Source organism: Maribacter sp. BPC-D8, assembly GCF_035207705.1.
Taxonomy (GTDB): domain Bacteria; phylum Bacteroidota; class Bacteroidia; order Flavobacteriales; family Flavobacteriaceae; genus Maribacter.
This window is the reverse complement of sequence record NZ_CP128187.1, coordinates 4382785-4783464: the sequence shown is the minus strand read 5'-3', so window position 1 is coordinate 4783464 and position 400680 is coordinate 4382785. Positions and strand designations below refer to the sequence as shown.

Annotated in this window: 306 protein-coding genes, 6 tRNA genes, 3 rRNA genes and 2 riboswitches (1 of these 317 only partly in view); of the genes, 119 read left to right on the top strand and 196 right to left on the bottom strand. The window is 35.1% G+C overall.

Going from position 1 to position 400680, the window contains the following annotated elements; all coding sequences use genetic code 11:
• Positions 1-909: 909 nt before the first annotated feature.
• From QSV08_RS20825 to QSV08_RS20755, 15 genes are all read right to left on the bottom strand, one after another.
• A tRNA-Arg gene (locus QSV08_RS20825) sits at positions 910-983 on the bottom strand.
• Between the two features lie 136 nt (positions 984-1119).
• Positions 1120-1563 (bottom strand): GatB/YqeY domain-containing protein, encoded by a 444-nt coding sequence (locus tag QSV08_RS20820; RefSeq protein ID WP_324025603.1) that lies wholly within the window; start codon positions 1561-1563, stop codon positions 1120-1122.
• A gap of 88 nt (positions 1564-1651) precedes the next feature.
• A complete protein-coding gene (gene ftsZ / locus QSV08_RS20815) occupies positions 1652-3565 on the bottom strand; it encodes a cell division protein FtsZ (protein WP_324025602.1) in 1914 nt (637 codons plus the stop codon).
• A gap of 43 nt (positions 3566-3608) precedes the next feature.
• A complete protein-coding gene (ftsA, locus tag QSV08_RS20810; RefSeq protein WP_324025601.1) occupies positions 3609-4955 on the bottom strand; it encodes a cell division protein FtsA in 1347 nt (448 codons plus the stop codon).
• Positions 4956-4960: 5 nt separating this feature from the next.
• Positions 4961-5680 carry a cell division protein FtsQ/DivIB gene (locus tag QSV08_RS20805; protein ID WP_324025600.1) on the bottom strand — a complete coding sequence of 240 codons (720 nt, stop codon included), beginning with the start codon at positions 5678-5680 and terminating at the stop codon, positions 4961-4963.
• Positions 5670-7025, bottom strand: coding sequence for a UDP-N-acetylmuramate--L-alanine ligase (murC, locus tag QSV08_RS20800; protein ID WP_324025599.1), 1356 nt, complete (start codon positions 7023-7025; stop codon positions 5670-5672). The genes QSV08_RS20805 and murC overlap by 11 nt, the downstream gene beginning before the upstream one ends.
• Before the next feature lies 1 nt (position 7026).
• The gene (gene murG, locus QSV08_RS20795) at positions 7027-8115 is read right to left on the bottom strand and encodes an undecaprenyldiphospho-muramoylpentapeptide beta-N-acetylglucosaminyltransferase (protein ID WP_324025598.1); all 1089 of its coding nucleotides are present in this window, start codon (positions 8113-8115) and stop codon (positions 7027-7029) included.
• Entirely contained in the window at positions 8102-9310 is a 1209-nt protein-coding gene (locus QSV08_RS20790; RefSeq protein ID WP_324025597.1) for an FtsW/RodA/SpoVE family cell cycle protein, read from the bottom strand. Before QSV08_RS20790 ends, murG begins: the two co-directional genes overlap by 14 nt.
• A 1-nt stretch (position 9311) precedes the next feature.
• Positions 9312-10646: a UDP-N-acetylmuramoyl-L-alanine--D-glutamate ligase gene (gene murD, locus QSV08_RS20785; RefSeq protein WP_324025596.1), complete on the bottom strand. Its 1335-nt coding sequence runs from the start codon at positions 10644-10646 to the stop codon at positions 9312-9314.
• Positions 10646-11866, bottom strand: a complete 1221-nt coding sequence (gene mraY, locus QSV08_RS20780; RefSeq protein ID WP_324025595.1) for a phospho-N-acetylmuramoyl-pentapeptide-transferase — start codon at positions 11864-11866, stop codon at positions 10646-10648. Before mraY ends, murD begins: the two co-directional genes overlap by 1 nt.
• A gap of 31 nt (positions 11867-11897) precedes the next feature.
• Positions 11898-13361, bottom strand: a complete 1464-nt coding sequence (locus QSV08_RS20775; RefSeq protein WP_324025594.1) for a UDP-N-acetylmuramoyl-L-alanyl-D-glutamate--2,6-diaminopimelate ligase — start codon at positions 13359-13361, stop codon at positions 11898-11900.
• A complete protein-coding gene (locus QSV08_RS20770; RefSeq protein WP_324025593.1) occupies positions 13358-15364 on the bottom strand; it encodes a penicillin-binding protein in 2007 nt (668 codons plus the stop codon). The genes QSV08_RS20775 and QSV08_RS20770 overlap by 4 nt, the downstream gene beginning before the upstream one ends.
• Positions 15364-15705, bottom strand: a complete 342-nt coding sequence (locus tag QSV08_RS20765; RefSeq protein ID WP_394346276.1) for an FtsL-like putative cell division protein — start codon at positions 15703-15705, stop codon at positions 15364-15366. Before QSV08_RS20765 ends, QSV08_RS20770 begins: the two co-directional genes overlap by 1 nt.
• Entirely contained in the window at positions 15692-16594 is a 903-nt protein-coding gene (rsmH, locus tag QSV08_RS20760; protein WP_324025592.1) for a 16S rRNA (cytosine(1402)-N(4))-methyltransferase RsmH, read from the bottom strand. Before rsmH ends, QSV08_RS20765 begins: the two co-directional genes overlap by 14 nt.
• A complete protein-coding gene (locus QSV08_RS20755; protein WP_324025591.1) occupies positions 16584-17057 on the bottom strand; it encodes a division/cell wall cluster transcriptional repressor MraZ in 474 nt (157 codons plus the stop codon). Before QSV08_RS20755 ends, rsmH begins: the two co-directional genes overlap by 11 nt.
• Before the next feature lie 262 nt (positions 17058-17319).
• On the opposite strand from QSV08_RS20755, the gene QSV08_RS20750 reads away from it, so the two are divergent.
• On the top strand, positions 17320-18084 hold the full coding sequence (locus QSV08_RS20750; RefSeq protein ID WP_324025590.1) for an alpha/beta fold hydrolase: 765 nt from the start codon (positions 17320-17322) through the stop codon (positions 18082-18084).
• A gap of 11 nt (positions 18085-18095) precedes the next feature.
• Positions 18096-18716 (top strand): ribosome biogenesis GTP-binding protein YihA/YsxC, encoded by a 621-nt coding sequence (gene yihA / locus QSV08_RS20745; RefSeq protein WP_324025589.1) that lies wholly within the window; start codon positions 18096-18098, stop codon positions 18714-18716.
• A gap of 1184 nt (positions 18717-19900) precedes the next feature.
• Here yihA and QSV08_RS20740 read toward each other — a convergent pair.
• Positions 19901-20272, bottom strand: a complete 372-nt coding sequence (locus QSV08_RS20740; RefSeq protein WP_324025588.1) for a GTPase — start codon at positions 20270-20272, stop codon at positions 19901-19903.
• A 163-nt stretch (positions 20273-20435) separates the two neighbouring features.
• Here QSV08_RS20740 and QSV08_RS20735 point away from each other — a divergent pair, with 163 nt between their 5' ends.
• The 21 genes from QSV08_RS20735 to QSV08_RS20635 all read left to right on the top strand — a co-directional run bounded on the left by QSV08_RS20735 (position 20436) and on the right by QSV08_RS20635 (position 37784).
• Positions 20436-22553, top strand: a complete 2118-nt coding sequence (locus QSV08_RS20735) for a hypothetical protein (RefSeq protein ID WP_324025587.1) — start codon at positions 20436-20438, stop codon at positions 22551-22553.
• Positions 22554-22769: 216 nt separating this feature from the next.
• Entirely contained in the window at positions 22770-23159 is a 390-nt protein-coding gene (locus QSV08_RS20730) for a hypothetical protein (RefSeq protein ID WP_324025586.1), read from the top strand.
• 187 nt (positions 23160-23346) lie between these two features.
• Positions 23347-24075 carry a phospholipase D family protein gene (locus QSV08_RS20725; protein WP_324025585.1) on the top strand — a complete coding sequence of 243 codons (729 nt, stop codon included), beginning with the start codon at positions 23347-23349 and terminating at the stop codon, positions 24073-24075.
• 186 nt (positions 24076-24261) lie between these two features.
• On the top strand, positions 24262-25311 hold the full coding sequence (locus tag QSV08_RS20720) for a nuclease-related domain-containing protein (RefSeq protein WP_324025584.1): 1050 nt from the start codon (positions 24262-24264) through the stop codon (positions 25309-25311).
• A gap of 113 nt (positions 25312-25424) precedes the next feature.
• Positions 25425-26486 carry an RNA ligase family protein gene (locus QSV08_RS20715; protein ID WP_324025583.1) on the top strand — a complete coding sequence of 354 codons (1062 nt, stop codon included), beginning with the start codon at positions 25425-25427 and terminating at the stop codon, positions 26484-26486.
• Positions 26487-26907: 421 nt separating this feature from the next.
• A complete protein-coding gene (locus QSV08_RS20710; RefSeq protein WP_324025582.1) occupies positions 26908-27702 on the top strand; it encodes a hypothetical protein in 795 nt (264 codons plus the stop codon).
• Between the two features lie 24 nt (positions 27703-27726).
• Positions 27727-28572: a TlpA family protein disulfide reductase gene (locus QSV08_RS20705; RefSeq protein WP_324025581.1), complete on the top strand. Its 846-nt coding sequence runs from the start codon at positions 27727-27729 to the stop codon at positions 28570-28572.
• 91 nt (positions 28573-28663) lie between these two features.
• Positions 28664-29179: a M23 family metallopeptidase gene (locus QSV08_RS20700; RefSeq protein ID WP_324025580.1), complete on the top strand. Its 516-nt coding sequence runs from the start codon at positions 28664-28666 to the stop codon at positions 29177-29179.
• 78 nt (positions 29180-29257) lie between these two features.
• Positions 29258-29716, top strand: coding sequence for a DUF2750 domain-containing protein (locus tag QSV08_RS20695; RefSeq protein WP_324025579.1), 459 nt, complete (start codon positions 29258-29260; stop codon positions 29714-29716).
• Positions 29717-29830: 114 nt separating this feature from the next.
• On the top strand, positions 29831-30121 hold the full coding sequence (locus QSV08_RS20690; RefSeq protein WP_324025578.1) for a hypothetical protein: 291 nt from the start codon (positions 29831-29833) through the stop codon (positions 30119-30121).
• Positions 30122-30339: 218 nt separating this feature from the next.
• Entirely contained in the window at positions 30340-30756 is a 417-nt protein-coding gene (locus tag QSV08_RS20685) for a hypothetical protein (RefSeq protein WP_324025577.1), read from the top strand.
• A gap of 53 nt (positions 30757-30809) precedes the next feature.
• The gene (locus QSV08_RS20680) at positions 30810-31325 is read left to right on the top strand and encodes a hypothetical protein (protein WP_324025576.1); all 516 of its coding nucleotides are present in this window, start codon (positions 30810-30812) and stop codon (positions 31323-31325) included.
• Between the two features lie 36 nt (positions 31326-31361).
• Complete coding sequence (locus QSV08_RS20675) at positions 31362-31850, top strand: AAA family ATPase (RefSeq protein ID WP_324025575.1); 489 nt, start codon at positions 31362-31364, stop codon at positions 31848-31850.
• 71 nt (positions 31851-31921) lie between these two features.
• On the top strand, positions 31922-32650 hold the full coding sequence (locus tag QSV08_RS20670; protein WP_324025574.1) for a zinc-dependent peptidase: 729 nt from the start codon (positions 31922-31924) through the stop codon (positions 32648-32650).
• 109 nt (positions 32651-32759) lie between these two features.
• A complete protein-coding gene (locus tag QSV08_RS20665) occupies positions 32760-33263 on the top strand; it encodes a YegJ family protein (protein WP_324025573.1) in 504 nt (167 codons plus the stop codon).
• 96 nt (positions 33264-33359) lie between these two features.
• Complete coding sequence (locus QSV08_RS20660; RefSeq protein ID WP_324025572.1) at positions 33360-33638, top strand: DoxX family protein; 279 nt, start codon at positions 33360-33362, stop codon at positions 33636-33638.
• Between the two features lie 205 nt (positions 33639-33843).
• Positions 33844-34188: a cupin domain-containing protein gene (locus QSV08_RS20655; protein ID WP_324025571.1), complete on the top strand. Its 345-nt coding sequence runs from the start codon at positions 33844-33846 to the stop codon at positions 34186-34188.
• Between the two features lie 9 nt (positions 34189-34197).
• A complete protein-coding gene (locus QSV08_RS20650) occupies positions 34198-34599 on the top strand; it encodes a group III truncated hemoglobin (protein WP_324025570.1) in 402 nt (133 codons plus the stop codon).
• Between the two features lie 466 nt (positions 34600-35065).
• On the top strand, positions 35066-35701 hold the full coding sequence (locus QSV08_RS20645; protein ID WP_324025569.1) for a transglutaminase-like domain-containing protein: 636 nt from the start codon (positions 35066-35068) through the stop codon (positions 35699-35701).
• Positions 35702-35770: 69 nt separating this feature from the next.
• On the top strand, positions 35771-36376 hold the full coding sequence (locus QSV08_RS20640; RefSeq protein ID WP_324025568.1) for a hypothetical protein: 606 nt from the start codon (positions 35771-35773) through the stop codon (positions 36374-36376).
• 748 nt (positions 36377-37124) lie between these two features.
• Entirely contained in the window at positions 37125-37784 is a 660-nt protein-coding gene (locus tag QSV08_RS20635; RefSeq protein WP_324025567.1) for a hypothetical protein, read from the top strand.
• On the opposite strand, the gene gldC is transcribed toward QSV08_RS20635, so the two are convergent.
• From gldC to QSV08_RS20620, 3 genes are read right to left on the bottom strand one after another with little or no spacing between them, the layout of a single operon-like run.
• Positions 37781-38122: a gliding motility protein GldC gene (gene gldC / locus QSV08_RS20630; protein ID WP_324025566.1), complete on the bottom strand. Its 342-nt coding sequence runs from the start codon at positions 38120-38122 to the stop codon at positions 37781-37783. The two genes, QSV08_RS20635 and gldC, sit on opposite strands and share 4 nt — an antisense overlap.
• On the bottom strand, positions 38123-38377 hold the full coding sequence (locus tag QSV08_RS20625) for a DUF2268 domain-containing putative Zn-dependent protease (RefSeq protein ID WP_324025565.1): 255 nt from the start codon (positions 38375-38377) through the stop codon (positions 38123-38125).
• A gap of 37 nt (positions 38378-38414) precedes the next feature.
• Positions 38415-39101 carry a hypothetical protein gene (locus QSV08_RS20620; protein WP_324025564.1) on the bottom strand — a complete coding sequence of 229 codons (687 nt, stop codon included), beginning with the start codon at positions 39099-39101 and terminating at the stop codon, positions 38415-38417.
• A 70-nt stretch (positions 39102-39171) separates the two neighbouring features.
• On the opposite strand from QSV08_RS20620, the gene nadE reads away from it, so the two are divergent.
• Complete coding sequence (nadE, locus tag QSV08_RS20615) at positions 39172-39960, top strand: NAD(+) synthase (RefSeq protein WP_324025563.1); 789 nt, start codon at positions 39172-39174, stop codon at positions 39958-39960.
• A 164-nt stretch (positions 39961-40124) separates the two neighbouring features.
• Entirely contained in the window at positions 40125-40754 is a 630-nt protein-coding gene (locus QSV08_RS20610) for a response regulator transcription factor (RefSeq protein WP_324025562.1), read from the top strand.
• A gap of 74 nt (positions 40755-40828) precedes the next feature.
• On the opposite strand, the gene dnaG is transcribed toward QSV08_RS20610, so the two are convergent.
• Positions 40829-42814, bottom strand: coding sequence for a DNA primase (gene dnaG, locus QSV08_RS20605; protein ID WP_324025561.1), 1986 nt, complete (start codon positions 42812-42814; stop codon positions 40829-40831).
• A 69-nt stretch (positions 42815-42883) separates the two neighbouring features.
• Between dnaG and QSV08_RS20600 the strand changes: the two genes are divergently transcribed.
• Positions 42884-43135, top strand: coding sequence for a zinc-ribbon domain-containing protein (locus QSV08_RS20600; protein ID WP_324025560.1), 252 nt, complete (start codon positions 42884-42886; stop codon positions 43133-43135).
• Between the two features lie 58 nt (positions 43136-43193).
• Here the strand turns inward: QSV08_RS20600 and QSV08_RS20595 are convergent, their stop codons facing one another.
• The 4 genes from QSV08_RS20595 to QSV08_RS20580 form a co-directional block, all read right to left on the bottom strand.
• Positions 43194-44276, bottom strand: coding sequence for a hypothetical protein (locus QSV08_RS20595; RefSeq protein WP_324025559.1), 1083 nt, complete (start codon positions 44274-44276; stop codon positions 43194-43196).
• A gap of 87 nt (positions 44277-44363) precedes the next feature.
• Entirely contained in the window at positions 44364-45113 is a 750-nt protein-coding gene (locus QSV08_RS20590; protein ID WP_324025558.1) for a hypothetical protein, read from the bottom strand.
• Positions 45100-45663 carry an RNA polymerase sigma factor gene (locus tag QSV08_RS20585; RefSeq protein ID WP_324025557.1) on the bottom strand — a complete coding sequence of 188 codons (564 nt, stop codon included), beginning with the start codon at positions 45661-45663 and terminating at the stop codon, positions 45100-45102. Before QSV08_RS20585 ends, QSV08_RS20590 begins: the two co-directional genes overlap by 14 nt.
• Before the next feature lie 145 nt (positions 45664-45808).
• Positions 45809-46786, bottom strand: a complete 978-nt coding sequence (locus QSV08_RS20580; RefSeq protein ID WP_324028398.1) for a polyprenyl synthetase family protein — start codon at positions 46784-46786, stop codon at positions 45809-45811.
• A gap of 117 nt (positions 46787-46903) precedes the next feature.
• Between QSV08_RS20580 and QSV08_RS20575 the strand changes: the two genes are divergently transcribed.
• The gene (locus QSV08_RS20575; protein WP_324025556.1) at positions 46904-47149 is read left to right on the top strand and encodes a hypothetical protein; all 246 of its coding nucleotides are present in this window, start codon (positions 46904-46906) and stop codon (positions 47147-47149) included.
• A 256-nt stretch (positions 47150-47405) separates the two neighbouring features.
• On the opposite strand, the gene rlmN is transcribed toward QSV08_RS20575, so the two are convergent.
• The 9 genes from rlmN to rsgA all read right to left on the bottom strand — a co-directional run bounded on the left by rlmN (position 47406) and on the right by rsgA (position 58758).
• On the bottom strand, positions 47406-48449 hold the full coding sequence (rlmN, locus tag QSV08_RS20570; RefSeq protein ID WP_324025555.1) for a 23S rRNA (adenine(2503)-C(2))-methyltransferase RlmN: 1044 nt from the start codon (positions 48447-48449) through the stop codon (positions 47406-47408).
• 105 nt (positions 48450-48554) lie between these two features.
• Positions 48555-49604, bottom strand: coding sequence for a tRNA preQ1(34) S-adenosylmethionine ribosyltransferase-isomerase QueA (gene queA / locus QSV08_RS20565; RefSeq protein ID WP_073247024.1), 1050 nt, complete (start codon positions 49602-49604; stop codon positions 48555-48557).
• A gap of 79 nt (positions 49605-49683) precedes the next feature.
• Positions 49684-50913 (bottom strand): 3-phosphoshikimate 1-carboxyvinyltransferase, encoded by a 1230-nt coding sequence (locus QSV08_RS20560; RefSeq protein WP_324025554.1) that lies wholly within the window; start codon positions 50911-50913, stop codon positions 49684-49686.
• A gap of 37 nt (positions 50914-50950) precedes the next feature.
• Positions 50951-51277 (bottom strand): nucleotide pyrophosphohydrolase, encoded by a 327-nt coding sequence (locus QSV08_RS20555; protein WP_073247028.1) that lies wholly within the window; start codon positions 51275-51277, stop codon positions 50951-50953.
• Between the two features lie 8 nt (positions 51278-51285).
• Positions 51286-53265, bottom strand: coding sequence for a DUF3857 domain-containing protein (locus QSV08_RS20550; RefSeq protein WP_324025553.1), 1980 nt, complete (start codon positions 53263-53265; stop codon positions 51286-51288).
• Between the two features lie 90 nt (positions 53266-53355).
• Positions 53356-55377: a transglutaminase domain-containing protein gene (locus QSV08_RS20545; protein WP_324025552.1), complete on the bottom strand. Its 2022-nt coding sequence runs from the start codon at positions 55375-55377 to the stop codon at positions 53356-53358.
• Between the two features lie 6 nt (positions 55378-55383).
• Positions 55384-57276 carry a DUF3857 and transglutaminase domain-containing protein gene (locus tag QSV08_RS20540; protein ID WP_324025551.1) on the bottom strand — a complete coding sequence of 631 codons (1893 nt, stop codon included), beginning with the start codon at positions 57274-57276 and terminating at the stop codon, positions 55384-55386.
• A gap of 79 nt (positions 57277-57355) precedes the next feature.
• Complete coding sequence (gene dtd / locus QSV08_RS20535; protein WP_324025550.1) at positions 57356-57808, bottom strand: D-aminoacyl-tRNA deacylase; 453 nt, start codon at positions 57806-57808, stop codon at positions 57356-57358.
• Positions 57805-58758, bottom strand: a complete 954-nt coding sequence (gene rsgA / locus QSV08_RS20530) for a ribosome small subunit-dependent GTPase A (RefSeq protein ID WP_324025549.1) — start codon at positions 58756-58758, stop codon at positions 57805-57807. Before rsgA ends, dtd begins: the two co-directional genes overlap by 4 nt.
• A 107-nt stretch (positions 58759-58865) precedes the next feature.
• On the opposite strand from rsgA, the gene QSV08_RS20525 reads away from it, so the two are divergent.
• The gene (locus QSV08_RS20525; protein ID WP_324025548.1) at positions 58866-59678 is read left to right on the top strand and encodes a hypothetical protein; all 813 of its coding nucleotides are present in this window, start codon (positions 58866-58868) and stop codon (positions 59676-59678) included.
• Positions 59679-59885: 207 nt separating this feature from the next.
• On the opposite strand, the gene QSV08_RS20520 is transcribed toward QSV08_RS20525, so the two are convergent.
• The 20 genes from QSV08_RS20520 to QSV08_RS20425 all read right to left on the bottom strand — a co-directional run bounded on the left by QSV08_RS20520 (position 59886) and on the right by QSV08_RS20425 (position 84448).
• On the bottom strand, positions 59886-61976 hold the full coding sequence (locus tag QSV08_RS20520; RefSeq protein ID WP_324025547.1) for a DUF5723 family protein: 2091 nt from the start codon (positions 61974-61976) through the stop codon (positions 59886-59888).
• Between the two features lie 154 nt (positions 61977-62130).
• Positions 62131-63213, bottom strand: coding sequence for a bifunctional 3-deoxy-7-phosphoheptulonate synthase/chorismate mutase type II (locus QSV08_RS20515; RefSeq protein ID WP_299801018.1), 1083 nt, complete (start codon positions 63211-63213; stop codon positions 62131-62133).
• Positions 63214-63219: 6 nt separating this feature from the next.
• On the bottom strand, positions 63220-64086 hold the full coding sequence (locus QSV08_RS20510) for a prephenate dehydrogenase (RefSeq protein ID WP_324025546.1): 867 nt from the start codon (positions 64084-64086) through the stop codon (positions 63220-63222).
• Between the two features lie 32 nt (positions 64087-64118).
• Complete coding sequence (locus QSV08_RS20505) at positions 64119-65267, bottom strand: pyridoxal phosphate-dependent aminotransferase (RefSeq protein ID WP_324025545.1); 1149 nt, start codon at positions 65265-65267, stop codon at positions 64119-64121.
• Positions 65264-66091 (bottom strand): prephenate dehydratase, encoded by an 828-nt coding sequence (locus QSV08_RS20500; RefSeq protein ID WP_324025544.1) that lies wholly within the window; start codon positions 66089-66091, stop codon positions 65264-65266. The genes QSV08_RS20505 and QSV08_RS20500 overlap by 4 nt, the downstream gene beginning before the upstream one ends.
• Before the next feature lie 345 nt (positions 66092-66436).
• The gene (locus QSV08_RS20495; protein WP_324025543.1) at positions 66437-67756 is read right to left on the bottom strand and encodes a hypothetical protein; all 1320 of its coding nucleotides are present in this window, start codon (positions 67754-67756) and stop codon (positions 66437-66439) included.
• 71 nt (positions 67757-67827) lie between these two features.
• Positions 67828-68976, bottom strand: a complete 1149-nt coding sequence (locus tag QSV08_RS20490) for a serine hydrolase domain-containing protein (protein WP_324025542.1) — start codon at positions 68974-68976, stop codon at positions 67828-67830.
• Complete coding sequence (locus QSV08_RS20485; protein ID WP_324025541.1) at positions 68973-69788, bottom strand: head GIN domain-containing protein; 816 nt, start codon at positions 69786-69788, stop codon at positions 68973-68975. The genes QSV08_RS20490 and QSV08_RS20485 overlap by 4 nt, the downstream gene beginning before the upstream one ends.
• A 4-nt stretch (positions 69789-69792) precedes the next feature.
• Entirely contained in the window at positions 69793-70890 is a 1098-nt protein-coding gene (locus QSV08_RS20480; RefSeq protein WP_324025540.1) for an acyloxyacyl hydrolase, read from the bottom strand.
• Between the two features lie 228 nt (positions 70891-71118).
• On the bottom strand, positions 71119-72072 hold the full coding sequence (gene metF, locus QSV08_RS20475) for a methylenetetrahydrofolate reductase [NAD(P)H] (protein ID WP_324025539.1): 954 nt from the start codon (positions 72070-72072) through the stop codon (positions 71119-71121).
• Positions 72073-72242: 170 nt separating this feature from the next.
• Positions 72243-74954 carry a methionine synthase gene (gene metH / locus QSV08_RS20470; RefSeq protein WP_324025538.1) on the bottom strand — a complete coding sequence of 904 codons (2712 nt, stop codon included), beginning with the start codon at positions 74952-74954 and terminating at the stop codon, positions 72243-72245.
• Between the two features lie 10 nt (positions 74955-74964).
• The gene (locus tag QSV08_RS20465; RefSeq protein ID WP_324025537.1) at positions 74965-75966 is read right to left on the bottom strand and encodes a homocysteine S-methyltransferase family protein; all 1002 of its coding nucleotides are present in this window, start codon (positions 75964-75966) and stop codon (positions 74965-74967) included.
• Between the two features lie 117 nt (positions 75967-76083).
• Positions 76084-76197, bottom strand: a riboswitch (SAM riboswitch).
• A 158-nt stretch (positions 76198-76355) separates the two neighbouring features.
• Positions 76356-77417, bottom strand: coding sequence for an NAD(P)/FAD-dependent oxidoreductase (locus QSV08_RS20460; RefSeq protein WP_324025536.1), 1062 nt, complete (start codon positions 77415-77417; stop codon positions 76356-76358).
• 81 nt (positions 77418-77498) lie between these two features.
• Positions 77499-78332 carry a uroporphyrinogen-III C-methyltransferase gene (cobA, locus tag QSV08_RS20455; RefSeq protein ID WP_324025535.1) on the bottom strand — a complete coding sequence of 278 codons (834 nt, stop codon included), beginning with the start codon at positions 78330-78332 and terminating at the stop codon, positions 77499-77501.
• Between the two features lies 1 nt (position 78333).
• Positions 78334-80424: a nitrite reductase gene (locus QSV08_RS20450; RefSeq protein ID WP_324025534.1), complete on the bottom strand. Its 2091-nt coding sequence runs from the start codon at positions 80422-80424 to the stop codon at positions 78334-78336.
• A gap of 160 nt (positions 80425-80584) precedes the next feature.
• Entirely contained in the window at positions 80585-81832 is a 1248-nt protein-coding gene (locus tag QSV08_RS20445) for a sulfate adenylyltransferase subunit 1 (protein WP_324025533.1), read from the bottom strand.
• A 104-nt stretch (positions 81833-81936) separates the two neighbouring features.
• On the bottom strand, positions 81937-82887 hold the full coding sequence (cysD, locus tag QSV08_RS20440) for a sulfate adenylyltransferase subunit CysD (protein ID WP_303600307.1): 951 nt from the start codon (positions 82885-82887) through the stop codon (positions 81937-81939).
• A 48-nt stretch (positions 82888-82935) separates the two neighbouring features.
• Positions 82936-83559, bottom strand: coding sequence for a phosphoadenosine phosphosulfate reductase family protein (locus QSV08_RS20435; RefSeq protein ID WP_324025532.1), 624 nt, complete (start codon positions 83557-83559; stop codon positions 82936-82938).
• A 14-nt stretch (positions 83560-83573) separates the two neighbouring features.
• A complete protein-coding gene (locus QSV08_RS20430) occupies positions 83574-83837 on the bottom strand; it encodes a DUF2061 domain-containing protein (RefSeq protein WP_324025531.1) in 264 nt (87 codons plus the stop codon).
• Between the two features lie 200 nt (positions 83838-84037).
• Positions 84038-84448: an RrF2 family transcriptional regulator gene (locus tag QSV08_RS20425; RefSeq protein WP_073247064.1), complete on the bottom strand. Its 411-nt coding sequence runs from the start codon at positions 84446-84448 to the stop codon at positions 84038-84040.
• 86 nt (positions 84449-84534) lie between these two features.
• Between QSV08_RS20425 and QSV08_RS20420 the strand changes: the two genes are divergently transcribed.
• Positions 84535-85062 carry a hypothetical protein gene (locus QSV08_RS20420; RefSeq protein WP_324025530.1) on the top strand — a complete coding sequence of 176 codons (528 nt, stop codon included), beginning with the start codon at positions 84535-84537 and terminating at the stop codon, positions 85060-85062.
• Positions 85063-85130: 68 nt separating this feature from the next.
• On the opposite strand, the gene QSV08_RS20415 is transcribed toward QSV08_RS20420, so the two are convergent.
• The 12 genes from QSV08_RS20415 to QSV08_RS20360 all read right to left on the bottom strand — a co-directional run bounded on the left by QSV08_RS20415 (position 85131) and on the right by QSV08_RS20360 (position 103987).
• Positions 85131-86303, bottom strand: coding sequence for a trans-sulfuration enzyme family protein (locus QSV08_RS20415; RefSeq protein ID WP_324025529.1), 1173 nt, complete (start codon positions 86301-86303; stop codon positions 85131-85133).
• A 75-nt stretch (positions 86304-86378) separates the two neighbouring features.
• Positions 86379-89765 carry a bifunctional aspartate kinase/homoserine dehydrogenase I gene (thrA, locus tag QSV08_RS20410; protein ID WP_324025528.1) on the bottom strand — a complete coding sequence of 1129 codons (3387 nt, stop codon included), beginning with the start codon at positions 89763-89765 and terminating at the stop codon, positions 86379-86381.
• A gap of 129 nt (positions 89766-89894) precedes the next feature.
• Positions 89895-91169 carry an O-acetylhomoserine aminocarboxypropyltransferase/cysteine synthase family protein gene (locus QSV08_RS20405; RefSeq protein ID WP_324025527.1) on the bottom strand — a complete coding sequence of 425 codons (1275 nt, stop codon included), beginning with the start codon at positions 91167-91169 and terminating at the stop codon, positions 89895-89897.
• A 138-nt stretch (positions 91170-91307) separates the two neighbouring features.
• Positions 91308-91411, bottom strand: a riboswitch (SAM riboswitch).
• A gap of 482 nt (positions 91412-91893) precedes the next feature.
• Positions 91894-93516: a sulfatase gene (locus tag QSV08_RS20400; protein ID WP_324025526.1), complete on the bottom strand. Its 1623-nt coding sequence runs from the start codon at positions 93514-93516 to the stop codon at positions 91894-91896.
• A 471-nt stretch (positions 93517-93987) separates the two neighbouring features.
• On the bottom strand, positions 93988-94743 hold the full coding sequence (locus tag QSV08_RS20395) for a class I SAM-dependent methyltransferase (protein ID WP_324025525.1): 756 nt from the start codon (positions 94741-94743) through the stop codon (positions 93988-93990).
• Positions 94734-95468 carry a DUF2071 domain-containing protein gene (locus tag QSV08_RS20390; RefSeq protein WP_324025524.1) on the bottom strand — a complete coding sequence of 245 codons (735 nt, stop codon included), beginning with the start codon at positions 95466-95468 and terminating at the stop codon, positions 94734-94736. The genes QSV08_RS20395 and QSV08_RS20390 overlap by 10 nt, the downstream gene beginning before the upstream one ends.
• 14 nt (positions 95469-95482) lie before the next feature.
• Positions 95483-95815: a DoxX-like family protein gene (locus QSV08_RS20385; RefSeq protein WP_324025523.1), complete on the bottom strand. Its 333-nt coding sequence runs from the start codon at positions 95813-95815 to the stop codon at positions 95483-95485.
• A 93-nt stretch (positions 95816-95908) separates the two neighbouring features.
• Entirely contained in the window at positions 95909-97852 is a 1944-nt protein-coding gene (locus QSV08_RS20380) for a CocE/NonD family hydrolase (RefSeq protein ID WP_324025522.1), read from the bottom strand.
• Positions 97853-98238: 386 nt separating this feature from the next.
• Positions 98239-98436: a hypothetical protein gene (locus tag QSV08_RS20375; RefSeq protein WP_324025521.1), complete on the bottom strand. Its 198-nt coding sequence runs from the start codon at positions 98434-98436 to the stop codon at positions 98239-98241.
• A 460-nt stretch (positions 98437-98896) separates the two neighbouring features.
• The gene (gene metK, locus QSV08_RS20370) at positions 98897-100153 is read right to left on the bottom strand and encodes a methionine adenosyltransferase (protein ID WP_324025520.1); all 1257 of its coding nucleotides are present in this window, start codon (positions 100151-100153) and stop codon (positions 98897-98899) included.
• A 258-nt stretch (positions 100154-100411) separates the two neighbouring features.
• Positions 100412-103090, bottom strand: a complete 2679-nt coding sequence (locus QSV08_RS20365; RefSeq protein WP_324025519.1) for a TonB-dependent receptor — start codon at positions 103088-103090, stop codon at positions 100412-100414.
• A 39-nt stretch (positions 103091-103129) separates the two neighbouring features.
• Complete coding sequence (locus QSV08_RS20360; RefSeq protein WP_324025518.1) at positions 103130-103987, bottom strand: GLPGLI family protein; 858 nt, start codon at positions 103985-103987, stop codon at positions 103130-103132.
• A gap of 195 nt (positions 103988-104182) precedes the next feature.
• On the opposite strand from QSV08_RS20360, the gene QSV08_RS20355 reads away from it, so the two are divergent.
• Genes QSV08_RS20355 through QSV08_RS20345 form a run of 3 tightly spaced genes read left to right on the top strand, consistent with a single transcriptional unit; the run spans position 104183 to position 106384 of the window.
• Complete coding sequence (locus tag QSV08_RS20355) at positions 104183-104797, top strand: deoxynucleoside kinase (protein WP_324025517.1); 615 nt, start codon at positions 104183-104185, stop codon at positions 104795-104797.
• Between the two features lie 26 nt (positions 104798-104823).
• A complete protein-coding gene (locus QSV08_RS20350) occupies positions 104824-105798 on the top strand; it encodes an aminodeoxychorismate synthase component I (protein ID WP_324025516.1) in 975 nt (324 codons plus the stop codon).
• Complete coding sequence (locus tag QSV08_RS20345; RefSeq protein WP_324025515.1) at positions 105782-106384, top strand: aminotransferase class IV; 603 nt, start codon at positions 105782-105784, stop codon at positions 106382-106384. The genes QSV08_RS20350 and QSV08_RS20345 overlap by 17 nt, the downstream gene beginning before the upstream one ends.
• A gap of 3 nt (positions 106385-106387) precedes the next feature.
• On the opposite strand, the gene QSV08_RS20340 is transcribed toward QSV08_RS20345, so the two are convergent.
• The gene (locus tag QSV08_RS20340) at positions 106388-107416 is read right to left on the bottom strand and encodes an App1 family protein (RefSeq protein ID WP_324025514.1); all 1029 of its coding nucleotides are present in this window, start codon (positions 107414-107416) and stop codon (positions 106388-106390) included.
• Between the two features lie 207 nt (positions 107417-107623).
• On the opposite strand from QSV08_RS20340, the gene QSV08_RS20335 reads away from it, so the two are divergent.
• A complete protein-coding gene (locus tag QSV08_RS20335; protein ID WP_324025513.1) occupies positions 107624-108328 on the top strand; it encodes an energy transducer TonB in 705 nt (234 codons plus the stop codon).
• Positions 108329-108388: 60 nt separating this feature from the next.
• On the opposite strand, the gene QSV08_RS20330 is transcribed toward QSV08_RS20335, so the two are convergent.
• The 4 genes from QSV08_RS20330 to QSV08_RS20315 all read right to left on the bottom strand — a co-directional run bounded on the left by QSV08_RS20330 (position 108389) and on the right by QSV08_RS20315 (position 115108).
• Positions 108389-110815 carry a sodium-translocating pyrophosphatase gene (locus QSV08_RS20330; protein WP_324025512.1) on the bottom strand — a complete coding sequence of 809 codons (2427 nt, stop codon included), beginning with the start codon at positions 110813-110815 and terminating at the stop codon, positions 108389-108391.
• A gap of 106 nt (positions 110816-110921) precedes the next feature.
• Entirely contained in the window at positions 110922-111449 is a 528-nt protein-coding gene (locus QSV08_RS20325; RefSeq protein ID WP_324025511.1) for an inorganic diphosphatase, read from the bottom strand.
• Between the two features lie 72 nt (positions 111450-111521).
• Positions 111522-114023, bottom strand: a complete 2502-nt coding sequence (locus QSV08_RS20320; protein ID WP_324025510.1) for a DUF5686 family protein — start codon at positions 114021-114023, stop codon at positions 111522-111524.
• Positions 114024-114130: 107 nt separating this feature from the next.
• Positions 114131-115108, bottom strand: coding sequence for a pyruvate dehydrogenase complex E1 component subunit beta (locus tag QSV08_RS20315; protein ID WP_073247098.1), 978 nt, complete (start codon positions 115106-115108; stop codon positions 114131-114133).
• A 173-nt stretch (positions 115109-115281) separates the two neighbouring features.
• On the opposite strand from QSV08_RS20315, the gene QSV08_RS20310 reads away from it, so the two are divergent.
• The 8 genes from QSV08_RS20310 (at position 115282) to QSV08_RS20275 (ending at position 123252) form a co-directional block, all read left to right on the top strand.
• Positions 115282-116022 (top strand): electron transfer flavoprotein subunit beta/FixA family protein, encoded by a 741-nt coding sequence (locus QSV08_RS20310; protein ID WP_324025509.1) that lies wholly within the window; start codon positions 115282-115284, stop codon positions 116020-116022.
• Positions 116023-116059: 37 nt separating this feature from the next.
• Positions 116060-117028 carry an electron transfer flavoprotein subunit alpha/FixB family protein gene (locus tag QSV08_RS20305; protein ID WP_324025508.1) on the top strand — a complete coding sequence of 323 codons (969 nt, stop codon included), beginning with the start codon at positions 116060-116062 and terminating at the stop codon, positions 117026-117028.
• Between the two features lie 85 nt (positions 117029-117113).
• Positions 117114-117743, top strand: a complete 630-nt coding sequence (locus tag QSV08_RS20300) for a bifunctional nuclease family protein (RefSeq protein ID WP_073247103.1) — start codon at positions 117114-117116, stop codon at positions 117741-117743.
• 17 nt (positions 117744-117760) lie between these two features.
• Positions 117761-119221 carry a NupC/NupG family nucleoside CNT transporter gene (locus QSV08_RS20295; RefSeq protein ID WP_416382036.1) on the top strand — a complete coding sequence of 487 codons (1461 nt, stop codon included), beginning with the start codon at positions 117761-117763 and terminating at the stop codon, positions 119219-119221.
• 166 nt (positions 119222-119387) lie between these two features.
• Positions 119388-120212 (top strand): thymidylate synthase, encoded by an 825-nt coding sequence (locus tag QSV08_RS20290; protein ID WP_324025507.1) that lies wholly within the window; start codon positions 119388-119390, stop codon positions 120210-120212.
• Between the two features lie 3 nt (positions 120213-120215).
• A complete protein-coding gene (locus QSV08_RS20285) occupies positions 120216-121031 on the top strand; it encodes an energy transducer TonB (protein ID WP_324025506.1) in 816 nt (271 codons plus the stop codon).
• A gap of 75 nt (positions 121032-121106) precedes the next feature.
• The gene (gene egtB, locus QSV08_RS20280; protein ID WP_324025505.1) at positions 121107-122267 is read left to right on the top strand and encodes an ergothioneine biosynthesis protein EgtB; all 1161 of its coding nucleotides are present in this window, start codon (positions 121107-121109) and stop codon (positions 122265-122267) included.
• A 16-nt stretch (positions 122268-122283) separates the two neighbouring features.
• Entirely contained in the window at positions 122284-123252 is a 969-nt protein-coding gene (locus QSV08_RS20275; RefSeq protein ID WP_324025504.1) for an L-histidine N(alpha)-methyltransferase, read from the top strand.
• A 77-nt stretch (positions 123253-123329) separates the two neighbouring features.
• On the opposite strand, the gene QSV08_RS20270 is transcribed toward QSV08_RS20275, so the two are convergent.
• Both QSV08_RS20270 and QSV08_RS20265 read right to left on the bottom strand, forming a co-directional pair.
• A complete protein-coding gene (locus tag QSV08_RS20270) occupies positions 123330-123626 on the bottom strand; it encodes an isoamylase early set domain-containing protein (protein ID WP_324025503.1) in 297 nt (98 codons plus the stop codon).
• 148 nt (positions 123627-123774) lie between these two features.
• The gene (locus tag QSV08_RS20265) at positions 123775-124860 is read right to left on the bottom strand and encodes an aminotransferase class V-fold PLP-dependent enzyme (RefSeq protein ID WP_324025502.1); all 1086 of its coding nucleotides are present in this window, start codon (positions 124858-124860) and stop codon (positions 123775-123777) included.
• A 54-nt stretch (positions 124861-124914) separates the two neighbouring features.
• Between QSV08_RS20265 and QSV08_RS20260 the strand changes: the two genes are divergently transcribed.
• Both QSV08_RS20260 and QSV08_RS20255 read left to right on the top strand, forming a co-directional pair.
• Positions 124915-125316 carry a 2TM domain-containing protein gene (locus tag QSV08_RS20260; protein ID WP_324025501.1) on the top strand — a complete coding sequence of 134 codons (402 nt, stop codon included), beginning with the start codon at positions 124915-124917 and terminating at the stop codon, positions 125314-125316.
• 11 nt (positions 125317-125327) lie between these two features.
• Complete coding sequence (locus QSV08_RS20255; RefSeq protein ID WP_416382065.1) at positions 125328-125828, top strand: dihydrofolate reductase; 501 nt, start codon at positions 125328-125330, stop codon at positions 125826-125828.
• Here QSV08_RS20255 and murI read toward each other — a convergent pair.
• Positions 125815-126603 (bottom strand): glutamate racemase, encoded by a 789-nt coding sequence (gene murI, locus QSV08_RS20250; protein ID WP_324025499.1) that lies wholly within the window; start codon positions 126601-126603, stop codon positions 125815-125817. The two genes, QSV08_RS20255 and murI, sit on opposite strands and share 14 nt — an antisense overlap.
• A gap of 1 nt (position 126604) precedes the next feature.
• The gene (gene pafA, locus QSV08_RS20245) at positions 126605-128272 is read right to left on the bottom strand and encodes an alkaline phosphatase PafA (RefSeq protein WP_324025498.1); all 1668 of its coding nucleotides are present in this window, start codon (positions 128270-128272) and stop codon (positions 126605-126607) included.
• A 118-nt stretch (positions 128273-128390) separates the two neighbouring features.
• On the opposite strand from pafA, the gene QSV08_RS20240 reads away from it, so the two are divergent.
• Together QSV08_RS20240 and QSV08_RS20235 are read left to right on the top strand one after the other, a co-directional pair.
• Complete coding sequence (locus QSV08_RS20240) at positions 128391-129128, top strand: MlaE family ABC transporter permease (protein WP_027068092.1); 738 nt, start codon at positions 128391-128393, stop codon at positions 129126-129128.
• On the top strand, positions 129128-129895 hold the full coding sequence (locus QSV08_RS20235) for an ABC transporter ATP-binding protein (RefSeq protein WP_324025497.1): 768 nt from the start codon (positions 129128-129130) through the stop codon (positions 129893-129895). Before QSV08_RS20240 ends, QSV08_RS20235 begins: the two co-directional genes overlap by 1 nt.
• A 2-nt stretch (positions 129896-129897) precedes the next feature.
• On the opposite strand, the gene QSV08_RS20230 is transcribed toward QSV08_RS20235, so the two are convergent.
• The 9 genes from QSV08_RS20230 to porV all read right to left on the bottom strand — a co-directional run bounded on the left by QSV08_RS20230 (position 129898) and on the right by porV (position 139465).
• Positions 129898-131367, bottom strand: coding sequence for a DUF389 domain-containing protein (locus tag QSV08_RS20230; protein ID WP_324025496.1), 1470 nt, complete (start codon positions 131365-131367; stop codon positions 129898-129900).
• Positions 131368-131369: 2 nt separating this feature from the next.
• Positions 131370-132449, bottom strand: coding sequence for a mannose-1-phosphate guanylyltransferase (locus tag QSV08_RS20225; protein ID WP_324025495.1), 1080 nt, complete (start codon positions 132447-132449; stop codon positions 131370-131372).
• A gap of 1 nt (position 132450) precedes the next feature.
• A complete protein-coding gene (locus QSV08_RS20220) occupies positions 132451-133053 on the bottom strand; it encodes a SprT-like domain-containing protein (protein ID WP_324025494.1) in 603 nt (200 codons plus the stop codon).
• A 2-nt stretch (positions 133054-133055) separates the two neighbouring features.
• Positions 133056-133736, bottom strand: coding sequence for an SDR family NAD(P)-dependent oxidoreductase (locus QSV08_RS20215; protein WP_324025493.1), 681 nt, complete (start codon positions 133734-133736; stop codon positions 133056-133058).
• Entirely contained in the window at positions 133736-134785 is a 1050-nt protein-coding gene (locus QSV08_RS20210; RefSeq protein WP_324025492.1) for a M28 family metallopeptidase, read from the bottom strand. Before QSV08_RS20210 ends, QSV08_RS20215 begins: the two co-directional genes overlap by 1 nt.
• Positions 134786-134871: 86 nt before the next feature.
• On the bottom strand, positions 134872-136515 hold the full coding sequence (locus QSV08_RS20205) for a pyruvate dehydrogenase complex dihydrolipoamide acetyltransferase (protein WP_324025491.1): 1644 nt from the start codon (positions 136513-136515) through the stop codon (positions 134872-134874).
• Positions 136516-136519: 4 nt separating this feature from the next.
• Positions 136520-137518 (bottom strand): pyruvate dehydrogenase (acetyl-transferring) E1 component subunit alpha, encoded by a 999-nt coding sequence (pdhA, locus tag QSV08_RS20200; RefSeq protein WP_324025490.1) that lies wholly within the window; start codon positions 137516-137518, stop codon positions 136520-136522.
• 188 nt (positions 137519-137706) lie between these two features.
• On the bottom strand, positions 137707-138195 hold the full coding sequence (gene cdd, locus QSV08_RS20195; protein ID WP_416382035.1) for a cytidine deaminase: 489 nt from the start codon (positions 138193-138195) through the stop codon (positions 137707-137709).
• 121 nt (positions 138196-138316) lie between these two features.
• Positions 138317-139465 (bottom strand): type IX secretion system outer membrane channel protein PorV, encoded by a 1149-nt coding sequence (porV, locus tag QSV08_RS20190; protein WP_324025489.1) that lies wholly within the window; start codon positions 139463-139465, stop codon positions 138317-138319.
• 440 nt (positions 139466-139905) lie between these two features.
• Here porV and gldJ point away from each other — a divergent pair, with 440 nt between their 5' ends.
• Entirely contained in the window at positions 139906-141573 is a 1668-nt protein-coding gene (gene gldJ / locus QSV08_RS20185) for a gliding motility lipoprotein GldJ (protein WP_324025488.1), read from the top strand.
• Positions 141574-141636: 63 nt separating this feature from the next.
• Positions 141637-142914 (top strand): UDP-N-acetylmuramoyl-tripeptide--D-alanyl-D-alanine ligase, encoded by a 1278-nt coding sequence (locus QSV08_RS20180; RefSeq protein ID WP_324025487.1) that lies wholly within the window; start codon positions 141637-141639, stop codon positions 142912-142914.
• Between the two features lie 19 nt (positions 142915-142933).
• Here QSV08_RS20180 and QSV08_RS20175 read toward each other — a convergent pair.
• The 15 genes from QSV08_RS20175 to nhaD all read right to left on the bottom strand — a co-directional run bounded on the left by QSV08_RS20175 (position 142934) and on the right by nhaD (position 160007).
• Positions 142934-143008: transfer RNA gene (locus QSV08_RS20175), tRNA-Val, on the bottom strand.
• A 78-nt stretch (positions 143009-143086) separates the two neighbouring features.
• A complete protein-coding gene (locus QSV08_RS20170; RefSeq protein ID WP_324025486.1) occupies positions 143087-144358 on the bottom strand; it encodes an Nramp family divalent metal transporter in 1272 nt (423 codons plus the stop codon).
• Between the two features lie 76 nt (positions 144359-144434).
• On the bottom strand, positions 144435-145136 hold the full coding sequence (locus tag QSV08_RS20165; protein WP_324025485.1) for a FadR/GntR family transcriptional regulator: 702 nt from the start codon (positions 145134-145136) through the stop codon (positions 144435-144437).
• Positions 145137-145357: 221 nt separating this feature from the next.
• Complete coding sequence (locus QSV08_RS20160) at positions 145358-146338, bottom strand: polysaccharide lyase family 7 protein (RefSeq protein WP_324025484.1); 981 nt, start codon at positions 146336-146338, stop codon at positions 145358-145360.
• Between the two features lie 10 nt (positions 146339-146348).
• On the bottom strand, positions 146349-147260 hold the full coding sequence (locus QSV08_RS20155; RefSeq protein WP_324025483.1) for a polysaccharide lyase family 7 protein: 912 nt from the start codon (positions 147258-147260) through the stop codon (positions 146349-146351).
• A 10-nt stretch (positions 147261-147270) separates the two neighbouring features.
• Positions 147271-148713 carry a hypothetical protein gene (locus QSV08_RS20150; RefSeq protein WP_324025482.1) on the bottom strand — a complete coding sequence of 481 codons (1443 nt, stop codon included), beginning with the start codon at positions 148711-148713 and terminating at the stop codon, positions 147271-147273.
• A gap of 158 nt (positions 148714-148871) precedes the next feature.
• Positions 148872-149693: a PKD domain-containing protein gene (locus QSV08_RS20145; protein ID WP_324025481.1), complete on the bottom strand. Its 822-nt coding sequence runs from the start codon at positions 149691-149693 to the stop codon at positions 148872-148874.
• Between the two features lie 20 nt (positions 149694-149713).
• Positions 149714-151156, bottom strand: coding sequence for a RagB/SusD family nutrient uptake outer membrane protein (locus QSV08_RS20140; protein ID WP_324025480.1), 1443 nt, complete (start codon positions 151154-151156; stop codon positions 149714-149716).
• Positions 151157-151174: 18 nt separating this feature from the next.
• Positions 151175-154279 (bottom strand): SusC/RagA family TonB-linked outer membrane protein, encoded by a 3105-nt coding sequence (locus tag QSV08_RS20135; protein WP_324025479.1) that lies wholly within the window; start codon positions 154277-154279, stop codon positions 151175-151177.
• A gap of 938 nt (positions 154280-155217) precedes the next feature.
• Positions 155218-155292, bottom strand: a tRNA-Val gene (locus tag QSV08_RS20130).
• 59 nt (positions 155293-155351) lie between these two features.
• A complete protein-coding gene (locus tag QSV08_RS20125) occupies positions 155352-156563 on the bottom strand; it encodes a bifunctional folylpolyglutamate synthase/dihydrofolate synthase (RefSeq protein ID WP_324025478.1) in 1212 nt (403 codons plus the stop codon).
• Positions 156560-157498: an energy transducer TonB gene (locus QSV08_RS20120; RefSeq protein WP_324025477.1), complete on the bottom strand. Its 939-nt coding sequence runs from the start codon at positions 157496-157498 to the stop codon at positions 156560-156562. Before QSV08_RS20120 ends, QSV08_RS20125 begins: the two co-directional genes overlap by 4 nt.
• On the bottom strand, positions 157499-157885 hold the full coding sequence (locus QSV08_RS20115) for an ExbD/TolR family protein (RefSeq protein WP_073247166.1): 387 nt from the start codon (positions 157883-157885) through the stop codon (positions 157499-157501).
• A 9-nt stretch (positions 157886-157894) separates the two neighbouring features.
• On the bottom strand, positions 157895-158584 hold the full coding sequence (locus QSV08_RS20110) for a MotA/TolQ/ExbB proton channel family protein (protein ID WP_324025476.1): 690 nt from the start codon (positions 158582-158584) through the stop codon (positions 157895-157897).
• A gap of 52 nt (positions 158585-158636) precedes the next feature.
• A complete protein-coding gene (nhaD, locus tag QSV08_RS20105; protein WP_324025475.1) occupies positions 158637-160007 on the bottom strand; it encodes a sodium:proton antiporter NhaD in 1371 nt (456 codons plus the stop codon).
• 337 nt (positions 160008-160344) lie between these two features.
• On the opposite strand from nhaD, the gene QSV08_RS20100 reads away from it, so the two are divergent.
• The 3 genes from QSV08_RS20100 (at position 160345) to QSV08_RS20090 (ending at position 167789) form a co-directional block, all read left to right on the top strand.
• Positions 160345-161484 (top strand): acyl-CoA dehydrogenase, encoded by a 1140-nt coding sequence (locus QSV08_RS20100; protein ID WP_324025474.1) that lies wholly within the window; start codon positions 160345-160347, stop codon positions 161482-161484.
• A gap of 320 nt (positions 161485-161804) precedes the next feature.
• Positions 161805-166313, top strand: a complete 4509-nt coding sequence (gene gltB / locus QSV08_RS20095; RefSeq protein WP_324025473.1) for a glutamate synthase large subunit — start codon at positions 161805-161807, stop codon at positions 166311-166313.
• A gap of 9 nt (positions 166314-166322) precedes the next feature.
• Positions 166323-167789: a glutamate synthase subunit beta gene (locus tag QSV08_RS20090; RefSeq protein WP_324025472.1), complete on the top strand. Its 1467-nt coding sequence runs from the start codon at positions 166323-166325 to the stop codon at positions 167787-167789.
• 467 nt (positions 167790-168256) lie between these two features.
• On the opposite strand, the gene rrf is transcribed toward QSV08_RS20090, so the two are convergent.
• The 6 genes from rrf to QSV08_RS20060 all read right to left on the bottom strand — a co-directional run bounded on the left by rrf (position 168257) and on the right by QSV08_RS20060 (position 176096).
• Positions 168257-168368: ribosomal RNA gene (rrf, locus tag QSV08_RS20085) — 5S ribosomal RNA — on the bottom strand.
• Between the two features lie 168 nt (positions 168369-168536).
• Positions 168537-171368 (bottom strand): 23S ribosomal RNA (locus QSV08_RS20080).
• A 141-nt stretch (positions 171369-171509) separates the two neighbouring features.
• Positions 171510-171583 (bottom strand) — tRNA-Ala (locus tag QSV08_RS20075).
• Between the two features lie 152 nt (positions 171584-171735).
• Positions 171736-171809, bottom strand: a tRNA-Ile gene (locus QSV08_RS20070).
• Between the two features lie 182 nt (positions 171810-171991).
• A 16S ribosomal RNA gene (locus tag QSV08_RS20065) occupies positions 171992-173516 on the bottom strand.
• Together the 16S, 23S and 5S rRNA genes with 2 tRNA genes alongside form the textbook arrangement of a ribosomal RNA operon.
• A gap of 588 nt (positions 173517-174104) precedes the next feature.
• Entirely contained in the window at positions 174105-176096 is a 1992-nt protein-coding gene (locus QSV08_RS20060) for a putative porin (RefSeq protein WP_324025471.1), read from the bottom strand.
• Positions 176097-176264: 168 nt separating this feature from the next.
• Here QSV08_RS20060 and QSV08_RS20055 point away from each other — a divergent pair, with 168 nt between their 5' ends.
• Both QSV08_RS20055 and QSV08_RS20050 read left to right on the top strand, forming a co-directional pair.
• Positions 176265-180539, top strand: coding sequence for a thrombospondin type 3 repeat-containing protein (locus tag QSV08_RS20055; protein WP_324025470.1), 4275 nt, complete (start codon positions 176265-176267; stop codon positions 180537-180539).
• Positions 180536-181264, top strand: a complete 729-nt coding sequence (locus QSV08_RS20050; RefSeq protein WP_324025469.1) for a hypothetical protein — start codon at positions 180536-180538, stop codon at positions 181262-181264. Before QSV08_RS20055 ends, QSV08_RS20050 begins: the two co-directional genes overlap by 4 nt.
• A gap of 65 nt (positions 181265-181329) precedes the next feature.
• Here QSV08_RS20050 and QSV08_RS20045 read toward each other — a convergent pair whose 3' ends face one another.
• From QSV08_RS20045 to QSV08_RS20025, 5 genes are all read right to left on the bottom strand, one after another.
• Positions 181330-182031: a hypothetical protein gene (locus tag QSV08_RS20045; protein WP_324025468.1), complete on the bottom strand. Its 702-nt coding sequence runs from the start codon at positions 182029-182031 to the stop codon at positions 181330-181332.
• A gap of 135 nt (positions 182032-182166) precedes the next feature.
• A complete protein-coding gene (locus QSV08_RS20040) occupies positions 182167-183546 on the bottom strand; it encodes an aryl-sulfate sulfotransferase (protein WP_324025467.1) in 1380 nt (459 codons plus the stop codon).
• Between the two features lie 130 nt (positions 183547-183676).
• On the bottom strand, positions 183677-184408 hold the full coding sequence (locus tag QSV08_RS20035; RefSeq protein WP_324025466.1) for a hypothetical protein: 732 nt from the start codon (positions 184406-184408) through the stop codon (positions 183677-183679).
• A 13-nt stretch (positions 184409-184421) separates the two neighbouring features.
• Positions 184422-185813 (bottom strand): RagB/SusD family nutrient uptake outer membrane protein, encoded by a 1392-nt coding sequence (locus QSV08_RS20030; RefSeq protein ID WP_324025465.1) that lies wholly within the window; start codon positions 185811-185813, stop codon positions 184422-184424.
• Positions 185814-185884: 71 nt separating this feature from the next.
• Positions 185885-188950 carry a SusC/RagA family TonB-linked outer membrane protein gene (locus QSV08_RS20025; protein ID WP_324025464.1) on the bottom strand — a complete coding sequence of 1022 codons (3066 nt, stop codon included), beginning with the start codon at positions 188948-188950 and terminating at the stop codon, positions 185885-185887.
• A gap of 207 nt (positions 188951-189157) precedes the next feature.
• Between QSV08_RS20025 and QSV08_RS20020 the strand changes: the two genes are divergently transcribed.
• The 4 genes from QSV08_RS20020 (at position 189158) to QSV08_RS20005 (ending at position 194353) form a co-directional block, all read left to right on the top strand.
• Positions 189158-189739 carry a ribonuclease HII gene (locus QSV08_RS20020; protein WP_324025463.1) on the top strand — a complete coding sequence of 194 codons (582 nt, stop codon included), beginning with the start codon at positions 189158-189160 and terminating at the stop codon, positions 189737-189739.
• 42 nt (positions 189740-189781) lie between these two features.
• Positions 189782-192235, top strand: a complete 2454-nt coding sequence (locus tag QSV08_RS20015) for a ribonuclease HII (protein ID WP_324025462.1) — start codon at positions 189782-189784, stop codon at positions 192233-192235.
• A gap of 118 nt (positions 192236-192353) precedes the next feature.
• Entirely contained in the window at positions 192354-193046 is a 693-nt protein-coding gene (locus QSV08_RS20010) for a hypothetical protein (RefSeq protein ID WP_324025461.1), read from the top strand.
• A 176-nt stretch (positions 193047-193222) separates the two neighbouring features.
• Complete coding sequence (locus tag QSV08_RS20005; RefSeq protein ID WP_324025460.1) at positions 193223-194353, top strand: hypothetical protein; 1131 nt, start codon at positions 193223-193225, stop codon at positions 194351-194353.
• A 71-nt stretch (positions 194354-194424) separates the two neighbouring features.
• On the opposite strand, the gene lipB is transcribed toward QSV08_RS20005, so the two are convergent.
• From lipB to QSV08_RS19990, 3 genes are read right to left on the bottom strand one after another with little or no spacing between them, the layout of a single operon-like run.
• Entirely contained in the window at positions 194425-195126 is a 702-nt protein-coding gene (gene lipB / locus QSV08_RS20000; RefSeq protein ID WP_324025459.1) for a lipoyl(octanoyl) transferase LipB, read from the bottom strand.
• A gap of 26 nt (positions 195127-195152) precedes the next feature.
• Positions 195153-195890, bottom strand: a complete 738-nt coding sequence (locus QSV08_RS19995; RefSeq protein WP_324025458.1) for a hypothetical protein — start codon at positions 195888-195890, stop codon at positions 195153-195155.
• Positions 195891-195901: 11 nt separating this feature from the next.
• On the bottom strand, positions 195902-196057 hold the full coding sequence (locus QSV08_RS19990; protein ID WP_073240341.1) for a YqaE/Pmp3 family membrane protein: 156 nt from the start codon (positions 196055-196057) through the stop codon (positions 195902-195904).
• A 96-nt stretch (positions 196058-196153) separates the two neighbouring features.
• Between QSV08_RS19990 and QSV08_RS19985 the strand changes: the two genes are divergently transcribed.
• The 10 genes from QSV08_RS19985 (at position 196154) to QSV08_RS19940 (ending at position 210343) form a co-directional block, all read left to right on the top strand.
• Entirely contained in the window at positions 196154-197206 is a 1053-nt protein-coding gene (locus QSV08_RS19985; protein ID WP_324025457.1) for a helix-turn-helix domain-containing protein, read from the top strand.
• A 106-nt stretch (positions 197207-197312) separates the two neighbouring features.
• Complete coding sequence (locus tag QSV08_RS19980) at positions 197313-197876, top strand: thioredoxin family protein (RefSeq protein WP_324025456.1); 564 nt, start codon at positions 197313-197315, stop codon at positions 197874-197876.
• A 103-nt stretch (positions 197877-197979) separates the two neighbouring features.
• The gene (locus QSV08_RS19975; protein WP_324025455.1) at positions 197980-198690 is read left to right on the top strand and encodes an SGNH/GDSL hydrolase family protein; all 711 of its coding nucleotides are present in this window, start codon (positions 197980-197982) and stop codon (positions 198688-198690) included.
• Positions 198691-198729: 39 nt separating this feature from the next.
• Positions 198730-200421: a lysine--tRNA ligase gene (lysS, locus tag QSV08_RS19970; RefSeq protein ID WP_324025454.1), complete on the top strand. Its 1692-nt coding sequence runs from the start codon at positions 198730-198732 to the stop codon at positions 200419-200421.
• A 55-nt stretch (positions 200422-200476) separates the two neighbouring features.
• Positions 200477-201907: an SLC13 family permease gene (locus QSV08_RS19965; protein WP_324025453.1), complete on the top strand. Its 1431-nt coding sequence runs from the start codon at positions 200477-200479 to the stop codon at positions 201905-201907.
• A 192-nt stretch (positions 201908-202099) separates the two neighbouring features.
• On the top strand, positions 202100-204589 hold the full coding sequence (locus QSV08_RS19960; RefSeq protein ID WP_324025452.1) for a zinc-dependent metalloprotease: 2490 nt from the start codon (positions 202100-202102) through the stop codon (positions 204587-204589).
• A gap of 179 nt (positions 204590-204768) precedes the next feature.
• Positions 204769-204948: a hypothetical protein gene (locus QSV08_RS19955; protein ID WP_299800783.1), complete on the top strand. Its 180-nt coding sequence runs from the start codon at positions 204769-204771 to the stop codon at positions 204946-204948.
• A 161-nt stretch (positions 204949-205109) separates the two neighbouring features.
• Entirely contained in the window at positions 205110-205565 is a 456-nt protein-coding gene (locus QSV08_RS19950; protein ID WP_324025451.1) for a hypothetical protein, read from the top strand.
• A 255-nt stretch (positions 205566-205820) separates the two neighbouring features.
• Positions 205821-209750 (top strand): DUF2194 domain-containing protein, encoded by a 3930-nt coding sequence (locus tag QSV08_RS19945; RefSeq protein WP_324025450.1) that lies wholly within the window; start codon positions 205821-205823, stop codon positions 209748-209750.
• A gap of 218 nt (positions 209751-209968) precedes the next feature.
• The gene (locus tag QSV08_RS19940) at positions 209969-210343 is read left to right on the top strand and encodes a hypothetical protein (RefSeq protein WP_324025449.1); all 375 of its coding nucleotides are present in this window, start codon (positions 209969-209971) and stop codon (positions 210341-210343) included.
• On the opposite strand, the gene hemL is transcribed toward QSV08_RS19940, so the two are convergent.
• The 4 genes from hemL to QSV08_RS19920 are packed head-to-tail and all read right to left on the bottom strand — an operon-like array spanning position 210340 to position 213705.
• Positions 210340-211620, bottom strand: coding sequence for a glutamate-1-semialdehyde 2,1-aminomutase (hemL, locus tag QSV08_RS19935; protein ID WP_324025448.1), 1281 nt, complete (start codon positions 211618-211620; stop codon positions 210340-210342). The genes QSV08_RS19940 and hemL overlap by 4 nt on opposite strands.
• Before the next feature lie 20 nt (positions 211621-211640).
• Positions 211641-212462 carry a glucosaminidase domain-containing protein gene (locus QSV08_RS19930; RefSeq protein ID WP_324025447.1) on the bottom strand — a complete coding sequence of 274 codons (822 nt, stop codon included), beginning with the start codon at positions 212460-212462 and terminating at the stop codon, positions 211641-211643.
• Positions 212459-213364: a 1-aminocyclopropane-1-carboxylate deaminase/D-cysteine desulfhydrase gene (locus tag QSV08_RS19925; protein WP_324025446.1), complete on the bottom strand. Its 906-nt coding sequence runs from the start codon at positions 213362-213364 to the stop codon at positions 212459-212461. Before QSV08_RS19925 ends, QSV08_RS19930 begins: the two co-directional genes overlap by 4 nt.
• A gap of 11 nt (positions 213365-213375) precedes the next feature.
• The gene (locus tag QSV08_RS19920) at positions 213376-213705 is read right to left on the bottom strand and encodes a hypothetical protein (protein WP_324025445.1); all 330 of its coding nucleotides are present in this window, start codon (positions 213703-213705) and stop codon (positions 213376-213378) included.
• 196 nt (positions 213706-213901) lie between these two features.
• On the opposite strand from QSV08_RS19920, the gene QSV08_RS19915 reads away from it, so the two are divergent.
• Positions 213902-214060, top strand: a complete 159-nt coding sequence (locus QSV08_RS19915; RefSeq protein ID WP_166638585.1) for a DUF5522 domain-containing protein — start codon at positions 213902-213904, stop codon at positions 214058-214060.
• Between the two features lie 74 nt (positions 214061-214134).
• Positions 214135-214707, top strand: a complete 573-nt coding sequence (locus tag QSV08_RS19910) for a DUF4136 domain-containing protein (RefSeq protein WP_324025444.1) — start codon at positions 214135-214137, stop codon at positions 214705-214707.
• Positions 214708-214765: 58 nt separating this feature from the next.
• On the opposite strand, the gene QSV08_RS19905 is transcribed toward QSV08_RS19910, so the two are convergent.
• On the bottom strand, positions 214766-215233 hold the full coding sequence (locus QSV08_RS19905) for an Lrp/AsnC family transcriptional regulator (protein ID WP_073240354.1): 468 nt from the start codon (positions 215231-215233) through the stop codon (positions 214766-214768).
• Positions 215234-215401: 168 nt separating this feature from the next.
• On the opposite strand from QSV08_RS19905, the gene QSV08_RS19900 reads away from it, so the two are divergent.
• Positions 215402-217159, top strand: coding sequence for an aromatic amino acid hydroxylase (locus QSV08_RS19900; RefSeq protein WP_324025443.1), 1758 nt, complete (start codon positions 215402-215404; stop codon positions 217157-217159).
• Here QSV08_RS19900 and QSV08_RS19895 read toward each other — a convergent pair.
• The 6 genes from QSV08_RS19895 to alaS form a co-directional block, all read right to left on the bottom strand.
• The gene (locus QSV08_RS19895; protein ID WP_324025442.1) at positions 217149-217763 is read right to left on the bottom strand and encodes a DUF4230 domain-containing protein; all 615 of its coding nucleotides are present in this window, start codon (positions 217761-217763) and stop codon (positions 217149-217151) included. The genes QSV08_RS19900 and QSV08_RS19895 overlap by 11 nt on opposite strands.
• A gap of 45 nt (positions 217764-217808) precedes the next feature.
• The gene (locus tag QSV08_RS19890; protein WP_324025441.1) at positions 217809-220274 is read right to left on the bottom strand and encodes a T9SS type B sorting domain-containing protein; all 2466 of its coding nucleotides are present in this window, start codon (positions 220272-220274) and stop codon (positions 217809-217811) included.
• Positions 220275-220357: 83 nt separating this feature from the next.
• Complete coding sequence (locus tag QSV08_RS19885; RefSeq protein ID WP_324025440.1) at positions 220358-221299, bottom strand: GSCFA domain-containing protein; 942 nt, start codon at positions 221297-221299, stop codon at positions 220358-220360.
• A complete protein-coding gene (locus tag QSV08_RS19880) occupies positions 221296-222147 on the bottom strand; it encodes a tetratricopeptide repeat protein (RefSeq protein WP_324025439.1) in 852 nt (283 codons plus the stop codon). Before QSV08_RS19880 ends, QSV08_RS19885 begins: the two co-directional genes overlap by 4 nt.
• Before the next feature lie 233 nt (positions 222148-222380).
• On the bottom strand, positions 222381-223424 hold the full coding sequence (locus QSV08_RS19875) for a hypothetical protein (protein WP_324025438.1): 1044 nt from the start codon (positions 223422-223424) through the stop codon (positions 222381-222383).
• Positions 223425-223496: 72 nt separating this feature from the next.
• Positions 223497-226112: an alanine--tRNA ligase gene (gene alaS, locus QSV08_RS19870; RefSeq protein WP_324025437.1), complete on the bottom strand. Its 2616-nt coding sequence runs from the start codon at positions 226110-226112 to the stop codon at positions 223497-223499.
• A gap of 104 nt (positions 226113-226216) precedes the next feature.
• On the opposite strand from alaS, the gene QSV08_RS19865 reads away from it, so the two are divergent.
• From QSV08_RS19865 to QSV08_RS19845, 5 genes are read left to right on the top strand one after another with little or no spacing between them, the layout of a single operon-like run.
• The gene (locus tag QSV08_RS19865; protein WP_324025436.1) at positions 226217-227194 is read left to right on the top strand and encodes a M23 family metallopeptidase; all 978 of its coding nucleotides are present in this window, start codon (positions 226217-226219) and stop codon (positions 227192-227194) included.
• Positions 227194-227523: a MerR family transcriptional regulator gene (locus QSV08_RS19860; protein ID WP_027066328.1), complete on the top strand. Its 330-nt coding sequence runs from the start codon at positions 227194-227196 to the stop codon at positions 227521-227523. The genes QSV08_RS19865 and QSV08_RS19860 overlap by 1 nt, the downstream gene beginning before the upstream one ends.
• 10 nt (positions 227524-227533) lie before the next feature.
• On the top strand, positions 227534-228133 hold the full coding sequence (locus QSV08_RS19855) for a LemA family protein (RefSeq protein WP_073240363.1): 600 nt from the start codon (positions 227534-227536) through the stop codon (positions 228131-228133).
• Positions 228134-228139: 6 nt separating this feature from the next.
• Positions 228140-228577, top strand: coding sequence for a TPM domain-containing protein (locus QSV08_RS19850; protein ID WP_324025435.1), 438 nt, complete (start codon positions 228140-228142; stop codon positions 228575-228577).
• Complete coding sequence (locus QSV08_RS19845) at positions 228558-229352, top strand: TPM domain-containing protein (RefSeq protein WP_324025434.1); 795 nt, start codon at positions 228558-228560, stop codon at positions 229350-229352. Before QSV08_RS19850 ends, QSV08_RS19845 begins: the two co-directional genes overlap by 20 nt.
• An 894-nt stretch (positions 229353-230246) precedes the next feature.
• On the opposite strand, the gene der is transcribed toward QSV08_RS19845, so the two are convergent.
• The 4 genes from der to QSV08_RS19825 form a co-directional block, all read right to left on the bottom strand.
• Positions 230247-231551: a ribosome biogenesis GTPase Der gene (gene der, locus QSV08_RS19840; RefSeq protein WP_324025433.1), complete on the bottom strand. Its 1305-nt coding sequence runs from the start codon at positions 231549-231551 to the stop codon at positions 230247-230249.
• 51 nt (positions 231552-231602) lie between these two features.
• A complete protein-coding gene (locus QSV08_RS19835) occupies positions 231603-232334 on the bottom strand; it encodes a NeuD/PglB/VioB family sugar acetyltransferase (protein WP_324025432.1) in 732 nt (243 codons plus the stop codon).
• A gap of 218 nt (positions 232335-232552) precedes the next feature.
• Positions 232553-233437 carry a GTPase Era gene (gene era / locus QSV08_RS19830; protein ID WP_324025431.1) on the bottom strand — a complete coding sequence of 295 codons (885 nt, stop codon included), beginning with the start codon at positions 233435-233437 and terminating at the stop codon, positions 232553-232555.
• Positions 233424-234788 carry an alanine/glycine:cation symporter family protein gene (locus tag QSV08_RS19825; RefSeq protein WP_324025430.1) on the bottom strand — a complete coding sequence of 455 codons (1365 nt, stop codon included), beginning with the start codon at positions 234786-234788 and terminating at the stop codon, positions 233424-233426. Before QSV08_RS19825 ends, era begins: the two co-directional genes overlap by 14 nt.
• A 194-nt stretch (positions 234789-234982) precedes the next feature.
• Here QSV08_RS19825 and QSV08_RS19820 point away from each other — a divergent pair.
• The 4 genes from QSV08_RS19820 to QSV08_RS19805 all read left to right on the top strand — a co-directional run bounded on the left by QSV08_RS19820 (position 234983) and on the right by QSV08_RS19805 (position 237625).
• Positions 234983-235055 (top strand) — tRNA-Met (locus QSV08_RS19820).
• 54 nt (positions 235056-235109) lie between these two features.
• Positions 235110-236429, top strand: coding sequence for a tyrosine-type recombinase/integrase (locus QSV08_RS19815; RefSeq protein WP_324025429.1), 1320 nt, complete (start codon positions 235110-235112; stop codon positions 236427-236429).
• A complete protein-coding gene (locus tag QSV08_RS19810) occupies positions 236422-237162 on the top strand; it encodes a hypothetical protein (RefSeq protein WP_324025428.1) in 741 nt (246 codons plus the stop codon). Before QSV08_RS19815 ends, QSV08_RS19810 begins: the two co-directional genes overlap by 8 nt.
• 40 nt (positions 237163-237202) lie before the next feature.
• A complete protein-coding gene (locus QSV08_RS19805) occupies positions 237203-237625 on the top strand; it encodes a hypothetical protein (protein WP_324025427.1) in 423 nt (140 codons plus the stop codon).
• 168 nt (positions 237626-237793) lie between these two features.
• On the opposite strand, the gene QSV08_RS19800 is transcribed toward QSV08_RS19805, so the two are convergent.
• The 21 genes from QSV08_RS19800 to QSV08_RS19700 form a co-directional block, all read right to left on the bottom strand.
• Complete coding sequence (locus QSV08_RS19800) at positions 237794-239281, bottom strand: sulfatase-like hydrolase/transferase (RefSeq protein WP_324025426.1); 1488 nt, start codon at positions 239279-239281, stop codon at positions 237794-237796.
• Between the two features lie 12 nt (positions 239282-239293).
• Positions 239294-240946, bottom strand: coding sequence for a sulfatase (locus QSV08_RS19795; RefSeq protein ID WP_324025425.1), 1653 nt, complete (start codon positions 240944-240946; stop codon positions 239294-239296).
• 32 nt (positions 240947-240978) lie between these two features.
• Positions 240979-242862, bottom strand: a complete 1884-nt coding sequence (locus QSV08_RS19790) for a CRTAC1 family protein (protein WP_324025424.1) — start codon at positions 242860-242862, stop codon at positions 240979-240981.
• Positions 242859-244316, bottom strand: coding sequence for a family 16 glycosylhydrolase (locus QSV08_RS19785; protein ID WP_324025423.1), 1458 nt, complete (start codon positions 244314-244316; stop codon positions 242859-242861). The genes QSV08_RS19790 and QSV08_RS19785 overlap by 4 nt, the downstream gene beginning before the upstream one ends.
• 20 nt (positions 244317-244336) lie before the next feature.
• A complete protein-coding gene (locus QSV08_RS19780; RefSeq protein ID WP_324025422.1) occupies positions 244337-246412 on the bottom strand; it encodes a glycoside hydrolase family 127 protein in 2076 nt (691 codons plus the stop codon).
• Between the two features lie 129 nt (positions 246413-246541).
• A complete protein-coding gene (locus QSV08_RS19775) occupies positions 246542-248527 on the bottom strand; it encodes a glycoside hydrolase family 127 protein (protein ID WP_324025421.1) in 1986 nt (661 codons plus the stop codon).
• A 33-nt stretch (positions 248528-248560) separates the two neighbouring features.
• Entirely contained in the window at positions 248561-250126 is a 1566-nt protein-coding gene (locus tag QSV08_RS19770; protein ID WP_324025420.1) for a sugar porter family MFS transporter, read from the bottom strand.
• Positions 250127-250158: 32 nt separating this feature from the next.
• Entirely contained in the window at positions 250159-251919 is a 1761-nt protein-coding gene (locus QSV08_RS19765; protein WP_324025419.1) for an arylsulfatase, read from the bottom strand.
• Positions 251920-251931: 12 nt separating this feature from the next.
• Positions 251932-253089 (bottom strand): mandelate racemase/muconate lactonizing enzyme family protein, encoded by a 1158-nt coding sequence (locus tag QSV08_RS19760; protein ID WP_324025418.1) that lies wholly within the window; start codon positions 253087-253089, stop codon positions 251932-251934.
• Positions 253090-253098: 9 nt separating this feature from the next.
• Positions 253099-254379, bottom strand: a complete 1281-nt coding sequence (locus QSV08_RS19755) for an MFS transporter (protein ID WP_324025417.1) — start codon at positions 254377-254379, stop codon at positions 253099-253101.
• Positions 254380-254391: 12 nt separating this feature from the next.
• Positions 254392-255801, bottom strand: a complete 1410-nt coding sequence (locus QSV08_RS19750) for a sulfatase (RefSeq protein ID WP_324025416.1) — start codon at positions 255799-255801, stop codon at positions 254392-254394.
• A 96-nt stretch (positions 255802-255897) separates the two neighbouring features.
• Positions 255898-257649, bottom strand: a complete 1752-nt coding sequence (locus QSV08_RS19745; protein ID WP_324025415.1) for a RagB/SusD family nutrient uptake outer membrane protein — start codon at positions 257647-257649, stop codon at positions 255898-255900.
• Between the two features lie 10 nt (positions 257650-257659).
• On the bottom strand, positions 257660-260851 hold the full coding sequence (locus tag QSV08_RS19740; protein ID WP_324025414.1) for a SusC/RagA family TonB-linked outer membrane protein: 3192 nt from the start codon (positions 260849-260851) through the stop codon (positions 257660-257662).
• A 381-nt stretch (positions 260852-261232) separates the two neighbouring features.
• On the bottom strand, positions 261233-261553 hold the full coding sequence (locus tag QSV08_RS19735) for a hypothetical protein (RefSeq protein WP_324025413.1): 321 nt from the start codon (positions 261551-261553) through the stop codon (positions 261233-261235).
• Between the two features lie 4 nt (positions 261554-261557).
• Positions 261558-262208, bottom strand: coding sequence for a bifunctional 4-hydroxy-2-oxoglutarate aldolase/2-dehydro-3-deoxy-phosphogluconate aldolase (locus QSV08_RS19730; protein WP_324025412.1), 651 nt, complete (start codon positions 262206-262208; stop codon positions 261558-261560).
• Positions 262198-263148: a 2-dehydro-3-deoxygalactonokinase gene (locus QSV08_RS19725; RefSeq protein ID WP_324025411.1), complete on the bottom strand. Its 951-nt coding sequence runs from the start codon at positions 263146-263148 to the stop codon at positions 262198-262200. The genes QSV08_RS19730 and QSV08_RS19725 overlap by 11 nt, the downstream gene beginning before the upstream one ends.
• Positions 263145-264593 carry an aldehyde dehydrogenase family protein gene (locus QSV08_RS19720; RefSeq protein ID WP_324025410.1) on the bottom strand — a complete coding sequence of 483 codons (1449 nt, stop codon included), beginning with the start codon at positions 264591-264593 and terminating at the stop codon, positions 263145-263147. The genes QSV08_RS19725 and QSV08_RS19720 overlap by 4 nt, the downstream gene beginning before the upstream one ends.
• Positions 264593-265738 carry a mandelate racemase/muconate lactonizing enzyme family protein gene (locus tag QSV08_RS19715; protein ID WP_324025409.1) on the bottom strand — a complete coding sequence of 382 codons (1146 nt, stop codon included), beginning with the start codon at positions 265736-265738 and terminating at the stop codon, positions 264593-264595. The genes QSV08_RS19720 and QSV08_RS19715 overlap by 1 nt, the downstream gene beginning before the upstream one ends.
• A 56-nt stretch (positions 265739-265794) precedes the next feature.
• A complete protein-coding gene (locus tag QSV08_RS19710) occupies positions 265795-266802 on the bottom strand; it encodes an L-rhamnose/proton symporter RhaT (protein ID WP_324025408.1) in 1008 nt (335 codons plus the stop codon).
• 428 nt (positions 266803-267230) lie between these two features.
• Positions 267231-268541 carry a GntP family permease gene (locus QSV08_RS19705; RefSeq protein WP_324025407.1) on the bottom strand — a complete coding sequence of 437 codons (1311 nt, stop codon included), beginning with the start codon at positions 268539-268541 and terminating at the stop codon, positions 267231-267233.
• A gap of 196 nt (positions 268542-268737) precedes the next feature.
• A complete protein-coding gene (locus QSV08_RS19700) occupies positions 268738-269634 on the bottom strand; it encodes an AraC family transcriptional regulator (protein ID WP_324025406.1) in 897 nt (298 codons plus the stop codon).
• Positions 269635-270653: 1019 nt separating this feature from the next.
• On the opposite strand from QSV08_RS19700, the gene QSV08_RS19695 reads away from it, so the two are divergent.
• Together QSV08_RS19695 and QSV08_RS19690 are read left to right on the top strand one after the other, a co-directional pair.
• Positions 270654-270980 carry a helix-turn-helix domain-containing protein gene (locus tag QSV08_RS19695; protein ID WP_324025405.1) on the top strand — a complete coding sequence of 109 codons (327 nt, stop codon included), beginning with the start codon at positions 270654-270656 and terminating at the stop codon, positions 270978-270980.
• A complete protein-coding gene (locus tag QSV08_RS19690) occupies positions 270973-272244 on the top strand; it encodes a type II toxin-antitoxin system HipA family toxin (RefSeq protein WP_324025404.1) in 1272 nt (423 codons plus the stop codon). Before QSV08_RS19695 ends, QSV08_RS19690 begins: the two co-directional genes overlap by 8 nt.
• Before the next feature lie 44 nt (positions 272245-272288).
• Here the strand turns inward: QSV08_RS19690 and QSV08_RS19685 are convergent, their stop codons facing one another.
• The 21 genes from QSV08_RS19685 to QSV08_RS19585 form a co-directional block, all read right to left on the bottom strand.
• Complete coding sequence (locus tag QSV08_RS19685) at positions 272289-272507, bottom strand: hypothetical protein (protein WP_324025403.1); 219 nt, start codon at positions 272505-272507, stop codon at positions 272289-272291.
• Positions 272508-272601: 94 nt separating this feature from the next.
• Complete coding sequence (locus QSV08_RS19680; protein WP_324025402.1) at positions 272602-273669, bottom strand: phosphotransferase enzyme family protein; 1068 nt, start codon at positions 273667-273669, stop codon at positions 272602-272604.
• A gap of 202 nt (positions 273670-273871) precedes the next feature.
• A complete protein-coding gene (locus tag QSV08_RS19675; protein WP_324025401.1) occupies positions 273872-275632 on the bottom strand; it encodes an SGNH/GDSL hydrolase family protein in 1761 nt (586 codons plus the stop codon).
• A gap of 135 nt (positions 275633-275767) precedes the next feature.
• Positions 275768-277654, bottom strand: coding sequence for a cytochrome-c peroxidase (locus QSV08_RS19670; RefSeq protein ID WP_324025400.1), 1887 nt, complete (start codon positions 277652-277654; stop codon positions 275768-275770).
• Between the two features lie 47 nt (positions 277655-277701).
• On the bottom strand, positions 277702-279348 hold the full coding sequence (locus QSV08_RS19665) for a metallophosphoesterase (RefSeq protein WP_324025399.1): 1647 nt from the start codon (positions 279346-279348) through the stop codon (positions 277702-277704).
• A 5-nt stretch (positions 279349-279353) separates the two neighbouring features.
• Positions 279354-280196 (bottom strand): tetratricopeptide repeat protein, encoded by an 843-nt coding sequence (locus QSV08_RS19660; protein ID WP_324025398.1) that lies wholly within the window; start codon positions 280194-280196, stop codon positions 279354-279356.
• A gap of 42 nt (positions 280197-280238) precedes the next feature.
• On the bottom strand, positions 280239-281267 hold the full coding sequence (locus QSV08_RS19655) for a carbon-nitrogen hydrolase family protein (RefSeq protein WP_324025397.1): 1029 nt from the start codon (positions 281265-281267) through the stop codon (positions 280239-280241).
• A 40-nt stretch (positions 281268-281307) separates the two neighbouring features.
• Entirely contained in the window at positions 281308-282978 is a 1671-nt protein-coding gene (locus QSV08_RS19650) for a right-handed parallel beta-helix repeat-containing protein (protein WP_324025396.1), read from the bottom strand.
• A 70-nt stretch (positions 282979-283048) separates the two neighbouring features.
• Positions 283049-284176 (bottom strand): M20 family metallopeptidase, encoded by a 1128-nt coding sequence (locus tag QSV08_RS19645; protein WP_324025395.1) that lies wholly within the window; start codon positions 284174-284176, stop codon positions 283049-283051.
• 45 nt (positions 284177-284221) lie between these two features.
• A complete protein-coding gene (locus QSV08_RS19640; protein ID WP_324025394.1) occupies positions 284222-285634 on the bottom strand; it encodes a Gfo/Idh/MocA family protein in 1413 nt (470 codons plus the stop codon).
• A 57-nt stretch (positions 285635-285691) separates the two neighbouring features.
• Positions 285692-287308, bottom strand: coding sequence for a PQQ-dependent sugar dehydrogenase (locus QSV08_RS19635; RefSeq protein ID WP_324025393.1), 1617 nt, complete (start codon positions 287306-287308; stop codon positions 285692-285694).
• A 55-nt stretch (positions 287309-287363) separates the two neighbouring features.
• Positions 287364-288227 carry a GNAT family N-acetyltransferase gene (locus QSV08_RS19630; RefSeq protein WP_324025392.1) on the bottom strand — a complete coding sequence of 288 codons (864 nt, stop codon included), beginning with the start codon at positions 288225-288227 and terminating at the stop codon, positions 287364-287366.
• A gap of 9 nt (positions 288228-288236) precedes the next feature.
• Positions 288237-289304: a dihydrodipicolinate synthase family protein gene (locus QSV08_RS19625; protein WP_324025391.1), complete on the bottom strand. Its 1068-nt coding sequence runs from the start codon at positions 289302-289304 to the stop codon at positions 288237-288239.
• Between the two features lie 125 nt (positions 289305-289429).
• Positions 289430-290470 carry an NAD-dependent epimerase/dehydratase family protein gene (locus tag QSV08_RS19620; protein WP_324025390.1) on the bottom strand — a complete coding sequence of 347 codons (1041 nt, stop codon included), beginning with the start codon at positions 290468-290470 and terminating at the stop codon, positions 289430-289432.
• Between the two features lie 42 nt (positions 290471-290512).
• Complete coding sequence (locus QSV08_RS19615; protein ID WP_324025389.1) at positions 290513-291733, bottom strand: Nramp family divalent metal transporter; 1221 nt, start codon at positions 291731-291733, stop codon at positions 290513-290515.
• Positions 291730-292989, bottom strand: coding sequence for a hypothetical protein (locus QSV08_RS19610; RefSeq protein WP_324025388.1), 1260 nt, complete (start codon positions 292987-292989; stop codon positions 291730-291732). Before QSV08_RS19610 ends, QSV08_RS19615 begins: the two co-directional genes overlap by 4 nt.
• 246 nt (positions 292990-293235) lie before the next feature.
• Entirely contained in the window at positions 293236-294549 is a 1314-nt protein-coding gene (locus QSV08_RS19605) for an amidohydrolase family protein (protein WP_324025387.1), read from the bottom strand.
• A 115-nt stretch (positions 294550-294664) separates the two neighbouring features.
• Positions 294665-296212, bottom strand: coding sequence for a RagB/SusD family nutrient uptake outer membrane protein (locus tag QSV08_RS19600; protein ID WP_324025386.1), 1548 nt, complete (start codon positions 296210-296212; stop codon positions 294665-294667).
• A gap of 27 nt (positions 296213-296239) precedes the next feature.
• Positions 296240-299563: a TonB-dependent receptor gene (locus tag QSV08_RS19595; protein ID WP_324025385.1), complete on the bottom strand. Its 3324-nt coding sequence runs from the start codon at positions 299561-299563 to the stop codon at positions 296240-296242.
• Positions 299564-299757: 194 nt separating this feature from the next.
• Entirely contained in the window at positions 299758-300876 is a 1119-nt protein-coding gene (locus QSV08_RS19590; RefSeq protein ID WP_324025384.1) for a FecR family protein, read from the bottom strand.
• A 139-nt stretch (positions 300877-301015) separates the two neighbouring features.
• Positions 301016-301597 (bottom strand): RNA polymerase sigma factor, encoded by a 582-nt coding sequence (locus QSV08_RS19585; RefSeq protein WP_324025383.1) that lies wholly within the window; start codon positions 301595-301597, stop codon positions 301016-301018.
• 581 nt (positions 301598-302178) lie between these two features.
• Between QSV08_RS19585 and QSV08_RS19580 the strand changes: the two genes are divergently transcribed.
• Positions 302179-303795 carry a glycoside hydrolase family 31 protein gene (locus tag QSV08_RS19580; protein WP_324025382.1) on the top strand — a complete coding sequence of 539 codons (1617 nt, stop codon included), beginning with the start codon at positions 302179-302181 and terminating at the stop codon, positions 303793-303795.
• A 243-nt stretch (positions 303796-304038) separates the two neighbouring features.
• On the opposite strand, the gene QSV08_RS19575 is transcribed toward QSV08_RS19580, so the two are convergent.
• The 6 genes from QSV08_RS19575 to QSV08_RS19550 all read right to left on the bottom strand — a co-directional run bounded on the left by QSV08_RS19575 (position 304039) and on the right by QSV08_RS19550 (position 317431).
• The gene (locus QSV08_RS19575) at positions 304039-305520 is read right to left on the bottom strand and encodes a calcineurin-like phosphoesterase family protein (RefSeq protein ID WP_324025381.1); all 1482 of its coding nucleotides are present in this window, start codon (positions 305518-305520) and stop codon (positions 304039-304041) included.
• Positions 305521-305723: 203 nt separating this feature from the next.
• Positions 305724-307526 (bottom strand): alkaline phosphatase, encoded by a 1803-nt coding sequence (locus tag QSV08_RS19570; protein WP_324025380.1) that lies wholly within the window; start codon positions 307524-307526, stop codon positions 305724-305726.
• A gap of 91 nt (positions 307527-307617) precedes the next feature.
• Positions 307618-309207, bottom strand: coding sequence for a RagB/SusD family nutrient uptake outer membrane protein (locus QSV08_RS19565; protein WP_324025379.1), 1590 nt, complete (start codon positions 309205-309207; stop codon positions 307618-307620).
• Between the two features lie 20 nt (positions 309208-309227).
• Positions 309228-312296 (bottom strand): SusC/RagA family TonB-linked outer membrane protein, encoded by a 3069-nt coding sequence (locus QSV08_RS19560; protein ID WP_324025378.1) that lies wholly within the window; start codon positions 312294-312296, stop codon positions 309228-309230.
• A 174-nt stretch (positions 312297-312470) separates the two neighbouring features.
• Positions 312471-316169, bottom strand: coding sequence for a helix-turn-helix domain-containing protein (locus QSV08_RS19555; RefSeq protein WP_324025377.1), 3699 nt, complete (start codon positions 316167-316169; stop codon positions 312471-312473).
• Positions 316170-317059: 890 nt separating this feature from the next.
• Positions 317060-317431, bottom strand: a complete 372-nt coding sequence (locus QSV08_RS19550) for a hypothetical protein (protein WP_324025376.1) — start codon at positions 317429-317431, stop codon at positions 317060-317062.
• A gap of 267 nt (positions 317432-317698) precedes the next feature.
• Here QSV08_RS19550 and QSV08_RS19545 point away from each other — a divergent pair, with 267 nt between their 5' ends.
• On the top strand, positions 317699-317953 hold the full coding sequence (locus QSV08_RS19545; protein ID WP_324025375.1) for a helix-turn-helix domain-containing protein: 255 nt from the start codon (positions 317699-317701) through the stop codon (positions 317951-317953).
• 247 nt (positions 317954-318200) lie between these two features.
• On the opposite strand, the gene QSV08_RS19540 is transcribed toward QSV08_RS19545, so the two are convergent.
• From QSV08_RS19540 to QSV08_RS19530, 3 genes are all read right to left on the bottom strand, one after another.
• Positions 318201-319856, bottom strand: coding sequence for a RagB/SusD family nutrient uptake outer membrane protein (locus QSV08_RS19540; RefSeq protein ID WP_324025374.1), 1656 nt, complete (start codon positions 319854-319856; stop codon positions 318201-318203).
• An 11-nt stretch (positions 319857-319867) separates the two neighbouring features.
• Positions 319868-323323, bottom strand: coding sequence for a TonB-dependent receptor (locus tag QSV08_RS19535; RefSeq protein WP_324025373.1), 3456 nt, complete (start codon positions 323321-323323; stop codon positions 319868-319870).
• A gap of 173 nt (positions 323324-323496) precedes the next feature.
• Positions 323497-324663, bottom strand: a complete 1167-nt coding sequence (locus QSV08_RS19530) for a FecR family protein (RefSeq protein ID WP_324025372.1) — start codon at positions 324661-324663, stop codon at positions 323497-323499.
• Positions 324664-324780: 117 nt separating this feature from the next.
• Between QSV08_RS19530 and QSV08_RS19525 the strand changes: the two genes are divergently transcribed.
• Positions 324781-325323: an RNA polymerase sigma factor gene (locus QSV08_RS19525; protein WP_324025371.1), complete on the top strand. Its 543-nt coding sequence runs from the start codon at positions 324781-324783 to the stop codon at positions 325321-325323.
• Between the two features lie 200 nt (positions 325324-325523).
• On the opposite strand, the gene QSV08_RS19520 is transcribed toward QSV08_RS19525, so the two are convergent.
• From QSV08_RS19520 to QSV08_RS19505, 4 genes are all read right to left on the bottom strand, one after another.
• Positions 325524-325946 (bottom strand): BLUF domain-containing protein, encoded by a 423-nt coding sequence (locus tag QSV08_RS19520; protein WP_324025370.1) that lies wholly within the window; start codon positions 325944-325946, stop codon positions 325524-325526.
• A gap of 84 nt (positions 325947-326030) precedes the next feature.
• Complete coding sequence (locus tag QSV08_RS19515) at positions 326031-327302, bottom strand: Y-family DNA polymerase (protein WP_324025369.1); 1272 nt, start codon at positions 327300-327302, stop codon at positions 326031-326033.
• Positions 327299-327664, bottom strand: coding sequence for a S24 family peptidase (locus tag QSV08_RS19510; protein WP_324025368.1), 366 nt, complete (start codon positions 327662-327664; stop codon positions 327299-327301). Before QSV08_RS19510 ends, QSV08_RS19515 begins: the two co-directional genes overlap by 4 nt.
• A gap of 17 nt (positions 327665-327681) precedes the next feature.
• On the bottom strand, positions 327682-327957 hold the full coding sequence (locus QSV08_RS19505) for a hypothetical protein (protein WP_324025367.1): 276 nt from the start codon (positions 327955-327957) through the stop codon (positions 327682-327684).
• Between the two features lie 376 nt (positions 327958-328333).
• Between QSV08_RS19505 and QSV08_RS19500 the strand changes: the two genes are divergently transcribed.
• The 15 genes from QSV08_RS19500 (at position 328334) to QSV08_RS19430 (ending at position 353972) form a co-directional block, all read left to right on the top strand.
• Positions 328334-330394 carry an ATP-dependent helicase gene (locus QSV08_RS19500; protein WP_324025366.1) on the top strand — a complete coding sequence of 687 codons (2061 nt, stop codon included), beginning with the start codon at positions 328334-328336 and terminating at the stop codon, positions 330392-330394.
• Positions 330395-330403: 9 nt separating this feature from the next.
• Positions 330404-331801 carry an exonuclease domain-containing protein gene (locus tag QSV08_RS19495; RefSeq protein WP_324025365.1) on the top strand — a complete coding sequence of 466 codons (1398 nt, stop codon included), beginning with the start codon at positions 330404-330406 and terminating at the stop codon, positions 331799-331801.
• 291 nt (positions 331802-332092) lie between these two features.
• Complete coding sequence (locus QSV08_RS19490; RefSeq protein ID WP_324025364.1) at positions 332093-333565, top strand: sulfatase; 1473 nt, start codon at positions 332093-332095, stop codon at positions 333563-333565.
• Between the two features lie 7 nt (positions 333566-333572).
• Positions 333573-335387 (top strand): right-handed parallel beta-helix repeat-containing protein, encoded by a 1815-nt coding sequence (locus QSV08_RS19485; RefSeq protein ID WP_324025363.1) that lies wholly within the window; start codon positions 333573-333575, stop codon positions 335385-335387.
• Positions 335388-335391: 4 nt separating this feature from the next.
• The gene (locus QSV08_RS19480; protein WP_324025362.1) at positions 335392-336918 is read left to right on the top strand and encodes a sulfatase; all 1527 of its coding nucleotides are present in this window, start codon (positions 335392-335394) and stop codon (positions 336916-336918) included.
• Between the two features lie 231 nt (positions 336919-337149).
• Positions 337150-338670: a sulfatase gene (locus tag QSV08_RS19475; RefSeq protein ID WP_324025361.1), complete on the top strand. Its 1521-nt coding sequence runs from the start codon at positions 337150-337152 to the stop codon at positions 338668-338670.
• 32 nt (positions 338671-338702) lie between these two features.
• Positions 338703-340076, top strand: a complete 1374-nt coding sequence (locus QSV08_RS19470) for a sulfatase (RefSeq protein WP_324025360.1) — start codon at positions 338703-338705, stop codon at positions 340074-340076.
• A gap of 9 nt (positions 340077-340085) precedes the next feature.
• Positions 340086-341630: a sulfatase gene (locus QSV08_RS19465; protein ID WP_324025359.1), complete on the top strand. Its 1545-nt coding sequence runs from the start codon at positions 340086-340088 to the stop codon at positions 341628-341630.
• Between the two features lie 381 nt (positions 341631-342011).
• Entirely contained in the window at positions 342012-343910 is a 1899-nt protein-coding gene (locus QSV08_RS19460) for a right-handed parallel beta-helix repeat-containing protein (RefSeq protein WP_324025358.1), read from the top strand.
• 73 nt (positions 343911-343983) lie between these two features.
• The gene (locus tag QSV08_RS19455) at positions 343984-347064 is read left to right on the top strand and encodes a SusC/RagA family TonB-linked outer membrane protein (protein ID WP_324025357.1); all 3081 of its coding nucleotides are present in this window, start codon (positions 343984-343986) and stop codon (positions 347062-347064) included.
• An 11-nt stretch (positions 347065-347075) separates the two neighbouring features.
• The gene (locus QSV08_RS19450; RefSeq protein ID WP_324025356.1) at positions 347076-348545 is read left to right on the top strand and encodes a RagB/SusD family nutrient uptake outer membrane protein; all 1470 of its coding nucleotides are present in this window, start codon (positions 347076-347078) and stop codon (positions 348543-348545) included.
• A 119-nt stretch (positions 348546-348664) separates the two neighbouring features.
• On the top strand, positions 348665-350236 hold the full coding sequence (locus QSV08_RS19445; protein WP_324025355.1) for a sulfatase family protein: 1572 nt from the start codon (positions 348665-348667) through the stop codon (positions 350234-350236).
• 28 nt (positions 350237-350264) lie between these two features.
• Positions 350265-351695, top strand: coding sequence for an arylsulfatase (locus QSV08_RS19440; protein ID WP_324025354.1), 1431 nt, complete (start codon positions 350265-350267; stop codon positions 351693-351695).
• Between the two features lie 96 nt (positions 351696-351791).
• Complete coding sequence (galK, locus tag QSV08_RS19435; RefSeq protein ID WP_324025353.1) at positions 351792-352940, top strand: galactokinase; 1149 nt, start codon at positions 351792-351794, stop codon at positions 352938-352940.
• 12 nt (positions 352941-352952) lie between these two features.
• Positions 352953-353972 (top strand): UDP-glucose--hexose-1-phosphate uridylyltransferase, encoded by a 1020-nt coding sequence (locus QSV08_RS19430; RefSeq protein WP_324025352.1) that lies wholly within the window; start codon positions 352953-352955, stop codon positions 353970-353972.
• Between the two features lie 27 nt (positions 353973-353999).
• Here the strand turns inward: QSV08_RS19430 and QSV08_RS19425 are convergent, their stop codons facing one another.
• The 9 genes from QSV08_RS19425 to QSV08_RS19385 all read right to left on the bottom strand — a co-directional run bounded on the left by QSV08_RS19425 (position 354000) and on the right by QSV08_RS19385 (position 367333).
• The gene (locus QSV08_RS19425) at positions 354000-354932 is read right to left on the bottom strand and encodes a sugar phosphate isomerase/epimerase family protein (protein ID WP_324025351.1); all 933 of its coding nucleotides are present in this window, start codon (positions 354930-354932) and stop codon (positions 354000-354002) included.
• Positions 354933-354942: 10 nt separating this feature from the next.
• Positions 354943-355860, bottom strand: a complete 918-nt coding sequence (locus tag QSV08_RS19420; protein ID WP_324025350.1) for a hydroxypyruvate isomerase family protein — start codon at positions 355858-355860, stop codon at positions 354943-354945.
• Between the two features lie 10 nt (positions 355861-355870).
• Positions 355871-356434 carry a gluconate 2-dehydrogenase subunit 3 family protein gene (locus tag QSV08_RS19415; RefSeq protein ID WP_324025349.1) on the bottom strand — a complete coding sequence of 188 codons (564 nt, stop codon included), beginning with the start codon at positions 356432-356434 and terminating at the stop codon, positions 355871-355873.
• Positions 356434-358146 carry a GMC family oxidoreductase gene (locus QSV08_RS19410; RefSeq protein WP_324025348.1) on the bottom strand — a complete coding sequence of 571 codons (1713 nt, stop codon included), beginning with the start codon at positions 358144-358146 and terminating at the stop codon, positions 356434-356436. Before QSV08_RS19410 ends, QSV08_RS19415 begins: the two co-directional genes overlap by 1 nt.
• 369 nt (positions 358147-358515) lie before the next feature.
• Positions 358516-362595 carry a hybrid sensor histidine kinase/response regulator transcription factor gene (locus QSV08_RS19405; RefSeq protein WP_324025347.1) on the bottom strand — a complete coding sequence of 1360 codons (4080 nt, stop codon included), beginning with the start codon at positions 362593-362595 and terminating at the stop codon, positions 358516-358518.
• 490 nt (positions 362596-363085) lie between these two features.
• On the bottom strand, positions 363086-365386 hold the full coding sequence (locus QSV08_RS19400) for a DNA topoisomerase 3 (RefSeq protein ID WP_324025346.1): 2301 nt from the start codon (positions 365384-365386) through the stop codon (positions 363086-363088).
• 281 nt (positions 365387-365667) lie between these two features.
• On the bottom strand, positions 365668-366108 hold the full coding sequence (locus QSV08_RS19395; protein ID WP_324025345.1) for a DsrE family protein: 441 nt from the start codon (positions 366106-366108) through the stop codon (positions 365668-365670).
• A gap of 150 nt (positions 366109-366258) precedes the next feature.
• Complete coding sequence (locus tag QSV08_RS19390) at positions 366259-366696, bottom strand: response regulator (protein ID WP_324025344.1); 438 nt, start codon at positions 366694-366696, stop codon at positions 366259-366261.
• 196 nt (positions 366697-366892) lie between these two features.
• The gene (locus QSV08_RS19385; protein ID WP_324025343.1) at positions 366893-367333 is read right to left on the bottom strand and encodes a BLUF domain-containing protein; all 441 of its coding nucleotides are present in this window, start codon (positions 367331-367333) and stop codon (positions 366893-366895) included.
• Between the two features lie 232 nt (positions 367334-367565).
• Between QSV08_RS19385 and QSV08_RS19380 the strand changes: the two genes are divergently transcribed.
• On the top strand, positions 367566-368024 hold the full coding sequence (locus QSV08_RS19380; RefSeq protein ID WP_324025342.1) for a hypothetical protein: 459 nt from the start codon (positions 367566-367568) through the stop codon (positions 368022-368024).
• Positions 368025-368133: 109 nt separating this feature from the next.
• Complete coding sequence (locus QSV08_RS19375) at positions 368134-368643, top strand: peroxiredoxin-like family protein (protein ID WP_324025341.1); 510 nt, start codon at positions 368134-368136, stop codon at positions 368641-368643.
• Between the two features lie 260 nt (positions 368644-368903).
• On the opposite strand, the gene QSV08_RS19370 is transcribed toward QSV08_RS19375, so the two are convergent.
• Positions 368904-369248 (bottom strand): DUF6249 domain-containing protein, encoded by a 345-nt coding sequence (locus QSV08_RS19370; protein WP_324025340.1) that lies wholly within the window; start codon positions 369246-369248, stop codon positions 368904-368906.
• 139 nt (positions 369249-369387) lie between these two features.
• Here QSV08_RS19370 and QSV08_RS19365 point away from each other — a divergent pair, with 139 nt between their 5' ends.
• Both QSV08_RS19365 and QSV08_RS19360 read left to right on the top strand, forming a co-directional pair.
• Positions 369388-369975, top strand: a complete 588-nt coding sequence (locus tag QSV08_RS19365) for an RNA polymerase sigma factor (protein WP_282050683.1) — start codon at positions 369388-369390, stop codon at positions 369973-369975.
• Positions 369956-370360 (top strand): hypothetical protein, encoded by a 405-nt coding sequence (locus QSV08_RS19360; RefSeq protein WP_324025339.1) that lies wholly within the window; start codon positions 369956-369958, stop codon positions 370358-370360. The genes QSV08_RS19365 and QSV08_RS19360 overlap by 20 nt, the downstream gene beginning before the upstream one ends.
• A gap of 81 nt (positions 370361-370441) precedes the next feature.
• Here QSV08_RS19360 and QSV08_RS19355 read toward each other — a convergent pair whose 3' ends face one another.
• A complete protein-coding gene (locus tag QSV08_RS19355; RefSeq protein WP_324025338.1) occupies positions 370442-371161 on the bottom strand; it encodes a ribonuclease activity regulator RraA in 720 nt (239 codons plus the stop codon).
• Between the two features lie 23 nt (positions 371162-371184).
• Positions 371185-372153, bottom strand: a complete 969-nt coding sequence (locus QSV08_RS19350; RefSeq protein WP_324025337.1) for a sugar phosphate isomerase/epimerase family protein — start codon at positions 372151-372153, stop codon at positions 371185-371187.
• 173 nt (positions 372154-372326) lie between these two features.
• Here QSV08_RS19350 and QSV08_RS19345 point away from each other — a divergent pair, with 173 nt between their 5' ends.
• From QSV08_RS19345 to QSV08_RS19315, 7 genes are all read left to right on the top strand, one after another.
• Positions 372327-374645 carry a chondroitinase-B domain-containing protein gene (locus tag QSV08_RS19345; RefSeq protein WP_324025336.1) on the top strand — a complete coding sequence of 773 codons (2319 nt, stop codon included), beginning with the start codon at positions 372327-372329 and terminating at the stop codon, positions 374643-374645.
• A gap of 25 nt (positions 374646-374670) precedes the next feature.
• Positions 374671-375723: a polysaccharide lyase family 7 protein gene (locus tag QSV08_RS19340; protein ID WP_324025335.1), complete on the top strand. Its 1053-nt coding sequence runs from the start codon at positions 374671-374673 to the stop codon at positions 375721-375723.
• 247 nt (positions 375724-375970) lie between these two features.
• Complete coding sequence (locus QSV08_RS19335) at positions 375971-378307, top strand: chondroitinase-B domain-containing protein (RefSeq protein WP_324025334.1); 2337 nt, start codon at positions 375971-375973, stop codon at positions 378305-378307.
• Between the two features lie 5 nt (positions 378308-378312).
• On the top strand, positions 378313-380541 hold the full coding sequence (locus QSV08_RS19330; protein WP_324025333.1) for an alginate lyase family protein: 2229 nt from the start codon (positions 378313-378315) through the stop codon (positions 380539-380541).
• A 20-nt stretch (positions 380542-380561) separates the two neighbouring features.
• Entirely contained in the window at positions 380562-380936 is a 375-nt protein-coding gene (locus QSV08_RS19325; RefSeq protein WP_036156630.1) for a cupin domain-containing protein, read from the top strand.
• A 90-nt stretch (positions 380937-381026) separates the two neighbouring features.
• Complete coding sequence (locus tag QSV08_RS19320) at positions 381027-382280, top strand: Nramp family divalent metal transporter (RefSeq protein ID WP_324025332.1); 1254 nt, start codon at positions 381027-381029, stop codon at positions 382278-382280.
• Between the two features lie 41 nt (positions 382281-382321).
• Positions 382322-384640: a chondroitinase-B domain-containing protein gene (locus tag QSV08_RS19315; protein WP_324025331.1), complete on the top strand. Its 2319-nt coding sequence runs from the start codon at positions 382322-382324 to the stop codon at positions 384638-384640.
• Positions 384641-384684: 44 nt separating this feature from the next.
• Here QSV08_RS19315 and QSV08_RS19310 read toward each other — a convergent pair whose 3' ends face one another.
• A complete protein-coding gene (locus QSV08_RS19310; RefSeq protein ID WP_324025330.1) occupies positions 384685-385779 on the bottom strand; it encodes a type I phosphomannose isomerase catalytic subunit in 1095 nt (364 codons plus the stop codon).
• Positions 385780-386388: 609 nt separating this feature from the next.
• Here QSV08_RS19310 and QSV08_RS19305 point away from each other — a divergent pair.
• From QSV08_RS19305 to QSV08_RS19285, 5 genes are all read left to right on the top strand, one after another.
• Entirely contained in the window at positions 386389-389388 is a 3000-nt protein-coding gene (locus QSV08_RS19305; RefSeq protein WP_324025329.1) for a SusC/RagA family TonB-linked outer membrane protein, read from the top strand.
• Positions 389389-389413: 25 nt separating this feature from the next.
• The gene (locus QSV08_RS19300; RefSeq protein ID WP_324025328.1) at positions 389414-391009 is read left to right on the top strand and encodes a RagB/SusD family nutrient uptake outer membrane protein; all 1596 of its coding nucleotides are present in this window, start codon (positions 389414-389416) and stop codon (positions 391007-391009) included.
• A gap of 274 nt (positions 391010-391283) precedes the next feature.
• The gene (locus tag QSV08_RS19295) at positions 391284-391985 is read left to right on the top strand and encodes a FadR/GntR family transcriptional regulator (RefSeq protein ID WP_324025327.1); all 702 of its coding nucleotides are present in this window, start codon (positions 391284-391286) and stop codon (positions 391983-391985) included.
• Positions 391986-392108: 123 nt separating this feature from the next.
• Positions 392109-393398 (top strand): MFS transporter, encoded by a 1290-nt coding sequence (locus QSV08_RS19290; RefSeq protein ID WP_324025326.1) that lies wholly within the window; start codon positions 392109-392111, stop codon positions 393396-393398.
• A gap of 40 nt (positions 393399-393438) precedes the next feature.
• Positions 393439-394200: an SDR family NAD(P)-dependent oxidoreductase gene (locus QSV08_RS19285; protein ID WP_324025325.1), complete on the top strand. Its 762-nt coding sequence runs from the start codon at positions 393439-393441 to the stop codon at positions 394198-394200.
• A gap of 56 nt (positions 394201-394256) precedes the next feature.
• On the opposite strand, the gene QSV08_RS19280 is transcribed toward QSV08_RS19285, so the two are convergent.
• Entirely contained in the window at positions 394257-395273 is a 1017-nt protein-coding gene (locus QSV08_RS19280; protein ID WP_324025324.1) for a LacI family DNA-binding transcriptional regulator, read from the bottom strand.
• Positions 395274-395422: 149 nt separating this feature from the next.
• Between QSV08_RS19280 and QSV08_RS19275 the strand changes: the two genes are divergently transcribed.
• The 5 genes from QSV08_RS19275 to QSV08_RS19255 form a co-directional block, all read left to right on the top strand.
• Positions 395423-396469 carry a sugar kinase gene (locus tag QSV08_RS19275; RefSeq protein WP_324025323.1) on the top strand — a complete coding sequence of 349 codons (1047 nt, stop codon included), beginning with the start codon at positions 395423-395425 and terminating at the stop codon, positions 396467-396469.
• Between the two features lie 35 nt (positions 396470-396504).
• Positions 396505-397725 carry a 6-phosphofructokinase gene (locus QSV08_RS19270; protein WP_324025322.1) on the top strand — a complete coding sequence of 407 codons (1221 nt, stop codon included), beginning with the start codon at positions 396505-396507 and terminating at the stop codon, positions 397723-397725.
• An 8-nt stretch (positions 397726-397733) separates the two neighbouring features.
• Positions 397734-398402, top strand: coding sequence for a bifunctional 4-hydroxy-2-oxoglutarate aldolase/2-dehydro-3-deoxy-phosphogluconate aldolase (locus tag QSV08_RS19265; RefSeq protein ID WP_324025321.1), 669 nt, complete (start codon positions 397734-397736; stop codon positions 398400-398402).
• Positions 398403-398659: 257 nt separating this feature from the next.
• Positions 398660-400321 carry a tetratricopeptide repeat-containing sensor histidine kinase gene (locus tag QSV08_RS19260; protein ID WP_324025320.1) on the top strand — a complete coding sequence of 554 codons (1662 nt, stop codon included), beginning with the start codon at positions 398660-398662 and terminating at the stop codon, positions 400319-400321.
• 3 nt (positions 400322-400324) lie between these two features.
• Positions 400325-400680, top strand: the 5' portion of a protein-coding gene (locus QSV08_RS19255; RefSeq protein WP_324025319.1) for a response regulator. Its footprint extends 310 nt past the window's final position; only the first 356 of its 666 coding nucleotides appear in the window; its start codon is at positions 400325-400327; its stop codon lies beyond the right edge, outside the window.

Below are 400680 nucleotides of genomic sequence, written 5' to 3'. Positions count from 1 at the left end.
AACAGAAATCACATAAAAATTGAACAACATTGATTACCTCAATACACATTACAACCTTCCACTATTAAACTGGTTTGTGTTTCTCAAATTCAAACAGCATTAGATACTCAAAAAGAAGTTTCACCAAGTCATTATATTACATATTAAGACCCAAAAAAAGTGTAAACAATATATAATAACATCGCAATTTTAAAATCTATACTCTTACGTCAGCAAAAACATAAGGAGAAAAAAAATTGATTTTTATTGTTACTCATATATACTACATCGAATTCTCGTTACTTGAACTTGATATAGCAGTATAATATCATCCATTTAAAACTCTACATAAAACCAGTTCTAACAATACTATCTGCAAATACTACCACCACTTTCTATATGCGAAACAATAGATAGCATAAAATTTAAATTATTAGCCACTTATACCACTAAGCTCTACCTATATAAAAAGGATATACCAACTCACCTTATTACAATGAGAATTAAAACACAAAAAAGCCACACCTTTTAAGATGTGGCTTTAAAATTTAGTGACCTCGAAAGGACAGTATAGCTTATCTATGACTTACACTCTAACAACAGCGAAAACATAGGTAGAAAAAGATCGGTTTAAATTGTTACTCATATATAGCACATCGAATTCTAGCTATTAGAACTTGGTATATCATTAATCAGCAACTATAATCATCAGTTTAAAACATCTACTAAAAACTAGTTCTACCAATACTGTCTGTACATACTACCACCATTTTCAATAGGCTAAATAAAAGATGATATAAAATTTAAATTATTAGCTACTTATTCCCCTAAACTCTACCCATATACATAGGTTATACTAACTCACCTTATTACAATGAGAATTAAAACACAAAAAAGCCACACCTTTTAAGATGTGGCTTTAAAACTTAGTGACCTCGAAGGGATTCAAACCCCCAACCCTCAGAGCCGAAATCTGATGCGCTATTCAGTTGCGCCACGAGGCCATTATTTTATATTCAGTGTTCAATTAGCAATTAGCAATTAGCAATTAGCAATTAGCAATTAGCAATTAGCAATTAGCAATTAGCAATTAGCAATTAGCAAAATTAAAAATTAAAAATGCCCTAATACAAATCTATGTTACGCTAATTTACTTTTTACGATTGTAGATATTAATTTACCGTCTGCTTGACCGGCTAATTCTTTAGAAACAATCCCCATAACCTTACCCATATCCTTCATTCCTGAAGCACCGGTAGCTTCTATAGTTTGAACTACTACTTTTTCTACCTCTTCCTCTGTAAGTTGTTCTGGTAAAAATTGTTCTATTACCGCAATCTGTGCCAATTCTGGATCAGCAAGATCTTGTCTTCCTTGTTCTATAAAAATAGCAGCACTATCTTTTCGTTGTTTTACTAACTTCTGTACTATTTGTATCTCATCATCTTCAGTTATTTCACCACCTCCACTCGTGCTCGCTACCAATAAAGCAGATTTAATAGCCCTAAGTGATTCTAGCGCTACAGCATCCTTTGCTTTCATAGCTAATTTCAACTGCTCCATTACTCTCTGCTGTAGTCCCATTTTATCTTTATTTTGGTCAGCAAAGATAAAAAAATAAAACCCGAAAACTAACTTAGTTTTCGGGTTTAAAAATATTATAAGACTATTATTAGTCTACATTATCATGTAAAAATGAATTATTAGATCTTAACTGTATATCATCGTTACTATCTCCACTCAACGATGTTCTAGAAATCTTCTTTTCTCGTGAACTTTCATTCAAATCAACACCTTGTCTTTGATATGCCGGTTTCTTTTCGTCATAGCTAGTAGGCGCGTTATTTTTGAACTTATAATTGAAATCTTTCAATTTTCTTCTACGTTCATCTGCTCTATCTCTCAATAACTCTTCAATCGGCGTTTCCATTGGATCTAATTGTTCCTCTGGGTGTGCTTCTCTTTTTGGAGCTACAGTTTTTCTCTCGAATACCAACTCGTCTTCAATAATTTTAGGTTCGAACTCTTCTGCCTTAGATTTTGCACCAGTCAGCTTACTTTCTAACTGCATGTAGTCATCTAAACTATAGCGTTTTTCACCATTCTTATTATACTCTAATACTGGTACAATTTCGATGCTTTCATTAACATCTATATCTTTTACTTCATCATGTAGATCAAACATGATTACGTTTTCTTTCTCCTCTTCTCCTCTTGATGAACTTTCAAAACCAACTGTAAATTGATCATCTTCTTCTTCAACTTGTATCTCTTCTGGTTCAACTACTTCAATATCTCTAAAAGATGAAGGTGCATCTACGATAACAAAATCTTCTTCTGAAACGTTCTCCGCTAATACTTCCTCGTAAAAAACATTGAAATTTTTAATATAGTTCGTTGTAGGTATCAAATCAAAATCTTCTTCCTCAACGAACTCATACTTTTTTACGGGTTTAACTTGTTTTACCTCCTCTTCCTCATCGTCCATTTCTAAAGTATGGACCGTTTTTTGGTTCGATAACAACATTGCCTCTGCACGTTGTCCTTCCTCCAAAGTATGTATGATCTTCTTTGACTCAGTATTTACAATATCATCTTGTTGCTCAATATTAAAACCTGTAGCAATTACCGTTACAGCAATAGCTTCGCCTAAGCTCTCATCTTCACCAACACCCATAATGATGTTTGCTCCGTATCCTGCCTCAATCTGAATATGATCATTGATTTCTCCAATCTCATCGATAGTAATTTCTTGTGCACCAGAAACAATCAATAACAATACATTTTTAGCTCCTTGAATTTTGTTGTCATTCAATAACGGAGAATCTAATGCTTTCATGATTGCCTCATTAGCTCTTGCAGAACCAGATGAAATAGCAGAACCCATAATAGCAGTACCACTATTAGATAGTACTGTTTTAGCATCACGTAAATCTATGTTTTGTGTATAGTGATGTGTAATAACTTCTGCAATACCTCTAGCAGCAGTTGCTAATACTTCATCAGCTTTAGAGAAACCAGCTTTGAAACCTAGGTTTCCGTATACTTCTCTTAATTTATTGTTATTAATGACGATCAGCGAATCGACATTATTGCGTAATTTTTCAATACCACGTTGTGCTTGTTCAACTCGCATTTTACCTTCGAATTGAAACGGCATAGTAACGATACCAACAGTAAGAACATCCATTTCTTTTGCAAACTTGGCAATTACGGGAGCAGCACCAGTTCCTGTTCCCCCACCCATACCTGCAGTAATGAAGATCATTTTAGTAGTTGTATCCAACATACTTTTAATCTCTTCCATACTTTCCATGGCAGCTTGTTCACCTACTTCAGGATTGGCACCAGCACCCAAACCTTCAGTTAATGAAATGCCTAATTGTATTTTGTTTGGCACCGGACTATTGTCTAAAGCCTGAGAATCTGTATTACAGATCACAAAATCAACTCCGTTAATTCCTGCTTGGAACATGTGATTAATGGCATTGCTACCACCGCCACCTACACCAATGACTTTTATAACGTTGCTTTGATTCTTTGGTAGATCAAAGGAGATATTATCAAATTCGCTGTTCTTACTCATATTCTAATTATTACTGGTTATGTATTCTCTTGTGCTATGCTTATTACTCTGCGTTATCTAAAAATTCTTTCAATTTTTCAGACCACTTATCAAAAACAGATTTTCTTTCTTTATGCAGGTTTGGGCGTGCTACTGCTTCGGTATCTCGTTCAGCATATACCAACTCTTCTTCTTCCTGCTCAAGTTCTTGTTCTTGTAAAATTTCTTCTTGCGTTAATTTCAACTTCTCCTGATTTTTAATGGCATTCATTAAAAGTCCAACAGCTGTTGCGTATAACGGACTAGCAACTTCTTCATCAGAATCGCCTGCTAGGTGTTCGTTAGGGTACCCGATACGAGTATCCATACCTGTTATATATTCTACTAATTGCTTTAAATGTTTTAGTTGGCTTCCACCACCTGTTAACACGATACCTGCAATCAATTTCTTCTTTTGTTCTTCGTGACCGTAGTTTTTGATTTCTACATATACTTGCTCGATAATCTCAACTACACGTGCATGAATTATTTTAGAAAGATTTTTCAAAGAGATTTCTTTTGGCTCTCTACCACGTAAACCTGGTATAGATACAATTTCGTTATCTCTGTTCTCTCCCGGCCATGCTGAACCAAATCTGGTTTTCAACAACTCTGCCTGTTTTTCTATAATCGAACATCCTTCTTTAATATCTTCTGTAATGACTCCACCACCGAAAGGTATTACTGCCGTATGTCTAATGATACCATCTTTAAAAATAGCCAGATCAGTTGTACCACCACCTATATCGATTAGTGCTACACCTGCTTCTTTTTCTTCTTGACTTAATACTGCATCAGATGACGCTAGTGGCTCTAGTGTTATATTTCCTAAATCTAATCCTGCACTTTTAATGCAACGACCTACATTCTTTATAGAAACAACTTGACCAACTACTACATGAAAGTTAGCTTCTAGCCTACCTCCATACATACCAACAGGCTCGCGTATTTCAGCTTGACCATCAACTTTGTATTCTTGTGGTAAAACATGAATAATCTCTTCACCCGGTAGCATAATCAATTTGTGCACTTGATTACATAGTAAGTCTACATCTTCGTCACCGATTACTTCCTCAGAATCTTTTCTGGTAATGTAATCGCTGTGCTGTAAACTTCTAATATGCTGACCGGCGATACCAACAACAACAGAACCAATTTTAAGACCAGAATTTGCTTCTGCCTCTTCAACCGCCTGCTGAATAGATTTTATCGTTTGGGTAATATTATTTACCACACCTCTGTGTACACCTAAACTTTTGGACTTACCGATACCCAAAATCTCAATTTTACCATACTCGTTTTGCTTTCCGATTATGGCAACGATTTTCGTTGTTCCAATGTCTAAACCGACTGAATATTTAGTTTGTTCCATTTTAATTATATTTTAGTGCACACCACCTGGTTATTGAATTCTAAACTTACTTCTGCATAATCCTCCAAGGTTTCATCCTTGTTCGCTTTGGCATAAAATGCCTTAAAATTGCTAAACTTGGCCTCTAAATCTTCAATACCGCCTATGTTCACAACAAAATTGTTAAGCCTTAATCGTAACTGATATTCTTCTTCTCCTTTAATGTGAATACCAATAACAGATTCACGAAAAAAATCGTCCATATTTATATGTTCCAAAATGACATAGACATCTTCAAGGCTTTTACCACTGATATTGCCCGTTATAATGGGAACTCTTGCTGAATGATTATTTGAAAGAGGCATTCTCTTTCCTTCATCGTCCAAATAGAATTTTGAATCCCCCTCAATACGTCCTATTGGCTTACGTTGAACAATTCTCGACGTCAGCTCACCATCTATTGTTAGATAGACTTGTGCACTTTTTACCATTTCATTGGCCTCAAGGGCCTTTTCTACAGTATTCAAAACTATATTTTCTTTAGGCACATTATCAAGGCTACCGTAATTTTGTATTAACAATTTATTAACCGTTCCTTCGGTGAGGTACAAATTTTGCTCCCCAACGAATTCTACCTTCATTCCCGTAACATTCTTGGTGCTATTACGCTCATTCGAAAAAGCATATAACCCCATGATTACCAGAATCAAAGCAGCCAACTTTATAAAATTCCAATTAACCTGCATACGACATCTCTTTTTTTATTTTCACAACTTCTAAACCTATATCTCCAGCTCCCATTGTTAGTAAAACTTCAGGATCTTGTTTTTTTATCTCAGAAACGATTTGTTCTTTTGAAATTAATTTTTTATTACTACTTGTCACCTTACCCAACAACCATTCTGCCGTTACCCCTTCAAGTGGTTCTTCTCTAGCCGGATAGATATCTAACAACAACATATTCTCGAATTGCGATAAGCTTTTTGCGAACTCATCTGCAAAATCACGTGTTCTTGAAAACAAGTGCGGCTGAAAAATTGCCAATACCTTTTTATTCGGATGCATTTCTGCAACTGCTTCAAAAACAGCATTGATTTCAGTAGGGTGATGTGCATAATCATCAATAAAAATGAAATCATCACTTTTAATCTGATACGAAAATCGCCTTTGCACTCCTTTAAATGTTGCTAATGCCTCTGCAAGGCGATGCGGCGGGGAACCTGCTTGCATCGCCATTGCGAAAGCTACCAAACCGTTCAACAAATTATGTCGCCCAGGTTTGTTAAATTCAACCCCTTCTAGTTTGAGGTCAGGGGTCTCCAAATCGAATATGTAGGTGCCATGTTCTATTTTTATGTTCCGGATGCAATAATCCGAATCGTCTTCTATACCATAGGTCAACCCTTCTAAAGGCAAACCATTTCGAACAAATAATTTACCGCCTGGTTTTAAGCGTCTGGTAAAATCTACAAATGTTCTTTCCAATTCTTGCGCATCACCATAAATATCAAGGTGATCAGCATCCATTGACGTAACACAGGCTACATTTGGTGTCAACTGCATAAATGAACGATCAAATTCATCTGCTTCTACCACCGAATACTCCGTTCCTTCTAACAGGAAATTACTATTGAAATCTTCTGAAATTCCGCCTAAGAACGCCGTCATTTTAACTCCTGTTTCTTTTAACAAATGTGCCAAAATACTAGAGGTTGTTGTTTTACCATGCGTACCGGCAACTGCTAAACAAAAAGAGTCTTTGGTTATCAAACCAAGTACCTCTGAACGTTTCTTAATCGTGAATCCATTATTTAAAAAATACTGATACTCAGAATGAGAAGCAGGTACTGCTGGCGTATACACTACCAAGGTATGCTCTGGGTCATTCTTATATTCTTGCGGCACAGCATCAATATCATCTGTATAATGAATATCAATACCTGAACTTGCCAATTCTTTCGTTAGCGGACTCTCGGTTTTGTCATACCCAGCAACCGCCTTATTTATAAACGCAAAATAACGCGCCAAAGCAGACATACCTATGCCCCCTATGCCAATAAAATACACCTTATGTATTTGCGTTACGTTCATTTTATTTTATCAATTTTTCTATTTCATCACAGATATCAGCAGTGGCATTTGGTAACGCCAATGACTTAATATTCTTTGATAATTCTTGTTGCTTTTCTACGGATTTAAATACCGATTCAAACTCCGTTTTAAATTTCGCATCAAGCTCTTTTTCTCTAATCATAATTGCGGCTTCATGCCCAACCAACGACAATGCATTCATGGTCTGGTGATCTTCTGCCACAACTGGCGAAGGAATAAAGAATGTTGGTTTCCCAACCAAACACAATTCTGATACCGCACCTGCACCTGCTCTTGAAATAATGAAATCTGCTGCTACATAAGCTTTATCCATCGAGTTTAAAAAAGCATGCACTTTAATGTTCTCTGACTGATGTGATTTGTAGGTTTCATAATACCCTTTACCACATTGCCATATTACTTGTAAGCCTAATGCTTTAAAATATTCTAAATGATCCGCTACCAATTGATTGATGCGTCTTGCCCCTAAACTTCCACCTAATACTAAAAGTGTTTTCTTATCGGCTTTCAATTCAAAATACTGTAAAGCTTCATCTTTAGTAGCTTTCAATTCTACCAAATCTGAACGTACAGGATTACCTGTTTTTACAATTTTATCTTTCGGAAAAAATCGCTCCATGCCATCATATGCCACACAGATTTTCTTCACTTTATCTTTTAATAGTTTATTAGTAATGCCTGCAAAAGAATTTTGTTCTTGCAACACACATGGTATTCCTTTTACGGTTGCCATTTTTAACAACGGACCACTAGCAAAACCACCCGTACCAATTACGGCGTGTGGCTTAAACTTCGATACGATGCTATTTGCTCTCATTAAACTACTTATCAATTTTATTGGAAATAGTAGATTTTTAAGGGTCAGTTTGCGCTGAATTCCTGTAATCCACAATCCTTCTATTTTGTACCCTGCTTGTGGTACTTTCTCCATCTCCATTCTATCCTTCGCACCAACGAACAAAAATTCTGCATCAGGATGTCTCCTTTTCAATTCGTTCGCTATGGCTATCGCCGGATAAATATGTCCGCCAGTACCTCCTCCTGATAGAATAAACTTATAACTGCCCACTTAAAATCTCTAAAGGGTTCGTTTCATCCATATCAATATCGTTGCCAGAAGCACTCTCCTGAGCTATACTTTTATTACTTGCACTTAAAATTATACCTATCGCCAAACAGGTCATCCAACTAGAAGTACCTCCACTACTGATCAATGGTAAGTTCTGACCTGTTACCGGAAACAACTCCACCGCTACTGCCATATTGATCAACGCTTGAAACACAATGGGCAAACCAACACCTAGCACCAATAACTTACTAAAGACCGATGCACAACCATTGGCAACCACCACTATTCTAAACAAGAGAAACAAGTAAAATAACATGAGAATAAATCCTCCTATCAAACCATATTCTTCCACTATAATCGCATAGATAAAATCTGATGAACTCTGTGGCAAAAAGTTCTTCTGTACACTTTTTCCAGCTCCTTTACCCATTACTCCGCCAGTAGCTATTGCTATTTTTGCTCTTTCTATTTGATAGGAGCCTTCGGTATCCTCAGGGTTTGAGAAACTATCTATACGGCTCATCCACGTATCTACCCTATTCGGGAATAAATCTGGGAAAGCTTTTGCCGTTAATACGAACATGGTCAAAAACAACATACCCGCTCCAACAATGCCAAATAAGTATTTCATAGGATATCCTCCTAAAAAACACAATACCATAACCATTGAAAAAACGATTGCTGCCGTTGAAAAGTTCGCTGGTAAAATAAGTGCTACTACTAAGAAAACCGGAAGCCATAAAGGCAATATGCTGTCTTTAAATGTTATTTTTATATCTCTAACTTTTGAGAAATAACGCGCTACATATATCATTAATACTACTGCTGCCAAGTTAGAAGGCTGAAAACCGAAACCTACCAATGGTAAGCGTATCCAACGACTATCGTTAGTACCACCACTTGAGGTGCCTTGTGCCAATACGAATATGAGCAAGACCAACACTATAGGCAGTGCAATCATTGAAAGCCCCTTAAAGAAGTGTGTAGGTATTTTATGTACCCCATAAATAATTCCAAAGCCTAAAAACAACAGTATGGCATGTTTTACCAAATGACCAACTGGCGTACCACTACCTACTACATACACCAAGTTACTACTGGCACTATATACTGGCAGAAATGAAAATAAGGCCAAGAGTGCCGCAATGGCCCAAATAGCTTTATCTCCTTTTATATTTTGAAATATATTCAACACCCTATAGGTTCTTTACACAGTTCTTAAATTGATCTCCGCGATCCTCATAATTCTTAAACAAATCGAAACTTGCACATGCCGGTGATAACAAAACCGTATCGCCACGTTCTGCAATCTTATAAGCTACTTTCACCGCTTCTTCCATTGCATATGTTTCTACTAATAGATCCACAGCATTACCGAATACATGCTTTATCTTTTCATTATTCTCACCTAAGCAAATAATTGCTTTTACTTTTTCTCGTACCAATGGCATTAACTCCATGTACTCATTGCCCTTATCTACACCACCTACAATCCATACAGTAGGTGTTTTCATGCTATCTAATGCGTAATAAGCAGCGTTTACATTCGTTGCCTTTGAGTCATTGATATATTCTACATGATGTATTTTCAACACCTTCTCCAAACGGTGGGGAGCCCCTTGAAAATTAGAAACACAGGCTCTTATCGTTTCCTTACGGATACCAACTAATTTTGCAATTGTTGCCGCTGCCATTGTGTTCTTTACATTGTGCTGACCTTCTAAGGCCAAAGTGTCTTTAATCATGCTAATAGTGTCTGTTGTTGTTTTTATTATTATCTCGTTTTGTTCTATAAATGCGCCTTGTTCAAATACTTTATTCAATGAAAAGGGCATTAATTTTGATTTAACTGGGTGCTTGTTCAGCCATTCTACCAAAACTGTATCATCTGCATCATAAATCAAATAATCGTTTTCGTCTTGGTTTTCTGCAATTCTGAATTTAGATGCGATATAGTTTTCAAACTCATACTCATACCGATCTAAATGATCTGGTGTAATATTCGTAATCACGGCAATGTGTGGTTTAAAATCTACTATGCCGTCTAATTGAAAACTGCTAATCTCAAGTACGTAATACTCAAAATCATTCTCTGCAACCATTTTCGCATAACTATCACCAATATTTCCTGCCATACCCACTTTCAATCCGGCATTTGCCAGAATGTGGCTGGTTAGCATGGTCGTTGTCGTTTTTCCGTTGCTTCCCGTAATACCAATAATTTTTGCATCGGTGTATTTTGATGCAAATTCTATCTCTGATATTACTGGAATACCTTTCGACACCAACTGCTTTACCAAGGGTACTTTGTCTGGTATACCCGGACTCTTCATTACCAAATCGGCTTTTAGTATGCGGTCTTCAGAATGCTGTTCTTCTTCCCAATCAATTCCAAAATGTTCAAGAACGTTTTTATACTTCTCTTTAATTATTCCTTTATCAGATACAAATACATCGTATCCTTTCTTTAATCCTAAAATGGCTGTTCCTACTCCACTTTCTCCTCCTCCAAGAACTACCAGTAATGCCATTATCTAATTTTTAAGGTCACTACAGTTACAATTGCCAATAGTATACCTACAATCCAAAAACGGGTTACGATCTTACTCTCGTGGTATCCCATTTTTTGGTAGTGGTGATGTAATGGGGACATTAAAAATATACGTCGACCTTCACCAAATTTTTTCTTTGTGTATTTGAAATACCCTACTTGTATCATCACTGAAAGCGACTCTGCAAAGAAGATTCCGCATAACACAGGTATTAATAATTCTTTACGTACTATAATTGCGATTACAGCAATTACGCCACCGATAGTTAAACTACCCGTATCGCCCATAAACACTTGTGCCGGGAAGGCATTATACCATAAGAATCCGATCAATGCTCCTGCAAAAGCGGTAATGAATACCAGCAACTCACCTACTCGTGGTATATACATGATATCCAAATAATCAGAGAATATGATATTACCAGATACCAAGGCAAAAATGCCCAGCGTAAATACTATTATTGCCGATGTACCTGCCGCGAGACCATCGATACCATCTGTTAAATTTGCTCCGTTAGATACCGCAGTTACTATCAAAATAATTACCGGTATAAATAACAACCAAGCATATTCTTTTGCATCATCGCCTGCCCATGATATTAGACTTTCATAATCAAACTCATTATTTTTAAAGAAAGGAACCGTTGTCATGGTTGACTTAATCTCTGCTCCTTTTACCTGCTCAACAGTGTAATCTTGCGTAATAATTGTTTTATCATGATCACGCATTGTTACCTGTGGGTGAAAATAAAGTACTGCACCTACGATTAAGCCTAATACTACTTGACCCAATACCTTGAAACGTCCTTTTAATCCTTCTTTATTCTTTTTGAATACTTTAATGTAATCATCTAAGAATCCGATTGCTCCCATCCACAGCATGGTGAATATCAACAGTATGATATATATGTTCTCTAATCTTGCGAAAAGCAATACTGGTATCAAGGTGGACATGATTATAATTACCCCACCCATTGTTGGCGTACCTGCTTTTTGCTTTTGACCATCAAGACCTAAATCGCGAATGGTTTCCCCTACTTGTTGCTTTTGAAGAAAAAGAATAACACGCTTACCGTAAATCGTCGCAATCATTAATGAAAACAGTATAGCCATTGCCGCACGGAAAGTGCTGAACTGAAACAGCGAAGCTCCAGGCAACTGGTATTGTTTTTCTAAATATTCGAACAGGTAGGTTAACATATAATCTGTATTCTTTGCTACTAAGCCTTGGTTATTTTTCTAAGCTGTTTAAGAGCTCTTTTACTATTTTAAAATCATCGAAATCTATACGTACTCCGTTGGTTTCTTGGTAGGTCTCATGACCTTTACCGGCTACTAATATGATATCGTTGTCATCTGCTAGTTGACAAGCTGTTTTAATCGCCTGCTCTCTATTCTCGATGGATAAAATCTTTTTGACATTCTGTGGTTCTACTCCTGCCTCCATTTCTGAAATAATTTCAGTTGGCGACTCCGTTCTCGGGTTATCAGAGGTGAAAATGGTCTTGTTACTCATCTCTGATGCGATATTACCCATTACCGGACGCTTTGATCTGTCTCTATCGCCACCACACCCCACAACGGTGATGACGTTTTCATTTCCAGTTCTCAACGTGTTGATTGTCTCAAGCACATTTTTAAGGGCGTCCGGCGTATGGGCATAATCAACTATTGCCGTAATTTTTTTCTTTGATATGTAATACTGAAACCTTCCATCTACATTTTCCAACTCGCTCAATAAGCGCAGGGTTTCTAATTGCTCCAATCCTAATAAATCTGCTGTCGCGTAAATCGCCAACATATTATATGCATTGAAATGACCTATTAATTTCGTCCAAAGTTCATGGTCATTGATTTTCAACAACTGTCCGTCGAACTGATTTTCTAATATCTGTGCTCTGTAATCTGCATAATTCTTTAAGGCGTAGCTTGCTTTTCTAGCCTTTGTATTCTGCAACATTACCAAGCCGTTCTTATCATCTACATTGGTTAATGCAAATGCCGTTTTTGGCAACTGATCAAACAGTATTTTTTTGGTATCGCGATATTCTGCAAATGTTTTATGGTAGTCTAGGTGATCGTGAGACAGATTCGTAAAAATCGCGCCTTCAAATACCAAGCCTTCTGTTCTTTTCTGATGAATACCATGAGAACTTACTTCCATAAAGCAAAACTCTACACCGGCATCGTTCATCAACTTTAAATGCTTGTTGATCACCAATGCATCGGGAGTGGTATGCTTTGTTGGAAATTCAGTTTCATCGACCATAATTTTAATGGTTGATAACAAGCCCACTTTATACCCTGCTTTTTTGAATAACTGATATAATAAACTAGATACCGTGGTTTTACCATTTGTACCCGTAACACCTACTAGTTTTAAATTCTTAGATGGTGTACCGTAGTAGTTAGAAGCCATCAAAGCCAATGCTTGATTACCACTTTCTACCTGTACATAGGTAACATCATCAATCATGTCTGCCGGTAATTGCTCACAAACAATTGCTCTTGCACCTGCAGCTACAACTTGATCTATATATTTATGACCATCGGTCAAAGTTCCTTTAATCGCTACAAAGGCATCACCTTTTTGAACCTCGCGAGAATCAAAACAAACTGATGCTATATCACAAGAGGTAGTACCGCTAACAGCAGTAATACGCACTCCATATAATATGTCCTTTAAATGCATCATATTAATTCTAATACTATTTTCTTCACTGATTTTAAATCGGTGCCTTTGTTGATAGATTGGTTCTTCACCTTTCCGTTTCCTTTTACTTCTACTTCAATTCCTAAATTCTCAAGAATGGCTACGGCATCCATACCGCACATCCCTTTTACATTTGGCATTGATGAATATTTCTGCTGCGCTGCTTTGTAATATCCTTGGTGCGAATCTTCATTTTTGGCGATCAACACATTTTTTACATCTACCTCACTTGTTAACGGCGATGTTGCATATACTTTTTGTGCTACAGATTTAAATACCGGACCAGATACATCTGCACCATAATACCCAACACTTTTGTCTGGCTTATGGATCACTACGATACAAGAGTATTTCGGATTGTCTGCCGGAAAATATCCTGCGAACGAAGAAATGTACTCGTACTTCGATTTATCTTTAGACACATAATTGGTCTGCGTAGTCCCTGTTTTTCCTGCCATAGAAAAATTCTTAGAATACATACGGTGACCTGTACCGTGATCTTTCTCTACTACATTCTTTAATATCTGCTGTACTTTCTTTACCGTAGATTGTGAGCAAATTGCAGGGTTCAATACTTTCTTTTCAAACTTCTCAATTGTCTTGTTCCACTCTTTAACTTCTTTCAACAATCGTGGCTTTACCATTTCGCCATCGTTCGCAATAGCATTATAAAATGCCAATGTTTGTAGCGGCGTCATAGATACTTCATAACCATAAGCCATTTGTGCCAAAGAAAGCCCTGACCAACCTTTATCACCTGGGTAACGCAGCACTGGTTTACCTTCACCAACAACCGGAAGTCCTAATTCTTTATGAATACCCATGCTCATTAATCGGTTCACGTATTTTTCTGGATCGTTCTTATACCCTTCATGTATCATTTTTGCAAATGCCACATTCGACGATACTTCAAAAGCCGTAGACATGGTAATTTTTCCATGACCACCACGCTTGGTATCTCTAATGGTATGCTTATATAATTTCCAAGAGCCTTTCTCCGTATCGATTACAGAACTGGTATCAATCACCTTATCTTCTAATGCTGCTACTAAATTCACCAACTTAAATGTTGAACCTGGCTCGTGAGACTCACCTATAGCATAATTTAAACGCTCGTAATATTTTCCATCGGTCGTCTGACCCAAATTCGATATCGCTTTTACCTCACCGGTTTTCACTTCCATTACGATTACCGTACCGTGGTCTGCTTGGTATTTCTCTAACTGACCTAATAAAGCATGGTGCGCTATATCTTGTATATTAATGTCAATGGTCGAATACACATCGTAGCCATCTTTTGGCTCAATGATATTATCGTTACCGATAGGCTTCCACTGTCCTTTTGCTATTTTTTGCTTTAAGCGCTTTCCAGAAATTCCTCTTAGGTATTCCCCAAAAGCACCTTCCATACCCACACGGGTATAATATCCGTTTTCATCTACACGCTCATACCCTACACTACGCTCGGCAATTTTACCTAACGGATGCTCTCTTTTGGTATGCTGCTCAATAATGAGTCCGCCCTTATACGCCCCCTTATTCAAAAGCGGAAATTTCTTTACCGCCATGTATTCAGAATAATCTAGGTTACGCACAAGCAATGCATATCTATTTTTATTCTCACGTGCTTTTCTTAAAACCTGCTGATAGTGAGAAGATGTTTTACCGAAATTCTTAGCCAAGGCATCTGCCAATGGTTTTACATTTGCTTTAAAATCTTCGCTGCTAACGGTTACGGCATCAAAACGAATGGTGTATTTAGATACTGAAGTTGCCAAAAGGCTACCATCGTCAGAATATAGATTACCTCTATTTGGCTCAATAGTAAACATACGCTCGGTACGTGTATCTGCCAATGCCTGGTACTTTTCGCCATCTACTACTTGTATAGAAACCAGCTTAAATAACACTGCACCCGCAAAGAGTACCATGAAACCTGCTACTATATAGAGCCTTTTTAATATGCTTTTATCTGTTGCCGCCATTATTCCTCCTCTTTTAAAGATTTCACCTTAATTTTCTGCGGGGGATTCTCTGAAGGAAACAGTCCTTTTTCCGATATTTTACCGGTAATGCTCGATTCTAATTTTAGCTGCTGTACATCTGATCGCATATCTACGAACTCGTTACGCAATTCTTTTACTTCTTCATTTAATAAAGCGATACGGTGTACTTTTTGATCGGCGCTATGAGAGCTACTGATCATTACCGTTGCCAAAAATGAAATGAAAATAATAAACAGCCAATTTTTAGGGGCGTCACCGCTCACCAAAAACTTACCCTTTAATAGGTCTAATACACCCGTTTTCACTTTATTTTTCGCCATTACGCTCTGCTATTCTTAATTTTGCACTACGTGCTCTGTTATTTAATTTTATCTCTTCTCTTGTTGGCACGATCAACCCACCAACCTTTTTTAACGGTACATCTATATTGCCGTAAAAATCTTTTTCTGGCTCTCCGTCAAACTGACCTGCTCTTATAAATCTTTTTACAAGCCTATCTTCTAAAGAGTGGTAGCTAATAACACTTAGCCTTCCTTTTTCATTCAATAATTCTGGAGCCTGCTCCAAAAACTCTTTGATCACTTCTATCTCTTGATTCACCTCTATGCGAATCGCTTGGTATATCTGTGCCAATATTTTATGCTGCCTATGTTCTGGCAAAAACTGCTTCAACACTGTTTTCAGCGCATCGGTTGTTTGTATCTGCTCTTCTTCTCTACTGGCAACAATTACTTTTGCCATGGCATTCGCGTTTCTAATATCGCCGTACTCGAACAATACTTTACGCAAGTCATCATATGAGAACTTATTTACGACCTCAAAAGCCGATAGCGTATTGCGCTTGCTCATTCGCATATCTAAATCTGCATCGAAACGGGTAGAGAATCCTCTTTCCGCTTGATCGAATTGGTGCGATGAAACTCCGTAATCCGCTAGAATACCATCTACCTTCTTTATGCCATAGAACTTTAAAAACTGGGTGATGTATCTAAAATTTTCCGCGATTAGCGTAAATCTTGGATCACCTAATGTATTTGCTTGCGCATCTTCATCTTGATCAAAAGCATATAATCTGCCTTCTTTGCCCAATCTTTTTAATATCTCTTTCGAGTGACCGCCACCACCAAAGGTTACGTCTACATATATACCGTCTTCTTTGATGTTCAAGCCATCTACCGATTCTTTCAGTAATACAGGGTTATGATACATCTCCACTTGGTTTTTCACCTAACATTACACGCTTTGCCAACTTCACCTTCTCTTCTTTCGTTGCGCTTATAGATTCATCATAGGCTTTCTTGTCCCAAATCTCTAATCGCTTTCCTATTGGTGCAATAACTACTTCTTTGCTAATACCACCTAATGAAATAATATCTTTCGGTATCAATAATCTACCGGTCGAGTCTACTTCTACTTGACGTAGCCCTGCGGTATACATTCTTATAAACTGTAGGTTTTCTTCATCGAACCTGCTCTTTTCATTCAATTCTGCCATCACTCTGTGCCACTCATATGCCGGGTATAATTCCAAACATTCGCTCAAATATGATTTCTTGATAAAAAACCCATCATTTAGGATCGGAGCCACTTGATTACGCAGCGCGACAGGGAGCATAATACGCCCCTTGGCATCAGCCTTGCAATTAAAAGTCCCAAAGAAAAATATGTCCAAAATGGATGTGTTTAGTTTATATAACTCAAATATATAAATATTATTACCACATTTTACCACTAAAAACCACTTTGTTAATAAATTACCCCACTTTTGAACACGTTTTTGCACTTCATCGGATTTTATGGGATATTTTTCCCACTCAGCCCATAATTATTGATAAAGTGAATTCTTAAAGTTTCAGCTACTCACCTTATCGAAAAGAGTTGTTAGCTATTCTCGGTAATTACCTATATTTGGAGAATTATGATGAGTAGTGCGCATGGAAAACGAATTGATCACCGAGGGAGGATTTAAGTATATAGAAAAAGGCGAGGGCAAACCCATTATTATTCTTCACGGATTAATGGGCGGACTAAGTAATTTTGAGGGGGTGAATACTTATTTTCCTCCGAAAGGATACAGAGTGATTATTCCTGAATTGCCCCTTTACGCTATGCCGATGTTAAAGACAACGGTAAAGAATTTTGCAAAATACCTTAAGAAATTTATAGATTATAAAGAGCTAGACGATGTTATTCTTTTAGGTAACTCTTTAGGTGGCCATATTGGTCTTTTACACACCAAATTATACCCGGCAAAAGTAAAAGCTTTGGTAATTACAGGTAGTTCTGGACTTTACGAAAGCGCTATGGGCGATGGTTACCCTAAACGTGGTGATTATGAGTTTATTAAAAAGAAAGCACAAGATGTTTTCTATGACCCAGAAGTTGCTACCAAAGAAATCGTAGATGAAGTTTTTGCTACGGTTAACGATCGTGTAAAATTGGTAAAGACCTTGGCAATTGCAAAAAGTGCCATTCGCCACAACATGGCGCAAGATTTACCTAGCATGAAAACCCCAACTTGTATTATATGGGGAAAAAATGATACGGTTACTCCGCCAGACGTTGCAGAACTGTTCGATGAGCTTTTACCTAATTCAGATTTATTTTGGATGGATAAATGCGGACATGCACCGATGATGGAGCACCCAGACGAATTCAACACCATTCTTGATGAGTGGTTGACGAAAAACAATTTCTAAATACCCTACGGATGAAAATAAAGTCGGCCGACTTTGTAATGAGCAACTCTAATGTTGCCAAATGCCCGAAAGAGCCTTTACCCGAGTACGCCTTTATTGGTCGTTCTAACGTTGGTAAGTCTTCTCTAATAAACATGTTGACCGAGCGTAAAAGCTTGGCGAAAATTTCTGGCAGACCCGGTAAAACCCAACTTATAAATCACTTTAAAATCAATGAAAATTGGTTTCTTGTCGATTTACCTGGCTACGGTTATGCACGTGTTTCTAAAAGAGATAAAAAGACCTTTCAAAAATATATCACCAATTACTTTTTAGAACGAGAGCAACTAGTATGCTCTTTCGTGCTTGTAGATATTCGCCATGATCCACAACCTATAGATATGGAGTTCATGCAGTGGATGGGTGAAAACGGAGTACCATTTGCCATTATCTTCACAAAGGCAGATAAATTAAAGCCTAAAGCGGTTGAACTTCAAGTTAAAAAATACCTGGATCAACTATTAGAAGACATGTGGGAAGAAGCACCACCACACTTTATCACCAGCTCTAGCCACCGAAGTGGTCGCGATGAAGTACTGGCATATATAGATGATATCAACGAGAAGTTTTACGAGGCAACGAAAAATGGTTGATGGTTGTTCGTTGTTGGTTGTTCGTTTTTTAACGCTGCACGTTTTTTGTATTAAGTACTTGTTCTAGTATTCAGTTGGCAGTAACAGTTGGCAGTAACAGTTGGCAGTAACAGTTGGCAGTAACAGTTGGCAGTAACAGTTGGCAGTTTTCTTAACGCTGCGCGTTTTTTTTGTATTAAGTATTAAGTACAGAGTACAAAGCTGTTCTTGTTAGTTCTTAGTACTGCGTACTTTGAGCTGTTTGCTTTATGCTGTTCTCTTTATACTCCACATTCACTTCTTAATACTTTGTACCTCTTACTTACGACTTTATACTTAGTACTTAGTACTTCTTTATTAACGTCATAGCGAGCAAAGCGTGGCTATCTGCCTGTTTGGAACACGAAACTAAACTCGTAAACGCATTGTCAGTTCGAGTGATTTTAGCTTGAGTGCAACGAAAGCCTAAATTTGTATCGAGAACCCTCGCGTGTTCCAAACCTGTTCTCGATACAAATTCCTCGTACCTCGAAATCCACTCGAACTGACAGTGGTACTCACAAACGAAAACATCTGAAAACTGGCACTGCCAACTGAAAACTCTCTCGCCACCGTCATAGCGAGCAAAGCGCGGCTATCTGTTTGTTTGGAACACGACACACATCTCGTAAACGATATGTCAGTTCGAGTGGATTTTATACTGTAGCAAAGCGGAAGTGAAAAATTTGTATCGAGAACCATCTAGTGTACCAAACCTGTTCTCGATACAAATTTCTCGTACCTCGAAATCCACTCGAACTGACAGTGGTACTCACAAACGAAAACATCTAAAAACTGAAAACTGAAACCGCATTGTCATCCTGAGCGCAGTCGAAGGGACTGGAACACGAAAACTCACCTCGCAACCGAAATGTCACTTCGGCTACGCTCAGCGACCGAGTGAGACCAACAACCATCAACCAACCACAGAAAACACATTCAACAGATTGCCACGTCGCGAAAAGCTCCTCGCAAAGACGAATATTTAAATCTCTCCGTCATAGCGAGCAGAGCGCGGCTATCTGTTTGTTTGGAACACGCCACACTACAACCAAACTAAGCGACAGAGTGAAACCAACAACCATCAACCAACCACAGAACACAAATTCAACAGATTGCCACGTCGCGAAAAGCTCCTCGCAAAGACGAACAACAAATGAAAACTGTTACTGAACACTGCCAACTGAACAAATAAGCTCCTCCACTCCCTCAAAAGCATTCAACTTCTCGGTCGTTACCAGCACCTCTAAATCATGTGCCGTTTCTACTAATATAATAGGATAGGTATACTTATGCCCAAACTTACTTTTATAGCTTTTTTGAAACTCATCTTTATGAAAGAATTCTAGCTCGTAGCCTTTTGCTAACAAACTTTCTCTAAACCCTTTCCATTGTTTGTTCTCGCTGAAATTACCGAAGGTTAATGAGCAGAGTGCGCAATCGTACGTATCGGGACTCACAATTTTATGGGCGAAGTCTAACATTTTACTGCCCGTATCACTATTGGCATTATAGATAAATAGAATTTTCTTTGACATGACCATTTGGTCGTAAAAATACCCAAACCATACATAATTTTTAACCAATTACGGTTTCCCGTAATGGAGTGTAAAATGGTTATTGTAGGTTTATTCTTTAGTGGTATATTAGAAGTGTAATTATACATATACACACTTGTTATCACCAATTAAAAAAAACTCAATGACTAAAGAAGAAGAAAGAAGACAAAATCTAATTGATGGTTTTTTTGATATGGTCGATTCTTTGAAAAAGAGCAGACGAGCTGACCTCTCTGACATAAACAAGGATGAAAACATAATTGAAAAGCTTTACGTTGACCCATTAGAAAATGATTTTGTACTTAAAACTTCTTTAAAGCCTAATACTACAATATTAATTGGTCGAAAAGGAACTGGAAAATCTACAATCATAGCCAGACTTCAGCACGAAGTTAGGAAGTCTACAGATAAATTATCTCTATACTTAGATGTAAAAACAATTTTTGACCAATCAAGAACATTCACTTATAACTCAGCAAACTTTAAGAATATTCTTAATAAAGAGGAACTTGACAAATATTTCCTTTTCAAGTCATTTCTTAAATTAATATTATCCCAAATTGAAGAGGAAGTAAAAACTAATACTTTAAGATTTTTCTTAGCTTCAATATCGAAAAAATTTGGTCCTGATAAACAAAATTTTAAAGATGAAATATCTCAAATTTTTAAAAATATTGATAAAAAGGAAAGTGAGGATATATTAATTTTAAAAGAAAAAATTGTCCAGTCTACTGAGAATAATCTCAATGAAAATTCTAGTTCTACAAATTTTAATTTAGGAGGAAAAGTATCTGAAAAAGCAATAGAAGGCACTGCTGGTTTTGAAAAAGGTAGCCAGAAATCAAATAAACATTCTGAAAATATTGATGAAGCCTTTTCTGAAATATTTTTACAATATTATGAGCCTCATAAAGTACTCTTAGAATTAAAAAAACTTTTAAAAGAAATAGGTATTAACTATGTTTTCATATGCTTAGACGATTTCTCTGAAATACAGGAGGAAGCTATGAAAATTTTTGTGGACACTATTGTATCGCCATTAAACAATTGGTCTGAAGAATTTTTCAAATTCAAAATAGCTGGTTATCCAAATAGAGTTTATTTAGGAGATATTGACCCTCAAAAAATTGAACAAATAAAACTTGATTATTACGACTTATATCAATCTGGAAAAGTATCCAATACTCAAAAAGAAGCCATAAACAACGTTAAAAGATTACTCACAAAAAGATGTTCTTATTTCTGTAATGTAAAGCCTGAATCTTTTTTCGCATATTCAGATAAAGTTCCAATGGAACAGTTTTATCAACTACTTTTTGACTCTACATCAAATGTCCCTAGAAACATAGGTTGGGTTCTATGGTATTCATTTCAAACAAGTGTTTCAAAAGGAAAGAAAATTACACTACAAGATATAAACATCGCTTCTGAAAGATTTTTTAAAGATACTGTAGAAGTGTTTTTCTCAAAAAATAAATATATGCGAAGCGCATTTAGCGAAAGATTAGAGAAATTTCATCTAAACGAAGTTTTGAATAATATTATTTCAAAAGCAAAAACCAACAAAACTGAAATATCTACATCCGAGTCGAAAATTTTTCAAGCCGACAAATCAAAACCACCTACAAGTCACTTTTATATAGATAAAAAATTAGAAAATGTTTTACGAACGTTAGAGTTAAATTATTTTATAACTAAATATAGTGAACAAAAAGACCAAGATGGAAAAACTTTAATGGCCTTTTATTCTTTAAATCACGGTCTATGTAAATCAGAAGATATAAATTATGGAAAAGGAACAGATAGAAAATATGTGATTCAAAGGAGGTTTAATAATTCTGATATTGTTAGAGAATATATATCAGATGCTAAACAGTTCAAATGTAATAATTGTTCTAATTCATTACCGTACGAAAAATTGGAAATGCTTGAGATGTTTGATATGATGTGTCCTAAATGTAAAAAAGGGATTTGTAATTTAGAACACGTTGAAATCAACCTGACTGACCAAGTAGAAGAAGAACTACAATTACCTGAATTTGATATTAGGTTATTAAATTCTATATATATAAACGAACCTCAATATCCAACTTCATTAGCACAAGAGCTTGATTGTTCATACCAAAAAGCTTCTAAAAGAGCTGTTAGGCTAGTTAAATCTGAATTGTTACGAGCCGATAAAATTGAGCACATAAAGGGTTTAGGAATCAGAACATATTATTTTTTAACACAAAAATCAAAAGACATATACTTTAAGTAACTGGTGACAACAATGTATATAAAAAATAGCGCAAGTCGTTGCTAACACAATGTTTTGGGCATTTTCGGAAAGTCGCCAAATTTTTAAATTTGACAAATTTCCAAAAATAAAATAATTAATAAAATTTAAAAATTCGGCTCAGTGTTTAATCCGAAATGTAGCACCTTTTTACACGCTACGTTTCATATACGAGACGTTGGCATTCATTAAGATAACATGAGAAAAATAGTCCTATTATTTACACTCCTTTTTTCTACTATTTCAAGTGCTCAAATTGATTGTGAAGTTGTTAAGGAAGGTAAATTTAAAGTTATTGATAATGAGTATGGGGACATGATTATCCAGAGAACTCAAAATCAAGAAATCTCATTTAATTCAAAAACCGGGGTTAAAGTGGAATCAAAAATTACTTGGACAGACGAATGTTCATATACAATAGTATTTCACAAAGTACTAGAAAATCCAAAAAATATTGATTTACAAATAAATATCGAGGCTATTGATTCTGTAAAGATAATCGATGTCAAGAATGGATTTTACTCAGAAGAGTATATGGAAGGAACCTACAATATCATTTTTCCAAGAAAATTACTTCGGCTGGATTAAAAACTGTTTACAAGAAAGAACTCAGATAAAAAACAAACAAATTCTTCTTTAATCTGAAAAATTTATAATCCCAGTAAATGCGAGGCGATTTTATCATATTTAGTATTCAGATTCTATTTGCTAAATTTAAATACTTAACCCCATAAGCCTCAATCAATTTTTAACAAACTCAAAAACTAAAAGATAAATGGCGAAATTTTTAAATACAAGAAAAGCAGTATCTGAAATTGAAGATTTAATCCGAAATGCAGAAACTAGATTGATTTTAATATCACCCTATCTCAAATTATCAAAAGATTTTAAGCAATTACTAACTTACAGAAATAGCAAGGATAAAATCACAACTGTAATATTTGGAAAGCAAGAGCTAAATCCCAAGGAAATGAAATTTCTTCAAGGATTAAGATTTGTAATCTTAAAATACAATCAGGATTTACATGCTAAATGTTACTTAAATGATGATACGATGATAATTACGTCATTGAACCTTTATGAGTTCTCTATGAACAACAATAAGGAAATGGGTGTTTTAATCGACCTAAATGACGAAACAGATAAAGAATTATTTGAAGATGCCTACAAAGAAATAGATTTCATTGACGAAACAAGTGAACGATTTGAGTTTTCATCAATTCCGGAAGAAGCACAATCAACAAAAATAGAAATTTTAGAAAAGCCACAAACCAAAACCTCTTCAAACTCTAAACTACTAACAACCAAAGAATTATCCCATCTTACAGGATTAAGTAGCAGAAAGGTAAATAGTTGGTTTACTGACAATAAGTTAATGTATAAAAAAGAAGATGATTGGATAACAACAAAAAAAGGAAAAGAAACTGGTGGTATTGAAAAAAATGGTCAATATGGAAAATTTGTAGTTTGGCCAGAAAATATTGCGAAACAAATTACAGAATAAAACTATTTAAAACAAAGCCCTGATTTAAAAAAACAAACAAATTCTTCTTTAATCAGTCACAAAACTATTCTAAGCTCATAGATTCTAAAATCAGATTCTTTGAGCTTTTTTTTTAAAATAATTATAAATCACAAGGCAACTAATCAATTACAAATACGTTATTGCTTATTTAAGAATTATCCTTTAATGGCAAGAATATACAGAACCATAGAATCATTAAAATCTCTTAAATATGAATTAGAAAGTAGAGGTGTTACTAGATTTAAATCTGTAAGAGAGATAAAAGATTTTTTAATAAAATTTGATTCAGAAACACAAACAGTTCTAAACGACACAAAAAACGAACTGGATGAAGAATATTCCAAAACCTGTATACGTCTTAAAAATAACACCCAACAAAAAGTTGAAATAAGCAAAATAGAGACAGAAAAGATAGATGTCAAAATTGCCCATCTACAATCAAAAATCGATTTAACTCATAAAGGAAACAACCTTAATTTTTTAAATAAAATACTTTCAAGCATTAAGCTTTATTATTTAAGAAAACAATACAATGATTTTATCAAAAGCAAATCTGAACGGCTGAATCAAGCTATTCAGCCGTTTTCTCAAAAGATTAAAGTTGACCAACTTTTTATACACGAATATGAAACTGATGAGCAGTTATTAATTAAAAGAAGCGCTAATCTTAAAATTGCTGATTTAGAATACACACGCGAGGTTTTAGAGGAATGTAAAAACCTAATTTCCGGAGCAATTGGGGAAAACTTAGTTGTAAAAGAAATTAAAAAACTTTCTGACGATTTTATCTTAATTAATGATTTTAAATTAGATTTTTCCCCTCCTATTTTTCACAAACAACAAAACGAGAGAATTTACTCTATACAAATAGACCATCTTTTAATCTCAAAAGCAGGAATTTTTATATTAGAGACAAAAAACTGGAGTAAAAACTCTGTTAATTCTATTAGTCTGCGATCACCAATAGAACAAATTAGAAGATCAAATTTTGCTCTATACATCTACATTTCGGAAAATATAACTTTACATGATCATCATTGGGGAGAACAAAAAATTCCAATTCGAAACGTTATAGTCATGATTAATAATAAACCAAATACTGAATTTAAATATGTAAGTGTAAAATTATTAAAAGAACTTAATGCCTATATTAATTACTTTGAACCTATCTTAACTGATGAACAGGTTAATGAAATATCAAGTCAATTAATTTAAATAAGCTATACACAAAACATTGAATAACAAATTTCCAATTTAATCGAAAATTGTTATCAGAAATTTAAAAAGCTCAGTAAATTTTTATCTATCATTTTTTAGAAAAAAACAAAATGACCATACCTACAAAAACTGAAAGCATCACTTTATTCTTTCGTCAAGAAAGAAGCGATAAGGTTTATAAAGCCTACTTAGAAGAGAAAGAGGGTAATTACATAGTTAATTTCGCTTACGGCAGAAGAGGCGCTACATTAAAGACAGGTACTAAAACACAAGCCCCTGTTGCTTACGAAAAAGCAAAGAAAATATATGACAAATTGGTGCTTTCTAAAGCATCTAAAGGGTATGTACCCGATGCAGATTCTTCGAATTATGTAGTAGATACCGAGCAAAGAAAAACAGGCATTCACTGTCAGTTATTAAACCCAATAGAAGAAAGTGAGTTAGAAAATTTCTTTAATGATGATGATTGGTGTCTGCAAGAAAAAATGGACGGCAAGAGAATGCTCATTAAAAAAACGAAAGATGAAACAATTGCTATAAACAGAAGAGGATTATCTGTTGGTGCACCCGAACAAATGATAAACAGTGCCAATGCAATTGAAAGCACTTTTATTATTGATGGAGAAGCGATTGATGACACTTTATATGTATTTGATATATTGTCTTTTAATGAAGAAGATTTAAAAGCAAAAAGCTACTTAGAAAGATATGAAATACTGAAAAATATTTCTTTCTCTGAAAAAATAGAACTTGTAGCTTTAATAGAAGGCATCGAAAGTAAACAAGCTTTATTTCAGCAGTTAAAAGACGATTCTAAGGAAGGTGTTGTCTTTAAAAAATTAAATTCAGCATACGCAGCAGGCAGACCCAATAGCGGCGGAAATCAAATAAAATTTAAGTTTTATGATACGGTTTCTGTTATTGTTTCTAAGATTAATGATAAGCGAAGTATTGGAATGTCTCTAATAGAAAATGGTGAAGATATTTTTGTGGGGAATGTTACCATTTCAGTAAACAAAGAAATACCTAAGCTAGATGAAATTATTGAAGTCCGGTATTTATATGCCTACAAGGGCGGAAGTATTTACCAACCTACTTTTTTGAGTGTTAGAGATGATATGGAACGAGAAAACTGTTTGTTAAGTCAATTGAAATATAAACCCGAAGTTTAGTTAGGTAATACATACGGCACACATAAAGAACTCAGATAAAAAACAAATCAATTCTTCCTGCATCTGAGACAATACTATTCTAGGCTCATAGATTCTAAAATCAGAATCTTTGAGCTTTTTTTTGGTTCATCTTCTATTTATCTAGTCACTATTAAGACTTAAGTTTAGCCATAAATCTTCTAGATATTGTAACCATAAAAATCTACTGATCAATTATTTAGATAAAAAATATACTTCTAGCTAATTTTTTAAAAGGGGTTTACGTACATTTATAAAACCCTGTAAATTTTGTATTTTTTTTATAAAAATAACTAAAATGGCACGTGTATAACCTATGAGGTTAACCCTTGTTTATAAAGTACATTTCTTACATAAGAAAGTTTCCCATAATAGAGAATAGCTAAATAATTCAACCAGAACTATGAAAACGAAACTAGCCTTATTACTTGCGATTATTTTACTTCAATCATGCAAAACGCAGCAATTACAAACTAAAACTTCAGCACCTAAACTTGAAAATCAACTTAAAGGGGAGTTAGATTATACCACAGGAGGATTTGAACTTGTGCAGTGGCAAAATAATGGAGATGAAATTATTCTAGGCAGCATTGATGAAACGGGTGAGATTCATTTCGTTTTACCTGAATATGATATTAAATCGCTCGGTAAAACTCACATGAACGCTAACTTAGAAAGTCAATTTAATATGCTTAAATGCAACGGAAAAGGTGAATTTGATATGCTTGGCGAACCTCTTTTCAAAACACCTTATGATGATGTGTACTCGCAAATGTACCCTCCTATTTATGTGAAAAAATATGGGGTTTCTGTAGCTTATATTTCTCCTGTTTCTGACGAAAAAATGTTAATCAAAGAAAACCGGAATAAAATTACAGGAAATAGATACTATTGGATGTACATAGACAGAGCCCTTGAATATAAAGACACCTGTATTCAAACATCACCTGAAAACGCCGATCTTGAAATAGAGCGAACCGCAGATATTCAGTTTAAAAAAGGCTGGAATTTTATAGAAGCTAAACTCGCTGAAATTCAAAGTTATGGTGAAAATGATGAGAACACCATACCGAAAACAATACAATTTACGCTAAGCCCACCTGTAGCTACAGAGGTAAAATGGTATTTAGAGCAAGAAATGAACTATGAGGAAATACAAGCTGCAAAAACAAAATTTGAATTACTACGCAAGCAATAAAAAAACGGTTGAAAAAATTATAAAATGAAAAACCTACTAATTCTACTACTTCTTATTTGTATTACTTCTTGTAAAGAAAATAAACAAGCAAAAACTAGGAATACCGAAACTACAGCACAAAGGGCAGATGTAGATGTAAATGCTTTAGAATTGGATAATTTAAAGTGGTGGCCATATCATGAAAACAACATCATTTTATCGTCAGAATTTATTGCCATAAACGATAAATCTGAAACAATAACCAAAGACAATTTTCTAAACTTATTGTCCACTGGTGATTATATCGCCTTAAAACTCATAGCACCTGATAGTGTAAGAAAATATAAACTATACAAATTAAGCGCTTCTGCAGACAACAAAATTCGAGAAATTATTAAACCAGCTTCAGAAAATATATACACAAAATTTAAAATGGAAGGAACTCCTTTTCCTGATTTTAGCTTTACAGATCTAGATGGAAAAGAATATACCAATGAAAACACAAAAGGTAAAGTGTTAGTTTTTAAATGTTGGTTTATTAATTGCAAACCTTGTGTAGCTGAGTTTCCTGAATTGAATACATTAGTTGACGAATATAAGCAACGAGAGAATGTTGAATTTATAAGTTTGGCGATAGACGATAAAGCTGCATTAGATAGATTCTTGTCCAAAAAAGTGTTTAACTATAAAACCATACCCAATCAAGAAGATTTTATTGAAAATAAACTTTTCGCCAAAGCCTATCCTACTCACATTGTAGTTAATGAAAATGGCAATATTGAAAAGGTTGTAAGCAAAGCAACCGAACTTATTTCTTTTCTTGAAAATGGTGAAATTTTAACCACTAACAAGAACGAAGGTTTGCCACCGCCCCCAAGTCCGTCATTATAAAATTATAAACGAGAACTTGTTGTTTATAATCAGGCTTGTATCTTTATGATGTTCAAAAAAACGTTGACATCAACTACAACCCAAGTCGGTATTGAAGAAAAGAAAGAAAGTCTTAATCAGTATAGTAGTAATTCTTATTATCGGTTATTTGATTCCGCAGCATTTAAAAATGCCTGTTCAAGGAGCAACAAAATCTGACTACAATTCTAAATCATTTTGGTTTTATCCCTGGGGGAAATCTGTTACGCATAAGGGTGTAGATATTTTCGCAAAAAAGGGAACGGATATTAATTCTTCAACTAATGGTTTGGTACTCTATGCCGGCGAGATAAGTATGGGTGGCAAATTTGTTTTAGTTCTTGGTCCAAAATGGCGCTTGCATTATTATGCTCATTTAAATGAATTAAACACGACTTCACTTTCATTTGTAAATACAAATTCAAAAATTGGTACCGTTGGTACAAGTGGTAACGCAGCGGGTAAATCGCCACATTTACATTATTCTATTTTGACCATTATACCATACGTTTGGCAACTAGATTCTGACAGACAGGGTTGGAAAAAGATGTTCTATTTAAACCCGATTGAATATTTAGAGCATAACTAACAAGGCTAATTATTTAAGTCTAAGAATAAAATAATTCTAACTTCGCTCAAATCTTCAATAAAAACACTTTTTATAAACATGGAACAACAAGGCTCAGATATAATTACCAATAGATACCAAAAATTTATAAAAACGGTTTGTGAAACAAACATTGTTTATGCGCTACAAAATCATGAAGGTTTTGCTACCTCAGCCTCTGTACAGTATGATGATGAAAATGACAAACCTGTTGGTGTACTTTGTTTTTGGGCAGAAAGTGCCAGAGCGAAATCTTGTACTATAAACCATTGGGCGAACTACCAACTTACTGAAATAGCATTAGTAGATTTTATAGAAAATTGGGGTGTAGGCATGGAAAATGACGGAATACTCGCTGGTATCGAATTCGACCAAAAGATGTTCGGTTATGAAGCAAAACCCCTAGATTTAATTCTTGCCTTAGTTGCTGAAATAAAAGCGACCAATAAAGAACTACCGCTTAAAAAATTTGAAAATATTGCTGATTTAGAAGAGCAGGCTAAAGTTGCTAATGGGTAGATATATTTGCTAATCAAATATTGTTAAACAACCTATTAAATAAGTGATGACGAAAAATCAATAAAGTCAAACCTAATTTGGTATTGAGCCTTTAATCGCAAAGCAATTAATCTTATGATTACTCGTATTTATACGCCAATTTTAAATTCATTGCTATTTTTCTTGTTAGTATACTTAGCCTATTCAAAGTACGGAATTGATAAATTAATTCCATACTTAATGTTTTCTATCTTAACAACTCTTGCTTTATTGATTTTGGGTTTAGTAAAAAAACTTGGACGTAGCTATATTTTTATTTCGGCTTTACCTTTACTTACTACTTTGATTACCTTATTGTTGCTTTTTACTGGTATTGGTTGGTGGATTTTAATGCTGTTTGGTTTTCATGGTCCTACTCCAAATTAATAAACTTCAGTTATGGTCCTTTTGTATGAATTTTGTAAAACCAGTCTAATTTCACTAACAAACAATAACAACTAAAATTATCACGTTCATTTAATTGAATGAAAAGAATTGAATCGTTAACTTATTTAATACTTATAATAACTCTTCTATTAGTTGGCCTGTATTATAATAGTGAATCCAAGAAAAGGTTATATAAAGGTGATATCATCTCTAAAAAATTGACGATAGCATCATTTGAACCAAAAATATCCGATTATGAAAAGACAGATGATATAAGACTAGAATTCTCTGAATTTCCAAAAAAGAAATTCAAAATAAAATATTTATATATTGATTTTGACAAAGGAATGGAACTCGTTTCTTCTCTTGAAATTAATAAGAAAATTATCATCGATGCTGAAAGACAGTATTTTCAGAAAAAAATTAAGCAGAATAGTTTTTTAGGTATAAAACCAGAAATAAATATTTTAGGTGGTCGTATTTCCAATAATGTTGAAATTCCAATTATAGACTATAATTTAAATGTAATCGCTTTGAATTTAACAACAAGCTATCTTTCATTCATTGCAGCGTTCATATTACTATTATTATGGATATATGATTATTTTAAAAGTAAACGAAAATTAAAACATTAATCGGTTTTATATATTTCATTAAAAAACATCAATTCTCTTTGAAAACCAACAACATGAAAAAACCACTAATATTAATAGCATCCATATTTCTATTCTTAACTTCTTGTAGCGAAAGTAAACCTGCAAAATTTGAAAGAGATGGAGTTTCAATAACCAGCCCCACAGGTTGGGGAATTACTGATGAAGAAAATATAGATGACCTCGGGTATTATTTATCTGTCGAAAAAGATGGTTTTGATTCTAGCGGCATTATAACCATAACTTGGGTGAATGGTGAGATGGATTTAAATGAATGGGTAGATATCTATAAAGAAGAATTAGAGAATAATATCATCTATAAAAATTCTAAGCTCAACTTTAAAAGTGTTGCTGAAGGTTCATTTAACGATATAAATTCCACTTCATTAAAGTTTACGGCAAGTATTCTAGGCCTTGATCATGAAGGGGATATTCACTTCTTTTATAAGGGCGATAAAACTTTTGCAATTCTAATACAACAAGCTACGGAAGATAACGCCACAAACAAGCCAGGGTTTGATTTGATCGAAAAGAGTTTTAGCGTTGAATAGAACAATAGTGTAATACTTAAATTTAAAGTAAAACTCATGCTACACCTCATCGTCGGTAATACAGGTTCAGGTAAAACAACCTATTCAAATGAACTAAAAAAGAAAACTAAAGGTGTAATTTTCTCTATAGATACTTGGAACAATACCCTATTTCTACCAGACAAAACTGAAACTGACGGATTAGAATGGTTTTTAGAGCGTATTGAGCGGGCAGAAACAATGATTTTAAATGTGGTAACGCAATTAGAAGAATCAAATACTGATGCTATTTTAGACTTGGGATTATCTAAATTTGAACACCGCGAAAAATTTAGAGCTTTTGCGGCATCTAATGGGTTCGAAATTAAACTTCACTTTTTAGATATTTCAAAAAATACCAGATGGCAACGTGTACAACAGCGCAACACCGAAAAAGGAGTTACATTTGAGTTTGAAGTTAGCCAAGAGAATTTTGACTTTATGGAAACTTGGTTTGAAAAACCTACCGAAAATGAACTTATTGGTAGTGTTGTTATCACCGAATAACACTAATTTTACCCTCCGCATTTTTTTGTAATAATTATTTACCGAACCACACTTTCAACCAAACCAATTACTTGAACGCCAAACATACTTTCGTCAATTTATTTCTTAAGACCAGTAGCAAGCAAGAATGCCATGAGGTACTCAGCAAATGGAACTCCTATTACGCTGCATTATCTGAAAAGCACCAAGAGTCTTTTGTGGTGAGAACACTGCTATTTGTAAATACTACAGATTTTGATGCTACAGAAGGTTTTGAACTTACCACCGAAATGAAATTGGTTATTTCTAGTGCATTCGTTCAGATTACCTTTGGTCTGAAACAAGATGTTCTAAGTGTCTTCAAAACCATTTTTGTTACTCCGACTTCATATTCATACACCGGTAGAGATGTTTTGTATGATGGCGATGTAAATACCGCTACCAAGCGTGTAAACTTATCGTGGCCTGCTGTAGAAAAAGGATTCGTTATTACCGATGACGGATTAAACATTGCCATACACGAGTTCAGTCATTGCTTAATCATTGAAAACGCCAAAGGCTCGTATTTTTCGAAAGCATTTAAAGATACAGACCTCAACGCCTGGAAAGAACTGGCTACTAAAAAAATACCACTTATACGTGAAGGCAAATACACCATTTTCAGGGACTATGGCGGCACTAACTTAATGGAGCTTTTTGCCATTGCGTTAGAGACCTTTTTTGAGCAACCTCATGAGTTCTACTCCTACTCGCCTACTTTTTACCGTACTACCGCCAAAGTGTTAAAACAAGACCCGCGAAACGGTAAAAACCCGAAGTAAACTTCTACTAGGCATTAAAATCTCTATTATCCAATAAAACAATACAAGTACTATTGCGTTGTGCTTCATAGTACTACAAACCATATTAAATAAAATAGACACCTATCTTATGAAGAAATCGCTACTTTTTATCGCATCACTATTATTTATACTAACTTCTTGCAAAGAAGGCTCAGCTGATAAAACAGAACGCTCTGGCGAACCAGATGTGTACAATGTGGAAGATGACGATGCTAAAATGAACCAGGCCATGATAGATGCCAAAAATTCTATAGGTGATTTTAAAGAGGCAATAGCTAGCGACAATCCTAATTTTGAATATTTCACTATTAAACAAAAATTCGAAGCCGATGGTGGTGCCGAACATATTTGGGTGGGCGATATTCAATTAATTGATAATGCTTTAATGGGTATTATTGCCAACGAACCGGTTTACACCAGTGAAGTTCAATTGGGCGATACCATTACGGTAAACAACGCCGATATTAGCGATTGGATGTACTACGACGAAGGCAAAGTGGTTGGTGGTTTTACCATTCGTGCTATTCGCGATGCACTTTCGCCTGAAGAACAAGCACAATTTGATGCCGAGAACGGACTTATATTTAAATAACCACTTCTTTTTTCACCATTCGCCATAGCGTAACTAGCTGTTTTTTAATGAAATAAAACGTACATTGTAGTTGACAATCAAATCAATCTACACCGTATGGAAACTATCAAAAAAACCTCGAAAGGTATCTTGTGGACTTCTTATATTCTACAAGGTATTGTTATTTTTATGCTTTTAATGGGTGCTGTAAATAATGTTTTACAAACCGAAACGGCTGTTAAAGGAGCTGTAGAAATGGGCTATCCTTCAGAATATGTTATGGCATTAGGCATAATTTTGGTAGTATCTATAGTACTTTACGCCATGCCAAAAACCATGTTCATTGGTGGTTTGCTCATAACCGCGTGGTTAGGGGTGCAGTGGCTACTCATGTAATTCATAAAGACCATATGACCTTAACTATTTTTCCGGTTATTTTCGGTGTTCTTGTGTGGGTAAGCGTTTTACTCAGAAATAAAAAGTTGCGAGCATTGCTTTAAAATCAACAGTATTTTTCAATTCGGTATGTAGTTATCGGCTTGGTATGAGAAGTGTCATAGTTCCAGTTGCTGTTCATTACTACTTTTGAAAAAAAAGTACAATGCAAAAGATATCTTTTACCGAAAATTTAGATTTCAACGATGACAAAGTTGTCATTAAAGTTCTTTTAGAAACTCCGTTTTCCAAAGAGATCCGAATTCTAATGAAGAACGGGCAACTTATGAAAGAGCACAAAGCTCCTTTCCCTATTATAGTACATATCGTACAAGGTGAAATTGATTTCGGAGTGGAAGGCGCTCATCACACCCTAAAGCAAGGAGATATCATTACCTTAGCTGCAAATGTTCCGCACGACCTTTTAGCAAAATCTGACAGTATTGTTCGTCTTACACTTTCTAAAAAAGATGCAGCTGAACGGGTAGAAAAAGTTGTTGCTGATTCTTAAAAAAAGACTATGAGCGAAATTACCAATAGAGAAGATGTTAGGGTATTGGTACATACTTTCTATGATAAAATAAGGCAAAACGAAATGCTAGGTCCCATTTTTAACGGACATATTACAGACGAAGAATGGCCTACCCACTTAAGCAAACTCACCGATTTCTGGGAATCGAATCTTTTTGGCGTCCGTACTTTTCGTGGGAGTCCGTCTAAGGCACATGTCAAGGTCGATAAAAATCTTAAGCATACCATTTCTCAAGATCATTTCGCACAATGGCTACAGCTTTGGTTCGAAACTATCGAAGAGCTCTACGAAGGTGAATTAGCGACTAGAGCAAAAGACATGGCGCGTAGAATGTCGACAGGGCAGTATATACATATTTGGCAGAATAGACCGGAAGAATTTAGGAACTAGGTTTTAGGGGTTAGGATTTAGTTTTCAGTATTCAGTAACAGTTGGCAGTATCAGTATTCAGTTGATAGTTTGTTAGTGAATTAGTTTGATAGTGAGTTAGTGTTCAGTATTCAGTATCAGTTGGCAGTTTCAGTTTTCAGTTTTCAGTTTTCAGTTGATAGTTTGTTCGTTTGATAGTTTGATAGTGAGTTAGTATATAGTTGATTTTGGATACTGGATACTTAAACATCAACAATTTAGCTTTGCTAAATACGGCTCTATAAAAACAAGTCTATTCTCTATATTCTATTTTCTATCCTCTATTTTCTAACTTACAATACTTACTTAATACTTTGTACTTATTACTTAATACTGGATTTAAACTTTTGAAAAAATACTTAATCTAAACAGTCTCCCATTGCCGAAGCGAGTATGCCAAATCTATTTCGTAAATTGAACATGAAATAATTCGCTAATTTTCAATACTATGGATTTCCTATCCCCTACCTATTTTTTTGATTATGAAAGTGACGAGATTCAAGACTTGGTTTCTGAATTTAAAAACACTTCACTTTCTGAGAAAGAAATTTCTATTGCACTATACAACAAAGTACGTGATGCATGGCGATACGATCCATACAGCTTAAGTTTCAATAAAGAGAAATACCGAGCCAGTGAAATTGCAAAACGCCCAAAAGGTCATTGTATTGATAAGTCCATCATCTTAATTGCGGGACTTCGTGCCCTTGGTATACCTGCGAGAATTCATTTGGCGAAAGTTAAAAATCATATTGGCGTAGAACGATTAATAGAGAAATTCGGATCTAATGAACTTACTCCTCATGGTATGGTCGATGCCTTTATAAATGATAAATGGCTGAAGCTCTCCCCTACATTCAATGCATCGTTATGTGAAATGCTTAATGTAGCGCCTTTAGATTTTGACGGAGAAAATGATTCCATATTACAAGAATTCAGTTCAGACGGAACACAGTTTATGGAGTACCTAGAAGACTACGGGCATTTTGAAGATGTACCGATGGAATTTATGGAACGTAATGCACGCGAGCACTACCCAAATATTTTTGATACTGGCACTAACCAGACCGAATTCCAGTTGTAGGTTTTAACAAACTTTAATACTCAAAAACCTAGTTAGCCACTTTACAGATTATTTTTTATAGTACATTCGATGGAAAATACAATTCCCTTGAAAAAAATCATCTTTACTTTATTCATAGCACTCTCATCTTCATTGGTAATAGCGCAAGAACCAATGCAATGGACTCCCGATTACGAGTTACAACTGAGCGACTACCAATCTCCGGAATCGGAAATTAATGCTGCCCTTACCTCCTATTCTATTTATTCGGGCGCTAAAATCGATTTCAGCTTTAACATGAATTCAGTATCCTTCATGTTTACCAAGAACTTCAATAGTAAAGTAAAAGCCATTTTTCAAAAGAACCTGGCTGTTTTGGTTGCTCCAGATTCTTTGACAGCGAACCAGCTATTACAATTCGGACGGTATGATTTTGATTTGGTAGAACTATACTCCAGAAAAATACGCAAGAAAATCTATGAGGAAAAAGGGGCTTTTAGTGACTCCAGTTTATTTCAACCTATTTTCAACGAGCTACAAGAAGAAATGAACACCGTAAGTGCACAAGTCTTTAAAGCCACCGATTTTGGTAAGGATTCTGAAATGTTACAGAAAGAACACAACAAAGTGGTAGATGAAATCAACGCACTTTCTGATTTTTGCATGACCTGTAAGCCTAAGAAGAATAGGAAATGAATTAGCAATTAGCAATTAGCAATTAGCAATTAGCAATTAGCAATTAGCAATTAGCAATTAGCAATTAGCAATTAGCAAAAGTTGAAAAATGAAAAATGAAAAATGAAATTTCTGTTAGAGTAGTTTTGTTCTTCTAGCGACCAGATTGTCACGTCGCAGAAAACTCCTCGCAATACCTATTCTTTTTACTTAATACTTAGTACTACCGTAAAGCAAAATGTCACCCTGAGCGCAGTCGAAGGGAATGGAACACGCAAGGGTCTTCGACTGCGCTCAGACTGACAATGGTACAAAGAACTCACATAGTTACTTTGGTTCGACAGATTGCCACGTCGCTAAAAAGCTCCTCGCAATAACGTATACTTTTTACTTAAGACTTTGTACTTAATACTCTTTACCATAGCAAAACGTAATGTCAGTTCGAGTGAATTTTCGAAGTATGAGAAAATTTGTATCGAGAACCTTCGTGTGTTCCAAACCTGTTCTCGATACAATTTTATGACTCCGCTATGCTACATCATAAAACCACTCGAACTGACATTGATAATATCAAGACCATAGATTGCCACGGCGCAAAAAAGCTCCTCGCAATAACGTATACTCTTTACTTGCGACTTTGTACCTTGTACCTTAAACCTCGCACTTCCCTCCAAACACAACTCAGCACCCAAAACTTACAATTGAGTAACTTAACTTATTTTCCAAACAATGATTATTCCATCTTTGAGTAACATAAAACCAACCAACCATGGAAAATATCATTGAAATCTTCATTTACATACATGCTTTTTTTGGCGGTGTGGGGCTAATTACTGGCATTGCGAGTATTGTTGTTAAAAAGGGAAGGCTAAACCATAAGCGATTGGGCAAATGGTTTTCGTGGTCTATGATTATTAGTTCTGCGATTTCTTTAGTGATTGCGAGAATGCCTAACCACATCAATACCTTTTTATTCTTGATCGGTATTTTTACTATTTATATGGTGTTAGCGGGTAATAGAGCACTCACATTTAAATCTGTCAAAAAAACAAAAGCAAATTTGACCGATAAATTGGTTTCCGGCATTATGGCTTTATCGGCTCTATTGATGATTGGCTTTGGTGTCACCGGACTCCTAAACGGCTATTCTCACAGTATTCTTTTTCTGTTCTTCGGAATAATAGGTCTATTTCTACCTTATGGAGATTATAAACTATTTAAGAACACATTAGAAAACAGGAAGCTTTGGCTCATAAATCACCTTAGTAGAATGTTAGGTGCACTTATAGCCTCGGTTACCGCATTTATAGTTGCAGGTATGCACCAAGATACACTTTGGGCATGGATGACTCCGTCCGTTTTTGGGACTGCCTATATTATCTACTGGATTAAAAAAACGAAAGGAAAAAAGAAACTAAAAACAGCTTAGTCTTTTTCTTTAAGATTTAGGTTTTCTGCGAAGTAATCACAGAAATCTTTCATGGTAGCCGTCATTTTATCGTCTTGTGTCGCCTTTTGAAAAGTATCGGTCAAAGAAACCAATGTCTGGTGAAAAAATGTTTTCATTTCATCAACGGGCATATCTTTTGTCCACAAGTCAATTTTCAAAGACTCTTGGTTTTTACTATCCCAAACAGATAATAACATAGCCTTGATTTCCTCATTTTCAATACCACCGTCTTGTGCAGACCAGTTTAATTTTTCCGGAATTCTATTTTCATCTAATCCTACGCGCAGTGTAATTTCTGAAGTATGTAAATCTGCCATCTAATTTCTCGGTTTGTAATTTGATTTCTTAAATATTTCTTCCGCAGGCATCGTCATTAATTGCTTTATGCTTACGTCATTATTTTTCATAAAGGCACGCACAATTTGCCAACCTACGTAACGACCCAACTTACCTGGCGATTCGTTGTCTAATTCTAATCCGAATTTTGAAAACGGAGCAGGATCTAGAAATCGCTGGTTTAATTTATTGTCGGTACTGTATAAATATTCGTTCTCTATAAAATTTCTCCACATAGGTTCTTCGTTCGCAATTGCCCATTCTATTTCTGCTTCAGAGTATCCTATTTTTTTTACCGTCGGTAGCCTCTGGCATCAATTCATCCTTCAGGTATAATTCTTTACCGAAGTAAACCATTCGAGCAAGATATGTACGGTCTCTAGGTCTTGGTACTACTTGCTTTGCAAATGCACTAGCCACATCACTTACTAAAAAATTGCGATTTAAAGACTGTGCGATGTACCGCTGAAACCCGCCATAATACTTATGCTCAGAACCCAAGTAATTATCAAGACTGATAAATAACAGACTATCGGTTAAAATAATTCTATTATTATAATCTACATCATTGGTTACCGTAAGTACTTTTGGCACCTTGTATTCTGGGAAATAATATTTAATGTGTTTAAACAATTGCACCAGCCCTTCTTCTTCATCTTCAAAACTACGGAAGGCATTACCCACCTCTTGAAACAATTCTATTTGAAGGGAATCTTCCATCTTGGCGATCCAAACACTATCTGGTGCCGGAAATAAGTACGGATACGTTTTACGCAATGCCGGTAATCCCTTTTCGCCAGAAGCGGCAAACTCACGATCAAATCGCGAAATTTTCAGGTGCATCGGTATAGCGGCTATCTCTTCGGCTACCTTATCACTATCATTACAGCTAGAAAGAATGAAAAAAACTGATAATAGTATAAAAATAGGTTTGACCTTGGCAAGTATTTTACAATACATTTTATTATTCACAGTGTTCAACTTATTTTTATGGCAAAGTTAATTGATTTTACTAAATAATAAGAGCGGTATGCAAACGGAAAAGGTAATTGAGCACATTGTTAATTGGTTAAAGGATTATGCCACAAATGCAAAACAGAAAGGTTTTGTCATTGGTATATCTGGCGGAATAGATTCTGCAGTCACTTCAACCCTATGTGCTAAGACTGGTTTAGACCTTCTTTGCTTAGAAATGCCGATTCACCAAGCCGAGAATCAAAGTGACCGAGCATCTCGCCATATTGAGTGGTTACAAGAGAATTTTAAGAATGTAAAAAGACAACCGGTAAACCTTACACCGGTGTTCGATAGTTTCGTAGCTGCCTTACCCGCTGTTGATAATGAAGAGGACAGATTTATGTCTTTGGCAAATACGCGAGCTCGTTTACGTATGACTAGTCTTTATTACTTTGCAGCACTTGAAAGCTACCTTGTAGCCGGAACTGGTAATAAGGTCGAAGATTTCGGAGTAGGATTTTACACCAAATACGGAGATGGCGGCGTAGATTTGAGTCCGATAGCAGATTTAATGAAAACCGAAGTTTATGCCATTGCCAAGGTTTTAGGTATAAATGAAGAGATAATCGGTGCTGCACCAACAGATGGATTGTGGGGCGATGATAGAACAGATGAAGATCAGATCGGTGCTTCTTACCCTGAGCTAGAATGGGCGATGAATATGAAAGACGAGGGTAAAACAGTTGATGACTTTGAAGGTAGAAAGAAAGAGGTCTTTACTATATTCATAAGACTCAATACAATGAACCAACATAAAATGCTACCAATACCCGTTTGTGAGATCCCAAAACAGTTAAAATAACAACTCATCTAAGAATCAAGGTATTAAATCGAAAATAAAGTCTGAAATTATACGTTACTAATAAAATAATGCAACTTTGACTTCTAATTTAGAATTTTAAGCCTTACATTGCATGTAGTCTTTTCAGACAAAAAGGTTCCAAAATCTATATAAAAAAACAATTAATGATCAAAGTTTTAATAGCGGATAACCACCCTATCATAAGAATGGGAGTTAGGAAGGTTCTAGAATCCGCTGAGGGATTTGAACTGATCGATGAGGTAGCTAATACCGAAGAACTTTTTGAAAAACTTAAAGACACAACCCCCGATGTAGTCATGCTAGAAATGGATATTCCTGATGTAAATGGAATAGCGGCATTACGCAGAATTAAAAAAGATTACGCGGACGTAAAAGTCCTTATGTACAGCGGTCAATCTGAAGATGTTTACGCCTTAAGTGCCATTAGAGCTGGTGCATTCGGATATTTATCGAAATCATCTGGTGTAGAATACATTACTGCAGCAGTAACTAAAGTAAGTGAAGGTAGTATGTTCATTACAAACGAACTTGCACAACGTCTTGCTTTCGATGAAGGAACTAAAAAACCAAGAAGGTTCTTTAGAAAACTATCTACTAGAGAAATAGAAGTATTAAAACTTTTAGCTAGTGGTAAACGTAACAAAGAAGTTGCATTAGGCTTGAACCTAAATGAAAAAACAGTAAGTACCTACAAAGCTCGTTTAATGAAAAAATTAAATGTAGACAACATGGTAGATTTATTACAACAGGCAAAAGCCTTAGAATTGTACTAAATTCTTACAACTGAATAAAATAAAAAAAGACCTGCTTTTAGCAGGTCTTTTTTATTTATGATACTTTCTGAGAATCAAGACAATACCCTATTTAATTTCTTATTCAGCAATTTATTCAACTGAATGTAATTCATAATCTCTTCAAGAACTTCTCTATGATCTGTAGTAGAATCTTGTGTTGTATTTTGCAAAGTATTCATTCTCTTTTTAATCAAAAAACAACGCAACGTTAGTATCGTCTCACTTACCAACTGCGCAACACCTATTTCTTTACTCTTTGGAAAAATTTCTTTACGTTCCCAGTCATCTAAGGTATACCGTTCCTCTTCCATTAAAATAGAAGAAATCTGGTTTGCCATTTCTTGCTCTAAACCATTCACAAAATTGGTGATCGAAAATTCTTCTTTTTCATTTAAGGCTTCGATCAGTCTAGCATACATTTTACGAAAATCTTCATTGGCCAATTCTATTTCATCTTCTTGCAGATCCAAATAGATTTTCTCGTATACTTTAATTTCAGATAATTCTGGCTCCAACACTAAATCTCCGGCATCATTTTCTTTCAACACCAGATCTTCAAACTGTTCTTTGAGATTACCATATAGCATAAGCGATTCAATAATTTTTCGCTCTAGCAAATACTGTACATCAACTTTTTCTTCTTTTTCCTGATCTGTATTACGAACAACATCAAAAGCTTTCTGCTCCTCTTTTTGTGGTGCCTGTACATTCTTCTCTTCTTTCTTACCTATTTGAGCAAGTGTATTATACAAAACTGCTTCAGATATATTCATGATCTGCGCACACTCTTGAATATAGATCTCTTGCTGTATGCGATCGGGAATCTTGGCAATACTGTTCACAATATCCCTTACCGTATCTGCTCTCTTTATTGGATCGTTATCTGCCTCTTTTACCAGAAGCGATGCCTTGAATTGAATAAAATCTTTAGAGTTGTCATTAAGGTAGGTCATGACATCTTCCAACTCATTGTTCTTTGCAAAACTGTCTGGATCCTCACCTTCTGGAAATGTACAAACGCGCACATTCATACCTTGTTCCAAAATAAGATCGATACCACGTAGCGATGCTCGTAAACCTGCCGCATCACCATCAAATAATACCGTAATATTTTTGGTCAATCTATTGATGAGCCTAATTTGCTCGGGCGTCAATGCTGTACCACTAGAAGATACCACGTTATCAATACCGCGTTGTACAAATTGAATTACATCGGTATACCCTTCTACCAAATAGCAATTGTCTTCTTTAGCGATAGATTGCTTAGCATGGTAAATACCGTACAACACCTTACTCTTATGGTAGATGTCACTTTCGGGAGAATTCAGATACTTGGCTGCCTTTTTATCGTTCGTTAAAATACGCCCACCGAAACCAAGTACACGACCACTTAAAGAATGGATAGGAAACATCACCCTACCCTTGAATCGATCGAATTTTCGTGATCCATTCGGATTATTAGGATCTTCCTTAACTATGGTCAACCCTGTTTTAGCAAGATATTCTAGTTTATACCCTTTATCTAAAGCTGCAGTTGTAAATCCGTCCCAATTATCTAGGCAATATCCTAACTCAAATTTCTTAATGGTTTCATCTGTAAAACCACGTTCCTTAAAATAGCTAAGTCCTATTGCCTTACCCAACTCTGATTGCCACAACATTTCCTTAAAATGCGTTTGGGCGAATTCAGACACCAGGTACATACTCTCACGTTCGCTAGCTTGTTCTTTTTGTTCGTTAGATTGCTCAGTCTCCTCTACTTCAACATTATATTTCTTTGCTAAGTATTTTATAGCCTCAGGATAGGTAAAATGCTCGTGCTCCATTAAAAATGCGACTACATTACCTCCTTTTCCACTACTGAAATCTTTCCAGATCTGCTTTACAGGTGATACCATAAAACTTGGTGATCTTTCATCAGAAAAAGGGCTAAGTCCTTTAAAATTGGATCCAGATTTTTTTAACTGTACAAAATCACCAATAACCTCTTCTAGTCGAGCAGATTCATATACTTTATCTATGGTAATTTTTGAAATCATATTCCTCCCTTAGTCCCTCCAAAAGAGGGAAATAATTTTGTGTAAATTAGAACATCAAAAATAGCAATAATGATTCTATTCTTTGGCACTAGACCAGGAAAGCCCGAAACTAAAAAACTTTTTAACTGTACATGTCCGTATTGCCAGCAACGCGGGACATTAACTGCTATCACCCAAAAGAACTATTTTCATATATTTTGGATCAAGCTTTTTAAAATATCTAGCACGACTACGGCAGAGTGCAGTCATTGTAAACGTGGTTATTATGAGAATGAGTTTACCGAAGAGATGAATCGAGAACTATCTAATACAAATAATTAGCTGTAGTAACCGGTTTTTACACACGGTACCACAGCTAATTTGATTGATGAATTTCTTTTTATAGGTCGAAACGAAGACCTAAAGAAATGTTGTGCTGCTCTACAGCTGCATCTTTAAATATAGGATTCAAATCATATTTCATATATAACAGAAATCCGTCAACACCTGCATAGGCACTTAAACCATAAATTAAATCATTGGTATTATAACTACGCTTCAGTTTGTCTTTTACATTATCACCATCAAGACTGTATTTTAATTTTTGACGTGTACCTATATTAAATCCGCCATAACCACCAACTCCTACTCTAAATTGATTCTTTAAAGAGTATCTCATCTTTTTTTCGCTTGTACTCTGCTTTGATGGTCCAAACTCGAAATGCATAGGAAAAACCAAATTATCCATTCTAAATTTCGACTTATCTAGCTCATAATCGAATTCTTGAAGTTCTGACTGTCCGTTTTCCAGCGACACTAAATACTGATTATCCTTCGGTTTTAATCCGTTAAACTGAAAAGAGAATCCGTAATTAAATCTTAAGAAATTCGTGTTTTTAAATACACGTGTACGCCACTGCCATCCCATTTCAAAAAACCTACTACCTCCTATTTTATATGGTGAATCATTTAAAGATTGACCGTCTACGATAGCATTATTAAGACCTACTGCAAGAACCAAATCTGAATATGTTCTTCTGTCATAAATTGGTTCTCTTCTATTCGGATTTTCGTTTAGTCGAATTCCGAAAAGCTTTGCATCGTCACCGTCATCATCGCCAAAACCGATTTGAAAAGCAAATTTATAATTCAAGGTGTCCAATTCTTTTACCTCGCCATTATTACGCTCTAACAAGGCTATTTTATTATTAATTATAGCTATTCTATCTTCAATATTTAGAGCTCGCTTTTCAGCTGCTTCCATTTTTAAATTATCAGCTTCTTCTTGTGTGATTTCAGCATTAGCTAACTTTTTAGAAATGGCTGCTATTTCAAATTTCAAAGCTTCTTTTTCTTGTCTAGTTACACTTAGCTTTTGCTCTTTTAAAATATCTACTGTTTTTTGGTAGTCTTCTTGCCCTACTGAATTTTGAACCATAAATAGGGTCAGCGCCACTATTAAATACATTGTAATTGTTCTCATTTCGATTTTGATTTTTTGATGAATAAAACTCCGTCCCCTGTCCCTATAACATTTATAGCGATGAAGGATAATACGATTTGTGTTTGATTAATTATTGCGGTCTGCCACTGCAGTTCGCACTTTTATGAATCCGGCTTTTAAAGAATTAAAAATTTGGTCTCGGAAAGATTGATCAAGTTCTTCTTCAACCTCTGTCAACAAAGCCATTGCATCGACAGATTTATCTGTATTAAATATTTTATCTCGTAAAATTTCGTCTTGTGCTCGTTTCAACAACGAATCTACTTCTGCATCGGTAACCGTACTATACTGCTCTAAAACATCTATTTGAGCAACTATATCTGCTACTTTTGAATTGATTATTTCGTCTGACACTTCTAATTTAGAAGTAGATTGGTCTGTAGATACATGCGCTACAACCGCTACTTCAATAGCATCATTTAAAGTTTTGCTCTCTTGTACTTCTGGTATTTTGTACTCTTCCTTTTTAATAGTCCTACTTTCTGTCTTTGTATTTGTTTCTACAATAACCACTTGTTCTTCTTTCAGCTGAGTTGGGTCTTTAGTGACTACCTCTTCAACCTTATTTTCATTATCGATATCTACCAACTCTATTGGTGATTCGTTCAACTCATTTGTTTCATTAAAATAAAATAATGCGACACCCAGCAACACTACAATGCTGGCAGCAACACCCAACCATAAATACACAGGTTTCTTTTTTGCAGTATCAGTATTTAATTCTGATGAGATTTTGGACCAAGCATTTTCTGACGGATTAATCTCCCGCTCTTGAAACTTGGCTTTTATATGTTTTTCAAATTTATCGGTTTCCATACCCTATAATATTTTGTTGCCTTAATTGGTCTTGAAGCAATTTTCGGGCTTTTAATAACTGTGTTTTTGAAGTGCTCTCTGTGATCGACAGCATTTCTGCGATTTCTTTATGCTTATACCCTTCTACGGTATACAACACGAAAACCATTTTATAACCTTGTGGCAAAGCATCTATCAATTGTTGAATATGCTCGGTATCTAAATCGGTACTTTGCGATATTTCTTCAGATTGATTCTTTTCATACACCTCATCGTCATACACCACAAACTGCTGCTTTCTTAAATAAGAGATGCTTTCTCGAATCATTATCCGCCGTAACCATCCTTCGAAACTTCCTTCGAACTTGAACGTATCTAACTTATTGAACATTTTCAGAAAACCTTGCACCATTACATCTTCCGCAAAATGAATATCCTTTATATACTGACGGCAGACACTCAACATTTTTGGAGCATGTTTTTTATACAAACGCTCTTGCGCATCGCGGTTACCCGATGTTGCTTTTTTAATGAGCTGCTTCTCGTTTTTATAAAAAGGTATAATTTTCAAAATATTGGTTTGGTCTTCTATTAGCATAGACGCAGAAGAAGTAATTATAGTTGCCTGAAGATAAACAAAAAATAAAATTAATTTTTAAGTAGCTGAAATACAGTTGTTTAAAAACAATAAAAAGAAGAATAAATTTTTGACGGATTTACTTTTTACGATCCACCACGTAATTCACCATCAACTCTAATGCACTTTTATACTCAGAATCAGGATACGAACTTAGCAGTTCTAAAGCCTCATCTCTATACTCTAGCATTTTAGTTACCGCATAATCCAATCCGCCTTTTTCTTTTACAAAAGCGATAACTTCTTTCACACGTTTTTTATCCTGGTTATGGTTTTTGATGGAATTGATGACCCAATTTTTCTCTTTTTTGGTACAATTGTTCAGTGCATATATTAAAGGCAACGTCATTTTTTGCTCTTTAATATCGATACCGGTTGGCTTTCCTATTTGTTTGGTTCCATAATCGAAAAGGTCATCTTTAATCTGAAATGCCATACCGCAGAGCTCTCCGAATTTTCTGAAAGTTTCTACATCTTCGCTTTCGGGCTTTACCGAACAAGCACCCAGCGAACAGCATGCTGCTATCAACGTTGCCGTTTTTTGTCTGATAATATCGTAATAGACATCTTCGGTAATATCTAAACGCCTAGCTTTTTCTATCTGTAATAATTCGCCCTCACTCATTTCGCGAACAGCAACAGAGATAATTTTAAGCAAATCGAAATCTTCGTTATCAATAGAAAGCAACAGACCTTTAGACAGTAAATAATCGCCTACCAAAACGGCAATCTTATTTTTCCAAAGGGCATTTATAGAGAAGAATCCCCTGCGTTTATTGCTTTCATCAACAACATCATCATGAACCAATGTTGCCGTATGTATCAATTCTATAACCGATGCACCACGATAGGTACGCTCGTTCACTTCTCCGCCATTCAACAATTTGGCTGTTAAAAATACGAACATAGGGCGCATTTGCTTGCCCTTGCGATTTACGATGTAATGGGTGATTCTATTGAGTAGCGCAACCTTAGAGGTCATTGAATCTCTGAACTTAGATTCAAACAGCTCCATTTCCTGATAGACAGGTTCCTTTATTTGTGCTACTATTTTCAGTTGCTCTGTATTAGAACGGCAAAATTAGTCAAAAGCAAGCAGTTAACAGTACTCGGCGCGGAGATAATGGTTTCTCGAGTAATTAGGAGCTAGGGGTTAGGGATTAGTTGTTGGTTGTTGGAAAAAATAAGTTCAAGTTCAAGTTCAAAAATCAAACTCAATCTCAAAATGGCTTTTGGCTTTTGGCTTTTGGCTTTTGGCTTTTGGCTTTTGGCTTTTGGCTTTTGGCTTTTGGCTTTTGGCTTTTGGCTTTTGGCTTTTGGCTTTTGGCTTTTGGCTTTTGGCTTTTGGCTTTTGGCTTTTGGCTTTTGGCTTTTGGCTTTTGGCTTTTGGCTTTTGGCTTTAACGCTTCGCGTTTTTTAGTATTAAGTAATAAGTATAAAGTACTAAGATATTACGTTAGCAATCGCTCTAGTAATTCGTTTTACTTAATACTATATTATCTCTTTTACAAACTAGTATTACTGATTTTGGATTTTGGACTTCGAACTTAATACTTTGTATTTCCTAAGTTTAGCTTAGCTAAATACTCAAAATCAAAAGAGTCTATTCTCTAAACTCTATTTTCTATATTCAAACTTTAGACTTCGTACTTAATACTTTGTACTTGATACTTCCCTTAAGATTTATTCGCCAACTGCCCACATGCGGCATCAATATCCTTTCCTCTAGAACGACGAACGGTTACTACTATATTATTCTTCTCTAATGTATTAACATAGCGATCTATGGCTGCGTTAGACGCTTGTTTGAACTCGCCATCATCAATAGGGTTATATTCTATTAAGTTTACTTTAGAGGGTGCAAAACGACAGAATTCTACCAAAGCATCTACATCTTTTTGAGCGTCGTTGATTCCGTCCCAAACTACATATTCGTAGGTAATTCTACTTCTTGTTTTCTCGTACCAATACACTAACGATTCTCTTAAATCACTTAAGGTAAACTTGGCATTAAACGGCATAATTGAAGTTCTGATTTCATCTATGGCGGAATGTAACGAAACAGCCAATTTGAATTTCACCTCATCATCTGCCATTTTCTTAATTAATTTAGGCACACCAGAAGTTGAAACTGTAATTCGCCTTGGAGACATCCCCAATCCGTCAGGAGAAGTAATCTTATCAATTGCCTTCAACACATTGTTATAGTTCATTAAAGGCTCTCCCATCCCCATAAAAACAATATTGCTCAATGGTCTTTCAAAATACAAGCGACTTTCATTGTCTATAGCTACAACTTGATCGTAAATCTCATCAGGATTCAGATTTCGCATACGTTTCAAACGAGACGTTGCACAGAACCTACAGTCTAAACTACAACCAACCTGACTAGATACACAGGCAGTTGTTCTTGACTTTGTCGGTATCAATACCGATTCTACAATTAAATCGTCATGCAAGCGAACGGCATTCTTAATTGTACCGTCACTACTACGCTGCATTAGATCTACCTTAATATGGTTGATTACAAAATTAGCTTCTAGCATTTCTCTAGTTTCTTTTGATAGATTTGTCATCACATCAAAAGAATACGCTGCTTTCTGCCATAACCATTCATACACCTGATTACCACGAAAAGCTTTGTCACCGTTAGAAACAAAGAATTCTCTAAGCTGCTCTCGCGTTAGTGCCCGAATATCTTTTTTCTTTATTTCTTCCATCTTTTTAAAGGTAGGTATTACTAGTGATAAAAATCCCGCTTTCTCAATATGTGATAAAGCGGGATTTTATTATTTTTTCCTTTTTAGAAAGGATGTATTTTGAACTTATATAATCAACATGGCATCACCATAAGAATAGAACTTATAGTTTTCCAGTATTGCTTCTTTATATGCTTTGTTCATTAAATCATGACCCATAAATGCAGATACCATCATCAATAATGTAGATTTTGGTAAATGGAAATTGGTAATCATAGCATTAGCGATACTAAAATCATATGGAGGGAAAATGAACTTATTCGTCCAACCTTCATACGTATTCAACATATGCTTAGATGAAACAGCACTTTCTAAACCTCTCATTGCTGTAGTACCTACTGCACAAATACGACGCTTTTCTCTCTTAGCATTATTCACAATATCGGTAGCTTTCTCATCAATAAATAACTCTTCGCTATCCATTTTATGCTTAGAAAGATCTTCAACTTCTACTGGGTTAAAAGTACCCAAACCAACATGTAAAGTTAATTCTGCAAAATCAACACCTTTAATTTCTAAACGCTTTAATAAGTGTTTAGAGAAGTGAAGACCAGCAGTAGGGGCAGCAACTGCACCTTCATGCTTCGCATAAATAGTCTGGTAACGACCTTCATCTTCTGGCTCAACATCTCTTTTAATATACTTAGGTAATGGCGTTTCACCTAGCTCTCTTAGTTTTCTTCTGAAATCTACGTAAGCACCATCATATAAAAAACGTAATGTTCTACCTCTAGAAGTAGTGTTATCAATAACCTCAGCTACCAACGTTTCATCATCACCAAAATATAGCTTGTTACCAATACGTATTTTACGTGCTGGATCTACAAGAACATCCCATAGACGTTGCTCTTCGTTCAACTCACGTAAAAGAAAAACCTCGATACGCGCACCTGTTTTTTCCTTGTTACCGTATAAACGAGCAGGAAAAACTTTAGTGTTATTAAGAACCATAACATCACCTTCATCAAAATAGTCGATCATGTCTTTGAACATCTTGTGCTCAATTTTTCCGGTCTCTCTATGGATAACCATTAATTTAGACTCATCTCTATTTTCAGATGGATGCTCCGCCAATAATTCGTCTGGAAGCTCAAAACTAAAATTTGATAATTTCATGTAGCTGTTATATTTATTGTAGCAAATTGCGGCTGCAAATATACAATCTGCAGATAGGCCTTGTCAAGTAAAACGCTAATTATAATTCTTTTATGCTGAAATCTAGTTGTTTTAGGTCGTTCCAAAAATCAGGATATGACTTAGAAACCACCTCGGCATCATTCACAAAAAGTGTAGTTTTCATAGCTAATGGTGCAAAAGCCATTGCCATTCTATGATCGTTATACGTATCTATAGCTACATCTGCGTTTATTTCTGACGTTGGTACTATAGTAAGTGTTTTATCTGTTACCGAAATATCTGCCCCTAATTTAGAAAGCTCTATATGTAAAGCCTCTAAACGATCTGTTTCTTTAATTTTTAGGGTATGCAGACCAACTAAATGACATCCAACACCTAACCCGAAACAAGTAACTGCAATAGTTTGTGCAATATCTGGTGCATTAGCTAAATCAAATTCATTGGTTGCCAATACTTTTTTATCCGTCTTTTTTAAAGTAATCTTATTTTCGCCAAAGGTAGTTTCCACTCCGAATGCAGTATAAATATCGGCAAGTACACTATCGCCTTGAAGGCTTTTCTTTTTATATGCGGATAAAGTAATTTCAGTACCTGGTGCTGCAAGTGCACAAATACCATAAAAGTAAGAAGCTGAACTCCAGTCAGACTCCACAACTAATGTTGTTGGTGCTACTTTTGCCTTAGGCGATACTTTAATCATATTACCTTCAAAAGAGGTTTCTACACCTATTTCTTCAAGTAATGCTAAAGTCATTTTAATATAAGGTACCGAAGTAATTTTACCTACCAGCTCTAATTCTAGTCCGTTTTCTAAACTTGGTGCTATTAATAACAGCGAAGAAATATACTGACTACTGACATTTGCAGGCAGACTAACTTTATCTTTTACTATACGTTGCCCTTTTATTTTTATAGGTGGATAACCTTCATCTTGTACATAAGAGATTTCAGCCCCTAATGTTCTTAAAGCTTCTACAAGAATTTTTATAGGTCTTTCTGTCATTCTTTTTGACCCAGTAAGAATTACATCTTTACCTTCTTGAGAAGAGAAGTAACCCGTTAAAAAACGCATTGCCGTACCAGCATGATGAATACCTACCGTACCCTCTGAAATTTTCAAACCTTTTGCCATTACCTGGGCATCATCAGAATTTGAAATATTTTCTATTTTAATATCTGGGTATAATGCCGCCAATAATAAACTACGGTTAGATTCACTTTTAGAACCTGTTATAGTTATAGTATCTTTTAATTGATGATTTGACGGACCGGTTAAGTGAAGTTTCAAAGCGTATGGTTTTAAAAATAGAACGCCAAATATACGTCTATTTCAACTTTTTATTATTGTGATGACGATCATGATCACGCTTTGTTTTTAAATCTAACTTTTTATCGAAAGCTTGTTGTAAATCGATACCTGTCTGGTTCGCTAAACATAATACTACGAACATAACATCTGCCAATTCTTCGCCTAGATCTTTGTTCTTGTCAGATTCTTTTTCGCTTTGCTCACCATAGCGTCTAGCAATAATTCTAGCAACCTCGCCTACTTCTTCTGTTAACTGCGCCATATTGGTAAGCTCGTTAAAATAACGAACGCCATGTTCTTTGATCCAATTATCTACTTCTAGTTGTGCGTTTTCGATGTTCATTTTCTAATTTATATTTTTTCAAAAACAATTAAAGATTGATTCTGACTTTTTACAGCTTCATTGAATAGCTGCTTTAATCCTGTGTAATAACCATTGCTATAATGGGCAGAGTTCAAATCAAAAGTAAAAAATAAATTAAGGGCACCACTACTATTATCCGATACATTTAATTTTAATTCACCACCATTATCTGGCATACTAAAATTTTTATTTTCAGGTATCGACTTAACCTGATATCCTTCCGGTATTTTAATATTGAGAATGTATTGGTACTTCATAGGATAACCAAAATCAACCGGATAATTTCTATCAGATGCTACGAAAGGATTTTTATCAAAGAATTTTATCACGAACGGATTCAAGTAAATATTATCGCCCTGAAATAAGTTTTCAATTTCAAAATTGAATCTTTCGGTAATTTTCTTTTCGTTAGAGTATTTTAATATCTTTTCGTGAGAAGTAATATGGAAATCATCTGAAATCTCTTCCTCTAATTTTTCAATATAACTTTCTTCGTTAGTAGTATGTAAAAACTCATCTTGTTTAACTTTCTTATAGCCTGAATTAATTACATCAAATACTCCTTCCAATTTTTTTTCATTTGTATCGATAGTCATTTGAGCACGCAACATAATTGAGTTCGTTTTCTCGGCTACAATATCGTACCAATAACTTTCAGCATCAAAATCCATAACTCGACCGTAATAGTTCAAACACCGAAATGGCAACATACCAAAAGGCATATATTTATCTGTAGCATCTAATAAATACGACTCGCCATCAATATCAACTTTTGCAACTATATAATTAAAATCATTCATAACCGGATGCGTCTTCTTTGGCAACCCTCTTTTGCGTGTAGCCATAACCATCATGTTCGCTTTTATATCAGCTGCATTCAACAGGTTTATTAAAGCTATATTTATTTCGGCTACATTTCCTTTTCTCTCATCAAAAGCCGTTTTCACCTTGTTATCTTGCCAAATACTAAATTTTTCATTCCAAGTAAAATGACCTTGTACAAACTCATAAATATTCTTTGCACGAGTTAAATCATCGCCTTCTGTTAGTAATGCTTCATCTACCTTTTTTTCGAAAAAATTCTTCTTTCTAAGCTGACTTCCGATATCTTTATCGGTTTTAAATTCCTTATCGACATCGTCCCATGATTTGGTATACTTTTCAGTACTACCATAGAAACTTTTATATTCAGACAGTTCAAATTCTATTTTAGACCTGTAGTTATTGGAAGAAAGCATATATTCTTCAGAATCTTCAAACGCAGGTATATCTTTCATTACATATCTTAAAGACTCGCAGTCACTATCATCTTTCGTACCAGGAAAACTAAAACAACCTTTTACAATATCTGCCTCGTTAACATCTAGGCTTAAATCACCTTTAAGGCTCCTATTATACAACCAATTACCTGGTATTTTGGCATTGAATTCAGAATACAACTTGGGAATCGCTGACTGAAACTCCCACCCCGTAAAATTGAAGTAAAAGGGAGACTGCATCTCATATTCATATTCAATAATCGATCCTTCTTTTACATTAGGAAAAGTGAATTTTGTTTGTGACCATTTATCATTAACATCTTCCTCGAAAAAATCACTTTTCTTTACCCAACTTTTAGTTTCACCGTTATGCGTGAGCGCCTTTAATTTGACTATTTTCTCTTTGCTCTTCTTAGTGTGATAAAATGGGATTTCAATATTTGAATATTCAAAACCCTCTTTTTCTAAAATTTTAATTTTCGCATGATATTTCGTTATCAGGTAGATATAATTATCTCTAATTTCAAAATAATTATCTCCGTATTCATAAAGATATATTGCTGTTGCATCTACATCTTTATCGTATGATGTTAAAGTACTTTCTGATTGTGAGATAACACCAAATTCAGCTTTGTCCTGAGCTAGAATAGTGTTAGTACAAAATATTGAAGTAGTTATAAGAAGTACTAAATGGATAATTTTATGCATTTGAGTTGATTGGTTTATTTTTCTAATAAGAAATGAGTTGTTGAACAATTAAGATTATTTTTTCTTTATGCTCTTAATAGTAGTTGCATTCTATATTTTAGTCAATACTACTTTTTCTGTTTGTTTCAAAACCATTTGACCGTAAAACTCTTTTAAAGATTCATAATATAAGGCAGGTATTAGCGCCTCTTGAATCTTTGTTGTACTTATAACTTGTAATATATTACCATTTTGCTTTATAGCGAAATTGAACACTCCCATTTTATCAGGTAAACCTATTGTTATTTTCTCTGGCATAGATTCTATTTTATAACCATCAGGCAGCGTATAAGTAACACTCGCTTTACTTGAAAATGGATAGCTAAAATCGACGGGGTACTCTCTTGATTCTAGTTTAAAAGGATTTTCATTTAAAGTCAAAAACATTAGAGGATTGAAATATAATTTATCTCCAATAATTTCAATTTGGGTATCGTTATTAAACGACATAGAATATTCTAAAGGCTCATCTGGAGCTTTACTATTTTTAAGCTCAAAATCATCTATCTCTATATTTTCGAATAATGAAGAAGAGTTGTTTGAAATTTCTTCTTCGGTCTTATCATAATTATCTATTCTATAATCGAATGCTAAATGATTACTTAAACGAGTTTTCATTTCACCTTCTACAGTACCATCTTCAACTATGTTTACTTGCATGAAAACAAACTTATTTGAAATAGTCTTTGCGGCTAAAGAAACATCTTTTGAAGACCCATCTTCTCTAACTAAGCGACCTTGCCAATTCATTGCACGCACAGGCAATTCATTTACGACCAACATTTTTTCCGTAGCATCTAATAAAATAAAACCCTCTCCATTTTCTACAGCGGCAATAACATAGTTAAAACCACTGGTAGTTGGAAAAATGGGAATGCCATTAGACTTTGTACTGACTAAAACAGGATTAGCCTTTATACCTGCATAACGCAACATTGAGATAAGCAATAAATTTATATCAGCAACATTCCCTTTCTTCTCCTCATATGCCTTCTTCACACCATTGCTGCATCCAACGCCATAATAATCATTCCAGGTCATTCTATTCTGGACATATTTATAAATTTCTGAGGTTAGTTGATTTGAACCTTTGCTTTCTTTTATAAGAACATCTAAGTCATTTCTAAAAAATCTATTCTTATTAACTTCTTCTCCAAAATTATCATACTTATAAATAGTACTCGCAACATCTTCCCAAGATTTACTATATATTTTAAAACCTACATTTGGAAATTTCGTAGACTCTAACTCAAAAACAATAGCGCTTCTGTAATTCTCAATATTATTAGTGTAATTCACCTCTTTTAATGCAGGAATGTTCTTTGCTTTAATTTCATAATGTTTTTCGAAAAATTCAAGCTCAGCCAATTGATTTGTAGATTTTGACCCCACAGACCCAAAACTATCGTCTCTTTTTGTTTTGTAGTTATAATTGATTTTTCGATTTTTTTGAGACTCCTTTAAGGAAATAGGATAAAAACCCTTTGTAAATCTTTTAAAATTAAAATACTCAGGCACCTCTACGCTCAGTTCCACACAATCCAATGGAATACCATACTGTAGTGTAAAATCGTCCATATAACCCACCATATCTGATGCTATATCATATTTAATTTCAATAACACTGCCCACTTTGACATTTGGCATAGTAATAGAAACATGATTGCGATATTTACTAACATTTTCTAAAAATGAGCCTTCCTTTTTTAGCTTGTCTTCTTCGATTTTTCCATTAACAAGATTATAAGTATACCCTTTAATATTATAAATCTTTTGTTCTCCAGAATTAGAAGTATAAAGAGATACAACTCTTGTAGCCCAGTCCAAACCAGATTTACTATATATTTTAATTCTCAAATGGACTTCTCTTATTGTTCCAAAACCTTTACCTGAGGAATAATCATATGACATTCTTTCTTTTTTATAAAGAATGGCAGCTTCAGCTTCACTATTAGTTGAATGTTGTTTTTGAGCAACTTCTTCTATAGACACCTTACCAAATTTGATTTCACTTTTTTGTGCGTTCGTTGAAAATGTTATAAATGCTAGGATGATTGTTAAGTGTAATTTCATGAATTATTATTTTTTAATAAATACAATTTTAGAGGCATCAACTTGTGAAATGGTTTTTCTAAAATCCCTATAATCGTTATACATTGTACTTGGGAAGTTCCCTGATTTCATTAATAACCGCCTTTTATAATGTAATTTTGATTCTGTTAGCTGCTCTACACTAACTTCAAATTCTCCAAAATCATTAGTAATAGCCGTAGGCATTAAGTTAGCCTCCACCTTATATCCTTTAGGAATTTCTATTATAAAATTATCCTCATCTAAATACCCTCTTTTAATAACAACTTCACGTTTTCTATTGTTATCTCTTTTTGGCACATAGGCATTTCTATTTAACATATTTGGAGCAAATAGAATGCGGTCTCCTGCTTTTGATAAATAGCCCGATGTTCTAAAATTTACTTTTTCAGTAGTTACAATACTATCCTTATCATTAATAAGCTCATGACTTTGAATATGAATGGCGTTAACATAATCCCAGTAATGCTTATAATACTTTTCTATATCCTCTTCACTATCATTTGCCAATCCATATTTTTGATTGTACTGTATACCTGTGCTCTTTATTTCTACTTGTGCTGTAATTTCAGATTCCCCTACATGTATTTCAGCATTTGTAATTTGCCTACTTTGTTCTGGCAGGTATTCCCTAGATTTTACAATTTCACCTCCATTTGACCCAACTTTTAGTACATATCTATTATCTGTAAATGTTCCAAGAAAATTTGATGGTACTACTTGATTGGTGCACTCTAACCAAATTTCTTCGTCTTCTAAGGACACATTTAAAAAAGCATGATTTCCTTGCAGAGATGGAAAATCAAAATCTAAACTCCGCATATTTGAACCAGCCGAAACAATGGTATAATAAGATTCTATACCTATCGCTTTTAATAAAACCATTGTATAATTGGTTAAACCTTTGCAATCGCCATATTTGACCCTATCTACTTCATTGGCACTAATTGGCTCCCAACCGCCAATACCCATTTGCACACTGATATATCTGGTATTATCTTGAACAAATTGATATACTATTTTTACTTTTTCTTTTGGGTCGTCTATACCTTCTACTAAATTTTTTACTTTTTGAATTGTTGAAGGACTAATTTCTCCCCTTTCCTTTAGCAGCGAATTGTAGATCCAACTGCCGAATTCTTTCCATGTAGTTGCATGACCGTCTACTCCTTTTAAATGAAAATCTTCTAAAGCAATTTGAACGTTCGGTGCAAAATCTCTAAACTCTGGGTCAAAATCTTCAGATTCAAGAGCTTTTAAATTAACTGCAGTATACTTTACCCCAGCTTCATTCTCTCTTCGTTTTACTTCAAAAGATGTAAGGTTATTATCCTTATACCTATATTTTATTTGTATTGGTATATTTAGGTTGAATTCACTTTTTTCAACACTTAGTCTATACCCATCCATAAAATACCAACGTGGCATAAATGCAGTATCTGAAGTGGTATATTTTTTAGTTAAAACCACTGTGTAAGGAAATTTTATGGGAGTATATCTTAGAAATTTTACTCGAGAGTCAGAATAAAGAGTTCCTTCGCCTGTAGCAGTTTGATCAATAAAATCTTTTTCCTTAAACTTTTCTATCTCCTTACCATTAGCATCAAGTATTACTGCCTCTAGGTTTTTAAGAGAAGTTTCTTTATCATAAAATGCCGTAGCATTTATATGTTTTGATCCGCTTTCATTTAAGACCGTCACCACTCTTTGAGATGTAACTTCCATATTATCAGAAGATTTCACCAAAACAGTGCTTTCATCTAAACGAACAACTGCATCTGAATTCTTTAAAAGGGAGGGGTCTATTTTTGAAAAATTATAATCTTGAGCAAGCACAGTATGGGTTACTGTGAATAATAGTAATATCAATAATAAGCGCATATGGTTTGGTCAACTGGTTTTTATCTTAACGACAAAAACGGTAGATTTCTTACAAAATATGCAGAAAATTTATTGAATCCTAAGTTTTATCCTTCGTATCTATTAATATAGTAACCGGTCCGTCATTCAACAATTCGACCTTCATATCTGCACCGAATATACCTGTACCTACTTTCTTATTCATCTTTGTTTCTAAAGTTGAAATGAACGCTTCGTAAAGCGGAATGGCTACTTCTGGTCTTGCCGCTTTTATGTATGAGGGGCGATTGCCTTTTTTAGTACTGGCATGAAGCGTAAATTGACTAACTACAATTGCATCGCCTTTTGTAGCTAAAAGTGACATATTCATTACTCCGTCGTCGTCATTAAAAATACGAAGGTTGACTATTTTGTTCGTAAGCCAATCGATATCGTCTTGGGCATCTTCATTTTCAATGCCGATAAGTATTAAAACACCTTGCTCAATGGCGCTTATCTTTTTTCCATCAACCGTTACACTAGCTTTGGAAACTCGCTGTATTACTGCTCTCATTTTTTCTCGTCATGTATATCTACCCTGTAATGCTCATCTTCGCCTTTTATCATCTGTAAGTAACTATTATACCTACTCCATGCAATATCGCCTGTTTCTAAAGCATCTTTTACAGCACATTTTGGCTCGTCTACATGAATACAATTATTAAACTTACAGTGCTGTTTTAGCTTAAAGAACTCTGGAAAATAGTTACCTATTTCCTCTTTTTCCATATCTACGATTCCGAATCCTTTTATACCGGGTGTATCTATTATTCGTGCGTTAAAACTTAAATCGTACATTTCGGCAAACGTAGTCGTATGTTGACCTTGCGCATGCTGCTGAGAAATTTGTTTTGTCTTAATATCTAAATTAGGCTCTATAGCATTAACCAAAGTTGACTTACCTACACCAGAATGACCAGAAAACATAGAGGTCTTACCTAACATCATTTCTTTGACCTTATCTACATTCTTACCTGTTGCTGCCGAAATACCTAAGCAGGTATAACCTATATTACGATATAATGCCGCCAAGAATTTGATTTCATCTAACTCTTCTGGTGAGTACGTGTCTATTTTATTAAAAAGTAACACTGCAGGAATTTCGTAAGCTTCTGCCGTAATTAAAAAACGATCTATAAAAACTGGATAGGTCGGCGGGTTATTCAACGTTACCAATAAAAACACCTGATCCAAATTAGCCGCTATAATATGGGTCTGCTTAGATAAGTTAACAGATTTACGTATAATGTAATTTTTACGTTTTTCAATTTCATTAATAATACCAAAGGTATCATCGCCAGTAGTCTCAGTTTCAAAACGCACATAGTCACCAACCGCAACCGGATTCGTACTTTTTATCCCCTTTATTCTAAACTTTCCTTTTATTCTACATTCATAGAAATCACCATTTTCTGCCTTAACAGTGTACCAACTTCCCGTAGATTTGTAAACAATTCCTACCATTTGTCCAAAATACCTTCCTTTTATACAAAGTAACTGCTTTAAATATAAAAATTAACATAAATTTGAAATTAGAACTATAACATTAAATAATAACCAAATACAAGAAAATGAAATTCATTAAAAAATCATTACTGATGTTAACATTATCAGTATTTACTTTTGGGGCTGCCCAAGAAACTATCACTAACGAATCTGTAGTTCAAATGGTCGAACTTGGTTTTGACGATTATATGATTATCGATAAAATAAATACTTCTGATGTAAAGTTCGACGCATCTATTACAGCTCTTGGGCAAATGAAAAATGCAGGTGTTTCTTCTGAAGTATTGTCTTTAATTATGGACAAGTCTAAGCAAAACACCATGTCTAAAACTGGTATTTATTTTACAGATGCTAGTGGTGAAGACAAATTGGTTCAACCAAGTGTATTCTCTGGTTCTAATTCTAACCAAGTTGCACAGAAATTGGTTTCTGGTTTAATCAACTCTAAGAAGAAAGCACAACTTCCAAAAACACAATCTAACAACGTTATTCACCAGAGTCAGCCTGAATTCACTTTCATCTTTGATCCTAGTGTTACTCAAGTTGATAACATGCAGAACAACCAAGGTGGCGATACAGGTATCTTTAACTGGTGGTTTAGAATGGCGAGTAACCCTAACGAATTCGTTTTGGTAAAACTTACCGTAAAAGAGAAAAAGAATCTTAGAGAAGTTATTACAGGAAAAAGCAGCTGGATTACAAGCAGTACTGGTATTGACCCTAAATACGCACTTAACTTTGCTATTGAGGAAATTGAAGGTCACAAATTCAAAGTGACTCCTGATACTTTAGAGCCAGGTGAGTATTGCTTCATCTACCAAGGTCAAGTACCTCAAGGTAGAGAGAACCAATCGGTTTTTGATTTTTCTGTTCAATAGAACATAACTCATATTATATATAAAGACCCAATGCTTTTAGCATTGGGTCTTTTTTTTGCCTACTGGTTTTCTAGTGGCTTTTTAAGGATTTAACTTCGTTTTACTTGGAGTTAATAATTTACATTCCTAAAACCTTAAATATACTTTCTGAATAACGTATATAAAAAAAGCCCGGTATTACCGGGCTTTTTTTATATACTCGTAAAACTATTGTGCTAAGTTAATCTCAACACGTCTGTTTTTCTGTCTTCCGTCTTTATACATGTTCGTAGCAATAGGTTTGCTTTCTCCATAACCTACAGATGTTAATCTAGCTGAAGAAATACCTCCGTCTACTAAGAATTGTAAAACAGCTTTCGCTCTTTTCTCTGATAATTTTTGATTAGTAGCTTCAGAACCTACACTATCAGTATGACCTTCTATGGTAAAATTAGCATTTGGGTATTCATTCAAAATACTAATAATATCAACTAACACAGGCGTAGATTCATCTTTTAAAGTCGATTTACCTGTCGTAAATAAAATTGTTTTTGCATACTCGTTCAATGACTTTTGAACCTCAGCAGTAACTACCGGCTCTGGACAACCTTTATTTGCCACAGTTCCCATTTCATTCGGACATTCATCATCTTTATCCAAAACAGAATCACCATCAGAATCTGCCCAAGGGCAACCGTTATTCTCTACTGGTCCTGCTTCATCAATACATTGATCTTCATTGTCCATTATGGTATCACCATCGGTATCTACCCATGGGCATCCGTTATTTTCTACTGGCCCTGCTTCCTCTGGACATTTATCCTCATTATCTAAAACAGTATCTCCGTCGGTATCTCCCCAAGGGCAACCATTATTTTCTATTGGTCCTGCTTCTTTAGGGCAACCATCTTCTTTATTTGGTATACCATCACCGTCAGAATCTTTAGGCTGACCATAATAAACAGGTACTTTTAAACCTGCATATATATCTGCACCTTGAATTTCATTTTTTGTGAATGTAGATATCAGTGACCCTGAACCAATATATAATGGTCCGGCACGTAAACCTGCACCTACTTGCAAGCCACTATATTGGTAACTGCTTACCGGTAAATAGAAACTAAACCACTTGCTTTCAAAACGAGGCGTCAAAGAAAATACATTTGCAGTTCTAAGGTTATTTTCACCCGTAGAACGCATAGATAGATCAGTATTGAAATTTAAATAGAAATGATTCTTAATATTCCAATCTGCATTAAAATGAAGTGCAGTCGGCAAACCAGCTTTCATATCTTCTGTAGCTTGTGTAAACGTATAAAGGTTCTGTAAATCATCAGAATCTTCAATATTATCATAATCATCTTGGGTAATGGTATTGTTGATATTGTAAGTATCCATTAAACTCCCCTTATAATTTACCGACCCAACATCTGTAAGTGACAAGCCAAATTTAAGCTTATACTTATTTTTGTCTTTCATTACTGTTTTCTCACCGTCAGCACCTGCTACCTCATAATCTTTATAGTCTGGTCTCCACTCATAAACGAAACCCAAATCGAATCCGAATCCGTTTGCATCTGGCACTTCATAGTCATAGTTATCATCATCATAATCATCTGCACGACCATAAATTAAATCGCCAGTAGATTCTAAGGTTCCAATTGTTGAACTGTCTGGTAACGTAGCACCATCTGCATCATAATCGATAGTTACATTTCTACCAGATACGTATGCGTTACCAAATCCTTTTAAATATTTTAACGAAAGACCACCTTTTAAAAAGTGCTCTTCTTTATTCATTAATTCTTGAGCATACGTAATACCTACTTCTGCCCAGCCATGCCCAGCCGCAAAGAAATCTCCTTCGTTTACTATAAAATCTTGACTTTCATCAATACTGTCATCTAGGTCATCAATACTTTCACCGTTAAATTCATTACCAGTAACAAAACTTCGTGCCCTGGTAAATACCGCTATCGATGATGTTCTACCTACGTTGAACATAAATGACGGACCTAATACATCTACATTGCCCGAAAAATTGTTGTTATCTGAAAGCGATAATATGGCGTCATCATCATACTCAAAATCACTAGAAATTAAATCTGAATACCCTACACCAACATAGTCATTGGCAAGAAAACCACTTATACCTACTAAATTGATATCTGTTTTAAAACGGGAATCTGCAATATTCGCTGGATTAGAAATTACCCCGTTTACCCCACTGTAATTGTCGGTTAAATAGCCAATATAAGATTGTGCTTTTACTGATAGTGAAGCAACGAACATAATGGCAAATAATACTACTTTCTTCATACTCTAGGTTTGGTTAAATTGGTTCTATACATGCCTAACGACACACAATTAAGGATATTGTAAAAACGTAATACTTTTCTTACTATTTAAAAATTAGACATAAAAAAACATCCGCATAATACGGATGTTTTATTTTTATAACGTTAAGCTAATCTTAAGCGTTTACTATCTTCTCTTGGTGATTGATAGACTCTTGGTGAATAGCTTTGAACATACGAAGAACAAACTCTTCACTTAGTCCTTTACTTTCCCCTTCTAAAATCATTGCACCTAGAATTTGATTCCATCTGTTAGACTGAAGAACCGCAACGTTTTTTTGCTTTTTAAGTGCTCCAATACCGTCAGATACTTTCATTCTTTTACCTAATGTCTCTATTATTTGATTGTCAATAACATCAATTTGAGCTCTTAGGTTACTTAATTCTGAATTGTATTCTGCTTCTGGATCACTTTCTTTTCTAATTTTAAGATCTCTCATGATTTGAATCAATTTCTCTGGTGTAACCTGCTGTGCAGCATCACTCCATGCGTTATCTGGATCATGGTGAGTTTCAATCATCAGTCCGTCAAAATTCAAATCTAAAGCCGTTTGCGATACATCAAAAATCATATCACGCTTACCTGTAATATGCGATGGATCGTTGATCAATGGTAAATCTGGAAATTTGTTTTTAAAGTCAATCGCCATTTGCCACTCTGGTATATTTCTATACTTTGTTTTCTCATACGTTGAGAACCCTCTGTGTATTGCGCCTAATTTCTTTATACCTGCAGTATGCAATCTTTCGATACCACCTAACCATAAAGCTAAATCTGGATTTACCGGATTCTTCACCAATACAATCTTATCGGTACCTTTTAAGGCATCAGCCAATTCTTGCATGATAAACGGACTAACAGTTGATCTTGCTCCGATCCATAATAAATCAATATCATGTTCTAATGCTAACTCAACATGCGCACGGTTTGCAACCTCTGTTGCAGTTTTCATACCTGTTTCAGCCTTTACCTTTTGAAGCCATTTAAGACCTAAAGCGCCTACACCTTCAAAATTTCCTGGGCGAGTACGAGGTTTCCAAATACCTGCTCTGTAATAATTTACATCGGTATCTTTTAGAGAACGTGCTATACCTAACACTTGTTCCTCTGTTTCCGCACTACATGGCCCTGCTATTACTAGTGGATGGTCTAGGTGTAAATCATCCAACCATGTTCTCATTTGTTTTGAATTTTCCATTTTTACTTATTCTATTTCTTGTTTAACGGTATTTCTTTTTAATATTCCTTTAATCTTATTCGTATTGTTCATTTCATTATAAATGCCCTCGTAATCATCTTTCTGTAACATTTCTTTAAATGCCATAAGATTTTGAATGTACTCTTCTAATGTCTCGACTACATTCTCTTTATTCTGTCTAAAAATTGGTGTCCACATGGCTGGCGAACTCTTTGCCAAACGTACGGTACTTCTAAACCCACTACCCGCCATATCAAAAATATCGCGCTCGTTCTTCTCTTTCTCTATTACTGTCTTACCCAACATAAATGCACTTATGTGCGATAAATGAGAAACATAAGCAATGTGCTTATCATGAGCCACAGGGTTCATATATCGTATTCTCATACCAATTGCTTGAAAAACTTTCAAAGCGATTTCTTGAAGCTTAAATGCAGTTAACTCTACCTCGCAAATAATATTCGTTTTGTCTTTGAACAAATTAGTTATCGCTGCTGACGGACCAGAAAACTCTGTTCCTGCAATTGGGTGACAAGCTAAAAAGTTTCTTCTCTTCGGATGATTCTCTAAAACCTTGCAGATTAAAGATTTGGTCGATCCTACATCAAAAACTACACAGTCTTCATGAACAGCATCTAATATTACCGGAAGCTCTGTAACCATAACATCAACAGGTATACTAACAATGACCATGTCTGCTAATTGTAAGTCTTGATAGGTTGCCGTCTTATCGATTATACCCAAAGACAATGCCTCAGCTAAATTTGCTTCATTAGATTCTATGCCATAAACAGTAACATTGTCGACTGCCGACTTTATGTCTTTCGCTAAAGAACCTCCTATTAAACCGATACCTATTACAAATACATTCATTATTAAAGCTGCGCTTTAGTTGTTACTTTTTATTAATTAAATCTTTTAATTGCTTCTTTTATTTTGTCTTTTGTTATACAAAGCGAAAAGCGAATATAGCCTTCACCATTACTACCAAATATAGTACCTGGGGTAATGAACAAATCTTTTGTATATAATACATTATCTATAAATTCTTCTGATGACACACTGCCTTCTGGTAATTTTGCCCATACAAACAAGCCAACGGCATTTCTATCATATGTACACCCAAGCGTGTCTGCCAATTCAAAGATCAACTCTCTACGTTCACTATATACGGCATTCAAGTTCTCGAACCATTCATCGGTACTTTCTAATGCTGCTATGGCTCCTTTTTGAATTCCGTAGAACATACCAGAGTCCATATTGCTCTTTACCTTTAAAATAGCATTAATATGCTCTTCGCTACCTAATACAAAACCTACGCGCCAACCGGCCATGTTAAAGGTTTTGCTCAAAGAATTCAACTCTAAACACACCTCTTTTGCATTCGGTATACTCAAAATACTCGCCGGTTCGTTATTTAAAACAAAACTGTACGGATTGTCGTTTACTAACAGAATATCATGCTGCTTTGCAAAGTCGACTATTTTCACAAACTGCTCTTTAGTTGCCGAAGCACCTGTTGGCATATGTGGGTAACTCAACCACATGATCTTTACCTTAGATAAATCTTGTTTTGCCAATGCTTCTAAATCTGGAAACCAGCCATTTTCTTCAGTCAAGTCATAGTATGTAGGCACTGCGCCCACCAAATTAGTAACTGAAGTGTATGTTGGGTATCCCGGATTAGGAATTAAAACCTCATCGCCTTCATTCAAAAAAGAAAGGCTAATATGCATTATACCTTCTTTTGAGCCCATTAATGGTAAAATCTCAGACTCAGGATCGGCATCAACATTAAACCTCTTCTTGTAAAAATTAGCAATTGCACCTCTTAACTGAGGTAACCCTTGATAACTTTGATATTGATGCGCACCGCTTTCTAATACCGCGCTCTGTATTGCATTCAATACTTCTTGAGACGGAGTTAGATCCGGACTACCAATACCCATATTTATGATTGGTTTACCTTGCGCCATTAAGCCGCGTACCTCTCTCAGCTTTTTTGAGAAGTAGTATTCCTGTATGGTATTTAACCTGTCGGCAGTACGTATCATTGTCTTACATTTTTATATTCACCCAAAACTTTAAAGTCTTCTGCCATGATGTTCAATAGACTTTTAGCCTTAGTAAAATCTGCATAATCAGTAAAAGTAACATCCACAAAAAATGCATATTTCCATGGTGTTTCAATTACTGGTAACGACTGTATTTTTGTCAAATTCAATCTACAATCGCTCATAACATTAAGCACAGCTGCTAAACTCCCCCTTTTATGGTCGGTTATGAACCTTAGTGAAGCCTTTGTAATATCAGCCTCTGGCAACACATTGTTTTTTGTCTTTACAATGATAAAACGAGTAGCGTTATTTTGTATCGTCTGTATGTCGTTCGCTACGATGTCCAAACCATATAATTCTGCTGCAACATTTGGTGCAATAGCCGCTACATGCTTTAACTTTTGCTCTTGTATGCGCTTTGCTGTCTCGGCAGTATCTACATCTTCTACCAGTTTTATATGCGGATATTGTCTAAAATATTCTTTACACTGCAACAATGCCATTGGGTGAGAACTGACCTCTGTTATATCTTCAATTTTCTGCCCCTTCAACATCATTAAATTATGATGGATATTTAAGTAATACTCACCTATAATATTCAAGTTATTATGATTCACCAATGCGTAATTCGGTATTATCGAACCCGCAATGCTATTCTCGATAGCCATAACCCCTTGATCCGCTTCATTAGACAATAACTTGTCAACCAAAGCATCGAAAGAAAGACATTCTACCAACTCGATATCATCACCAAAATAATCTTTTGCTACCTGATGATGGTTACTTCCTTTAATTCCCTGTATGGCTATTTTTAAACTCATAATTCACATTTCAACTTACTGCAAAACCCTTCGACTACGCTTAGAGTAATTTTAATTTTTGAACAAAAAAAAAGTTCCGATATATATCGGAACTTAGATTCTATTTTATATTTAAAATATACTACAACAGTCCCGCACCTCTCTTAAAAAAGAAGTAAAAATAAAAACCGTTCCAGAAATATTGTTTTGTCATTGTGCTTGTAAACTTTGGCTAATGTAGTAATTATATTTAAAAATGGTTGTTTTCCTTTTTATTTTTTTAAAAAAATCAATTTCTATCTCAAAAAGCGAAGGTTTTGTGTTAAAAATTGAATCAAACAATAATTTGACCAACAAAACTACTTTTTACTTTGAACCTGTATTGGGCTGGTAATAAAAGGGAATAGTCCACGTAAACTCTTTTACATCGCCTAGCTTTTTTGTTACCACTAAAGTATTCTCACCTTTCTGCAAGAACTCTTTATCTATAAAACCTACAATACCAAATTGCTCAGATACGGCATGATCTTTTTTGAGAAAATCAATATTGACAACTTTACCATTTAACTTAATACTATGGTATTTATCATAGCAGTCTAGATGATATTTACGACTATTCGCCCTATTTTCATCACTACTTAAACTTTCGTCATCATTAAATTCACCGCAACTATTTTTTTGATAATTACGTTCATGATGAAACACTGGAATAAATAATTTAACGGTATTATCTTCAATAATATCTGATTGTATTTGAGGAGTCAACAAAAACGATTCATCAGAATTTTGATCACTGTAATAACTTAAATACATAAGACTAACATCATGATCTTTTGGGAATACTAAATGAAAAATATTCGTGTCAGTAATTTTAACAAAAGTTAAAAACATACCTGATGCAAAAAACATTAATACAAGATAAACTAATGATTTTTTCTTTTTGAAATTAGACCCAAATACCATAGTCACCTGAAGTAAATTACGATATAAAGGACCGTAAGTAATCATTGACACCAATCTAACAACTTTGAACATCCATGTTTGAACACCAACATTGTTTTTGAACTTTTTCAAATTTCCTACAATACCAAAAATCGTTTGAAATACAACAAGGCCAAAGATTAGAAAAAGAGGTATTAAAAGTATAGAACTTGGTACATAATCTAATAATAAATTATATATCAACATGTAAATACTTAAAAACAAAGACATATATGAATAGATTAAAAGAATAGTGAATGCCACAGAAAAAATCACACTGCATAATTCATCTACTTTCTGTATAGTATCTTCTTGCTTTGGCAGTATAGCCAAAATCTTCTCTGTATAAATTTTAGAATATGCACTATCCTCAATACTATAATCTGGAAAAACTGAATTCAAGCCTACCAAACCAATCCAATAAGCTCGCAAAATAAAATGAATAACAAACATGGACACTAGAACACTAATAGCCAACAACCCTATAATAGTTATTATGTAACCATAAATATGCTGTTCAATAGGCAATAAGTCTATTAATTTATTAGTAACCCACTCTATAAAACCAAATAACTGAAACGTACCAAAAATGGCAATTGCAGAGACTAGCAATTCTGCTTCCCAACTTTCTTCTTTAAGTTGTTGAAGCCATTTTATGTTCTTTTTATTTTCTACAACCGGGGTGCTTTCTGTTGGTAAGCTCATTCTGTATTATAATCTCAATGGTTAGCGAGACTAATATACCCTTTCTTTAAAACTTATAAAACATTAAATCATTAAGAATCAACCTCGTCAAAAAAGCCATTGATTACAGCATCTAATTCCGTCTGTATTTTAGGGTCGGTACAGTTTACTAAAATTGAAAAAACAAGTTGCTCTTTAGGGTAGACAAAGAAATTAGCATAACCTCCTACTCCGTTACCAACATGTCCAAAGAACTTTCTGCCTTTTGCATCTTCACTAACTTGCCAACCTAATCCGTAGTAGGTAGAATTTCCACTAACTTGCTGAGCAGTTAAAAATTGATTCAAAAGGGTTTGTTCGATATCAACTTTCTTATCTAAAAATGCTTGTCCAAATTTTGCTATATCCTCGGAAGTAGATAAGTAACCGCCACCTGCTAATTTGTAAAAATTATCGACAAGTATCGCCTTTCTAAATCCTGATATACCCTTTGTATAAAATGTAGCAATCTGGTTTTGTACTTCAGATGTAGAAATATCATTTACCTCAGGACCATCAAGTTTTTGATTACTGTTCTGTGAGCCGGACTCGTAATGACATTCGGGACAATAGGTATTCAACATTCCTAAAGGATTTAGGACTTTCTCTTGTACATATTCTTCAAACGGAATTCCGCTTGCTTCTTGCATTGCCGCAGAAATCATTACCCAATCAAAACTAGTATATAAATACTCTGTACCCGGTTCATAAACCAAAGGGTCATTTTTAAATATATCTAAACCTTCTTTTATAGACAAAGGTTCATTCAATCCGTATTCCTTGCCCTTATACACTCTAATACCTGCTGTGTGACTAGCTAATTGACGAATGGTAAAATCCCATTCTTTCTTGGGGTAATCTGGCAAATATGTGTAGAAAGATTCATCTAAATCTATAAGACCATCTTGCACCATATAAGCCAATGCTGTCGCAGCGATAGGTTTCGAAACACTAGCTACTCTGCAAATAGATTTTCTTGGATCAATGAATTGTTTTTGTTCCAAATCGGCATAACCGTATCCTTTTTGAAAGATAGTTTTCCCATCTTTTAAAACGGTAATTGCAATACCGGGAGCTTTATCGTGTTTAATTAATTCTTGAAGTAAATAATCTGCTTTTACCAATCCAATTAACTGACTGTCATCTGCCAGAACGCGTTTAGCAGCAAATACGTTTTTTAGATATTTGAGTATCGGGTTCATTCTACAAAGATCAAACGACCGTTATACAATTCTTCAACGGCAACTGTGGGTGGTCGGTTATAACTTTGCAAGTCTCCCGTACCTCTCAAAATTCCGGTTAAACTCTCTTGCGGATTCACCAATAAATCATTCGAACCTCTATGCTTCACATTTACACGTTGAGTTATCAAATCTTGAGTTTCTACTCTAGAGTCACCTGCAGCGATACTAATATTGAAACTTTCTGCGCTACCTTTTAACTTGAAATAAGAAATTCCGTTACTTGTAATGCTTAAACTGGTAACATCTAATTCTAAATTAAATTCACCATCTGTGGTTTCTGCCTCTGGATCTGTAAAACTTTCCGATAGCAGGCTTAAACTCTCAAAAGTCAGCACTCCATCACTTTGAATAGGAAAACCGGTACTACTACGAATACTGGTTAAATTAGGAGTGGTTACATAAACTACTGTGGTTCCATAATCGCGTACATAATTACATTCATTGGTATCGGTAAGTAATAATCTACCGTCTACAACAACAGCAGCTACTTCATTGCGCAGATTTTCTCCTGTTTCGATTTCTACCTTTTGTGTATCTCCTTGTTTAATGACCAAGGCTACATTTTCAAAAGCTGTTATGGAAGTGAATTCCGCAACCAAAACCTCTTCTCTTATGATATCACCTGTTTCTTGAAAACAATCTGAAGCATTTTCCGAATCGCAAGAAATAAACGATAGTAACAAGACGAGAATGGCGGACATGGCAAAAAGCTTTCTACCAATACCTCTTCCTTTAAAGTCTATTTTCTGATTTCTATTTTCTAACATCATATTTCTACAATCTTATTCCTATTCCGAATTCTACAGCCTCTGCTTTTGCACCGTGAGATTTTAAGGTAACAGCACCATATATTTTATCTCCAAAATAACGCTTCAGCCCCACACGTAAATAAGTTCGCCCCTCAAAATCAAAAGGATAATACACATAATATCCGAACTGCGAAACTACCGACGTTCGATTTATGAACAACTCATGCCCAGCAAAAACACCCACTCTTTTATAATCGTCATCTGCAGCGACTCCGTTTTCTGGAAAAGCAATACTTTGATATCTAATCAACTCTTTTAAAAAATTCGAAAAATACGCATCTACCCCAAATTGTAATGCACTTTTTCGACCTACTCTTTTATCAGCATAGGCAGAAAGTACAACAAAACCATACTGACCAGAATCAATGACATCACTCTCATTTACACCTGTTCTTAAAGCAAAATTGTAACGCAACGGCTCAGTCACTTTTTCTTTTTCGCGATGTATATATTCTATTTCTTTACCTCCATCTAAATCATAGACAACACCTGCATTAAAAGCCAATGTATTGGTTGAGGTATTGGGTGCTCTAAAGTTGGCATTTGAATAATGTATTATAGAAACACCTGCCTTAAACCCTAAGCCTTTTATAATATTTTCTTTGTGGTAATTGAACATTAAATACGTAGAACTCAACACATCAGAACCGTAGGCATTATTTCTAAAATTAGTTTCCTTGTCATACGGATTCGTTGCATAAGAGACACCCTGTCCAACACGAAGCTGTACATTTCTCTTAAAAAGATAGAAGTTATAATGAGCGTACAATCCGTAATTATCACCTAGTGTGCTATTATTCGAATTCTGATAAATGAAAGAATACCCGAAATCAGGATAGTTATATAACTCTTCCCATTCTTCAGAACCATAGGTTTTTCGATTATAACTCAAAATCACGCCCGCAGGATGCGATGTAATCAAATGCGATATATCTGGATTATGCAAAATTATAGACCCGTAGAACTGACTAGCATCAAGTGTATACTTTCTTTGCTCACCAGATTCTTGTGCGAAACAACAACTTACTGAAATCAGTAAAATGGATAAAAACTTAAAATTCATTGGGGGCAAAAATAGTTATAAGTACGAAGTACCATGTACAAAGTACAAAGTTCTTTCTTACAAATTATGTAATTACAGAAGTAACAATGTCACTTCGAGTGAATTTATGAGGTACGAATAAATTTTTATCGAGATGCTCTCATGTTCCAAAGGTTCTCGATACATTTTTACATCTCCGACACTCTACGATATAAAAACACTCGAACTGACAATCTAGCTACCCAAAGACTAAAAAAGTGCTTCTGCTATCGCCTTAATATTATCAGATTTCCCCATAGAATAGTAGTGTAACACAGGCACACCAGCAGCTTTCAACTCTTTAGATTGTTGAATTGCCCATTCAATACCTACTTTACGTACATCTTTATTTGTAGCACAACCGTCAACTGCTTCAATTAACTCTTGTGGCATATCAATTCTAAATACCTGTGGCAATAATTGCATATGCCTTTTCACTGCAATTGGCTTGATACCCGGAATAATTGGTACCGTAATTCCAATACTTTTTGCAGCTTCTACAAACTCAAAATACTTTTTATTATCGAAAAACATTTGCGTTACTACATAATCTGCGCCCGCATCTACTTTTTCTTTCAATCGTTTTAAATCTGATTGTAATGAAGGTGATTCTAAGTGTTTTTCTGGGTAACCAGCGACGCCAATACAGAATTCACTGCAGTGTTCGCTTTCTATGGTTTCATGCAAATACTTCCCACAATTCAAATTTTGAATCTGTCTTACCAAGTCAATCGCAAAAGGATGTCCGCCATCGGTAGCTTCAAAATATTTCTGTTCGCTACGGGCATCACCACGTAAAGCCATCACATTTTGTATGCCCAAATAGTGGCAATCAACCAACATGTATTCTGTTTCTTCTTTAGTGAATCCGCCACAAATTACATGCGGCACCGTATCAACATCATACTTATGTTGAATAGAAGCACAAATACCTACCGTACCAGGTCTCATACGTGTAGTTTTTCTGTCTAACAGACCTTCTTTTTTTACATAAATCGTCTCTTCACGCGATGTAGTCACATCAATAAACGGAGGTTTAAATTCCATTAACGGGTCAATATTACTATATAACTCTTGAATATTCTTACCCTTTACTGGTGGTACTATTTCAAATGAAAAAAGTGTCTTTCCTTTTGCGTTGGTGATATGGTCTGTTACTTTCATATATTCTACTATTACCCTTTTTGAGAGCAAACCTCAATGAGGCATTATTACTTATATTTCAATTATTTGGGCGTTCAAGCGGGCTTTCAGCTGTATTTTTTCTATTCAATTTTCATACTTGAATTCAAAACTTCAGTATAGAAAAAGATGCCGCTTCAATCCCTAACGCATTAAGATTCTACAATATTCGGTGCTAACCATCTTTCAGCATCCTCTAATGGCAGGCCTTTTCGTTCTGCAAAATCTTTAACTTGGTCTTCCTTAATTTTTCCTAATCCGAAATAACGTGCTTGCGGATTCCCAAAATAATACCCACTTACAGATGCTGCTGGCCACATGGCTAAACTATCTGTCAATTCAACTCCGATATTCTCTTTCACTTCTAAAACATCCCAAATGGTCAATTTCTCTAAGTGATCGGGACAAGCAGGATAACCAGGTGCAGGACGAATACCTTTATACGATTCTTTAATTAAATCTTCATTGCTCAACTCTTCATTTGCCGCATAGCCCCAGTGTTTAAGTCGGACTTCCTTATGCAAATACTCTGCAAAAGCTTCTGCCAATCTATCCGCTAAAGCCTTTACCATAATGGAATTATAATCGTCTAAATCGGCTTCATATTTTGCCGCTAATTCTGCAGTACCAAAACCTGTAGATACACAGAAACAACCCATGTAATCTTGTTTTCCAGATTCTTTAGGTGCTATAAAATCTGCCAAAGCATAATCTGCCACACCTTCTCTACGCTCTAATTGTTGACGTAAGGTTCGGAAAGTAAACTGCTCGTTATCTCGCCCTTCGACTGCGCTCAGGGTGACATCAATATCATCATCGTTGATGGAGTTTGCCGGGAACAAGCCAAAAATACCTTTTGCTTTTAATTTCTTTTCAGAAATTATCTTATTCAGCATTTCTTGTGCATCGGCAAATAACTCAGTTGCTTGAACACCTACAACATCATCAGTTAATATTGCCGGGTATTTACCATGCAATTCCCAACTTCTAAAAAAGGGAGTCCAGTCGATAAACGGAACTAAGAGATTTAAATCCAAATCATCAATTACCTGAATGCCTAAGGTATTCGGCTTAACTATCTCAGACGTTTTCCAATCTATGTTAAACTTGTTTCTACGTGCTGCAGAAATTGGCTTATATGTTTTACTCGATGAACGATTTAAGAACTTTTCCCTAAACACATCATAATCATCTTTAATACTCTTTTTGTAGCCTTGCGATGTTTCTTTTTTAAGCAAATCGCCCACAACGGTTACCGCCCTAGAAGCATCGTTTACGTGAACTACCGCTTCGCTGTACTGCGTATCTATTTTTACGGCAGTATGTGCTTTACTCGTCGTAGCACCACCAATCAACAGGGGGAATTTAAATTTCTTACGCTCCATTTCCTTTGCCAAATGGACCATTTCATCTAACGACGGAGTAATTAATCCGCTAAGTCCGATAATATCTACATTGTGCTCGATAGCAGCTGCGATAATTTTTTCAGGTGGTACCATAACCCCTAAATCTACAATCTCATAATTATTACACGCCAAAACAACACCCACGATATTTTTACCAATATCATGAACATCACCCTTTACGGTTGCCATTAAAATTTTACCGGCACCTTTTGCATCGTCCTCCTGTGGGTTCAGTAATTTTTCTTCTTCAATATATGGTAATAAGTATGCTACTGCTTTTTTCATTACACGGGCAGATTTTACCACCTGTGGTAAGAACATTTTTCCGCTTCCGAATAAATCACCTACTACATTCATACCGGTCATTAAATTTCCTTCAATAACCTCTATTGGTTTACTGGCAACCTGCCTAGCTTCTTCTATATCTTCAATTATATATTGATCAATACCTTTTACCAAGGCACGTGTAATTCTATTTTGTAATGGTTCTTCTCGCCATGATAAATCTATCTTACTCTCCTTCGTTTTGCCAACTACAGATTCTGCAAAATCAAGCAAACGCTCGGTTGCATCGTCTCTTCTATTCAGAATAACGTCTTCTACACGCTCTAATAAATCTTTAGGGATATCATCATAAACCTCTAACATACTCGGGTTCACGATTCCCATATTCATACCCGCCTTAATAGCGTGGTATAAGAATACAGAATGCATTGCCTCACGTACCGGATTATTTCCTCTAAACGAAAACGAAACATTACTAACACCACCACTAACACTTGCATGCGGTAGGTTTTCACGAACCCATCTTGTTGCCTCAATAAAATCGATAGCATTCAATTTATGCTCATCCATACCTGTAGCAACAGGAAAAATATTTAAATCGAAGATGATATCTTCTGGCGCAAAATTCACTTTGTTTACCAATACATCGTATGAACGTTTTGCTATTTCAATACGACGGTCATAATTATCAGCCTGCCCAACCTCATCGAACGCCATAACAATTACGGCTGCTCCGTAACGTTTTATCAGTTTCGCGTGATGCAAAAATTGCTCCTCACCTTCTTTTAAACTGATGGAGTTTACCACACACTTACCCTGAACTACTTGCAGACCCGCCTCAATAATTTCCCATTTAGAGCTATCTATCATAATAGGAACTCTTGAAATATCTGGTTCGGCAATAACTAAGTTCAAAAACTTGACCATAGCCTGCTTACCATCAATCAACCCATCATCCATGTTGATGTCGATAACCTGAGCTCCGTTCTCCACTTGCTCTCTTGCGACTGCCAATGCCTCTTCAAACTTCTCTTCCTTTACAAGACGTAGAAACTTTTTTGAACCAGCAACGTTTGTCCGTTCACCAACGTTTATGAAGTTGGTCTCTGGGGTGACAATCAATGGTTCTAAACCACTAAGCTTTAGGAATCGTTGTTCGTTGTTCGTACTCATAATTCTTATTCTATTGGAAAACCGTCAACTTTCTAGGTTCATATTGAGCTACTACCTCAGCTATCGCCGAAATATGCTCCGGAGTGGTTCCACAACAACCGCCTACAATATTTACTAGTCCTTTTTCTGCGTATTCTTTTATTTGCTCTGCCATTTGATCGGGAGTCTCATCGTATTCTCCAAAGGCATTTGGTAATCCTGCATTTGGGTGTGCAGAAACCGCATGTTCACTTTTAGTTGATAATACCTCTAAATGTGGTACTAATTGACTAGCACCTAATGCACAATTAAACCCGACCGATAAAATCGGAATATGAGAAATAGATATTAGAAATGCTTCTGCTGTTTGGCCAGATAATGTTCTACCTGACGCATCTGTAATTGTACCACTCACCATTATGGGAACATCTATATTTCGTTCTTCTTTCACTTCTTCAATAGCAAACAAAGCTGCTTTTGCATTCAACGTATCGAAAATAGTTTCTACCAACAATAAATCTGACCCACCATCTAACAAGGCTTCTACTTGTTGTTTATACGCAATACGTAACTCATCAAAAGAAACTGCTCTATACCCTGGGTCATTTACATCGGGAGACATACTTGCCGTTTTGTTCGTGGGACCGATACTGCCAGCTACAAAGCGTGGCTTATTTGGTTCTTTCTTTGTGAATTCATCTGCTACCATTTTAGCAATGCGTGCAGATTCATAGTTCAACTCGTACACCAAGTCTTCCATATAATAATCTGCCATGGCAATTGTCGTACCTGAGAATGTATTGGTCTCTACGATATCGGCACCTGCGGCGAAATATTTACGGTGGACCTCAGCAATTGCCTCAGGCTGTGTTAACGATAACAAGTCATTATTACCTTGTAATGGGTGTTCCCAATCTTTAAAACGTTCTCCCCTAAAATCTTCCTCAGTAAATTTATGGCGTTGTAGCATCGTACCCATGGCACCATCTAATATGAGAATTCGCTCTTTTAAAATTTCTTTTATATCCTTCATTTTACGTTGTAAAAGATTCTACATCCAATAAAAAACTAATTCGAAATCAAGTAAGGAAAGTTAGGCTAGATGCCTTTTCTTAAGTTATCTGTCTTTGGTAATGCTATTTAGAATAACACATTCTGCACAAGTAAGCAGAATAAAGATAGAATGTAGCACCTTCTTTTCCATAATAGGAAAGGGTTGCCAAGGTTTCAATGGGTCTAGTCCCTCCACCTTTCTTGATAACGTTTCAATATATTTATGAACTAATTGCAAAGTAACGGCACAGTATGCTCTAATCCAAAACTTCAATCGGTTATTTAGTTCACGAAATTCTAAGAAAATGTCATAAAAAAACCTCTGAATCATTAAAGAATCAGAGGTTTCTACCATAATACTTAAACATTTTAGGCTATACTTTGCACTACTTCTTTCTTAGCTTCCTTCTTAGAACCATCAAATCCTTCGACTCCGCCTACGGTAGTATACTTCATTACATATCGTTTACCCGGATTGATTTGTTGGTATGCAAACTGACACATTACCGCCGCTTCATGGAAACCAGATAAAATCAATTTCAATTTACCTTCGTATGTATTTACATCACCAATAGCATATACTCCTGGTATGTTTGTTTGGTAATCTTTTGCGTTATTTACCTTAATCGCATTCTTATGAATATCTAATCCCCAGTCACCAATAGGACCTAATTTAGGTGATAACCCGAACAACGGAATAAAATTATCAACTTCTAAATAGGTGTCTTCTTTTTCTTTATCTGTGTGCTTAATAACAACAGCCTCAAGTTGATCTTTACCGTGTAATTCTTTAACCTCAGCTTTTGTAATCAATTTGATTTTACCCAGCTTAGCTAACTCAGCAGCTTTTTCGACAGAATCTAAAGCTCCTCTAAATTCATCTCTTCTATGAACCAAAGTTACCTCTGAAGCTACATCGGTTAAGAATATAGCCCAGTCTAAGGCAGAATCTCCACCACCAGAAATCACTACTTTTTTGTCGCGATACACTTCTGGATCCTTAATCATATAAGCAACACCAGTATCCTCAAAATTTACAATGTTTTCAATAGGTGGTTTTCTTGGTTCAAAAGAACCTAGACCACCTGCTATAACTACAACTGGTGCATTATGCTGTGTTCCTTTATTTGTTGTCACCACGAATGAACCATCTTCTAACTTATCTAAAGTCTCTGCTCTTTCACCCAGAGTAAACCCTGGCTCGAAAGGTTTGATTTGTTCCATTAAATTATCTACCAAAGTACCCGCCAAAATTTCTGGGAATGCTGGTATATCGTAAATGGGTTTCTTAGGATATATCTCTGAACACTGTCCGCCTGGCTGTGGTAATGCATCTATTAAATGCGTTTTTAATTTTAACAATCCTGCTTCAAACACCGTAAATAATCCGGTTGGTCCCGCTCCTATGATGAGCATATCTGTTTTAATCATAATTTTCTTTTTAGTAAAAAGTAATTAGTAATCACTTTTCAACTTCTTTTAATTTCACTTCAACTATGTACTTTGTACTTTTTATACTTCGCTCAAACTAGCATTCTCTTGTGAATACTGATTTTTCGCTGCTACTAGTGCTTCGCGATGCTTTACTACTTCACCAATTATAATAATTGCAGGGTTAGAAAGGTTTTCCTTCTCCACCACATCTACTATACTCTCAATCGTTGCAATCCCAACTTTTTCATTCTTTCGTGTACCGTTTTGAATTATAGCGATGGGCATCTCTGATTTACCTTCACCTTTAAACAGTTCTACTATTTGTGGGAGTTTTGACATTCCCATTAATATCACCACTGTTGCACTACTTTTTGCAGCTAAGGCAACATCGGCAGATAACTTATGCTCTTTGGTAGTTCCTGTAATTACCCAAAAACTTTCTGACGAACCTCTTTTGGTAACTGGTATGTTTTGATATGCCGGCACACTTAAACTTGATGAAATACCTGGCACCATGGCAACTTCTAATCCGTGAGAAGCAGCATACTCCATTTCTTCTGAACCACGACCGAATACAAACGGATCTCCGCCTTTTAATCGTACTACATGTCCCGAAGATTTTGCTCTGCTAACAATTAGTTCATTTATTTGCTCTTGCTGATAGGCATAACATCCTTTACGCTTACCTACAAAAATCAGTTCTGCATTTTTTGCATAATCAAGTAACTCTTCGTTTACCAAAGCATCATATAAAACCACATCGGCGTTTTCTAATACCTTAATAGCTTTTAGAGTGATTAGCTCTATATCACCAGGTCCTGCACCGACAACAGTTAACCTCCCTTTATTTTGCGAGGGAGTATTAACTATTGAATTGATTGTTTTTTGATTGGATAGATTATTGGTATACATGTTATGCTTCTGCTAATTCTTGTTCTCTAAATTTTGCTACTGTCTCTAAAAACACCTTAGCATCTTTTATATATGAGGCTGCAAATTCTTTTGTAGGCTCATTCTGATTCAGTTGAAGTACCAGTTTCTCGAATCCGCCTGCAACAGCAATTCTTCCATCGGCGACAAACTTCTCATCAAAATCTTTAATGATACTTACATGTGTATTCACTTTTGTATTCTCTGATGTCAACATCGCTTTCGCTGAATTTACCATTGAAGAATATGCGTGATAGATACTTGCAGACCACTTTTCAGCATCGAACATATCTTGTGCATTCTGTATTTTCTCTTCACTTTCAAAAAGAAGCGTTGCTATTAAATCAATAACTACACCTGCACATTCACCAACACCAATTGCTTTTTCATAGCGTTCTGTATTTCCCCAGTCGATAAAATCTTCCGCCGTTAAATCATCTACAGATGATAGTGGTGTTAGAAAATCATAGAAATACATTTGCCCTTTTTCTGCATAGTAATCTGGGAATGATAAATCACCTCCGTTAGCATCGAAATCATTTAAGATTAAACGTAATGCTTCAGGTCCTCTTTTACTTGGTACTTTTACTACTTTATCAGCAAAACGACCTTGACCGTTACCATCTGTGCTACCACCTAACAACACTTGTAAGGCCGGAGCAACTAATTTATCTTTTGTACGAACGGACATTCCCTGGAAACCAATATTTGCCATATTGTGTTGACCACATGCGTTCATACAACCACTGATCTTTATAACAACATCTTCGTTATTGATATAATCAGGATATTCTGTTTTTATTACTCTTTCTAGTTCTTCTGCAATACCAGTACTACTTGCTATACCTAAATTACAAGTATCTGTTCCTGGGCAAGCTGTAATATCTAAAGCTTTATTATAACCTGCTTCTGCAAAACCTAATTTCTTTAATTCAGTATAGAAAAATTCAACGTTCTCTTCTTTTACAAATGGAATCAATATGTTTTGACGAAGTGATAATCTTAATTCACCCGCTGCATATTTCTGTACCAAGTTCGCTAACAAACGTGCTTTATCGGTATAGAAATCTCCTAATAAAACTTTTATACCCAAAGCAACATAACCTGGTTGTTTCTGCGGGACAACATTCGTTAATATCCACTTTTCAAATTCTTTCGAATCTGCTATTTCTACTTTAGGAACTTCTAATTGTGAAACTTTTACCTTCGGATAATCTTCTGGATCAATAGGAAACGTATCAAAAGGAACCGCTGTTTTTTCTGAAGCTAGTAATTCTTTGAATCCGTCAAGACCTAAATCTTTCAACAAGAATTTCATTCTTGCCTTAGCTCTACTCTTACGCTCACCGTAACGGTCAAAAACACGTATAACGGTTTCCATTAGCGGAATAATTTGATCGGCAGGTAAAAAGCTATATAGTTCATCGGCATGTCTTGGCTGAGAACCTAATCCGCCACCCAACATCACTTTAAAACCTACTTCGCCATTTTCGATTTTAGCGATAAAACCTAAATCGTGCATGTATGAAAGACCGGTATCGGCATCACTTGCCGAGAAAGAAACTTTGAACTTACGCCCCATTTCTTGACTTACCGGATTTCTAAGGAAATACTGAAATAATGCATGTGCATATGGTGAAACATCAAAAGGTTCATCGACATCTACACCCGCAGTTTCACTAGCCGTTACATTACGTACGGTGTTACCACAAGCTTCTCTTAACGTGATATCGTCTTTCTCCAATTCTGACCATAACTCGGGAGTTCTGTTTAAATCTACATAGTGAATCTGAATATCTTGACGTGTGGTAATGTGCAATCTACCTGTAGAATATTCATCAGATACATCACAAATACGTAACAATTGCTGAGAAGTTACCTTACCATATGGTAATTTGATACGGATCATTTGAACCCCTTCTTGACGTTGACCGTATACACCACGGGCCAAACGTAGGCTTCTAAATTTCTCTTCATCTAATTTGCCGCCATGGAACTCATGAATCTTGCGTTCCAATTCTAAAATATCATTCGCAACTACTTGATTCTCTATTTCTGTTCTAAAACTCTGCATATTGTAGCCCCTCCTAACCTCCCCAAAAGGGAGGAACACTTACTCGGGTAAAAACAAGCGTTATTATTAATTTATTACTTTACTATGCCTATAGACTTACTATACTAATTAAAATATGATACCTATTTTGAATTCCCCCCTTTGGGGGCTAGGGGGCTTTTTATTGTATGAATCCCGCTCCTACGGTGCTATTAGATTTGGTATCTATTAAAATAAACGAACCGTTTGTTCTATGATCTTTAAATTGATCGTAGAAAATTGGCTTATTTAGACGGAAACTTACTTGGGCTATATCATTCATACCCAATGCATCTGTTTCTGTATCGATACCTGAATAATCAGGCGCGATTTTATGATGTACCTGCTCCACTTTTGCCAATACTTTATTGACACCGTGTTGTACTATATATTTATTTCCAGCAGCTAATGGCAATGAATCCATCCAAGAAATAGTAGCGGTAAATTGCTTATCTACAGTTGGTAGATCATTAGCCTTCACTAACATGTCGCCACGACTTAAATTAATTTCATCGTCTAACGTTATCGTAACCGACGAACGTCTTGATGCTGTTTGGTACTTTTTATCGTGGAAATAAATCTCCTTTATTTTTGAACGTGTTTGCGATGGAAGTGCTACTACCTCATCACCTACACTTAACTCGCCACCATATACTTTACCTGCAAACCCTCTGAAATCGTGATGCTCATCTGTCTTCGGACGGATAACATATTGCACCGGGAAACGTGGCGTACCAACGTTGAAAATATCTTTTCTATCTAACGCTTCAAAATGTTCTAACAAAGTAGGACCTGTATACCAAGGTGTTTTATCTGTTTTATTTACTACGTTATCACCTTTCAATGCACTTACAGGAATGAAGGTTATCTTCTGATCTTGATAGTCTCTTTTCGCCATCAATTCCTCAAAATCTGCCTTAATAGCATTATATTTTTCCTCAGAATAGTCCACCAAATCCATCTTATTAATAGCTACTACTACATCTTTAATGCGCAATAAATTATTGATAAAAAAGTGTCTGTTCGTTTGTTCGATTACTCCCTTACGTGCATCAATCAATATAATTGCCGCTTGAGAAGTAGATGCACCTGTAACCATGTTACGGGTATATTCTACGTGCCCAGGGGTATCCGCTATAATGTAACTTTTCTTTGCCGTAGAGAAATAAATATGAGCTACATCTATAGTAATACCTTGCTCACGTTCTGCTACCAAGCCATCTGTTGCTAAAGAGAAATCTAAATAATCGTATCCCTTTTGCTTACTGGTCTTTTCTATTGCTTCTAACTTATCGCTGGTCAAAGATTTTGTATCGTAAAGCATTCTCCCAATCAAGGTACTTTTACCATCATCTACACTACCTGCCGTTGCTATTTTTAGTACTTCCATTCTTATGCTGTTAGCCCTTAGCTTATAGCTTTAGACTTTTAATATTATTGTTATTGCTAGCAGGTAATTATTAAACTGCCTACTGTTACTGAATACTGATTTTTCTAGAAGTACCCTTGTTGTTTTCTTTTCTCCATTGCTGCTTCTGAACGCTTGTCGTCTATACGTGCGCCACGCTCTGAAATAGATGAATCTCTAATTTCCTCTACTACTTTATCAATAGATTCTGCATCTGAAAGTACTGCTGCGGTACATGACATATCGCCTACCGTACGGAAACGAACCAACCTTTCTTCAACAACCTCATCTTCTTCTCTAAATACAATACCGTCTTCTGCAGACCATATCATACCATCTCTTAAGAAAGTTTTACGTTTGTGTGCGAAGTAGATTGACGGAATTTCAATTTGCTCTTCTTTGATGTAAGACCAAACATCTAATTCTGTCCAGTTAGATATTGGAAAAACTCTTACATTCTGACCCAATTCTATTTGTCCGTTTAACATATCGAACAACTCTGGGCGTTGGTTACGCTCATCCCACTGTCCGAAATCATCACGAACAGAGAAAATACGTTCTTTAGCACGTGCCTTTTCTTCATCTCTACGTGCACCACCGATACAGGCATCGAACTTAAATTCTTCGATCGCATCTAATAATGTCGTTGTCTGAAGACTATTTCTACTTGAGTATCTACCTGACTCTTCTTTTACCTTACCTTGGTCGATTGAATCTTGCACATTACGCACAATCAATTCTAACCCTAACTCTTCTACCAATCTATCTCTAAATTCGATAGTTTCAGGGAAGTTATGACCTGTATCAATATGCATTAATGGGAAAGGAATTTTCGAAGGCCAAAATGCTTTTTGCGCCAAACGAACCAATGTAATCGAATCTTTTCCTCCAGAGAATAAAAGAACTGGCTTCTCGAACTGAGCAGCAACTTCTCTTATAATATAAATCGCCTCATTCTCAAGGGCATTTATATGAGAGGTATCTTTTAAAAGTTCTATGGATGGGGTTACTTCCAATTCCGTACTTGTATTACTCATTCTATATTTTCTTAGATAAATTATCTTATTCTTTTTTATAACCGCTGATTAACTATGCAATCCGCATTCTCTATTTTCTAACACCTTAGTTGGGTCAAAATAGTTATGCTCGTTCGGTAACTTATATTTTCTTAAATACGTGTCTAGTTGAGTATCGTTCCAGTGGTAAAACGGACTCACCTTTAACACGCCGTCTTTGCTTAAACTTAAAATATCTAAACTATCGCGGTGAGCAGTCTGTCCTTTTCTTAGGTTCGTAAACCAAACATCTGGCTTAAATTCTGCCATTGCCCTTTTAAAAGGCTCCAACTTTACTTGTTCGGTAAAAACTGCATGTCTTGGATCATCAATTTGTGGAATACCCATAACAGCATCTCTATGTGCAGTAGTTTGTTTAGGTACAAACAATTTCACATTCAAATTCAACTTGCTAATTATCTCATCTGCATGTTTGTACGTTTTCGGAGTATTGTAACCCGTATCGCACCATACTACAGGAATATCTTTTTTTACATCAGATACCGCATGTAATATAGCTACTTCATATGGTCTGAAGTTTGTTGTTACTACAGGAGTTTCTGCATGCTTTACTGCCCAAGAAATAATTTCTTCTGGCGGTATACCTTTAAATTGAATGTTCAACTTCTGAACTTGTGCTTCTGTCAATGCCATAATCCTTTTCTTTATTATTTACCCCACTTTACTAAATTCCAAAAACGCTCGTGAAAGAAATATAATATCATTTTTGTCACGAAATCAATAGAGGCTATTGATGCTGCTACCGAAAACTCGCCAGTAAGTAGATAAGATATGATCAAGGTATCTATTGTACCTATTACTCTCCAACTGAAAGCCTTGGCAATACTACGAATTGGCTTTTCAGATGTTTTATCATCTTCATACGTAGTTTTGTTTTCTTTATTATTTAATATAAGTTGATCTGCAATCATCTTTTACTCAATTTTTATTACCCTACTAATTTAGTAGAGTTTTCAAAAATAGAATTATTTTCCAAAGTAGTCGCCCTAATTTTAGATAAATTTCATTTACCCTATAGATTTAGTAGATTATTAACAAAAGAGCATGAAAAATTAATATTTCGCAATGTATTGAGTTACTGCGAAATGAAGATGTATTAAAATGACGGGATTTACGAGATGATATCCTTTAGCGTATTGTTTCGATATACATCTAACGCACTATCACGTACTTGCAGCATTAGTTTATGAACTGAACAGGTATTTTCATCGGGACAGTCATCACAGGTTTCGTAGAAATTAAGACTTACACAAGGTACCATGGCAATTGGTCCTTCTAAAACCCTCATAATATCGGTCATAGATATTTCTTCGGGAGATTTTATTAAATAATAACCACCTCCTTTGCCTTTTTTAGAACCTAAGAATCCTGTTTTTCTTAAACTCAAGAGTATACTCTCCAAGAATTTCTGGGAGATGTTCTCTTTCTCAGCAATTTCTGAAATCTGAACTGGTTTTTTATCGGGTTGTGCCGCTAAGTACGCTAGTGCTTTCAACCCATATTTTGTCTTTTTCGAGAGCATGATGCTAAGATAGCCAAATAAAAAATATGTGTTAAATACTTGAACTAACAAAACGTCGTTATACAGTCACAACCATTAAATTAATTATGAAAAAAGTATTCTTATTATCGATTATCACTGTTTTTACTTTAGTCTTCACATCTTGTTCAAATGATGACGACGCCGTATCTAACGCAACTGAAGAAGAAGTTGTAGGTACATGGAACTTAACAGCACTTGAAGCTACCGATGGTAGATCAGATACAACTATTGAAGGAACCACAATTCCTGCTACTTTTAAAGCAGTAGGTAAAGATTTTCAAACTATTGTCACTTTTTCTGAAGATCCGCAGGTAGTAACTAGCGAAGGTTCTTATACTACAGTATTAAGTACTACTATAGGAGGAGAGAATGACACAGAAGAGCAAGAAGGCGAAGACTTTTTTGCATCTGAAAAATGGAGACTAGATGGCAGTACGTTATACTTTGGTTCTGGTGAAGAAGAAGTTGGCTACACTATTGTTGAACTTAATGATTCTAAAATGTCTCTTCGTTACGAGTTAGACGAAACTGTTGAATCGTTCTTCGGAACTTCTACCGTTAGCGCTACTTACAACATGACGCTAAGTAAATAAAAACAACATTTATACATACTAAAATGCCCGGTACATACCGGGCATTTTTTGTTTCCTATACATTTTAATTACCCAAGTGCCTGAGTAATATCTGCAATAATATCATCTATATGCTCTAGCCCTACCGAAATACGAACTGTACCGTCAGATATACCCACTGCAGCACGTTCTTCTATACTTAACTTACTATGCGTTGTTGATGCTGGGTGCGTTACTATGGTTCTTGAATCTCCTAAATTGGCAGAAAGCGATAACAGTTTTATAGAATCGAAAAACTCTCTACCTGCATCTAATCCTCCTTTTACCTCAAAAGCTACTACACAACCCCCTGCTTTCATTTGCTTAATAGCTATCTCATATTTTGGATGCGATTTTAAGAACGGGTATTTTACCCAATTTATATTTTCATGAGCTTCTAAATACTCCGCCAGTTTCAAAGCATTTTCACAGTGTCTATCTACTCGTATTGCGAGTGTTTCTAAACTTTTAGATAAAACCCATGCATTGAATGGTGATAAAGCGGGACCAGTTATACGTGAAAAACGATATACCTTATCCATCAATTCTGCACTACCTACCGTAATACCTGCCAATACCCTACCTTGACCATCCATTAGTTTTGTGCCTGAATGAATGACCAAATCTGCACCAAACTTTATTGGCTGCTGTAAATAAGGTGATGCAAAGCAGTTATCGATAACCAAAATCAAATTATTCTTTTTCGCAATCTTACCCAACTCCTCTAAATCTAAAACATCTACACCGGGATTCGTGGGAGTCTCTGCATAAATAATTTTTGTTTTCGGAGTGATTAAACTTTCTATTTCCTCTAATGCATCTATTTTGAAATACGTATGGTCAATATTCCATTTCGGAAAGAAGTTAGTAAATAACGAATGCGTTGAACCAAATATGCTTCTTGCCGAAAGCACATGATCACCACTATCTAATAATGCCGCCAATGTAGAAAAAACCGCAGCCATACCTGAAGCAAATGCAAAGCCGCTTTCAGCACCTTCCATCTGGCATACTTTATCTATAAATTCAGTTGAATTCGGATTCGAATATCGTGAATATATATTACGTTCTTTCTCCTCAGCAAACGACGCACGCATATCTTCTGCATCTTCAAACACAAAACTAGATGTCAAATACAACGGTACAGAATGCTCTAAGTTCTCTGTACGCTTAAGTTGCTGTCGTATAGCGTTCGTTTCAAATTTATTGTTGTTTTCTTTCATTACACTAATTCTTCTTTATTCGCATTTCTACTTTCATGTACTTCGTACTTTTGACTTTGTACTTTGTACTTTTCATTACCCTTTCTCCGCAATTCTCAATATATCTCCAAATACACCTCTTGCTGTAACTGCTGCGCCAGCACCTGCTCCTTGAATTACTAACGGATTTTCTCCGTAAGACTCTGTATATATTTCTATGATGGAATCTGACCCCTTAACTTGCCCTAAAGCACTTTCTTTTGGTACAGATACTAACTTCACATCTAAAACTCCTTTTTCTTTCTGAAGGTTGCCATGTAAATCACCTACATAACGTAATACATGATTTGGCTTCTGATTCTTTTTAATTTCATTGAATTTATCATCCAACACATCTAAATTCTCTAAAAAGAAAGCCACTTCTCCGTCTTGTAATTTCTCTGGAATCAAGTTATCAATATTTATATCTGCAAACTCATTATGCAAATCTAATTCTCTTGCTAAAATCAACAGCTTTCTACCTACATCGTTTCCAGATAAATCTTCACGTGGATCTGGTTCTGTAAAACCTTGTTTCATCGCATCTTTTAAAATGGATGAAAACGGTAAATCTGCCTCTGAGAAGGTATTGAATATATAACTCAACGACCCTGAGAACACCCCTTTTATTCTCGTAATATTTTCTCCGGATAAATGGAGTAATTTTATGGTATCAATCAATGGTAAGCCTGCACCTACATTGGTTTCATACAAGTATTGCTTCTGATTCTTTTGTAACTCTTCTCGCAATAACTGATAAAAATCGTATCGTAATGTATTGGCTATTTTATTTGAAGATACGATATCGAAACCATGCTCAACAAACTCAAAATAATTCGCTACAAAATCTTTACTTGCCGTATTATCAATAACAATTAGGTTCTCTAAATGATGACGTTTTGCAAACTCAAAGACATCTTCAACTTTATACGCCTTTCCTTTTTGCTTTAGATTCGTTTTCCAGTTTTTGGTGATTCCCTTTTCATTCAACAAAATCTTTTTGGAATTCGCAATACCAAATACCCGCAAATCTAATTTTTTACGATCCTTGATTGTTTTGGCAGATTTTAGAATTTGGTCAATCAACGTTCCTCCAACATTCCCATGTCCGAAAATTAGAATATTTATCCTTTTACTAATCCCAAATACTTGTCCGTGCATGACGTTTACCGCCTTGTGTAAATCAGATTTCTTCACCACCAGACTTACATTCTTACCTGATACTGTGTTATTGAACAACAAAGGCACAATCTGGTTTTTAATCAATGCGTTAAAAGGATTATGGAACGTACTCAAGTCTTGACCTACAATAGATATAATTGAAACATCATCTATTACCGTAATCATATTCACATCTTTAGATTCAAAATCATTACTGAATTCATTCTCTAAAGCCAATTTAGCTCTCTTAGCCTTGTCTTTTTTCACCACAAGACCGATTCCTCTTTCCGAAGAACCTTGAGATATTATACTAACACTAATATTACTTGATTCTAATGCCTTAAATATTCTAGCATCTACACCCACTTTACCTAACAAACCGCGACCTTCTATATTAATCATCGCTACATCTTCAATTACTGAAAGCGATTTAATACCTTCTTTGCTTGATTTTGCACTGATTAATGTACCTTCATTATCATCGTTATACGTATTTAAAATACGCAGCGGAATGTTCTTTTCAATTAGCGGAATTATCGTTTTTGCATGCAAAATTGTTGCTCCGAAATTCGCTAACTCATTTGCCTCTTCATAAGAAAGATTTTCTAGCTTTTTAGCTTCTGGCACATAATCAGGATTCGCAGTATATATTCCGTCAACATGTGTATAATTCTGTAATTCTTCAGCATCTAAAAAGTTCGCTAATAATGCTGCAGAGTAATTACTTCCATTTCTACCTAAAGTGGTTGTTTCTCCATCTAACGTAGATGAAATAAAACCGGTTACAACAGCTACGGTATCTTTCGGTATTTCAACAAACTTCAGCAAAACCTGCTCTTTTGATTCTGCTTCTAATACTTTGGCATCACCAAATGTATTATCGGTCTTTATCACGTTACGTGTATCTACCAGCACTGCATTGATACCTTTACCAATCAATAATTTAGTAACCAACTTGGCAGAAATCAATTCACCATAAGCCAGCACCTCATCTTTAATTTTAGCACTGTAATCACCTAACAACGAAACACCCTCATATAACTTCGCTAAGCCCTTAAACTCTGTCGATAAATTGATATTCTTATAGGTATGCTTTTGATATTTTTCTAGCGCTACAAAATCGGACTTATAGTCTTTTCCCTTTGCTGCTTTCTGCAACATATCTTCTAACTGATCTGTAGCTTTTTCCCTCGCGGATAAAACAATGGCAATGTTCTCATCATTCTTTACCTTATTGGCAACGATATCTAAAACACGCTCTAGTCCTTCTCCATTGCTCAGGGACTTACCACCAAACTTCAGAATCTTTATTTTCTTGATATTACCGTTGGTATTAAAAATACCACCAAGCAATTTCTCCATTTGATCAAACTCGATCAAAAACGCATCATGACCATGTAATGACTGTACTTCGCCATAGGTAACGTTGCTCTTCGCTTGCGCCAATTGCTTAAACGTATCCTTGTTTTCTTGTGCGGTAAAGAACATATCAGAATCGACACCTATAATATGAATATTGGTGTCGCTATTTTGTAGTTTGATGAAATTCTCATCTCCACCTCTAGTGACATCAATAGTCTTCAACAGCTGATTCATCAATTTATACGCTGATAATTGAAAACGCTCTTGCAACTTATCCCCATGATGCATTAACCAGCTTTCTACATTAAAAACCTTTAGCTCTTCATTCGTACTTCTTTTAAAGCGCTCTTTGAATGAAGCGGGAGTTCTATAACATAACATCGCGTGCATACGCGCATCGTGTACTGGTTGTTTTGAGTTTACCAAAAACTGCTCTTGAATTTGACAATTGGCAATTAACCAGTCGGTCGATTTCCAGTCAGATGCTACAGGTATTAAATGCTCGGTCAATGTTGGGTGTAATGCTGCCATTTCCCAAGCGATACCACCACCTAAAGATCCACCAATTAAAGCAAACAAACGGTCTACTTTCAACTGCTGTAAGCCCAACAAAAACATTCTTGCTACATCGCCAGCTACAAAATCTTTGTAGTTTTCAATCACGAACTTATCATGACCGTTACCCGGTATGTTGAATGCTAAAATGGTATACTTCTGCGTATCGATGCATTTTCCATCACCGATAAGTGCAGACCACCAACCGTCTTCACCGGTAACATTAGAGTTACCCGTTAAAGCATGGTTTACCAAAATTATTGGTGCCGTGTGCAGCTTTTTCCCAAATACCTGATACGACAATTGAATATCTTGTGTGGTACCATTTAAGGTCTTGTATTTTTTAATCTGTAATTGATGTAACATCTATTTCAAAATCAAATTGTGGTTAGGCTTCGGCTACGCTCAGCCACCTTCTTTATAAAATTCATGAATAATCGTTCACTGAGCGGAGCCGAAGTGTCCGTTTGTATCAAATCCGCTCAGTCATCCAAATTAAAGACTTGTAAAAGCTTGTTCTAAATCGGCTTTTAAATCTTCAATATCTTCTAAACCAACAGACAAACGTATTAAGTCTTGACCTACACCAGCACTTTCTTGCTGTTCTGCTGTCAATTGTTGGTGTGTTGTACTTGCTGGGTGAATAATCAATGACTTCGTATCACCAATATTCGCTAGCAATGAGAATAACTTAGTAGCATCAGTAACTTTTTTAGCAGCATCGAATCCGCCTTTCACGCCAAAGGTAACCAATCCGCTTTGTCCTTTTGGTAAGTATTCTTTAGCCAACTCGTTGTATTTGTTACTTTTAAGTCCTGGGTAATTTACCCATTCTACTTCAGACCTACCTTCTAACCATGTAGCCAATTCTAATGCATTTGCACTGTGTTGCTTAATACGAACCGGTAAAGTTTCTAAACCTTGAATAATTTGGAAAGCGTTAAACGGACTCAATGCTCCACCGAAATCGCGTAAGCCTTCTAATATTAATTTGAAAGTAAAAGCTGCTGCACCAAGTGCTTCGCTATATACCAAACCGTGGTAACCTGCAGATGGCTCTGTGAACTCCGGGAATTTTCCGTTGGTCCAATCAAAAGTACCTGCATCAATAATTGCTCCACCTAATGAAGTTCCTTGTCCGCCGATATATTTTGTCAATGAATGAATTACCAAGTTTGCCCCGTGTTCAATAGGATTTAATAATGACGGAGTAGCCACTGTATTATCTACAATAAATGGTACGCCCGCTGCTTTAGATTCTTTTGAGATTGCTTTTAAATCCAACACATCTAACTTCGGATTCCCTAAAGACTCCACGAAAAATGCTCTCGTATTGTCTTGTACTGCTTTTCCGAAATTTTCAGGATCAGAAGCATCTACAAAAGTTGTTGTAATACCTAATCTTGGAAGGGTAACATTCAATAAATTGAAAGTTCCTCCATATAAACTGCTTGATGCCACTATGTGATCACCCGCTTTTAATAATGTCAATAAACCTGTTGAGATTGCAGCCGTACCTGACGCAAAAACTACCGCTCCTACTCCGCCTTCTACTGCAGCTAATCTGTCTTGTAGAATTTGATTTGTAGGGTTGTTCAGTCTTGTATAAATGAAACCTAATTCACCTAGTGAAAATAAGTTTGCCGCATGGTCGGTATCATTAAATACATACGATGATGTTTGGTAAATAGGCACTGCTCTTGTACCACCGTTAGTAGTTGTGTCGTGACCTGCGTGTAATGCGTTTGTTGCTAATTTGTAATTACTCATGATTTTGTTGTTTTTAAAATTAATCCTTGGGCTACGCTTAGGATGCAAAAAATTAAAAGCCAAACCTTGACCAGCATACTATGCGGGTAGGTAAAATCAAAAAGTTATAAGAAAGTAATAACGATGAAAAATCGTATACTGTTATCCATCCCCTAAGGGTAGAATGTAGCACCTTCTTTGTATTGAACAAAGGGTTGCTAAGGTTTCAAAGGGTCTAATCCCTCCACCTTTCTTGATAACTATTCAATAAGTGTTTGAACTTTGAGCTACAAATATTGGGCAGAAGTTTCTAATAACCTAAGATTTTAAGAAAAATATATAATTTGAGGTTGTGTTGTTATTTTTCTGTGGGGTTCAAGGAAACTAAAAAACATATCAACTACGAGGTTCTCGATACATTTTTGAGTATCCGTTACACTTCACTCATAAACACTCGAACTGCCAATACGGCTATTTGAATTTTAAAAACTTTACCAAACTAACTACAGATGTCACTTCGAGTGGTTTTTACGACCTTTTCGGGAGTAAAAATTGCCCGCCTTCAGGTCGGGCAAGTATCGAGAAACTTACTTGCTATAAGTTATTTTTTGAACGAAGAACATTTATAATCATACTTACCTTAAAGGTTCTCGATACACTTTTGTCCTAATGAAAAATTAGATCAAAAGCACTCGAACTGACATTTTTTTCCAACAACTAACAATTAACAACCATCAACCAACAACTAATCAATCATCCCAGCGCTCTTGTACTTATCAATGTACTTCTGATCTTGCTCAGGAGAATCTTTGTAGTATTTTCTCATTTCTACTAAATCTGCCGTCAACTTTTTAACAGTAGCTGCGTACGCCGGATCATGGTAGACATTGTTCATTTCATTGGGGTCATTTAATCTATCGTATAGTTCCCATTCGTCAACATCATAGTAAAAATGCACTAGCTTAAATTCTTTATTTACAATTCCGTAATGGCGTTTTACCATATGTACTGATGGATATTCGTAATACTGATAATACACCGCATCTCTTGTCCACTTGTCTTTTTCGCCTTTCAGTAGCGGAATCAAACTCTCCCCTTGCATATCACTTGGCGGCGTGATGCCTACTGCTTCTAACATGGTTTGTGCGAAGTCTAAATTCTGAACCATTTCATTTTCTACGGAACCTGGTTTTACCACATTTGGCCAACGTACCAATAACGGAGTTTTAAAAGATTCATCATAAATAAAACGCTTATCGAACCAACCATGTTCTCCTAAATAAAATCCTTGGTCAGAGGTGTATATCACTATCGTATTTTCTGCCAATCCGCTTTCATCTAAATAGTCTAGTAATCGACCTACATTATCATCAACCGAAGAAATACTACCCAAGTAGTCTTGCATATAGCGCTGGTATTTCCACTTCATTTTTTCGGTATCGGTCATCTTTGGCCAATTATCATAAAAGAAATCGTTGATGGAATCTAAAACCGGATCGTATAATGCCTTTTGTTCTGCCGTAGCTCGGTTATATGGACCGTAAAAACTATTCGGAAATTCTTCTACCACAGGCAATACTTTACCCTCCATTTTAGCTAAAGTCTCTGGTCTTATTTTACTGTCATGACTATACATCATATGGGTTAGCAAATTCATTTCTGCCGTTTTCGCCGCAGAACCTCTATTGCTATAATCATCAAAAAGTGTTTCTGGCTCTGGGAATGTTTTCTTTGTAAACTCCTTAAACTTATCGGGTCTTGGCCACCAAGGTCTATGTGGTGCTTTGTGCAAATACATCATCATAAATGGTTCGTCATCTGCAGCTTCTTTCTTTAACCAATCTAAAGATACATCTGTGATGATATCGGTAACATACCCTTGCTTGGTAATAGTATCGCCATTGGTGACAATGAAATCGGGATTTATATAATGCCCCTGACCCGGAAGTATCATAAACTCATCTACCCCTTTCGGGTTGTTACCAAAGTGGAGTTTGCCGAACATGGCAGTTTTATAACCATTCTCTTTAAATATTTGCGGAAAGGTTACTTGCGTAGTATCGAACGGAAAATAATTATCTACTTTTCCATTAATATGTGTATGCTTACCTGTTAGTATTGTTGCACGTGATGGTGCACAAATGGAGTTAGTAACGCTAGCATTTGTAAACAACATACCCTCTTTTGCTAAGCGATCAATATTGGGTGTATTCAATAATTTATCATCATACGCGCTAATGGCTTGGTAAGCATGATCATCAGACATGATGAAAATGATATTCGGCTTTTTATTTTTACTTTTTTGTGCTTCGCCACTAATTGGCAACAGGAAAAACAAACCTGCTATGACTAGGATTAGTTTATTCATTTTGGTTATTGTTTGGTGAGTTTGATTGGTATTAAAAGTAGGGATAATTCATTGGTTTATCGAAATCAAAATAATTAAACAGACTATTTAATTCACTGGAAGTAATTCAGCCAAAAGACTCCACTTATATAAATCCATAAGATTGAAAAAATGATATGCACTATGGTTTCAAACTTTTTACCTTTCCATAATAAAGAAGAATATCCGAAGAATTGAATCAATAATCTTATTGTCCAAAAACATGCAAAGCCTAAAGATATTATTTTACCTAAATTAGTCTCTATCAAATCTTTTGAAGAAGTCAAACATAACAGCCCCATTAACAATACTGTCAATGCGATGAAAATGGTATGTACTTTCATCATTTGTCCATTAACAAGACTTAGCTTTTGTAACTCATTCTTCCAATTAAAATAAAATGGAAAAATTATATGAGCAAAAGCTAAAATGATTAGTATAGCCCCAATAATATTAAAATGTATTTCCATTTTTCTTTAAAACAAAAGTTGAAATAAACGGGGTTATCTTAATCTCCCGTTCTAAATATAAATCTGAGTTTTCAAAAACTTTTAGCCAACTACTTTTAGAGTAAAAATGCAAAAAGCCAATATTATAAGCCAAAAAATTATTCAAATCTCTTAAATGTTCTGTAATATAAATATGACCGTCTAGTTCTGTAATTCTATTTAATTCTTTAAAAAAAAGAATACGCTCCTTTTGGTTTCTTATTTCATGAGCTGAAAAAATTGTAATTACGTGAGAAAATGTACCATTTTTAAAAGGTAATACACTAGCATCAACTCTTACTGTATTCTTATGAGACGGATAAGCTTTCCTTGCTCTTTCTATTGATATTTCAGTGTGCTTTTCTGCATTATAAAAATCGCAAATAGTTAAATCTGTCTTTGGAAAAATGTGTTTGATAATTGCACTTGTTTCATCAAAGCCTGCATTAACATTTAATACTTTTTTCTCATTTAAATCTGAGAACCAATAAAGTTTATATAAATCTGAATAGTCATACACATAAAATGAAGTTAATATCGAAACAGTAATAGGTATTAGAATTAGAAACCCCAACCACATTATAATTGATTGAAGAAAAACTGGTACAAAATACTTTATGATAAACAAGACAATCAATACGGCACCTGCAATGACATAAAAATGCCAATTGAAACGAATAATATTAAATACGCCTTGCAAAGGCTTTCTTTCTAATCCCATTTTTCAATCTTACCTTTCTTCCAATAATACGGGATATTAGTTATTTCAAAAGCACTTGCCAAAATCATCTTCTTAAACTTAAAATTATTTAGAAAACCAAAGTAATAATTTTCAACTGTTATTGGTTTTGGAGTCCAATTTTGACGTATTCCTTGAATTATTAATACTGAATTATCAATACTATCATATGTGAAGGTATGCGGCAATGGACCAGCAAATTTTCGAGCATCTTTCCAATTTTCAAAAGGTGAATCGCATGGTATTTCATTGCTTGCCTTGGCATCTGAAATGACTATCTCAAAATCTGATTTATCTGATTTTATTACTCGAAAATTATCCTTTTTAAATTCGTTTATATCTGTTTTAGAATATTTATAATGAGTAAAAATATTACCTAACAATTCCATTTTTCTTTTATCAGTTTCCGATTTAATTATATAAAGACCTCGTAAACTTTTACCTGCGTTATTTCTATATCGTACAAAAATTCTATACCCTAATAGGAAGAAATCATTGCCTAACATCTTTGGAAAACCTTTTGGACGAAGATTCTTTGTTTTCACCATAGCAACAGCTATAAATGCCCATTCAGCTTGAAACGTATCTAATTCTAAACAGCTTGGTATATATTGAATAAGTTCTTCCTTTGGCACTGCAAAAGTCAACACAACCGAACTTTCAAAAAAAGCTTCTACCGCAAAAGGATGATTTTTTAAAAACTTCATATTGAAACTTCTATCTATGAGTGTTCTTTTAGGATGAATTCATTATAATATACTAACCCAACAAAGAACAAAGCAAATACGATATTCATTCTTCCCCAAAACAATAAATCTGGCGCTATATAGTACTCTAATAGATTCATTGTTAAAACAATAACCATTTGTGCAACCGCATTGAACTTCGATTTGTATTTTGACAATACCCAAACAGCCATCATAATTTCTGAAATACCAATCAAAACTGTTATTGTTCTAGCATACTCGTCACCAAGAATTCTTGCAACAATTTCTTGATGTCTAGGAACTAGATTCAACACTTTGCATACCAAACCATTTAAGAACCAAACCATGATAATTAAAAGAGTTAAAACTGCTTTTATATTTTTTTTGATAGTTACTTTTTAAAATTAAGATAACAGTAAATTACTACAATTTCCATTTATCTACTCCAACACAGAAAACTCAATACTAGAATCTGTAAACACTGTATGCGTTTGAGTTTTAAAATCTGCTTCATCTGCCTCGAAGATATTATCTACGTAAGTCTGTGGATTTAAATCTATTAACGGAAACCAAGTGCTTTGTACTTGCACTTGTAACTTGTGTCCTTTTTTAATGGTATGGAACACATCTTGCAACTTAATAGTAACGTCTGTCTTTTGGTTCGCTACAAATGGCTCTGGCTCTGCAAAGCTATTTCTAAATCTACCACGCAATACCTCGCTACGTACCATTAAATGATAATTACTCATTTTCAAATGATCTTGCATGCCTTCATAGGCAGGTTCATCTGCTGGGTGAACATCGATAATTTTTACAATCCAATCTGCAGCCGTACCTGTAGTGGCTACTTTTAACTTCGCTAAAATATCACCCGCCAAGGTCATATCATTTTCCATCACCTCGGTTTCAAACACCAATACATCGCCACGACGAGCCGCAAAACGCTGATCGTCTGTCATGTATTTTCTTGGTGTAAATACCGTTTTAATATCTTCAGAATAAGGAACCGGTTTTTTAACATCACTGATAAACTTCACCTCTTCAACCGCTTTTGGATCAAAGGTCAGTTCTTGATCTGCAGATAAATACATATCTTTTTTTACTACGCCTGCTGGTGGCCACGTATCGTAAGTCTTCCAATCTTTTCTACCGGTATCAAAAACGTATGCTTCCGGTAAACCGCTATTTTTATCTCCATTTCCTTTTAAGAAGTGGTCAAAGAATTTGGCTTCTATATTCTCTTGAAAGAATTCAGATATACCATCACCGAAGTAATAATTACCCACAATATTTTGTCCTTTTCTTCGTGCCCATCCGCCGTGATCCCATGGTCCGAAAACCAAAGTGTTGTAATTATCGGCATTGTACTTTTCAATATTCTTGTAGGTTTCTAATGGTCCGTATAAATCTTCAGCATCAAATTCACCCGCAACGACCATAGTGGCAACTGTAGGTTTTACATTTTTCAAGTGCTGAATCAAGCCCTTACTCTGCCACATTTCATCATAATTAGGATGTTGCTTTAGCTCGTTCCAGAAATAATCATCGGTTACTCCTTCTTTTGCCATACGTGGCGTATCGGTAGTTTCGTATTCAAAGAAGCGATCTAGGTTTTTCAGCGGACCTTCATCTAAAAAGAACTGGTACTGATCTTCGGTCGGTAAATCTGGTAGTGTATACCATGCCGTATCAATAGGCTTATCGCCATCTGGTCTAGGAGTACCGAATAATGACGTGGCTCTAAAATAACTTAACAAATACGCTCCGTTATGGTGAAAATCATCAAAAAAGAAATCGGCAATACTCGCCTGTGGCGAAGCTGCTTTTAATGCCGGGTGTGCATCTACAACGGCATATGTTGAATAGTAACCAGGATAGGAGATTCCCCAAATACCCACATTACCATTATTGTTTTCTACATTATTTACCAGCCAGTCAATCGTATCATACGTATCGGAGCTTTCATCGATATCTTTCTCCGATTTTTTATCGGGATTAAAAGCACGCATGTTCTCATAATGACCTTCGCTTAACCAACGCCCACGAACATCTTGATAAACGACAATGTAGCCATCTTGCATCATGTGAATATTCGGAGCAATTTTTGTCTTGAATTCACCTTCTCCGTATGGTTGTGAACTATAGGGAGTTCGTTGCATGATAATCGGGTATTCTTTTGAAATATCTTTTGGCGAATACACCGTAGTGTGCAGTTTAATGCCGTCACGCATGGTGATATCGACTTCTTTCTTCGTGTAATTGTCTGCAACGTAGGTGTCAGAAACTTCTGCGTCTGCTACTTTAGGTGCTGTTTTTCTACAGGAAACAAGCACTGTAGCTAGTAAAATAAAGGTGAAAAAATGTTTGATGGTAATCTTCGGCATGTCTTAAGAATTTGAATTCTTAAAGCTAAGAAAGTTTACTCGATTTTTGAAGATTTATGGATAGGTAGACGCAGTAAAATTTTGACCTATGGAATACCTAAGTTGAAGTTTGCCAAATTACGTCATAGTTTATCAACTAAGCTATTCAGATTAATAGGCGGAGTCAATATAATTTAAAAAATAAACGGTGTTATTTAGAAGGGGAAAATGTTTCATAAATGCTATCAGACGATAGCATTTATGAAGCAATTGTGAACAAGATTATACCATGAACAACTTTCTAACAAGCATAAGTATGCCCGAAAAAAAATCTCCTTTATATTCTTGAACAGTAGTTTCTTGGAGTAATTGTTTTTTCATTAAGTTAATGTTTAGTGTGTTGGAATTTAATCAGAAAAAGGAGTCAATGCAACTGTTTCTTTATTTTTTTTAATTTGAAAATCCGGATTGATTTTCACCGAACGATATTCGGTTTTGTCTGCATCTAAAACAACATACTCAGAAATTAGGTCGGTTTCTTTTGAGCAAGATTGTAATATGATGCAAGCCAAAATAGCTAGAGAAATTCTGTGGGTTAATGACATGGCATTCGTAGGTTAAGTTATTACTTTAATAGGTTTTCAAAGATTCAATACCTTAAACAGATTTAAAATCAAGCTGACTTTTGGGGCTTCAACTTGAACTTGTTTCTGTCCGTTTTTTGTTTGTACAACTAATATATATTTCATCTTTGTAGGTGGTGAGATTTGGGATTCTCTAATTATTACACTTCAAATATATGTAATCCTTTTCCTACAAAATAGATTTTGTGGTCAAACCATCTTAAGTTGTTGTGAAGGGGTGTTAATTGGCTTGTGAGGTAATTTTAAAACAAAAAAATGCCCCGTAAAACACGAGGCACTTATATTCTAATCATTTGAAAGACAATACTTACCCTACATTAATCATACTTTCTAACAGCAATGTATATCGACTGCGCTAAATATGAAATATTGAAATATGATTTCATCATAAACAGATTGCTTGGCTTTGCTCGCAATGACGTTATAAATTAAACGCTGACTTTATCTCTGCTACTTTATCTAATTTTTCCCAAGTGAATAATTCCACTTCTTTTTCGATACGACCATTATATGGAGATTCGAAAACCTTGGTAACTGTTACGGGAGTTTTACCCATGTGTCCGTATGCTGCGGTTTCTAGATAAATTGGGTTTCTTAGTTTTAGGCGATCTTCAATAGCAAAAGGTCTCATATCAAATAACTGCGCTACTTTCTTCGCAATATCACCATCGCTCAACCCCACTTTAGAAGTACCGTAGGTATCTACATAAATAGATGTAGGTTCTACAACACCAATCGCATAACTAACTTGCACCAAAATCTCAGTTGCTACACCTGCAGCTACTAAATTCTTTGCTGCATGACGTGCTGCATAAGCTGCACTACGGTCTACCTTACTTGGATCTTTACCACTAAAAGCACCACCACCGTGAGCTCCTTTACCACCATACGTATCAACAATAATCTTACGACCTGTTAAACCGGTATCGCCATGCGGACCACCGATTACAAACTTCCCTGTTGGGTTAATATGATACTTGATCTGATCATCGAATAATTTCTGAGTATCTGCAGGCAATTGTGCTTTTACTCTAGGGATCAAAATTGAAATAATGTCAGACTTAATCTTTGCCAACATTTTTTCATCATCTGCATCAAAAGCATCGTGCTGTGTAGAAACAACAATAGTATCTATACGTATTGGCTCATTGGTATCTGAATATTCTATAGTAACCTGTGCTTTTGCATCTGGTCTTAGATAAGAAATCTCTCTATTCTCGCGACGCATTTCTGCCAATGTATGCAGAATTTTGTGCGATATATCTAAAGCTAATGGCATGTAGTTCTCAGTCTCGCTAGTTGCGTAACCGAACATCATACCTTGATCACCAGCACCTTGTTCTTCTTTTGAACCACGGTCTACACCTTGGCTAATATCTTGAGACTGCTCATGTATCAACGATATTACTCCGCAAGAATCTCCACTGAACTGGTATTCTCCTTTTGTATATCCTATTTTATTGATGACTTCACGGGCAATGTTCTGTACATCTAAATAGGTATCACTTTTTACCTCACCTGCTAATACAACTTGACCAGTAGTTACTAATGTCTCACAAGCAACTTTACTTTCTGGATCAAAGGCAAGAAAATTATCTAATAACGCGTCACTGATTTGATCCGCAACTTTGTCCGGATGTCCTTCACTAACAGATTCTGATGTAAATAAATATGGCATAACAATCTTTTTTTTTCAAAGGATTTGAATGAATGCCGAAAAGAAGTATGATGCGAAGCGATATCAACATCAACTGCTTTAGCATTTTTTTCGCTTTATACCCTAAGGCTAAAACAGAGGTTGCAATCAGTCAAATCCCTCCTCACTTTTTTAATTCAGATGCAAAAATAGAAAAAATGTTCTGTTCAATTCTTAATATGATGTTATTTATTGACTCAATTAGAAGAATTGATAATTCTTACTCTAAATCTGCTAGAATTAAAGATCATACTTCACAGACAATAATGGATATCTAGGTTGTACAAAATAGGCTTGTGTACTAAAGAATAATTCGTTGGTACTATCTTTATTTAATGTAGTAGTGTTTAATAGGTTTGTTCCTTTAACACCATATTCCCAACGGCTATCTTTCTTTTGATATGTAAGGTCAGATTCTAAAAAACTATAGGTATTAGAAATGGTATCGGCACCATCGCTATAATTATAATAATCATAATCTACCGTAAATATGAAGTTCTTTAAAAAACTGGCATCAAAACGAGCATAAGGCCTGCTCGTATAAAATGTGGTTTCTAAATCTCCATTCTCGTAATTGTTTACCGTATATCTATAACCTAGTTCTAAATTAGGAGCGTCTTTGAAATTAGTAGAAAGCGCTGCATTATAATTCTGTGTCAAAGAATTTGATGTTCGTTGCGCGTTGTCAACCAAGTTGTTTGTAGTAGACCAACCCAAATTACCTTGTATCGATGCTTTTATTTTACCGAAAGTACGCTCATATTTTCCGCTTGCGGTTAAAGATTCATCATCAAAATTAGAATTGATAGTACTACTTACCCTATTGATACCAATAATATTCACGCCGCTTTTTAATGCATCTATTCTTTTGGTATACGCTACGTTCGCAAAAATATTGGTGAAATTGAACATATTGAAGCTGAAAAAATTTAGCGACACATTATGGTTCAATGCACTTTCTAAATCGCGATTACCACTATACAACGAATTGTAATTATTAAGCACATAGCCTTGCGCAAAATTACTGACATCTGTAAACGAACGGGTTACACGATAATTAAAACGAAGATTCTCTGATTTCTTTAGCTGCGCGTTAATATACAAGTCAGGCAGCAGAGACGTTAAATTATCTTCTACCACTGTACCTAATTGTTCATTCTTAACATTGAACTGATGCAGCGTAACACCAGGGTTAAAAGTGAAGATGCCCGAAATAACCTTATAATGTAAGCCTGTATATATATCTGAAACATGAAAACCTACTTCATTACCAAACTCATCGCCGCTCATATTTAAAACAGACTCATTATTTAAAATCTGAAATATGTTTGAATTAAAATTCTGATTGCTCTGTGTGGTACCCAAGGTTAAATTGATATTGCTTTTGCTACCCAACACTCTATAATAATCTACTTTAGCATCGACCTTATTCGTTACTACTGTTTTAGCCTGATTGATATTATATACATCTTGATTTTCATCTACAGGGAAAATATCTACAAAAGCAAATTCGTTTCGTATTGCTTCATAAAAAGGATCTTCATCAGTATATAAATATTGGGCTTCTACCGCAAAAATGTTCTTCTCGTTTAAGGTGTAGTAGATATTTAAATTCTGATTTACTGATAAGGGTTTCTGCTTTTTTACCTCTGCTATTTGATCGGTAATAGAAGAAATAGAAAGTACATCTACCGCTTCATTATCATCAGATTGTTTTAGCAGTGCATCAAAATCTAACTGAAAATCTTCATTAGGTTTGTATTTGGCACTCAATTTTGCCAAACCTAAATGTACGGTCTGATCTGTATTCGTGGTTGTGCTCTCTATATCATTACTGGCAATATATGATGTGGTTCCTTCAGATTTCATCAATGTACCTGTGTATGAATAAATACCGAATCCGCTTAAATCCAACCCTTCCATGGGAGCATAACTAAAATTAGCCGCTGCAAATTTGGTGTCAATATCATTTGCCCTATTATTCTGTGCCGAAGAAAGCCCTAATGCATCTGCACCTGTAGAAATGGAACTACCTCCCCTGGAATTCAAATTTCTGAATCCGCCTGTAAAGTTTCTATAATCGCTACGGGTAAAAGGTACTTCACCAATATTATTTAAATCGGTGATGATATTTATGCTGTATTTAGGACTGTAATAAAATAACTTTGGGTGCGCTAGATACCTATCATCAGGACCATAACCTGCCGTTATTTCTCCAAACCAAAAGTTCTTTTTCCCCTCTTTCAACCTAATGTTCAATGCTACATTGTCATCGTCATTAGTCAATCCTTTCATTTGGGAAACTTCATTAAAATTACGCAACACCTCAACTTTACTTAAGGCATTCGCCGGGATATTCTCTACCGCCAACTTCGTATCGCCATCGAAAAAATCTTTACCTTCTACCATGATCTTACTCACGGTCTTACCCTCTACTTCTATTTGACCATCATCGTTTATCTCAATACCCGGAAGGTTTTCTAAAACGTCTTTCAACTTCTTCTCTGTACCAGAAACAAAGGCATCTGTATCATACACTATGGTATCACCCTTTACCGAAACCGGCATTTCATAGGTAACATCTACCTCATCTAATTGTGCCGCTTGCTCTTGCATTACAATATCTTTTACGGCATCTTGCTCGCCGGCAGTAAATGTGAACGATTCTGGTTTAAAACCGAGGTAAGTCACTTTTACCGTATACTGCTCCCCTGTTTTCAATTTCAGTTTAAAGAGTCCCGCATGATTGGTAATTCCGTAAGATTCTAATCCTTGTGTTGCAGTATTTATAGCAATAACATTTGCCATATCCACACCAACGCCTAAGCTGTCTTTTACGGTACCTGATAACGATATTTCTTGAGCCGAACCAATAGTTACCACTAGTAGTAATAGGGCAAAAAGCACTTTATTTTTCATGTGATTGCTATAAAAAAGAATGAATTATGAAGTACTATTTTAGTTTGGTCTACCGCCACCACGACCGCCACGGTTTCCAAAATTTTCACGCATTTCTTTCATCTTCTCTTGAGAGATTTCATCATATTCTGCCTGCGTTACTTTCTTGCCTTTACTTGGTGCTTTTATTTCCATTTTCTCTGACGGGTTCATCGTAATTTCAGAACAAACAATAGTTGTAATATCATCGTTTACAGCGAGTATTAAACCTGGTAGTCCCCAATACAATCCTGGACCTTGATTTATTGGAATTTCAGGTGTATACCATGCTACTATCTCCACTTCTTTAATAGTGAATTCGTCTTCTTTATTCTCCTCTTCTTTATTTTCCTCACCCCTACCCGGTCTTCTGAAAATAGCACTCATATTTGGTCGTTTAATAGTCTTTGTAGCTGTTGCCTTAAAAGCAGTATAATTACCTATTTTCTTAGATTCGCTACCCATTTTCCACGCTAAGGCTTCTAATTCATCATCGATCAAGAAAATTTTACCTAGCAATTCATTCTTTGTCAAATACCGCTGATCTTTTATATCCTTATATAAATCGCCATCAGTACCAGCCATTCCACCAAAACGTGGACCACGACCGCCACCTCTTTCACCTGGTTGTTCCAGTTTTTCTTCCTCCTTATAAAAAGATGCTGCTTTATCAAAAGTGAGCACAAAAGATTTTTCATTAGCCTTTTTTATACGCTCCATCATAGCTTTCTTTCTATCTTCTGGTATATTTCTATTCCCAAAATCAAAGTTTACCTGAGTTTTACTCTGGTATACTGCTTTACCTTGAAAATCTTGTGCTTGTATGGTCACGCCCATAAAAACAATTGCAAATGCTATAAACCAATTAAATCTTTTCATTTTCTATAATTAAATATAGAAGTATGACATTATTTTTTGCTTTTGGTTTAATCGATATCTGTTAATAAATGAATTCAGGTAATTATTTTTATGCCATACAACAAATATGTTTTTACTTCCTGTAGTTATCTTGTATCTTGTACCATCAGAATCTTATTCTGAAATAAGAACACAACCATTAATCAATTTAATTCTATGCACATAGCAGTTGCCGGAAATATCGGTGCAGGAAAAACAACCCTAACTAGATTACTTTCAAAACATTATAAATGGGAAGCTCATTATGAAGATGTTGTTGAGAACCCATATTTAGATGATTTTTACAATCAGATGGAACGCTGGAGTTTTAATCTTCAGATATACTTTTTAAACAGTAGGTACCGCCAAATTCTTCAAATTAAGGAAAGCGGTAAAGAAATAATTCAGGATAGAACTATTTATGAGGATGCGCATATTTTTGCACCCAACTTACATGCTATGGGTCTTATGACCAATAGAGATTTTCAGAACTATTCTAGTTTATTTGATTTGATGGAGACCTTAGTTGACCCGCCAGATCTTTTAATCTACCTACGTAGCTCTATCCCTAATTTGGTGAAGCAAATTCACAAAAGAGGCAGAGAATATGAAAACTCGATTTCAATTGATTACTTAAGCCGATTGAACGAACGTTATGAAGCTTGGATTCATGGGTATGAAAAAGGAAACTTATTGATCATCGATGTAGACGATTTAGATTTTGTTGACAACCCTGAAGATTTAGGTAGCATACTTAACAAAATTGACGCTCAAATTAACGGTCTATTTTAAGTTCACTTTCGCAAAGTTCGAAACCAATGGAAAATTTTGAAAAAAAAGCGACTCGCTTTCTTCAAGATGGAATTCCGTTTTTATTCATCATCGATTTTGAAAAATCAGTAAAACAGGTTTTTACCTTTGAAGAAGCTGCAAACGAAAACATCTTCTTCAATATTAAAGGAAATGGTAATGATGAAAATCTAGCTAAAACTAATCTTGAAGGTGTCGATTTTGACTTAAAACCAAAATTGGTTTCTAAAGAAATTTACGAGAAAGCCTTTAACACCGTTAAACAAGAACTAAATAATGGCAATAGCTTTTTGCTAAATCTTACATTCCCTACCGCTCTTAACACAGCATTAGATTTTAATGAGATTTATCAAAAAGCCCATGCCCCATATAAGCTTCTTTACAAAGACAAATTCGTTGTTTTCTCACCAGAATGCTACCTCAAGATTAAAGACGGAAACATTTTCTCGTACCCAATGAAAGGCACCATCAACAGCAATGTGCCGAATGCTGAAGAACTATTATTGTCGAATAAAAAAGAACTGTACGAGCATAATACTATCGTAGACCTTATACGAAACGACCTTTCTATGATTGCAAAAAAAGTAAGGGTCAATAAATTTAGATTCGTAGATAAAATTAAAAAAGGAGATCAAGAACTATTGCAGACCAGTACCGAAATTCAAGGAGAATTACCTGAGAACTGGAAAGATAACTTTACCTCTTTATTACTAAAAACATTACCGGCAGGATCAATAAGCGGAGCACCAAAAAAGAAAACTTTAGAAATTATTTCTAAAGCGGAAATTGAACCACGTGGATTCTATACCGGAATCTTTGGTGTATTCGACGGAGACCAAATTGACAGTGCCGTAAGCATCCGGTTTATTGAAAAAATTAATAAAAAGCTTTTTTACAAAAGTGGCGGTGGCATTACTCACTTGAGCGAGATGGAAGAGGAGTACCAAGAACTTTTAGAAAAAATATATGTACCCATTATTTGAATCTGTTTGCATTGAGAATAGCCAAATTAAGAATGCCGCATACCATGAGGCTAGATTTAACAGGTCTTATATACTGCAATATAAAACACACCCAACCTATACGTTATTTGATGGCATACATCTAACAAATTTAGACGACAACTTAAAATATAAGTTGCGCATTGGCTACAAACAGAACGGTACCCGTTTCTCTTTTTCTGAATATGAAAATAGTATACCTACATCATTAAAAGTAGTAAACGACGACACCATCTCTTACGCCTTAAAAAAGAACAATCGTAAAAAGTTAAATGCACTCTTTCTAAAAAGAGAAGAAGCTGATGATGTTTTGATTATTAAAAACGGACTAGTTACAGACGCATCTTACTCAAATATACTTTTCTTTGATGGCAAGCAAATAGTAACGCCTTCTACTCCACTGCTTGAAGGTACTTGCAGAGCAAGACTTTTAGCTATAAACCGTATTGTCGAGAAATCTATTTCGGTAGATGAGCTGCAAAATTTTGAAAGTTTTCAGTTGATCAATGCACTCAATGATTTTGATGAGAGCAGGTGGATTCCCATTCAAAACATAAAAAAGGACTAAAGCTTAAATGAATCCGTTTTTCTTGGCGTGGTCTATAGCTTCTGCTGTTTTATTGACCATTAAAAAGGGAATATCCTTAAAATCTACAAATAGATTTTCTATTCTCTTCATTCGTTTTGAGTGATTTACACTTCGTAAATAAATGGCTTTTATTCTACCAGGAAATAGCGTGGAAATCTCCTGATAAATATCGCCATCTTTTTCACCACTATCACCGATTAGTATAAATTTTAAATCTGGATAGGATTTTAATAAGTTCGATATCTCTTTTTGCTTCTGCGGCTTCTCATCACTCTTCTTCCTCATTTTAAAGCTAGCCATACTACGCAATAAAATAGGACCTTTAGGAAAATTATTCGTTTTCAAGAATAGCTCAAGATATCTATACAAATTCCACGGACTATGACTTACATAAAATATCGGATTTGCCTCATTACCCGATTTACCTTGATGTAATTTTGTGTAAAAATCTGAAGTCCCTTCTAATTGCAATCGCTTGGTTGCCCGTTTGAACATGGTATTCAAAATCACTTTCCATTTTAGCGAAGAAACTACGCCAGTATGCAGAATAGTATCATCAATATCACTGATAACGCCAAATTTGGCATGCTCACTAGGTATCAACATCTCCCCCGGAAAACGGTTTTGTAGAATTATTTCTCGTTTTAAATTGGCTTTAGTAAATGACAAATCGAATGTGACCCAACCTTCTTCATTTGCTAGTTTTTGGAGTCCCGATATATTCTCATCAATTAGATAATATCCGTCTCCGTCAGTAGTACCATGAACCGTCTCACCATTAGAGAAGGTGATTTTTAAAGGCGAATTTTTAATTTCATCGGTTTCAAAACGCTTCCAGGTATTCTTCATCAAATTGAAAATACCTTTTTGATCTAAATCGATATTTTCATCTTCAATAGCCCTACCCCTAACATACAAGCGACTAGTGCTTCCGTATGACTGAAAGTTGATGATTTGAAGTTTATCTTTTTTGAAAATACCCATGGCCATAAAATTACGGTCTTTCAACAACCTTTAAAATTTTTATTTCAAGAATTATTGATTTTACCACTTATAAGCAATTATTCTAAGTGCCTGTTTCAAATGAATGTCTCTTTCACTCACTCAAAAGCAGCGTTAACTCATTACTCATTTCACAGCCTTTAGGTTTACTATAGTTTTAGACAAGCAAATAAATAATAACCCTACTTGTTTATGCAAGTCTAAAATTCAAATATTATGAGACCAAAAAAGAATCCACAGAAAGACCTGAACAAAAAGAGCGGAATGTTCTTTGTAATCGGACTACTATTAGTATTAGGTATGGTGTACACCGCCTTAGAATGGAAATCATTTGACCCCATCTATGACATTGATGTAGCCATGAACGATATTGACCCCTCTATTGAAGAAGAGCCTACTGTTTTTCAATTAGAAGTAACTCCACCACCAAAACCACCAGCTTTACCAATTGAAATAGAAATCGTCGAGGATGATGACCCTATTGAAGAAACTGAAGTTATCGCCATCGAAGTAACACCAGATACCGAAGTTATTGACATGTCTGACCTTGATGTTGAAGAAGTGCCCGAGGAAGTAAAAGTAAACTGGATTACCATTGAAGAAGTTCCGGTATTCCCAGGTTGTGAGAATGAAAAAGACAAAAGGGCTTGTTTTAATGACATGATGCAAAAGCATATTCGTAAAAACTTTCGTTACCCAGAAATGGCTCAAGAAATGAACATTGAAGGTAGAGTGAATACAACATTCATGATTAATAACGATGGTACCATCGGTACTATTCGAAAAAGAGGTCCGCATGATGTATTAGAAAAAGAAGCCGTAAGAATTTTATCTAAACTACCAAAAATGACTCCCGGTAAACAACGAGGTTCTGCTGTTAAAGTTTCTTTTGCTATTCCAATCACATTCAAACTACAATAGTTATAAAACAAAAAAAAACCATCAGCAATGCTGATGGTTTTTTATATTCTAAACGTGAAATTACTGTTTATTAATCTCCACTTTTTCTATAGTAATTTCTGTAGCGGTTCCTTTCTTTTCAATTGTTGCATTTTCAAATGCTTGCAATTGTGCCTCAACCTCTGCTTTTGTACCATTATAGACTACTTCTTCAGTAATAGATTCACCATTTACCGTAGTAGAATAGGTAACAATAGCTTCCGCCAAATCAGCACTTTCTACATTCATTTCTATAGTAACCTCTTTTGTATCATTTAACGATGCAACACCTTCTTCTGCATGACCACCTAATATTGGTGCAATTACCAAACCGATTAAACAAGTCAATTTAATTAAGATGTTCATTGAAGGACCTGAAGTATCTTTAAACGGATCACCAACAGTATCACCAGTTACAGCTGCTTTATGAGCTTCTGAACCTTTATACGTCATTTCACCATTAATCTCAACTCCTGCTTCAAATGATTTCTTGGCATTATCCCAAGCACCACCTGCATTGTTTTGAAAGATTGCCCATAATACACCAGATACGGTAACACCAGCCATATAACCACCTAACATTTCTGCAATCGCCAATTTGTTCATTCCGAATAACATAGGAACGAATGCAATGACCAACGGAAAACCGATAGTTAATAAACCAGGTAACATCATTTCTTTCAAAGAAGCTTTCGTAGAGATAGCTACACACTTATCATATTCTGGCTTGCCTGTACCTTCCATAATACCAGGTATCTCTTTAAACTGACGTCTAACTTCCTGTACCATTTCCATCGCAGCTTTACCAACAGCATTCATTGCCAATGCAGAGAATACTACTGGCACCATACCACCAACAAATAACATTGCCAATACCGGAGCTTTAAATATGTTAATACCATCAATACCCGTAAACGTTACATAGGCTGCAAATAATGCCAAAGATGTTAATGCTGCAGAAGCAATGGCAAATCCTTTACCTGTAGCTGCAGTTGTGTTACCTACAGAATCTAATATATCTGTTCTTTCTCTTACGATAGGTTCTTGCTCACTCATTTCGGCAATACCACCTGCATTGTCAGAAATTGGTCCGAAGGCATCAATCGCCAATTGCATAGCTGTAGTTGCCATCATTGCAGAGGCGGCTAAAGCAACTCCGTAAAAACCTGCAAATTCATATGATGACCAAATAGCGGCTGCAAATAAAAGCACAGAAGGGAAAGTAGAAATCATTCCCGTTGCTAAACCTGCAATAATGTTTGTACCCGCACCTGTTGAAGATTGTTGTACAATTTTTAAGATCGGAGACTTCCCTAATCCTGTATAATATTCTGTTACTGAAGAGATCACTGCACCTACTACTAAACCTACCAAAGTGGCATAGAATACACGCATAGATGATATTTCTAAAAGTCCTTCACCAAAGAATTCCATTTTCATGGTTTCAGGTAACATCCATGTAACCAAACCAAAACATGAGATTGCAACCAAAACAATTGATGTCCAGTTACCAATATTCAAAGCACCCATTACCTCAGCTTCTTTGGCATCGTTGCTTTTTATTTTCACCAACATGGTACCGATGATAGATATAATAATACCTGCACCCGCAATTGCCATTGGCAATAATATAGGTCCGATTCCACCAAAGGCATCAGTAATATTACCACCCATATCTTTAATTACATAGTTACCCAACACCATAGCCGCAAGAACTGTTGCAACATAAGAACCAAATAAATCTGCACCCATACCTGCAACATCACCTACGTTATCACCTACATTATCTGCAATTGTAGCTGGGTTACGAGGATCGTCTTCTGGTATACCTGCTTCTACTTTACCTACTAAATCTGCGCCTACATCTGCTGCTTTAGTATAAATACCACCACCAACACGTGCAAACAATGCAATAGACTCAGCACCTAAAGAGAAACCTGCAAGGGTTTCTAAAACTATTGTCATATCCATAGTCGATGTCCAAACACCGCCCATAAAAAATTGAAAGAATATTATAAAGAAGATTGTAAGCCCTAATACTGCTAAACCAGCAACACCAAGTCCCATTACAGTACCACCACCAAAAGAAATTTTCAATGCATTAGGTAAACTGGTACGTGCTGCCTGTGTGGTTCGTACATTGGTCTTGGTTGCGATTTTCATACCTATATTACCTGCGTAGGCAGAAAATACCGCACCAAAAATAAATGCTACTACAATTAGCCAATGTGTTGTTGGCACTACAAAAGAAACAATTGCAAGCAAAATACTCACTACGACTACGAATATAGCCAGAAGCCTATATTCTGCACTTAAAAAGGCAAGGGCGCCTTCATAAATGTGGTCTGATATTTCTTTCATTTTTCCATCTCCGGCATGTTGCTTCAATACCCAAGATCTTTTAATGCCCATGTAAATTAGGCCTAATACTGCCATAAGAATTGGCATGTAAATCATCATTGACTCCATTTAATCTATTTGTTAGTTGTTAGTTCGACTAATGTAGTAAATTAGAATAGAATAAAAAAAGCCACTTTTTATTAAAAAAAGTGGCTCAAATGATGTAAAATATTATTTATATCACAAAAGTGCGCTTCGCTTTGTGCTCACTATCATCATATCTCTTAACACATTCGTGGTAGATTTCGACTGCTTTAGCAGCATCGCTCCACCCACCTGTATCAACTTTTTTCTTTTCTAAATCTTTATATACTTGAAAGAAATGTTCGATTTCTTTTAATCTATGCGGATTCAAATCACTTATATCATTGTTATTGCTCCAGATTGGATCTGAAACTGGTACACAGATAATTTTTTCATCTGGACCTTTCTCATCTGTCATGTGAAATACACCTATAGGCTTTACTTCCATCACCGTCATTGGGTACGTTGGTTCCGTTCCCATTACTAAAACGTCTAATGGATCTTTATCCAACGCTAAAGTTTCAGGTATGAATCCGTAATCACCAGGATACATCATTGAAGAAAACAACATACGGTCAAAACGAATTTTATGTAAATCAAAATCGTATTCGTACTTGTTTCTACTTCCTTTCGGAATTTCTATTAAAACATCAAAGGTTAAGCCATTTGCTGCTGCCATATTAAAAATTGTTTAATTTATAGTTTCTTATGAAACGTTACTAAGTTGTTATAATTGTAAAAATTAATCGAATTAAAAGACAAATCCAAACGTACCGGTTACACCGAACTTTCTTGCATCGGGATTTTCTAAATAATTTCCTCTAAAATTGAAATCTAATCTGAATACTTTAAATATGTTCCCTATTCCAAAAGAATATTCATAGTATATTTTTTCTGACGGGGCACGTAATGGCGTATTTACTGTTGCTGGCGCACTTAGTGCTATATTTTCATCAGACAAATCTCCCCATACTCCGCGAACAGCTACTATTTCTCTTAAATTATATTTTCTCAAGAACGGAATTCTAGAGAAAAATCGACCATTAAAGTTATGTTGTAAATGAACAGCTGCATAGGTATCTGTCACAAATTCATAAAAATCTAAATTTGGGAATGTACCATAATTAGAGAAAAAGGTTTGATTACCAGGCACTACACTCAACAGACCCAAAGGAACCTCACCAAATGTTTTACCAAGCTCTACTGTACTCAACAATCTACCAAAACCACCTAGTTGCCATGGTTGGCTATATGAAAACTGAAGCTTGTCGTAATCAAAATCACTATTCATCACTCCCTTTGTTCCCTTTGTATAATTCAATAATATAGTACTGTAGGTATCATTTACATCTCTACGCTCTACCCCAAAACCTATCGTTTTCTTACCCGGTGTATATAGTACCAATGCATTAAAATCGAATTGACGTATTTCTGATGAAACCCCTGTTGGAGATTCTGGATTTACATAATCTAAACTAAAATCACCGGGCAGTGCAGAACTTAAAGTTCTAAAAGTACCCCCTACAGATAATTTTAAATTAGTAAGTGGCTCTATTTCAAAATTAAGTGCACTCAAATTAATATTCGTTAATCTATTATTTGCACCTACCGTTAATAAAGAAGAAGAAGCAATACTACGACCTAAGACATCATTGGTTGCCGTTAGGCTAACACCGAGCTGCTCTATATCTCTACGGTTACCACCAGAGACGATTAATCTGCTATTTTTATCTAACAGCATTTTACCCGCCAAGCCGTGTTTAAATTTATGATCTTTGAATCCGTATGCAGTGTATCCTTCTATTCGCCAAAGATCGTTTTGCCCATAGTAGGTTCTCGCTCCAAGTCGCACTCGTGCGCCTTCTGCTGTATTGTATCCGAAGAAATCATAAACAGACCCTAGGTCTAAGTTCCATTTATCTACTTCTACATAGCCAGATCCTAAAATACTTACAAAATTATAATAGGTTTTAAATTTGGGTACCGTTTTAAGGGTGTCGAGCAACTTATAAATACCCTGCTCATCTTTATTTAAACTTTCTAACCTGTTCTGTTCCCAAAAGGCATCGTCTTTAATTATCTGTGTAACATCTAACGGGTTTCTATCTTTTTTATAGACCTCTCTTGGCTTAACCTTATTGAACTCGTAATTATCATATACACTTGTTCGCTTTCCGTACAACCCTTTTGATTCTTCTTTTTTGTTGAAACTGAAATCACTCAACATATAATCGCGTTTCAAAAGAAACACTGAATCATTCATTACTTCAAAATCTTGCTCAATGTAGATTTCTTTTACCCAGTTGATATTGGCACTTTTGGTAACTTGAAGATTAATGTTTTTTACTGCCCAAGTAGAATCATTTACCCAAAAATCTCCTTTAAAAGTTAATTCGTTTTTACGACGTGGATAGTATACAATATTATAACACCACTTATTATCTATAAAAGCACTATCTCGAAGGGCATAATTATATACATCTACTCCGGTTTTTGATAGCGGACTAGTGAAACTTTTATCGAAAAATTTCAGGTAATTATTATAGACATCATACTCTTGATATAAGTCTTGTACAAATGCTATGATCGCTTGATTATTTTCGAATCCGGAATTCTTATTACCTAAAACTTCCTCTTTCTCTTCTTTGATTTTGTTATCTCCATAAATTTTAGAAAAAGTCTCGTTTAAGAAAATTGGCAAGTATGTTTTACCCGTTATACGCGAAGTATCTAAATCTTGAAAAACAAATTCGAGTCCTTTAAAGACCTTACTTTTTATAAGCGAACTATCTATCGTATTTAAATCGAACTCTACTTTTTCATACTTATCAAAAGCATATTGATCAAACTGCCGAACACCGTTCTGGCGTTTTTTTGACCAAATTTTACGAAGAATATCTACCGCAGGATTATTCTTTTTAGATTGCTTGCCGGCTATCAATACCACTTCATTTAACTGCTCTGCAGCTTCAACCATGGTTATTTCTAAGTCATAGGCAACTTTAGAATCTAACTGAAGTTCATAATCTGTATAACCGATAAACGATATAATTACTATAGGATATTCATTTTCAGACTCTATATAAAAACGACCATCATCATTTGTAATGGTACCTTCTGTAGAATTTTTAAAGAATACGTTAGCGAAGGATACAGGCTCACCCTGCTCATCAATGACAATACCACCAATTTTGGTCTGACCTTGAGCTATGAACATACATAGACTTAAGAATATGAAAATTATCCCTCTCATTAAAATTCGTCGTTCAATAAAAAATTTTGTCGCAAATAACATGCTAATAAAAAAAGCTTCTCCAGACTTGGTCGGAGAAGCTAAAGTACTTTACAAAAGTAAATCTTTTATTTGTATAAAACTCTTTTAACAGCCTCAACCACATCTTTATGATTTGGTAACCACTCTGCCAATAGTACAGGAGAATATGGCGCTGGTGTATCTGCAGTGTTTATTTTAACAACTGGTGCATCTAAATAATCAAATGCATGTGCTTGTATATGATATGTAATTTCTGTTGCTACATTACCAAATGGCCAAGCTTCTTCTAAAATCACCAAACGGTTTGTCTTCTTAACAGATTTCAAAATTGCTTCGTAATCTAAAGGCTTTACCGTACGTAAATCGATAATCTCACAGCTAATACCTTCTTTTTCCAATTCATCGGCAGCCTTATCAGCCTCCTTAATAATCTTACCAAAAGAAACAATAGTAACGTCTTTACCTTCTCTACGAATATCTGCAACACCTAATGGAATAGTGTAATCACCTTCTGGCACTTCACCTTTATCACCATACATTTGCTCAGACTCCATAAATATTACAGGGTCATTATCGCGTATTGCAGCTTTCAATAATCCTTTTGCATCTGCTGGGTTAGATGGTACAACTACTTTTAAACCCGGACAGTTGGCATACCAACTCTCAAAAGCTTGTGAGTGCGTCGCCGCCAATTGACCTGCAGAACCTGTAGGACCTCTAAATACTATAGGACAAGGAAATTGCCCACCAGACATTTGTCTGATCTTTGCAGCGTTATTTATAATTTGATCAATACCTACCAACGCAAAGTTGAAGGTCATGAACTCTATAATAGGTCTATTACCGGTCATTGTCGAACCAACGCCTATACCTGCAAAACCAAGTTCTGATATTGGAGTATCAATAACCCTCTTTGGGCCAAACTCATCCAACATACCCTTGGAAGCCTTATATGCGCCATTATATTCCGCTACCTCTTCACCCATCAAATAGATAGATTCATCCTTCCTCATTTCTTCGGACATGGCCTCAGCTATTGCTTGCCTAAATTGTAGTGTTTTCATGTATGGTAAATATTATTCTTTGTTATATGCTAGAAAGCAAGCAAAAATATGAAATATAATATCAAAAAATAGAATGCCAGATTTAAAAAAAGTTATAAAATTTACTATGCATGCATAGTAAATTAGGATTTAAATAGCTATCTTCGTCTTCATTGATATAAAGTTTTTTAAACATGAAGATATTAGTTTGCATAAGTAATGTTCCAGACACTACGTCTAAGATAAATTTCACAGATGGCGATACCAAATTTGACACCAACGGTGTACAGTTTGTAATAAATCCGAATGATGAATTCGGTTTAACAAGAGCTATGTGGTTTAAAGAAAAACAAGGCGCTACAGTGCATATTGCTACTGTTGGCGGTCCAACTGTTGAACCTACAATGCGTAAGGCACTTGCCATTGGCGCAGATGAAGCATTTAGAATCAACACAGAACCTACTGACGGATTTTCTGTTGCTCAACAACTTGCTGAAGTTGTTAAGAACGGAGGTTACGATTTAGTAATCGGCGGTAGAGAATCTATTGATTATAATGGTGGTATGGTACCAGGTATTTTGGCTTCTTTAACCAACATGAATTTCATCAATTCTTGTATAAATCTTGATATTGACGGAAACAATGTTACTGCCTTTAGAGAAATCGATGGTGGTAAAGAAAAATTAAGTAGCTCATTACCTTTAGTAGTAGGCGGACAAAAAGGTCTTGTTGAAGAAAGTGATTTACGTATACCTAATATGCGTGGTATTATGATGGCAAGAAAGAAAAGTCTTTCTGTTCTTGAACCGGTTGACGCAATCAAAGCTACCGAAGATAAAAAATTCGACAAGCCGGCTTCAAAAGGTCAGGTTAAACTTGCTGATAGTGTGGATCAATTGATCGACCTATTACATAATGAGGCAAAAGTCATTTAATAACCTATTTATTAGGTAATCATTAAAAACAAAAAAGATGTCAGTTTTAGTATATACAGAATCAGAACAAGGAAAATTTAAGAAGAATGCGTTAGAGGTCGCCTCTTATGCTTCTGCAGTTGCCAAAATGATGGGCACAACTGTTACCGCAATAGCTTTCAACACTACCGAGGGTGAATCTCTTGGTGAGTACGGAGTTTCTAAAGTGATGAACGTTAAAGACGGTTCATTAGAAACTTTTAATGCTGGTGCTTTCGCAGCATCTATTGCTGAAGCAGTAAAAAGCACAGATGCAAAGGTTGTTATTTTGAGCTCAAGTACAGACACAAAGTATTTAGCACCTTTATTAGCTGCCAAATTATCTGCAGGTTACGCACCGAATGTAGTTCAGGCGCCAGATAGCACTTCGCCGTTTATGGTTAAAAGAACTGCTTTCAGTAATAAAGGTTTTGCACACACTCAAATAGATACAGATATTAAAATAGTAGGTGTATCTAATAATGCCTTTGGTGCTCATGAAAACAAGACAGCAATTTCTGTTGAAGAAATAAGTGGTGCTGCCGATGCTGCTACAAATGATACCAAATCTGTTGAAATAGATAAAGTTGTCGGTAAAGCTACTATAGCAGATGCTGATATTGTTGTTTCTGCAGGTAGAGGTATGAAAGGACCGGAAAACTGGGGAATGATAGAAGAATTAGCAGATATTTTAGGCGCTGCAACAGCTTGCTCAAAACCAGTATCTGATCTTGGATGGAGACCTCACGGCGAGCATGTTGGACAAACAGGAAAGCCTGTAGCAAGTAATCTTTACATTGCCATCGGTATCTCTGGAGCGATTCAACATTTAGCAGGTGTAAGCGCTTCCAAAACAAAAGTTGTAATCAATAATGACCCTGAAGCACCTTTCTTTAAAGCTGCTGATTACGGTATTGTTGGCGACGCCTTTGAAGTAGTTCCTCAATTGATTGAAAAATTAAAGGATTTTAAAGCACAAAACGGGTAATTTTTTGTTATTTTGTGCCCCTTAAAGGGCTGTTCGCATAGTTGGAACCCCAAGTATTCGAACAGCCTTTTTTAGTTAAAAACCTATGAGTCTAGTACGATTAAAAATAAAAGGTATCTCTTACAGCCAAACTCAGAACGGAGCTTATGCTCTTATTTTGAATGAAGTTGAAGGCGATAGAAAATTACCTATAGTCATTGGCGCTTTTGAAGCTCAATCCATAGCAATTGCTTTGGAGAAAGAGATAAAGCCACCAAGACCACTTACACACGACCTATTTAAAAATTTCTCCGACAGGTTTGATATTGTTATCAAACAGGTGATTATACATAAATTGGTAGATGGTGTATTTTACTCTAGCATTATTTGCGAAAGAGATGGTATTGAAGAAATCATAGATGCAAGAACTAGTGATGCCATTGCCTTGGCATTACGTTTCAATGCCCCTATATTCACCTATAAGACTATTTTGGACAAAGCTGGTATTTTCTTGAAATTCTCTTCTAAAGAGAAAGATCAAAAAGATAACGATGATAGTATTATGGTCGATGAGATTTTGCAAGAAGGCGAAACTATAGAAATAGAGTCTGGTGCAAGCGATGGCTACACAGAACTTACTATAGATGAATTGGAAGCAGAATTAAAAAAGGCAGTCACCAACGAAGACTACGAAAAGGCGGCAAAACTGAGAGATGAAATCTCTAAACGCAACTAAACACTAAATTACAGTTTATGAAAAAGGGCAAATGGTTGCTATTTTTTGCACTAATTCTTACCACAATTACTTTTGCTCAAGACGTAGACGTAACTCAAACGATACAAGATACCACTGATACAATTTTAGTTGAAGATGTTGCTACTGCTGGTGTTATGGGAATGGAAGTCAATGAAGGATTTTCTTTCAACAGCCTCGGAAGAGGAGTTTTAGGCATGGCAGTCTTATTATTTTTAGCCTTTTTATTCAGCTCTAACAGAAGAGCTATTAATTGGAAAACTGTTGGTATAGGTCTGGCCCTTCAATTGGTTATTGCCATTGGCGTTCTTAAAATACCTTTCGTACAATTAGTTTTTGAACAAATAGGAAGAATCTTTGTCAGTATACTAGAATTTACACGTGCGGGTAGTAAATTCCTATTTGAAGGTTTAGTTGTCGATACCGGTACTTTCGGATATATTTTTGCTTTTCAAGTATTACCTACAATCATATTTTTCTCAGCTTTAACATCTCTACTGTTTTATTTAGGATTCATACAAAAAATAGTAAAATGGCTTGCATGGGCACTTTCCAAAACATTGGGTATTTCAGGACCAGAAAGTCTTTCTGTAGCTGGAAACATATTTCTTGGACAAACAGAAGCACCTCTTTTAATAAAAGCATACCTAGAAAAAATGACCAAATCAGAAATTCTGTTGGTCATGATTGGTGGTATGGCAACCGTTGCCGGTGCAGTTTTAGCTGCTTATATCGGGTTCTTAGGGGGTGAAGATGAATTGCTACAGTTGGTATTTGCCAAACATTTATTGGCTGCCTCTGTTATGGCTGCTCCTGGAGCCATTGTAATTTCTAAAATTTTATATCCACAAACCGAAGAAGTAAATAGTGATGTTCACGTCTCTTCTGAAAAAATTGGCGCCAACGTATTAGACGCAATTGCAAACGGAACTACTGAAGGACTAAGACTAGCCGTTAACGTAGGTGCTATGCTTTTAGTTTTCGTAGCCATTATTGCAATGGTCAACGGTATTCTAGAGTGGACAGGAGATTTCACACATTTAAATAGCTGGATAGCTGAAAACACCGCGTATTCTAAATTCTCTCTTGAAGCAATTCTGGGTACTATATTCGCCCCTTTAATGTGGTTAATTGGCGTAGCCAATGAAGACATTATGCTCATGGGTCAATTATTAGGTATTAAATTAGTAGCAAGTGAATTTGTAGGTTATATACAATTAGCAGAGCTTAAGGATCTTAGCACCTTACCACATTTAAAGTTCAATAAGTCTGTTATTATGGCCACTTATATGCTATGTGGTTTTGCAAACTTCGCTTCAATAGGTATTCAAATTGGCGGTATTGGATCACTAGCACCAGGACAAAGAAAGACTTTATCTGAATTCGGAATGAAAGCAGTTCTTGGTGGTTCTTTAGCATCATTACTTTCTGCAACTATTGCAGGTATGATTTTAGGGTAAATGCCCCCTAACCCCCAAAAGGGGAACACTTATTATTTCGTTGATAATTATTGATAACTGAGAAGTTATTCTACTGTTTTAAATATCATCTTTCTTTATTTTTGAAGTAACAATAATCTTTACTCCGTAAGAGAACTACATATAGGACTCAGGGAGCTCTATTCTTATGAAACAATATCACGACTTACTTAATCACGTATTAACTGAAGGAAACCAAAAGGGTGACCGCACAGGAACCGGAACTAAAAGTGTTTTTGGGTATCAGATGAGATTTGACCTCAGCGAAGGTTTCCCAATGGTGACCACCAAAAAATTACATTTAAAATCTATTGTATATGAACTACTTTGGTTTTTAAAAGGTGATACCAATATAAAGTATTTACAAGAAAACGGCGTTCGTATCTGGAACGAATGGGCTGATGAAAACGGAGATCTAGGTCCGGTTTATGGTCATCAATGGCGTAATTGGAACGATGATGAAATTGATCAAATTAAAGAAGTAGTACATTCTTTAAAAACCAACCCTAACAGCAGAAGAATGTTAGTGTCTGCTTGGAACCCTAGCGTATTGCCAGACACCTCTAAATCATTTTCTGAGAATGTTTCTAATGGTAAAGCCGCTTTACCACCTTGCCATGCATTCTTTCAATTTTATGTTGCCGATGGTAAATTGTCTTGCCAATTATACCAACGTAGTGCAGATATCTTCTTAGGTGTACCCTTCAATATTGCATCTTACGCATTATTTACAATGATGATGGCTCAGGTTTGTGGCTATGAAGCTGGCGATTTTATTCATACTTTCGGTGACGCCCATATTTACAATAATCATATGGAGCAGGTTGAATTACAATTAAGTAGAGAACCTAAAGCATTGCCTAAAATGAAAATGAATCCGGAAGTGAAAGATATTTTTGATTTCAAATTCGAAGATTTTGAATTGGTAGATTATAATCCACATCCTCATATAAAAGGGAAAGTAGCTATTTAAACTATGAAAATAAAAGCATCAATTTTACTTATCGTTTGTACTTTCATTTCAATGAATTGTTTTTCACAAGACGATTCTATTTATTTTCCACAAGAAGAAATAGTCATTGATGAGTGTGCAGATGCTTTAGATAAAAATGATTGCTTAAGTCTTAAAGTTGAGGAAGAGGTACTTGTTATTCTCGAAGATTTATTCAAAAAGAGAAATCAGGAAATCGACACTTTAAAAACAAGTATCAGATTTAATTTAAATGATTTGAATCAAATCAATGATGAAAGAATTTACACTTACATCAATGATAAAAAACTGAATAAAAAATTCTCTAAAGAACTCAATCAAAGAATTGCTGAATTGCATGTTTTAAGAGTCGACAATAAAAAACCTATAAAGGATAGACCTAAATACGTCTTGAAATACGATTACCTTACAAACGATAATCTTTTAAAAAAAATTCCTCTAGATAGTAGTTCTACTTTCAAAGGTGGTGTTATTGAAGAAGTTCCTTTATTCCCAAATCAGACAAGGGTAGATGATTTAACAGATAGAAGAACCTTTAATTCACTTATGCAACAGCATATTGGTTCTAACTTTAATTATCCTAAAGAAGCCATAGCAAAAAGGGTCAGCGGCAGAGTAAGCATCATGTTCACTATTGACAAAGAAGGCAATGTTGGTGACATTAAAACAAAAGGTCCTGCACCAATTTTAGAAAACGAAGCTCGAAGAATTATTTCATTACTGCCAAAATTTCAAATAGGAAGCCAAAATGGTGTACCTAAAAAGGTTCCATACTCCATTCCTATTAACTTCAAGCTTTAATAGTATCAATTTCTTAATTTATCAGGTTAAACTCAATTGATCATTTTTATTTAACTTTCCATAAAAATTGTTTTCATGGTTAGTACTGATACGTTCTTAGATTTCTTTTTAGAAACCAGAGAGCATACCGAGGCTATTTGCAAGCCTCTAGAAATTGAAGATTATGTGGTACAACCTATCGTTGACGCCTCTCCACCAAAATGGCACCTAGGTCATACGACTTGGTTTTTTGAAGAATTTATTCTTAAATCATACGACAAGGCTTATACAGTTTTTGATGACGATTTCTCGTTTGTATTTAACAGCTACTACGAAACTATAGGTAAACGTGTGGTACGTGCAGACCGAGGTAATTTGTCTAGACCTTCAGTAAAAAAGGTTTATGAATACAGACATTATGTAACTCAAGCAATGAAGAGGCTGTTAGCATCTAATGATGACAAAACTTTATTAAACGTTCTAGAAATAGGAATACATCACGAAAAGCAACATCAAGAATTACTTCTTACAGATATTAAATATATTCTCGGGAACAACCCGTTATTACCTAAATACTCAGACACTTTTGAAGAATTTACCATTGAGAAAGACACTCAAAGATGGATAGATATGAGTGAGGGAATTTATGAAATAGGTCATAATTCTACTGACTTCTGTTTTGACAATGAATTAGGAAGACATAAAGTATATCTTCATGACTATCAAATATCGAACAAACTCGTTACCAATGCCGAATATATTGAATTCATTAAAGCAGGCGGATACAAACGTTTCGACCTTTGGCATGCCGCTGGATGGGATTGGGTACAGCAAAACCAAGTAACATCTCCATTATACTGGCACGAAATAGATGGAATATGGCATTACTATAGCCTTAATGGATTAACTGAAGTTGATTTAGACGCGCCTGTTACCCATATTTCTTATTTTGAAGCATTTGCCTTTGCTCAATACAAAGGATGTCGCCTACCTACTGAATTTGAGTGGGAAGCCGCTCAGGAACAATTTAATTGGGGACAACGTTGGGAATGGACAGAAAGTGCCTACCTACCCTACCCTAATTATAAAAAAGTTGATGGAGCTTTAGGTGAATACAACGGTAAATTTATGGTTAACCAAAAAGTACTTAGAGGTAGCTCAATAGCAACACCTATTAAACACGCAAGGCACACCTATCGCAACTTTTTTTCAACCGATTTAAAATGGCAGTTTACCGGTATAAGGTTAGCCAAATAATTACGACAGATTACGTATGCGAGACACTAAGACGACACTCACCAATACAAGTGAATTTGAAAAAGAAGTTCACCAAGGTTTGACTGACAACCCTAAGCATTTGTCATCAATGTATTTTTACGACAAAAAGGGAGATAAGCTTTTTCAAGATATTATGGCAATGCCCACTTACTATCTTACCGATTCTGAGTATGAAATACTTAACAACAATAAAGAAGAAATCTCAAATCTGTTTACCGGTTTTGGATCATTTGACTTAATTGAACTTGGTGCTGGAGATGGCAAAAAGACCAAAATTTTATTAAAAGAATTCAGCGACCAAAAAATCGATTTCACTTATGTACCCAATGATATAAGCGACAACGCATTAAGTCAATTACAGCATTCTATTGAAAAAGAATTACCAGAAGTACAAGTTAAACCTTTTCAAGGAACATATTTTGAGGCGCTTAAAGAAATAAGCAATCGCGAGAACAGAAAAATAATTTTGTTTTTAGGTTCTAATATTGGCAACTTAGAGCATGAGCAGGCAGTTGTTTTTATGAATAAGATTCAACAGCTAATGCAACCTGAAGACTTATTGTTCATGGGGTTTGATCAAAAGAAAAATCCACAGACCATATTAGATGCTTATAACGATAAAGAAGGGGTTACTGCTGCTTTCAATAAAAATGTTCTTGATAGAATAAATACCGAACTAAATGCAAACTTTGATTTAAAGCAGTTTTTACATTGGGAAGTCTATAACCCCGAAACAGGAACCGCAAAGAGTTACTTAGTTTCAAAAATTGAACAGACTGTACAAATTAAAAATTTAGAGCTGACCGTCGATTTTAAGCAATGGGAAACTATACACACTGAAATTTCACAAAAGTACGATGATGAAATAATTACTTGGCTTGCTAAAGAATCTGGTTTAAAAATGGTCACTTCATATGAATCAACTTCATTTGGTTATAAAAACTGTGTATTTAAAAAGAATTAGATTACACTATAAAATAGTGTCAAAAAAAAAGCCTGCTATGTAAAATAGCAGGCTTTCTATATTTAAATACTATTTTTTTACAATTCTAATACAGCATTCTCAGAACCTGCGAAATCATTCCATTGGTAACGATCAGCCTCACTGTCATTTACATATTCTCCATCAACAATGTATTTGAATTCATATGAATTCTCTTTTGGAAGATCAAAAGTGCCCTTGAAAGAGCCATTCTTTTGTTTCTTCAATGTGCTCGTTTTTGCATTCCAGTTATTGAAATCGCCTACAACAGCTACTTTTTTTGCATCGTCTGCAGGTACTGTAAAAGTAACCTTACATACTGGCTTAGTTTTTAAATATTTTTTTGCAATTGCCATGATATTAAATTTAATATTTAAGACAAAACTAGTACAATAAAATACTCATTTACAACACATAAGAGATTTTTATCAAATCCTTAATATTTAAGCTTTTTATAGATGTACTACGAAATTTTATCCTACAAAACTACTTTATTCTGAATAGCTACTTTCCTGTTTTTAAGATTTTTACAATTGCATCTATTTCTGCTTCTGTATTATAGAAATGAAAACTTAAACGAACTCCGTCGCCTCTTTGGGCACAAAACACATCATTATCTATTAGTTTTTGATAAGTAGCTTCGTTTGCTTTGATGTTAAAAATGGTACTATGCTGGTTTCTTCCCGAAACCTCATCAGATAATAGTCCTAGTTTTTGAAATTCTGATTTTGCCTTTTCTGATAATTTACGGTTGTGTTCTGTTATTTTATCCATCCCTATTCTTTCAAAAAAATCTAGAGAAAACTTTAAACTCCCAAAAATCAGCGATGACAGATGACCTGGCTCGAATTTCTTAGCAAATCTAATTTCATCTTTTTTATCAAAATCTCCGTCGGCAGCATTAAAGCCAATATTATTTATCGAAAACTCATTTTTAACTTGATCCGAAAACAACATAAATCCGTTACCATAACCAGCCAATAACCACTTATAAGCACTAGCACCCAAAACATCAATACCTGAGTTATCAAAATCAAAGCTAGAACTACCACAAAACTGGGTACCATCTACCATGATAATCAAATCAGGATTTTGTTTTTTCAATTCTTTTAAGAAATCCAGATTAATAGCAAAACCGTCTAACCACTGCACCAAGCTTAAAGCAAGTACCTCGATTTTCTGACTTGATATTGTTTCTTGAATACGCTCTTCTAAATCGGTAGTCATAGATATATAGGAAATCTCAAAATCTCTATTCTCAAAACTCCAATTAAGAGAAGGGTAATCATTCTCAACAAGTAGCACCTTTTTCTTCGCATTCAATCCTTCCAACAACACATTAAGTCCTGATGAAAAGTTACTAACTAATGCTACGTTCTCTCGTTTACAATTAAAGAACTTACCAACAGTAGTACGCGTACCTGAAATTACCTTTAAAGATTGCTCGCGCATATCGCTACCATCTAATAAAAAGTCTAGATCATGCTCTTGCCGCCATTCTAACAAAGAATCATACAGCAAACCATACACTGCGGTGTTCGCATAAATACCTTTTCTTAAAACTGGGAATTCTTTTCTAAATTTTTCCATTGATTATAGCGTATAATACATTTCCTGTATCTTTATACCAAAGATAGGAAGAGTATGTTTTCTAGAAATAAAAATACCTCCAAATTAGATTTAGAGCAGCATGAGCTATTAGAGAATGCTCAAAAAAGGGTTAAACAAAAAAAACGCCTTTACACGCATTTCGTAGTATTTTTAGTTGGTAGTGTTTTCTTGGTGCTTATCAATAAAATATTAAAATACGGACAAGAATATAATTGGTTCGTTTGGGCTATTACCTTTTGGGGATTTCTATTTGTTCTACACATTTTCAATGTCTTTGTCACCAATAAATTTATGGGTAATGACTGGGAACGTTCACAACGTGAGAAATTAGTAGCGAAGCAAAAGAAACGCATTGCTGAAATGGAGAAAGAAATTGAACAGGAAATAAAACTACCTACCGCAATTGAACCCGAACCTAAAAAAAAACTACTTTGAGCACACTTATAATGATAGCTGCGGCAGCAGAAAACAACGCTTTAGGCAAAGACAACGATTTGCTTTGGCATTTACCAGATGATTTTAAAAGATTCAAGAAATTAACGTCTGGTCATAAAATTATAATGGGCAGAAAAACATATGAAAGTTTCCCTAAGCCTTTACCAAACAGAACCCATATCATCATTACCAGAGATAAAAATTACTCGGTAGACTATAATGAATGTAAAGTAGTGCACTCTTTAGATGAAGCAGTAGATTTAGTGGGAAATGAAATTGCCTTTATAATTGGTGGCGGAGAAATTTACAAGCAAGGTGAAAAGCATTCTGACAAAATAGAACTTACCCGTGTGCATGCTACTTTTGAAGATGCCGATACCTTTTTTCCAGAAATTGATGAGAACTATTGGATGCTAACAAACCAAGAGTTTCACCCAACAGACGAAAAACACAAGTTATCATTCACTTATTTAACCTACGTCAAAAAAGAAAATACGCTTAAAAGTCTTTAAAAGAAACGGTGTACTTTGGCTTAGCGGACTCTAAAATCGAAGCAAGTACTTTTTCATCACCATTCGTATAAAATTGATGAATACCAACATTTGTAGAATTGGTCAACAACTCGTTTTTGGCTAAAACTGTTTTTGTTTGTCGCGCCACTGCCTGACCAGAGTCAATTATAGTTACATTTTCTGGTAGCATTTTTTTCAATAGCGGAATTAAATATGGGTAATGCGTACAGCCCAAAACAAGATAATCCATTCCCTTTTCAAGCATAGGTTTTATATACCCCTCTAACAAATGGTATAATTCATCGCCTTGAAGGTTTCCGTTCTCAATCATCTCTACCAAACCGGTGCCTCGTTGTTCTAAAACAGTAATACCAGCAGCATGATTTTTTGAGGTACTATGAAATAGACTACTCGACAAAGTCCCCTTAGTAGCTAAAACACCCACAATCTTAGATTTAGTATTTATAGCCGCAGGTTTTAGTGCTGGCTCAATACCTATAAAAGGAACAGTATAATTTGCCCTTAAATAATCAATAGCGTTTGTCGTTGCCGTATTACAGGCAACGACTATAATTTTACAACCTTGGCTTAATAAATATTCGGTGTTCTTTATACTCAGCTCTAAAATTCGTTCTTCAGATTTTTCTCCATAAGGCGCATTCTTACTATCTGCCAAATAAATGCATTTTTCATTAGGTAAAAGCTCTTGTATTTCTCCCCAGATAGAAGTGCCGCCAATACCAGAATCGAAAATACCTATTTGCCTATCGTCCATATTATTTAAACACTTCTGTTATAGGTTTACCAGTTGTTCCGTTCGGAAAAGATATACCTAACAACGCTGAAATGGTTGGTGCAATATCAGGAATCTCTGTTCTGTTAACTGTAGAACCTGGCTTAATACCCATACCATAAAACAATAACGGTGCATGTGTATCATAAATTTGTGGTGAACCATGTGTAGAACCTGTTGTACCATAAGAAATAAATCCTGGTTTAAATACTACTAATACATCACCCGATCTCCTTTGACTATAGCCATTCTGTAAGATATAAGGAACACCATGGGTGTAATTTGTACTCCACATTTGATTCGCTGTATACACTCTATCTATTGCATCATAACCTAAATATTCTTGAGCAATTTCAACTTGTACATCAGCTAAGCTTAGGTCTAGATTTTTTACAATTTTATGATCTAAGAATATTTGATTGTTAGAAACGTTTTTAATAATATCTTCTGTACCATACTTGTACTGTAGAAATTCGCTCAATCTCTTTTTATTAGCAGCTGTATCTACGTAACCAGCTGGTATTTTTTCACTTTTTAAATACGTCGGAACCTCAACAGCCGCATGATCAGCTGTCAAAAATAAAGTATACTCCCCTTCGCCAACATTCTTATCCAATGCTTTGAATAACCTTTCTAAATCTGCATCTAACCTTAAATAAGTATCTTGAACTTCTTTAGAATTAACGCCGTACATATGCCCTACATAATCGGTACTTGAAAAACTTACCGCTAGAAAATCTGTTATATCGTCTTTACCCAAACCCTCTTGTTTCAATGCCTCAATAGCAAAATCTGCAGTCAAGGAATTACCAAAAGGTGTTGCCTTTATAATATCAAAATCTTTTGTCTTATCTAGCAATGCAGGAGTATTATGAGGGAATGAAGTTGTAGTTTCTCCTTCAAATTTTCCTTCAAAAAGGTTATTATCAGTTCCACTCTCTTTGTATTCCTTAATATCTTTTAACGTATTCCATTCTCTTTTATAAGATTGTGCCGTACCCGATGAATTAAAATCATTAACCCATTTTGGAAGTTGACTCATGTAATAAGAACTTGTTATCCAATTCCCTTCATTTGCTCCATGAAACCAATAAGCTGCATTAGCAGTATGCCCACCAGGTAAAACTGCACCTCTATCCTTTAAGGCTATGGCTATAGTCTTGCCTTGCATTTGGCTACTTAAACGCACTTCGTCTGTTATAGTTGTAACATCCATACGGTGTGGTGACATTTGCCCAGCATCTGCCGTAGTCCCTACCGAAGTATAGGTGTCATCACTAGCACAATACACACTTGCATCAATCTCTTTATCGTACCAATTATTACCGATTATTCCGTGCACTGCAGGTGTAGTACCCGTATACACAGATGTGTGCCCAGGTCCCGTACTTGTAGGCGCATAGTTGAAATGGTTGTTTTTACAATTGAACCCTTGTTCTACAAGTCTTTTGAATCCATCATTTCCAAAATGATCATAAAAACGTGTTATATAATCATAACGCATTTGGTCAACTACAATACCAACCACCAATTTTGGTTTTACCCTTAAAAGGTCATCATTTGTATTTTCCTTATTTTTCTTTTGAGCGTTTAAGGCGTTCACCAATAACATCGTGCTTACAAATAAAGAAGCAACAAAATATTTTTTCATTTTCATACGGATAGGATTGTTACACAAATGTAAAATAATTTACATCTTTAAAGATTAAACGGAGGTTAAATCAGGTCCTTTATTGTTATTTTTACGGTAAGAAATATATTTTCAATCAATGAACTATTTAGCATCTGTAGGGAGCTATGCAATTATGATCCGCGAGGTTTTTAAAAAACCTACGAAATGGAGAATAATGAAGTCCCTTATATTCAAGGAAATAGATGAGTTGATATTTAGCTCATTGGGTATTATTATATTCATTTCCTTTTTTATCGGTGCCGTTGTAGCCATACAAACAGCACTTAATCTCACCAACCCATTAATACCGCGAAATCTAATTGGTTTTGCAACTCGCCAATCTGTAATATTAGAATTTGCACCTACTTTCGTATCTATAATAATGGCCGGTAAAGTGGGCTCCTACATTACATCTAGTATTGGCACCATGCGTGTAACCGAACAAATAGATGCTTTAGAGGTAATGGGCGTAAATTCATTAAATTACTTAGTATTCCCTAAGATTATTGCAATGCTTTTTTACCCTTTCGCTATTGCAATTTCTATGTATGTTGGAATATTCGGTGGATGGATGGCTGGAGTTTTCGGCGGATTTTTAACTAGCGAAGATTTTATAACAGGACTACAATCAGATTTTGTTCCTTTTCATATTGCATATGCATTTGTTAAGACCTTGATTTTTGCCTTTGTGATTGCAACAATACCATCGTTTCATGGATTTTATATGCGCGGCGGAGCTTTAGAGGTTGGTAAGGCAAGTACGACAGCGTTCGTTTGGACGAGTGTTGTAATTATTATACTCAACTACATATTAACCCAACTTTTGCTAGGATAATGATAGAAGTACGAGACATACATAAATCTTTTGGTGATGCTCATATCCTTAAAGGGGTTACGACTACATTCGAAAAAGGAAAAACTAATTTAATCATTGGGCAAAGTGGATCAGGTAAAACTGTTTTCCTTAAATGTCTTTTAGGATTATTCATCCCCGAGGAAGGCGATATTGTCTATGACGGAAAATTATATGCTGACCTTAGCGATAACGAGAAACGCGATTTAAGACAAGAAATGGGTATGGTATTTCAAGGTAGCGCCCTTTTTGATAGTATGTCGGTCGAAGGTAATGTAATGTTCCCTCTAGAAATGTTTACCAAGCAGTCTAAATCTGAAATGAAAGACCGTGTAGATGCGGTTTTAAAAAGAGTAAACCTAATTGATGCACATCATAAATTTCCATCTGAGATTTCTGGTGGTATGCAAAAACGTGTGGCTATTGCTCGTGCTATAGTTATGAATCCGAAATATCTTTTTTGCGATGAACCTAATTCTGGTTTAGACCCTAAGACGGCTATTCTTATTGACAACCTTATCAAAGAAATTACTGAAGAGTATAATATTACTACCGTAATAAATACTCATGATATGAACTCGGTAATGCAAATTGGCGAAAAAATAACCTTCCTAAAAGACGGTCTCTTAGAATGGGAAGGAACTAAAAACGAAATCTTCAAAACCGATAATGAAGCGGTAACTAATTTTGTTTATTCATCTGATCTTTTCAAAAAGGTACGCCAAATGTATATTCAAGAACAAAACTAACCCTACTCTGTAGGCACCTCTTTAATCTGAATATTCTTATTACTCAATCTTAGACGCAACCAATCTTGCAGCTTGCTCATATCTTTAACTGTTTCTGCTCTTTTGGCTTCCTTTTTCCAAGTGACTTCAAATAATGGTATGCTATCGGTTTTGGCAAAATCCGTTGAAATCAAATAAGCATAACCTATTCGCTCTAAATTTTCATAATTCGTTTTCGCCTCTAGACTAATTTCTTTGAAAGGAATTTGATTTGATGAAATCTGGTTCAGCCTTACCAATTCACTTTCTAAAAGCTGAATTTTCTCGTCTTTACTAGTTAGAATAGTTTTCTGAGATTCATAAAGCTCATTCACATATTTTAGTTCATTTGCCTCGTCACTTTTAGAACCCTGAACAACGGCTAGCTCTGTACCTTTTAGCTGTTTGTACTCTGCCATTTGCGCACGCCAAGTAGCAATTACATTATCAGGTATACCGTCATTACCCATGAAAACTAGTTCAATTTTCGACTTACCTTCATCATTATAATCTACTTCACTAAAATCTTTTAAAAACTTGCCTTCACCCGCAAATTGGTAAGGCACTATTTTTTCTGTTATAAAAGTTTCGGCATCTCTATTGAATAACGATTTTTTAAAAACACTATAGAATGTAAAACCTGCAGGTATCATAACCAAAACCGCCAATAAAGAAGCAAGCCTAGCTATCAATTTTCTTCGTTGCGAATTCACGTAACGAACCATGGGGAATTTCAGGAGCTTTATTACCAAGAAAGTTGCTAAGGCTATGAAAATTGTATTAATAATGAACAGGTACATTGCACCCCTCGCATACTCCCAATTTCCGATTGCCAAACCAAAACCTACTGTACACAAAGGCGGCATTAAAGCCGTGGCAATTGCAACACCAAAAATTACACTAGCAATTGTACCTTTCTTAGCACGTGCTATTACCAATGCCAAACCACCAAAAAATGCTATTAAAACATCTCTAATATCTGGTTCAGTTCTAGCCAAAAGTTCTGAAGATTCATCTCTAAGCGGAAAAAAACGATAGAATAAGTACGCCGTTATCACACTTAAAACTACCATTACAGCAAAGTTTTTCAATGATCTTTTTAAGGTGTCAATATCATTTATCGCCACAGACATACCTATACCTAAAATAGGACCCATAAGTGGAGAAATTAACATCGCACCAATAACTACAGCAGTAGAATTGGCATTAAGACCAATAGATGCAATAAAAATGGAACAAATCAAAATCCAAGAAGTATGCCCCTTAAAAGGAATATCGGCAATAATAGCTTCTTTCGTCGCCTGCTGATCGGTGTTGGTTCTAATGTCCAACAGCTCAGAAAGAAACGTTTTAACACTACCTAAAAGACCTTGAAAATCTTTTTTTACTTCTTCACTACCACTACCCTCATTACTGTTAGGGGTAATGTTATCTTGATTAAGATTGTTCTCCATATTTAAGCGAATTCATCACCAAAGGTATCTTTTACCTTATTTAAAACTTGTTTAATATCTTGTTCTTTTGTCTTTGGGTAGATCAAAAGTACTTCATCTTTATCAACTATAATATAATCGTTAAGTCCGTCTACAACGACTACTTTACCAGCTTTAGACCTAATCATATTACCATTAGCATCTTCCGTCAATACTTTAGCATTTACTATAGCATTCTCATTCTCATCTTTATCTAACTTGTCGTACAACGATCCCCAAGTTCCTAAATCGTTCCAATCAAAAGTCGCTTCTTTAACATAGATAGCTTTTGAATTTTCTAAAATAGCGTAATCGATAGATATATTTTCAGCTTTCGGATAGTTCTCAGAAATAAATTTCTTTTCATCGTCTGTATTATAACACACTAAGCCATCTCTAAACAAAGCATATTGTTTTGGCTGAAAATTCTGAAACGCGTTTACAATAGTTTTTGCGCTCCACATAAATATACCTGCATTCCACAAAAAGTTACCCTGTGCTAGAAAATCTTTAGCAGTTTCATAGTCTGGCTTCTCTCTAAACTGATTTACTTTTTTAATAGGTGCCGTATCTGCCTTATTATATTCTATATACCCAAAACCTGTATTAGGGAAAGAAGGTTTTATACCTAACGTACACAAAACATCTTCAGTCTCACACTTTTTAAAACATGCCGTAACATCTTTTGCAAATGCATCTTCATCTTCTATCCAATGGTCACTTGGAGCTACTATCATTACCGCATTTTCATTCATCTTTTGAATCTTCATTGCGGCATATAAAATACATGGTGCTGTATTTCTCATTGCTGGTTCAAGAACTACCTGTTCTTGTTTTACCATTGGTAATTGCTCTAACACCAAATCATTATAACGTTCATTGGTAAGAATTAAAATATTCTCGGTAGGTACGAATTTGTTTAATCTTTGAAACGTTTTTTGAATAAGAGTATCACCCGTACCCAACATATCATGAAATTGCTTCGGATTCTCACTTGTACTTATTGGCCAGAATCTAGATCCTACTCCACCTGCCATTAAAACGGCATAATAATTTTTGTTCATGTCAGCTTTTTATTAATTCTACTTCAGCATTTGGTTGAAAAAGAAACATCCTTCCTGATGATAATTCTACACACTCATAACGCTTAGTTCGTTTATTACCTTTTTTAAAAAGTTTACCATTATGGATACGAAACACACACCCTATAGGTAATTCGTAAACGTAAGTTTTTTCCGATTGTTGTTCATCGAATTTTTTTAAAGCAATAGATAGTTGAGCATCAGTACTACTGCTTGCCTTCGGATTCTTAAAATGTCTAGCCAATAAAGGTAAAAGCTGTGAAGGAAATATCTCTGGACGTATGAATGGAAGCATTAGGTATTGAAACGTTCTTTTCCATTCTAAACCATGTGGCTTAATAGTACGGCCATATTTTTCAAATGCTATTAAATGGGCTATTTCATGAATTAAAGTAATTAAGAACCTATACTTGTTTAAAGATGCATTAACCGTGATCTGATGGTTACCATCTTTTCGCATTCGATAATCACCATGCCTAGTAACACGTTCATTCACGATTTTTAAATGCACCTGACTATCTTTAATTAGTGCATAACATGGACCAACCGCTAATTCAGGAAGATATTTAGATAACGTTTCTTGCATTCTTAAGGTGTACTACTGCTTACTTGTAAAATTTTACCATTATACATTTTTTGCCCCTTTAAAGCAAAGTCCATTATATATTCCGCCATCTCTTTCGCACTCACAGGGGCCTCATAACCTGGGAAAGCTTCTTCTAACATTTCTGTTTGCACCGCACCTAAGGCAAGTGCATTAAATGCCGGACCTGTTTCTTTAAATTCCTCTGCTAATAATTCTGTAAGCGTAAGTACTGCTCCTTTACTAGAACTATATGCCGAAAGACCTGGGAATTTCGCACTACCTTGAATACCGCCCATTGAGCTAATGGTAAGCACATGAGCATCTTTACCCATAAATGGAACAATGAGTCTGGTCATAGCTGCAACCCCAAAAACATTCACTTCATATACCGCCTTAAACTCTTCTTCAGTCAACTCTAAAAAAGGTTTATTTACCAACTTGCCGGCATTATTTATAAGTGCTATAACATTACCCTCTTTATCTTTTAAATAATTAGATAGATTACCCCTGTCTTCTACCGAGGACACATCAAAAGAAAATGCTTCAATATTTTTATGATTTAGACTTTTAATCGGTTTATCATTTCTAGAAAGCGCCAAGACCTTATAACCAGCATCGGCTAGCAACTTACTTAATTCGAAACCAATCCCCCTACTGGTACCTGTTACAATTACATATTCCATTAATTATACTTTAATTCTTTTACTGGTGCATTAATAATACCTTCTAACATCGGCACTGATTCATTTACTATCGTTGCCATAAATTCATAATCCATCAATGATGCTTCATCACCTACTTTATGGTATTCTCCGAAATTTGTAAAATCGAAAGAACTAAATGTCTGAGATGGCACATTAAACTCATCATGAAAAGGAGCATTATCTGACCGTCTGAACAAATTAAACTCTTTTGCTTTTGGCAGAAAACCTACTAAATTCTTAGCTGCATAACCATTACTAACTTCTGCTAAATTCGATAGTTCATATCCTGTTAAATAAAGACTATGGTCTTTATCGACCATTGGCACCCCCACCATTTCAAAATTCAACATTGCGTATAAATCAATATTTTCTGCCTTTAATTTTTTCGCTAAATGCTTTGACCCTACCAAACCTTTTTCCTCTGCTGTAAATAGGGCAAAAATTATACTCCGTTTGTTATTTTTATGCTCACCAAAATATTTAGCAAATTCTAAAACAGTTGTAGTTCCTGAAGCGTTATCATTGGCTCCGTTCGCAATTCTATCGTTACTGTCTCCACTAATTAAACCTATATGATCATAATGTGCTCCTATTAGAACATATTCATTTTTTAGTTTTTGATCAGTGCCCGGTAAAAAACCTACTACATTATAAGCCACACCATCACTATAGTTATCTAATGTATCTTTATATGATGTAAAATATGGTTGTATATTATTCTTCTCGAACACGTTCTGAATATAATCTGCAGCCATCGCTATACCTCCGCTACCTGTATCTCTGCCCTGTAATTTATCCGAAGTTAAAAACGTCATTATTTTTTCAATATCCCCTGGTAAAGTATTCCCTTTCAATTTTGAAGTTTTCATACCTACTTTATCCTCCGTTTTTTCAACTGTAGATTCAGATAAGACTGTGCCTTTTACTCCTTTCGGATTTGTAGGATTCAAAACTGTTGATTGATCAACTTTCGCGCCACCACAACTAAGAATTAAAGTACTTAGAAGTACTATACTTATATATTTCATAACAACATCAAATTTAGAATATAAAGATAAAAAAAAAGCATCCCGATGAAAGGATGCTTTAGCAATTCTATTTTAGAATCTATTTTCTATGCTAACATAGTAACCGGATTCTCTACAAAATATCTTAATGTCTGAAGGAACTGAGCTCCTACAGCACCATCAACAGTTCTGTGATCACAAGCAAGTGTTAACTTCATTGTATTACCTACAACTATTTCTCCGTTTTTAACAACTGGTTTTTCAACAATTGCACCAACAGAAAGTATAGCTGAGTTTGGCTGATTGATAATACTTGTAAACTCAAGTATACCGAACATTCCTAAATTTGATACCGTAAACGTGCTACCTTCCATCTCTGAAGGGGCAATTTTCTTGTTACGTGCTTTACCCGCTAAATCTTTAACAGCGCTACCTATTTGTGTTAAACCCAATAAGTCTGCATGTTTTACAACCGGTACAACTAAACCTTCATCAACAGCTACAGCAACACCCATATGAATATGCTTATGATATTTAGTAGCCTCTGCACTCCATGAAGTATTAACTTGTGGATGCTTTCTAAGTGCCATTGCACAAGCCTTTAAAACCATATCATTAAATGACACTTTGGTATCTGGCAAACTATTGATTTGAGCACGAGACGCTTTAGCATTATCCATATCAACCTCAATAGTTAAATAGAAATGTGGCGCGTTAAATTTAGAATTACCCAATGCTTTGGCAATTGCCTTACGCATATTAGAATTCTTAACTTCTTCTGTACCCTCTTCACCAGATGGCAGTGCCATTGAAACTGGTTGAGCCGAAATTGCATTATCTGCCTTTGCACTTGAGGCAGCAACTGGTGCAGCCGTTTTACTTGGCGTATAGTTCTCGATATCTTTCTTAGTAATTCTACCGTTATCACCAGAACCTGAAACATTAGCTAGATCAACACCTTTATCTGCAGCTATTTTCTTAGCTAAAGGAGATGCGAAAATTCTCGCTCCATCTGCAACTGGCTTAGAAACTTCTTTACTATCAGATGAATCTGAAGATTTCGGCGCTTCTTTTTTTGTTTCTGTTGCAGCACTTTTCTTACTACTACCAGACCCACTACTTAAAACAGCATCTACATCGGTACCTTCTGGTCCAATAACTGCCAAGACAGCATCTACAGGAGAAGATTCTCCTTCTTGTATACCTACATATAATAACTTACCATTATAGAAAGACTCGAATTCCATAGTAGCCTTATCGGTTTCGATCTCTGCTAATATGTCACCTTCCTCAACATCATCTCCTACTTTCTTTAACCATGTCGCCACAGTACCTTCTTCCATGGTATCACTTAAACGAGGCATTTTTATGATTTCAACTCCTTCAGGAATTTCACCACCGCCTTGCGCTTCTTCAACTTCCGAAGCATCTTCAGCAACAGGACTCTCCTCAGACGACTCCACTGTTGAAGCTGCTGAGTTACCACCTTTTATTAAAGCAGAAACATCTTCACCTTCATCACCAATAATAGCCAAAAGACTATCTACTGGTGCAGCATCACCTTCTTGAATACCAATATACAATAGCGTTCCTTCATTAAATGATTCGAATTCCATTGTCGCCTTATCTGTTTCGATTTCGGCTAATATATCTCCTTCTTCAATTTTATCTCCAACGCTTTTCAACCATTTAGCTACGGTACCCTCTTCCATGGTATCGCTTAAACGGGGCATATTTACTACTATAGCCATCTAATTAAAATTTATGTTCAACAAATGGAAAATCCTCTTGCTCGTAAACCATATCATACAATTGGTTTAGAGGTGGATAATCTGATTCTTCTGCGAATTTTTCACATTCCTTAACCATGACCTTGACATTCTTGTCAATATCTTTGATTTCAGCGTCAGTTGCGTAATTGTTTTCTTTGATAATATCCAACACCTGTGTAATCGGATCTATTTTCTTATACTCTTCAACTTCATCTTTAGTTCTATAATGCTGTGCATCTGACATTGAATGACCTCTATATCTATAGGTCTTCATTTCAAGAAAAGTTGGTCCGCCACCACTACGTGCTCTTTCTATAGCCTTACTCATTTCTTGAGCAACCGTTACAGGATTCATACCATCAACAGGTCCACAAGGCATTTCATAACCTAAACCTAATTTCCATATTTCTGTAGAAAAAGATGTTCTCGCTACAGAAGTTCCCATTGCATAGCCATTATTCTCGCAAATAAAGACAACAGGCAACTGCCATAACATAGCCAAGTTAAAAGTTTCATGCAAAGATCCTTGCCTTACAGCACCATCACCCATATAACATAAGGTAACATTATCTCTACCTGCATACTTATCGCCAAAAGCCATACCTGCACCTAATGGAATTTGACCCCCAACGATACCATGACCGCCATGAAAACGATGTTCTTTTGAAAAAATATGCATTGAACCGCCCATACCCTTTGAGGTACCGGTAACTTTACCGAACAACTCAGCCATAACCATTTTAGGATCTACACCCATACCAATTGGCTGAACGTGATTTCTATAAGCAGTTATCATACGGTCTTTAGAAAGATCCATTGCATGAAGTGCACCAGCCAAAACAGCTTCTTGCCCATTATACAAATGCAAAAATCCTCTTACCTTTTGCTGAATGTAAACAGCAGCTAATTTATCCTCAAATTTTCTCCAAAATAGCATGTCTGCATACCACTTTAAATACGTTTCCTTGGTGATTTTTTTCATCAATTTTAAGTAAAGGTTTAAAATTCTTTATTGATTACAAAGGCAGAATGACCTAGGTATCTCAAAAGAGCAAAAATACACATATAAATGAATCGATAAAAATAATAGAAGCAAATCCATTCAGAAATTATATGCTTAACAAATAAAGTATATAACGTGTTTATTTACAATCCTTTTTGCAAGTTTTCTTAATTAAGAAAACTACTATTAAAGCCTAGCGGCAATAAATCCGCTAAAGAATTGCATTCTATAACATTACCCGTTTCACCCATTAATAGAATTCTTATAGGTTCTTGTTGTCTAAATTCATATTCAGAAATAGCCTGTCTACAATTACCACACGGCGCAGCTGGCTCACTTACTTCATGATTTAAGGATGCCGCCGTTATTGCAATCGCTTTTATTTTCACGCCTGGATACTTTGCTCCCGCATAAAAAACAGCCACCCGTTCTGCACATAACCCAGATGGATATGATGCATTTTCTTGATTATTACCTTCTATAATTTCACCGTTTTCCAATAAAACCGAAGCTCCAACATTAAAACTTGAATAAGGTGCGTAAGCTCTTTGCCTGGCTTTCACAGCTAATGACATTAGATTTTGGTCATCATTTTCAAGATCAGTTAACGAATCGTACACCGTAATATCAAAGCTTATCTTTTTTTGGTTGATCATTTTTTAATTTTATTTTTCAATCTACAAATATATACTTGACCCCAATAATAAATAAGAATAAAAAGTTAACGCATAAAAAAACCTGCATAAAGCAGGTTTTTTTTATAAATATCTATATGAATTAATCATTATAAAACTCTTCACCCAAATTGAATGTAAGAGAAAAACGTAGCGTATTCTCTAATGGGTTTCTTACTTGTGAAGTTGAGAATAAATAAGATAAATCTACTTGTGCCGCTTTAAATTTAAAACCTGCACCAAGTGTAAAAAACTTTCTTGAACCTTTTTCTTCACTTTCGTTGAAATAACCTGTTCTAAGCATAAAAGCATCTTGATACGTATACTCTGCTCCTAACGCCCAAGTAAACTCTTTCAATTCTTCACTAAAACCATCTGGTGCATCAGAGAATGAATTGAAAATACCACTGAATCCACTTTCGTTCTGGTAAATATCGTTATCTGCGGCATCAACATCGCCATCATTATCATAATCTTGAGGTGTTGGCACTAATAGTTTCGTGAATTCTGTTGTTATACCAATAACATTATCTTGATCCAAAATAAAATCAAAACCACCACCGAAACTTAACTTACTTGGTAAGAAATTTTCTTGTCCACCTGCATCATACTGAATTTTACCTCCAATATTAGAAAGATTGAAACCAGCTCTCCATCTACCATCAAAATTACTATAAGCAATTTCGTCAGACCTGTAATAACCAGCTACATCAACTGCAAAAGAACTTGCAGCTTGAGAATCTTCGGTTCCATTTTGTGGTAATTTTAGGTTTGACCTAATATATCTACCACCAACTGCCATTGAGAAAGTCGGACTCAACTTTAAAGAATACGAACCATCTAAGGCCAATTCATTTGGCTTCGCTATTGTACCTGGATCATTTGCAAATTGCCTTAATTCTATCTCACCCAATGTGAAATACCTCAAACTTAAGGCAAACGCACTTTGGTCATCTAGTTTATTATAAAAACTAGCATTCAATAATGAAATATCGGTAATAATACTTTCTAAATAAGGAGTATAACTAACTCCTATCCCCATTTTACGTTCTGCGAAAGCGAATTTAGCAGGATTCCATTGTTGAGAAAAAGCATCTGTCGAAGTTGCAACACCCATATCTCCCATACCAGCAGATCTTGCATCTGCGGCAATAGTCAAAAATGGCACTGCCGTAGTTATTACGCGTTGATCGTCTTGAGCAAAGACATTACCGACAATCAATACAAAGAAAATTATTGAAATTTTTCTCATTTTAGAATAGTTCTTTAAATTTTTAAAGGTGAAATATAGTGTATACCCTATTCCACACTCTAATATTTTACATGTAAACGCACATTTTCCCGTTATCTTGCATGAATATTAAGTTTTTTAGCAGAATTTCTTTTCTCAATTTAGAACGACACATTTTACAGTATAGTTATGTTCAATATTTATCTACCATATATTCTTTCAAAAAGAAATATTTTAAACCATACTAATTAGTTGTTTTAAGCGTTTACCTATTAAAGCGAGCCTAAATTTATTGACAGTTCGTCATGAGATTTTTAAAATTATTTTTAATTGTAAAATAATCTCATAAAAACACCGTTCTATTGAGCGAAAGTGACAAACAAATTAAAAGAAATTATAGTATCATATTCTGTAGCTACCAAACTACTATAGTATATGTAAATTGAACTCAAGTCCTAATTATGAAGAAACATTTAATAAAAGTTGTACTCTCATGCACTGTATTAGTAGGAGGTTTTACAGTAAGTAGCTGTTCTAAATCCTCATCTGGAAAAAATACGTCTAGAGCTACAGGTTGGAAGATAAATGCCAAAGAAGGTGGTTTTCAATACAATACCGATTTTAAAGAGCAAGAAACTGCTCCTGGATTAGTATTTGTTGAAGGTGGTACATTTACGAAAGGTAAAGTACAAGATGACGTGATGCATGACTGGAATAATACTCCTACCTCGCAACATGTTCAGTCTTTTTATATGGACGAAACTGAGGTAACTAATGTAATGTACTTAGAATACCTTGATTATCTAAAAAGTGTTTATCCTCCAGAAAATCCGAAATACACTAACATATATGTAGGTGCATTGCCAGATACTTTGGTATGGAGAAATAGATTAGGCTTCAACGAAACAATGACAAATAATTACCTGAGACACCCAGCATATGCAGAATACCCAGTGGTAGGTGTAAACTGGATTCAGGCTACACAATTTGCAGAATGGAGAACCGACCGTGTAAACGAAGTAATGTTAGAAAGAGAAGGTTACTTATCTGAGGATGCGAAATACCAAGCAGCCACAGGTGAAGTTCAAGGAACCTTTAGTACTGAAGCTTACTTAAACAGACCAGAATCTGTTTATAACGGTCAAATTGATTCGCTTCAAGGAAAAATGAAAAAAGATAGTACATCTACTTTCGCGAAAAGGAGTAGTGGTGTTATTATGCCAGAATATAGACTACCTACTGAAACTGAATGGGAATATGCTGCTCAGGCTCAAGTTGGACAGAGAGAATACAATAACTATAGAGGTAGAAAAAAATATCCTTGGGAAGGTGATTACACTCGTAACGGACAACGTGTAGGTAGAGGTGATCAATTAGCCAACTTCAAACAAGGTAAAGGTGATTATGGCGGAATCGCTGGATGGTCTGATGATGGCGCCGATATTACTGCACAAGTAATGTCTTATAAGCCTAACGATTTAGGTCTTTATGATATGGCTGGTAATGTTGCCGAATGGACAGCTGATGTTTACCGACCAATAGTTGATGATGAAGTAAGTGATTTTAACTACTACAGAGGTAACATTTACATGAAAAGCGCTATTGGCGAAGATGGTAAAGTTAAAATATTAAGAGATTCTATTGTTTATGACACTTTACCGAATGGAAAAGTAGTTGCAGTAAACTTACCAGGTGAAATTAAAATGGTACCTGTTGATGAGGAAGAAACATATTTAAGAACAAACTTCTCTTCTAGTGATAATAGAGGTTATAGAGATGGTGATTCTGGCTCTTCAAGATTTTACGACAGATTTAATGACGGTGAAGAAGAAGATCCAAACAAGAAAATGTACAACTCTCCTAAGCATTCTGTTGAAAGAGATTCATTAGGAAACCTTGTTAAAGGCTATGATGCTTCAAACAACAGAACTACATTAATTAATGATGAAGTTAGAGTATACAAAGGTGGTTCTTGGAGAGATAGAGCATACTGGTTAGATCCAGCACAAAGAAGATACTTACCACAATACATGGCTACTGATAATATTGGTTTCAGATGTGCAATGTCTAGAGTTGGTTCTAAATCAAAAACAAAAAACAAAACAGTTAGAGGAAAAAAAGCTAAATAATTTTCCCTTTTACAAACTAAAAAAAGCTCCTTTCTTAAGGGGCTTTTTTTTATCTTCGATTTTATGAAAATTCAAGATTTACATACCGCTTTTCTAGCGAACCCTTATATCAGTACTGATACCAGAAAAATTAAAGAAAACGATATTTTCTTTGCACTAAAAGGAGACAACTTTAATGGTAACACTTATGCTCAAAGAGCTTTAGAAAACGGAGCTGCTCTTGTTATCATTGATGAAGAGAAATATCTTGTTGATGACAGAACAATACTCGTAGAAGATGTTTTAACAACACTACAACAACTAGCAAATTTTCATAGAAGACAATCTAAAGCGCAGATTATAAGTCTAACGGGCAGTAATGGCAAAACAACTACCAAAGAATTAATTAACGCTGTACTTCGCAAAACATATAGAACAATAGCAACCAAAGGAAACCTTAACAATCATATTGGTGTGCCATTAACTTTATTAACCATTCAACCTGATACTGAAATTGCCATAGTTGAAATGGGTGCTAATCACCTAAAGGAAATTGAGTTTTTATGTGAAATTGCAGAGCCAGATTTTGGCTATATCACAAATTTTGGAAAGGCACACTTAGAAGGCTTTGGGGGAATTGAAGGTGTTAAAAAAGGAAAAAGCGAATTATATGATTACCTGATTTCCCACAAAAGATCGATTTTCTTAAATGCCGACGATCCAATTCAAAAAGACAAACTAAGCACCTACACTAAAAAATTCGGTTTTAGTTCAGATGATTCCAAATACTATACTATTAAATTACTAGAGGCTCAACCCTTTGTTAATCTAATTGTAGAAAACATTAATATAGAAACGAATTTAATTGGAGCCTATAATTTTCCGAACTGCTGTGCAGCAATTATTATGGCAAAATATTTTAATGTTGAGTTAAGCGAAATAAAAAAGGCCCTTAAAGAATATACTCCTGACAATAATAGATCTCAGATATTACATAATAACGGACACTATATTATTCTCGATGCTTATAATGCCAACCCTTCGAGCATGAAAGTGGCATTAGAAAATTTTAATTCGTTAAAAAAAGACCAGAAAGTTTTGATTCTAGGCGACATGTTCGAATTAGGAGATTCTGCAAAAGAAGAACATCAAAATATTTCAGATTTAGCAACGAGTTTAAATTTTAAACAAGTGCTATTGGTTGGAGAGAATTTTTACTCTACTAACTCTAATGCTGTTAGACTAAAAAGTTTTGAAGAATTGAAATCTTACCTCAGTGAAAATTCATTGCAGTCTAAATCTTCTATATTGATTAAAGGATCTAGAGGAATGGCTTTAGAACGGGTTTTAGATTTGATTTAAAATATTCAATATTTTTTAGTGGGATATACTGGATTCGAACCGGTGACCTCTGCCCTGTCAAGGCAGCGCTCTAAACCAACTGAGCTAATATCCCGTTAAAACTTTAAACAAGTCAACAAAGATACTACTTATCCTATTTTAATTAGAAGCGATACTATAAAATTGTTTTGAACTAGAAATAATCTAGCAGTGCTACAACGCCATTATAAGAAATTACGCAAGAAAAGAAAAGTGCAGCAAAGAGCCCTAAATTAAGCCATACCCCCGCCTTATACTTGGTCATTAATTTCTTGTTATTTATAAGAAGAATTATCCCTAGTATCACCAATGGCAAAACAAACACATTAAACACTTGAGATAGTATTTGCATTTGAATAGGATTAGCTCCATAAACAGGAACGATCAACGCAAATAATGAGGCTATTGCTGTAATTATTCTAAATTGCTTTGAACTAGTATCTAACTCCCCAGATTGATAATCTGCCAATAATATTGGAGCAATTAGTAGACATGGAAAAATTGATGATAAGCCAGCACTTAATGTACCAAAAAAGAAAAGTGTAAGAGCGAATTTACCAGCAACGGGTTCTAATGTATTCACCATATCCAATACTTGAGTTACCGGTTTCCCTTGATGAAATAAAGCCCCACAGGCTACAGCCATTACAGATGCACTAATAAAAAATACAAGTGAAGCTGCAATTATTGCATCTTTCTTTTGTTGCGAGCGATTTTTTATAGTCCAACCTTTTCCCTTTACAAAAAGTGGTCTTGAAAGAAAAGTAGCCGCCGCCATGGTCGTACCTACAAAAGCAGCAACCATCATCTGACCTCCTTCAACTTTTGGTATTGTTGGCACTAACCCTTTTACAACTTCTACAGGTAATGGGTACACCATAAACAAGGAAATTATGAATGAAAGCCCCATTATGGTTACAAAAATGACCAATATCTTTTCAAAAAAAGCATACTTACCTACCATTAATAATCCGTAAAAAATTACAATAACAGTTATTGCTATTATTAAAACGGACTCATATTTGAAATCTACCAAACTAGGGAAGTAAATTAAAAATATTTCATAGATGACATTGGCTGAAATACCAAGAATACCCATTAATGAATTCCACTGACCAAAAGAAATACCAAGAATTATAAGAATAGCTATTAACTTACCCCACTTCAAATGTTTTTTAAAAGCATAAAGTGCAGTTTCACCAGTTACTAAAGCGAAATTACCGTAAGCATACATTAGCAAACCTGAAAAAATACAACTTAAAAGTAATACCCATAAAAGTTGCATACCATAAGTACTACCCGCTACAATCATTGACGTAACACTACCAGTACCAATAGTATAACCAATAGCGAATATTCCAGGACCAAATGCCAACACTAATGCCAATATTTTTTTCCAAATTGATAGCTTGGCTGAATTACTCATTTTACTTATTCTTTAGGTAGGTTATTATTAAAATGATTTCGAAATTTAGTCGGCAATAACTATTTGATTTATACTTCTAAATATTATAACAGAATTGGTATAGGTTCTTAAAATGCACTTTCATTTTTGCTTTTGCCAATTGCGGATTCTGCTCTTTAATAGCATCAAAAACATCTTGATGTTCTTCTACACCCTTAAATGCCATATTTTTATCACATACATGGTACTTCTCAAAATTTGTAAGAATTTCGGGGGTAATAATCAACATAAAAGTATTCATTGTACTATTCCCACTAGCTTTGGCTATTGCCAAATGAAATAATAAATCTTCCTGTACAGCATCTTCTCCTTTTTCTACTTTAGCCCTATAAGCATCTAAGGCATTTTTCAATTGTTTCAAATCTTCATCGGTTCTTCTTCTAGCAGCAAGCCTTACGGTTTTAAGCTCTAAAAGAATTCTCGTTTCTACTAAAGATTTAAAATCAGGTTCTTCTAGACGAAGAATATCATTCACCATACCGTTCATGGCAATCTGACCTATATCTGCTACAAAAGTTCCACTTTGAGGTTTTGAAATTAAAATTCCATAAAATTCTAATTTTTGAATTGCTTCTCGAACATTACTTCGACTTACTTCAAATTTATCTGATAGCATTCTTTCTGATGGTAATTTATCACCAGGCTCAAGATTTTTATTATTCATTAAATCTCTAAGCTGTACTATAATCTCATTTTGTATTTCCTGATTTTCAGTCCTTGTGAGGATTTCTAATTTCATATATATCTTGCTTTAAAGGAAAAATGATTACCAAATTCGTTCACCTAAAATCGTAATATCAACTTGCTAAAATATGAAGTTTTATTTTCAACGATAATTACATATTTCAAAACAGTGAATTCTAATGAAATTTACCAGCCTTAAAAAAAGACTGGCAAACTCATTTCAACAAATCTAACTCAAACAACTTTCTTATTTATACTAGGTATATTTATCGTATATCACTCATGCGTGACTTCTAATTCGTAATATTTAACTTTGGCAAATGCACCAGCATCTAGGGTTTGCAAATAGTTACCCGCTTTAAAATAGTTTTCAAAAACGCTCCACTTTTCCATATGAATATCTTCATAAACAACGGAATCGGTTTCATTTAAAATCACCTCCAACCTACCATCTGAGGCTATAATCTCTAGAGTAAATGTATTAGTGCCTATATTCTCTGAGAAAGTATGCCCTTCATTATCTTCCCAAGCATCTGTATGCAAAATCTCTTCGTCTGTAGCATTAAGGTCCTTAAGCTTTTTAGTAAGTACTCTTACTTTTCCTTTCTGCCAATAAATTTTCAACATAGGAGGAGCATTATTATCATCTTCCCCTATTAAATCTCTTTGGTCATTTGTTAATCTACCGTGAATTTGCATGACCAACGTTCTATGAAAATCACCTCCAGTATCTGTAGTAATTTCCGGCACTGATAAAGTACCCTTCATTCGACCACCTTCTGTAAATGTCCAATTAGTACTATTACTACCTGGCACCATTTGCTCTCTTAATTCTGTTCTAGAATAAGATGAATTAGCCGTAGACGAACCTGGTGATGTATAAAATACTAATGAGCCATCTGTAGAATCATTATACATATACGGTAATAATCTTTCATCTGTAGCATAATCTATAATCTCTGGTGGCGCTACCTCATCAGGACTACCAATTGGCAAGGTTACTTTCCAATTACTCAAATCTATATTTGGTAAAAAAAAGTCAACGCCCTCTACCTGTTCTTCTTCAACAACTACTTCTTCCTCTGGCTCAGGAGCTTCTTCTATTTCTTCTTCAGCCACTTCTTCTTCCTGAACAATCTCCTCTTCCGCTATTTCTGCATCATTACTACAACTTAAAACGGCAAACGCCACTACAATGGCAAAAAAACAATTTGCTATCGTTGATTTACAAAAACGTAAACTATTATTTATAATCATATAATTCTTATTAATGCTTCACTTCAAGTTCATAAAAACTGACTTTAGCAAACGAACCTTCATCTCTGCTTTGAAAATAATTACCTGCCTTAAAATAATTTTCAAATACTCCCCATCTTTTCATATTGAAATCATCGTAGACGGCGAATTCTGTTTTGTTTAATGAGACCACCATTTTACCATCGGTTACTTTTACTTCAATTTGAAACTTACCAAAGCCTACTTCCTCTTCAAAATTAAAGCCCTCATCATCTGTCCAAGCTTCTTCATGCAATATGCCAATAGCATTTACATCGGCATATTTTAGTTTTTTTGTTTTGACCCTAATTTTACCGTTCTGCCAATATATTTTTAATACCGGCGGTGCATTATTGTCTTTTTGTTTAATTAAATCTTTTTGATCATTGGTCAATCGACCATGTATTTGTAAAATAATTACTTTATGATGTTTTCCATTCTTATCTCGAGAAACCTCATCAACAGAAAGTTTTGCTTTTAAAGTACCACCTTGCTTAAATGTCCAATTGACATTATCATCACCAGGCACCATTTGTTCTCTAAGTTCTGATCTAGAATATTTGGTGTTAGCCGTAGTTGCCAATGTAGGATACGCGTAAAAAGTAATTGCCCCCTTTATAGAATCATTATACATATAAGGTTTCAACATCTCATTTGTAGCATAATTCAAAATTTCTGGTGGCGCTACACTAATTGCCCCTCCTTTACCACTACCTTCTGGTATTGTAACCTTCCAGTTACTTAAATCAATTTCTGGAAGCTTAATCTTCTTTTTCCTTTTCTTAGATTTTTTGATATTTACATCCGATTCTGAAACGCTACTTTTCTGACTTTGAGAAGTAGCGTTTACAGATAGAAATAGTAATACTACAAATACCAATATTCCTTTTCGGGTGTTTTGCATAAATTACAAATTATGGATTCACTGAACGAACCTTCACATTATCTATAAATGCGTCTTTAGGAGTAACTGCATAAAACATTATAGCTACTTCACCACTATCATTAGCAGTAAATGGAATTTGTACCAAAGTACCAGCACCATCTGTAGTATCAGAGAATTTACCTTCAGCTACAAAACCTTCGTTAAATCCTAAATTATCACCAAGATTATCTACGGCATTTGCCCCATCATCATACTGACCATCTAAAATTAAACCAACTATTTTTCTTCCTCCGATAGGATCTGTTCCGCTATCATCTTTAATAGCATATTGATATTCTAAAATATAATCTGCACCAGGTACTAGATTTAACTCTTGGTATGCATACCTTGAACTAGAAGATCCAAATTCTCCACCTGATTGACTTGAAGACCATTTAGCACCTCTTGTCTTACTACCAGTATCAACACCATCATAATCTTGATTAGAACCATCAGAACTAGAACCAAATGGGTTTGTTTCACCATCTGTAAACGTTGACCATTTCCAGAAATCTTGACCATCTTCAAAATCACCATTCAAAATGCTTGACCCTGTCATTCTTGACATGTAAATATTATCTACAGTTATTGTAGCATGATCATTTGCATTACCTGTAGAACCTAATTCGAATAGTATAGTTTTGAATTGAGTAACAGGTGTTGAAAAATCTGTAGCCAAATCAAAATCAAGACCAGTCCACTCGCCATCAGTCAAATCTATATCATCAATAACATGACTAGTACCATTTGTACTATCTACCAAAGTGATTTTTAATTTATCGATACCAGATGCAAATTCAGAATACACATCAAAATGAATATCGTTAGAACCAACACCGCTATAAAAAGCATCTGCCGCAACAACTTCATCACTCAATGCGAAAACTCCTGTATCACTATGTAATCTTGAAAACTCTGCTAAATTGTTTCCTGATTCCAAAACAACTGCTTTGCCGCCAGTACCTGCTGAACCTACAGAACCTGCGTCAGTAAATATATTTAACAAATTATATCTTTTCACCTCTGGTGAAGACGGAGCATTGTCAATAGACTGTACTGTATGCTCTACTGTGATATCTTCTGATTTTCTTAAATCTGTTTGACCAGCTGCCTTTGTTGTAACCGTTATGGTATAGTCTGCTGATGCTTCAACATTAGAATAATCATATGTAGCCGATTCTCCTTGCAATGCTGTTAAGGCAGTACTACCATCGCCAAAATCAATTACGTATGAATCTACGCCAACCGTTAATGGTGTTACGGTAACAATGGTACCATCTCCACTAGCTGATACATCAAAACTTGAAAATACGCTTCCAATAGAACCACCAGAAGAATCCACTGGCTCAATTGGCTCATAACCATCTTCATCACATGACATGATCAGACCAGTTATCAAAAGGGCACTTATTCCTTTTTTTATTAAACTCATAATATTATATTTTTTATTTTTTGTTAGATGCTTCTTAAACAATTCAAATAATTTAAATTTCTGTTTAAGAATATACATGATGTCTTGAAGTGTAATTTAAAAATGAAACTACCATAAACTGTAGTGGCATTTTTAAATTACCCTTTCAAGAATTTTCATTAATTCAGTCTATCAATACTAATTTTAGAGAACCTACATTCTGTTCCTGCATATTCAATATTAAATCTCATGTTCTCGGTATCATCACCAGTTGTAAAAGAGAATGATGTTTGAACGTAAGCCGAAGCTTGATCAGTTAACGGAATTTCTTGATTAAGAAAAACAGCTTGAGTATCAGCATCTTCAATTAAAAGCGTACCAGCAGAACTACCGGTTGTTTTACTTACATACCAAAAAGTTACTTCATATGTTGCACCAGCAACCACACGAATACTTTGATCAAGAAAATTAGAACTACTACTTAATTTAGCTGCTCCATTATCTTCTGGCGGTGTAGGTGAAGAACTAGCAGAGTAAGAACTTGTAGTTCCTCTATCTTCGCCAGCCCAAGGCGTTCTTGGATCACATAAGAAATCTGGGCATTGAAAAGCTGCCACTAATTCATCTACAACTACAACATCTAAAGTAATCGTTGAAGTCTCGCCATTACCATCACTAGAAATTAATGTAACCGGAAATGTACCTTCACCTGGAAACTGAAATGATGGGTCACGATCTGTTGAAGTGGCTCCACCACCAAAATCCCAAGCATAAGAAGCTGCTTCAGTAGAAAGATCCGTAAAATTAATTACCGTAAAATCTGTTTGATCCGCCGTATAATCAAAATTTGCTTCTGGAAATATAGTATCTACCTTAGAGTTTGCATTTGGCAGATCATCTCTAAATGTATCAGAACCAACACAACCAACAAAAGAACTTGTAACAACTACACTAAAGAGCAACAAGGTTGTTTTTCGGAAAATATTTTGTTTAATTTTCATAGTTTAAAAGTTTTTAAAATTTAATATCCCGGGTTTTGTGTTAATAGTCCGCCGCTTATATTTATTTCTCTTGCTGGAATAGGCAATAATAATTTTCTTGCATCAAATACATATCCCATCTCCGCAGAATGAGCACTTAGTACAGATTCAGCTACACCGAACCTAAGTAAGTCGAACCAACGTTGATTCTCAAAAGCCAATTCTACTCTTCTTTCAACTAACAAATCTTCTTTGGTAATCGTAGAAACAGTTGCTGTTAACCCAGCTCTATCTCTTACCGCTTGAAAAGAAGCTATCGCAGCAGAACTTGTAGTCGATGCACCGCCTGCCATAATTGCCTCAACATGCATTAAAAGAACATCTGCATAACGTAATGCTATATAATCATTACCAGCATCTCTAGCACTTGACCCATAAGAAGGTGGTGTAGTTGTAATATCTGACCCTTCAGGTAAAAACTTAATTACTTCATTTGATGTGCCAAATGTAATATATGATTCAGCTGTTCTATTACCGCCATAGGCAGCAAAGTCTAGAACTAAATTTTCGTTTACAATGTTTTGTCCATCCTCTGAACCCGCACGAGTTGAAGAAGTAAATTCAGATGAAAAACTTTGACTTTCAGAACTATTACCAGTTTGGTATTGAACTGCAAAAATAATTTCATCGTTCAACTCACTATAAAAGACATCATGAAAGTTACTTTCTAAACTAAAACTACCACTATTAACAATTGACTCACATAATTGTTGTGCAGCACTATAATCTGGAGATTCAAGAGAAAGATAAACTTTCGCCAAGATTCCTTGAGCCGCAGCTTTTGACGCTCTTGATTTAGATGAATTATCTAAAACGGTTACGGCTTCTTCTAAATCGGCTATAATTTGATCATAAACCTGAGCTTCTGGTATTCTAGTAAAAAGTGCTTCGTTATCTGTAGGACCTACCACTGAAGTTACCAACGGCACTGCACCGAACATTCTAACTAGCTTAAAGTATGCATACGCTCTTAAAAACTTAGCTTCAGCAGTATACCTTGCTTGATTACCGGCATCTGCAACATCAATAAAATCTAAGATGTTGTTAGCTCTGAAAATAACTTCATACATAGAAGCATAATAATCTTCAGATTCTACATTATTAGCATTAACAACATACCTGTGAAAATCGGCTTTAGAACCCTCAAGTGTTGCATTTCTTGTATTATCTGTACGATGCTCAGTTAAAAGGTGTTCAAATTGAACGCCTCTATTGAAATCACCAATATTAGATTCAGTATTACTATTTACACCTTGCAAGGCATCGTAAATTCCATATACTCCAGACAATACATCTGCATCAGATTGAAAGAACCCGTCTACAGCAACTGCCGTATCTGGTAATGGATTTAAAAATTCCTCAGTATCGCAGGAAACAAAAACAGATACTGTTACGGCAAAAATTATATATTTTATATGTTTCATCGTTTGTTTTTTTTTAGATTAAAAGTCAACGTTAAGACCAAATGTTATTGTTCTAAAGATTGGCGTACCTGCCCTTTGAGAACCATAAGCTCTTGGATTGCTACCATCTATATGTTCTGGATTGAAACCATGGTAATCATCTGCAGTGATATAAAGCAGATTCTGAGCAGTAGCATAAACTCTTAAGCCACTCACCCCTATACGTTCTGCAACATCATTTGAAAAATTATAACCAAGATTTACATTACGTAAAGAGAAGTAATCTGCACTTGCAATAACATCACTTGTCAATACCTTTTCTTGAATAAATGAAACATCAGATACCAAACCATTAGCCACTGCCTCTAACTCTCCACCACTTCTTGTTCTGTTACCGAACCAGTTGTAGAAATATTGATCACCAATATTATTTACCTGTGCACCTAAGCTACCTTGAACCATAAATGAAAAATCAACATTTCCGAATTTGAATTCATTGGTAAAACTGTAAACTAAATCTGGATAAGGACTACCTAAAATAGTTTTGTCTTCTTCAGTTATTAAACCATCTCCATTCAAATCTTTAACAATCGTATCATCAGATTGACCATTAATTCTGTTCCAAGGACTGTCAACATATGTTGTTCTAAAAGAAGTTTCATCAAAAGCTTCCTCATCTACAACGTATCCCCAGAAAGAAGATATTGGCTCTCCAATTCTGTTAATCCATTGAGAATTTCTACCATAATCATCTTCTATCAAAGCATTGTTAGAATCTCCAAAACTTAATAATTCATTTTTATTCGTAGAAGCGATAAAAGTTGAATTCCAAGAGAAATTTTCATTAGAAACATTTCTAGTTCTCAACTCAAGTTCAATACCTTTGTTTTGCACCTCACCTAAATTCACAATACCACTATTAAATCCAGATATGTAAGAAACTGGGTTGTTCAACAGTAATTCATCACTCGTTCTTTGATAATAATCAATAGAACCAGAGATTCTATTATTGAAAAAGCCGTAATCTAAACCAACAGTAAATTCTTTCGAAGCTTCCCATTGTAATAATGTGTTTGCAATATTTAGTGGCGATACACCAGCAGCAATACTACCATCATCAATTGCATTAGAATTTTGTAACAATGCTAAATAAGGCCATGAGTTGACAATATCATCACCTACATTAAAATTCTCTGCCCCGGTAAGACCGTAACTCCCTCTGAATTTTAAAGTATTAACTACGTCGCTATTTAGTAAGAAATTTTCTTTAGCAACATTCCAACCTACCGATACAGCAGGGAAGTTACCCCATTTAGAATCGATACCAAATACCGAACTACCATCTCGTCTAAAAGAAGCGTTTAATAAATATTTGCCTTTGTAGGCGTAATTAACCCTTGCAAAGTAACCTAACTTTTTAAGCTCAGTATTAATTTCTGTAGGTAGATCAACTAAAGTAGCTCCTTGAAAGTTTTTAAGTAAATCATTTGAAAAACCACTACCTGTAGTAATACTTTCTTCAGACTTTCTTTTCTGAATGGTTGCACCAAGTAACAAGCTTAAGTCGTGATCATCACCAAATGTTTTGTTATAATTTAATGTGTTATCAGAAATAATTCTAGTTTTGAATCTATTTGCTAAATAATAAGAAGCTCTAGAATTACCACTTGCATGATTTAATACACCATCATATCTGGTTCTTTTTCTTTGCTCTAGAGTAACACCTAATGATGTTTTAGCCGTAAGACCATCTAAAAGCTCATAGCTTAAATATGTAGAACCGAATAATTTAGTATTATACTCAAAATGCTCTCTTTCTACATACTGTGCGTATGGGTTAGAATCACCAGAAGTACGTGGTCTGCTATCGTTACCATCTCCATTTACATCTAATTCAACAAGATGGTTTTCGTAGAAATAATCTCCTACTCCAACATCTGGATAGTTATCTCTATTTATAAATTGAAGCGATTCTTCTGTATGATAAATTGGTAACCAAGGAGATTGACGCGTAGGATTGTGAATAGAAGTTGGTAATCTTCTTTGTTTTGTATAAGAAGGTGTAGCTCTAATTCCAAATTTTGCTCTTTCACCAATTTTAGAATCTACTTTCATATTAGCTGAGAACAATTTATAGTCATCGGTAATTACGACACCTTCATCATGAAGATACCTTAAGGATGTACTAAACTTAGTATCTTCTGAACCACCTCTTGCAGATAAAGAATGACTTGTTATAGCACCTCCGTCGAAGAAAACATCTTGCCAATCTCTATCAACACCCGTAGCCTGCACTAATAATTGTGCATACTGAGTTTCATTTGAAAGAGTACCTGTTGCAGCTTGTTCTATTTTAGCCCATTCAGATACACTTTTTCTGTAATCATCACTACCATGTGCACTTTTAATACCAGTATACGTTTGATAGCTAAATTTTGTTTTACCAACTTTACCACTTTTAGTAGTAATTAAAATTACACCGTTAGAACCTTCACTACCATAAATGGCAGCAGAAGCAGCATCTTTTAATACTTCAAAAGATTCTACATCATTCATATCAAGATTACCAAGGAAATCTGAACTTACAACCACCCCATCAATTACTAATGCAGGACCAGAATCAGCAGTTACTGAACCAATACCTCTAATAGTAATAGTAGGAGCACCACCCGCTTCAGCATTAGTAGCTTGAATATTAACACCTGAAACTTGACCTATTAAAGCGTCATCAACCCTTGATACCGCAATTTGGTCTAGTGTTTCGTTAGTTACTTTAGAAATTGAACCAGTAACGGTAGATTTTTTCTGCGTACCATAACCAACAACTACAACTTCATCTAATTGACTAGCGTCTTCATTTAAAGTAACATTAACTGTTTTCTGTGAAACGATAGCTACTGTTTCAGTAGTATATCCTATATAAGAAAAACGTAGAATGTCACCACTAGTAACTTGAATGCTAAAATTCCCGTCAAAATCACTTTGGGTTCCTCTTGTTGTATTTGCTACAACGATATTTGCACCAGGTATTGGTACATTGTTTGCATCTACTACCGTACCTGATAGATCATAGGTGTCTTGTGCAAATAATTGAATGTTGACAAGCAACATTACAACCATAAAAATTTTTAATTTAAAATTCATCTGTGTTATATTAAGTTAGTTCTATTGAATTGGCTTGTGCCATCTTTTTGATCTACTTAAAATGCGATTACATATCTCGCATCATAATCTTCAATATTACTATACACACACTTTCATCTTAAATCAATGAAAATTCCTATTTTTACAGGAAATGTGTATTTAGCAATATTTACATGTTTGTTCTTTACTTCCCTTCAAAATGAAGTAATTTTCTAATCTAAAAGGATGGGCGAGCACCCGTCCTTTTTTTTATGCAATTCTCTTAGCGTTTCATTTCTTTTATTTTAGTTATTACTTGTTTCATAATCATATTTTTTAACTGGTTTACCAAATTGGTTCATCAAACTGGTTTACCAAATATATGTTATTATATTGTTAAAAAAAATTACTTTGCTGATTTGAAGGCTATTTTATTGTGATTTTATACAATTAAGCTTTCATATATTGCGCAATTGACAATAAATGGCACGTCATAACACAATTACGCAAATTGCGATCGAGCGCCCTGTTTCATTAAGATCGCATCAATTAGAATATACCTAATAGTCATTAGCATTGATAGATGATTAAGAATTACGACAAAAGAGTAGCAAATTTTATGATTGTTATCACTTTTGCATACCAAAAGCAACATATTGCTTATTAAATGCCTCTGCACAGGAATATAGTTCTTTGAACTTTTAAAGGTAAAACGCTTAATAATTACCTTTCTACAGAACACAAATAAGGGCAACTAAGTCTCTTACTGAATTCAATTAAAAGTTAAATGGAGTATCCATAATTTTGAAATATATTATATAAGGAAAGGATACTATAAAAATAAAATCTGAACCGGTAGCAGTGTGAAATGAAGTTAAAAAAGCAATGAAGAAATTCTATGCTACGAAAGGTATAAAAATAAAAAAAGGCTTCCATTTTCATGAAAGCCTTCTAACCTGTGGGCCCTACTGGATTCGAACCAGTGACCCCCTGCTTGTAAGGCAGGTGCTCTGAACCAACTGAGCTAAGAGCCCCAAAAGGAGTGCAAATATATAATACTTTTACATTCCACAAAAGAAAAATCAATAAAAATTTAAAGAACTTCTGCTACCACAAAATTACTACCTCCGACATAAACGAAATCATTCTTTTTAGCTCGTTTTTTTGCAGCTTTAAAAGCCTTATTTACAGACTTATAAACATCACCTTTAAAACCTGCTTCAGAAAACACCCGTTCTAAATCTTTTTCATCAAGTCCCCTGAAATTTTTTGGCTTACAGTAATAATATGTTGCATTTTTTGGAAAAAGGAATGTTATACTACTAATATCCTTATCCTTTACAAAGCCGATTACGATATGTAATTCTTTATATTTCTGTTTTTTCACTTGTTCCATGACAAGCGAGATACCTTCTTTATTATGGGCTGTATCACAAATAATAGTAGGATTTAAACCAATTTGCTGCCAACGCCCCATTAGTTTCGTATTTTCAACCACATGTAGCAACCCCTGAACTATATTGCTTTCTGTTACTACAAAACCCGACAACGCATTCAAAGTTGCAAGTACTCCTTTTATATTTTTCTTCTGATAAGAACCTAACAACCCGATTTCATATTCAGGAAAATCTACATTTTCGGCAAATATTATTTTAGCATTATTATCTTTTGCGACTGAATTAAAGACTGGTGCTGTTTCTTTACTATACTCACTAATAACAACTGGAACCCCCGATTTTATAATTCCTGCTTTCTCTCTTGCAATTTTAGCAATAGTATCGCCGAGCATATCAACATGGTCTAAACCTATATTTGTTATTAAGCTTACCTCTGGCTTAATAATATTGGTAGAATCGAGCCTACCGCCCAGCCCCACTTCAATAATTGCTATATCAACCTTTTCTTGGGCAAAACATGAAAATGCCATACCAACCGTCATTTCAAAAAACGATAGCTTGTTTTCAGTAAAATATGCTTGATTCTCTTGAATAAAATCTACCACCCAATGCTTAGCGACCTTATTTCCATTAATACGAATACGTTCTCTAAAATCTTTTAAATGTGGCGAAGTATATAAACCGACTTTATAACCAGCTTCTTGAAGAACTGAAGCCAATAGATGGCTACTTGAACCTTTACCATTGGTACCGGCTACATGTATACTCTTAAACTGTGTGTGAGGGTTGTTTAAATGATTGGCGAATAACGTAATGCCATCAAGTTTTGAATTAAAGGCACTCTTACCTTTATTCTGATACATTGGAAGTTGTGCAAACATCCAATCTAATGTTTCTTTATAGGTCACTCTCCTAATTTGAAGTTCACAACTACAAAACCAACTTGTTGATTTGGAGCATTGCTATCTAAATTCCATTTATGCATGAACGCGGTTTTCTTGGCTGGCTCTAACAAACATGGATTATTATTGGTTGTACCTCTTACCCCTGGCTCGGCACTTATTACTTTACCATTGCGATCTACAACAATCTTGACCACTACCCTACCAGACTCGTTACATTCTTGTTGCACCTGTCCTTTGTTAACTAATGATCGACCATTTAAGCCATAACCACCAGTTCCACTGCCACTACCAGGACTTCCATAATAACTAGTTGCATATGGATCACCGTCTGGCTGACCTTTATCTCCTGCCTTGTTATCATCTCCTTCGCTACCAGATGCTGTACCGTCAGACTTATTAAGACCACCCATCATTGCATCTAAAGCTTTCTTTTTAGCTTCTTGCTCTTGGCGCGCCTTGTCTTCAGCATCTTTCTTTTGCTTAGCAATTTTTGCTGCTTCAGCCTTTTTCTTATTCTCTGCTGCTTCTGCTTTTCTTTTAGCATCTGCAGCTGCTTCATCAGCCTTTCTTTTAGCTTCTTTTGCCTGATCGATTTTTATAGCCTCCTCATTATCTTGAGTCAATAACTTTTCTGCAGGCGCCTCTTTCTCGGCAGCAGCTTCTTCGACTTCTTCTACAGGCTCTTCAACAGTTTCTGCAACTTCTTGTATAGTTGGCTCAACAGGAGGAGTATCTAAAGGCTCTGACTGTATCTTTTCTTTTGGTTGTACTTTACCGCTACCAAATTCCATAGTACCAAAATTGACGGAGATCCCGTTTTCTTCTGGTGGATCCATATAATTTAGACCGATATAAAATAAAACCAACAGCAGCGCACTTAACAACAATGTGGTAAGTGTCAATGATTTCTTTTTATGTTTCGTATCTAAAAATGCCATTTAGTTCGGGCGTACTGCCAAAATAACCTTATAATTATTTCTATTTGCGATGTCCATAACATATACAGCTTCTTTAATCGCAACACTTTCTTCTGTTCTAAGTATGATAGTAGGACTGTCTTGACCAGCTAAAGCTTTTTTCAACTCTATCTCTATATACTCCCCATTAATACGTTCATCATTAACGAAGTATTGCAGGTTCTTATCTATACTTACAGATACATTCTGAGTATTTGTAGATTTCCCTTTTGCTTTAGGAAGTAATAGATCTAAAGCGTTCGGTGAATTTGCGGTTAGCATGAAAAATACCAATAACAAGAATACGATATCTGTCATTGAAGACATGCTAAAGTCTGGACTGACTTTATTTCTTCCTTTTAATTTCATAATATAAAATTAAAGAGGTTCGTTTAATAGATCTAGAAAATCAACTGCATTAGCCTCCATTTTATGAACTACTTTATCAGTTCTATTCACTAAATGGTTATACCCAACATAAGCAATAATACCTACTATAAGACCTGCAACTGTTGTTGTCATTGCTGTATAAATACCAGATGCCAAAGACCCCATCTCTGCTTGACCGCCACTACTGGCCATTTCATGAAAAGCAAGTATCATACCAATAACGGTACCCAAGAAACCAATCATTGGCGCAGCACCTGCTACTGTCGCAAGTATACTTACATTTTTTTCTAGCTTATAGACCTCTAAAGTACCAGCATTTTCAATTGCCGTATTTATATCGTCTAATGGTTTACCAATTCTCGATACACCTTTTTCGGTCAATCTAGCTACTGGTGAATCGGTTTGTGCACATAGAAGCTTTGCAGCATCTAAATTACCCGTAGTAACATAGTCACGAATTTGATTCATAAAGTTCTTATCTATTTTAGATGCCGCATTTACAGCTAGCAAACGTTCAAAATAGATATATAGAGCTACGCCCAACATTATGAACAACACCGATATAATAATGACACTACCTGTACCACCATTAAAAACTAAATCTATAACCGAAAGAGTTTTCTCTTCAGACAATAATTCTTCGCTCGCATCTTGAGCCAAATCCTGGAATAATAACATAGTATTCTTTAAGTATTGAATTTGCCTTTATAACGATGAATTGCGAATTAAATTATACGTTAAGTACAAAATCTCTTAATAGGATAAAAACAACAGCCCCACTAATAAAACCTGCAAATGCCAACCATGCAATATTTTTAAGATACCAGAAAAAATCAATTTTCTCCATACCCATTGCAACAACACCTGCAGCAGAACCAATTATCAACATACTACCACCTGTACCAGCAGAATAAGCGATAAAATGCCATAACGGATTATCTAAAGGTTCGCTAAACATTCCCATACTTGCAGCAACCAATGGTACGTTATCAATAACCGCCGAACCTAAACCAAATAATAACACTACAACATCAGTATTAGGTATTGCCTCATTAAGTGCACCTGCAGCATTAAAAAGTATTCCTAATGACTCCATAGCAGCTACCGCCAATAAAATTCCTAAGAAGAACAATATACTAGGCAATTCTATTTTAGATAAAGAATGGTGAACAGGACTATGGTGACCTTCACTATCTTGACCTTCTTGATCTACTGAAGAAATGCTAAATTTCTTATTACTATATATTTCAGCGAAAGTCGCTACAACAGCCAATGATAACATCATACCTACATAAGGTGGTAAATGTGTAACTGTTTTAAAAATAGGAACGAACAAAATAGCACCTAGACCTAAATACAACATTACCCCACTATACTTAGACTTAGATTTCTCTTCTTCTAATTCCCCATCAATTAAACCTTTAAATACTTTAAATCTACTTGCAATAACAACAGGTACAATCATACATACCAATGAAGGTAAAAGTACGTGAAGAACAAGTTGACCAGCACTTACTCTATTAGCAATCCACAACATGGTAGTGGTAACATCACCAATAGGCGACCAAGCACCACCTGCGTTTGCGGTAATAACGATCATACCAGCAAACCATAATTTTGTTTCTCTATCCTTAATAACCTTTTGAAGTATAGTAATTAAAACAATAGTAGCTGTAAGGTTATCTATTATAGCTGATAATATGAATGCTAATATTGAAAATAACCAAAGTAATTTTCCCTTCTCCTTTGTTTTAATAAAACCTTTTATAGTTGCAAAACCATCGAAATAATCAATTATTTCTACAATAGTCATTGCTCCTAACAAGAAAAATAAGATTTCAGCAGTTTTTCCTAAATGATGCAAAAGAGATTCCTCCATCATGTGCATTCGATCCAAATGACCAAATTTATCAAATCCTTCAACAAGACTTTGATGAGCAGAATCAAACCAGTTTTCATAGCCATCTATACCAAGAGCAATCAGTGCCCAAAGTATAGCCATCATAGCTAATGCCGGAATTAATTTATCTATTTTAAGATTGTGCTCTAAAGTAATGGCAAGGTATCCTGCCAAAAAAACAATAACAATGATGGTTTCCATATTAGTTGGTTTTTTGAGTAACTAGTTAGTAGTTGTAAATATAGGTTCTAATTCTAAAAAATAAATCTTCCAAATATATTTAAAATTGTCTGTGAATTCCTAATGAATTAACAATAATACCGAAGTTATTTGACTTCCAAATACTTAAATCGATACTATTATAAAATTAACAAGTTTTTGCTGACCATATTTTAACGCATAAGAAAATGTTAAATATGAACTGATGGCATATTACGAAGTTACGATTGTTACAAAATCGGTCAAAAGGAGGTGTTTAAGTGTAATATTTAACTACTATATCTTTATCTTTGATATGTTAACCTTTATATACAATTAGATGGATTTTTCATTAAATGAAGAACAAAAACTTATACAACAAGCTGCACGTGATTTTGCTGAAACTGAACTGTTAGCAGAAGTAATTGAACGTGATGATGCCCAAAGATTCCCTACAGAGGAAATTAAAAAATTGGGAGAACTTGGATTTCTAGGAATGATGGTAGATCCGAAGTATGGCGGAAGCGGTCTTGATACATTATCTTATGTAATAGCCATGGAAGAAATTTCTAAAATTGACGCTTCTACTTCAGTTGTCATGTCAGTAAATAATTCTTTAGTATGTTGGGGTTTAGAAAAATTTGGTTCTGAAGCTCAAAAGGAAAAATATCTTACCAAACTTTCTACAGGTGAGCAAATAGGTGCATTTTGCCTTTCTGAACCAGAAGCTGGTAGTGATGCTACATCTCAAAAAACTACTGCAATAGACATGGGCGACCATTATATTGTAAACGGCACTAAAAACTGGATTACCAACGGTAGCTCTGCAAGTACATATATTGTAATTGCACAAACCGATAAAGACAAAAAGCACAGAGGCATAAATGCTTTGATCATTGAGAAAGGTGCTCCCGGATTTGAAATTGGTCCTAAAGAAAATAAATTAGGTATTAGAGGTAGCGACACCCATTCGTTAATATTTAACGATGTAAAAGTGCCAAAAGAAAATAGAATCGGTGAAGATGGCTTCGGCTTTAAATTTGCAATGAAAACTTTGGCAGGCGGTCGTATAGGCATTGCTGCACAAGCATTAGGTATTGCTGCAGGTGCTTACGAACTAGCTCTAAAATATTCTAAAGAACGTAAGGCTTTCGGTACTGAAATTAGCAACCACCAAGCTATCGCATTTAAACTTGCCGATATGCATACCGAAATTCAAGCAGCACGATTACTAGTTTATCAATCTGCAATGGATAAGGATAATGGTAATGATTATGATCTTTCTGGTGCTATGGCAAAACTATACGCATCAAAAGTTGCTATGGAAACTACGGTTGAAGCCGTACAAATTCATGGTGGAAACGGTTTTGTAAAAGACTACCACGTTGAACGATTAATGAGAGATGCCAAAATAACTCAGATATATGAAGGCACCTCTGAAATACAAAAAATCGTGATTTCTAGAAGTATTTTGAAGTAAAAATATATCTTTTTAAAAAAGACCCCTATGAATTATAGGGGTCTTTTCATTTATAGTCATCTTAAACTTTGTTACCCTCTCAATAAAGTTAGACTCAATTGTTAGAAAGTTGCATAAACTGTAATTTACCCCCTTAGTCTACCCTACATTTAAGTAATATTAACTTAAATTTATCAATCTGATAAATTGAAGGTTTTAAAAATCCATAATTATCGATTTTTTAAGCTTTTATTTATTTCGTTGAATTTTTTACTTGAATTAGTTCTAACCATTGAATATAATTCAATTAAATTGATATTTTTGAAGAAATACCACAAAGGATGACACTGAAGAAGCAAGGATTATATCTACCGGAATTTGAACATGATAACTGTGGGGCTGGATTTATTTGTAGCCTTAAAGGAAAAAAATCTAACGACATTATACATAAAGCGTTAGAAATACTTGAACGTTTAGAGCACAGAGGGGCAGTAAGCGCCGATGGTAAGACAGGAGATGGGGCTGGTATTTTAATAGATATACCTCATGATTTTTTTCAGGCTGTTTGTAGCTTCGAGTTACCTAAGGCTGGCGATTATGCTGTTGGTAATATCTTTTTTCCTCGTAAAGAGAACCAACGTGATTTCTGTATCTCGGTTTTTGAGGAAAATATAAAAAAGCAAGGCTTAAAACTATTAGGATGGAGAGATGTACCAGTCAACAGATCCATACCGGGTAGAATCGCTGCTGAAACAGAACCTTTTGTAAAACAAATATTCGTTGCTAAAGAGAGCGAAGATCAAAATTACTTTGATTTTAATCTGAAGCTTTTTATTGCAAGAAAAGTAACTGAGCATACGATTATAAAATCAAAATTATCTGAAAGCAAGTTCTTTTATGTACCTAGCTTATCTACCAAGATAATTATCTTCAAAGGTTTACTAATGCCATTAGACATTAGCCTGTACTACTCAGACTTAATGGATTCTAGAGTGGTAACTAGATTAGCATTGGTACACCAACGATTCTCAACAAATACTTTCCCTACTTGGGATTTGGCGCAGCCTTTTAGATACATGTGCCACAACGGTGAAATTAACACCCTAAGAGGTAATGTTACTCGCATGTTTTCTAGAGAAGAATTATTGAAGAGCGATGCTTTCGGTGATGAAATAAAAAACATACTTCCTGTAATTTTACCTGGAAAATCAGATTCTGCTACCATGGATATGGTTGTTGAATTATTATTGATGACGGGTAGATCATTACCAGAGGTAATGATGATCTTAGTACCTGAAGCATGGGAGAAAAATGCAGAAATGTCTGAAGCTAAGAGAGCATTTTACGAGTATCATTCTTGTATGATGGAACCTTGGGATGGACCAGCATCTATACCTTTTACAGATGGAAACTTTATTGGTGCTGTTTTAGATAGAAACGGACTAAGACCTTCAAGATATACGGTTACAAAAGATGACTATGTAGTTATGTCTTCGGAAACCGGAGTTGTTGATATCACTCCTGAAAATGTAGATTTTCATGGAAGATTACAACCAGGTAAAATGTTCTTGGTGAACATGGAAGAAGGTAGAATTATAAACGATGAAGAAATTAAAGAAAACATCGCTCAAAAATTCCCTTACGAGAAATGGCTAAATAAAAACCTAGTTCATTTAAAAGACATTCCTTATAATGATTGTCCTTTATTTTTGGGTGAAGAAACTTTAGAGAAAAGAAAATCTGTATTTGGCTATACATTAGAAGATATCAACACTATAGTTCTTCCTATGGCGAAAGCAGGTAAAGAACCAATTGGCTCAATGGGCTCAGATACGCCAATTGCTGTTTTATCTCAACGACCTCAATTAATTTACAACTACTTTAAGCAGTTATTCGCTCAAGTAACGAACCCACCTTTAGATGGTATTCGTGAAGAATTGATTACAGATATCAGTTTAACTTTAGGTAGTGACCATAATATATTCGAGTTTACAGAATTACACTGCAGAAAACTTAAAATTCAAAATCCTGTAATTTCTAAAGAGGATTTGGATAAAATTAAAAATTACGATGTAAGTCCAGATTACAAAGTAGTCTCTATTCCGATGTTGTACTCTATCAAACAAGGACATAACGGATTGGAAGATGCTTTACAGGCACTGTTAGATCAAGCATCTAAATCGGTAGATGAGGGAGCAAACATTATTATACTTTCAGATAGAAATGTTACAGAAGAAATGGCTCCTATTCCAGCACTTTTGGCCTGTTCATTTGTAAATAGTGGATTACAGAAACTTGGCAAACGCTCTAAGCTAAGTGTTATAATAGAATCTGCAGAGCCACGCGAAGTACATCATTTCGCCTTATTATTTGGCTTCGGCGCAAGTGCTATTAATCCATACCTAGTTAATGAAATTATTGCAGAACAAATAGAGGAACATGATATTACAGAAATATCATTTGACGATGCTATAAAAAATTACAATAAGGCTGTCGGAAAAGGCATCTTAAAAGTGATGAACAAAATTGGCATTTCAACATTAAACTCTTACCGTGGATCTCAACTTTTTGAATGTATTGGCATCAATACTACGGTGGTTGATAAATATTTTCCAAATACACCAACACGTATTCAAGGTATTGGTCTTTATCAAATTGAAAAAGAGATTGCGTTACGTCATCATAAAACATTTAGCAAAAAACATATTGATGCTAATTTAGATTTAGAAATTGGTGGAGAATATAGATGGAGAAGAGATGGTGAGAAACACATGTTCAATCCACTATCTATCGCAAAACTTCAAAAGTCTGTTCGTAATAATGAGCCAGACACTTACAAGGAGTACTCGAGTATGGTTAATGAGCAATCTAAAAACCTAATGACGATTAGAGGTCTTTTTGAATTCTCTAATTATGATCCAATTCCTTTAGAAGATGTTGAACCATGGACAGAAATTGTAAAAAGGTTTAAAACTGGCGCCATGTCTTATGGATCCATCAGTAAAGAAGCTCATGAGAATTTAGCAATTGCAATGAACCGTATTGGTGGCAAAAGCAACTCGGGCGAAGGTGGAGAAGATGAAAACAGATTCTATAAAAATTCTACTGGAGACTGGAGAAACAGTGCTATTAAGCAAGTTGCATCAGGTAGATTTGGTGTTACTTCTAACTACTTGACCAACGCTAAAGAAATTCAAATAAAAATGGCACAAGGTGCCAAACCAGGTGAGGGTGGTCAATTACCAGGACCGAAAGTAAATCCTGAAATTGCAAAAACAAGAAATTCTACGCCGTATGTAGGGTTAATTTCTCCACCACCGCATCATGATATTTATTCTATTGAAGATTTATCTCAGCTTATTTATGATTTAAAATCTGCTAATAGAAAAGCTAGAATTAATGTAAAATTGGTTTCTGAAGTTGGTGTAGGTACCGTTGCAGCTGGTGTTGCTAAAGCAAAAGCCGATGTAATATTAGTATCAGGATTTGATGGCGGCACAGGAGCTTCTCCTTTAACCTCATTGAAGCATTGTGGTTTACCATGGGAACTTGGTATTGCCGAAGCACAACAAACACTAGTATTAAATGACTTAAGAAATAGAATTGTTCTTGAATGTGACGGACAGTTAAAAACTGGTAGAGACGTTGCAATAGCTTGCCTATTAGGCGCCGAAGAATTCGGTTTCGCTACCGCACCACTTGTAGCTTCAGGTTGTATAATGATGCGTGTATGTCATTTAAACACTTGCCCAGTAGGGATTGCAACTCAAAACCCTGAGTTAAGAAAGAAATTCAACGGTAAGCCAGAACATGTTGTAAACTACATGTATTTCGTAGCACAAGAGTTACGTGAAATTATGGCGCAATTAGGCTTTAAGACCATCAATGAAATGGTTGGTCAGGTTCAAAAACTAGATCGTAAGAAAGCTATTGATCACTATAAAGCAGCTGGAATTGATTTAACTCCTATTTTACATCAAGTAGATGTACCTAAAGGAACTAAATTCTACAACACAGAAAAGCAAAAGCACGATATAGACAAATCAATAGAGTTTGACATTATTGCAAAAGCTAATCCGTCATTATTTAGAAAAGAGAAATTAATTTTAGATTACCCAATTTGCAATACTGATCGTGCCGTTGGTGCAATCATCAGTAATGAAATATCTAAAACTTATGGTGCAGAAGGCTTACCGATAAATACACTACGCCTTAATTTCACAGGGTCTGCAGGACAAAGTTTTGGAGCATTTGCGACAAGAGGACTTACAATGATTGTTAATGGAAACACTAATGATTATTTAGGAAAAGGACTTTCAGGTGCCAAACTAGTTATAAAAGTTCCTGAGAAATCAACGATAGTACCAGAAGACAATGTAATTACCGGTAACGTTACGCTATATGGAGCTACTGCTGGTAGAGCCTATATTAACGGAAAAGCCGGGGAACGTTTTTGTGTTCGTAATTCTGGAGCGAAAGCTGTAGTAGAAGGTATTGGTGATCACGGTTGTGAATATATGACAGGTGGTGTTGCTGTAATTCTTGGTGAAGTTGGAAGAAACTTTGGTGCAGGTATGAGCGGCGGTATCGCATTCGTATTAGATAGTAACAAAACTTTCAAAAAGAGATGCAGTACAGAAGGGCTTAACCTTTTAGAAGTCACTGAAGCTAATGATATCGAGCAATTAAAAGAATTAATTGAAAGCCATTATAACTCTACATCAAGTCCATTAGCACAACGTATTTTAGAAAACTGGGAATCATATTTACCTAAATTCGTTAAGGTCTTACCTGAAGAATACAGACAAGCTTTAATTAGATTAGAGGAAGAAAATTTACAAACTATTTAAGATCGGAATATGGGAAAGATAACAGGATTTTTGGAATTCGATAGAAAAATTGAAGCATACGAACCGGTTGAGGAACGTTTAAAAGATTATAAAGAGTTTACAATACCATTACCTGAAAAGGAAATGAAAGAGCAAGGTGCGCGTTGTATGGATTGTGGCATACCTTTTTGCCATAGTGGTTGCCCATTAGGAAATTTAATTCCTGATTTCAACGATGCAGTATACCGCTCTAAATGGGAAAAAGCGAGTGAAATTTTACATTCAACAAACAATTTTCCAGAATTTACAGGAAGATTATGCCCAGCACCATGCGAAGAAGCTTGTGTACTTGGTATTAATGAAGACCCTGTAACAATTGAAAATATTGAGAAAAATATTGTTGAAACTGCTTTTAAGAAAGGATGGATTACTGCTAAGCTACCTTTGAATAAAACAGGTAAAAAAGTTGCAGTAGTAGGTTCAGGACCTGCAGGTCTTGCAACTGCGCAACAATTGAATAGAGCAGGCCATGATGTTACCGTTTTTGAACGTGATGAAAAACCTGGCGGATTAATGCGTTATGGTATTCCAGATTTCAAAATGGAGAAAAACGTAATCGATAGACGTTTAGATGTTCTCAAAGAAGAAGGTATAACATTCAAATGCGGAGTTAATATAGGGATAGATATTAAAGCAGATACTCTTAAAGAAGAGTATGATGCAATCGTATTAACCGGTGGCGCTACCATCAGAAGAAATTTACCTATTGAAGGTTCAGATTTAAAAGGTGTCGTTCAAGCAATGGATTTTCTAGGTCAAAATAATAAGCGTGTTGACGGTATAAAAGAATTAGGAGAAGAAATTAAAGCTACAGGTAAAAATGTAGTTGTTATAGGTGGAGGTGATACAGGATCAGACTGTATCGGGACTTCTTTTCGTCATGGGGCTACTTCTGTATCCAATTTCGAAATTATGCCTATGGCTACAGCTGAAAGACCAGAAGGTCAACCTTGGCCATTTTGGCCAATGAGACTAAGAACAAGTTCTTCACATAAAGAAGGAGCTGAACGTTTCTTTAGTATATCTACCAAGAAATTTATTGGTGACGCCAATGGAAATTTAACAGGATTGATAACTTCAGAGGTAGAATGGATTAAAACAACTGGGCAACGTCCACAACTCAAAGAAGTTCCTGGTACAGAAAAGGAATGGAAATGTGAATTAGCTTTATTAGCTTTAGGTTTTACAGGTTCTGAAAATACTGTTGCAAGCCAATTAGGTTTAGAAATGGATGCTAGAACAAATATCAAAGCATCTGAAAATGATTATAAAACTAATGTAGCAGGTGTATTTGCTGCTGGCGACCAAAGAAGAGGTCAATCTTTAATTGTTTGGGCTATATCCGAAGGTAGACAAGCTGCGCATCATGTAGACAAATACTTGATGGGCGAAACTGCTTTACCTCTCAAAGGTGACGGTGATTTACCAAGAGTATAGTACTCCTTTAAATATTATTAAGAAAGCCCCAACTATTCATTTAGTTGGGGCTTTCTTATTTGTAACAAGAACTAGGTAACATCACAAATCAACAGTTCTTTTCCTGTTTAGCTTTGTTTACCCTATTAAATAACTGAATGTGTATACTTATATTCAAGAAAGATGATAAACTAATAAATTGAATTTAAACAAATTCGTCATTCATTTAAACCAACTAAACAAATACTTATATATAGTCCTATCTAAGTTATTAACCTACTCCAAAGGTTTGTAGAATAGCAATCCTTCTAACAATGTTAACCCTATCAATTAATTTCTAGTTTAAAGTAGTAGTAGTAGTAGTAGTAGTAGTAGTAGTGATGTTCGTATTTCTATTACCTTTTGTAACAGAGGGATTAGAACATCACCCCTTTTCTTGGATTTATGGTATAAAAAAAGCCCTTTACATTACTGTAAAGGGCTTTCGAAAAAGGCGGCTACCTACTCTCCCACTTGATATAGCAGTACCATCGGCGCAAACGGTCTTAACTTCCCTGTTCGGAATGGTAAGGGGTGGGCCCCGTCGCCATGGCCACCTAAGTTTTAGATCGGATATTACCGACCGCGGCCTTCGCCGCAATATCGTTGACATGAATGGAACAGGATCCTATAAAGGAAAGAAGCACTTATAGTATTAAGTATTTTTCGTAATAAAAAGAAAGAAGTAAAGATCGTCGTCCGCCCCTTCCCTAAAGAAGGGACGTACGTATGCGCAAGCCTGACGGGCAATTAGTACTACTCGGCTACGGACATTACTGCCCTTCTACCTATAGCCTATCAACGTGGTCATCTCCCACGGCCCTTTAAAGAAATCTCATCTTGTGGCTGGTTTCGCGCTTATATGCTTTCAGCGCTTATCCAATCCCGACATAGCTACCCAGCGATGCTCCTGGCGGAACAACTGGTGCACCAGCGGTCAGTCCAACTCGGTCCTCTCGTACTAGAGTCAGATCCACTCAAATTTCTAACGCCCGCAGTAGATAGAGACCGAACTGTCTCACGACGTTCTGAACCCAGCTCGCGTGCCACTTTAATGGGCGAACAGCCCAACCCTTGGGACCTTCTCCAGCCCCAGGATGTGACGAGCCGACATCGAGGTGCCAAACCCCCCCGTCGATATGAGCTCTTGGGGGAGATCAGCCTGTTATCCCCGGCGTACCTTTTATCCTTTGAGCGATGGCCCTTCCATGCGGAACCACCGGATCACTATGCTCTTGTTTCCAACCTGATCGACCTGTATGTCTCTCAGTCAAGCGCCCTTGTGCCATTGCACTCTACACACGATTGCCAACCGTATTGAGGGCACCTTTAGAAGCCTCCGTTACTCTTTTGGAGGCGACCACCCCAGTCAAACTACCCACCACGCACTGTTCTCTCATCGAGAGTTAGGCCCCGGACAAGCAAAGGCTGGTATTTCAACAATGACTCCACCACACCTAGCGATGCAGCTTCAAAGTCTCCCAGCTATCCTACACATTGCTTGACCAAGGTCAATACGAAGCTATAGTAAAGGTGCACGGGGTCTTTTCGTCCCACTGCGGGTAACCGGCATCTTCACCGATACTACAATTTCACCGAGCTCATGGCCGAGACAGTGTCCAGATCGTTGCACCATTCGTGCAGGTCGGAACTTACCCGACAAGGAATTTCGCTACCTTAGGACCGTTATAGTTACGGCCGCCGTTTACTGGGGCTTCAATTCAATGCTTCTCCCCGAAGGAATGACATCTCCTCTTAACCTTCCAGCACCGGGCAGGTGTCAGGCCCTATACTTCATCTTTCGATTTTGCAGAGCCCTGTGTTTTTGATAAACAGTCGCCTGGACCTCTTCACTGCGGCCCCCCATAAGGGGGCGACCCTTCTCCCGAAGTTACGGGTCTATTTTGCCTAGTTCCTTAGCCATGAATCTCTCGAGCGCCTTAGAATACTCATCCCAACCACCTGTGTCGGTTTACGGTACGGGCTGCTTCACTTGCTTTTCTTGGAAGTCGATATGCTGGATTATCACCTTGACCGTGGTCTCGGTGTACTATCGGGGCGTTACCGCTCCCTTCAACGTACAATTCCGTCTGTACGCACCAACTTCTCGCCTCCGTCACTTTTAGCGTGAGCAGGTACAGAAATATTAATCTGTTGTCCATCCACTATCCCCTTCGGGTTCGCGTTAGGTCCCGACTGACCCCCAGCTGATTAGCATAGCTGGGGAAACCTTGGTCTTTCGGCGTGCGGGTTTCTCGCCCGCATTATCGTTACTTATGCCTACATTTTCGTTTGTAATCGCTCCAGCATCCCTCGCAGGTACACCTTCGACGCAATTACAATGCTCCCCTACCCCTCATATAAATATGAAGTCACAGCTTCGGTGATATACTTATGCCCGATTATTATCCATGCGGAACCGCTCGACCAGTGAGCTGTTACGCACTCTTTAAATGAATGGCTGCTTCCAAGCCAACATCCTGGCTGTCAATGCAGTTCCACCGCGTTATATCAACTTAGTATATACTTTGGGACCTTAGCTGGTGATCTGGGTTCTTTCCCTCTCGGACATGGACCTTAGCACCCATGCCCTCACTGCGCAGAAACATTTTATAGCATTCGGAGTTTGTCAGGAATTGGTAGGCGGTGAAGCCCCCGCATCCAATCAGTAGCTCTACCTCTATAAAACTATCTACACGCTGCACCTAAATGCATTTCGGGGAGTACGAGCTATTTCCGAGCTTGATTGGCCTTTCACCCCTACCCACAGGTCATCCCAAGACTTTTCAACGTCAACGGGTTCGGTCCTCCACTATGTGTTACCACAGCTTCAACCTGCCCATGGGTAGATCGCACGGTTTCGCGTCTACTACTACTAACTATGGCGCCCTATTAAGACTCGCTTTCGCTACGGCTCCGGACCTGAAGTCCTTAACCTTGCTAGTAAAAGTAACTCGTAGGCTCATTATGCAAAAGGCACGCCGTCACCCATATGGGCTCCGACCGCTTGTAAGCGTATGGTTTCAGGATCTATTTCACTCCGTTATTCACGGTTCTTTTCACCTTTCCCTCACGGTACTGGTTCACTATCGGTCTCTCAGGAGTATTTAGTCTTGGCGGATGGTCCCGCCGGATTCATACAGGGTTTCACGTGCCCCGCACTACTCAGGATACCACTATCTTAATGCTCTTTACCTATACGGGACTATCACCCTCTATGGTCGCTATTTCCAAAGCGTTCTAGTTCATTACATCTCGAATGTCGTGGTCCTACAACCCCGCACATGCCGGAACATGTACGGTTTGGACTAATCCAATTTCGCTCGCCGCTACTATCGGAATCACTTTTGTTTTCTCCTCCTCCGGGTACTTAGATGTTTCAGTTCCCCGGGTTTACTTCCATTACTGGATAACATATCTTCAATATGCTGGGTTGCCCCATTCGGATATCTACGGATCATATCGTGTGTGCCGATCCCCGTAGCTTTTCGCAGCTTATCACGTCCTTCATCGCCTCTGAGAGCCTAGGCATTCCCCATACGCCCTTTTCCAGCTTGTCGCCAGATCTTTAATCTATTCTATTTTATTCGTACTCTTTACTTAATAAAGATTCGTGTTTCTTTCTTTTTTAGTCGGTAAAACATAAAAATGTCTTACCTCCTGTTCCAATATGTCAATGAACGTTGTCGACTTTCGTCGCTGTGGAGAATATCGGAGTCGAACCGATGACCTCCTGCGTGCAAGGCAGGCGCTCTAGCCAGCTGAGCTAATCCCCCGTTTTCAGTTATCAGTATTCAGTTTACAGTATTCAGCCTATGCCGTACTGCGTACCACATACCGTGTACTGCAAAACTGGTTTCCCAACTTCTAAAATTTCCTTCAATACTTAATGAACGTACCGTCTAATCAAAGACGATTTTCTTGTTTGTAGTCCCAGGCAGACTCGAACTGCCGACCTCTACATTATCAGTGTAGCGCTCTAACCAGCTGAGCTATGGGACTGTCCCTACTCTTTCCTCTCGGCATAAATACCTCGCAAAAAAAAGCAATTACTTATATATCATAATTATGGAGATTATTGTAATGGAACATTTACTAAAGAAACTATTATTAAATCAAAAGACCGGGACCGTAGTTCCATTCTTTACTTCGTCAGGGACTGTCCTTAAAAGGACAATCTCTAGAAAGGAGGTGTTCCAGCCGCACCTTCCGGTACGGCTACCTTGTTACGACTTAGCCCTAGTTACCGATCTTGCCCTAGGCCGCTCCTTACGGTGACGGACTTCAGGCACTCCCAGCTTCCATGGCTTGACGGGCGGTGTGTACAAGGCCCGGGAACGTATTCACCGGATCATGGCTGATATCCGATTACTAGCGATTCCAGCTTCACGGGGTCGAGTTGCAGACCCCGATCCGAACTGTGACAGGTTTTGTAGATTCGCTCTGCCTTGCGACATGGCTGCTCTCTGTACCTGCCATTGTAGCACGTGTGTGGCCCAGGACGTAAGGGCCGTGATGATTTGACGTCATCCCCACCTTCCTCACGGTTTGCACCGGCAGTCCCGTTAGAGTCCCCATCATGACATGCTGGCAACTAACGGTAGGGGTTGCGCTCGTTATAGGACTTAACCTGACACCTCACGGCACGAGCTGACGACAACCATGCAGCACCTTGCAAATTGCCCGAAGGAAAATCTATCTCTAGACCTGTCAATATGCATTTAAGCCCTGGTAAGGTTCCTCGCGTATCATCGAATTAAACCACATGCTCCACCGCTTGTGCGGGCCCCCGTCAATTCCTTTGAGTTTCATTCTTGCGAACGTACTCCCCAGGTGGGATACTTATCACTTTCGCTTGGCCGCCCAGAACTCAAGGTTCCGGACAGCTAGTATCCATCGTTTACGGCGTGGACTACCAGGGTATCTAATCCTGTTCGCTCCCCACGCTTTCGTCCATCAGCGTCAGTATATAGTTAGTCACCTGCCTTCGCAATCGGTGTTCTATGTAATATCTATGCATTTCACCGCTACACTACATATTCCGGCAACTTCACTATAACTCAAGACTAACAGTATCAAAGGCAATTTTACAGTTGAGCTGCAAACTTTCACCCCTGACTTATCAGCCCGCCTACGGACCCTTTAAACCCAATAATTCCGGATAACGCTCGGACCCTCCGTATTACCGCGGCTGCTGGCACGGAGTTAGCCGGTCCTTATTCTTACAGTACCGTCAGTAAGCTACACGTAGCTATTTTTCTTCCTGTATAAAAGCAGTTTACTACCCATAGGGCATTCTTCCTGCACGCGGCATGGCTGGATCAGAGTCTCCTCCATTGTCCAATATTCCTCACTGCTGCCTCCCGTAGGAGTCTGGTCCGTGTCTCAGTACCAGTGTGGGGGATCCCCCTCTCAGGGCCCCTACCCATCGTAGTCTTGGTAAGCCGTTACCTTACCAACAAACTAATGGGACGCATGGCCATCTTATACCGCCCGAAGGCTTTAACCACATCCTGATGCCAGGTCGTGGTACTACGGGGCATTAATCCAAGTTTCCCTGGGCTATTCCCCTGTACAAGGTAGGTTCCATACGCGGTGCGCACCCGTGCGCCGGTCGTCAGCGGAGCAAGCTCCCTGTTACCCCTCGACTTGCATGTGTTAGGCCTGCCGCTAGCGTTCATCCTGAGCCAGGATCAAACTCTTCATCGTTGTTTTGTAAATATTCGTCCCAACGAAGTCTAAATTTCTCCCGGCCCCGACTCTCGATTCAATTCCTTATATATACCTTACGATATACTAAATTGTATGTTTCCTTAATTCTTGTTCCTCTCGTTCAGGTCCTCACCTGAACTCGATTCTTATCTCCACAATATTTCAATGAACTTCTATCCACTCCGCATTAAATCTCTCGATTTCTTTGCTCCGTTTCCCTTAGGTGTTTCCCTAAGCGGCTGCAAATATACAACTGTTTTTTAACCTGACAACTTTTGTTGAAAAAAATATTTTCTTTTTTTTCTCAGATCAAATCAACATATATATGAACCTTTTTCCAACTCCCGATTCCGAACTAATCTTCCTCGTTTGCGGGGTGCAAATGTACACACTATTCTTAATAACACAAGCCTTTTTGAAATAAAAAAAACAAAGTTTTTTATCCTCAACATAACAACATGATTTACCGTACGTTAGAAACTACGGAAAAACGAATAAAATCAACTTACTGTACCACAGTTACTTAAGCCATAAGCTATATTTAAGCTATTGATTTTAAACACATTAAACTAATCAATCTATGTGTTAAGAGAAGAAATTCCACACTAAACCAAAGCGTATAACAAAATCACGGTATGGATAATTAGGTGCGGCATAATAGTCACGCCCAGAAAAAGACGCATTAAAGTGCTCTGCCTTCAGATAAATTCTTGTTTGTTTAATTCTGGCATTAATAAAGAAATCTAATAAAGGATAACCCCCTAACTCTTCTTTATTCTGCACATAGAACTCACCAAGAATAGGATTATACCCATTCATGTTATAACTGGAGAAATATTTAAACGTAATACCTGTTTGCAAGTACATTGCTTTCTTAAATACATCTGAAGAAAAATACAATGTATTTCGAGTTACTAATTGAGGGACATTCAATACCTGAGTGTCTTGGGTTACATTCTGATACATCACCGTATTATTCAAAGCGAACATACCAACCTTAAACTCTTTCTCATATTTAACTTTTAAATGCGATACACTATTACCCTCTTGTAACGGTTTTATAAATGCATTCTCCATATCATCCCCAATTTCGTCATCTGAGACTGGCGCAAAATATGTGTAGTTGTCTAAATTACTATACTTCACCATAAGGTTACCCCATGTTTTTGAAAGCAACTCGCCTTTTAAACTACTGGCACGCTCTTTCTCGAACACTTCACTATTGTTCCAATTATAATTAAGGTATTCACTTTGATATAATAGGTAATTGAAATTTGGCATTCTACTAGAAGTATGTAAAGAGAATCTCAATTTGTTATTCTCATTAATACTATATGAAGCCGAGGCATTAAAAAGGTTACCCGCTAATTCGCCTGAGATATTATATTTTAAATCAGCCTTAAAATCAAATTGCCCTATCCGCTTTGCGTACTTACCAACTATACCTAACTCTGTTCCGTTTAATCTACTAGGTATTATAGTACCATCTGCTTCTATAAATTGACTATTAAAGTAATAATCATAATTATACACATTAATACCACCGGTTAACCTACCTAAAGTTCTATTATAAAACTCAGCATTTACTTCATTATAAAATGTCTTTAAAATTGCCTTATCATCAATAGCACTTAGAATAGCATCACCAAACAAGGTGTCGTTCGCCGTTTCTACAAATTGATAATATTTAGTCTCGTAATCAAAAGTATGACCGATAGAAAGGGACGTCTTTTCAAATCGAGTTGAATCCAACTGCTTTCTAACCAATTTATAGGTATGATCCATATAATACCTTTTACCTAAAATCTTATTATTTGCATCATCTAAATAAACGTCTACTCTCGGTCTATTGATGAAATCTGGATCTCCTGATTCGAATTGGTCCTCTTTTTCTGATAAACCTCCATTTTCTTCAGAAGTAATATTCTGGGCTGCAATGTGTGCCCTTAGTGCATATCTACCGTTTTTAGACAAGTAATTTGTTGTGGTGATAAAATTGCCAGATTCTATCTGCGTATCATTATACTTACCAAATGAGCGAAAACCGACATAGCCAACAGAAAAATTTAACCTTCTAGATGTATTAAACGCCAAGTTAGCATCTAACAACTGACCTTCTTCTAAGGTAGTTTTAAAGAACAACTCGGTCATTGGTGTGGCTACGTTGTAGTAATTTATTTGCTCTTTCTCCAAATACTTACGGTCTTTTGCAATGCCCCCTAAACTTGGATAACTGGTTACTCTTTCAAAATCTACACCCAATTCATTATATGCCTGACCGATATTAGAAAATGACATTAATTCAAAATCGTCTTCACGCAGGTAATTGTACTTGTACTCTTTCTGAATAGTAAGTGTGGTATCTAAAAAAGTGGTGTCTCTTTCAAATGAAATAATTTTATAATCTCCTATCGTCAATACAATAGAATCATTTTGCAGTTTGTCTTTCGGATTTATGGGCTTAGTCTTTTTACCTAAAGGAAGCGAATCATTCCTTTTCTCAGACTTTTTAATTACATCTTGACCTAAAACAATCGAAGATGTTAAACACAATAAAACTAGAATTATATATTTCATGAAGCATTGTTACCCTTGCAAAGTTAATTTTTTTGTTGCTAAGTAAATGTGAAAGTTTGATTGACTTTAAATACCTGGATATAAAGGATTGCTAAACTATTATTAAATTTTAACTGTGAACATTATTATTTTAAGGAATATTTTTCTGATTTTTATAAAAAAATGTTAATGAAAGTACTGTTTTTTAATGTTTTCGCATTTTTAGCGTTTACATCGGCATCTGCTCAGTTCAATGAGAATGCACCATGGATGAAAGATTTAACCGAGAATCAAAAATCTTCAAAATCTTCTACCAACACACATTCGTTATATGACATATCGAATGCATTCAACGAATATTGGAGCAATAAAGACTATTCTAAAAAAGGTAGTGGTTTTAAACCTTACAAAAGATGGGAGAATTATTGGAATTTTTATGTAGATAAAAATGGAAATCTACCGACTTCTTCTCAATTATGGGACTCTTGGAAAAGCAAACAAGAGAGCATCGGTAAAGCAACAAACCCTACCGCAAACTGGAATGCTATCGGACCCTTTACTCACGACACCTATTCAGGCGCACTTTCCGGTCAAGGCCGAGTTAATGCAATTGCCGTAGACCCAAGCAATGAGAATATTTGGTATGTGGGTGCACCAGCCGGTGGTATTTGGAAATCTGTTGATGGGGGCTCTTCATGGGCAAACCTTTTTGATGATTTTCCTCAAATTGGTGTTTCTGGCATTGCCGTTGACCCTAATAACTCGCAAATTATATACATAGCAACAGGAGATGATGATGCTGCAGACTCCTATAGCGTAGGTGTTTTCAAATCTATCGATGGAGGAAACAGCTGGAATGAAACAGGATTGAACCCTAGCACATCGAATATTAATTTATTGATGAATGAGATTACCATCGACCCAACTAACTCTAACACTATTTGGGTAGCCACTAGTGTTGGTCTGCAAAAATCTACAGATGCAGGAACTACTTGGGAGGTAAAAGCAACAGGAAACATTCAAGATTTCAAATTAAAACCTAACGACCCTAATACTGTTTATGCCGTAACTTCAAATACCTTTGTAAAATCTACAGATGGCGGTAACAACTTTGTAGAAATAACTGATGGTATTCCAGAAAGTTCTGGTCGATTAGTAATAGGTACAAGTGTGGCAAACCCATCAGGAGTATATGTTCTAAGAGCTTTAACTGGTGGCAATAGTTTTGCTTTTGGCGGTCTATACAAATCTTTAGATAGTGGCCAATCTTTTTCAAAAACAGCTAGTGAACAAGATATTTTTGAATCAAACCAGGCTTGGTTCGATCTTGCCATTGAAGTTTCACCTACTAATTTTAACGAAATCTATACTGGCTGCTTAAATGTATGGAAGAGCACAAACGGTGGCGATATCTTTACCAGAATCAACAGATGGAATATAACTGACCAAGGTTATACCCATGCAGATATACATTCTATAAAAATTTTCAACAACAAAGTTTACGTAGGTAGTGATGGTGGCATCTATATGTCTGAGAATGGTGGTAATACTTTTACTGATTATACAGCTGGTATTTCTATTAGTCAATTTTACAGAATATCTGTTGCTAAAAATGATTCTGGTAAAATAACAGGAGGTTTACAAGATAATGCCGGCTTTATTCGCGATCAAGGACAATGGAATGTTTTTACTGGTGGTGATGGAATGGATTATGAAATTGACCCTAACAATAGTAGCCTAGTTTATGGGTTTGTACAATTCGGAGGAAGCCTATTTATATCTTCTGATTCTGGACAATCTATTGGTGTGGTTGGCGCACCAATAGATGCAAATGGAAATACCATTGAAGGAAATTGGGTAACACCTCTAGCAATTAGCTCTGATGGATCTGTTTATGCAGGTTTTGATGCATTGTATAAACTAGAAAATAATCAATGGAGTAAAATATCTTCTTCCATTGGCTCTGGCAATATAGATGATTTAGAAATAGACCCTAAAAACCCTGAAACCATATTTGCCGCTGAAAGTAACATATTGTATAGAAGTAGAAATGGCGGTGTAACTTTTAGCTTAATTAAAGTAATGGATTCTGAAATTTCAGATATCAGTATTAATTCTAACGACAGCAACATTATCTATATAACGACTTCTGACAGAGTAGGTATTGCTTTTAGCGACCAACCTTCAGAAAGAGGTGTTTTCAAAGTTACCATCGGTGAAACAGAAACCACTTCTGAAAATATAACATTTGATATACCGACAGATCAAGCATTTTTCTCGATTGCTCACCAAGGTAGACATACCGACAATCCTATTTACGTAGGTACTAGTTTAGGTGTATATAGACTTGATGACACCTTAACGGAATGGGAAGAGTACTACACCAATTTTCCGAATGTTGCTGTTAGCGATATTGAAATTAATTTAGATGACGAAAAAATTATAGCTTCTACTTATGGTAGAGGTGTTTGGGAATCTACGATACCAGTTCAAATACCAGATAATGAAATTAGGTTAGTTTCTATAACACCCAATTCAAACGAGGTATTATGTAATGACTTTGCACCAACTGCTACTTTAGAAAACCAAGGAGTTAATGCCATTACCGCTGTTGATATTGAATATTCCATTAATGGCAATACCACGCAAACCTACAATTGGACAGGTAATTTATTAAGCAATGAAACAGTTACTATAGAACTACCTCTAGAAACAACCGTTAATTTTGGTGAGTCTACAATTGAGTTAACTGCCACTATTGATAACGATAGCTATGATGACAATAATACTTTACAAAACAGATTCTTTTTAAACACACCTGGTTCAGGTGGCGAACTAAATACTTTTGAAACTGAACAAGAATCTTTGATTGCATATAATGATGGTAATTCTGAAAGCGTATGGCAAAGAGGTATACCCACAGGTTCAAACTTAAACACGGCTACATCTGGCAGTAATGTTTACGGAACCAACTTAAGTGGCGATTACCCAAATAGCACCACAGCCATCCTTCTAAGTAATTGTTATGATATGACCTCTATCATCGCACCGGTTCTTAAATTTAATATGGCATATGATCTTGAGTTAAATTTTGATATAGTTTATGCCGAATACTCTATTGATGGCGGTAGTAATTGGGATATTCTAGGAAGTATCAATAGCGAACCAAATTGGTATAGTAGCGATAGAACTAATGCACTTTCTGAAGAAGCAGATGATTGTCAAAATTGTCCTGGAGCACAATGGACAGGTGAAAGCACCGAAATGACAGCATACGCTTATGATTTTAACTTAAATGCTGCTAATGGTGAACAGAACCTTACTGGCGAGACCAATGTACTATTTAGAATCGTCTTTCAATCTGACCCTTCGGTTACTGAAGAGGGTGTAATTATAGATGACTTCGTAGTCGATGGTTCACCCGATGACGATGATGACGATAACGACGGTATTTTAGACGTAGCTGATAATTGCCCTTTAACCGCAAATGCCGATCAATTAGATACTGATAGTGATGGTGAAGGTGATGTTTGTGATACCGATGATGATAATGACGGTATTTTAGACACTGATGACAACTGTCCTTTAATCGCAAACCCAGGTCAAGAAGATGATGATTTAGATGGTATTGGTAATTTATGTGATAATGATAGTGACAATGATGGAGTACCAAATGATATTGACCAATGTGACGATACCCCTAATGGAACTATAGTTAATGTTGAAGGTTGTGAAGTTTTCTCTTTACCGAATACTAACTTTCAAATTCAGACTACAGGCGGTGCCTGTAACGCAAGTAATAATGGAAGCGTTTTAATTACTGCTGCAAATACTTCGTATACGTATAACGCAGTTTTATCAAATACAGACGGCACCACAAATACTAGCTTTACAGACGAAAGTACATTTACTGATTTGTCTGCAGGAAATTATCAATTATGTATTACAGTTGAAGGTCAAGCAGACTATGAAGCTTGTTTTGATTTAACCATATCTGAGCCAGATTCTTTATCTGTTTCTGCTAAAATCAGTTCGCTGAATAATGAGGTTACATTAAGCTTCTCTGGTGGAGATTTATACACCATTTTCTTAAACGAAAAAATGTATTCTACAACAGCTAAAGAAATTACTTTACCGTTAGAAGATGTAACCACATTGATTACTGTAAAAACCGGATTAGATTGTCAAGGAGTTTATACTGAAAAAATAGTATTAAGTGATGATCTGTTTATCTATCCAAACCCAATTGAAGGTGGAGATTTAACTATATACCTTGGTACGAATGCTGCACCAGAGGTTACTATTTCATTATTTAATGTAAATGGCACAAGTATTCTATCGAAACAAATGAAATCGACTAATAACGAAATTAAACTAAGTGTAGATGGACTAGCAACCGGAGTCTATATTTTAAACATTAAATCTGGTAACACGCTATCTAATTACAAAATCATAAGAAAATGAAAACATTAAAATATATAACTTTTACATATCTGCTTGTCACACTTTTTATATCATGTGGTGGTGGCTCTGACAGTGAACCAAGCCCTGTTGACCCAATTGCACCAGTTGTCTTAGACCCTGCTGCAGCTGGTTTAGTTTTTCCTGAAGATAATACTGAATGTAACGAAGGTGTCGTAAATGCAAACGACGAAACAAAGAGTACCGTAACCTTTCAATGGTCTGATTCTGAAAACACAGATTCTTATGAAGTGAAAGTAAAGAACCTTGAAACAGGCAGTATAACTACAGCCATTTCTACTACAAACCAAAAAGAAATAAGTATAAATAGAGGCACACCTTATGAATGGTATGTTATTTCTTTAGCCAATGGAACATCTTCTACTGCAACGAGTGAAACTTGGGCTTTTTACAATCAAGGACAAGGAATAGAAAATTATGCCCCATTCCCTGCAGTTGCTATTAGCCCGCAGAGAGGCGCTACCATTTCTAGTGCTAACACAACAATTACTTTAGAATGGTCTACTTCAGATGTTGATGATGATATTGTTTCTTACGAAGTATTGTTCGATACGGCTGAAACACCGGTAACAACTTTAGGTGATACAACAGAATCTTCTATAGAAGTAACAATTACTGCTGGCACTACGTATTATTGGAAAGTAATTACAAAAGATTCTTTTGACAATACCTCAAACTCAGAACTGTTTGAATTTAGAGTAGAGTAATAGAAATTAAAAAAGCCAAAGATGCGATTGCACCTTTGGCTTTTTCTTTAAAACTAAATTTATCTCTATAACGAATTGAAGTAATTAAGAAAACTTACTACATCTTTCTCGTGTCTAAGGTTTAGATTATTTTCTTTAATATACGTTTTCATTTCTTCCTTTTTTGCTCCTGTAAAATCTAATATCTGATTCTTGGTTAAACGAACCTTTACTGCATGGTTCTCTTTATCAGCATTAGTTTCATCTAATAAATAATAAGAACTATTCCAAACATATGTTGGCGGAGAATACTTTTCGTATGAAGTACTAGGGCTACGCGCTTGTTTTAATAAAGCTTCTGGTTTGAACAATAATTTCAAATTACCCTCATTCAAATCTGTAAAATAACTTGTTTTTATAGACTCGTCAGTATCAACGTAGGTGTAAATACTATACATTTTACCTCCTATTTCTACTTGTATATAAGCACGTTTTAATAAGGAGTAAAATGAATCTTTAGAGATATTATCTAAAATTTCTACTTCATTTCTATATGCGTTATATCGCATCTTTCCTATTTCTTCGACTTTACCGTGTACAATAACCTCTCCATGAACAAATTCCTCATTTAAATACGGAGTTCCCTTTGCTTTTGTAGGTGCTATTTCAGTGCTACTAGTAACAAAATTAACAATACCCTCTTCTGGTACTGGAGAATATGCATTTTGCGCATTTACACTATTAAAAGCTAAGGCAGCAATTGTAAAGATTGTGAACTTTTTAATCATTTTATTCTTTAATTTTTTTTCAATTTAATTGTTTCTAATTGATTCATAGGTTTAAAAAATGTTATTAAAAACTTAAAAATGCAACCGTAGTTTGTTTAATTCTATAACATCTATTTCAACAGGATATTAAGGGATTCAATTATTCAAAAAGGAAAGTGCTGAACTGCCTAAATTATAATGATAAGATCTCCAATAAAAACCTGACCCTTCAAATTCCCAAACTACTTCTTTGTCTTTGGTCACTTCAATAAAACCAGAAGTTCCTGAAGTGATTAGCGTGTTACCATTATCTAAACGAACCGCACCTGATACTCTTGGCGCATATAAACCTTCTCGTGTATAACTCCAAATTACATCTAATTCATTACTTCCATTTACTTGTAAATTAAAGTTAGAAGGTAAGTCTAACTCATATACAACAGATTGTTGTGAATCTCCGTTACCATTTACATAAACCAAAATATTTCCATCACCGGGCACATCATTCTCTAATAGATTAGGAAAATGATTATTATAAAATAAACGTTCACCAAATGTATTATCGTAAGCAGTAGGGTTACCAAATCTGTATACTAAATCTCCACCCTTACCATAAGAACCTCCAGTATTTGTTTTGGCTTGAGCGTTGGTTGTACTATGATCTATTACCCACACCTCACTAAAATTATTAATGGTCATATAAATTAGATCATTCTCTTCATCATAATCAAATCCATTAGCATGCATTATGTCTCCATCTGGTGTTTCGGTTTCCCTTAAAACATCGATAAAATTAATATTGATTAATTCTGGATGTTCATTAATTATTCCGAAACGTGGTTTAGAATCATCTGCATCTTGTACTATGTGATCCCAAGACTCCCATTTCCAAACTATTTCATCTGTAGCGGGATTTATTTCAATAATAGTTTCAGTATACACCTTTTCTTCTTCACCTAAATAACCAATAGCATCTAATTCTTCTGCACTTCTTAAATCCCAAACAATTGCCAAGACATTTCCATTAGGCAACATTTCAACATCGTGATGAATTATATGCTCTTCACTGACATATGTAAATTCCCAATCAACAGAACTATCTGGATTAATCAATTGAATAATCCCTCCAAAACCACCAAAACTAAAATCTGGCGTTTCTACTCCCAATGACGCCAACAATCTACCATCAGATAATAACTCAACATCGTTACCTAATCCGAATTCTAATTGCCACTCATGAACAATCAATGCCGAATCTTTCTCCATTAAATACACTCTATCTTCAGAAGACTCATTCACCAATACATAACCTTCTTGAGATAATAATTTATCATTCAATAGTATTGTACCTGTTTCTCCTTCAATTGGATAAACAACTTCAGTTGGCACCTCAGGCTCTTGTTCTTCTTCCTCTTCAATAACCCCTTCTTCAGGTTCCTTTTCATCAACAACAGTAACATCATCATCTGATGAGCACGCCAAAAAGAAACTAACGAAAAGTACACCCAAGAATTTGGTCAAAATTTTAATTTTCATAATGTATAGTTATTAAGGTCTTAATTATGTCGTAAGATTTAGCCTAAACTTAATCTTAATTCAAAAAAAAATCAGGCCAAATTGCTTCAGCCTGATTTTAAATAAATAATACAATAATGTATTTAAATCACTATTGATTTATACAAAATTCTTTAGCTTCAGAAGCACCAAATGCTCCACCACCATCAAGAACGCTCAATATAGAACATGTGATTGTATAGTTACCAGTAACTGTACCATCTACTTGACCATCGCCATAAGCATCAAAAATAGTGAATGTATAACAACCATCTTCTAAGAAAACTTCATTAACAACTGATTCTACACCACGACCAAAAGGACCTGCAGACGCTACAACTGTACCATCAGCATCAGTAATTTCCCAACTAGTCTCGTCACCATATAAATCTGTATTTACAGTAACAACGATATCATTACAAACAATCTCTTTAAAATATTCAATTTCAACCTGCTCGCTAAAGGCTACACCATCTGCTGGCGCATCTAAGTTTACAACCAATGTATAAACTTCACCTTCAGTTAAAGGATCAAAATTTAAAGAAACATTTAAAATACCACTATACTCACCTGCAGGAATAGTAACAGACCCTAGAGCATAGTTACCAGCATCACCAACCGTTGCATCATCAACAGAAACACTAAATGTTCTATCAGCAGCAGCAACAGTAGTTACATTAACAGGCACATCTATACCTAAACCTTCGGTAGGTACTGAAACGTTATACGCTGTTGTTGCAAAAGAAACGCCTGTTTGCCCGTTTTCATTATCAAATACTATATTCTCTTCTTCACATGAAGCGAAAGCAAATAGTACTGCAATTATTAAAATATACTTTTTCATAATTCTATAGTTTTTAATAGCCAGGATTCTGAACCATATTTTGGTTAGCATTGATTTCAGAAATAGGAATTGGTAATTGGAATCTAAAATTGTCAGCATCTAAAGTTGGAAAATCTGGAGGTGTTCCAGTACCATCGATAATGTCTCCCATTGTAGAACGCATTACAGGTTCTCCACGACGTTTCAAATCAAAGAATCTATGACCTTCAAATGACAATTCAACTCTTCTTTCGAATTGAATAGCATCTTCAAGATCTTGACCAGCTTCACCACCATCATAAGCTACGTATCTTAAATCTCTAAGCTCATTAAGTGTTGATAAAGCATCTTGCCCTAATTCAAATTGTGCTTCTGCTTTATTTAATAAAACTTCTGCAGCTCTCATAACCTTAACATCAACACGACCATTAACCTGACCGGTTTCTCCTAAAAATTTAGAGATTGCATTATATTGATTGTCTGAATTTAAACCTACAAAAGAAATAGCGTCTTTTCTTAAATCATCTTCAGCAATACTATTAATAAAATCAAAATCGAAAACATATTCTGAAATAGTAGAAGTAGCATTTGATTGGCTGTATAATACACCAACATTGTTACCACCACTCTCAGAAGAAGTATTAATTGCAAGTTTTACAACTATACCAGCTTCATTTGCATCAGTATATAAACCTTCTAAATCTTCTGCAGTTGCCAACGGAACACTAACTTCATCAGCAGCATCAATTACCTTTTGGTATTCACCATTGTATAGGTAAACTCTAGATAAAAGTGCATATACCCCATCTGTATTTAATTTTCCTTGACCATTATCGGCTCCGATTAACTGACTAGCTCTTTCTAAATCGCCGATAATTTCAGCATAGTTGCTAGCAACAGTTTCTCTTGTAGGTTCTGCAAAAGGATCCTCTGTATCGCCGTCTTCAACTTTAATGTAAACAACACCTAAAGAAGCGTTAGCATCTGCAGATTGTGTTGGTATTTTACCATAAACCCTAACAAGATCAAAATGTGCCCAAGCTCTAATTGCTAAAGCCTGCCCTAAGATATTATCCTTATCAGCACCATCACCTAAGTTATCAATTTGAGCAATTACCAAGTTGGCAACGTTTACGGCCTCGTAAGCTTCACTCCAATACAAATCAATTGCACCACCAGTACCAGATACATACCTGTAGTTATAATAATCTTGATTTGAACGTCTGCCCGTCTGTGCAATAATTACATTATCTGAAAGGATATCAGGAATACCTTGTAAACCTGAACCAGTGCTTGAATAGTAATTCCACAATTGCCTGTAAGCACCATCTACACCATTCTGGAATGCAGAAACACTATTAAAAAATGTTTCAGGGTTTCCTTCTACAAACGGTTGTAGATCATTCAACTCATCATCGCAGGACATAAAGAACCCGAACGAAAATAAAAGAACTAATAATTTTATGTTATTTTTCATTTCTAACTTTTTTTTTGTTTTTAAAATCCTACTTCAACACCAAAAGTATAAGACCTTGTGTTTGGATAGCTAAATAGGTTAAATGATCCAGGTACGAAACCTACATCACCAGGCTCACCCGATTCTGCAGAACCTAAACCAACTTCTGGATCACCACTAAAATCAGTGATTGTAAATAAATTCTGTCCAGCTACAAAGAACCTTAATGAATTTAACCCCATACCATCAATCATATCTCTAGGCATATTGTAATCTAGAGTCATTGTACGTAACCTTAAGTAATCACCTTTCTCCAAGAATCTTGTTGAAGTTTGATCAGCAGTACCTTGAAATAAAGGACTTGGCAAAACATTAGTATCACCTGGTTGTTTCCAGTAATTAAAAGCATCTGTTCTTAAATTACTATCAATATTACCTATTGCTAGACCTTCTTGAAGCTGATTGTTAATAATGTAGTTTCCTCCTTTATAAACAAAATCACCTCTTAAACCAAAACCTTTGTAAGAAAAAGCTGTATAAAAACCACCTTCAAAATCAGCTATAGGAGATTTTCCCTCTAGAAGTTTTTGGAAACTAGTACTATACTCATTGGTAACATTACCATCTAAATCATAATATAATGGCTCACCATTTGCAGGGTTAACACCAGCATATTCAACCATGTAGTAAGAATTAATTTCTTCACCTACACGTAAAATATTATCGCTAAATGTACCAGTAACGATATCTTCGCCTTCAACCAACTCTATAACTTCGTTATCAATGAATGTGATGTTACCACCAAGTGTCCATTTAAAGTTTTGAGTTCTAATAACATCTCCACTTAAAGAAACTTCAATACCTGAGTTTTGAATTTCACCAATATTAGAGAATATAGAATTGTTCTCATCACCAACAGTGTAAGAGATAGGACGATCTAAAAGTAATTCATTTGAATTTTTCTTAAAGTAATCTACAACACCATTTACACGGTTATTAAATAATCCGAATTCAACACCAACATCAAATATAGCTTGAGACTCCCATTGAATTTGTGGGTTACCTACACCTATAGGCAAAGCTGTTGTTTGACCGTTATAAGTATTTCCGAAATCTAATAAGTTCAAATATTGAAAATCACCAATATTCTGGTTACCAGAAGTACCGTATGACGCTCTTAATTTCAACGTATTGAATATAGAGTTTTCCATAAAGCTCTCGTTAGCAATATTCCATGCTGCACTACCACTATAGAAATAACCATATTTATTATCAGGACCGAATCTAGAAGAACCATCTCGTCTAACAGAACCAGAAACAATATATCTACCATCATAATCATAATCAACAAATAAACCTTGAGAGAATAAAATTCTTCTAGCCTCGCTTGAACCAGCATTTGTTGCTTCTGCAGCTACATCTAAATAAGGAATACTTGGAGAAGGAAAACCTCTAGCCGAAGCAAACATACTAGTTGCAATATTCTCATTATATTCTAATAAGAAACTAGCTGAAAGATTGTGAACACCGTTATAAGTATCTGAATATGTAAATACGTTGTTAACGTTGTATTCAAAATCTATATTTAAGTTATCAGTTTGAGTACCAGGAAAGTTAGCATCACCAACAAACCCTTGTAATACACCACCAGCAATAGAACGCGTAGTTCTATTGTATCTGTTACTAATTAAACCAACACTGAAGTTGTTAGAAAATTTTTCGCTAAATGTCATACCAGCGCTTATGTTACCTATTAACAATAAGTTTCTTGTATCTTCTTGCTCAGTCTGCAAAGCCAAAGCAATTGGAAAGCCTGACCTTGTAGGGTTATAAACATTATTACCTTGATCATCTGTAACTATAGAACCATCTGCATTAGTTGAAAATAAAGGATCATATGGATTGTAATCATACATTGCTCTAAATGGATTCTGAACATTGTTTCTATCTCTTGGTAAATCTGTAGTACTACGAGATACAGAAACATTAGCACCAATATTCAACCAATCTTTTGCTTGGTAATTTGTATTTAAACGAGCAGACATTCTTTCAAAACCATCGATATTTTTGATGATACCTGTATTCTTGTCATACCCTAAAGACATATAGTATGTTAATTTCTCATCACCACCAGAAACAGATAGATTGTTCGATTGAATGATAGAATTTTTAAGTAAAGCCTCTTGCCAATCTGTATCTAAAGATGTTAACCTTGCAAGTTCTTCTGGAGTAGCATTTGCACCAGGCATACTACTAGCAGCATTTACACCTAAAGCAGAATACTGACGCTCTATCTCAAGTTTTTGAGTAGCATTCATTACGTCAAAATTATTCGGAATCATTTCACCAAAACCGTAAGATGAAGAAAATTTCACTCTTGCATCACCAGCTTTACCTCTTTTGGTTGTAATTAAAATTACACCGTTAGCACCACGAGAACCATACTTAGAAACGGTAGCCGCATCTTTTAATATTGAGAATGTCTCAATATCACTTGGGTTCAAATTACTAATTGGGTTGAAATCTCTTTCTGTATCAATAGGAATTGGAACACCATCAATTACGTACAAAGGAGTAGTTTGTGCGTTAATAGAACCAACACCTCTAATTTGAACGAAGGCAGTGTTACCTGGTCTACCGTTCGAAGCAGTAACCTGTACACCTGCAGCTTGACCCTGTAAGATGTTATCAATACTAGTAGAAGGTACGAATGCTTCGATCTTCTCAGCAGAAACTGTTGCAATTGCAGATGTTGAAAGTTCTTTTGATCTAGAACCGTAACCTACTACAACAACTTCTTCTAATGCTTCAGCATCTTCTTCTAATTGTACATTAATGGTATTGGATGCACCAACACTCATCGTCACTGTTTTTTGACCTAGGTAAGAAAATCGCAATTTTTCACCTGAATTCGCGTTAATGGCATAGTTACCATCAAAGTCTGTTTGAGACCCGTTAGTTGTTCCAACAACTACAACGGACACTCCCGGTAGCGGTAAACCGCTTTGATCGGTTACAACACCGGTCACTGTTTTTTCCTGTGCAAAGGAAAATGTCATGAAGAGCACCAATAACGGTGTCAACATCCACGTCAACTTCTGTTTCATAAAATTTGTTTTTGAATTAGCTTGCGCCAAAAGTCCAAAAATTTGCTTAGTATTCCAAAACCTATCTTAACTCAAAAAAGATATTTGTTAAAAAAACACTTATTATTATTTTTTTCTTTCTGAAATATCGATTTTGTTGAAAATAAAACAATTATTTAACACTAAATCCATGTTTAAAAATCAAAATTTTAAGTTAAAAAAAACATAATGCTTCTTAAATTTTACAAAAATATTAACGAAACAGGTACTGACGAGGCTGGAAGAGGTTGCTTGGCGGGACCTGTGACCGCTGCAGCAATAATACTGCCAGAATCTTTCGAAAACTCAATTTTAACAGATTCAAAGCTTTTATCTGAGCGAAAAAGAGAACTTCTAGAACCTCTTTTAAAGAATGAGAGCATATGCTTTGGCATTGCTCATATTCAGCCTACGATAATAGATGACATCAATATTTTAAATGCTTCTATTATGGCGATGCATAATGCGATAGATTCCCTATCTCAAATACCAGAGTATATAATTGTAGATGGCAACAGATTTAAACCTTTCAAAAACATAGACCATTCTTGCATAATAAAAGGGGACTCTAAATATCTAAGTATTGCAGCAGCTTCTGTATTGGCGAAAACTGCTCGTGACGCCTACATGTTAAAACTACATGAGGAATACCCTATGTATAACTGGAAAAAGAACAAAGGCTACCCTACAAAAGAGCACAGAGCTGCCATTAAAAAATATGGACCTACCAAGTACCATAGAATGAGTTTTAAGCTTTTGCCAGACAACTAAATTTTATGTAACAAATAGTATAACTTTGCACAAACTTTTCGCATGAGGCTTACTTTATTATATGCTTTAATTATCCTTTTCGGCATATCTTGTACATCTAAAAAAAAATCTGAAAATTCTATCTTAGATTTAGTTCCCCCTAATGCCAGCGTAGTTTTTAAAATAAATGATTTTGAAACGCTTAATGATGAGCTTACGACTAACGAAATTTTAAATTCACTTGAGTCGCAAAAGCCATTTATAGATGTAAAGAAAATTCTAACTCCGATTAACTATCTTACTAATCAGAAAAAAGGGTTATTAGCTTTATCGGCTGATAGTACTCGAATAGATTATACCTACATATCATCAGATAGTTTAGTGATTACTAATGGTGATTCTATTTCGAACAAAAGTATTGAGTCGTATAATTATAATGAGGTAGCCATCACCACATACAAAATTGAAAAGGACACTTTTTATAGCACGTTGATCGAGAAGCATTGGGTTTTAAGTTCTTCTCAATCATTACTACAAAACCTTATAAATACTATTGAAACCCCAGTAAAAAATGAATCGTTAGAACGCTTTTACGAAGTTTCGAACACTGACAAGGTTGCAAATATTTGGATAGATTTAGAAAGTGGCAGAATGCTATTTCAAAAATTACTTTCTGATGATCAACATATTTCAAGCTTCGGAAGTTCGATGTCTCTAGACCTATCCTTAAAGGACAACGAAATCTTATTTAACGGGGTCGCTGAATCAAATGTAGGTAAAAATCTATTCCTGAATCTATTCAACAACACAAAACCTATTCAAAACAAAACATGGAGTTTAACACCTAGCGATGCCAACAATATGACATCATTTGGTTTAGATGATTTTAATAAATACACTCACAACAAAACACTTAACAACTACCCCACCACGGTTTTAGATTCACTTCTTAGTACCGTTGAAGAAATTGGAATCGCGGAGTATAACAACGAACACGTTTTGTTTTTGAGAACATACGGTACCGCAACACTACTTGACTATATTAATGAGGAGAAAGTATCTGCCGAAGAATTTAGCAGTAATGAAATTTGGGGATTAAAATCTAATCTTGAAATATTTGACCCGTTAACACCTTTAATTGGAGAACATTCTTTTGAATTTGCGAGTATTGTTGAGAATACTTTTCTTTTTTCTAAGTCTAAGAGCACGCTAGAATCTGTAATCACCAAAATAAAAACGGGTGATACTTTTGACAAGACCACCTTATTTAAAAATGCAGAAAACAATCTTACTTCTTCTTCAAGTGTAGTGTCCATTTCCAATTTAAAAGGTTTTGTTACCGCAATGAATGAATCTGTTTCTAAAACCCTAAGCAATTCATTTGCCTCCAGCAAATTAGATGATTATGTTTTTGCCTCTCAGATAATCGCAGATGCGGGATTCTTTCACACCAATTTCTTAATAAAAAAAATTACAAAAGAAGAGGAGTCAAGTTCTGTTTCTTCTGCTTTTGAAGTCAAATTCGATACTGACCTGGCTACCTTACCACAATTTGTAACGAACCATAGCAATAGAAGAAAAGAGATTATAGTTCAAGACCAAGAAAATATACTCTACTTAATTTCTAATAGTGGAAAAATTATTTGGAAAAAACAACTTAACGGAACTATACAGGGTAAAGTTCAGCAGGTTGACTTGTTTAAGAATGGAAAATTACAGTTAGCATTTACCACGAACAACGAATTCTTAATTTTAGATAGAAATGGAAAAGATGTTCAATCGTTTACCAAAAAGTACACTGGTGGTAACTTAAACCCACTAGCCGTATTTGACTATGAGGGCCGTAAAAATTATCGCTTTGTTGTTACTCAAGATAAAAACGTATTCATGTATAACAGCAAAGGAGACATAGTTAAAGGTTTTACTTATGATACTGCCGAAGCACCCATAGTAGCCGCTCCTCAACATTTTAGAATCGGTAAAAAAGATTATATCGTTTTTAAATTAGAGAACGGTCAATTAAAAATAACTAACAGGGTAGGTAAAACTAGGGTTAACGTTAAAGACAAGTTCTCATTTTCTGATAATGACATTAAGCTGTATCAGAACAAGTTTACATTTACCTCTGTCGACGGTATACTGTATCAAATAGATGCTAACGGAAAAATCTCATCAAGTAATCTAAACCTTGCCAAAGACCACGGTATAGATGCTACTTCAAGAACTTTAGCTATCATGAATGACAATACTTTACAGATTCGCAACAAGAAGGTAGAGCTTGAATTAGGAGTATATTCAAAACCAACCATCTTTTACCTTAACGATAAAATTTACGTTTCAGTTACCGATATACAAAATCAGAAAATATACCTCTTTGATAGTCAAGCTGAATCAATTCCAAATTTTCCGATTTTTGGTAGTTCACCAATTGACATGGAAGATATAAACGGAAATAAAAAACCAGAATTTGTATTTAAAGACCAAGAAAACAGCTTTAAAGTTTTTAAAATACGATAATACACTTGAAAGTTAAATTCACAAGCATTTAAATACCGATCACACATATCATTCAGAATAATGAAATGATTTTCATATATTTAAGTAGTTATTAATCAGAATCTTAACTATATAAAAAATGAAAATCAAATTACTTAACGCATTATTTTTTTTAATCGGGATCGCATTCGTTACCGCTCAAGACAACTGCAGCACATTCTACCCTATGAACGAAGGTGTTTCAATGGAATACACCAATTACAATAAAAAAGGAAAAACTGAAGGTGTTAGCACCTACAAAGTTATCGAAGCAAACCACAATGGCGATACTACTACTGCCACCATGTCTATAAACTTAAAAGACAATAAAGGAAAAGATATTTACAGCACTAGTTACAATTTAGCTTGTAGCGGCAACGCAGTTACTTTAGATTACGAATCTTTATTACCTACCGAAATGATGGAGCAATATGGTGATATGGATATTGAAATATCTGGCAATGACATTGAAATACCCAATGAACTTACCGTAGGTCAAAAATTGAAAGATGCTAATGTAGCTATGAAGATTGGCATGAGCGGTATTAACATGAATATGACCGTTGATATGACAAACAGAAAAGTAGAGAAAAAAGAGAGTGTAACTACTACTGTCGGCACTTACGATTGCTTTGTTTTATATAGCGAAAACCGTTCTAAAATGATGATGGCTAACCAAGTTTACCCGTCGAGAGTTTGGCTTGCAGAAGGCATTGGTATGGTTAAACAAGAAACCTATAAGAAAAACGGAGATGTAATGAGCAGCACATTGCTTACGGCACACAGCAAATAATAACTTAACCATACCCAACTTTAAACCGAGGCTAAAGCCTCGGTTTTTTTATGCGCGTATGTTAACGTTATCCCTAATAAAATAATATAAATATTCATTATTAAAAAACCAATATTAACAGTAATCACCTACAACATAAACACGCTGATAGCGTTATCTTAATTAGCTATTACGAAATGAAAAGAATACTTGCCGTAATTTTTATTCTACTATCGATTTCATGTAGTAAGGATGTTTCTACCGAAATAGATTCTCTTAACTCAGAAACAACAAAATGCAACTATAAATTTAAATGTAGCTATGATATTAATATACTTAATGACTTTGGCAAAGGCCCCATCGGTTGCGGCTCTGAAACCAACCCTACAAAAAATCCAATAGGTGGCGGATTAGGCTTCTATAAAGACATGAGTATTGCTTGTATATCTAACAAAGTATACAACACCAACGAATTAATTTCTGCAATAAAAAATGCGCAAGATGGAGATATAATTTATTTGGACGACGAATCAATTTTTGATTTAACTAACCTACCTACAATAAAAGTCAATAACAGTATCATTATAATGAGCGGCAGAGGAATAAATAACTCAAACGGAGCGTTAATCATTGACAAAAACCAATATCTAGGAAACCAAAAAATTGCTAATTCAAAAACTAGCATATTTAAAATTTCCTCCAATCTAGTTCAATTCACAGGTATAAGAATTAGCGGTCCACATCCAAATAAAATAGACCCATCAATTAGGTCTATGGCAATTTTAATAAATAATAGTAATTGTGTAGAAATAGAAAATATGGAAATAGAAAACTTCTCTCACGCAGCCATTGCCTACGTAAACAGTAAAAATGGATATGTTCACCATAATTACATTCATAATTCACAAGGAATAAGATTAGGTTATGGAGTTTTATTAAATGGCGAATCTGAGGTTTTAATTGAAGCAAATCTATTCAAGGACAATAGACACGATATATCTGGAACAGGACATCTAGGTCAAAAGTATGAAGCTAGATATAATTTAGATTTAAGAAACTCCACAGATAATTTTTCCAGAAGTTTTGACATGCACGGCAGAGATGAAAAAAATTGTGCTTCATCAAGCAATGTTGGTGGATCTACAATTGTTATTCATCACAACACTTTTTTAGACAATAGAGATGAATCTATTCTATTAAGAGGGCATCCACAATTTGGAGCATGGATTTCCAATAATATTTTTCCAACATCAACAAGAGAAGAATCTCTACGTCAACCATCATGTGATATCGAACAAGTCTATTGGAATTCTAATTGTTTTAATTAAGATTTAAAAATCCTAATTAAACAATGAGCAAATACAAAAAAAATTAACCATTAAAAAACAACCCACCTATGCTAAATAATCACTTCCGCTTCAAAAAGCACTTGAAAATGTTTCAATAGTTTTTGTTTTACCTCATTTAAATCAACCTCTTTTTTTCCTAATTCTACATTTAAAGAAGTCACGGATTTCCCTTTAATTCCGCATGGGATCATCATATCAAAATATCCTAAATCGGCATTGACATTTAATGCAAAGCCATGCATGGTTACCCATCTACTGGCTCTTACTCCCATTGCGCATATTTTACGTGCAAACGGGGTACCGACATCTAACCATACTCCGGTTTCCCCTGGAGATCGTTCAGATTTTATTCCGTATTCAGCTAAGGTCAAGATGACCATTTCTTCTAAAAAACGAAGGTATTTATGAATATCTGTAAAGAAGTTATCTAAATCTAAGATAGGGTAACCCACTATTTGACCCGGACCGTGATAAGTGATATCTCCTCCTCTATTTATTTTATAAAAAGTAGCTCCTTTGTCAGCTAAGACTTTTTCATCAACTAAGAGATTAGAAATGTCTCCACTTTTACCAAGTGTATACACATGAGGGTGTTCAACAAAAAGAAAATGATTCGGAGTCTCTAAACTCAATTCTTCTCTTCTATTTCGTATTTTAAGGTCAATGGTATCTTTAAATAACTGCTCTTGGTAGTCCCAAGTCTCCTTATAATCCTTCAGACCTAAATCTTGTACGTGCACCTTCTTATTCATCTTACAAAGATATGAAAAGGAATATCCTATTTTTCTAATTCTACTTCGATGACCATAGATTCTGGATCTTTCATCATCTCTAAGAAATTTACCTCATGTACCATAGTTTTTCCATCCATAGAAAAAGTTGCTTCTTCAATGTTGGTAGACTTTACACGTCTTGGAAAATGATACTTAAAAGTATATGTAGAACTAGATAGAAACATTTCTGCACTAGCCAAACTGTCTAAACTTTTTTCAAATAATTCTTGATCTAAGATTACTGTTTCACGTTTAAATGTGTTCTTTTCAAAACTGTAATTAACCGTAGTAGTCTCTTCTGTTGCACCAGCTGGCATTGATTTACCGCCTGCAACAGGACCTATAGCACTAGCATTTTGAAAAGCATTAAAGGCATCATTTACCTCAGACACTTTTTTGAAGTCTGTAAACATATTAAAATTCATGACTCCGCCTTCAGGATCAACTATCATACGTAAACTAAAAGGCTCTAATCTTTTTAGCTTAGCTTGCTCTTCTGGCGATAACTGCGCTATACTATCCTTTTTTTCTCTTAGTAAGTCTTTAAAGACTAAAGTAGAATCTATTGCTTTATCTAATTCTGTAGAATCAGTTTCTGGTATCATTTGCATCATTTCATTACCGTCGAAAAGAATGCTCAGTTTACCTGACCCGTCTTCATTGAAATAAATTTCTTCAGTAAAATTACAGGCAGCGAAAAGTACTGTTATAATAACAACAGATAGAATTTTAAAAAGTCTCATGTATTTTGGTTCTAGTTAGGGTTATTCAATATAACTAATGCAGCGATTACACCTGGTACCCAGCCGCAAAAAGTCAAAAGTAGAACAATTACAAAAGAACCACAACCTTTGCCTAAAACTGCTAAAGGAGGAAAAAAGATGGCGAGCAATACTCGAATTAAACTCATTTGATTATTATTTTGATTGATTGATGTACCTTATAGGTCGTAATTGCAAACGCTTTGTTACAAAATCTATTAATTTTATTATCCACAAACTAATCAATGTTCAGAACAGTATTTTTAATCCTTATTCTTTTCTCCTGTTTTAAAGGTTTATCTCAATATAGTTTCGAAGGTCAAATTGCAGATGAGCAAAGCGGAAAGACCATTTACCTATCTATCATTGAAGATTACAGGAAGTTTGGTAGAATATCAATGGAACAGATTCTTAAAAAAACTACTACCGATACATTAGGATATTTTAGTTTCAAAGGGAATAACCTTAACGATGACAATAGAATTTACAGAATTCATTTAGATGATTGTTCTGATGCTTCTTCAAACTCTGAACACTTTTTTGGCAGTTGCGAGTTCAGCAAAAGCATACTTTTTGTTGCCAATAATAACGACACCATTACTTTCCCTACTTCTTTTGCAAATGAAGAACTCTGTGAAATTACCTCAACAAACAGTAAATCATCTACCTTTTTAGATATAGATATTTTAAAAGAAGAAATGGCTTTCGATTTTAATGAATTTAGAAGTGATGCGAATAGAAAGCTGAATTCTAAAAAGTGGTTCTCGACCTTGCAAGATTTCGGAGAAAATTTAGATGAGCCTTTAGCCGAACTCTATATTTTCAACTTTTTATCAGATAAAAGAAATGATACCTACAGCTATTACCTAAAAGATATTGGCAAGACAAACTATTATAATGAACTTGGCGAGCGATTACTTTCTAAATACCCAAATGCGCCCTTTACCGATTTGTATTTAAATGAAATAGCAATTGACCAACAATTAAAAGATAGCACTTCATCAAATTCTGATTTTTGGAAATGGTTACTTCTAGCCTTACTCCTACTCTCTATATCGCTCAATATATACTTTGTTTTGAAACAAAGAAGCACTTCAAGAAACTTGCAAAGCGATTCTCTCGCAAAGCTAACCGAGCAAGAAAACAACGTTATTCAACAAATTCTTGAAAACAAAACCAATAAAGAGATTGCAGCAGCCATGTTTATCAGTGTAAGCACTGTAAAGACCCACATTAACAACGTTTACAAGAAATTAGAGGTGTCGTCGAGAGACGAAATAAAACAACGTTTTCAATAATCTTTTAAATTTCCACCTAGGGTCTAGTACCTATTTCCACCCCAAGAAATCAATTTTACTCTCGTAATTTCTAGAATTTTCAGGTCTAATATAAAAACTGAAAATCATGAAATTATCATTTGTATTGACCACACTTCTCTTAAGCTTCTTCTTCAACTCATTTTCTCAGAATACCAACCAAGAGATTATTATTGACAATCAACAACCCTTTTTATTGGGAGAAATAACTGTTGGCGGACTCTCAGCCAACTCCTACAAAACATGGTTCGAACCTAATTTCGAAAACTATGAGAGTGACCAAATTCAAATTGATGTATTTAAAGAGCAACTAGCTTCTTACAAAATCTTGATTTTTATGGGTACTTGGTGTGGTGACAGCAAACGCGAAGTTCCTAGATTTCTTAAAATTCTAGAATCTGCAGATTACCCAATGGAGAACTTGAAAATAGTTGCTCTTGACCATCGAAAAAAATCGTATAAGAAAAGTCCGCAGGGTGAAGAATGGGGATTAAACATCCGTAGGGTTCCTACATTTATTTTTTACAAGAACGGAAGAGAAGTGAATAGAATTATTGAAACACCCATAACAACATTAGAAGGTGACATATTGAAAATTATTTCGCAAAAAGAATATATTCCCAATTACGCTTCTTCATTACATTTCGACTGATATTATTCATCAATCAAAAGCATGTGGTTAATAGCGTATTTTATAGTAACTTTTAAAACCTTTATAACCGCTATTACCTTAGATTACTATGAAATATGCTCACATGCTTTATAAATTAACCTTAATTGTTTTTCTGTTTAGCTCTCTACCTTCATGCAGCCAGACCGAAGAAATAAGATTTGAGCAAATAGTAGGCGACCCAAATAATCAAGAAATTATTACGTATTTAGCGCTCGGCGATAGTTATACTGTTGGGGAAAGTGTTGATTTTGAAGATAGTTTTCCTGCTCAACTGAGTACAAAAATTGAAGAAAATAAAAATCTTCAAGTCAATACAACGGTAATTGCACAAACCGGATGGCGAACAGATCAGCTCATTTCAGCTGTTGGTGGTCGCGAATCTGCAGATTATAATTTAGTTACGCTATTAATCGGTGTAAACAACCAGTTTCAATCTAGACCTTTTTCTCAATACGAAACTGAGTTTACCGAATTATTAAACAAAACAATTAATCTAGCTGGTAATGATGCTAACAAAGTAATCATACTTTCAATACCTGATTACTACTACACACCATATGGACAAAGTAATGGAGACGAACTGATCTCTTTTCAACTGGATAAGTATAATAATTTCGCCAAGTCTATTGCAAAAGAAAAGGGAGTTACTTTCCTCGATATTACAGATATAACGCTAAAAGGTTTAGACGAACCGGAATTGGTCGCCAATGACGGATTGCATCCTTCTGGGCTTGCTTATGAAAAATTTGTAGAAAGACTCTATCCTTTAGTGTCTACAAGATTGAAAGATTAATACATATCGATTATATTTGCCAGCTAAATAAACGAAGGCATGCAATTATCGGAGCAAGAGCTTATCAGAAGAGAAAAATTAGAGAAATTAAGAGCACTAGGTATTAATCCTTATCCAGCGGCTTTATATCCTGTAGATGCTACATCTGCAAGTATCAAATCTAATTATGAAGAAGGTAAACAGGTTATTGTTGCCGGTAGACTTATGTCGCGTCGTATTCAAGGGAAAGCATCTTTTGCCGAACTACAAGATAGTACCGGTCGTATTCAGGTTTATTTCAATAGAGATGAAATTTGTACTGGTGAAGACAAAACCTTGTACAATGATGTTTATAAGAAATTACTTGATATTGGTGATATCATTGGTATCGAAGGTGAACTTTTTACCACTCAGGTAGGTGAAAAAACGATTATGGTAAAGAAATTTACCATGCTTAGTAAATCTCTAAGACCGTTGCCATTACCTAAAAAAGATGCCGAGGGTAAAATATATGATGAGTTCAATGATCCTGAGCTACGTTACCGTCAACGTTATGTTGATTTGGTTGTTAACCCAAAGGTGAAAGAAACCTTCATTAAAAGAACTAAAATAACCACGAGTATTCGTGAATTTTATAATGCAGCCGGGTATTTAGAAGTAGAGACTCCGATTTTACAACCTATACCTGGTGGTGCAACTGCACGTCCGTTTTTAACGCATCATAATGCATTAAATATTCCTTTATACTTAAGAATCGCGAACGAACTTTACCTTAAAAGGTTAATAGTTGGTGGTTTTGATGGTGTCTATGAATTTTCTAAGGATTTTAGAAACGAAGGAATGGACCGTACCCATAACCCAGAATTCACCGTAATGGAATTGTATGTTGCATACAAAGATTACAACTGGATGATGGATACCACCGAGAAACTATTGGAGAAAATTGCGATGGATTCTAATGGTGCCACAAAAATTACGGTTGGTGAGCATGAAATTGAATTTAAAGCTCCGTATGCACGTGTGCCTATTCTAGAAGCGATAAAAATACATACAGGCTACGATGTTGCTGGCATGCCAGAAGATGAACTTCGTGAAACTGCCAAAAAATTAGGTCTTGAAGTTGACGAAACTATGGGCATCGGTAAATTGATCGATGAAATATTCGGTGAAAAATGTGAGCACTTCTACGTGCAACCTACATTTATTACCGACTACCCAAAAGAAATGAGTCCGCTTACGAAAGAACACCGCGACAACCCTGCATTGACAGAGCGTTTTGAGCTTATGGTAAACGGTAAAGAGTTGGCTAACGCTTACTCTGAGCTTAATGACCCTATTGATCAAAGAGAGCGTTTTGAAGATCAATTGAAGCTTTCTGAAAAGGGAGATGATGAGGCTATGTTCATTGATCAAGATTTTCTTAGAGCTCTTGAATATGGTATGCCCCCAACTTCTGGTATTGGTATTGGTATTGACCGTTTGGTGATGTTGATGACCAACAATGCGTCGATACAAGAAGTATTGTTCTTCCCACAGATGAGACCTGAGAAGAAACCTTTACAACTGTCTGAAAACGAAAAGGTAATTTTCGATATTCTTAAGGCGGAAAAGAAAATGGAGCTTGACGCCCTTAAAACTAAATCTGACTTAAGTAACAAAGCTTGGGATAAAGGCATTAAAGGGATTACGAAGCAACAATTGGCTAAAATCTACAAAGAGGACGATGTTCTTTTGGTAGAAATTTTAAAATAGTCATTTCAAGGGACGTTAAAAAATAGTAGCTTAGAAGCTGGCAAAACCAACCAGCATGAATTTAAGTAGCAAAATAGGCCTGTTCGCAGGTCCTATCATATTTTTCATTATCCTTTTTTTACCCAATGTACTGATATCTGAAAATGCAGATGCTGTAATTGCTGTTGCACTGTGGATGGTTATTTGGTGGGTTACCGAAGCGGTTTCTATTTCTGTAACCGCACTGCTGCCTTTGCTTCTATTTCCTATTTTAAAAGTGATGCCCATTGGTGATGTTGGCGCAAATTATGGCAGCCCTATAGTTTTTCTATTCTTTGGCGGCTTTGTAATGGCATTGGCTTTAGAGAAAGTTAACCTTCACAAACGTATTGCCTTAAATATTATTCGACTTACGGGCACAACAGCTAATAAAGTAGTGCTCGGTTTTATGATTGCTACTGCCGTATTAAGCATGTGGATCAGCAACACTGCAAGTACCGTGGTAATGCTGCCCATTGCCATGTCGGTTATTAATCTACTGATTGAAGATGAAGACGGATTCACAAAACGAGATCGAAACTTTGCGTTAAGTGTGATGCTAGGTATTGCTTTTGCCGCTAACGCTGGCGGTATTGCAACTGTTATTGGCACTCCGCCAAATTCGGTTCTCATTGGCTTATTAGAAAATGAGTACAATATTGAAATATCATTTCTAAAATGGATGGTTATAGGACTTCCGTTTTCCCTAATCATGATATCCATTTGTTATTTTGTTCTCGTAAAAGTCTTTTTCCCTACTCATGGATTAAAATTTAAAGCATCAAAAACTATCATTCACGAAGAACTCCACAAATTAGGACCAACATCAGGAAAAGAAAAAATGGTTCTTGCCATATTCGGAGTCACTATTTTTCTTTGGGTATTTAGAACCTTAATCAATTCTATATTTCCAAGTCTTGGGTTATCAGATACACTAATCAGTATGTTTGCCGCCATTACACTATTCGCACTTCCATATAATCTTAAAAAAGGAGATTTCATCTTGCAATGGAAAGATACCCAAAAGCTCGCATGGGGAATTCTAATTCTATTCGGTGGCGGACTCTCATTAGCAAAAGGCATGTCGGTTTCTGGTATTGTCGATTTAGTAGCAGCAGTTATTGGACAGAGTGATTTGAGCATTTTACTCACCGCCTCTTTATTGATTATACTAATGTTGTTCATGACAGAGCTGATGAGCAACGTAGCTCTTGTTGCCGTACTTGCGCCTGTAGTGGCAGGTATTGCGATTGGCTTAGGCATACCCATCACTTATTTACTGATACCTATTACCATTGCAAGTAGCTGCGCCTTTATGTTACCCATGGCTACACCACCAAATGCTATTGTATTTGCCAGTGGCTATATTAAGGTTCATGAAATGGCGCGCGCAGGTGTCATATTAAACCTAATTGCAGTGCTATTATTAATAGGATTATTCCATTTTGTTCTTCCGCTTTTATTTTAAAATTCCCTAAAAAAAATAAAGCCCTTGCAGATGCAAAGGCTTTATAATCGACTAATTCAGAAATGAAAAATGTTTATTCCTACTTAATAGACGCCTTTCTCTCTGCATTGTTACAAATAGGCTTAAGAAATTATTAACTATTTGTTCCAGATATTATTTCAATCTTTGAAAGATTACCTAACTAACTCACAAATGAAAAGAAAATTACTAGTAAAATTATTGCTGTTTTTATGTGTTTTTGGCTACCAAAGTGCCGAAGCCCAAATTTTTAAAAAGAAGAAAAAAAATACTGAACAAGAAGCCAGTAAATCATCAAAAGACAAAATTCAACCTTACAATAAGGTTATTACAAAAGATGCTGTTAGCGATGCGGGACTTTTTACTACCCACGTAGTTGACGAGAATCACTTTTTTGAAATTCCCGATTCACTATTCAATAAAGAAATGTTGATGGTAAGTCGTATCTCTAAAACTGCCTCAGGTATCGGTTTTGGTGGCGGAAAAATTAATACGCAGGTTCTACGATGGGAAAAGAAAGACAAGAAGGTACTTCTTCGTGTTGTATCTCATGATGTGGTTGCTGCAGACTCTCTTCCTGTTCATGAAGCTGTAATAAACTCCAATTTTGAGCCGGTTTTATATTCGTTTGATATTAAAGCTGTTCAAAAAGATTCTCTAAATCCAACTACGGTTATAGAGGTTAATGATATTTTCATAAAGGATACCAAGGCTTTTGGTATGCCAGATAGATTTAGAAAAAGATATAAGGTTTCTCGTTTAGATGAAGGTAGAGGCTATATTGAATCAATCAAGAGTTACCCTTTAAATGTAGAGGTACGCCACATTAAAACATATTTAGCTAGTGCCGCACCTAGTAACCAAAGTTTAGGTTCTATATCTGTAGAAATCAATAACTCTATGGTATTGTTACCTAAAGAACAGATGAAGCGACGTTATTTTGACGAACGTGTTGGTTGGTTTGCTCGTGGTCAAGTAGATTACGGATTAGAAGCTCAAGAGAGCAAGACCATCAAATTTTTAGACAGATGGCGTTTAGAGGTGAAAGATGAAGATGCCGAAAAATTCAAGAATGGCGAACTTGTAGAGCCTAAAAAACAAATTATCTATTATGTAGATAGAGCTACACCTAAAAAATGGGTGCCATTTATTAAACAAGGTATAGAAGATTGGCAAATTGCTTTTGAAGCTGCAGGTTTTAAAAATGCGATTATCGCCAAAGAAGCTCCGACTGAAGAAGAAGATCCAGAATGGTCTCCTGAAGATGTACGTTATTCTGTAGTGCGTTATTTAGCTTCTCCAATACCTAATGCAAATGGTCCACATGTTAGTGATCCACGTAGTGGCGAAATATTAGAGTCTGATATCAATTGGTATCATAATGTAATGACCTTATTAAGAAACTGGTACTTCGTGCAAACTGCAGCTATTAACCCGGCAGCTAGGGGCGTTTCTTTCGATGATGATGTTATGGGACGCTTAATCCGTTTTGTATCGTCTCACGAAGTAGGGCATACTTTAGGTTTACCGCACAACATGGGTAGTAGTGTTGCATACCCTGTAGATTCACTTCGTTCTAAATCCTTTACAAAGAAATACGGCACCGCTCCATCTATTATGGATTATGCCCGTTTCAATTATATAGCACAACCTGGTGACGAAGGAGTGGCATTAATGCCAGATATCGGTATTTACGATAAGTATGCTATTCAATGGGGATACAAACCTATACCGAATACCACTGCAGAAGAAGAAAAATCTATATTAGATAAATGGATTATGGCACATGCCGGTGATCCTTTATATCGCTTTGGACACCAACAGGTAGGTGACATTGTTGATCCTAGCTCACAAACCGAAGATTTAGGTGACGATGCCATGAAAGCTGGCGAATACGGTATTGCTAACCTTAAAAGGATTGTTCCGAAATTAATTGAGTGGACAGCCGAAGATGGTAAGACTTATGAAGATCTAGATAAGTTATACGGACAAGTATTCTCTCAATTCAATAGATACATGGGTCATGTCTCTAATAACATTGGTGGAGTTTATGAAAACCATAAGACCTATGATCAAGAAGGTGCTGTTTATACTGCCGTACCTAAAGAGAAACAACAAAGAGCAATGGCTTTTCTACATGAACAGCTTTTCGAAACTCCAATGTGGATGCTGGATCAAGATATTTTGGAGCGTACAGAGTACTCTGGTTTCTTAGAGCAAATGCGTTCTATGCAAGTACGTACATTAAACAATGTACTAAGCTTAGGTAAAATGGCAAGATTAATTGAAAATGAAACCATCGATAAGGCTGAAGCATATGCTCTTGCACAAATGATGAGCGAATTAAGAAAAGGCATTTGGTCTGAAGCTAAAAACGGTAAAGCTGTAGATACCTACAGAAGAAACTTACAAAAAGCACATTTAGACCGTTTAGAATATTTACTAACAGCAGACAATCAAGCCAAAGCTTCTGATTTCGGTGGCTACAGAAAATCAACAGTTGTCAACACTAGCCAATCTGACATTAGGACTATTGCGAGAGCAGAACTGAACATTTTAAAGCGCGATATTAGAAATGCTCGTAATAGGACCTCTGATATGATGACAAAATATCATTACGACGATGTTTCTGAGCGTATTAACGTCATTTTAGACCCTAAGTAAGAACTCATTTTATGATCGATTAAATGCACTTATCGATGAACAACCAATATCATCGACGAATGAAATATATTTACCACATTTTAAATATTCTAGACATCAAAAAAAGCCCATTACACAACAATGGGCTTTTTCATACGTTATTGTTTTTTAGATTAGCAATGAATTTAAACCCCCAAATCATGACAAGTAAATTAAAAAGCCTTATTTATCTAGCTTGTTTCATCTGCGCTTCTGTTGTTTATCATCAAAGCACAAGTGAAAATGAACAAAAAGAAATTGTAACTAATACTTACGATCAAGAAGCTGACATTGTAATTAACCCTTACAAAACTATGGAGGGAAGAACACCGTCAAATTAAAAATTCACAAAATTTACCTACTTAAAAGCGCGGCTACCTACAGCCGCGCTTTTTTATTTTAAGCACTTTACTCAGCCGTTAAACTTTTACTAAAATGAAGTTTGGCATTAAACCTATTTGAAGTATTCATGTCAAAGAAGCGAATAAGTAAAATAATAAACATGAAAAAAATAGTAATGGCCATTTTAGTAATGGCGGCAATATCGGTAAGTGCACAAGATCATAACATGAAAGGCAAAAGAGGCGACATGAAGGATTTATCTCCTGAACAAGTAGCTACCCTACAAACCAAAAAAATGACCTTGGCATTAGATTTAAATGAATCGCAACAAGCTAAAGTAAAAACTATTCTAACTAAAGATGCTACAGCTAGAAAAGCAAAAATGGCAGATAGAAAAGCTAGCAAAGAAGATGGTAAAAAGGTGCTAACTTCTGAAGAAAAATATGCTAAGCAAAATGAGCGATTAGATTACCAAATAGCACGTAAGAAAGAAATGAAATCTATTCTAACTGCTGATCAATTTAATAAATGGGAAAAAATGAGCCACAGAAAAAAAATGCGTGGTCATGGTAAAGATAAAGGCGACAAAAAAGGAAAACGTTCGTCTAAAGAATAGTTTTTAAACTACATCAAATAAAAAAAGACCTGCTTTTAGTAGGTCTTTTTTGCATTTAATCGATTCGTGATTTCTTCTGCAACTACCCTAAAATACAGCAATAAGCATATAATTGATTCATTCATGGATGAATTTGCATACTTAACCAATAAATTTCATGATACTGCTATTATTGAGGTACTTAGTTAGTTCGAATTAAAGACCAAATTAATTTTTAACCTGTGGTCTACGATTAGAATTTTAAGATACTAAGCCATGATATCAAAAAAAATAGGTTATTTATTACTTCTTATAGCCTTTAGTTTATTGACCAGTTGTCAACAAGAACTATACAAGTCTAACAACAAGTTTAATATTCCTGAAAAGAGTACTGAAGAACCTCTTGTTCAGTTTTTAATAGAGCCAACAAATTATAGTGCTATTCTTGAAACAGAGAATTTGGCAAAGGCTTTTGACTATTCTAAAATTGCCCACAAAACTTTATGGGTTAACCAATTCAACGAGAAACTTAATATTGCACCTACTACAAGGGTTGTAACTGTGCACGAAACTGCTGGGCTAAGTACTATCGCCATAGACAGTCTTTTAAAATTTGTTTCTAAAGGAGGAACCTTATTTGTTACTAAAGCTGCCAAAGATGAGCGTATGTCTTACTTTTTTGGAATGACGCCTGATGCTGACTGGAGCACGAACAAGGAGGCTTCTGGTCTATTCTTTAACAAAGCGCTTTTTCCGGGTATGCAAGGGCGTGGTTTTGACAATAAAACTGTTCACTTAGGTTTTGACGGAGCTAACTTTTCTAGCAACGTAAATATTTTGGTAGAGGCACATAACAATAAAGAATATCCTGTTTTAATTGAGAATAGAATAGGTAACGGAAAAGTTATTCTATACAACTCATCTCAAATTCTTAAAAAAGAAATGAGAGGTCTTTTATTTTCTGCAAGTTTATTAGGGCTTGAAGGTATTCCTTATCCCATTGCGAATATTGGAACTTTATTTCTAGATGATTTTCCAACGTCTATGTATGATGATAATGGAAAAGCGATCAACGTACAAAAAGGTATCAGTAAATCTGAGATGCTAAAGGCAGATTGGTGGCCAAAAATGAAAAAGCTTGCTCAAGAAGAAGATATCAAGTACTCTGCCTACGTAACTTTCAATGCCAATGAAAAAAACACTGGAGACCCCAATTTTAAAAGCTGGAATCAAACTGGGTTATTAGACGGCAAAAATGAAAACGGCACCAATAAATGGCTTACCAATGAATTTACCAATAGAGGTCATGAACTTGGTTTTCGTGGTTACAATGACTTACCGCTTTCTAAAAAATTATGGAAAGACACGGATCTTATTTTAGACAACGCAAAAGCTTCTGCCAATAAATGGGAAGATAATGTTTCAAAAACATTACCCAACTCTTATGTTGCTCCAGACAATCAAATAGATAGTCTAGGTCTTATAGCACTAAAGAAAGGGTTTCCTAGCTTAAACTTTCTACACACTTCTTTTTTAGGAGATGTTTATGAAGGTGGTAATAGAGAGTTTGATCCAGACCCACTAAACAACCGCTTTTTTGATTACCCGCGTTTAAGTAGCGGCTATACCATTTCACAGAAAGAACAATGGGCAATAGAATCTACATACTTATATACCGGTATTTGGTCTCATGTATTAAATACTAATGATATTTTAAAAATCGGTAGCACATCAAATGCTATTGGTGAATTAAAAAAGCACATTGTCGATTACAAAAAAAGACATCCTTATATGAAGTTTTTAACTGCCAAGCAATCTACAGAGGCAGCAATGGACTGGCGTTACCAAAGTATTCGTCATTTAAGTTATGAAGGGCAATATGAAGTTTCTAGTTCTTTAAATACCGATGAAAAGAAAGACTCGTATTGGCTCATGTATGTTGAAGAGCATAACAATGTTAAAGTCCATGAAAAACTATTCTTTGATCAGGTCGAATTCTCTTCGGTTCCATTATTAAACGGTTTTCTTTACAGTATTAAAACGAAGACGCCGAATATAAGCGTACCAGATATTCGTCCGGAAATAAGAACTCTTATAGGTACCACCTCAACTTTAATAACCAATACCAAAAGCGATTACAAATCTTATAATAAGAGCAAGCAGACTATGGTACCGCTCAAGCAAAAAATCGACAGATTGGTAGTGGAAGAAAAAACCGAAGAGGCAACGAATTTAATGGAGAAATTATTTAAAAATAATAAATTCATTAACTCTCAGCAGATAGTTACCTATGCCGAAGGCATGAAAGCGCAAGGTAAAACCGACCAGCTTTGGTCTCAGTTAAATGGATTGTACTTAAAAAATCCTTCTAGCTCGTATGCTGATTTTTCTAGGGATATTAGCACAGTAAGTAATTACCCATCTCCAACAGTTAAAAAAATGTGGATGGAAAGACAGATGGAATGGGGACAAAATGATGTAACCATTTTAAAAGAATACTACGACAATTTTAATACAACTGACAACACTGAAATTATAGAACAGGTTTTAGAAGTGCTTTACACTATAGAGCCAAATGAACAGAATAAGTTGGCGTATTACGAATTTCTAGCAAAGTCTAATGATGAAGACATTATTAAAAAATTAGATAACATTGAACCTTGTAGCATTTCTAACAGAGATTTAGCAACATCAATTAGCCAGATTTATGCTGATAAATTAAATTTTGAAAAGGCAGAGCAATGGCAAAAATGCGGAAATATCTCTCCTGAAATTGTTAAAGAATGGAAAGAAAAAACTAGGACTATAGAAAGTAAGAAGTTTACAGATTTCGAATATTATGTAAGATATTTATTGGTTAATGACCCAGACAAAGCGGTACAAGAATTAAGAGATATTGAAATATGTAGACCCGACCTTGTAAGATTATCTAAAAACATAGCATTATTATTTGCGGAATATACCCAATACCAAAAAGCATTGGACTGGAGTACTTGTACCAATACCATACCTGTAGCAAAATTGCTAGATTGGAATTTAGAATTTGCAAATGGCAGATATTTAAACAAAGTCTACGCGAACCACATAGATAAGAATCCTAGAGATTATAATACTATGAGCCACATGGCAAAATTACTTTTATTAAAAGGTGATGTCAATGGAGCTGGTGAAATTGCCATCAAAATACCACCGTCTAAAATCGATCTCGATTTTAAAATTGCATTTAATAATGAGGTAAAAGCTGAATCTGACGAAAAGCAATCTTTATACATCAGTAAGTTTAAAGTATTAATGGATGACGCCATTGTTAAGAAATCAGAAGTTGAAGCAAGAAAAAATAAAGGTCACTCTATAGGGCTTACCTCAACGGCAATAGCAGATAAATTCAACCCAACATTGTTCAATAATGCTTTTGACTTTGGGTTCTATAATAAGAAACTAGACTTTCACCAATTTTCTATTGTACAGGGTACTGCTTATTCAGTTTTAAAAGACACCATTGTACCTAATGATATTGGTAGAGATTTGTTAGGTGTAGCATATCTATATAAAAAAGAGTCTGATCAAAAGAGTCCGTTTTATGTAGGTGCAAAAGTAGAACTAGATAACTTTAATAAAGTATTCTTTCATTTTAAAACGGGAATAGATTTCATTGGTGACACCAGCAGATCTTCTTTAGCCTTAAAAGCACACCCTGTTAGAACTGGCCCTGGGTATGATCTAAACATTTACGACATACAAGTAAAAGCTACACAAGAGTTTGAATACTCATCTAATTTAAACCATGAATTCTACATAAAAGCCGATTACTATACCGATAGTCAATACTATGCCATTGGTGGTACGCGCGTAGAATACAATCTATTAAACTTAGATAAATTTAAACTTGGGCCTTTAGTCGAAGGTGCTTACGGCGTTGGTTCTGAAGATAGAAGAAACGGATTCCCGTATTGGTTGACCGAAGACAGACTTTTTGCCGGTGGCGGATTGCAATTTCAACTTGGTAATGATGATTCTGATTTTAATCTAAAGAGTGATTTCTCTCTTTTTGCCGAGCAAGACGAAGATAGTTTTCAACGTTATGAAGGTGAATTGTCGTACAGGATTAAAAACTTCACTACTATTAACTTAAACTACTCGTACTTTACAATTGATCAGTTTTTCTCAAATGCTGTTCAACTAGGTATTCAATATAATTTTAAATAGTATTATAACTAACTCAAACAAAAAGAGCCCTCAAATGAGGGCTCTTTTTGTTTGAGTTCAACTAAACAAGACTATGCTATTATTTAGAATTTCTACATTACTTTAATAGCCTTTCAAGACTACCGCACTTTCAAACATAAGTAATAGTATATTTGAATAATTCTTATGTTTTAGAATAATCATTAGATTGATACTTACTTCTAATTTTAAAATACATCATGAAAATTATACGAATAGTTCTAATATTTTTATTTGCATTTTTAATGCTTGCAGGTGCATTCAATCATATTTATGCACCTGAAACTTATAAAGCATTTATACCAAATTTTATACCCGAACAACTAGCTAATATACTATCAACAATTGCTGAAGCAATAATTGGTATTGCTTTGATTATTCCTAAATATAGAAAATGGGGCGGACTCGGTTTTGCTATATTGATGATACTATTCTTACCAATTCATATTTGGGATTTAACAAAAGAAATACCTGCAATCGGTTCTAAAGTCGGTGCTATGGTTCGTCTTGCTGTTCAAATATTATTTATAGCTGCCGGTTGGTGGATTTACAAATCTTATCAGTCAAAAGATTAAAATTCTATTTCTTTCAAGGCATTTATAGTTGCGTCTATATCTTCATAGCTTAGTGCATCATTAAGAAAATAACTTTCAAAAGCACTTGGTGGCAGGTAAATACCGCGCTCTAACATACCATGAAAATACTTCTTGAAAGTTTCATTATCACCTTTCGCTGAAGAAGCAAAATCAACTACGGGCTCATCGGTAAAATGAACCGAAATCATACTCCCGTATCTATTTATTTGATGTGCTACCTTTTTCTCTGTTAATACTGCAGCAATACCTTTATGTAGGTATTCTGCTTTGTCAGCCAGACTATTAAATACTTCGGGGTTATCGTTCAATGCTGTCAACATTGCCAAACCAGCGCTCATCGCTAACGGATTTCCACTTAATGTACCTGCTTGATAAACGGGACCATCAGGAGCTAAAAAGTCCATGATTTCTGTTCTTGCAGCGAAAGCGCCTACTGGCAGTCCACCACCGATAACTTTACCATAAGTAACAATATCAGCCTTTATATTTAATACTTCTTGAGCACCGCCTTTCGCTAAACGAAATCCGGTCATTACCTCATCGAAAATTAATAGAATTCCCTCTTGAGTACAAATGTCGCGCAGCCCTTTCATAAAAGCATCCGTAGGTACAATACAACCCATATTACCAGCAATTGGCTCAATGATGATAGCAGCCAATTCTCCTTTATTGGCTTGCACCAATTCTTTTACTCCGGCTAAATCATTATAATCTGCCAACAAAGTGTCTTTTGCCGTGCCCTGAGTAACACCCGGACTATTGGGACTACCAAAAGTAACCGCACCACTACCCGCTTGAATCAAAAACGAATCTGAATGACCGTGGTAGCATCCGGCGAATTTTATAATTTTGTCTTTACCTGTAAACCCTCTAGCCAAACGAACCGCACTCATGCAAGCTTCTGTTCCACTGTTCACAAACCTAATTTTATCCATATTAGGCACCATAGAAATAGCCAGTTTCGCAAGCTCTGTTTCTATTTCGGTCGGCATACCAAATGAAGTACCGTTCTGTGCCTTTTCTACCACAGCGTTGATTACAGGCTCGTAAGCATGACCTAAAATTAATGGCCCCCAAGATGCTATGTAATCTATTAGCTTATTACCATCTTCATCATACAAATAAGCACCTTTGGCTTTCTTTACAAAAATTGGATCACCACCAACAGCTTTAAATGCACGTACTGGTGAATTTACGCCGCCAGGTATATATTTTTTTGCCTCTGCGAACAGGGCGCTACTTCTTTGATAAATCATTCTCTTACTAAATTTTACTATTATTTGACTTTAATAGGCTGCCCAATAGACAAATCTGCACTTCGCAAATTATTCAACTTCATCAGTTCATCGACGCTCATATAGTACTTTCTTGATAATGAATATAAGGTATCACCCTTTTGCACTGTATGTATGTTATTAGAATCTGTTGTGACTACTGCTGTATTGTTATAATTTACTTTTCTAGTTTGCTTATCATATTTATGCAAATCGTACTTTTCTATTAAATAGATAAGCTTTTGTGGATATCTCGGATCCGTTGCATAACCTGCCTTTCTTAAACCCCTTGCCCAACCTTTATAATCGGTATGTCTTAAATTAAAAAGAAATGCATATCTCGACCTTGTCGTCAAAAAAATACTATGGTCTCTAAAAGAATACATTGGGTGGTTATATTTTCTAAAGCATTCTCCCTTTTCATCATCATCATGAAAGTCGTAATCACCTTCCCAACCTTTATGACATTTTATACCAAAGTGATTATTGGTTTTCATTGCCAATTCTCCTTTTCCGTTACCACTTTCTAAAAGTCCTTGTGCCAAAGTAATACTCGCAGGTATGCCATACCCCATCATCTCTAGCTGAGCGGTTTCTGCAAATGTGCTTATGTATTCTGTCGGAGAACTTATATTGAAACGAACAAATTTAGATGGCTCTGCAGGCAGACTTGCATTTCCTTCTTTCTTAGAAATATCTGTAGTTGATTTTCTACGTTCGTTTTGAACGTTTTTGGTACGTAATTGGTCTGAGTAACTTTTCTTGGATTTACAGGATGTCAACCCTATACCCATTAACAAAACCAATAAAATTATCTTTTTCATATATTCAACAAAGGTAAATTTTTCTTTTTCAGTACACTATTCATGCCAGCAATACCTTGCAAACCACCTGTATGTATTGCTAAAATCTTTGTTCTAGGTGCAAAAGTATCGTGCTTTATCATATCGAACAACCCAAAAATCATTTTTCCGGTATAAATTGGATCTAAAGGAATACCCGTTTTTTCTTTAAACTCATTTATAAATAGAATTAGTTCTTCGGATGTTTTTGCGTAACCCCCAAAGTGATAATCGGTCAATAGCTGCCAACGTTTATTGTGGACAATTTTTTCAATTTCATCTCTCAAAAAATCACCTTTCAATGCCGAAAACCCCAAAACGTTCTGATGCGGAAAAGATGCATTTATTAATCCGGATACCGTACCACCAGTACCTACGCTAGTGCACACAACATCAAACTCTTCATCATCTTTGGTAATAATTTCTTCGCAACCTTTTATAGCTAAATTATTTGTACCGCCTTCTGGCACTAAATAAAAATCACCAAATTTTCTTTTTAAACCTTCAATGAATTCTAGATTCCCTTTTTCTCTATAGTCGCTTCTACTTATGAATTTAAAACGCATTCCGTCGTCATAAGCTTTCTTTAAGGTAGCGTTTGTTTGCCAAGAACTTTCAAGCTCTTCGCCACGTATTATACCAATAGCACGAAATCCTTTTTCTTTTGCCGCATAAGCCGTCGCCGCTATATGGTTAGAATATGCACCGCCAAAAGTTAGTATAGTGGTCTTATTTTCTGCTTCAGCAGCTAATAAATTGTACTTGAGTTTTCTGTATTTATTACCAGAAATAAAAGGATGAAGTAGGTCTTCGCGTTTAAGAACAAGGGGTACTTGTTTTTCTGCTAATAAAGGATGTTCAACAAGTTGATTGATGCTTTGCAAGTAGGGCGAATTTATCGCCAAAGATATTTAATAAAGCTGAACGTTCTGCGATTCGTAAGATAATCCATATCATTTTCATGAATATAAGCCTCACGTTCAAAACTTAAATTTTGATAAGCCTTATACGTATCTAAATAGCAAATGGCACGAATTGCCCATTCGGTTAAATACAAAATATAAAAAGGTAGAATCAATAATTCTTGTTGCTGACGCAAATGAATTTTCTCATGATTTATAAGTACATCATCATTTTTTAAACTTCTATTTTTTAAAAATATAAAGGGCCATAGTGAAAGCCCCACATAATTTTTATAGAAGAAATGTCTAAAAACCAATATCATAGATTTACTTTGATAATACTATTACAAAGATAAAGCCAAAAATAGGTTACCAGAAAATTACTAGTTTTTGTTGCCAACAAAACCGATTAATGGTCAATCTATCGCTTAAGCGCTTTAATAGCTATCTTCTAATCAACATGCCCTTAGGTTATCAACAGAAAGAAGTAACTTTATACTATTAAAAGATATCGATTACATGAAAGAGATAATCCCCATAGAGGAAGGTGATTTTTATTGGTCTGAAAACGGATTTAGGGTATTCACAAAACAATTTCACCTTAAACGAGGATATTGCTGTGAGAGCGGTTGTAGACATTGCCCATATGGCTATGACCCAAAAACAAACATGCAATAAGTTTTAACATACCTCGGCATGATATTTGTATTTATTTTTTAATAGAAAATTTAGTACTTAAAACATATAACGTTATGAAAAACATCAAATTACTTGGCTTACCGCTGCTACTTTTAGTTTTTATTACTTCATGTTCATCAGTTAGTGTACTTTCTGATTATGATCAAAAAGCAGATTTTAACGGTTACAAATCTTATGCCTTTTACAAAACAGGTATAGACAAAGCACAAATATCTGATTTGGATAAAAAACGAATTCTAAGAGCTATTGAAACTGAAATGAGTTCTAGAGGCTTTGTAAAATCTGAAACACCAGACATATTGGTAAGCATTTTTACTAAAGAACAAGAAAGAGTTGATGTTTATAATAACAACTACGGTTGGGGCGGCGCCTGGGGATGGGGTTACAACCCTTACTCTTGGGGACCTGGTTTTGGCTGGGGTGGTGGTACTAGTGTAAGCGCAAGCACACAAGGTTCTCTATATATTGACCTTATTGACAATAAAACAAGCGAATTGGTATGGCAAGGTAAAGGTGAAGGCACACTATCTAACACCAAAAATATAGCAAAAAAAGAAGAACGAATTAGAGAATTTGTTTCTCAGATTTTAGAGCAATACCCACCTAGTACAGTTGCAATGAAATAATAAAAATTACAGTTTTAAAAAGGGGTTGTAGATGTATTCATCTACAACCCCTTTTTATTTATAGTAATGGAAAATGAGTATCGTTTTTTACCTCGTTTAAAACAAATGCACTTTTAACTCCGCCAATACTTGGTAACGAAGCTATTTTAAACTTGGCGAAATTGTAATAGGCATCAAGGTTTTTGACAATCACTTTTAATAGAAAATCAAATTCACCACCCACCACAAAACATTCTACCACTTCTGGGTATTTCATCACCTGCTCAAAAAAATCATCCATCATAGCACCTTTTTGAGCTTCTAATGAAACAAAGCTAAAGACAGTAATACTTTCTTCAATTTTATCTTTATTTAAGATTGCTACATAGTTCTTTATAAAGCCATCTTGCTCTAATCTTTTAATACGCTCATAAACGGGTGTTTTGGTCAGCCCCAATTGTTCTGCTATAGACTTTGCCACCGTCTTGGCATCTTTCTGTAATATTTTTAATATCGCTCGATCTATATCATCTAATTTCTCTGTCATAACTTTTTCCTGTTTTATGATTATAAGCTACATCTAAAAAGAACTTATTCCTTTAATAATATTATTTAAAAGTCATATTTCCTAATTTAAATAATATTAACAATTAATTGGACTGTAAATGATATATTTAATAGAAATATTGTGACTCAATAATTGAAAACTAAGCGTATGAATACTTCTGAATACGAAAGCAATCCTATTTTAGATAAGCTTCCTAAGCATTTAAGGCAATACATAAAGCCTCAAAACTATGAGGACTATACGCCTATTAATCAAGCTGTGTGGCGTTATGTAATGCGTAAAAACGTAGATTACCTAAGTAAGGTTGCGCATAAATCTTATTCTGAAGGATTACGCAAAACAGGTATTTCAATTGACAATATTCCTAACATGTACGGTATGAACCGTATTTTGAAGGATTTAGGCTGGGCTGCTGTTGCGGTGGACGGATTTATACCACCCGCTGCTTTTATGGAATTTCAAGCATATAATGTTCTGGTAATCGCGTCAGACATTCGCCAATTAGAAAACATTGCTTACACACCTGCCCCAGATATTATTCATGAAGGTGCCGGGCATGCTCCTATTATTGCTAACCCCGAATATGCCGCTTATTTAAGACGTTTTGGAGAAATAGGATGCAAAGCAATATCTAGTGCTAAAGATTTTGAACTTTACGAAGCGGTACGCCATCTTTCTATTATTAAAGAAGCCAAAGGCACGCCTATAGAAGAAATTGAAAAATCTGAGAAACATATAGAATTTCTTCAAGATAATATGGGCGACCCTAGCGAAATGGCTTTTATTAGAAACCTACATTGGTGGACGGTTGAATACGGACTCATAGGTACTTTGGATGATCCTAAAATTTATGGCGCGGGACTTTTATCATCTATTGGCGAAAGTCAATGGTGCATGACCGACAACGTCAAAAAACTACCTTATTCTATTGAAGCGGCAAAAACATCTTTTGATATTACCAAAAAACAACCGCAACTCTTCGTCACTCCCGATTTTGCATTTTTAAGTCAGGTGTTAGAAGACTTTGCCAATACTATGGCATTACGAAAAGGCGGATTATCAGGTTTGCAAAAACTTATAAATTCTAAAGAATTAGGTACAATAGAACTAAGCACTGGTTTGCAAGTATCTGGTAATTTCGAATCATTGATTTCTCATGAAGGCAAACCTATTTACTTTCAAACAAAAGGAAAATCTGCGTTGGCATACCGAGAAAAAGAATTAGTTGGGCAAGATATTAATCAGCATGAAACAGGTTTTGGATCCCCTATCGGTAGACTTAAAGGGATCAACATTCCTATAGAAGATATGAGTCCGAGAGATCTTAAAGCTTATAAAATTTATGAAGGAGAAATTGTTTCATTAGATTTTACAGGTGGTATTAATGTTACCGGTAAAATTATAACAGGTACGCGTAATCTTCTGGGCCGTATTATTCTGATCACTTTCGAGAATTGTAAAGTGACGCATAAAGGCATCACACTTTTTGAATCTAACGAAGAATTGTACAACATGGCTATTGGTGAAGAAATTGTTTCTGCATACCATGGTCCTGCAGATTTAAAGAGTTTTGACCTTTTAGATCATTCGCTAAGTACCGGTAGTCAAAATAATGGTCAACTAGGTTTAAGCGAGCTGGAATCGTACTATAAGCTTATTCGCGATTTTAGAGAAGGTAACAACACCATTATCTCTAGAACAAAGGTTTTTGAAGTTATACAAGAAAAATATCCGAAAGACTGGCTATTGCCGATTGAAATTTATGAACTGGCAATTTTAAGTAACGAAAAAATACTGCCGGAGAAAATAAAAGCACACCTTGAAAACATTAAGCGAGATCAACCTAACCTCGGACAATTAATTGATGACGGATTAGAATTGGCAACTATAAAAACTAAGGTTTAATAAGTTGTAAGCCATCTAAAGATTCTATGGTCTGTTCTTGATACGTTAATCGCCACCCCATAGAGTTGGTGAGAATATAGAATTTCTGCAATTCGCTTATTAGCCTGTTTTCGGCATTGGTACGTAATGCTGAAGCTTCTACCTTTTTCATTAAAGATGCCTTCACTGTTTTCTTTATTTTGTTATAATCTGCGGCATCAAACTGGTTCAGGTAATCTGCTGTTACGTCGTAATATTCAAAATCAGGATTCAGATTAATCTCTGCTTCGGGTATGCTTTTGATTTTTACCGTTTTGGTTGCTTCATCCACTTCAAACTCAATCTTACTTAAATCATAAGCTACCGTTACATCTGCATTTACCACCACCAATGCTTTTTTCTCCGCTCTTAAAAGCGGACCAAAAAGTTCTTTCGAGTCTTTATAATTATAGACCTCAGCAAAATGCCCCTCTGTTACCACTAATTTAGAAACATTGGTTATTTCTTGCTGAATGAGCATAGAATTTTCCTCTAGAATAGATTTATCTTCTTTGTCATCTTGACAAGTTTGAAAGGCAAACAATAATGTCGCTCCTATTACTAAGCCTAAAAATATCTTTTTCATAAAAAAACAATGTATTCGAAATTAAGGAACAAACGAATAAATAGCCTATCGTTTTAACGAAAAATGACCCGAAAGGCGTATTCCTGTATCGTAATTCAGGTATTTGAACCAATAATCATTTGATGGCATTTGGTTACCATTGTACATACCATCCCAAGAACTATTAGAAGTATTAGGATCAAGCTGCTTTAATAGCTTACCGTAACGATCATAAATAAATATACCTATATCACCTGTACCTGATAGTTTTGATGTATCCCAAACATCATAATAAGAATCATTATTAGGCGTGAAAAATTTAGGCAAACCCAAAGATTCAACACCCTGGCATGCAATAGGATCTATATTTATTGTAAATCTAGACTGATTAAAACAACCATTTTCTTCTGCAAATACATAAACTATCGTTGATGCTGAAATTTCATCACCAGCTAACAAAATGGATCCATTACCATCTGCTTCACTATAATAATCTTGCCCGTCAGGTAGTATCGGCAAAGTATATGTTTGGCAAGCAATAACGTCTTCGAATTCAGAAACTAAAACCTCAGTAATATTGACTAAAAAACTACTTTCATCAAAACAATCGCCCGTTCCCGAAGCACTTTCTGCATACACGTATATTATTTGCGATTCAGTAACCTCATCACCTGCATTTAATATCGATCCCGCACCACCTGTAGCAGTATAATAACTATTAAAAGGACTCAACCCTGGCAGAACATAAGCGTTGCAAACTTCGACATCAGAGAAAACATCTGCCACGGTCAAAGGATTTACAATAAGACTAAAAATAGTTTCGTCAAAACAGGTTTCAGATGCTTCGACCCTCACCGTAATATCTTGTTGGTTTGCCGTTGTATTGGTAAATATATCGGTTAGCGTAATTGCATTTCCTGTAGCATCAAAATAAGAAACTATCAACCCAGTTTGACTCCCTATTACTTGAGACTCAATAGCGACCAAATCTAAATTAAAGGTGGCAAAACCATCGGTATCCGTATCACATAGAACAATATCATCAACATCGTTTGCAGTAGGTCCGTCATTATTCACCGTTAAGGTAATTGGATTTCTCTCCAACAATAAATCTGTTACAATAGTGCTACTAATTTCACATGTATAAACGCCCGTATCCGCCACTTGAAGGTTCGTTAATACTAAGTCTGGTGTATTTGAATTTGGCACTGCAACACCATCCTTAAACCATTGATATACATTTGCACTACCGCTGACTGTAGTACTTAAAGTTATAGAACCATCAACGCATGCAGTTATATTCTCAATATCATTCACTAAAGCCTGGGGAGTATCAATAAAAAATAAAAAGCTTTCATAATAACTAAATTCATCTTCAAAATCTCCAAATTGAAAACGATTACCATTAATTCTAAATGTGGTTGTATTTGAAAAAATAAAATTAGGTATATCCCCCCCTATTCTATTATTCATGATATTAAGAGAACTAATATTGGTCCAGTTTACTAAACCTGCAGGTAAGATACCTTCTATGTTATTATCATTGACTTCAAATCCTCCAAGATTTATTAAGCCTGAAAAAGAATCGGGTATTGTTCCCGTAAAATTATTTTGACCTAGCCACAATGTAAGTAACGTAGTAATATTTCCAATTTCCTCTGGCAAATCACCCTCAAATTGGTTATTTCGAAGTATCAAAATCTCTAAAGACACTAAATTTTCAACCAATGGAGAAATAGCCCCTTCTAGCTGATTAAATTCTAATTGCAACGTTAATAAATTCATTAAACCATAAATACTTTCAGGAATTTCTCCTGTAAGATTATTATTGTTTAAAAGTAATTGCCTCAAATTTGAAAGCAACCCTAATTCTGGCGGAATTTCTCCAATGAGATCATTGTTGGATAGCCAAAGTGACATTAAATTATTTAAATTCCCTAGTTCAGTTGGGATAGTTCCGGTAAGTTGATTCCCCGAAAGTAATAGAGATTCCAGATTACCAAGGTTACCAAGTGTGGGCGGTATAGTACCAGTTAAATTATTTGCGTTCAACCATAAAGTCGTGAGGTTACTTAAACCTCCTAATATCGGTGGTATATTTCCAGAAAGTTCATTACCATTTAAAAACAATATTTCTAAATTCAGAAGATTACCAATACTTACTGGAATCGGACCTGTAAGACTTGGTTGATCAGAAAGGTCTAAATCAATTAGGTTCTGCAAATCGCCGATTTCATTTGGTATCGTACCTATCAAATTATTACCTGTGTTACCACCAACATCCAACAAAACTTGTGTAACATGATCATTATTAACGGTAATCCCATACCAATTAGTAACATCGGTATCTATCAACGGCGTTGCAAAAACCCAATTATCTGTAGGATCAGGATCGGTCTCACTAATCCAGTTCGGACCTCCGGTGTCATTATATAGTGCTTGCAATGCTTCTAATTCAATTAATGGAAGCTGAGCGCTAGCAATTACTACATTAAACATGAATAAAATAAGACAACTTAACTTTTTAATCATATTGGACATAAAACTGGAAAATAACGAAAAAACTATAGTATAAATGTCTAAGCATAATAAATTCGACAAGGTTCTTTATTCGCTTAGAAAATAAGGTCTGGATATTCTTTATGAATTTCAGATTTCAACACATTTAGTTTTAAAAGAAATTTCTGATGTTGTTCCGATTTTTCATTAAACGGTCTATGCAGCAGTCCTCTTTGAATTTTCTGAACTTTTTCCATAGTTAGGTATGCACTCGGGGCAATCCACACCTCAACAAATCTCTCCCAGATATAATCTATCGCCACCTCATTAGGGTGAATCATATCTTTTGCATAAAAACGATAATCTCGAAGCTCATCCATCATTAGTTCATAACTAGGAAAATATGAGATTTTATTCTCTAGAACTTTATGAATAGCAGAAATCAAGTGCGATTTGCTTAACTGATTTTCTACAAATCCGTCTTTTAAATGCCTTACAGGAGATACCGTAAAAATAAAATGAGCTGAAGGATTTACAGACTGCACCAAGGCAATAATTCGTTTTAAACTTTCAGCTACTTCATCGACACTTAACAATTCTTTCGTAAAATTGGATTGCGCTACTTTATGGCAATTTGCGACTACTTGATTGCTAGATGTATTTCGGTACACCCACGCTGTACCTAAAGTGATGATAATATGGCTGGCATTTTTTAATTGTGCAGCAGTCGAATTTAACGCCTCATTTAAATCTATAGTTATTTTTTCTTTGGATGGGTTACTCATGCAAGAATGCGCATCGAAACTATGCCATTGCTCATTAGCATTGAATACATCAGCTTCAATAAATAACTCTTGATTGACGGACTTTTGAATCAGTTTTTCAATTGCCAAGGGATGAAACAATATCCCAAACGGATTCTGTAATCTCTGAAATTTATAGTATTCTAATTTTGCCCCAATATTCTCAGAAAAACAAGAACCCAAAAGCAATAACTGACTTGAATAGTCAATCGGATTTTTAGATTTCGATAATGGTATTTTGGTTAAGAGATTCATTTAGGTCGCACACTCTCATTTAACTTATGAAACAATTGATACGGATAAATTTCATAAATAGCATTATCCTCCTTAATAGTATTATCTCCGTTTTCAAAAGCTTTTTTCTCCCACTCACCTCCTTCTTCATTACCCAACTTCGTCATACTTCTTCCTTTAAAATAAAGTGCATCTGCAAAATTAACGTACACCTTTAATGACATATCAAAAGATGCAATCGCCTCTTTATAATTACCCAGTTCAAAATCGGCGATACCTAAATAATACCAATCTAAATAATGACAGGCTTCTTGCGGCGAATCGTTCGGAAAATCCTTCAACTGCTGCTCTTTACTAAGTAACAAGAATTCTTTGGCTTTAGAGAATTTATTTAATTGAAGGTAATCTAGACCAATATAAAAATTATAAGTGTGATCCATTACATAACCATCACCATATTCTTTTTTGGCTCTCATAAATTCAGATATTGATTTTAGGTAATCTTTTGAGAATATACATCTCATAAAACCACTATAATCTAAATATTTTTCTGGATTGTGCTCAACTGCCTTTTCTAAAAACGGTCTACCTAATTGATACTTTCTAGCTTTATATAACGGCATTGCTTTTTGCTGCCAAAGCCAAGCATTTGTCGGATCTATTGTAAGTGCAGAATCTAAATACTGCTGATGCTCTAGAGAATGCAAGGGAGTTTGAAATGATTTTTCAACATACTCCCTAATATGCATTGAGTCTATACCAGTTAAGATGTTTGATTCCACTCTATCAGAACTCTCAACACCATCTTGATTTTTATTTGAAAAATTGCAAGACGAAATAACTAGCAATAAGATGAAATACTTTTTCATAAAACTATCGTATGATACAGCTTCTTAAACTGTCTTTATAATTAAATATTCTATGGCTAAAGAGTGAAAAAAGAATCTATTCAAATTCAACCTTATTATTTATTATACTCAATTTCGACTTTAAAACTGATAAAAAAAAGAACCCAAAATCAAGTATTGAATATTGTAATCAACACTTGATTTTGGGCTTCAGTACATTTAATCTTTGTACGAAATTTCATTTTTAAGCCATGTTATTTCGCTAACTTCTTTGCAGACTTAGCTATTACATCACTAAGGTAACCTAAATTTTTCGCTTTTAAATTGTAACCTAAACCAGTAATGTATTCTCTAAAAATTACTTCTCCGGTTTTTGAATTTACTACCTGAACAAATCTTTCTGCATTGGCTCTGGCATAACGCAAATAATAGAATTCTTTATTTTCTTCAATTGCTTTATCTAAATCTTCAGTAGAAATAAACTCATAGTCATAATCATATTTACTAAAAAGCTTCTCAACTTCTTTATCTTCACCATCAGAAATTTCTGCGGTAAAAGCATTTGTTCTTTGAGTGATATAGTTTGGTACATACAATTTAGAAGTGGTCAAACTTGCAATCTTTTTAGCATCATAATCTTTCTCATACATCCAATATGTTTCACCTTTCGCTATAAGGTCATTTGTTTGTTGAAAGTAATTTTTTAAAAATCCTGTTGAATAATTAAAGAAAACATTTTCAGTATACATTTTCTCTACAATAACTTCCTTTTCTTCAGAAAGGGCGGTATTTACAAATTCTGATGTTGGAAAAAGATAAATTTTAGCTACTGGCTTTTTATTATTTCTGAAAATCTCATTAATCTTTTCTTCTCTTTTCTTCTCTTTTTTCGCTTTAACCTTAGATAATTTTTCATCTATGGTCTCAGCATCATACAATCCGATATTGATATAGGTATGTAATGAATGTACAACACTACCCATTTTAGTAGTTTTAGAACGTTTGAACCCAACAAGCTCTGCTATAGAGTAATTTTTGTTATAATACTCTTGTAAATCATATTCACTTTGAGGAACTATTTTATAAGGGGTCACTGTCCAAGTTTCCTCTAAAATCTTTGCATATTCATCGGCGTCAATAACATCTGACAAGACAAAAATGGTCGTTGAGGCTTTAAATTCTTCTAGTGCCTTAGGTTTTAAATCTGATGACTTACCTACATGGCGCGCACCAAAAGAGACCTGTGAAAAGCCTGAGAAACTTATGAACGCCAGTAATAATAAAAAATAATTCTTCATGGTTAAATGTTTAATTGGTTGATATAGAACCACATTTAACCATGATTATTGTATTTTATGTTGTTTTAGAACTTACCCCAAATAACCCTCAGCCTGTGCCAATGCCTCTTCTATACCTGCCGGATTCTTACCTCCTGCTGTTGCAAAGAAAGGTTGACCACCACCGCCACCTTGTATATACTTACCAAGCTCGCGAACAATAGTACCTGCATTCAAATTCTTAGAAGCCACTAATTCTTTAGATACATAACACGACAATAATGCTTTTCCGTTTTGCTCTGTACCAAACAGCAAAAACAAATTATCTTTATCAGCACCCATTTCAAAACTTAAGTCCTTTATACCGGCAGCATCTAAATCTATCTTTTTTGCTAGAAATTGAACTCCGTTTACCTCTTTAAGTTCTGATAGTAGTTCTCCTTTTAGGTTCTTCGCTTTGTCTTTCAACAATTCGGCTACTTGTTTTTTTAGACTGCTATTTTCATCTTGAAGACTTGAAACCGATTTTACAGGATCCTGAGTATTACCCAGAACAACTTTTATTTTCGACAATAACTTATCATTATCTACATGCAAATCTTTAACCGCGTCGCCTGTAATTGCCTCTATTCTTCTTATACCGGAAGCAACAGCACCTTCTGACTTAATTTTAAATTGCCAGATATCACCTGTATTCTTTACATGTGTACCACCACACAATTCTATAGATTGACCAAAACGGATTGTTCTAACCGCATCGCCATATTTTTCACCGAACAATGCCATGGCACCATCAGCAATTGCAGTTTTCATAGGTACATTTCTTTCTTCTTGAAGTTGTAATTGTCCGTCGATACGAGCGTTCACAAAATTCTCTACTTCTTGCAATTCTTCTTGTGTCATTTTAGAAAAATGAGAAAAATCGAATCGTAAGTGTTTAGAATGTACTGCTGAACCTTTTTGCTCTACGTGGTTTCCTAAAATCTCTCTTAAAGCTTGATGTAACAAGTGTGTTGCCGTGTGGTTTGCTTCTGTTCTGCTACGTTGTTTTTTATCTACTACTGCTTTAAAACTCTCGCCTAAATGCTTAGGTAAGTTCTTCGCAAAATGAATAATTTCATTATTCTCTTTTTTGGTATCGGTAATGTACACGACATCGCCATGGGTATCTTCTAAATATCCTTTATCCCCTACTTGACCACCACCTTCTGCGTAGAACGGAGTTAGATTGAACACCAACTGAAACTGTGTTCCGTCTTTTTTAGAAACTACTTTACGGTATTTGGTAATTTTTACTTCAACATCTAGCATATCATAACCAACAAACTCCTGTTCGTTATCATCCTGTAAAACTTCCCAATCTTCTTTTGAAACTACTGATGCCGATTTAGAACGGTTTTTTTGCTGCTGCATAGCTTCATCAAATCCTGCCTCATCTAGCTTAAATCCTTTTTCACTAAGAATCAGAGCAGTTAAATCTATCGGGAATCCGAATGTATCATACAACTCAAAAGCTTTACCACCATCGACTGTTTTACCTTTTGTGTTTTTTATAATCGTATCTAAAAGCAACAATCCTTGATCTAACGTTTTTAAGAAAGAATGCTCTTCTTCTTTAATTACGTTTTCAATTAATTGCTTTTGATTTTTCAATTCTGGATATGCATCTCCTAAAGAATCTGTCAAAACATTTACCAAACGGAACATAAAAGGTTCTTTGGTATTTAAAAATGTGAATCCGTAACGTACGGCTCTTCTCAATATTCTTCTGATCACATAGCCTGCACCAGTATTACTTGGCAACTGACCATCTGCAATCGAAAACGAAACGGCACGTATATGATCACTGATAACACGAATAGCGATATCAATTTCCTCATTTTTACCGTAATCGGAATCTGTAATCGTTTCTATTTCGCGAATTAACGGTGTAAATATATCAGTATCGTAATTCGATTGAACTCCTTGCAATACCATACATAAACGCTCGAAACCCATACCGGTATCTACATGCTTTGCTGGTAAATTCTCTAACGAACCATCTGCCTTACGGTTGTATTGCATGAATACAAGATTCCAAATTTCTACAACCTGCGGATGGTCTTGATTTACAAGACTTGCACCAGAAACTTTTGCTTTTTCTTCTTTAGAACGAATATCTACATGAATCTCTGAACATGGTCCGCACGGACCTTGATCACCCATTTCCCAGAAGTTATCCTTCTTATTACCCATGATAATTCTATCTTCAGGCACAATACTTTTCCAAAGCTCAAAAGCTTCTGTATCTAATTCTAATTTATCTGCATCTTTACTTCCTTCAAAAACAGATACGTACAAACTGTCTTTATCAATTTTAAGCACATTGGTCAATAGCTCCCATGCCCATGTAATGGCTTCTTCCTTAAAATAATCACCAAAACTCCAGTTACCCAACATCTCGAACATGGTATGGTGATAGGTATCTTTACCAACCTCTTCTAAATCGTTATGCTTACCGCTTACACGCAAACATTTTTGAGTATCTACCACTCTTGAGCTTTTAGGCTGACTTATGCCTAAAAAGTATTCTTTAAACTGATTCATTCCCGCATTTGTAAAAAGCAGGGTCGGATCATCTTTAATGACCATTGGTGCAGAAGGCACGATTTTGTGTTCTTTACCTTTGAAAAAATTCAGAAATTGAGTTCTTGTATCTTTGGAATTCATCTAAAATGCTAAGCTTTTACAAATTTTAACGGTTTATATAAAACTATCTTTATATTTGTTTGTTTCGTAATAATTAAAAAACAAAAATAGGATAAATTACATACATGTCTAAGGTAAAATACTATTACGACCCAGACACGCTGTCGTACCGAAAAATAGAACCCGAAAAATCTAAACGTTATAGAAATATAGCCTTCTTTATTTTGGGGTCATGCATTTTTGGTTTTTTAGCACTTATTCTTCTGCTTAACACCAACTTAGTCAATACACCAAGAGAACTTTCTTTATCTCGAGAAGTGAAAAATTATGAGCTTCAATACGAGTTGCTAAATAAGAAAATGGAGCAGATTGAAGAGGTTCTAGGTAATATAGAAGACCGAGACAATAATATTTATCGTTTATATTTTGAAGCTAACCCAATACCAGACGAACAGCGTAAAGCAGGTTTTGGTGGTATAAACAGATATAAATCTTTAGAAGGTTTCAATAATTCTGAAATGATTGTTTCTACTACAAAGAGACTAGATATCATTAAAAAGCAAATGGCCATACAATCTAAATCTTTAGATGAGATTACCAAGCTGGCTGAAGAAAAAGAAAAATTACTAATGTCGATACCGGCAATTCAGCCTATCAATAACGAGGACCTAAAACGTATGGCTTCTGGTTATGGCTGGCGTTCAGATCCTTTTACCAAGGCTAGAAAAATGCATTACGGTATGGATTTTACCGCCCCAAAAGGCACACCTATATATGCTGCAGGTGATGGTAAAATTACGAGAGCTGATAATAACTCATCTGGATACGGAAAACATATACGTATTGAGCATGGCTACGGATATTTGAGCCTATACGCCCACCTAAGCCAATATAACGTTAAGAAAGGGCAAAAAGTAAAACGAGGCGATTTAATAGGTTTCGTAGGAAGCACAGGAAGATCAGAAGCTCCACACCTTCATTATGAAGTATGGAAAGATAATGATAGAATCAACCCTATGAATTTCTACTATGGTAGTTTATCGCCAGAAGAATTTGAGAACATGTTGAAATTCGCTAATCAAGAAAACCAATCACTAGATTAATGCAGATAGAACTCCCTGAAAAAAGATATTATGGTATTGGCGAGGTCGCCCGTGCCTTTGGCGTAAACGCTTCACTAATTCGTTTTTGGGAGAAAGAATTCGACGTGCTTCAACCTAAAAAAAATGCGAAGGGAAATAGAAAATTCACTCCCCAAGACATTAAAAATCTTCAATTAATATATCATTTGGTAAAAGAAAGAGGTTTTACTCTCGATGGTGCCAAAACTCATTTAAAAGAAGAAAAGCAGAAAACACTTTCTAATTTTGATATTATTCAAAAGCTTGAACGTGTAAAAGCAGAATTAAATAAAATTAAAGACCAGTTATAACACAACCATTATGAAAAAAGGACTAATTGCATTAATCGTTATTGCCGTAATAGCATTCGGACTATACCAGTGGGGCGTTGGTTTCAACAACACTGCAGTTGCATTAAAAGAAACATCTACAAAGACTTGGGCAAATGTAGAAAGTGCCTACCAGCGTAGAAACGACTTAATCGGTAATCTTGTAAAAACAGTACAAGGCGCTGCAGACTTTGAAAGAGGTACATTAACAGATGTTATCGAAGCTAGAGCAAAAGCAACCTCAGTTAGTATTGACCCTACTAATATTACACCAGAGCAATTAGCACAATTCAACCAAGCGCAAAGCGGATTGAGTGGTGCATTAAGCAAATTATTGGTAACCGTAGAACGCTACCCTGACTTAAAATCTAATCAGAACTTTTTAGAGCTACAATCACAATTAGAAGGTACAGAGAATAGAATTAATGTAGCAAGAGATAGATTTAACGCTACCGTTGAGCCTTACAATCTTCACATTAAAAAATTCCCGAATTCTATTTTAGCAGGCATATTCAACTTTGGAGAACTTGCTTACTACAAAGCAGATTCAGGCTCAGAAAATGCACCAGACGTAGATTTTGATTTTGATTAATAACCTATGTCAAGAGTAGAAGATTTTTTATCGGAAACAGAAGAGCAAGAGGTAGTAGAGGCTATTCTTAAGGCGGAAAAGAATACTTCTGGCGAAATCAGAGTACATATTGAAGGGCACACTCGTAAAAATCATTATGAGCGCGCTAAAGAGGTTTTCCATTTATTAAAAATGGAAAACACCAAACAAGAAAACGGAGTCTTGATCTATGTGGCTGTAACTGACAAAAAATTTGTCATTTGTGGCGACAAAGGCATCGACAACGTGGTACCTAAAGACTTTTGGCAAACTACTAGAAATAGCATTCAAACACATTTTGAAAAAGGAGCGTTTAAAGACGGACTCGTTGCTGGCTTACTAAAAGCTGGCGAAGAATTAAATAGTCATTTTCCTTGGCAATCAGATGACACCAACGAATTAAGCAATGAGATATCTAAAGGTTAGCCTTGTAATTCTTTTTCTTTGGTGCACTCCGTCATGGAGTCAGTTTGAAATACCCGAAAAGCCGGCATTAGAAACTAGTGTTTACGATTACACCAACCTTCTTAGCGATCAACAAAAAAAGGCTTTAAGTCAAAAATTAGTTCGCTATTCCGATAGTACCTCAACGCAAATAGTGGTTACTATTATTGCTAGCACTAATGGCGAGAATATTAATTACCTCGGCGCTAATTGGGGTCAGAAATGGGGAATCGGACAAGAAGGAAAGGACAATGGTATTCTCATTATTCTAGCCGAAAACGACAAAAAGGTAGCTATTAGCACCGGATACGGAGTAGAAGGTTCTTTAACCGATGCCCTTTCCAAACGAATTATTGAAAATGTAATTCTACCTGAATTTAGAGTCGGAGATTATTACGCAGGTCTAGATAAAGGATCAGATGTCATCTTTCAAGTTTTAACCGGTGAATTTCAGGAAGACAGAACTTTTGGTGATAATGATGGCACTCCATTTTCATCTCTTTTACCATTTATCATTTTTATCGTAATTCTTTTCATTCTTTGGAGCCGCAAAAATGACGATAATGGCAATAATGGCGGCAAGAGACGTGGCGGATTAAGTCCGTGGGATATGATTATTCTTAGCAACATGGGACGCTCAAGCGGTTCTAGCGGCGGGTTCGGCAGCGGTGGAGGCGGAAGCTTCGGTGGAGGCGGATTCGGAGGAGGTTTCGGCGGCGGCGGCTTCGGCGGCGGCGGTGCTTCTGGTGGTTGGTAGCCTTTTTACTAGACGAGTTATTTCATTTCTTTTACCTAAAATATTTAATTTAAGCTAGAAACTGTTCCCCTCTTGGGAAGGGTTAGGGGTGGGTTCTTGTTTGTGAGTTTGTTGCAATCTTCATCATCGAAGCACCCACCCCTTTATCCCCTCCCAAGAGGGGAGGATTGCGTTTATTGTTGCGAGATTGTTGATGGTTGATAGCTATGTATCTACAAGTATCACTTAGTCTATTTTATCTAAAATACTTAATTCAAGTCAAAATCTGTTCCCCTCTAGGGAGGGGTTAGGGGTGGGTTCTTGTTTGTGAGTTTGTTACAATATTCATCATCACAGCACCCACCCCTCTGTCCCCTCCCAAGAGGGGAGGATTGCGTTTATTGTTGCGAGATTGTTGGATGCCGAGATTAATGTTTCTACAAGTATCACTTAGCCTGTTTTATCTAAAATACTTAATTCAAGCCAGAATCTGTTCCCCTCCTGAGAGGGGTTAGGGGTGGGTTCTTACTTGTGAGTTTGTTGCAATATTCATCATCGAAGCACCCACCCCTTTATCTCCTCCCAGGAGGGGAGAATTACATTTTTTGTTGCGGGATTATTGGATAAAGAGAGCAATGCTTCTATAAGTGTTGCTTCGTCAGTTTTATCTAAAATACTTAATTCAAATCAGAATCTGTTCCCCTCTTGGGAGGGGCTAGGGGTGGGTCCTAGGTTGTAAATTTGTTACAATATTCATCATCACAGCTCCCACCCCTTTATACCATCCCAAGGGAAGGATTACGTTTTTGGTTAATTAAAACTCAAAAAAAAAAAAAAATGACCAAATAATTCTGCTTCGCAAAATATTTGATCATTTTTTTATTTTCTATAATTGGAAGATTAGAATATAAAATTCTATTTCTTTCTCATAAATACCGTAATCGGCACCCCAGTGAAATCATACTCCTCACGTATCTTATTTTCTAAATAACGCTTGTAAGGCTCTCGTACATATTGTGGCAGGTTACAAAAGAACGCAAACTGCGGATACGGAGTTGGTAATTGTGTACAGAATTTAATTTTAACGAATTTACCTTTATAAGCTGGCGGCGGATAATGTTCTATTATTGGCAACATCGTTTCATTGAACTTACGGGTAATAATCTTTTTATTACGATTATTGTACACCTCAACAGCGGTTTCAATTGCTTTAAAAATACGTTGTTTAGTAAGTACAGAAACAAAAAGTATTGGCACATCTGTAAATGGCTCAATAGCTTTTTTAATTTTCTCAGTGTAATGCTTTATAGTATTGGTTTCTTTGTCATCAACCAAATCCCATTTATTAACAAGAATAACAATCCCTTTATGGTTACGTTGAGCTAGCCAGAAGATATTCTCTACCTGACCATCAAAACCTCTTGTTGCATCTAATAACAAAATACAAACATCGCAATGTTCAATTGCCCTTACGGAACGCATTACTGAATAAAATTCTAAATCTTCCTTAACCTTAGCCTTACGACGAATACCAGCGGTATCTACCAGGTTAAATTCAAATCCGAATCTATTATACTTGGTATCAATACTATCTCTCGTTGTACCAGCTATATCAGTTACAATATATCGATCTTCACCGATAAGCGCATTTATAAAAGATGACTTACCTGCGTTAGGCCTACCAACAACGGCAAATCTTGGTAATTCACTTTTTTCTTCAATTACGTCTGGTAACTTATCCACCAAATCATCTAGTAACTCACCTGTACCACCACCATTTATACTGGATAATGTATAGAATTCACCAAGACCTAATGAATAAAACTCAACAGCATCTTCTGCTCTTTTAGCATTATCTACTTTATTGACCGCTAAAAAAACTGGTTTTTTAACACGTCTTAATAACTTAGCTACATCTTCATCCATACCGGTTACACCAGTCTCTACATCTACCATAAAAATTATAGCATCTGCCTCTTCAATCGCTAGTTCTACTTGCTTATCAATTTCTTTTTCAAAAACGTCGTCACTACCAACAACATATCCACCGGTATCAATAATTGAAAACTCTTTTCCGTTCCAATCACTTTTACCATAGTGGCGATCACGAGTAACACCGCTAACGGCATCAACAATAGCCTCGCGTCTTTGAATTAATCTATTAAAAAATGTTGATTTCCCTACATTAGGTCTCCCTACAATGGCAACAATAGCACCCATAGCTTAAATTTGGGGCAAAGGTAGTATTTAAAGTGGCAATTACACTATAAGTTAAATAGAGAGATTTGATTGAACATCATCAAAACTTCCTAATTTATAAAATTGTTGTTTTTTAGGTGTAGATAAATAAGGTTCTCCGGCGGATCTTTTACGAACAATTCTGGCAGGTGAGCCATATGCAACAATGTTATCTCCAAAATGATCTACAACAAGGGAACCCGCTCCAATCACCGAATGTTCACCAATCTCAATACCATTAACTATTGAAGTTCCTATACAAATTGAAGTGAAACTGCCCAATATCACATTACCTCCACAACAAGAAGAAGGAGCTAAACTTGAATAACTACTCATAACGCAATCATGTTCAAGAATAGAATTTGAATTCAAAATACAAAAGTCATGAACAATAGAATTTGCATTGACTATTGCACCTGGCATAAATACATTACCACAACCTAAGAGAACATCTTTTCCAAGAATAGCTTTGGGATGAATGGTATTTATAAAATTAAAATCGGGTACTATCTTAGAAATTTTATCAACTATAAGTTTTCTCGTCCAATTATCACCTATAGCTACAATACCACCCTTGATATTAAATCGATTTATTAAATAAGGTAAATCTATTTCAGTACCTAAAACTTGATACCCATTAATTCTGGTACCTTTTTCCTTAAATGAATCTACAAAACCGATAACATTATACCTACCCTCTTTTTCTAAACAATCCAAGACAACACTACCATGACCTGAGGCTCCAAAAATAATCACATTTTGCATTTCATCGGGGATTTTGCACACTTAATCGATAAATCAAAAATAGACTATTCTTATCTAAAAGAAGAATTAAAACTTAAATTGAGGTGATAATAATTTGAAAAAGTCAATAAACAAAGGCGAAAGAATCCAATCGCCTGACAACTAGCCACTCCTAGAATAAGAAATTTAATGACTGAATTAAATAATAAAATATAATTTTAGCTTAGTCCATCAATTGACTACTTATTATACCCAAAGCGTTTCAATTGACGTGAATCACTACGCCAGTTTTTATTCACTTTTACATATAATTCTATATGGACTTGCTTGCCAAAGAATTTTTCTAAATCTTTTCTCGATTCTACACCTACTTTTTTTAATGCAGCTCCTTTATGACCTATGATAATCCCCTTTTGAGAATCTCGTTCAACCATAATTACCGAACGCATACGAATAATGTCTTCGTCTTCAAAAAACTCTTCGGTTTCTATCTCAACTGCATACGGAATTTCCTTTTTGTAATTCAATAGGATTTTCTCGCGGATAGTTTCATTTACAAAGAAACGTTCTGGCTTATCTGTTAATTGATCTTTAGGATAATATGCAGGTGACATTGGCAACAATTCTATAATGCGCTCAAAAACACCTTTTACATTAAAATTGGATAATGCAGAAATAGGATGCAACTCTACACTTGGCAACATTTCTTGCCAATATTGAACTTGCTCTTCTAACAACTCTTGCGTAGCAGTATCTACTTTATTCAAAAGCAATAAAACAGGAATCTTGCTATTCTTTATTTTCTCAAAAAATGCTTCATCTTTTAACGCCTTCTCGCCTATCTCTACCATATACAATAGCACATCGGCATCTTCAAAAGCAGATTTTACAAAATCCATCATACTACTTTGAAGCTGATATGCTGGTTTAATAATACCTGGAGTATCAGAAAGAATCATTTGAAAATCATCCCCATTTACAATTCCTAAAATACGGTGTCTAGTTGTTTGAGCCTTTGATGTAATTATGGATAATTTTTCACCCACAAAAGCATTCATCAACGTTGATTTACCAACATTAGGATTACCAATAATATTTACGAAGCCTGCCTTATGATCTGCCATCCTTATACTTTAATATATATTTCTTCAATTCCACATTTACCTTTGGAGCCAACAAAAGTACGGCAATCATATTGGGTATCACCATTAGTGCATAAGACAAATCAATTAAATTCTTCACCAACTCTAATGATGCCACTGCTGCAAAGACAATCATAATTACAAAATACCAGTTATAAAACTTACCAATTTTAGCATTTGTCAAGAAAGACAATGATTTTACACCGTAATAAGAATAGGTAAACAAGGTAGATAATGCAAAGGCTGTTACAATAACCATTAGCAATACATCTCCCCAACCAAACAATGTTCTTTCGAATGCAGATAACGTCATTACTATACCACTAGAATCTTCTAAATAAGCTCCACTTAATATGATAACGATTGCCGTAAACGTACATACCAATATGGTATCGATAAACGGACCTAGCATAGCCACCAGTCCTTCGCGAATAGGTTCATCATTTTTAGATTGCCCATGATACATTGGCGCACTACCCAAACCAGCCTCGTTAGAAAACATAGCCCTACGAACCCCAATAATCACAAGTCCCCAAAACCCGCCTGTAGCCAACGATTTGAAATTCCATGCTTCTGTAATTATCATTTTTAAGGCTGGTAGTATCTGTTCAGAATTCAGTACCATTACCGCAATAACGGCTATTAAGTATACAGCTACCATAAACGGAACTACTGCAGATGCCACTTTTGCTATTTTAGTCAATCCTCCAAAAATCACGAAAGATGTTATTATAGCCAAAACAAGACCAATGGTCCATTTCCAATTTTCATCGCTCATATCCATTATGGTAGTACCGGGATCAACAACACTCATAAATGTCTCAGTAAACTGATTGGCAGTGAAAACACCTAAAAATCCGAATAGCCCACAAACTGCAAAAAATATAGCTAACGGCCGAGCTTTTTCACCTAGTCCTTTTGTTATGTAATACATAGGTCCACCCTGCATCTTACCCTCAGAATCTGTACCACGGTACATAATTGACAGACTACACGAATAAAATTTTATACACATACCTATTAAAGCAGTCATCCAAATCCAGAAAACCACCCCTGGACCACCATCATGTATTGCGATGGCAACTCCTGATATATTACCTAAACCGACCGTAGCGGCAACCGCTGCCGATAAAGCCTGAAAAGAACTTACATCTCCTTTTGAGTCTTTATTATCATATTTACCCGCTGTAATTGCGATTGCATGACCGAAAAAACGATAAGGCATTAGTTTTGAATAAAAAACAAGAAAGAGTCCGCCCCCTATTAATAATAGGAACATTGGCCACTCTGTATACGGTAGTGCGCTGGCTATAAAGTCGTTAATTGTATCCATAGAATTGTAAAAAACCGAAGTTATGGATTTAATGTTTTTTAAAAGATAATGCCCTCAAAAAATATTATTTAAATAAGTTTTGAATATAGAGAAAATGTGTTGTATATTTGCAGCCCGTTACAAATAGTAGCGCACCTTTATCTCGTCAGCTTAATGACCTGAAGTCGCAAGACAAGTGAGATAAAAACCCATATCGCGGGGTAGAGCAGTAGGTAGCTCGTCGGGCTCATAACCCGAAGGTCGCTGGTTCGAGTCCAGTCCCCGCTACTAAGTTTAAAGTATTCAAAAACAACGGTTTAGTTTTCGCTAAACCGTTTTTTTATGCCTAATTTTAAGGAATTAGTTACCTTTGAATACGAAAATGAATACGAAAGTGCATACGATTTGTCTGTAAAGAGAAACTTCTCCATCCCTAAAATATATTCTGCCAACGGCGATTTACAAAAACGCTGGTATGTCTATTTTTCTTTTCGTGATCCTAAAAGTGGGAAATTGAAGCGGCAGACTCCTTTCTACGGAGATGCAAATAAATACAAGAACAAGGAAGATCGAATGTCCGTATTGGTCATTTACAGAAAAGTTTTATTAAGACTACTTAATAAAGGCTATAATCCATATTCCGATAATCTAGAACTGCACCAGAGTTTAACATCAAAAAACAATGTTGCCAATAATTTAAATTTACCAGATAAAGTTTTACCGAAATCTGAACTCATATCGGAAAAACCAAAAATGACGGTTCAAGAGGGATTTAATTTTGGAATCAAGCTTAAAGAAAAATTGGTTAGCCCTAGTACTAAAAGAGATTATGAAAGTAAAATAAAGAATTTTTCAAAATGGCTTTCAGTAAATCACGCTGAAATAAAGTTCATATCTCAATTAAATAAAAAACTTGTCTCAGAATTCTTAAATGATGTTTTGGACAGAAATAGTGCACGAACAAGAAATAATGACAAAACTGACCTAAGTAGCATTATACAAGTACTTGTCGATAATGAAATCATAGAACAAAATTTCGTAAAGAAAATACCTAAACTAAAATCTACACCAGAACGTAATAAAACATATTCCCAGAATATTCAAGAGGAAATTTTTGAATATTTAGAAGTTCAAGACCCAATTCTATTACTCTACATTAAATTTATCTCTTATAACTTTTTACGACCAATAGAAGTCTGCCGACTTAGAGTAAAAGATATTGATATAAAAAATAGACGAATACAATTTAAAGCAAAAAATAGCCCATTAAAAACCAAAATTATACCAGAGCTATTATGGAACGATTTGCCAGACCTCACGAAATTTGATAAAGAAGCTGTTCTATTTACACCTAACAAAATAGGTGGAACCTGGGACACGTTGGTAGATAACAGGCGAGACTATTTTAGTAAACGCTTTAGAAAAATTGTTAAGCAACATTTTAAATTAGGTATAAACTATGGCCTTTATAGCTTTAGACACACTTACATTACAAAAGTTTATAGAGCCTTGATGAAGGACTCCTCCCCTTTTGAAGCTAAAAGTAAGTTGATGTTGATAACGGGTCACTCTTCCATGACCGCCTTAGAAAAGTATTTAAGGGATATAGACGCAGAACTACCAGAAGATTATTCAACAATGTTAAAGAATGTACATGAATAATACGCCTTTGGAAATATTATATAAGAACCTGATTTCAAGGGTATGGGAAGAGCTATTATTTTTCATCCCTGACAATGAAATTTCAAATGATTTCTTAGAAAATAACGAAGAAATAGAATTTGAAAAATTTCGTAGTAAGATTATAGTTATAGATTATTACAAGGGACCTACACTCTACGAAACAGATAGAGATAATAACTTGATAACACTTAAAGACAGTACATTAAAAAAAAGTACTCGTCAATTATTAAATGCAAAAGCAAATTTCAATGAACAGGAATTCAGTTACATTTTAGAACTATATTATGAGCAAGTTGAGTGCTTATATTTTATTACAAATTGGCTGAATAAAAATATAACTCAAGTACTTCCACAACAAGACAGTATTCTAGGTTTGTTTAAACTTCAGCACAATTACTACAAGTCACATTTTGAAACAATTCTAAAACAGTTTTATCCCGATATGCAATCTTTGCCAAAGGGTAATTTTAATATCGGAAAATCGTTAGAGTCTTCTTTACCACATTTATCTAAACTTTTTTATAGTAGGGATAAGCAAAATGTAATACCTGAAGTTTCAGATTTACAAGAAGTTCGGCATGAAAACTTACCCACTTCGACAAATAAGAAAACACAGCGCAGCAAAAATAAAAAACTACCTCTTATTTCTGATTCTGAGGCAGAAACGATTTTATTACAGCGTATTTTTAATATTGATTCAAAATTACTTTAATAAATTATGCGTAAATTAAACGTTTAATTTACGCATAATTATGAAAAAAACTGAAATCTGCAAGTATTGTGGTGGTGGCTATGTTCCAAAAAGGAGAGGAGCACAAAAGTTTTGTAGCAACTCTTGCCGAAGTTTGAACTGGAAAAATAATCAAACGATTAAAGAACTGAAGGCGCCAGTTGTAAACTCTATTGACGACAAACCTGTTTTAGCAGAAAACCCAAGTTTACAAGAAAAAATGTCTTTAGCAGGAATTGGAAATGCTGCCGCAGGAGCTGCTATTGCAGAAATAGCAAAAAACATTATTACTCCAAATGCAAACAAACCTGCTACTAAAAAAGATATTGAAGATTTAAAAATGTTCTTTAATGCACGCTATTTACAAATAAAGAATTTAAGAAAAGATGCGAATGGCAGATTGCCGTATTACGACGTACAAACCGGTAATCTTCTTTATTTTTAATAAATCATTTCAAACTATGATTGTAAATTATAGTTTGAAAAAAACTTTGAAATATTCTTGTACAAGAATGATACCCTTCGCTGAATATGTGAATTCGGATTAAAAAATAAGGCACTCAAACTTAACAGATATTTACTGTGCTCGTAGCCCCTTGGCTTTTAGGTTAAACTAATATGCTTTTATTATATCAAAAGTTCCATTAAATTTTGCCATTTCTTGTTCTTCCCAATCTTTTTGTAATTCTTCTGGATCGAACCATTGCGGTTCTGTATGGGTCTTACTCCAGTTTTGAGCCTCTAAAACCATTTGCTTTAACTGCTCTGGGTGTTCTTTACTTAGGTCATTACTCTCACCTAAGTCGTTTTCAATATTAAAGAGCTTCCATGCGTTTTCATTTGTCTTTAGTGCTTTCCATTCATTCTGTCTTACACCAACATCGCTATACCCTTCTCTATGTCTTAAAACAAATACAGGCTCATCTCTTCTCGGGTTGCTACCACTAAGTAAATCTTGCCAAATATCTTTACCATCTAATTTTTTATCTTTTGGAACAGAAGTGTTAGCCAATGTCGCAAATGTAGGATAGAAATCTAAAGCAGAAACAGGATAATCAAACTTCTGACCTGCTGCAATTGTACCTGGCCAATGAAAAAACATTGGCACGCGGTAACCACCTTCGCATGTACTGCCTTTTCCTTCTCTTAAAGGGTAATTATTTGCGCCTTTAGAAAGTTTGCCTCCATTATCACTTAAGAATACGATAAGTGTATTATCAAACTCTTTTTTAGCCTTCAGTGCTTTTACTAATTCACCAACTCCTCTATCAACTGCATATACCATGGCGGCATAGGTTCTTCTGTCTTTATCTTCAATATGCTTAAACAACTCTAAATCTTCTGCTTTTGCTTCAAGAGGTACGTGTGGTGCATTATATGCCAAATACAAAAAGAAAGGATTCTCATCGGTACTGGAAGCTTTTACAAAGTCGACCGCTTTTCTAGATAGCTCATCGGTTAGATATTCTGTCGGGTTTTCTACATTTACCCCATTATGCTCTAAAGGTTTTAGGTAATCGAAAATAACCTCTTGTCCTGCTGCTTTTTGCTTATTATAGGTTGCTGTATATTCCTCTGGAAAATACTTATGACCACCACCTAAAAATCCATAAAAATCATCAAAACCTCTTTTATTCGGATGATAGTCGGCTACTGCACCTAAATGCCATTTGCCAATTGCCCCTGTTCTATAACCGGCATTTTGTAGCATTTTACTCATGAAAGTTTCTTGTAGCGGTATACCCTTACCTATATTTACTTCACTATTGGCAGGTAAATTAAATTGCGAGCCAATGGTATGTGGGTATCTACCGGTCAACAATGCCGCCCTACTCGGACCACAAAATGGATGAGCAACATAACCAGAAGTTGCAATTGTACCGTTAGATGCCAGTTCGTCTAATTGCGGAGTAGTAATGTCTTTTGAGCCATTAAAACCCACATCAGCATACCCTAAATCATCTGCTACGATCAGTATAATATTTGGTCTTTTACCTGTTTGAACCAATTGGGCAACGTCATCTTTTTTGACTTCTTTACAGCTATTACCTAAGATTAATAAAGAAAGACCGATTGCGAAGCTGAAGATATATTTTTTCATGATTTTAAATTATTAATTAAGTCTCGCCATATTACCTTGCCAACCTTTATTAAATTGAGTCAAGAGCTCTTTAACCACTTTAGGGTTATCGTTTGCTATATTAACTGTTTCTGTAGGGTCATTTTTGTGATCATACAGTTCAAAAAATACGGGTTCAGATTCTTTGTCGGTATAATCTTTCCAGACGGTAAAACGATAGTCGGCCGTTCTCATAGAATACCCCATTAATCTATTTTCAAAAAGGTCTCTATTCCATTTATCACCTTGTTGTAGCTTAATTTTTTCCTCAACTTCTTCTAACAAAGGTCCAAAAGATGTTTCTCTCATTCCTTTAGATAAAGGGTTAGCAGCCCATTCTCGTAGTGCCGGACTAGGAAACTGGGTAAATGCAGCTTCTTTCCATTTTCTGTTGGGATCAGTCAGTAAAGGCTTAAAACTTTGCCCCTCTAAAGTCTCAGGAATTGACACTCCTGCCAGATCACATAATGTTGGGTACATGTCTACTAATTCGACCAAAGCATTGGTTTTGGTTCCCCTTACAGTTTCTGGCATGTTAGGTGTTGATACAATTAGCGGAACTCGCGTAGCTATTTCATAGTTTGTCGCTTTACCCCAAATACCCATATCACCCAAATGCCAGCCATGATCGCTCCACAGCATAATAATGGTATCATCTCTTAAACCAGCCTCGTCTAAAGCTGTCAACATTTTCCCTATTTGTGCATCTACGTAACTTACCGTAGCCAAATAAGCGCGTTTTAAATTTTTAGCCTGTTCTTCGTCAATATCACCATAATTAGGAATGTCTGCCCTGGCACGTAATTCGAACGAAGCATGAAGACCCATTGCTGCACCATCTTTTGGACCATCATGCTGATCTGTCATTTGTAAATCTTTACCCTCATACAAATCCCAATATTTCTTTGGTGCTATCCATTCTAAATGAGGTTTTAAAAACCCAAGTCCCAAGAAAAAGGGCTTATCATTTTTCGCCATTTCTTTCATGGTCTCAATCGCCAACTCGGTATTATGCCCATCTTCATAGGTATTATCTGGTGCGTCGGCAAATTCATAAGCTGGACCTTTACCTAAACCATTTCTTGGTGCATTTTCACCATATTTCGCAATGACCTCAGCTCGATTTTTCTTGAACATCTCTTGATTTTCAGGAAGCACATACCCTCTAACCCTATTGGGCACAGGGGCAACATTGGGTCCTGAATATGCTTTTCTACTCCACGAGAGCTCTTCGTCTGTATAACCAGGGTGAAATATTTTACCCGCATAAACGGTCTCATAACCTTCTGTGCGTAGGTGTTGTGGTAGGGTTACAATATCTGGATTCAGGTCTCTGAAATATGAAAAATTCTCGATTACCTTAATAGTTTCTGGTCGTGCCCCTGTCATTACACTAGCTCTAGAGGGGCTACATATGGCTTCTTGACAATAGGCATTATTAAATAACAGCCCTTGAGCTGCAAGTGCATCCATATTCGGGGTTATCGCAACTTCTGACCCATAGGCTCCTAATTCTGGACGAAGGTCATCTATGGCGATAAATAGAATATTCGGTTTCTTACTAGGTTCATCTATTGATTTTTCTACTTGAGCTTTACAGCTAAAGAGAAGAATATTTAATAAAATAAAAAAGGTTATTCTTTTCATATTATAGCTTTTAGATTTTTAAACTTTATTTTTTATTTCTTACCAATGAACACCTTCGTATTCATTTGAAAATTTTCACTGACACTTTCGCCATTACTCCAGGTTACTTTTACCTTTAAAGGACTAGAACACGTACCTAAACCAAAGTGCATGTATTTGTTGAAAGATGAAGAATAAGTCGAACCCGTAGTCCCTACTCTTTTTATCTGTTTGTTTTTACAGCTACTAACATTTACTAGAGCGCCTACCGCAGTTGCTTTACCTGAAGGAGAATCACCTACCGCTATTGTTACGAAATTCTTATTGGAGTTAGAGCTTGGGGTGTTTTCGAACAAGTGCCATTTACCGCGTTCATTACCGACTACCACATCAACATCACCATCTAAGTCATAGTCCAATACCTCTACCGCCATACCCATCGAACCTATATCTTTTGTTGAAATACCATGATGAAGCAATTGCTTAAATGTAGAATTACCTTGATTTAAATACAAAATGGCGTTATTCTCATAAACCAATTCTCCTCTACGCATCATTACTATATCTTGAAGCCCGTCATTATCAAAATCGGCAACCGAAACACCTACAGTATGATCTTCTAGTAAAAGGTTTGCTTTTTTAGTGACATCGATATACTTTCCATTTCTATTTTCTAACAAAACAACAGTCAAGCCTTTTGAATGTTCGTATTCGGGGTATTCTTTGACACCGATTACAGTACCAGTAGTGGGTGACGGAGTACTACCAGCGATTCGCCAACTATCATTACCCACATACCCCACGTGTATACCACCTTCTGCTTTTAAAACATCAGGGAAACCTAACGCATTACTATTTACCAAACGCATGTCTTTACCTGAATGTGTTTCGCCAAGAAATTCATATTGGTACGCAGATTCACCTATATAATAAGCATCATTGAATGGCCATTGCGACTGAAAATTATTCATATTCAACACATCACCAACTAGTAAATCATTAAACTGAAAATCGCCTCTTTTGGTAAAGAACCCCCATGTTTCGGTTTCCTTATTGAAAAATGTTTCACCGATTTCAAATTCTTTACCCCTTGTCATAATAAGATCAAAATCTCCATCATTATCAAAATCGATCTCACTTATTGCAGTCACATCTTCTATCTCAAAAGGAAATAGATTAGACTCTTCATTATAGGTCAAATCACCATTACCCATATAGATTTTAACCTTATTATGACCGTATAAGAGTATATCTATAATACCATCATCATTAATATCTGTTAAAGCAGTTTTTTGACCATTTACCTTAATCGCAGGCAAAGTAGCTTTTAAAAGAAGTTGACCCTGAGCATCATTTTCATAAATATAATTCTCTGTTTGTCCTTTTTTTTCTTTGGATGGAAAAGCGAAATTCAACAGGTCCAAATCCCCATCTTTATCTCCATCATAAAATTTTAAGGTTCTACCTCTCATCATTTCAAACGGAACAGTAAAATCTGGCATGGCAACAAATTCTCGTTGCTTGGTAACTTTATACATTTTTGAATTACGAGCATTACTACCAGATCCTCCTCCTCTAGACAACACCATTTCATTGACACCATCAAAGTCAAAATCACCAACGGCAACACCATGTAGATCACCCATGATAACATCATAGGGCTTTGAGAATTGACCATTGTCATTCCAACAAACACTAATGCCTAGACCATGATCATTAAGAATTAAATCTGGATACCCATCATTATCTAAATCTGCAACCACAGGGGCGTCCCATTTTCTAAGATTCACTTCTTTTCTAGGAAAATCTTCAAAAGCTTCTTTAAAAATAGATGCTGTATTAGACTTCTCTTGAGACCATCCATTTAAGCTAAACACTAAATAGACAAGGGTATAAAGCCATAGTGAGCCAAAAAATATATTTTTGTTTATTTTCATTTATTGACGGGTCTAATTGAAATATCATCAATGAAAAATTTTGCTGCCTTAGTCTTGGGCAAATCTTCTTTTAGTATCTCTATCTTGAATTGATCTTTGTCGTTAGAGTTTATGTCTTTACGTATTTTCTTCTCAATTAATATCCATTGGCGTCTTTGCAAACCTTCTAGACTTATAGGGAAATCAATTTTGGGGTTTTGAAGGGATAAATTAATTTTATTAGGAATGCGTCCCTGATCTAACCAAATTTTTAACGACAACACATATTCCCCAGCAGGAATATCAATTGCTCCTTCAGGCGAGAGAATCGCTACTTTTTCTGATTCTAGTTCTTCATTTTTTCCGTACCCCTTAAACTTTAAACTGTTTACGCCAGATGCATAATCACCATGAACAATTTGTAAATATTTTGAAGATGGCTCATCAATCAACCAAAATTTCTGGTACTCATTTGGCTTCGAATCTTCGGGCACCATCTTTAATGGTCTTTCATTTTCTTCGAACAAGACAGGTCCTTCAAAACCATAAAATGCCGGTTGTAACAAATTGTCATTTGGTTTTTGCCAAACCCTCATATATTCAATTTCAAAGTCTACCGGTAATTCTTTCTTGTCTGGAAGCCCTAACCATTTAAATATTTCAGAATCTAACCAGACTTCCATTGGGTTATTCAGTACCCAATCTGTACCCATCTCATCTTGCGTAAAGTGCTTAACTAATTTTCCGTCGATATAAAGCTTAAGGTAGTCCAAACCCCATTCTGCCCCATATACATGAAAATCATCGGCAGTTCTAAACGGTAATTGCTCTACATGATTAAAAACTTTGGTTGGTCGTACAGCAGGCGGACTCCAGTCATGTGCGGTCGCCAAATAACTGTTCGCTTTAATATTACCATCAATTTTGGGGTTGCCCATAAGTTCATAAACATCTAGCTCTTGCTCATAGCCAATTGCCCAAAATGCACCTGTAATAGCAGCGTTTCCAACTTTAGAACTTACCTCCATGTAGCCATGAAGAAATCTTTTTTTTGTGATTACCCCTGCAGTAGTGATTGGTAAAGGTTTGTTCTCAAATTCACCATATTTATCGTTATTACTACCATCTGCATAATTCTCGTTAGCAAAATTAAAGTCTGGTTCCCATTGGGTTCTCAACTTTAATTTTCCATCTTCAACAGTTACATTATGCGGTGCAAATTGCGATGGCGCTCTACCTTTCCAGATATAATATTCATCATTTTGACCTTCTACAAACCATTTATCGCTATCTATTTCAACACCCTCGAATTCGTCGCTCAACTCTTCGTTCAATACCCAACCACCTTCGTTCGTTGGATCCGATGCCGGTAAACTATTAGTATTCTGTGAATGAAGGCTTCCCGTAAGAAAACCCATTATCAAAAAAACAGTCAGTCTTAATTCTATACTATGTTTTGTAATTATGTAGCTCATATTCATGGTTTTTGATTAAATCAATTCCAAATCATCGGCATAAACACCGTCATTTCGCCAATACCTCGGTTACTCCAAGCGTAGTATGGAATTAAATGTGTTTTATACGTATCAAATTTTGGCGTACCTACTTCTTGGTACATACCTAAGGCTTTGTCTTTACGAATCATAAACTCACCATCTAGAGTAGCCATACCACCAAGGTAATCTGGTCTGTAGGTCGGTTTCAATTCGTTACTCCCTTTAACATACACATCAAATATGCTAGTATCTTTTGGTAAATCGGCAGATTCTACACAGTAAACCACAGGTCCTCTTTTAACGGCAACTTGGTTACGTACTTCTTCAATTCTAGGATGCCCTTCTATAAACTTCACATCCATTGGCATATCTAACGTAATAACATCGCCTGCTTTCCACTCGCGTTCTATTTTAGCAAAACTGCCAGCTACTACATTTTCAATTTCTTTGCCATTAACATTAAGCGTACTACCTTCTGCCCAAGCCGGTATTCTTAATAACATTTCAAAAGCTTCTGGCTTACTTTCTTCTATGGTAATATTTACTTCCCCTTCCCATGGGTAATTACTTTTCTGGTTCAGTTTTATTGCTGAACCATCTAACAATGTTGTTTCTAATTTATTACCGCCATATAAGTTTACAGCAATACCATTTTCAGATTTACTGTAAGCCCAACCTGGCGATTTTGCTATGGTACGCACTAAATTTGGAGGACAACAAAAGCATTTTAAATAGGGTTGACGCTCAGGAAACTCAACGTTCATTTTATCATAATCTAATGCTCCATCTACTTTACGTAAAGGGTTGGAGTAATAGTAATCTTTACCTTCAAGACTAATACCCGAAAGTCCGCTGTTATGCAAAACCAACTCCATAATATCGCCATGCTTAGAATCGCCACTTAAGGTCAACATTCTATAGTTGAACATTGAATTACAAATATTAGCACATGTTTCATTATAAGCGGTCATATTAGGCATCATATACTCATCAATAAAGCCTTCTTCAATTTTATCTAAACGAGATGATCTACCGTAATGCGTTTGCCCTATTGCCCCTGTAACATACATTTTTTTGTTCGTCACATTATCCCAAAGTCGGTTCAAGGCATCCATTAACTCTTTCTCGCCAGTCTCAGCATAAACGTCTGCCGCACCGGCATAAAAATATAGTGCAAGCACTGCATGACCTACTGCTTCAGTTTCTTCTCTTAACGGAACTCTTTCTTGAACCATATCACCAATAGGATAACCCTTGGTGGTCGAATCTTCAACAATATCATATGTTCCCCTAAGATTAATGAACTGTTCTGCCAATTCTAAATAACGCTTATCTTTTGTAGTACGGTAAAGCTCTACCAAGCCCATTATTTGAGTTTGATTAAAACCAAACCTTTTTAATGAATCATTTACAGGTACAAACAACTCGTATAAATAATCTGCATGTTTAATGGCAATATCTAAAAAGTTAGTTTTACCCGTTACGCGATTATGAATACATGCCGCAGTCAATAAATGCCCACTATTATATAGCTCATGGTACCTTCTATTAGTAAAAGGATTAATGGTATCGTTAATGATTATAGGGGTTGAAAGATACCCATCATCTTGCTGAGCCTTACCAATAACCTCGATAATTTCATCTAGTTCATTTACAATAGCTTCGTTCTTGTTTACACCGTATAGATACAAATTGGCTTCCATCCATTTGTAAAAATCACCATCATGCCACCAAAAACCTTTATGCTCGCCTTCTTTAAGACCTGCAGCAATTTTAAAGTTATTATACCCATGACCCACATCACCTTTTAAGATTTCTCCCATATGCGGAATCATAACCTCTTCGGCTATTTTCCATTTATCTGCCCAAAAACCTTCCGTCCAGCGGCAATCGCCTATGTCTATACTTTTGAGTTTAACATGCGGACTATTTGTATTGTTGACAATACCACCATTTTCATCTAGTGATAAAACTTCTTTTTTTTGTTTTACATCTGTTGATGCAATTTCTTTATTTTCTTTACAGGAAAAAATAAAGGCAAAAAGACAAAAGCTGATTAAAGTGATTTTTTTCATTTTATTGGATGTTGAATATGGACTACAAGAAACGTAAATTAAGACTTAAGTGAGATGTAATTATTAACTAAGACCTACACTATTTTACCCTTTATTTAATCTTCAGAATTACTTTTCAACCAATAAAGCTTACTCCCAAACAACAGGCATGAATACGGTCATTTCTGCTTGCCCCCTATTGCTCCATGCAAAATAAGGTACAAACTGGGTTTTATAAACCTCCCATTGGGGCTTAGTAACTGTTTGATACATACCTTCCGCCTTATCTTTTCGTATTAAAATCTCACCTTTCACAACAGATACTCCGCCTAAAAACTCAGGTCTAAATTCCTCTTTAAGTTCGGTATTACAATTAAAATATACATTTAGTACTTCTGTATTTTTAGGTAAATCTGGAGACTCTATACAGTACACAACAGGACCACGCTTTATCGCAATTTGATTACGAACTTCTTCTATTCTAGGGTGACCTTCAACTAGATTAATTTCCATAGGTATATCTAAAAGAACAACGTCACCCATTTTCCAAACCCTATTAATTCTAGCAAAAGTTCCGGGAGTTAGTTGTATTGAAGTGGGCTCTCCATTAACTTGTAATGTAGCAGATTTCGCCCAACCTGGTATGCGAAATGCAATTTCAAATGATTCGGTTTTACATTCCTGAACAGTGATTTTAATACGACCGTTCCAAGGATAATCAGTTTCTTGGGTAAGCCTTACAATAGTTCCGTCAGATAGATTTGTTTTTAAGTGATTTGATCCATAAAGATTTACGGAAACCCCGTTATCAGACACGCTATATGCCCACCCTGAAACTTTTGATATAGTCCTAACCAAATTTGGAGGACAACAAAAGCATTCTAAATAAGGTTCCCTATTAGGTGTTTCTGTTACATTTTCATGGGCTTCATAATCTCGCGTATTATTGATCATTCGTAACGGATTGGCATAGAAATACTCTTTACCCTCTACACTTATGCCAGATAGCCCACTATTATAAAGTACCAGTTCTATGATATCCATATATTTAGATTCGCCATGAATACCGAACATGCGATAACTGAACATTGCATTGCATAAATTGGCACAAGTCTCGTTGTAAGCAGTCATATTAGGCATCATGTATGCATCTATAAACCCCTCTTCAATCATATCTAAATTGGCAGAAGCGCCGTAATGCGCCTGACCGACTGCACCGGTTACATACATTTTCTTTTGGGTAACATTATCCCAAAGTAGGTCTAATGCATTTAGTAATGCCTGCTCCCCAGTTTCAGAATATACATCTGCAGCACCAGCATAATAATATAAAGCTAAAACAGCATGACCGACAGCTTCTTTAGATTCACGTAAAGGAGTGCGCTCTTGAACCATATCACCAATAGGATACCCTATTGTGGTAGAATCATGTTTTACCTCATACTTACCACGGTTATTTATGAATTTTTCTGCTAACCTCAAATACTTTGCATCGCCAACTGTTCTATATAGCTCTACCAAGCCCATAATTTGAGTTTGGTTAAATCCAAATCGTCCAAAATGTTTCGTTTCGGGCTTGAATATGGTATGAAGTAGATCGGCATGTTTTATGGCGATATTCAAAAAATTATTTTGTCCGGTAACGTTATGATGAATACAAGCACTTATTAATAAATGCCCAGTATTGTACATCTCATGATATTTTCTGTTTTCGTAACGATCAGCATCTTTACGAAGTTGTATTTGTGTTTGCAGATAACCATCATCTTCTTGAGCTTGTGAGATAATAGAGATATATTCATCTATTTCAGAAAGTATACTGGCATTCTTGGTATACGCATAGATATATGTTTTTGCCTCAATGAATTTATAAAAATCGCCATCATGCCAAAACATCCCTTTATGCTCACCCTCTTTAAGACCAGCAGCAATTTTGAAATTGTTTAAGGCATGCCCAACATCACCACATAATAGGTCACCCATATAGGGTACCATAATTTCCTCTGCAGTTTTGAACTTATCAGCCCAAAAACCTCCTGTCCAATTACAATCTCCGATGCCAATACTTTTCAACTTACTATTTGTATTAAAAGTCAAATTTGTGGCTAGTTTCTGATCTATTTTAGAAATGCTCATGTTCAAAATATATGTTTAATTACGATATTAAATTTATTTTTTTAGAAGTGCCAATTGTATTTCTTCAATACTCATATTCTTGGTTTCTTTTAAGTACCTCCATATTACAACCAAACCAATGGCAACAGTAGCCGCATAAAAAAGAAAAATAGCACTACCACCCATTGTGGCTAATTGCCACGGAAAAAACTGTTGCACTACATAGTTGGTTAAACTTGTAATGATGGTGAAAAAAGGTATGGCAATACCTCGTATAGAAATTGGGAATATCTCAGAAAACAAGACCCACATAATTGGTCCGACAGAAAAATGGAATGCTGCAATAAAACTTAACAGACCAATTAGAATTAAAGTCGCATTTAAATCTGCCGCTTTTTCTAAGAGTAAGCTGCTGTTATTACGCGCACCCTCTTCCCCTAATACTTCTTTTAATGCGTCTTTAAATTCAGTATCGCTACCAAATTCTTTACCAACAAGCACATTAAGTTTGTCAACACCTTCTATATCCGTCATTTGAGAAATAGCATCTTGGGTAATGGTATAGCGGGCACTTTTAAATCCGTAAGAACACATACCTAAACTAATGATGATCCAGATCATGCCAAAAATGATCATTGGTTTACGCCCTATCCTATCAATCAATAAAATAGCAAGTACCGTAAAAATAACACTGGTCAGTCCAATCCAAATGGCTTGGGCAAAGGCAGCATCTGTTCCTAAACCTAACTGTTCAAAAACCGTAGGTGCATAAAACAAAATAGCATTTATTCCGGTAGATTGTTGCACAATGGCTATCGTAGTAGCAATGATTAAAATATTGCGCATTGGTTTACTGAAAATCTCCTTAAACTGAGCCACCATTGAACGATTTTCATCTCCCTTATCCAAACTCTTTTGAGTCTCTTGAATATGTTGATCAATTTCATTAGAAGGAATAATTTTTGACAAGGTCCTTTTAGCATCAGCAATTCTATTTTTATACACCAACCAAGCAGGACTTTCTGGTATAAAAAACAAAAGTACCAACCATACCAAGGCAGGTAATATCTCGGAAGCCAGCATCCACCGCCATGTATTTTCAGTAACACCCCAACTTACTGCCCATTCTGCTCCAGACCCAATAGCTTGCAGAATTAAATAATTAATAAAATATGCCGTCGATAAACCTACCACTATATTAATTTGAGTCATAGATACTAGTTTACCACGTAATTTTGGCGGTGCTATTTCACCAATATACATTGACGCCAATGAGATAGAACTAAAAGCCAAACCGCCAATAAAACGAGCAATGACCAAGGTCAAATAATTTGGCGCCAGTGCCGAAGCTATTGCAGAAAATAGATAAAGTATGGCAACTATCTGTAACGTTCTCTTACGACCAAATTGATTGCAGGCATACCCTGCAAAAGGCAATGCCAATAACACCCCTAGTGCGGGTGCACTTACAGCTGTACCTAGTTGTAAATCTGTTAAACCGAATTCTTGAGAAATAAAATTTACCGTTCCTGATATCAATGCAGCGTCTAACCCAAAAATAAAGCCGCCGATTGCAACTATTATAGCATAGGTAAATGCTCTATTCTTCTGTGCTCCCATTTGTTTTTAATTAGTGGTTTTATATTTTATTACTACTTAGTATCAATTCGTTTTACATCTACAAAAAGTGGCCCCGTTGCCAACCTACCAATTTTAAAATAGGCATGAAAATTACCTTCTCCTTTTGGTAATGAAACATCGTTGAATACTACATTTTTTTGACCTTTGCGAATTGGTTGTTCAAGATGAAGGTCGTTATATTTTAAATGGGCAACACCATTGTCAGTTACTTCTGGCAAATCTAAGCTTATAGAATACACCCCTAATTCTGTAGTTACGCGCCAATGCCCTAGCTCATTTTTTGAAATTACTCGTGGTCCGCCCCAGTCGAACCTCGAAAGGTTTACTTCTGGTTGTAGCGCACTACCTAAATATATTCTTTGAATGCCTTTAGCATCGCGCTCTTCGGTAACCTCATCGAACCAATTTTCATATTCATCCAATAACTGCTCTACTATTTCAGGGTGTTTTGCTGCAAGATCTATTCGTTCGCTTGGATCTTCTTCAACATCGTAGAGCTCTAAATTCGAAAGTACTTGTTGCAATTCTTCATCTTTGGGTTGATATAGAATGCCATGCGGAAAATCATGCGGACTGATCAATTTATATTTTTGACCTCTAACTGCAAAATGCATGTATTTAAAAGGTGTAGGGCCATAATGCATTTGGGTAAAAAATAAGCTGTTTTCAAAAGAGTCGGTTTCACCTTTCCATAATGGCAAAAGAGATTTACCATCTATTTTAATATTTTCTGGTGCCTGTACATTACAAGCATCAAGTATGGTGGGCAAAATGTCGATCACGGTACCCATGGTTTTTGAAGTTTGACCTTGTTTTATTTTACCTGGCCATCTGACAAAAAACGGCACCCTTATTCCACATTCATATACACTTGTTTTAGTACCTCTTAAATTAGCCGTCCAACGACCAGGGTATACATCATTTTTAGTTCTTCTATTTCTTGGACCGTTGTCTGATAAAAAAATAACAATCGTGTTTTCTTCTATACCTAGCTCCTTTAATTTTTCTAATACACGACCAACATTGTAATCTATATTATCAATCATTCCATACGTTAGTGCATTGTCTTCATGCAATCCTTTTTTACGATAAGGTTCAGCACGTTCATCGGGGACTTGTAATGGAAAATGGGGAAGATTGGTCGCTAAATAAGCTAAAAAAGGCTTTTTATTTTTTTGACCGATGAAATCCATAGCGGCTTCAGTAAAAATATCATCGCAATAGCCTTCATACTTTTTAGAAACATTATTATGCTCTAAAATTGGATCAAAATACGTGTTTCCTGCAGGACCTGCAGCCTGCCCTATTCCGCCACCTTTGTGTACCAGCGCCTCTTGAAAACCTTGATCTGTTGGTCTCATGGGTGCATTATCGCCTAAGTGCCATTTTCCGAAAATGCCCGTTCTGTATCCGTTCTCTGCAAGAATTTCAGCCAAGGTCTCTTCAGAAGTATTCATAAAATGATCTACCTGAGTTACTGCGGTCACCCCAGTTCTATATGGATATCGACCTGTTAAAACTGCTGCACGAGATGCAGAGCAATTTGGGTACGCAAAAAAATGGGTCATCTCTACACCTTGCTCTCCAATAGATTCCATATTAGGAGTCTTCAAAAATGGGTTACCGTGAGATCCAATATCACCGTAGCCTTGATCATCGCTCATCATGATAATGACATTCGGGCGATCTTGTGATTGTAATATTGAACACGTAGAAATAATTGTTACCGCTAACAATATTCTTGATAATTTGAACTTTAGGTGCGTACTCATAATTCTATTTCTTTACCAATTTGTATATGAACCGTCTCTCTTTTTTAAACGAGGAGTCTCTACTGGAATAAATTTTTTCGACAAGGCCAATTCTTCATTAAACTCAACACCCAAACCTGGCACATTTGGTATGATATACTTAGCACCATCTAATTGGGGTTGTATCGGGTAAAATTCAGCATCATTAGTACCTGGTTGCTCTGCAGGTGTATTAATCTCTTCTAACCACGCTACATTTGGGCATGCTGCTGCCAAATGAATAGAAGCCGCAGTACAGATCGGACCTAACGGATTGTGCGGCATCAAGTCAATATAATGGGCTTCTGCCATAGCAGCAACTTTCATTGCTTCTGTCATACCACCTACATTACATACATCTACTCTAGCAAATTGTGTTATACCTCTTTCTATATAGGGCAGAAACTGCCATTTACTTGCAAATTCTTCTCCTATGGCAAATGGTATATCTACCATTTTACGAAGACTTTCATATGCTTCTGGTGTTTCATCTCTAATGGGCTCTTCAATAAAATCTAAAGTTCCATGTGGCATTTTTGAGAGAAATGAAAACGTCTCGGCGGCAGAAAGACGATGATGATAGTCGATACCTACAACGGGATCAGGACCTATTACTTCTCTTAATTTTGTAACCCATTTAGAAACTTTAGCAATTGATTCTCGAGGTTCAAAAATAGCCTTGCTATTTTCTTCATATTCTGCAGGTGCCAAGCGCAGCACATTCCACCCTTCTTTGATTAAAACCTGAGCTCTACTAATCAATTCTTCTTCGGTAGTAAATCTTAACGATGCGAAACAGTCTACATGGTTTCTTTGTCTACCCCCTAACAATTCATAGACAGGTACACCTAAAGATTTACCTTTAATATCATACAAGGCAATATCAATTGCAGAAATAGCGGCAGTTAATACGCGGCCTCCTTCAAAATACTGACCTCTATATAAATCTTGCCAAATAGCTCCAATTTGATGAGGGTCTTTACCTATTAAATTAGGTCTAAAATGATCTATTGCACCTATAACTGCTAACTCTCTACCAGAAAGACCTGATGCTCCCCAACCATAAAAACCAGCATCGGTTTCAATTTTAATAATCAATTGACTACCAAAACCAATATTGATCGGAAATGTTTTTACTGCCGTAATCTTCATATATAATTTTTATGCTATGGGTTCTGCTACTTCAATTCGTTTTACTTTGCCAACAACCAACAAAAAGGATAAAAAACCAAGAAGTGTTATGGCTCCTATAAAATATAATGCGGGACTAAAATCCCCATCCTCCACCAAAATACCTATTACTACAGGAACTATTACCGCCGATAGTCCTCCTATTAAATTAAACACTCCGCCTACTAATCCAATTAAATGCTTTGGCGCCATTAGTGACACAAACACCCATGTTATCGATGCCAACCCATTACCAAAAAAAGCCAGGGTCATAAACAAAATAACATAAAAAGTATCATCTGTAAAATTGGCTCCTATAATCGTTACCGATAATAATAACCCACATAATACCGGTGTTTTTCTCGCAAACTCAATAGATTTTCCTTTTTTGATTAAATAATCTGATGTAAAACCAGAAAGTAAAACCCCAGCGAAGGCCGCAAGAAATGGTACTGATGCCAAGAAGCCCGATTTTATAAAATCTAATCCTCGATATTCTACTAAATAGGTAGGAAACCAAGTCAAGAAAAATATAGAAACGGATCCTACACAAAATTGACCAAGATATACTCCCCACAATTTTCTGTGCTTAAATGCTTGCGCTAAATCTGACCAGCTAAACTTTGTTTTTTCAGCAGATGAATTACTTGCCTTCACCAAACCACCCCCTTCTCTTATATGTGCTAATTCTTCGGTACTTACCGATTTATGATTATCTGGATCACGGTAAAAAACATACCAAACAATAGCCCAAAGTATGCCTATAATACCTGATACTATAAATAAACCTCGCCATCCCAATTGATCTTGAATTACGGTAAGAACAGGAAACAAAAAAGCCAAACCAATAAATTGTCCTGAAGTATATATAGCTATTGCAGAAGCCCTTTCATTTTCAGGAAACCACTTTGTAACGATAGCATTATTTGCGGGATATGCCGGTGCTTCGAATATTCCAATACTAGCACGTAAACCTAACATGACTATAAATGAATTTACAAAACCTTGTAACAAGGTAGATATCGACCAAAAGAAAAGCATTAGACCATATAACAATCTAGCACCGATTTTGTCAACAACAATACCTCCTGGTATTTGAAGCGCAACGTAAGTCCACCCAAAAGCGGAAAATATTAACCCTAACTGTACCGATGAAAGATCTAAGGCTTCTTTTATAGCCGGAGCCGCAACCGATATATTCGTCCTGTCCAAATAATTGATAACTACACTACCAAAAATCAAAGCAAGCATATTATATCGTTTCTTGGTCATAAGATTTGATTTCTATTTATTAGATTCTCCGTTTAAATACTTTGATTGATCTCTGTATTGATCCATACGATCTATATCGACTTTTTCAAAAGATTTTTTAAGCATCCATCGAGGTCTTTCAAGCGTAAGTTCCCAAGAGAAAAGCTCTTTAAAAAGTTCTTTCACCATTTCTGGATGGTCTGCTACCACATTATTAGTTTCTGAAATATCTGCGGGTATATTATAAAGCTCTGCAGGTCTATCTGGATATCTTATAAGTTTCCAATCTCCTTTACGTATAACACCCCTGGCATCTTTTTTCCAAAAAAGCGTTTCATGTGGTCTATTTTTATCTATGCCATTGATGTAAGGAATAAGGTTTACACCATCAATATCTTTTAGTTCTTTTTCATTACCGCCTGCTACAGCATAAAATGTAGGTAGCAGATCTAATGTACTTATGGGGTAGTCATATACCGTATTCGGTTTTACTTTACCTGGCCATTTCATTAAAAATGGCACTCTTATACCACCTTCTAAATGACTTGATTTAGTGCCACTTAACGGATAATTTACTCCTGCATTTTTATCTGTAGGTCCGCCATTATCATTTGTAAATATTACAATGGTATTGTCTTCAATACCTAATTCCTTTAACTTATCTAATACCTTACCACAAGCACGGTCTAGTGCCAAAGTCATGGCGGCAACAGTTTTTCGTTTACCTACTAAACCAGGAAATTGTTTTAAATCATCTTCGGTTGCATCCATAGGGGTATGAACCGCATTGAATGATAGTATGGTAAAAAATGGTTTAGATGCTTTTGCGTTTCTTTCTATAAAATCTACAGATTCTTTTGCCAAGGCATCTGTCAAATATTTTTCTGGCTCTACGAAATTTGCAAATCCGCGTTCCATCAAATCCATTTCACTTGCCGGTGCATCTGAATATGGAAAATAACTTCTTGCGCCACCTCTAAAACCATAAAACTCATCGAAACCGCGTTTTGTTGGGTGAAAACGGTCATCGCCACCTAAGTGCCATTTTCCATAAAATGAAGTGGCATACCCTAGCTTCTTTAAATAGTCTGCAATGGTTACTTCTTCTACAGGCACACCCATTTCTCGGTCATCAGCTGCAGATACAGCACTCATATAACCAGGTACATTATTCTCTTCAAAACCAAATCGTTGTTGATATTTACCTGTAATCAACCCTGCCCTTGAAGGACCACATGTAGGATCAGAAACATACGCTTGGGTAAAGCGCACCCCTTGGCTTGCTAGTTTATCTAGATTAGGTGTCTTCATTATTTTGCTACCATGAAAACCAAAATCGGCATAACCTGCATCATCAGAAAACAAGAGCACGATATTGGGTTTTTCTTGTGCCGAACAACACAAAGTCATAAGACAAACTGTTGCAAATATTATTTTTTTCATTACAATTCTTTTTTAGTGTCCAAAATACTTTAGTCAAGGAAAGCCGGAGACATGCTCCGGCTTTTTACCGTATTCAAATAAATAAGTAACAACTAATTAGTACCCTACGTTTTGAATAAGTGCCTCAGTTCTATTTATTTCTGATTGAGGTATTGGTAAGTAGTACTGTTTTTGATCAAATGGTCTTGTTTCAATTGTAAGTTCTTCAAAAGAAACATTTTCAGCAAGATCTTTTGTCCAACGCATACCTTTTACGTCAAAACCAAGATTATCTTCATTTAACCAACGTCTTTCATCAAAGAAGTTGTGCCCTTCAAAGGCAAGTTCTACTCGTCTTTCTCTTTTTATAGCCTCTAAAAGTTCTGGACCACTAGCTGTAATGGCTGGTTGTAAAGCTCTTTCTGAAACTCTACTTACATATCTTCTTGCCGTTTCTTCATCACCTGCTCTAAATGAAGCCTCTGCATAATTCAAATAAATTTCTGCAAGTCGATAAATGATATATGGTCTTCCTGGGCTGGCTTGTTTTACATCTGTGCCTAATGCCTCATTTTGGAATTTACGCATTGCATACCCAGTTGTAGATCCATGTCTAAAGTTTCCTAAAGTTTGTTGGTCTTGTGAAAAAGAGTCCAAACCATCAGGGACAACGGTGTTGTCTACAGAAATAGCGTAATCAATAGGTCTTCCTCTAAAAATAGCCCCTTGATAATTGATGTTGGCATAAAAACGCATTTCACGGTTTTCATACGGGTTTGAAGTATCATAAGAAGGACTATCGGTAGTGTTACCATCGTCCATATTATAAACTAAGGTGTAGTTGTGCAGTGGTGTAGAAAGACCCCATCCATCAAAACCTCTAGGTGATTGGGCATTGTCAGGTTGAGTCGTAACATCAGAACCGAAGCCAAAAACACTTCCACCAAAAGGTCTTGCGAACAAGATATCTTGATTTGCTGATAAAAATAGTTCTTGGTAAGCTTTTGCATTTGAAGTGCTTATCAAATCTCGATCTCCCACCAAATCAATAACGGCTGCGGCAGCATCAGCTGCATCTTGCCATTTGCTCGGTTTGTTATAAGTATATAATTCTAAATTAGATGATTGCGGAGCCATAGAAGCATCATGCAAATCACTAGCAGCATATAACAAGGTTCTAGATTTAAGGGCCAACGCAGCCAATCTTGTAGCTCTACCAAATTCTCCACTTTCTCTAGTCAGAGGTAGAAGTGGTGCAATTTCATCTATTTCACTTACTATAAATTCTACAACCTCTTGATAACTATTACGTGAGATATTAAAGTCATCATCTAACGTTGCCGCCGATGTTAATAAAGGTACTCCCCCAAAAAACTTTAATAATTTTGAGTACTGATTAACCCTTATAAAGCGCATCTCTGCTTTTAAGGCTTCTATTTCATCAGGATTATTTATTTGAGCTTCACTACCTTCTACTAATTCTAAAAACACATTAGCTTGTCTTACATAGGTCCAAAGGTCTTGCCACTTTTGACCTAACTGGCCTACATTAGCAGAAGTCCAACCTCTAACTACGTTAAAACGATCTAGAGCTTGTGTAGTCGCGTTAAAATTCATTCTAGCTTCAAGAGAAGCTATCTCCACATTCATATATCGGGCCCAAAATTGACTTCCAGCCCCAAATGATTCCGTACTGTTATACGAGGTGAATAGTAACAATTCTACTTGCTCGGGTGTGCTTAACACCAAATCACTGGCAAATGAGTCTCTTACGTCTATTTCTAAACTATCTTCACAAGCCCCCAGTGTAAAGAGCATGATTGTTAGTACTATAGTACTATACCTTTTTATTGATTTATAATTTTTCATGATTTTTTTTTTAAAAACTAAAATTAACACCTACAGAATATGTCTTTAACGGAGTATAACGTGCTCCTCTAAAATTGTTATAACCCGTAGCTTCTGGGTCAAGACCCAAATCCCAAATATCTGAAAAGAAAGTGGCTAGGTTATACCCTCTTGCAAATAAGCGAACATCAGCAAATTTGATAACCTCACTTTTAAGAGTATATGACAATTCAACTTCTTTAAGACGTACAAAAGAGGCGTCAAAATAGTAGATATCGGCAAAGCCTTCGATACCATCGACTTGCCCTCCGCTTATAGGGTCACCCTGTGCAAAGGCTCTTGGGTAGATAGAGTTTCTATTCTCTGGCGTCCATCTTTCATTGAATACAAATTCTGGTTTAGATCCTGATTGGTCAAAGAATACCAAAGTCTCTGCATCGGCTTGACCTTGCAACAAGAAATTTAAACCAAAGGCTTTATAATTGATGCCTCCAAAGATACCGTATTGAATTTGTGGTATGTTAGATGTTGATGTTCTAATGAAATCATTCGCGTCGGCTACACCATCATCATTTATATCAAGATAAATAGGTTCGCCTTCAACAGTACCGTCTCTTTTTATTTCAGTAGCATCTACTTGGGCTTGATCTCTAAAAATTCCATCAGTTGGATAAACTAAATATGAATCTATGGGTTTACCACTTTGCTTTTGAGAGTCTAATATATTATCACCTTCTGGTAATGAAATTACTTCGTTACGAGCTTTGGTAAAGTTCATTCCTAAATTATAAGAGAAATTATCGTTTACCTGGTCATTCCATGCCAATTCAAATTCATAACCCCAACTTCTAGTCTCACCGATATTTTCAGCAGGAATTTGACTGTTTTGCAATCCTATAAATCCAGGAATTGCCCCTGATCTGTTCACTAAAATATCTGACCTATCTTGTTCGTAGTAGTTGACATCACCTGATAATTTGTTGTCAAAAAACGTAAAGTTTAAACCAACGTTCCAAAGCTTAGCCGTTTCCCAAGTTACATCGGTATTTGCTAGCCTAGCAAGATTATAGGTGTTGTAAAAACTTTCACCTCCTGCTCCTAAAACATAGTAATTTGGAAATCTTGTACCCAATGGGTTGTTTGCGTTTCCTGTGTTTGTTCCAAGATCAAATAAGGATAGGAATTGGTTAGCACCAATACGATCGTTACCCATTTCTGACCAAGAAGCCCTAAGTTTTAAACCGTCGATCCAAGATACATTTTCTAAAAAACTCTCTTTGTCTATTGCCCACGAGCCAGCAACACTTGGAAATGTTCCATAACGGTTACCTTCACCAAATCTACTGGATCCATCATAACGCATCGTAAAGTCAATAAAATATTTTTTCTTAAAATCATACGATAAAGATCCAAAGAAATCTTGTCTTTTAAATTCAGAGCTAGTTCCTCCAGACGACTGTCTGTCATCATTATTACCTTGAAATAATTCTCCTCTACTAGCATCAGGAAATCCACCAACTTTTGTTGCAAAGAAATTATTTGAATCATTAGTCAACCTTTCCATACCCACGAAGGTGCTTATCGAGTGGTTGCCAAAAGTGTTATCGTAGTGTAAACGTGCATTATAAATTTGCTCATCAAATTTGCTGAAACTTTCAGTCAATATACGTTCTGTACCTTGCTGGTTAGATCCAATTCTTGGTTCAAAAGTTCCATCATCCAATTGTGCAAAAAATGTCCATGGTGTATACCAAGATTTTGTATTGTTCTCTATTTTTCTGAATCCTGTAAATCCTTTGATGCTTAGGCCTTTTAAAACCTTATCTAAGTTCCAATCTACCGTAAAACGACCTGTTGTCGTGTTTGTAAAGTTATCTTCAAAACCAGAGTCATTACTAGAGGTCAAAATAGGGTTACCTTCATCGCCACCACGTGCTGGCAATCCATTTGGAAATCTAGCTATTTCATTTGGTGGCAAGCCATAAATTAATTTGTAAATATTATTGGCATTTACACCTGGAGCCGTTCTTTTGCCGAAACGCGTCGACAAATCCACTCCTAATTTAAAGCTCTCTGTTAAATTGACATCGATGTTAGAACGAAGTTGATATTGCTTGAAACCTAAAGCACCTGAACTGTATAAACCCTTTTGGTCAATAAAATCTCCACTAACAAAATATTTCGCTTTATCGGTACCCCCTGATACAGAAAGGGAAGTTCTAGATTCTGGTGCGCTTTTTGCCAAAACTTCATCAGCCCAGTTGGTATCTGGAAAACCCGCAATTTGCTCTGGACTGAACAGTGGGTCAGCATCTGCGCCATTAACCCTTGAATTTATTTCATTCTCATATGTAGCAAACTGATTGACATTCATCAATTCTGGTCTTTTGGTAAAAGATGAGATGTTGTAAGAGTTAGAGAAATTAATTTTTGGCTTTCCGCTCTTACCTCTTTTAGTAGTTACCAAAATAACCCCATTCGCTGCTCTCGATCCATAAATCGCAGCTGAACCATCTTTAAGAACGGTAATCGATGCAATATCTTGTGGAGCCAATTGTGAGAATGAACCTGAAGGAACACCATCTATAAGAATTAACGGACTGTTATTTCCAAGGGTTGACTTTCCCCTAATCAATATTGTAGTGGCATCATCATCAGTATTTCCACCAGCACCATTGCCAGCACCAGGTACACCTCCACGGTCACTAATAATTAAACCAGAAGCCCTACCCGCCAATGACTTGGCAATATCTTTACTTGAAGACTGTGCTATAGCCTCACTGCTAATGGTACTTACAGAACCAGTAACTTCCCCTTTTTTCTTGGTCGTATACCCTAAAACGACTACCTCGTCTAATTTAGAGGCATCTTCTTCCAGAGTCACATTAATTAGAGACTGTCCGTCAATAGAAACTTCTTGTGTTGCATAACCGATATAGGAAAAAACCAATACCTCACCATTGTTTACGGTTAAGGAGTAGTTTCCATCAAAATCTGTTTGAGCACCAGTTGTAGTACCTTTTACTACAACACTTGCTCCTGGCAATGGACCTTGAGCATCTGATATAGTACCCGAGATCACCACATCTTGAGCGAATACACTTGTATTGCTCATAAATATGCATAGAAAAGCACAAAGTCCGATCCTATGAAATTCTTTAAAATAAAAACCACCCCCCGTCGGATCGTTTTTCTTAGCGATTGCTTTTTTTAGTTTTCTCATAAAGCTTTCTGTTGTTTAAGTTTAATTTAAGTATTTCATTGTGTTTACATGTTTGAATTTGAGCTACATATAGAATGCCCTTAACTCTCTTTTAACAATTCTTTTACAAAAGAAGCGGAAGTAGTCCTGTTTTAACTCCAAAAAATTACCTAGTACTAGCATTATTCTAACCTTTTTGCTTTCTTGCCGTATTTTAGGGTTAAATTTTATGGATATACCATTATTATACATTCTTTTTAAGGAAATACTTAAAACGAATGGTATTAGTGAAGAATAATAAAATTGAGAATATAAGGAATAGGTAATTTATCGGTAACGCATAACGATACCGATATAATGGAAATTTTAAAATGTATAAATAGTGTAGAAAGTAGAACTGAGTTACTCTGAAATCTCCATAAATTCAACAGGAGAGCCGTTGTGCTTAATGAAGGCAACCCGAACACCATCACCGGGAGAAAAAGTTTCCACCAAAATATCTCTACCTAATAAGGCCTCTTCTATATTATCGACTAGATAAGCTACATGAGGTATGGTACGCATCATTTCTGGCATTGGGCTGTCAGCATCGAACTTTACCCACTCAACAGCGTACTCATCATTATTAAAATCTGTATAATGAATTTTACCAGGCTCATAATAGCCGTCCCAGTCTTTTTCTTCTAATGTTGGTATCCCTATATGACTGAACTGATATTTCATAATACTAATTTTTTACAAAAAGGTTTATTTCGTTTCGTATTGCTGTAAAATGATTCTGTAAAGCTTCAAAATCATTTGCTTTAATCATTTGTTTATCAAATAATGAACTACCCATACCAGCACCTACTACGCCAGCTTCAAAAAAAGACTTGATATTATCTTTAGATACCCCACCTGTTGGCATCAACTTAATTTGATTTAAGGGCGCCAATACATCTTTTATATATTGTGGACCCAATTGGGTTGCAGGAAATACTTTTACCGCAGATGCCCCCAAAGACCAAGCCCTATAAATTTCACTTGGAGTATATGCCCCAGGAAAAATTGGAATCTGCATTTCAACGCATTTCTTTATAACCGCTTCATCTATAATTGGTGTTACGATAAACTTTGCTCCTGCTGCAATTGCAGTATCTAAGTCTGCCATACTACACACCGTACCCGCACCTACATTTAAATCGGGGTAATTTAAACGTAACTCTGATATTATTTCAGCAACGTTAGGCGTATTCATTGTAATTTCTATAGTGTAATAATGTGCACTGATATAGGCGTCAACAATCTGTCTTACCGTATCTATACCCAAACCTCTAACTATACCCACAATCGGAGTACTATTATATCTCTCCCAAGAAAAAGCTGTTTTATTTTGCATGAATTTGTATTATTTTTTTTTGTCCCATCAACAGGGCTTTTTCCAAAACTTTATCACCAAAACATATTACTTGTGTATCATTTAGAATGGTTTCTAAAGCTAATTTATACATACTATAAAAAGGTTCTGTTGCCGCAAGAAAAATCGTCTGCTCGGTACCTTTTAAATAAGAAAGTTCATCTCCTATCAGCATACCGCTCAATAAATAGTAGTTATCTTTTTTGTTGGCATCGTTAAGAATATGCTTAGCCCTAATAGAAAAAATATTTGAACTCAACTCACCTCTAAAACCAATTTCTAGACCCTGTTTAAATGCCTCATGTCTTTTATTGATCCAATGACATTTTTCTACACTATTCGATAAAATACTAGTACAAGACAACAGCTCAAAAACCTCACCTGTCATGAAACTTTTTAAGGTACTGAACTCCCCTTTTTTATAATTGATATGTTTACTGTGCGTGCCTGGTAATATGAGAATACCAGATTGATAAGACTCTAAGTATTTAGCTAGGCCAAATGCCTGTATTTCCTCACCACGCATCATACCGGTTTCTGTTTTGACTCCAGAAATTAATAAAATATCTAAATTTTCTTTGAAAGATATTACTTGCCAAAGAAGACCATCGCCTTGGGTGTTAAATGGTATTTGACCATAAGGCAAATTCTGCATTCCAATATTTGAAGAAGCCATACCAGCGGCTATGACCAACCCTGCCTTATGGTGTTCATCAAGATTATTAATCTGACTCTCGAGATAATTCTTGAAAAATTGCGTTTGATCTATCTCATTTTGTTGTAAGAATTTTTGATAGATAACTTTTACACCTTGATCTGTTTTATGTTCAACCAGAACATTTAACGTTTCGGTTTCTACCAACCTAAGCCTAAAGTTAGAGGTACCCCAATCGCAACTAATAAAATAATCTGGTATTTTCATTTGTTCAAGGCCAGTGAAACTCTTTTTTTAACCAAATAATCATCTAAGGCATATGTAGAGCAATCTACACCTATACCACTATTCTTTACCCCGCCATGAGGTAGATATATATCATACTTAACACCGTTTAACTGTATCTCTCCGAATTCTAATTTTTCAGCAAAATAATTTAAGGTGTCTTTATTTTCAGCAAAAACATAAGAAGCTAAACCGGCATCTGTATTATTCGCCAATTTAATAACCTCTTCTTTCGTTTTAAAGGGAACAATTATTGCCACAGGACCAAAAATTTCATGCTGAAGTATTTCTGCATTATTATCTTTCATGCGGATAGCCGTTGGCTCAAAATAATAGCCTTTCCCTTCAATAGGATTTCCGCCATATAAAAGTTCACCACCTTGCTTAATTGCTTCTTTTACTATTCCATGTACTTTTTTAACCGACCCTTCATTTGCCAACGGACCCATATCAGGACCGTTTTCACGTCCGAATCCGATTTTAGCATTACTGAATTTTGTAACCAAGCCTTCCGTAAACTTATCGATAAGCGATTCGTGAACAAAGAAACGATTAGGCGCTACACAAATTTGACCTGTGTTTCCGATTTTTAATGCAGCCCCAAGATTTATGGCCAACTCTAAATTAGCATCATCCATTACAATAAAAGGGGCATTACCGCCACACTCCATACTATATCTTTTGATAGATGTTCGTGCACTTTGAACTATAAGCTTCTGCGCCGTTTCGGTAGAGCCGATCATGGTAATTAGCCTTGGTATTTTACTCTCACATAATGGAATACCGACATCTTTTAAATCACCACAAATTACATTAACAACACCTCTTGGAAAATTTATTTCAGCACAAAGCTCTCCGATAATATAAGCCGATAACGGCGAAAATTCTGATGGTTTTAATATGATACTAGACCCTGATGCAAGTGCAGGACCAAGTTTAAAACCTAAATTTAATAATGGAAAGTTATATGCCAAAAAAGCAACGGCTACACCTAACGGTTGAGACACCATATGATGCTCGTGACTACCATCTTTATCTTCAATAGGTATATCTTTTCTTAATTGAATTTCGTCAGAATAGTATTTTAATGAGTTAGTGATACTGGTAAGGTCTTCTTCTGAACCTTGCCAAGTCTTTCCCATTTCGTACATGATACTTTCACGTAGCAAATCGCTATTCTCTATTATTTTATTTCTTAATTTATCAATCCACTGCAACCTGGTCGCTAAAGGCATTACTGACCATGTCTCGAAACCTTTTTGTGCAGACTCTAATGCTCTATTCGTATCTTCAATACTTGCCCATGCTATGGTAGCTGTAGGCTTCTCATCTGCAGGACATATAACTTCAAAAGTCTTTCCGTTGGAAGCTTCAGTTAATTGCCCATCTATATATAATTTTTTATGACCGAATTTCAATGCTTTCATTAATTTGTATTTGTTTCTTTCTCCTTAAATTTTTCTAAAGCGTCAACGTCAACATCCACCCCTAACCCTGGCGAATTTGGTACATTTATTAAGCCATTTACCACTTTGACATCACTTTTTGTAACTAAATCTCTAAGTGCATTTTCGGTACGATCTAATTCCATAGTTGGTAATTCGCAGTACATTCTACCAGGGTTCATATCTAAATTACCAACAAAATGTACAGCAGCACTAATGGCGATCCAAGTACCCCAAGTATGTGGTACAACATCTTTACTATATGCTTGTGCCAAAGTTGCAATGCGCTTAGCTTCCGTTAATCCGCCGGTAGCACAAATATCTGGCTGGGCAATGTCTACGCACTCATTCTCTAACAAACGTTTAAAACCGAATTTTAGATATTCACATTCACCACCAGCTATAGGTATTGTCGTATTCTCTCTCAACCTTCTATAGCCTTCATAATCTTCTGGAGAAACAGGCTCTTCAAACCATGAAATATCAAACTTTTCAGCCTGTTTAGCAAGCTTTAAAGATTCGCGGTAATTATAGGCATGGTTAGAATCGATCATTAGTCTGATATCTGGTCCAATAGCTTTTCTTATTGCAGAAATATATTGAATGTCTTCTTCAACTCCAAGACCAACTTTCATCTTTACCGCCTTAAAACCTTGACTTTTATATAAAAGCGCTTCTTCAACCAATGTTTCTTCAAGATTTTCTACTCTAGTAAAATATAATCCGGTAGCATAAGGTTGAATTACAGGGTTTTTAACCCCTCCCAATAATACAGAAACAGGCTGATTTAACAATTTTCCCTTAATATCCCATAGCGCAACATCTATTGCACTAATGGCGGCTTGCAAGCTACCGCTACGAGCATAGTCTAATGAACGACGATACATTTCTTGCCATAATATTTCATGCCCTAAAGCATCTTTACCTAGAAGAAAAGGTGTAAAAAATTCAATACCTGCCTTTATAACACCTGCCGGCCCATAACCTTCTCCCCAACCATAAGTACCATCTTCTAAAGTAACTTTTACGATACAAATTCTACGCGTATCATATTGCCATTGAGAAAAATAGAAAGGAGTGTCTAGCTTATGTACTATAATATAAGGTTCGATTTTCGCTATCTTCATTTTATGTATTATTTACTTCTTAAAATCAATTTAATTTATACCCTTACGGTAGTTGATCAATAGTTTGCATACCCTAATATGCATATGGCCAATATGAGCACAGCAAGACCTATCATTAATAACTTAAATGGTGCTTTTGCATTTTGCCACTCTCCTGCTCTATATGCCCAAATATTACTGATGATCAATGCCAAACCTAGTAGAATTGGCCAACCTATTACAGGGCCCATTTCACCCATTAAAGCTGCGCCTTGCCCATAAACGCCAAGTGCCGAAAACCAAAATACACCAGACACAATTGCCCACATATAAGCTTTTCCACTATTAGCAACTTTATAAGAACTCCATGAATTATTTTTTGTCAATCGGAATACAGCATAACCACCATTTACAAGGAATGCACCAATAAGCACTACTACCCACGATGCTAAACTTGCATTTTGAGTACCGACACCAAAATCATCAACAGCTACTTGTGCGATTGATGCTGCATTTGAAAATCCTACATTTAAAAAAGCAGAAAGAACACCAGATATTATAGCTATTAACACTCCGGTTTTAATAGCTGTGTTAGTAGATGATTCATCAGTTTTCAACTTATCTCTACGTACACCTGCTACAGCTGTAATTGCAACTCCTACTATTAAAAGCACTACACCAATCATTATTATAGGAAAAGAAGGTTGTGAAAAAGCCCCTTTAATTTGAAACAAAGGAATTATTGACCCGACCGAAGCTGCCAAACCCATTACTACCCCATAGGTAATAGAAATACCTGTCTTTTCTACACTAACCCCAAAAAGGATACCTCCAACACCCCATAAAGCGCCATATAAAGAGGGTAGCACTAAAGCACTACTATCTATTGAAGCAATCACTTGGAACAGATCAGGAATAACCAAAATCGCCCAAACGAAAGGAACTAAAATCATTGCAACAAAGGCATGGAGCAACCACCATGCTTCCCATTTTAAAGGAGCCATATATTTCATGCCCAAACCAAATGTTCCTTGAAAGAAACTTGCTAAAAGCACTAATATTAAAGGAAGAAATTCAATATTCATAATTTAATTTTATACAAAAAAAAGAGCTATTCGATGTATATGCACTATTTGAATTCACCATATACAAACACAATATTACCCTCGTTTTAATTTCATTTATCAGAAAGATTTAAAGTTGATTCAACACCATTTAAGAACAAAAAACTGATGCTATTAAATAGTTAGGACTTTAAAATAAAACACGGCAATACATTTAAAATATCACCGTGCTCATTTTCAACAACTAACTCAACAACTATAATTATCTTATTTAAACTAACAATTCAAAGTACGTGGTTATTAAGAAGATCCACTATGCAATTATTAACCTAGGACTGCACAATATTATCAATTTGATGAATTTTACAGGAGTAAACTGTTAATTTCAACAAATACCCCTAGTTTTTAAATGTAATTCAAAGATATTGAGGTGTTTACTTATGTTATTCTTAGTTGAAAACCCAAAACAACACCAAAACCATAATACCTCCACTAATAGCAACAACGCCAGATAGCGCACTGAATGACCTTAATAATCTGGTTACCGAAATATCATGAACCTCTTTAAAAAGCCAGAAAAAACTACTGTTTACATGTATGATACCTAAAGATCCGGCTCCAATAGCAGCAGCCGTTAATTCAGGATTCAAAACTCCACCAGTTACCAAAGGTGCAGCTATAGAAGCTGTAGTTATTAAAGAGACGGTTATAGAACCCGTAACTGTTGTGAATAAGAAACTAAGCAAAAAAGGAATAATAATACCTAATACGGAAAGACTGCCGGTATCTACTTCTGAGAATAAAGAATTGACAATCTCGGTATCTTTAATTACTTGACCAAAGGCACCACCCGTACCCGTTATAAGTATTACTATAGCACATTTGGCTCCTGCAGACTGAAAATATGAATTTAAGCGTGATGAGAAATTTACTTTACCGATTAATGGAAGCGCAAAGCAAACACCAATCATTAATGCCCAAACCGGATTCTTAATAAAATCTATAAACGGATTGTTTGCGGGAAACATATTCCCCACCGACATTAAAACTAAAGGAACAAGCAATGATGCAAAGGGTAATATTCGCTTATACCCACCTAATTCTTTCTTATCTATAATTTCGGCATCTTGTTCAAGTGAGTTTGAACTAGGCATATTTAATCTCTTTGCATTTAGCTTAATCCATATTAATCCTCCAATAACCGCAACCAATGCTACCATAACATTAAATGGTATCATATCACCAATATTGATTTCTAAAAGTGCAGCTACCGCTAAAGGACCAGGAGTTGGAGGAATAAGTGCGTGTGCTACCGTTAAACTCATTGCAAGTGATAGACCTAAGACTAAAATAGATTGACCAGACCTCTTTGAAAGCGCCACCATGGTTGGCAATAAAGTTAAATAGGCAACATCCATAAAAACCGGAATACCTACCAAAAAACCAATAACCGCCATACCTAAAGGCAAACGATGTATTCCAAAAATCTTTATGATGCTTTCGGCAATTACATCTGCACCACCGGTCTCTGCTAATATTTCACCTAGCAAAGTACCAAATAGTATCACCAAGCCGATCCATTTTAAGGTATTACCAAAACCACTTAAAAGACTTTCGGTTACTATTTCGACCGAATTACCAGTTGCCAAACCTAAAATTAAACCCGCAATTAATAGCGCAGGTATAGGATGTACCTTAAATACAGTTACACCTACAATTAGTAATATTATACAGGAAATTAAAATAAAAAGAGCGGTCATAATCTTTAATTCAATAGAGAAGTTGATTTAATTACCATGCAATCAATCCCATTCTCAGTACAAACTTAACTGAATCGAAGTTTAACTATAGTTTCATGATTACCCATCACAAACACTATATTAACATCTATGTAACTAAATTCGGATTGCAAATTTCATAGCACCAAAACATCAAAATATCTAATACCATAACCAGTTAGGCATCTTCGAGCTCTACCTGCTGATTTGAAATATAAGGCTCCATATATTCAGTTGGAGTCATATTCATTAATGCCTTGAATTGACGATTGAAATTTGTAACGGTATTGAAACCTGATTGATAGCAAATTGTAGTAATCTGTAGTTTACCTTCTATTAATAATTTGCAAGCGTGCCCAATTCTAATTTCATTTAAAAACTGTACAAAAGACTTTTGTGTTCGTTTCTTAAAATATCTACAGAAGGCGTTTGGTGCCATATGAGCAATAGATGCAACGGTCTCCAATTCAATCTTATTTTCAAAATTCTCATTGAGGTATGAGATTATTTTAGCCATTCGCTCTTTCTCACTTTTCTTGTATGAATTGTCAAAACCATTGGAACATAGAAAACTAAAATTCTCACTTACCGATAAAATATCTAATATTTTCAATAGACCAACGATTCGAGAAAGACCCTGACCCCTAACAAGACCCATCATATGAGTATGCACTAAATAGGTTGCTGCTTTAGAAAATATTAAACCTCTATTTGCATTGTCAAAAAGTGTTTGTATTCTTTTTGCTTCGGGCAATTCTTTAAAAGTCTCTCCTAAAAAATCTCGTTCAAATTTTACTACAATTAAATCTGCTAAATTATTTTCGTCTAAACCATCATAATACTCACGATGGTTTCTGAACAAATGTGGCACATTACTACCTATTAAATAAAGTTCTCCTTCCTCAAAATTACCAATAGAATTACCAACATAACGCGTACCAGTACTTTTCAAAAAATAGATAAGTTCTATCTCTGGATGAAAATGCCAATCTTGCTCAATACAAGGTATCGTGTCTTGCCGTGCTAAAAATGAATTTTCAGGCTTTCTATCGGTTTGTTTATAGGTTAGTTTCATAATGCCTGGTTCTATTATTTGAGAGGTCAAAAAAATTACAACTCAGAAGAAATCGGAGTTCTGAAATTAAATATATAACAATAAATTCACTTAATTTTTATCAAAATTATATATTTAAGATAATTTATTGCTATATCATATGTTTAATTGATTTATTATTAATTTTGAGTGCTTTCTATTTATATAAATCATTAATAAAGCAGAATTTCAACATTTTTGTTTATATTAATTAATAATCAGAAAACTAAAACTGCATACGTTTTTGCATACGATTTAATAATTTGATAGCGGTTGAGCCCAATAAAACCGTTGGAATTTTTCCAAACGATGAGCTCATAACCCGAAGGTCGCTGGTTCGAGTCCAGTCCCCGCTACTAAGGCAAAGCCTCTGAATTTTCAGAGGCTTTTTTTATGCTCTAAATTTTTGAAAGACTTAGAATGTTTTGGCTGCAAATGAATGCTCTCTGTTTCAATTAAAGCTCTCTGTTCTTTAGTGAGGATTTTTACGGAAAAAGTGGAATCAATAGGGACACTATATTTTAATCTCTAAAAATTCATTTCTAATAAATCTACCGTAAACTTAAAATTATTTTTTTTAAATATAATTTATTGATAATCAGAATATAACAAAAACCATTATTGCATAGCGAAATACGCGTTTAAGTTATATTTCATAATGTAAATCTTATCAATTTATAAAATTTAAAATCTATTAAACTACGGAAAATCCTTTCGAAATCATAAATCAGCGCCTGGAACGAATTGAGCAATAATTGGATAAGCTAAACTCACAAAATCTAAGTGATTCTATGTCTAATTACTGTATAAATCAAGAAGTGTTATTTTTATTAAGTAAAACACCACTGACTACAGTGGGTTATTTATTTGAAGTATTACGAACTAAATAGTTATGCAATCAATCACTAATACTTTATTTGAAGTACAACTTACAAGAATTACTTTATAACACTAAATATATTTTACATAAATATGTATATTTGTAAAATATATTTAGTGTTATGCCTAAAAAGAAAATGATAATTCTACCTAAAACTAAAAAGATTCTTGAAGAAATGGGCGAGAATATAAAGCTCGCACGCTTGAGAAGAAAATTTAGTTCTGAGCAAGTAGCCGAAAGAGCAAATATTAGTAGACCAACTTTATCCTCTATTGAAAAGGGCGCACCGACTGTAAGTATTGGCTCCTATTTATTAGTTCTTCTAGTTTTGGGATTAGAAAAAGATTTTCTCTCACTTGCTAAGGATGACGTTTTAGGAAGAAAATTACAAGATGCAAATATAAGTACCAACGAAAGGGCTCCTAAACGAAAAGATAAAAATGGCTAAACAAAATAATAAGAAAGCTATAGCCGTTTACGCACATTGGTCGGGCATGAAAAACCCTTTACTTATGGGAACTCTAAATTCTGACCGCTTAAAAGGCAAGGAGCTATTTTCTTTTGAATATACCGCTGAATGGTTGCAGAGTGAACATGCACAATTATTAGATCCCAACTTACAGTTATATTCGGGATTACAATATCTTAATGACGATGAAGATAATTTTGGAATATTTCTAGATTCTTCACCTGACCGTTGGGGACGAATTCTAATGCGCAGAAGAGAAGCTGCTCTCGCGAGAACGGATAATAGAGAAGAAAATAAATTATTCGAAACCGATTACCTTCTTGGTGTTTTTGACGGACATAGAATGGGAGCGTTGAGATTTAAAGCAGAAGAAGACGGTCCATTTTTAAACGATAATAAAAAAATGGCAAGTCCGCCATGGGCATCTCTTAGAGAACTTGAGCAAATTAGTTTACGATTAGAAGATGACGATGTTATTGATGACCCAGACTATTTAAAATGGTTGAGTATGCTAATTGCACCCGGAGCATCATTAGGGGGAGCAAGACCCAAAGCTAGTATTGTAGATAATGATGGTGCACTTTGGATAGCGAAGTTTCCGAGTAGAAATGACCAAGGTGACATTGGCGGGTGGGAAATCGTAGTACATGAATTAGCCATTTTAGCAGGAATTCATATGGCTGAATCTAAAGCGCAAAAATTCTCTTCAAATTACTATACTTTTTTAACCAAAAGATTTGACCGTGGCATTAAAGGAGAGAGAATACATTTCGCATCGGCAATGACTATGCTCGGCTATATGGATGGTCAAGACCATTCGGATGGCGCCAGTTACTTAGAACTTGTTGATTTTATACAAAACCATGGTGCAAATGTGGACGAGGACCTAGAACAGCTGTGGCGCAGAATTGTATTTAGTATATGTGTAACAAATACAGATGACCACCTAAGAAATCATGGTTTCTTACTAACCGATAATGGATGGGCATTATCACCAGCATACGATATTAACCCTGTAGAAACTGGTACCGGTTTAAAACTTAATATCTCTGATGAGGATAATTCATTAGATTTGGAATTAGCAATTGAAGTCTCTGAATATTTTAGATTATCAAAAGATAAAGCTTATGCTATTAAAAAGGAGGTATTGATTGCCGTTGCTAGTTGGAGAAGTATAGCAACAAAATATGGTATCTCTAGAGTTGAGCAAGAATTGAAAGTAATTGCTTTTAGAACGAGTTAAACTATTATTTTTAAATAACAAGCCTGTGAGTAATTTTGTCTTGATTATTGAGGAAACAATGGGCGCTGTCTCGGTAATTGTTTAGGCTTATCTAATTCACATAAATTCTTAAAATCAATCATACCACCCAACCACATTAGCGTATCATATTCCTCATCGCGTTCTCTTAACAATCTATAATCTGTTTGCCAACATTTTAATCCCTCATCATGGTGCAAGAGGTAATCTATATCTTCTGCTCCAAATTTATCTATGTAACTCATGGTAATAATTCTTTAATGTTTGTATAAAAATAAAGTATATCAGATATTATAATCTAAGAGCAAGAAATCTGGTGTAAATAAACTCAATTTTTAATTATAATTGGTTCATTTTTTTACTAAAACTTTGAACTAGTTTGAACTGATTCTTTGCCCTATCTAAATTATGTTCAGCATACTTTATTTTATAATATACATCGTTATTTAGGTAGTCTGTTAAAAACCTAAGTCCCATTATAAACATCATAGTTTTGGCTCCTAATGGCAAATATTGCAATTCTAATGCAGTTAACGTAGTCCTAATTTTCTCTAAAAACCCTTTTTCATAAGCTTTATAATACTCCATATTAAATTCAACTAAATCTAAGTTGGTCTCATCCTCGGCAGCCGTATTACATATAGTTCTAATGGCGTCGCCAAAATCATAATGTACAATTCCAGGCATTACTGTATCAGTATCTATAACGCAAAGTCCTTTATTGTTTTTGGAAAATAATGCGTTAGATATTTTAGTGTCGTTATGTGTGACTCGCACGTTTATTTTACCAGATTCTTTAAGATTTTGAATAATATGCATCTCTTCCTTTAACTCAAATGCGAAATCTATACATTCTTGTGATTTTGCAAGTCGTTCTTTAGAGGATGCCTTTATTGCTTTTTGAAATTGTGAAAATCTAAAAAGCATGTCATGAAATTTTGGTATAACCTCGATTAATTCAGTAGCATCATAATCATTAGTCAAGTTCAAAAAATCTCCAAATAATTTACCTGCTTCATATGCTACTTCTTTATCGCCTACAGTTTCGAAAGTAATACTGTCATCTATATAATTCATTAAATTCCAATAACTCCCGTCCTTCGCTATATAGTAAGGCTTACCTTCTTTAGTTTCAATGAAAGTTAAAACACTACTATACAATTCATCTTTCGATAAGTCTTTCAGTTTTTCTTTTAAGTGAGTGCTGATATTAAATTTATTTGAAATTAACCCCTGCACATCATTAAAAACATTATCATTGATACATTGTAAAACAAAGTTTGTCTTAGATTCTGTCTTAATTAAATAAGTAGAATTAATGTGACCTGAAGCCAATTCTTGGTATGATTTAAATTCACTATCGTGTTGAAATTTACTGAATGCAAATTTTAATTTTTCTAACAACATATCTATAAATTTTGATTGACTTAGTTTTTTGAACAATAATTATCTTAAAGGTCAGAATGGTATTTTAAACCTATTACCGTTGCGAAGAAAATTAATGTAGTTTTGTAGAAACACAAAGCATTTTAAGAATCTATATTAGTTTTTAGATTCAAATATTGCAATAGTTAGCCTTCGACTTATTATCTTATTTTACTAGTTATTATTAATCCTCTATTAATTGATGAAGAGACTTTCCTAAAATGATATAACCTTCACTATTGGGGTGTAACCCATCTGTAAACAACGACTCGTTTATTTTTCCATCTTTACCTAGCAATGGATTCCCAATAATATTAAAATCAATTGATTCTGATTTTGCTAAATCTGCCAATTTAAGATTTATACTTTCAATTCGTTTTTCTTTACCAGTTCTTGGCAATATGCCTATCAACTGAATAGCACTTTGTGGTTGACGTATTTTAATAGCTTCTATCAAAGCTTTCAATCCGTTAGTAATCTCGATATCACTATTAATATCTAAATTATTTGTGCCAATCATTAAAACAATTTGTTCTGCATCAAATTCATCAAGCTCGTCGTGATATATTCTCCAGAGTACATTCTCTATTCTATCCCAACCAAATCCGAAATTGCGTACGCCCAAAGGTTCTAACAAACTACTCCAAGAACCTTGTCCTCTTGCTATCGATGATTCTGGTTCCCCTCCCCAAAAATTAATAATAGAATCGCCAATCAAGCATATTTTCGTTTTATCCGTTTTGTTTAGTTTAAGAACCTCTTGATGCCTTTCTTCCCATTTATAGACTGAAATATCTCTACTTTGTGTTTTAGCTATTGTAGTACTCAATTCCCCTACTGGCTCATCTAGTATTTCTCTTATTTTATTTTCATAGGTATCTGCATATTGCATCATACCATAATCATTAGGGTGTATATGATCAACGTACATATCAAAATCAAAGTTCAAATCATGTTTTTGCAATAGAAAAATGTTTTCGAACCCGTCTGATTTTAAGTCATTAAAAGCTTTTTCGAATTCATTATTAAGCTTTAAAATTAAACCAGTCCGTTTTTCATTAGTTAATTCATCTGCAAAACCTATATGAGATGTAAGGATTATAGGCACCAATGGTCTTTTCGTTTTTAGTTTTTTAACCGCAGCAATAGTTAGCGAATAAATATCATCTTCATCTGGATGTAAATTCGGCAAGCAATCTAAGATGTACAATTTTGCATCAACCTCTGTCATTAAATCGATTACTTCGGGCTCTAACATTCCGTTTCCAGAAAAACCAAGGTTAATAACCGGTCTTTCCAGTTTTCGCTCTAAAATACTAGTCCAAGCCATTCCTGGTCGAGAAGCGCATGCCCCTTGACAAATAGAAGTGCCATAAGCTACTATAGGTTTCTCATTTCGTATGGGTAGCGCATTAAAAAAAGATGTTTCTACCACACCAATCTCTAACGTTTCTATTTCGTTATATAATGGTAAAAACAGCTGGTATTCTCTTCCGTACTTTTTATAAGAATCAGATTTTTCATCGATTTTAAATGAGTAATCGCTTTCTGCATTAATGGTATATGAACCTGTACAACGAAGCCATTCACCATCATATGTTTTACTGTACATGTCTAATCCGCTTACGCCGGTTGCCGGCATATGATTCATTGAAATAGATCCTTTTAGCTTATACTTAATCTTAATACTGTCTGCATTTGACCAAAACCGTATAGATAACCCCGCTGACTGTTTTGATAAGTTCCAAACATCTTCTCTTACAGTAACTTCTGCTTTCTTTGGAAATCTATGGTAAATAGATTTCCCTTCATTTGACCAACTTTTACCTTCAATTACAGGAACCTCACTATTTACAGGGTTCCACCATTGTATTTTACTTTCATCTTGAGATAAAGAAATATTCACAACGAATAGAAAAATCAATAATAGGTTAGCTTTTCTCATAGTTTCACTTTAATTTTTTAGACTATTTAATCAATTAATTTTCAGTAGGTAAAGACTCCTGTTTTTATGGTATTATAATTTGAAATAGGTGTTCTAAATTCATATTCTATTACTAGCAATAGTTAGATGATTCATCTAATTAGTGTCAGTCTCAAACTCAGTAATATCTGTTAGTGACTCCATAAAGGCAATAATATCTTTAATTTCTTGCTTTGACAGGTTTAGAGGGGCATCAGATAATGTTTGGTTTTCAACTGGTAATCCCATTCCGGCACCTCCACCAAGGTTATAAAATTCTAAAACATCTTCCAATGAAAGAAATAAACCATTATGCATATAAGGCGCTGTTAATTCTACGTTCCTTATAGAAACAGTTTTAAAAGAATTTTTAAAAAAAGGATAATTATCTCCTTTTAAGCCATTATTCATTCTACCTAAATCTTCATCTAATTTTGGATTTATAGAATCGAAACCTTTTATGATTCCTAAAACTTCCGATTCGGATTCTACGTAAAATGGAGGTACACTACCATTAAAAATTGGTGCAAAATGACAACTACCACAAGCCCCTTTGCCCATGAATAAATTAAAACCTCTTTTAGCACTCTCTGGGTAATCATAATCATCGATTTCATTTCGCACATATTTATCGAACTTGCTATTAAATGATTTTAAAGAATTAACATAAGCCGCAATAGCATTGCTTATTGAACGCTCATTAATATCATTTTTTACAATGCCGCCGTAAGCTGCTTTAAACAGTTTTTGATAATTAGAATTTTTATTCAACTTCCTAATTATTGTATCAAAATTGGTATTAAACTCTAAATTATCATCAATAACGTGCGTTACTTGCTTTTCTAAGTTAAACTCACGCATATCCCAAAAATATCGTGTAGCGTATCCTGCATTTATTACAGTTGGCGAATTTCTTGCCGTAAAAAAACCTTCTTTATTTGATACACTTTTAGGTAGCCCATCAGTAAAACCCAGATTTGGATTATGGCAGCTTAAACAAGACATTGTATTATTCTTGGATAACTGCGCATCTTCAAACAACAACTTTCCTAATTCAATCGTCTTAGGGTTGTCTAATGGTAGATATACTAATTCTGAATAAAAGTTAGTGCTCAAAAAATTGACATCGAAAATGTTTTTTGATTGATAGTCTTGCGCATGCTTTCTATAAGGTTCTAGTTTAATACCATTTAAATTCTGAAACTCTAATAACCCAGCATACAAAGGATTTATTACTTCTTTTAAAAATACCATTCTATCAAAATCATTAAAACTTGTATCAGAGCTTAATAAACTTTCTCCTTTCTCAAAGAGTTTTTTGATAGTAATGAATTTACTCTTGGCCTTAGGATTGATATCTGCTTCAAAATACATGAATGCATTTTTCATACTCCGAAGACTTACATAACTTTCTTGTATTCCACTTACAGATCCTGGTGTATCAAAACCTGTGATACCTAAAGTGAAAATTCGTACCAATCCTGATCTGATACTTTCAATAATTTGGCTGGACTTTAATTGAAGGGGGAAATGTATTTTTGAAACATAATCTACATGTGTTCTTAACCCTGCTGCCAATACTTTTATGCGTTGTAATTGCTCTTTAGAGGCTTCTTCAAAGACAGCTTCATCTAAAGCCTGCAAACCTGAAGGTTCAATAATATTTCCTCCTTCAAAATATTCACTTATTTTAGGTAAAGGTGCTCCATTAATATAAGCTCCGTTATATGCCGATTGGTAATAATCAAAAATAAATTCAATTTTTTTATAAGCTAGTCTCGTTTTTTCAACTTGCCTTTGCAATTGTAACTCATCTCCAAATATTGAATTATCGGCTAGGCTTGCTAATACTTCTACTTCGTTTTTAAAACTTTGAAAATTGGTTGCATATACTTTCTCCACTTTTTCTGGAATAGTATTAGATATAGTATACTCTACCTTTTTACCTGACCAGATAAAAAAGCAGATAAATACTGACCCTAATAAAATACATCCCTTTTTCATTTTCGACTAGAGATATTAATTCGCTCTACAATAGCATAATTAGAAGATTACTTAATAGTAACAGATTCTGTATATGTCTTTTTATTAGTAATAACCTCAACAACATATAAGCCTTTTGCCATTTCACTTACATTAATGGTGTCTCTTCTACTTTTGCTAACCAATTCGCCAATGCTATTATAGAATTTCACCTTCTTTAAACGTTCTTTCTTATTTACAGTAATAGTAATTAACTTACTATCTGCTATATACGTAAGTATGTTACTTTCTTGATCTGATTGATTTTCATTAAAATTTGGTGTTGCAATTCCTGTTTTGTTTATCGTAAAATAATCATCGATCTCATTATTTTCTCTAATAAACTTTACAATCAAATTTTGCCCACCTTTACCATCATCTTCTACTTCCATAACACAAGATCCTAGTTGATTTAAGGATATATACATGGCTTGGTGATTTAAGTCTCCACCTGATATTTGACCTGCAGAACCCGTAGTTATATAAACAGCACCTTCCGTCGCATCTTTACTTTTTTCATATGCCCCATTGCTGTCCGCTTTTCCATCTCCATGACCTGTTGAACCAACGGTATGCCCACCTTTAGAAATTTCATCAGAATTAAAAGTATTTGCAAAACCTTGGTGTCCGTTTAAAAAATAAGAGCGCTCGTAAGAATGACTATGACCATTTAAAACTAAATCAACCCCATTAGCCTCTAACATTGGCATAAAATTTTCTCTCATTTCTATAGGTCTATGATCCTCATCAGAATCATGAGACCCCTTAGAATATGCTGGATGATGAAATAACGTTACAATCCAATCATGCTTAGTGTTTTGAATATCTGTTAGTGCCCAATTGTACATAGCACCACCAACTTCACGACTAGAATGGTGAGAATCTAATATGATGAAATGAATGTTGGCATAGTCAAAAGAATAATACGCTTCTGTACCTGAGGCTGTACCCCCAGCTTCCCCTTCTGTTGGAAAAGTGAAAATATCATAATAAGGACCGGATTGTGTAGCTGAATCTGCTGATTGACCGTCATGGTTTCCTAAGCATGACCATGCTACAGACTTTTTGAACATATCACCATAAACATCAAAAAAGGCATTTTGATATTCTGCATCTTTACCCGTGTTATAAGCGTTATCACCCAAAAACAACATCATATCAGTTTTACCTGTGTTTATTGGAGCATTGGCTACATAATCATAATAGGCATCTCGCACTTCTCTTTGACTATTATTTGCTGTACCGGGATCACCTAAGATCCATGCACGTACAAATTGTTTTGTACCATTAACTGGTGCCGTTATCACATACATATCTCCTGTAAGATCTTGAGATAAAACTCCTCCTTTATTACCAATATTAAAATAGTACTTCGTGTTCGAAGCCAAACCAGATAAAGTCACTTGATGATCAGTATTTAAAGCAGTATCGTTTTCAGTCATCGACAATGTAATTAATTCTGTACCGTAATTAACTACAGACTCTGTTGCAATATTTGTTCTCCATTTTACAATTACACTCGTAGGTGTTCCGCTTTGTAAATACGGTCCCCTTTCCACAACTATAGATGATGTGCTATTTATAGAATCAACAATTGCAGTCTCGACTATTTCCGTTTGCGAAAATGAATACACAGTAAAAAGCATCATTACTATTTGGGTGATTTTCTTCATCATAATTTCTAATTATTAATAGTGCTTTCTAAGCTTTTTATGTGTTGTTTTAATTCTAAAATTGAATCCATGTTTTTAAATTTCGTTTCCAATTGCTCAATAGTAACAATAGCTAATTTTAAAGCTATGTTCGCATCTTCTTGTTTATTAATTGAAGCTAAATACGCTGCTTTTTTATAATACCAAAACTCTTTTCTCTGATACTCAAGAATAAAATAATTGTATTGTTCTATTGTTTTTTCTACTTGATTTGAATCTTTTAAGTATTCTAATTTTTTAAGCTGAAGGGATAATGTATTTGCACCAACTTTTGCTAATCCGAAATCTATAATATCAATTGCCTTTGAGAAATTCTTATTATTATCTGCCAGTATAATACTAGTATATTCCAAGATGTCTTCTGGTCGAATATCAACCATAGTATTCATAACAAAATGGTAAGCGGCTATAGATTCTTTATACGCTACTAACTTGAATAATATTTGAGCTTCAAGCTTTTTAGCTTTTACATCTACACTATCTACTTCTAAGTACTTTGTTATATTCGATAAGGCATTCTTATAGTCTTCGGATAAATAATTAACCTCAGCTATTCTATACATTAAGACTTTATCTGTATTGCCTAAAGATGTAGATTTAAGATAATCTTCCATTGCCTTATTCAATTCAACGTGTTGTTGATATAAAAAACCTCTTTCGTAGTATAACTTAAAGTCATTAGGACTTTCTGCGATCTCTTTTGTTTTCTGATTTATTCGTTTAGTTAAATCTCCATGAGAAAAAACTTGAACAGATATAAAAAGAAACGTGATTATAAGTAGTGCTCTATGCGTTGCTGGTTTTAAAATCATTGTTTATGAAATATTTTAAATTACTTGTGTCTTATAAAACTATTAAGCTCTTAATTTCTTTTGCATATCTGTAGCACTTTTAATGTGTTGCTTATACGTTTTAAGCTCAAATTCTTCTAGTATATCTGCAACCATAATATCAGGAGATAGGCTTTCAATTATTGACCATTCTTCTTCATCGTAATTAGTAATCTTTACTTTTCTACCATATTTAGCATGAATAGCTTTGAACTTTCGCGTATATGGCCATGTGTGTAAAAATGCTTTATCTAGATTTAATGGTGCAATTGCCCAATACTTGTCCCAGAATCCTGTTTTTGCAACTTCATCACCAGTTACATCACATATTTTAGCCGTACCATTAATTGTACTAGACACAACACAATATTTGTTTTGCCAAGCTCTTGTATTAATTGCTTTTCCACCAGAATATGCGGAGCAGAAAAATACAATCTCAGCTCCTTTTTCCTTTAATTTCTCCCATCCATCATTCCATTCAAGGTCAAAACAAATTTGCACACCAATTGTTCCGAAATCAGTTTTAAATACTGGTGGGTCAATTGGCCCTGGTGTAATTCCTTTACCCATCTCTCCCTCGGTAGTATGTGTTTTTCGGTATTCTCCTACTATTTCTCCATTTCTATCAATAACAACAGCAGCATTATAATACTTACCATTCTCAGTAGTATAAAGTGGGCAAATTATATACGTATTATGCTTCTTGGCAAATTCAGAAAACTTACTAGTTATTTTCCCCAACGGTTCTTCTGCAACTTCAGCTATTAATTTCTTTTCTGAAATATGGAAAAATGGAAAAACTTCAGGAAGACATATTATATCTGGATTATAATTGACAATATCTGCCATATGACCTAGTACCTCGTCAACCATATCATCATGATTAACTGCATCAATCTTTGTTAAAGTAAGGGTAGCTATCCACACTTCTCTTGGCAACTTTACAGGCAACAAATTTTCTTTACTATTAGAAGCTATTGCTGCCGAAGGAGCAAGTGTAATGCCTGCACCTAAACCAAGTGCTGAGTTTCTTATAAAATTTCGTCGTTCCATATGCTTTATTTGAAGATGTTAAGAAATCATGTTTACCGAATTAATAACTTTCTATTGCTCCTATATCAGGTGCATTACCTTTATATAATAAACTTACCGGGGCTCTATCTTTCCATTGTATCGCTTTCATTAAAGTCATATAACCCGTATCATAATCAATACTTTTTATCTGAACTTCATTATCCCCGACACGAATGATATCGCCCTCAACAATACTAAAGCCGTCAGTAAAGAAATAAGGATCCTTTACTTTCAAAACAATGCTTGAATCACCAGCACCTATTGCATAGGTCAAAAATGCACCTGCATCTATACAAGTACTATCTTCTGATAATCTATAATCGTCTTTCTCAATATGTTTTAGGTTGGGATTTTCAACTTTAAATAGCGGATTTCCTTGAATATTATTTTGAATATAATCTGGATATGTTTGTTCAAATGCATTTAAAGTAAACCCTTTATCTTCCTTTCCTATAAAAAACACCTCTTCATCTTTATTACTCTGAGCTGTTATATTATTATTATAAAAACGGGTTTCGCTTGGATTGCTAGAGGAACTAAAAGCAACTTGAACACTTGGCACATCTCTTTTTGTATGTGCATCTTTAAATATTCTATTTGCATAGAATATATTGTTCATGAAGATATTATCGTAAAATTCAGTGTGTAAGTTGTGTGACACCTTAACTCCTGGTCCACTGCCATAGCGACCTTTTCCACCATTGGAATAGACGGTATTATTGTAAAAACGATTGCTGTAATTGAAAGCAGCTTCTGGAGAATCATCGCCACCGCCAACTTTACCATATCCACAAATATCCATACCACCTTCACAACCTGCGAAAATATTATTTCTCATAATACACTTTACCCCTGCAAATTGTACACCCCAACTTGCTGGTGGCTCTTTACCATTGTAATGCCCTTCTCTATGTGAATTAGGTCCGAACAGATTATTTTCAATAAGAATATGTTCGCTTTTACGATATGGGGCAGACCACTCTCTATCACGAGTAGCAAATATTTCAAGTAACTTTTGATTAGGATTAATTAATGAGTTATTTCGAATTGCAGAATCATGCACCCCCATAAAAACTAAACATGTATGTGATGCCGTATCAAAAGTATTACCTTCAATTAAATGAAAACTACCCCCTTGTATAGAAAGTAGATCAGTACCATTTTTTAAGATATTATTTCTAAAAAGAAAGTAATCGCCCATATCTTTTAGCTGACAAGATTCCCACATTGTACTGTTTTCAAATTCACAGTTTTCAATATTAATATGTGAAGCCGCTTTTATGGACATAAATTGAGGGCAATCTTTAAATTTTAATCCGTCTATAGTAATATATTCCTTTTGGTCAATCGAAATAGCGGGAGCTAACTTAGCCCCAGTAAACTCAACTATTTCGTTTCCATAATTTTTAAATACAATATAATTGTTTTTCTCCCCAGAGGATTGAGGACTAAGCTGTTCTTTAAATACACCCTCCCTAATTAACACCTGAGTACCTGCCATGGCAGCATTCACAGCCGATTTCAATGTTTTATAAGCATCACCATCTGTACCATTACAGGCACGATTAGAAATAGAATAATTACCATTACAGTCAGTTGGTAATAATGTATCAACATAAATTATCTGTGCATACGAATGCATGCTGCTTATTAGCGCAAAAAACAGAAACAGTAAATAGGAATTTTTCATTTATTTTTTAAATAATGCTTAATTAAACAAGACATCGCTCTTTGATGATATCATCAAAAGAAAAATATGTTTATTCAGTAATAGCGTTTTTCTTTAAAAGTATATTGGTATAGATCTCTACCACTTTTTCTATCTTATCTACATAACAAAATTCATCTGTTTGATGAGCCATTTCTGGCTGACCCGGACCTAAAATAACCGTTGGAATACCTCCATACGCACCTTGTAGCACTGAACCGTCGGTGAGATATGGCAATGCTTTAGGATAACCGGGAGTATTCTCTGAAATACCACAAGCATTGTACACCCTTTGAACAAAAGGGTCTTTTTCTTCAGTAGAAACTGCAATTAGATCTGTTAAGGTTTCAATCGACACTTCCTCTCCCAGTTCATTTTGAATTTTAGCTAAAAGCTTATCATGAGCTACCTTAGTTGTAGTTCTAGCATCTATCGTGAACTCAGCATAATCTGGTACCGAATTAATGTTTTGTCCACCAAAAACCTTCCCTACATTCACGGTCGGCAAACCAAGTAAATCATCTTCTTCAACGTCAAAATCAAATTTCTCAATCTTTGAAATAGCCTTAGCTGCTTTATAAATTGCATTTTCGCCTAAATGTGGCATAGAAGAATGAGCTGTAACCCCAGAAAATGAAAGATTAAGATAAAGTCCGCCTTTATGACCAATTGCAGGAATATTAGCAGTTGGTTCGCCAACAACAATACCACTTGCCTTACCAAGTCTTGGATATGTTTTTATTAAATCTTTAGCGCCTTGACACCCTAATTCTTCACCTGCTGTTAATACCAACCTCACGCCACCTTCAGGAGACCCTAATGAAAAAGCGTTTATTGCAGCTATAACCATAGCCGCAACTCCACTCTTCATATCACTTGATCCTCTACCATATAATTTTCCATTTTTCTCTTCTCCACCAAACGGATCTACTGACCATTTTTCAGCACCTAAAGGAACAGTATCAAAATGCCCAGTAAAAACTATTGGTAAATCAGTTTCAGAAAATCCTTTTCCTGCAATAACATGTATTCGTTTACCTTCAAAAGGCACGTATTCGACATCAAACCCATTTTCCTCCAATAATCCACCCACATATTTAGCCGCATAATACTCGTTACCCGGCGGGTTAACCGTATCCATAGCAATGAGTCTTTTTGTAAGATCCAATACGTTAATCATAATTTGAAATCTTTTAAATTATTAATATTGATTAAATCATTAGACCTAACTGATGATGTCTAATGGCTTGGTTGTTTTCCAATTTCCTCTTGTAAAATCAGGAAACTCTTGTGGGGCACCATTTTGTGCAACAGAAGCTTCACTTAATGCGCCAACTGAACTCCAATAACAACCTTCATATACGTTTTGATCTAAAGGCTCTCCATTTCTTAAACACTCAATAATGCGGTATCTCATTATAAAGTCCATGCCGCCATGTCCTCCCATTTTCTTAGCTAAATCTCCTAAACGTAGGTACAATGGATGCTCATACTTTTCAAATATCTTTTGTAATTGCTCTCCTTCTGCATATTCATGGTGATTTTCAGGACCTCCCTCAACGCCACCTTCTAGTGCAACACGAGTTGGAAAACCAGTCAAAGTACCTTTTGTTCCTTGAATCAGGTTATGTCTAGTATAAGGTCTAGGGCTAGTTTCGTCCCACTGAACCATAATTGTTCTACCTAAATGCGTTTTAACGATAGATGTATTTATATCACCACCCTTAAAATCTAATTGGTTCCACTTATGGTCAGGCGGAAAGTTTTTAGCAGCATACAAATTCCTTCCTTTTCCTGGAGAAGAAAATGAGTTTATAAATTTGAAGTTATCTTCTCCCCTTGCCAAATTCATGTATTGAGCAACCGGACCTAAACCATGTGTTGGATAAAGGTTACCATCGCGATTTGCATATTCATATGTTCGCCAAGAACCAGTGCCACGTTCTACATCGTTCATCTGAAATCTTAATTCATGTATATAGGCAGCCTCCCCATGAAGTAATTCGCCAATAACACCCTTTCTACACATATTCAAATAGAGTAATTCTTCTCTATTATAATTGACATTTTCCATCATCATACAATGCTTCTGGGTTTTCTCAGAAGTATCAACTATCTCCCACATTTCTTCTATAGTCAAAGCAAGGGGAACTTCCACAAAAACGTGTGCTCCGCTTTTCATAGCTTCAATCGCCATCGGTGCATGTAAAGACCATGGAGTACAAACAAAAACAGCATCTGGCTTTTCTTTTTTTAGCATTTTTTTCCAATCGTTTTCACCATCGGTATATAAAGTAATATCCTTATGTCGGGTTCCTGCACCGTTCTCTATACAAGCCTTCGCAGATCTTTCTGCTAAATCTTCATATAAGTCGCTGATTGCAACAACCTCTGTTCCTTCAATAGCGGAAATTTGCTCAACGTGTCCCGCTCCTCGATCACCTACACCTATAAACGCACATCTAACTGTATCTAATTTTGGTGCTGAAAAACCGCCCATATAAATGGCTCCTGGTTTTGATGCCGGTATACTATTAATACTGCTACCAAGAATTGAATTTGACCATACCGAGGCAGATGCCAAACCCATACCTGCAATCGATGTTTTTTTTATAAAATTTCTTCTATTCGAACTCATGATTTATGTTTTTTCTATTAAATATTATATTTCTAAATAGCCTGGTATTTGCTAATTTTAAAGTGCTGCTTTATACTTTACAACTTCATCTTCAGTAATACTTGGGTGACCGTTACCAAATGACGCCCTTACATAACTAAGCACATCTGCCAACTCTTTATCTGTAAGGAATTTAAAACTGGGCATATCTTGGTTATATGTTTTTCCTTGAACTACCAACTTACCAGACATCCCCTCAATTACACTTTTCATGAATCTCTCTTTATCGCCAACACCTTCTGTTTTCGATAATGGAGGAAAAAAACCATCGCTGCCAGAACCATCGGCTTTATGACAAGAGGCACAATATTTTTGATAAACAGCCATACCCGCACCTGCAATACCATTGGCCATAGCATCATTATCAACAGGCGTCTGTTTCTCTGTCATCTCTACCAAACTGCTCCTTAAATCGTCACTTGCCTGTCGAATTCTAATTATACGATCATCATTTATCATTGGTAATTTTGCATCACTATAAAATTCAGGATTGGCTTTTGGGTGCCAGTCTTTATTACTAGTACATAAATATATATCGCCATTAGGCGCTACTATAACATCTCTAATTCTACCAAACTGTCTATTGAAAGCTACGCTCTCCCCTTCTACTTTTGTTCCGTCCGAAGAAAGATTTAAAACTCTTAAGCTTGTACCTTTTAGAGAACCCACCAGAATACTGTTAGTCCACTCAGGAATTGTGCTTGAACCAAAATAAGCGATACCTGAAGGTGCAATGGTTGGTGTCCATTCTTTTATAGGCTCTACTATTGTAGAATCTTTACAGTATGCAATTTCATAAGGTTCATTACAGTAGCCTGTAACATCTGGCCAACCGTAATTGCCATTTGCTTTTATAATATTCAATTCATCATCATTAGCTTCGCCATGCTCTGAACTATATAATATATTATTGGCCATCACCAAGCCTTGCACATTTCTGTGACCTCTAGAATAAACAGGACTATCTTTTATAGGATTATCGGCAGGTATGGAACCATCAAGATTTAATCTCAATATTTTGCCTGATATCACATTCGTATTCTGAGCTAGTCTTTTCTTTCCGGCATCACCAAGGCACAAGAAAACTTTATCATCTGGAGAAATCACAATTCTACTTCCGTTATGATAGCTTCTTCCAGGTATATCTTCCAACAATATTATAGGGGTTTCTAACTTTCCATCTTTATAAGTATATCTAACCAATTTAGACCATATCTCATCATTTTTAGAATAGGTATAATGCAAGAAAACATAAGGATGAAGGTCCATATTTGGATGTACAGCAAAACCTAAAAGACCATAAGATTTCTTAACTAAAACATCATCTACCTGTAATAGCGTTTTTATTTCTCCAGTTTCCGTATTCAATTGGTTAACTGTCCCTTTTATTTCTGTAAACCACAAAATATTACTATCCTCCCCACCCCAGCAAAGATCCCAAGGATACTCCAAATTTGAAGCGACAACAGAAACGGCCAATTCAGAAGTCTCTAAAGTTTTTTTAAATAAATACTTTTGATAAGATGTGTTTTCACTTGATTTTTTATTAGTATCGGCACAGGAAAAATTCAATACTATCACCAACAAAACACAAGTATTTAAAGCTCTTACAATTATATTTCGTTTTAAATTCATTCTTTTCTTTTTAATATTAAGTGACTATGATAGTCTCTACAAAATGACCAACTACCTACCCCACCTCTGGGCCCGCAATTAAAAATTGCTTATTTACCAAACCTGCAAAAGAATTATCTTTCAAATACATTCTTACAAATGACCTTTGAAAAGAGAACCCTAAACCAGCTAATCGCTCTTTGAACTTGAACTGATCATGCAAAACATCGATTACTATAGATTGACCGATGTTATGTTCAAGAATAATCTCAATGAGGTTTAAAGCATCATCTACGGTTTCTGCCATAAGTGGACCTAGTTGAAAATAATTGCTGCCGGGTCTTAAGAAAACATACCCTACGATACACTCATTTCTAATAAGACACCATGCTTTATTTTTTTTCTTTAAAAAATTGAATAACTCAATTCTGTTGGCTCCAAAAAAATTTAAATCAAGTTTAGACAACTCTTCCATATCATTTTCTGATATAGCCCTAACAGTATCTCTACTCCTATTATTTATAGTTGTACCAAAATCGGTAATTATCATTCGGTCAATTTCCAATTCTTCTTGAAATCCTAATTTTTTATACACTGGAATACCTGCCGCAGTCGCATCTAATTTTATCGATTTACAACCTTCTAATTTTTCAATAATCGTATTCAATAGATTCTTACTAACTCCCAATCCTCGAAAGGCTTTAGATACTAGCATCATCCCTATCCACGCAACATCATTTTTATAATTTATGGCTGTTACCGTACCAATTATTGCATTATTGTATGTTGCTACAAGACATAAATTAGAATTCAGTTCTAAAAACATTTGCCAATCTACCTGGGTTTGATTCCAATTTTCTGCAAGAACCAATTTCATTGCTCCTGGTATATCTTTGGCAACCATTTGTCTGACTAAAATATTTTTTGGTACAATTTCCATATCTACTTTTTATTTAAGCCAACCCTCTAGATTCTCTGCTATAAAATCATCATCATTAAGTTCAGGGTAAGCCTTATAAATTCTATCTATTTCTGCTTTTTGTAAGGGGTCTAAATAATCATTTTCATTCAAGGTCCAGGTACCTTCTAAAAGCCCTTGTCTTCTTAATACTTCATGCAAACCCACAATACAGCCTTTGAAATTATTTGCAGCATCAAAAAACGCAGCATTACTATCTGTAATTTTAGCTGCCATGCTTAACATTTTAATCGAGTCTGTAGAATAAGTTCCTTTCTTGATATTTTCTAAAAGAATTACAGCCTCTTTTGCCCAAACTGACCAATGCCCTAATAAGCCACCTACAATTCTTTTCTTTATGACTACACCATTTGATTGTACTTCAAATTCAGTCATTAGATCAACCAAAATATTATCATCATTACCCGTATATAATGCTATTTGATCTGCCCGACCAGACTCCACAACAGCACGAACTACATCAAAAGTTTGATATCTATTAAAAGGAGCCATCTTAATTGCAACGACGTTTTCAATTTGTGCAAACTCTAGCCAAAAATCAAAATCTAAATAACGCCCACCCACAGCAGTTTGCATATAAAAACCTATTATGGGTATCACTTTAGATACCTCTCTACAGTGATTCAATAAATCTTTATTAGATGCATGTGGTAATGAAGCAAGACTTAACAAAACAGCTTGATACCCTAAATCTGACGCTAGCTGAGCTTCTTGTATCGCTTGATTGGTATCACCCATTACGCCAGCAATACGAAGAATGGTTCTATTTGTTTTCGATGTATAGCTATCCATTTCTTCTTTAGCCAATTCTAATACTGGTTTAAAAAGATTTACATCTGGTTTTCTTATTTCAAATTGGGTCGTATGAACGCCTACTGCCAAACCTCCAACGCCTGCATCTAAATAGTATCTTGATAAAGCTCTTTGCCTTTTTTCGTCTAACTTTCTATCTTGATTTAATGCCAAAGGATGTGCTGGAATTACGGTACCCTCATGAAGTAATTCTTTCGCTTTTGGAGATAATTTATTTATGCTCATATGTACTCTTTAAAATTTTTTACCGTTTTTTGACTCAGCGGTATTAGCAATCTGTATGCTTTTTTTGAAATCTGTTCTATAACTACTTACTCTGATAGACTCTATTAAAAAGTCCTTGAGACGTTTTAATACTTTCCGTCTTTGACTTCAAAATGTGTGGGCTTTCCATGAACTGACTTTTCTGTATTTACCCAATCAGCTGTCCATTGAATAACCTCATCGATAGAAACTTCTGGACCACCCATTTCTTTTGCAATTAATGACGAATTTGAAAGAAGTGCTACATCATCTTCCTCTCCTGTAACAACCACTTCTTTATCCATAAGCTGTCCAAATTTAGTAGCTACATCTTTTACCGATATTGTTTCCAGCCCTGTAATATTCAGTATTTTAGCAGGACTCTCACACATTAACAATGACCGTAATACAAAAGCATTAGCATCGCCTTGCCAGATCACATTGGCATACCCCATAGTAACATCTACAGGTTTATTATTCTTAACTTTCAAGGCTATATCTACTAAAACCCCATACCTCATTTCAACAGCATAATTAAGCCTGATTAATGAAATTGGAGTCTTGTTTTCCATACTTCCGTATTGAAACAAGCGCTCTCTACCTAAACATGATTGTGCATATTCACCAACCGGTAGTGCTTGATCTGATTCTAAAGAACCTCCAGAATTAACATCTACCAAAGGATAAACACAGCCTGTAGAAAGTGCTACGATACGCGATTTCTTATACTGCTCAACCACTAACCCTGGAATAAAAGAATTCATAACCCACGTGTAAGGTTCGTTACCCTGTGTACCAAATTTTGTACCTGCCAAGTAAATTACATTTTCAACATCTGGTAGGCTTTTTATAAAATCTTGATTAACAAGGTTACCAGCGATTGTTTCAATACCAAGAGATTCTAAATAATCTTTATTCGTTGCTTGACTAAAACGAGAAACGCCAATTATCCTCTTCGTAACACCTGCCAAGTCACAGGCTCTTTTAGCCATATGAGCCATAGAAATACCCATTTTTCCAGAAACACCTAAGAAGATAATATCTCCTTTAAGTTCTTTCATCATATTTACTACAGATAGCGTTGGTCTAGATATGGCTTCTTCCAATTCTTCTTCATTCTTAAAAACCTCTGGATATGTCTTTTTCATCGTTCTTTATTATTAATTATTTCATTTAAATTTTACAGCCCATTACATTGTTAAATACCCAATAAGTTTTCCGTACATAAAATAGACAAGAGCACTAATTAGAATAAAACCAATAACCGCCATAATGTTTTGTAGCATACTGTTCTTATACTTGCCCATTATAGACTTGCTATTAAGAACCAAAAACAGACCTATAGCAATAAGTGGCACCCCAAGTATAGAAGACGCTTGAGCCATTATTAATGCATATATTACATTACCACTAAAAAAGACGGCAATGATCATACCTGCCAATAATATTATAGCCGTAAATACTTTAGGCATCTTTTCGTTCATTGAACTACCTAAGCCCATGCTATCTGCCAATAACCCACCACCAGTAACCGAATTGACCACAAGCGAAGAAAATGCTGCAGCCATAAAACCAAAACCAAATATATATTTAGCAAAACTGCCTAGTAACATTTCTAATTGAATAGCCATATCTGCTGCAGAGTTCACTGATATTCCCTTAGGTTTTAATGTTGCAGCTGCTGTAACCACTACAAGTGTCGATATTAAAGCAAGTAGAAACACCCCAATTTTAGTATCTCTTATACTTTTATGCATATCTGCTAACTTCCAACCTTTACCTTGTACAAGGTATGCTTGAAAAAAGGCATTATGTAATACAAAAGTTGTCCCCACCAGAGCCGCTATTTCATTAAAATCATTACTAGAAACTGCTCTTGGTATAAAGCCCATAGCGGCAGCTTCTAAATCTGGTTTTATGAAAATAAGGTTGATGATGAACGCTAAAATTAAAATGACCACCATAAACATCATTATTTGCTCAAGTGCTTTATATAAGTTTTTTGTAAAAAATACTAGCACAATTGCCAAAGGCGTAAATATTAAGGGCCAAATAGTTTCATTAATTCCGGTTAGCGTCTTCATACCCATACCGACCCCTAGATTATTACCAAACTGAAAACTCATTGCTGCTAAAAATGAACATACCCCAATGGCTACTGAGAACCATTTTCCATATTTTTCAGCAATCGTAGTCAACAGAGATTTCTCATGTAAAACACCATAACGTACACTCATTGTAGTATAAACACTCATAGAAATTGCTCCTAACGCTATTACCCATAATAACGAATAACCATGCGTAGCCCCAATTTGAGAAGAAACCGTAATACTACCAGGACCCAGAACTACTGCTGCTATAATAAACCCAGGACCTAAGGCTTTGAAGAAATTTTGTATTTTAGATTTCATTTAGATGGTTGGTATTGTACATATACAGGGTTAGATAATTGTTTGTAAAGCTTCTGTATTTCTTTGGATGGGTTCTCTCTATCAACTTTAAAAACTGAATACACATTGTCTTCAAAGTATCTACTACCTTTTGGTACTTTTAATTCGCCACTATCTACAAACCTCCTGTCCCAGTATCGCCCCTCATTATAAGAGTATGATATTTTAGTTTGAGCATCGGTCATTGGTGACATAGCACCATCTAAATTTTTATAATCAAATCGAATTCGAAGGCTTCCAAACCCATAATTAGTACTGTCATTATAAAAACCAAACCAATTCGCATTTGCATCAATTGGATGCTTACGAAGTTCTTTAACCGTATAATGAGAAATTAACGGAGGTTTATCATACAATATGACCGTCTTTACTTTTCCATCCTTAAGCGGGGTAAATGCATGTGTAAAGAACTTGTTCATTGTCATTTCGTCATTTCTCAACATGGTTACTGTTAAACTATCAATCATTGTCATTTCTGAAGAAAAACGAAAGAATGGTTGACCTGCATAAAACTTATATTCTCCCTTAAGTTGAATTTCTTCATAACCTTTGACTTTTCCTGAACGATATATCGAAATAACATAAGGTCCTTTATCTATATGAATTGAATCAAATTCATGTAAATGTGCCATTGTTTTATAGTCTTGATTTTTCTTTTGAAAACTAGGAGACCAATGCATTTTAATATCTGGTCGTTCTAATTTTATTCCGTCAAATTCTTTTAAAGAAATAGAAGTAATTTGCCCTGGGGCTAAGGGTATATTTTTTGAAGATCTTTTTGATGTTAAGTCTGCCCTGTAAAATTCATTTTCAACAAAAAGGTTCAACCATTCCCCTTCTGTTTTTAAATCGGTAGAAATTTCTTCATCTTTTTCAATAACCACCTGATACCTATTTATTTCATTTGATTGAATTTTAATAGGAAATAAACATCTAACATGATTTGAGTCTAGCAATACTTCTGACTCATTTAAAATCTGACCTTTTACTGTACTACCATCATTCTTGTCTATTAAGTAAATAGCTTTATTCTTAAGTTGATGTGTATCTACAGGTATCTTTACCTCTATATATTCTAAACCACGAGCTACACCTATTGGCTCGGTAATGGTCAAAGTGCCTATAACACCTTCATCTTTACAAGAAAAAAATATTAATAGTAGAGCTCCAATTAAAATGTAACCACAGGTACTTAAAAAAATAATTCTCGATTTCATTTCTTTGTGTCTTATTATTTAAAGCCTAACTAAATTTCATTAATCTCTTCTGTTAATATCCCACCAAACCCTATACACAAAGGGATAACAAGAATTTTAAAATAAAAAAATCAATTGCGACCAGTCACTAAATAGTCACTACTAAAATCTTAGAAGATTTAGCTGTCTACATAAATAGTATGTGCTCTTTATGGATAAAAACAATTACAATAAACCAATCTTGACTATACAGACAATAGATTGGTACTACTCAAGCCAGATGCCATTTAACATTACCCTTTTAATGTTATACATATCTTGTATGTTTTCAGTGGGATTACCACTAATTAAAAGTAAATCTGCTTGTTTGCCTTTTTCAATACTACCAAGGCGATGGTCTATTTTTAAAAACTTAGCATTCTCTAAAGTAGATGCCTTCATAATTGCACCATTACCCATACCTGTTTTAGAAAGTAAATCCATTTCATGTTGATATGACCAGCCCATTTTAGCATAAGGCACCCATGGCCCGTGAGAACCAACTGCAATTCTCACATTAGCTTTTGCACATCTACCAATAAATTCACTCATATGCTGAAAAGCAATTAATGCTGTACTATCTGTTTTATCGCCTTCAATGATATACTCATATGGACCTAATGTTGGTGTTAAAAAAGTTTGATGTTCTTCAAAAAATTTAATCAAAGAATCTGCTTTTTTACCATTTACATCAATGTCTTTCCACATTTCTAATCGTCCAGAAATTCGTGACTTATTATTTGCCATCATTTTTTGACGAAACGCTTCAGCTTTTCTTTTAGAAACCAATGCGGTTCCTAATGATGTTATATGTTCAACTCCATCTAAACCAGCCAAAACTGCTTGTCTTACATCTGTAATTTCTAAATGGGCAGTAACCGGCAACCCTTTACTGTGAGCTATATCGGTCACTTCTTTAATTAAACCAAGAGGTAAATTTTGATAAATTTTAATAGCTGATACATTCTGACTAAAGAGATAATCCATAGCCTCTTTTACTTCGGCTTTATCCCTAACCATATAAGAATCTTTAGGCCATGATGGTGGCGGCATATCTATATGTGGACCTGTTAAAAATAATCTAGGAAGTGGATCACCAGTTTCACGTTCAAAATCAAAAGCTTCTATCCATTGCCCTGGATCTCTAACAGAGGTTACTCCATTACGAACAAATTTTGTAGGGAAATGTTTAACATGGTCATAATGAAAATGGGCATCGACCAAACCTGGCATAAGAGTAAGACTATCACCTTCAATTACCGTAGCACTCTCTGGTATTTCTATTTCTTCTTTTGGACCTACCTCATCAATTAAACCATTTCGAACAATAACAGTAGAATTTTCAATAGTAGATTCGCTTAATCCATCAAAAAGTGATACTCCAACGATTGCATATATACTATCGCCTAAAGGAATCTCCTCATGATTTACCTCTACCGGAAAAAATTTTATTTCTTTTTCAGAACCTTGTTCTTGCAAATTCTCTTTACAAGAAAAAAAGATTATTACAATTGATAGATATAATAAGCTATACTTCTTCATTTTAGTTTTGTTTAATGATACAAAACCAGTAACTCTAAAATTTATTTATGTTCATTGGTATAAAGGCATTCTTCCTAAGAATGAATGCCCTATATACAACTAAACTAACAAACTCTTAGTAACCTGGATTCTGAACGAAATTCTGATTCTTGTCTATTTCTCCCTGTGGTATTGGCCACAAATATCTAAACTCACTAAAATTTGATTGAGGCTCTAATCCTGATGGGCCAAAAACTTCACTTCCTAAATCCCTACGTACAATATCATACCATCTTTTAAATTCAAACGCTAATTCGATACGTCTTTCCTCCAAAATTATAGTTCGTAAATTATCAGTCCCAGTTGCCATAACATCTTCAGGATAAATGGACGGAGCGTAACTGTCATAACCACTACCATAAAAATCAATAGTTCCTGCATTTCTCGCACGACCTCTAATTTGATTTACATAACCTATAGCTTCGGAAGCAAGCCCTAATTCATTGGCAGATTCTGCTGCAATAAGTAAAACTTCGGCATACCTAAAAGCTGCGTGATCAAAATCAGATCTCCAACCAGCAGTTGTTCTTCCTTCTCCCGGAAATCTATTAAACTTTGCGATATGAGGTCTAGCAACCTCGAATTCAGAAAATGGCCTAACAATATCTGTATCATCAGCCAATATCAATGAATCGGCCATACTCACTTTTAGTCTATAATCGTTGGCATCCCAACTACTGTAAACATTAATATGAGGGACTAGCATACTCCAGCCTCTAATAGGTTTTGCACCACCTTCAACACCGTTAAACGGTCCAATTTTATTATCATTTTCATAAGTAATTGGATTTGGATTTTCACCAGTTTGATTGCCCGTAAAATCTATAGAAAAGATATACTCTTGAGAACCCCATTGTTCACTTTCTCTAAACACATCTTGAAAATCATCTGCCAATGCGTAATTTAATGTCCCTGCATTATCAACCACCCATTTTGCTTTATCATACGAATTTTGCCAATCTTCTATAGTCATATATACAGAAGCTAAATAAGAAGCTGCTGTTCCCTTTGAAGGTCTTGACCTTACACTACCTCGTGGTTCCATTTCTAAATTATTAAAAGCAAATGTCAAATCTTCTATAATTTTCACATATACTTCTTCTGTAGTAGACTGCTCAATGCTTAATGGATCTTCTATATCTGGACTATCAATATAGGGTATATTACCATAAAGCCTTACTAAATGATAATACATAAAAGCCCTTACAAACCTTGCTTCACCTTCTGCCAAATTCTTATCACTCTCATCTACATCATCGCCTAAGAGCTCTACTCCTTGAATAGCAGTATTAGCTGTTGCTATAGTTTGGTACGATGTAGCCCAAACACCACTTACAAAAGAATTTGTAGGGGTCACTAAGAAAGGACTAAACTCAGTATAATCACTAAATTCAAGTCCGTTATCAACCATATCGCTTGATAATTGTAATGGCGTGGTAAGTCCACTTCCATAATAATTTGAAGATGCCATTAAACCATACGTGCCATCTGTCATTGCATTAACATCATCTATTGTATTAAAAAAACCGATGGGAGTTAATGTACCAACTGGTTCTTCATCTAATTCTGCACAGCCAACAAATGTCAAAATAGCTAGTGCAGAAAATTTTATTATATTCTTCATAATTATATTTTTATTTATTGTTGATTACTAAAACCCGATGCTTAGTCCTAAAGTGTAAGATTTTACATTAGGGTAACTACCATAATCCAGTCCAAGATTACTACTTGAATTACTATAAGATACTTCTGGATCAACGCCTTTATAATCTGTAAATGTGATTAAGTTTTGACCACTTATATATAGCCTAGCTGATGATAATTTAATTTTTGACAATAATGATTCAGGAAAATTATAACCTAAAGAAATGTTTTTTACTCTGATATAGCTACTATCATCTATCCATCTGTCAGATGTAACATAACTTCTACTAATTCGAGCCTGTGGTATATCTGTATCAGTATTAGTTGGTGTCCATCTATTAAGTGCTTCGGTAGTTACATTGGTTCTGCCATTTAAAGCTCCTAATTCCATTAGGGTGTAATTCATCATTTCACCGCCTTCTGATCCTTGAACAAAAATGTTAAGACTTAGATTTTTATAGCTAAAATCATTGTTCCAACCCCAAGTAAAATCTGGGTGAGGATTTCCAATAACACTACGATCATCATCAGTCAATGCTCCATCTCCATTAAGATCTTTAAACTTTTCACCGCCAACTTCTTCTCCTCCTTCAAGTATAATATCGTCTGCTTGAACAACACCATCGTAAACATAACCCCAAAATTGACCTACTGACAGACCTTCTCTTAATATCTGTGTATTTCCCGCTCCAGACAAAGGTGCCGAAGAATAGTAAATATCATTTCCTTCAGTATCGTTATCAACTAGTTTAATAATCTCATTATCATTAAATGAAATATTGGCAAATGTTTTCCATTTAAAATCGCCTTGAAAAATAGCTGCATTTACTGCAAATTCAAATCCTTTATTTTGTACCGTACCAATATTTTGTAGCTGTGTTTCAAAACCAGTATAATTTGGAGTAGGAACATTAAATAAAAGGTCGTTTGTCTCCATTATGTAGTAATCGGCAGTAAAACCAAATCTATTTCCTAAAACACCAAAGTCCAAACCAATATTTGTTTGAGTTGTAGTTTCCCATGTTAGGTCGTTATTAGAAATTGTTGAAGGTCTTAAGGCTGTTACCGCATTACCTTGTACTGTTGTAAAAACATCTGTAAATGAGGCTAAAGACTGATAAGGACTGATAGCTTGGTTACCAACTTGACCATAACTTGTACGAAGTTTTAGTAAACTAATAGTATTAGAATCGACTAGAAATTCTTCATCAGAAATTTTCCAACCAAAGGCAGCAGAAGGAAAAAATCCGTATTTTTTATTTTCTGCGAATACAGAAGCTCCTTCGTAACGACCAGTGAACGTAAATAAATACTTATCGTTCAAGGTATAGTTCAATCTACCGAAGAATGCTTCAAAAGTAGATTTTGTCAATTCTGAATCAACAGATGCCGCATTTGTACCTGCACCTAAATTCCAAAATGAAAAAGAATCAGAAATAAAACCTGAAGTTATAGTAGATGAAATTTCGGTTCTATCTTTTTGATAAGAATAACCTGCCATTAATGAGATATCGTGGATATCAGCAAACACCTTAGAATAGTTTAAATAATTCTCATTGATTAAACTTGTGTTTCTATAATTAATAAAGGTTGCTTCACCACCAGTGCCATTACCACGCTCTAAAGTTGTTGGGTAATACTGACCTGTTCTTGATCCATTCGCTTTGACACCTAATGTTGACTTAAATTTTAAGCCATCAGCAATACCAATTTCAGCATATACATTACCTTGAAACAAATCGCTAATAACTTCATTCTGGTACTCGGTAGCCATAGCATATGGGTTATCAATAGGATAACCAACCACACTCAACGAATAAACGCCATTTTCATCAACTAGACCTTGAGTAGGAGAGAATTTATAAGCTCCCGAAACAACTCCTGTTTGAGATGCATCACCACCTTCTTGAGTTCTAACTCCGTTTCTATTGGTTCTACGTGCGAAAAGACTTGACCCTATATTTACTGACTCAGAAACTTTTAAATCTAAATTAGATGTTATAGAGTATCTCTTATAATCAGAATCTTTAATAACGCCTTGTTGGTCAAAAATTGCACCTGATAAATAATAGCTTAATTTATCTGTACCACCAGAAACTGATAATTGGTAATTTTGAACATCACCTGGTCTATAAATTTCATCTTGCCAGTCTGTTCCAGCTCCAGTTAATTCAGGAACAAAATCTGGATATAGTTCTTGAATATAGCTGGTAAACTGATCAGCGTTTAGTAAATCTAAATTATTGATTTCTGTCTGAGAAGAGTAAGAAGATGAAAAACTAAATTGCGGTTTCCCTTCCGTTCCTCTTTTAGTAGTTACAATAACAACTCCATTTGCTCCTCTAGCTCCATAAATAGCTGTTGATGAAGCATCTTTAAGAATCTCCATAGACTTAATATCTTCAGATGGAGGCATTATACCACCTATAAATCCGTCAACTACAATTAATGGATCATTACCCGCATTAATAGAAGTATTACCACGAATTTGGATACTGTAATCTGATCCAGGAGCACCATTTGTAGATTGTACAGTAACACCCGCTGCTCTACCCTGTAATGCCTGGGTAGCATCTACTACAGGAAAAGCAACTAAATCTTCAGAACTAACTGATGATACAGAACCGGTCAAATCACTTTTCTTTACACTTCCATACCCTACAACAACAACTTCATCTAAACCTGCAGCATCTTCCTCTAGTTTAACAGAAATATTAGTTTGCCCATCTATGGATACCTCACGTGTAGAAAACCCTAAATAAGAAATTACTAAAACACCATTGTCATCTTGAATATCTAAGGAAAATTTACCGTCAAAATCTGTTTGCGTTCCGTTGGTAGTTCCTTTTTCAACAATACTTGCACCTGGTAATGGCTGATTCTTAGAATCTAATACTACACCTTCTATTAAAGTCTGTTGAATAGTACTAACCGTGCTTACTTTTGAATCTTTCGCAGATGCCGATGGTATTTTTCTTACCAAATAAACGCGCCTGTCATTTACATTAAAAGTAGACTTGCTATTTTTGAAAATCTTATTTAAGATAGTATCTATACCTTCATTTTTAACTTTAATAGATACAGTTCTATTTAAATCTACATCCTCTATTTTATATACAAACTGAAATTCAGTAGTACTTTCAATCTCATCTAAGAGATTACCTATAGAAACGTTATTAAATTCTAAAGTTATTTTCGTGCGTTGTGAATAGCTATCATTGGCATGTAGACCAAAAAAAGTAACCAATATAAGCAGCGTACTTAATTTCATTTTTAAATTATAAGAAGATAAAGGATATCGCCTTCTTGAGTAGTTAAGAAGTTTTTTCATACTTTTAAGGTGTTAAAATGTGGTTATTATTATTATAATCACTACTACTAAATCGGGAAATGTTCGAGCATTTTCCGGTTTTTTTTGTCTTTAATGACAAGATGCAGTCAGTAATTATTTTCTTGGTATTCTTTTTTAGACTGTACTGTTTAGTTCACTAGCATCTGTTTTTAATTATTTATAATTTCTTTTTATTATTCGATTACTACTTTACCATCATCCATAATCTTATACTCTAGACCATAGTTGAATTTTAGTTCTTCAAGTACTTTTTCAATTGGTTGATTCCCGAAATTAGCATTGAACTTCTTAGCAGATATAACGCTATTATTGTTAACAATAGAAACATTATAATGTCTTTCAAGCTTCTTGACAATGTTATCAAAAGTCATATCTCGAAAAATAAGCTCCCCAAACATCCAAGAAGTATATATTTCAGTATTGACTTGATTTTTATCGAGCTCTCCATTTATCTTACCAAAACTACCTTTATAACCTGGTTCTAATAAAATCTCATCTTTAGCACCGTTCCTACTTATATTACTTGACATACTTACTGAGCCTTCAATAAGCACAACTTCTGTTGTTTCATCTTCAGGGTATGTCGAAATATTAAATTGCGTTCCTAATACTCGAACATTTAATTCCCCTGCATTGACTATAAATGGATGTGCAGAATCTTTTGCTACGTTCAAGTAGGCTTCACCTGAAATAAATACGTTTCTATCTTGACCCTTTAAAAATTTGACCGGATATTTTAAAGATGAACCAGCATTAAGAGTTGCGATTGTACCATCTGAAAGTTTTAATTCAAATTTTCTTCCAAAAGGCACATTCAATGTATTGAACACAAGTTCTTCAACACTACTATCTTCTGAATAAACTAATTGATTTCCATTTTGCTGACCTAATACAGCACCTGTCTTATCGGTAACTTTAACCGTTCCGTTTTCCTCTATCACCTTTAAACTTCCATCTTCAAGTTCTAGAGTAATCGCATTTTCTGGAATGTTATATGAAGTAGAAGAATTCGTATTAATAAAATTATAACCTAATACCCCAATAAAGATAGCAGCAGTAGCCGCTAATAATTTCCATGTATTGGTTTTACCCTTTTTCAAATTAGTTTGAGTACTTATCTCACTCCACAAAGAATCTTTGAAATCCTTTTTATCAGATTCATTCTTAAATTGTACATTCTTATTTACTGAAGAAACCTCTTCATTAAATGTATTAAGAAGGTTGTTCTCTTCCTCAGAAATTGAACCATCCAAGTACTTTTTTAATAATTCACGAAATTCGTGTTCACGCATATTTATATCTCTATAATTATATGAACCGAATAAGCCATCTAACTCACATTAAAAAATTGAGTTTAACATTTTATTAACATATTTTGACTGGATGAGCTACACCGTAAAGAATAACAGAACTATTATTATAGTGATAATATTAATTAAAAAAGAAAAAGATTATTATTGGTAATTTATGCAGTAATCCTAAGTTTCGTCTAATTAATTTAAGTGCTAAAGACACCTGATTTTCAACAGACCGCTTAGATATACCTAATTGTGAAGCGATTTCTTCATTAGTATTGTTTTCAACTCTACTTAGTTGATAAACTTCTTGACATCGTGGAGATAATTCTTTTAAAGAATTAGTTATGACAATTTTAGTTTCTTCTAAATCGTATTGATTTTCGATTTCCGGTTTACAACATCTTAATGAATCAATTACATTAAGTTGCACTGTATTGAATTTATTATCCCTTAAATATTTAAAACAACCATAACTAACTGCTCTAAATATATAAGCTTCAAAATTCTTAATTTCTCTACCTTCTCTCCTTTTCCATAATTCTACCCAAATATCTTGAACAATATCTTTAGCAACATCTTCATTAGAAAGTATACTTTTAGCTTTCAGAAACATAGATTCCCAATACAGCTCAAACAGTTTTTGAAACGCCTTTCGGTTTCCGTTTCTATACTGAGAAAGAAGCAATTCGTTCGTGTAAGCTTTTTCTTTCGGCATTGTAATCGACTATTCAATTATGAACCTTGATTGATTATAAATGTATAAAAAAATACATTACATAGTCCTTCTCAATATTTGGTTTAGGTAAATAAAAAGCAGTAAGGAGCCAAAATATTTAATGGATTAGGTAAATTAAAATTCATCATTAAATAGTATTCAAGCATTATTACCACCAGCAAATAAACCAAAACAATACTTCTTTAAATAAATGTATTACAGGTAATTGCAAAACATTCATTTATATGAAATAAAAAGTAAATAGCTAGAAATAGCTTACAAATAAGTGATATAATTAAGCTATTTATATACAATTATGAGTATAGTAAAATTGACAATAACTTAATATCAATTTAAAATCTAGCATAGCAAATTGTTTAGAAATCATAGTATCATTTCCAATTCATAAATATTAACAAAATGTTAAACTCGATTTTTTGATGTGAGTTAGTTGGCTCATTTGGTTCATATATGTATACCAAGTAAAAACAATCCCCATAAATCTATAGATGTTTCAATACTAAATTTTACTAACAAAATTATAACCAGAAGCCATTTTTACATAAAACCAATTCAAAAATATGAGAAGAGCGATTTTAATTTCACTAATCTTAATAACTGTCTTTAATGCTTACTCTCAAAATGAAGAAAAAATAGATATAACAATACTAGAAGATGAATATTGGTGGGGCGGACTAAGTGCTATTGGTCACAATACACCTTATGATGCAAATACAACCGAAAGTCATGACCTTTGGGGTGATAATAAGGGAAATCAAGCACAACCTTTACTTCTATCTAATAAAGGTAGGTATGTCTGGAGTGAATCGCCAATAAAATATTCTTTTGAAAATGGACATATTACCGTTTCTACAAGAGAAGGTGAAATTAAATTTGGAACTGCAGGTAAAAATTTACGAGATTCATATAATTATGCCGTAACTAATTTTTTTCCACCTAATGGAAAAATTCCAGAAGCCTTATTATTTACAAAGCCCCAATATAATACTTGGATAGAATTAATCTATAACCAAAACGAAGTCGATATTTTAAAATACGCACAATCTATTATTGATAAAGGCTACCCACCAGGGGTTTTAATGATAGACGACAACTGGCAGGAAAATTATGGTACTTGGGAGTTTTCTCCTCGCAGATTCAAAGACCCTAAAAAAATGATTGAAAAACTTCATGAAATGGGCTTTAAAGTTATGTTATGGGTGTGCCCTTTTGTAAGTGCAGATACCGAAGTATTTAGACATTTGGAAAAGGAAAAAATGTTATTATTAGATGCCGATAAAACACAAGATGTACTGTGGGCAAACACAAAAAATAAAGCTGCAATATTTAGATGGTGGAACGGTGCAAGTGCCTGTTTAGATTTAAGTAACCCAAATACTCAAGATTGGTTTGAAGAAAAATTAAGTTATTTAATGGATGAATATGGGGTAGATGGATTTAAATTTGATGCGGGTGATGCCGGGTTTTACACCAATGATATAGTTTCTTACGCTCCTAATACCAATCCTAATGACCACACTACCTATTTTGCCAAATTAGGACTAAAATTTCCACTAAATGAATATAGGGCATCATGGAAAATGGCAGGTTTACCTTTAGCGCAAAGGTTACGAGACAAACTCCACACTTGGGATGATTTAGAAAAATTAGTCCCAGATTTGATGTCTCAGAGCATTATGGGTTACGCATATACTTGCCCCGATATGATTGGTGGTGGAGAACACCAATCTTTTGAAAACTCAACAACAATTGATGAGGAGTTGGTAGTACGTTCAGCCCAAGTTCATGCCCTTATGCCTATGATGCAATTCTCTGTAGCACCTTGGCGGGTACTTTCTGAAGAGAATAACCAACTATGTCTTGAGGCTGCATTATTACACACCAAAATGGGAAATCTATTTTTAGATTTAGCAAAAGAAGCTTCTAAAACAGGTGAACCAATAGTTAAACCTATGAGTTTGGCGTACCCCGATAGTGGTTTTGAAATGATTAAAGATCAATTCATGCTCGGAAACGATATATTAGTTGCCCCAGTCGTTAAAAAAGGGGAACGAAAACGAAAAGTAATTTTACCAAAAGGGAAGTGGAGAGATGAGAAAAATAAAACCTCTAGAGGAGGACGAATAATTGAGATTGAAGTTCCTTTAAGCCGCTTACCATATTTCACTAAAGTTTAAAAATAATAGTGAAATTGAATGATGATATCCTAAATTGCTTTCAGAAATACATCATTAAGCAGAAAACTAAATTCGAGTCCAGTCCCGCTGCTAAGTAAAAGCCGCTGAACACTCAGAAGTTTATTCATATCTGATTTATGGAATATAACTATCTTTTATTATGAAATCACATTCGATTTATCTGTATTAAAATATCTATATATTATATTGCTAATATGCCTTTATTTCATTTCGCAAAGAATATTAACGATTCCATAGCACTCTATTTCCTTTAACATTCAATTGTAATTTTTCATTTTTTGCATGGACATTAATCAAATAAGCTCTTTTATCTAAATGATTTGGAATTTCAATGCGCCACAAGTGTTTACTTATGACATTAGGCTTAGGGTTTTTAGACAATTTTTGCCCTTCATATCTTCCTAATTCCTGAAGGATATAAAAACTAACCAATTCTGGAGATACCCCTTCATACTTTTGCATAGGCAGCCATTCATTTTCTTTAAAACTTATCATCACCTCCGTGTCATCATCGGCAGCAAAAACATTAGCATATACGTAAGAATGATTAAGCACATTCAAAGCCGTGTCCCACTCATTTGTTTCGGGCACCCATATATTCATTTGTTTATTATCATTGGCACCAGACACCTTGTAACTAAGATTGTGTTCATTTCCATTCACCTGCATATTCCAATATCCTTTGGGTGTGCCGTCGTCCATCATAGCAAAAGGAATTCCTCTTATATCATGTGGTCCTTGCCACCAGGATCCACATACCGCACCACTAATTAATTCGTGAATTGGCGGAAGATCTTTCCTCTCGTGATACATATGATACTGGGTATGAGTGTGTCCAGATGCTATAAATACATCTTGAAAAGATTTTAAACTATGGACTAATTCATCACTATTTACAACCTCTTCTAAAGGGATATGCATAAAGATTTTTATAGCTTGATGTGCCTTATTTTTATGTTGTATTACATTTTTAATGAATGTCAGTTGGTTTTCATCTATCCTACCTTCATAATCCCTATTCTCTTTTGGGTAAATATTATTCAACACAAGAAAAAGTTCATTTCCATACTCAAATGCATAGTAAGAAGGTCCAAAGATTTTCTCATAACTTTCATCACGACGTTCCAAAGTTTCTTCCTTAAAATCTAAATCGTGATTCCCAATCACATAAAAAATAGGCGACCCAACTAAACCAAGAGTTTCGGACAAGGGTTCAAAAATTTCAAGATTATCAAAAGAAAGATCTCCTAGAGGAACAATAAAATCGGGTTTAGTGACGACCAATTCTTCGGTTACCAATTTACCAACATGATAAATATCGTCCATTACATCTACTTGTACATCACCAAGCAATGCCACGTTAAAATCATCATTTTCAACATTTTCGTATAAAGGAAAATTATGCTTTTGACGTCTTTTACCTGATAATGCTTTCACATAAAATTGCACCTTGTTTGTAGAATCCAATTTAGAAATATACCCCGTTGGTTTTACAACAAAAACAAGATTGTCCTTAATCGTAGAAATTTTATATTCTCCTTTTTCATTTGTGGAGACTACATCTCTTCCATTACTCACTAAAACATTTGGTAGTTTTTTTTCTTCACCATCTAATAGACCATTCTTATTGCCATCAACAAAAACAACACCCTCAAAACTATGTTGTGCATTGGCTTTCGAAATAAACAACAATACAAATAGCAATACAAAATATTTCATATTATTCATTTTATTCATTTTCAGAATCGAGCAACTTTGATATTTTCTAAATTTCCACAAGTCGTCAATATAAAAACTTCCATTTTTAAGAGTAGATGCCCCTAATTACATTTATCATCCTGTCTAAAAAAACACACTGTCTTTGCCGTGGGCAACCATAAACTTATTGTAGGTTATATAACTTACTATTACTCCTTCAAATCAAGTACTTTCAATATTTTACCAAACAAATCACTATTCTTATACACACCCTGAAATTCTTGTGAATGAGGACCATAGGCAAATATAGGGACCATAGTCGCGGTATGATCATGGGTAGTAAAATCGCCTTCTATTATTCCTTTTTCTAAATTCCCCTGTGGAATACTGAAACCTGATGTTTCATGATCTGCGGTAACAATAACCAATGTATTTCCCATTTTATCAGCATATTTAACTGCCTCGGTTATTGCTCTATCGAAATCTATTCCTTCTGAAACTATTCCCGAAACATTATTGGTATGTCCGTAGTTATCAATTTGAGCACCCTCGACCATTAAGAAAAATGGCTTGTTCTTAGAACTCAAGAACTGTATACCATTTTTAGTAGCTTCAGCCAATACGCTACCTCTACCGTTTAAAACACTAGGCACTTCCTTTTCAGATATAAAAAAACCTACTTTATCACTTTTACTAGAACCTATAGCATCCACCTTATCCAACATATCATAACCAACAACCCTTTCTTTACCTTGAAAATCTTCTGATCCGCCACCAACAAACAAAGAAAGCTTGCTTTTCGATAGATCTCCTGCTATTTCTCTTACATCAGATCTATCTTTTTGATGAGCATAAAACGAACCTGGGGTTGCTCCTGTCATTCTATCTGAAGTAATGCATCCGGAAACATAATTGTACTCTGATAGCAACTCTGAATAGTTTACTAATGGTTGTTGTAATGTATCTACACCTATAGCACGATTATATGTTCGTTCTCCTGTAGCAAGCGCTGTGCCAGCAGCTGCCGAATCTGTTGTAAAATCATCGGCTGACTGGGTGGTTATAAAACCAATACTCTTCATTTGCGCCAAGGTCAAGTCTCCGCCGTTAGCGAGAAGTGATGAGGAAATCTGGGACAAGCCATTACCGTCGCCTATGAGTAAAATAACATTCTTAATAGGCATATTCTTTTTATCACTAGAAAAAGTTGGTATATATACTTCAGAGAAGATTTCGTTAGTATACATACGGTTTTCTAAATCTTTAAGATAAGCAGCCGATGCATACGTTTTATCTGTATTAATGAAATCCATATTTAATTCCTTAAATACTTTCCAAGCAGTTTTGCTATCTGGGGCTCCCCAAAACCTAAAAGATTTCCCTAAGGAATGCACACTGTCGATTACCGTTTTTACTTTTTTATAATCACCGGCGGTTAACCTTCCCTTTCCATTCCATTCTGAAAAATCATTGAAATTCAAGCTCACCAATGCTATTTTTTCCCAAGCCTTTTCATTATCCGAAATTTCTAAGGTCTGATGATCGAATGTTATATAATCGGCATAGTTGGCATAATCTTTTTCTTCTGGTCTATTTCCTGAAATTACTATTGAAATCTTTTCATTGTGAATGACATCTGGATATTTTTCTAAAATAGAAATAAGTTTATCCAATGTTTTATAAGGCTCCGATTTAATGTCAATAAGCAATTGTATTTCTTGTTGATTCCCTAATTCAAGCTCAATTATTTTCTGAATAGGTTGAAGATATAAAGCCTGAAAAGTGCGTTCTATTATAATATCTGACTCACTATGTGTGGCATACAAAGTTTTGTTTTTGCAAAAAACATCAACTTCAATCGATTCCAATTCATTGGCATATGCACTCCAGAATGGTACAGTTTGTAGATAATCATTATGTGAATGTATTTTATAATGGTTCCCTTGCTGAGCTTGCACAAATTGTGTAGCTATTAATAAAGGGCATATAATAAAGAAAAAACTTCTAATCATTTTCGGATATTAAAAAAAAGGTGCTAAACCATTACGGTGTCACACCTTTTCTGTGAATGAAAACTAACTCAAACTAATAATTTAAATACTACTACCATCCTGTGTTTTGCAGAATTCCAGAAGATTCTATAGATTCATTTGGAATAGGCCAAACATGCATTGTAGTAGGGTTGAATTGTGGCCTCGCAGGCCATATTTCTTCAACGGTAAAAGGGGAATCTGGATCAGCTTTATCAGCGTGTATTCTTCCATAAATAGGTTCTGAGTAAATAGCATCGGCATCTCCCCATCGCACAAGGTCAAAATGCCTATTGGCAAATTCACCGGCTAGTTCAACTCTTCTCTCTTGTTTTAAATCATCCATGGTCGCCCCAGATATAGGTAATAAGCCAGCCCTATCACGAACAGCATTTAGTGGCGCATCTCCATTTTGACCTTGCATAATCAAAGCTTCTGATTTTATCAAAAGTATTTCGGCATATCTAAGAATAGGTACATTATATAATGTCGTTGGATTATTACCATTCGCATTTACGGTTACCCCTATAGGATTCTCACCTTGATACTCATACATATATTTGTTCCATTGAAATCCTGATTGGGAATTCTCTGAAGCATATCTTCTGGTTTCACCAAAGAACTCAAACTCATCTCCAAATTTTAGCATGGTTACTTCACGTCTAACATCTCCATCTTCAAAAGCTTCATAAAGACCTAATGAAGGATGGTAATAACCCCAACCATTATATAGCCCCCATCCTTTGTTCTCTAATACAACACCTGGTAATTTGCTACCGTCCTCAATACCCGAATCAACAGACCAAATATATTCGCTTGTCCAGTTATTCAAGTGACTGTGCAGTTCTCTAAAATCAAGTTCAGGATTATCTGTATCAATCAATGCTCTACCAGAACCAGAGTTGGTTACGGCATCTGCAGCTATAACCGCATCTGCATATTTGGAAGCATCGTATTGTGCCCAATAAATATATGTTTTAGCAATATATGCCAATGCGGCATCTTTATGTGCTCTACCATAATCTTCACCATTTAATTCTGTAATCAATGGTAAAAGTTCAGCAGCACTATTAAGATCTTCAATTATTTGTGCATAGTTTTCAACTACGCTTGTTGGTCTAGAATAACTACCAGCTTCATCATTATAATTTTCTTCAGTTAAGATTGGCACTCCTCCATTGGTTCCATTATCACCATAGTGATATGCTAAATAGTGGTAGTGAAAAGCTCTCATGAAATAAGCTTCACCCAAAAGTCTGTCTTTTAAAGATTCTGAAATATCCATTCCAGGTACATTCACCAAAACATCATTCGCTCTTCGAATAACCTTATAGCACTGCGCATACATCCATTTTAAAGAACTTTCATCACCAGTTAAATTAAAATTCTTTGCATTATCCGCATCTGCCTTAATTCGTCCAGTAACCATATCATCTGAAGCATTTACGTACCAGTAAAAGCCTCTAGAAAACATATCTTCATCTTTCATATAGTAATACATACTATTCGCTGATTCTATGGCATCTTGCTCTGTTTTCCAGAAGTTTTCGTAAGAACTACTTCCTAATGGTTCTAAATTAGTGAAATCATCTGAACAGGAAACTGGCCCTAAAAAGATCACTACCATGGTGACCATAATTATTTTTGCAATTTTATTTTTCATTATAAATATTTTAGAATTGATTATAGTTTTAATGATAGTCCTGCAGATATCGTTCTTGATAAAGGATATTGGGCAACATCTAGACCTATTCCACCTACTTCTGGATCAATACCTGTATAATCTGTAATTGTAAATAAATTTTCAGCGGATATGTAAATACGCAAAGAAGATCCATTTAGTAAACTATCCATTACATAATTCGGAAAAGAATAGCCAAAGGTTACATTCTTAAATCTCAAATAAGAAGCATCTTCCAAGTACCAAGTTGACTGTGTACCAAAGTTATTATTATTATCTGTCGTTGATATTCTTGGAATATCTGTATTTGTGTTTGAAGCTGTCCAAGCGTCTAAAACTCTACTATCTAAATTATAGCCCTGTAAAGATGCATTGTAAGCCGCATACTTGTAACCGTTAAATGCTTCAACACCAGCTACACCTTGTAGAATTAGACTCGCATCAAACCCTTTATAATTAGCACTGAAATTAAAGCTATAGGTAAGGTCTGGTTGATAGCTTCCGTGATATACCCTATCGTCATTATCAATATCTCCATCATCATCAGTATCCTGAAACTTAAGATCTCCTGGAACTGCATTAGGCTGTATAAGTACACCATCTTTAGTGTAATTATTTATTTCTGCCTGCGATTGAAAGATACTTACATAAGGTACTAAGTAATGCGAACGCAAAGCTTCGCCCACTGTAGAACGATAAGGTCTTAATGCATCTCTTACCTGGTAGTCATCGTGTGATACAAAGTCAATACCACTATTGTTATAACCATCTAGGTTTTCAAGTGTATTTTCTAACATCGCAGCATTTGCCCTGACAGTATAATTGAATTCTCCAATTTTGTCACTATAAGCTAAAGAAAGTTCAACACCAACATTCTTTACCTCTCCACCGTTAACAAATGCTGCATCTGTACCTTGATGCTTATCCTCTAAACCTTCTAAAATCATATCGAAAGTCGTTTTTTGAAAATAATCGAAAGTCACAGATAGCCTGTTGTCAAATGCCATAGCATCAAAACCAACATCAATAGATTCTGATGTTTCCCAAATTAAGTCAGGATTAGATTGTTGGCTAGCGTATACCCCTTTATCATTACTTAATCCATCTTCACCAATAATTAAAGTTTGTGACCCTAATGGAACATCAAAAGAATAATAACCAACAGAATTTATATTACCAATCTGACCCCAAGAAGCTCTAAATTTTAAATCATTGATTTTATCAACCTTGAAGAAGTTTTCATCTGAAATTCTCCAACCCACTGAAACTGCCGGGAAAATATCTGATTGATTGTCTAACGCTAATCGAGAAGTTTCATCTCTACGAACACTAGCAGTGGCAAAATATTTATTATCATAGTTATACGTAACCCTTCCGATTGCAGAAGTTAAAGCATCCTCGTAAACATCGGTAACAGGTTCTTTCTGATCAGCTGCATTTGATAAATACTGATTAAAAGGTTCTTCACTACTGAAAATTTCTGCCCTTTGGGTCAATGATTCATAATTGGTAAACTGACTTGAGTAAATAGCCGTAACATCTAAATTATGATTTCCAAAAGACTTGGCATATGTTAATTGATTATCCCAAACTCTTCTATTAGTTATGCTATTACTCTGGGTCAATGAATTAGTTAAATTAGTTCTACCTAATTCTGGAACACGAGGTACAAATGATTTATATTCATTGTGACTTGTACTATGCGCGAAACTTGTTCTAAATTTTAGACCTTCAATAATTTCATAATCCAAATAAACTTGAGCATTAATAAAATTAGTAGGACTGGTAGTCGTAGGACGTAATAAAAGTGCAACGGGGTTGTAAACATCACCATATGCACCTGCAAATTGCGAAAGATCAAAAGGTACAACTCCATGAAATAAGCCGTTTTCATCGCGAACTGGTGCCGCAGATGGAAAGTAAAGCGCATTCATAATGGTACCAGAATAACCACTACTTGTATTTGTACCTACTGCTTCTGTAATCGAGTAGTATACATTTTCGCCAATAGTAACTTTATCCGAAAGACTTAAGTCTGATTTAAGACGAAAAGAATAACGATCAGATTTTGTTCCTACAAGTACACCTTCTTTGCTGTTATACCCAAAAGATGTCATGTAATTAACATTATCCGTAGCTCCGCTAATATTAATATTTGTATTAACTAAAGCAGCAGATCTAAATATTTCATCCATCCAATTAGTTCTGGTTGTTTGACCCCATGGGTTTTGTGCGGCATCATGAGCTGCTTGTGGAGATGTACCGCCATTGGCGGCCGCAAGATTATAAACACTTGCTTGTTGTTCCGCATTTAAAGGTGTAGGCAAACCTTCTGCGTTTTGAATACCACCATAAAGATCCAAGCTAATTCTAGGTTTTCCCTTTTTACCTTTCTTTGTTTGAATTACAATTACACCAGAAGCTGCTTGAGCACCATATATTGCTGCAGCGGCAGCATCTTTCAATACAGATACCGACGCAATATCTTGTGGATTAATAGCTGGCCCATAATAAGGGACCCCATCAACTACAGTTAGCGGAGATTCATTAGATATTGAACCATACCCTCTTATTACTATTTGACCACTACTGGTTGGATCACCCCCTTGTTGCATTACTGTAACCCCAGCAACATTTCCTTGCAAAAAATCTGTAAATGAAGAAACTGGTCGGCTGGCAATGGTTTCAATTCCATCTACCTGTGAAATAGAAGATGTTATATCTCCTTTTCTTGCTGTACCATATCCAATCAAAACAACTTCATCGAGACTATTAGCTTCTTCATCTAACTCAATTTGAAGGGTTTGATTTCCCGAATATGCCACTTCAACAGAGCCAAACCCAATTGATGACACTACTAAAACCCCTTCAGATTCATTAAGTTCAATTCTAAAAACACCGTCAAAATCAGTGGCAACTCCATTCGTTGTTTCCCCGTTAGGAATTACAGATGCTGCCGGAAGCGGCATACCATCTATCTTGGAAACAACCGTGCCCTGTACAATGGTTTGCGCAGATAAACTTGTTAGTGCGCAAACACATAAAACTAAGAATACGTAATACTTTTTCATTTAAAATTTCGGTTATTTGGTTGACTCCAAAAATAGTCAAGCAACTAAATTTTATAGGGGTCAAATAAACCAAAAAGGTGCACTAATCTTTCAGTTAGGGTTCTGATTTGAACAGAATTAGTGGATATACTATTCAATCAACAATAAGACATTTTGAGCGAAACACCAGTAATATCAAGCATCTTCAAGGCTTTCCCTAAATTGCTTTGGACTGCAGCCAATATTCTTTTTAAATAGCCTACTAAAGTACTTTGGATCGTTAAATCCGCATTCTCGACTCACTTCTGTTATGTTTAGTGCTTTATTTTTTAATAAATATTGCGCTTTTTGTAATCTTAAATCAATAATTACATCTAAAGGAGACTGCCCTAACACCTCTTTGAACATTCTATATCCTTTAATTTTAGAAACAAAAAGCATTTTCGCCAACTTATCAACGTTAAAGGAATGGTCGCTTATATTCTTATGAATAATACTTATTGCCTTTTTTATCGATTTCTCATTAGAAGATAGCAGTTTATCATCATTAGAAAAAGAACTATTATAAAGTAGTTGTTTCGATTTGTCGCTTAAAAATTCTCTCCGACTCGTAATCAGCTTTGAGAACTTTTTCTGTATAAAAACTTTACTTGCGGGTAATTGAATAATAGTATCTACACCTAACTCAATAGTTTGCTCCCGTAAAAAATAATCGATTTCTTCAGATATATATATTAAAGGAAGTGTTGTTTGAGAACCATCATTTTTTATAGCATTGCACAACTGAATAAGACTTTCATTAATTGGTGTATTATAAACCACTAGCCCATGTAAGTTTACTTGTTTAATAGCAGATAAAGCTTCGTCTATAGCATTCTCAAATAATAATGTATTGTTCGGATGTTCTAACAATTGCTTCGCCGGTACAAAATCATTCTTTTCGCAAAAAACAAGAATATTATTTTTATTTGAAGGCAATTTTTCATCAAGACCAATATGTTTCCATGATACATGCTCTACCCCATTACCCTTAGTGTCAATTAATTTTACAGGCAATTTTAATTCTAAAGACAATGCCTTTTCATAATCTATGTTCAATTGCCCGTTCATGGCTGTAACCAATGTATATACCGCTCTAAAATATGGGCTATAATGTTCAATATTGAAAAAATTATCTTTAAAAATCTTACTATCAGAACTTATGTTCATAAAAAACATTCCTTCACTATTCTCTAAAACAACTTTTAAAGAACTATTTGTAAGTGCATACTTAATGATGACATTAAATAAGTATTTATAAAGTAATTTAAACCTAAGAACATCCATCTCAACCAATGCATCTGATAAGTCAAGTGTATAATCTAAATGCAATTTCGATTTTGATGATTGCACTTTCAGGTTTTCGATTAGAGGTTTTATAGTTGATTTTAAATTAATAATAGATTTATTGATGGCTCCAACTTCTTTAATATGCCCCAAGTAATCCCACTCCATTAATAAGTTTAACAATTCCCCAGAATGTGTTGAAATATCTTTCTTTATTAGAGACTGATTTTCCAATTGATCTGCACTTGTAATAATCTTAATTATTGGTTCTTTGAACTCAGATAAAACGAATGCCTTGAACTTATCAATTTCAAAATCTTCATTTTTAAGCTGCTGGTACAAGTTTAAAAGTTCTTCCTTTTGCCTACCTACCTCTTTATTTTTTTTGTCAAGTTTCTGATTTGTTTCTTCTAAATTTTGCTTTTGATCATTAATTATCTTCGTTCTTCCAAGAATCCTCTGCTCGAGTATTTTTCGATTTCGAACAACACTTTTGTTTCTTAAGAAGTACAAATAAGTTAGACCAGTAAATAGGGCAACCAAAAACAAAGAAATAAACCACCCAGTTAGATAAAATGGCTTATTTACAATAATGTTAAACGTTTTAGCAAATTCGTCATTAGTATCAAGAGAATTCTTAATTGCTAAATTATAATGTCCATATGGCAAATTAGAATAATAGACGGGACTCTCATCAAGTACATGCCAATTAGAATCGAAACCAGATAATTTGTATAAGATTTTATTATCAGTATTCTTAGTATAGGATACAGAAGATACTTCGAACTTTAATACATTATCAGAATAGTCTTTCGTGATTTCCCCTGTAAAATTTCTTTTATCATCGACAGAAACTATAAGTCTAGGAAGCTCTTTAACGAAATCAATAGTCATCGGAGAGAAATAGTTCAACCCATTGATACCACCAAAATACAGGGATCCGTTAAAATCTTGGTAATAGCCGCCTTCTGAAAATTCAGCAGCCTGCCAGCCTTCATCAGAGTTTAAGCTTGAAACTGAATAGTTGTTCCTATCTACAGCAGCTATTCCCTTAGTAGTACTTACCCAAACCTTATCACTGTTCAATATTAAACTATACACCAAATGACTTGGGAGTCCATTATATTCTTCAATGTTTTTTATAAGACCTTTTTCCTTATCAAATACACTTATCCCTTCTGAGCTGGCAATCCAATAATATCCTGTTTTACCATCTTTAAAGGCACTATACGTATTATTACTAAGTATACCATCTTCTTTATTAATACCTGAGATATTACCTGTAATAGTATTTAAGATAATTACGCCACCTTCTTCTATTGAAAGAATAGCTTCATCTTCATAAATAAACACTTTTCTAATATTCAAATCGGCTAATTTACCTTGCCCATTGAAAGTTGTGAACTTCCCCTTTTCTAAATCAAATTTGGCGAGACCACCCCAGCAGGCTATCCAAAGTTTTTTTTTATGGTCTTCAAACATCGAATAATTTCTATTGTTCGGGAAATTCTCAAAATCGGCTGCGTTAAAAAAGGTTTTTTTACCATTTTTAATTCGAACCACACCTGCATATGTACCCGCCCAAACCGATCCGTCTGAAGATGTAAATAGGCTTCGTATTCTATTCCAATCTTGATTTCCAGATAGTATAGACAGATCATGTTTCAAATAACTTTTTGTTGCAGAATCATAATTAAACACGCCTTGGGTGTAATAGCCAATCCAAATATTATTATTTACATCCTTAGTAATAGCTCTTACCGTTTCATACGGTAAATTAGGCTGTTTTATAGGATGAGGAGTTATCACACCGATATGCTCAGATCCTCGATATGCCATACTTAATCCACCATCTTTATGTCCTAACCATACATTACCAAAATCATCTTGGTATATCTTTTCTATTTCATTACTAGTAAAACTGTATTTAGAATAAAGGTCATATTCATAATGTTCTACCTTTTCATTATGTATATTTTCGCTGTTTTTTCGAATAATAAATAAACCATTATTTTGAGTAGCATACCAAATATTGCCATCATGGTCTCTCATTGACTCATTAATAGTAAGTTTAGGAAATTTAGAAAGTAATATGTTATTAAGTGTACTCTTGTTATTTCTGTAAGAATCAATATTTACTTTTTTAACAAAGTGTTCATTCTCGAAATGATAAGCTTCATCATCATTAATCTCTACAATCAATTCACCATTTTGAGACAACTTAAACTCTCTAGGTTGATCTTTCAAATAATAGCTTTTAAACTTTCCATCCCCTAAATACCTACTAACCGATTTATTATTGGTCAAAAGCCACATAGCACCAGTATAATCTTTGAAAAGTCTGGTGACCACGTTCCCTGCTATAGAAGTAGAATCAGATTGTATATGTTTAAATATTAAAAAATTATGTCCATCATATAAATTCAGTCCATCCCATGTTGCAATCCATAATACCCCATCTGTATTGCTGATAATATCATTTACCGAGTTATTGGATAAACCTTCATTGGTAGTCAAGGTTTTAAATTTTACTTTTTGACCAAAGACGGAAGAGTATATCAATGTCATTATTAAAAACAACACAATTCTGAGGGAACTAAAATTTACGGATACCACTTTGCTTAAATTTTGTCCTAAAATACAGAATTAATATAGGAAATCTACAATCAAAAACAACAGGTGTTACAAGTGATAAACTGATTAGTAGCAGCTATGTCAAATACCAAATTGTAACTACTAATTATTAAATTGAAAATATATTGCGACAATTTAGAAACCGTAAATCTCAAATAGAAAAATACTTTTTTTGTATATCTTGCTTTCAGAAATAAATCATTAATTAGAAAACTAAAACTGCATACGTTTTTGCATACGATTTTATAATTTGATAGCGGTTGAGCCCTATAAAACCGTTGGAATTTTTCCAAACGAGGAGCTCATAACCCGAAGGTCGCTGGTTCGAGTCCAGTCCCCGCTACTACATAACCCATTGATTATCAGATTTATAAATCTTTTATCAATGGGTTATTTTTTTGATATCTTACAAACCGCATACGATACTGCATACAGCGAAGGTTTGAAGAAAAAATACACAGATCCTAAAATTTATAATGGTGGAGAGAGTTTTGACCTCTCCAAAAGGTGGTACATCTACTATTCTTACGAACATCCAACGTAGAAAGATGTTAACGGCGACCCTAAAATGCATCGCCAAACTCCCCTATACCTGAATATCAACCAGAAGTTCAAGACCAAGAAGGGCCGACTCTTTCAGTTTCATAAACTTAAAGATATTCTTTCCGAAATGCTAAAGGACGGACTTTCTCCCTATCAAGGTGAAATGGATATGGAAAACAGATTGGGTTGTTATAAAAATCATTTCATTGTACCGTCAATTAAAATTCAATTTATAAGTAAGACTCTATCCATTACATCTATAAACAGGCCTTTTTAGATAATTATTTGTTATCCAGAAACTTAAATTCGCTAAATCGATTTATCCAACCATCTTCTATAATTGGCTCGGCTTTTAACATCTCACTAATTTTAACCAAATCTATTTGTTGGCTCTCATTTTCATATAATAATTTAAACTGTTTATTTTCTTCAAATATTTTGAGAAATTGAAATAAAACACCTTCTAAAATTTCTTTAGTATATTTTTCTATTTCCATTTTTTGATCATTATTCATATTGCCAAAAAGATTCTCATAACCTTCTGTTTCCGCAAGATCGGAAATGTCATTTTTAATAAATTCATACCCTTTGTCAAATACATCGGATATCAATATTTTTCCAAATTCATCTAAAATTTCCTGATTTGTCTTCATATCTTATTTTTTTACATTCCATGGTGTAGACTTCCTACCAAACATAATATTGTCTCCTAAATTAACACCTTAAAATTCAAAAAAACCAAAAGGATTAGGTTACCTGGCTTTTCTTAAGAGAAGAATTCATACACAAAATTGATTAACTAAAAATAGAATTTCATTAAGTTTATTACTTCACGATAGTGTACTATAATGCACTTTAAATAAATCTTTTAAATATAAAAGCTCTAAAAACACTAAATAGTGCGCTTTAAAGCACTTTTTATGGTAATTCTAATTTATATAAAAAAGAGCCACACAATGCACTTCAACAGGCTAATCAATAATATAAAAGAACGTAGAGAAATACTAAATGTCACTCAAGAAACATTAGCAGACCTCTCTAGAGTTGGATTACGCACGCTTAAACAATTTGAAAAAGGAAAAGGAAACCCAACGGCAAAAAATTTGAATAAATTAGGAAATACTTTAGGCATGGAATTAACATTCCAAATAAAAACAACAACTTCTGAAGAATAAGACAAGCCTTGATATTGTACAAGAAAAAAGAAGCTGGTGTGTTAACCTAACTGGATGATGGTAATTTCGAATTTAGGAACTTTATAGAATGGTTTCAGTCTAAAGACTAAAAAACTATTAATCTAACCTGACCAAAAAATAAATATTTTATAAACTAAATAAGCGTATAAAAAAAGAGAGAAAATTACTTCTCTCTCTTTTCTATTGCACCTAATTTAAACTAACAATATCTTTCGAAAACAAACATTTAATATCCTGAATTCTGAGTGGTTAAGCTATTGCCACTATCATCTGACCCACCAGAATCAATTTGACTTTGAGGTATTGGCATATATTCATGTTTACCCTCAACAAATGTTGCACCAGTCAAAAATCCTCTTTCAATCTTTTCCTTTTCCAAATAAGCATTTATTACATCAGCCGCAATGCCCCAACGAACCAAATCGAAGAAACGATGACCTTCTTGCGCCATCTCTAAACGTCTTTCGGTACGTAAAGCAATTACAGCTTCTTCCTTAGTGGCAAACGGTGTATCATATGTTTCAATAAAGTAATTAGCAGCATCAGCAGTACCTTCTAAATTTTGAATATAAGACCCTGTTTTTGCACGATTACGAACCATATTGATATATGTTCTACCATCCTCTAAATTTTCAAGCTCTATGGAAGCTTCGGCTTTCCAAAGTAAAACATCAGCATAGCGAATGATATGATAATTTGCTGCAGTTACATAAGGCCACGAGGCTAGATAATTAGGGTCATTTGCAGACACAACCCTTTTCTTTGGACTAAAAGGTCCATAAGTTGCTAAATCTCTTGCCCAAGTCTCATCATAATTAATTCCCAAATCCTTATATGGAATTCCTGGTCTTCCTACAATCACATCCAATCTAGGGTCAACATTATCAGTTTCTAAAACATCTAAATTGTCTAACATTGGAAACCCATTATCATCAGTTTTAAAAGAGTTTACCAAATTTTGTGAAGGGCGTAAAAAACCATATTGATTATATCTTGGTCCACCCGGAGCCATTAAGCGATCACCGATAGAACCATTATAATTACTTGGAGAACCATCATTAATTGAATATTGAATAGCAAAAACAATTTCTGACCCGTTGTCATTATCCGGTAAAAAAACTTCACTAAAGTTTGGTAACAAACTATAGTCTCCACCTATAATAACTTCATCAGCCGCAGAATTAGCTTCAGCCCATTTTTGTTGGTATAAAAAAGTTTTACATAAATACGCTTTTGCAGCCCATTTTGTAGGGCGACCTGGGTCATCTTGTGTATCAGGTAAAATAGAGAAGGCTGCATTAAAGTCTGCCTCTATATTAGCCCATACCTCTTCGGAAGAAATCATTGTATTTGAAAAATAGTTTCCGTCCTCGTCGATATAAGAAATACGATTATAAATCTTTTTAAGCTCGAAATAAAAATGAGCTCTCAAAAATTGCATTTCAGCAACGCGTTGAACTTTTGTGTTTTCATCAAATTCAGTAGAGTTTTTCAATGCTTTTAGAACAGTATTTGCCCTATTGACACCTTCATAAAGTACACTCCATTTTTGCTCTACATCTATTATTTGTGAGTCAGTTGTATAGATTTCCATTCGATGAATCTGATTTTGATCACCGGTTCCACCTCCACCTTTATATGCGTCATCTGAAAGCACGTCTCCAAAACTCCAATTAGAAGCTGGAGAATTAAAAGCATTTGAGGCTTCATTACCTTGACCGTTTAAAATACTGTAAGCGGAAATTGCCAATGGTTCTATATTTTCAGGTAGTAGTACCTGTTCATCTGTAATCTCCCCGAAAGGATCTTTTTCCAAAAACTCGTCACTACATGAAGTAACAAGAATTCCCATAATGCTGAGTATAAAAATTATTTTTTTCATTATGTTTTTTTTTAAAAATTAAGATTAACACCAAATGTAAATGTCTGTGAAGTAGGGTAAATACCCCTATCTACTCCTATATCTAAGTTTCTTCCATCAGAATCATAATTCTGAAGTCCTATTTCAGGATCTAAGCCATCATAACCCGTTATCGTTAGTAAATTAAAAGCTTCCATATAGATTCTAACTTGTGAAGCTTTTATTTTCTGAGCAATACTTTCTGGGAACGTGAACCCTACTTGTAATGTTTTTAATCGCAAGTAAGAGCCATCTTGAACATAAAAAGAAGATGGGCGTATATTATTATTTTGATCATTTAAAGAAACTCTCGCTAAATCTGTATTAGTATTTTGGGGAGTCCAAGCATTCAAAATACGTCCACTTTTATTATAATTTGCTAGATTGAAAAAATCACTATAATATCTCGACAAATCATATATATCATTGCCTTGAGAACCTTGAAAGAATAGCGTAAAATCAAAAGCTTTGTAAGCCGCAGAAAAATTAAGACCATAAGTAAAATCTGCATGCGGAGAACCTATATAAGTTCTATCAACATCATTAATTACCCCATCTCCATTTAAATCTTTGAATATAAAATCACCGGCAACAGCACTTGGTTGGCTACTTGATGCAGCATCAGCATCAGTTTGAAAAATTCCATCTACCACATGACCATAAAATGAAGCTATCGGCTGACCTATACCCGTTCTAGAAGTTGCTTGGTCAAAATTAGTAGTATGTAACACGCCAGGATCTGTTTCTATAAAATCAATTCCTTCACCCAAAGACAATAGTTTATTATCTATTACTGAAAAATTAACGCCTACATTGTAACTAAAATCTTTGGTTCGATCACTTTGAAAATCTGCAGCTAGTTCAAATCCCTTGTTTTCCATTTCACCTACATTCTGCCATTGTCCACGATTCGTTATACCTGACTGATCTGCAGGTAGTGTCTTAAACAATAACAAATCATCAGTTTTCTTAACAAAGTAATCTAAAGTAAGATTTACAGAATTATCGAAAAATCCAATATCAAGCCCTACATTACTTTGTGTAGTTGTTTCCCATTTTAAATCTGGATTTGCAATACGTGATAAGGTAAATCCAGTTTGCGTGCTCGATTGTGACCCATCTATTGCATAATTAGAATAATTAGGGTTACTACTAAATCCGGATACTGTTTGATATGCAGGTATATCTTGATTCCCTGTTATTCCCCAACCAGCTCTTATTTTCATATTTGAAACTATCCCATCTTTATTAAAGAAATCTTCATCTGACACTTTCCAACCTAATGAAAGAGCAGGAAAAGTTCCCCAACGATTCGTCAATAATTTAGATGTACCGTCTCTACGTAAAGTTGCGGAAAAGAGGTATTTATCATCATAACTATAATTCAACTTACCAAAATAAGAAAATAATGAAAATTCTATTTTATCTCCTGTATTGGTCTGAGTTCCTTGATCACCTGCATTTAATACTCTAATATTAATTTCATTTGAGGGCAAATCATTTACAGAAGCAGTTGTAACTTCATAGAAATTCTCAATACTTTCAACACCTAACAGCGCATTAAGTCTATGTTTCTCATTAAAGGTTTTAGAATAATTAAGTGTGTTAGACCAAACCCAATCAAATTTTAGTACATCACTAATCTCCAAATCATTTATTACCCTTTGAGAATTGGGTTCTTCGTACGTTGGATTAAAAGTGGTGCCTTTAATAGATGTATAATTTACCCCAAAATTTGTTTTGAATTTTAAATTTTCAACTAGTTCTATTTCGGTAAATAAATTTCCAAAAACTCTAACATTATCTACATTATTATCTTTGTTACGCTCTAAATTTCCTAAAGGATTCTGTACATCTGATAAAGGATATGCTGTAAAGTCCCCATTAGTATCATATACCGGTGCAACACTTGGTATAAGGTATGCTGCATAAACTGCATTTCCAAGTAGAGAATTGGTACTAGTACCAACTGAACTAGAATAGGCTACTGTCAAATTTTCACCTACGGTTACTTTATCATCAAACAATTTATAGTCTGAATTAAGCCTAGCCGTAATTCTACTAAAATCGGTGTGTTTCAAAACTCCTTCTTGATCAAAATAACCTAATGAAAAAAACGAATGTGATTTTTCTCCTCCTTTTGCAATACTCAAATTATAAGATTGAACAACTGCTGGTTCAAATATTTCTGAAACCCAATCTGTATCTGCCGATGGAATTGTATTCTCAGTATCTAAAAAAGCTGGGATTACAGGAACAGCACCATTTCCATAAATACTATGTGCAGGGGTAATACCATCATTATTGAAAGCTTGCCAATATACATCCCCATATTCTTGTGCATTTAAATTGGTAGGAAGATTATTGGTATTTTGAATACCAGAATGCATATTAAAAGAAATTTTAGCCTTATCCGATGTTCCTTTTTTTGTAGTTATAATTACTACTCCATTTGCAGCCCTTGAACCATAAATACTAGAAGACGAAGCATCTTTTAACACTTGTAATGATGCAATATCATTCGGGTTAATCATATTGATATCTGTAGTAGTAGGTACCCCGTCAATCACATAAAGTGGATCATTATTTCTGATTGTACTATAACCTCTAATTCTAAGTGTACTAGCGCCTCCAGGAGACCCTGAACTTACTAATTCAACACCAGAAACTCTACCTTGCAACATATTATCAACACTAGCTACGGGTTGGCTAACAACTTCACCCATATCTACTATTGCCACAGCACCGGTAAGATCACTTTTTCGCTCTGATGTATAGCCTGTAATTACAACTTCGTCCAAAGCTGCAGCATTTTCCTTTAAACTAACAGTAATATTTGTTTGATTCTGAACAGCGACCTCTTGTGTGGTAAAACCTATATAAGAAACAACCAATATGACGTCTGAATTGGATAAATCTAAAGTAAAAACACCATCAAAATCTGAAGTTGTTCCATTAGTAGTTCCTTTTTCAAAAATACTCGCACCTGGCAAAGGCGTTCCATCTTCATCAGTAATAACTCCACTAATTTGAAGTTGTTCGTTAACTAGCTCTATCTCCGTTTTTAATTCGGGAGTAAACTTGTTCTCAGCTCCAAATAATAAAATTGTACGATCATCTATCTCATAGCTTACCGCTTCTTTACTAAAAAGTAAATCCAACACATGTGTTATAGAGGCTCTATTGACATTGATTGATACCTTTCTCTCTAGATCTACGGTTTTAGTATTAAAAATAAACTTGAATTCTGTGCTTATTTCAATTTCATCAATAACATCTTCTAAAGTAGCATTTCCAAAATCTAAAGTTATTTTTGTTTTTTGCGAATAAGACTCGTTTGCCAACATGACAAAACTAATTGCCATGAAAAATAGAAGAGACAACTTCATTTTAAGGTGATATTTAACATCCCAGGATAAAAATATCCTTGGCTTTGGTTGTTTTTTCATAATTTTGAATGTTTAGTATTGGTTATTATTTTAATAATAATCACTTATTATTAATCGGGAGATGTTCGTGCATTTTCCGATTTTTTTTCTTCAAGACTCAGTGCCTTAATTAAATAAAGTGATAAGCTTAATTTATTATCCTTAACTAGTTTTTATCATAGGCTGTTTATTATTTAATTAATTACAATTTTGTTTTCTATTATTTCAAACTCAATTTTGTAAACCTTATTAAAGAATTTAAAAACTTGTTCGATGGTTTCATGCTTAGTTTCTATTGTAGCATTAAATTTTTCATTTGCTAGTTGTTCATTGTTATTAATAATCACAACATTATAATTCCGTTCTAATTTTTGAACTATCTCATTAAAAGACGCATTTCTAAAAACTAGATCACCATCCATCCAAGAAGTATAAAGCCCTGTATTGACTTTTTGATTAATAATATTTTTATCTTGTTTATTAAATATGGCCATATAACCTGGTTCAAGAAATACCTCTTCATTTTTACCCTTCTCTTCTCTCAAATTAGATAAACTTACCGACCCCTCAACAAGAACAACTTTTGCTTTTTCATCTTCTGCATAATCGGAAACATTAAATTTAGTTCCGTATACTTTGACATCTAAATCTTGAACATTGACAATAAATTGTCTGTCTTCAACATGACTCACATCGAAATATGCTTCTCCTTTTAAAATTACTTTACGAGGTATATCTTTTTGAAAAACTGTAGGATAAGTAATAGAACTTTCGGCATTAAGATGCACCTTAGTACCATCTGAAAGTACTATACCAAATCTTTTGCCTTTAGGTATAGTAAGAGTATTAAACTCAACCTTACTATTCTTATTTACACCATTATATATTAATTGACTACCCCTTTTACCTACTACAACATTCCCATCTTCATCGATAATGTCAGTAGTTCCATCTTCAGACAAAATCTGTTTTTCGCCATTCCCTAACTCCAACGTTATTATATCTTGTCTTGGAATTATTATATCGTCAGTTTTTGCTGTTGCAGAAAACTCGTTATTCATTAAAAATCCGAGACCTAAAAAAATAATTGCTATAGCCGCATATTTCAAAATAGATAAGAATCTTATTTTATTCTTTATTTTCTTATCACTCCGGATTTCCCTTATGAGTTCCTTTTTAATTTTATCCAAATTGGGATCAATCATAGCTAAGTTTATTGCAAAATGAATTTTAACGTATGATTTAAATATTTTCTGATTCGTTTCTTCTACCAACCAATTATTTAAAATATCTAAATCTTCCACATCAGCTGACTGTGTAAAATATTTATTGATAATATTTTCAATATCTTTTAATATCACTTTACGTTTCTCCTTTTAATTAATACAAGTGCTATTTACAATACCCTAACTTTTTATTAATATTATTTTACAAAATCATATATTTATTGACGTTTATTTGCTGAATAATCAATAAGTATGAATATTGTGGAAAATAGAGAATTAATTGAAAAACTAATTTCAGGGGAAGAAAAAGCCTATATTTTACTTTTAGACAGGTATCATAGGCAATTAAATGCATATGCCTTTACCTTAACTCATGACCAATCATCAGCTCAGGATATCGTACAAAATGTATTTCTAAAAACATGGAAAACAAGAAAAAAACTAAATGCTGATTTCTCAATTCGCAATTTTCTATATAAATGTGTTTACAATGAATTTTTAAATACTTATCAGAAAAATAAGGCTGTTGTATTATTGAATAAAAAGTACATAGAGTACTCTCATGAAGTAGCGGTTGAAATGGATGATAATTTAATGTTCAAGATGATAGACATTGTAAATAGAGAAATCAAGAAATTACCTCCCAAGTGCCAAAAAGTTTTTATTCTAAGTAAAAAAGAGGGTCTGACCAATAATGAAATTGCAGATTATTTAGAAATTTCAATCAAAACAGTTGAAGCACAAATAACAAAAGCATTTAGAATTTTAAAAAATGAACTAAGTAATAAATATTAACCTCTTTAAATAATACATTTTACCTATATCTCGGAAAAAGTAAGGGGTAATAAATAATTTTATTATCAGAAATTCCTTCATAGCCTTTTAAAAGAAACTAAAATTCCTTTACCCGTAAATTAATTGCGTTAGTATAAAAACTTTAACCAGCTACCATTTTTAGTAAAGTGAGGCTAACTGAACTACCACCTTGATTAATTCTACGAATTCAAATTCGCTCGAACTGCCGACCAAAAAGATAATAATGCAGAAGTCGTTTTTTTAGAAAGATCTGCAAACAAAGTCATATTCGTAACAAAAGCTTCTTTAGAATCATAATATTGAGAATCATCAACAGGTGCATATAGCGCCATATCCCATTTCGGAAAATATCTTTGTCTTGATGGTCCTTCCCACAATAAATCTAAAGTATGGTGTCTATTATCATTTTTGATTTTACTGAACAATGCCATCACCTCTTCCTCCTCTCCTTCCAAAATTTGTACGATACTTTCTTCGAAATACACTAGGCATCCAGTTATTCCTCGAGCATTATTCTTTTTCCGTGCATCAATCAGAATACTCTCAATTTCATCAATAGTTAATTCTGGCGATATCTTAGATTGGTAGGTTAGTTGGAACATTTATTCTTGCAGCTATATTTTAACAGACATTAAGTTAATGAAAAAGCTGATCTTTTTACTTCACTTCACCAAAAATTAATGGGATTATGATTTCCCAATAGTCATCAACTCTCCCCATTGCGTGGTAAATCTTGGACTACGATGCTCTTTAATTAAAGCCCATTCTTTACTTCGATTGCCTACTGTAGCTACCTTGATTTTGTTCTTACCATACTTACCGTTCAGATTATCGATTAGATTGGTAATGACATCACTCTCACTCTTATGCGGATCATCGAACATATTGGTCTGCACCTCGTTTCGGTGTACTAATCGAGTTAGGTTTACCCCTACTTTTTTATACCGGTAGCCTGGTTTGAATATCTGCTGTAAACCTTTCAATGCTTCTTTCGTTAGCTTGATGGTACTATCGGTCGGTGTGTCTAGATTTATGCTGATACTATTTCTATACTGCTTATCAATAGCGCTATGCTGATTGGTCTGCAATGAGATTTCTAATTGTGCGGCTAGACTATGTTGCTGGCGTAATAAATCTGCCACTTCTGCTACATAATAACTACAGGCTTCCTCAATAAGGGAGTAGTCGGAGAGCTTGAATCCGAATGATTTCGCTGTTCCGATACCTTTCTTTGCATTTGCTTCTGTCTCCAATTCTAAACAAGGTACATTATTCAATTCTCGCCATAAACGCTCACCGATTACGGTCATTTCTTTTCTTACCCATGCAACGGGCATATTAGCAAAATCCAATGCTGTATGTATGCCATTGTTTTGAAGACGAATAGCATGCTTCTTCCCTATTCCCCAGATATCCTTCACGTCAAGATTTCGTAATAAATGTTGTCTTTTCCGTTCACTATCTACCACATAGACATTATTGTTTTTCGAGATTTTCTTAGCGTATTTATTAGCCAGCTTCGATAATGATTTTGTTTTAGCAATACCTACTCCCACTGGTATACCTGTATTTTTATGCACCGTATCTTTTATCGTATGTGCAATTGCATTGTAATCATCGACCTTAATGCACTCTAAATCTACCCAACTTTCGTCAATACTGTATTCTTCTACTCTAGGGGAAAATGTCATCAAAGTATCCATCACCCTTCTAGACATATCACTGTATAAGGTGTAATTCGATGAGAAATAGGTAACATCATTATCATCCAGTAATTTCTTGATCTTAAATATGGGCTGAAACATGGGGATGTCTGTCAACGCCTTTGCTTCTTTATTTGCCGCAATGATGCATCCGTCATTATTACTCAAAACAACAACTGGTCTGTTGATCAAATCCGGTCTAAAGACTTGTTCGCATGACGCATAAAAACTATTACAATCTACTAATGCTATCATAGTACCGACTTTATAATATAGGTTATCGTTCCCCATATATTCAATTCAGAGGTATAGGTCTTATCTATTCGAACGATTTTAAAACTATCGTCCATGGCAGCCAATACAAGTTGATTTAATTTCGGAGTCAACGATTTGTCGACAATTAAAACATCATTCTTAAGAGCACCAAACTCTTTGAATTCATCATCTACTATCCTTATAAAAAATGTCGATGATGAATTCGAAACCAATACTTCGTTCAAATCGATTCGAGGTTCACTATAATGTGTTGCCGGACTCGAAAAACCCGTCTGTGTCGGACTTTTGACCCTATGGTTATTATCCGATTTTTTAATTAAATGTTTGTCTTCTACAATCATAACTCTAAATCGTATTCCTATTTTTTTCGTTCCCGAACCCAATGATCATGTGGTACATTCCAAAAACCGAGTACCGGCATTATAAAACAAACAACCCGAGAAGGATATTTATAATACAGATTAACATCTTGGGTATCGGTCTCGTACTCCACAAAAAATCCATCCATAACGATCGGCTTGCTTTCGAACAGCCCATTATCTTTTAATGCACCTTCATAGCGCTCTTTCCCTATCTCTTTAAGAAGGGCTTTTATACATTTAATATCATAATTTCTAAATACTGTTGTGGACATTGTCCAAATTTCAGGATATTATCCAAATAATTTAATGTAATTTTGAAAATATTATTAACAATGGGCAGAAAAGAGAAAAACCACTTCTAAGACTAGGTGGTCGACCGCTCTTCATTTGAAAACCTTCAAGTGAAATGATGCAAATCAATAACTTTAATATTGCCTACAACAGTGTAAACCATCACGATTAAAAATGATTAAATCTTATCATAAACATAGGCTCTATTATTTTTTATACGGTTAATCATTAACCAATTTGAGTTATGTTTTTGAGCAGGACTGCAGTAATTTATAGAAGATTTAGAACCTCGTTCGAGCTTTAACTATTAGTGATGAGGCCAGCAATATGAGGATTCTATTTTAATATTAAGACTACATGAGTTTAAAAGAAGAACTAAACATACAACAGTTAAAAGCTGTCGAATTTTCAGGCAAACATCTTTTAGTACTTGCCGGTGCGGGTACAGGAAAAACACGTACGATAATTGCAAGGGCCGCCTATTTAATTGAAAATGGCGCTAACCCGTCGAAAATTCAAATACTCACCTTTACCAAGAAAGCTGCCAATGAAATTGTTGAGCGTGTAAAGGCTAGCTTACCACAATCTAGTGGGCGAACGCTTAACGGTGCCACATTTCACTCGTGGTGTAATCAGTTAATTATTAAGTACCCAAATCTGTTCGGTGCAGCTAATTTTACGGTAATCGACCCAGATGATCAATTAGGTTTAATGAAAATGGTTTCTGGCAGCCATAGCGATGTTTATGGCAAGCTTCGTATAAAACCACAGCAGCTATTAGATGTCTATTCTTATGCCAGAAACACTAAAAAGAATCTGACAGAATCTATACGTACCTTGATTTATAAGGGTAAAGAAGATAAAGATACCGAGTATGAGATAACTGCCATGAAACCCAATGTAGAGATTTTACTTAGGGCATATCAAAAGAAAAAGATGGAGCAACACTATCTTGATTATGATGATCTGTTGTTAGTGGTATCGACTCAATTAAAATCTAACCCAGAAGCTAGAAAGTTGTTATCTCAGGATCTTGATTATCTACTGGTTGATGAAATGCAAGATACCAACCCCTTACAATGGGAGCTACTTTCGCCATTCATAGATATCTGTAGTTTGTTCTGTGTTGGTGATGATGCACAATCGATCTATTCGTTTAGAGGGGCAGATTTTAGAAATGTGCATCAATTTAAAGAACGTGTACCCAATTCTGAGGTTTATAAGCTTGAAAAAAACTACCGCTCTACACAAGAGATATTAGATATTTCGAATTGGTTGCTAGATAAATCGCCCATAGATTATAAGAAACAATTGCAGTCTGTACGAGGAAGCGGAGAAATACCAATATTGTTGAACGTAAGTGATGAATGGCAAGAAGCAAATTGGGTAGCCGATGAGATTTTAAAAAATTATACCGATGAGGACCGTAAGTTTGCCGATCACTTAATTTTATCGCGCTCTCAGTATTACACAAAAACTTTACAAGCAGTATTTATAAGAAGAAAAATACCCTATGTTACCTATGGCGGACGTAAATTTTTACAAGCTGCACATATTAAAGATCTAGTTTCATTATTGCGAATTGTCAACAACCCATACGATGAAATTGCCTGGGTGAGATTCCTTACTTTTTGGGAAGGTATCGGTGAAGTGAGAGCTTCTAGAATTATGGCTGTTATTATTGCGGATGAAGGTAAAACCGATATCCCTAACCTATTACAAGGTGCTATACCCGGAAAAGACGGAATCAAAATTTCAGAGCTTTATAATGCCGTTCAAAAAGAAAAAGGCAAAGTGGGTAAAATGGTAGATATCGCCTATGAGGCCATGTCGTTAGGCTTGGCTTTTAGATACCGAAAAGATTGGATAGAAAAGCGTAAGGGTGATTTTCCGGTATTAAAACTTTTGGCAAATAGTTATTCTAGCTTGGGAGAATTTATTGGTGAGGGACTTTTAGATAATGCCGAAAAGATGAACGGCGCACCTGTACTAAGCGAATCGAAATTAGAGACCGACGAAGAAAAAGATCATGTCGTTATATCGACCATTCACTCCGCCAAAGGATTAGAAGCCGACGTTTGTATTGTTTTAAATGTATCGCCAAAGGCATTTCCTTCCGCTTGGTCTTTAGATGATGTAGATGCTATTGAGGAAGACCGTAGGGTTTTATATGTTGCACTAACACGTGCCAAGAATAGATTAATAATTACCCGAAACACTTCTTCTATATCGGCAATTCATGGTAAATCTATTCCCACAAATTCAGGGCGGAAAGCAGATGATGCAGAAACCTATTTTTTAACAGCTATACCTGACGGATTGGTAAAACTAGAAACCATTGGTTACGATTTTAAGCCTGTGAAAGATGCCGCAGAACCGAACAATATGGACTTATCTTCAGGGATGGATTTTAGCTAAACATCAAAAATGCCAGAAAGAAAATTTGCCATTATTTCGATGACCACTTTTGGTTACAAACCAAACCCTTTAAGAATAGTTCAGCTGACTATAAGTAAACTTAAAGGTGAATACTACGAACCTATATTTCAAACGAACATTAACCCCGAAGAACGTATACCGGCTTACATTCAACAAAAAACAGGCTTGACCGATAGTATATTACTCCAAGCACCTACGTTCGCAGAAATTGCCAATACCATTTTAAGAGAACTTGATGACCACATATTGGTGGGTCATAATGCATCATTTCTACATTATGCCTTACAATCTGAATTCAAATATTTGGGGTACTCCTTTAAAACTCCCCAACTATGTACCGTGCGATTGGCTAAGAAGCTGATACCGAATATGACCAGTTATGAATTACCTTATTTGAGCAATGTCCTGAATATTCCGTACACAGCATCAAGTAATTTAAATGATGACAATGCTGCCGTTGCCATACTATTTCAAAGATTGATTTTGCTTGATGATGACGAATTGGTCATCTCTAAGTTCTTAGAACCTAAAGCTGAGAAAGAAAATATAGCACCCAAAAACATAGCCTATCAAAAACTAAACTCTTTACCTAACTCCCCAGGCATTTATAAGTTTCAGAACCAAAGAAGTGAAGTGGTTTACGTGGGCAAGGCTAAGGATATTAAAAAAAGGGTATTGAGCCATTTCTATAACTCGAGCGAGAAAGAAATAACACTTTGCGATGCTACTTACCATATAGATTTTGAACCTACCGGCAGCGAACTAATCGCCTTGTTGCGAGAAGCGGATCTAATCGATAAATTAGATCCACAGTTTAATTATATTCAAAAGAAAAGTTATGTCACCTATCATATCGTACCCCAAAAGAACAGAAAAGGCATACTGCAACTAAAGATTGAAAGAAGACCTTTTGAGCACTCGCCCACAGAAATATTCTTAAAGCGAGGTGACGCTATTAAACGTTTATTGGAACTGACTAAAAAGTTTAGATTATGCCCCTTACAAACAGGATTAAAAAGTAAGTTAGGAAGATGCACCCATGGGGAATATAATGAATGTGATGGCATCTGTACTGGTGATGAAGAATTGAGACTGTATAATGAGAAGGTTGAAAACGCTTTAGATTATCTCAACAACGAAAATGATAATTACGTCCTTTTTGAAAAAGGACGTACTAAAGAAGAACGTGGTTTTGTCTTAATTCTGCACGGGGTTTATCAAGGTTTTGGTTTCCTCGATAATTCTAAATCCGTATCAAGTCTAGAGGATTTAAAAGATATGCTCAACCCGAAAAAGCATTCTTATCATACTGCTAAGATCATTTCAAGTTATACCCAGCGAAATCCATGGAAAATTAAACCTTTGGAAACTGCGGGTATTCATTAATATTTAATAAAATAATAAAGGTTGTTTTAAAAGTTACCGAAGATATTTACTCTTAAGAATACAAAACAATCATCACAAATAGATAATACCGACATCTTTACGTAAGACTACATATAATATATTCTCAAATACACTTTTTTTTCAATAATCCCTTTAATTTACGGTGTATTGAAATACCCCGTAACCTATGCGTTATTTACTATTTCAACTTTTGCAATAAGCTGTTTCTGAAGTCAGGTTTGGCTATTAATAAATAGAAGTGATACTTATTAATTTGAAAATATAGTGACTATGAAAACGTACATCGTTAAAATTATTTTTATTACAATCATTGTCGGTTTCTATAGTTGTGACTCTAAACAAAAAGAAGTTGCTAAAACTACTATTCAGGTTTCTGAAAGACCAAATATTATTCTTTTTGTTTCTGACGATCATGGCACAGACGCCATTGGTGCGTATGGCAATACAAAGATAAAAACTCCGAATTTAGATAAATTAGCAACTGAAGGGACTGTCTTTACAAATGCCTATTGCACAAGTGCAAGTTGCGCTGCTAGTCGCTCTGTGATACTTACCGGATTATTTGGTCATGCTACTGGATCATACGGTCATGTACATGATTATCATCATTTCAGCACCTATGACTCTATTAGATCACTACCAGTATTATTAAGCAATGCAGGGTATGAAACTGCTAGAATTGGTAAATATCATGTTGCACCAGAAAAGGTATATCATTTCAATCAAGTTTTAGAAGCAGACCCAAGAAACACAGTAGAAATGGCACAACAATGTGCTGATGTTTTAAATTCTGACAAGCCTTTCTTCTTGTATTTCTGTACCGATGACCCTCACAGAGGTGATCCTTTTGAACCAGACCCATGGGATGCACCTAATAGCTTTGGAAATAAAAAGGAGGGGTATAAAGATGTAGAAACTATTACATACGACCCAAAAGACGTTGTAGTACCTGATTTTTTACCAGATACGAAACAAACAAGAGAAGAAATTGCAGAATACTACCAAAGCATCTCGCGCATTGACCAAGGTTTCGGGAAATTAATGCAAATGCTGCAAGAAACAGGAAAAGCTGATAATACTATTGTTTTTTATATATCCGATAACGGTATGGCGTTTCCGGGAGCTAAAACCACGGTTTACGAACCAGGTATTAATCTACCGTGTATCATTAAAGACCCCACAAAAAATAGTAAGGGTTCAATAAGTGATGCCATGATTTCATGGGTTGATTTGACACCTACTATTCTTGATATGGCTAAAATAACTTTCGAACCAGATAATTTTCATGGAAGTTCATTTAATGACATCATCGGAAAAGATGAATTTGAAGGTTGGGATGAGATTTATGCCTCGCATACCTTTCATGAGATTACAATGTATTATCCTATGCGTGTGGTACGAAATAAAAACTATAAACTAATTTGGAATATTGCTTATCCATTAGAATATCCGTTTGCATCAGACCTATGGGCGTCATCAACATGGCAAGCCATCTATAGAAATGACCTTGAATATTTTGGACCAAAAACTGTAAAGGAGTATTTATTTAGACCTGAATTTGAGCTCTACGATTTAGATAAAGACCCTGCCGAATCAAAAAATTTAGCAACCCAAGAAGAGTTTAAAGTCATTTTAGAAACTATGAAAGATAAAATGAAAGCATTTCAAGCAAAAACAAACGACCCCTGGATGATTATGTGGGACCATGATACATCATTACAAGGAAACGGAGTTAATTTATAGCACAAATATGAAAAACATTAAACAATTAATATTCCTTGTAATATTTGGACTTTTACTATCAAATACTACGTACGCGTCTGAAATAATTCATATAAAAAATACGGAAGATGATATGACCACAACCGTTCGTGATGCCATAGCGAACGCAAAAGAAAAAGATATCAAATTAGTTTTCGAAAAAGGTAGCTATACCTTTCTCACAGATTATGCAATTGGTAAATATCTACATATTACAAATCACGGTAATGGTTTCAAAAAGATAATTTTCAATTTTGAAGGCTTTAATTCTGTAGAAATAGAAGGTAATGGTTCAGAATTTATATTCTCTGGACAAACTGCACCTTTTGTTTTCGAAGGTTGTAAAACTATTAAAGTTAACGGTATTACTTTAGATTGGAGCATTCCATTTTCTTTTCAAGGTGATGTTATAGCTGTCAATGCCGAAGAACATTATTATGATTTAAAACCATATACTGAAGGGTTTTCATGGGAATTAACAAAAGGACAAATTGAGTTTCCCGGTATTAACGACTTTAATTTTTCATCTTTAGGAAGTAGCTTGTCACATAATAAAGCAACCAAGGCAGTGGATTATGGTGCTTTCGACATGTCCTTAAACCCCAGCTATGTAGAAAAATTAGCTAATGGAAATTTACGTTTTCATGATAAAGGCATTAAACATTTTCCAAGAATAGGTACTGTTTTACAATCTAAGGGCGATAAAAACAACAACCGTTATGCTCCCGCATTCTTAGTGAGAAATTCATCAAATATAATCTTCGACAAAGTGGTTATACATCACGCTTTAGGAATGGGGTTTTTATTTGAACGTTCAGAAGACATTAAAATACAAAATTGTGGAATTTACATAAAAGAAGGTTCTAATCGTGTCATTTCTATTATTGCAGATGCTACACATTTTGCCAATTGTAAAGGGGACATCTTAATAGAGAACTGTCGTTTTGAAGGTATGTATGATGATGGCACCAATGTTCATGGCACTTATGTTGAAGTAGATAAAGTTTTAAATAACAATACAGTTAGAGTTGCTTTAAGGCATGACCAACAGTTGGGCTTTGAGTTTGCAGGTATTGGTGATGAAGTATGGTTTATAAAAAGTCCGAATCCGCAAAGAGCTGAAGAAAACACAGTGTCTTCTGTAAAAGCTATTAATGATATTTATACCGAAATTACCTTTGAAAACGAATTGATATCAGATCTTAAACCGGGAGATATTTTAGAGAATAAAACTTGGAACCCTACATTTACAATGCGTGGTAATACCATTAGAGATCATAGAGCACGGAATATCATTATTAAAACACCAAAGAAAATTATTATTGAAGACAATGATTTATCATCAATGATGTCATCAATTATGTTACGTGGAGAAACATTTTATTGGTACGAGTCTGGTAATGTTGAGGAGGTCATAATTAGAAATAATAGGTTTGTACATTGTGCCTATGGCGGCGCAGAACACGCTGTATTAAAAGTATCACCTAGACTTGGTAATGCTTTTGATGATTCAATTACCTATGACAGAAATATTCAATTTATAAATAATTCAATTGAAACATTTGACAATAGAATTATTTGGGCAGACCGTGTTGACGGATTACTAATAAAAAACAACACCATCAAACAAACCACCACTGAAAAACCGCAATATCCCGACGCTTCTATGTTTGATTTAATTAATTGTAAAGATGTAGAAATCACTAATAATACGTACGAGGGTAATTGTGAAAACGTCTTGAAGGCAGATGATGTTTCAAAAAAGACCTTGGTTTTTAAAAAGAATAAGGGGTTTAAAAAATAGAAGTATGAAAAACTGTTTGATGCTATTTATAGTTTTGATTTTTATTTCATGTAGAAATGAAAAACGTTCTAATAAAGAAGCAGCGAAAAAACCAAATATTATTTTTGTTTTAGTAGACGATTTAGGCTATGCCGATGTTGGCTTTAATGGATCAACTTATTTTGAAACCCCCAATATAGATGCATTAGCGAAAGAAAGCTTAGTGTTAGACAATGCGTACATGTACCCTACATGTTCACCCTCTCGTACGGCAATTTTTACAGGCAAACAATCTTTTAGAACTGGCGTTTACACGGTACCGGTATTAGAAAAAGGGACGGCTGAAGAAAATATTTTTTCTAGATGGACGGTTGGTAAAGAGCACCCTATTTACGCAGAACCATTAGCTGATGCCGGCTACAAATCTATTCATATTGGAAAATATCATATCGTAGGTCCGTATCCTGAGTTAGAAATGGCAATGGAATTCCCCTTTAAACAAAAACTAACACAACCAGAGCCAGGAGACTATTCTTGGGTAGAAAAGCATAAGAAACCAGAGATTAGTCAGTACTATCCTGAAGGAAGAGGTTTTATAAAAAATGTTGGTGGTACGTTCAGAGGTGATCCTGGTTTTGAAGAAGGTGGTTACAAAAGTATAGCGGGTGGTTATTGGGCACCTTTTAGCAATCCTTTTATAGAAAAGAAAAAAGATGATAATTGGCTGACCGACCGGTTAACAGATGAGGCAATTGATTTTATGGATTCTCATAAAGAAGAACCATTTTTAATCAACCTAAACTTTTATGCCGTTCATAGACCTATTCGGGCAAGAAGTGAAGCATTGTATGAAAAATACATGACGAAACCTGTTGATTCTATTTTAGGTCAAGGTTTAGAAAAAAATGCCAAAGCTAAAGACCTTACGGCAAAATATGCCACAATGCTAGCATCTGTTGATGATAACATACAACGTCTATTAACTTATCTAGATAAGAGTGGATTAAGAGAGAATACTATAATAATCTTTACTTCAGATAACGGTTACCATAGAATAGCAAGTGCGAACAACACATTAAGAGGCGCAAAAGGAGATATTTATGAAGGCGGTATAAAAGTACCTATGTTAGTAAATTGGCCTAAAAAAATAACACCAAGAAGAAGCGATGTTGCAGTAAGTGGTCTAGATGTTTTTCCAACCCTTTTAGATGTAGCGCAAATTGAAGACTTTGAAGGTAAATTAGACGGTTCTTCATTGGCACCTTTATTCAGAAATGATACTAAATCTTTAAATGAAAGACCATTATTTTGGCATTTAGCAAGCCAATATAAACATGGAACTTGTTCTGTTATAAGAAAGGGAAACTATAAGTTAATTCAGTTTTTAGCCGATGGTTCTCTTGAATTATTCAATTTAAAAGAGGATCAAAAAGAAAGTCATAACCTAGCTAATGAGCTACCAGAAATAACTGAAAATTTACTAGGCGAGTTAGTTGAATGGCGAAAAGCAAATAATGTAGCATTGCCCCCAAATGCTGTTATGGATTTTTAGAAAAAAGCCCCATAAATATTCATTATTACATATTTCTATCTAAGTTGTAACAAGGGCAATTTTGGATTTAGTCGTCTAGGTAGAAGTAACTTTAAGCATGTTAATTGTATAACCAAACATACACTGTATTACGTAAGTTTAGTACCTCTAGCTACATGAAATGTACTTAAAAAGACATAATACTTCGTTTTCAAAATATCTTTGTATTTATAATCTTTATAACTAATCAAAATGAAAATAGGAACATCAAAATTACTGCTATGCGTATTCGTAAGTTGTATTATATTTTCTTGTAATACGAAGGCTCAGACTAAAAAAAAGCCAAATGTTCTATGGATAATCGCTGAAGACTTATCCCCATTTATGGGCTGTTATGGAGATTCTATTAATACAGGGCATACTCCGGTTATTGATCAGCTGGCTAGTGATGGTGTACTTTTTAAACGTGCCTATACCACCGCACCCGTTTGTTCGGCAGCAAGGTCTGCGATAATTACAGGTGTTATGCAAACGACAACTGGCACACACAATCATAGATCTAGTCGATTTACAGAAGATAGTATTGTACCTCAAAACTTACGTATTCTACTACCCAAAGACATGAAAACCATACCTGAATTAATGAAAGATGCAGGGTATTTCACCTTTAATAGCGGAAAAGATGATTATAACTTCCACTATGACAGAACAGCTTTATATGATGTTGGCACCAAAGAAAACTACAAGCCTGGCATGAACGGTTGGCAAGGTAATCATGCAATTGATTTTATGACGGTAAAGAATTATGTATGGAATGCTAGAAAAGACAAAGACCAGCCTTGGTTTGGACAAGTTCAAATAATGGGCGGAAAAAAAGATTACAAATATGTACGAGAAGGAGAAAAATTAGCGCCAAATGATGTGCCGTTACCTCCTTATTTCCCTAATATTCCATCTCAACGAGAAGCTTGGACCACGCATTATAACGCAAATAGAGGATCTGATGTTACTGTAGAAAATATACTAAAACAACTTGAAGCAGACGGAGAGTTAGAAAATACCATAATATTTTTCTTTTCGGACCATGGTAGTCCAACATCTCTTCGCCATAAACAATTCTGTTATGAAGGTGGTATGTTAGTGCCCTTAATGGTAAAGGGGAACCATCCCGCTTTAAAAGCTGGTGATGTAAGAAACGATTTGGTATCCTTATTAGATGTGTCTGCAACAACTTTAGCAATGGGCGGAGCTCAAATACCAGCTTATTTAGATGGTCAAGATTTATTTGCAGAAACGTTTAAGGAAAAAGAATATGTAATTGGAGCTAGAGATCGTTGCGATTATACAATCGACAGAATAAGAACTGTAGTTTCTGAAGACTTTCGGTATATCAAAAACTTTTTTCCAGACAGGCCTATGATGCAAGCTGGTTATAGAGATAATAAACCTATTGTTTTAGATATGAAGAAAGCTCATGAAGAAGGTAAATTAACACCCTACCAAGAAGAGCATTGGTTTGGAGTAAGACCTGTTGAGGAGCTATACGATTTAAAAGCAGATCCAGATCAAATTAATAATCTTGCTAACGACCCAAAATTTTCTAATATACTTGTCGAGCACAGAGCGGTTTTAGAAAACTGGATGAAAGAAACCGACGATAAAGGACAGTATCCTGAAGATGTTGCGCAATTAGAAGCAACCTTTAATTTATGGAAAGACAGACCACGTTTTAAAAATGCAAAGGTTAACCCTGAATACGATCAGTTTAAATAAAATTGAATATTTATTAAAACAAAAACAACGTTATGAAAATTAGAAATATTCTATTCTTTTTTGTTTTTATATCTACTTTGTTTTCATCTTGTAAAGAGCAAGAAAAAAAACAGAAAGAAACAGCTGAAGAAACTAAACAACCCAACATTGTATTATTATTCGTTGATGATTACGGGTGGTCAGATGTAGGGTTTAGAAATGATACTTTTAGCACACCAAATATTGACCAACTCAAAAAAGAAGGTTTAAATTTCAACAGAGCATATATTCCAACACCGACTTGTAGCCCAAGTCGACTTTCTTTGTTAACGGGAAAAGAAGCTATAAGATTGGGTATGCCTAGACACATTGCTCTAGATCCAAATAAGCCAGATGCCGAATATAACTTATGGCCAACCGACCCTGTGCAGATGCCATCAAGAAATTATTTACCTCTTGAAGAAGTTACCTATGCCGAAAAACTTAAAGAAGAAGGTTACTACAATTATTTTGTTGGCAAATGGCATTTAGGTCATAAAGGGCGTTACCCTACTGATCAAGGTTTTGATGAAGAATTCGGAACAACAGATCATGGGCATCCTAAAAGCTATTACTTCCCATTTTTTAAGGATGGTGACCCTAACGGATTCATGAAAAATTATAAAGAAGGTGATTACCTTACTGACGTATTAACTGATGGTGCTGTTGACTTTATTAAAACCTATGATAAGGCAGATCCTTTTATGCTGTCATTTTGGTATTATTCTGTACATGGACCTTCTGTAGGTAGAAAAGACTTATTGAAGAAATATCAAGAAGCTGGTTTAGAGGGTAAATATGCACATCATGCTGCTATGGTCGAAGCTATGGATGAATCTATTGGTCGGGTTAGAAATGCATTAAAAGAAAAAGGAATTGAAGAAAATACAGTAATTATCGTATTATCTGATCAAGGTGGGGCTTATACCAACGCACCACTTAGCGGTGGTAAAAAAGGTGGAAACACATTAGGTGAAGGTGGTGCAAGAGTACCATTTATCATAAAATATCCTGGCGTTACCAAAGCAAACACAGAAAGTAATACTCCTGTTCAATCTATAGATTTATATCCAACTTTAATTGAAATCGCTTCAGGCAAGAAGTATAACGACAATCAAATTCAAGGGGTTAGTTTACTACCTATTTTAAATGGTAGCGATATTGAACAAAGAGAACTTTATTTCTTTAGAAGTTATGAAGACCAATATGCCGCTGTAATTTCTGGAGATTGGAAATTGGTAAAGTATCACAGCGGAAAATTTCAGCTATTCAATGTTTCAGAAGACATCAGTGAACAAAACGATTTAATAGGAAAAGGGCTAGACATTGAAAAGAAACTTATAGCAGATATTGCCGCTTGGGAAAAAGAAGCTGTACCAACTTACTAAATATTGCATATGAAAATACTTAAATTATCTACGTTACCACTACTAAGCATCTTTTCAAGTTTTCTTCTGTTTTCAATAGCATCATGTGGTGATAAAAAAGTCGAAAAGGTTGCAAGCACTAAAAAGACTAAACCAAACATCATTTGGCTGATGGCTGAAGACATGAGCACAGATTTGGCTTGTTACGGTTTGCCAAATGTAAAAACCCCTAATTTAGACAAAATGGCAACTGACGGTGTTCGTTTCGATAATGCCTTTGTAACCAATCCTATTTGTTCGCCAAGTCGTTCTGCAATGATGATCGGTACGCATCAAGTAAAAACCAATACGCATAATCATCGTAGCAATAGAGATATTCCTTTAGACAAACAGTTTACGCCTATGACACAAAAATTACGAGAAGCGGGTTACACTACTATTTTGGGTAATCATTCCGTAATGAAAAAAGGACGTAAAATCGACGTTAATTTTAAGCATGAACCTATCGGGAGTTGGGACGGAGAAACTAATTTTGGCTTATTTGACAAGTATGACAATTTTGAAAAAGCCGATGAACCATTCTTTGCACAAATTCAATTGGTAGCAACACACCGAGGGGATTGGTGGAACGAGGTTCGTGAAAAATCTGAGCATCCTGTTGATCCAGATAATGTTGAAATGCCTTCTTATATGGCAGATCACCCGGCAATTCGTTTAGATTGGGCTAAATATTTAGACCAGATTGAATATATAGATAATGAAGTGGGAATGATTTTTAAAGAACTTGAAGAAAAAAATATGGCAGATAATACTGTTGTTATTTTTATAGGTGATAATGGTCGTTGTAATATTAAAGGAAAGGGGTATTTACATGATCCAGGCTTAAGAATTCCTTTAATTGTTTATTACCCAGAGCAATTTAAAGGTGGCGAAGTAAGAAAAGATGTTGTGAGTGCAACAGATATTACCGCTAGTATTTTAGATTTTGCCCAAATTGAAATTCCGACTTATATGACCGGTCAGCCAATATTTGATGCCAATTTCAATAGAGAGTATGTTTATGGCGCACGTGATTTATGGGATGAGATTGACGAGAAATCAAGAGCCATTACCTCTGATGAATGGAAATATATTAGAAACGATAAGCCAGAAATACCATTTGACGCCCACCAAGCGTATTTAGAATTTTATCGCCCAGCTGTTCATATAATGCGTCAGCTTAAAAAAGAAGGCAAATTAACCGATGAACAAAAATTCTTCTTTGAAGACACCAAGCCTGTAGAAGAATTATACAATCTAAAAAATGACCCTCAAGAGTTAGTTAATTTAGCTACCAATGCAGAATATGAAACCATCTTGACTCAAATGAGAGCGAAAACTATTGATTTTGATAATAGAATGAAACCCGTAAGTGACATCTACGAACCTAAGTCTGTTCAGAGTACAGTCGATTTAGTTGAATGGATAAAAAATGAACACCCAGAGGTACGTAAACAAATGGAAGATGGTGTAGAAATCGGATTTAAAAAATGGGGGAAAATCTATAAAGATTACCAACAGAACAATAGCAAATAAAGAATACATAATTCTTACCTCACCAATAGTAGCTTTATTGAGCCTTTTTTAGGTCATAAAATTAATCTTGTAAAACCAAACTTCTAATTGAAGTTTGGTTTTTTAATTTAATTGATTTTACAGAAGCAAAAAACCACTACTTCTACCCCACCCTTAATATATTTCTAAAAAGACAATTACTATAACCGAAAACCAAGCATTTTTGACCAATAAATCGCGTTCAAAAATTAAGTAATTTACGTTAAATTCAAAATTCACCTTCTAAAAACACCAGCGTTTACTAGGGTTTAATGTTAATTTACTCTTAAATACATTTTATGTACGGGTATGTACATCGGCTTTTTTGAATTGACTGATATTTACTCTTGTAAAACATAGTCAATGTCAATTCAAAACTACATTTTAAAAATTATTCTATTATCGAATTTAGTTTTCAGCATCAATTGTTATAGTCAACAATTATCAGAAAATGAGGTAGTAGTTTTTGGTTTAGACATTGCCGAAGATGCAACACCTGCATTAGTATCAAGAATTTTAAAAGCTAATGAAAATCCGATTTCAGAAATAAAATTTGAAAAAGGAACTTATCATTTTTATCCGGATAAGGGTTTTGAAAAATTTTGCTATATCTCTAATCATGGAGATTTAATGATCAATACTCCTTTTCCCCTATTTAATATGAACAACCTTGTAATAGATGGACAAGGTTCTACATTCATATTTCATGGAGTAATGATTCCCTTTTTAATAGATGATAGTAAAAATATAAGTGTAAAGAATTTATCTATCGACTGGTATCAGTCTTTTCATAGCGAAGGTTTAATCGTTGCCAACGATGAAGCAAATAAAACATTTGACATGCAAATTTCAAATGAATACCCTTACGATATTCGAAATGGTCAATTGTTTTTCATAAAAGAATACTATCAACATACTATTGGGCAATCTATTTTATTTGACCCCAAAAGAAAAGCAATTTCTTTTGATACAGAAGCATACACAGGTATTACGACAAAATCAAAATCAGAAACAACTTTTAATCTAGATACGATTACCTATAAGTATGAGTATGATAAACGCGATGTTGATAACAAGAATATAGGAATACAAAATCGTGTAACGGTAAAAGAAATAAAACCAGGTTTACTTCGTGTATTCGGGCACACAAAAAAAATGCCACCTGTAGGTCATATACTATCAATGAAAGGTGAACAAGGTTTAAATAGAGTGTCACCTGCGTTTAGTGTAAAAAATACAAATGGTTTTAATGCCTTAAACGTTACTGTACATCATGCAGGTGGTATGGGTATTATTGCCGAAAACTCTGCCGATATTATACTTGATAACTTTAATGTTACCCCATCTCAAGGTCGTATGGTATCTACAACTGCAGACGCCACACATTTTGTTGGTTGTAGAGGAAAATTGGAATTAAAAAATTGCACGTTCGAAAATCAACTTGACGATGCTTCTAACATTCACGGAACATATCAAAAAATAGTCGATGTACTTGACGATTACAGAATTGGTGTTAGAATGGGGCATCATCAGCAAAAAGCTTTTGTGATAGGGCGACCTAACGACAATTTAGGTTTTGTAAGATTGAGCGAATCTTTTTTTCCATATAAGAAATCAACTATAAAGAACATAGAGTATATCAATAACAGATATCAAATAATAACACTTAACGATAAGTTACCTGAAAATTTAAAAGCAGGCGATTTAGTTGAAAATCTTGATGGCTACCCTGACCTACTAGTTCAAAACTGCACTATAAGAAATAACAGAGCAAGAGGTTTGTTGATTTCGAACCCTGTACAGACGGTCATTGAAAACAATTTCTTTAGTACTGAAATGGAAGCAATTTTAATGCCTGTTGAAAGTGGGCATTGGTATGAATCTGGTAATGCCGCAAATGTGGTTATTAAAGGAAACATATTTCAAGACTGTCAACATGGAGGAAAAAACCGAGGTGTAATTCGATTCGATACAGATGATGACAATGAAAATATAGCCTTCAAAAACATTGAAATTACAGATAACACATTTAATCAATTTGACAATTTAATTCTCGAGATCACCAATGTTGATGGTCTCGTTTTTAAAGGAAATGTAATTACAAACTCAAGTACGTTCCCTCAACTTTATCCAGAAAACCCAGCAATTACAGTAGTGAATTCTAAAAATCTGATTTTCAAGAAGAATAAATACAAAGGAAAAGTAAACTCCAATTTTTTAATAACGGTAGACGGTTCAATGTCTGATTTAAAACTCAAATAAAATAAAACAACTATTCAAATGAAAAAATATTAATCTATTAAAATCATCCAAAATTTAACTTAAAACTAATTATATGAAACTAAAAAAACACTCACTTACTAATAAGCTATTGAGCAGGTATCTGCTCTTTACTTTATTATTAACAACGTTTGCTAGCCTACAAGCACAAGCGCAAGCGCAAGATCTTACGGTTACCGGTACCATTACAAGTGCTGAAGACGGTTATCCAATACCAGGAGCAACGGTAATAATAAAAGGAACAACAACAGGTTCGATATCTGACTTTGATGGAGTTTATTCTATTGACACCCAAATTGGCGATACATTAGAATTCAGTTTTATCGGCACAGAGAGCCAAAGTGTAACAGTAACCAAAAATACGCTGAATGTGGTTCTGGTCTCACAAGCCGAAAACCTTGATGAAGTTGTAATAATTGGGTACGGTTCAATTGCTAAAAAAGATGTTACAGGTTCTGTATCTTCTGTAAGTACAAAACAGATAACACAAACGCAAACAACATCTATAGCGCAAGCGATACAAGGTAGAGCTGCTGGGGTTGCTGTAACTAAAAGTTCAGGTCAACCAGGATCTACGCCTACTGTAAGAATTAGAGGTGTCGGTACTGTTAACAATTCAGACCCTTTATATATCGTAGATGGCGTACCAATTAATGACATCTCTAATGTTAATATGGATGATGCTCAGTCTATTCAAGTTTTAAAAGATGCATCTGCTACAGCTATTTATGGTTCAAGAGGTGCCAATGGGGTGGTCTTGATCGCTACAAAAACGGGTCGTGCGTCTAAACCATCTATTTCTTATAAAACCTACACAGGTATGGAAACTAGAATTGACAATTTAGATGTTATGAATGCCGAACAATGGGCAACTTTATATAATGAAGGAAAAACTAATGATGGTGCTGCTATAGATCCTGATTTTTCAAACCCTTCATCTTTAGATTCTTATAACTGGAAAGATGCAGCTTATAGAACTGGTAACATACAAAGTCATCAACTAGCTGTTTCTGGTGGAAGCGAAAAAATATCATATTACGTCTCTTTCGGTAAATTAGACCAAAAAGGTATATTAAAAAATACTTCTTTTGATAGAACTAACTTTAGAGTAAACAATACCTATCAAATAAAACCCCAAATAAAAGTGGGTCAGAATCTTCAGTATTCAAAATCAAAATCCAATTCTGTAAGTGCTACAGGTGCTAACTCTAATCTAAAAACTGCATTTATTGGTTATGTTGTAGATCCCGTATCACCGATATTTACAGCAGACGGTACACCAGCTAGACCCTTATATTCTACAGAAATAAGAAACCCTGTCGGTTTAACTATATATGATCAGACTCCATTAACAAAAGAGAGCTTTTTAGGAAATATATTTATTGAGGCAGACCTGTTTAAAGGTTTATCATTTAGATCAAATTATGGTTTAGAGATTAATAATAGAAAGACAGATAACTTTCGATCTGAATACTTTATCTCTGCAGAACAGAATAGACCTGTTAATTCTTATAGTTTAATGAGATCCGAAAACAAGGTTAGTGTTTGGTCTAACACTTTAAATTATAGAACAACGATTAATCAAAAGCATAGTATTAATGCGCTAATTGGTCATGAATCGCAAAAATCAGATTTCAACAATGTTATAGCTTCAAGAAGTAATATTCCAGAAGGCGTCGACAACCCTACTTTAGGCGCAGGGGCAGTAGATTCTTCAACAAATGGAGGTGGCATTTCAACATCGTCTTTATTATCTTATTTCGGAAGACTAAACTATAGTTATGACGAAAGGTATTTATTTACCGGTACTTATAGAATTGATGGGTCTTCTAGATTTGGAGAGAATAATAGATTTGCTCAATTTCCATCTTTAGCCTTAGCATGGAATATTAAAAACGAAGATTTTTTCAAAAGCGAAGCTATCAATCAATTTAAAGTTAGAGTAGGATGGGGAGAAACAGGAAATCAAAACATACCAAACTCTGCCATTTTTAGCACCTTAAGTACTAGTGAAAATTATTTATTGGGTAATGATGAAACTACGGTAGTTGGTTTGGCTCCATTAAGACCAGGTAATCCAGATTTAAAATGGGAAACGACCACTACAACAAACGTAGGTCTTGACTTGGGCTTTCTAGAAAACGCTATCACTTTTACTGCTGATTATTTTATTAAGACTACTTCAGATATGTTGTTAGAGTCACCAATACTACAAACATCAGGCTTTGGTTTGAACCCGACTATAAACGCTGGGGAAATTGAAAATAAAGGATTTGAATTTTCTGCCAACTATAAAAAAAGTATCAATGATTTTTTCTTTAGCGTAGGTGGTAATATTTCTATAATAGACAATACCGTAGTTAGTTTAGCTTCAGAAGGTAGCTCAATAAATACAGGTAACGCAGGTAATGGATATTCAAATATTAGTAGAACAGAAGCTGGTCGGTCTATTGCATCTTTCTATGGTCTAGAGGCAATCGGACTTTTTCAGAACCAAGATGAAATAGACAATAACGCGAGTTTAAACGGTAATCTACCTGGAGACGTGCAATACAGAGATCAAAATGGAGATGATGTTATCAATGATGATGACAGAACATTTATTGGTTCTCCATTACCAGATTTTACGTATGGAATTAATGTTGATATGATTTACAAACAATTCGACTTTTCAATGTTCTTTCAAGGTGTTCAGGGGAATGATATTTTTAATGCTACCGGATATTTATTAGACGGAAAATTAGACTCTAATCTAAGTACTGAATATCTTAATAGATGGACAGGTGAGGGTACATCTAACTCTGTACCTAGAGCCACATTTGATGGGTTTGCCAATAATAGCAGACTATCTAGCAGGTTTGTTCAAGATGGATCTTATTTAAGATTAAAAAACATTCAATTAGGGTATAATTTTGATAGTAGTGTACTTGAGAAAACATTTATAACCAAAGCTAGAGTCTATTTAGCAGGTCAAAATTTACTTACCATTACAAATTACAATGGCTTAGATCCAGAACTAGGTGTAGATGAAACCCAAACACAAGATGGTAGTAATACATCTTTAGATTTAGGTATTGACAGAGGTAGATACCCATCAACAAGAACAGTTACTGTAGGTCTTGATATTAACTTTTAAAAAAACTATTTATGAAAATATATAATAACATTCAGAGATATATAAAGTACGGTTTACCTGCGATAATGATTGCAATAGTATCTTGTACAGATGAGCTTGATTCTGAAGCCTATGGAGAACCTGTTTTAGAAAACTTTTATACTAATCCGGTTCAGGCAGAGCAAGCTCTAGTAGCATCATATTCGTCAATGAGCGAAATAGCGGGTAGTAACTTTTGGGGTACCATGGGTAATGATGTCATTTTTGGAGAAATAGGTACAGATGACTTTATAAAAGGAGGACGTACAGCAGAAAATAATACTCCACTACTAGAAAGAGATACTTGGACAATTTCTACATCAAGCCAAATAATAGAACAGATGTGGAAGGTAAATTACAAAGGTATTTTATTTACCAATTTGGTCATAGAAAACGTACCGAACATTGATTTTGATGATGAAGAAAGAAAAAAGGAAATTTTAGCAGAAGCTCATTTTTTACGTGCCTTTTATTATTTTGATTTGGTAAACTCGTTTGGTGGTGTACCAATTATAGATAAGCCTTTAAGTATAGGCGAGTTCAATGTTCCCCGATCTACAAAAGAAGAATCTTATACATTTATTGAAGATGATTTAAAAATTGCAATCGCCGATTTACCTTCGAGATTAAATAGAGATGCCAATTATACTGGGCGTGCCGATAAAGGGGCTGCGTTAGGTATGATGATGCGTGTATTATTATATCAAAATAAAATGGCACAAATTGAGACCTATGGTAATCAGCTGTTTGCTTTAGGCTTTCAATTAACACCAGATTATACTACCATTTTTCAACCAGAAGGTGAATGGAATTCAGGATCTCTTTTCGAAATTAATTTTTCTTCAGATGCCAGTATTTTAGGTACAGGTATACCAAGACGTGTAAACCCGAATAGTAATAAAGGAGGGGGGTTTGTACAAGCAAGAGAAGATTTAAGAAATGAATACGAGGAAAATGATCCTAGATTTGATGCTACTTTATTCTTTAAAGATGCTAATTATGGAACAGATTGGTATGTAAGAAAGTACTCTTGGGCTCCTTATTCAAATTATGAATTACCAGCTATTGGGGGTAATAATAACAGCGCAAATAATATTCGTATCATAAGACTCTCTGATGCTTATTTAATGTACGCAGAAGCTATTTACAATTCAGACCCAACAACAGCAATTGAATATGTAAACAAGGTTAGAACTAGAGCTAGAGGAACTGCTGCAGCTACTGTAGTGCCAGATTTGCCTAATTCTTTAACTGGGCAAGACTTACTAGATGCTATCTATCATGAAAGACGTGTAGAGTTAGCTGGTGAAGGGTTCAGGTTTCACGATTTGGTTAGAACAGATAGAGCGGGAGCTTTACTAAGCCCCTATGGCTTTACACAGGGTACAAATGAGATAATGCCATTACCTATAAATGAAATAACATTATCAAATGGCGTTTTAACACAAAACCCTAATTATTAGAATATATAAGTATTATCATTTTTGTTGTAGTTAGTTTTTTTTCCCATCTATTATTTTAGATGGGAAAATTTTATTTAAATAAGCTGAATACGCTATTGAAATTTATATCACATTAAACTATGAAAACCTCAAAACCACACATATTACTAATACTATCAGCCATTTTATTATTTGGGTTCAGCTGTAAAGAGAAGCCAATAGAAAAGAAAAATGAAGTAGAGAAAGCTGTAAAAAAACCAAATATTGTCGTCATTTATTTAGATGATTTGGGCTACGGAGATATCAGTTCATACGGGGCAACAGAACTGCAAACACCAAATATTGATGCTTTAGCTTCTGGAGGATTAAAATTTACTAATGGTTATGCATCATCGGCAACGTGTACACCGAGTAGGTATGCATTACTTACAGGTATGTATCCTTGGCGAAATAAAGATGCAAAAATATTACCGGGTACTGCTCCCCTCTTAATAAGTACTGAGCAACAAACCTTACCTAAAATGCTAAAAACCCAAGGCTATCAAACAGCTATCGTTGGTAAATGGCATCTTGGTTTAGGAACCGGAATGGTGAATTGGAACGAAAGAGTTTCGCCAGGACCAAATGAAGTTGGTTTTGATGAATCTTATATTTTAGCTGCTACGCAAGATAGAGTACCTACAGTATATATTGATAATGGAAATGTTGTCGGTTTAGATCCGAACGATCCAATATCTGTAGATTATAAAACAAATTTTGAAGGTGAACCAACAGCAATTTCAAATCCTGAAATGCTAAAAATGAAATGGCATCACGGGCACAATAATAGTATTGTAAACGGCATCCCTAGAATTGGTTTTATGAAAGGCGGTGATGCTGCTAAATGGAGCGATGTTGATATGGCTGATCATTTCTTGACAAAAGCACAAGACTATGTAAAAAATCATAAAGAGAAACCATTCTTTTTATATTATGCAATGCAACAACCTCATGTACCACGAACACCACATCCTCGTTTTGCAGGTAAGTCTGGCTTAGGACCTAGAGGCGATGTTATTCTAGAAGCAGACTGGTGTATAGGTGAGTTTATAAAAACTTTAAAGGAAGAAAAATTATTAGAAAACACACTCATAGTTTTCTCAAGTGATAACGGCCCTGTATTGAATGACGGATACTATGATGACGCTGTTGAAAAACTAGGAAAACATGATCCTAATGGAGGTTTAAGAGGTGGTAAATACAGCATCTTTGAAGCAGGTACACGAGTACCGTTCATTACTTATTGGAAAGGAAAAATTAAACCTGCTACTTCAGATGCTATCGTTTGCCAAATGGATTTATTAGCGTCGTTAGCAGACCTAGTGGGTACAGAAGACAATACTACTGATAGTGAAGATGTAATGAATGTATTATTAGGTGAAAGTCAAAAAGGAAGAGATAACCTAATTATTGAGGCTACAGGTAAAACGGCATTACGCCATGGAGATTGGTTAATGATTCCGCCATATAAAGGCAAAAACTTCAGAGAAAAAGTTAGCATAGAGGTTGGTAATTTCCCAGAATTTCAACTTTATAATTTGAAGGATGATGCAGGTCAACAAAATAATTTAGCCATATCTAATCCTGAAAAATTAGCAGAAATGACCAAAATTTTCGAATCATTAAGAGGAGTAGATTTTGAAAAAGGTGTAAAAGAAGTCATTTTTAGATAAGACTAGTATTTATATAAACTCAATTATCATGAATATCAAGTTCGTATTATTTTCAATGCTGTTTTCAATAGCATTAGTTTCATGTGCTCAAGAAAATAAAAAGCCAAACATTATATACATTTTAGCTGATGATATGGGCATTGGTGATTTGGGTTCTTACGGTCAAAAATTTATTCAAACACCGAACCTTGATAAAATGGCCGCCAATGGCATGAGGTTCACTCAACATTATAGTGGGGCAGCCGTGTGTGCACCTTCGCGTTCAACATTAATGACAGGTCAACATACTGGCCACACCCCTATTAGAGGAAATAAAGAAGTAGGTAATAACATAGAAGGTCAAGTACCAATACCTGCAAATACAGTAACACTTGCCGAAATTTTAAAGGCACAAGGTTATGCAACCGGTATGTTTGGTAAATGGGGACTTGGTTTTAACGAAGGGGACCCAAATAATCAAGGTTTTGATGAGTTTTATGGTTATAACGACCAAAAATTAGCGCATCGTTATTATCCACCCTATTTAAATCATAATCAAAAAAGAGATTCTCTTGAAGGTAATGATTGGACAAACAAAGTCACTTATGCACCAAACAAAATACAGGATCATAGACTTAAATTTTTAGAAGACAATAAAGACAAGCCATTTTTTGCATATATACCTTTGGTTTTACCACATGCCGAAATTATATCTCCTAATGATTCTATATTCAAACTATACGATGGTAAATTTATTGAAACACCATATACGGTAGATAATGATTATACATCAGATTATGGTCCGAATATCGTCAAACATCATTATGCATCTGTAGCGAAACCTTTAGCCACTTATGCTTCAATGGTTACTAGAATAGATGCATATGTAGGTCAAATTATTGATAAGGTAGATGAATTAGGTCTTGCAGATAATACCATTATTATGTTTGCAAGTGATAATGGCCCTACTACATTAGGCGGAGCTAGTCCAGATTTTTTTAGTAGCAATAGTGATTTTAAAGGCTATAAGCGAGATCTATATGAAGGTGGTATTAGAGCACCTTTTATCGTGGTTTGGCCAAATAAAGTAGAAAAGGCTAGCATAACCAACCACGTATCAACGTTCTGGGACGTTTTGCCAACTTTGACTGAAATCACCAATTCAGAAACACCTGATAATATTGATGGTATTTCATTTTTACCCACATTAATAGGTAAAGAAAACCAAGCTCAACATGATTATTTATACTGGGAATATAATATTAAAGGTGGAAGAAAAGCGGTTCGAAAAGGAAATTGGAAAGGTGTTTGGTACAATATGAATACCAAAAAACAAAGTCATTTAGAGCTATACAATCTAGCTGAAGATATATCTGAAACTACTGATGTTGCAGATAAACATCCAGAAATCGTTGCTGATTTTAAGCAAATTATGAAAGAGGCAAGAACAGATTCAGAATTGTTTCCATTTGAAAACTAAACTATACAAATAAAGGTAGATTGTATACCGCTACAATAGGTCAACACTGTTTGTATTTTCATTATTCTTATGAGTAATGAAGCATAATTGACATACATGAATAAAGAATTATTACATAAGATAAAAACAAACTTTGGTGAAAAGTTTGACACAAAGCCCTTAATGATATTTTCTCCTGGCAGAATCAATATTATTGGTGAACATACCGATTATAATGATGGCTTTGTATTTCCTGCCGCAGTAGATATGGGCATAATATTGGCCATACAAAAGAGTGACTCAATTATATCAACAGCGTATGCCCTAGATAAGCATGAAGAATTACAATTTTCTTTAGATGAACTGAAACCCTCGACCGAAGGTAGTTGGGAGAACTATATTAAAGGTGTGGTTGCCGAAATACAGAAGAGCGGTAAAACAATCGGAAATTTTAATTTAGTTTTTGGCGGAGATATTCCTGGAGGTGCAGGCATGTCTTCATCTGCTGCATTAGAGAATAGTGTAGTCTTTGGTTTGAATATTCTATTTGATTTACAGCTTTCAAAAGAAGAAATGATATTAATTTCTCAAAAGGCCGAACATAATTATGTAGGCGTAAAATGCGGAATTATGGATCAATATGCCAGTATGTTTGGTATTAAAGACAATGCATTACTTCTAGATTGTAGAACTGTAAAGTCTAAACCTTATAAAATTGATTTTAAAAGCTATCAGCTGATATTAATTAATACGAACGTTAAACACAGCCTATCTGACAGTGCTTACAATGACAGACGATCTGTATGCGAATCTATTTCAAAAATGCTAGATGTACAGGCTTTAAGAGATGCCACCATAAATGATCTGAAAAAGATTCAAGAACAGGTAACACCTGCAAACTACCAAAAAGCACTCTACATTATACAAGAAAATGAGAGGGTTATAATGGCATCTAAAGCTATTGAAGAAGGAAATTTAAATGTACTAGGCGAACTGCTTTTTGACTCACATAATGGGTTACAAAATCAGTATAAAGTAAGTTGCGACGAATTAGATTTTTTAGTGAATAAAGCAAAATCTAACAAACATGTTTTAGGGGCAAGAATGATGGGTGGCGGTTTTGGTGGTTGCACTATTAATTTAATATCGACTGAACATACCAATGCATTTACAGAAGATGTAGCTAAAAATTATAAAGAAAAATTCAATATTGACTGTACCGTTCATGCCATAAAACTTTCTGACGGTACAAAAATTATTGAATAATTAAAAAACTAAATGGAAAGAGAATTACAAGATTACTCACACAAACGTTTAAATATACTTACCGGTGAATGGGTTTTAGTTTCACCACATAGGTCAAAAAGACCATGGCAAGGCCAAAATGAAAAAATCTCAAAAGAAGTGAGACCTTCTCATGACGAAAATTGTTTTTTATGTGCTGGAAATCTTAGGATTAACGGAGAAAAAAATCCGGATTATAAGGATGTATTTGTTTTTACAAACGATTTTGCTGCATTACAGAAAGATTCTAAAGATTTTAAATTAGATGATGGGCTGTTTCAAGCTCAAAGTGAAAAAGGTGTTTGTAAAGTTATTTGTTTTAGTCCTGATCACTCTAAGAGTTTAGCTGACATGGAGGTTACCGATATTGCTAAAGTCGTAAAGGTTTGGCAAAAAGAATACCTTAAATTAAGTGTTAACGACACCATTAATTACGTACAAATTTTTGAAAACAAAGGTGCCGTTATGGGTTGTAGCAACCCACACCCGCATGGGCAAATATGGAGTCATTCTACATTATCAAATGAGGTTTACAAAAAAGACAAACATCAAAAAGAATACTTTTTTAAAAATAAAAGTAGTTTGCTGGGTGATTATTTAGCTCAAGAAATTAAGGCTGCAGAACGTATTATTTATCAGAATGATGCTTTTGTAGTATTAACTCCTTTTTGGGCAGTATGGCCTTTTGAGACCATGATTATACCCAAGAAACCTCAATCTAACATAACTACAATGTCATCTGAGGAAAGTATGGCTTTTGCAGATGCAATTTCTGCCATTACCAAGGCGTATGATAAGTTATTCGAATGTTCGTTTCCGTACTCTAGTGGAATTCATCAAGCTCCTACAAACGGTCAATCTAATCATCATTGGCATTGGCATATGAGTTTTTATCCTCCATTATTGCGAAGTGCTACGGTCAAGAAATTTATGGTGGGTTATGAAATGTTTGGAACACCACAACGAGATATCACAGCTGAACTAGCTGCTCAAAGACTGAAAGAATTAATTTAAAACTAATTCTTTCAGTCCTGTTGCTATTTACACTTGTAACCCTGCGCGTATAAGTAAATCTCTAGTCAATTTAATGCCTTCTTCTTCATTGCCTTCAGTGGTTCCATACTCGATGCCGACAAAACCAGTATACCCAAAATCTTTGACCATTTTCATCATTTTTAGATAATCAATACTTGTTTCATTACCGTCTTGGTCAAACGCTATTGCTTTAGCACTTACTCCCTTTGCAAAAGGCAGTATTTCTGCAAACCCTTTATACTTATCGTACTCTTCTATACATTCACGCTCCTTATTTTTTTGGATACAAAAATTTCCAAAATCTGGTAGGGTACCGCAATTTTCACGGTCTACATTTTTCATAATATTAGACAACCACAATCCATCAGAAGAAAACCCACCATGGTTTTCAACCAAAATATTAATATTAGAATCTTTCGAATAATCTAATAATTGTTGTAATGAGTCTAATGCTGCTTTTGTGGCTTCTTCTTTTTCAACCCCGCCACCTAAATTTACTCGAATGGCGTGACAACCTATAAAATGCGCTGCATCTATCCATTTGTAATGATTTTCTATAGCTTGTAAGCGTTTTTTAGAATCGACATCTGCAAGTTGCCCCTCCCTATCGATCATTATTAAAACATTCTCTACGCCTTCAGACTTAGCTCTGTTATTCATTTCGGCTAAGTACTTTTTATCTTGGGCCTTATCCATAAAAAATTGATTAACATACTCAAGTCCTTCACAATCAAAACTTCTGGCTTTTGCGGCAAAATCAAGATTATCCATTTTCCCAGACCGTAGTGCGTTGTGAAATGACCACTGCGCCAATGAAATTTTAAAAAACAAGTCTTTATTTAAAAAGTTCAAATCACCCATACCAAAGGCAGGAATACCCGTCATAGCTACCAAACTTGTTGCCTGAAGTGTTTTAGATATAAATTTTCGTCTTTGCATTACTTATATGTTATTTGAAATTATCTACTTCTTTATAGGCTTCGATTACCACTTGTTCTCCTGCTTTACCTGGCTTTGAATTTTTATGTTCCATACCAAGAATACCATCATACCCTTTTGAATCTATAAATTTCAAAACATTCTTATAATTGATTTCACCAGAAGTGGGTTCTGCCCTACCTGGGTTATCTCCAATTTGGATGTAAGCAATTTCATCCCAACAGGCATCCATATTTGGGATAAGGTTGCCCTCTTGAATCTGCTGATGATAGATATCGAATAAAATTTTACAGGAAGGTGAATTAACTGCCTTACATATTTCATAAGCCTGCGGTGATTCGGTTAAAAATGCACCAGGATGATTGAAAAAATTAAGTGGCTCTAAAACCATCGTTAAATCATGAGGTTCAAATATAGCCGACGCTTGTTTTAGAGTTTCAACAACATTGACCGTTTGATAGCCCATGCTTATTTTCGGTGCTACATTACCCGGTACTACAGTCATCCATTTAGCATTAACTCTTTTAGCTACCTCAACAGACTGTTTACAATACGCAAGAAATTCTTCCCGTTTACCTATATCACCAGATCCTACATGACCTTCCTTTAGAAATACCGCAACAAAAACACCCATTTCTAATCCGCGGTCTTGCATTGTTTTAGCCATCTTTTCTTGCAAGGCTACGTCCCTTTTCCGCATGGTATTATCTTCAAAAGCGGTAAAGCCTAGATCAGCCATAAAATTCAATTGATCGATAGGGTCTTTACCAACATGATTTTCAAACATGCCGATATGGGGTGCATATTTTAAATTAAAGCTGTTCTTTGTATTGGTATTCTGTTGGCTATTAAATGACATAAAACTTCCTGCCAATGGTAATGCACTACCCGCCAAAGCTGATTTTTTCATAAATTTCCTTCTTTCCATTTGTTCTTAATTATTCGGACCAAGCTCTGCCGTCAGTCAATTCATTTAAATCTCCACAGGGTATATATTCGCCAGGCACGGGCAAATATGCCAATACTTCTTCGCCTACATACTCATTACATTTATACCCCCAAACAACCAAATCGCGTAGTTTTTTAGCAAATGGCAATTCATCACTGTCTTTATCCGTTACCGCAGATTTCATTACGGGGGTTAAATCATTTATTGTCAGCGTTGATATTTCTGTTTTATCAGTTGCAACAAAGGCTTTCGCTGCTAAGTTGGTTAAGGTTGTTTTGAATGCTTCTTGTTGCTTATTGCCTAAACACTCAACCGCAAAAAAGTCGATGAATTTATGTACATCTAGTTCAGATGCCGATGGTGTTTCGGTTTTAGGTAATACCACATCAACAATCGTTTTAAGTAAACTTCCCTCTTCTTCTGAAAGGAATGTGGGTACCCATGCTACTGTTTTTTCATCTTTACAACTTTGTAATAAACCAACAAATGTGGGCACAGCAACAACATAGCCCATTGACAAACCCATTCGTATCAATACTTTTCTTCTATCCATTAGATGTTTCCGTTTTTAAGTTCTTGAGCGGCATGTTCAGCAGCTCTTGCTGTAAAAGCCATATAGGTAAGCGAAGGATTGACACAGCTTGAAGAAGCCATGAATGCGCCATCGGTAATATATACATTTGGTACTGCATGCACTTGATTATGTCCATTTACAACTGATGTCTTTGGGTCTCGCCCCATGCGTGCTGTACCCATTTCATGTATACCATGACCAAGGTTGTACTTACTATTGTTCATTTTTATATCATGGAAACCTGCTTTTTTAAGCATTTCTGCGGCTGATGTAGTAATATCTTCTCGCATGTTCAATTCATTTTCCCTTATCTCGGCATCAAAGGTTACTGTAGGTAAACCCCAACCATCTATGATTTCATAATCAAGGGTCATTCTATTATCTGAATAAGGGAGAATTTCACCGAAACCACCAACACCCATTACCCATCCACCAGGTTTTAAAATAGCTTCTTTTAAATCGACACCGACCCCAAGTTCAGCGATAGATGTTTTCCAATCTTTTCTACTAGCACCACCTTGATATCCAAAACCTCTGATATATTTTTTATCTTTTGATGTACCGTTTAAATTTTCAAACCTTGGTATGTATATTCCGTTAGGTCTTCGACCTTTGTAATATTTATCATCATAGCCATCGATTTTACCATTGGCGCCAGCACCTAAATGGTGATCCATAACGTTTCTACCCACTTGATCAGAATCATTCCCCATTCCGTTTGGAAACCGGTCTGATTTAGATTGCAATAGAATGGAGGCTGATGCAATAGCCGATGCACATAAAAAGATTACTTTGGCATTGAATACCATTTCTTCTTTTGTTAACCTATCGATTACTTTAACACCACTAGCTTTTTTGGTATTGGGATCGTAAACAACTTCAGTAACAATAGCATCTGGGCGTAGCGTTAAATTACCTGTACGCTCGGCAGCAGGCAGTGTAGATGAGTTACTGCTGAAGTAGCCCCCAAAAGGGCAACCTCTTGCACAGCGGTTTCTAAATTGGCATTTGGTTCGGCCTTCGAAGGGTTTATCACCAGTTATGTGAGCTATTCTACCAGCGGTAACTACTCGACCATCAAGGTTTTTATAAACTCCGTCCCTAAAATGTTGTTCTACACAATTCAGATCCATCATTGGTAGAAACTGACCATCGGGAAGTTGAGAGAGACCTAAATTCTCGCCCGAAACCCCAATATAAGTTTCTACCTTATCGTACCATGGTGCAATATCTTTATAGCGCACCGGCCAATCGACCCCGTGCCCATCATTTTTGTTCGCCTCAAAATCAAGATCGCTCCAACGGTAACTCTGTCTACCCCAGGTTATCGAACGACCACCAACATGGTAACCACGCATCCAATTAAAAGGTTTTGTCTCGTTATATGGATGTTCAAGATCATTAACGAACCACTTATATGAATCTGCAGACCTGCCTTTATTGGTTCTGCTTTGTTTTGGTCTTTTTGCTTTTTCGTCTAAAGAAAGTTCCATGCCATGAGGAAAATCCCATTCGTCCATATGAGCAGTTTTGTAATCTTTAATATGCTCAACCATTGGTCCTCGTTCAAGTATCAATGTTTTTAATCCTTTCTCACATAATTCTTTAGCTGCCCATCCACCAGATATACCGGTACCAACTACGATAGCATCGTAAGAATCTTGTTCTTCATTAAAATAAAATTTACTCATATGGCTGTTATTTTTAATAAGGCTTTACATTAACTACTCGCTTATAATAAAGTTTGCTTTGATAAGTAGTAAGAATCTCATCTACTTCAAATGACGTTCAAAAAGCGCAAAAAGATGTATGCGGTAGTGTATCTAGTGTCTCTCTCTGTAAATTAGTGATTTTCCAATCCAAAAGATGGTGGCGAGGTTATCATGTCCCTAATAACAAATGACACTTTTGCGTTTACCCAATTCATACTTATGCCACTTCAAAACAACCATCAGCGTATGGTCTGCAACTATTGTACATGGGTATTTTTACTTTTGTATGTAAGTACCATCTAATTTATAACACAATATGAAATGTGTTTTGGATGGATATAGGTTAGATCAATTATTCGATAACTGAGTGGCAACAAATTTACCAGGGGAAACATTATACTTTTCCTTAAATAGTTTACTAAAGTGCGTTCTACTTTTAAAGCCTGTCATTACACAAACTTCGCTGACTGATATCTTTTTATCTTGTGCCAGTAATTCTGCAGCCTTTCTTAAGCGAAATAATTTCAATAATTCAAAAGGGGTATTATTCGTCAAACTTTTTACCTTTTGATAAAAATGAGTACGATTCATAAATAAGTTACGCGCAAATTCATCGATATCTAAATCTTCATTAGACAGGTTTTCAGTCATCAAATTATATAACTTTTCTAGAAAAGCATCATCGTTTCGATTATTGATATTATTGTCTTTAACCATCGGTAGCCCGATTTCAAAACGCTCACGAAGTCTTTTTCTATTTTCAAGTAATGCTACCGTACGAGTTACTAATTGGCGTGCGTCGAAAGGTTTTTGAATATAGGCATCGGCGCCATCTTTTATACCTTGAATACGACTTTCAATATTTGCTAAAGCTGTTAGTAAAATTACAGGTATATGGCTTGTTTTTATATCTACCTTAATACGTTTACATAGTTCAAGACCATCCATTATAGGCATTTGAATGTCACTAATTAGTATGTCTGGCCATTGCTCATCCATTGCTTCCAAACATTCAGCTCCATTACCGAAAACTTTTACCTTAAAATGATCAGAAAGAATACCCGAGACATACATCTGCATATCTACGTTGTCTTCAACATAATAAATAATTTTATCTGCATAGTCATTAGGCATCTCAATTGGCGTGTTCTCAGCGTTTTGAAACCATTGATTTACCTCAACAACATTATTCTCAGCAGAAAGTATCTCTCGCTTTCTAGTCTCTTGGTCTAATGCCGATTCTTTTTTTACAACTGGCAACCGAACATTCATGGTCGTACCCATTTTAAGTTCACTCTCTGCCTCGATATAACCGTAGTGCATTTCTACCAATCGTTTTGAAAAAGCTAAACCTATACCTGAACCAACTGCATGTATATTTTGATTCTTTTTTGACCTAAAAAAGCGTTCAAAAATATGCGGTAAGTCTTCTTTATCTATACCTCTACCTGTATCACTAATTGTAACGTTTAAGTCTTTTTCTGAGGCTGAATAACTCACGCGTATTTTATCTCCAGCATCAGAGTATTTAAAAGCATTACTCAGTAAATTGTTGAATATTTTTTCTAATTTATTACGGTCTGCAGAAACTACAATATTCGAATTGTCTGCCACCACTTCTAATTCACGCTTCGTATTTTCAGCTAAAAAATGAAAATCGACCAACATATCCTTTAGAAAACTATCAAAATAGAATCTAGAATAATCCATTTCCATGACATTAGCGTCTACCCGCTCAAAGTCATTTACCTGATCAATAAGTTGACTTATCTTTCTTGATTGACGCTCAACAATATTTAATTTTTCTTCAACATCTTTATTCCCTTTAAATTTAACTGACAACAGTTTAATTGGACTGGATATTAAATTTAATGGTGTCTTTAGCTCATGTGAAATATTAGCAAAAAATCGAAGTTTCGCATCATTTATAGTCTTCTCTGCATTTTTCTCAAGTTTTTCTATTTGAAAATTATGCCGCAATTTCTGCATTTTTAAAATGTAATATAATATGGCACCTAGCAGCAACAGCATTAAAATTACGTAAAGAACATATGCTTGTGTAGTTTTCCAATATGGTGGCGCTATGTTTATAAAAAGTGTCTTAGGTGTTGTCCATTCTCCAACAGAATTAGATGCTGAAACTTGCAGCGTATATTTATTAGGCTGTAAACCGCTATAACTTATTGTTTTTTGATCAGAGGGGGTTTCTATCCATTCTTTATCAACCGGAAGAAGCTTATACTTAATTCTATGATTATCGGGAGCATTAAAATGAAGAGAATGTAAATCAATAGAGAAAACATTCTCATTATAGTGTAAATCAATTTTTGAAGAATCTGCAGGTCGTTCTGTTAAAAGAACCCTATCATGAATACTATCAAAAGGTTGAATTATTCGATTAGATATTCTAAAATCGCCAAATTGTAATTTAGGAAGCTCTTCTTCAATAGAAATGTCAGCCGTATTAAACAAACAAAAACCTTCTAAACCTGTTAACAACAATTTTCCATTACCCATTTTAGTAGCCGTATACCAAAAATCTTCAAAAGGCAAACCATCTTCTTTTTTAAACTTTCGAAATGTTTTGTCGACCGTAGAAAACTTATTTAAACCGATGTTGGTAGCAACCCAAAGGTTTTCTGTATTATCTACTAAAATACTCTTGACTACATTATTCGAAAGTCCTTGTTTTTCAGAATATGAAATAAATTCAGGCAATGTATCATCTTTTAAAACCAAACAAATACCTGCACCTTCAGTACCAAGCCAAAGTTCTCCCTTTGGCGTTCTAATTATCGATGAGACAAAATTGCTTGGCAAGCCATTGTCTTGACCATTTTTTTTGAATTGTTTAATGCTTAAGGATGTTAATGGTTTTTCTGAACTATTATCAATTCGTATAAGACCATCTTCAGCAGTACCAAGCCAAACAAAATCTTTTAAGGGGTCAACATAAACATATCTAATTAATGCTAGCCTGTTATTTTTAAACATGGCATGCGTGTTTAAATTTTCTAACTTTAAGACATTACCTTGTTCATCTATTTTTAATCGATAGACATCATTTTTACAGGTAACCCATATATTTCCTTTTTTATCTTCTGAGAATTTGTAAGGCATATCATTAGCCAATTCAGGCAAGATCGAAGTGTCTAAATGCTTAAGAGTATTTTCCTTTGCCCCCAAGAAGAAATAGCCTTCATCGGCAACCTTCAACAAAGTGTTCTTTTTTTTATCGATATATATTGCAGAAATTTCAGAATTATATCGCTGAGGTATTTTTAGGGGTACCGGTTCGAACTGGTTGGTGCTTGTATTATAAAGAGCTACTCCTCCTTCATTTTTGGTAAGGTAAAATCTATTTTGATCAAGTTTAGCAATATGCCTAATATGCATATTACTTACCCCAAAATCTAATTCTGAGCTAGAATCGATAGTTTTAAAAGGATTTGCCGAAGTATTAAATTGATATACGCCCTTGTCGAAAGTAGCCATCCAAATATCAGTATTACCAATCGACTTAAAAGAGCTTACTCGTAATAACCCCGAATCTGATTTAAAATGGTCATAACTCTGCGAATTTTGATCTAAAAAATCTGTGACTGTATTGAAACGAATAGCACCATCATTTAAAGTCCCTAGCCAAAGTTTTCCTGATGGGTCAATTTCTGCAAAATTAAAGCGATACTCAGGTAGTACGTCTTTCTTAATTAAACGGTAAGTAAGTTTAGTTCCATCAAACTCATATCGAACTACAGCAGCACCATTACGTTGGGTCACTAGAAACAAATTTTCGCCTATTGAAGTTACCGACCTGCAGAACTCAATATCATCTTCAAGTATAGATTGAAATTTACCATCCTCTAAATTAGATTCAAACAAACCATTTGAGGTTGCGAATAAAAACGAATCAGGTTTTATTTTTATTACCCCAACAAACTCCGCATTGTCTGCAGAAGAATTGGGTAAACTAAATTGCTTTATAAATTCATAATCTGTATTAAAAATTAATACCCCATCAGTTTGGGTTGTAGCAATACATCTATTCTTGTTTTCATCAAAAATAAAATTTCTAACAACAGGTCCTTTCTTCTCTTTATTGAGAGTTTTATTGGAATATAAATTTTTGAATTTGTCCGTTCGTTGATCATACAAGGTGATGCCCTCATCTGTTCCTATCCAAATATTACCATTACCATCTTCTGCAAGCGCCCGTATTCTATTACTTACAAAAATTTCACTATTGACGGTGTTTTTGAATGTTACTATTTCATAACCATCATAACGATTTAGACCGTCATAAGTACCAAACCACAAAAAACCCTTAGAATCTTCTAGAATTGCCGTTACGCCATTATGAGCAAGACCATCAGATATGGTCAAGTGCTTTTTATACTCCAAGCTATTTTCCTGAGCTGAAAGAATCATCGGAAACAAGCATAGCAAGAATAAAGCAAGAAAATTGCGACGAAAAAAAATCATTGAAAATTGAGTTATTAATTACAAGATAGCGGAAAAATCTGTGTTGGAAAATCTGTGTTGAAAAATCTGAAATAAAACCAAGAACAAATATCTCTGATAACAGAAAGTCGATACACTAACACAAATTACGCTAAATAAAAAAATAACCCTTTAACCCTAAGCTAAGTCGAAATTAATTATTGACTAGCTAGATTTTTATTTAAAAAGATGGAGTATAATCAATAAAGATAGAATGATAAATAATTATAGTAAATCAATAAAAATTGCTACGATTATAAAACGCAAAATACATTACCCCCTATTATTTGTTCATATAGAATTAGCCCTTTTTACATCGCTAAATTTTAGATCATCAAGAAAGCAACAAGTTATTATTAATTTAAATGCTAGAAATTGAACCGCATGTAATTACCCTTTTGTAGAATTATAAAGGTTTTTAGTTTTCTCTAAATATTTTAAAAACTAAATCTTTGGTCAATGGTTGTCCTTTCGCTTTTTCACGAATAGCATCGAAACTAAACCTAAAGTCGCATCCTGCTTTGTATTCGCTACAACCATAAGCCGTTTTACCTTTTATAATAATGCCCTTATTACATTTCGGACAACTATTATCTTCAGAAGTATTCTTTGCTTGCACTTTGGTATTCTTAGGTTCTAACTTTAGCTTATAGTTATCATCAAATCTAACTAAGCCTTCAACGGAAGCATTGTTAACTTTAAAGCCTTTTAAATTTACGGTCGAACCTTTTTGAAACAGTCTTACATATTGCTTTTCTGAAATGGTTTTCCCTTCAAATTTAAAAGGAATTACAAAATCACAAGTCTTATTAAACTCAGAACAGCCATAAGCTGATTTCCCTTTACGTATCGTTCCTTTTTCACATTTAGGACAAACCTCTGATGTTAACCCAGTAGGCTTTTCAACTGGCTTTTTCTTAGAAGCTGCTGCTGCAGGTTTATTATTTACAGCTGATATATTAGCTTTTCTAGTTTCACTTCGAACTTCGTAGACCAATTGATCTACCATTTGTTTCATCTGCTTGATAAAACTGCCTGCACTAAACGTACCTTTTTCTATATCTTTTAATTGCTTTTCCCATTTACCGGTAAGCTCGGCAGACTTCAGCATTTCATTTTGAATAGTATCTATTAACTGAATACCTGTAACTGTTGGTATCACTTGCTTTTTATTCCGCTTTATATATTTTCTGCGAAATAACGTTTCGATGATATTGGCACGTGTTGAAGGTCTACCAATACCATTTTCTTTCATTAACTCACGAAGTTCATCATCATCGACCTTTTTACCTGCTGTTTCCATCGCACGTAAAAGCGAAGCTTCTGTATACTGCTTTGGTGGCTTTGTTTGCTTTTCTAGAAATGAAGGTTCGTGAGGTCCTTTTTCGCCTTTCTTAAAAGTTGGCAATATTCCCGGTTCTTTCGATGTTGTATCAGGTGTTTCGAAAACAACACGCCACCCCTTTTCTAAAATCTCTTTTCCGGTGGTTTTAAACTTTACTGTTTCAGCTTTACCAATTACAGTTGTATTAGATACTTTACAATCTGGATAAAACACCGCAATAAAACGACGGACAATTATATCATAAACTTGCTGCTGGTTGTATTGCAAGTTCATTTGTTGACCGGTAGGAATAATAGCGTGGTGATCTGTAACCTTACTGTCGTCAAAAACCTTTTTTGTTTTCTTTATTTTCTTACCATCAAGAGGCTTTGTTAGCGTATCGTACTTGGTAAGATTCTTGAGTATACCTGGTACTTTAGGGTATACATCATTTGGTAAAAACGTGGTATCTACTCTTGGGTAGGTTACTACCTTTTGCTCATATAATTTCTGAACGATCTTTAACGTCTCGTCTGCACTAAATCCGAATTTGGTGTTACAATACACTTGCAAACCTGTTAAATCGAAAAGTTTTGGCGCATATTCATTGCCTGCTTTTTTGGTAGTGGAAACAATTTCGAAATCGTGCTCTTTTACAATATTGGCGAGTTTCTCGCCATCTTCTACTTTTAGAAAACGACCTTCTTCATAACTGAATAGAGTTTCGCGATATAATGTTTGCAGCTCCCAATAAGGTTGTGGCTTAAAATTCTCTATCTCTTTAAACCGATCTACTAACATTGCTAAGGTCGGTGTTTGTACACGCCCAACAGACAATACTTGTTTGTAGCCACCATGTTTTAAAGTGTATAAACGTGTAGCATTCATACCCAAAAGCCAATCGCCTATAGCACGAGAGAAGCCTGCGTAATATAAATTATCGTAATCTGTAGATGATTTTAAATTATTGAAACCTTCTTTTATAGCTTCTGTAGTCAATGACGAAATCCAAAGTCGTTCTACTTTGCCCTTGTAGTTCGCTTGATTTAATACCCAACGTTGTATTAATTCTCCCTCTTGCCCGGCATCACCACAGTTGATAACGACATCTGCTTTATCGAATAATTGCTTTATAATCTTAAACTGTTTTTGAATACCAGCATCTTTAGTTACTTTGGTTTCAAAATGTTCGGGCAACATTGGTAGATTATTTAAATCCCAACTTTTCCAATGTGGCTTGTAATCGTTTGGCTCTTTGAGCGTGCAAAGATGTCCGAAAGTATAGGTTACTGCATAGCCATTGCCTTCGTAATACCCATCATGTTTGGAATTTGCCCCAAGAACAGAAGCGATTTCTCGAGCTACAGATGGTTTTTCGGCAATACAGACTTTCATTTTATGTGTTGAAAATTAAAGATTTAGGCATGGGTCTTCGTCGAAGCAGTCATGGTTATTTATGAAACGAAAACTCACAACTGTCGAACATTATTATTAGGACAAATATATAAATTGTTTGCTACAGGTAATATTATATAAAAAGCTTCTAAAACTGAGTTCTAGAAGCTTTTTTATTCTGGTTAATTCGCAAATATAAAAAACATGCTAATTACGCTGAGTGTGCAAATAAAACTTCCCTGAAAAGTAGCTATAGGGTAGTTTCTGTTTTTACTTATTCTTTAGTACGTTAATGTATTATAACCATTAGCTTGTAGTTGTAAAACACGTACCGAGGCTGTCGGGGTAACATCGAGACCGTCAAAAAGTGTTTCTTCTGCCACACCTAGTTTTTCCATAGCAACACTGCATACACTAACTTTAACCTTACCCTTATATTTTTGAAAGAACTCTTCAAGCTCTGAACCTTTTACCAATTGAGTCACCACTTTACCTTTGACCACAATTTCGTATTCCTCTATCTTAACTCCATTTTCAATCAAAAGGTCATACATACTTAGCACACCCTTAAAATGCCTTTCTGTGGTGAGTATAAAACCATATTTAGGTGTTTTCTGTAAATCGGCAACAGCTTGTTCGTCTAATTTTTTTTGACCGTATACTTGTGTGCCACTAGCAATCATTACCACAATTACTAAAAGGGTTCGTAAAATATTATTCATAATTTATATTTTGATGGATGTATCTGTTATCTAAAAATACAGAAAATTAGTTCTAAATATTGCTTTAGGGATTATAAAAAAAGGAATCGTTTATCAGTATTGCCAAATACCATTAAACGATTATGAAAATAGAAGTAAAATATGCTTGAATTAAAGTAAAACAACGAATTCATTCTTAAGCACTGCTTCGTCATTATTGACCAGTACTTTTCTCAAAGACTTTGATAGCAACTCTTTCAATTCTTTGAAGGAAGATGATTTTCTCAAAAACTGATTAGCACCTTCATCTTTTAGCTGATTTACTTCTCTATCTCTATAAATTGAAGAATAAGCAATGATGTATATATCCTTAAATTGTTGAAAATTTCTTATATCCATAAGACACTCAAAACCATCCATAATAGGCATATATAAATCTAAAAATATTACGTGTGGTAAGGTAACATCAGAGAATAATCTATCCATTAAATCGATACCATTATCAAATTGAGATACTTCTGTATTTATATCTATACTCTTCAAAGCATCCATAAAAAAATCGCGGTCATCAAAATCGTCATCCGCAATATATATTTTCAGTTCTTGCATTATTTCTATATAAAGTGAAAATGTCTTTCAAAATTATATAGAAATATTAAATAAAATTCTACCAATAAAAACGAATAATGACTCTAAAGCATATACACTCTATCAATAAATACTTAAAAATCACTTATTTATTTTTTGTGTTTATTAATAAGTGCACAAAGCGTTTCCTCTGATAATATAATTCGGATTACCTCTTCTAGTTAAAATTATCATGCCCTATCTTATTCAACAAATTCTTTGCCGCTAGCCAAAATCTTTTAGAAGTCGGATTAGGAATAACCGACATATCGGGAATTTCAAATTCGGGACTAACCATTAACTTAATATATTGAAAAGCTTCGTTTGGCAGTTTATCTGAGAGATACGCCATACTCCATGTATCGAACTCCCTTGAATAAATATTACCTTGAGATAGAAGAATAACTTCATAATGTCGAGTATCTACCCTTATTTTCTCAAATAATGCCATGACTATCTCGGCATCGCCTTCTAAGTATTGCACAAAAAAACCATCATGATAGATAAGACATCCTGTAATATCATGTTTGCCATTAAAATCTCTTGATTCCAATAAAATTTCATCAACCTGAGCAGGTGTTAGGCTATTGGCAATTGACTTATACACAAGATTGTACATATAGTAAGGTATATAGGACTACTTAAAACAGTTATTAAGATAGCAACTTTCAATCAATTACATGTACTTAATAGTGTTATTTTTCTTACAAAAACTATTTATCATTAGATTTCTTCGAATACGACAATAAACAACAAACATTATACCCTAAGAGTCAATTTTAAATGTGATAGCGACTATAGAAATTTATTTAAGGCCATAATTTTCAATGGAATCTGAAAATATGAAAATCATGAAAAATAAAATTATAGTTACCCTAGCATTAACTGCCATTTTGAGCTCATGTTCGAGTACTAAAAAAACGACTTCAAACATTACCGAAACAACTACTAAGCAAAATGTAACAAGCACGAAAGCAACAAAAAGTACTACTACCGAATCACCAATGGCTCAAAATAATATGGCGACGCAAGTGAATGGATCAACTGGTGCCATGAACACTATTGGGGCAAAAAATAGCTCAAAAGGTTTAGGTACCGAATATTCAGAAATGTTTACTGCCTTAGAGATGAGCGAAAATCAAATTAGCATTTTCAAATCTTCTATGGAACGTTTTAAAACAAAACAGGCAAATACGACTAGCGGCGAAATGTTAGGCAGTTTAGAAAGTGAGCGTACACGACAGATGGAAGGTATTTTGTCTAGCGCACAGTATGCTAAATACGAGCAATGGTTAACAGACAATCAATAAGTAGCCAATTCATATTCATGCATTGCATTAATACTAAAAGGGATGCAACAAAGCTTTTGAAAGCACCTCATATACCTTTACAGTATACTAATTATAAAATAATATTACCATGATAAAACCCACAACAGAAGTACCTGATTTAAAAATACCATTAATTAACGATACGCAGTGGAGCTTATATGACCAAGCCAGTACATCTTTTACTATGATCGTTTTTTATAGGGGATTGCATTGTCCAGTTTGTAAAAACTATCTGGAAGATCTAGCAACAAAATTAAAAGATTTTAGTGACAGAGGTGTTCACTTAATTGCAATTAGTAGTGATAGTGAAGAACGGGCTAAGAAAGCTGGTAAAGAATGGAATATACCAGAATTGCCTGTGGGTTATAATTTACCTATTGAGACTGCTAGAGAGTGGGGATTATATGTTTCTAAAAAAACGTCAGATAAAGAACCAGATGAATTTTCTGAACCTGGTTTATTTTTAATTCGCCCCGACAATACCTTATATGCAAGTGCTATTCAAACAATGCCATTTGCAAGACCTCATTGGGATGATATTTTGAATGCCATAGATTACGTCAACAAAAACAACTACCCTGCAAGAGGTGGTGAGTAAGATAAATTGAAATTAAAAGTATTCTAGTGATTTGTTCTTTACATAGAGCAAATCACTATTTTTTTTTGTCAAACCTGCAAATAGTTCTAATAAAAAAACCCTTTTGATGGCAATCATCAATGTAAGATTACAAACTTTGCTTAGCCTTATTATATCTATAATTACAATATAAAAACCATGGTTACCCACTACTTTAAATAAAAAACCACTTTTATCTAAATCGACAAAAGTGGCTCTGTAATATATTAGTAAGTTTTATTCTATTTTTCATCCATAGCACTAGTCATTTTAAAACCAATAAACAAACCTATACCTGCCATTAAGAAAATTGTTGCCGGATAAATTGTATCTGAATCTAGAGATGTAAAGTGATCTATTAATGTTGCTATGAAAATACCTAAACCTATGCCCATAAGAAGCAAAGAGAGGTTAAGGATTATAACTTTCGAAACTGGCGATTTACCTGTGCCTCTAGTAAAAATACTGGCATCTGCTCCTTTTTCAATAAGTGCCAAACGCTCCTTATTTCTACTAGAGATAAACAAATAAAATATTCCGAAGATTGATCCGAATAGTACTAAGGGAATAATGATTGCTGGGTCCATAACTTTTGTTTTTTAATTGATTAATATAATTTTGATTCATAGCATATGACGACAGCTTTAAAAGTAAGGTTACACTTTTATTAAAATAATTTCAACAATAGATGTAACCTTAGCATAAGGTCTATCGTCTTACATACAAATGAACATAAACGACCAACCACTAATTGATGCTATCTTGGCAGGCGATACGCAATCGTTTAATGTTATTGTAGACCGATATAAAGATTTGGTATTCACCCTTGCATTGCGAATTCTAAAACATAGAGAAGAAGCTGAAGAAGCATCTCAAGATACATTTATTAAGGTATTTCGTTCTCTTAATAGATTTAAAGGCGATTCAAAACTTTCAACCTGGATTTATAAAGTAGCATATTTTACTTGTTTAGATAGATTGAAAAAACAAAAAAGAGAACAACATATAGTTGCCATTGACGAATTCACCGAGCATCAAGTCAAAACAATTGACAACGCTTTAGATATGATGGAAAAAGAAGAGCGTAAAGTAGCTATTCAAGATTGTTTGCAACTACTGCCAAGTAATGATGTTGCCCTATTAACATTATTTTATTTTGAAGAATTGTCTTTAGAGGAAATTGCAAAAATTGTAGATTTAACTGCAAATAACGTTAAAGTAAAATTGTATAGAAGTCGAAAAAAGCTAGCAAGCATAGTAAGAGATAGAATAGAACCTGAAATATTGGAATATTATGAAAGAGATGGAAAATAATACATTAGAAAATCTAGCCGATAAAATCATGAAGGAGACAAAAATTGAAACTCCTTCAATAGACTTTACTTCTAAAATTATGTCGCAAGTTGACGTAATTGCGAATAGTGACCTCACTACCTATAAACCATTAATTTCTAAACCCGTTTGGATTGGCATACTAGCCATGATAACCGGAATTCTTACATATTCCTTTTTTACGACCTCAGCATCTAGCTTTTCATCCAACATAGATTTCAGTAATCTTTTTAATACCAGATTAAACCCTTCTATTTCAAATCACTTGTTTTCTAAAACAATGACACTTTCGATGGCTGTATTTGCACTATTGTTTGCTATTCAAATACCATTACTTAAAAAATACCTGAACAAAAGAGTAATCTGATTTTTGAAGTCTACACTTCATACTAAAACAAACTGGTAATGGCCATAAAACGCTAGTAATCTGCTTTAGTTTGAACGAAACTTATTCATTTCTCTTTGACTTCCATTTTTCAAACTTAACTTTAGCTTCATCACTTACCATTGGGTACAACCCTATAACAGGTTCCCCTCCTTCTACCATTTCCAAAACGAAATCTTCATACGAGGTCATCTGAATGCATTCATCTGCAACCTCATCGGCAAGATGTGCCGGGATTACCATTACTCCGTCATCATCGCCGAGTATAATATCACCAGGAAAAACTGCTACATCGCCACAACCAATAGGATCATTTATAGCTATAGCTTGGTGCAAGGTTAAATTGGTAGGTGCTGTAGGTCTATTATGATATGACGAAAAATCTAAATCGGCAATTTCGGCGGAGTCTCTAAAGCCGCCATCCGTAATAATACCTTCTGCTTTTCTCACCATTAATCGTGTTACCAAAATAGATCCTGCAGATGCCGCTCTAGCATTTTGCCTACTATCGATTACCATAACACTACCTTCTGGGCATTCTTCTACCGCTACCCTTTGTAAATGCTTAGGATCTCTAAAAACCGTAATAGGATTCAGATCTTCACGAGCAGGTATGTAACGCAAGGTATACGCCTCGCCCACCATTGTCGGTCGACCTAATTTTAATGGTTTTACATGTTGTATAAACTGATTTTTTAATCCCTTTTTAAATAAACAGGTTGCAACGGTTGCCGTACTAACCTTTCTTAATTTATCTTTTGTTGCTTTAGCTATTTTGGTCATTCTTTTTGATCTGAAAATTTATATTATTCCGCTTTTTTCCATGCTTCTTTGATAAAGGTTAAATCCTTTTTCATCTTAGCGAATACTTCTTTTTTATCTATTGTAATTTTTGATGCACCGTGTTCGGCTCCACCGAGGTCATATTCTAAATGTAATGACATGGGAACGTTTATCTTATACTTTTTGAGTAAAGAAAAGTATCGATTAAAATCTACCATACCTTCCCCTAAAGGCGTATTAATAGGCTCCCAGACTCCATCTTTCTTTCCCCATTTAAAATCTTTGATAACTATAGATTTGATATACGACTGAATGCGTCTTAAATCTAACTCCCAACTTTTGCCGCCTTCTACTACCGCATGCCTTATATCGTACTGACATCCTAAAAACTCATTGTTCGTTTTTGAAAAAATCGTAGGCAGATCCCAAATCGGTGCACCTACATGATTACCTGCATGATTTTGATAGCACCCGATTAATCCTAATTCTTTATTTAGGATTTCTAAATGATTAGCCTGCGTGGCATATGTTGCCAGACTTTCTTCTATTGATTTTTCTTCAGGGTAACTTAACCAACCTGTTCTATAATATTCAAACTTTAATGCGCTCGCTGTCTTTAAAACTTTTTGTTGACCGGCGTCTGTAATATCCCAAACATTGGTGGTCATCATCTTGGACTTCAATCCATATTTTTTCATGGCTTCTACTGCCTTAGGTAAATCTTCATTTACCCTTTCTGGCAATACATGACCTTTGGGGCGGACCGTTAAATCTAATCCATCGAATCCAATTTCTGCAGCTACTGCTGACATCTCATTGTAATCAAGAAATTGTAAATGTTTAGAGAATAAGTGCACTTCAATAGCATCATCTGCAGCGAACATTGGTTTTAGCAAATCACTATCTAACCGCACCAAAGGCATGCCTGCCAATGCCATAGCTGACTTTTTTGTGAAATTTCTTCTAGAAATACCTTTTTTATCTTCTCTCATTTTTAATATCTCTTTTGTATTTTATCAATAGGTTTTGTGTTAATTAGTTGCCATTCTTACAAATATATGTATTTTTGGTCAACCAAACTGGTTAACCAGTTTATCGTGATTGTAGCATAAATCACATACCTAAAACCTACATTTAGTTTCAAACCAGATTAACAACATAGATAATGAAAAAATATTTTCTACTAATAGCTTCCGTTTTTCTACTAATCTCTTGTGGTGAAAAAGCAACCATAAATACTATTACCGTAAACGATATTACAGAATTGAACAAAGCTATATCTGAAGCAAAACCTGGCGATGATATTGTTATGACCAATGGAGATTGGAAAGATGTAAATATAAAATTTGTTGCCTACGGAAACGAGCAAAACCCTATTACCTTACGTGCAGAAACACCTGGTGAAGTTCGAATTACCGGTACTTCTGATTTGAAACTTGCTGGCGAGTATTTGAATATAAATGGTCTAACCTTTACCGACGGCTCATCACCTTCTTCAGCTATTATCGATTTCGGTATTAGTGAAGACTCGGTTGCAAATCATTGTAAGATTACCAATTCTGCTATTATAGATTTTAACAAGGCACAGCGAAACCAAACAGATTTGTGGGTCTTATTTAAAGGTCGACACAACGAGCTTGACCATTGCTACATTGCCGGAAAATCTAATAGAGGACCTACAGTTAGAGTAGATTTAGCAGGTAATAATAGTATTAAGAACTACCATAAAATCACCAATAACTATTTCGGACCTCGACCACCTAAAGGCGGACCAAGTGCCGAAACCATTCAACTTGGTAATAGCTTTACCTCAATGGCGCCAAGTTATACGTTGGTTGAAAATAACTTTTTTGACCACTGTAATGGTGAAGTAGAAATTATTTCTAGTAAGACCAATTTTAATGAGTTTAGAAATAATGTGTTTTTCAAAAGCGAAGGTTCTCTTGTTACAAGACATGGTAACTACTGCATTATTGATGGTAATGTTTTTATAGGGGATGAAAATTCTGAACAAATAGGCGGAATTCGGTTAATAGGAACGGGACACTGGGTAACTAATAATTATTTCTACAATTTAAACGGACAAACATTTAGGAGTCCGCTTGCCGTAATGAACGGGATTCCTAAATCACCATTAAATAGATATTTACAGGTTACCGATGTTGTTGTTGCCAACAACTCTTGGGTAAATTGTGTATCGCCTTGGCAATTTGGTGTAGGATCCAATACTGACCAAAAAGATATTTTGCCTAAATCTGAGATTCGATCTGCCACCCCAATACGAACTATTGTAGCAAATAACCTTATTTATAATGATAAGGGTGACAAGCAACCTATCGTTGCACATGATTCTATCGACGGTATTGATTTTAAAAGCAATGTCATCAATAACCAAGGTGTGATGTTCAAAGCTGTTGACGGACTTTCACAAAAAGATTTTGGCACCACTGTAGCTGATGGCGATATTTTAATGCCAGATAATTCATTAGCTGAGTTTGAACTTTATAACGGATTTGAATTTGACCAGATCTCTGCCGATTTGTTCGGTAACTCTAGAGCAGACAAAAAATTAGTCGGTGCTGTAATAGGCAAGCCAGTGAATAAAAAAGATATGATGGATGTATCTCAATATGGTCCTGACTGGTATTCTAACACAACTTCTAAGAGCACCGAAAACAAAACGCATTCAGCTAGTACTAGTGACGAACTTATCAGTGCAATTTCAACTGCCAAAAGTGGAGATACTATTGTATTATCTGCCGAGCGTTACGATTTAAGTTCTCCACTAAAAATTGCTAAGACCATAACTATTATGGCTGCTACATCTGACGCAAAGTCGATTGTTGAATATAAGGGAGCATCTGAAACTCCGGCATTCGAAATGAATGGAAAAGGACAACTTACACTTAATAATATTAAACTTATTGGGAATAAAGAACAATATGCTTTTGCCAGTTTAAAAAATAACATGTCTAGCCTTTACAACCTTACGGTTGTTGACTGTGAAATATCGAATTTCGATTATGTTTTAAAAGCTTACAAACTTTCGTTCTCTGAGTATATAACTTTTAAATCTACACAAATAAAAAATTGTGCAAATGGTTTAGAACTATCTGAAGAAACAGATGACAAAGGCGAATACAATGCCGAGAATATTACAATTGACAACTGTCTGTTTGACGGGGTTGCTAGTAACGTGATCGACTATTATAGAGGCGGCTACGACGAATCTACCGTTGGTGGTAATTTGATAGTAACCAATAGCACATTTACACATTGTGGTTCGAAAGCTGAAGAAGGTCTACTTCTTAACACCTATGGTATTATCAATGTAAACCTGGCAAACAATAAGTTCATTGACAACCCTATAAAATTAGTTGCTCGTCTTTGGGGTGCTAAAAACAACAGGTATTCAGATAACGAAATCAAAAACTCAGGCAAGATACTAGTTGAAGAAAATTTACCGCTTAAACTGATGTATTAATCATCCACTAGTAAAACAATACACCATGAAAAAATCGATAGTTACCATCATTGCAGTAATAGCGCTATTTGCCTGCAAAGACAATTCAAAGAAAGCTTCAGACACAAATGAAGAAGCAACAACAGAAATTGAAACTTCAGTAAAATATCCTAGCGATGTTATTCCGTTTATGGACGAATGGAAAATTCTATTAGGTGATGGCACCTACGAGGATAATCTTAAAGATTATGCCAAAGATGATTTCTTTTATGTTGCGAATGATGGAAAAACGGATTGGGTAGTTTACAAAACACCTAACAGTGGTATCACTTCAAGAACCTCTAGTAACACCAGAACAGAGCTAGGTCAAAAAGCACATTGGATTCCTGAAACTGGCGGAAAATTAAACGGGACTCTAAAAGTACAACACGTATCTACTTCTGGCGATGCAAGAGTTGCCGCTTCTTACGCTGTGGTAGTAGGACAAATACATAGTGCTGAGGGACACGAAAATGAACCGATAAAAATATTCTACAAGAAATTCCCTGGGCATACAAAAGGCTCTGTTTTCTGGAATTACGAAATAAACACAGCAGGTGATAATTCAAAAAGATGGGATTATTCTTCGGCTGTTTGGGGTAATGACATGTCTGTTGTTGGAACAGACGCAACAACCCCTCCTGCAGAACCAGAAAATGGTATTGAATTAGGTGAAGAATTTAGCTATGAAATAAATGTTTACAAAGGCATCATGTACCTAACCTTCGAAAGCGATGGTCATGAAACTGTAAAGTTCACTAAGAATCTATTAGCGTCTGAATTCACCAAAACCTTACCTGAGCAAATTAAAACATTATATGCCTCTATTGGTCGTGATGGTCTTGAACGCGAAAATGCATACGCTGGCGAAATTCAGTATTTCAAACAAGGTACATACAACCAAACGAATGGCAAATCTCCTGAAGATAATATTGTATGGAGTACGGGTGCCGACACCTATGATGGCGATATTGCAAAGCAATATGCAAATGGTGATTATACCGAAGTGTGGTTTAGAGAAGCAACCGTGGGTGCAGGTACTGAACCAAATGAGGAATAGCATTCAGTTTTCTTATCGGGTTGATATTTGAAGTTTATTTAGACCGTAAACAAATCACTCTTTATGTGACCAAATAAACTTCTAATTACTGATAGATTTGCCAATAATGGAATTTATCGAATTGATGATTTCTAAAGTAGATAATTATCGATTCGTAATTTAAACCACCCTTTTTATGTTAAATATTTGCTAGTCTTACAAATATCCTTATTTTTGGTAAACCAATTTGGTTAACCAATTTCAACTCATGAGACGATACCACCTTCTATTCTTATCTGTTTTTATATGCCTAGCATATTCCTTTACCACACCACAACAAACTTATACCGTAAAAAATGTAGCAGAGTTTACAGCTATACTTCAAAAAGTACAGCCTGGTGACAGTATCGTTCTTGCCAATGGTGTTTGGATGGATTCTGAACTACTCTTCGAAGCAAACGGTACCGCAGAAAAACCGATCACACTTATCGCAGAAGAAAAAGGAAAAGTGATTTTATCTGGTGCATCTAATTTAAGAATTGCTGGTGATCACTTAATCGTTAAAGGTCTCGTTTTCAAAAACGGCTATACGCCTACTAACGCAGTTATATCCTTCAGAAAAAGCAGGGAACAAATGGCTAATAATTCTCGCCTTACTGAATGTGTAATCGATAACTTTAATAATCCAGAGCGCCAAGTTCAAGATTACTGGATTACCATCTATGGAAAAAATAACCGCATAGACCATAACCATATTGCAGGTAAAAAGAATTTAGGGGTAACCATGATTGTTGGTTTGGATACCGAAGATAGTAGAGCTAACAATCACCAAATAGATCATAACTATTTTGGACCACGCCCTACCTACGGTAATAATGGAGGTGAAACCTTAAGAATAGGAACTAGCCACCATGCGCTAGAAAAGTCGAATACCTTGGTTGAATCTAACTATTTTGATAAAACCAACGGTGAGCATGAAATCATCTCTAATAAATCTTGCAATAACACTTTCAAATACAATACCTTTTTTGAATGTACAGGTACACTAACAATGCGCCATGGTAACGAAACATTGGTTGATGGCAATGTATTTATTGGAAATAACAAACCAAGTACTGGCGGAGTTCGTGTCATCAATGAAACACAAACTGTAATTAATAACTACCATGTTGGTTTAACAGGTTATCGTTTTAGAGGTGCCTTCGTAATGATGAACGGTGTGCCAAATTCACCACCAAACAGGTATGTACCTGTTATCGATTCTAAAGTAAACAACAACACTTTTGTTAACTGCGAAAACATACTTTTTGGTGCAGGCAGCGATGCCGAAAGAAGTCAGGCTCCAAGAACATCTGAGTTTTCAGAGAATATCATTTACAACGATACCAAAAAAGATGTTTTCACTATTGATGATGATATTAGTGGCATCACTTTCAAGAACAACATTCTTGGTGAAAATTCAGAAACTACTATTGCAGAAGGATTTAAGAATGCCAAAATAAAACTGGTAAAAGACAAAAACGGATTCCCGATTCCTACTTCTAATAAGATAAAAACTAAGGTTGTTATTAGTCCGAATATCGCAACTAAAGAAAATACGGGAGCATCGTGGTATTCAAAAGCAGATAATACGGTTGCATTAAACTCTGGCAACACTATCAAGGTAGCCGCAGGTATCAACACCTTATATGATAAAGTAAAAGAATCGAAAGCCGGTGATATTATCATTCTTGAAGAAGGTGGTACTTACTTATTGACCAAAGCGGTTAAAATTAACCACCCACTTACTTTTAAAACGATCGGCAAAGAAAAGGCAACCATCTTATTTGAAAGAATGATGGCTTTTGAAATTGAAAATGGCGGTAGTCTATCTCTAGAAAACATCACTTTCGACGGTACTAAATCTCCAGATTATGCTGGTAACTCTGTTATCAGTACCAGCAAAAAATCTATGATCGATAATTACAAACTGTTTATTGACAGGTGTGAGTTTAAAGATATGATCGTAAACCACTCTTTCGATGTACTACGAGTTTCAAAAGGAACTTTTGCCGACACTATTAGCATTCAAAATTCTAAGTTTAAAAACATCTCTGGTAGCATTGCAGCCTTAGATAAAGAAACTGATGACATTGGTGCTTACAACGCAGAGTATTTCATAATGAATAATAATGCCATCAACGATTTACAAGGCGCTGCATTACGTTTGTATAGAGGTGGTAAAGATGAAAGTACTTTTGGTCCGTTTTTAGAAATGGAACACAATGTATTTGACCACGTGGGCTATGGTTCTAAAAATAAATATGATGCTACCGTTTCTTTATACGGAGTTCAAGAAACCGATATTAAAAACAATATTTTTAAAGATAGTAAAGCCATTAACATGCACCTTGTAGTCGGTGAACCAATTGTGAAAGTTCTAAATAACGCCTTAAGTAATTCAGAGAAACTTATGGTTACCGGCGATCAGAAATATCAAGTGGAAAACCAATGGGAACTTGCCCCCGAATTCTCTGAAGACACCAACTACGCATTACCTTTAAATTCTCCATTAAAAGGAAAGGGTACTGATGGCAAAGATTTAGGGCTACTAAAAAACGAATAACACACATGATCAAATACTTTAAAACAGTACACGTTTTTATTTGCGCTATATTAATAACATTCAGCGTAACTGCACAAGAACACCCAAGCCTAATTCTTACCAAAGCGGGCGTTGAAAAAATAAGAGCAGAATTAGGTTCTGTACCTTTATTTGATGCCTCGTTACAAAAATTAAAAGCTGAAATCGATGCCGAAATCGCTTTAGGCATCGACACTCCTATACCAAAAGATTATTCTGGTGGCTATACACATGTTCGTCATAAACGCAACATGATCGTAATGCAACAGGCTGGTGTTTTATATCAAATATTAGACGATGATAAGTATGCGAAGTATGTAAAAGACATGCTTATGCAATACGAAGGAATGTATAAAACATTACCTCTGCACCCGAAAACAAGATCTTATGCTCGTGGTAAATTGTTTTGGCAATGTTTAAACGATTCTAACTGGTTGGTTTATGTGAGCCAAGCTTACGATTGTGTATATAATTACTTAAGTGCAGCCGAAAGAAAAAAGCTAGAAAAAAATCTTTTTAAACCATTCGCAGATCACATTTCAGTTGATAGTCCGCAATTCTACCAAAGAGTACACAACCATAGTACATGGGGTAATGCAGCTGTGGGCATGATTGGTTTAGTAATGAATGACAAAGAATTAATAGATCGCGCTTTATACGGTATTCCAGATTTAGAGATGGATAAAACTGCTAAAGACGATGATGGCGGATTTATTAATAAAGAAGGTAAAGCCGGATTTTTAGCAAACATTGAAGAACCTTTTTCACCAGATGGGTATTATAACGAAGGTCCATACTACCAGCGTTATGCCATGTATCCTTTTTTGATTTTTGCAGAAGGATTACACAATGTAAAACCAGAATTGAAAATTTTTGAATATAAAGAAGGAGTACTTTTAAAATCAATCAATGCGCTTTTAAATTTATCTGATGCAGATGGAGATTTCTTTCCCCTAAACGATGGTCAAAAAGGAATGTCTTATTACAACGATGCCTTAGTTACCGCTGTAGATATTTCTTATTATTTCGGAAACCAAGATCCCGGATTATTAAGTATTGCAGAAAAGCAAAATAAAGTATTGTTAGACGACTCTGGATTGGCAGTAGCACTTGGCGTGAAAAATGGAAAAGCAAAACCTTTTGATAAAAAATCAATTAATTTATCTGACGGACCTAACGGAAAACAAGGTGGTGTCGGTATTTTACGTAGCGATGATTTAGAACTTGTTTTTAAATATGCAGCTCAAGGGTCAAGTCATGGTCACTATGATAAGTTATCATACTCCTTCTACGAAAATGGCGATGAAGTATTACAAGATTACGGATTGGCACGTTTTGTTAATATTGAACAGAAAGGTGGCGGTAATTATCTGAAGGAAAACAAAACTTGGGCGAAGCAAACGATTGCCCATAATACATTAGTGCAAAATGAGAAATCTCACTACCAGGGCAAATATGATATTGGTAGTAAGTACAATCCTGACTTGTATCTTTTTGATGATTCTAATGCCGATATACAAATTGTTAGTGCTATAGAGACTAATGCGTATCCTGGTACAGAGATGCACAGAACAATGGCGATTATTAAAGACGACGAATTCGAAAAACCATTCATGCTTGATATACTTCGAGTTAAATCTGATAGCACCAACCAATATGATTTGCCCTTTTATTTTATGGGTCAAGTATTGAACACAAATTTTGAATACGAAGTTCCGAAAACCCTTGAGCCTTTAGGTTCTGATAATGGGTATCAACATTTATGGTCTGAAGGCTGTGGAAGTACAACAGAAGAAAACACTAAATTAAGTTGGTTAGATAAAGGGAAGTTCTACACATTAACCTCTGCAACATCAAAAGATGATGAGCTAAGATTTGTACGAATAGGTGCAAATGACCCTGAATTTAATTTACGAAGAGAGGCTGGTTTTATTATCCGCAGAAAAGATACTCAAAACACACTTTTTGTTTCAGCGATAGAAGCACATGGTAGCTATAGCCCAGTTTCAGAATCTGCTGTTAATTCTAATAGTTCTATTTCAACATTGAAAGTAGTATTAGACACTGTAGATTACACTGCTATTTCAATAACTACTGTAAAAGATTCTACCAAACTATTTATTATTGCAAATACAAATACTTCAAAAGAAGCTACACATACATTAAAAATTAACGATAAGAATTATGAGTGGTCTGGTTCTTATTATTTTAAATAAAAACATAAAAATTTAATATTATGAAAAGATTTAGCGAAAAATATGTCATTACAAAAGACATGGAATGGGAAGTACTTGGCGGCGGAGTATCAAGAAAATTCTTAGGGTATGACAACCAAATTATGATGGTTAGAGTAAAATTCGATAAAGGAGCATTAGGTGCACCTCACCAACATTTTCATACACAAGCTACTTACTGTGTTTCAGGTAAATTCGAATTTGTAATCGATGGTGAAAAACAAATCGTAGAAGCAGGTGACGGAGTTTATATTGAACCAAATTTGTTACATAGTGCGGTTTGCCTTGAAGAAGGTGAACTTATTGACACTTTTAGCCCTGTAAGAGAAGATTTCTTAAGTGGTGTGGGTCCATCTTATTTTGGAGATAAAGAGTAAGACCTAATCTATTTACAGTTACTTTTTGCGGCTTTAAATAGATTTTTTGACTATTATTTTTACTAACATTTAAATGCTGAACCAATACTTATGACAACAGAAAATATGTCCTTCTCAGGAAAATTTAAAAAACGTCTCAAAGATTTTGGTCCAGCATTTTTTATTATTGGTTATGTTGTAGGTACTGGTAGTGTTACCTCAATGGTAGTTTCTGGGGCCAAATATGGTCTTAGCCTTTCTTGGGCTCTACTACTCTCTTGTTTTTTTACGTACTTCTTATTGGTCTCTATTAGTAAATTGACCATCGTCTCTGGAAATACCCTAATGTTCAATTTTAAAAAGGCATTCGGTAAACCACTCACTATTTTTATCATTACTGCTTTACTCGTCTCTATAGTTTCATCTTGCATAGGTGTTATGGGCGTAGTAGCCGAAGTAACAATGGAGTGGATTTCAGTAAAAACTTCCATTTCATTTCTTAACAAACCTGTAGTTTCCATCTTTTTTATCGCTTTGCTTATCGGACTCTTTTGGACCGGTAAACACGAAAATTTCATAAAAGCCATGAGTATTATGGTTGGCTTTATGGCTCTGGCTTTTATTATTACCAGCTTTATGGTCGTAAAAGAAGCTGGCACATCTATTACCGAATTCTTCCCTGAATTGCCTAAAGGTGATAATAACGGATTGGTAATTGCCGGTATAGTAGGTACTACAATGGCAGGTGTTTGTTTAGCATCGAGAAGTATTCTCGTTCAAGAACAAAACTGGGGATTAAAAGATTTAAAGACCGAGAATAAAGATGCGATGTCTTCAATGGTAATGACCTTTTTTATAAGTCTTGCCATAATGATCAGCGCAACGGGTACATTATACTTTAAAGGAGCTCCTGTTGAAGACGCTACAGATATGATGCATGCATTAGGACCATGGGCAGGAGATTTCGCTCTTACCTTATTTACATTAGGTATTATAGGTGCAGGTTTGTCTTCTATTTTTCCAAATCTATTATTATTTCCTTGGCTGGTCGCTGATTACACAGGTACAGAACGCGACATGAAAAAACCACTATACAAACTGATTGTTGTATTGGTGGCACTGTCTGGTTTAATTGTTCCTATTCTAGGAGGAAAACCAGTTTGGATATTAATTGCTTCACAAGCATTAAGTCCTTTCGTAATGCCTTTGATTACACTGTTTCTAATTATCCTACTGAACAAAGAGAGTATCATGAAAGAGTACAAAGTAGGTTTCGGTATGAATTTGGCTTTAGGTGCCACTTTTATTTTCAACTGTTATATGCTTTACGTTGCGTTAAACGGGTTTATTGATTTCATTCAGTAAACAAACAAACGCTAGTTTATTTTATTTAACAAGTAACTTTTATGAAGAATATTCTACTAGCGATTACGGTTATTATTGCACTAGCTTCTTGTACAGAAAATACCTCTAAAAAAGGTCTTGTTGTTAATGACATTTCCGAATTAAACACAGCAATATCGAAAGCTACTCCTGGGGACAATATTTTATTAGCCGATGGTATATGGAAAGATGCTGCCATAAAATTCTACGGTCATGGTACAGAAAAAGAACCAATTACCATTAGCGCAGAATCACCTGGCAAAGTATTTCTAGAAGGCAATTCATTTCTAGAACTAGGCGGAGCCTATTTAAACGTCAGCAATCTCTACTTTAGAAATGGCTACTCCCCTAACGGTGCTATTATTCGCTTTATGATCAACGAAGATAGCGTTGCCAATCATTGCCGAGTAACCAATACCGTAATAAAAGATTTTAATCAACTGAATAGGTATACCAATGACCGTTGGATAGAGCTTTACGGTAAACACAACCAATTCGACCATAATTATATATCCGGCAAATCTAATGACGGAGAAACGTTAAGAGTATTTTTTACAGGCAACCAACATATCGATAATCACCATCAAATTGTAAACAATTATTTTGGACCACGCCCTAGAAAAGGAGGTCCGAGAGGTGAGACCATTCGTATCGGTGATAGTAAAACCCGTTTTTCACCAGGCTATGTAAATGTATCTGATAATTATTTTGAAGCTTGTAATGGTGAGGTTGAAATCATATCCGACAAGACAAATTTCAATTCTTTCAATCATAATATCTTTTACAAATCTGAAGGTTCTTTAGTATTACGACATAGCAATTACGCCAAAGTAAATGGCAACATTTTCATTGGCGGTGATGATTCTGAATTCTATGGCGGCATTAGAGTTGTAAACGCGGGACATTGGATCACCAATAACTATTTCTATAAAATTAAAGGAGAAGAATTTAGGTCGCCACTTGCAATAATGAATGGTATACCCATGACACCTTTAAACAGATACTTACAAGTATCAGATATTGTGGTCGCTTTTAATACTTGGATAGATTGTACATCGCCTTGGCAAATTGGTATAGGTCAAAACCTAGAAAGCGCCAGTGTGTTACCTGCGAGTGAAATTCGCTCTGCACCACCTATACGATCTATTGTTGCGAACAATCTTATCTATAATTCGAAAGCTGATAAAAAACCTGTTATTAACCACAGTGAAATGGAGGGCATTTTATTTAAAAATAATATTATTGACAATGATGGATCTGTCTATTCAGAATATGATGTACTACAAAACGGAGAAGTAAAAATGGAGCAAATTAATGAATGGCTCTTGGCTCCTACAGATTTTAAAGACAGTATTTCAAAAATGGTGTATAACGGATTCGATTTTGCTAAAATTGATAAGGATCTTTTTGGTACTTTACGAAGTGATAAAAATAGCCCTGGTGCTATTATCGACCTTTCAGCAGCCAAAAAGTTTGTAATTGAAAAGAAAAAGTACGGACCAGACTGGTTCTCACCCGAAGAAGAAGTTTATGAACCTCAAATAATAAAAGCTACTGCTGCGCAAGGCGAACTTGCTAAAAATATTCAACAGGCTCATAGTGGCGACATCATAGAATTAACCGATGCAGTCTATCAATTAAATGCTCCGTTAGCTATAGACAAAAGTATCACCATACGTTCAAAAGACGCTACCACTAAAGCTCAATTAATATTCACGAATGATAAAGATAGCGTGGCTTTTAAAATGAAGCCTACCGGAAATTTAAGATTAGAACATATTATAATAAAAGGCTTAGATAACCAGATTGCCTTTGCACCATTAAAAACCAATATGTCATCTGCCTATGATTTGGACTTAGAAGATTGTGAAATAACCGATTTCGCCTTTATCTTAAAAGCTTATAAAGGTTCTTTTGCCAATAGTATTTCATTGAAAAATACTGCTTTCAATAATTGCTTAAACGGTATAGTTCTCGCTGCCGATGAAAAGGGGGACTACAATGCCGAAATGGTTACAATTGATAATTGTGCATTTGACAATATTGGGCAGAATGTTATTGATTTCTATAGAGGTGGTTATGATGAATCTACTATTGGCGGTTATTTGACAATAAAAAATAGCAGTTTTACCAATTGTGGAAAGAATGAAAAAAGTGATATCCTATTAAAAACCAAAGGTATCATCAACGTGCTAATTGCAGATAACACTTTCAAGAACAATCCTGTTAGTTATGCAGCTCTTTTATGGGGAGAAAAGAATAATCATCACGAGAATAATTCAACTATAAATTCTGGTGAAATTAAAGTGGAAGAACAGCAGAAACTAAAAATTCTATACTAAGAGAATTCCTAGTTTCTACTGCTATATAAATTATAAGAAATACATTATTTTGGCGGATAACATAATAAGATTTTCGATGCTATAGTAGACTTAAATTCCACTTCATCTATTGCTGCAGAAAAGAATATTTCATCACCTTGGGCAAAGCTATATTCTTTACCACCACATACTATAGTGCCTTCACCAAAGTAAATAACAGCTACAAAAAAGCTTCCATTTGCCTTAATGTTATGTGACCCATTTAAATCTAGTTCACTTAGACCAAAACAATCGGTATGTGTTTCATTGAAAATCGTATTCAATGTATGCGTATCAGATGTATCTATTGTTTTAGGCGACACCTTCCATCTTTTCAATGCCTCTTCATAAGAACAACCATCGTAATGAAAACAATCTAGCATATTTTGCTCCCCTACCCCTTGGTGTATTAATTCATCAGAAATTGTCAATCCCGCAGGAGTAACTTTCTCTACACGCATGGTATAATCTGTAGGCTCCTGAACTTCCATTAAAAAACAACCACTACCAATAGCATGTGGTACTCCACCATATATCATGTATGCATCACCTGGGTTTACTTCTATCTTATGAAGACTATTAAGCATACCCTCAATATCTTGATTTGTAAAAAGCGTTTCCCATTGCGCTTTTGTAACACCTTCTTTAAAGCCCATATAAATGACACTTTTCTCGCCATTTATTTCACGCTTATTCAAAACGTACCATGACTCGGTTTTCCCAAAAGTGGAATTCAGCATTGTCTTGGCATACTCTTTATCTGGGTGCACCTGTATCGTTAGTCTTTCTTTAGAATCGAGCATTTTTATCAAGACTCCTGTAGTGCCAAATTTATCTGCCAATGCTTTACCTAGGTACAATTCTTTGTTCGAGGCCACCAATTCTTTTAAGGAATGTGTACCCGACGGAGTTTCAACAAGAGAGAGTCCTTCGTTTTCCGGTCTTCCATTACCCCTTGCAGTTACGGTAGACATAATCCACTCTTCTGGCATGCTACCATCTACTTCTGGCGCATCTTTTTTCCACTTATCAATTAGTGCTCCTCCTTCATAAGTTCGCCACACTCTGTTAGAAAATTGTTTTAAAGGTATATATGCGTATTGCTCAAAATCGTTCATCATAATGCTGTGTTTTATGTTCAATTAAAATCATCGAAAGTCAATGAAAATCAAAAAGTTGAATTCATTTTTTACATCCAGTAATAAAAAATAATTGAAAATCTAGAGAGGAAAACCGCTCAAATCTAGCAATTTATATATGAATTTTAGACAAAAAAATGTTCTAAATAGCTTAAAAATATCCATTCGAAAAAATACTTTATTTGTTAACAAAATACCATATCCTCAATATTCATAGTACTTAAAAGAGGAATTCAAAAATTTACCGAACCACAAAGTTGTTAAAATGTAAAATTCTCTTTTTTTAACGAATAAATAACATATATTTGGTAAACCAAATTGGATAACCAGTTTGGAAAACCAAAATAATATTTCACTCAAATTATTATCGAACTTAATTTTAATTCAAACTCAATGACTAAAAACACATTAAAACAGTTGTCAAAATATCTTATTCTTAGCTAAGAATATTATTAAACTGTTTACACAAAGTTCTATAAGAGAATTAAAAAGTGTAACAGACTAAAAATGAAATATAACTCAATTTTCATTTTAGAATGCTTTAATCAGACTTTAACAAGTCGAACTTAAATTAACATAACAAGACTACAAATGAATTTAAAAACAAAATTAGGATTATTGATGATGTTGTTATTCAACATATCATTGTTCGCACAAGACGGATATAACCTGACCGGTACAGTAATAGATGATACTAGTATGCCAGTACCAGGTGCAAATGTTGTTATACAAAATACAACAACAGGTACTTCTACAGATTTTGACGGTAATTTCTCTATTACAGTTTCTAATGGAGATGTTTTAGAGTTCTCTTCTATAGGATACGCTACTAAAGCAGTTAACATTACAGGTCAACAAACTTTAAACGTTGTTCTTGCCGAAGATGCAAGTCAACTTGAAGAGGTGGTTGTAGTAGGTTACGGTTCTCAAAAGAAAAGTGACATTACTGGTTCTGTTTCTTCAGTTAAATCTGAAGAATTAAATGCATTTCCATTAGCAAGTGCAGAACAAGCACTTCAAGGTCGTGCAGCAGGTGTTGTTGTTCAGTCTAACAATGGTGGTGAACCAGGTGCCCCAATCGCTATTAGAGTAAGGGGTAATACTTCTATTGGAGCAAGTAGTGGTCCATTAGTAGTTGTTGATGGTTTCGTTGGCGCAACAATGCCACAACCAAATGACATTGAATCTATTGAAGTATTAAAAGATGCTTCTGCAACTGCTATTTACGGTTCTAGAGGTTCTGGTGGTGTTGTATTGGTTACTACTAAAAAAGGTAGAACTGGTAAAATTTCTGTTGAAGTAAACACTGCTTATTCTGTTCAAAGTACTGCTAACAGATTAGATTTATTAAATGCAGATGAATTTGCTAGATACCAACAAATTATAAACCCTGCTTACGAGCAAGGATCAGCAAATACTGACTGGCAAGATGTTATTTACAAAACAGGTAGTACTGCTAATCACCAATTTTCTTTCTCTGGTGGTAGCGAAAATATTAATTTCTACGCTTCAGCTAACTATTTTAAGCAAGAAGGTATTGTTACTAATTCTGATTTCGAAAAAATGACTTTCTTATCTAATATTGATGCTCAGGTAACTGACAAGTTAAAATTAGGTATGAATCTTTTTGGAAGTAGAGATACTAAAAATGGTGTACTTACACAGTCAACTGGTGAAACTGCTAATGGTGGTGGTGATGATGTTATTTCATTGGCATTTAGATTTGCTCCTGATAGAGGTATATATGACGAAGATGGCGATTTCACTCAAAACTCTGTTGGTGATGGTGTTGAAAACCCTTGGGCTGTTGCAAATGAATTGGTAAACGAAACTAAAGTTGATAGATATAGAACAAATCTCTATGCGAATTATGATATTTTAGATAACCTTGCTTTTAAAACAACATTTGGTTATAGTACGCTTAACGAAACTGTTGGTTCTTTTAAGCCACAAACTTTTCAACTTTCAACAGGTTTTGCAAGCTTAGCAAATAGAAGAACAACAAACCTTTTAAGTGAAAACTATTTAACGTATAACGCTGAAATAGGAAAAGGTAATTTAACTTTATTAGGAGGTTACTCTTATCAGAAAACAAATACAGTTAGATTTTCTGCACTTACACAAGAGCTTCTTTCTGATGATTTCTTATTTTACAACTTAGCTGCTGGTGAAGTTCAAACACGAAGAGTTACTTCATCAATTTCAGAATCTGAAATTCAATCTCAATTTGGTAGATTGAACTATGAATATGACGATAAATATTTATTAACTGCTACAGTAAGACGTGATGGTGCATCTAACTTTGCTGAAAATGAAAAGTATGCTATTTTCCCTTCAGGTGCTATAGGTTGGAAAGTTTCAAATGAAGACTTCTTAAAAAATAGCGAAACTATTTCTAATTTAAAGTTAAGAGCTAGTTACGGTGTAACAGGTAACCAAGCAATTTCTCCTTACCAATCTCTAGCTGAATTAGCAGTAACACCTGCAACAGCTATCGAAACAGCTCCTTCAGTTTCTGTTGCTCAAGAAGCTAATCCTGATTTAAAATGGGAATCTTCTTACCAGACAAACATTGGTGTTGATTTAGGGTTATTAAACAACAAAATTTCTCTTTCACTTGATTACTATAATATTGACACGAAAGATCTTTTATTAGAAACAGCAACATCACCTGCTTATAGTGGTGCTGTTGATTTAGAAGTATTCTCTAATGTTGGTGAAATCAATAACAAAGGTTTTGAAGTTACTTTAAGCACTAGAAATATCAGTAAAGAAAACTTTAGCTGGACTACAGATTTTAACATAGCCACTAATAAAAATGAAGTTATAACACTAAACAATGGTGATATCATTGACAGTGCGGCTCCTGGTTATTTCTCAGGTAAAGACACTTATATCTTAAGAGAAGGTGAAGCGATTGGCTTATTCTGGGGTCTTGATTACCAAGGTGTTTACCAAGGTGGAGATTTACCAGCAGGTACAGCACTTAAAGGTGGTTTCTCTGAAGCAGGTGATCCTTTATTCAGAGATGTAGATGGTAGTGGTGAAATTGATACAGGTGACCAAACTATTATGGGTGACCCGAATCCTGATTTCACATTTGGTTTCACAAACAACTTTAGATACAAAAACTTAGATTTAAATATCTTCTTTCAAGGTTCTCAAGGTGGCGAAATCTTAAATCTTACTAATGTTCAGTTGTTTAATGGAGATTCTAATACAATATCAGATGCATTCAATGCTTGGTCTCCTACAAATACAGACTCTAACATACCTTCTAATAAAATTAGAGATAGAGAAATCTCTTCTAGATTTGTTGAAGATGGTAGCTACATTAGATTAAAGAATATTGCTTTAGGTTATACTTTCCCAATTGATATTGTTGAAAAATTAGGAATGGATAATCTAAGAATTTCAGTAAGTGCACAAAACTTATTGACTTTCACTAACTATTCAGGTCTAGATCCTGAAGTAAGTTACTTTGGTAGCGGTGGTGGAAGTACAGGTTCTGGTAACGTTGTTCAAGGTCATGATTTTGGTAACTACCCAACTGTTAGATCTGTAAACTTTGCACTTAACTTAAAATTTTAATCAATAATTTAAAAACATATATATAATGAAAACATATAAATATTTATTCTTATTGATTGGATTAACAATCGTAGGATGCTCAGATTTAGAAGAAGACCCAATTACCGAATTAAGTCCAGATAGTTATTTCAGTGCCTTAAGCTTAACAGAAGTAGAAGGTTTCGTTGCTGGTTCTTACGCACACATGGTACACAGAAACTTTATGTCTAGAGAAATGACTCAGGCACTTATGTTTCGTAGCGACATGATGGCTATAGGTAGAACAGGTGCTCAAGAAAGAATTGATCATGACAACTTTACCGTTCAAGCAGATAACGGACTTATTGCTGGTGGTTCTAACGTATACTGGCCTAAAGTATACCAAATTATTGGTGCTGCTAACGAAGCAATAAAATCTGGTCTTTCATTAACTGATGTTGATGAAGCAGAAAGAAACGAAGTAATAGCTAGAGCTCGTTTTGCAAGAGCATTCGCTTATTTTCATTTAGTAAGACAATTTGGTGATATCCCTTATTTAGATGATACAACAATATTATCAGAAGCTGCAGTTGCAGAAAGAACTCCTGCTGCTACAGTATATGAAAGTATTATTGCTGATTTTGAGTTTGCTAAAGCTAATTTACCTAACACTCAATCTTCAAGAGCTATACCTGCTAAATCAGCAGCTAGCGCTTACTTAGCATTGGTGTATTTAACTTTAGAAGAATGGCAAAATTCTTATGATGAAGCTAAAGAAATCATAAATAACGAAGGAACTTATAACTTAGGTTTAGAGCCAAATTTTCAAGACTTATACGATGCTATTAAAATCGACCAGTCTTTAGAACCAATCTTTGTTTTAGATTTTACTGGTGTTTCTGACGGAGACCAAGGTAGAGATTATCAAGTAGCTTTTACTGGTATTAGATCAGATGATCAATATGATATGGGAGGCGGATGGTCTGTAGAGGTTCCTGCTCTCAAAGTATTTACCTCTTGGGATGATTTAGATTACAGAAAAGCAGTTACTTTCGATGCTACCGCTGTTCAAGGAGATGAAGTTGTGCCTTACACAAATTTTACAGATGCTGACGGTAGAGCTGTAAATAGACCACATGTTGGTAAATACACTCGTATGGCAAGTAAATTACCTCAACAAGATGGTAATGGTAGATCATCACACTCTAACTATATGATGATGCGTTATGCAGAGGTATTAATGATTGGTGCTGAAGCTGCAAATGAATTAGGACAATCTTCTGATGCTGAAATGTGGGTAAATAGAGTAATGGAAAGATCTAGAGCTGGTGGTGTTTCTTGGGCAAATGGTGCTGAAGTAACAATTGCACCTAGTGCAGTTCCTGCAGATTTTTCAGGACTATCTCAAGATGATTTTAGAACTCGAATCTTAGATGAGCGTAGGTTAGAATTTGCTTACGAAATGAAAAGATGGTACGATATCGCTAGAAGAAAATTAGGAAATGATGTTTTTGGAGCTGATGGCCTAGAGTCAGAAGTTTCTACAGAATCTGGAGTTGGACCTGGTCCAAAATCTTTTGACCCTGCCAAAGATTATTTATTCCCTATTCCTCAATCTGAAATAATAATAAACCCTAACCTAACACAAAACCCAGGGTATTAAGTTATAAGCTTTAATTTTTACTATCTGTAAATTCATGAATTAGCTAATAGAATATATCGATATTAAAAATTAAAGCATTGTTTAAAGAAAGTTGTTTGAGTTAGTTGTTTTTAAGATTGCTGGCTTGTTAAGCGGGTCAGCAATCTTTCATAATCAATATTTTAAGTGAAGATTTTAATATTAAGGTCTTGAATAATTTGATAACACAGTTATTTTTATAAATTTGATAAACCAATCTGGTTAACCAATTTATTTCAATAATAAAACGTGATTTATGAAGCTAGAGATTCTTACAAAAAATGAACACAAAGAACTTCACAATATTATTATTGCCAATATTCGAGATTTAATAATCAACAAGAATCTTGAACCAGGCGACAAATTACCCTCTGAGCGTATGCTCTCAGAAAAATTTGAAGTTAGTAGAAGTAATGTTCGTGAAGCAATTCAAAAACTAGAATTCTACGGTATTTTAAAATCGAAACCACAAAGTGGAACATTCGTAGCCGATATTGGGCAAGTAGCCATGAACGGTATGATGGATGATATTCTTAGACTAGAAGACCCTGATTTTAAATCACTGGTTGAAACAAGAATTCTGTTAGAACTAAAAACAGTTAGACTAGCAGCAAAAAGAAGAACCGATGACGATTTAAAATCAATGGAATCGGCATTAGAGGCTTTCAAAGAAAAAGTATTGAACAAAGAAGACGCTGTTCAAGAAGATTTACTTTTTCACTTAGCAATTGCTCAGGCATGCGGTAACAGTACCATTAATAGAATGATGTTGATTATTACGCCAGAGATCATTAACAATTTTGAAAAATACCACGTCTGCGATAAAAACCAGAGTGAAAAAAGATTGAAAGAGCATCAAGATATTTTTGAAGCTATTAAAGAACAAAATACACAGAAAGCAAAGCAAATGATGAAAGATCATTTTGTTGAACTGTATAAATATTGTTACAACTTATAAGAGATAAAGTAAGATAGCATCTCGATTAACCAACCGATAAAAATAAGAAGTTTTATAGATTATTAAAATAACTCAATACTACTTATTTTCAACAACTAACTAAACCAAAAAAAGCACTGAATTATGAAAATTAAAGGATTAAGATGGTGGATTATTGTGCTTATTTTTATAGCAACTGTCATAAATTATATTGATAGAACAGCATTCGCTTTGCTTTGGCCAGAGATGGGTAAAGATTTAGGAATGGACAAAGCTGATTACGCATTTATGTTCAATATCTTTCTTGCAGCCTATGCCATTGGTAAATTTGCTTCAGGAAAATTATATGACCAAATAGGAACAAGACTTGGTTTTACCGTTTCTATTATCATTTGGTCTGTAGCCTCGGTATTACATGCCTTTGCAGGTGGTATCGTTTCTCTATCTATATTTAGAGGTGCGCTTGGTTTAGGTGAAGCAGGTAACTGGCCTGGTGCGGTAAAAAGTAATGGAGAATGGTTTCCTGTAAAAGAACGAGCCATTGCGCAAGGTATATTTAATGCTGGTGCTTCTATTGGTAATGTTATTGCACCTTTTATAATCGTATTTCTATACGCTCAATTTGGATGGAAAACTACCTACATCATTTTAGGTGCTGTTGGTTTACTTTGGGTTATTCCTTGGTTATTCTTAAATAAATCTACACCAGAAAAACACCCTTGGGTTACAGATGAGGAGAGAAAATTAATTCTATCTGATAGAATTGAGGAAGAAGATACAGGTGTTAAAAGAAAGAGCCTTAGCGTTGGCGCAATTCTTAGCTACAAAGAGTCATGGGGTATTTTACTTTGTAGATTTTTCATTGAGCCAATTTGGTGGTTCTTCGCTGCATGGATGCCAATTTATCTAAATAATAAATTTGGTTTGAGTATTGAACAGATTGCCAATACGATGTGGATAACTTACCTAATGGCGGCTGTCGGTAGTATTGCAGGCGGTATGGTTTGCGGCGAATTAATGAAAAAGTATTCTGTAGATATTTCACGAAAAGCGACCATTGTCTTTGGCGCCATTCTAATTCTTATGGGCTTTGTCGGCATCATAACGCTAGTAAAAGAAGATAACTTTATGACCTTCATATATCTTGCAGGTCTAGCCCTATTTGGTTTCCAGTTCGCAATTGGTAACATTCAAACACTATCTAGTGATATGTTTAGCGGACCATCTGTAGGTACTCTTGCAGGTATGGCAGGAACGGTAGCCGCAGTATCACCAATGATCATGAATTGGTTTGTAGGCAAGATTACAACCAGCTCATACACCCCTGCATTTATCGCTATTTGTATAGCAGTAGTTTTAGGTGTTCTCGCGATTTTGATTTTAATCAAAAAAGTGGAACCCGTACAAAAATATATACCCAACATTAAAAAGTAATAATAAACTGAATTAAGAATAGATTAAAATAAATTATATCATGAGTACAGAAGGAAAAGTAGCAGTAATTACAGGAGCAACTGGAGGAATCGGATTTGAAGTTGCTAAAAGATTAGGACAAGACGGATTCACCGTTATATTGAATGGTATAAATGACGCAGCTGGTGCAAAAAGAATCAAAGAACTTACTGCAGAAGGTATTACCGCTGAGTACTTAGGGTTTGATGTTACTAATGAAGAAGCGGTAACTAAAAACATCAAAGCTATTGGTGACAAGTATGGTAAAATTGATACCCTTGTAAACAATGCAGGTGGACTAGGTGGTAGATCTCGTTTCGAAGAAATGACTACTGAATTTTACAGATCGGTAATGGCATTGAACCTTGATTCAACTTTCTTTGCTTCAAGAGCAGCTATCCCTTACCTTAAAAAAGGTGAGCACCCATCTATAATCAACTATACATCTAACGCAGCTTGGACAGCTGGTGGACCAGGTGCAGGTATCTACGGTACTTCTAAAGCTGGTGTTAATGCAATAACTAGAGCATTGGCTAAAGATCTTGCTGAATATGGTATTAGAGTAAACGCAGTATCTCCTGGTACTATCGATACTCCTTTCCACGCACAGATTAAAGCTACTAAACCAGAAGTTTTTGCTTCATGGGCAAATAACATTATGTTAGGTAGATTAGGTCAACCTGGTGATGTTGCAGGTGTTGTTTCTTTCCTTGCAGGTAAAGATGCAGCTTTCATTACTGCTGAAACTATCCAAATTGGTGGTGGACAGGCTTTAGGTATCTAGTACATAGAAATTATTTATAAAAAAAGCGTTATTATAATCTTACAATAACGCTTTTTCTATTTAGACGAATCTCGTATGATCAGTTGTGAATCTAATATAATTTTATTCAAAGATTGTTTCACTACATCTTTATCGACATAACTTAAAAAAGTATCTGCCGCTAGTTTTCCTATTTTATCACTATGCTGACTTATACTTGTAATAGACGGCGTTACCAAAGAAGTAAACGGTTCATTTCCAAAACCTACCAATTTTATCTCTTCGGGTACCTTGATATTTTTCTCCTTTAAAACTTGTAACGCACCCAACGCTGCATAATCACTCGCCACATAAACGGCATCTGGTCTATTTTTTAAAGCTAATAAGTTTTCAATTTGTTTTCTGCCATCTTCTAATGTCAAACTACTTTCAATTAATAACTCATCATCATGTGGCAAATCGTGCTTTTTAATCGCATCTATATACCCACGTATTCTGTTATTAAATATTCGGGTTCTACGGTATCCGCCTATATGGGCAATGCGTTTACAACCCTGTGTTACTAAATGGGCTATAATCATATGACTACTATCATAATCGTTAATCCCCACATAATCTACATTCAAATCATTCTCTCCCCTATCGAACAGAATTAATGGAATTCCGTTAGACTTTATTTTTTCATAGTATGATAAATCTACCGTTTCATTTGCCATCGAAGCAATAATACCATCTACCTGTAAATATAGAAGCGTATCTATATTGTTGCACTCCTTTTCAAATGATTCGTTAGACTGTGTTATGATAATATTATAACCAGCTTTATTCAGAACACCCTCCATGCTCTCGACCACCGAAGAGAAGAAATGACTATTAGTTCTAGGTACTATAACGCCAACCAATTTACTCTTCCCTTTTCTTAGTGCACTTGCCAAATGATTAGGTTGATAGTTCAACTCTTTAGCAACCTGCTTTACGGCTTTTTTAGTTTTTACGCTTATACGCGCATCATCATTTAAAGCTTTCGAAACAGCTGCAGTTGAAATACCTAAAACATTGGCAATGTCTTTTAAAGTTGTTCTTTTTTTATTCAATTACTTTGTATATATTTGTTTAATCGATTAACCAAAAGTAAGACTTTAATTATCTTTAACAAAGAATGTCTGTTTTGGTTATTTTTTACTCAAAGTGGTTAATCGATTAAACAAACGATAAATCAGTATATATTAAACTTAATATTCACATGAAAAAAGTAGTAACATTCGGCGAAATAATGCTTCGCTTAGCTCCAGAAGGATTTTTAAGATTTTCACAAGCAAATAGATTTGATGCTATTTACGGTGGTGGCGAATCTAACGTAGCTGTTTCTTTAGCTAATTATGGCATTCCTGTAGATTTCGTAACACGTTTGCCTAAGAATGATATTGGTGAGTGTGCAATGATGGAAATGCGTAAAAGAGGTGTTGGTGTAGATAAAATTGTTTACGGTGGCGATCGTTTAGGTATCTATTTCTTAGAAACTGGTGCAGTATCTAGAGGTAGTAAAGTTGTTTACGATAGAGCACATTCTGCCATTGCTGAAATTAAATCTGGCATGATCGATTGGGATGCTGTTTTTGAAGGAGTAGAATGGTTTCATTGGACGGGTATTACACCTGCAATTTCTCAAGGAGCTGCAGATGTTTGTTTAGAAGCTGTAAAAGCTGCTAGCGCAAAAGGAATTACTATTTCTACCGATTTAAATTATAGAGCTAAACTTTGGACATTCTGTGATGAAGCTCATAGAGAAAAAATTATGTCTGGTTTAACTGAATACTGTGATGTAATTTTAGGTAACGAAGAAGATGCTGAAAAGCACTTTGGTATTCACCCTGAAGGACTTGATGTTCATAAAGATGGTGCTGATGTAAAAGCGGAAGCTTTCTTGTCTGTTTGTAAGCAAATGATGAAGAAATTCCCGAAAGCTAAAAAAGTAATTACAACCTTAAGAGGTTCTATTTCTGCATCTCACAACACATGGGCAGGTGTATTATGGGATGGTACTAAAATGTACGAAACTCGTCAATACCAAATTACAGATATCGTTGACCGTGTTGGTGGTGGTGATTCTTTCATGGGTGGTTTGATCTACGGATTGTTAAAATACCCAGAAGATGATCAGAATGCACTTGACTTTGCAGTAGCTGCATCTTGTTTAAAGCATACTATTAAAGGAGATGCCAACCTTGTAACAGTTTCTGAAGTAGAGAAACTAATGGGTGGTGATGCTTCTGGTAGAGTTGCTAGATAATTAGAAAATTGCTTTAGAACTTCTAAAAACCAAAAATGTCGAAAAAATCTGTTTTAATTCTTTGTGGTGGCGGACCTGCACCTGGTATAAATACCGTGATCAGTACCGTAGCAAAGGCTTTCTTGAAAGACAATTATCGCGTTCTAGGTTTACATGAAGGCTTTAAAGGAATTTTTGATGAAAATCCGCAAATCAAGGAATTCGATTTTTTCCATGCCGATAGGATTTTTAGTAGAGGTGGCTCAACATTAATAATGAGCCGTTTTAAACCTAAAAACGAAAAACTAAACACTAACCTGTTTATTGATAATAATGTAAAACTGTTGGTCAGTATTGGTGGTGACGACACTGCTTCTACTGCCAACAGAATTACAGGTTTTTTGAAGAAAGAAGGTATTTCAATTGCTAACATTCACGTACCTAAAACCATTGATAACGATTTACCGTTACCAGATAGAAACCCAACTTTCGGGTTTCATTCTGCAAAAGATGAAGGTGTGCGTATTGGTAATACAACCTATGAAGATGCTCGTACCAGTCAAAACTGGTTTGTAATGTCTACTATGGGGCGTTCTGCAGGTCATTTAGCATTTGGTATTGCAGCTAGCTGCCACTACCCTATGATGATTATTCCAGAAATGTTTGACCGCACTACAATCACTTTTGACAAAGTGGTTAGAATGGTCATCTCTTCAATGATCAAACGTAAAATTGAAAATATTAATTATGGTGTTGCATTAATTAGTGAAGGGGTTTTTCATAATATGCCAGACTCAGAATTAAATAAGTGTGATATTAAATTCACCTATGATGATCATGGGCACCCAGAATTAGGAAATGTTAGTAAAGCGCATATTTTTAATATGCTCGTTCAAAAAAAATTAAAAGAGTTAGGTATTGATATTAAAAGTAGACCTGTTGAACTAGGCTACGAATTACGCTGTTGTAGACCTATTGGGTTCGATCTTACCTTATGTACGGTTCTAGGTCTTGGCGTAAAAAAATTATTTGACGAAGATAAAAGTGGCTGTATGGTTACTGCGAATTCTAGAGGTGAAATTACGCCGTTATTCTTATCTGAAATTCAAGATGAGAACGGTAAAATCGCCCCTCGATTGGTAGATATCAATTCAGAATTAGCTCAATTATGCTTTCAAAACTTATTCTATATCGGTGAAGAAGATTATGAGGATGCAAAACAATATGTAGACAACCCTTCGGACTACGATTTCAACAAAATTTTAACTGAGAAATAAAAAAACAAATGGCACAATATTCAAGAATAGAAGTAGCAAACGTAATGAAGGAATCTGGTATGGTTCCGTTATTTTATCACCCAGACATCGAGTTAGGTAAAAAGGTTTTACAAGCTTGTTACGACGGTGGCGCACGTTTAATGGAATTTACCGCTCGTGGAGATTTCGCTTTCGAAGTGTTTTCAGAATTGAACAAATACGCGATTAAAAACTTACCGGGTATGATCATGGGTGTAGGATCTATTACAGATGCTGCAGCTGCTTCATACTATATGCAAATTGGTGCAAATTTCATTGTAACCCCTTCTTTAAGAGAAGATATTGCAATTGTTTGTAACCGTAGAAAAGTTTTATGGTCTCCTGGTTGTGGATCTTTGACCGAAATCAACAAAGCCGAAGAAATGGGCTGTGAGATTGTAAAATTATTCCCTGGTGACCTTTACGGACCTGGATTTGTAAAAGGTATTAAAGGACCTCAACCTTGGACAAGCATTATGCCTACTGGCGGTGTTAGTACCGACGAAGCTAACCTTAAAGGTTGGTTCGATGCAGGTGTTACTTGTGTTGGTATGGGATCAAAACTTATTAGTAAAGAAATTTTAGCAAATAAAGATTACGCTGGTTTAGAAGCTTTGGTAAAAAATACTTTGGCTACTATCAAAAAGTTACGTTCATAAAGTATAGAGGCAACACCTTGTGAATTCTACATTCACAAAGTGCCGCCTTTTAAAAGTGCATATTTAAGTTGTTAGTTGAAAAAGGGCATTTAAACTTTAGCATTACGCTGAAGTTTGGTGCTCTTTTTGTTTGTTCTAATATCAAGACCCTTCTCCTTACTAATTAACTCATTCATATTAAGAGTTATAATTTTATAGAAGTAATAACTACGCTCTAATTCAAAAAATAATAACTAAAAAGTTTCTACATTAGGGGAATGAAATATAACAAGGTTTCATTTATACTGCATCTTTTCAATATCATCGCTATTGCATTTTGCTTTTCTTTAAGCGTCAAAGCACAAACATCTTCTGATAATTCTATTTATTATCGCAATGCCATTGTAAACCCTAGCGAACCAAATGACCTACCATCAGGCATTCACTTTTTTACCAAAAAGAAGGAGAAAGATTTAGAATTAAACGACACCTTAAATGCCATTTATGATTTAAGACTATTGTCTATTGCAGAGTTTAAAATAGGAAATAACTTTAATAGCGAAAATCATGTCGTAGAAGCTTTGAACATCATTGAATCGATGGCTACCAAAGACACCTTGATTAATTCTAGAGTAGGACTATATAACCAACTTGGGCGAATTTACAGAGCTGCTAACAACCCCGACGAAGCCATAAAAACTTACAATAGAGCTTTAGATATAGCGAACAAATTAAAGGACAGTGTTATCATTCTTAATAATAAAGCCAATATCTATAAAGACGAATTAGCGTATAACAAAGCACTTGATATCTATACTTTACTACATAAAAAGCAAGCACAATTAAATACCTACGAACTAGCTTTAGTGGCAGACAATTTAGGACAAGTACAATCTAAATTAAATCTACCTGAAGGTTTACAAAATTTGAAAAATGCATTAGAGTTACGCGAAACAAACAATGACTTTATTGGTCAACACTCGAGTAACAGCCATTTAGCCGAGTTTTATCTCGATAAAAAAGACACTACCAAAGCGAGAATATATGCAGAAAATGCGCTAGCCTTATCAGATAAAATTAACAGCAGTTCCTTTAAACTTGAAGCTATTTCAACGCTTATGAATATGGATAGAAATCCCTTACTTCATGAATACAAAAAGCTGACCGATAGTATTACAAATGCCAAACAAATAGCAGAAAATAAAAATGCATTTCTAAAATACAATGTTGCCGAAGAACAGAAAAAAACTCAAGCCAGCATATTACTTCAAGAAATAGAATCTCGCAAGCGATTGGCTTACCAAGCTCTGGCATTTATTATTTTTTTAATCTTAGTTGGTTCTTACTTTATCTATCGCAACAGATACCGCAAAGCTAAAATTGAAGAAATCTATAAAACAGAAACCAGAATTGCCAAAAAAGTACACGACGAAGTAGCTAACGACATGTATAAAGTGATGACCTCTCTTGAAAATAATTCGACTATTGACAGCAAGGTTATTGATGAAATGGAGAAGATTTATACCAAAACAAGAGATATTTCAAGAGAAAATAGTGCTATTGACCTAAAAAATGATTTTGATCTTCAATTAAATGATTTATTACTTGGCTACAAAAACAACAAGGTTAATGTGATTACCCGCAACCTTTCTAAAATGCCATGGAATACTGTGACAGAACATAAAAAAACCGCTATTTATAGGGTATTACAAGAGCTTATGACCAATATGCGTAAGCATAGTCAAGCATCATTTGTTACGCTAGTTTTCAAAAAAGAAGGGTCTAAAATTCAAATAATTTACCGCGATAATGGGGTGGGTTGTGATCTTTTTAAAAAAAATGGCCTCCAACATACGGAATCCCGTATCGCTTCTTTAAATGGAACTATTAATTTTGAATCTAAGCAAGGTGATGGCTTTAAGGCATCAATAATAATTTAACGCATGTTCAAAAAAGTTTTAATCGCGGAAGATATGGAAGACATCAACAAAGGTGTATTTTCATTACTGACCGAATTAGGGGTTTCACAAATAGACCAAGTACAGTATTGTGATGATGCATACTTAAAAGTTAAAAGGGCCAACCTAGATGGTGAGTCTTTTGATTTGGTAATTTCTGACCTATCTTTTAAAGTAGACCACAGATCACAAACCTACACTTCTGGGCATTCGCTGGTCGAAAAATTGAAAACGGAGTTTCCTGAATTAAAAGTCATTGTGTATTCTGTTGAAGATAGATTACAAGCCGTAAGAACCTTATTTAACCAACATCATATTGATGCTTATGTATGTAAGAGTAG

Bases quoted from the DNA above. Each gene is read 5' to 3' on its own strand.
- QSV08_RS19570 (WP_324025380.1), bottom strand. From the start codon at position 307,526: ATGATTAGAAGTTTTTTCTTTATTATATGCCCTTTATTAATAGCTACA.
- QSV08_RS20100 (WP_324025474.1), top strand. From the start codon at position 160,345: ATGGATTTTTCATTAAATGAAGAACAAAAACTTATACAACAAGCTGCA.
- QSV08_RS19810 (WP_324025428.1), top strand. From the start codon at position 236,422: ATGAATAATACGCCTTTGGAAATATTATATAAGAACCTGATTTCAAGG.
- QSV08_RS20750 (WP_324025590.1), top strand. From the start codon at position 17,320: ATGGAAAACGAATTGATCACCGAGGGAGGATTTAAGTATATAGAAAAA.
- QSV08_RS19380 (WP_324025342.1), top strand. From the start codon at position 367,566: ATGAAAAATAAAATTATAGTTACCCTAGCATTAACTGCCATTTTGAGC.
- QSV08_RS19675 (WP_324025401.1), bottom strand. From the start codon at position 275,632: ATGAGAAAAGCTAACCTATTATTGATTTTTCTATTCGTTGTGAATATT.
- QSV08_RS19445 (WP_324025355.1), top strand. From the start codon at position 348,665: ATGAAAACCTCAAAACCACACATATTACTAATACTATCAGCCATTTTA.
- QSV08_RS19715 (WP_324025409.1), bottom strand. From the start codon at position 265,738: ATGAAGATAGCGAAAATCGAACCTTATATTATAGTACATAAGCTAGAC.
- QSV08_RS20160 (WP_324025484.1), bottom strand. From the start codon at position 146,338: ATGATTATAAATAATAGTTTACGTTTTTGTAAATCAACGATAGCAAAT.
- rlmN (WP_324025555.1), bottom strand. From the start codon at position 48,449: ATGGAAGAAATAAAGAAAAAAGATATTCGGGCACTAACGCGAGAGCAG.
- QSV08_RS19410 (WP_324025348.1), bottom strand. From the start codon at position 358,146: ATGAGTAAATTTTATTTTAATGAAGAACAAGATTCTTACGATGCTATC.
- QSV08_RS19765 (WP_324025419.1), bottom strand. From the start codon at position 251,919: ATGAGTACGCACCTAAAGTTCAAATTATCAAGAATATTGTTAGCGGTA.
- QSV08_RS20020 (WP_324025463.1), top strand. From the start codon at position 189,158: ATGCTTCTTAAATTTTACAAAAATATTAACGAAACAGGTACTGACGAG.
- QSV08_RS20060 (WP_324025471.1), bottom strand. From the start codon at position 176,096: ATGAAATATATAATTCTAGTTTTATTGTGTTTAACATCTTCGATTGTT.
- QSV08_RS19690 (WP_324025404.1), top strand. From the start codon at position 270,973: ATGGCTAAACAAAATAATAAGAAAGCTATAGCCGTTTACGCACATTGG.
- QSV08_RS20040 (WP_324025467.1), bottom strand. From the start codon at position 183,546: ATGAAAATTAAAATTTTGACCAAATTCTTGGGTGTACTTTTCGTTAGT.
- QSV08_RS19270 (WP_324025322.1), top strand. From the start codon at position 396,505: ATGTCGAAAAAATCTGTTTTAATTCTTTGTGGTGGCGGACCTGCACCT.
- QSV08_RS19815 (WP_324025429.1), top strand. From the start codon at position 235,110: ATGCCTAATTTTAAGGAATTAGTTACCTTTGAATACGAAAATGAATAC.
- QSV08_RS20135 (WP_324025479.1), bottom strand. From the start codon at position 154,279: ATGAATTTTAAATTAAAAATTTTTATGGTTGTAATGTTGCTTGTCAAC.
- QSV08_RS20155 (WP_324025483.1), bottom strand. From the start codon at position 147,260: ATGCAAAACACCCGAAAAGGAATATTGGTATTTGTAGTATTACTATTT.
- QSV08_RS19630 (WP_324025392.1), bottom strand. From the start codon at position 288,227: ATGGAAATTGTACCAAAAAATATTTTAGTCAGACAAATGGTTGCCAAA.
- QSV08_RS19490 (WP_324025364.1), top strand. From the start codon at position 332,093: ATGAAAACGTACATCGTTAAAATTATTTTTATTACAATCATTGTCGGT.
- galK (WP_324025353.1), top strand. From the start codon at position 351,792: ATGAATAAAGAATTATTACATAAGATAAAAACAAACTTTGGTGAAAAG.
- QSV08_RS19930 (WP_324025447.1), bottom strand. From the start codon at position 212,462: ATGAAAAAGATAATTTTATTGGTTTTGTTAATGGGTATAGGGTTGACA.
- QSV08_RS19600 (WP_324025386.1), bottom strand. From the start codon at position 296,212: ATGAAGAATATAATAAAATTTTCTGCACTAGCTATTTTGACATTTGTT.
- QSV08_RS19755 (WP_324025417.1), bottom strand. From the start codon at position 254,379: ATGACCAAGAAACGATATAATATGCTTGCTTTGATTTTTGGTAGTGTA.
- QSV08_RS20415 (WP_324025529.1), bottom strand. From the start codon at position 86,303: ATGAAAGAAAACAACAATAAATTTGAAACGAACGCTATACGACAGCAA.
- QSV08_RS20005 (WP_324025460.1), top strand. From the start codon at position 193,223: ATGAAAAGAATACTTGCCGTAATTTTTATTCTACTATCGATTTCATGT.
- QSV08_RS20495 (WP_324025543.1), bottom strand. From the start codon at position 67,756: ATGAGCTTACCAACAGAAAGCACCCCGGTTGTAGAAAATAAAAAGAAC.
- queA (WP_073247024.1), bottom strand. From the start codon at position 49,604: ATGAAATTATCAAATTTTAGTTTTGAGCTTCCAGACGAATTATTGGCG.
- QSV08_RS19975 (WP_324025455.1), top strand. From the start codon at position 197,980: ATGCTTTATAAATTAACCTTAATTGTTTTTCTGTTTAGCTCTCTACCT.
- QSV08_RS19580 (WP_324025382.1), top strand. From the start codon at position 302,179: ATGAGAAGAGCGATTTTAATTTCACTAATCTTAATAACTGTCTTTAAT.
- QSV08_RS20635 (WP_324025567.1), top strand. From the start codon at position 37,125: ATGGAAAATATCATTGAAATCTTCATTTACATACATGCTTTTTTTGGC.
- QSV08_RS20805 (WP_324025600.1), bottom strand. From the start codon at position 5,680: ATGCAGGTTAATTGGAATTTTATAAAGTTGGCTGCTTTGATTCTGGTA.
- QSV08_RS20330 (WP_324025512.1), bottom strand. From the start codon at position 110,815: ATGGAGTCAATGATGATTTACATGCCAATTCTTATGGCAGTATTAGGC.
- QSV08_RS20735 (WP_324025587.1), top strand. From the start codon at position 20,436: ATGACTAAAGAAGAAGAAAGAAGACAAAATCTAATTGATGGTTTTTTT.
- pdhA (WP_324025490.1), bottom strand. From the start codon at position 137,518: ATGAAAAAAATCACCAAGGAAACGTATTTAAAGTGGTATGCAGACATG.
- QSV08_RS19660 (WP_324025398.1), bottom strand. From the start codon at position 280,196: ATGATTTTAAAACCAGCAACGCATAGAGCACTACTTATAATCACGTTT.
- QSV08_RS20345 (WP_324025515.1), top strand. From the start codon at position 105,782: ATGTACCCATTATTTGAATCTGTTTGCATTGAGAATAGCCAAATTAAG.
- QSV08_RS20620 (WP_324025564.1), bottom strand. From the start codon at position 39,101: ATGTATTGTAAAATACTTGCCAAGGTCAAACCTATTTTTATACTATTA.
- QSV08_RS20325 (WP_324025511.1), bottom strand. From the start codon at position 111,449: ATGGCAGCAGCAAATGGCTTAACCTTTGATGTTTTAATAGAAATTCCG.
- QSV08_RS19950 (WP_324025451.1), top strand. From the start codon at position 205,110: ATGAAAAAAATAGTAATGGCCATTTTAGTAATGGCGGCAATATCGGTA.
- murI (WP_324025499.1), bottom strand. From the start codon at position 126,603: ATGGACGATAGGCAAATAGGTATTTTCGATTCTGGTATTGGCGGCACT.
- QSV08_RS19845 (WP_324025434.1), top strand. From the start codon at position 228,558: ATGAGATATCTAAAGGTTAGCCTTGTAATTCTTTTTCTTTGGTGCACT.
- QSV08_RS20450 (WP_324025534.1), bottom strand. From the start codon at position 80,424: ATGCAGAGTTTTAGAACAGAAATAGAGAATCAAGTAGTTGCGAATGAT.
- cdd (WP_416382035.1), bottom strand. From the start codon at position 138,195: ATGATCAACCAAAAAAAGATAAGCTTTGATATTACGGTGTACGATTCG.
- QSV08_RS20520 (WP_324025547.1), bottom strand. From the start codon at position 61,976: ATGAAGAAAGTAGTATTATTTGCCATTATGTTCGTTGCTTCACTATCA.
- QSV08_RS20265 (WP_324025502.1), bottom strand. From the start codon at position 124,860: ATGGAAAAATTTAGAAAAGAATTCCCAGTTTTAAGAAAAGGTATTTAT.
- dtd (WP_324025550.1), bottom strand. From the start codon at position 57,808: ATGAGAGCAGTAATACAGCGAGTTTCCAAAGCTAGTGTAACGGTTGAT.
- QSV08_RS20230 (WP_324025496.1), bottom strand. From the start codon at position 131,367: ATGGAGAACAATCTTAATCAAGATAACATTACCCCTAACAGTAATGAG.
- QSV08_RS19360 (WP_324025339.1), top strand. From the start codon at position 369,956: ATGAAAGAGATGGAAAATAATACATTAGAAAATCTAGCCGATAAAATC.
- QSV08_RS19855 (WP_073240363.1), top strand. From the start codon at position 227,534: ATGAAAAAAGGACTAATTGCATTAATCGTTATTGCCGTAATAGCATTC.
- QSV08_RS20315 (WP_073247098.1), bottom strand. From the start codon at position 115,108: ATGAAAACACTACAATTTAGGCAAGCAATAGCTGAGGCCATGTCCGAA.
- QSV08_RS20550 (WP_324025553.1), bottom strand. From the start codon at position 53,265: ATGCATAAAATTATCCATTTAGTACTTCTTATAACTACTTCAATATTT.
- QSV08_RS19590 (WP_324025384.1), bottom strand. From the start codon at position 300,876: ATGCGTGAACACGAATTTCGTGAATTATTAAAAAAGTACTTGGATGGT.
- QSV08_RS19770 (WP_324025420.1), bottom strand. From the start codon at position 250,126: ATGGGAGCACAGAAGAATAGAGCATTTACCTATGCTATAATAGTTGCA.
- QSV08_RS20715 (WP_324025583.1), top strand. From the start codon at position 25,425: ATGACCATACCTACAAAAACTGAAAGCATCACTTTATTCTTTCGTCAA.
- QSV08_RS20110 (WP_324025476.1), bottom strand. From the start codon at position 158,584: ATGTTATTATTCCAGGATTTGGCTCAAGATGCGAGCGAAGAATTATTG.
- QSV08_RS19865 (WP_324025436.1), top strand. From the start codon at position 226,217: ATGTCTAAGGTAAAATACTATTACGACCCAGACACGCTGTCGTACCGA.
- QSV08_RS20310 (WP_324025509.1), top strand. From the start codon at position 115,282: ATGAAGATATTAGTTTGCATAAGTAATGTTCCAGACACTACGTCTAAG.
- QSV08_RS19835 (WP_324025432.1), bottom strand. From the start codon at position 232,334: ATGCAAAATGTGATTATTTTTGGAGCCTCAGGTCATGGTAGTGTTGTC.
- QSV08_RS19500 (WP_324025366.1), top strand. From the start codon at position 328,334: ATGAGTTTAAAAGAAGAACTAAACATACAACAGTTAAAAGCTGTCGAA.
- QSV08_RS20120 (WP_324025477.1), bottom strand. From the start codon at position 157,498: ATGGCATTTTTAGATACGAAACATAAAAAGAAATCATTGACACTTACC.
- QSV08_RS20050 (WP_324025469.1), top strand. From the start codon at position 180,536: ATGAAAACATTAAAATATATAACTTTTACATATCTGCTTGTCACACTT.
- QSV08_RS19780 (WP_324025422.1), bottom strand. From the start codon at position 246,412: ATGAAAAAAATCACTTTAATCAGCTTTTGTCTTTTTGCCTTTATTTTT.
- QSV08_RS20225 (WP_324025495.1), bottom strand. From the start codon at position 132,449: ATGAACAAAAATTATTATGCCGTTTTAATGGCAGGTGGAGTAGGATCT.
- QSV08_RS19260 (WP_324025320.1), top strand. From the start codon at position 398,660: ATGAAATATAACAAGGTTTCATTTATACTGCATCTTTTCAATATCATC.
- QSV08_RS20255 (WP_416382065.1), top strand. From the start codon at position 125,328: ATGATAGCTGCGGCAGCAGAAAACAACGCTTTAGGCAAAGACAACGAT.
- QSV08_RS19680 (WP_324025402.1), bottom strand. From the start codon at position 273,669: ATGTTGTTAGAAAAATTAAAATTTGCATTCAGTAAATTTCAACACGAT.
- lipB (WP_324025459.1), bottom strand. From the start codon at position 195,126: ATGAATAAGAAGGTGCACGTACAAGATTTAGGTCTGAAGGATTATAAG.
- QSV08_RS19460 (WP_324025358.1), top strand. From the start codon at position 342,012: ATGTCAATTCAAAACTACATTTTAAAAATTATTCTATTATCGAATTTA.
- QSV08_RS19550 (WP_324025376.1), bottom strand. From the start codon at position 317,431: ATGAAGACAAATCAGGAAATTTTAGATGAATTTGGAAAAATATTGATA.
- gldJ (WP_324025488.1), top strand. From the start codon at position 139,906: ATGAAGAAACATTTAATAAAAGTTGTACTCTCATGCACTGTATTAGTA.
- QSV08_RS19640 (WP_324025394.1), bottom strand. From the start codon at position 285,634: ATGAGTTCGAATAGAAGAAATTTTATAAAAAAAACATCGATTGCAGGT.
- QSV08_RS19620 (WP_324025390.1), bottom strand. From the start codon at position 290,470: ATGAAAAAGACATATCCAGAGGTTTTTAAGAATGAAGAAGAATTGGAA.
- QSV08_RS20655 (WP_324025571.1), top strand. From the start codon at position 33,844: ATGCAAAAGATATCTTTTACCGAAAATTTAGATTTCAACGATGACAAA.
- QSV08_RS19875 (WP_324025438.1), bottom strand. From the start codon at position 223,424: ATGAAGAATTATTTTTTATTATTACTGGCGTTCATAAGTTTCTCAGGC.
- QSV08_RS20665 (WP_324025573.1), top strand. From the start codon at position 32,760: ATGAAGAAATCGCTACTTTTTATCGCATCACTATTATTTATACTAACT.
- QSV08_RS19265 (WP_324025321.1), top strand. From the start codon at position 397,734: ATGGCACAATATTCAAGAATAGAAGTAGCAAACGTAATGAAGGAATCT.
- QSV08_RS19430 (WP_324025352.1), top strand. From the start codon at position 352,953: ATGGAAAGAGAATTACAAGATTACTCACACAAACGTTTAAATATACTT.
- QSV08_RS20045 (WP_324025468.1), bottom strand. From the start codon at position 182,031: ATGATTAAAAAGTTCACAATCTTTACAATTGCTGCCTTAGCTTTTAAT.
- QSV08_RS19850 (WP_324025435.1), top strand. From the start codon at position 228,140: ATGTCAAGAGTAGAAGATTTTTTATCGGAAACAGAAGAGCAAGAGGTA.
- QSV08_RS20740 (WP_324025588.1), bottom strand. From the start codon at position 20,272: ATGTCAAAGAAAATTCTATTTATCTATAATGCCAATAGTGATACGGGC.
- QSV08_RS19325 (WP_036156630.1), top strand. From the start codon at position 380,562: ATGAAAAGATTTAGCGAAAAATATGTCATTACAAAAGACATGGAATGG.
- QSV08_RS19330 (WP_324025333.1), top strand. From the start codon at position 378,313: ATGATCAAATACTTTAAAACAGTACACGTTTTTATTTGCGCTATATTA.
- QSV08_RS20145 (WP_324025481.1), bottom strand. From the start codon at position 149,693: ATGAAAATTAAACAAAATATTTTCCGAAAAACAACCTTGTTGCTCTTT.
- QSV08_RS19355 (WP_324025338.1), bottom strand. From the start codon at position 371,161: ATGACCAAAATAGCTAAAGCAACAAAAGATAAATTAAGAAAGGTTAGT.
- QSV08_RS20025 (WP_324025464.1), bottom strand. From the start codon at position 188,950: ATGAAACAGAAGTTGACGTGGATGTTGACACCGTTATTGGTGCTCTTC.
- QSV08_RS19720 (WP_324025410.1), bottom strand. From the start codon at position 264,593: ATGAAAGCATTGAAATTCGGTCATAAAAAATTATATATAGATGGGCAA.
- QSV08_RS19440 (WP_324025354.1), top strand. From the start codon at position 350,265: ATGAATATCAAGTTCGTATTATTTTCAATGCTGTTTTCAATAGCATTA.
- QSV08_RS20405 (WP_324025527.1), bottom strand. From the start codon at position 91,169: ATGAGTAATTACAAATTAGCAACAAACGCATTACACGCAGGTCACGAC.
- nadE (WP_324025563.1), top strand. From the start codon at position 39,172: ATGCAAACGGAAAAGGTAATTGAGCACATTGTTAATTGGTTAAAGGAT.
- QSV08_RS19505 (WP_324025367.1), bottom strand. From the start codon at position 327,957: ATGTCCACAACAGTATTTAGAAATTATGATATTAAATGTATAAAAGCC.
- QSV08_RS19345 (WP_324025336.1), top strand. From the start codon at position 372,327: ATGAAAAAATATTTTCTACTAATAGCTTCCGTTTTTCTACTAATCTCT.
- QSV08_RS19515 (WP_324025369.1), bottom strand. From the start codon at position 327,302: ATGATAGCATTAGTAGATTGTAATAGTTTTTATGCGTCATGCGAACAA.
- QSV08_RS20720 (WP_324025584.1), top strand. From the start codon at position 24,262: ATGGCAAGAATATACAGAACCATAGAATCATTAAAATCTCTTAAATAT.
- metK (WP_324025520.1), bottom strand. From the start codon at position 100,153: ATGCCATATTTATTTACATCAGAATCTGTTAGTGAAGGACATCCGGAC.
- lysS (WP_324025454.1), top strand. From the start codon at position 198,730: ATGCAATTATCGGAGCAAGAGCTTATCAGAAGAGAAAAATTAGAGAAA.
- QSV08_RS19805 (WP_324025427.1), top strand. From the start codon at position 237,203: ATGAAAAAAACTGAAATCTGCAAGTATTGTGGTGGTGGCTATGTTCCA.
- QSV08_RS20460 (WP_324025536.1), bottom strand. From the start codon at position 77,417: ATGATTAAAACAGATATGCTCATCATAGGAGCGGGACCAACCGGATTA.
- QSV08_RS20540 (WP_324025551.1), bottom strand. From the start codon at position 57,276: ATGCGCTTATTATTGATATTACTATTATTCACAGTAACCCATACTGTG.
- QSV08_RS20385 (WP_324025523.1), bottom strand. From the start codon at position 95,815: ATGGTTTGGTTCTTAAATGGTTTGGTATGCAAAGTGTTGAATCTAGTT.
- QSV08_RS19645 (WP_324025395.1), bottom strand. From the start codon at position 284,176: ATGATTAACGTATTGGATCTTACAAAAAGACTCATTGCTATGGATACG.
- QSV08_RS19995 (WP_324025458.1), bottom strand. From the start codon at position 195,890: ATGAGACTTTTTAAAATTCTATCTGTTGTTATTATAACAGTACTTTTC.
- QSV08_RS19740 (WP_324025414.1), bottom strand. From the start codon at position 260,851: ATGAGAAAACTAAAAAAAGCAATCGCTAAGAAAAACGATCCGACGGGG.
- QSV08_RS20770 (WP_324025593.1), bottom strand. From the start codon at position 15,364: ATGGCGGCAACAGATAAAAGCATATTAAAAAGGCTCTATATAGTAGCA.
- QSV08_RS20305 (WP_324025508.1), top strand. From the start codon at position 116,060: ATGTCAGTTTTAGTATATACAGAATCAGAACAAGGAAAATTTAAGAAG.
- QSV08_RS20170 (WP_324025486.1), bottom strand. From the start codon at position 144,358: ATGAGTAATTCAGCCAAGCTATCAATTTGGAAAAAAATATTGGCATTA.
- QSV08_RS20725 (WP_324025585.1), top strand. From the start codon at position 23,347: ATGGCGAAATTTTTAAATACAAGAAAAGCAGTATCTGAAATTGAAGAT.
- der (WP_324025433.1), bottom strand. From the start codon at position 231,551: ATGGGTGCTATTGTTGCCATTGTAGGGAGACCTAATGTAGGGAAATCA.
- QSV08_RS19405 (WP_324025347.1), bottom strand. From the start codon at position 362,595: ATGATTCTTTCAGCTCAGGAAAATAGCTTGGAGTATAAAAAGCACTTG.
- QSV08_RS20395 (WP_324025525.1), bottom strand. From the start codon at position 94,743: ATGGGATTAGAAAGAAAGCCTTTGCAAGGCGTATTTAATATTATTCGT.
- QSV08_RS19795 (WP_324025425.1), bottom strand. From the start codon at position 240,946: ATGAAAAGAATAACCTTTTTTATTTTATTAAATATTCTTCTCTTTAGC.
- QSV08_RS20525 (WP_324025548.1), top strand. From the start codon at position 58,866: ATGAAATTCATTAAAAAATCATTACTGATGTTAACATTATCAGTATTT.
- QSV08_RS19790 (WP_324025424.1), bottom strand. From the start codon at position 242,862: ATGAAAATAAACAAAAATATATTTTTTGGCTCACTATGGCTTTATACC.
- QSV08_RS20355 (WP_324025517.1), top strand. From the start codon at position 104,183: ATGCACATAGCAGTTGCCGGAAATATCGGTGCAGGAAAAACAACCCTA.
- rsmH (WP_324025592.1), bottom strand. From the start codon at position 16,594: ATGTATCATAACCCTGTATTACTGAAAGAATCGGTAGATGGCTTGAAC.
- QSV08_RS20090 (WP_324025472.1), top strand. From the start codon at position 166,323: ATGGGAAAGATAACAGGATTTTTGGAATTCGATAGAAAAATTGAAGCA.
- QSV08_RS20690 (WP_324025578.1), top strand. From the start codon at position 29,831: ATGATTACTCGTATTTATACGCCAATTTTAAATTCATTGCTATTTTTC.
- QSV08_RS20500 (WP_324025544.1), bottom strand. From the start codon at position 66,091: ATGAGTTTAAAAATAGCCATACAGGGAATTAAAGGAAGTAACCATCAT.
- QSV08_RS20115 (WP_073247166.1), bottom strand. From the start codon at position 157,885: ATGAAATTAAAAGGAAGAAATAAAGTCAGTCCAGACTTTAGCATGTCT.
- QSV08_RS19365 (WP_282050683.1), top strand. From the start codon at position 369,388: ATGAACATAAACGACCAACCACTAATTGATGCTATCTTGGCAGGCGAT.
- QSV08_RS20650 (WP_324025570.1), top strand. From the start codon at position 34,198: ATGAGCGAAATTACCAATAGAGAAGATGTTAGGGTATTGGTACATACT.
- QSV08_RS20775 (WP_324025594.1), bottom strand. From the start codon at position 13,361: ATGATGCATTTAAAGGACATATTATATGGAGTGCGTATTACTGCTGTT.
- QSV08_RS19625 (WP_324025391.1), bottom strand. From the start codon at position 289,304: ATGAGCATAAATAAATTATCTCCAAAAGCGAAAGAATTACTTCATGAG.
- QSV08_RS19885 (WP_324025440.1), bottom strand. From the start codon at position 221,299: ATGAATCTCTTAACCAAAATACCATTATCGAAATCTAAAAATCCGATT.
- QSV08_RS19420 (WP_324025350.1), bottom strand. From the start codon at position 355,860: ATGGAAAGAAGGAAATTTATGAAAAAATCAGCTTTGGCGGGTAGTGCA.
- porV (WP_324025489.1), bottom strand. From the start codon at position 139,465: ATGAGAAAAATTTCAATAATTTTCTTTGTATTGATTGTCGGTAATGTC.
- QSV08_RS19725 (WP_324025411.1), bottom strand. From the start codon at position 263,148: ATGAAAATACCAGATTATTTTATTAGTTGCGATTGGGGTACCTCTAAC.
- QSV08_RS20430 (WP_324025531.1), bottom strand. From the start codon at position 83,837: ATGATTGCAGATCAACTTATATTAAATAATAAAGAAAACAAAACTACG.
- QSV08_RS20300 (WP_073247103.1), top strand. From the start codon at position 117,114: ATGAGTCTAGTACGATTAAAAATAAAAGGTATCTCTTACAGCCAAACT.
- QSV08_RS19775 (WP_324025421.1), bottom strand. From the start codon at position 248,527: ATGAGCATTTCTAAAATAGATCAGAAACTAGCCACAAATTTGACTTTT.
- QSV08_RS19705 (WP_324025407.1), bottom strand. From the start codon at position 268,541: ATGACCGCTCTTTTTATTTTAATTTCCTGTATAATATTACTAATTGTA.
- QSV08_RS19565 (WP_324025379.1), bottom strand. From the start codon at position 309,207: ATGAAAAATAAAATTGCAAAAATAATTATGGTCACCATGGTAGTGATC.
- QSV08_RS19310 (WP_324025330.1), bottom strand. From the start codon at position 385,779: ATGATGAACGATTTTGAGCAATACGCATATATACCTTTAAAACAATTT.
- QSV08_RS19535 (WP_324025373.1), bottom strand. From the start codon at position 323,323: ATGAAAAAACAACCAAAGCCAAGGATATTTTTATCCTGGGATGTTAAA.
- QSV08_RS20365 (WP_324025519.1), bottom strand. From the start codon at position 103,090: ATGAAAAATAAAGTGCTTTTTGCCCTATTACTACTAGTGGTAACTATT.
- QSV08_RS20705 (WP_324025581.1), top strand. From the start codon at position 27,727: ATGAAAAACCTACTAATTCTACTACTTCTTATTTGTATTACTTCTTGT.
- murC (WP_324025599.1), bottom strand. From the start codon at position 7,025: ATGAACGTAACGCAAATACATAAGGTGTATTTTATTGGCATAGGGGGC.
- QSV08_RS20270 (WP_324025503.1), bottom strand. From the start codon at position 123,626: ATGGCAATTGCAAAAAAATATTTAAAAACTAAGCCAGTATGTAAGGTT.
- QSV08_RS19920 (WP_324025445.1), bottom strand. From the start codon at position 213,705: ATGATATTGGTTTTTAGACATTTCTTCTATAAAAATTATGTGGGGCTT.
- QSV08_RS19890 (WP_324025441.1), bottom strand. From the start codon at position 220,274: ATGATTAAAAAGTTAAGTTGTCTTATTTTATTCATGTTTAATGTAGTA.
- QSV08_RS20515 (WP_299801018.1), bottom strand. From the start codon at position 63,213: ATGGAAAATTCAAAACAAATGAGAACATGGTTGGATGATTTACACCTA.
- QSV08_RS19915 (WP_166638585.1), top strand. From the start codon at position 213,902: ATGAAAGAGATAATCCCCATAGAGGAAGGTGATTTTTATTGGTCTGAA.
- QSV08_RS19275 (WP_324025323.1), top strand. From the start codon at position 395,423: ATGAAAAAAGTAGTAACATTCGGCGAAATAATGCTTCGCTTAGCTCCA.
- QSV08_RS20510 (WP_324025546.1), bottom strand. From the start codon at position 64,086: ATGAATGTATTTGTAATAGGTATCGGTTTAATAGGAGGTTCTTTAGCG.
- QSV08_RS19555 (WP_324025377.1), bottom strand. From the start codon at position 316,169: ATGACATTGATATACTCTTCCGTCTTTGGTCAAAAAGTAAAATTTAAA.
- QSV08_RS19980 (WP_324025456.1), top strand. From the start codon at position 197,313: ATGAAATTATCATTTGTATTGACCACACTTCTCTTAAGCTTCTTCTTC.
- QSV08_RS19760 (WP_324025418.1), bottom strand. From the start codon at position 253,089: ATGAAGATTACGGCAGTAAAAACATTTCCGATCAATATTGGTTTTGGT.
- QSV08_RS20600 (WP_324025560.1), top strand. From the start codon at position 42,884: ATGATTCTATTCTTTGGCACTAGACCAGGAAAGCCCGAAACTAAAAAA.
- QSV08_RS19895 (WP_324025442.1), bottom strand. From the start codon at position 217,763: ATGAAAAAGATATTTTTAGGCTTAGTAATAGGAGCGACATTATTGTTT.
- QSV08_RS19595 (WP_324025385.1), bottom strand. From the start codon at position 299,563: ATGAAAAAACTTCTTAACTACTCAAGAAGGCGATATCCTTTATCTTCT.
- gldC (WP_324025566.1), bottom strand. From the start codon at position 38,122: ATGGCAGATTTACATACTTCAGAAATTACACTGCGCGTAGGATTAGAT.
- QSV08_RS20260 (WP_324025501.1), top strand. From the start codon at position 124,915: ATGTTTTCTAGAAATAAAAATACCTCCAAATTAGATTTAGAGCAGCAT.
- QSV08_RS20640 (WP_324025568.1), top strand. From the start codon at position 35,771: ATGGAAAATACAATTCCCTTGAAAAAAATCATCTTTACTTTATTCATA.
- metF (WP_324025539.1), bottom strand. From the start codon at position 72,072: ATGAAAGTAACAGACCATATCACCAACGCAAAAGGAAAGACACTTTTT.
- QSV08_RS20420 (WP_324025530.1), top strand. From the start codon at position 84,535: ATGAAAAAAGTATTCTTATTATCGATTATCACTGTTTTTACTTTAGTC.
- QSV08_RS19900 (WP_324025443.1), top strand. From the start codon at position 215,402: ATGAATACTTCTGAATACGAAAGCAATCCTATTTTAGATAAGCTTCCT.
- QSV08_RS19400 (WP_324025346.1), bottom strand. From the start codon at position 365,386: ATGAAAGTCTGTATTGCCGAAAAACCATCTGTAGCTCGAGAAATCGCT.
- QSV08_RS20215 (WP_324025493.1), bottom strand. From the start codon at position 133,736: ATGGAATATGTAATTGTAACAGGTACCAGTAGGGGGATTGGTTTCGAA.
- QSV08_RS19955 (WP_299800783.1), top strand. From the start codon at position 204,769: ATGACAAGTAAATTAAAAAGCCTTATTTATCTAGCTTGTTTCATCTGC.
- QSV08_RS19520 (WP_324025370.1), bottom strand. From the start codon at position 325,946: ATGTTCCAACTAACCTACCAATCTAAGATATCGCCAGAATTAACTATT.
- egtB (WP_324025505.1), top strand. From the start codon at position 121,107: ATGGTTAGTACTGATACGTTCTTAGATTTCTTTTTAGAAACCAGAGAG.
- QSV08_RS19985 (WP_324025457.1), top strand. From the start codon at position 196,154: ATGTTCAGAACAGTATTTTTAATCCTTATTCTTTTCTCCTGTTTTAAA.
- ftsZ (WP_324025602.1), bottom strand. From the start codon at position 3,565: ATGAGTAAGAACAGCGAATTTGATAATATCTCCTTTGATCTACCAAAG.
- QSV08_RS19315 (WP_324025331.1), top strand. From the start codon at position 382,322: ATGAAGAATATTCTACTAGCGATTACGGTTATTATTGCACTAGCTTCT.
- QSV08_RS19415 (WP_324025349.1), bottom strand. From the start codon at position 356,434: ATGGATAGAAGAAAAGTATTGATACGAATGGGTTTGTCAATGGGCTAT.
- QSV08_RS20375 (WP_324025521.1), bottom strand. From the start codon at position 98,436: ATGTCATTAACCCACAGAATTTCTCTAGCTATTTTGGCTTGCATCATA.
- QSV08_RS19390 (WP_324025344.1), bottom strand. From the start codon at position 366,696: ATGCAAGAACTGAAAATATATATTGCGGATGACGATTTTGATGACCGC.
- QSV08_RS20140 (WP_324025480.1), bottom strand. From the start codon at position 151,156: ATGAAACATATAAAATATATAATTTTTGCCGTAACAGTATCTGTTTTT.
- rsgA (WP_324025549.1), bottom strand. From the start codon at position 58,758: ATGGTAGGAATTGTTTACAAATCTACGGGAAGTTGGTACACTGTTAAG.
- QSV08_RS19470 (WP_324025360.1), top strand. From the start codon at position 338,703: ATGAAAATTAGAAATATTCTATTCTTTTTTGTTTTTATATCTACTTTG.
- QSV08_RS20150 (WP_324025482.1), bottom strand. From the start codon at position 148,713: ATGAGTTTAATAAAAAAAGGAATAAGTGCCCTTTTGATAACTGGTCTG.
- QSV08_RS19465 (WP_324025359.1), top strand. From the start codon at position 340,086: ATGAAAATACTTAAATTATCTACGTTACCACTACTAAGCATCTTTTCA.
- QSV08_RS19295 (WP_324025327.1), top strand. From the start codon at position 391,284: ATGAAGCTAGAGATTCTTACAAAAAATGAACACAAAGAACTTCACAAT.
- QSV08_RS19710 (WP_324025408.1), bottom strand. From the start codon at position 266,802: ATGAATATTGAATTTCTTCCTTTAATATTAGTGCTTTTAGCAAGTTTC.
- QSV08_RS19370 (WP_324025340.1), bottom strand. From the start codon at position 369,248: ATGGACCCAGCAATCATTATTCCCTTAGTACTATTCGGATCAATCTTC.
- QSV08_RS20035 (WP_324025466.1), bottom strand. From the start codon at position 184,408: ATGAAAAAGTATATTTTAATAATTGCAGTACTATTTGCTTTCGCTTCA.
- QSV08_RS19750 (WP_324025416.1), bottom strand. From the start codon at position 255,801: ATGAAAAAAATAATATTTGCAACAGTTTGTCTTATGACTTTGTGTTGT.
- QSV08_RS19385 (WP_324025343.1), bottom strand. From the start codon at position 367,333: ATGTACAATCTTGTGTATAAGTCAATTGCCAATAGCCTAACACCTGCT.
- QSV08_RS20695 (WP_324025579.1), top strand. From the start codon at position 29,258: ATGGAACAACAAGGCTCAGATATAATTACCAATAGATACCAAAAATTT.
- QSV08_RS19825 (WP_324025430.1), bottom strand. From the start codon at position 234,788: ATGGATACAATTAACGACTTTATAGCCAGCGCACTACCGTATACAGAG.
- QSV08_RS20675 (WP_324025575.1), top strand. From the start codon at position 31,362: ATGCTACACCTCATCGTCGGTAATACAGGTTCAGGTAAAACAACCTAT.
- QSV08_RS19395 (WP_324025345.1), bottom strand. From the start codon at position 366,108: ATGAATAATATTTTACGAACCCTTTTAGTAATTGTGGTAATGATTGCT.
- gltB (WP_324025473.1), top strand. From the start codon at position 161,805: ATGACACTGAAGAAGCAAGGATTATATCTACCGGAATTTGAACATGAT.
- QSV08_RS19510 (WP_324025368.1), bottom strand. From the start codon at position 327,664: ATGATTGTAGAAGACAAACATTTAATTAAAAAATCGGATAATAACCAT.
- QSV08_RS19320 (WP_324025332.1), top strand. From the start codon at position 381,027: ATGACAACAGAAAATATGTCCTTCTCAGGAAAATTTAAAAAACGTCTC.
- QSV08_RS19905 (WP_073240354.1), bottom strand. From the start codon at position 215,233: ATGACAGAGAAATTAGATGATATAGATCGAGCGATATTAAAAATATTA.
- QSV08_RS19655 (WP_324025397.1), bottom strand. From the start codon at position 281,267: ATGGAACGACGAAATTTTATAAGAAACTCAGCACTTGGTTTAGGTGCA.
- QSV08_RS19695 (WP_324025405.1), top strand. From the start codon at position 270,654: ATGCCTAAAAAGAAAATGATAATTCTACCTAAAACTAAAAAGATTCTT.
- QSV08_RS20660 (WP_324025572.1), top strand. From the start codon at position 33,360: ATGGAAACTATCAAAAAAACCTCGAAAGGTATCTTGTGGACTTCTTAT.
- QSV08_RS19495 (WP_324025365.1), top strand. From the start codon at position 330,404: ATGCCAGAAAGAAAATTTGCCATTATTTCGATGACCACTTTTGGTTAC.
- QSV08_RS19475 (WP_324025361.1), top strand. From the start codon at position 337,150: ATGAAAATAGGAACATCAAAATTACTGCTATGCGTATTCGTAAGTTGT.
- QSV08_RS19670 (WP_324025400.1), bottom strand. From the start codon at position 277,654: ATGAAAAAGGGATGTATTTTATTAGGGTCAGTATTTATCTGCTTTTTT.
- QSV08_RS19485 (WP_324025363.1), top strand. From the start codon at position 333,573: ATGAAAAACATTAAACAATTAATATTCCTTGTAATATTTGGACTTTTA.
- QSV08_RS20480 (WP_324025540.1), bottom strand. From the start codon at position 70,890: ATGAATTTTAAGTTTTTATCCATTTTACTGATTTCAGTAAGTTGTTGT.
- QSV08_RS20490 (WP_324025542.1), bottom strand. From the start codon at position 68,976: ATGAACCCGATACTCAAATATCTAAAAAACGTATTTGCTGCTAAACGC.
- QSV08_RS19540 (WP_324025374.1), bottom strand. From the start codon at position 319,856: ATGAAAAAAATAATTTTTATACTCAGCATTATGGGAATTCTTGTTACT.
- QSV08_RS19665 (WP_324025399.1), bottom strand. From the start codon at position 279,348: ATGATGAAGAAAATCACCCAAATAGTAATGATGCTTTTTACTGTGTAT.
- dnaG (WP_324025561.1), bottom strand. From the start codon at position 42,814: ATGATTTCAAAAATTACCATAGATAAAGTATATGAATCTGCTCGACTA.
- alaS (WP_324025437.1), bottom strand. From the start codon at position 226,112: ATGAATTCCAAAGATACAAGAACTCAATTTCTGAATTTTTTCAAAGGT.
- QSV08_RS20590 (WP_324025558.1), bottom strand. From the start codon at position 45,113: ATGGAAACCGATAAATTTGAAAAACATATAAAAGCCAAGTTTCAAGAG.
- QSV08_RS19455 (WP_324025357.1), top strand. From the start codon at position 343,984: ATGAAACTAAAAAAACACTCACTTACTAATAAGCTATTGAGCAGGTAT.
- QSV08_RS19290 (WP_324025326.1), top strand. From the start codon at position 392,109: ATGAAAATTAAAGGATTAAGATGGTGGATTATTGTGCTTATTTTTATA.
- QSV08_RS20425 (WP_073247064.1), bottom strand. From the start codon at position 84,448: ATGCTCTCGAAAAAGACAAAATATGGGTTGAAAGCACTAGCGTACTTA.
- QSV08_RS20015 (WP_324025462.1), top strand. From the start codon at position 189,782: ATGAGGCTTACTTTATTATATGCTTTAATTATCCTTTTCGGCATATCT.
- QSV08_RS19635 (WP_324025393.1), bottom strand. From the start codon at position 287,308: ATGAATTTAAAACGAAATATAATTGTAAGAGCTTTAAATACTTGTGTT.
- QSV08_RS20400 (WP_324025526.1), bottom strand. From the start codon at position 93,516: ATGAATAAACTAATCCTAGTCATAGCAGGTTTGTTTTTCCTGTTGCCA.
- QSV08_RS20555 (WP_073247028.1), bottom strand. From the start codon at position 51,277: ATGAACATCGAAAACGCACAACTAGAAGTAGATAATTGGATCAAAGAA.
- QSV08_RS20275 (WP_324025504.1), top strand. From the start codon at position 122,284: ATGCGAGACACTAAGACGACACTCACCAATACAAGTGAATTTGAAAAA.
- QSV08_RS20435 (WP_324025532.1), bottom strand. From the start codon at position 83,559: ATGGCATTGACAGAAGCACAAGTTCAGAAGTTGAACATTCAATTTAAA.
- era (WP_324025431.1), bottom strand. From the start codon at position 233,437: ATGGCAGATCATAAGGCAGGCTTCGTAAATATTATTGGTAATCCTAAT.
- QSV08_RS19285 (WP_324025325.1), top strand. From the start codon at position 393,439: ATGAGTACAGAAGGAAAAGTAGCAGTAATTACAGGAGCAACTGGAGGA.
- QSV08_RS19545 (WP_324025375.1), top strand. From the start codon at position 317,699: ATGGTAATTCTAATTTATATAAAAAAGAGCCACACAATGCACTTCAAC.
- QSV08_RS19945 (WP_324025450.1), top strand. From the start codon at position 205,821: ATGATATCAAAAAAAATAGGTTATTTATTACTTCTTATAGCCTTTAGT.
- QSV08_RS19585 (WP_324025383.1), bottom strand. From the start codon at position 301,597: ATGCCGAAAGAAAAAGCTTACACGAACGAATTGCTTCTTTCTCAGTAT.
- QSV08_RS19960 (WP_324025452.1), top strand. From the start codon at position 202,100: ATGAAAAGAAAATTACTAGTAAAATTATTGCTGTTTTTATGTGTTTTT.
- QSV08_RS19860 (WP_027066328.1), top strand. From the start codon at position 227,194: ATGCAGATAGAACTCCCTGAAAAAAGATATTATGGTATTGGCGAGGTC.
- QSV08_RS20210 (WP_324025492.1), bottom strand. From the start codon at position 134,785: ATGAAATATATAAGTATAGTACTTCTAAGTACTTTAATTCTTAGTTGT.
- QSV08_RS19940 (WP_324025449.1), top strand. From the start codon at position 209,969: ATGAAAATTATACGAATAGTTCTAATATTTTTATTTGCATTTTTAATG.
- QSV08_RS20610 (WP_324025562.1), top strand. From the start codon at position 40,125: ATGATCAAAGTTTTAATAGCGGATAACCACCCTATCATAAGAATGGGA.
- pafA (WP_324025498.1), bottom strand. From the start codon at position 128,272: ATGAAAAAATATTTTGTTGCTTCTTTATTTGTAAGCACGATGTTATTG.
- QSV08_RS19350 (WP_324025337.1), bottom strand. From the start codon at position 372,153: ATGAGAGAAGATAAAAAAGGTATTTCTAGAAGAAATTTCACAAAAAAG.
- QSV08_RS20360 (WP_324025518.1), bottom strand. From the start codon at position 103,987: ATGAAAAGATTTAATTGGTTTATAGCATTTGCAATTGTTTTTATGGGC.
- QSV08_RS19745 (WP_324025415.1), bottom strand. From the start codon at position 257,649: ATGAAAAATTATAAATCAATAAAAAGGTATAGTACTATAGTACTAACA.
- cysD (WP_303600307.1), bottom strand. From the start codon at position 82,887: ATGAGTAATACAAGTACGGAATTGGAAGTAACCCCATCCATAGAACTT.
- QSV08_RS19685 (WP_324025403.1), bottom strand. From the start codon at position 272,507: ATGAGTTACATAGATAAATTTGGAGCAGAAGATATAGATTACCTCTTG.
- QSV08_RS20335 (WP_324025513.1), top strand. From the start codon at position 107,624: ATGAGACCAAAAAAGAATCCACAGAAAGACCTGAACAAAAAGAGCGGA.
- QSV08_RS20765 (WP_394346276.1), bottom strand. From the start codon at position 15,705: ATGGCGAAAAATAAAGTGAAAACGGGTGTATTAGACCTATTAAAGGGT.
- QSV08_RS20390 (WP_324025524.1), bottom strand. From the start codon at position 95,468: ATGAAGTTTTTAAAAAATCATCCTTTTGCGGTAGAAGCTTTTTTTGAA.
- QSV08_RS20730 (WP_324025586.1), top strand. From the start codon at position 22,770: ATGAGAAAAATAGTCCTATTATTTACACTCCTTTTTTCTACTATTTCA.
- QSV08_RS19610 (WP_324025388.1), bottom strand. From the start codon at position 292,989: ATGAAATCGAGAATTATTTTTTTAAGTACCTGTGGTTACATTTTAATT.
- cobA (WP_324025535.1), bottom strand. From the start codon at position 78,332: ATGTATACCAATAATCTATCCAATCAAAAAACAATCAATTCAATAGTT.
- QSV08_RS19450 (WP_324025356.1), top strand. From the start codon at position 347,076: ATGAAAATATATAATAACATTCAGAGATATATAAAGTACGGTTTACCT.
- QSV08_RS20545 (WP_324025552.1), bottom strand. From the start codon at position 55,377: ATGAAATTACACTTAACAATCATCCTAGCATTTATAACATTTTCAACG.
- QSV08_RS19910 (WP_324025444.1), top strand. From the start codon at position 214,135: ATGAAAAACATCAAATTACTTGGCTTACCGCTGCTACTTTTAGTTTTT.
- QSV08_RS19735 (WP_324025413.1), bottom strand. From the start codon at position 261,553: ATGAAATATCAGTTCAGTCATATAGGGATACCAACATTAGAAGAAAAA.
- QSV08_RS20165 (WP_324025485.1), bottom strand. From the start codon at position 145,136: ATGAAATTAGAAATCCTCACAAGGACTGAAAATCAGGAAATACAAAAT.
- QSV08_RS19730 (WP_324025412.1), bottom strand. From the start codon at position 262,208: ATGCAAAATAAAACAGCTTTTTCTTGGGAGAGATATAATAGTACTCCG.
- QSV08_RS19965 (WP_324025453.1), top strand. From the start codon at position 200,477: ATGAATTTAAGTAGCAAAATAGGCCTGTTCGCAGGTCCTATCATATTT.
- QSV08_RS20505 (WP_324025545.1), bottom strand. From the start codon at position 65,267: ATGATACGTACTGCCGACAGGTTAAATACCATACAGGAATACTACTTC.
- QSV08_RS20680 (WP_324025576.1), top strand. From the start codon at position 30,810: ATGAAAAAACCACTAATATTAATAGCATCCATATTTCTATTCTTAACT.
- nhaD (WP_324025475.1), bottom strand. From the start codon at position 160,007: ATGGAAACCATCATTGTTATTGTTTTTTTGGCAGGATACCTTGCCATT.
- QSV08_RS20235 (WP_324025497.1), top strand. From the start codon at position 129,128: ATGATAGAAGTACGAGACATACATAAATCTTTTGGTGATGCTCATATC.
- QSV08_RS20320 (WP_324025510.1), bottom strand. From the start codon at position 114,023: ATGAGAGGGATAATTTTCATATTCTTAAGTCTATGTATGTTCATAGCT.
- yihA (WP_324025589.1), top strand. From the start codon at position 18,096: ATGAAAATAAAGTCGGCCGACTTTGTAATGAGCAACTCTAATGTTGCC.
- QSV08_RS20010 (WP_324025461.1), top strand. From the start codon at position 192,354: ATGAAAATCAAATTACTTAACGCATTATTTTTTTTAATCGGGATCGCA.
- QSV08_RS19880 (WP_324025439.1), bottom strand. From the start codon at position 222,147: ATGAAAAAGTATTTCATCTTATTGCTAGTTATTTCGTCTTGCAATTTT.
- QSV08_RS20290 (WP_324025507.1), top strand. From the start codon at position 119,388: ATGAAACAATATCACGACTTACTTAATCACGTATTAACTGAAGGAAAC.
- QSV08_RS19300 (WP_324025328.1), top strand. From the start codon at position 389,414: ATGAAAACATATAAATATTTATTCTTATTGATTGGATTAACAATCGTA.
- murD (WP_324025596.1), bottom strand. From the start codon at position 10,646: ATGGCATTACTGGTAGTTCTTGGAGGAGGAGAAAGTGGAGTAGGAACA.
- QSV08_RS19615 (WP_324025389.1), bottom strand. From the start codon at position 291,733: ATGAAATCTAAAATACAAAATTTCTTCAAAGCCTTAGGTCCTGGGTTT.
- ftsA (WP_324025601.1), bottom strand. From the start codon at position 4,955: ATGGAACAAACTAAATATTCAGTCGGTTTAGACATTGGAACAACGAAA.
- QSV08_RS19425 (WP_324025351.1), bottom strand. From the start codon at position 354,932: ATGCAAAGACGAAAATTTATATCTAAAACACTTCAGGCAACAAGTTTG.
- metH (WP_324025538.1), bottom strand. From the start codon at position 74,954: ATGAGTACGAACAACGAACAACGATTCCTAAAGCTTAGTGGTTTAGAA.
- QSV08_RS20240 (WP_027068092.1), top strand. From the start codon at position 128,391: ATGAACTATTTAGCATCTGTAGGGAGCTATGCAATTATGATCCGCGAG.
- QSV08_RS19375 (WP_324025341.1), top strand. From the start codon at position 368,134: ATGATAAAACCCACAACAGAAGTACCTGATTTAAAAATACCATTAATT.
- QSV08_RS20595 (WP_324025559.1), bottom strand. From the start codon at position 44,276: ATGAGAACAATTACAATGTATTTAATAGTGGCGCTGACCCTATTTATG.
- hemL (WP_324025448.1), bottom strand. From the start codon at position 211,620: ATGATTTATCAAAGAAGTAGCGCCCTGTTCGCAGAGGCAAAAAAATAT.
- QSV08_RS19305 (WP_324025329.1), top strand. From the start codon at position 386,389: ATGAATTTAAAAACAAAATTAGGATTATTGATGATGTTGTTATTCAAC.
- QSV08_RS20220 (WP_324025494.1), bottom strand. From the start codon at position 133,053: ATGCAAGAAACGTTATCTAAATATCTTCCTGAATTAGCGGTTGGTCCA.
- QSV08_RS20465 (WP_324025537.1), bottom strand. From the start codon at position 75,966: ATGAAGGATATAAAAGAAATTTTAAAAGAGCGAATTCTCATATTAGAT.
- QSV08_RS19650 (WP_324025396.1), bottom strand. From the start codon at position 282,978: ATGAAAAATTCCTATTTACTGTTTCTGTTTTTTGCGCTAATAAGCAGC.
- thrA (WP_324025528.1), bottom strand. From the start codon at position 89,765: ATGTTACATCAATTACAGATTAAAAAATACAAGACCTTAAATGGTACC.
- QSV08_RS19560 (WP_324025378.1), bottom strand. From the start codon at position 312,296: ATGAAAAAGTATTACGTATTCTTAGTTTTATGTGTTTGCGCACTAACA.
- QSV08_RS19700 (WP_324025406.1), bottom strand. From the start codon at position 269,634: ATGAAACTAACCTATAAACAAACCGATAGAAAGCCTGAAAATTCATTT.
- mraY (WP_324025595.1), bottom strand. From the start codon at position 11,866: ATGTTAACCTACCTGTTCGAATATTTAGAAAAACAATACCAGTTGCCT.
- QSV08_RS20180 (WP_324025487.1), top strand. From the start codon at position 141,637: ATGAAAATTCAAGATTTACATACCGCTTTTCTAGCGAACCCTTATATC.
- QSV08_RS20710 (WP_324025582.1), top strand. From the start codon at position 26,908: ATGAAAACGAAACTAGCCTTATTACTTGCGATTATTTTACTTCAATCA.
- QSV08_RS20485 (WP_324025541.1), bottom strand. From the start codon at position 69,788: ATGATGTTAGAAAATAGAAATCAGAAAATAGACTTTAAAGGAAGAGGT.
- QSV08_RS19800 (WP_324025426.1), bottom strand. From the start codon at position 239,281: ATGAAAAAATATATCTTCAGCTTCGCAATCGGTCTTTCTTTATTAATC.
- QSV08_RS20285 (WP_324025506.1), top strand. From the start codon at position 120,216: ATGAAAATAAAAGCATCAATTTTACTTATCGTTTGTACTTTCATTTCA.
- QSV08_RS20445 (WP_324025533.1), bottom strand. From the start codon at position 81,832: ATGGAAGTACTAAAAATAGCAACGGCAGGTAGTGTAGATGATGGTAAA.
- QSV08_RS19340 (WP_324025335.1), top strand. From the start codon at position 374,671: ATGAAAAAATCGATAGTTACCATCATTGCAGTAATAGCGCTATTTGCC.
- QSV08_RS20380 (WP_324025522.1), bottom strand. From the start codon at position 97,852: ATGCCGAAGATTACCATCAAACATTTTTTCACCTTTATTTTACTAGCT.
- QSV08_RS19480 (WP_324025362.1), top strand. From the start codon at position 335,392: ATGAAAAACTGTTTGATGCTATTTATAGTTTTGATTTTTATTTCATGT.
- QSV08_RS20055 (WP_324025470.1), top strand. From the start codon at position 176,265: ATGAAAGTACTGTTTTTTAATGTTTTCGCATTTTTAGCGTTTACATCG.
- QSV08_RS20030 (WP_324025465.1), bottom strand. From the start codon at position 185,813: ATGTCCTGCGATGATGAGTTGAATGATCTACAACCGTTTGTAGAAGGA.
- QSV08_RS20350 (WP_324025516.1), top strand. From the start codon at position 104,824: ATGGAAAATTTTGAAAAAAAAGCGACTCGCTTTCTTCAAGATGGAATT.
- QSV08_RS19785 (WP_324025423.1), bottom strand. From the start codon at position 244,316: ATGAGCTACATAATTACAAAACATAGTATAGAATTAAGACTGACTGTT.
- QSV08_RS20645 (WP_324025569.1), top strand. From the start codon at position 35,066: ATGGATTTCCTATCCCCTACCTATTTTTTTGATTATGAAAGTGACGAG.
- QSV08_RS19525 (WP_324025371.1), top strand. From the start codon at position 324,781: ATGAATATTGTGGAAAATAGAGAATTAATTGAAAAACTAATTTCAGGG.
- QSV08_RS19990 (WP_073240341.1), bottom strand. From the start codon at position 196,057: ATGAGTTTAATTCGAGTATTGCTCGCCATCTTTTTTCCTCCTTTAGCA.
- QSV08_RS20625 (WP_324025565.1), bottom strand. From the start codon at position 38,377: ATGTGGAGAAATTTTATAGAGAACGAATATTTATACAGTACCGACAAT.
- QSV08_RS20295 (WP_416382036.1), top strand. From the start codon at position 117,761: ATGAAAAAGGGCAAATGGTTGCTATTTTTTGCACTAATTCTTACCACA.
- QSV08_RS19605 (WP_324025387.1), bottom strand. From the start codon at position 294,549: ATGAAGAAGTATAGCTTATTATATCTATCAATTGTAATAATCTTTTTT.
- QSV08_RS19335 (WP_324025334.1), top strand. From the start codon at position 375,971: ATGAGACGATACCACCTTCTATTCTTATCTGTTTTTATATGCCTAGCA.
- QSV08_RS20820 (WP_324025603.1), bottom strand. From the start codon at position 1,563: ATGGGACTACAGCAGAGAGTAATGGAGCAGTTGAAATTAGCTATGAAA.
- QSV08_RS20205 (WP_324025491.1), bottom strand. From the start codon at position 136,515: ATGGCTATAGTAGTAAATATGCCCCGTTTAAGCGATACCATGGAAGAG.